Genomic DNA, 441,134 nt, shown 5'->3' with positions numbered 1-441,134 from the left:
CTGCCTTTCTTTATCTTGATATAGTCAAGACTTACAAGCCTCATATCTTTAAGATATGAGGCTTTTTTATGAAAAATTGTTAGATTTTATGTAATATATTGATGTATTTTCGTTATTGATTTATAGTTTTAATAATATTTAGAGAAGCATCTATACCTAAAAAACTATAAGTGATTTTCTTCTCGCTAAATTATAGAGCATTTTGATTTTATCCTATTTTTTGAAATACATGTAAATATTTATTCTCTTAATATTTTTTTATGATACTATAAATATTCGTCCAATATGCAAACAATTTTGTATTTATATTTTGGTTATAAACAAAACGTTAGTATCTTTTAAGCTTAAGACTTAAGAATTAAGTGAATGGGTATTAATCCTTTATTTATAATGATGTAAAACATTATCTTAAACAAAAAAAACTCATCAAAATGAAAATTGATGAGTTTCTGGGTTTTTTTAAGCTATTATATTGGGTTTTATTACATAGGAACTAAATCTCCTGATACGTCTTTAGAAGGTAGGTCTGATTTACCCATTAAATAGATATCTACTTGTCTTGCAGCTTCACGACCTTCTGAAATTGCCCAAACAATTAGAGATTGTCCTCTACGCATATCACCAGCTGTAAAAATATTTGGAATATTAGTTTGGTATTTACCGTATTCTGCTTTGTAGTTAGAACGGACATCTTTTAGGATACCTAATTTATCTGCTAAGGTACTTTCCGGACCTGTAAAACCTAAGGCTAATAAAGCTAAATCACACGGCCAGGTTTTTTCTGTTCCTGCAATTTCAATTAATTGAGGTCTTTGTCCAGGTACCATTTTCCATTCAACATTAACTGTTTTTAATGCTATAAGTTTATTGTTATCATCAGTAATAAATTCTTTAGTATTAATAAGCCAATTACGTTCTACACCTTCTTGATGAGAAGAAGATGTTTTTAATTGTAATGGCCAAAAAGGCCAAGGAGTAGTCGGAGATCTATGACCAGGAGGTTTAGGCATAATTTCAAAATTTACCACAGATTTTGCTCCGTGACGATTCGAAGTACCAATACAATCTGAACCTGTATCTCCACCACCAATTACAATTACATTTTTATCTGTAGCCATTACTTGGTCTTTTACTTCTTTACCAAATAATACTTTTGTTTGTTGAGTTAAGAAATCCATTGCTTGTACAACTCCGTTAGCATTAATACCAGGAGTAGGTAAGCTACGTCTTTCTGTAGCACCACCACATAAAACTACAGAATCGAAAGCTTTTAAATCTTCAACGTCATAATTTACACCAACATTTACATTGGTTTTAAAAGTAATACCTTCAGCCTCTAAAATGGCTACACGTCTGTCTATAATTCCTTTTTCCATTTTAAAATTAGGAATTCCGTAGCGTAATAATCCTCCTACTTCATCATCTCTTTCAAAAACAGTAACAGTATGACCTGCTCTGTTTAATTGTTGTGCAGCTGCTAAACCGGCGGGACCAGAACCTATTACAGCAACAGTTTTACCAGTTCTTGATTTTGGAGGTTGTGGTTTAATCCATCCTTCTTTAAAAGCACGTTCAACAATGTTTTTTTCTATATTTTCGATAGATACTGGGTCTTCGATAATACCCAATACACAAGATTTCTCACAAGGAGCAGGACATAAACGTCCTGTAAATTCAGGAAAATTATTGGTAGAATGTAAAATCCATGAGGCTTTTTTCCATTCTCCTTGATGTACCATGTGGTTGAAATCAGGAATTAGATTTCCTAATGGGCATCCACTATGACAAAAAGGGATACCACAGTCCATACAACGTGAACCTTGTTTTGTTATTTGTTCTTCAGAAAGAGGAACCGTAAATTCTTTATAATGTTTTACACGTTCTTTTACAGAAGTGTATTTCTCATCTTGTCTTTCAAATTCTTTAAATCCTGTTACTTTTCCCATGACACTATGCTATTGTTAATTCTTCTACCATTGGTTCTTCAGTTTCTAAACGTTTTAATGCACGTTTGTATTCAGTTGGCATTACTTTTACAAAATTATTTAAAGTAGTATTCCAATCTGCTAATAAAGCTGCACCTTTTTTACTATCAGTATATAAAACGTGTTTTTCTATAGTTGATTTTAAATCGGCAGCATCATCTCCTTCAACTGATTCAAACTCTATGGTTTCAGTATTACATAATCCATTTATAAATAGTTTTTCTGGATCGTAAACATAAGCAATACCTCCACTCATACCTGCAGCAAAGTTTCTACCTGTTTTACCTAACACAACTACTTTACCACCTGTCATGTATTCACAACAGTGATCCCCAACACCTTCTACAACCGCGGTTGCTCCAGAATTACGAACTGCAAAACGCTCTCCTGCAATTCCATTAATATAAGCTTGACCATTTACTGCACCAAATAAACATACATTACCTACTATAATATTTTCATCAGCAATAAAATCTGCTTCTTTAGGTTTTTTAATAATTAATTTGGCTCCAGATAAACCTTTACCTAAATAATCGTTTGTGTTTCCTTCAAGAGTAAATGTTAACCCAAATGCACCAAAAGCCCCAAAACTCTGACCAGCAGATCCTGTAAAGTTGATGTTTAATGTATCTTCAGGTAAACCTAAGTGCCCGTATATTTTAGAAATTTCATTACTTACAATAGCTCCAACAGTTCTGTCGGTGTTTTTAATAGGATAAACAAGATTCATCTTCTCTTTACGATATAAAGCTCTGTGAGAGTCTTTTAAAATTGTAAAATCTAAAACATTTTCAAGATTATGATCTTGTTGTTCAGTATTTCTAACAATACTTTCTCTGTAGGCAGATGGTCTATGTAAAATACTAGATAAATCTAAACCTTTTGCTTTGTAATGTTTGATAGCCTTGTTAGCGTTTATCTTATGCGTTTGACCAACCATATCAGCTAATGTTCTGAAACCAAGTTGTGCCATAATTTTTCTTAATTCTTCAGCTACGTAATAGAAGAAGTTAATTACGTGTTCTGGAGTTCCTTTAAAGTTTTTACGTAACTCTTTATCTTGAGTTGCAATACCTACAGGACAAGTGTTTAAGTGACATTTACGCATCATAATACAACCCGAAGCTACCAGAGGCGCGGTTGCAAAGCCAAATTCTTCTGCACCTAATAAAGCAGCGATTGCTACATCACGTCCTGTTTTTAACTGGCCATCACATTCTACTACAATTCTACTTCTTAAATCGTTAAGGACTAAAGTCTGTTGTGCTTCAGATAAACCAAGTTCCCAAGGTAAACCAGCATGTTTTAAAGAGGTTAAAGGAGAAGCTCCTGTACCACCATCATAACCAGAGATTAATACTACATCAGCTTTAGCTTTAGCAACACCAGCAGCAATGGTACCAACACCAACTTCTGATACTAATTTTACATTAATTCTTGCTTCGCGATTAGCATTTTTTAAATCGAAAATTAATTGTGCTAAATCTTCAATAGAATAAATATCATGATGTGGAGGAGGCGAAATTAACCCAACAAAAGGAGTTGAATTTCTTGCATCTGCTATCCAAGGCAAAACTTTGTGAGCTGGTAGCTGACCACCTTCACCAGGTTTAGCACCTTGTGCCATTTTTATTTGAATTTCTTTTGCGTTAGATAAATAGTGAGAAGTTACACCAAATCTACCAGAAGCAACTTGCTTAATAGCAGAATTTCTACTATCTCCGTTAATGTCTTTTTGGAAACGTCTTCTATCTTCACCACCTTCACCAGAATTTGATTTACCTCCAATTCTGTTCATAGCAATAGCTAAATTTTCATGGGCTTCTCTAGAGATAGACCCATAAGACATTGCACCTGTTTTAAAACGTTTTACAATTTCTGTCCAAGGTTCTACTTCTTCTAAAGGAATAGGGTCTAAGTTATCAAACTCAAACAAACCACGAATGGTCATTAAATTTTCAGATTGTTCGTTTATTGCTTGTGAATATACATCATAACTTTTTTGATCACTTAAACGTACAGCTTGTTGCAATTTGGCAACTGTTGTTGGGTTAAATAAGTGACGTTCTCCATTACGTCTCCATCTATAATCGCCACCAACATTTAATCCTAGTTTTTTATCTATTTGATTGTTAGGGTATGCTTGTTTGTATCTTCTGTCAATTTCTTTTTCAATTTCATACAAACCGATACCTTCAACTCTTGAAGCAGTATAAGGGAAGTACTTTTCAACAAAAGCTGAGTTGAAACCTACGATTTCAAAAATTTGAGAACCTCTATAAGAATGTAAAGTAGAGATTCCTATTTTATTCATAATTTTTAAAATACCTTTACCAATAGCATAGTTAAAGTTATCAACTGCTTGTTGCTCATCCATATCAGAAATAAAGCCTTCTTTTACTTGCATTCTGATGATTTCATTTACCATATATGGGTTGATAGCACTAGCGCCATAACCAAATAAAGTAGCAAAATGATGTGGTTCACGTGGTTCGGCAGATTCTATAATAATATCAAAATAAGAACGTTTGCGTAAACGGTTTAATTGATGATTAACATAAGAACAAGCTAACAAAGCAGGAATTGGAGCAAATTCTTGATTTACTCCTCTATCAGAAAGTATAATAATATTTGTCTTTCTTTCTAAGGCTTTTTCTACCTGTAACACAATATTGTCTAAAGCATCTTCTAGTCCGTTTAATCCTTGTACTTTAGGGTAAAGAATTTGGATAGTTTCTGACTTAAAACTTTCTATAGATATGCTTCTAATTTTTTCTAAATCGGCATTAGAAATTACAGGGTTTTGAATTCTTAGCTTTCTACATTGTCTCTCTGTGATGCTAAAAATATTTCTATCTTTTCCTAAATTTAAACTGATGTCTGTTACAATATTTTCACGAATTCCGTCTAAAGGTGGATTTGTAACTTGTGCAAATAATTGTTTAAAATAGTTAGATATTAATTGAGGTCTGTCTGATAAAACTGCTAAAGGAGTGTCAATTCCCATTGATCCTAAAGCTTCTTTACCAGCTTGAGCCATTGGAGTAATAACTTCTTGAATATCTTCAAAAGTATAATTAAATAAACGTTGACGTGTTTTAATATCTATAGTTTCAATTGGGCATGTTTCATTGGTATATGGAACATCTTTTAAATGTAAACGTGTTTCATTTAACCATTCTTGATATGGTCTTTCTGAAACAATTTTATTTTTGATTTCTGCATCATCAATAATCCTACCTTCGTTCATGTCAACTAAGAACATTCTACCGGGTTCTAAACGACCATGTTTTTCGATGTCAGAAGGGTCGATATCCACCACACCAACTTCAGAAGACATAATTAATTTACCACTTTTAGTTAAGGTATATCTTGAAGGTCTTAAACCATTTCTGTCTAGTAAGGCACCAATATAATCACCATCTGTAAAAGGTACTGAAGCGGGTCCATCCCAAGGTTCCATAATACAAGCATTATACTCATAAAATGCTTTTTTTTCTGAAGACATTGTTTTGTGTTTTTCCCAAGCTTCAGGAATCATCATCATCATAATTTCAGGTAGAGATCTATCTGTATGTGTTAATAATTCTACAACCATATCCATGGATGCAGAATCTGATTTTCCAGGTAAAATTATTGGGAAAAGTTTGTCTATTTGCGGTCCGAACACCTCACTTTTCATGATTTCTTCTCGTACACGCATTCTACTTACATTACCACGTAAAGTGTTTATTTCTCCGTTCTGACACATGTGTCTAAACGGTTGTGCTAACTCCCAAGTAGGCATTGTGTTGGTAGAAAAACGCTGATGCACTAACGCTAAACGCGTTACTAGATCTATTTCTTGTAAGTCTAAATAATAAGGCCCAATATCTTCTGGCATAATAATACCTTTGTAGATAATGGTTGTAATTGATAAACTAGGAACATAAAAATAATTGGCTTCAGAAATTTTAGATTCTCTAATTGTATGCTCTGTTATTTTACGAGCTGCATATAATTTAGCTTTAAAAGTTGCTTCATCAATAGCTTCAGTTTTACCAATAAAAAGTTGTTCTATGTTTGGTTCTGATGCTAGAGCTATTTCACCTAATTGAGTAGAATCTACAGGGACTTTTCTCCATCCTAAAACAGCAAGTCCTTGTGCTTTAATTTCGTTTTCAAAATTAGTTTTACAGAAATTGTATTGGTTTTCAACTTTAGGAAGAAATACCATTCCAACTGCATATTCTCTTTGCTCCGGTATAGAAAAACTACAAACACGTTTAAAATAATCGTGAGGAATATCTATTAATAAACCTGCACCATCACCAGTTTTTCCATCAGCACTGACACCGCCTCTATGCTCTAGTTTTACTAATATTTCTAATGCATCATGAATGATTTGATTTGTCTTTTCTCCCTTAAGATTACATATAAAACCAGCACCACAATTTTCATGTTCAAACTCTGGTAAATACAGTCCTTGTTTCTCCATATTATATTCAATTATGTTTACAAATCTATGTATTTTATTGAATATAAGTTAACGTTATGAGTTTTTTGATGGAATTTTTATGATGAAATTAAAAAAAAGATAAAAAAAGAATATTTATGACAATTATAGGCTTTTTTATTGTCATATTCATAAAATAAAAAGAAGCCTATAAATTTAAATTTATAGGCTTCTTTTTTAAGATAGTTAATAGTGTTTAATGTTCATTTAAACGGAAGTCTGGATAAGCATCCATACCATGTTCATGAGCGTCTAAACCTTCTAACTCTTCTCTTTCACTAACTCTAATTCCCACTGTTTTCTTTAATGTAAATATGATTAAGAAAGATGAAACTAAACAAAAAGCAGCATAGCAAGCTACTCCAGTTAATTGTATTAAGAAAGTGTGTTCAGGGTTCGTAGAGAAAATACCTACAGCTAATGTTCCCCAAATTCCACAAATTAAGTGAACAGCAATTGCACCAACAGGGTCATCTAGCTTAATAGCATCTACAAAACTAACAGCAAAAACAATTATAGCTCCAGCGATAGCTCCAATAATAATTGCACTTTCAGGAGTCATAACGTCGGCTCCAGCAGTAATACCAACTAAACCACCAAGAATACCATTTAAAAACATTGTTAAGTCTAAGTTTTTGTATTTGATGAATGATACTAACGCTGCAATAACACCACCAGCTGCAGCAGCTAAACAGGTTGTAACCAATGTTAAAGAAGTTAATTCTGGGTCTGCAGATAAAACTGAACCACCATTAAAACCAAACCATCCTAACCATAGTATTAATACACCAGCGGTAGCTAAAGGTATGCTGTGACCTGGGATTGCTTGTGGTTTTCCGTTTTTGAATTTTCCAATTCTAGAACCTAATAACCATACAGCAACTAAAGCTGCCCATCCTCCTACAGAGTGAACTAAAGTAGAACCTGCAAAGTCATAAAAGCCCATTTGATCTAAGAATCCACCACCCCATTTCCATGATCCAGCAATTGGGTAAATTAATCCAACATAGATTACTGTAAAAATCATAAATGGTCCAATTTTCATTCTTTCAGCTACTGCACCAGAAACAATTGTTGCAGCAGTTGCGGCAAACATTCCTTGGAATAAGAAATCTGTCCACCAAGTGTAACCACCATCAGCGTATTCAGGAGTCATTCCGTTTTCAGGAGCTGAGATACCAAATCCAGCAAAATCAATAATACCAGCAGATCCATCTGCAAAACCTGGGTACATTAAGTTAAATCCACCAATGTAATATAATAATAGACCAACTGTAATGATAAATATGTTCTTGAATAAAATGTTAATTGTATTCTTTTGTCTTGTTAAGCCAATTTCTAAAAATGCAAATCCTGTGTGCATAAAGAAAACTAAAGCTGTACAGATCATCATCCATACATTATTTGTAGTAAGTAATTCCATTTTTTATTATTTAGATATTTTTTTTAATGTATTTCCACCTTTTTCTCCTGTTCTTATTCTATATGCTTCATTAATGTCTGAAACAAATATTTTACCATCTCCTACTTCTCCAGTAGATGCAGATTTTATCAGAGCATCTATAGTTACTTGCTCAAAATCGTCATTTACTACGATAGATAAATGTCTTCTTTGAATATCACTTGTGCTATAGCTAACTCCTCTGTAGACATGTGCTTCTTTTTCGTTTCCTAGACCTGTAACATCCCAGTAAGAGAAGAAGTTTACGTCTACGTCATGCAAAGCTTCTTTTACAGCTCTGAATTTTGATTTTCGTATAATTGCTTCTATTTTTTTCATTTTGTATATAGTTTTAAAAGTTTTAAACCTACAAGTTTTTAGCTTGTAGGTTTTTTATGTTTTTTTTTAGAAAGAGTAAACTGCTGCTAAAGTAGCTCCAGTAACATTGTCTTTTCCGAAGAAAGTAACATCACTTGAAGTGTCATATCTTAATTCTGCGATTATATTTAAGCTAGAAGTTAAAGACTTATTAGCTGATAAAGTATAAGCAGACTGACTTGCATCTCCTGCTCCAGAAGTAGTTGTAAAAAATTCTGGTCTTAATCCTACAGAAAAAGTATCAGAAAAAGTGTTTTGTAAGTATAAAGCTACACCTTGGTAACCAGCATCTGCATCACTTGAATTTGCATAAGCAGCATTAATACCTAAGAAAAATGAATCAGATAAATCGAAACCACCTGTATAGTCTAAGTATAATACGTCGTTAAAGCCAAATCCATCTGCACCATAAGCTAAATTAAAGTATTGCCCTTTGTAACCAGTTTGAAAACCTAGTTGGTAGTTGCTTGATGGGTTAGCACCTGCAGTAATACCATGAGGGTTTGTTAATGCGAACATGAAAGATAAATCTTCTGATGCTGCATAATCAACTTTTAAACCTGTATGAGAAAAAGGTCCTGCGTTAAATAAATAAGATACAGAGTAGTTAAAGTTTCCAGTAGGAGAAATAACTTCGTATCCATACCAAGTGTTAAATTGACCTAAAGTAAAAGTAACACTTTCAGATGCTTTATAGTAAGCATATAATTGGTTGATTGCTCCTTCGTAAGCATTTGCAGCATTTGCTCTTGGCCCGTAAGCTAAGTCTGCTACAACTCCAGCTTTTCCTTTTTCGTAAGAAAAAATTGTATTTACCATACCTAAACCAAATCCATTTGCAGCTCCGCTACCTCCGTATAAGACTCCAATAGAACCAGGAGAATTAGATCTAAGGTTACTACTATGGTAAACGTCTACACTACCACTTAAAGTGAAAGTTCCTTTGTCTTCTTTTTCTTGTCCAGTTACTATTAAGCTACTTGCTAATAATAAAGTAAAAATTAATTTTTTCATAATTGTTGTTCTTTTAGTGTTAAATGATTTTTATTAATTGAACTGGGACAAAAGTATATATTTAATTTATACTGACAAGGGGTGTGTTTTTCGAAAACGTTGTAATTTTAATGTAACCCCTCAAAAAAATAGGGGTTATTTTGTGATAAACGTATTTTTAGTTTTTTTTAACATAAAAAATATAGGGTTCGTAAAAAACTAAATGATAATTTTGAGATATTCATAAAAATGCACTTTTTGTAAAAAAAAATGTAATTATTGTACATTTACATCCATGAAATACTCAGTTTCTTATATAGTAGGGTTACAGTTTCTTGGGTTTAGGTTTTCTGGATGGCAAAAACAAAAAAATGCTAAAACCTTACACGATATGGTAGATAAAACACTTTCTTTTGTGTTTTCAAATCGTGATTATAAAACCATAGGGATAGGAAGGACAGATGCTAAAGTTTCTGCAACTACTTACTATTTTCAATTGTTTGTTGATGAAGTTTTAGATAGAGGTAAGTTTTTGAATTCTTTAAATACTAACTTTTCTCCAGATTTAAGAGCAACTTCTATGCAACAAGTTGATGTTGGTTTTAATATTATTAACGTTGATAAGATTAAAGAATATCATTATTATTTTTCTTTTGGTGATAAGAATCACCCGTTTTCAGCTCCTTTTTTGGTGAATGTTGATGGTTTTCTTGATGTTGAATTAATGATGAAAGCTGCAAAACTCTTTGAAGGTGAACATTATTTTGATAAATATTGTACAAAACCATCTGCAAATACTATATTTAAGAGAATAATAGATTCTTGCGAAATTGTAGAAAATGATATTTTAACCGCAGATTTTTTTCCAGAACACTCCTATGTGTTAAAGGTAAAAGGGAAGGGTTTTTTACGTTATCAAATACGATTAATGATGGCAACTTTATTTGAAGTGGGTAAAGGAAATCTTGATTTGAGTTTTATTGAAACTTCTTTAAAGGTAGATAATGATAAAAAAAATATGAGAAATATTGCTCCAGCTTCTGGTTTACAATTGTATGATGTTCAATTTATAGATGTGTAAAGACCTGTCAAGTATATGAAACCTGTGAGGTTTGGGTGTCGTGAGCTCAAAAACTAAAAATAGTCATGTTACCATTGGGTTATTAACTAAGTTTATAGAAATGTGCGCAAAGAATTGAAACTTTGTTTGAACTCTTTTTGTTTTTTATTGGTAAAACAAAACTAAAAATCGAGAATTGAAAGCATTACCTGAAAGGTTGCAACCAAAAGAAAAATCCATCTTAAAAGATGGATTTTCTATACATTATATATTATGATTATATTTTATCCTTTAATAACTTCTCTAGAAATTACAATTTTCTGAATTTCTGAAGTTCCTTCGTATATCTGAGTAATTTTTGCATCGCGCATTAAACGTTCTACATGATATTCTTTAACAAAACCATTACCACCATGAATTTGAACAGCTTCAACTGTTTGTTCCATGGCAACTTTACTAGCGTATAATTTTGCCATTGCAGAAGACATGTCATAATTGTTCCCTTGGTCTTTATCCCAAGCAGCTTTCATAACCAACATTCTCGCAGCTTCAATTTCGGTGTACATATCTGCTAATTTGAACGCAATTGCTTGATGATTGCAAATTTCTGTTCCAAAAGCTTTACGTTCTTTACTGTATTTTAAAGCTAATTCATAAGCGCCAGAAGCAATACCTAAAGCTTGAGCAGCAATACCAATTCTACCGCCAGAAAGGGTTTTCATTGCGAACTTGAAGCCAAATCCATCTTCACCAATTCTATTTTCTTTAGGTACTTTCACATCATTAAATTGCAAAGTATGTGTGTCAGAGCCTCTAATTCCTAATTTGTCTTCTTTAGGTCCAATATGGAAGCCTTTCACGCCTTTTTCAATAATAAAAGCGTTAATTCCTCTGTGGCCTTTGTCTCTGTCGGTTTGTGCAATAACTAAATATACATCGGAACGCCCTCCATTTGTAATCCAGTTTTTTGTTCCATTTATTAAGTAATAATCTCCTTTGTCTATTGCTGTTGTTGCTTGTGAGGTGGCGTCTGAGCCTGCTTCTGGTTCACTTAAGCAAAAAGCCCCTAGGTATTCGCCAGTTGCTAATTTTGTCAAGTATTTTTGTTTTTGCTCTTCTGTTCCAAAAGCTTCTAAGCCATAGCATACCAAAGAGTTGTTTACAGAAACCATAACAGAAGCTGAGGCATCAATTTTTGATAATTCTTCCATAATTAGTACATATGAAATGGCGTCCATTCCGCTTCCTCCGTATTCTGGGTCAACCATAATTCCAAGAAAACCTAAATTCCCCATTTTTTTTACCAGTTCATTAGGAAATTCTTGTTTATTATCTCTTTCAATAACACCAGGAAGTAATTCTGTTTGGGCAAAATCTCTTGCCGCATCTCGAATCATTATGTGTTCTTCTGTTAAACTAAAATCCATTGCTATTTATTTTTATTAAATTCGTAATTTATAGCGTCAAAGATATCGATTTCGTAAGATATTATCAATAAAGTTTTCTTAATTTTACGGATATGAATAAAAAAGAAGTTTTTGCGATTGGGGTTATGTCTGGGACGTCTTTGGATGGAGTTGATTTGGTGTATGTGAAATTTGTTAAGAATAGCCCTGAGTATTTTAAAATTATTAATGCAGAGACAGTTTCATATACTGTTGAATGGAAGGAGAAATTACAGAAAGGAATTCATTTTTCTAAGGATGATTTAGATGAGTTAGATGTTAGTTATGGAATGATGTTAGGTGAAATTATTCTTGATTTTGTTGATAGGTTTCAGGTTAGTACTATAGATTTTATAGCTTCTCACGGACATACTATTTTACATCAACCAAAAAAAGGAATCACTTTACAAATTGGCGATGGACAAACTATAGCAAATAGCACTAAACAAAAAGTGATTTGTGATTTTAGAACACAAGATGTAAAATTAGGCGGGCAAGGAGCTCCGTTAGTTCCTATCGGAGATGAGTTGCTTTTTCACGAGTATAAATATTGTCTAAATCTTGGTGGGTTTTCGAATGTTTCTTACAGGGAAAATGGGAAAAGAATTGCTTTTGATATTTGCCCTGTTAATATCGTATTAAATCATTATGTTAACAAATTGGGTTTTGAATATGATAATAAAGGAGAAATAGCTTCAAAAGGAATGTTAAATCAAAATCTTCTAAATGAACTTAATAAAATGTCTTTTTACAGTTTAGAGCCTCCAAAATCTCTAGGTTTAGAGTGGGTGCAGAAAAATATTTTTCCTTTGATTGATGTTTTAGAAACTGATGTCTCATCAATATTAAGAACTTTTGTAGAACATATTGCAATTCAGATTTCTAAAGAGATTCATAATGATTCATTATTAATAACAGGAGGTGGAGCTTTCAATTCTTTTTTGATAAGTAGAATAGAAGCAATGTGTAAAGTTAAAATTTCATTGCCAGGAAAACAATTAATAGATTATAAAGAAGCTTTAATTTTTGCTTTTTTAGGTTTGTTAAAGTTTGATAATCAGGTAAATTGTTTGTGTTCTGTAACAGGGGCAGAAAAAGACCATTCATCTGGTGTTGTTTTTTACCCTTAATCTGTATAATAAAAATTTGAACCCTCACTTTTTTACTGTAAATTTGTGAAGTATCAAAATAATGATTTTTCAAAAAAAAATACAAATGAATCAATTGTAACTTTTCCCCTGAAGGGGATTTTATCTTAAGAATAAAATTGTTTAAAAAACAGAAAAGTTAATTGATTTAAAATTTTAGAATGAAAGATTTATTAAAAAAATACGAGAATAAACAACCTGAGATTGTTTTTAACTGGAAAGATTCAGAAACAGAAGCAGAAGGTTGGACGGTTATAAACTCTTTAAGAGGTGGTGCAGCTGGAGGAGGTACAAGAATGAGGAAGGGGTTGGATATGAATGAGGTGCTTTCTTTAGCAAAAACGATGGAAGTGAAGTTTACTGTATCTGGTCCTGCTATTGGGGGAGCTAAATCAGGAATTAATTTTGACCCGCACGACCCTCGAAAAAAAGGAGTTTTAGAGAGGTGGTTTAAAGCGGTATCTCCACTGTTAAAGAATTATTATGGTACTGGAGGTGATTTAAATGTTGATGAAATTCATGAAGTAATTCCGATTACAGAAGAAAGTGGGGTTTGGCATCCTCAAGAAGGGGTTTTTAATGGGCATTTTAAACCAACAGAAGCAGATAAAATTAATAGAATTGGACAATTAAGGCACGGTGTGATAAAAGTCATAGAAAGTGATTTTTATTCTCCTGATATTTCGAAAAAATATACTGTAGCAGATATGATTACAGGTTTTGGTGTTGCTGAGGCTGTTAAGCATTATTATGGTGTTTATGGAGGTGAGGTTGCTGGGAAAAAAGCAGTTGTTCAAGGTTTTGGAAATGTAGGTTCTGCGGCAGCTTTTTATTTAGCTCAAATGGGTGTTAAAGTTGTTGGGATTATTGATAGGGTTGGAGGAGTAATTAATGAGGATGGATTTTCTTTTCAAGAAATAAGAGAATTTTTCTTGAGAAAGCATAGAAATACTCTAATAGCAGAAAAAATGATACCTTTTCAGGAAATCAATAAAAAAATATGGAATTTAAAATGTGAAATATTCGCACCATGTGCAGCATCAAGGTTAGTGACACAAGAACAAATTAATCAGATGATAGACACTGGTTTAGAGGTAATAACTTGTGGTGCTAATGTTCCATTTGCTGACAAAGAAATTTTCTTTGGTTCAATAATGGAAGATACTGATAAAAAAGTAAGTTTAATACCAGATTTTATTTCTAATTGTGGAATGGCTAGAGTATTTGCTTATTTTATGGAAAGAAGAGTAGGAATGTCTGATAAAGCAATTTTCGAAGATACTTCTAGAGTAATAAAAAAAGCTTTAGAAAGAACCTTTGCAAAAAATGGATCTAAATACAATATTAGTGAAACAGCTTTTGCAATTGCTTTAAAAGAATTAATATAAATGTAAACAAAAACTAATTATATATGGAATCAGTGATTATTATTGTATTTGTAATGGGGTATTTAGCCATTACTCTAGAACATAATTTAAAATTAGACAAATTAATACCCGCCTTAATTATGATGGCGGTGTGTTGGGCTTTGGTAGCTTTGGGAATTGATAATTTCTCTAATTGGTTTGATTCCGCTAATCATGGTTTGGTTGATGGTTTTGCTTCCATGGTTCATGATGACAAGTTACATTTAGTAGAAGAAACCTTATTGCATCACTTAGGAAAAACAGCAGAAATTTTAGTTTTTCTTTTAGGCGCGATGACCATTGTAGAGATTATCGATTATTTTGATGGTTTCTCTACCATTAAAGGATATGTGAACTTTAAAAGTAAAAAGAAATTACTTTGGATGTTTTCAGTATTAGCATTTATTTTATCTGCCATTATCGATAATTTAACTGCAACAATTGTTTTAATTTCTATTTTACAAAAAATTGTAAAAACCAGAGATGATAGAATTTGGTTTGCAGGTTTAATTATTATTGCAGCCAATGCAGGTGGGGCCTTTTCGCCAATTGGAGATGTTACTACAACAATGCTTTGGATTGGAGATAAAGTAAGTACAGGTATGTTATTTATGTATTTATTTATTCCATCATTATTATGTATGGTTGTGCCAACTTTTATAGCAACATTTTTGCCAGCTTTTAAAGGTGAAATTGATTATGATGAAAATGAAGTTGAAAAACCAAAAAGTCAACATAGTGCAAGAATGTTGTATTTAGGCTTAGGTGCTATTCTATTTGTGCCAGTATTTAAGACAGTAACTCATTTGCCACCTTATGTGGGCATGATGTTGTCTTTAGGTATTGTGGCTACATTTGCAGAGATTTATAGTAATTCTAAATTTTCTATTTCGAGTGCTCAAGGCGAAGAGGCAGAAGAACATGCTTCTACCGCTCACCACAGCCCTGTACATCATTCTTTATCAAAAATAGAAATGCCAAGTATTTTATTCTTTTTGGGAATTTTAATGGCAGTAGCAGCTCTTGAATCTTTAGGGATTTTATTCAACTTTGCAGATAGTTTAAAAGAAGGTATTCCGCTAATGGGCTCTGAGTTAGCTGGTACTGGGGTTTCTGATTTAGTTGTAATTTTATTAGGTATAGGTTCTGCCGTTATCGATAATGTACCTTTAGTGGCCGCAAGTTTAGGGATGTTCTCTGAGTCTTTAGATAATCCTTTATGGCATTTTATAGCGTTTTCTGCAGGTACAGGTGGAAGTATGTTAATTATTGGTTCTGCTGCTGGTGTTGTTGCAATGGGGATGGAGAAAATTGATTTTTTCTGGTATTTAAAGAAAATATCTTGGTTGGCATTAATAGGATTTTTAGTAGGATCAGTATCTTTTGTTATTATAAGGATGTTTATTTAATTGATTATTTCAAAAATTTAAATGTCATTCTACAATAATATTTGTAGAGTGGCATTTTTTTTGATAAAAAATATTAAAAGCAATTTTTAAAAAAAATCCTCGTTAACAGTTTAGAACTTAAAAGAGAATTGAATGATATCATTTTTTCAAGAAAATAAAGAATTAATAGAAGAAACTGTTTCCGAAGAAAAAACTTTATCTATTTATAAATTAATTATGGATGGGGGGTTAGGTGGGCAAATTATTATTGCACTACTTTTTATTTTATTGGCAGTAGCGTTGTATATCTATTTCGAACGTTTTTTTGCCATAAAATCAGCATCAAAAGTTGATAAAAATTTCATGAACCAAATTAAGGATTATGTTTCTAATGGAAAATTGGAATCTGCTGATGCACTTTGTAAAAGCAAAAACTCGCCAACATCAAGACTAATTGGTAAAGGGATTTCAAGAATTGGAAAACCTTTAGAAGATATAAATACAGCTATAGAAACTGCTGGTAAATTAGAAATTTACCAATTAGAAAAAAATGTCAGTATTTTAGCAACAATAGCAGGAGCTGCTCCAATGATTGGGTTTTTAGGAACTGTAATTGGAATGATAGTAGCTATTCATGAAATTGCAAATGCCGGTGGACAAATAGATATAAAGATGCTTTCAGATGGATTGTATACAGCAATGACAACTACTGTAGCCGGATTGATTGTTGGTATTATTGCTTATATTACTTATAATCATTTAGTGGTAAGAACCAATAAAGTGGTATATCAAATGGAGGCAAAATCAGTTGAGTTTTTAGACTTATTAAACGAGCCTGTTTAACATGAATATTCGAGGAAGAAATAAAGTAGATCCATCTTTCAATATGTCATCAATGACAGATATTGTGTTTTTATTGTTGATATTTTTTATGTTAACATCTACATTGGTAACTGTTAGTGCTATTGATGTTTTGTTGCCTAAAGCAGGTGGGAAAACTGAAAATAACAAGTCAGTTGCGGTAACAATTACTAGTAAATCTCAATTTTATATTGATAAAACTTTAGTTGGTTCTTCAAAATTAGAAAGTGCTATTTTAAATAGCGTTGGAGTTGATAAAAAGAAAACAATTGTAATTCGCGGAGATCAAAATGTACCTTATAAAAATGTCATGAAAGTAATCGATATTGCAAATAAGAATAAATTAAAAATGATTTTAGCTGTAAAAGGCAAATAAAATGTCTGTATTAGATACTAAACATAAACGTAACTCAACAATAATCACTGTAATAATATTGATGCTGCTCCTCTACGGTATTTTAAATTATGGTTTACAGTATATAGATCCGCCAGAAGAGTATGGTTTGGCAATTAATTTTGGGAATTCTACTTTTGGTAGTGGAGAGTCTGTTGTAAAAACAAAAAAAGTATCAACCCAAAAGTCTATTGAAAAACAAGAGGTTGTTAAAGATGAGGTTAAAGAAGTTTCAAAAGAAATTATTAAAGAAGAGATCATTACTGATGATGTGTCAAAAGATGTTCCTGTTGTAGAAAAGAAAATAGAGTTAAAGAAACCAGTAGAAAAGGAAATTAAAAAAGAAATAACCAAAGAGAAGTCTAAACCAAAGCCATCTAAAGAAAATCAAGATGCATTGAATAGTTTGTTAAATGGAAATTCTTCAGATGGTAAACCAAAAGGTGAAGGTGATGATGAGAAATTAGGTTTAAAAGGGAAAGAAAAAGGTGATGTAAATGCAAACAAGTATTATGGGAATAATGGAAATGGTTCAGGAGGGAATTATAATCTAGCAGGAAGAAAAGCTTTGTCTAAACCTAAGGAACAACCAGATTGCCAAGAAGAAGGGGTGGTTGTTGTGCGAATTCAAGTAGATAAATCTGGTAAAGTAATTTATGCATTACCTGGTGTTAAAGGAACTACAAATTCGGCAGCTTGTTTGTTAAAGCCTGCGAAAGCTGCAGCTTTAAAAACGAGATGGAATATAGATGCAAAAGCACCGTCTAAGCAAACAGGAACTATCATTTATAAATTTTCTCTATCTAAATAATCACGTATTTTTGCTGGATGAATTATCAACAAACATTAGATTGGATGTTTGCGCAATTGCCAATGTATCAAAGACAAGGTAAGACTGCATTCAAAAAAGATTTGACTAATATAATTGCATTGTCAAAAGAATTGGGTAATCCTGAACAAAAGTTTAAATCCGTTCATGTTGGGGGTACTAATGGTAAAGGGTCAACAAGTCATATGTTGGCATCAATACTTCAAGAAGCTGGCTATAAAGTAGGCCTGTATACTTCTCCTCATTTAAAGAGTTTTACAGAAAGAATTCGAATTAATGGTGATGAAATTCCCAAAAGAAAAGTATCAGCATTTGTAAAAAAACATAAAAAATTTTTAGAAAGACAAAAACTCTCTTTTTTTGAAATGACTGTAGGAATGGCATTCGATTATTTTGCGAGAGAGAAAGTAGATGTTGCTGTGATTGAAGTTGGTTTGGGAGGTAGATTAGATTCTACAAATATTATAACACCTGAGCTTTCTATAATTACAAATATAGGGTTGGATCATACTGATATTTTAGGAGAAACTCTTCCGGAAATTGCATCAGAAAAGGCTGGAATTATTAAAAATAATACTTCAGTAGTTATCGGAGAAAGGCAGTCAGAGGTTTTGAAAGTTTTTTCTAGAAAAAGTCAGGAAACGTTTTCTGAATTATTTTATGCTTCTGATGAAGTTAGAGAATATAAAACAGATTTATTGGGCGATTATCAATTAAAGAATGCTAAAACTGCTGCTTTAGCAGCAAAAAAATTGCATCGATTTAAAATTTCAGAAAAACATATTCAACAAGGATTAAGAAATGTTGTTAAAAATACAAACTTGAAAGGAAGGTGGCAAATTTTACAAGAAAACCCTAAAGTAATTTGTGATACTGCACACAATAAAGAAGGTTTGAGTATTGTTCTTAATCAGCTTAAAGAAGAGTATTGTAATAAATTACACATTGTTTTTGGTGTGGTTTCTGATAAAAAGTTAGAAGATGTTTTGTCTTTGTTTCCTTTGGATGCTCAATATTATTTTTGTAAACCTAATATTCCAAGAGGACTTTCAGAAGATGATTTACATGAAAAAGCATCTTGTTTTAATTTGATAGGAAGAAAATATTCATCAGTGGATAAGGCGTATAAAAAAGCCTTAAATGATGCAAATCAAGAAGATATCATATATGTTGGAGGGAGTACATTTGTAGTTGCAGAAATAATTTAAAATAAAATCATTTTTTCTTTTGGTAAAATTAAAATGTATTATATATTTGCATCCGCAATCACGCAAGGGCGCGTAGCTCAGTTGGTTCAGAGCACTTGGTTTACACCCAAGGGGTCAGGGGTTCGAATCCCTTCGCGCCCACCAAAAAAAACCTTCACTTATTGTGAAGGTTTTTTTGTTTAAAAAAGCATAAAGTTTTTGTTTCATTTTGTAATTTTTTTTTTTGTACTTTCGCAACTTGAAAAAGAATATTTAGTTTCTATATAAATGGATATAAGTTTATCGGGAAAGAATGTATTAGTAACAGGAGGTGCAGGTTTTATTGGCTCTAATCTTTGTGAGGCCTTAATAGAATTAAAATGTAATGTAACTTGTTTGGATAATTTCTCTACTGGAAAAAGAGAAAATGTGTCATCTTTTTTGGATAAATCAAATTTTAAATTAATAGAAGGAGATATTAGAAGGATTGATGATTGTATGAAGGCAACTGAAGAAATGGATTTTGTTCTACATCAAGCTGCCTTGGGTTCTGTTCCTAGATCTATAAAAAAACCCAGAGTTACTAATGACGTTAATGCATCAGGGTTTGTTAATATGATGGTAGCTTCTAAAGAAAATAAAGTCAAAAGATTTGTTTACGCCACAAGTTCTTCAGTTTATGGAGATAGCAAAGTGCTACCAAAAAAAGAAGATTTGATCGGTAGGCCAATGTCTCCTTATGCGGTTACTAAACACGTTAATGAATTATATGCCAGTGTTTTTGCTCATAATTATGGTATCGAAACAATTGGGTTAAGGTATTTTAATGTATTTGGAAAAAGACAAGACCCTAAAGGAGAATATTCTGCTGTTATACCAAAGTTTATTGATAAATTATTGAAGGGTGAGTCTCCTATTATATATGGTGATGGAAAAACAACAAGGGATTTTACTTATATAGATAATGTTGTATATGCTAACTTACTGTGTATTACAACTTCAAATAAAGAAGCAATTGATGAGGTTTTCAATATAGCCGCTGGTGGTAGAAGTACCTTGTTAGATTTGGTAGAATATTTAAAAGAATTCCTCTCAGAATTTAATCAAAATATCAAAAATATTGAAATCAAACATCAAGAATTCAGGGTAGGAGATATTACACATTCCTATGCAGACATAAATAAAGCAAAAAAAATATTAAATTACACCCCCAAGTACACATTTCAAGAAGGCTTAAAAAAAGCTATAAAATGGTATAAGGAAAACTCTTAAAAAAAAAGAAAATGAATAAACCAAAAATAGCAATTTTAGGATTAGGTTATGTTGGATTACCTTTAGCAAGATTATTTGCAACAAAATATTCAGTTGTTGGATTTGATATAAATAAAGAAAGAGTCGCTGAATTGATGACAGGTGTAGATTCTACTTTAGAAGTGGAAAATGAAGTTTTAAAATCTGTTTTAAAAGATTCTCCATCTAATGAGAACGGATTGTTTTGTTCTACTTCTTTAGATGATATTAAAGATTGTAACTATTATGTAATTACAGTTCCTACCCCAGTTGATAAAAACAATAGACCTGTCTTAACTCCACTTGTTAAGGCAAGTGAAGCAGTTGGTAGTGTTTTAGGAACTGGTGATATAGTTATTTATGAATCTACAGTTTATCCTGGTGCTACAGAAGATGAATGTATACCAGTTTTAGAAAAATCATCTGGTTTAGTTTTCAATAAAGATTTTTATGCAGGTTATTCTCCAGAAAGAATAAACCCTGGAGACAAAGAGCATACAGTCGAGAAAATATTAAAAGTTACTTCTGGCTCTACACCAGAAATTGGAGAGAAAGTTAACGATTTATATAAGTCGGTTATTGTAGCTGGTACTCATTTAGCACCAACTATAAAAGTTGCTGAAGCAGCAAAAGTTATTGAGAATTCTCAAAGGGATATTAATATAGCTTTTGTTAACGAATTAGCCAAAATTTTTAGTCTAATGGATGTCAATACTCATGATGTTTTAGCTGCTGCAGGGACTAAATGGAATTTCTTGCCTTTTAAGCCAGGTTTAGTTGGTGGGCACTGTATTGGAGTAGATCCGTATTATTTAGCTCAAAAAGCACAAGAATTAGGCTATAATCCTGAAATTATTTTAGCTGGTAGAAGAGTAAATGATGGTATGGGCGCATATGTGGCATCTGAAGTTGTTAAGTTAATGATAAGTCATGATATTAGAATTAAGAATGCAGAATTATTGATTTTAGGTTTTACATTTAAAGAAAACTGTCCAGATGTAAGAAATACAAGGGTTATTGATGTTGTGAAAGCATTACAAGAGTTTAATATAAATGTTACAGTTCATGATCCATGGGCAAATGAAGAAGAAGTAATGCATGAATATGGAATTACTTCTAACAAGGAGCTACCATCAAATAAATTTGATGCAATAGTATTAACTGTAGCACACAATGAATTTAAAGATCTAGATTTAAACTCTTTGAAGAAAGATAATTCGGTAGTTTATGATGTTAAGAATAGTCTTCCTGAAAATCAAAGAGATAGAGGTTTATAATAATATTCTAATTTTTTTTAGGTGATAATTTCTGTAATAGGAACTGGTTATGTTGGGTTAGTGTCTGGTACTTGTTTTTCTGAAATGGGCAATTCAGTCACTTGTGTAGATAAAAATAAAGAAAAAATACGTCAATTAAATCAAGGAATTGTTCCTATATATGAACCTGGTTTAGAGGGTTTGATTCAAAGGAATCAGAAAAATAAAAATCTTTTTTTTTCAACATCAATTAAAGATTCTGTTAAACATTCAGATATAATTTTTATTGCAGTTGGTACACCTACACTTGATAATGGGGCGGCTGATTTAATTCAAGTAAGAGAAGTTGCAAAGGAAATAGGTAGAAGTATAACAAAGAAAACTCTCATAGTAAATAAGTCTACTGCACCAGTAGGAACTTGTAATCTTATCCAAGGAATAATTAGTAAAGAATTAATTCAAAGAAATTTATCATTAGCTTTCGAGGTTATTTCTAACCCTGAATTTTTAAAAGAGGGGGATGCTATCAGTGATTTTATGAAGCCCGATAGAATTGTTATTGGTGTAGATTCAGAAGACGCTTTTCAATTGATGAAAGAGTTATATAGTCCTTTTTTTAGAACTAGAGATCGATTTATAAGAATGGATGTCAAGTCAGCTGAAATGACTAAATATGCTGCTAATGCAATGTTGGCTACTAAAATTTCTTTTATAAATGAGATAGCAAATATATGTGAGTTGGTAGGTGCTGATGTTAATCAAGTTAGGGTTGGTGTTGGTTCTGATTCAAGAATAGGTTATAATTTTATTTATCCAGGAATTGGTTATGGAGGAACTTGTTTTCCAAAAGATATTTCGGCTCTTATAAAATTAAGCTTAAAGCATAATTATGAACCTAAATTGTTAGCTTCTGTTGATGAAGTTAATGAAGGACAAAAAAAACTTTTTTTGAAGAAATTGCTAAGTAGATTTGGTGAAGATTTGTCAAATTTTACTTTTGGGATATGGGGTTTGTCATTTAAGCCAGAAACTGATGACATGAGGAAATCTCCTTCCATTTTCATCGTTAATCAACTGTGTAAGCGAGGAGCTAAGGTTCGGGTTTATGATCCTAAATCAATGAAAAACGCTAAAGAAAAATATTTTAGTAAATTAGACCTTTTTTACGGAGAAAATAAATATCAAATAATAGAGAATATAGATGCTTTAATTCTTCTTACAGAATGGAAAGAGTTTAGGTCTCCAGATTTTTCTGAACTAAAGAGTAAGATGAGGTTGCCTATAATTTTTGATGGAAGAAATCAATACAATGCATTTGATTTAAATAAAAAGGATTTTGAATATTACCAAATAGGAAAAAATAAATATGGAAGATAATAATTATTTTGCTCATGAAACAGCAGTAATAGATGATAATTGTGAAATAGGAAATGGTACTAAAATATGGCATTTTTCACATATTATGTCTAATTGTACAATTGGAGAAAAATGCAATATAGGTCAAAATGTTGTTGTTTCCCCTCAAGTAGTTTTGGGGAATAATGTAAAAGTTCAAAACAACGTTTCTATATATACAGGAGTGATTTGTGAAGACGATGTTTTTCTTGGACCTTCAATGGTTTTTACGAATGTTATTAACCCTAGGAGCGCTGTTAATAGAAAGGAAGAATATATGAAGACTATTGTGAAAAAAGGAGCAAGTATTGGGGCAAATGCTACAATTGTTTGTGGTAACAATATTGGGAAATTTTCTTTTATAGGTGCGGGTTCAGTTGTAACTAAAGAAATACCTGATTATGCTTTGGTTGTAGGTAATCCATCAAAACAAATAGGTTGGGTTAGTGAATATGGACATAGATTAATTTTTAGTGAAGATAATTTAGCAACCTGTAAAGAAAGTGGTCAGAAGTATAGAGTTGAAAATGAAAAAGTACTTAGAGTCAAATAAATACCCTTACAAAATGTATGCTTTAATAATGAGTGGCCATATGGTTTTAATAAAAACAACTAAACATTAAAAAATATGAAAAAAGTAGCCTTAATTACAGGAGTAACTGGACAAGATGGAGCATATTTAAGTGAATTTTTATTAAAAAAAAAATACTCAGTACATGGTTTAAAAAGAAGGTCTTCATTATTTAATACAGATAGGATTGATCATCTATATCAAGATCCACATATTGAAGATAGAAACTTCTTTCTGCATTATGGTGACATGACAGATAGTACTAATCTTATTAGGTTGATACAAGAAATTCAGCCAGATGAAATCTACAATTTAGCAGCTATGAGTCATGTTCATGTATCTTTTGAAACCCCTGAGTATACAGGTAATGCTGATGGTTTGGGAACATTAAGAATTTTAGATGCTGTTAGGCTTTTAGGTTTAGAGAAGAAGACTAGAATATATCAAGCTTCAACATCAGAACTTTATGGAAAAGTCCAAGAAGTACCACAAACAGAAACTACACCTTTTTATCCTAGAAGTCCATATGCGGTTGCTAAAATGTATGCTTATTGGATAACAGTTAATTACAGAGAAGCCTACGGCATATATGCTTGTAATGGTATTTTATTTAACCATGAATCTCCTTTGAGAGGGGAAACATTTGTAACTAGAAAGATTACAAGAGCAACATCTAGAATAGCATTAGGCCTTCAAGATAAATTGTACTTAGGAAACCTTGACGCAAAGAGAGATTGGGGACACGCAAAAGATTATGTGCGTATGATGTGGATGATTTTACAAGCAGATCAAGCAGAAGATTGGGTTATAGCTACAGGAAAAACTACTACAGTTAGAGACTTTGTTAGAATGAGTTTTGAAAAAGTAGGAATTGTGCTTGAGTTTAAAGGAAAAGGAATTGATGAAAAAGCTTACGTGTTAAAATGTAATAATCCTGAATATCAAATTAAAATAGGAAAAGAAGTTTTAGCTGTAGATTCAAAATATTTTAGACCTACTGAAGTAGAACTTTTAATTGGAGATCCTTCAAAAGCTAAAAATAAATTGGGTTGGGTGCCTAAAATATCTCTTCCAGAATTAGTTGAAGATATGATGAGAAGTGATTTAAAATTAATGAAAAAAGATCAGTATTTAAAAGATGGAGGTTATCAAACTCTTAATTATTTTGAATAATATTCAGGTATAAAATGAATAAAGATTCTAAAATTTACATAGCAGGCCACAGAGGCTTAGTTGGAAGTGCCATTTTAAAAAACTTAAAATCTAAAGGTTATCATAATTTAGTTTTTAAAACACATGATGAATTAGATTTAACTGATACTTTACAAGTCGCGTCTTTTTTTAAAAAAGAAAAACCTGAGTATGTTTTTTTAGCAGCAGCTAAAGTAGGTGGAATAGTTGCTAATAATGTATATAGAGCCGATTTTATTTATGATAATTTAATGATTCAAAATAATGTAATTCATCAGAGTTATAAAAATGGAGTTAAAAAATTATTATTTTTAGGAAGTACTTGTATATATCCTAAGAATGCACCTCAACCAATGCTTGAAGATTATTTGTTAACTGACGTTTTAGAATATACAAATGAACCCTATGCTATAGCTAAAATAGCTGGGATTAAAATGTGTGAAAGTTACAATATTCAGTATGATTCGAATTTTATTTCAGTAATGCCAACTAATTTATATGGTCCAAATGATAATTTTGATTTAGAGAAATCTCATGTATTACCTGCTTTAGTTCGTAAAATTCATCTTGGTAAATCTTTAGAAAATGATAATTGGGATGCTATTAGAAAAGACTTATATCACTTACCAATTGAAAAAACCGATGGAAATGCTTCCAAAGAAAAGATTCTATTAGTTTTAAATAAACATGGAATAAAAAAAATAGATAATAAGATTTCTATTGAAATATGGGGTAGTGGTAAACCAATGAGAGAGTTTCTTTGGAGTGAAGATATGGCAGATGCAAGTGTTTTTATAATGGAAAACAGAGATTTTAAAGATTGTATTGAAGATATAAAAGAAATTAGAAATTCTCATATAAATATAGGTACAGGGGTCGATATATCAATTAAAGATTTAGCCTATTTAATTAAAAAAGAAATTGGTTTTAAAGGTGGTTTTTATTTTAATATAGAAAAACCAGACGGAACAATTAAGAAGCTAACTGATGTTTCTAAGTTGTCCTCTTTAGGATGGGTTTATCGAATGGGGATTAAAGAAGGCGTTAGTGCACTTTATAATTGGTATCTAAAAAAAAAATAGTTTGAGAAAAAAGAGTTATATGTTGGTAATTTTAAAGAATTAAAGTGTTTATAAGTTGTGGCTTTAGATTAAATTATGATTTATAATATTAGACTTTGTAATCAAAAAAAACTACATTTGCATGTATTTTATAAAATAATTTTAAATATATAAATAGTTATGAAAAACTTTGCGCTTGTTGGAGCTTCAGGATATATAGCACCAAGGCATTTAAAAGCAATTAAAGATACAAACAATAATTTATTAGCGGCTTTAGATACATTTGATAGTGTTGGAATTATGGATAGTTATTTTCCTGAAGCAGATTTTTTTGTGGAAACAGAACGTTTTGATAGGCACTTAGAGAAGTTAAAGTATGATAAAGGTGTTAATTTAGATTATGTTAGTATTTGTACTCCCAATTACTTACATGATTCACATATTAGAATGGCTTTAAGAAGAGGAGCTGACGCAATTTGTGAAAAACCTTTAGTATTAAATCCATGGAATTTGGATGCACTCCAAAGAATGGAAAAAGAATCTGGGCAAAGAGTATTCAATATATTGCAATTAAGGGTTCATCAGAGTATAATAGATTTAAAGAAGAAAATTGAAGCTGCTCCTAAGGATAAAATTTTTGATGTTGACTTAACATATTTAACTTCAAGAGGTAATTGGTATTATACTTCATGGAAAGGAGATCATAGTAAATCTGGAGGAATTGCGACTAATATAGGAGTACATTTTTATGACATGCTTTCTTGGATTTTTGGCAAAGTAAAAGAAAATGTAGTGCACGTTCAAACACATGATAGAGCTTCAGGTTATTTAGAGTTTGAAAGAGCTAGAGTTCGTTGGTTTTTGTCAATAAATTATGATGTATTACCTGATGAAATTAAAAATAAAGGGCAAAGAACATATAGATCAATTACGATTGAAGGTGAAGAGTTAGAGTTTAGTGGGGGATTTACTGATTTACATACTAGAGTTTATGAAGGCATTATTGAAGGTAGAGGTTATGGACTAGAAGATGCAAGACAGGCTATCGAAATTGTTCATCAAATTAGAAATTCTAAACCAATAGGTCTAATAGGAGAGTATCACCCTTTCGCTCAAAAAAAAATAGCTAAGCATCCATTCAAATAGGAAAATGAAGAGTTTTTTTTTTGAAAAATTAAAAGGCGAATATTTAAAAAATATTCTGACCATGATGAGTGGGGTTTTTTTATCCCAAATTATTATGGTAGTGGGGTCATTTTTTTTAACTAGGATATTTACGCCTGAAGATTTTGGATTGATAGCTTTGTTTATGTCTTTGACCAATATATTGTCAGTTGTTTCAACAGGTAGATATGAACATTCTATAATATTGCCAAAATTAAATATAGATGGATATAAGCTAATGTTTTACACATCTATAATTGTATTAATATTTTCTTTTTTTCTTTATTTTTTGATTTACCCCTATCAAAAAAACATAAGCTCTTACCTAAATAATTCAGATATCGAAAGTTGGTTAATATATTTGCCGATTATGGTGATTTTAAATAGTCTATTTTTTGTGTTTAGGGCTTGGTTGATTAGAAACAAAGAGTTTAAAAGAATAACTTATGGAAGTATTTTAAAATCTTTAGTACTAAATATTATATTGATAGCTGGTGGTATATTTTATGGTGACGTGATGGTGTTCTTGATAGCAAATATAGTAGCTCAATTATTTGAGACTGTATTTTTGTTTGTTAGACTTAGAAAAAGTCATATACCTTTTGTTTATAGAAAGAAAGAAGCTCTTGGATTATTAAAAGCTTATGATAAGTTTCCAAAATTCCTTTTACCAGGAGATTTGATAAATACCTACGCTAGCCAAAACCCTGTTATTTTACTTAATTTATTTTTTGGGAATGCAGTAGTCGGTTATTATTCTTTATCTCAGCGTGTTTTAGGTTTACCTATAAAATTAATTTCCAACACAACAAAAGAGGTTTATAAGCAAAAAGCAGCGGAAGAATATAACGAAAAGGGAAATTGTAAGGAGGTATTTATGAAAACATTTAAGATGTTATTTTTAACATCCTTAATACCTACTCTTGTTTTGTATTATACAGCTCCTTGGATTTTTTCATTTTTTTTTGGTAGTCAATGGGAAGTATCTGGTCAGTACTCACGATATTTACTTATTATGTTTTGCTTTCAGTTCTCTGTTAGCCCTCTTTCTTACACTCTTTTTATCAAAGGAAGACAGCAATATGATTTATATTGGCAAGTTTGTCTACTTATCTTTACATCTATTGGTTTATATTTAGGGTATTATTTGAACTCGGCTGATTATGCAATTCTTGGCTTTAGTATAGCTTATTCTTTAATGTATTTAGTATATCTGAAACTTATTTATGATGCTTCAAAATAGTATAAGATTAGCTAAAAAAAATAGTCAAGTAAATTATATAGTAATGTTGCTCTTAATATTTAAGAGCATTGAGGTGACATACTTAGCTTTAAGTCCTATTACTACTGTTGTTTTTTTACTGTACGTTTTTTTTCATTTTAATAATAGAAAATTAAAAATAGATTTATTTTTTTATCGATTTACACTTATTTATTTTTTTATTCTTTTTATCTATCTTGTTCAATTTGGATCTATAGACTTTTTTCTTTCATCATATATTTATATAAAATTTTTATACGCTTATTTAAGTGTAAAAGTAATTGGAGTTAAATTTTTTACTTACTTTGAAGATATAGTATATAAAGGAGCCTTAATTAGTATTCCCTTTTTTATTCTTCAAATACTTTTTTACGAACAAACACTTTATTTGGTTTCTTTTTTACAAAAAAATATTTCTTTTTTTGCTTATAATAATGATGACCATTACAGTATGTTTATTTTTTCTATTCAAACTAGGGGGGGGGAGCTAAGAAACTCGGGATTTGCTTGGGAACCTAAAGGTTTTGCTAATTTTCTAGCTTTAGCTATTTTGATTAATTTGGTTAGAAATGAATTTAAATTAATGAATAAGAAATTGTTGATTCTAACCATAGCTCTAATTACTACTTTTTCAACTACTGGTTATTTAATGGTTTTTATATGTTATTCTATATTTATATTTTCAAATACTAAATTTAGAGATAAGTTGATAATAATTCCGTTTATATTAGCTCTTTTTGCAATAGTTCTTCAGCAAGAGTTTATTACAGATAAAATTTTATATGAGTTTGAGACTAAAGGAGGTTATGAAGATGTGCTTTATACTGAAAGAGACGACAGGGAAGCTTTTTCTCTTGGAAGGGTAGGTTCTTTTATAGTGGATTTTGAAGATTTTAAAAAAAAACCCATTATAGGGTATGGTATGCAACGATCAGAAAGAACCCAACATCGATGGGTAAAACTAGTAAGAGTCAATGGGTTATCTGATATTTTTACTACTTTTGGAAGTATTGGCTTGATGTTTTTTTTATATACCTACTGGAGTTTTTATGATAAACTTCTTAAATCTAAAAAAATGAAAGGAAGATTTATTTTGATGTTATCAACTTTAATTTGTTTTTTTGCATCTAATTTAATATCGCACCCTTTTTGGATGTCTATGTATTTTGTTTTTTTAATTCCTTTTGAAAAAAATAATAAGTTATTATGAATTATGTAATTGTTTCTCCAATTAAAAATGAGGAGAAGTTTTTAAGACAAACCTTAGATTCTGTAATTTTACAAAGTGTTAAACCTAGTTTATGGGTTGTAGTTGATGATGGTTCTACTGATGGTACGTTAGATATACTTAGAGAATATTCACTTAAATATAATTGGATTAGTGTTGTTGAAAATAAAACACATTCAGAAGAAAGGGCTGGTGGCTCTAAAGTGGTAAGGGCTTTTTATAAAGGTTTTGAGTCCATTAAAAATCATAATTATGACTTTATTGTAAAATTAGATGGAGATTTAAAACTGCCAAATAATTATTTTGAAGCAATAATTGATGAATTTAAAAAAGATTCAAAAATAGGTCTTTGTGGTGGGCTCATTCTTAATAAAATTAATAATTCTTTTGTATTAGAATCACATAATAATTATCATGTTAGAGGTGCTTTTAAAGCTGTTAGAAAGAAATGTTTTAATGAAATAGGAGGTTTTTCAGAAGTTTGGAATTGGGATGGTTTAGATGAAATGGAAGCAATGAGATTAGGGTGGAAGACATCAGTTTTAGACTTAAAAGTAATTCATTTTAGACCAACTAGTGGGGCTTATAATTTTAAAATTCAGAATTTTAAACATGGCTACGAAGCTTATAAAACAAGAGATAACTTTTTACTTACTCTGATTAGGTTTGTAGCCAAAAGTATAAAATCACCTTATTTATCTGGTATTTATTTTTTGAAAGGATACTTTTCAAGTTTTTTTAGTAAAGAACCTAGAGTTATTAGTAAAGAACTATCTATCTTTACAAATAAGTTTCATTTAAATAGAATATTTAAAACAGTTTTTTCAAAATGATTACAATAGTAGATTATGGTTTAGGTAATTTGAGATCAGTTCAAAAATCTTTTGAAAGATCAAACATTAATGTCAGAATTTCAAGCGATCTTAAAGTTATTAAAAATTCCCAAAAATTAGTTTTACCTGGAGTAGGTCATTTTGGAAAAGGAATGAACAACTTAAAAACTACTGGTATTCTAGATGTTTTGAATGAAAAGGTTTTAGTTCAAAAAACGCCTATTTTAGGAATTTGCTTAGGAATGCAGCTAATGACAAAATTTAGTGAAGAATCTAACTCTGATGGAATTGGATGGATTGATGCCAAAACTATAAGGTTTGAGAAAGATGAAACAAAAAAATTCAAAGTACCACACATTGGTTGGAATAGTGTAAACATTATAAATAATAATAATTTATTAAATAAAATAGAAAATAATAGTCAATATTATTTTGTGCATACTTACTGTGTTTACTGCAATAACAATGATGATATTATGACAGAATCTGAATACGGTGTTAAATTTCATTCTTCTTTTAGAAGAGAAAATATTTTTGGAGTTCAATTTCATCCGGAGAAAAGTTTTTCAGTAGGTATTCAAATGTTTAAAAATTTTTCAAACCTTTAATTCTTATGTATAGACCAAGAGTAATTCCTGTATTATTATTAAAAAATAAAGGACTTGTTAAGACTGTTAAGTTTAACAAAAGCCGTTATATAGGAGATCCAATTAATGCGGTTAAAATCTTTAATGATTTAGAAGCAGATGAATTAGTTTTTTTAGATATTACTGCCTCAAAAGAAAAAAGAACTATCTCTCTTGATTTAGTAAAAGAGATAGGAGATGAGGCTTTTATGCCATTTGCAGTAGGTGGTGGAATTAAAACATTAAAAGATGTTGAAGAGATATTGAAAGCAGGAGCTGAAAAAGTTGTTCTTAATAGTGTTTTACACTCAAATATGAATATTATATCGGACGTTGCTTTAAAATTTGGTAGTCAAAGTGTAATAGCTTCTGTGGATGTTAAAAAGAATTTTTTTGGAAAATACGTTGTATACATCAAATCTGGTAAAAAAAAGATTAAAACGCAATTGATTGATTATGTTAAAATGATAGAAAGTAAAGGTGCAGGGGAAATTATTATAAATTCTATTGATAATGATGGTTTGATGCAAGGTTATGATTTAGAATTAATAAAAACTATTTCAGAAGTAGTTGATATTCCTGTAATTGCTTGTGGTGGTGCTGGAAACCTAGGGCATTTCAAAGAGGCAACACAAAAATCATTTGCTAGTGCTGTATCAGCTGGTAGTGTTTTTGTTTATCATGGACCAAGAAGAGGTATATTAATAAACTATCCAGAAAAAAACGAGTTAAATAAAGTTTTTGCTAATTAAATATGAAAAAGAATTACAAAATATGTTCAAAAGGAGTCTGGGATACTACAGTTCCTGGTGTTACTTTTGATAAAGATGGGGTTTCAAACTACTGTAGAATGTTTGAAAAATATAAGTATCAATATCCACGTGGAGAAAAGGGAAAACAAGATTGGTTAGAGTTTTTAAAAGAAATAAAGAAATCTAAAGGAAATAAAAAGTATGATTGTATAATTGGTGTTAGTGGTGGTACAGATAGTTCTTATTTATTACACTTAGCAAAAGAAAATGGATTAAATCCACTAGCTGTTAATTTAGATAATGGTTGGTCATCAGATATTGCAGTTAAGAACATTAAAAAAGTCACTTCAAAATTAGATATTGATTTAGAAACTTATGTAGTTGATTATGAGGAAATGAAGGATATTTTAAAATCTTATATAAAAGCTAGTTTGCCCTGGATAGATTTTCCTACAGATCACGCGATAAAATCTATATTATACAAAACGGCAAAAAGAGAAGGAATTAAGTATATTCTTATAGGTCAGGATTTTAGGTCAGAAGGGACTCAACCTAGAGAATGGACATATGGAGATTCAAAGCAAGTCAAATTTATACAAAAAAACTTTGGAGACAAAAAATTAAAAACATACCCTAATATTTCTTTTTTTAGTCATTTGTATCTTACTTATATAAGTAAAATAAAAATGATTTACCCTTTCTTTTTTATAGATTATAATAAAGAAGATGCAAAAAAAATGCTGATAGAAAAATATGATTGGGAGTATTATGGAGGACATCATTATGAAAATATATTTACAAAATTTGCAATCTCTTTTTGGTTGTATGAGAAGTTTAATATTGATAAAAGAATTATTACGTTATCTGCACAAGTCATGAGTAATATTATTAGCAGAGAAGATGCAATAAATCAATTAAAGAAAAAGCCTTATAATATTGGTGAAATTGACGATATGAAAAACTACCTAATAAAAAAATTAGGTTTTACAGAACAAGAATTTGAACTATGTATAAAAAAAGAAAATAAATCTTTTTTAGATTATCCTTCGAGCTATGGTTTGGTTTTAAGAATTGCAAAATTTGTAAAACCAATTTTAGTTAGAGTTATGCCTCAATTACCATCTTTTTTTATACAATTAGAAGAAAGGAAATAATCATGAAAATTATAATAGAAGTTGGTCATCCAGCAAATGTTCATTATTTTAAGCATTTTTATTGGGCTATGAAGTCAAAAGGAGCTCAAATAAAAATTATTGTAAGAGATATAGATGTAGCTATAGATTTATTGAATAGTTATGGTATTGATTATTATAATAGGGGAAGAGGATATAAAAGCTTTATTGGTAAAATATACTACTTGTTCCTAACAAATTTTAGAATTCTTTTTTTAAGCCTTAAATTTAAGCCTGACTTTTATATTTCAATGTCTTCACCATATCCTTTTTTGGCTTCTAAGTTTGTTAAAATGAAGTCGATAGTTTTTGATGACACAGAAGTAGGTAAATTTGAACAAATGATATATAAGAAGTATGCTGATGTAATTTTAACGCCTAAGTCTTTCTATAAAAATTTAGGGGTTAAACATCAAAAGTTTAATGCTTTTATGGAGTTATTTTATTTACATCCAAATTATTTTAAACCTGATGAAACTGTTTTATCCTACTTAAACCTTAAAATAGGAGAAAAATTCATTTTTATAAGAATGGTAGCTTGGGGTGCAACTCATGATTATAATCAATCTGGTATACCTGAAAAAAAATTAGATCAGTTAATAGATTCATGTGAAAAAAAAGGGTTAAAAATTATTCTATCTACTGAAGAAAAATTACCAACAAAATATGATAGTTACGCTGTTAGATTTCCACCAAATAAGATACATGATATTTTATATTATTCGCAATTATATATTGGAGAAGGAGCAACAACTGCATCTGAGTCAGTAATGTTAGGAACACCAGCTATTTATATAAACTCCATTAATGCAGGTACTCTAAAAGATCAGGAAAATTCAGGTTTACTATTTAGTTTTAGGAAATTTGAAAATGAGATATTTGATCTTATAGATAAGATTCTAGATGAAAATAGTAACATGTGGAGAGAAAAGAGAGATGAATTCATAGAGGATAAAGAAGATATGACTTCTTATCTCATTAATTTAATTGAAAAAAAATAAATTTAATATGAAAATATGTGCTAAATGTGTCTTAGATAATACCGTGCCAGAAATTATATATGACGAAAAAGGAGTTTGTAATTATTGTAAAATTCATCAAGAGTTAATCGATATATATCCATTAGGTAAAGAGGGGGAAGAAATTATGAACCAACTCTCTCAGAAGATAAAAATAAAATCAAGAAGTAATAAATATGACTGTATTGTTGGAGTAAGTGGAGGTACAGATAGTACTTATTTACTGTATTATGTTGTGAAAATTCTTAAGTTAAAACCTTTAGCAGTTCATTTTGACAATGGTTGGAATTCTGATATAGCTGTTAAAAACATTAAGAACGCGACAAATAAATTAGGGGTAGATTTATATACTCATGTTGCTAACTGGGAAGAGTTTAAAGATTTGCAAATTTCTTTTTTAAAAGCCTCTACACCAGATGCAGAAGTGCCTACAGATTTTGTAATATTTTCTGTTTTATATAATTTAGCAAAGAAAGAAAAAGTAAAATATATAATTGAAGGGCACTCTTTTAGAGCAGAAGGTACAACACCTATTGGATGGACTTATTTGGATGCAAGATATATTAAAAATGTTCAAAGAAAATTCGGAAGTAAAAGAATTAAAAGTTTTCCAATAATTTCTTTATTTAAACTTTTAAACTATACATTTATTAAGAAAATTAAAACTGTTAGACCACTTGAGTACTTGGATTATAGTAAACCTAAAGCTCAAGAACTGATAAAAAGAGAGTTAGGGTGGCAAGATCCTGGAGGACATCATCATGAATCTATTTATACTAAGTTCTTTCAATCTTATTATTTGCCAGAGAAGTTTAATATTGATAAGAGAAAAAGAGAGCTTTCTGCAAAAATAAGATCTGGAATTTTAACAAGACAAGAAGCCTTATCTGAGTTAAAAGTAAATTATCCGGTTGAGAAAGGGATTGTTGATTATGTGATAAAAAAACTGGGGATTTCTGAAGAAGAATTTAAGTTAATAATGAATTCTAAAGTAAAGTCATTTGTTGATTATAATACATATTTTTCTTTGATTCAATTTTTTAGATACCCTATTAAAATTGCATGCAAACTACATTTATTTCCACCTATAGTGTATTTGAAATATGGTATTAACCACACAAAAAAAATACAAGAATATTGGTCGGCTTATAATAAAAAGTAATCCCCTTTTTTAACTATTTAGAAAAAATATTTATATTTGTTTTATTAATTACCCCTAGTAATTAGTTTAATTAAAATTGTTATGGAAGAAACTAATACTATTGAAAAAGAAAAAAAAGAAAAAGATTTAAGTGAGTTGATTTTTTTGAACGCTTTAAAATCATGCTCAAATGAAAAAGCTGTAAAAGAACTAATTTTAAAAGAAGTAAGTAATAACATTTTAGTTATTAATTATATTGAAAAATACCTCAATATCTCTCAAGAAGAAACTTTTATAACAGCTACTTCTACACGTTTTAATATAGATAGTTTAAAAGAGAATAGCATCTCTGGAATTGTTAATTTAAAAAAAATAAACGATGTAAGATATGTTAATAAATTTTTTGAAGCAGTTAATAAAAAGTTGCCAAATTCTGGAGTTTTTTTCGGATGTGTAGAGACTTATCCAGATAGAAAACAAGCAATAATGGAAAAATTCCCTATAGTTATTAATTGGTTTGTTTACTTTTTTGACACCCTTTTTACACGAGTTTTTCCAAAACTTAAAATTACAAAGAAAATATATTTTTATCTAACAAAAGGTAAGGGTAGAGTTATTTCTAGGGCTGAAACTTACGGAAGGTTATATTCTTGCGGGTTTGAGATTTTAGATGAAAAAACTATTGATAATACTCTATACTTTGTAGCTAAAAAAGTTAAAGATCCTGTCTATGATACAGACCCGACTTATGGACCAATTATTAGGTTAAAGAGAGTTGGAAAAGGTAAGAAGAAATTTAATGTATATAAATTGAGAACCATGCATCCTTTTTCAGAATACCTTCAAGAATATGTCTATAATCAGAACAAATTACAAGAAGGCGGGAAAATTAAAGATGATTTTAGAATTTCTCCAGAAGGTAGGATTTTTAGAAAATTTTGGATTGATGAAATTCCTATGATTATAAATATTCTTAAAGGTGATATGAAATTAGTAGGAGTTAGACCTTTAAGTGCACACTTTTTTAGTCTTTATGATGAAAACTTACAAGATTTAAGAACCCAGTTTAAACCTGGATTTATTCCACCTTTTTATGCTGATCTTCCTAAAACTATGGAAGAAATAATGGCATCAGAGAAAAAATATTTAGAAGCTTATTCAAAGTCACCCTTAAAAACAGATTTAAGATACATATATATGTCGTTTAAAAATGTTCTTTTTAAAGGAGCGAGAAGCAATTAATTATTCTATGACAAAGTATCAAAAAGTTGTTAAAAGGTTTTTTGACTTCTTATTGTCACTGATTTTAATCCCAATCCTTTTATTTCCATTATTTGTTTTAATAACTATAGCTACTATAGACCTTAGGGTTTTTGGCTTATTCTGTCAAAAAAGAATAGGTAAATATGGTAAGGAGTTTACTATATTTAAAATCAAAACTTTAAAAAAGGATAAAAAGACTACTAAAATTTCAAAATTTTTTAGAAAGTCAAAGTTAGACGAATTGCCTCAAATTTTTAATGTTTTTTTAGGTAATATGAGTTTCGTTGGCCCAAGGCCAGATTTGAAAGAGGTGATTTTTCAGACTATAGAAATTGATGATATAATATTATCTATTAAGCCCGGTATAACAGGCCCTGCATCATTATTTTTTTTTAATGAAGAAGATATTTTAAGTGAAGTAGAGAATTCTATTGAATATAATTTAACAGTTATTCAACCAAAAAAGAATAAGATTAATAGAGATTATATTAATAATTACCATATTTTTAACGATATAAAAATTATTTTTAAAACTCTAAAAAATGTCATCTAAAATATGGCTTTCTAAACCGCATTTTAATACTACTAATTTAGATTTTTTAAAAGAAACATTTAATTCTAATTGGATTAGTACTACAGGTCCCAATATTGATGAGTTCGAAAAATCAATTGAAAATATTCTTGGGAATGATTTGAAAGTAGTTGCTTTAAATTCTGGTACTTCTGCTATACATCTTGCTTTAAAACTTTTAAATGTTGGTATAGGTGATGAAGTAATTTGTCAAACTTTCACTTTTTGTGCAACTGTAAATCCTATCTTATATTGTGGTGCTATTCCTATATTTATTGATAGTGAAAAGGATACGTGGAATATGTGTCCGGTATATTTAGAAAAAGCTATTCAAAATAGATTAAAAGTCAATAAAAAACCAAAAGCTATTATTGTTGTTGATTCATATGGTATGCCAGCAAAATGGGATGAATTATTAGAAATTTCTAAAAAATATAATATCCCTATTATTGAAGATTCAGCAGAAGCTTTAGGGGCCTTTTATAAAAATAAAATGTGCGGAACTTTTGGTAAATATTCAATTTTTTCATTTAACGGCAATAAAATTATCACAACTTCAGCTGGAGGAGTTTTAATTTGTAATAATACAAAAGATAAGGCAAAAGCAATACACTTAGCTACCCAAGCTAAAGGAATAGGGCATTTTCAGTATAATGAAATTGGATATAATTACAGAATGAGTAATGTTTTAGCAGCTTTAGGTTTAGAGCAGTTAAAATCTTTGAAAGAAAAAATAAAACAAAGAAGATTAAACCATATTAGATATAAATCGATTATGTCCAGTGTTGGTGGAGTGGCGTTAAAAGAAGAATTTGATGAAAAAATAGTTTCTAATTTTTGGCTTAATTGTATTGTTGTTAATAATTCAAAGTTTTCAAATATTGATTTTCTTAATGCTTTTACAGAGAATAATATTGATGTGAGAACTTTATGGTATCCATTACATATGCAGAGTTACCTTAAAAAGTATCTTTTTTTTGGGGATAGAGTAGCGGAAGTTTTGTTTAGAAAAGGATTATGTCTTCCATCTAGTTCTAGTCTAACAGAAAAAGATTTTTTAAGAATCGAAAAAGTTTTTAATTTATTTAAATAAAAATAATATTTCTTATTATGAAAATAGCAATAGCTAATTCTATTGTTTAATTAAAGAATTTTTATGTATTACAAATTATTAACATTTGAATAATATAATCTATCAAATAACCTGAATACCGGTTATTAATAATTATTTTTATTTGGTAATATATCTTCATGTTTTATCACTCTAAAATTCCTTACCTTAATGATAATCTAAAATATTTAACATACAAATATTACTAATAATTAAACTTAATATAGTATTTTCGCACAAAATTATAGAAAGTTATGATAAATAAAAAAATAGCCATTTTAACAATGCTTATAGCTATTTTTTCGTCTTGTATTTCACCTAAAAGAGTAATTTACTTCCAAAATGATGAAATAGACCAAAATTTAGTTAATAATGATTATAAAACAATTTTTAAGGCTGATGATTTGTTACAAATTATAGTAACTTCAAAAGATTTAGAATCGGCAATTCCTTTTAACCTTCCAGTTATAACAACTGAAAGTGTAACCAACTCTCCAGTCGGTCAACCAGTTTTTCAAACTTATTTAGTTGATAGTAATGGTGAAATTGATTTTCCTGTTTTAGGGAAAATTAAAGTAGCTAATTTGACAAGAGAGGAATTAATTTCTAATCTAAAAAATAAATTGTCACCTAATTACATAAAAAAACCGACAATAAACATAATGATAACTAATTTTAAAGTTACTGTTTTAGGGGATGTCAAAAGACCAGGAACTTATAATATAAAAAATGAAAGATTGACAATATTAGAGGCATTAGGATTAGCAGGAGATTTAGAGTTAACTGGAGATAGGAAAATACTAGTGACGAGAGAAGAAAACGGTGAGAAGAAAATATATGAGGTTGATTTATTATCAAAAAAAATTTACAATTCTCCAGTTTATTATCTTCAGCAAAATGATTTAATTTATGTTAAACCAAATTATGCAAAATCTCAATATGCTGTTTTTAACCCTAATACAGGACTTTTTGTATCAATAGCTTCAATATTTATTGCTTTAGTATCTATAATAGTTAAGTAAAATGGAAAAAGAAAATTTAAATAATCAATTTAAAGAAAATGATTCTTTTAATATTAAAGATGAAATCTTAAAATATCTAAGACATTGGAAATGGTTTGTTTTAAGTATTGTAATTGCTATAATTATAGGGTTGTTTTATATCAAACAATCAAATCTACTTTACAGTGCTTCTTCAACTATAATGATTAAGAATGATAGAAGAGGGGGGATGTCTGAAGAATTAGCTGCTTTCAAAGAGTTAAGTGTACTAGGAAGTAACAATAAAAATGTGGACAATGAGATTGAAGTTTTAAGGTCAAGAAGAATTATCTCAGAGGTTATAAAAAAATTAAATTTAAATGTGTTTTATATATCTATTGGTAGAATTAGAAATAATGAACTATATAAAAATACACCGATAGAATTGGTTTTTGAGGAAAAGGACAAATTGTTAAATTCAGTTAAGGATACCTCTTTTCAGGTAAATATTTTATCAGAAAAAAAATATGAACTTTTTAATGAAGATAATGCAAGTTTAGGAGTCCACGATTTTAATAGTAAAATTGAATCAAAAATAGGTGATTTTAAAATAATTAAAAAAAGTAATAATTTTAATTATACTAGAATTAATGTTGTATTAAAGACATTAGATAATACTGTAGATATATATAGAAAGAGAATAACTATAGCTCCTATTGCAAAAAACGCAAGTGTTTTAAATATAAATATTATAGATAGGGTTAAATTAAAAGCGGAAGATGTTCTAAATGAGTTGTCAATTCAATATAATAAAGACGCAATTGAAGATAAAAGTCAAGTGTCTGAAAAAACTTTAAAGTTTATTAATGAAAGATTAGTTGAAATTGGAAAAGAACTTTCAAATATACAAGATGAAGTTAAAGATTTTAAAGTTAATAAAAAGTTTACAGGTCTCAGTAAGGAAGCTGAATTAGTTTTTGAAACTTTAAATAAGAACAATAAACAAATTATACAAGCTAATACCCAGTTAAGAATTATTAAATCAGTATATAATCAAGTTAATAATTCCGAACTAAAAGATATTTTGCCATCTAATTTAGGATTAGAAAATCAGTCTGTTAATCAATTAATACTTACTTTTAACGAATCAATTCTTAGAAGAAAAAAACTCTTATCTTCAGCAGGAAAAAGTAATCCTTTAGTCACTGAATTAAGTTCGAACATATTAATTTTAAAATCTAATTTGAAAACCTCTTTAAAAAACTTTGAAAAATCCGTTAAATTACAAATAGAAGAGTTGAGAAAAGAAGAGGCAAAGATTAATTACAAAGTATCTTCTTTTCCTGTAAATGAGAGAGGCTATATTGATATTGCTAGACAACAAGAAATTATAGAGGGGCTTTATACATATTTACTAAAGAAAAAAGAAGAAACTGCAATTTCTATAGCTGTTACTGTACCAAACGCTAAAATTATTGATAGAGCTTATGGTAATAGTTTACCAGTTTCACCAAAAAAGAAAGTTATTTTACTTGGTGCTCTATTGTTGGGTATATTAACTCCTTTTGTTATTATCTATATAAAAAGCTTACTTGATACAAAAATTTACTCAAGAAAAGATATTGAAGATTTGACAACCCTTCCTTTTATGGGTGATGTCCCTCATTCGGAAACTAATGATAAAGTAATAATTGGTAAAGATGCTAGGTCAAGTACAGCTGAAGCTTTTAGGTTAATTAGAACTAATTTAGATTTTGTTTTAAATAACAATGTTGATAGTAAATCTAAGGGGAAAACGATTTTTGTAACTTCTACAACAAGTGGTGAAGGAAAGTCTTTTATTTCAATTAACTTATCAGCAGCATTATCTTTATCTGGTAAAAAAGTATTATTAATTGGTATGGATTTAAGAGCTCCTAAAGTTACAGAATATCTTGGTATTTCTGAAAGAAAAGGAATTACTAACTATATTACCGATAACAAATTGACTTTAGAAGATATAAAATTTTCAATATCAGAAATTAAAGGATTAGACATAATTGCTTCTGGAGTCATTCCTCCCAATCCTGCAGAATTATTGTTAACAAAAAAAATTGAGAATTTATTTGAAGAGGTTAGGGGAGATTATGATTACATAGTGGTAGACACAGCTCCTGTAAATTTAGTTACTGATACTCTTTTAGTAGCCAAATATGCTGATATGTTTATATATGTTGCAAGAGCTAATTATATAGATAAAAGAATGTTAGCGGTACCACAAATGCTATATAATGAAAAGAAATTACCAAATATGGCCGTTGTTTTAAATGATACAGACATTAAAAAAGGTTATGGTTATGGTTATGGTTATGGTTATGGTTATGGTTATGGTTATTTAAGTGAAGAAAAGAAGAAGCCCTGGTATAGAAGAGTATTCTAGAATATAATTATTATATTTTAAAAGTGCGAATAATTTTAATTTTTCGCACTTTTTTTATAGAATTTAGAGTTGTTTTCTAAGAGTAACTCAATTCTATGAAGTGTTTTTTTGTTGGATACATCTTTAAGTAATCGAATATGTTCTATATTGTGAACATCTGTACCAACATAATGATACATCTCTTCTTCTAAAAGTTTTAAACTAGTTTTTTGAACATTTTTTCCATATTTTTCTGTGAGCGATAAAAGATTTAATTGAAACAAACAACCGGCATTTTTTAGTTTTGTATATATTCTTTTATTATTATGATAGAAAATATACCTCTCTGGGTGGGCTAATATTGGTTTATAACCTTTTAGTCCTAGTTCGAATAATACTTCAAAAAGATTATTAGGGGCATTAAAATATGACATTTCTACTAAAACTAAATTATCCTTTAAAGTTAGAATATCATCTTTTTCTAAAAGAACAGAAAATTCTTCATCTAACATATACTCTGCTGCAGCACCTAAGGATACATCTGTAATTTTTCTTTTTTTTAATTCTTCCTGAACTTCTTTTAATTTCATTTTTATAGTTTCAGAAGAATTTGGATATACACTACCTAAAACATGAGGGGTAGTTATAAAATTTTTAATACCATAAGATCGCATTTTTAAAATTAACTCGATAGAATTATTTAAATCCTTAGCACCGTCATCAATACCAGGGAGTAAATGTGAATGAATATCGACAAAATTTTCAGGGAAAAATTCGTTTATAGGAATTTCTTTTTTCTTAAAAAAAAACATATTAATAATTTGTTACAAATTTACAATAAATATAGTTTAAATTTTAGGCGTAATTTATATTCATAATAAATTAATCTCTACGAAAACGATTGAAGATTTACCTAATGTTGTATATCATATTTACATGTGATATCTTTGAATCAAATACTTTAAATTATGATTTTAATTGCAGACGGAGGTTCAACAAAAGCAGATTGGATTGCTATTGACAAAACTAGTAAAGAAGAGGTTTTTAGAACAAGAACTTTAGGTTTAAATCCAGCTATTGTTCCTGTTGAAGAGCTTGAAAATAGGATTATAAACATGTTTCAACTTATTAATGTAAAAGATGATGTTGAAGAAATACATTTTTATGGTGCAGGATGTGGAACTCCAAAACCTATTCAGATACTTAAAAATGTATTAGAATCTATTTTTGTAAATGCTAAAATTTTTATTGCTGAAGATATGTTAGCTGCAGTTTATGCTGCTTCAGGTAAAGAACCAGCATTGGTTTGTATTTTAGGTACCGGATCAAATAGTTGCTATTTTAATGGTTCTGAGATGGAAATGTTGGTATCATCTTTAGGGTATATATTGATGGATGAAGCTAGTGGGAATTATTTTGGAAAAAAATTGATTATAGATTATTATTATCAAAAAATGCCAAGTAACATAGCTGAAAAGTTTAATGAAGAATTTAACTTGGATGCAGATTATATCAAGAAAAACTTATATAGAGAACCAAATCCTAATATGTATTTAGCTTCATTCGCAAAGTTTATGTTTGATTTTAAGGATGAAAAATATATCAAAAAAATTATAAAAAAAGGATTTCAGAAGTTTTTTAAATATAGAGTTTTACCTTATAATGCTTCTTCAGATACTCCAATTTACTTTATTGGCTCAATAGCACATTATTTTAGAGATATTTTAGAAAAAATAGCAAAGACCAATAATTTAAAAATTACGGATGTTATTCAAAGACCCATAGACAATTTATTAGAATATCATAAAAATAATATTAATTAATAATATCTAGAAGTCTTTCTAAACGCATTCCTCTTGAACCTTTAATCAGAATTGATTGATGTTTAAGAGGATTTTTTTTAAAATAACTATTTAAATCATCAAAAGTTCTAAAAAATCTATTTGACGTTTTTGCTTGATAGAAATTATCTCCTACAAAATAGTATTGATCAAAACCTTTTTGATCTATTAAATCTACAATTGCTTTGTGCTCATTTAAACTTTCTTTTCCCAATTCAAACATATCTCCTAAAATTAGAGTTTTATATTTTGCTTTTATAGAAAAGAAATTTTCTATTGCTACTTTCATACTACTAGGATTTGCATTGTACGCATCCAAAATAATATTATTAGAATTAGTCTTTATAATTTGAGATCTATTATTATCGGGATAATAAGATTCAATAGCAGATTTAATGTCATTTATAGAAACTTTAAAATAATCGCCAATCGTGCATGCAATAGCAATGTTATTATAATTATACTTACCAATTAAGTTACTTTGAATAGTTGAACTTTTAAAAGAAAACTTTACAAATGGATTTACTTCTAAAAACTGTAAACTACGATCAAACTTAATAGTTTTAATGTTTTTAGTTTTATTAATTTGGATTTTATCTTTTGGGTTTATGAATGCTGTTTTTTTATTTTTTTCTAAGAATTTGTATAATTCACTTTTTCCCTTAATCACTCCTTTTACACCCCCAAAACCTTCTAGATGTGCTTTTCCAAAATTAGTGATATAACCATAATCAGGCTCACAAATAGCTGATAATAGCTCAATTTCTTTTTGATGATTTGCTCCCATCTCTATAATGCCAATTTCAGTTTCTAGACTCATTGATAATAAAGTTAGTGGAACACCAATATGGTTATTTAAATTACCTTTAGTAGCTGTTGTTTTATATTTTTTTGATAATACAGTATTAATTAATTCTTTGGTAGTTGTTTTGCCATTACTGCCAGTTAAGCCAACTATTGGAAATTTAAATTGTTTTCTATGATGATTGGCTAATTTTTGGAGCGTAATCAAAACATTATCAACTAATATGATGTTGGAGTGTTGACAATATTCTTCTTCGTCAACAATTGCATAACTGGCTCCAAGAGAAATAGCCTTTTTGGCAAATTTATTTCCATTAAAATTTTCACCTTTTAAACAAAAAAAAATACTATTTTTTCTTATTTTTCTTGTGTCTGTATCGATTAAAAAGTTTTTAGAATATAGTTTGTAAATATCTTTTATTTCCATTTTTTAAATATAAAAAAACCTCACTGAATTTAAACAATGAGGTTCTAGTAATTTAATTTTTAATTTTATCTTCTAGTACTTCGAGCTGTACGTTTTTTATAAGTCATTGGTCCTAATTTGTCGCTAACACATCTAAAACCTATGTAATTTGTAGCCATGTATTCAGGTAAATATCTTCTTTGAGCTGGGTCTAACCAATATTCTCTATCTGACCACGATCCACCTTTATACACTCTTGTTTGGTCACTAATTAAAGTTGTTCTTTTCTTAGAATCATTTACAAAAATTTCTTTTCCTGTAATAGAATCATAAGTTTTTGTAGGCCTTTGTGGGGAATTGTACATACTAGCTCTAGAAGCAAATTCATCTTCATCATCTTCGTAATATCTTGTAGAGTTTAAATCTCCATCACCAATATTTCTATTGTCTGCTACAGAGAAATTTCTTCTTAAAGTAACATCATCTTTCGTTATCGGAATGTATTTAATAGAGCCTGGTAGTTGTTTCGGTATTATTTTTCCATTTGGTAAAGTGTCATACTCAACAGAGGCTCCATTAGAGACATCAGCAATTACAACTCGCCCGTTTTTATCAATCATTTTTTTTGTAAAAACATTACCTCTATAATAGTTAAAATCGTTAGCCTCGTTATCTATTATTGGTCTATATACATCAGCAACCCACTCAGCAACATTACCAGACATATCGTACAAACCAAATGCATTGGGAGGATAAGATCTAACTCTAATTGGTATATCAGAACCATCTGAACTCCAACCTGGTAATCCACTATATTGTCCTTTACCTTGTTTAAAGTTTGCTAATTGGTCCCCTCTAAATCTTTTGGTAGTTTCTCTAGTATATTTACCATTCCAAGCATATTTTTTTCTACCTCTAATATTATTGTATTCTCTGTTTTCAATATTAGCTTTTGCAGCAAATTCCCATTCAGCTTCAGTTGGTAATCTAAATTTTGGTGTTAAAATACCATCATTTCGAGTAATTTTTCTGCCTTGAAAAGAGTTTTTATCTCTTCTTACAGAACCTCTAGTTCTAACTCCTCTTTTATATATGGTAGTATCTCCATCAAAAAGTTTCGAATCATCAGCTAAAAAAACCTCAGTGTCAAAGAAATTACTAACAGTATCTCTTTCAAAAATATTCTCAATATATCCTTTTTCGATTAATTTTTTTAGGTTTACTGCATCTGTTCTCCATTTACAATATTGATTTGCTTGAATCCAGCTAACACCAACAACAGGATATTCAGCATAGGCAGGATGCCTTAAATAGCTTTCTGTTAAAATATCAGTATTACCTAAGCTTTTTCTCCAAACTAAAGTGTCTGGTAAAACAGAATTGTATATGTGTTTGTATTTTTCTTCTGAAGGAGGAAAAACATCTTTAATATATTGTATGTATAGGAAATACTCTGAGTTAGTAACTTCAGTTTCATCCATAAAGAATGAACGGACATGAATTTTTTTAGGAGTTGTATTCCAATCAAACATTACATCGTCTTGTACTTGCCCCATTGTAAATGAACCTCCTTCAATAGCGACCATCCCAATAGGTGGGTCTTGTCCTTCGAAAGAATTACCTCTTATATAGTTCCCGTACTTCGGGTTGTTAAATTCTAAACCAGTTAATTTAGATCTACTTGAAGAAGACCTACTACAACTCGCTAAAATAATTGTTGTTAATACAACTATAGAAATTTTTAAACTGTTATTCATTTTCTAAAAGAAAAATTATTAGGGTTTTAATTATAGCGATGCAATTTACAATAATTATACTTTCGAGCAAGTAAAATGTAAATTTTAACGCCTCATTTTTTCAATACATCTAATTTAACGAAATCTTTTTATATTTAGTATAATTTATATCTTTTTACATTAAAATATCTTGAAATAATTTGCGTTATTTGAATACGATTTATGAAAAGATATTTTTTAACATTACTCTTTGGTTTCTTTTGTCAGTTTTTTTCTGCTCAAACAATTAATTCTGTATTAGAAAAAGGAGATTGGTTTAAATTCTCTGTAGATACAACTGGTGTTTTTAAGATTGATAGATCTTTTTTACAACAATTAGGTATTTCAACAAACGGACTCAACCCCAAAAAAATTCATATTTATGGTAATGGAGGTCAGTTGTTACCAGTTTTAAATAGTGATTTTAGATACGATGATTTACAAGAAAATGCAATTTATATTGAAGGTGAAGATGATGGCGTTTTTAACAATAACGATTTTATTTTATTTTATGCAAAAGGGCCTCATGATTGGGAAATAGATGCTTCAAATAAATCTGCAAGACATAGACAAAATATCTATTCTGATAAAGGTTATTATTTTATTACTGTAAATAATACTGATGGTAAAAGAATTCAATCAGCTACAGAAGTTACCGCTAATTCACAAAGTATTATTACAACTTTTGATGATTTTACATTTATAGAAAAAGAGGAAAGAAATTTACAAGCTGCAGGCACGCAATGGTTTTACAATACAGATTTGAATGTAGAAAACACTCAAAATTTTAAAATTCCTTTTCCAAATGCAGTAAGTGGAGAAAATATTACTGTAAGATTAAGAGGTGTGTCCAATTCTGTAACATCTACAACTTTAGAGGTTAAAGTAAATGGGCAAGATCTTTACACGTTAAATTTCTTTGGAGTAAATCCAATTTCTTTAACAAAAGCATCTACAGCAGAAAGAACGGGTAAAATAACAAATTCCGCAAATGTAATCGATGTAACAATTTCTTATGATAACGCAGGAAACCCTTCTGCAAATGCTTTTTTAGATTTTATCGAAATTTTAGGAAAAAAGCAACTATTAGCAGACAGAAGTCAATTCTCTTTTAGAAGTTTTGAACAGTTTAATGCATCTGGTATCGTAGAGTATCAGATAGAAAATGCATCAAATGTAAATATGATTTGGGATGTTTCTGATTATATAAACCCTAAGAAAATAACTAACCAAAGTACTGGAACTACATTTAACTTTAAAGAAAAAGGAGGTATTTTAAAAGAGTATATTGTTATTGGCCCAAATGATTTTTATATCCCAGAAATCATTGAAAATGGTAAAATTCCAAATCAAAATCTTCACAGTATTAAAGATATCAATTACTTAGTTATTACCTCCTCAGAATTATCAACTCAAGCAAAAAGATTGGCAGACTATCATCAAACTAACTCTAATTTATCGACTAAAGTTGTATTTGTAGAAGATATTTATAACGAATTTTCTTCTGGTTCTAAGGACATAACAGGAATAAGAGATTTTATTAAGTATATATATGATACGAATTCATCAGCTGATAAAAAACTTAAATATGTTTGTTTTTTTGGCGACTCAACATTCGATTATAAAGATAGAATCCCAGGAAATAATAATATAGTACCTGTAAAATTAGCATTCAATAGTTTTAATCTTGCAGATTCGTATGTAACTGATGATTTTTTTGTGATGTTAGATGACAAAGAAGGTAATATGTTTAGTAACCATACTATAGATGTGGCTTCGAGTAGAATACCTGTGTCTACAAATTCACAAGCTAAAGATGTAGTAGATAAAATATTATCTTATTACAGTGCGAATTCGCTTGGAGATTGGAGGAATACAATTACAATGTTAGCTGATGATATTGATGTAACTGGAGAAGAGATATTACAACAAGGGGTTGAGACAATATCTGATGAGATTAGAGCTAAAGCACCAATTTTTAATGTAAATAAAATATACATTGATTCTTATGTGCAACAAAATGCATCTGGAGGAGAGCGTTATCCAGAAGTTAATAAAGCGATTACCAATGCTATCGAAAAAGGAACATTAATCTTTGATTATTTTGGACATGGAGGAGAAGATGGTTTTGCATCAGAAAGAATTTTGGAAAAACCTCAAATACAGTCTTTTAACAACTCAAATACATTACCTTTACTAATAACAGTTACATGCGATTTTTCTCGTTTCGATAACCCGAATAGAGTTACAGCAGGTGAATTAACACTTTGGAACAAACAAGGTGGAGCAGCAAGTATGATTACTACTACAAGAGAGGTTTATATTACAGTAGGTCAGCGTTTTAACCAAGAATTGGTTAGGATTTTACTCGAGTTTAATGGTGAGGATTTATCTATAGCAGAAGCTTTGGTAAAAACTAAAAATAATTCTTCAAGTGCACAGAAATTTTTTATTTATCATTTTGGAGATCCGGCCATGAAATTAGCAATACCAAAAGCTAATGTAAAGATTACCAAAATGAATGGTAAAGATTTTGTACCTAAAAAAGTCGATACTTTAAAAGCATTATCTAAAGTAAGTTTCGAAGGGGTTATAGTAGATGGTTCTGATACTATTTTAACTGATTTTAATGGTTCTTTATCAACAACTGTTTTTGATAAAACAATAGATAAAACAACTTTAGATAATGATGGTTTTGGTATAAAAATGATTTTTGATACTCAAGATAGCAAGTTGTTTCGAGGGAAATCTTCCATAGAAAATGGAACTTTTAAATTTGATTTTATAGTGCCAAAAGATATTAAAGTGGCTTTTGGAGAAGGTAAATTAAGTTTTTATGCAGAAAACGGAGTTACCGATAAAGCAGGATTCAATTTTGATATTGTAGTAGGTGGAATAAATAGAAATGCACCTGAAGATACTATTGGTCCAGAAATTCAGTTGTTTATGAATGATGAATCTTTTATAGATGGAGGCAATACCAACACATCTCCTAATTTAATAGCTGTTCTTAGTGATTCTAGTGGAATTAATACTTCTATAACAGCTGTAGATCATGATATTGTGGGTATTTTAGACGGAGATACAAGTAACCCAATTGTTTTAAATGATTTTTATCAAACCGAATTAAATGATTTTTCTAAAGGCAAAGTTACTTTCAAATTAAGAGATTTAGAGGTTGGCCCACATACATTAAAAATAAAAGCTTGGGATACTTACAATAATTCATCAGAGTCGACGTTAAATTTCGTGGTTGTAAGTGATGATATCTTAAATATAGAAAATGTATTAAATTATCCTAACCCATTTATAAATTACACTGAGTTTTGGTTTAATCATAATAAACCTAATGAGACTCTCGAGGTGCAGATACAAGTTTTTACAGTTTCAGGAAAATTGGTAAAAACTATCAATCAGAACGTGCAAACCACAGGTAATTTAGTCAGAAGTATTAACTGGAATGGTTTAGATGATTTTGGGAATAAAATTGGTAAAGGGGTTTATATATATAAATTAAGAGTAAAGTCAACAATTAGTAATTTAGTTTCAGAGAAGTACGAAAAATTAGTAATACTTCAATAAAAATTAGATATTTGTAAATAAATAAGAATAAAAAATCAGATGAATAAAATAGTACTATGTTTTTTAACATGTGTCTTTGCGTTAAGTAATGTAACTAAAGCACAAACCAGAGGAGGAATAACAACAGCTGCTCCATTTTTATTAATTGTTCCAGATGCTAGAGCAGGTGGTATGGGAGACATGGGAGTAGCCACTACGGCAGATGCATTTTCACTTTTTCATAACCCAGCTAAAATGACATTTAGTGATAGACAGATTAAAACAGGTATTACCTATTCACCATGGTTACGTAACTTAACGGATGATATTTTTATAGGAAGTGCCTCTTATATGAATAGATTTAGCGAAAATGCAGCTTGGGGAGCCGAATTTAGGTACTTTTCGTTAGGTCAAATAGATTTAACTGATAACTCTGGAAACCCTAATGGATCTATAAATCCAAATGAACTAGTTTTTACAGGTTCTTACGCTTTAAAATTAAGTGAAACTTTCTCAATGGGTGTAGGGTTAAAATATTTAAGATCTAATTTAGCATTTAATGGAACCTCAGGAAATACGCTACAACCAATTAATTCTTTTGCAGTTGATGTTTCTGGATACTACCAATCTTTTGAAGAAAATTACGGTAATTTTAATGGTAGATATAGATTAGGGTTTAGTATTACTAATTTAGGTCCAAAAGTATCTTATAATCCAGGTAATTCTGAAGACGATTTTATACCTACAAACTTAAAATTAGGAGGTGGTTTTGATTTTATATTAGATGATTATAACACAATTTCAACAACAATTGAATTTACAAAGTTGTTGGTACCAACTCCACCAATTAGAGACATTAATGATGCAGACGGAGATGGAGATACAGATGAAGTTTTAGAAGGTAAAGACGATAATGTAGGTTGGATAAGTGGTGTTTTTCAGTCGTTTGGAGATGCTCCAGGTGGATTTAGTGAAGAACTACAAGAATTTACATATGCATTAGGTGCTGAGTATATTTATAATAATGCATTTGCTTTAAGAGCAGGTTATTTTCATGAAAGCCAAAACAAAGGGAATAGACAATACTTTACTTTAGGTGGAGGTTTTAAAACAAATGCTCTTAATATAGATTTATCTTATTTAATAAACTCATCTGATGTAAACAATCCATTGGAAAATTCGTTGCGTTTTTCATTGTCATTTGATTTAGGTGAAGTTTTTGATGATTATTAGAGAAGTCATAATTTTTTAGTAAGTTTATAAAAATATAAAAGCAGTCTAACAAGGCTGCTTTTTTTGACCAACATATTTTATGAGAAAAATTGAAATTTCAAGTTCCGCAATTGTTTATAATGATATTTCAGAGCTAGACTCAGAAGATAAAAAGTTAATGAAAAACGCAAATCTAGCTAGAGAAAATGCATATGCGCCCTATTCTAAATTTAGTGTCGGTGCTGCTTTGTTATTAGAGAATGGAGAGGTTGTATTAGGGAGTAACCAAGAAAATGCTGCTTATCCTTCGGGAATGTGTGCAGAAAGAGTAGCTGTATGGAAAGCAAGTTCAACATTTCCTGGAGTAAAAATTAAAAAACTAGCAATTAGCGCAAGTTCAACTATTACTAAAGTTGATAAACCTGTTGGTCCTTGCGGTGCGTGCAGGCAAACTTTATCTGAGTTTGAAATCAATCAAAAAGAACCTTTTTCAGTCATTTTTATGGGAGAAACAGGAGAGGTTGTAAAAACCGAATCTTTACTTTCTTTGTTGCCTTTTTCATTTGATAGCAAATATTTATAGATGAAACCAGATATTTCTTCAAGACAAGATATTAAATATATTATCACTAGTTTTTACGATTTATTATTAGCAGATAAGAAAATGATTCCTTTTTTTGTAGATATTGTCACACAAAATCATTTGGAAGAACACATAGAAATTATCACAGATTTTTGGAATGATATTTTGTTTGATACGAATACTTATTCTAATAATGTTATGCAAAAGCACTTAGATAAAAATGTTTTTGTAAAATTTAAAAAAGAACATTTTTCCATTTGGGTGTCGTATTTATTTCAAACAATAGATTCTAATTTTTTCGGAGAAAAAGCACATAATATGAAGAATAGAGCAAGATCTATTGCAACTGTTATGGAATTAAAAATGGGACTTTATCGAAAATAAAGCTATTGAGTTTCATTGTTTTTCAATTTTAATAATAATAAAAAAAAATGTAACGAGTATTTTTAAGATGCATAAAAAGTAACTCGATGATTTCATCTAAAATAACAGGAACAGGAACTTTCATTCCATCAATTAAAAAAGAAAATAATGATTTTTTAAATAATGATTTTTTAAAAGAAGATGGATCTATTTTTTCATCAGATAATGATATTATCATTTCTAAGTTTAAGGATATCACAGGAATAGATGAAAGACGTTATGCAAAATCTGAATTTACCACTTCAGATTTGGCATTTTTTGCCGCTCAAAAAGCTATTGAAGATGCATGTGTTAATCCAGAAGAATTAGACTATATCATTTTAGCACATAATTTTGGAGATGTTAAAAAAGGAACAATCCAAGGTGATACATTACCAAGTTTAGCTACAAGAGTAAAATACAAATTAGGTATTCAAAACCCTAATTGTGTTGCTTATGATGTTTTATTTGGTTGTCCTGGTTGGGTAGAAGGAGTTATTCAAGCACAAGCTTTTATTAAAGCAGGAATGGCAAAAAAGTGTTTGGTTATTGGCGCAGAAACATTGTCTAGAGTTGTAGATAAATACGATAGAGATTCTATGATTTACAGTGACGGTGCAGGAGCATGTATTGTTGAAGAAACATTAGAAAGTGATTCAGGAATACTAAGTTATGCTTCACAAACTTGGGCAAAAGATGAGGCTTATTATTTATTTTTTGGACCATCTTATAAAGCATCAGAGCATATGGATACTCGTTATATAAAGATGTATGGAAGAAAAATTTATGAGTTTGCAATAACTAATGTTCCTAAAGCTATGAAATCTGCGTTAGATAAAAGTGGATTTTCTATCGATGTTGTAAAAAAAATATTCATCCATCAAGCCAATGAGAAAATGGATGAAGCCATCATTAAACGTTTTTATAGACTTTATAAAAAACCTATTCCCGAAGGCATTATGCCAATGAGTATTCATAAATTAGGAAATAGCTCTGTAGCTACAGTGCCAACTTTGTTAGATTTAGTTTTAAAAGGTAAAATAGAAAATCAAGAAGTAAATAATGGAGATGTTATTATCTTAGCATCTGTGGGAGCAGGAATGAACATTAATGCAATCGTGTATAAGTTTTAGTTTATACGAATTCTTCATTGTTTTTGACGAATACTAAATCATCAAAAAAATCTAACTTCTTCTATCGTAAATCTAATTCAAAATATTATTTTTGCGCATGCAACAACACAACGTACTTATTTTAGATTTCGGTTCGCAATACACTCAGTTAATTGCGAGAAGAGTAAGAGAATTAAACATTTATTGTGAAATTCATCCGTATAACCACCCTCCAAAAAATCAATCAGAATTTAAAGCAGTTATCTTATCAGGTAGTCCAAATTCGGTAAGAGGAGAAAATGTTTTACATCCTGATTTATCAGAAATTAGAGGAAAAAAACCGGTTTTGGCAGTTTGTTATGGAGCTCAGTATTTAGCTCATTTTTCTGGCGGACAAGTAGCGCCATCTAACACCAGAGAATATGGTAGAGCTAATTTATCATATATAAAAAGTGATGAAATTTTCTTTGAAAACATTTCTGAAGGAAGTCAGGTTTGGATGAGTCACTCTGATACTATAAAAGAATTACCAACCAACGCAAAATTATTAGCAAGTACAAAAGATGTTGAAAATGCAGCGTATAAAATTGAAGGAGAAGAGACTTTTGCCATACAATTTCATCCAGAAGTTTACCATTCTAAAGATGGAAAACAATTGTTAGAAAACTTTTTAGTTAAAATTGCTGGAATTGCACAAACTTGGACACCAGATTCATTTGTAGAAAGTACTGTGGCTTCGATTCGAGAAACTGTTGGAGGTGATAAAGTCGTTTTAGGTCTTTCAGGAGGAGTAGATTCATCCGTAGCGGCTGTTTTATTGCATAAAGCAATTGGAAAAAACCTATATTGTATTTTTGTAAATAATGGACTTTTACGTAAAAATGAGTTCGAAACTGTATTGGCTAGATACGAAGGAATGGGATTAAATGTTAAAGGTGTAGATGCCTCGGTACGTTTTTTGAAAGCATTAGAAGGAGTTACCGAACCTGAGAAAAAAAGAAAGGCAATTGGTAATGCTTTTATCGAAGTTTTTGATGATGAAGCACATAAAATTACTGATGTAACTTGGTTAGCTCAAGGAACAATTTATCCAGATGTAATTGAGTCAGTTTCTGTAAACGGCGGGCCATCAGCAACGATTAAAAGTCATCATAATGTAGGAGGTTTACCAGATTTTATGAAATTAAAAATTGTAGAACCTTTAAAAATGATTTTTAAAGATGAAGTAAGAAGAGTAGGAGCTTCTATGGGAATAGATCCTGAGTTGTTAGGTCGCCATCCTTTTCCTGGTCCAGGTTTAGGAATTCGTATATTAGGGGAAGTTACTGCTGAGAAAGTTCGTATTTTACAGGAAGTAGACGCAGTATTTATTAATGGGTTAAAAGAAGACGGATTGTATGATCGAGTTTGGCAAGCAGGTGCTATGTTACTACCCGTTGATTCGGTAGGAGTGATGGGAGATGAAAGAACTTATGAAAAAGTAGTTGCCCTAAGAGCGGTAGAAAGTACAGATGGAATGACTGCAGATTGGGTGAATTTACCTTACGAGTTTTTGCAAAAAACATCTAATAAAATAATAAACAATGTAAAAGGTGTAAATAGAGTTGTGTATGATATTAGCTCTAAACCACCTGCAACGATAGAATGGGAATAGAATATATGAAACATTTACAATTTTTTGTTTTTCTGTGTATTTTAACTTTTGCTGTTTCTTGTGGACAGCAAAAAAAATACATTCAATACAAGGTAAAAGAAGGAGAAACAATGCGAATTATAGCCAAGAAATTGGATATGAAGACCAAAGATTTACTCAGATTAAACCCAAATGTAAATAGAAGACCAGAGGCAAATACTATAATTGTAATACCTAATAAAAAAATTAAAAGTGATATAGATGTTAAAAAGGATGATACTATTAATGAAGTAAAAAAAGAGGGTTCTAAAAAGATTGATGAAATTAAAGAAGATAAAGATAAAGCCTTTAAAGAACTCAAAAAGAATTTTTTAGTTTATGAAGTAAAAAAAGGAGATACATTTTATAGTTTGACTCGCTTTTATAATGTTTCTCAAAATGATTTAATTTCTTTAAATCCTGAATTGTCTAATGGTTTAAAAACAGGTCAAATTATAAAAATAAAACCTATTGAAAAAGAAGGAGACATCGACTTAAATCTAAATATTTATGAAGATGTGATTCAAGAAAATATTACTTTAAAAGTAGCTTTATTATTACCATTTAAAACTAATGAAAACGATACTATTGAAGCATCTAAGCTTTTTACAAAAAGTAGATTGGCAAATATTGTAACAGATTTTTATTTAGGTGCTGAAGTGGCTATTGATTCATTAAGAAAACAAGGAGTTAAAATAGAATTAAACGTTTTTGATACTCAAAGAAATGGAACGAAAATAAAAACAATTTTAGAGGAAAATGATCTAAATAAAAATGATGTTATTATTGGTCCTTTGTATTCTGAAGAAATTGTTATGGTAACCAACAAAATTGATATTCCTGTTGTATTTCCAGTATATTCAAAAAATCAGTCCAAATTTTCATCATCAAAAATTGTTAAAACATCTCCAGAGAAAAATGTTTTTAAAGAAGAGTTAATTACTTTTATAAAGGATAGTATTACAAAACAAAATATTATCCTAGTAGGTGATGGAAAATCACCATCAAATAATGCAGTAAACACTATAAAAAAATCTTTAGAGAGTCATGATTCTATTACTAATGTTTATTTAGTAAAACCTAAAGAGGGTTATATACCAAGAAATAGGTTTACTGATGTTTTTAAACCAGATGTATCTAATTGGGTTGTACTGGCAACAGATAATAATGTAATTATTTCTGATGCAATAAATAGTGTAAATAGTTTATCGGATTCTCTAAGTATGCGAGTATTTTCTTATAACAAGAATAGAGCTTACGATAAAATTGATAACTTAAAATTAGCACGAATTAATTTTACATATGTTAGTGATGAATATGTTGATGAAGAGTCTCCAATTACAAAGGTATTTAACAAACAGTATCTAAATAAGAATATGGTATTACCTTCTGATTATGCTACAAAAGGATTTGATATTACGTATGATATATTAATAAGGTTGGCTTCTGGTAAAAAGTTAAAATCGACATTTAAAAGCGGAGCATCTTATAGAGTAGAAAGCAAGTTTGATTATCAAACCAAGCTTTTTGGAATAACAGAAAATAAAGGCTTGTTTATAGTGAAATATAATAAAGATTTGAGTTTAACAAGACTCAAGTAAACTTAATAGTATTCAATTAAAAAATCCGCTTTATTTAGCGGATTTTTTATTGAATTTAAAAACAAAACAAGAGATTATATTTTTTTCATCTGTTGTTTCATCATTTGCATTTGTTCTTTTAACATTCCGTGTTTGTCTAACTTTTTAGCTTCAGCCATTAAATTAGTAGCTTCACGTTTACGTCTTTTGGTCATAGCAATTCCTGCCAATTGTAATTTAGCCATTGCTAAATCGTGATCCATAGCTAAACCTAATTTTACAGCTTTACGTAAAAATTTTTCAGCTTGTGTAATATTTGTTTGACTCAACATTATACCGTGTAAGTAATTAAAATACCCTTGTTGTTTTATTGTTAAAGCTGCTTCAGGGTTTTTAATGTAACTCAACCATTTTTTAGTACCTTCAAAATTTTGCTTTCTTAATTGTAAAAAAGCCAATAAAATAAATTCATTTTTAAAATAAAATAACACAAAAATTCCTGCAAGTAATAAGATAGAAATTCCGTTCATAATATTTCCTTGGCTAAATTGATATACAGACCAAGCAGTAATTAAAACTGCGATTACTAATTTTATATTTTTATGAAACATAAAGTTGTTTTTCTTTTAAATTGAAGTGCAAAAATACATTTTATTGCTAAATTTTGCTGCCACTTCGGGTAAAATTTCTTGAATTAGATTTTTTTTAGAGAAATTACTTTTTATAAAATTTTCTATATTTTAAAAAAGCTAAAGTTCCTAAAATAACAACAAAACCTAATGAATAATAAACTGAACTTGGAGTAATTACTCTATCGCCACTTGCATAAGAATGCAATCCTGATAAGTAGAAATTGACACCGAAATATGTCATCATAATGGATGCATATGCGACTATAGACCATAGGTTAAAAGTAAACTTACCTCGAAAACCAGGAATTAAACGCATGTGTAATACAAAAGCATAGACCATAATTGACACTAGTGCCCAAGTTTCTTTAGGGTCCCAACCCCAATATCTACCCCAACTTTCATTAGCCCACATTCCACCCAAGAAATTTCCAATAGTTAACATTACCAAACCAACAGTTAAAGCCATTTCATTAATAATAGTAATTTCTTTAATATTAATATCCATTTTCTTTTTATTGTATTTATTCGTAAAAGCCATTAAAAATAAAGCAAAAACTCCTAGAATCATTCCTAAAGAAAAAGGGCCATAACTAGCTACTATAATAGATACGTGTACTAATAACCACCAAGAATTTAAAACGGGTTGTAAGTTAGCTATTTCTGGATCTAACCAATTTTGATGTGCAAAAGCTAAAATAATAGCTGTTAAAAAAGTAGTTGCTGTAATGGTGAGCGATGATTTTCTTCCGAAAAATAAACCAAATAGCATAGTTGCCCAAGCAACATATATAATAGATTCATAGGCATTACTCCATGGCGCGTTTCCACTAATATACCATCTAGCTCCTAAACTTAGTGTATGTAAAACAAATAAAGAAACTACCCCACCAATTAAAATTTTTACCAAAACATTTACCCATTTTTTAGTATTAAAAATTTGAATAAACACAAATATGATTAATAACATACTTAAGTAACCATAATATTTGGCTAACTTTTGGAAAGGTTGAATCTTATTATACGAAATTTCTAATTCGATTTGTTTTTCCATAGGATAAACATCTGCACCAAATTTCTTTTGAAATTTTTTAATTCCATCTAAAATCTGATTTGCTTTAGTGTAATCTCCTGTTTTTTTTGCTTCTTGCAAAAATTGAATATAAACAGGTAAGGATTGACGTACAAATACAGAATCTGTAGCTTTAAAACCAGCGGTATAAGTTTCAGGTTGAGAAACCCATTTGTTATTCTCATCATTTGGAATGGGGTAAATACGTAAAATTCCCCCTCCAATAGCACTGTATAATAATCCTACACGTCTATCAATTTTAATTAAATCTTTTTCAAATTTGTTTTGTACATTTTTTTTCTGAGCTTCAGCAACTTGTTCTTTAATTTTATAAGCACCTCTTGGGGTAATAAAATCTGACAAACGGGCATATTTTGCTGTATCTGCAATACCAATAGATTGCCTTATTTTGCTGTTTCCTTTTTCTAAATAAATAACTGGAATTTCAAACCAAAGTCTTGGGTTTTCTATTATCGATAACAAAACCTGACTTGGTTGCATTCCGTTAAAGGTTTCTGTCTGACTCACTTTTCTAACCAATTCAGAAGCAAAAGTATGTGCTGGTTTCATACGTCCACCTGCATCTTGAATTACTAATTTATTAAAACTTTCAGCATGATTAACATCTACTAAACTAGCTTGTAAAATAGAATCAATTTGTTGGTACGTTACTTGTTTGGGTTGATGGGTTTCATGTTGCCCAAAACTAAAAGTTGATAAGAATAGAGCTGAAACCATAGACATTGCAGCTTTTTTCTTTCTAATTTTTTTTAAACCATTTTTTAAATCATCAAAACGAGTGTTTTTAGCAAAAAGAATACAGATTAAACCTGTGTATAATAGAGAATAACCTAGATATGTTAAAAAGGTTCCCCAAAAATCATGATTTACTGATAAATGAGTTTCTTCTCTTTCTCCGGATAAATCATAACTCGATTGAAAGAATTTATAACCGTTATGATCTAGAATATGATTCATATAAATGCGATAATCAAAAGTTTCTTTTGGGTCTATTACAGTTACTTCACTGGCATAGGAAGCAGCACTTTCTGAACCAGGATATTTTTCTAGCTGAAAATCGTTTAACTTAACAGAAAATGGAGTTTCTAAAATCTTTGAACCATATAACATTCTAAAATTTAAACCAGCAACCGAAACTTCTTTAGAACCTTGAGAATTAAATTTACCGCCAGTTAATTCAACTCTTTTGGTTTCATTCTTACTATTTATATCTACGACTATGACATCTAGTTTATTATCATTTTTTGGACCACTAACGGTTTTCATAACGCCTTTTTCAGCTGGTCTTGGAATAACAAATTGTAATCCCGCAATATTGTGTAAGGTTAGGAACTGAAAATTTTGAATGGAATCTTTTGTGATTTTTCCTCTTTTTTGGTCAGCCATTCTTAACCAATCTCCACTTTCTTTAGCGATAATTTTTAGATTATCATCTTGTTTTATAAAATTGATTGATGCATTATTGTCTGTTGCTTCAAAACCTACTAAAACCCCATGAATGTTTTGAATAGTTCCTTTTTTTAGCCAATGTTCATGGCGAGAGCCCTCTGAGGATTCTACCAAAAATAAATGTTCAACTCCATTTTTATCAGCTACTAATTTCTTTTCTGCCCATGGAATATAATCTACCAATTTTAGAGAGAACTTCTGTCTTTTATCATCTGATATTTTAAAATTATCTGCATAAGACCATGAATTTTTTCCCCATGCAGATAGAAGTAAAGGTTCGTTGATTTCTGGTTTTTGCATTTTTCCATTGTCAACAATTACATTTAAATAAGTGGTTTCAGATAGGAATTTATTTGTAGTTTGTCCTTCTTCGATAAGCATAATCCCTTCGTACCCTAAATAGCGTGTAACGCCAGCACCAACAAGAATTAATAGAAAAGCAGCGTGAAACATTAATACAGCCCATTTTTCTTTTTTGTACAATCTGTATCTAAAAATGTTTCCAAAGAAATTTATAACAAAAAACACCATAATCAATTCAAACCACCATGCATTGTAAACTAAAGCCTTAGACGTTTGTGTGCCAAAATCGTTTTCTATAAATGTGGCTACACCCATTGCTGTTGCAAATAGAATAAATAGAATGGCCATTAAACGTGTAGAGTATAGGAGGTTAAGAATATTTTTCATCCGTTTGAAGTGCTTTTTAAAAGAGGTACAAATTTAAGGATAAAAGCATGAAGACTTATTAAACTGTAGTTGTTTTTTCTTGTTAAGAATTGTTAAAAATAAAGGAGTTTAATTGACTCTACTTTTTATTGTAATTTCTTTTTTCTTGTATGCAATATAAAAGTTGCATTTACACCGAAATGTAAATTGGGGTCTTTAAAATTAAAATTATTAGTAGTCTCAGAAATAAAAGTATCTTCTGCATAATTTCTAGCATTTGTAATATGAAACTGTAACATTAAGTCGCTTACTTCCCAATTTAATCCTACCATAAAAGTATTGTAAACATCAAAAGATTTAATTGGATTAGCTACATAGAAATATTCTGAAACAACACTTGAATGTTTTCCTATTTTATGTCTTCCTCCAAAAGCAATTGCAAACTGACTGTTAGGGTTATTATTTATAGAGTTTGCTCCTCTAATAATAAATGTTGGTGCTATTTGTACAGATAATTCTGAAGTCATTTTTCTAGCAACTAAGACTTGAGTTGTGTAAGCGAATTTATTTGAAGAACTTTGATTGCTGTATAAATTTGGATTAGCATTTTTAACTTTTCGATGAGATACACTTTGAAAAAAGGTAATGCTAACAGGCATTTTTTTAGAATTAATTTGCTGTTGATATAATCGAAATTTAAAGTAAGTATCTGTTATTTTATCAAAATTACTGTAACCTGCTCCAAAAGTAAATTTATCTGAAAAAGCGTATTCTAATCCATAACGCGTAGAAACTTTATCAGCTAAAAAACTTTGGCTAGTTGCATTTGGAGTGTCCCAATACCTATTAAATAAAGAAATTTGTAGCGCACCTTTTTTTCGAGTTTCTACAGATTGATTTAATCCAATTCTAGTAGTTTTAAAAGTGGCAATCTCATAAATAGGTTTATTTTTAAATTCTTTGTCTAATTTGTCTAACAAACTTTGCGCATGTGTGGATGATATTAGAAAAGTAAAAGCAATTGATAACAATTGAATGATTCTTTTAAGCTTCATAAGGCTGGTATTGAAATTTAAACTCTATAGAAATAGTTTTTGCAATATTACTCGATAAAATAGGTGGAATTTTAATATCAAAATCTTTGACCAAAACATCAATGTTTCCAGACAATATATAAGTGTTATTCTCTTTAATTATTGTTGTTTTAATACTAACTTCTTTAGAAATTCCATGAATGGTTAATGTACCCTTAATTATTTTAGTTTGATTTGTTGAAACTTCATCAAAATCTATAATTTTTCCTTCAAAGGTTGCTTTTGGGTAAATGTCAGATTCAATATAACTTTCATTAAAATGTTCATACATTAAATCTTTTTTAAATACAAAAGCACGCATTAACATGCTTACCGCAATTTCCTTTTTTTTAATATCTAAAATGCTTAAAACCTGATTGTTTTTGGCTTCGATATTTTCTACTGAAGTGTAAGAAAAGAACGTGATTTGTCCCTGACGTGCTATAAATTCATTTTCTTTTATCTTTGACCCCGTAATAAAGGTAATGAGTAAAAAAATGGTAAAAACTTTATTCATTTGCTTTAAAATCTAAATGACAATTTAATAAGATAACATCTTTTAAAAACCCTTTGCAGATTCCTTTAACTTTAACTTCTTGGTGTTCTTTAAGTTTTTTTACTTTTTTAATCTGACTAGGATGTATATCACAAATAACACCTGATGTTTTATTATTTGAATACAATAGTACTGTATTTCTATTGTTTAAAAAAGTAACTTTTTTTACAAACCCTGTAATTTCAATAATTTTTCCAGTGTATAGATTATTTGAATACTCAGGGTTAACTAAGAAAGAATTTACCAAATCATCAGCATTCAGAGTCATTTCAGAATTTGCAAATTCTAAGTTTTTCTCTTGTGGTGAAAAATAAGACATTACAAAACAATAGATAGTAATAAAAACTAATGTTATTATAAAGGTAATAAGAAGTTTGTTTTTTATTTTCATTCTTAAATCAAAGAAAGGTATTTTTAGTTTTATTAGTAGCATAAAATGAATTAAAAAGGAAAAAATGAATTTAAAGAGGAAAAATTTCACGTAAAAAGAAAAGAATATATAGTATATTTCAGTTTTTTAACCAACTTATGAAAAAAGACAAACTTTACTTTTTAACATTTCTTTCTATTGCCATAATCTTTTTATTTATTGCGGCAATAGCTTCACAATATTTTATTAAAGCCAGTGCAAATCAATTAATAGAGACTCAGGTAGAGTCTAGTAAAAGAGAAGCTAATGAAATTTCTAAGTTAATGGATTTTCAGTTTTCTAAAGGAGTTTCTAAAGAAGAAGTCATTGATAATATTCAAAAGGTTATTTCGAATTCTAATAGTGATACTTGGTTTTTGAGTGTTTTTGATTGGAGCGGGAAAGAAGTGAGTCATCCCGATAAAACGCTAGTTGGACAAAAAGTGAATTCAAATCCTACTTTATTAGCATCTTTAAAAGAAAAAAATAGTTCAGAAGATTTGTATGATGTATTAGTAAATAATAAGTCAGGTTCAGAGCAGAAATCATCAGAAGTTATCCATATTGCTCCTTTAAAAACTACCGATTTAATTGTTGCTGCGCATGTAAACATTAAAAGTATAGCTGCACAAATGAATACTCTGAAAACTAATTTTTATCTCATCTTTTTAATTATGGGGGTTTTAGTGATTGTATTGTCATTTTTTGCTGTTAGAGTTATTGGAAGTGCCTATGAGAAACAATTAGAATTAAAAAATTCTACATTGGCATCTGAGGTGATTAATTTGTCTAAATTAAATACTGATTTGGTTTCTTATAAAGAAAAAGTAGTTGAAGTAGCAGAAGAAAATCCGTCTGAAGAAGGAACTATAGAAAGAGAAAAGCAAAGAATTTTAACTTACGTAAGAAATGAGTTAGTACCTATTCCTATAAAAGATATCGCATATATATACACAGAAAATACAATTACTTATGTAGTTTGTTTTGATGGAAAAAGATCTACATCTAATGCAAGTTTAGATGATATGTATACCAATTTAAATCCTACATTATTTTTTAGAGCAAACAGACAATTTATTATAAGTATTACAGCTATTGATAAAATTATTAAGTATGGAAATAGTCAACTTAAAATATTATTACAATCAAAAACATCTGAAGAAATTATTATAAGTAAAAACAAAGCTGCTGAATTTAAACAATGGTTAAATATGTAATCATTTTTTTAAAATCATTAATTTATTTAAAAGCTTTTTTTCCCTTTTAACCAAATTTATTTCCCTCTCGTAAACCTTATTAGTGTGTAAAACTCTTGTTATCATTTACTTTACGGTATAATCGTAAAACCAACTCAAATGAAACAAAGTTTAAAATTCAGAAAAATACTTTTGTTATTATTTCTAAGCTTTTCGTTAACTTCTTGTTTAAGTAATGTAGAAGAAGAAACGATTGTAGAAGATAATAATGAAGAAAATTCAGACCCTTGTGCCACTATTACATTTTCAAATAGTGTAAAGTTAATTATTGATGCTAATTGTGTTCAATGTCATGGTAACGGAGGTAATTTTCCAAACCTAACCACTTTTAACGGAGTTAAAAATAGTGCAAACATTGTAAAAAGCGTTGTAGCAAGTAGAAGAATGCCTATTGGAAGTTCTTTAGCACAAGACGATATTGACGCAATAGTATGTTGGGTAAACAATGGAGCTTTAAATAATTAAAAGTCAGTATTATGAATAAAAAGAAAATCATTATTGCAATTCTTGTTATTGGAATAGTTGGAGCTCTTGTCGCTTATAAAATGTACAACAAACCTCATGTAAACGTTGCCAAAGTATCTTCAGATATTACACTAACTGCAAATGATATTATAAATGATTTTTCTTCGGATGAAAACAAAGCAAATACTAAGTATCTAGAGAAAATAATTGAAGTTACTGGAGTTGTGTCTGAAGTAAAAATAGAAAATGGAAAAGGGATAATAAGTCTTAAAACAAATCATGATTTTGGAAGTATACTTTGTCATTTATCAGATAAAGAAACTAAAAAAATAAATACTCTAAAAGAAGAACAAGTCATTAAAATAAAAGGAATTTGTACTGGTTATTTAATGGATGTTATTCTTGTAAAATGCGTAATAATTAACTAAAAACTAAAAAAATGAAAATTATATATACATTATTGTTTTGCCTATTATTTATAGGCATTACCAATGCTCAAGATAGATTTTTAACTAAAAATGGTAACATTATTTTTTTCTCTTCTGCTCCAATGGAAGATATTAAAGCAAAAAACAATCAAGTATTAAGTATTGTTGATGCAAGTAACGGAAAAATGGCCATTTCTATTTTAATGAAATCGTTTATGTTCGAAAAAGCCTTGATGCAAGAACATTTTAATGAGAACTATGTTGAGTCTGATAAGTTCCCAAAAGCAACTTTTAAGGGGCAAATTTTAAATTTTGATTCAATGAGTAACATCTCATCAGACGTAAATGTTAAAGGGAATATCAGTATTCATGGAAAAACAAAAGAAGTTACAATTCCTGCAACCATTACTAAGACTGAAAATGGAATAACAATGAAAGGAGAGTTTTTTTTAAAAGTAGCAGATTTTGACATTAAAATTCCTGCCGTAGTTGCCAAAAACATAGCTCAGAAAATTAAAGTTTCTTTTCAATTTAATCATAAACCGTATAAGAAAAAGTAAAAGATGAAAAAGATATTAATCACCATTTTTGTATTATTTTCTAGTATTCAAATATCGTCTCAAGATTTGTTAGATGTTTTAGATAACGAAACTCCAGAAACCGAAAACATTGTATCAGCAACATTTAAGGGAACGAGAATTATTAACGGGCACTCGATTGAAAATAGAAAAGATAAAGAATTAGAGTTTATTATTTCTCATAGATTTGGACGTATAAATTTAGGTTTTGATGAATTGTTTGGTTTAGATCAATCTAACATTCGTTTTGCTTTAGAATATGGATGGACAGACAACTTGACGATTGGTTTTGGTAGAAGTAGCTTTGATAAAACTTACGATAGCTTTTTAAAGTATAGTTTATTAAAACAAAAAATAGGTAAAAATTCTTTTCCTTTCGCAGTTTCTCTTTTTGGAAGTTTAGCACTTAAAACTTTAAAAGATTATCCGCCAACAGATAAAAGAACATTTGCAGAAAGTTTATCTTATGTAGGGCAGGTTTTAATTGCAAGAAAAGTAAGTCCGTCTTTTTCTTTTCAAATTACACCAACATACGTTCATAGAAACATTGTAAAAGTAAATGCAGACCCACATGATATTTTTGCATTAGGATTTGGAACCAGAATAAAATTAAGTAAAAGAGTTTCATTTAATAGCGAATATTACCACACTTTTAATGAGTTAACATCTATTAATGGAAGAAACTCAATGGCTTTTGGAGTGGATATAGAAACAGGGGGGCATGTATTTCAGCTTATTTTATCGAATGCTATCACTATGATAGAAAAAAGTTTTATTACCGAAACAACTGGTAATTTCTTTGGAGGAGATATCCATTTAGGATTTAACATTTCTAGAACTTTTTAGCAAATAATTAAAATGAAATACGAAAAGCAGTATTGTTGTGTTACACTCTCATTATCAAAAAAACACACAACAATCTGCTTTTAATTAATTAAAAAACTTAAAAATTATGTTTCAAAGAACTTATAAAGTAAAGGGTGAAGATGTAAATGATTTTATGGTGATGGAAAATGCAGCTTATTTAAAATACACCTCGAAATTGGTAGAAACTTTTTTATTTGTTAATCATTTTACAAAGCTAAAAATGAATTCGTTAAAAGTGGGTCTACAAAAGAAAAACGACCAAATTCAACAGTATAAATATTTAATGTTTACGCAACCTTTCTTAGTAGAATTAAATTGTAAAGAATTAGGTTTATGTGACCAAAAAATGAAGGTGGAAATCAGCTTTTACAATCAGCAAAAAGAATTGTGTGCACTTGTGACTAGAGAACTTTTTTGGTTCGATTATACAAAATGGGAAACTGTAATTGCACCAAAAACAATTCGTAGGCATTTTATAGAAGAGAAAACGTATAAGAGGGTTAGTTAAAACTTATTAAACTATTTAAAAAGTTTATAAACTGAAGAATCTGTTTTATTTCTACGTTTCATTTTTGTTATAAGAACTTCTATTAATTTATTTTTTAAAGGATGATTTTCTTCAAAACTATCTTTTTCTTTTGAATCAAAAACTATTAAACCCGCATAGTAAAGTTCTTTTGATTCATACCCAGTTGCAATTACGGTAAATAATTCATTATTATTATCTATTAATTTTATGTTGTGCCAAATAATTCTTCTTAACATATAATTTTCTACAGTAGAAATTTTTTTATTCCAAATACCATAATTTTCGTACATCATTTTCATACAATCCATTGCCGATTGAATTTTATAAAAGCGAAGTTGGTTTACAGACAAAGTATCTTTTTTATTAAAAATAGAGACTTCTGTAACAGAGGTGTGCTTTTTCTGATAACGATTTTTACTTGATTTACAAGAATAGTTTGCAAAAAAGAAAATGATAAAAATTAAAAGAAAAAACTTTTTGAAAAAGTAACAGATTTTAAGTTTGATCATTTATTTTTCCTTTAACTCAACCTTAGAATTACTTTGCTCAAGAAGGTGTAAGTATTCTTTAATTTCAAAGGCTTTACCACTAAAACGAGAAGTTCTGTTTCTACCTTCTTTTTGCCTTGTTATACTTCTTGCAAAACGTCTAATTTCGTTTTTATTGGTTAAGATAATTCCGGGAATAGGGGTGCTTTTTCCATTTTCATCTTTAGCAACCATTGTAAAATACGAAGAATTACAATGTTTTATTTCTCCAGTTCTTATGTTTTCAGATTCTACTCGCAAACCTACTACCATAGAAGTTCTTCCGGTATAGTTTATAGAAGCTTTCATTGTAACCAATTCTCCTACTTCAATCGGGTTTAAAAAGTCAACTTTATTTACAGAAGCAGTTACGCAATAATTTCCAGAATGTTTTGAGGCGCAAGCAAATGCAATTTGATCCATTAAATTTAAAATATGACCTCCGTGAATTTTACCACTAAAGTTCGAGTTCGATGGTAGCATTAATTCTGTAATAGTAAGTTGAGATTCTTTAATATGTTTAAATTGGGATTTCATTTTATTTTAATTTTTTAACTCAATATTTTCCTTTTTAAGGGGCATTTTTCCCTTTTAAGTAGATTGTTTTTAGAAACAGCGAATTTATGATTTTATTTACATCATATTAAAAAATATTAAAATTTAATTGTTAAACTTTTAACATAAAAGGCTGAACATTAATAATATTTTTGATGTAATTTTATGAATTAATTTACGACTAAACACTTTTATTCAACTATTTTAAATATCATTATTATGAAAAAAAACTACTTTTTTAAATTTATTTTATTATTAATTCCAGTCGTAGCATTAACTTTAATGTCAAATGCAGGAGGAAGACAAAATCAACTATCAGGCTCACCTGGAGATAATAATCAAACTTGTGCCCAGTGTCATTCTGGGGGTAATTTTGGTGTTTCACCAACCATACAAATTGATATTCCAGCTACAGGTTACGAACTAAACAAAGAGTATAATGTAACCGTTATGGGAGGAGCTGCTCCAAAACATGGTTTTCAAATTACTGCAGAAAGTACCAATAACAATGCTAAAGTAGGTACTTTTATTGCTGATGCAAATGCTAAAACAAAAGTTTTTAACAATAATAAATCTCTAACTCATACAATTGCGAGTACTTCCTTAAACGAAAGTTCTTGGACTTTTAAATGGAGATCGCCAGACACAAATGTTGGAGCAATTAAATTTTATACCGCTATGGTAGCTGCTAACGGAACTGGAAGTTCTGGTGGAGACCAAGTAGCAACTACTTCAACAGATTCATTTGCAAAATCTACATTAAGTATCTCAGCGGAAAAACGTTTAGATTTTGATATGTATCCAAATCCAGCATCAGATGACTTAAACATCCAATTGCCAAACATTTCGAGTAAAGCTACAGTTCAGTTTTATGATTATGTTGGTAGATTAGCATTATCTAAAACTATTTCTACTTCTAAAGAAAAAGTAAATGTTTCTACTTTAACCTCTGGAGTTTATATTGTAAAGGTAGTTTCTGATGATAAGATTGGTAGTCAAAAATTTATAAAAAAATGATAAACTATTTTAGTTTACACAAACCGAAGGTATTTATTGCTTTCGGTTTTTTTTATGCACTTTTTAAAGTAAATTTGCATTACTTCTAAAAAAGAAAAAATGAATTATATTCTATTTGATGGTGATGTTCGAAATGCATTGTTACCATTTACCTACACAAAACCCGTTGCAGATTTAAGAATTGGAATTTTAACCATTAGAGAAAAGTGGGAAAAACAACTTGGCTTAACAACAACTACCATAACAGAAGAGTATTTAGAAGAGAAGTTTCCAATGGTAGAAATGGATGAAAATGTATTAATTAATGCTTCATTTTGTCCAACAAAAACTTTAGTAGAAAAAGTAAAAAACCTTAAAGAAAATGAAGCTATTTTTAAAGGAGAAGATGTTATTGCTTTTTTTACAACAAATTCTCAAGAAGAAGTAAATTTTGGAGAGTATACTCAAATTGAGTTTGAAGAAGAGCTTATTCAAGTTAAAAATACTTGGGATATTTTCTCTTTAAATGATAAAGCTATTCAGCAAGATTTTGATGTTTTAACAGAAGGAAGAAAATCGCAACCAATTCCAAAAGGCATTCAGAGTGTTAATAAAGGAAATATTTTTATTGAAGAAGGAGCAAAATTAACCTTTGCAACTTTAAATGCTTCTAAAGGTCCAATTTATATAGGTAGAGATGCAGAAGTTATGGAGGGGTGTGTTGTTAGAGGTCCATTGGCAATGTGCGAGCATTCTGTATTAAAGTTGAGCGCAAAAATTTATGGAGCAACAACTTTAGGCCCTTATTGTAAAGTTGGTGGTGAAGTTAATAATGCTGTGTTAATGGGGTATTCTAATAAAGGGCATGATGGTTTTTTAGGGAATTCTGTGATTGGAGAATGGTGTAACTTAGGGGCAGATACCAATAACTCTAATTTAAAAAATAATTATGCAGAAGTAAAACTTTGGGATTATCAGTCTGGTCGCTTTGCAAAAACTGGTTTACAGTTTTGTGGTTTAATGATGGGTGATCACTCTAAATGTGGTATAAATACAATGTTTAATACTGGAACAGTAGTGGGCGTTTCGGCCAATATTTTTGGTAGTGGTTTTCCTAGAAACTTTGTACCCTCTTTTAGTTGGGGAGGTAGCTCTGGTTTTACAGAATACAAAACCAATAAAGTATTTGAAGTTGCAGATGTAGTTATGAAACGTAGAGGTTTAACTTTTGATGAACAAGAACAAAAAATTTTAGAACACGTTTTTGAAGAAACTGCGAAATACCGAAATTATTAATTTATTGAGAACTAGAAATACAAATAAAAAGCCACAAAATGAATTTCATTTTGTGGCTTTTTATTGAAGCTATATATCTAATAATTTAGTAATCCAATTTTTTTAATTTCTATCAATAATATCGCCAGAACCAACAGACTTGCTATCGATGTGAGTTGGGTTTCCTTTGTAGTAAACACTTCCAGAACCCACTAATTTTGCTTTAATTTTAGATTTTACTGTTGTTTTTACGCTACCAGAACCAGCTACTTTTACGTTAATTTCATCAGTTTTTAGTTCATAAGCTCTAATACTACCAGACCCAGCTATCGAACAAGTAAATTCATTGGAGCGCCCTTCTAAGTTAATATTTCCAGAACCACCAATAGAAGCTTTAACATTATCTGCATCAACTTTTAAGGTAATATCTCCTGATCCACCTAAATTAGTGCTAAACCTATCAGTTTTTATCAATGTATTACTGGTTATTTTTCCAGAACCACCAAGGCTAACCCCTTCAATATCTTTAAAAGGTACCGTTACGGTTAATCTTCTAGTAGTTCTAATGTTAGTGTTTTTTTTGTATTTAATTTTTAAAGTGCCGCCAGAAGAAACTTCAGTTTCTATATAAGGAATAATGTTTTCTTCTCCTTCAATTTTTAGTTTTCCTTCTTTTCCTTTTACTAAGATTACATCGAAAGAACCTCCAACAGAAATTTCATTGTAATCTGATGTTGATCTACTAACAGTAACTACATTTCCGTTACCTTTAATTTTTTTACTATTCCCCCACCAATCTTGAGCATTTACTGCAAATGTTAAGGATATAATTAAGCTTGTTAAAAGTATTTTTTTATTCATGATTTGTATTTTAGTTGATGAATTTTAGTTTTCTTTGATACTTACACCGCCATATTGCGATTTAATTCTAATTTTAGAATTGGTATTTCCTTTTCCATATTTTCCTTGGTAATATTTTTTAGTAGATTTAGAAATGCTTTTAAAAAATTCCATTTTATCATTGTTTCTGCTAAAACCAGCATATTGTAAGTCGATTTCAAAATTAAAAACTGCATTTGGATCTATCCCTATTCTTATACCGGCATATTGCCCATCAATATCAACACTTTGAAAACCTCTGGCTAAATTTTTAACGCTTAAAGAACCATAATCGGTATCTATATTTAGGTTTTTTTTGATAGTTCCAAAACGCATGGATGCATAATCAGAATTTCCTTGAACATTATCAGCAGCATCAATAGAAATAGAACCATAATCAGCATTAAAATCAACATTTTGAACTTCTCCTAGTTTTACACCAGAGTAATCAGCATTTACTTTTACACTTTCAGTTTTATCGATGGTAATTTTAGAATAATCAACATTTAAACTTCCACTTTTCATAAAGGCAATAGATGAAGTAGAACAGTAATCTAGGTTGATGTTATTATTAGAAGCCGTTAAATCTCCAACAGAAATTTTACCATAATCGCAATTAATATCTGCTTTCCCATCCAAATCACCTAAATAGATATTTCCGTAATCGTTGTCTAAATCTACAGCATTTGATTTTGGCATTTTTACAACGTAATTAATTTTGTAATTGATATTTCTGCTTTTTTTCCACCAAGACCAACTACTTTTATTCTTTTCGAAAATGGTTTCTGCTTCTACAAGCGATTTTGTAGCGTTAAACATTACATCTATGCTAGATAATCTATCTTCTACGGCATCCAAATCATTTCCTTTTACAGTAATAGTAACTTCAATTTCAACTTTATTTTTGTTCCAAGTAGTAATATTTAGATTTCCGTATCTATTATTTAATGCAACTTTTGCATCAGCATTTACAGAAAATTCTTTTTTAATTACTCTATTTTTTTCGTGCTTCTTTTTAATAGGATTTGCACTAGCTATTAAAGGTAGTAATAGCAATACCAATGTAATTTTATATATAGACTTCATTGTTTAAAAGGTTAGGGTTTTTTATTTGTTCAATTTGTTTTAAGGTGTTTTCTAAAATGTCTAAACGTTGCTGATAATTTTTAATCATCATGTTTATAATTTTTCTTTGCTTTCCGTTTTTAGTCAATTCTTTTACAAAATAAGTGTACTCATCTTCTAATTCTTCTAATTGGTCTAAAGCATTTTCGATGATAGTTTCGGTATCTAAATTTCTATTTTTCTCTAAGGTTTTTAATTCTTGATTAATCGTAGATACAAAGTAGGTTTGTACTTCTTGCATTTTTGGCGAAATGTCTGCTAATTGAATCTGTTTTTTCTGATGATTGCTGCCTAACCAAAATCCGAAGATTAAAACAATAGATGCCGCCACAGATAGCCATTTCCATGAAGTTTTTGCACTTTGTTTAGGTTGATTCAATTTGCGCTCAAATCGTTCTAAATGCCCAGAAAGTGGTTCTTGAAAATCGAATTCGTTTTCAGAAAAAAATTGATGTAATTTATCTTCCATATGCTTGTGTTTGTATATTTTTTGCAAGTAAAACTTGCTTTAATTTCTTTTTTGCTCTAGATACTGTGGTTCTTACATTTTCGTTAGTGTAATCTAAAATTTCTGCAATTTCCTCGTAATCATAACCTTCTATGAGATGTAGGTTTAAAACCATTCTATAATTGTCTTTTAAATTTTGCAAACATGCTAATACTCTATTAGCTTTTAAACCAGAATAATCTATCGTTTCTTCTATTATTTCTTCATTAGGAATCACTTCCATTTTAACTTCATTGTAACGGTTGTTTTTCTTTAATTGTGTTAAACTTTTATTGATAACTATTCTTTTTAACCAAGCTCCAAAAGTAACTTCTCCTTTATAGGTACTCATTTTTGTAAAAACCGTTAAGAACGCTTCTTGCATAATGTCTTCGGCTTCAAAACCATCTTTTAAAATACGGTAAGCAGTGTTATACATGGCTTTGTAATAAGCTTTGTATAGGTCTAACTGCGCATTTTTATCCGACTTTTTGCAGCGTTCTATAAGGTTGGTTATATGTGGTTGATTAGCTTCCAATAAAACGTTTCTATAGTATAGACAAATCTGTTTACAATTTGTGACAGTTTATAGAAATAAAAGTAACTTTTTTTATTGGGAGTTGAGAATTATGTAGTTTTTTATTGAATTCGCTAACTTTTTTATGTATGAAAAGTTACTTTTTAAAAGTACGGCTATTTTCCGAAGGAAAATAGAAGAACTTTAGAAAAGCATAAACTTTTGATTAACCTAAAAATAAGCAATTTTTTACACACGTCTTAAGTTTAGTATTTCGTTGTTTTTTAGTTCAAATTTGCAATTAAAATCCGATTTATCAATTCAGATTTTGAGTGAGTTAATTCAGGATTTTATTTCACTAATTTTTCAATTCCGACAGAAAGAGTAATTCCGTAACTTGCTAAATTCCAATAAACTTAATTACTTCGATATAGCATTAGATAAGTTGGGCCAGTAAAAAAACCAGTGAAGCAACTTTCACAAACAAAATTTTCCGATGATATTTGAATACCTAAATTTATTTTTTCCTCTGGTAAATCGCTGAAAATATTAGGAGATTTGATAGTGACAATTTCAGTACTATTTGTGGAAATTTTAGTATTATTAATAACTCGGTCATTGGTTAGGTCATACAATTCAACAGTAACTGCGTTATTCGATCTATCTGCTTTGAGTCTTGGTATAAATACTATGGAATCTACACCAATATAATTACGTTTATCAAAATCAATGAATTCTTTCCATATTATTGGAGGTCCTTTTGTAGCAAAACCACTATCGCCACTAAAAATTGAAAGCCGTATTTGTTCATCAAAACCACCATCTAAGCCATTACATATAAATCTTGTAACTGTTACTTCATCTTTATCAAGGGAACCATTTCCATTATTATCAATCCCCGATTCGATTTTGACACCCCCATTTTCACAATTTTCTCCAGCTATTTCATCTGTAACATTCACCAAACTAATATTACCATCAAGGCCATTACAAGCATAAGCAGTCGCTACTATTTCTGAATCTTCTAAAATTCCATTTCCATTTGTATCTACTCCAGAATCAATTTTTACACCTCCAGTTTCACAGTTGACTCCGGCTGCTTCGTTAGTAATTTTAGTAAGACTATTGATACCGTCTATACCATTGCATATATATGCAGTAGCAGTAATTTCGTTGTTATCAAGGACTCCGTTTTTGTTAGCATCTATTCCAGAATCAATTTTTACACCTCCATTATCACAATTATTACCTGCTGCTTCTGTTGTTACTGATGTGAGACTCGTATTGCCATCAACACCATTACATACATAACTTGTGTTCAGTATTTCATTACTATCTAATGTTCCATTTACATTATTATCAATACCAACATCAATCTTTATTCCGCCATTTTCACAGTTCTCATTTGGTAGTTGATTTGTAATATTCACTAGACTATTAAGACCAGTTGCTCCAGTTTCGCCAATTGCTCCAGGCTTTCCTTCACATCCCGCAAATAATATAATTGTTAATCCTAAAAGTATGTTTTTCATTTTTTTATTTTCAGTTTTAGTGCTTTCTACATTTTTACCAATGAATGCCAACTCGTTTCGGATATTCTGAGTTTTAATTCGTTATATCCAGAGTTAGCGAAGTTAGTTTTTTTGCATAAAAAAATCAACTGGTAAAAACACCTATTTCTCCTTTGGCACAACAATTGTCTTATTAGTGTATATAATTCAATTGATAAATGTAATTAATTGATTATCAGTAAAATAAAAAATCAACACTGAAATAGATTTTTTAAGATTCGAAAATCGATGTCAGTATGACAGATATACAATTCATGAGTAAACCAAAAGTAATGCATATAGACAATTTGTCGCTTCATAGTATGTTAAATGAAGATTCGGAGTTAATTCCGTTAATGACGCCAGAAGATGAAGAAATCATCAACAAAGAAAGCGTACCAGAAGTATTACCTATTTTACCGCTAAGAAACACGGTTTTGTTTCCTGGTGTGGTAATTCCCATAACTGCAGGGAGAGATAAATCTATCCAACTAATAAAAGATGCGAATAATGGTGATAAAATTTTAGGTGTTGTAGCGCAGAAAAACGAAGAAGTTGAAGAACCAGGTTTAAAAGATATTCATACAACAGGAGTTGTTGCACAAATTCTACGTGTTTTAAAAATGCCTGACGGTAATACAACTGTTATCATTCAAGGAAAAAAACGTTTTGAAATTGATAACATTATACAAGATAAACCATATTTAAAAGCTACTGTAAAAGAAGCGTTTGAAGATAAACATATAGATGATATTAAAGAGTTTGATGCTATTATTGATTCGATTAAAGAACAAGCGTTAGAGGTAATTAAAGAAAACCCTATGTTGCCTTCTGAAGCCTCTTTTGCGATTAAGAACATTCAGTCAAATTCTTTTTTGGTAAACTTTATTTCTTCTAACATGGATCTAAGTGTTACTCAAAAACAAGTTGTTTTAGAAAAAGACAATCTAAAAGAACGTGCTTTATTAACACTAAAAAACCTTAATAAAGAATTACAAAAATTAAAATTACGTAATGATATTCAGTCTAAAACACGAGAAGATTTAGATCAGCAGCAGCGTGAATACTATTTGCATCAACAATTAAAAACTATTCAAGAAGAATTGGGTGGCGCTTCTAACGACCAAGAGTTAGAGGAGATGCGTAAAAAAGCCAAAACCAAAAAGTGGACAAAGGAGGTTGCAGAAACATTTGAGAAAGAATTAGGACGTTTAAAACGTATGAATCCTCAAATGGCAGAATATGGTGTTCAAAGAAGCTATTTAGAACTGTTGTTAGAATTGCCTTGGGGGATTTATTCTGAAGATAAATTTGACCTAAAAAATGCGCAGAAAGTGTTGGATAGAGATCACTTTGGTTTAGAAAAAGTGAAAGAACGTATTATAGAACATTTGGCCGTTTTAAAGTTGAGAAACGATATGAAATCGCCAATTATCTGTTTATATGGTCCTCCTGGAGTTGGTAAAACTTCTTTAGGAAAATCTGTTGCAGAATCTTTAGGACGAAAATATGTAAGAATGTCTTTAGGTGGTTTAAGAGATGAAGCAGAAATAAGAGGACATAGAAAAACATATATTGGTGCAATGCCAGGGCGTTTAATTCAAAACTTAAAAAAAGCAGAAACTTCGAATCCTGTGTTTGTTTTGGATGAAATTGACAAACTAGGACAAAGTCATCAAGGTGATCCATCTTCTGCAATGTTAGAAGTATTAGATCCTGAGCAAAATACAGCGTTTTATGACAATTATTTAGAAGTTGGTTACGATTTATCAAAAGTACTTTTTATTGCTACAGCTAACAACCTAGGACAAATTCCTTGGGCTTTACGTGATAGAATGGAAATTATTAATGTAACGGGTTATACGATTGAAGAAAAAATAGAAATTGCCAAAAGACATTTGTTACCAAAACAATTAAAAGAACATGGTTTAACTACCAAAGATTTAAAGTTAGGTAAAAAACAAATAGAGCAAATTGTTGAAGGGTATACAAGAGAATCTGGAGTAAGAGGATTAGAAAAGCAAATTGCCAAAGTAGTGCGTTTTGCAGCAAAATCAATCGCTTTAGAAGAAGAATATGAAATCGCATTAACTTCAGAAAAAGTAGAAGAAATCCTAGGGACTCCAAGAAATAGAGATAAATATGAAAACAATGGAGTTGCTGGTGTAGTTACAGGTTTAGCATGGACTAGAGTTGGTGGCGATATTTTATTTATCGAATCTATTTTATCTAAAGGAAAAGGAAACCTATCTATTACAGGTAATTTAGGTAATGTAATGAAAGAATCTGCAGAGATTGCCATGAAATTCATCAAATCGAATGCTGAAGAATTTGGAATTAAACCTGAAATTTTAGAAAAATATGATGTGCACATTCATGTTCCAGAAGGAGCTACTCCCAAAGATGGACCAAGTGCAGGAATTACCATGTTAACTTCTTTAGTTTCTTCTTTTACACAACGTAAAGTGAAAAATAAAATAGCCATGACTGGTGAAATTACTTTAAGAGGAAAAGTATTACCTGTTGGAGGAATTAAAGAAAAGATTTTAGCGGCTAAAAGGGCGAATATTAAAGAAATTATGCTGTGTGAAGATAATAGAAAAGATATTCTAGATATTAAAGAAAGTTATCTAAAGGGTTTAAAGTTTCATTATGTAACGGATATGAAACAAGTAATTGATATTGCCCTTACAAAACAAAAAGTTAAGAATGCTAAGAAATTAGAAGCATAAAAAAAGTCTCCATTTTGGAGACTTTTTTTATGCTGTTTTTAAATTATTTAAAAATCTACACTAATTCCAAAATAAGGTCTTACTTGATTTCTTGCAAGGAAATTTCCGTTTTCATCTGCAGCAAAAGTCCATTGGTAATCTACACCAGCTTCCATAAATCTACCCATTTTATAAGTTACAATGATGTTTGCTAAAGATCTATTGTCTAGAGTAAAAGCATCACCCAAATCGTTTAACCCAGCTTTAACGTAGGTACCTCTAGCTTTAAACTTACCGATTTGTTTTGTTTCTAAATCCAATCCAACAATAGCTCCTCTACTGTTAGGGTCATTACTATCAATGTTGTCAGGTAATAATAGAGAACCTCCAATTTTTATAGTTTTTAATATTTCTGCACTTAATGTACCAAATATACCTTGTGATTTAGTTGCAGTCAATAATTCTCTTATTCTGGCATCTTTATTAATTTCGTAAGCAAAATTAAAAAATTGGGCAATGTAATTATCACCATACCATTGTCTTTCTATTCTAGCATTAAGAAGTACTGTATTTGCAATAAATCTAAAATCGGTTTCTAACCCAATTGCAAATCCGTTTCCTGCACCATAATTAGCTGTAGGATTATCAGCGGCTAATAAATTATTTTTAGATAATTTACTATACTGTGCATCTAGCCTTAAATTTAGTAAGTTTGTTCGCACCAAGCTTAAACCCAAATCAAAACTCATTGCTTTAACTCCGTCACTGCTATATTTTGTAGTTATTTGTTGTGCTCCTTCTTCTTGATAATCATCATTGTCAGACACAAAACTTGCACCAATTTCAATTGTTTTAATAATAGGAATTTCAGTTCTACCAAAAGGTTTTACAAATGGTCTTAAGCCTAACATTTTAGACGATCCATCAAAATTTAAATCACTATAGATTATTTCTAAACCAGCTATTTTTTTGATAAGTATCGAAGCACTTATACCAACTTTTCTACGCTCAAAAGAAGTTGCATTGGTATAATTACCAATTAAAGAACCAAAACCTAAACGTTCTCCAGATAAATCTCCAACTTTAACGTAGATTGGATCCGTATTTTTATCTCCATATCTAAAAAAACGAATCATTCTAAGTATCCCAGCACCATGATTAAATTCCTCTTTTCTAATCTGTCCATTTTCAATATCAAAAAGTAGTGGGATGTCAAGTCCAAGCCCAAATTTTCCAAAAGAGAACTCAGGTTGAATTCTCATTCCAAAATAATTCTGCCCATCAATATTAGTAAGCCCTATATTGGCATTAAAAACATTGTCTTCATCAAAAGCACTTTTAAAAGCACTTTCTACGTTATTGTTTTGAGCTTTTGTAAATTGAAATGCTGTTATTGTAATAAATAAGAATAATGTAATTTTTTTCATAGTGTTACTTGATAGTTTCTAACAAAGTTAAAAAATATATAATTGAAGTGTGTGTATTATCAGATTTTTAATAACCCTTAATAATATTCAGTGAATTTAAAAAAAATATTTATTTAAATTACTTGAAAAATTCTTTTGATTTTTCCCAGTAAACGTCCATTTCAATTAAAGACATTTCCGAAAGTTTTTTGTCTTCTTTTTTAGCAGCTTCTTCTAAAAATTGAAAACGACTAATAAATTTTTTATTGGTTTTTTCTAAAGCATTTTCGGGGTTTACACCAATAAAACGCGCGTAGTTAATCATAGAAAAAAGTACATCTCCAAATTCTTTTTCTATATTTTGTTGATTCCTTTTTTTAATTTCTTCATTGAGTTCATTGAGTTCTTCTTGTACTTTTTCCCAAACTTGTTCTGGTTTTTCCCAGTCAAAACCAACACCAGCTACTTTATCTTGAATTCTATTGGCTTTTATAACTGCGGGCAAACTTTTAGGAACACCTTCTAAAACAGATTTTTTTCCTTCTTTTAATTTTAGATATTCCCAGTTGCGTTTTACATCATTTTCATTATCAACATTAACGTCACCATAAATATGAGGATGTCTGTCAATTAGTTTGTCACAAATTGAATTGGCAACATCAGCAATGTCAAACGCATTTTTTTCACTACCAATTTTTGCATAAAAAACGATGTGTAGCAACACATCGCCTAATTCTTTTTTAATTTCTGGTAAGTCGTTGTCTAAAATAGCATCAGCAAGCTCGTAGGTTTCCTCGATGGTAAGATGACGTAAGCTTTCTAAAGTTTGCTTTTTATCCCAAGGGCATTTTTCCCTTAAGTCATCCATGATATTTAGTAATCTATTAAATGCAGCTAACTGGTCTTTTCTAGAGTTCATTAAGCTTTAGCTTCTGTTTTTTCTGAGGTATCTTCTTTTTTAGAAAAATCCAAACCAGATTTCACTAAAATATTGTACCACTGAATTACTTTTTTAATGTTAGAAGTGTATACTCTTTCGTCATCATAATTAGGTAATACTTCTAAAAAAAAGGCTTCTAACTTTTTGCCACTTTCTTTGTGAGAAAGTGCTTCTTTACCTTCCGTTTTTTCATAAATAGAAGTAAAAATATCTTGTAAAGGCACATCTTCTTCGTAAGTGTAAATCGCTATATTTTCTAATAGGCTTACATTTTGAGCTGCATTAATTGCTAAGCGTTTTTTATCTACTAAAGATTCTGCGATAATTGCATTTTTAGATTGAGAGATAACTTGAAATAATCCTGGTTTACCACTAACGGCAATAATTTTACTAAATTCCATATGTACTTTTATTTAGACCTTGCTAGTCGCAGTCTTATAATATTTTTATTTACCTTTTTTTGCATTTGGGAAACGCATTCTATAGTCTGCTCTAATTTTTCCCTTAGAAATATTTTCTAATTTTTTCTTGATTAATCTTTTTTTAAGCGTAGAGAGTTTATCTGTAAATAAAATACCTTCTATATGATCGTATTCGTGTTGAAAAACTCTTGCGGCTAAACCATCTAATACTTCTGTATGTGTGTTAAAATCTTCATCTTGATATTCTATAGTAATTTTAGGCTGACGAAAAACATCTTCTCGAACATCTGGAATACTTAAACACCCTTCATTAAAAACCCATTCTTCTCCTTCTTCTTCAAGAATTTGAGCATTTATAAATACCTTATTAAAGTCTTTTAATCTTGCTTTATCTTCATCTGTTAAATCTTCATCATCTGCAAAAGGAGAAGCATCAATAATAAACAAACGAATAGCTTTACCAATCTGAGGTGCAGCTAAACCAACACCAGACGCATTGTACATGGTCTCTTTCATATTGGAAATTAACTCTTTTAAGTTTGGGTAATCTCTGTCTATTTTTACGCCAACTTTTCTTAAAACAGGATCTCCGTAAGCTACAATTGGTAATATCATTATATTATATTTAACGCTGCAAAAGTACAATTTAGAATGACTAAATACGAATTTTAAATAATGAAATTTTTGAAGCTATGATTGATTATATAAATAAGATTGTAAGATTATAGTTGCACTAATTTCATCAATTAAACCTTTATTTCTTCTTTGCTTACGCTTTAAACCACTATCAATCATTGTTTGAAAAGCCATTTTAGAAGTAAATCGTTCATCTACTCTTTGAATAGGGATATTCGCAATTTCTTTTTGCAGTTTCTTTAAAAAAGCAACGATTAAAGCTTCACTTTCACTATCAGAGTTGTCCATTTGCTTGGGTTTGCCAATTAAAAAAAGTTCAACTTTTTCTTTAGAAATATATTCTTTTAAAAAAGGGATTAAAACTTCTGTACTAACCGTTGTTAGCCCAGATGCAATAATTTGAAGTTCATCTGTAACAGCAATTCCTGTTCTTTTTTTTCCAAAGTCTATGGCTAAAATTCTTCCCAAATTAGATGTTTTTACTGCAAAAGTAAAGGTTAAATTTTAATATTAAAACATTAACTTTAATATCGCATATCTGTTAGTTCGTATTTTGTTTAAAGAATACTAAAATGATGTGATTTTTGAATTTAAACAAGGATAGGTAATATGTTTAAAAAATGTATATTCGCTTTCAGTTTTATAGATAAATTTATATTTGCTGAAATTAAACTTTACAATGAAAGAAATTAGACAAATCATAGAGTCAGCTTGGGATAACCGTGAGTTGTTAACAGAAGAGAAAACAATTAATACTATTAGAAAAGTTGTTGATTTATTAGATAAAGGAGAACTTAGAGTTGCAGAACCTGTTGCAGATGGTTGGCAAGTTAATGAATGGGTTAAAAAAGCGGTGGTTTTATATTTCCCAATTCAAAAAATGGAAACTTTAGAAGCTGGTATTTTTGAATACCACGATAAAATACCTTTAAAAAAGAACTTTGCAGAAAGAGGAATTAGAGTTGTACCTAATGCAGTTGCAAGGCATGGAGCATATATTTCTCCGGGAACTATTTTAATGCCAAGTTATGTAAATATTGGAGCTCATGTTGATGAGGGAACTATGGTAGATACTTGGGCAACAGTAGGGTCTTGTGCTCAAATAGGAAAAAATGTACATCTTTCCGGTGGAGTTGGAATAGGTGGTGTATTAGAACCATTACAAGCTGCACCTGTAATTATTGAAGATGGAGCATTTATTGGTTCAAGATGTATCGTTGTAGAAGGTGTAAGAGTTGAAAAAGAAGCTGTTTTAGGAGCAAATGTAGTGTTAACGATGAGTACTAAAATTATTGATGTAACAGGTGATGAACCAGTTGAAACAAAAGGAGTTGTTCCTGCTAGATCTGTAGTTATTCCAGGAAGTTATACTAAGAAGTTTGCAGCAGGAGAGTATAATGTACCTTGTGCATTAATTATTGGAAAAAGAAAAGAGAGTACCAACAAAAAAACATCTTTAAACGACGCTTTACGTGAATATGATGTAGCCGTTTAAAATATTCTATGACTAAGATTACCGCAATAATACCAACTTTAAATGAAGAAATTCATATTGCTGATGCTATTGAATCAGTAAGTTTTGCGGATGAAATTATTGTTATAGATTCACATAGTACAGATAAAACTGTTTCAATTGCTGAAAAGTACCAAGTAAAAATCATCAAACGTGAGTTTGATGATTTTTCTTCTCAAAAAAACTATGCTATAGACCAAGCTAAATATGATTGGATCTACGTTTTGGATGCTGATGAAAGAGTTACATCAGAAGTAAAGAAAGAAATTTTAGAAGTCGTTAAAAATCCCAAAGATTTTGTTGGATTTTACGTGAGAAGAACATTTTATTTTTGTGGAAAGCGATTATATTATGGGGGTTGCCAAAGAGATAAAGTTGTTCGTTTATTTTTAAAAGAATTCTGTAAATACAACGGAAGCCCTGTTCATGAAACTATTGAAACAAAAGGAAAACTAGGGTTTTTTAAGCACAAAATAGAGCATTTTTCTTATAAAGACTATGATCATTACATGTCTAAAATGAATCATTATGGAACTTTAAGAGGTAAGCAATACCATGAAGTAGGGAAAAAAGTAAACTTATTTCATATATTGGTAAAACCACCAGCGAGGTTTTTTATTCATTATTTTATAAGGTTAGGTTTTTTAGATGGATTTCCAGGGTATATTTTTGCCAAAACACAAGCGTATGGAGTTTATGTAAGGTATATTAAGTTGTGGCTTTATAATAAAGGAATTAAAAACTGATTTATTTTTTATAAAACAAATAGTTTTTAACACATCTTTGAAGTTTATACGTAACAAGTGCTATTAATTGCCAAAAAGGACGAATAATTTCTCTAATTATTTTTTTCCAAACAATCATGTTATTTTGTTGGATGGTACTGCCTCCGATTTTTTTGTCAATACTGACAACATATGATTTATTAGTAGAATATAATGCAACTCTGTGCTTGTAAATATCTTGCTTCATTACATCAATTGGAGCATAATAATTGCTTAAGTTTTCGTAAAGTTTTTTTGCAGCATTTTTACCTATAATTTGACCAATCATTAATACAGGAGGTATTAAATATTTATTTATTAGTTCGTTTTTTTCTAAAGAGTAAAACCCTTTTTTTCCTGATATATCTACAAAAGTATCTATTGTTACTTTCTTTAGAATACGCTCTAAATCTTTGATTAAATTATTTTGAATCAAAGCATCATCTTCTAAAACAATAGAAAAATCTTCTGGTTGCTTAGATAAAAATTCCCACAACTTAAAATGAGTTAAACAGATTCCAATTTCACCATCATTAGGAAAAGGAAAGTGCGCTAAAATATTATGTTTTTTCTTTTCTTTTTTTATAAAAACCCTGTCTAAGTCTTTACCATAAACTGCAGAAATTCTTGTTATGGGAATGTTCAATTCATTGAATTGTTTTTCCATAAAATCTCTACGATCTTTACTTTTATCAAGGTTTATGTAGTAGAATTTATATGAAATCATAGTTTAATCCAGTTTTCACATGCAACCTCATTTTCTTTTTCTATAAACCAGTTTCTTGGTGCGATTACAATTTTATTTTTATTGGTATTTAACCATGCCCCCCACCAAGAAAAACTACTGTTTGCAGTAATGTTATGATTGCATAAACTCATCAAATACATATCTTCATGAGGAATAGATTTTACATCAACAAAAACAATTTTTTCTGTTTTTAAATTTTTCTTTGTCCAAGAAATATCATCAGAAAAAATATAAAAAGTAGTATTGGTATATTTTTTATTGATAATTTCAATCGCTTTATGATAGTAATCTAAATTACAGGTGCCATGAATTTTATTGGCTTTTTCATCAGATATATAATCCCCTCTTCTTATATGTAAGGAGCAGCTGTTTTTGGTAGATAAAATTTGCTGTTCCATTTTCTGTGTATTTATGGATAATTTCTGATTAATAACAAAATCATTTAAAAGTGTTTCTCTAATTTTGTTAAAATATTTTTCTGTTTGAAAATATCCTTTAACATATTCATTTCCTTTTAAAGATTTAAAATCTCCATTAAAAAGTAAACTTTTCTCTTTTATATTTGATTTTAATCCAATTTTACCATATAAAACAGCTAAAGGGTCAGCTTTTTTTAATTTAATATTAAATTTATTTAATTGATAACCACCATGTAATTTGTAGGTTTTAAATTTAGAAATATCCAATTTTACATCATACCCTTTTAAAGATAAAGAGCGTGCATAAGCATATTGAAACATCTGATTTCCAAGTCCACCAAGAATTCTAACAACAACCATGAAAATTACCTGCAGCGTTTTTGCTAAAAACAAAAGTACGAATGTTATCACAATTTTCTTTTATCAATTTGATGTTAAAAAGAATAGAAAACGATAAATTTGCGTCACTTTTAAAAATATGAAGTATACAGAAGCAATTTCGTCAGAAATATTTAGTGTAATATCTAGAGCATCAAAACAATTACAAATTGAGAGTTATGTAATTGGCGGGTTTGTGCGCGATTTTTTCTTAAAAAGAGGCAATGCTAAAGACATAGATGTTGTAGCTATTGGAAGCGGAATAGATTTAGCTCTAAAAGTATCTGAGTTGTTACCAACCAAACCTAAAGTGCAGGTGTTTAAAACTTATGGAACGGCTATGTTACGTTTTAAAGATGTCGAAATTGAGTTTGTTGGAGCAAGGAAAGAATCGTATTCTGAAGATAGTAGAAACCCAAATGTTTGTGAAGGCACTTTACAAGATGACCAAAACCGAAGAGATTTAACTATTAATGCCTTAGCCTTAAGTTTAAATGAAGCAAATTTTGGAGAATTATTAGACCCATTTAATGGAATTAAAGATTTGGAAAATAAAATCATTAGAACACCTTTAAATCCAGATATCACCTATTCTGATGATCCTTTAAGAATGATGCGTGCTATTCGTTTTGCGACGCAATTGAATTTTATAATTGAAAAAGAGTCTTTAGAGTCCATTATCAAAAATTCTCATAGATTAAAAATTATTACCCGTGAAAGAATTGTTGATGAGTTAAATAAAATTTTATCCTCTCCAAAACCTTCTATAGGTTTTTTATTGCTTGAAAAAACAAATCTTTTAAAACAAATATTGCCTGAATTAATAGCATTAAAAGGAGTAGAGGAGGTTGAAGGGCAGAAGCACAAAGATAATTTTTATCATACTTTAGAAGTAGTTGATAACATTTCTGAAAATACGAATGATGTATGGTTACGTTGGGCTGCTCTATTGCATGATATTGGAAAGGCTCCTACTAAAAAATTTAGTAAAAAAATAGGTTGGACATTTCACGCTCACGAATTTGTGGGTTCGAAAATGGTGTATAAATTATTTAAGAGGTTAAAAATGCCTTTAAATAACAAAATGAAGTTTGTTCAGAAAATGGTATTACTAAGTTCTAGACCAATTGTTTTGGCAAGTGAAGTTACAGATTCTGCTGTTAGACGTTTGGTTTTTGACGCAGGTAATGACATCAATTCTTTAATGACGCTTTGTGAAGCAGATATTACTACTAAAAACCAAAAGAAATTTAAACGTTATCATAAAAATTTTGAATTAGTTCGTTTAAAAATTAAGGAGGTAGAGGAACGAGATAGAGTTCGTAATTTTCAACCACCAGTTTCAGGTGAAGAAATTATGAAAGCTTTTAATTTAAAACCTTGTAGAGAAATTGGTCAAATTAAAGAAGCTATAAAGAATGCAATTTTAGATGGTGAGATTCCAAATGAAAAAGAAGCTTCGTATAACTTTATGATTAAAAAAGGACAGGAGTTAGGATTAAGTTTAGCCTAAACTCTGCATTGTTACCAATTTAAAGTATTCTTCTTTTTTGGCAAGTAGTTCTTCGTGTTTTCCTTGTTCTACAATTTTACCTTTTTTCATCACCACAATTTTGTCAGCTTTTTGAATGGTAGATAATCTATGTGCAATGACTAAAGAAGTTCTGTTTTGCATCATTTTTTCTAATGCAATTTGCACCAATTGTTCAGATTCTGTATCTAAAGCAGAAGTGGCTTCATCTAAAATCATTATTGGAGGATTCTTTAAAACGGCTCTAGCAATAGACAAACGTTGTTTTTGACCACCAGAAAGAGAGTTTCCACTATCTCCAATATTAGTGTTGAATTGTTCTGGTAAATCTTTTATAAACTCATAAGCATTTGCAATTTCTGCAGCTTCTAAAAGTGCAGTTTCTGAAGCCTTTGGAGTTCCTAATTTAATGTTGTTCGCAATAGTATCATTAAACAAAATAGAATCCTGAGTAACAATTCCCATTAAATCTCTTAATGATTTTTTTGTGATGTTTTTGATATTCTCTCCATCAATCAAAACTTCACCCTTATTTACATCATAAAAACGAGTAATTAGGTTTGCTAAAGTAGATTTTCCACTACCTGACTGCCCAACTAAAGCAACAGTTTCCCCTTTTTTAATGGTTAAAGAAAAGTCTTTTAAAACGTACTCTTTTTTGTATTTAAAAGAAATGTTTTTAAACTCGATTTCATTTTCAAAATTATGTTTAACAATTGCATCTCCTATGTCTTTAATACTGTTTTCAGTATTTAAAACTTGCATAATTCGTTCTGCAGAGGCTTCTCCTTTTTGGATATTATAGTAGGATGTTGTAATTAATTTTATCGGATTTAAAACGGTGTAAAACAATACAATATATCCCATAAATTCATCAGGTTGCAAAGAACTAGTGTTCGATAAAACTTCTGTTCCTCCATACCATAGTATAGCAATTATTGTTGCAGAGCCTAAAAACTCACTCATTGGAGAGGCTAAAGTTTGTCTGTGAAAAACGCTAGTCATTAAACGTCTAAAAATAGAAGTAGAATCATTGAATTTCTTTTCGATAATTCTTTCTGAATTAAACCCTTTTATTACTCTTAGACCTCCTAAAGTTTCTTCAATAAAAGACAAAAAAGTTCCCGTTTCTTTTTGTGCCTTTATAGAGTTTGCTTTTAGTTTTTTGCTAATGGATGAAATGATAAACCCAGAAACTGGTAATAAAATAAATACAAACAAAGTTAATTTTACACTCATAAAAAGCATAATTGCTATAGCAATAATAACGGTAAGTGGTTCTCTAACAATGGTTTCTATTGATGTTAATATAGAAATTTCAACTTCTTGAACATCAGAAGTCATTCTTGCAATAATATCTCCTTTTCTTTTTTCAGTGAAATAAGAAATTGGCAGTTCTACAATCTTATTGTAGAGTTTGTCACGTAAATCTTTTACAATTCCAGTTCGTAAAAAAGTAATGACATAAGAAGCTAAATATCTAAAAAAATTCTTAAAAAAAAATAAAGAAAGTGCTAACATGCAAATAAAGAATAAGGTATTTATTTGTCCGTCATTTTCTATTTTATTAGATATAAAATGATAGAAGCTTTCTTTAAGAAAGCTTCCTATTTGGGTTATACCATTATAAGTTGGTTTTACAGTAACTTGTTTATCAGTACCAAAAAGAATTCCTAAAACTGGTATAAAAGCTAAAACCGATAAAACATTAAAAATAGCATAGAAAATATTGAATAGAATGTTTAATAAGGTAAATTTTCTATACTTTTTCTCGTATTTTAAAATGTCTTTAAAGTGATTCATTAACTCAACTTCATCTCTTTGATAATTCTTTGAATTTTTGCATCCAATTCTGCTTCTACCTTTTCAGCATTTTCAGTTTTGTCTAAAGGAGTATTAACACTAAAATAAAATTTTATTTTTGGTTCCGTTCCACTTGGTCTTGCAGCAATTCTTGTTCCAGATGCTGTTTGATAAATTAAAACGTTAGATTTTGGCATGTCAATTTCTGAAACCTCACCTGTAATTAAATTCTTTCTAGTGGATGCATTATAATCAGAAAGAGTTTCTATCTTTTCTCCATCAATTTCTGTGATTGGGTTGTTACGCATATCACTCAACATTTGCTGAATTTCAGCAGCACCATCCATTCCTTTTTTAGTGATTGAAATTAAGTGTTCTTTATAGAATTTATTGTTTACATAAATTTTTAATAACTCTTCATAAAAAGAACTTCCGTTTTGTTTTGCGAAAGCCGCAACTTCACAGGCTAATAGAGTAGCAGTAACTGCATCTTTATCACGTACAAAATCACCAACCATATAACCAAAACTTTCTTCACCACCACCAATGAATTGAAGATCCGTAAAATCTCTTACCATTTTGGCAATCCATTTGAAACCAGTTAAACCAACTTTTGTAGCTACATTATAACTTGCAGCAACATCGTTAACTAATTCTGTAGAAACTATTGTAGTCCCAACAAACTGTTTACCATTTATTTTTCCTTCATTTTTCCATTTTTGAATGGCAAAATCAGTCATGACAACCATAGTTTGGTTACCATTCATTAATTTCATATTCCCATCAGTATCTCTAACTGCTACACCTAATCTATCACAATCTGGGTCAGTACCTATTACAATATCAGCTCCTATTTTATTAGCTAAATTAGTTGCCATTTCTAATGCTTCTGGTTCTTCAGGGTTTGGAGATTTTACAGTTGGAAAATCTCCATCAGGTTTTCTTTGTTCTTCAACTATATGAACATCATCATAACCTGCTTTTTTTAAGGCATCAGGAACAGAAACAATAGAGGTTCCGTGTAGAGAAGTAAAAACAATTTTTAAATTTTTACGGTCTATATCATCAGATAAAGAACCGTTTTTTACAGAAGCTTCAACAAAAGCATCATCAACTACAGCACCTATTGTTTCAATTAAATCTTCATTGGCGTCAAACTTAATTTCAGAAAAATCTAATTTATTTACATTTCCAATAATTCCGCTATCATGTGGAGGTACTATTTGTCCTCCATCTGCCCAGTATACTTTATAACCATTGTATTCTGGTGGGTTATGAGAGGCAGTTAAAACAATACCTGCATCACATCCTAAATGACGAACTGCAAAAGATAATTCTGGTGTTGGACGTAAATCTTCAAAAAGAAATACTTTTATATTGTTTGCAGATAAAACATCAGCAACTACTTTTGCAAATTTTTGACTGTTGTGTCTACAATCGTATGCAATAACAACTTTTAATTGTTCTTTTTTTACATTTTTAATCAAATAATTAGATAAACCTTGAGTTGCTCTTCCTAATGTGTATTTGTTAATTCTGTTAGTTCCTGCTCCCATAATTCCTCGCATTCCACCAGTACCAAATTCCATGTCTTTATAGAATCTGTCAGCTAAATCATCAGGATTATTATTAATAAGGTTTTGAATTTCAGTTTGGGTATCAGCATCAAAAGTAGCTGTTAACCATTGTTTTGCTTTGTCTAAGATATTAGTCATTTGGTTAAAATTGAAAAGGTTAAAACAGATTGCAAATATACAATTTAGAAATTGAGTTTTTCTTTAACGGTATAGTGTTTTTCGTTACTTTTTGTTTTTATTATGAGTTCTCCAATAAAACCTGCTAAAAATAACAAAGTTCCTAAAATCATGGAGGTTAAGGCTATGTAAAACCATGGATTGTCAGTAACTAAAATTGTTTTTATGCCATGGTAAACTTTATATAACTTAAATGCACCAATATAGAATGCAGATGTAGTACCAAAAATAAACATTAAAGTTCCCCACAGTCCAAAAAAGTGCATGGGTCTTTTACCAAATTTTGATAGAAATGAAATGGTAATTAAATCTAAAAAACCATTTACAAAACGGTCCATTCCAAACTTAGTTTCTCCGTATTTTCTGGCTTGATGTTTTACAACTTTTTCTCCAATTTTATTATAACCTTCATTTTTTGCTAAAACTGGAATATATCTGTGCATTTCACCACTAACTTTTACAGTTTTAATAACTTCGTTTTTATAGGCTTTTAAACCACAATTAAAATCATGTAATTTTAAACCAGAAGTTTTTCTAGCTGCGGCATTAAATAGTTTTGAAGGAATATTTTTGGTAATAACGTTGTCATAACGTTTCTTTTTCCAGCCAGAAATTAAATCAAAATTATCGTTAACAATAAGGTTGTATAATTCTGGTATTTCATCTGGATTATCTTGTAAATCTGCATCCATAGTAATCACAACAAGTCCTTTTGCCAATTCGAAACCAGCATCTAAAGCCTGTGATTTACCATAGTTTTTTTGAAAACGGATTCCTTTAACTTCGTTATGTTTTTTAGATAATTGCTCTATAACTTTCCATGAAGTATCTGTACTGCCATCATCAATAAAAATAATTTCATATAAATAGCGATTGGATTGCATAACTTTTGCAATCCAATCGTGTAATTCTTGTAAAGATTCTTCTTCATTAAGAAGTGGTATTACTACCGAAATATCCATATTCTTTGTTGTAAAGTTACGAGTTGTAAAGTTATAAAAGTATTGTAGAAAACTTTAAACTTTTTACTTTAAAAAATTTTAGATTTTTTTAGTAAGTTTCTTCTTCTGATTTTTTCATTATTGCTGCAACAATTGCAGAGATTATAAAACCAAAGAAAGCAGACATAGCCAGTATCATAGCTGATAAAATTCCTGGAGTTTGAAATTTCTGAGTCATTTCTACAGCTCCATCAATTTGTTCCTCTGTCATACCTGCATCTACCCAAGCTTGCTTTTGAACTTCCATTGCTTGTTCTTGAAAAGTAGGGTCTATTACATTCATAAATAATAAAGTATAAATAACTGCAATTACAGCGCTTATCATGGTAATACCCATTCCAATTTTTACACCCTGTCCCCAAGAAATAAAGCCTCCATTAGCTTCTCTAAACTTTTTTATACCAATAATAATAAGTGCTATCATTGCTGCGAAACTTACAACACTATTTATCCATTGATATTCTAATAAGCTTCCAGTTGCAAAAAGAATTAAGTGAATAACAACACCTATAAGTCCTAAGTACAGACCATAATTTAATATAATACTTTTACTATTCGCTTGATTTTCCATTTGTTTTAAAATTTTAGTTAGTTATACAAATATATTCATTTCATTTTTGATAGTCTATTATTCTAATAGTTTGATAACTACCAAGACAATACATTAGTATTTAGAATGTTGGATTTGTTACACAAAATTTCATCTTTTTTAATTGTTTAAATAAAAATAGATTGTAAATTTGCAGCGGCAAGTCCTACACAACTAGCTCCCTTTGAATCCTCCAGGGCGGGAACGCAGCAAAGGTATTAGGTTGTAGCAGTGTGATGTAGGTAGCTTGCCATTTTTTGTGCCTTCAATTTAAATTTTTAATCCTATCAAAAATTTCTACTCTTTTTCTTTTTTATTTTGTTTCTTCGTAATTCATAATTAATAATATGTCTAAAGTTGTTTTAATTACAGGAGCTTCATCTGGAATAGGAAAATCAATCGCTACGGTTTTGTCAGATAAAGGGTATAAAGTTTATGGAACTAGTAGAAACCCTAAGAATTTAGAAAAAATATCTTTTAAATTGATTGCTTTAGATGTTTTAAAAGTGGATACTATTCAGAGAGCAGTTGATTTGGTTATTCAAAAAGAAGGAAGGTTAGATGTCTTAGTAAACAATGCAGGAATGGGAATTACTGGCCCCTTAGAAGATACACCCACTGATGAAATGCGTGCAGTTTTTAATACCAATCTTTTTGGCGCTATTGATGTGATGAAAGCTGTTTTACCACAAATGCGAAGCCAACAATCAGGGTTAATTATTAACGTAACTTCTATTGCGGGTTATATGGGATTACCTTTTAGAGGATTATATTCTGCAACAAAAGGTGCTTTAGAAATTGTTTCTGAAGCTACAAGTATGGAAGTAAAGCAATTTGGTATTAACGTGGTTAACATTGCACCAGGCGATTTTGCTACCAATATTGCTGAAGGAAGGTATCATACACCTGTTTTTGAAAATTCAGCTTATAAAAAAACCTACCAATCCAATTTAGACTTGATGGATGCTCATGTAGATGAAGGGATGCATCCTAAAGAAATGGCAAAAGCAGTATTCAATATCATAAATACAAAAAAACCAAAAATTCATTATAAAGTTGGTAAATTTATGGAGAAGTTCTCTATTATTTTAAAACGAATCTTACCTGATAGAGTTTATGAAAAATTATTGATGAATCATTATAAACTGTAACTTTTATTTTTTGAATAAAACATCTAAAAAATGTGTTGTTTTATTCTTCTTATAATCAACTCTATAAAGTATATTTGCAAGATATTAATTACAACAAACAACTAAAACTAAAACTAAATGAAATTTTTTATAGACACAGCTAATTTAGAGCAAATTAAAGAAGCACAAGCCCTTGGGGTTTTAGATGGTGTAACTACAAATCCCTCTTTAATGGCTAAAGAAGGTATTACAGGGCAAGATAATATTATTAACCATTACAAAGCAATTTGCGAATTGGTAGATGGTGATGTTTCTGCAGAGGTAATCTCAACTGATTTTGATGGAATGGTAAAAGAAGGTGAGGCTTTGGCAGCATTAAACCCTCAGATTGTGGTAAAATTACCAATGATTAAAGATGGTGTAAAAGCTTGTAAATATTTTTCTTCAAAAGGAATTAAAACAAATGTTACATTAGTGTTTTCTGTTGGACAAGCATTGTTAGCAGCCAAAGCAGGAGCAACATATGTATCTCCATTTTTAGGGCGTTTAGATGATATTTCTACAGACGGATTAAACTTAATAGATGAGATTAGAACAGTGTATGATAACTTTAATTTTGAGACTCAAATTTTAGCAGCATCAGTGCGTAATACAATGCATGTTGTTAATTGTGCAAAATTAGGTTCAGATGTTATGACTGGGCCCTTAAGTGCTATTGAAGGTTTGTTAAAACACCCTTTAACAGATAGTGGTTTGGCAAAGTTTTTAGCAGATTACCAAAAAGGAAACTAATCAACTTAGTTGGTTTGAAAAAATAAAATCAGAAAGTAGAAAATAGTTTACTTTCTGATTTTTTTATGCTTTATAACTTTTTGACTTTGTAACTTTGCAACTTAGTAATACTAACAAATGTTTCCTAAAAAAGAACTTGCACAATTAGTTATTTCAGCTTGTCATCAATTTGATGTTGGTATCGTCGTGATTTCTCCGGGTTCAAGAAATGCACCTTTAACTATTGGCTTTTCTAATCATACAGAAATAGAAACATTGAGCGTGGTTGATGAGAGGTGTGCTGCTTTTTTTGCATTAGGGATAGCCCAACAAAAACAAAAGCCTGTAGCAGTTTTGTGTACATCAGGTTCTGCTTTGCTGAATTATTATCCTGCAATTGCAGAGGCTTATTATAGTAACATTCCTTTAGTGGTTATTTCTGCTGATAGACCCAAACATTTAATAGATATTGGTGATGGACAAACCATAAGACAAGAAAATGTATTCGAAAACCATATTTTATTTTCTGCAAATTTAATAGAGAATCCTAAGTTTATCTCTAGAAATTCTCAGCTTATTGGAGAGGCTTTACAAATAGCAACTTCACAAAAAGGTCCTGTTCATATTAATGTCCCTTTTGATGAACCTTTGTATGAGACTGTAGCGAGTTTAAAAGACTTCCATTTTCCAAAAATTTCTTCGAGCTTTTTAGATAACTCTAATATTGACTACGAAAATTTAGCTAAAATTTGGAACGCTTCACAAAAGAAGATGATTTTAGTAGGTGTAAATTATCCTGATGCTGAATTACATAGTTTAATAGATTTGTATGCAGATGATGATGATGTACTTATTTTTACAGAAACCACTTCTAATCTACATCATAATAAAGCAATCAATTCTATAGATCAGTTGATTTTTTCGTTAAATGATAGTGATTTTATTAGCTTGCAACCAGATGTTCTCATCACTTTTGGAGGAATGATTGTATCCAAACGAATTAAAAAGTTCTTAAGAGAGTATGCTCCAAAGCATCATTGGGATATAGATGAGCGAACAGCAACCAATACTTATTTCTGTTTGTCAGAGTTTATTCAAACAAATCCGATTGATTTTTTTAGAAATTTTAATACAAAAATTATAAAAATTAAAAGTAATTATCAATCAAAATGGTTGTCTGTTAGAGATGAAAGAAGACAAAAACATACTGAATATTTATCAAAAATACCGCATTCAGATTTTAAAGTTTTTGAACAGATTTTAGAATCAGTGCCCAACAATTCTCTATTACAAATTAGTAATAGTGCAATAATTAGATATGCACAATTATTTACAATTAATAAAACCTTAGATGTGTTTTGTAATAGAGGTACAAGCGGAATTGATGGTAGTACTTCAACTGCAATTGGAGCAGCTTTTGCAAATAAAAAACAAACTGTTTTAATTACTGGTGACCTTAGTTTTTTCTATGATTCTAACGCGTTATGGAACAAAAGTATTCCTACTAATTTTAGAATAATATTAATAAACAATTCAGGAGGTGGGATATTTAAAATTATTCCAGGACCATCAACTACAAGTGCAGCAAAATATTTTGAAACCCCACATTGCTTAACTGCAAAACATTTATGCTTAATGTTTGGTTTCAATTATCAAAAAGCTTTTTCTAGTGAAATGGTACAAAAAGAGTTAAAAGAATTTTTTAAAGAATCTGACAAACCAAAAATTTTAGAAATCTTTACACCAAGTGAAGATAATGACCAAATTTTAAAAGAATATTTTAAATATATACAATAATGAATTTACAAATAGGAGATAAAGTTGAATTGATAATAGAAACAGAAACAGCTTTAGGGTATGTAGTTTTAATTAATGAAGAATTTGAAGGTTTATTGTATAGAAATGAGGTTTTCGAAGATTTAGAAATTGATATGGAAGTAGATGGCTATATCAAAAATATCAGAGAAGATGGAAAGATTGATGTTTCTTTAAGACCACAAGGTTTTAAAAACGTTATTGATAAAGATGTTGAAAAAATATTAGATAAACTTAATAAGAGTAGAGAAGGATTTTTGTTATTGACTGATAAAAGTTCTCCAGAGTCTATTAAGTTTCATCTAAAGATGAGTAAAAAATCTTTTAAAAAAGCTGTTGGAAATCTTTACAAACAAAAACTGATTGTTATTAAAGAAGATAGAATTGAGTTGGTGAAATAGTTAGAAGTTTGAAGTAGGAAAGCTTTATACGGCTACTGAAAACTGAATAGGGTTAACTTTTTTTACATTCCACCTAATCGTAAAATATTTTCATAAAATTTATCAGAGTTTTGATCTGAAGGGTCCATCTTTCCATAGCCAATCTTGTAATGTTTAAGAGCTTTTTTATACATTTTTCCAGTTTCATAATAACGCCCAATATAATAATCACCTAATGGAGATGTTGGAAAAATTTTTAAAATCATTTTACCAAATTCTCTAAGATGATCTCCATTTTCTTTTTCAATTACTATTTTTTCAATTGCGTAAATATCACGTTCTCTAATCCCTAAATTACCACCAAAAAGAAATTCTATTTCAACATATTTGTTTTCTAGGTAAGCAATAGCATCTACAGGAGATAAATCTTTTACATTTTTTTCAAATTCTTCTTTAGATATAGCAGAATAGATTTGAAAAACTTTAGTTAATGCTCTTGGTATTGCTTCACTTATGGCAGAAATACTACTAGATGTAACAATCGTATCATTTACTACATTAAAATTTTTAATTTGTAGAGATCTTAAACCTTTTTGCAACTCTCCAATCTTGGTTTGTTTTTTTGCAGAAAATGATGTTGAATTATTAGTGTATAAATAGAATGTATTATCTTCTTTAGAAAATTTTTCTAAATTAAAAGATTGAAATTGTTGCCCTATAAAATCTGAAAAAGTAGGATTGATACAAATGTAGGAATTGATAAATGGTTGTGGTTCTTTAAGGTAATGAGTGATTAAATTTGCAGAAGTACCAGACCCAATTAGAGAAATAAAAGGTGATGTTCTGTAAGTACTTTCCATGTAAAAAATAACTTCATCCCTTACAAACTGATAAAAAGCGATGTTATCAGCAGTTAAACTTCCATTATTAATATTAAAGTAAGTATCTTTTTTTCTACTTTCTTTCATTGAAATCCCTACTACGATTTGTTTAGGTGCTTTGTCTTTTGCGGCAAACAAAACGGAATTACCTACGTAAGCATCAAATAAATATTCTGCATCAAAAACTATAGCTAATGGATAGTTTTCAGCGTCGTTTTTCTCATAGCCTTCAGGAATATAAATCTTTAAATTTCTAGTAGTTTCTAAAATATCTGATTCTAAATTTTTATTAATAATTTTTTGTGAAAATCCAGAAATGTAAAAAAGTAGAAATATTAGTACGAACGATTTCTTTATCATAAATTTGAATCTTTATTTTTGTCAACAATTATTTTGTTCTTCTAAAAGAACGTCCAAAATACAAAATTATGATACAACCTGAGTGGAAAACTGCCAAAGAATACGAAGATATTACCTATAAAAAATGCAATGGTGTGGCTAGAATTGCCTTTAATAGACCTAATGTAAGAAACGCTTTTAGACCTAAAACAACATCAGAATTGTATGATGCTTTTTATGATGCAGGTGAAGATGTAAACATTGGAGTTGTATTGCTTTCTGCAGAAGGACCAAGTACAAAAGACGGTGTATATTCTTTCTGTTCTGGAGGTGACCAAAAAGCGCGTGGTCATCAAGGTTATGTGGGAGATGATGGCTATCACAGGTTAAATATCTTAGAAGTGCAACGTTTAATTCGCTTTATGCCTAAAGCAGTTATTTGTGTAGTTCCTGGTTGGGCAGTAGGAGGTGGACATAGTTTGCACGTTGTTTGCGATTTAACTTTAGCTTCTAAAGAGCATGCTATTTTTAAACAAACAGATGCAGATGTTACTTCTTTTGATGGTGGTTATGGTTCTGCTTATTTGGCAAAAATGGTAGGGCAAAAAAAAGCACGTGAAATTTTCTTTTTAGGAAGAAATTATTCTGCACAAGAAGCTTATGAAATGGGAATGGTAAATGCTGTTATTCCTCACGATGAATTAGAAAGTACTGCTTATGAATGGGCGCAAGAAATATTAGCTAAATCTCCAACTTCGATTAAAATGCTAAAATTTGCAATGAATTTAACTGATGACGGAATGGTTGGTCAACAAGTATTTGCTGGAGAAGCAACACGTTTAGCTTACATGACAGATGAAGCCAAAGAAGGTAGAGATGCGTTTTTAGAAAAACGCAAACCGAATTTTCCTAAAAAATGGATACCATAGGTTTTAGTATGCAGTTGGCAGTCACAGTTTTCAGTAAGTAATATCAGTAGTCTGGTTGAGCGCAGTCGAAACGTACTTATAATTTTTAAATCATTCAATTTTTGAGTAAAAAATGAAATCACAAGTAGTCACTTTTTTAATAAAATGTCCAGATCAAAAAGGATTGGTGGCAAAAATCACCAGTTTTTTCTATGATAAAGGATTCAATATTTTAAGTTGTCAACAGTATGTAAATTCTATAGAAGACACCTATTTTATGCGTATACGTTTGAATGCAGATGGAACTGAAATTTCTAAAAAAGAATTAGAAAAATCTTTTTTAGAATTGGCAACGCCTTTAGAGTTTGATTGGTCTGTAAATTATGGTGATAAAAAGCAAAATGTAGCAATTATGGTCTCGCATACAAGTCATAATTTATATGATTTGTTAGAACGTTACAAAGAAGGGCGTTTAGATTGTAATGTGAAAATGATAATTAGCAATCACGATAAATTAAGACATATTGCAGATATGTTTGATGTTCCTTATCATTATTTACCAGTTAAAAAGGAAACCAAATTACAACAAGAAACTCAAGTTAGAAATTTATTAGATGCTAATGCTATAGATTTAGTTGTGATGGCAAGATATATGCAGATTTTATCATCTGATTTTATCAATTATTTTAAAGACAAAATCATTAATATACATCATTCATTTTTACCTGCTTTTCAAGGTGCAAATCCCTATAAAAGAGCATATGAAAGGGGGGTAAAGTTAATTGGAGCAACAGCACATTATGCAACGGAAGATTTAGATGAAGGTCCAATTATAGAGCAAGATGTAAAGCCAGTTACTCACGAAAGTACCCCAACAACCTTAAAAAGAATTGGAGCAGATATAGAAAAATTGGTTTTAGCACGAGCTGTAAAAAATCATTTGAATAACCAAATTATAGTTTCAGGAAATAGGGCAATAGTTTTTCCGGAAGCAGGAGAATAAACTAGTAAGCAATTTTTAGTAGGCAGTTTATAGTCGAGAATACATAAGAATATCAATTTTAATTTTTGAATCTTTTAATTTTCAATAAATAAAGATGAAAATAATCTGTATTGGGCGCAATTACGCAAAACACATCGAAGAATTAGCGAATGAAAGACCAGAACATCCTGTGGTTTTCCTAAAACCAGATTCAGCTATTTTACCAAGAAAGAACCCTTTTTTTATACCACCTTTTTCAGATGATGTGCATTATGAGGTTGAGGTTTTGGTAAAAATTAATAAAGTAGGAAAACATATTGATGCAAAATTTGCTCATAAATATTATGATGAGGTTGGTTTAGGAATCGATTTTACGGCAAGAGATGTTCAGGCAAACTGTAAAGAAAAAGGATTGCCCTGGGAAAAAGCCAAAGCATTTGATGGAAGTGCAATAGTGGGTGAGTTTTATCCAAAGGAACAATTCGATTTAGAGAATGTAAAATTCCAATTGTACAAAAATGACGAATTAGTACAAGATGGAAATACTAATGCAATGCTATGGAAAACAGATGAATTAATAGCTTATGTTTCTCAATATTTCACACTTAAAAAAGGCGATATCATTTTTACAGGAACTCCAGCAGGAGTAGGAAAAGTTGTTGAGAATGATGTTTTAAAAGGAGTGATTGAAGGAAAAGAAGCGTTTAGTATTCGTGTAAAATAAAAAAAGATACAAAGTTGCAAAGTAGCAAAGTCAAACTTTGTAATTTTTTAACTCTGTAACTTTGCAACTTTGTAAAAAATATGAAAGCAGAAATTATAACCATAGGAGATGAGATTTTAATCGGTCAAATTGTAGATACCAATTCTCAATTTATTGGTCAACAATTAAATAAAATCGGAGTTTCTGTTTATCAAATTACATCAATTCAAGATGATCAAAAGCATATTTTAAACGCGCTTAAAGAAGCACAAGAAAGAGTTGATATTGTAATTATTACTGGAGGTTTAGGGCCAACAAAAGATGACATCACTAAAAAAACAATAGCCCAATTTTTTAATGACGATAAATTAGTTGAATATCCTGAAGTGATAGCACACATCAAAGGATTGTTCAAAAAAATCAATCATCCTTTTAGAGAAATTCAACGTTATCAAGCACAATTACCATCCAAAGCAACCCTTTTAATGAATCATTTTGGTACAGCACCTGGAATGTGGTTTTACGAAAACGAAACTGTCTTTGTGTCACTTCCAGGAGTTCCTTATGAAATGAAAGGGTTAATTACGAATCAAGTTTTACCAAGAATTCAAAAACAATTCAAATTGCCATTCATCATTCATAAAACAATTATGACTTATGGACAAGGAGAAAGTACCATTGCAGAAAGAATTGAAGCATTTGAAGACAATTTACCATCATATATTAAATTAGCATATTTACCATCATTTGGTAAAGTACGTTTGCGCTTATCTGCCAGAGGCAACAACAAAGAAGTTCTTGAAAAAGAATTGAATGAAAAAGTAAAAGAGGTTTATCGATTAATTCCAGAAATCATTACAGGTTTAGATGATGATGCCTCATTAGAAAAAAGAGTAGGGGAATTGCTAAAGAAAAGCAATAAAACTATTTGTACTGCAGAAAGTTTAACAGGAGGTAAAATAGCAGCTACTTTAGTTTCTGTAGCAGGTTCATCTGCTTATTATAAAGGTAGTTTTGTAACCTATTCAGCAGAAACTAAAGTTAACTTATTAGGAGTTTCTCCAGAAATTATTGAAAAACATACCGTAGTTAGCAAACAAGTAGCCTTGGCAATGGCAAAGGGTGCTAAAGAAAAGCTAAATACTAATTATGCAATTGCGGTTACTGGAAATGCAGGCCCAACAACAGACCATAATGATAAAAGTGTAGGTCTAGTTTATATAGCTTTAGTTGCCGATGATAAAGAGTTTGTAGAAGAGTTTAATTTTGGGCAACCTAGAGAGAAAGTTATTAATAGAACCGTAAGCAAATCACTAGAAATTTTACAGAAAGAAATTCTTTAAAAATTTGTAAAATAGTTTTGTTCACAATTAGAATTATTTGTAGATTTGCACCTCGTTTAGAGATAACACTATAAATACTGTCAAGAAGATGTCTAGAGTTTGTGAATTAACAGGTAAAAAAGCAATGGTTGGGAACAACGTTTCTCACGCTTTAAATAGAACAAAGAGAAAGTTTGACGCTAATTTAATGACAAAGCGTTTTTACATTCCAGAAGAAGATAAATGGATTACTTTAAAAGTATCTGCATCTGCTTTAAAAAATATTAACAAGAAAGGAATTTCTGCAGTTATAAAAGAAGCAAGAGCTAACGGATTTTTAACTAAATAATAGCTTAAGCTTATAAAATTATACAGAGATGGCAAAAAAAGGAAATAGAGTTCAAGTAATTTTAGAGTGTACAGAGCACAAAGCTTCTGGTCAAGCAGGAACTTCTAGATATATTACTACTAAGAACAAGAAGAACACTCCAGATAGATTAGAGATTAAGAAATTTAATCCTATCTTAAAGAAAATGACTGTTCACAAAGAAATTAAATAATTAAACTATCTAGAACTCAGAACAGAGCACATAGATTAAAACATTTAGACAATGGCAAAGAAATCAGTAGCATCATTACAAACAGGATCAAAAAGATTAAGTAAAGCTATCAAAATGGTAAAATCACCAAAAACAGGAGCTTACATGTTTGTAGAATCAATTATGGATCCATCTAAAGTAAATGAATTTTTAGCAAAAAAATAATTACTTTATTTTACAATATATCAAAGCTACTTCCTTTTTAGAAAGTAGCTTTTTTTATGCCTTTTAATTCCGTATTTTTGGGCGTTCCCTTAAGGTCGCGCTTTACACTATATCTTTTTTTTTATTCTTCAAAAAAGGATGTCGTTTCAATCGCTAACGCAGGTAACTTTAATGACAATTTGACCAAACCTAACAATTGGCACGTTTTTTAACGTATTGATTATAGTATAAAAGATAAATATGAGTTTTTTTAAAAAAATATTTTCAAAAGAAAAAAAGGAAACTTTAGATAAAGGTTTAGAAAAAACAAAAGAAAGTTTTTTTGGTAAGCTAACCAAAGCAGTAGCAGGTAAATCTAAAGTAGATGATGATGTTTTAGATAATTTAGAAGAAGTTTTAGTAGCTTCTGATGTTGGTGTAGATACAACCTTAAAAGTTATAGATAGAATTGAAGCAAGAGTTGCTAAAGACAAATATGTAGGCACAGATGAATTAAACAGGATTCTTCGCGAAGAAATTGCAGGATTGTTATCAGAAACCAATCTTGGTAACGAAACTGAATTTACAATTCCTGAAATTCCAGAAGACAAAGATGGTAATAAAATGCCTTATGTTTTAATGGTTGTTGGTGTAAACGGAGTTGGTAAAACAACTACAATAGGTAAGTTAGCATCACAATTTAAAAAACAAGGCTTAAAAGTAGTTTTAGGAGCTGCCGATACCTTTAGAGCTGCTGCAATAGATCAATTACAAGTTTGGGCAGACAGAACAGATGTGCCAATTATACGTCAAGAAATGGGTTCAGATCCAGCTTCTGTAGCTTTTGATACCTTAAAATCTGCAGTAAATCAAGATGCAGATGTGGTGATTATAGATACAGCTGGTCGTTTACACAATAAAGTTAATTTAATGAATGAGTTAACCAAAATCAAACGAGTGATGCAGAAAGTAGTTGATGACGCACCCCATGATGTATTGTTGGTTTTAGATGGTTCTACAGGGCAAAATGCATTTGAACAAGCCAAACAATTTACCAAAGCTACAGAAGTAACTTCGTTAGCGGTCACCAAACTAGATGGTACGGCAAAGGGTGGAGTAGTGATAGGTATTTCTGATCAATTTCAAATTCCGGTAAAATATATTGGAGTAGGAGAAGGTGTTGATGACTTACAAGTATTTAATAAAGTGGAATTCGTAGATTCTTTTTTTAAATAGTAACTCATTATTCATAATAAAAAAAACTCCTTTTTAATTTTTGAAAGGAGTTTTTTTTATCTTTTTTTAAAATAATTATGATATGATTTTAATGACTTATGTAGTTATTATCTAAATTATAATTTAGTGAGTTTATAAAGAAACTAAATAGAAACAATAGCTGTTACTATCTTTTAAAGATAGAAACTAATACTATGTTTTTTTAAAAATTTAAAGCCTTATATTTGATAACCAAACTATTATAATGCTATCTAAACAACTTATAAACGTAACATCTGTTCTGCAAAAAGGTGCTTTGTTGTATATGTTTGCATTTAGTTTTCTAAATATATTGGCGCAAGAAGAACCCAATCAACTTAAAAAATATTCACATTCGCAATTTTTTGAATTATTAACATCAACTCAAGAAGATGCTGTTTTTTCTTTAAAAAATGCTTTTATTTATATTGATGAGGATCAAGATTCAGAATTTTATTACGAATTAAAAAACGGACTATTTAGTTTTTCTAATAAAGACACCATTACTATTAAGTCAAAAATTGAATTAGAAAATGTGCATTTTGAACATATTTTTGAAGATTATGGTTTTGCACTTCATCACCTTAAATTCGAAAAACCAGTTGTAATAGAAAATACAGCATCTATTGTATTTAGCAACTGTGTTTTTAAGCAAGGTGTCTATATAGATGTCAATAAACCTTTAGATCCATACATTACGTATTTTGAAAATACTTTTGAAAACTATGGAAATGATATAGCTATTAATGAATCTATCATTAAAAAAGAATTTATAATTGATGTAGGTACTATTGAGGTTTTTTCACCAATTTTCACCACAATTTCAAACTCAATTTTACACATCAATGCTAATGCTGAAAGTAATTTTTACATTAATAATATACGTGCTTTCGATTTTTTAAATAACACATGTAAAGGTGAGAGTTTTATAAATTTTTCTGTTGATGAGTCTTGGCGTTCTCAAATATTATTTAACGATTTTGGTGAAGTAAATGTAGTACTCTATCAAGCAGGAATATCATCATCTAGCGTAAACATGATTTCTGATAATATTTTTAGAAAAACGTTGGTTTTAGAAGTTGAAAATTTTAATAAAACAGATGTTTATAATTGGAAAGACTGGGAAGGTAAAATGATTTCTTATCAAGGATATGCTTCATATGTAACTCATTTACATAGAGATAAGGAGTTTCAATCTTTTTCAACGCAAGAGTTGTTTAATAATGATTCAATTATTCAAAAATATATTCATAATGGAGGCTATGAGTTGGAAAACGCATTTAAATATGAAAAGCGATTAACAGGATCTTTTTATGATTTTTACAAGTCACAATATGATACCGATTTTGCAAACAAAACGTATGTAAGATTAAAAGATTTAGAAACCAAAAGGTATGAATATTTGCATGAGCAAAATCCATCTTTTAAAACATTTTTTACTTGGAAAATAAATAATTTTTTGAAAGTTTTTTCAGCTTATGGTACAGATCCATCTAAATCTATAATTATCTCTATTTATGTGATTTTAGTTTTTGCATTTATCTATTTGTTTTTTCCTAATTCTTGGGATACAATTAATAAAAATAGATTGATGAAACGTATTCGTTTTTATACCCGCTATTTTAGAAATAATGAGGGTATGAAAGAAATTTATTCTGAAGAAAATAAAGAAGAATTGATGTCTTTTAGTGAATTTAAAGAATATATGAATCAAAGTAAAAAAGAAACACCGAGTTATTTTTTGTGGTTAGCAAAACCAATCTATTATTTTTCTGCTACAAATTATAAAATAATAAGCAAGGTGTTTGATAAAATTGATATTCTAAAGGGCAGATGGGTAGATTTGCCCCAAAAGAGAAAAATTATAGCAAGTATTTTAATGGGCTTTTGGATGTTTTTTATATTATTTATAGATTTAGTTATAAAGTTTTTAAATGCTTTAACGTTATCTATAAATACATTTACAACATTGGGTTTTGGTGAAATACCTACAAAAGGAATTCCAAGATATTTATGTGTAATTCAGGGTTTTATAGGGTGGTTTATGCTTAGTATTTTTAGTGTAGCGCTTATTTCACAACTGTTAAATTAATTTTATGAAATATAATTAAGTAGTTTTAATGTTGTTAATATTTATTAAGTGTTATTGATGAGAATATTTACATGTAAATACAAAGTAAACCATAATATTTATCATTATAAAAGAAGTATTTTTGCAAACCTTTTAATTTCTTGAGTTTAGAGTTAAAAAGCAAAAAAGATAATTTATGCGTACAAAATCCGTCAAAAAAAATAAAATTAATGTTGTTACTTTAGGTTGTTCAAAAAATATTTATGATTCTGAGGTGTTAATGGGCCAACTTAAGGCTAACGGAAAAGAAGTGGTTCATGAAGATGAAAATGACGATGGAAATATTGTGGTTATTAACACTTGTGGATTTATAGGTAAAGCCAAAGAAGAGTCTGTAGATACTATTTTACATTATGCACAAAAGAAGGAAGCAGGAGAAATTGACAAAGTTTTTGTTTCTGGATGCTTGAGCGAACGTTATAAACCAGATTTAGAAAAAGAAATCCCGAATGTAGATCAATATTTTGGTACACACGATTTACCAAATTTGTTAAAAGTATTAGAAGCTGACTATAAACATGAGTTAATTGGGGAACGCTTAACTACAACTCCAAAGCATTATGCCTATTTAAAAATAGCAGAAGGATGTGACAGACCTTGTTCTTTTTGTGCCATTCCTCTAATGCGAGGTAAACACAAGTCTACACCTATAGAAGATATTGTTACTGAAGCTACCAAATTAGCTGAAAAAGGAATTAAAGAAATCATGCTGATTGCGCAAGATTTAACCTATTACGGCCTAGATATTTATAAAAAAAGAGCTTTAGCTCAATTGTTAGAAGCTTTGGTTAAGGTTGATGGAATTGAATGGATTAGAATGCATTATGCTTTTCCTACTGGGTTTCCAATGGATGTTTTGGAAGTAATGAAACGCGAACCAAAAGTCTGTAATTATTTAGATATTCCTTTACAACACATTAATACAGAGCTCTTAAAATCAATGAAAAGAGGAACAACTCATGAAAAAACGACTGCATTAATTCATAAATTTAGAGAAGTTGTACCAGAAATGGCAATTAGAACTACGTTGATTGTTGGTTATCCTGGAGAAACAGAAGAAATGTTTCAAGAATTAAAAGATTGGGTAGAGGAGATGCGTTTTGAAAGATTAGGAGCTTTTGAATATTCTCACGAAGAAAATACTGGGGCTTATGTTTTAGAAGACGATGTTCCGCAAGAAGTAAAGTTTAAACGTGTCAATGAAATTATGGAAATTCAATCTCAAATTTCTTGGGAATTAAATCAACAAAAAATAGGGAAAACCTTCAAATGTTTATTTGATAGAAAAGATGGAGAGTATTTTTATGGACGTACCGAATTTGACTCACCAGATGTGGATAATGATGTTTTAGTAGATGCTAAGAAGCATTATATTAAAATTGGTGAATTTATAGATATTAAAATTCATGAAGCAGGTGATTATGATTTATATGGAACTCCAGTTTAATTTTTAAAATAAGATACTTATGTTAAAATACGGCAAATGCCGTATTTTTTTATGGTTTTTTTTGTGTAATATTGAAAAATAATAACTAAAAATTATCAAATTATGAATTTTAAAAAATTAGTATTAGCTGCGGCTTTAATGTTTTCAATGACATTTGTTGCTCAAGAAAAAGGTGATTTTAATGGGTTTGCGGGTTTATCATATCCTTTAACATCAGGCTCTGATTTAGGAGTAACAGCTGGAGTAGAGTATGTGTTTGCAGAAAAATTTTCAGCAGCTCCAAGTTTTACTTACTATACAACTAGTGGAGTTACAAATACTCAAATAGATGTTGATGCTCGATATTATTTAGGAGATGAGAGTTTTAATTGGTTTTTAACTGCTGGTTTTTCTAGTAATACCATCTCAAATTCTGGAGTTTCTGTTAGTAACAGTGGATTTTCTACTGGTGCAGGAGTCTTATTTTCATTAAGTGATTCCATAGAAATACTTACGGTAGTAAAATACAATTCTGTAGGTTCTGGATCAGTAGTTCCTTTTGTAGGAGTAAATTTTGGTTTCTAAATTAAAAAGAACTTTTTAAAATATAAAAACCACTCAATTGAGTGGTTTTTATATTTTAAAAGATTTTTTTGAAAACTATTTTAGTTTATCAGAATTCAAAAAGAAAACAGCATTAGCCATAAATAACTTTCCATTTTCCCAAAAAGAGCGAAATAATGGATTTTCTGTCATATAAATAATAGACCCTCTTCCCATTCTTTCTTCTCCAAAGAGTAAAGATTCAGGAATCATTTTAACTGCTTTACTTCCAGCATAACCAGAAACATTCTTTGCAGTTTTATCAAAATAAACAACGTTGTTCCCGTTTTGTAAATACTCGTAAGCAGTAGCCCCCAATTTTAATGAATAATATTCTTTTTTATAACCAAAAGCCAATGGGTGTGTAGTATCAACTTTGCTTTTAAAAATACTTCCAGTAATAAAATTTTGAACACTTTTACGCTCTCTATCTGCATAAGGAGTTAAATTAGGTTCTTTTTTTGATTCATCAAATTTTTTCTTTTTTAAAGCATATTCTTTTTTATCAGCAAAAGAAGATAATGCATTTCCAATAGCAATCAATGTTCCTCCAGAACGTGTCCATTTTTGCAATTTTTCTAAAGTAATTTTATTTAATACTTTACTGTAATATCCGTTTGGCAAAATAATGACATCAAATTGAGAAAAATCTACGCGACCAAAATAATCTGAATTAATATTGGTAATTGGATACTGTAATTGGGTTTCAAAGAAGTGCCAAATTTCTCCAAAGCTTAAAGAAGATGTTCCATTTCCAGATAAAACTGCAATTTTCTGGTTGTTTATTGGTTTTACAGAATATGAACCAAAATCGACTCCAGATTTAGAAAACCCACTTAAAATAGGAATAATATTTCTATTGTTTTTAATAGCTAATTGAATCAGTTCTTTATCAAAATTTGGATTTGATTTGTTGTCAGACCTTAGTATAATAAGAGAACCTCTATCAAATTTTCTCTCAGGTTTTCTAGAAACGAATTCTTTTTCAGTAAAACGAACTCTAATATTATTTTTTAACAAATCGGCTAAAAAAATGGCATCATCTAAACTACTCCATTTAGAAGCATATCCTACGGCATTTTTATTTACAGAGGGTAATAATTTATCGGTTAAGGTTATTTGTGAAGGGACTTTAGATTTTGAAGCAATTGCTTTAAAACCATGTGCATATGGCAAAGACCAAGCAGTAATATCATACGTTAAAGAATCTGCTAATTTAGCTTTAGGCTCAAATAAAACTTTTACCATTTTTCCTTTAGGTTGATTGGTGTGTATTACCAAATCTGAAGAGGAAACACTCATTTTTCCTTCCTTTTGGCTTAGGTAATTATAACCTTTTACAGTTCCTCCTTTTGGGTTTTGATATTTAATTTCATGTCTGTCTAATAATCTTTTTAAACGATTTGTTTTATCTTGATTATCATTTTTTAATACATAACTTTTGTATTTTAAGTTATCATTTTTAAAGAATTTTCTGAATTCAATATTAATTTTTGAAGCATTTTTAGAAGAGATTTCAACGGTAGACAATCCTGTTGTCATATGATGAATTGCTCGGTCTTTTAATGTTAAAATTTTACCATCATCAGTTTTAATACCTAATCCAGCTCTTCCGTGGCCCGCTTGTTCATACGTCATTCCAATTGCACCCATAAATGTTGGATACGTATCTCCGTAACTTGGGTATAATAAATCAAAACTTTCTTTGGTAAAGTACAACCAACCTGCTGGGTCGAAATATTTTGCGTGATTTTTTCCTATTTGTGTTTGAAAATCACGTTGCCAATCAGAAATAATTTCGTGAAATGGCTCTGCAGCTGGGGCAAAATAATAAGGGTTGTTAATACCTTGTTCGTGAAAATCTACGTGAATGTGGGGCATCCATTTGTTGTAGATTTTTATTCTTTGTTGAGATTCTATTTGAGTAGCCCAGGCCCAATCTCTATTCAAATCAAATAAATAATGATTTGGTCTTCCCCCAGGCCAAGGTTCTGAATGCTCTTTAGCAGTTTGATTAATGTTATAAGGAGTGCTTTTTACCTGATTGTACCAATTTACATATCTGTCTCTACCATCAGGATTGATACAAGGATCTATAATTACAACCGTATTTTCTAACCAATCCTTTTTCTTGGTAGCTAACTCGTAAATGGTTAACATAGCTGCTTCAGTACTCGAGGCTTCATTTCCGTGAACATTATAGCTCAACCAAACGATGGCGATTTTATTATCAGCTTTACCATTAATAATTCCAGTTTGAGATAAGTTGTTTTTTCTGATGTTTTCTAAGTTATTAATATTTTCTTGGGATGAAATATAACTCAAGTATAAAGGTCTGTGTTCATTAGTTTCTCCATACTTTTCTAATTTTACATTAGATAAAGTAGTACTAACATAGGTAAAATAGTCTACAACTTTGTGATGTCTTGTAAAACGAGAACCAATTTCGTAACCTAAAAATTCTGAAGGGGATTGTAAAGTTTGAGAGAAAGTGCTTCCAAAAATTAAGAAAGCAACTAGAAAAAGGGATTTAATTTTCATAAAATAAGTTTGAAAACCAAATGTAATAAATATATCTTTCTGTTTTTTAGGATTATATTTTTAAACTTGTTAAAACTTTGTTAGATTGATTTTAACTTTTCGACTGAGGATGAAAATAGTTGTATTTTTATCACAAATTAATCAAACTATATGAATTCTACTTTAGAATCTGATTGTTGCAAAAACGGTGTTATTCAATTTTAATTATGAAAGTAACACAAATACCTTTTCAAAAGACGGGTTTTTTCTCTAAAACTATGCTCGATTATTTAGAGCAAAAAGAAACCATTCAGCCGTTTTACAACAACTTTCCAAATATTTCAGGTTTTCAAAATCAAATAGAAGAGAAGAAAAATTCTTTTGATGTAGAGTCGAGATTCATTTTAGCAGATGCTTTAAAAAATCAATATAAAAACATTGAATTTTCTAATGAAACTTCAGAAAATATAGAAAGGTTAAAACTTAAAAATACATTTACAATTACTACTGGTCATCAATTAAATTTATTTACGGGACCTTTATATTTCTTATATAAAATTATTTCTGTTATTAATTTAAGTGAAGAATTGTCAGAGAAATTTCCTGAGCATAATTTTGTTCCTGTGTTTTGGATGGCAACAGAAGATCACGATTTTGATGAAATCAACTATTTTAATTTTGATGGCAAAAAAGTACTCTGGAACAGAGAAGATGGTGGAGCAGTTGGTCGATTTTCTACAAAAGGATTAGAAGATGTTTTTGAAGTTTTTTCGAATCATTTAGGAAACTCAAAAAAAGCACAATATTTAAAGCAATTATTTGCTGATGGATATTTAAAATATCAAAATTTGGCAGATGCAACTCGTTATATTGCTAATGAACTATTTAGTGAATTCGGTTTGGTTATTGTTGATGGTGATGACGAAAAACTCAAGGAGATGTTTATACCGTTTGTAAAAGACGAACTAGAGTATCAAACATCATTTAAACAAGTAACAAAAACAATTGAGAATTTAGAGAAATCGTATAAAATTCAAGTAAATCCAAGAGAAATTAACTTGTTTTATTTGGGTGATGATTTTAGAGAACGCATCATTTTTGAAGATGGAATTTACAAAGTTAATAATACTGAGATTACTTTTTCTAAGGATGAAATTTTAAAAGAGTTAAAAAATAATCCAAAAGCATTTTCACCAAACGTAATTATGCGACCTCTATATCAAGAGGTGATTCTACCAAATTTATGTTATGTTGGTGGAGGAGGTGAAATGGCGTATTGGTTAGAATTGAAAGAATATTTTGAAGAAGTAGAGGTTCCTTTTCCAATTTTATTATTGAGAAACTCGGTGCAAGTCATATCAGAAAAACATCAGCGTAAACTGGATAAATTAGATATTTCTTTAGAGGAAATGTTTCTAAATCAAACGGAATTATTATCAAAAAAAGTAGTAGAAAACTCCAATATTCAACTTGATTTTGATGAAAAAATTAAATATTTAGAAGCACAATTTTCTGATTTAAAAGAAATAGCAAAACAAACAGATGTTTCTTTTGTAGGAGCAGTGAAAGCCCAAGAAAGAAAACAAGTAAAAGGTTTAGAAAATTTACAAAAACGATTATTGAGAGCTGAAAAAAGACGTCAAAAAGATTTAGTAGCTAGAATCATTGAGTTACAAAATCAAATACTACCCAATCAGAGTTTAGAAGAACGTCAACGTAACTTTTCTGAATATTACTTGGAATATGGAGCTTCTTTTATTCAAAATTTAAAAGCTTCTTTACGACCTTTACAATTAGAATTTACAATTTTAGAATTGTAGGTTAATCAATTTAAAATGATGTCTCCTCGAGCGCAGTCGAGAGGTTATTATTAGTTCTCGACTGCGCTCGAACTGACACTTAGTTTATGAAAGACAAAAGTTTACACCCAAAAAACAAATTTAATTCAGGTTATAATTTTGATGAACTCATCAAAACAAACCCAATTTTAAAAGAATTTGTTTTCAAAAATAAATATGATAACTTAAGTATCGATTTTTCAGACCCTAAAGCGGTTAAAGAACTTAATAAAGCATTATTGTTTTCTTATGATAAAATATCGATTTGGGACTTTCCTGATGAAAATTTATGCCCGCCAATTCCTGGACGTTTAGATTATATTCTTCATTTAGCAGATTTGCTTTCATATGAAGATAATATCAAAATTTTAGATATTGGTACTGGTGCTACTTGTATATATCCTCTTCTGGGTGTTGCTGAATTTAATTGGCATTTTGTCGGAACAGATATTGATTTAGATTCTTTAGACAGCGCTCAAGACATTATTGATGATAATGATTTGGATGCGAATATTCAATTACGTCAACAATTTGATGAGCAACATATCTTAAAAGGAATTTTAGAAGATGAAGATTCATTTACTGCGATTATGTGTAATCCGCCTTTTTACAAATCTGCAGAAGAAGCACAAGGAGCAAACAAACGTAAGAATAGAAATTTAGGAAACAATGCAGTAAGAAACTTCTCTGGAAACAATAATGAATTATGGTATGTTGGAGGAGAAAAGGCTTTTTTGCATAATTATTTATATGAGAGTTCTTTGTTTAAAACTTCGAGTAAATGGTTTACAAGTTTGGTTTCTAAAAAGGAAAATGTAGAAAGCTTAGAAAAATCGTCTAAGAAATTGGGAGCATCAGAATTTAAAGTAATCCCTATGAGTCAGGGAAATAAAGTAACAAGAATTATTTGCTGGCGATTTTAATGAAAAACAACATCATTAATTCTATATTTCTTGCAAACATAATGTAAAATGGTATACACCAACATATGCACAAAAACTAAACACGCAAAAGCATATAAAGGAACTCCTAAAATTTGATATGGCCAATAATAGGTCCAAACACCTAAATAGATGGTAATCACTTCTCCAAACGCAGGTAGAATCAAGGCTAAAATTATTGCCAATACAATCTTGTTTTTTTGAGATTGATTGGTTAACAACGGAATTAAATTTCGTTCTAATTTATACAAATAATGAAAAGCAAGCATCCACGCAAAAGGCAGCCATAAAGGTAATTCTCTAGTAACTTCATGGTATTCCCAATAACCATTTGTAACTCCCCAAGTTTCGCCAACTATTCCACCAAAGCCAGTTAATAACATTCCAACCAAAAGCAACCAGTTTTTATTGGTTTTTGGTTTGATGATTTCTTTGTAAATATTATGGATAACTTTTAACAATAATAGAATGGCAATAATTAAATCGTATGATTTTAAGATTCCAATTAAAACACCAGCAACAATAAGTTTTGCTAAAGCTTTTAAAATTTCTTTTGAAAAGTGTTTTTTGTTAGTTATCATTTAAATTAATTCTTAAGCAAAAATAATATTTTTGCTTAAGAAGAAGTTACATTTAATTGTTTACTTTTTATCTGTAAAGGCTGCTTCTCCTTTTATCAACCAAGAAAAACCAAAAACCCATAGAGCAAAAGTTTCACACCAAAAAATAATATCTGTTTCTCTCCTTGCTTCTTCTGTCATAAAAACAAAGCTTAAACCAGCACCAACTACAAATAGGATAATTAAAATCCCACACCAAAAATAAAATCTATTTCTAACTCTTTTCATTTTTGTTTGATTATTAATGGCAACGCCTCTTCTAAAAATGACCAAACAAAAAATGGTGAAAATTGCAAATAATAAAACGGCAGATGTTAAATGAATTGCTCTAATAGCATCACACTCGCTTGTTGTTGGAAATAGAGCAACACATAAAGCAAATACACCGCCCAGGATAGCAAAAAACTGATCGTTATGCAATAAACCTTTTCCATTTGCTTTATACCCTTTATAGGAAAATAGGAAAAAACCAAGAGCGAATAGGAAACCTACAAAAACATCCCTTAATTCCGTACCGTAATAATCACTTATAGAATCTTGAATAAAATTATCTCTATCAAAATAAAACATTCCAGCTCCAAGAATTATTGGGAGAAATACACCAATAGTACCAATAAGTTTTCTTAGTAATTTATAGGATATTATTAAATCGTTATCTGATTGTCTCTTTGCTTCCATAGTAATAATTAGTTTAGTTGATAGTCGTTTTATTTTCTTTTAAATAATTAATTCTATATTTTAAAAATGGTTTTTCAATAAATCTAAAACTTAGGTATCCGATAGGAATCATAATTAAAAAACATAATAAAGAAAATATAAGGGTTATATAAATATTAGATAGTTCTATAATATTATTATTTACAAATTCTGACATTTTGAATACAAAGAAAAAATGTAGCAGGTAAATGGAATAAGAATATTTTCCAACGTTTGCAGTTATTCTATTAAACCAATTATTGGATGGCGTAATGGTGTTGTCATACCAAGCAATAATCAAAGAAAAAGAAAAACCCTCGATTGTTGGTATTATTATCCAAAGAGGAGAATTTGAAGGGTAGGAAGGATTAGAGAAAAAACCGCCCATATAATCGAAGTAATAGTAAAACAAAAGGAAAAAAACAAAGCAGGTTAATATAAATATATTTTTTCCTTTAATGACTTGGTGAAATTTAAAGGCAAGAATACCTAATATAAATTGATCGATACGACCTACCAATGTCCAATATGATAAAGATTGTATTTCCCCTAACTTTAGATACAATAATATCCTAATTACTATTGTTAACATTAGTAACCAAATAAGGCTGTTTCTACGTTTTAAGCTTAATAATAGTAAAAATGGAAGTATTAAATAAAAGTGAAATTCTACGGTTATAGACCAACCTCCATTTGGTAAAGATGGATATATTATTCCTTTTAGAATATACTTAACATAATCAATTAGCATTGTTAAATTATCTATACTTGTAATACCATTAATAATAATTATTAGAGTAAGTAACGGTAATAATCGAAGCAATCTATTAAATATAAATTTCTCATAATCAATTGTTTTGTTTTTTAATAATTTTGCAAACAAATAACCACTTAAGCACATAAATAATGCTACACCTGTATGTCCTTCTGTGAAAAGATTAAAAGGAGGAATAGTGGGACCCGTTTTAAATGCATTATTATGTACCTGAACAAAATGCCAAGTAAAAACAATTAGAGCAGCCACTCCTCTAATTTGATCTAAACCTAAATAATATTTTCCCGTTGAAGATTTCATAATTTTTATTACAACTAAACTATTACAATATGATTTGGATTAATGATTTAAATCGTAGATTGCTTTTAGAAAAAAAGAAAAATACAAAATTAAATTAAATAGTATTTTAATTTTTAATGAAACGCTATTCATAAATTGTTAGAAAAAAAAAACCGAAGCAATTTGCTTCGGTTGAATATTGTAAATTTTGGAGTCTTATAAATTAGGAATTACCAATTCTTGACCTGGATGAATTACATCTGGATTTTTTAAAATATTAGTATTTGCTTCAAAAATATCCTTGTACTTCATTACTTTACCATAGTATTGTTTTGCGATGCCACCTAAAGTTTCTCCTTTCGCAACAGTATGTCTTGCATAAACAGAATCGTCTTCTACTGCAATATCTGCCATAATATCTGTTGGGTTTTCTCCACCAACTTTTTTAATTTCATCCCAAATTAAATCTTTTTCATAAGGAGTTTTAGCAGTTCCCCAAACTTTTAATTGTCCGTTTTCTTCTTTTACATCACCATTTTGAATATTAAGTTTTTCACCTAAATCTAATACGCTTTGATATTTTGCTCTCATTTTTTATTTTTTTGATTGTATAATTTACTTGTCTAAAGGTACAAAAAAACCGAAACCATAAGCTTCGGTTTTTCGATTAATGTATTGTTTTTATAGTTGAGGTGTCTAAAATTCGACAAAACCATTTAAAAAATCTTCCATTCTTTTTTCATAATCTTTAAAAAGGTTTAGAGAGGTGTATGTAATTAATTGTACAACACCTAAATCACTTGAATAGTAGTAGCTGAAATATTTAAACTTAATTTGTTGAGTGGTTCCACTCATTTGAATCATCAATATTTTTTTACCATTAACATACCTATATTCTTCTTTATCAATTTGTATGTCTGGAGCTACTTCTTTAGCATTTTCAACTGCCAAATCTTTAAGACTTAATAAGGGTATTTGGGTTTTTTCGGTAATAATCATTCCATATAAATCCTCATTTTTCATTTGAAAAGAATATTCTGCTGCTTCTGTATCAGGATTTTTTTCAAAAGACCATTTTTTTGGATTGATGTAAACACCAACTTTTAAAGTTTTGCTTTTTACTAAGAAAGTAGATTTTTTGTTAGTTTCGAATTTATGATTATTGGTTATAATATTTTTATTATTGTTGATACTGTCATTTAAATATTTCCAAGTATTATCATGATATAGTACAACTTCATCTCCAGATTCAGTTACGGCTTTGATTTGTGAAAAACTTTGAAGTGAAAACGAACAAATAATTAAAAGTAAAAAATAAGATTTCATAGTTTTTTAAAGTTATAGAATCAAAAATAAAAAAACCGAAGCAATTTGCTTCGGTTTTTTTTATGAAATTCTAAAACGAATTCAGATAAAATTTATAGATGTATCACTTCATCATAAGCATCAGCAACAGCTTCCATTACCGCTTCACTCATAGTTGGGTGAGGGTGAATTGCTTTTAACACTTCGTGACCAGTAGTTTCTAATTTTCTTCCTAAAACAGCTTCTGCAATCATATCTGTTACTCCAGCACCAATCATATGGCAACCTAACCATTCTCCGTATTTTGCATCAAAAATTACTTTTACAAAACCATCAGGTGTACCAGCAGCTTTTGCTTTTCCAGATGCTGAAAAAGGAAATTTACCAACTTTTAATTCGTAACCTGCTTCTTTAGCTTTGGCTTCTGTCATTCCTACAGATGCAATTTCTGGAGTTGCATATGTACAACCAGGAACATTTCCGTAGTCAATTGCTTCTGTATGCAATCCTGCTAATTTCTCAACACAAGTAATTCCTTCTGCAGAAGCAACGTGTGCTAATGCTTGTCCAGGAACTACATCACCAATGGCATAATAACCAGGAATGTTAGTTTGGTAATAATCGTTCACTAAGATTTTATCTCTATCTACAATAATACCAACATCTTCTAAACCAATGTTTTCGATGTTCGATTTGATTCCAACAGCAGACAATAAAATATCAGCTTCTAAAGTTTGTTCTCCTTTTTTAGTTTTCACTGTGGCTACAACACCATCACCAGAAGTATCAACAGATTCTACAGAAGAATTTGTCATTACTTTAATACCTGCTTTTTTAATAGAACGCTCAAACTGTTTTGAAATATCAATATCTTCTACAGGAACAATATTTGGCATATATTCTACAATCGTAACTTCTGTTCCCATTGAGTTGTAAAAGTGTGCAAACTCAACACCAATAGCTCCAGAACCTACAACAATCATAGATTTAGGTTGTTTTGGTAAGCTCATTGCTTGTCTATAACCAATTACTTTTTTACCATCTTGTGGTAAGTTAGGCAATTCGCGAGAGCGAGCACCTGTAGCAATAATAATGTTATCAGCACTATATTCTGTTACAGTTCCATCAGCAGCGGTAACATCTACTTTTTTTCCTGTTTTTATTTTTCCAAAACCGTCAATAATATCGATTTTGTTTTTCTTCATTAAGAAAGCAACACCTTTGCTCATTCCTTCTGCAACACCACGACTTCTTTTAATTACGGCTTCAAAATCTTTATCAATTGCTTCTGCTTTTAAACCATATTCGTCTACATGTTTTAAATAATCGTAAACCTGTGCAGATTTTAATAATGCTTTTGTTGGAATACATCCCCAGTTTAAGCAAATTCCACCTAAATGTTCTTTCTCTACAATGGCAACTTTAAAACCTAATTGAGAAGCTCTAATTCCTGTAACATATCCTCCAGGACCACTTCCAATAATAATGATGTCGTATTTCATAATTGTGTTTGTTTTTGTACTTTTTATTTGGGCGTTTTAACGGGCTTTACGTTATATCTCTGAAACAAGTTCAGAGGATGCCACTTCAATCCCTAACGCGGGCAAATTTACTAACTTTTGTCCTTACAGCCAACTGTATACTGTAACTGTTCACATATTTCTACATTCTCTCAGGAACGTTTATTCCTAATAAAGAAAATGCTGACTTTATAGTATCTGCAACTTTCTTTGCCAATTGCACTCTAAATATTTTTTTATCTTGATTTTCTTCTCCTAAAATAGATACATTTTGATAAAAAGAATTGAACTCTTTTACCAAGTCATACGTATAATTTGCAATAATTGCTGGCGAATAATTGGCAGCTGCTTGTTGCACCGTTTCAGGATATAATTCTAATTGCTTTAATAATTCTTTTTCTTTTTCGTGTAAATCTATTGAAACTCCTTTTGAATAATCAAAATCGGCTTTTCTAATAATAGATTGAATTCTAGCATAAGTATACTGAATAAAAGGTCCAGTGTTTCCTTGAAAATCTACTGAAGATTTTGGATCGAACAAAATTCTTTTTTTAGGATCTACTTTTAAGATAAAATACTTTAAAGCACCTAAACCAATGGTTTTATATAGCTCATTTTTCTCTTCATCAGAATACCCATCTAATTTACCTAATTCTTCAGAAATGGCTTTTGCAGTATCAGACATTTCTACCATTAGGTCATCAGCATCAACAACAGTTCCTTCTCTCGATTTCATTTTTCCAGAAGGTAAATCTACCATTCCGTAACTTAAATGATATAAGTTTTTAGCCCAATCAAAGCCTAATTTTTTTAAGATTAAAAACAAAACTTGAAAGTGGTAATCTTGCTCATTTCCAACAGTATACACCATTCCTCCAACATCTGAGTAATCTTTTACACGTTGAATGGCTGTACCAATATCTTGTGTCATATACACTGCAGTTCCATCAGAACGCAATACGATTTTTTCATCTAAACCTTCATCTGTTAAATTACACCAAACAGAACCATCTTCTTTTTTATAAAAAACACCTTTTTCTAAACCTTGAGCAACAACATCTTTTCCTAATAAATAGGTGTTACTTTCATAATATAAATTATCAAAATCAACACCCATATTTTTATAAGTAATGTCAAAACCATCATATACCCATTGATTCATTTTCTCCCACAAGTCAACGACTTTTTCATTACCTGCTTCCCAGTCTCTCAACATTTGTTGTGCTTCAACAAATAAAGGTGCTTCTTTTTTAGCTTCTTCTTCAGTTTTACCTGTTGCAATTAATTCAGAAATTTCTTTTTTGTATTCTTGGTCGAACTTTACGTAGTAATTCCCAACCAATTTATCACCTTTTAATCCCGTTGATTCCGGAGTTTCTCCATTTCCGAATTTTTCCCAAGCCAACATCGATTTACAAATGTGTATTCCTCTATCGTTAATAATTTGAGTCTTATACACTTTTTTTCCAGAAGCTTTAATAATTTCAGCAACAGCATAACCCAATAAATTATTACGAACGTGACCTAAATGCAGAGGTTTGTTAGTGTTTGGTGATGAATATTCGACCATAACCGCTTTCTCATCCTCCTTTGGTGATACAAAACCATAATTTACATCAGCATAAATAGCATTGAAAAAATTGGTATAAAAAGCATCATCTATTACCAAATTTAAAAAACCTTTAACCACATTGTAATTAGTGATTTCAGCAACATTTTCTACCACATATTTACCAAGATCTTCTCCAATAACAGCAGGATTTCCTTTTTTATAGCGTAACATTGGAAAAACGACTACTGTAATATCTCCTTCAAATTCTTTTCTTGTTGCTTGAAATTCTACAGATGGAATTTCTGTTTGATATAATGCTAAAAAACCTTCTTTTACTTTGGTTTCTATGATGTTTTGAATGCTCATTTAGTCTCGAAAATTGAAATGCAAAATTACATATTTTTAGCGTATTTTTTAGTAGAAATAATTGTATTTTTCGGATATGGAAAAACGCTTGGAACAACTCCCAAAATTGGCTGAAGAAGCTAAAAAGGAAAACAAAAAATATTTTTCGAATTTAAAAAGAAAAACACCTAAAAACTTGGATGTTGTAATGAAAGAATTGCATGATAAAGAGTTTGAAAAAACAGACTGTTTAGATTGTGGAAATTGTTGCAAAACAACGAGTCCTATTTTTACAGATAAAGATATTGAGCGTATTTCTAAGCACTTAAAAATGAAAGTTGCAGACTTTATAAAAACGTATTTAGAAAGAGATTCAGATGATTTTATGGTGTTAAAAACGGCACCTTGTTCTTTTTTAGACGAGTCTGATAATACTTGCTTTATTTACGATGTTCGCCCAAAAGCTTGTGCAGAATATCCACATACCAATAGAAGAAAGTTTATTCAGATTGCAGATTTAACCATTACAAATACAGCTATTTGTCCTGCTACTTATAATATTGTGGAAGCTTTAAAAAAGCGCTTACCAATGGAATCGAATAAGAAAGTGAGAAGGAAATAGATTTTTAGTATTTTAGTAAAAAATAAAATCAATTTGGAAACTATTTATAATTATTTCGAGAATATCCCAAGAGAACACAGAAGTGCAATTATTGTTGGAGGTATTACTTTTTTTTGGATTTTAGAAGGATTTTTTCCATTATTTAAATTCAACTATAAAAAATGGAAACATGCTTTTCCTAACTTATTTTTTACCTTAACAACAGTTGTCATCAATTTAGGTTTGGCGTTTTTATTACTTAAAACTGCAGATTGGGTTAAAGTAAATGATTTCGGAATTATAAATTGGTTACCTGAAATGCCTTTGTGGTTATATATGATTTTAGGTGTTTTGTTTCTAGATTTTTTTGGAGCTTATTTAGCGCATTTTGTAGAGCACAAAGTAAAACCACTTTGGATGGTGCATTTGGTGCATCATTCTGATCATAAGGTAGATACAACTACCGCAAATAGACATCATCCTATAGAAAGTGTAATACGTTTTTCGTTTACTTTATTAGGCGTTTTTGTAGTGGGTACGCCCATTGCCATTGTAATGCTGTATCAATCTATGTCATTGATTTTTACTCAATTCACACATGCAAATTTAAAAATGTCACCCAAGGTGGATAAGTTTTTAAGTTACTTTATAGTGTCTCCAGATATGCATAAAGTACATCATCATAATATGTTGCCATTTACAGATTCTAACTATGGAAATATCTTTTCGATTTGGGATAGAATTTTTGGAACCTATATGGAACTTGACCGAGAAAAAATTGTCTATGGAGTGGATACTTTCCCTGATGAAGCCACCAATTCTTCTTTAAAAGAGTTGTTGAAACAACCATTTCAAGGTTATCGAAAGCCTACTGGTGTTGAGGATTTCAATTGACTTTATATGCATTATAAGATGTAAAAAAGTTTTTTCTCAATTTATTTATATATATTAGCTATAGGTACATTTATGGATTTAGAGCTTTTAATTTTACAATTTCAAAAAAAGGATGTCAAAGCCTATGAAAAACTTTACAACATGTATTGTAATAGTATTTCTGGTGTTGTCTACACTATTGTAAAAGATAACGATGTTGCACAAGAAATTACACAAGATGTTTTTATAAAAGCTTGGAATAATTCAGATTCTTACTCTTCAAAAAAAGGACGTTTTTTTACTTGGATACTTAATATTGCTAGAAATGCAGCGATTGATTATACTCGCTCTAAAAAATTTAAACAGTCTAAACAAAACCTGAACTCAGATTTTTTCGTAGATATATTAGAAACGCATCAGAGTTTAGATGCAACCACAAATACTATTGGTTTAAAGGAGTTCGTTACCAAGTTAGGTGATAAATGCAAATCAGTAATTGAGTTGTTGTATTTTAAAGGGTTTACTCAAAAAGAAGTGTCGGAAGAATTAGATATGCCAATTGGCACCATTAAAACAAGAAATAGAACTTGTATAGGCGAATTACGTATTATGCTTGGAGTATAAAATGAATGTAAAAGAATACATAGCATCTGGAATTTTAGAACTGTATATTGCAGGCTCGCTCTCTGAAAAAGAGAATGAAGAAGTGCATGCTGCAATTCAAAAATATCCTGAGTTATTAGAAGAAGTAGCCTCTATTGAAAAAGCAATAGTAATCTTATCTGCTGCCGCTAAAACCAATAACTCCTACTCATTTGCAGATATTCAACACCAACTTCAAGACAATACACCAAAAATAATTCCGATAACAAAATCTAAAACCAATTGGTCTCAACTTTCTGGTTGGGCAGCTGCGTTTATTTTTGGTAGTGTCTTAATCTACACTGTAATTCAGAATAACAAGTTAAAAACGCAAATTGCTACAGATAAACAACAATTAGAAGAACAAATAGACAAAGCCTCTAACAGTTTAGCAGAAGCAGAAAAACTAATTGAAGTCTTTAGAGATAAAGAAATTATTGCTGTACCATTGGCAGGACAAAAAGTTTCTCCAAACTCATATGCAAAAATATATTGGGATAAAAAGACAAATAGTATTTATTTAGATGCCAAAGGATTGCCAGAACCACCAAAAGGAAAAGTGTACCAAGTGTGGTCTTTAAAATTAAGCCCATTAACACCTACAAGTCTAGGTACTATAGATACCTTTACAGCAGATGTTAATAAAATATTCACTATAGATAATCCTAACGAATCTGAAGCTTTTGGTATTACTTTAGAGCCAGAAGGTGGTAGTGCATCTCCTACATTAGAACAACTTTATACTTTAGGAGCAGTTTCTCCTTAAATTATTTATAATAAGCCATTTTGTTATCAAAATTATAAATTACTTGCATAACTTTTTTTTAGTATTTGAATCCTACAAAAAATTAACTCAATACAAAGTTTATAATATTGATTCATTACTGATATTCAATAACTAATTGAACTGAAAAATTAATGACTAATACCAACTGTTAATTATAAATCTAGTTTAAATTATAAGGTTAGTTTTTGTCATTTTGTATCCGGTGACGCCAGATATTTAGTAGGTAATATTTAAGTACTGAAAATAAAACACCCACTACAATAAAGTAGCAGGTGTTCATCCAACTAAAAGCAACCAAACAATGGTTTCACTTATTTAATAATTTAAAAACGATAAGTTAAAGTAGCTTTGGCAAAAAATGGTGTTCCTGGGGTAAAGTGAATTTCCTCAACAGAATTTGTTTCGTTTTGTAACCTACTCTCCGTTGCAAATTGTGTTTCATTCCAAGCTACATCAAAAATATTTTCTATGGCTATTCCTAAAGTTACGTTATTGTTCATAGTATAATTTAAATTAAAATCGGTTACAAAATACCCTTCTGCAACTATAGAATTGTCTTCGTTAGCAGCTCTATCTGCCAAATATCTGTAGCGTAATCCGCCTGAAAACTTTCCTAAATCAGTTAATGATAATCCACCCTCAACTGTAGTTTCTGGAGCTAAAGGAATAAAATCTTCACCTGAAATATTTTCTAAACTTCTTGCGTTGGTAAAAGTGGCATCCGTATCTATCATTAACCAATCTAAGACTTGATAACGAATGCCAACATCCAACCCAAATCTTCTAGATTTTCCTGAAGGTTCAACAATTCCTGCATCACCAACGTAGACGAATTCTTCTTCTGATAATAAATACCAGAAAGCAGTATTTAAAACGATGTTTTTTGTGGGTTTCCAAATGTTTCCAAAATCCACTCCATAAGCTCTAGGTAAAACTTTATCTGCATTTTGTTGTAAAACAACTCTTGTATCGTTTGAGTGGAATCCAATTCCAGATTTTAAAAACCATTGTAAATTGTTATTCTGCGTGTACAAAAAGTTCAATTTAGGATTTAAAATTGCTTTGGTTTTAGATAAGGTTTGATATGTTGTATTTAAATCATCATTATATAAGAATTTAAAGTAATCTAATCTTAAAGAAGGAGAAATTTTAAATTTTCCGATTTCAAATTCTGAGTTGAAAAATGCATACAAATTAGTTTGCTTTACATCTCCTAACTGAATTTGTTCTAAGGTTTCTCTTCTATTCTTTGTGCGTGATAATTCAACATCATCTACCATATCATAACGCAATCCTGCTCCTTTTGTATATTTCACTTCTACGTTTCCAAATTTCTTTTCGGTAATAATTTGTGCATTTACACCAAAAATATCTCTAGTCTCAAACTGACGAATCTGGTCTCCATTTGCTGGATCTTCTAAGAAAAAAGTAAAGTTTGAAAACAATTCAAAATCATACTCTGAATAAAATACATTGGTCTTAAATCTTGAGTTTTCCGATAAATTTTTACTAAACTCAAGATTAAAATTGGTTCTAGAGGTAAAACCTCCTTCGGTGTCATCAATTGCACCAAATCTTGAGATTGTTCCGTTTTGAACTGCTCTTTCAGGAATTTGACCTGATGCATCCCATCGACTTGTGAAATGTGATGCTGTAAAAGTTAATCGATCTGTACCTTTTAAAAAGGTGCTATATTTTCCAAAAATATTTAATCTGTTAAAATTTTGAGGTGATTCAAAAGCTCCGTCCGTAGCAATGTATTCTAGAGCTACATAAGCGTTTTCATTCTTTTTATTTCCTAAAAGGTTAAACATTCCTAGAGTTCTAACTGTATTAAAATCTCCAAATCCTAAAGAAATTACATTACCCTGAATCGAATTTTTTGTTGAGAAATTAACATAACCTGCTGTATTAAAATCACCTTGATTTGCATAATAAGGTCCTTTTCCAAAATCTATTTTCTGAATGGTTTCTGGAATCATAAAATGCAAATCGCTATAACCTTGTCCATGAGCATGAGAAACCATATTGATAGGCATTCCGTCTACAGAAAGTGTAATATCTGTTCCGTGATCAATGTCAAATCCTCTTAAAAAGATTTGTTCTGCTTTTCCTCCTCCAGCATGCTGGCCAATAAATAACCCTGGAACTTTGCGTAAAATTTCTTGCGAATTATTTACTGGGTTTACTTTTAAATCTATCTTAGAAATGGTTTGCAGCGCATTAATTTCTTTGCGCAACACCATCTCCTCTAACTGAAATGTCTTTGTTGTTAAAACAATTGTAATTCTGTTTGTGAAATCTTTTTTTGCAATTATAATTTTTCTTTTTTGGTATCCAAGGATACTAATTAATAAGGTATCCTTAACACTTACATTTTCTAAAGTAAAATTTCCATTTTCATTTGTATGTGTATGATTATTATTGATATTATTTACAACATATGCATTTTCTATAGGCTCATTAAAAACATCTAAAATTCTTCCTTTTAATGTTTGTCCAGAAGAGTTTATAGTATAAATAAGAACGACTATAAGTAATATTAAGCGTTTCATATTCTTTGTTTTTGTGTTTAAATATTCTTGATTTCTGATTCTGAATTTGGCCCTAACTCATAAATTGCTCCTAACAATTCCTCTTTAAGTTCTATTGCTTTTTTTAATTTTCCGTTAGCTTTCAAGATATAAGCCGAATGCAATAAAGCTTCAGGTTCAAAAGTCTTATTTAATACATATTTCTCTGTTATTTCTAACGCTTTTTTATACTCAGTATTTTTATAATATGCCCAAGCTAACAAGTCATAAGATTGAGCTGTTGGTCTTTCTTTTACTTCTTGTTTTGCAATTTGCATTGCCTCTTTTGGTTTTTTATCAGAAAATAATAATACATTATACTTATGGTACATGACACCATAATCTTTGTTAGATACTTTTTGTAAATAAATATTTATCTGATTTTCTTTTTCTGCAACATTTCCCATAAAATCTGCGATTTCTGCTTTTAGCAAATGATAATCTGGTGATGCGTTTTCTTTAGTAACTGTATTTAAAATTCTCAAAGCCTCTTCTGGGTTTCTCTCGTAAGAAAAAACAATCCATGCAATCCCTTTTTTTGCATAACTATTGTTAGGATTTATTGTCAATGCCTTTAAATAGGAATGATACGAATCTTGAATTCTACCTGCATGACCATAGTAATCTGCTAAATTGGTATAATTCCACTGAATTAAATCTTGATTTTTAGATGCCTTAGCAATTTCTAAAGCATCTTCTAAATACTTAATTGCGTTGTCTAAATTCCCTAAATGATCGTTGTATTTCGATAATCGAATTAAATAATCAAAGTCTTTAAAATTTTTAGTTTTTGATAAGTATTTTTCTACTTTAGTATAATTTCCTAATTCTAAATGCACATCAATTAACATAAAATGAGTTCTTTTTAAGTGCTCTCCATTATACTCTGCTTTGGTTAATAAAGTTAGAGCTTCTTTAAAACGGTGTTGAGAAATATAATTTCTTGCTAAACTTCTTAGATAACCAGCATTATTATAATTGGTTTTTTTATTGGCTTCGATTAGGTTTTTTTCAGCATTTTTTAATTTTGAAATTGCACCAGTAAGTGTAAATATTTTGGAATTCGCAGCCGCCAATTTTGCATTGTATGGAAACTGATTTGGTGTTTCTATTAATTTATTTTCCCAAAAACTATAATCAGATTGAATTGCTTTTAATTTGTAATTGTCACTTAACTCTAAATATTGGTTGTATTCTTTTGAATTTGTAACCTGCTTGTTTGTATGCGTATTGCAACTAATTGCTATTGAAAAAGTTACAAATAATAAAATTAGTTGGATGTATTTCATAATTTGTATGTTTTTTAGTTAAAAAATTGGAGCTTCCTAATAAAGTTTACTCCACTATTCTTAGAGGTATTGGTTAAAATACTGGCGCACTATTCCCCCAAACGTACGCCAGATTTAATTTTCCTACCAAGGCGAAGCCAAGTAAGGAAATGAGTTTAAGAATGTTTTATCATTTGCATCAACATTATCGTTAGATAAAGATGGATTTTCAGAAAAATCTTCACCTCCAAAAATCAATAATAATTCTACAGTAATTACGTCATCGGCTAAAGCTCTACCTGTTAATACATTTGTGCCATCGTAAAAAGTAGTTTTACCGTCTAAAGAGACGTTTAGTACATCTGTTGCCAGCAATCCAGTAAAAGCTGCAGCATCTAGTCCTAATGCATTCTTATCTCCAGAATTTGCATAAGCAGGACTTAAACCTGTCAAATTCGTTTCGAACATAGATTGGAACTTGGCTCCTTGTTTAGAAGGAACGGTAACGTTAAACTCGTCTTTACTAGAAGCAGATACAAATACTGTATTTACGGCTGGTCTACCCATTTGATCTTTCTGTACAAAAGTTCCTGAAAAATCTGGTCCCATTGGTAAATCTTTGTCGTTATTTTTACTACATCCCACTAAGATTAATGATAATGTAAAAATGAATGCAATGTGTTTTATATATGTATATTTCATAATATTTTGTTTTTAAAATTGGTTAAATTATTGTTTAGATTTTGCTTCTACCCAAGTATTGATTGTCCCTGAAGTTCCAATCATAGATTTTGGTACTTCAACTACAATAGAAAGTACATTTGTACCTGCAAAAGTATCTGAACCTGGATTGTTAAATCCTGATGCATTCCCTCCTATAATCTCTCCATATCTAGCAAAATCCATAAAGAAAGGGTCATCTCTTGGACCTGCAAAGAATTTCATACCAGATGAGTTTGATCCTATAACTGCAGAAGCGTTATAAGATGTTATAGCAACTTCTCCCATTGTAGCGTTTTCATTTACAGTACTATTTAAGCCTGTAACAGATGGTGTAAAAGGACCAAAAAAGTACATTTTGCCATCTCTAGGTATAGCTTGAATTACAAAATCTTCTACATTGTCTTGATTGGTATCTATATTAAATTCTACCATAACATTTTCATCAAAAGATGCAGAAGCTGTTGCAGAAGGACTTAACAATCCTTGTACATTAGCCACAAATACTAAATTGCTGGTGTTTTCACCTTGAAACGCATAGAAATCGGTAATATCTGCTGATGTTCCACTAACAGCAGGAGCATCTATATGATCTGCCGCAATTGTAATTAAACCGATAATCGCTGCGAAAACGGTAACTAATAAAATTTTGTTTTTTTTCATTGTGTGATTTTTAAGTTAATATTTAATTGAATCTCAAAAACACTTACGAGAAAATGTGAAGTAGGGTTTTAAAAAAGATGTATTTTTTTTATTTTTATTTGTAAAGTATTGATTATCATTTGGTTGCTGTGTGTGGGAATTATCTATGGAGTAGGTGCTTTCCCAGATGAAGCCACCAATTCTTCTTTAAAAGAATTGGTGAAACAACTTTTTGAAGGGTATCGTAAGCTTATTGGGGTTGAGGATATTAACTAATCAATAACAAAAATAGCTTCTAAGTCTTTAATAAAATTTTTTAAACCTACTCCTGATAAATTGGTAAGAATAGAGATTACAACTTCTTTTTCAGGGTAGATTAGTAAATATGATGAAGCTCCAACACCACCTCCAGAATGACTGTATTTTAAAGTGTTATTAATTTTAGAAATAGCAATCCCAATTCCATAATTTGTACTCCTTTTAGATGATGTTATTTGAGGAGTAACTAATTCTTTTAAAGACGCTTTAGAGATTATTTTTTTATAAATAAATTCGTTTCCAAAAGAAACTAAATCTTCTGAGGTCGATAAAAACCCACCTCCAGCAGCTTTAAATTCGTTATTAACAGAAGGCCCTTCTTTAATTTTTCCATTTCTTTTAATATAAAATTTTGTTTTATTAGTAATCTTTTTATCAGAGAAGTCAACTGTGGTGTTTTTCATATTTAGAGGTTTAAAAATGTATTCTTGCATATATTTAAAATAATTTTGTTTAGCAGCATTTTGAATAACAACACTTAACAGATTCCAACCATATGTACTGTATATAAATTTTGTTTGCGGTTTTAAAAGTAAATCAGAATTTTTGAAAACATCCAAACCTTCAACAATTGACATTTTTTTATTGATTAAGAATTCTTTACCTCTGTAATGCCTTATTCCTGCTAAATGCCCTCCAAGTTGACGAATTGTAAAGTCATATTCTTTTTTAGGAAAATCAGGGACATACTGGTATAGACTTGAATCTAATTCAATTTTTTTAACGTCAACCAATTTAGCTAAAGCTAATGCAGTTAGAGTTTTGGAAATACTTGCTATTCTAAATTTTGTTTTACTTGGAACTACTTTTGTTCTGTTTTTTAAATTTGAATAACCAAATCCTTTAGACCAAATTAATTTTCCTTTTTTGGAAACAGAAATAGACATTCCAGGTATTTTATTTTGCAATAAATATTTTTTTGCAACAGTATTAGCTTTATGTACTTTATCTTTATCAACCTGACAATAAGATTTTTGAAAGCATACTATTAAGGCAAAAAAGAGGAGTACTTTTTTCATAGTTTTTTATAAATCAAATATTTTTCACGAACAATTTTAAACTTATTCAAACCTTTCTCCCAGGTTTTTCGAATTTCATTTTCAGACAAACCTTGTTCTAATTGTTGCTGTAGTTTTGTGTTTCCTGCGTGAATGGTAAAAGTAGCTCCAAAGAATTTTTCTGTTTTTGGAGTTTTTTGGTAAGCATCCATTAAAAAAGAAAGGTCAATTTTATCTAAATGTTTGGTTTTTCTTAAATCTACACCATAGCATAATTTGTTTTTATGCTTTGGATATTTAGCACCTTCATTGGCTTTTGGCATATAAGAAAAATCTGTTTTCTCAAAAAATGGAGCACCATATCTTTGAAACTGAAACTCAGTTCCACGACCTGCATTAATGGTTGTACCCTCAAAAAAACCTAAACTAGGATATAAGTTAATACTTTTATCATTTGGTAAATTTGGTGAGGGTTTAATGGGTAATGAATATCTAGAATTGTGCGTGTAATTTTTTAAAGGAATCACTTTTAAATCACACTCAATTCCATTTTTTAACCATTTTTCACCGTTAATCATTTGTCCGTATTCGCCAATGGTCATTCCATACACCACAGGCACAGGATGTTTACCAACAAAACTCGCGTGTTTTGGTTCTAAAACAGGTCCATCAATATAATGCCCATTTGGGTTGGGTCTATCTAAAACAATCAATGGAACACCATTTTCAGCACAAGCTTCCATAACAAAATGTAAGGTAGAAATGTAAGTGTAAAAACGAACGCCTACATCTTGAATATCAAAAATTACCAGATCAATATTCTCTAATTGTTTTGCTGATGGTTTTTTACTTTTTCCATGCAATGATAAAATAGGTAGTCCTGTTTTTATATCCACATCATCAGCTATATGAGCAGCAGCGTCTTCTTTTCCTCTAAAACCGTGTTCTGGTGAAAACACTTTTTTTACAGTTATTCCACTGTAATTGTGTAAATAATCTACTAGATGATGTGTCACCTTTTTAGATCTCATTACATTCGGAGCTACTTCAGCTCTTTGTAAAACCGATAAAACAGAGGTTTGATTTGCTACAATTGCTATATTTTTTCCTTTTAATAAGTTAAGGTATAGGTGTGTTTGTGCTGCGCCTGTTTTAATTACAGTGTCTTTTTCAACTTCAAGACTTGAAGTTTTAATTTTTGAATTTTGAACTTTCTTGGAGCAAGAAATCAGCTGAAAATTCATCAATAAAAACAAAAATAAATAGGTACTTTTACGAAGTTTAAAAAGAATCATCAAATTGAATTACGAGTTATTTATTGCTAAACGCATTATTGCCGGCAAAAAGTATAAAAATAGCATTTCATCACCAATAATAAAAATTGCAATTACAGCAATTGCTCTAGGTATTATTATTATGTTGATTGCTGTGGCTACTGGAGCCGGATTGCAATATAAAATTCGCGATAAAATGGCCGGTTTTAAAGGTCATGTTCAGATTATTAATTACGATAATAACAATTCAGACGTCTCCACAGTTCCGATTAAAAAAGATCAAGATTTTTATCCGAAATTTAAGAATATATCTGGCGTTAATAATATTCAGATTTTTGCTAATAAAGGCGGAATCTTAAGAACAGAAACAGATTTTGAAGGTATTATTTTTAAAGGAGTTTCTACAGATTACAATTGGACTTTTTTCAAAGAATATCTAGTGGGCGGGAGAGTGCCCGATTTTAGTCTAGAAAGAACAAAAGAAGTGTTGTTGTCGCAAACCATAATGAATCGTTTACAACTAAAATTAAATGATACAATTTTAGCTACCTTCTTTAAAACTTCCAAAAGTAAATTACTTTCTAACAGAAAATATACCATTGTTGGGGTTTACAACTCTGGTTTTGCAGAGTTTGATAAAACGATGATGATAGGCGATATTCGAGAAGTTCAAAAACTAAATAAATGGACAGAAAATGAAATTGGAGGTTTTGAAGTTATTTTGGAAAGTTTTGATGAAATTGAAGCCAAAGGAGAGGAAATTTATAGCAATATTGGAGCTACTCTAAATAGTAAAACCATTACTGAAACTTATGCAACTATTTTTGAATGGATTCAGTTATTTGATAATAATATATGGTTTATTATAGCTATTATGATTTTAGTTGCAGGGATTAATATGATCACAGCTTTACTCGTTTTAATTTTAGAAAGAGTTCAAATGATTGGTATTTTAAAGGCTTTGGGTAGCAACAATACAAGTATTCGAAAAGTCTTTTTGTACAATGCTGCTTATTTGATTTTAAAGGGATTGTTTTGGGGGAATATTATTGGTCTGTCTATTATTTTTATTCAAGATTATTTTAAGGTAATCACTTTAAATCCAGAAACTTATTATGTAAATACAATGCCTGTTCATATTTCTTTTAGTTACATTTTATTATTAAATATAGGTACGTTAATTATGTGTTTCTTAATGTTGATAATTCCTTCTTTTATCATTACTAAAATTCAACCTTCAAAATCAATTAAGTTTGCCTAATATTTGGTTGAATTATTATATTTCTTAAACTCATTTTCAATAATTTCATCCTTATTTTCAATAATATAATGTTGAAATGCTTGTGCTACATTTGTTAGTTTTTTTGTTTTCAACCAAATTAAATTCCAGTTGGTTTCTAGTGGTAAATCTTTAATTTTTATAATCTGTAAATCGCCATTTTTCAAAGCCTCATTCATACCAATAATAGGCATAATAGAAATTCCTAAACCAGCTATAACAGCTTGTTTTACAGCTTCGTTAGAAGTAAGTTCCATTTTTCTGACAATCTCTATTTTATGTTTAAATAAATAGCGTTCCATAGCTAATCTTGTTGCTGAACCTTTTTCTCTAAAAATAAAGAGCGATTTATTTAAATCTTTTAATGAAGCTTCTTTTTTGTGAGGATGATAGTCTCTACCAGCCACAAAAAACATTTTATTTTTCATTAACTCTATTCGTTCTATTTTCAGTTTTTTGGGTATAGTAGAAACCATGGCAAAGTCACATTCATTATTTTCTAATGCTCCAATAACTGACATTTTGTTGGTCACATCCATGGTAACATCAACCATACTATGCTTTTTTACAAATCCTGATAAAAAATAAGGCATTGCATATTTAGCAGTAGAAACAATAGCAATTTTTAATTTCCCTGCCAATTTGCCCTCAAATAATGAAGATTTGTAATTTATAGCTTCTACTTCTTCAAGAATTTTTGATGCAGCTTTAGCAATTTCACTACCAAATTCAGTGATGTATAATTTTCTTCCTACAACTTCAAAAAGTGGTAAATTAAATTGATCTTGAAAATTTTTTAACTGTATTGAAACAGCAGGTTGTGTTAAAAAAAGCTGCTCTGAAGCCTTAGTAACACTTTGTGTTTCAGCTATTTTTTTAAATATTACTAATTGATGTAAAGTGTAGTTCATAAAATATTTTTATGTATATCATTATAAATATAAATAAAAATATATGAAAAATAGACCGCACCTTTGTAAAAAATTAAAACAAATGGGTCAAGCAATTTTAAAATCAATTAAAAATCAAGAATCATCAAACAATGATGTTGTTATTCAAATAACAAGAAAACAATTAGTAACCTTTTGTCAAATTATGGTACTGGTAGCAATGGTTGTCTTAAATGTATTAGCAATAACTATTAATAGTCCTTTTTTAAAAGAACTGTTTATATCTCAAGCTATAATAATAACCATTTTTTTTATAAAAAACTCTAAAACTAATCAAATAATAAGATAATAAATAAGATATGAATAACTCAATAACAACTCAGACAGAATTAGAAAAAAGCACCAAAACTTTTAAATTAATTGAAGGTGATTTCACAAAAAGAGAAGCATTAAGTATTGTTGATAGTGTAATAAACGCAAAAATAAATTTTCATAAAGTACATAGATTATCGATACAAGAAGGTAATGAAAATGATAAATGTACTTATGATAATTCAAGAATAAATGAATTATTTGCTGATAAAAAAGAAACGAAAGAATTTTTAAGAAATTTAGAATCTAAAGGATGCAACATTAAAATTTCTAGTAACGTAACAATAACTATTCAAGAATAAATTAATTAATACCTTGTTTTTAGTAGGAAAACTGCTGTTTCATCAGCTTTCCTACTTTTTTTACGCCAAACTTTTACAAAATGGACTTACATTACCTAATAGATAACCTTACAAATCCAGCACTTTTATTTTTCTTTTTAGGCTTAATTGCTGTCAATTTAAAAAGTGATTTACGCATACCCGAGAACTCCTCTAAATTTATTTCTCTATACCTTTTATTAGCCATCGGATTTAAAGGAGGGCAAGAATTAGCACACAGTATAATTACATCAGAAATCATATGGTCTTTGCTTTTCGGAGTTCTTTTAGCGCTAATAGTACCAATTTATTGTTATTACATTTTAAGACTAAAATTAAGTGTAGAAAATTCTGGTGCTATTGCTTCTGCTTATGGTTCCGTAAGTGCAGTAACATTTGTAACTACAATTTCTTTTTTAGAAATGTCAAACATTTCTTTTGGAGGACATATGGTTGCAGTTATGGCGTTAATGGAAGCACCCTCGATTATCATTGGAGTTATATTAATAAACCTTAATAATAAGGATAAGAAGAAAAAGGCTTCGTTTAAACACATCATACATCATTCTTTAACCAACGGAAGTGTATTATTAATTATAGGTAGTTTGTTTGTTGGGTATTTTACAAATGATGCACAAGCTGAGGGTATTAAACCTTTTACCACCGATATTTTTAAAGGATTCTTAGCGGTGTTTTTATTAGATATGGGAATTACAAGTGGACAAAAATTAAAAGCATTGATTAAAAAAGGATGGTTTACACTTTCTTTTGCAATACTTATTCCGATAATAAATGGATGTTTGGTGGCTCTAATCAGTGGTTTGTTTATGGAAGAAGTTGGGAATAGATTATTAATGTCTATTCTAGCTGCAAGCGCTTCTTATATTGCAGTTCCAGCTGCAATGAAATTAGCTGCACCAAAAGCAAATCCAGGTTTGTACATTCCAATGGCATTAGCAATTACATTTCCTTTTAATATTACTATAGGTATGCCAATGTATCTCTGCATTATCGGAGTTTGTTAAGAAATGAATTTACAATATTTGCAATATTAATATTATTCGTAATTACCTTTTAAAGCATTTATAGTTAATCTTATCATAAGAGTAATAAATTCACAAAATTTTCATCTATTTTTGCCGAAGAATTTTTTGAAAATGAAATACGCAAAAAACATACTAGAAACCATAGGAAATACACCTTTGGTACAATTAAATTCAGTCACTAAAAAAGTTGATGCTTTGGTGTTGGCAAAAGTAGAAACATTTAATCCAGGGAACTCTGTAAAAGATAGAATGGCATTAAAAATGATTGAAGATGCTGAAGCAGATGGTCGTTTAAAACCAGGAGGAACAATTATAGAAGGAACTTCAGGAAACACAGGAATGGGTTTAGCATTAGCGGCAATTGTAAAAGGCTATAAATGTATTTTTGTAATTTCAGACAAACAGTCAAAAGAAAAAATGGACATTTTGCGTGCTGTTGGTGCAGAAGTTATTGTTTGTCCAACCAATGTAGAGCCAGATGATCCGCGTTCTTACTATTCAGTATCTAAACGTTTAGGTTCAGAAACTCCAAATTCTTGGTATGTAAATCAATATGATAATCCAAGTAATGCTATTGCGCATTATGAACAAACAGGTCCTGAAATTTGGGAACAAACTGATGGTAAAATCACTCATTTTGTAGTTGGAGTAGGAACAGGAGGAACTGTTTCTGGAACTGCAAAATTTTTAAAAGAGAAAAATCCTAATATTAAAATTTGGGGAGTAGATACTTATGGTTCAGTGTTTAAAAAATATCATGAAACAGGTATTTTTGATGAAAACGAAATCTATCCTTATATCACAGAAGGAATAGGAGAGGATATTTTACCAAAAAATGTAGATTTTTCTTTAATTGATGGATTTACCAAAGTAACAGATAAAGACGCAGCAGTTTATACCCGAAAGATTGCTAAAGAAGAAGGGATATTTGTTGGGAATTCTGCAGGTTCAGCTGTAAAAGGGTTGTTGCAATTAAAAGAGCACTTCATCAAAGATGATGTTGTTGTGGTTTTGTTTCACGATCACGGAAGTAGATATGTTGGTAAAATGTTTAATGATGACTGGATGAAAGAAAGGGGTTTTTTAGAAGATGATATTAAAACTGCTGCAGATTTAATTAAAAATCACGTCGAAAAACCATTAGTAACAGCTCAAACTGAAGAGTTAGTTTCGCACGCAATTGAACGTATGAAAGAATTCAAAATTTCTCAATTACCAGTTAAAGATGCTGAAGGCTTAGTCGGTTCTGTTGATGAAACTGATTTATTGAGAAGTTTTATAAGTGATAAAAAAATAGCAGATAAACCTATAAAAGATATTATGGGAAAACCATACCCTATTGTAAAGAAATCAGCAAAATTAGAAGTCATTTCTAAATTAATATCCAAAGAAAATGAAGCTGTTTTGGTAGATTTAGAAAATGGGAATCATCATATTATTACCAAGTACGATATAATTAGTGCTATTTAAAATTTGATATGTTTTTATCTGGGCCAAGTAGCTTTTTAGATTTTGTTTACATTTTTTTATTATTTATGTTACTTCCTTGTTTGTTCTTTGGAGGTATAATACATTCATTTTTTAAAGATTCTATTTTCTATAAAACAATAATAAAAATTAATTTATTAAGGAAAGTTTTGTACTATATTGTTTTAGTAATTAGTTCAGTATTAATTTGTATTCTTTCTTTTTATATTTTTGGAGAAATTTAAAAACAAAAAACCATCTCTAGCGAGATGGTTTTTTATAATCAACTAATTCAAATAATTTACACAATGAAAACAGTTTACTAAGTTGTCTTCAATTATTAATACGCAATTTGTATGCCAAAATTATTTTTTTTAAAAAAATTGAATATTAATTGGTTAGAATGAATTCTTTTTCAAGTTTAGCTAAAGAATTGCTACCAACAAAAACTTTAAATTTTCCTGTTTCTAAAACAAAATCTCCTTTTTCATTATAAAAACCTAAATGTTTTTTCGATAATTTAAATGTTATTGTTTTGGTTTCACCTTTTTTTAAGTGCACTAATTCAAAGCCTTTAAGTTCTTTTATTGGTCTTGTTGTACTTGCAAAGATATCTCTAAGGTATAACTGTACCACTTCTTTACCATCAAAGTTACCAGTATTAGATACTTCAATAGATACTTCTAATGTCTCTTTTTTGGTTATGTTTGTTGATGAAATTTTAAAATTATCATATTTAAAAGTAGTATAGCTTAACCCATATCCAAAAGGATATAAGGGTGTGTTTTTTGAATCTATATAATGAGACCAAAAAACATTATTACCAACATTTTTTGGTCTTCCAGTATTTTTATAGTTGTAGTAAATTGGTATTTGCCCAACATTTCTAGGAAAAGTCATTGGCAATTTTCCACTTGGGTTATAGTCACCATATAAAACTTGCGCAATAGCATTTCCAGTTTGACTTCCAAGTTGCCACCCCTCTATAATCGCAGGAATGTGTCTTGAAGCCCATTCAATTGTCAATGGTCTTCCATTTTGAAGTACTAATACAATATTTTTATTTACTTTATGTATCTCTTCTAAAAGCTCTTGTTGTAAACCAGGTAAATCTAATTTGGTTCTGCTTCTGCCTTCTCCACTTTGGTAACCATGTTCTCCAAGAACGATAACAACAACGTCAGACTTTTTAGCTATTGCAATAGCTTTTGCAAAACCAATTTTGTTAGATTTATTTATTTTTACTTCTTTAGTAAAACTAGTTTTGCCTACAATAAGGTCTACCCCTTTTTCATGTTTTATGAAATTTCCTGAATATTTTTGCAACCCTTCTAAAATAGATATTGCAGAATTATCATCCGCAGCAAGACGCCAACTTCCAAGTGGGCTATTTTTTTCTGATGCTAATGGTCCAATTAAAGCAATTTTTTGACCTGTTTTTTTTAAAGGGAGTATATTTTTTTCATTTTTTAGTAAAACAATTGATTTTTTAGCGATATCTAATGCTATTTGATGATGTTTTTTACTATTAATATTTCGTTTTTCATTTTCAGTATCACAGTATTTGTAAGGATTGTCAAATAAGCCTAATTCGAATTTTACCCTCAAAATTCTTTGAACAGCATCGTCAATTATACGCTCTTTAATAATTCCTTCAGTTACTAGTTTAGCTAATTCTTTAATGTAAACATGTCCTTCCATATCCATATCTGAACCAGCTGTAGCAGCAATTTTAGCAGCTTCATTTTTATCTCTTGCAATACCCCAACTTATAAGTTCTCTGATAGAAGCCCAATCCGAAACTACAAATCCATTAAATTTCCATTTTCCTTTTAATATACCTCTTTGTAAGTATTTGTTGCCAGTAACAGGTGTTCCATTAATTTCATTAAACGAATTCATAAAAGTTTTTACTCCTGCATCTAAAGATGCTTTAAATGGGGGTAGTATGATATTATGAAGTGTAGAGCTTCCAATATCTACTGAATTATATTCTTTTCCAGCACTTACAAATCCATAACCAGCAAAATGTTTAGCACAAGCAGCAATTGTATTTTTATCAGATAAATTTTTACCTTGAAATCCTTTAATTCTAGCTGTTGCTATTTTACTTCCTAAAAAAGGATCTTCTCCAGCTCCTTCCATAACTCTTCCCCAACGTGGATCTCTAGAAATATCAACCATTGGAGCAAATGTCCAGTTTATTCCTGCTGCAGATGCTTCTGTTGCAGCAACTCTTGCTGAATTTTCTATTGCTTTTAAGTCCCAACTTGCAGATTCTGCAATTGGAATAGGGGTAATAGTTTTATAACCATGAATAACATCGTATCCGAAAAGTAGAGGAATGCCTAAACGGGTCTCTTCTACAGCAATTTTTTGAAGTGCTTTTACATTTTTTACACTTCTTACATTTAGCATTGCCCCAACCCAACCATTTTTTAAATGTTGGTATTTATTTTTAGCATTTCCTTTTTTAGGGATAGGACCAGTTGCGTCCCAAAAACCACTATATTGATTCATTTGACCTATTTTTTCTTCTAAGGTCATTATTTTTAATAAAGAATCAATTTTCTTTTCAAAAGGATTATTTATTTGAGTATTTGTAGAAGTAGGTTCTTTTTTACATGAAATAGTTATTAATAACATTATTGCTGTAAAAAAGAGTTGTTTGGTTGTCTTCAATGTATTTTTATTAAAAATTATTGAACCAAAAATAAGTAAATAAAAAAATAGTTATTTAGCGTGTTTGTGTGCTTTATAAGAAGAACGCACTAAAGCACCGCTTTCTACATACATAAAGCCCATTTCTAAACCTAAAGTTTCATACTTTTTAAATTGATCTGGAGTAATAAATTCCTTTACTGGTAAATGTTTTTTTGTGGGTTGTAAATATTGTCCAATAGTAATAATGTCACAATTTACTTCTCGTAAATCTTTCATAGTTTGTATTATTTCTTCTTCAGTTTCTCCCAAACCTAACATTAAACCCGTTTTGGTTCGCATACCATTTTCTTTTAAGTATTTTAAAACTCCAAGACTTCTATCATATTTTGCTTGAATACGTACTTCGCGAGTTAACCTTCTTACAGTTTCCATGTTATGAGAAACTACTTCTGGATGTACTTCTATAATTCTGTCAATCTGTTTGGTGTTACCTTGAAAATCAGGGATTAAGGTTTCTAATGTAGTATTTGGAGTAGATCTACGAATTGCTTCTACTGTTTCTGCCCAGATAATAGAACCGCCATCTTTTAAATCATCTCTATCTACAGAAGTAATTACAGCGTGTTTAATGTTCATCAATTTAATAGAACGTGCAACTTTTTCAGGTTCATCCCATTCCACAGTTTCTGGTCTTCCGGTTTTTACACCACAAAAACCACAAGAACGTGTACATATATTCCCCAAAATCATAAAAGTAGCAGTTCCTTCTCCCCAACATTCTCCCATATTTGGACAGCTTCCACTCGTGCAAATGGTATTTAATTTGTACTTATCTACCAAACTTCTTAATTCAGTATATTTTTTACCTACAGGTAATTTTACACGAAGCCATTTTGGTTTTTGGGGTCTTTCAGGAAGGATAACAGAATCTATTGCCATTTTCTATCGAATTATGAAGTGCAAAGATACAAAGGAAAGTTTTAAATACTTGTTAAAAACTCTTTACTAACTTGTAGAATTAAGGTATGTGTTTTCTTTTGTATTTGAACCTTAAAATGTATGAGAATAAAAGAAGACCTAGCAAACCTAAAATTATTTTATTTCTATAGGACATTCTTTTAATTGGGTACTGAATCGGTTTATATTCATCATTAAAAACAATTGAGTTGAAAAATTTTTTTCTTTCAATTTCATTTAATCCATTTTCATTAAAATAAGAAAAAGAGTAAAGATTTTTATTGATGTAAAACATATTGGTTTCATGTAAACTCTTACCATCATTATTTTTATGCAAAAAACGATAGCCTTCTAGGTTATTTTTTTGAATAGATCCTCCGTAATCTAATTTATATGTATTGATTTCATTTAAAACATCTATTACATCTAAATAAAATGTTTTTAAACTTTTAGCATTAGTAGGTAAAACTGATTTACTTGAATTACTGTAATGTTCACTAAAAAATAATTTTTGAGCTATGAATTTAGAAGATTTATCTTCTGAATAAATTTCATAAACTCTATTATTATCTATAATAGTATCAAACTCATATACAGTAAATGGCATTTCTAAATATACAATAGAATCTAAATCATAGGTTCCCCAAACCTTATTTTGAGAAAATATTATTTGATAAGAAAAAAGAATTAAAATTGAAATAATTTTAATTTTCATAATAATTCTATCATTATAATTTATAAACTCAATAAAAACCAAATGCTAAAACCTATTAAAAATACAATTCCAACAATACTTAAAATTCGCAATAAAATATCTGGTCTATCTTTTTCAGGTGTATGTTTACCAGTGATGAGTTTATAATTTAAAATTGCATAGAAAGGAGCGGTTAAGAAAGATAGAATAGTTGCTATTTTAACTAATAAACCCATATTATCCATAAAGTATTTTAGGATTAAAAAAGTACCAACAAAAAGAAAAATAATCCAAAACCAATATCCAAATTTTAAATTTTTTCTCCAAAGTAGTTTTGTGGTTCTATTCATAACTCTAGGTGAAGCATCCATAGTAGTTATTGTTGTGCTAAACATTGTTGTAAATGCAGCTATAGCAATAAATATATGTGAGAATTCGCCTAAGTTTTTGGTATATAAATTGATAAGTTGTTGTGCAAAAACACCTCCTTTGTTAGAAAAAGTTTCGCCAGAGTTGTACATGACCAAAGCGCCTAAAAGTACAAAACAAATCCCTAAAAAGAGTGTGCCAATATAGCCTACATTAAAGTCGAAAACAGCATCTTTGGGGTTGGTCTTTACAATTGTAGTTTTATCTTTTTCAACAGACCAGATAGAGTGCCAAATAGAAACATCCATAGGTGCTGGCATCCATCCTAAAAAAGCAATTAAAAAAGTTAATTCTACTGCTCCTGAAGGAATTATTTGAGTAACATCAAATGCTTCTTTGGTACTAAATAAAGCCACAGAAACTGCAATAATTGTACTTATGGTTAGAATTAGAATGATGTATTTCATTAAATTATCTAGCAATTTGTATTTTCCAATAACCAAAAAGAGCAGGCTGATAAACATTAACATAGTAGACCATAAAACCAAATTATTAGTTATTCCAAATAGTTGAGAAGCTAAACCAGCAGTAACAATTGTAACAGCTGCCTGAATAGTAAACATGGTGGCAAAATTTAAGATGTAATAAGCTATTAATACTCCTTTGCCAAGTTTTCTATACCCATCTAATAAGGTCTCACCGGTTGCAGCAGCATATCGTGGCCCAAATTGAAAAAAAGGATATTTAAATAAATGCACCAATAATAAAGCCCATATTAGACCAAAACCAAATTCTGCACCAGCTCTTGTAGATTGTACCAAATGAGATACACCAATGGCAGCACCTGCAAATAATAAACCCGGACCTAAAGATTGCAAAAATGATTTTTTCATATTAAGAATCTTTAATAATTTCTGCCAACAACTTTTTAGCTCGTAACAACTTTACTTTTACGTTGTTCATAGATTCATTAATTTGTTCAGAAATTTCTTTATAACTTAATTCTTGAAAATAACGTAATTGAATAATTTCTTGATATTTAGGTTTTAGTTGTTTAATGTCTTTTAAAAGTTTGGCTAAATTTTGTTCGGTAATAATTTTATCTTCTGGAGTGGGGTTTTCATCAGCAACTAAATATGCACTTTTTTCCTGTTCTTTAGAAGTGTCTGTAGCTATTGAAATGTTTTTTTTACGTAATAAATCGATATGTAAATTTTTAGAAATGGTAATTAACCAAGTTTTAAAAACATATTTGTCATCATAAGTTTCTATTTTATCAAAAGCTTTAGAAAATGTTCTGATGGTTATGTCTTCTGCATCGTTTTCATTTTGTGTTTTTCTTAGTTGATAATTATACACATCATTCCAAAATGCATCTAATAAAAAACTAAAAGCAGATTGACTTCCATTTTTAGCTTTTAGAATTTGAATATTAAGTTTTTTTTTATCTATTTCCAATGATTTGGTTTTGACCACAAATTAGTGATAAAAATTGATAATTGAAAAAGCAGTAATCCAATTTCTAAAAAAGGTAAAAAATAAATGATTAGATCTTCTTTTAATTTTTTTGCTGAAAAAGCAACTACTAAAAATTGAATTACATAATAAGTTATCACTAATGGAAAGATAGTTTTCCATGAGTAGAAGAAAAATAGTGAAGTAGCTAAGACATAGAAAAACACTTTTGAAACAAAAAACAAACCTAAAAGAACTTTATGTTTAACTTTATAATGGTTTGCTGTAGAAATATGTCTTCTTTTTTGACGAAACCATTGCGTAAATGATTGTGGAGCTTCAGATACAGTAAAACTATCTGCTCTCGTGCAAATTGCAGTATTCTCTTTAATAGCAGCATCTTGTATAAATAAATCATCATCACCCGATTTTATATGCATGTGATTAATGAATCCTTTTACGTTAAAAAACTCGTTTTTGTGATAGGCTAAATTTCTTCCTACACCCATGTAAGGAGAACCTAACTTAGCATAACTAAAATACTGAACAGCGGTTAATAGTGTTTCAAAACGAACAAATAAATTGACTATTAATTTTTCCTTTTTGTATTTTCCGTATCCTAAAACTATGGTTTTTTCGTCAGAAAAGTTCTGACTCATTTCTGATATCCAATTTTTTGAAACGGGTTTACAATCTGCATCTGTGAATAATAAATGCTTGTTTTTTGCAGCTTTTATACCTAAAGTAAGAGCATATTTTTTGTTTCCCCAAAAAGCTTCAATATTTTTAACATCAATTACAGTAATATGATTGTGTTTTTTTTTGAAGGATTGCATTACTTCTGAGGTTGAATCTGAAGAAGCATCATTAATTAAAACAATTTCAAAATCTGGATATTTTTGATTGATAATTAAAGGTAGAAATTTTTGTAAATTACTGGCTTCATTTTTTGCGCAAATAACTACAGAAATAGGAATTTCCATTCTCTTTCTTTTCTTTTTTTGATTATCAAATAAGAAAGAAGAAAAAGCTAAATAATATAAAATTTGAATAACTGTAAATACTACAAAAGCGTAGAAAAGTACAGATAAAATCATTTAAAAGAAAGATTATTTATGTTGAGGTTCTGAACAAGAATCGAATTGATCAGGTGTTTTTCCACAAAAACCACAAGATTCTCCAGTTTCATTTAACATTGGATTTTGGCTTGCACAAGTACCTGCAAATTTACCATCTTTTTTTGCCCAAATTTTAATTGCAATTCCAGCAACGCCAAGAGCTAATAAACCTAAAGTTAAAAATAATAGTTTCATAAACGAAGATTGTATGACAAAGATACATATTCTTATTGTTAAGATAAAAAAATGAGTAAAATATTAACAATGTGACTTTTTAAAAAATTGAGTGTCTAAAAATTGTTATCAACTAAACATTTTACATTATGAAAAAATATTTTGCTGAATTATTCGGAACCTTCTGGTTAGTTTTTGGAGGATGTGGTAGTGCAATTTTTGCTGCTGGTTTTCCAGAATTAGGTATTGGTTTTGTTGGAGTTTCTCTAGCTTTTGGTTTAACCGTTTTAACAATGGCGTATGCTGTTGGACATATATCTGGTGGGCATTTTAACCCTGCAGTTTCTTTTGGCCTTTGGGCTGGAGGTAAATTTTCTGCCAAAGAATTAATTCCATATATTATTTCTCAATTAGTAGGTGCAATTTTAGCTGCTGCTGCTTTGTATTTAATTGTTTCAGGAAAATCAGGATTTGAATCTATTGGCGGTTTTGCTGCAAATGGATATGGAGAATTATCTCCAGATAAATATACTATGCAATCAGCATTTATAGCAGAATTTTTATTAACAATGTTCTTTTTACTAATCATTTTAGGTAGTACAAATGAAAGAGCACCTAAGGGTTTTGCACCAATTGCAATTGGTTTAGGTTTAACGTTAATTCACTTAATAAGTATTCCAATCACTAACACTTCTGTTAACCCAGCGCGTTCTATGAGTCAAGCAATTTTTGCAGGAGGCGAATATTTAACACAGTCTTGGTTGTTTTGGGTAGCCCCTATTGCAGGAGCAGTTGTGGCAGGAATAATACATAAAACTTTATTTGATAAAGAATAAAAAAATTAATCCCTAACTCTGTCCAAAACCAGAAGAATGAAATGTTCTTCTGGTTTTTTTGTATGTTTACTTTTTTGAAAACAACCAATTGAGAGAAGACAATTTTATTAAGCAATTACAGGCTGGAAAACAAGCTGCATTTAGTAAACTTTTAGATGATTATCAGCAGAAAGTTTTCGGTACTTGTATTTCCTTTATTCCAAATAAAGAAGATGCTGAAGATGTTGCGCAAGAAGTTTTTTTGGAAGTTTTTAAGTCTATTGCTAAATTTAAAGGAAACTCAAAATTATCAACTTGGATATATCGAATAGCTACTAATAAATGTTTAGAGTTTATTAGAAAGAAAAATACCAAAAAACGTTTTGCATTTATGCAAACTATTTTAGGAAATGAGATTCCAATTGATAAAACAAGTTATTTCACCGAATTCAATCACCCAGGTATTTTATTAGAAAATAATGAAAAATCAGAAATTATTTTTAAGGCAATTAATACTTTGCCAGAAAGTCAGAGAGTAATTTTTACTTTGGCTAAAATTGATGGCAAAAGTTACCAAGAAATTGTAGAAATTACTGGCAAAAGTTTATCCTCTGTAGAATCGGTAATGTTTAGGGCAAAGAAAAATTTACAAGAAAAATTAGAAAATTTTTATAAAAAAGATATTTTTTAAAGTAAGAAAATTAGTGAGATTGAAAAAAAAATATTTAACGCAAGTTTTTAAAAAATAAAGCATCTAAATAATTATAAAATTATTTTGTAATAAAATCAAAATGAATAATAAAGAACACATCAATAAAGAAATACAAGATACATTTAAAGTATTAGAAAACATAGAAAAGATAGAGGTAAATCATTTTTTTAAACATAAAGTTTTACAAAGAATGAATGCAGAAAAAGTAGAAAAACAAACTATTTTTTCTTGGTTTACACCTCAATTACAGTTAGTTACTTTAAGTATAATTTTATTAATAAATTGTGCTACTGTTTTTTATGTTTTTTCAGATACAGAAACAAGTTCAAGTTCAACTATAGAAGAATTTGCACAAGAATATTCTTTACAATCAAATAGTAATTCTTTTTTAAATTAGAAAATATGAAATCAAAATTACTTCCTATTTTATTAATAGCTTTAATCTTTTTAAACGGAGCTTTAATTTTTATGTTGATAAATAAGCCTCACGAGAAAAGAGATATACACCCTAAAAGGAATTTTCTGACTCAAGAATTAGGATTTTCTGAAAAACAAAAAAATCAATTTATAGAGTTCGATAAAATTCATAGGGAAAACATGATGGAAATCGATCAGGAATTAAGACAAAGAAAAGATATTTTATTTAGTTCTTTTCAAAAAACTAACTTTTCTGTAGATAGCTTAATAAATCAAATCGGGAATTTACAAGCTAAAAAAGAAGCTGAAGTATTTCGATTTTTTACTATAGTCAGAACTTTATGTAATAATGAACAATCAATTAAATTTGATAAAATTATAAAAAAAGCTATAGGAGGAGGTAAACCAGGACCTCCCAATGATAGAAGAATGCCTCCACATGAAGACGGTAGACATCGTCCACCAAGATAAAAATTACATAAAACAACAAGTTTTTTTTAAAAAAATCATCTAAATAAACATAGACTCAAACTATTAGTAATTTATGAGGTCAAAGAATAAATTAAACTCTATAAACACGATGAAAAATTCTCAATACCTTAAAACATCAGCTCTATTTTTTTTACTTGCTTTTATAATGAATTCTTGTAGTTCATCATCATCAATTACAGGAGAAGATGATGATGTGGTAGTCGATGATACTTTTAATCCTACAACAACTACGTACGATATAACCCCAATTTTAACTTATTTTGATAATGTAGATGGAGTTTCTTATTCTGTTACTGGAAATAATGTAACTTTCACTAGTAAAGGAACACCAAATCACACCAGTCCTTATTGGGATACCTCTAATCCATTATATGAAGCTTATAATGGTACAAATTCTAATTGGAGAAAAAACCCTAATTCTATAGGTGAGCAAAATTTGACTTTTACAATGACACTCAATCCTAAAGAAGCAACTAATAAAAGCGCTACTCCAATGGGACCAATTGGATTATCCAGAAATGGAGTAGTGTTTTTTAATCAATACGCAGCAGGTGGCGCAGATTTAACTAATGAAATAAATTCTTTTGATCAATGGTTAGGTCATCCAGCAGGAACATTGTATCACTACCATATAGAGCCAACATATTTAACAACACAGTTTAGTAAAAGTGGTTTTTTAGGTTTATTAGCAGATGGTTTTCCTGTATATGGACCAGAAGAAAATGGAAGCACACTTACGTCTTCAGATTTAGATGATTATCACGGACATACTTCTGCAACAGCAGATTTTCCAAAGGGAATTTACCATTATCATATTACAGCAGATGCGCCGTATTTAAATGGAAATGGTTTTTTTGGAACAGCAGGAACCATAACAAGATAGTCTTTTGAGATATTTAAAGGTTGGCATAATATTTTGTTTACTTTTTATCAATTGTAATCAAATAAAGGTAGATAAAACTTCTATTTTAATGGATGAAATTACAATCCCATCCATTGAAAAGAATATAAATAATGCTAGTTTTAAAATTAAAAATGGAATTCTATTTTTTGATAAAAAACAATATTCTGGAATAGTAAAAGAGTTTTATGATGATGGAGTTTTAAAAACAAAATCGGAGTATTATCAAGGAAAAAGACAAGGTGAATTCTTTGGTTGGTATGCAACAGGAAACAGGTGGTTCGAACGTTATTATAAAAAAGGAATTAAAGTAAAAAATCACAAAGGATGGTTTAATGACGGTCAGCAAATGTTTGAATACCAGTTCAATGCTAATGGTGTTTATAATGGCTACACTAAAGATTGGCATTATAACGGGCAATTGGCTAAACATTTTAATTTTATAGAAGGAAAAGAATCGGGGAGTCAAAAAATGTGGAAATTAGATGGAAAAATCCGTGCAAATTTTCACACTATTAATGGAGAAAGACACGGTTTAATTGGTTTGAAAAACTGTGTGAGTGTTTTGTCAGAAAATAAAGAATAAAAATGAAACTACAAACGATACTTTTATTAATCATTATCTGTAGCTCTTGTAAAAAAGTTGACGAGGTTAATAGATCAAAAACACTCCCTTTTTACAATTCAGAAGACTTTACACCAGAATGGATTGCTAAAACAGATAAAAAGTATAGCAAAATTCACACGATAGCTCCGTTTGAGTTTTTCAATCAAAATGGAAAAAAAATTACAAATAAAGATTTTGAAGGCAAAATATATATAGCTGATTTTTTCTTTACAACATGCCCAAGTATTTGTCCAGTTTTGGCAAAAAATATGAGTAAAATCCAAGAGATTTATAAAGATGATGATGATATTATGTTATTATCACATTCAGTTATGCCTTGGGTAGATACAGTTAGAAAAATTAAGGAATATGCAGCTGAAAAAAATGCGGTTGATAATAAATGGCATTTGGTTACTGGAGATAGAGATAAAATTTACAATATCGCAAGAACATCATATTTTGCTGATGAAGATTTTAAAAAGACAAAAGATGAAAGTGAATTTATTCACACAGAAAATTTTGTTTTAGTGGACAAAAAAGGAAGAATTAGAGGAGTATATAATGGGACTTTATCATTAGAAGTACAAAGGTTAAAACGTCATATAGAACTCTTGAAAAAAGAAAGTTAAAAGTTTAACTTAGGGGGAAGAAAGTCTCATCATTAATTTGGTGGGACTTTTTTGTTAAAGTAAAGTTAATGCACACAAGTTTTTAAAAACTGTGGCATCTAAACTATTATAAACTTAAAAATTAAATCAATTAAATAATTCGAATATGAAAAATTTTATAAGAATACTATTAGCCTCAGTTGTTATCTTTAACGTATTTTCTTGCTCTAAAGATGAAGTTTCAGAGGTGCTAGAAGAACAAGAAGAATTAGTAGATGATGTGGTTGTTAAAGATGATGATACAAGTTTTGAAGCAACAGACTGGACAACCACCTCACATAGTAAAGATGCTGATCCAAATTTTGAGGAAGTCTTTCAAGACAATACTGTAAAAAGATTAGATTTTGTGATTACAAAAGAAAGATGGCAGAGTATGTTAGATGATATGACGAACACTTATGGTGTCTTTGGAGCTAGTAGTGGAGGAGGACAAGGTGGTGGTTTAATAACTACTAATGAAGACCCAATTTTTGTTCCCGGAGAAGTATTTTATAATGGAAAACAATGGTATAGAGTTGGTTTACGATTTAAAGGAAATTCGAGTTTACAATCAAGTTGGAGAAATGGAATTCTAAAATTGTCATTTAAAATGGATTTTGATGAATTTGAAGATAATTATCCTCAAATTAAAAATCAACGTTTCTACGGATTTAAAAAATTTAGCCTAAAAAACAATTATGAAGATAAATCTTTTTTAAGAGAAAAAGTAGCGACAGATATATTTAGAAATTCAGGTTTAGCCGCTTCTCATGCAGCATTCTATACACTTTATATAGATTATGGTGATGGCCCAAAATATTTCGGATTATACACGCTTGTAGAAGAAGTAGACGGCAGTGTGTTAGATACTCAATTTTCTAGTGATAATGGTAATTTATATAAACCAGATGGTGATGCTGCATCTTTTGCATTAGGAACTTTTGACCAAGATGAGTATGAGAAAAAAACAAATGAAGATGAAGCAAATTTTACAGATGTTTCTAATTTGTTAAACATTATCCATGATTCTAAAAGGACTACAGATCCTGCTAGTTGGAGAGCAGATTTAGAAGCTGTTTTTGATACAGATGTATTTTTAAAATACTTGGCAGTAAATACTGTTATCCAAAACTGGGATACTTATGGAAGAATGACACATAATTATTATTTATACAATAATCCTGATAATGATAAATTAACATGGATTCCTTGGGATAATAATGAAGCTTTACAGACAGGTAAAAGAGGTGGTTCTTTACCATTAGATTTTTCAGGGTTAAATACTACAGAATGGCCTTTAATAGGTTATTTATATCAAGATGATATATATAAAGCCAAATACAATACTTATGTAGAAGAAGTAATTAATAATGCTTTTAAAGATAATACTATTCAAGATTTATATACGAATTATGCTTCTTTAATTGAGCAATACGCTACTTCCGAACTTTCAGGATATTCATTCTTAAATAATAGTTCTGATTTTCAATCTGCCGTAAGTCAGTTGAAAAATCATGTAACTTCTAGAAAAAATGCAGTTTTAGATTATTTAAAATAAGTTTATAAAATGAGAACTATTTACTATTATTTAATTGTTTTGTTTACGCTTTTATCAAGCTGTAAAAAGCATCAGCACAACCATGATGATAATTATTCGCATTCCCATGAGCATCTATCCGAGAATCATACGCATTCAAAATTAGTCAATAATTATTTTGGACCCTATCAGTTAATCAATAATGATTATGGAACAAAAACAATAGTCACTTTAGAAAATGGATATCGAAAAATGACTACAAATGCACTTCCAAATCACAAAACTGGTGAGTTTCCTAGAAAGGGAAATCCAAATAAAATTTCGGAACAAAATAAACAGTACATGTTTCCTTTAAATCCAAAATATAAAGGAGATCCAACTTGGGTTAGAGAGCCTGGTGTTGCGTTAAATGGTGTGAAATTTGAACCTGGAACTGCAGAAGTTGTAATTTGTCAAACAGGGGAAAATTATAGAGTCGAAGCTTTTCAAAATATAATTAACTTAGGGTTAGATTTTAATCATGCCCATGTACAACCCACAGGAGCATATCATTATCATGGTTCACCGACTTCGGTAATTGAAAATTTTGATAATGGAAAAGATTTGGTACATATTGGTTTTGCACACGATGGTTTCCCTATTTATTACTCAAAAAAAGGAGTGTATAAATCGAGTTATCAATTGTTAAACGGAACTAGAGATGGAGAAGATTGCACCTATTCAAATCCTAAAAGAACAATTGAAATTTCTGTTGAAGATAACCATGACGGAACGTATACATCAGATTATAAATTTGTTGAAGGTTTCGGAGACTTAGACGAATGCAATGGAACTACAATTGATGGAAAATATGTTTATCTAGTTACAGATGAGTTTCCTTATGTAAGTAGATGTTTAATGGGAGAGTATGAAGAACCAAAACGCGAAAGAAGGCGAGATAATAGAAATAGACCAAGAAGTTTTGAAGATTTATTGAAAAGAATGGATATTAATAAAGATGGAAAGCTATCAAAAGAAGAAGTTAGAGGTCCTTTAGAGAATCTATTTTCTAAAATTGATTTAAATAATGATGGTTATATAACCAAAGAAGAACTTAAAAAAGCTCCAAAACCAAATAGAAGATAAAAATTACAATTTATAAGAAATAACATCTAAAAAAATAGAAATAATAAAAACTCTGTAAAACAAGTAATTGTAGATATTACAAAAAGAGAAATAATGTTTGGGGAAGTGTTATTCTAAAAACCTTATCATTTTTTATGATAAGGTTTTTGTTTTTTTTAACACAAAAGGCACAAGTTTTAAGAACAATAATCATCTAAAAATAAGTAATCAACTAATAACGCTATAAATTTAGTATGAATAAAGTAAAAACAATATTAAATACATTTTCTCCTATTTCTTTAAAAGAAATGAACGGTGTTTCTTTGATGAAAAGAACGGATACAAAATTTGTAATTCATACTCATCAATTAATTTCAATTTTAGAAGACTTAAAAAAAGACTATAAAGTTTTAGAAATTAATAAAGATAGAATTATGAGTTATTCATCCTTGTATTTTGATACAGCAGAAAATAAGTTTTACAAAGATCATCATAATGGAAAAAATAACAGAATTAAAATTAGACAACGCAAGTATGTTGAATCTAACTTATGCTTTTTAGAAATAAAGCAGAAAAATGGAAAAGGAGAAACAAATAAATCTAGAATTCCTGTAACAGATTTTGAAACATCACTTAACGCAACTTCCAAAAAATTTATTTCATCCATTACAAACACAGAATATGATTTAATACCAAGTTTATGGAATCAATTCAATAGAGTTACGTTGGTGAATGTAAAAAATAAAGAACGTGTCACTTTAGATTTAAACTTAAATTATAAGATAAATGAAGTGGAAAAGAGATTTGAAAACTTAGTAGTTATCGAAGTAAAACAAGAACGTTTTAATAGAAAATCTAAAATAATAAAATCTTTAAAAGTAATAAGGCAAAATCCATATAGTATAAGCAAATACTGTATTGGTATGATTAGCCTTTACAATGATTTAAAGTATAATATTTTTAAAAAGAAATTAATAAGAATTAATAATATCATAGCATAATTATGGAGTTTTTAGAAATCCCAATTTTTGATGACGATTTTTTTAAAATGTCATTTCGTTTTATCATAAATCTAATTTTTTTAACCTTAATTATTAGGTGGTTGTATTACACATCTACCAAACGTAAAGACTATTTATTTACATTTTATATGATAAGTTTTATAGTGTTTTTCTTGTGTTTTACACTCAAAAAATTCGAGTTAGATATAGGTATGGCACTTGGACTTTTTGCCATTTTTGGCATCATTAGGTATAGAACTGATGCTATTAATATTAAAGAAATGACCTATTTGTTTGTAGTTATTGGCGTCTCTGTGATGAACTCTTTGGCCAACAAAAAAATGAGTTTTTCAGAAATTATTTTAGCAAATGTTATCATAGTTGCTGCAATTGCAATTATTGAAAAAGTATGGCATTTAAAACACGAGGTAACTAAGGTAGTAGTTTATGAAAATATTGATAATATAAAACCAGAGAACTACAACTTATTAAAAGCAGATTTAGAAAATAGAACAGGTTTATCTATTAATAATATTGCTATCGGTGATATAGATTTTTTAAAGGATACAGCAGATTTAACCATTTTTTATTACAACAGAAAATAAAGTCAAAATCATTTAAAATAGACTAAAAAATGAAAAAAAGAATACTGAAGAATATCATAATATTTAATTTACTGTTGGTATCAAATGTAAATTTTGCACAGACGAAAGGTGAAACAGATTTGACTTTATGGAACTCAATTACATTAGATTATGAGTTGAATAAAAAGTGGAATTTAGGTTTGGAAGGACAATTCCGATTTAAAGAAAATATATCTGTTATAGATGCTTATTTTACAGAATTTTCTGGAGAATACAAGCTGTCAAAAGGTTTTCGAATCGGTGCTGCTTTGCGATATATAAGAGAAAATGACAATAAAGGAAACATACAAGGCTATGAAAATCATTTTAGATTTCATCTTGAAGCAAAATACAAACACAAAATAAAAGATTTAAAAATTGGGTATAGATTACGTTATCAAAATAAAAATGAGTTGGGAGTTTCTTATGACGAAGGAGATTTTGTAAATCAAAACCTCAGGTTTAAGACTTCTTTAACATATAATTTCAAAAAATGGAGTTTAGACCCAAAGTTCGCTGCAGAAATCTTTCATAGATTTCAAGAAGGAAAAGACAATGGTTTTAATAAATATAGATTAACTTTTGGAACAGATTATAAAATTAAGAATTATGGTGAAATAGGAGTGTATTATAGGTTTGAAAAACAATTAAATGTTGATTTTCCTGATACAACTAACATCATTGGATTAAAATACACTTATAGTTTTAAATAGGTGTTTAAATTACATTAACTTCAATTTCTAGGGTGATACCAAATTTTTGTAAAATCGTTTCTTGGATTTTTTGTGCTAAATGGTGTATTTCTTTCCCAGAAGCATTTCCGTAATTCACCAAAACTAAAGCTTGTTTGGTATGTACACCATAATCTCCAAAACGTTTTCCTTTAAAACCAGCTTGTTCTATTAACCAACCTGCAGGAACTTTAACTTCAGTACCGGAAACTTTATAACTGGGAACAGTAGGATATTTTTCTTGAAGCTCTAAAAACTGCTGTTTAGAAATCACAGGATTCTTAAAAAAACTACCACTATTTCCAATTTCTTTTGGATCAGGAAGTTTTGATTTTCTGATAGCAATTACAGCATCAGAAATATCTTTTAGTGTTGGTTTACTAATTCCTTTAGAAGCTAATTCTGTTTCAATGGCACCATAAGAAGTATTTAAATTATGGTTGTTTTTAGTTAATTGAAAACTCACAGAAGTAATAATGTACTTACCTTTTACTTCATTTTTAAAAATGGAGTTTCGGTAACCAAAATTACATTCAGCGTTTGAAAACTGAACTAATTTTCCGGTTTTAATTTCTAAAGCCTCAACCTTGGTAATGGTATCTTTTACTTCAAAACCATAAGCACCAATATTCTGTATAGGACAAGTACCTACATTTCCTGGAATTAGAGATAAATTTTCAACACCACCATAATTATTATCCACACACCATAAGACAAATTCGTGCCAATTTTCACCAGCGTTAACTGTTAAATAGATATCATTATGATTTTCTCTATCAATAGAAATTCCTTTAATATCAATATGAACAACCAATTCTTCAATGTTTTTGGTTAGTAACATATTGCTTCCTCCAGAAATTAAAAAAATATTTTTTTCCTTTTTTAAAAGTTGTTGTAATTGATAAACAGAATCAACAGAAATAAAACGTTTTGCAATAACATCAATACCAAAAGTATTGTATTTTTTAAGTGATATATTTTGTTGAATATCCAATTAACTGTTGTATTGTTTTAACGCTTCTTTTAAGATTTCTACAGAACGAATTAAGTCTTTTTTATTCAAAACATAAGCCATTCTAATTTGATTTTTCCCTTCTCCTTCTGTTGAATAAAATCCACTTGCAGGAGCTACCATAACTGTTTCGTTATTGTCATTGAATTTTTCTAAAATCCACTGTGCAAAATCATCTGTATCCTTAACTGGCAATTCAGCAACACAGTAAAAAGCACCTTTTGGATTAGCTACTTTTACACCATCAATTTTTTGTAATTCTTTAATTAAAGTGTTTCTCCTTTCAACATATTCTGCTTTTACATCATCAAAATAACTTTGAGGTGTTTCTAATGCAGCTTCACTTGCAATTAATGCATACGTTGGTGGACTCAATCTTGCTTGGGCAAATTTAATAGCAGTTGCAATAAAATCATCATTCTTAGATACAATACAACCAATTCTTGCACCACACATACTATAACGTTTGGAAACCGAATCGATTACTATTGCATTTTGCTCTAAACCATCTAAAGACATTATTGAGGTGTGTTGTAACCCATCGTAAGTGAATTCACGATAAACTTCATCAGCAATTAAAAATAAATCGTGTTTTAAAACAATTTGTTTTAGTTTTTCAATTTCTTCTTTTGAGTATAAATATCCAGTGGGGTTTCCAGGGTTACAAATTAATATTGCTTTTGTTTTTTTGGTGATGAGTTTCTCAAAATCTTCAATCTTAGGAAGCGCAAAATTATCTTCAATTTTAGAAATTACGGGTACAACTTTTACACCAGAAGCAGTAGAAAATCCGTTGTAATTTGCATAAAAAGGCTCAGGAATTATAATTTCATCACCTGGATCAGTTATGCTTCCAATAGTAAATAAAAGAGCTTCAGAACCTCCTGTTGTTGCAATTATATTATTAGCAGAAACGTAAATGTTATTTTTCTTATAATAATTAGCTAACTTAATTCTGTATTCTTCAGAACCTTCAGAACGTGCATAAGATAAGGTTTTAATATTATTGTTTTTTACAGCATCTAAAGCAACTTGAGGGGTTTTAATGTCTGGTTGGCCAATGTTTAAATGAAAAACTTTGGTTCCTCTTTTTTTAGCATCTTCTGCATAAGGTACCAATTTACGAATAGGTGAAGATGGCATTTGAGTTCCTTTATTAGATATTGAAGGCATAATAAAATTTTAAGATTTTCTGTATGCAAATTTCCGAAATATATTTTATTTAATTCATTTTATTAAAGAAAGTTTAAAGGTTAAATATTTCCTAAAAAACAATAAATAAAATTTAAGATTTGTATCTTGAAGAAGTAATATGATACAGTTGGAAATTAGAAATAAATTATTTTTTATTGTTTTTTGTTTTTTTACTTGGATTTCAAATTCTCAGACAGGTTTTCAATTCAAAAATCCAGATAAGAATCATCAAGTAGTAAGTTTTAAAAAAATTAATAACTTGATTGTTATCCCATTAAAAATTAACGGAAAAAAACTTTCTTTTATATTAGATACAGGTGTTAATAAAACAATTCTCTTTAGTCTCTCTGCTAATGATAGTATTAGTTTGTTAAATACTAGAAAGATGAAACTAAAAGGTCTAGGAGGAGGCGATTCTGTAGACGCGTTAATCTCTCAAAAAAATACTGTTGAAATTAAGGGAATAAAAACTAAAAATGAAACCATATTTGTAGTGCTGAAAGATTTTTTTAATCTTTCAGGTAAAATGGGAACTACCATTCATGGTATAATTGGTTACAGTTTGTTTAAAAATTTCATCGTTAAAATAAATTATAAAACCAATAGATTGCATTTTTACAATCCAAAAACGTTTGACTATGAGAAGTGTAAAAAATGTTTTTCAACAGATTTGAGATTCTACAGAAAAAAACCCTACATAAATACAAAAGTAGTTTTAGATACAGTGTCTGGAAAAACAACTGATGTTAAAATGTTAATTGATACTGGCGGAAGTGATGCGATATGGTTGTTAGAAAAATCAAAAAAAAATATTGTTACACCCAATCGCTTTTTTAATGATATTTTAGGTGAAGGCCTAAGCGGAACGATTTATGGTAATAGAAGCAGAATTCCAACTTTAATTTTAGGCGATTATAGAATTAAAGAACCAACTTGTTCTTTCCTCGATTCTCTATCTACAGTTAATGCAAGAAAGTTTACAGAAAGGAATGGTAGTATCGGTGGTGGAATTCTAAGTCGTTTTAAAATTTGGATAGATTATAGAAATCATAAAATAGTTTTTAAAAAGAATGGCTCATTTAAAAAAGGATTTAATTATAATATGAGTGGTTTAGATGTGGTTTATAGTGGTAAAGAACTAGTTAGAGAGAGAGCTATTCAGAAATTTTATAATTCGTATGATGTTGAGGTAGATAAGAGGTCGTCTATTTCTTTGGTAACTAGGTATGAATACCGTTTTAAACCTTCTTATAAAATTAATAAAGTTGTTGTAAATTCTCCTGCAGACAAAGCAGGGTTAAAAAAAGACGATAAAATTATAAAAATAAATGGTAAACCTGCTCACGAATTAACCATGGCAGATATTCTTTATAAATTTCAAGAAAAACACGGTAGAAAAATAAAAATAACTATCGAAAGAAACGGAGAAAGAATGACTCTTCAGTTTCGTTTAGAGAAAAAAGTTTAACTATCAGATAAAATACTTTTTTTCTTTTGTAGAGAAACTCCCATTTCTACATAGCCCTTAATTTTAATTACTTTTCTTTTATTTTTAGCATTAGAGAAAATAGTAATTGCTTTAGAAAACCCGCCAACTCTTTTCGTGTCGTAAGAAACTTTTATTTCACCTTTTTCACCAGGCATTATAGGTTTTTTTGGCTTTTTAGGAACTGTACAACCACAAGAAGACTGTATGTTTTTTATAATTAAAGGTTGGTCACCAATGTTGGTGAACACAAAAGTACGTTCTCCATTATCTCCTTTGGCAATTTTACCATAGTCAATAATTTCTTTGTCAAATTTAAATTCTTGAGCACTTAGAGAAAGAGTTACAAATAAGAATACAAAAAGGGTAGTAAATACTTTCATAGTTTATTATTTATTGTGTAAAATTAAAACTAATATTTTGTTATAAAAAATCAATAGCTAATTTTCTCCTGAAATTAGATAATTGTATTTTTGCCAACTATATATCAAAAAGGATACCAAAGTATGACAATTCCATCTAAATATGATGCAAGCCAAGTAGAAGATAAATGGTACAATTACTGGATGAAAAACAACTATTTTTATTCAACGCCAGATGAAAGAGAGCCTTATACTATTGTAATTCCTCCTCCAAATGTTACAGGAGTTTTACATATGGGACATATGTTGAATAACACAATTCAAGACGTGTTAATTAGACGTGCACGCTTGTTAGGTAAAAATGCTTGTTGGGTTCCAGGTACAGACCACGCATCAATAGCTACTGAGGCAAAAGTTGTTGCCAAATTAAAAGAGCAGGGAATTCAAAAAAGCGATTTAACTCGTGAAGAGTTTTTGCAACACGCTTTTGATTGGAAAGATAAATATGGAGGTATTATTTTAGAACAATTAAAAAAGTTAGGAGCTTCATGTGATTGGGAAAGAACTGCATTTACAATGGATCCAGAAATGTCTGAATCTGTAATTAAAGTTTTTGTTGATTTGTACAACAAAGGTTTAATTTACAGAGGATACAGAATGGTAAATTGGGATCCTGAAGCAAAAACTACACTTTCTGATGAAGAGGTAATCCACGAAGAAAGACAAGGAAATTTGTATTATTTACAATACAAAATTGAAGGTTCTAATGATACATTAACCATTGCTACCACAAGACCAGAAACCATTTTTGGAGATACCGCAATTTGTATCAATCCTAAGGATGAACGCTTTACACATTTAAAAGGTAAAAAAGCAATTGTGCCTTTATGTAATAGAGTGATTCCTATTATTGAAGATGAGTATGTAGATGTAGAATTTGGAACAGGTTGCTTAAAAGTAACACCTGCACACGATGAAAATGATAAAGTTTTAGGAGACAAACATAACTTAGAAGTAATCGATATTTTTAATGAAGATGCGTCATTAAATTCTTTTGGATTGCATTATGAAGGGAAAGACAGATTTGTTGCTAGAAAAGCAGTTGCTAAAGAATTAGAAGAAAAAGGAATTTTGATTAAAACCGAAGTGCACACGAATAAAGTAGGTACTTCCGAAAGAACAAAGGCAGTTATAGAACCAAGGTTGTCAGATCAATGGTTTTTAAAAATGGCAGATTTAGCGAAACCTGCTATTGATGCTGTTTTAGGTGAAGACTCTGATATTAACTTGGTGCCAAAAAAATTCGAAAATACCTATCGTCATTGGATGGAAAATGTACGTGATTGGAATATTTCTCGTCAATTGTGGTGGGGACAACAAATTCCTGCATATTTCTATGGAGATGGAAAAGAAGATTTTGTGGTAGCAGAAAACATTGAAAAAGCTCTTGAGCTTGCGAAAGAGAAAACTTTAAACTTCAAACTTCAGACTTCTGACTTAACACAAGATGAAGACGCACTGGATACTTGGTTTTCTTCTTGGTTATGGCCAATGTCTGTTTTTGATGGAATTAGAAATCCTGAAAACGAAGAAATTAAATATTATTATCCTACTAACGATTTAGTTACTGGTCCAGATATTTTATTCTTTTGGGTAGCAAGAATGATTATTGCTGGATATGAATATAAAGATGCAAAACCTTTCGAAAACGTTTATCTAACAGGTTTAGTTAGAGACAAACAAAGACGAAAAATGTCTAAATCTTTAGGGAATTCTCCTGATGCTTTAAAATTGATAGAAAAATTTGGTGCAGATGGTGTAAGAGTTGGATTGTTATTAAGTGCTCCAGCAGGAAATGACATTTTATTTGATGAAGATTTATGTCAGCAAGGAAAAGGATTTGCTAATAAAATCTGGAATGCTTTTCGTTTGATAAAAGGTTGGGAAGTTGATGCAACTTTGCCACAACCAGAAACAGCAAAAATTGGTTTGGCTTGGTACGAAGCAAAATTTCAAAAAGCTTTAGCAGAAATTGAAGATCATTTTTCTAAATACCGATTATCAGACGCTTTAATGTCTATTTACAAGTTAATTATGGATGATTTTTCATCTTGGTTATTAGAAATTGTAAAGCCTGCATATCAGCAGCCTATAGATAAGATTACCTTTGACGCTATTATTAAAGTTTTAGAGAATAATTTAAAGGTATTACATCCATTTATGCCATTTTTAACGGAAGAAATTTGGCAATTTATAGCAGAAAGAACTCCAGATGAAGCTTTAATTATTGCTAAATACCCAGAACAAAAAACATTTGATGCACAAATTATTACTGACTTTGATTTTGTAACAGGAGTAGTATCAGGAATAAGAACGATCAGAAAAGAAAAGAACATTTCTTTTAAGGATGCTGTGGAATTATTTGTAGTTGATAATGAAAAGAATTCGAAAGAATTTGATGTTGTTATTCAAAAACTAACAAATGCTTCTGCAATTAATTATGTTTCAGATAAAGTAGATGGGGCATCCTTTAGAGTAAAATCAAATGAATATTTTGTTCCTGTTTCTGCGGCATATATTGATGTAGAAGCAGAGACAAAGAAATTAAATGCAGAGTTAAAAAGAGCAGAAGGTTTCTTATTTGGCATTCAAAAGAAATTATCTAATGAGCGTTTTGTATCAAATGCACCTGAAAAAGTGATTACATTAGAACGTAAAAAAGAAAGTGACACATTAGCTAAAATTGAAACGATAAAATCTAGTTTAGCATCATTAAAGTAAAAATATATTTGTTAAGTTTAATGTTATCAAAATATACTTATATTTATTGATGAAAGTAATCAACAAAAATTTTAAAATGAAGAAAAACTTAGTTTTACCATTCATTGTCTTAATGCTAATGTTTGTGTCTTGTGTATCCAAAAAAAAATACTCAGAACTTGAATCAGAATATAAAATCACAAAAAGTAACTTACAAACGTTAAAACTTAAATTTTCAAAAATTGAGAATAGAGTAAAATTGTATAACAATAAAATCAATTCTTTAAGGAGTGAAAACGTTACACTAGAGAAAGAAAATGCTATTGAGTTTAAAATGGTTGATGGTGTGCCTAAAGTTTCTAAGAAAGTGAGAAAGATGATGGATGAAACCATCAAAAAACTTAATCCAAAAAAATTAGCAAAAGCAAAGACATTTAAAGATACTTTAAATTTAGTTGTTTCTTACAATGTATTTAAAAAGACTTTGGTTTCTAGAGAACTGCAAAATTCTAGTGACATCAATATCGATATTGGACAAACTGTAGTAATGATTTCTGTGTCTGATAAATTGTTATTTAATAAAGGAAGTTATAAAGTTAGAAAAGAAGCCTTAAAATTAGTTACCAAATTAGCAGACATTATTCAATCTGAACCTAGTATGGATGTTATGATTGAGGGGCATACAGATTCTCAAACTATTAATAACAAAAGTGTACAAGATAACTGGGATTTAAGTGTAAAAAGAGCTACATCTATTGTTCGATTGTTACAAAATAAATTTGGTATTGAAGGTAACCGTTTAATTGCATCAGGAAGGGGAGATACAATGCCTTTATTTCCTAATACAAACCCTAAAAATAGAGCCAAAAATAGAAGAACAAGAATTTTAATACTACCCAATTTAGATAAATTTTTTGCATTACTTGCAGAAGAAGGTGTAATAGAAATTAAAGACTAATTTTTCAGAATTTTAAAAGTTTTAAAATATGTCTTTTTTCTAGACTAAAGCTTCTTTCAATATTGTAATTGGATGTTTGGCTAAACGTTTGGTACCATCAAATATTTGATGGCGACAACTAGTTCCTGCAGCAACAATTTCAGTGTCTTCGCTACAATTTCTTATTTTAGGGAATAAAGTATCTTCACCAACCTGCATGCTTATTTTGTAATGCTCTTTTTCGTATCCAAAAGAACCTGCCATTCCACAACAACCTGTATTCATTATGGTTACTTTGTAGTTCACAGGAATATTTAAAATTTGGAAACTCGCATTAGTTCCGGAAAGAGCTTTTTGATGACAGTGTCCGTGAATTTTTAGTGTCTTAGCTATTTTGGTAAATGAATCAGCATTTATGTGTCCTTTTTCAACTTCCTTGGCTAAAAATTCTTCGAAAGTAAACGTGTGTTTAGCTATTTTTTCTGCTGATTTTTTGTCATCTGATAACCTAATATATTCATCTCTAAACGTTAAAATTGCTGATGGTTCAATTCCAACTAAAGGGCTTTCTTTAGAAATAATATCTTTAAAAATAGCTATATTTTTATTACAAACCACTTTAGCTTCTTTTAAAAATCCTTTTGAAATATAACTTCTCGCACTTTCTTCGTGATTGATGATGTTTACTTTATAGCCTAATTTTTCTAATAGATAAACAGCATCTTTACCAATTTCAACATCATAAAAATTAGTAAATTCATCATTAAAAAGATAAATTTCTTTTTTAGTTTTCTCTTCGCTTGTAGAAATCGTAACATGTTTTTTATACCAGCTATTTAGTGTTTTTTTAGCTAATTTAGGAACACTTCTTTCTACAGCTACACCCATCGCTTTTTTTGCAAAAGGTGTATTTAAAATAGCGTTAGAAAGTGACGGAGTGAGGCTTCCTAATTTGTTTAACTTAGCATTGTTAGCAAATAATTTACTTCTAAAAGAATACCCATTTGTTTCTTGATACTGATATAGAAACTCTGCCTTCATTGTGGCAATATCTACATTACTTGGGCATTCAGAAGCACAAGCTTTACAGCTTAAACACAAATCTAAAACTTGTTTTAATTCTTTTGAATTGAATTTGTTTTTAGCTTTATTATTCGTAAGAACCTCTCTTAGAGTATTTGCTCTAGCTCTAGTGGTTTCTTTTTCGTTTTTTGTAGCTCTATAGCTTGGGCACATGGTACCTCCAGCTTCAACAGGTTTTCTACAATCTCCAGAACCATTACATTTTTCAGCTAATTTTAAGATTCCCTCATCACTAGAAAAATCTTGAATCGTTTCAATTTCTGGTTCGTTTCTATTAATTTCATAACGCAAACTTTCATCCATAGGAAAAGCATCCGTAATTTTTCCTTTATTAAAAACGTTGTTTGGGTCAAATGCTTTTTTAATGCGCCTTAACAATTGATAATTGTTCTCACCAATCATCATTGGTATAAACTCCGCACGTACAATTCCATCTCCGTGTTCACCAGAAAAAGAACCATGATATTTCTTTACTAACTGAGCAGTTTCCGTAGTTATTTTTCTAAATAAAACTACATCAGCTTTCTTTTTTAAGTTTAAAATAGGGCGTAAATGCAATTCTCCTGCTCCTGCATGCGCATAATAAATAGCATCTTGCTGATATTTATCCATAATTTGGGTAAACTCTTCAATATAATCTGGCAAATCTTCTAAAGCAACAGCTGTATCTTCAATACAGGCAACAGCTTTCATATCTCCCACCATATTTCCTAAAGCACCCAAACCAGCTTTTCTTAAATAATGAACCTTAGCAATATCTTTTCCATATACTTTTGGATGATGATAACCAAAGTTGTTTTTTTCTAAATCTGCAATTAATTTATCTGCTAAAACTTCCGCATCTTCAAGAGTATTTGCTGATACTTCTAACATTAAAACAGCCTCTGGATCACCTTGCAAAAAGAAACGATTTTTTGCCAATTCACGATTGTTTTTGGTACAGTCTAAAATGGCTTTGTCCATTAATTCGCAATTGTATAAATTGTGATTCATTGCCGTTAAAGTCGCCTTTAAACTCTCATTTATACTTGTGAAATGAGAACAAACCATAATGCTTTCAGTAGGAGGTAAGTCGTCTAATTGAATGGTAATCGCAGTTGAAAAAGCCAACGTCCCTTCACTTCCTGCTAATAATTTTGCAACATTAATGGTTGATGATTTACCGCCAAATAAATCTGATTTTAAGAACTCATCTACTGCATAACCTGTACATCTTCTATGAATCGACTCTTTTGGAAACTCAGATTTTATTTCTTTTTGGGTAGATTCTGACACAAGTTCAGAATAAATCGATTTGTATATTTTTCCTTCCAGGGAGTTTTCTTTAGTTTTTTTGATAAAATCATCGGAAGAAATTTCTTTAAAAACTGCTGAACTGCCATCACTTAAAATAGCATCAATTTGCAACACTTTATCACGTGTAACTCCATATTGAATTGAAGTACTTCCAGACGAATTGTTGCCCACCATTCCACCAATCATACATCTATTAGAAGTTGATGTATTTGGTCCAAAAAATAATCCAAAAGGTTTTAAATAAACGTTGAGAGAATCTCTAACAATTCCTGGTTGTAAAGTAATAGTTTTAGCTTTTTCATCTAAAGCAATAATGTTGATAAAGTGTTTAGAAACATCCACCACAATTCCATCACCCACACATTGTCCTGCTAAAGAGGTTCCTGCAGTTCTCGGGATTAAAGTGGTGTTGTTTTTGTTGGCAAACTCAATTAAAGTTTTAATATCTTTTTCATCCTTAGGAAAAGCAACAGCTAAAGGAATTTTACGATATACAGAAGCATCTGTAGCAAATAAAGTTTTGTGTAAGTTGTCAAATAAAACATCACCAGAAAGTGAGTTGTGTAATTTTTCTAAAACGGTATTATCAATCATCATTTACTATTGAAAAGTAAGTCTTTTGCAAATATCCGAAAACTATTATTCAAAATAATAAAATGATGATGATGATTGTAAATTTTTATTGAATTACTAGAAATTGAATAAAAATATTACTGATTTTAAAAATTAGTTTTTATATCGACACAATAGTGTTTATTTTTTAGTGTAAATCAATGGCTAACTAATTGAATGATATTTGTAGTAAAACAAAACTAATCAACAACACTATCTATTAAAATGGTTAACAAATCAATAGCTGCTTGCGCAATTTTGGTGCCTGGCCCAAAAACACCAACTGCACCAGCATCAAATAAAAATTGATAGTCTTGAGCAGGAATTACACCGCCTACAATGACCATGATATCTTCTCTTTCGTGTTTTTTAAGTTCAGAAATTACTTGGGGTACTAGTGTTTTGTGTCCAGCAGCTAAAGAGGAAATACCTAAAATATGCACATCATTTTCGACTGCTTGCTTGCTGGCTTCTTCAGGTGTTTGAAATAACGGACCAATATCTACATCAAAACCTAAATCTGCATAACCAGTAGCAACTACTTTAGCACCTCGGTCATGACCATCTTGACCTAATTTAGCTATCATAATACGAGGGCGTCTTCCTTCTAATGCTGCAAATTTATTAGCTAGTTTACTAGCTTTTTTAAATAGCTTGTCTTCCTTGATTTCTCTACTATACACACCAGAAATAGTTTTAGTTACCGCTTTATGTCTCCCAAATATTTCTTCTAGAGCATCAGAAATTTCACCTAAAGTTGCTCTATTTTTAGCTGCTTTTACAGCTAAATCTAATAAATTTCCTTCTCTGTTTTTAGCGGCATTTGTTAAGTTGATTAATGATTTTTTTACTTTTTCAGTTTTTCGATTAGCTTTTAGTTGATTTAACCTTTCAATTTGAGATTTTCTTACAGCTTCATTATCAACTTCCAAAATATGTAAAGGATCTTCTTGTTTTAATCGATATTGATTTACGCCAACAATTACATCCTGTCCACTATCAATTTTAGCTTGTTTTTTTGCTGCGGCTTCTTCAATTCGTAATTTTGGAATTCCTTTCTCTATGGCTTTAGTCATTCCACCTAATTCTTCAACTTCTTCAATTAACCCCCAGGCTTTACAAGCAATTTCTTCAGTTAATTTTTCTACAAGATAACTTCCAGCCCAAGGATCTACTGTTTTTGTAATATGTGTTTCTTGTTGTAAATAGATTTGTGTATTTCTTGCAATTCTTGCAGAAAAATCTGTAGGTAAAGCTATTGCTTCATCCAATGCATTTGTGTGAAGGCTTTGTGTTCCTCCAAAAACTGCGGCCATTGCTTCTATTGTAGTTCTGGCTACATTATTAAAAGGATCTTGTTCAGTTAAAGACCAACCACTAGTTTGACAATGTGTTCTTAAGGCTAAAGATTTAGGATTTTTAGGGTTAAATTGTTTTACAATTTTTGCCCATAACATTCTTGCTGCTCTTAATTTTGCAACCTCTGTAAAGTGATCCATTCCAATTGCCCAAAAGAAAGATAATCTAGGAGCAAAAGCATCAATATTCATCCCAGTTTCTAATCCTTTTTTGATGTATTCTAACCCATTTGCTAAAGTGTAGGCTAATTCAATTTCTGCTGTAGCTCCAGCTTCTTGCATGTGATATCCAGAAATAGAAATCGAATTAAATTTTGGCATATTTTTACTTGTGTATTCAAAAATATCAGCAATAATTTTCATTGATGGTGAAGGAGGGTAGATGTAGGTATTCCTTACCATAAACTCCTTTAAAATATCATTCTGAATAGTACCAGTTAAGAGCTCTGTAGGAACTCCTTGTTCTTCTGCAGCAACTATATAAAAAGCTAAAATGGGTAAAACTGCTCCATTCATTGTCATAGAAACAGACATTTTATCCAAAGGGATTTGATTGAACAAAACCTTCATGTCTTCTACAGAATCAATTGCTACACCAGCTTTACCAACGTCACCTTCTACGCGTTTATGATCGGAATCGTAACCTCTATGTGTAGCTAAGTCAAAAGCAACTGATAAACCTTTTTGACCTGCTTTTAAATTTCTCCTGTAAAATGCATTGCTTTCTTCTGCTGTAGAAAAACCAGCATATTGTCTTATGGTCCATGGTCTACTAACATACATTGTTGAGTAAGGTCCACGTAAATTTGGAGCAATTCCAGCTACAAACCCTTCATGCTCAAAGTGTTTTTTAGCTTTAGTTTTGTTTCTTACTTTTATATGTTGAACATTTTTTCTACCCATTTTTAGAGTCATCAGCCAATTTCATGATGTTGTAAACTTTTGTACCAATAGCTTTAGATTCTTTCTTCTTTTTATTTATTTTGAGATATGTAACATAAACCAATATAAGACAAATAGTTGCAGATAATATAACGCCATATAAAATAATATCAACTCCATTTCCAAAAAAATCGTAAAAATTATTTTCTAAAAAAAATAGACCAACAAATGTAAATAGAATTGCCCCTATGATATAGGTTGGTAGCTTTTTTTTAATCTCAATAATCTCTTTTTTAAGGGCTTTTTGATTTTTTTGCAATAGTGCTATTTCTTTGTTTTTTGTCATAGATGTTAATTGTTATACGTTTTCTGCTTTCAGTCTTTCTCTCTCAATAAATTCTGAAATACGATTACGCATTATTGGGGTGATTAACGTTTTTATATTTCTCTGTTTTAAAAAAGGGTACAACTCTAAATTTTGATGCATTTCATCATCTTTATTCAGATGAAAATTTGTTCCTAATAAAATCATTTCTTTATGAATTAAATCTTCTTTTTCTTTGGCATCATTTTCTTTAATTTTCTTTTGTATGATTCCTGATTTTAACTGTTTTAAAAAACCACCTCCTTTTTCAATCGATTTAAATATATCTAAAGATTTTTCTGTCAATTGTTGTGTTATAGATTCAATATAATATGAGCCTTCTGCATATTTTTGAGGATTATTAAAACCTGTTTCTTGTTGCAATATTAACAATTGATTTCTAGCAATTCGTTCTCCAAATTCATTTGATTTATGATAAATAGCATCATAAGAAACGTTAGAAATTGTATTTGAACTTCCTAAAATGGCACTCATACATTCTGTTGTTGTTCTGAGCATATTAACATTATAATCATATAATGTTTTGTTTCTTAAACTAGGTTTGGTAAAAATATGTGCTTGTTGATTTTTTATTTTATATTCTTCTAATAATGAAGACCATAAAGATCTAAATGCTCTAATTTTAGCAATTTCAAAGAAGTAATTGCCTGCAACAGAAAAGATGAAGTAGATTTTTTTAGACACATCACCTCCAAAATAATTTAAGTATTCGTTAGCATGTGCTAATGTATATGCTAATTGTTGTGTAATATTTGCTCCGGAATTTTGATATAAATCCAGAGAAACAGAAATACAATTATTAGTTTGTTTAACTATGTTTTCAAGTTTTTTATGATCGCTTTTTAAATTTTTAAACCAATTTCCAGTTTCAGCTAAATTACCTATGATATCAGTTTGAAAATAAATGTTTTCTGAATTAAAATATTTAGACACTTCAATTTGAAAATCATCATTTAAAAAAGAAAAATTAAAGTAAAGAATTGTAGATCTGCAATCGATGTTTTTTAGTAAAGTAACATAATTAAAAGTTTTGTTAGCATTAAAAAGAATTGAATTAGCTCCTTTATTAAGTGCATTTAAAGCTAATGAATTTGCAATTTTTTCATCATCTACAAATATGGATTGACAAATATTAAACCCTTTTTCAGAAGTTTTTATTTGATGATGAGTTCTGTCTTCTATCGTATAAAAAGGTTTTACAATAATACCTTCATTTGTTTTCCATAAAAGCGTGTCATTATAATCAGCACCTTTTAAATCTACTTGAATTTTCTGTTTCCAAGCAGCTGAAGAAGTTTTTGTAAATTCATCAAATAAAGACTTACTCATTGTTTTTTATAGTATCAAATTCAATAATATAAATATCTTCATTCTCTTTTTTCATTAGATATTTCTCTCTAGCAAATCGTTCTAGTTGTAAAGAATCTTTAAGCTTTTTTATAGTGGCTTTATCTTCGGCAATTTTATTTTCATAAAAAGAAATTGTGCTTTCTAAATCTTTAATTTCTTTATCAAATTTTCTATGAACTAAATAAGAGTTTTCATCAAAAAAAAACATCCAAATAATATAGGGAACTAAAATGATAATATAGATATTAGTTACAATTTTTAAAATTTTATTGTTTTTAAACTTGTTAAATGTCATTTATTTGTAATCGTTCGTTAATTACAGTTCTTACAATGTCAATCGCAACTGTGTTATATCTGTCATTTGGAATTATGATATCAGCAAAATTCTTAGTTGGCTCAATAAATTGTTGATGCATAGGTTTTAAGGTGTCTTGATATCGATTTAATACTTCATCAATATCTCTTCCTCTCTCAGAAATATCTCTTTTAACTCTTCTAATCAAACGTTCATCTGTATCTGCATGGACAAATATTTTTATATCAAATAGATTTCTTAATTCTTCACTGTTAAAAATTAAAATTCCTTCTACAATTACAACTTTTCTAGGGTGTGTTTTAACGATATCTTTAGTTCTGTTATGTGTTACAAAAGAATAAACAGGTTGTTCAATAGTTTTTCCAGATTTTAATTTTTTTAGATGCTTTACAATTAAATCAAAATCGATAGCTCTTGGATGATCAAAATTTATTTTTGTTCTTTCTTCATATGATAAATTATCTGTTGCTTTATAGTAAGAATCTTGTGATATAACACAAACTTCATCAGAAGGTAAGTGCTTAATAATTTGGTTTACTACGGTGGTTTTTCCACTTCCAGTCCCACCAGCTATTCCAATAATTAACATACAAAATAAAAATTTTACTATTCTAAACTTTAAGTGTAAATATATTATAATATCTGCAAAAATTACACATTAACCTGGTTCTTTTTCAGAGCCAACTTCGTGAGTTAATAAACCTCTAAATGCCTCAAAAACGGTATTATCTTCGTATAGCACTTTGTAAACTTCATTTGAAATGGGCATATCAACGTTATAATCTTTCGCAAGTTCCATAACTACTTTTGCTGTTTTTACACCTTCTGCAACTTCATTCATCTCATTAATAATTTGGTCTAACTTTTTTCCTCTCCCGAGTTCAAATCCTACATGATGGTTTCTACTTTTAGTACTTGAGCACGTAACAATTAAATCGCCCATTCCTGCTAGCCCTGCAAAAGTTCTTTGTTTTCCACCCATCGCAGTTCCTAATCTGGTAAGTTCAGATAAACCTCTTGTTATAAGTGCAGAACGCGTATTTTCGCCTGCGTTTGCGCCATCACTCATTCCAGATGCAATGGCCATTATGTTTTTTAAAGCACCCCCTAATTCACATCCAATAATATCTGAGTTTGTATATACTCTAAATAATCCTGAATTAAAAACAGTCTGTAGTTTCTTAGCTATAGACTTGTCAGCCATTGCTATAACTGCAGCTGCTGCTTTACCAAAATGAATTTCTTTAGCTAAATTAGGACCAGTAAGTACTCCAGCTGGATGACCTGGCATTACTTCTTCTACAATTTCAGACATTCGCATTTTTGTGCTTATTTCTAATCCTTTTGCTAAACTAATTATTGGAACCCAAGGTCTAATATGAGGCTTAGCTTCTTCTAAAACTTTTCTAAAACTTTGAGAGGGAATACCCATAACAATAACATCAGCATTTTTTACTGTATCTTTTATAGAATGTGATGCTTTTAATCCTTTGTGAAGTATTGCATTGGGTAAATATTTTTCATTGGTATTGTTTTGATTAATTTCTTTTACAGTATTTATGTCTCTTGCCCAAATTGTTGTGTCGCAATTTTTTGCCGTCAAACAAGCAACAGTAGTTCCCCAAGATCCTGCACCTAATAATCCTACTTTTAGTTTCATAAAGTGTTAGTTTTAGTAATGATTAAATATAATCAATAACCAATAGTGTTTTAAAGCAATATAATAATTTTAAATTACTTTTAAAAAATATAAATTTTGTAGGAAATAGTCGGGATGAGAGGATTCGAACCTCCGATCTCTGGTCCCCCAGACCAGCACTTTAACCGGACTAAGCTACATCCCGAATAAGAATTCTAAAATATAAAAAGGAAAGTTTCAAAAAAAATACTTTTGAAACTTTTTTAAAAATTTTTGAGCCGATGGAGGGACTCGAACCCACGACCTGCTGATTACAAATCAGCTGCTCTAGCCAGCTGAGCTACATCGGCTTTAATTAAGAGTTGGCAAATAAAATATAAAATCCAAAAATGACCAAAACAAATTTCACTTTTTTATAAAAAAAACTCCAACATAAGTTGAAGTTTTTATCAAGAATAATAAATAGTGTTAAATTGTATAGAAAAATCGCTCATTCGTAATTTTACCACCTTGTACTTTAAAAACGTAAACTTCTTCAATTTTGTTGCCTTCTTAATACTTTAGAAATGTGAGAATTTAAGATAAAGCTTCTTTATAAACTTGCAGGCAACGTTCTCTGGCAAATTTATGCTCTACAATTTTTTTTGGATAAGTAAGTTCTTGAAATTCTGGCACCCATTTTTTGATGTATTTTAGATCTTTATCAAATTTTTTGATTTGAGTTGTTGGATTAAAGATTCTGAAATATGGAGAAGCATCAACACCAGAACCGGCAACCCATTGCCAATTTCCAACATTGCTTGCCATTTCATAATCGTGTAATTTTTCTGCAAAATAAGCCTCTCCCCATCTCCAATCTATCAATAAATGTTTGCATAAAAAACTACCAACCAACATTCTAACTCTATTATGCATAAATCCAGTTTTGTTTAATTCACGCATACCCGCATCAACTAAAGGGTAACCAGTTTTTCCTTGGCACCAAGCTTTGAATTCTTCTTCGTTGTTTCTCCAAACAATTCTATCATATTTAGGTTTAAAACTATCTTTAGGAGTGTGCGGGAAATGCCATAAAATTTGCATAAAAAATTCTCTCCAAATTAATTCTTTTAAGAAAGTAATATTATTGCTTTTTGATGCTTTGTCAACTATTTTACGAATACTGACTGTACCAAAACGTAAGTGAGTTCCTAATTTTGAAGTAGCATCTTTTGCAGGAAAATTTCTGGTTTCTTCATAGATATCAATCAACTGTAGAGAAACTGTGTAAGATGATACTTTTATAGGAGATTTTATAAAACCAATATCTCTTAAAGATAAGAATTGATGATTTTTATTTTTGATAAAATTATCCAAATGATTTTCTGATGGATAAAATTGAATTCCTTTAAATTGAAAAGCTTCTAGCCATTTTTTTGAGTAGGGTGTGTATACTTTATAAGGTGTACCATCTTGTTTTACAATCTCGTTTCTTTCAAAAATAACTTGGTCCTTAAAAGTTTTAAAGTTGACGTTTTTTGATTTTAAAAATTCTTTAATCTCTAAATCTCTTTTGATGGCGTAAGGTTCGTAATCGTGATTCGTAAATACCGATTCAACAGAGAATTCTTGTGTTAGTTTTTTGTAAATATCAATTGGTTTTCCGTAAAAAACGGATAAACTACTCCCAACTTTTAATAACTGTTGATTAATATAGTTTAATTCTTGATGGATAAATGTAACTCTAGCATCATCTTTTGGTAGTTTATTTAAGATATCTTCATCTAAAATGAAAATAGGTAACACTTTATGTTCTGAATTTAATGCGTGAAATAGTCCGCAATTGTCTTCTAACCTTAAATCTCTTCGAAACCAAAAAATAGTAATCTTTTCTGACATTTTATTTATAATCTCCAAAAAGTTCAATCAATTTTTTTTGTCTGTAAGCAAAAATTTCTTCTAATTTTGGTTTCACTAAAATTGGATGTACCATTTGACCTAAAATACCCATAGGAACTTTATAATCTATAATGTCTTCCATTTCTACACCTCCATCTATTTTTTTGATAAAATGTTTATGATGCCATAATGCATAAGGTCCAAAACGTTGTTCATCAACAAAATATTCTTTGTCTTTAACATGCGTAATTTCTGTTACCCATTTTGTTTTTATTCCTAAAACGGGTGTAACAATGTACTGAATTATTTGTCCTGGGAACATTGGTTTTTCTGCTCCAGAAAGAATATCAAAACTCATATAGTCTGGTGTAATTGTTTTCAAGTTTTTTGGACTCGATAAAAACTCCCAAGCTTGTTCAACAGAAATTGGTAAGTTTTGTTTTTTTTGTAAAGTGTAAATTTTCATCTTAATTATGAACTAATATATAGAGATTTAAAGAAGTTGCAATGCACAACCAAATCATATAAGGCAATAATAAATATTTATAATTACCAACTTTTTTGCTCAAGTTAAAGAAATAATGAAATATGAGGGATGTTAGTAATACAATGGTTATCAATCCAATTAAAACTTGGTGTTGATTAAAGAAAATAAAGTTCCAACTTACATTGAAAATGAATTCTATAATAAAGATGAAACTTAGTTTTTTTATATGTGAACTATCTAAAAATTGTTTCCCTAAATAAATAGAAAAACAAATCATAATTGTTGTCCAAGCAACTCCAAATACCCAACCTGGAGGTGTCCAAGGAGCTTGGTTTAAATTTGTATACCAGTCAGATTGTGGGCCATTATTCATCAACCAACTTCCAATGGCTAATCCACCAAAATTAATGATTAGAAAAAGTATGGTAAATTTAAACTGCTTCATTTATGTTTTCATTTTTTAGAATGTCTATTTTTTTCAAAATAAGATCTGCCTCTAGGTATTTTTGATCACTTTCTTTTCTATTAATAGATTGTAATTTATAAGCTTCTTCCATCAATTTTTTATACAAATCTTGATGTTTTTCTAAATCTGATTTTTTCTTAAATAATCCAAACATAATTTTATAATTTTATGTGTTTTGTAATTTTTGAACTCAATGGTTTTGTAATTGAAAAATAATAATCAATTAGCTTTCCTTCTGGAGAAACTAAATATTTTTGAAAATTCCATTTTACGGAAGAACTCTTTTTATTATTCAGTTTTCTTTGTGTTAACCAAGCATATAATGGATGTTGATTTACGCCTTTTACATCAACCTTTTCTGTAATCAAAAAAGATACTCCATAATTAACTTGACAGAATTCTTCTATTTCTGATGAATTACCCGGTTCTTGTTTTCCAAATTGATTACAAGGAACTCCGATAACAACTAAATTGTTTTTATAAGTTTTATATAACTCTTCTAAATCTTTGTATTGAGGTGTAAATCCGCATTTGGAAGCCACATTTACAAAAAGTATATGTTTTCCTTTAAAATCAGATAATTGTATAGGAGTGTTTTGGAGACTATTTATCTCGATATCATAGATATTTGTCATAGAAATTATATTTTAAAACTTACAATTCCGCAGTCTAATTCAAAAATTTGACCTGAAATTGATGCTGCTTTATCAGAAATTAAAAAGGTAGCTAAATCAGCAACCTCATTAGGTTTTAGAAACTTTTTTAAAGGATGACGTTCTTTAATGCCTTCAATTAAACGCTCATTTCTTAATAATTTAGAAGCTAAGTCTGTGTCTGTAACCGTTGGCGCAATTGCATTGACCCTGATGGTTGGCGCTAATTCTGCTCCTAATGATTTTGTTAAACCCTCAACTGCAGATTTGGCAGCGGCTACACTTGCGTGAAATGGCATTCCTAACTTTGCAGCAACTGTACTAAATAATAAAATTGAAGAGTTATTACCTTTTTTTAAAGAAGGTAAGTAATGTTGAATTGCTTTTACAGCGCCAATGACATTAATTTCAAAGTCCTCTCTGAAATCTTCTAATTTTAGTCTTGAAATTGGTTTGAGATTGATGCTTCCTGGGCAATAGATTAAAGCGTCTATTACTTCTGTTTCAGGTAAATCATCAATAAGAATATCACACTGATGGTGCGTAAGATTAGTATTGGAAAGCAGAGGCGCAGTTCTGCTAATGTTTATTACTTTGTTGTTATTAACTAAAGAATTGATAATTGCATTTCCAATTCCTTTGCTTCCTCCAATTACTAATATTTTTTTCATAAGTGCTTTAAGGTCTTCCTTTCAAGCGCTTTTCAATTTTTTGTTTAACTGCTGTTAAGCGCTTCATTTGGTCCATTATTTCTGGATCTTTTTCTAATTTGTAAACTTCGTTAAGTTCCAATATTAAAGCTTTAACTTCTCTTGATGCTAAAATACGGTCACTTGTCGTTTTAAATGAGAACTTTCTGTTCTCAAACTCTACAGCTCTTTCTAATAAATTCATTCTATATAATCTCTCTTTTTTTCTAATTTGGCAATATAAATATAAAAGTTAGAAATGCAAGAGAAAACTGAATTTATTACGCTGCTGTTAATGGTTTTCCTTTTAAACGTTTTTCTATTCTTTGTTTAATAGCGGTTAAACGTTTCATAATATCCATTATCTTTTGATCTTTATTTTGTTTGTAAATTTCATTCAAACTTAAAATTAAAGACTTTGCTTCTCTAGACGCTAAAATGCGATCACTTGTAGTTGGAAACCTCATTTTTCTCGTTTCGAACTCTAATGCTTTATCAATTAAATCCATAATTTAATAATTTAAAGTGTTTTGTAATTCTGCTATTTTTTCTTGATTGTTGAATTTACCACCAAAGTAAGAGGTTACTGTGGATGAAGTATCATCTTTTATTCCTCTAGATGATACACATAGATGTTTTGCGTCTATAATAACAGCAACATCTTCCGTGTCTAAAATGGCTTTCAATTCCTCTGCAATTTGATTGGTTAATCTTTCTTGCACCTGAGGTCTTTTAGCATAATATTGTACAATTCTGTTTAATTTTGATAACCCAATTACTTTACCTGAAGAGATATATGCAACGTGTGCTTTACCAATTATAGGAACAAAATGATGTTCGCAATTTGAATAAAAAGTAATATTCTTTTCTACCAACATTTGATTGTATTGATATTTGTTATCAAACAATGCTACTTTTGGTTTGTTGGCAGGATTTAAGCCAGAAAATATTTCATCAATATACATTTTGGCAACTCTTTTTGGAGTTCCTTGCAAAGAATCATCAGTTAAATCTAAACCCATTACATCCATTATTTCTGAGAATAGACTTTCAATTTTATCTTTTTTTTCTTGATCTGAGAGTTTAAAAGCATCTTGTTTCATTGGAGTTTCCAACCCAGTAAATAAGTGGTCATCACCAACTTCTTGATAAGAAAAACCATTTAGTTTTTCAGATACTTCTTTTTCTTTTAATATTACTTCTGTAATCATCTTTTGTCTTTTTAATGTGCTGTCTTTAAGTACTCTAATCTTAAAAGCAAAGCACGGTTAGTTATCTTTTTGCAATAGAGTTATTAGATATTGTTTTTTGTCTTGAACATTTAAATCTTCCTTTCTCGAAAGTCCTTAATTTTTGATGTTTTGTTTTTCTTCCTTGAACACGTTTTCTCCACATTTTGAAACTCGAAGGTTTCATTTCTTTTCTCATCAAATTGATGACTTCTTGTTCTTTTAAACCAAATTGAAATTCAATAGCTTCAAATGTAGTTCTGTCTTCCCAAGCCATCTCTATAATTCTATCAATTCTTATTCCGTCTAAAGTCATTTTAAATAGAATTAATTGATAGTTGGATAGAAATCATAGTGCTTATCGTTTTCTATTTTTAAATTAATTATTTTGTCAATAAATTTTCTGTTTTCTTTTAATAATTTATTGTTTTTAAACCTTACAAAATTTCCATGAGCGTGAATACTGAAACCATTTGTCTTGTAGGTATGCAATTGATAAAACGGAATTGCCCAACTAAAGGTTTTTAACCCTTTGTTTAGATGAACTATAATGCCCTGTTTTCTTAGCTCAATATTTCCATAATTAATGTCAGATATTGTATTCATATATTTTTGGAAACCAACACTTACTTCTTCAATTATCATCCTTTTAGAGCCTGTACCACCTATTTTTACAGATTGAAAAAATGAATATCCTTTGCCTAATAAATCATTGAAAATAGATTCCGCTTCTTTGTTTTTATGTGTGGTATTATAAATCATTTCTTATTCAAAGATAATAATGTTTAATGAATTGTAAATATTGTTAAACAAAAATTAACATAATATTATAAATTATTAAAATGCAAAGAATTAGCCGTTCTTTAACATTCGTTTTCTGTCAGAAATAGTGTGTTTTTTTAGAATTCTATAGTTTTCTTTAACAACTTTGACGTTTTTTTTCATATTCCATAAAATATCGCTAGCTCTTTTTCTTGCAGATTTTATTTCTACGATAGGATATGGATAATCTTCACCAAGTTTAAAGTTATTAAATTGTTGATCAAGTGGAGTCAATAAATAAGGTTCATGAATAAAAGATAGAGGAAGATTTGCCAATTCTGGAACCCATTTTTTGATAAAGATAGCATCTGCATCGTGTTCTAAACTATTTTTAATAGGGTTATAAATTCTTAAATTGTTAATACCTGTTTCTCCTGCTTGCATTTGCAATTGTGGAAAGTGAATTCCAGGTTCAAAATCTAAGAATAGTTTTGATAGATGTTGAGAGCTTGCTTGCCAAGGTTGCCATAAAATATGTGTAAAAAAAGAAACTAAAAGAGAACGCATTCTAAAATTTAAATATCCTGTTTCTATTAAACATCTCATACTGGCATCTACTAAAGGGAAACCTGTTTTTCCTATTTTCCATGCTTTTTGATATTTCTCTGAAATATTTTTTTTGAGTTTATGATATCCTTTGTTAACACTTGAATTTTCCATAGTATGCTCCATTTCAAACTTTTGTATAAAGTGAGCTTGCCAACGTAAACGCGATATAAAAGCACCTAAATGTCTTTTATTACTATCGTTTTTGTAGGCTAATGCTTTTTGAAAAATCTGACGAATAGATACATTTCCCCAAGCAATATATGGTGATAATCGACTACTGCTTTCTCTCGCAAGAGCGGGTTTAGATATATGAAACATATATTCTTTATGTCTTTTTTCAAAAAATGAAAGTGCATATTTCCAAGCCATTTTCGTACCTCCTGGTTGAAATCTTTTTGACTCTTCAGTTTTTAAATCAGGAATGATAAAACTCTTTTCTAAATTTTTTATTTGATCTAAACTGATAAAATTGGCGCTTGAATAATTTACTTCAATTTGAGGGGAATACATATATTTATCCCATTTTTCAAACCAATCTTCTCTGTTTAACAATCCTCTTAAAACACCGTTGTTATTGTTTTCAATCCAATGAATATTATTGTTTCTACAGTATCTTGCAAATTCTTTATCTCTATTATAAGTAATCAATAAACCTGTTTCTTGGTGAGAAAAAACAGTATGGATTTTATAGTAATTTTGTAACTGATTAAAAGCAGTAATTACTTCTGTCTGCACACAAAGAACCTTGGTATTGTTTTGTACTAAATCATTGTGAATGTCTGTAATCGATTGTTTTATAAAATCCCAATGGCGTTTATCATAATGAGGGTCATCAATCAAAGAGTTTTCAAAAACATATAAAAAAAGTGTTTTCTTTTTAGATTTAAGAGCGTTAGCAATTGCTTCATTGTCTTGCAAACGAAGGTCCCTTTTAAACCAAACAACATTTATTTCTTCTCTGTCAGTCATTATCTAATTGGTTAAAAAATAGTTTTGCATTTTTAAAATGAATCTCTTTTTTATCTTGATTCATTTTATCAAAAGTTCTGATTAACATTCCTAATCTTGGGTTACTCAAAAAGAAATCACGATGTTTATCCATAAACGTCCAAAATAATCCATCCCAAGTTTTTTGCCAATCGCCTTTTTTGTAATTACTCATTTTCATAATGTAATTACTGCTGCTTATGTAAGGTTTTGTACTCATTAATCCGCCATCAGCGAACAAACTCATTCCGTAAACATTAGGCACCATTACCCAATCGTAAGCATCAATAAAGAGTTCCATAAACCATTGATATACTTCATTAGGATCAAATTCGCACAAAACCATAAAGTTCCCTAAAACCATCAAACGTTCTATATGATGTGCATAAGCGGTTTTGTTAACTTTTTTGATAACATCATCAATTGGTTGAATTCCAGTTGTGCCATCATAAAAGGATTTCGGAATTTTTCTTGAGAATTTCCAGAAATTTTTGGTGCGTTCTTCTGTTCCTTTTACTTCGTAAACACCTCTAATAAATTCGCGCCAACCTAAAATTTGACGTACAAACCCTTCTGTAGAATTGATAGGAACATCATTTTTATGAGCAAATTCAATAGCCTTTTCAATAATCTCTAAAGGATGTAATAAACCCACATTTATTAATGGTGATAATAAACTGTGATTTAAAAAGTGTTCTTCTTTAACAATAGCATCTTCATAAATACCAAATTCGTGAAAACGGATTTCAAAAAACTGATTCAACCAAATTTCTGCAGATTCAAAATTGATGGGATAAATGATAAAGTCATTTAAACTTCCATAATTGTTAGCAAAATGATGATTTACATAGGCTTCTGCTTCTTTATGATATGTAGTTTTCTCGGGAAAATGAAGTGGAGGAGGTGTTTTTCCTTTCGGATATTTTTTTCTGTTTTCATCATCAAATGTCCATTTGTCTCCAACAGGATTTTTCCCATCCATTAAAATATCTCTTTCTTTTCGTTCTTTTTTGTAAAAAGAGGTTTGAAAGAATTTCTTTTTTGAGGATTTAAAAAATGATGATAAATCTTTTTTTGTATTTATAAAAAGAGGATTTTCATACCAAACTATTTCAATGTCATTTTTATATTGATGGAGATGTTTCTCTAACCAATTGTCTGTTGGGTCTATGATATGTATTTTATAAATTTCATCTTTTGATAATTTAGGTAACAATTTTCTAATGTCACTAAATTCATTAGTTGAATTAATATAATTGACGTTTTTACCTTTTGTGATTAAAAACTCTTCATAAGCTTTCATTGTAGCTCTATGAAAAGCAATTTTTTGTTTGTGAAATTTATATTGATTAAAAAAGAGATATTCTTCAATCAAAATTATATGGTCAACCTTATCTAAAACCTCAGAAGTTTTAAAAAGTTGATGCGGAAAAATAATATGAATCTCTTTTTCTTTCATCTAAAAAAGTGTCTTTTCTAACCATAACTTTCTGAATTTATGATTGCTGTCATATCTTTCTGCTTGTAATTTTGTGTTGAATTTTCTATCTCTTGGATCATTACCAACACCAGCAACATACATCCAATTACCATAATTGCTATGAACATCATAATCAATTAATAAAGATTCAAAATAAGCAGCACCAATCCTCCAGTCTTGTAACAATTCTTTGGCAAAATAAGAAGCTACATTTTGCCTTCCTCTGTTGCTCATCCAACCTGTTTCTTTAAGCTCAATCATATTGGCGTTTACAAAAGTGTCTTTTGTTTCTCCATTTATCCACTTTTGTATTATTTCTAAATCTGAATTCCAATGATAATCTCTATCTAAAATGCCGCCAATTTTAAAAATTTTATCACTATACTTTAATGAGATAAATTTGAAATAATCTCTCCAGATTAATTCAAAAATTACCCAATACGTAGAATTATTTGAACCGTATTTTTCTTCAAATTCTTTAATTTTCCAGTAAATGGTTCTAGGTGATAAGCTTCCGTTTGCTAACCAAGGAGAAAATTTTGTACTGTAGTCAGTGCCTATTAATCCGTTTCTTGTTTTTTTATAAAAAGCTACTTTTTTAGATTCGAAAAAATAATAATCCAACCTTTCTAGAGCAGAATTTTCTCCACCAGCAAAAGTGAAAGCTGATGCTGAGTTTGAGTAGAAGGCATCAAAACCTAAATCTTTTAAAGTTGGAATTGTAGTTGAGTTTTCAATTAGATTTTGAGCAGTAGCATTAGGACTTATCAATTCTGGTAATACGCTAACCTGTTTTTCAATCTTTTTTCTAAATGTTGTAAATACATCAGGAATGTTATTAAAATTATTTGTTACTTGATTTGGGTGAAACAAAAACTGATCAAAATCTTCTATAAAATTGATACTCTTTGAGAGTTTGTTTTTGATGAGTTTATTGGTATCAACTTCTTCTTTTGTCCATTCTTTTTGAGTGTAAATTGATGCTACTTTATAGGTATTGCAAATTTCAATGATTTTATTTTCAGGAGCATCAAAATAGGTAAGAAGCGTTATGTTAATATCTGCTAAGTTTCGTTGTAATTCTTTAACAGTTTCTAATAAGAATTGAGCCCTAAATTTTTCAGTTTTTTTAAAGCCAAATGAGTCTTTTTCGAAAAGTTTAGGATCAAAGAAAAAGACAGCAATTATCTTTTTATGATTTTTAATTGCTTTAAAAAGAGATGTATTGTCATTAATTCTTAGATTATTTCTAAACCAGATTAAGCCAATTTTTTCTTGTTTCTTCTGCATTTTTCGCTACAATATTTAACGTGATCCCAGTTTTTCTCCCATTTTTTTCTCCAAGTATAAGGTTTGTTGCAAACCAAACATATTTTTTGTGGTAGGTGTGTCTTTTTCAATTTTTTGCTATTCTGCTAATCATTCCGTTAAAAACAAACCAATGAAAAGGTGTTACAGCATACCAATAGAGTCTGCCCGCAATTCCAACAGGTCTAAATGTTGCGGTTTGATAAAGCGTGTTTTGTTCAATTTTAAATTCTAACCAAGCTTCTCCAGGTAGAATCATTTCTGCATAGAGTAGTAGTTTTCCTTTTTCTTTATCAGCATAAATTACACGCCAAAAATCTAAAGCATCACCAGCGTTTAATTCTGTTGGATGTCTTCTTCCTCTTCGTAAACCTGCGCCTCCAAAAAATTGATCTAAAAACCCACGAATTTTCCAAAGAAATGTACCATAATACCAACCTGTTTCTCCGCCAATTGCCCAAATTTTGTCGAGTACTTTTTCTTCGTCTTTTATCGTTCTTTTCTTATAATCTTTAAAGCATCCGTATTCGGGAACATTAATGAATTTATGTATATAATTCTTTAATTTACCACTGCTTATGTAAGAATCTTTCCAACTAGAAATAATACTATTTTGCTCAATTTTTTTGAAAGCTAATTTTACAGCTTCTTTGTAAGTCATTGGTGTAACTCCCAAAATTGAATTGATGTTACTTTTATTTCCAATAACTTCTACACCCATAGAATTTACCAAAGAGCTTGCCAATTTATAAGATGTTGAGGTTACAAAATATAGCCAGTATGATGATAGTTTTGGTGTCATTACAGGTACAGTTAAAATCCATCTTTTTAGTTTTCTAACTTCTGCAAATTGTAATAACATTTGTTTGTAGGTTAATATTTCTGGCCCAAAAATATCGTGAGAGGTATTGTATAATTCTTTTTTGCCTAGAGATTTGTGTAAGAAAGATAAAACATCTCTAATAGCTAAAGGTTGTGTTTTTGTTTTTAGCCATTTTGGAGCAATCATTGCAGGTAATTTTTCTACTAAATCTCTAATAATTTCAAAAGATGAACTACCAGATCCCACAATAATTCCTGCCTTAAATGTTGTTAAGGCATATTTTTCTGATGCTAAGGTAATTTCGACATTTTTTCTTGACAATAAATGTTTTGAGAGCTTAGTGTCGTTGGTTATTCCGCTTAAATAAATTACTTGTTTAATATTCGTAGTTTCTGTAAATCGCTTAAAATTAAAAGCACACTTTTCTTCTAAAATGTGAAACTCTTTTGCAGAATTAGACATAGAATGAATCAAATAATAAGCAGCGTCTATTTTTGTTGGTAACAATTTTAAAGATTCTTTGTCTAAAAAATCTGCTTCAATTAAATGGATTTTTTTTTGATCTTTATAGTAGTTTTCAGCTCTTTTTTTATCTCTAACAGGGCAAATAATGGTATGTCCGTCATTTAGTAATAACGGAATTAGTCGTTTACCAATATAACCAGTTGCACCTGTTACAAGAATTTTCATACACTTATTTTGATTTTTTTTGGTCTTTGATAAGAAAGTTGCTTTTTGAATTTTGGAATGGCATAGGTATCCAAACCATTTATAGTAGCAATATTTCCTTTAGATAGATTTATCAATCCGTCTTTTTCAAGCAATTCATCTTTAATGTATAATTCTTGAATTTGGGCTACAATTAGCATTACATCATTAGAAGGCACATAGATTTCTTCAACAAATTTCATACTCATTTGAACAGGAGCATTTTTTACAAATGGTGCTTTAAAATTACCTTTATATTCTTCTTCTAAATTAGTTACATCAAATTCAGAAATAGCTTCAGCATATTTTGCTGAAGTATGATGCGCATCATCAATAATATCTTCATAAATATGGTTGATGGTAAAAACACCCGTGTCTTTTATGTTTTTATAAGTATTTCTAGGAACTGTTGTTGGTCTTAAAATAAATCCCAAAGTTGGTGGGTTAGAACCCAAATGTGTAACAGAACTAAACACAGCAACATTTGGAATTTCTTCTTTAGAAATTGAACCTAATAGATTTGCAGATTTAAAACCAGAACAACTGTTAATCAAGTTTATTTTATAAATTTTCTCTAAACTTTGTATGTCATTAAAGTTGAAAAAAGCCATTAGTAAGATTTAAAATTATTAATTTTTACATCTTTCGCTTTTAAGTCGTGCATTAAATTATACAAACCAAAAAATGTTCTATTGATATAAATAAAGTGTTTTGAACCTCGGTTTCCATTCATATTTTTCAATTCTGTACTTTTAGAATATTTAGCACCTAATTCAGAGAGTTTGCCAAAGAAAACTTCGTCAGAAAAATCAAAAGTTTCCTTGTGAAAAGGTTGTGTAAAAAGACTTAGCATTTCGTGAAACATTGCTCTAAAAAACACCAATTCTTCTTCAGAATCATCTTTTCTCAAAATTTCTAATTCGTATAGCTTTTCTTCAAAATAAGCTGGATTAGAAAGATTCTCTTTTTTAGCCAATTCAAAATAAGGTACATAAAAATCTTCTGGAATGGTTTTCATACAGCCAAAATCAATCACAATTAAATCGTTTTCTGGAGAAATTAAAAAATTTCCTGGATGTGGATCTGCGTGAACTTTTTTCAATTTATGGATTTGAAACATATAAAAATCCCATAGTGCTTGTCCTAATTGATTTGCAACTTCTTGATTGTCAAATTCAAATTCTGATAAATGCACGCCATTCATCCAATCCATCGTAATGATTCTATCTGAAGATAACTCTGGGTAATAATTTGGAAATTTTAAATTCGGAATATGGCTACAAGCTTCTACGATTGCCTGACTTTGTTCAACTTCTAAAACGTAATTGGTTTCTTCAACCAATTTATTTTCAACTTCTTTAAAATATTTATCAGAATCTTTTCCTCTAATATTAAACATTTTAATAGCAATAGGTTTTACCAAAGCTAAATCGGATGCAATACTTTGTGCAACACCAGGATATTGAATTTTAACTGCTAATTTTTTACCACCTTTTTCGGCTTTATGAACTTGTCCTATACTTGCCGCATTTACAGAAACTGAGTTGAATTTATCGTAAATCTCGTTCGCATTTTTACCGAAATAATTTTTAAAAGTTTTAGTTACCAAAGCTGGAGAAAGTGGTGGAACAGAAAATTGAGATAACGAAAATTTTTCCACGTAAGCTTGTGGTAAAATACTCTTTTCCATACTTAACATTTGTGCAACTTTTAATGCACTTCCTTTTAGTTTTTTTAATCCGTCATAGATATCTTCAGCATTATTTTCGTTTAAACGCGCTTTGGCTTCAATTTCTGTTTTAGTGATTTTATCACCATAATATTTTAAATAGTTTATACCAATTTTTGCACCAGTAGTTACTAGTTTAGAGGCACGTTGCATTTTGGAAGTAGGAATCGAATCTATCGTTTTCATATACAGTTTAGTTAAAATTAACTTTCTCTTTTAAAATAAATTTTCCAAAATCAATAATACTTTTTAGAGGTTTAATATCCATTAAATCAAAACGTGCATTAATTGATTTTTCAATAAAAATATCCGTTTTTTCAAAAGAAGGAGAAACATCATCTAACCAAAATTTCATTGTGATTAAAAGATGCATCCAAGAAGATTCTTTAATAGATGTGTTCTGTACTTTCTCTAATGTTTCTTGTTTTAATTCGATTCTTTCAATATTTAAATCCTCTACAAATTGAGTATAGTTTCTTCTTAAGGATTGTAAAGATTTTAATTTTTTAAGATCTTTTTTTACACTCTCTAAAGCATAGACTACATAACTTCTGTTTGCTGTTAAGATTTCAAAAAAAGTAAAATAAAAACTTAATAATTTATTTCTAGCATCATAGTTTTGGTAATCATCACTTTTTTGCAAAACTTGTATGGTATGATGAAAAAATTCAGAGAAAATAGCTTCTTCTAATACTTCAAAAGAACCATAGAATTGGTAAAAGCCAGATTCTTCAAAATTATTTTCTTTAGCAAAACTATATACTGATTTTGGTTGATGATTGTTATCTAAAACAAATTCCATATACCACGAAATTAAGTTGTCTTTGGTGATGTTTTTCTTGCGAGCCATTTGATTAAAAATTTTATGCAAAGATAATAATGTTTAATGTATATTAAATTTTGTTAAACAATAATGTTTTGTTAAAAATCAAGATGATTTTTAATGAAATAAATTTATAACTCAAAGAATAATTATATTTGCTCGAAACTTAAATTTTAAATATGAATCTTAGGATTATTAAGATAGTGTCAAGTGTTTTTTTATGTTTATCAGCATTGATAATGAGTTGTGATAATAAGAAAGTTGAAAATAAAAATATAGTAGAGAAAAAAGTTATTATTTCTAAAGAAATCGAAACTCCAAAAGGAATGATTTGGGTTGAAAAGAAAACTTTTTTGATGGGTGCAAAAGAGGGTGATAAATATGCAATGTCTAGAGAAAAACCAGCACATAAGGTTGAAGTTGATGGATTTTTTATAGATGCTCATGAAGTAACGAATAAACAATTTAGAGAATTTGTAAACGCTACAAAATACATTACCGTGGCAGAAAGACCCATAGATTGGGAAGTTATAAAAAAAGATTTACCAGCTGGAACACCAAAACCTGCAGATTCTATCTTACAACCTGGAAGTTTAATTTTTAATAAACATGCAAAAGGAGTTGTTTCTATGGCAAATTATGGACAATGGTGGAAATGGCAATTAGGTGCAAATTGGAAACAGCCTGAAGGTCCAGGAAGTTCAATTGAAGGTAAAGATAATTACCCTGTAGTTCACGTTGCTCAAGAAGATGCATTGGCATATTGTAAATGGGCAAATAGAAGACTGCCAACTGAGGCTGAATGGGAGTCTGCTGCTCAAGGTAAATTTGAAGATAATATTTATTCTTGGGGAAATAAATATGAAGATTTGAATGAGAATGCCAATACTTGGCAAGGAACTTTTCCAACAGATAATAGAACAGAAGACCGTTTTGAGTATCTCTCTCCGATAAAATCCTATCCACCAAATAATATTGGTTTGTATGATATGGCTGGAAATGTTTGGGAAATGACAACAGATTTTTTTAACGTAAATTATTACCAAACTTTAGACCCAACAGTTGTACAAGTAAATCCAAAAGGAGCAGATAAATCATATACACCAAGTAATCCATATCAGACAGAATATGTAATAAAAGGTGGTTCTTTCTTATGTCATGAATCGTATTGTGCTAGTTTTAGGATTTCTGCTAAAATGGGAATGGAGCCTAACTCAAGTTCAGATCATATAGGGTTTAGGACTGTAGCAACCAAAGAAATGCTTAAAAAATAAACTTTTAAAAAAATAAAAACCTTGATAAATTTTTATCAAGGTTTTTATTTTTGTCGGGGTGGCAGGATTCGAACCTGCGACCTCCTCGTCCCAAACGAGGCGCGATGACCGGGCTACGCTACACCCCGAAAGTGCAAAAATTGTAGTGTAGTTTATCTCGATCGAAGTCGAGAGGCTACACCCCGAATTTAGTCATCAAATTTAGGACTGCAAAGATAGAATAATATTTATATATTGTATTGCTTTTATTACAAAATTTAATGAAATGAATCAAAAAATCTATCTCTCAATTCTTGTTGTTTTTTTAACGCTTTTTTCATTTTCTCAAAGTAAAGAATATGAAGTAGTTGTGCCTGATTTAATCAATCCTTGGGGATTTACATTTTTGCCAGATAACTCAATATTAATTACCGAAAAAGAAGGAAAACTAATTCTTTTTAAGAATAGAAAAAAAACTGAAATAAAGGGTTTGCCGAAAATCTATGTACGTGGACAAGGTGGGTTTATGGATGTTGAATTACATCCAAATTACAAAGAAAATGGTTGGATTTATTTTACATACGCTTCTCAAGATGGAGGAGGAAAAGGAGGTAATACAACTTTGATGAGAGCTAAAATAGATGATAATGCATTAATAGATAAAGAGATTTTGTATAAAGCAAATCCGAATTCTAAAAAAGGACAGCATTTTGGGTCAAGAATAGCTTTTGATAAAGAGAATCACGTTTATTTTAGTATTGGAGATAGAGGAAATAGAGATCAAAATCCTCAAGATATCACCAGAGATTGTGGGAAGATTTATCGTTTAAATGATGATGGTTCTATCCCAAAAGACAATCCATTTATCAATAATAAAGGAGCAAAAAAAGCAATTTATAGTTATGGACACAGAAATCCACAAGGAATGGAAATCAATCCGTTTACCAATGAAATTTGGGCTCACGAACACGGTCCAAGAGGTGGAGATGAAATCAATATTATTCAAAAAGGGAAAAACTATGGATGGCCAAAAGCAAGTTATGGCATCAATTATAGTGGAACCAAATTTACTGATAAAACTTCGATACCAGGAATGGAAAACCCTATTCATTATTGGACTCCATCCATAGCGCCAAGTGGGATGGCTTTTATCAGTAGTGATAAATATGGTAAATGGAAAGGAAATTTGTTGGTAGGTTCTTTAAAATTTCAATACGTGAGTAGATGCATCTTAAAAGGAAACAAAGTTTTTAAGGAAGTAAAATTGCTAAAAGATATTGGTAGAGTGCGTTCTATTGAGCAAGGTATGGATGGTTATATCTATGTTGGTGTAGAAAATTTAGGAATAGTTCGTTTACTTCCAAAATAATTTCATCTTACTAAAAAGGTATTCTTTTCCTTTATTTTTTGATTGTTAAAACTTATAAACATTATCGTAAATAAGTGTCAAAAAATAATATTTTTGCTATTCAAAAAATTACAGAAACGTAAAATTATGTCAGATACTATAGAAAAAATAAAATGCTTAATTATTGGTTCTGGACCAGCTGGTTATACAGCAGCAATTTATGCAGCCAGAGCAGATATGAAACCAATTATGTATACTGGAATGCAAATGGGAGGTCAATTAACCACAACTACAGAAGTTGATAATTTCCCTGGATATAAAGATGGAACTGATGGAACTGCAATGATGGAAGATTTAAAACATCAAGCAGAACGTTTTGGAACTGATGTGCGTTTTGGTTTGGTAACTTCTGTAGATTTAAGTGAAGAAATTGGTGGTATTCATAAAGTGATTGTTGATGAGTCTAAACAAATAGAAGCAGAAACCATTATTATTTGTACAGGTGCTACTGCAAAATATTTAGGAATAGAAAGCGAACAACGTTTAATTGGTGGAGGAGTTTCTGCTTGTGCAACTTGTGATGGTTTTTTCTACAAAGGACAAGATGTAGTTGTAGTTGGAGCAGGAGACACTGCTGCAGAAGAAGCTACCTATTTAGCCAATATTTGTAGTAAAGTTACCATGTTGGTTCGTAAAGATTATATGAGAGCTTCTAAAGCAATGCAACACAGAGTAAACAGAACTGAAAATATAGAAGTGTTATACAACACAGAAATAGATGAAGTTTTAGGTGGAAATGTTGTTGAAGGAGTAAGAGCAATCAATAATCAAACTAAAGAAACAACAGAAATTCCAGTTACAGGAGTTTTTATTGCAATTGGGCACAAACCAAATTCAGATTTATTTAAAGGTGTTTTAGATATGGATGAAACAGGGTATTTAATTACCAAAGGAAAATCTACTAAAACAAATTTACCTGGAGTTTTTGCAGCTGGTGATATTCAAGATAAAGAATACAGACAAGCAGTTACAGCAGCAGGTACAGGATGTATGGCAGCTCTTGATGCTGAACGTTATTTAGGTGCATTAGAGTAGCAGCGTAGTTGCTTTTATCATAAATAAAAAGAGATTTCAGAAATGGAATCTCTTTTTTGTTTTAAAACTTTTTTAAAAATAAAATTAACTAATTTGTAACGTTTTAAAAATAGAGCAGTATATCTGTTCAGAAAACCAACCAAACCCATAAAAGTTGAATACATTATCAGATAATGCATTGATGCTAAAAGTAAAAAAAGGTCAAAATCATAATTTGGGCTTATTATACGAACGTTACAAAAAACGATTATTTGGCTTCTTTTATAAAATGAATAAAGATGCTGGATTAAGTGAAGATTTGGTACAAAATGTTTTTGTTAGAGTTTTAAAATACAAGCACACATTTTCTGAAGAAAGTAAATTCATTACTTGGATTTTTCAAATTGCTAGAAATGAAATGTATGATGAATTTAAAAAGCAAAAGAAAAATCTGCATCAAGATATAGATGAAGTGAGTTATGCAATAACTGGAAATGATACTATTGATGAAAAAATTGAAGTTTTAGAAAATTCATCAACCTTAAAAAGAGCTTTGAACATGCTTTCATCAGAAAAAAAAGAAGTATTGATTTTAAGTAAATTTAAAGAACTGAAATATAAAGAAGTTGGTGAAATTGTAGGATGCACAGAAGGAAATGCAAGAATAAAAGTACATAGAGCCATTAACGAATTGAAAAGTATTTTTCTAACCTTAGAGAAACGATAATATGAAGCAAGAAGAATTTAAAATAGCAATGATCGATTATCTATCAGGTAATTTATCTGAAGATAAACAACAAGGATTTGAGCAATTATTGAAAGAAAATTCAGATTTGAATAAAGAATTTGCAGCTACCAAAGCATTTTGGAATGTTAACGAAGAATTTCCAGAGCCATCAACCAATATGGATATGAATTTTTATGCAATGCTAAAAGCTGAAGAAGAAAAGAGTCATCAAATTTCATTTATAGAGAAATTACAAAACTTCTTTTCAGGAAGATTGGTAAAACAATTTGCCTATTCTTTTGCCATTTTAACAGTCGGATTTTTTATTGGAAATCAATTGAATTCTAACACAAATCAATCACATGAAACTTTAAAAGTTGCGAAAGCAGAAACTGAAAATGTGCGCTCTCAATTAGTTTTGACATTGTTAGATCAACCTTCAGCTAATAAAAGACTACAAGCTGTAAATGAAGTGAATAAATTAAACGATGTTACAGAAACCATATTAAAAGCGTTGTTTTCAACTTTAAATAATGATGAGAATGTAAATGTGCGTTTATCAGCAATTGAAGCTTTAAAAAAGTACACACATATTCCATTAGTAAGAGAAGGTTTGGTAAAGTCAATTACATATCAAACATCACCAATGGTACAAATGGAATTGGCAGATTTAATGGTGATTTTGCAAGAAAAGAAAGCAGTAAAACCATTTAAAAAGTTAATAAAAAAAGAGGATGTAAATACATCTGCTAAAGAGAAAATGGAAGAAAGTATAAAAAGTATTATTTAATTCCATCTAAACATAAATTTTGATGTAACTGGCAAATCCTAGGTCGCTTTTTACAGAGATAAACAATAGTCATTTAATCTGTCTTTTGGCAGGCATCAAAACCCAGAATTATGAAATTTTTAAAATCAATAGTAATTATTACCCTTGTTTGTGGTGTTACAAATGTATTCGCACAGAGACATCAGAAGGATAAAAAATTAAAAATCACAGAAACTATAACTAAAGAATATCAATTTAATAGAGCATCTTCAGACAATATTTTAGTAGTTGATAATGTCTACGGATCTATAGATGTTGAAGGTTATAATGGTAAAACTATTCAAGTTAAGGTCGTAAAAACCATTTCTGCAGATTCACAAAAAGATTTGCAAAAAGGGAAGCAAGAAATCGGAATTAAATCTGCCAAAAAAGAGGATGCAGTTTATGTGTATTTAGATTCTCCTTACTCAAATTTCAATCTTAAAACGGGTCAGTTTGACCATAGAGAGTTTAGTTTTAATTACCGAAATAATTACAAACACAGAAGTAAACGTATGTACAAATATAGATTGGATTTTAAAATTAAAGTACCAAAAAATGCAAGTATAGATGTAAAAGCGGTGAATAACGGAAATATTACTGTAGAAAATGTTCACGGAAAATTATTGATTGTTCGCAATATTAATGGAGCAATTGATATGAAAAATGTTTCTGGGAAAACAGATGTAAATGCTTTGAATAAAGACATTAACATCATATATGCAAAAAATCCGACAGAAGAGAGTTTTTACAATTCGCTAAATGGAGACATCAAAATTAAATTTCAAGAAGATTTAAACGCTAGCATTAGTTATAAAACAATGAATGGAGATTTTTACACCAATTTTGACGTAACTAAAACCACACCAGTTTTAAAAAGTACCAAAGAGTATAAAAACAAAAAGACCAAATATAAAGTGGATTCTAACAGACATTTTAAAATAGGAAATGGAGATGTTCATTTGCATTTTAATCAATTGAATGGGGATGCAATCGTTAAAAAATAATCAAACAAAATTTAAAAATCATAAAATGAATTTCAAGAATATAAAAATCGCATTAGCTAGCATATTGTTTTTAGCAACAATAAGTTTCACAGCTCAAGAAACTGTTACAGTTCCGTTAAGTAATCCTACTAAACCAGGTTTGTTAAAAATGGGAATCATTAACGGATCTATAAAAATAATTGGAACTTCTGGTAAAGAAGTAGTGATTAAAGGAACTAAAAGAAAGGAAAGCGAGAGTCGTTACAAACAACATAGAAAGAGTAAATCGAATACAGATGGATTAAAAAGAATTTCTAACAACTCTTTAGAATTTTCTGCTGAAGAATATGATAATACTGTAAGGGTTAGAGGTTCTGTTCACGGAACAACAGATTTTGAAATTCAGGTACCTAAAAACTTTTCTTTAAAAATATCAACCATAAATCGTGGAGAAATTTATGTAGAAAATGTAAACGGAACAATGGATGTAAGTAATACTAATGGAAAAATAACTTTAAAAGACATTAGCGGTTCTGTAAGTGCAGACGCTTTAAACCGAAATATTGTTGTCAATTTTATTAAAGTTACCCCTAATGTTGCGATGGCGTTTAGCAGTTTAAACGGAGATATTGATATTACGTTTCCAAAGAATTTAAAAGCGGATATTAAAGTAAAATCGGATAGAGGTGAAATTTTTACTGATTTTGATTTAAAAACAAAACCTTCTTCAGCAAAAATTACCAAAGGCGATAACAGAAAAGGAAATGCTTACAATGTAAAAGTTGAAAAATGGATTACAGGCTCTATTAATGGTGGAGGACCAGAAATACTCTTTAAAAATTTTAATGGCGATGTAATTATTAGAGCGAAATAGTTTTTTAGAACAGAGAAGAAAGAAAATAAAAAAGAGATTACAAAGTGTAATCTCTTTTTTAACTAATTGTTTTTACAAGCCTAATTCCTTACGTTCTTCAATATCCGCAACTCCATTTTTACTCCAATATGCAGATTTTATAGTTTTTATTTTGGTGGCAGTTGTTGTTAATTTTTTTCCTCGACTATGGGTGGTTTCTTCCCAACCTTCTATTGAATAAGGAAATTCTTTGGTGAGTTTTAGAGTAATTTTTCTTTTCAATTCAGGATAATAGACAGAAAAATATTGGAAACCGCCTTTTTCAATCAGATTTGTTTCAGCATCATAAGCTTTTATTTCTTTATGATGTAATGCTAAATACTCCATTGATGGAATAACTTTATAACGCCCTTTTGTAATACTTTTTGGGTTAATTCGAAGTTGATTCCAAAAGTCATTTTCCAAAGGATGTTTCTTAAGAGTAAGTTTTTTATCAGCATTACTTTCAAAATAAGAATGAAAATCGATTTGAAAATTATTTTTGTTGTTCAATTGTACAAAAGTATTCCCACACCATTCTTGTGATGAAAAAGAAATTTTAATTGCTTTTTGATTCACATCAATAGGAGAGAAGGTACTTGTCATTAATGAATAAGGGTAAATTCCAGTAGTGAATTTTTTTGTACTATTTAATTTTAAAATGGGTATGTTTTTATCGTTTTTATAATCAGCTTTGACTTGCTTTTTTGGTAAAAAATCTTCCGTAACAAAAATAGTAACTGCAGTTCCTGTATGAATTTCTCCATATCTAACTTGCGATAATGTATAGGAAGTTATTTCTGCTTTTCCAGCATACCAATATTCATTAAACTTTGGATGTTTTTCTACTGATTTTGCAATTGTTTTAGTTGTAGTATTTTCTTTTTTAGTTTCAGGATTTGCACAAAACAATAGCAAAAAACTAAAAATAAGTGGAGTATAAATGTTGAACATTCGTTTCATTTTAACGTTTTAGAAGGCTCTAATTTACGACAAAAAGAACTCAATGTAAAGTTATTTAAAGCTATTAACATCTATTTAATATTAAAAAAGACCATCAAAAATGATGGTCTTTTTAAACAAACAACTAACTATAACCTAAAACTTGAAAAGTCTCAAATTAAATTTTTATACTTTTTTGATTGTCAGTTGAGTCTGAAGAAATTGTTAGCTTTCAACAAACTCAATTTGACATCAAGAGATCTTTAGAAGCAGTATTTATTTTCTGCTTTTACTTTTTCTGCGATTTCGTTTCTTAAATCAACAATGTCTGGGTAATTTGTATATTTAGTAAAACGCTTTAAGCCCATTAACATCATACGTTGCTCATCACCTTCAGCAAAAGAAATGATACTTTCTTTACCTTTCTCTTCTATAATATCTACTGCGTGATATAAATACAATTTAGACATTGCTATTTGAACAGATTGAGAGTCTTCACCAAAACGTTTAGCGTTTTTCTCTGTTCTTAAAATTGCTGATTCTGCCATATAAATTTCAATTAAAATATCTGCAGCTGCAATTAATAATTGTTGATGTTCTTCTATCTCAGGGCCGTATTTTTGTAATGCTGCACCAGCAACCATTAAAAAGGTCTTTTTTAGTTTAGAAATCATTACTTTTTCTTCTGAAAATAATTCAGAAAAATCAGGAGTTTCAAAAGAAGGAATTCCCATTAAGCTATTGGCAACTTCTGTAGCAGGTCCTAATAAATCTACGTGACCTTTCATTGCTTTTTTAATTAACATACCCACAGAAAGCATTCTGTTAATTTCATTAGTTCCTTCGTAAATACGAGCAATTCTTGCATCTCTCCAAGCAGATTCCATAGGAGTTTCTTCAGAGAATCCCATTCCTCCAAAAATCTGAATTCCTTCATCAGCACAATTTTGTACATCTTCAGAAACCGCAACTTTTAAAATGGAACATTCTATTGCATACTCTTCAACACCTTTTAATTCTGCTTCTTGATGAGAGTTTCCTGCTTCTTGTCTTAATGCAATTCTATCTTCAATGTTTTTTGATGCTCTATACGTTGCAGATTCACCTACATAAGCACTTGTAGCCATTTCTGCTAACTTTACTTTAATGGCTCCAAAATCTGCAATAGGAGTTTTAAATTGTTTACGTTCAGTAGCATATTGAACAGCAGAATTTATGATTCTACGTTGCGAATCTAAACAAGCACCCGCTAACTTAATACGCCCAACATTTAAGGCATTCATTGCAATTTTAAAACCTTCTCCACGTCCTGCTAACATATTTTCTGCAGGAACAACAGTATCATTAAAAAATACTTGTCTTGTAGAGGAAGCTCTAATACCTAATTTGTGTTCTTCTTCTCCTAATGTAATTCCATTTGGATTTTCTTTATCGTATTCAACAATAAAACCAGTTATATTTTTATCATTTTCAATACGAGCAAAAACAATCATTAAACGACAAAAACCTGCGTTAGAAATCCACATTTTTTGACCGTTAATTTTATATGATTTTCCATCTTCAGAGATTTCAGCAGTAGTTTTACCAGAATTTGCATCAGATCCAGCACCTGGTTCAGTTAAACAATAAGCGCCAAACCATTCTCCAGTAGCTAATTTTGGCACGTATTTTTGTTTTTGTTCTTCTGTTCCGTATAAAGTAATTGGCATTGTTCCAATTCCTGTATGTGCACCAAAAGCTGTACTAAAAGAACCTGTTCCACTAGAAATGTAATCACAAGTTAAAAGTGTAGAAACAAATCCCATTCCTAATCCTCCATATTCTTCTGGTACAGCAACTCCTAAGAAACCTAATTCTCCAGCTTTACGCATTACTTCTTCTGTTAATGCATAATCTTTTGCTTCAAAACGAGCTTTATGAGGAATGATTTCTCTATCATTAAATTCCATCACAGCTTCTTTCATCATTTGTTGCTCCTCAGTAAAATCTTCAGGAGTAAAAACGTCTTCACAGTTTGTTTCTTTTACAAGAAATTGACCACCTCTTAATAATTCTGCCATTTTTTGTTTGTTTTAATTTTTTGTTATTAATTAAGGAATTCAAATATACCAGCAGCACCTTGTCCTGTTCCAACACACATTGTTACCATTCCGTATTTACCTTTCATTTCTCTTTTTCGCATTTCATCAAATAATTGCACAGATAATTTAGCTCCTGTACAACCTAAAGGATGACCTAATGCAATGGCTCCACCATTTACATTAACAATTTCTTGATTTAAGTCTAATTCACGCATTACTGCTAAAGACTGAGATGCAAAAGCTTCATTCAATTCAATTAATTCAATATCATTTTGTTGTAAACCTGCTTGTTTTAATGCTTTTGGTATTGCAGCTACAGGTCCAATTCCCATAATTCTAGGTTCTACTCCAGCTGCTGCATAATTTACAACTCTTGCTATAGGTTTTAGATTTAGTTCTTTCACCATTTCTTCGCTCATCACCATTACAAAAGCGGCACCATCACTCATTTGTGATGAATTACCAGCAGTAACACTTCCGCCAGCTGCAAAAACAGCTCTTAATTTATTTAAAACAGCAGTTGAAGTTCCAGCTCTAGGTCCTTCATCTTTTGTTACTGTATATTTTTTAGTTTGCTTTTTTCCGTTAGCATCTAAATAAGTTTGTTCAACTTCAATAGGAGCAATTTGGTCTTGAAAACGATTTTCTGCCTGTGCTCTTAGCGCTTTAACGTGAGAATTATAAGCAAATTCATCTTGATCTTCTCTAGAAATTTTAAATTGATTTGCAACAGCTTCTGCTGTATTTCCCATTCCCCAATAATAATCTGCGTGACCAGATTTTATGGTGTCGTAATTCAATTCTGGTTTAAAACCTGTCATTGGTACAGAACTCATACTTTCTGCACCTCCTGCAATAATACAATCTGCCATTCCTGATTGAATTTTAGCTGCTGCCATTGCAATAGTTTCTAATCCTGAAGAACAAAAACGATTAACAGTTACCCCAGGAACATCCACAGAATTTAATCCGATTAAAGAAATAAAACGTGCCATATTCAATCCTTGAGAACCTTCTGGCATTGCATTTCCTACAATTACATCATCTATACGTTTTACGTCTAAATTTGGTAATTCTTTCATCATATGTTGAATGGTTTCTGCACCCAACTCGTCTGCACGCTTAAAACGGAAAACACCTTTTGGAGCTTTACCTACTGCAGTTCTGTATGCTTTTACTATATATGCTGTTTTCATATTATTTAGTTTTTAGTGATTAGTTTTTAATTGTTAGTTAGCGTTACTAAACACTCATAACTAACAACTAATAACTCGCAATTTTTAATTGCGTAATGGTTTTCCAGTTTTTAACATATGTTGAATTCTCTCTAGCGTTTTACGCTCTGTACACAGTGATAAAAACGCTTCTCTTTCTATGTCTAATAAATACTGTTCTGATACCAAAGTAGGTTCAGATAAATCTCCACCTGCCATTACATAAGCTAACTTATTGGCTATTTTTTGATCGTGTTCTGATATGTATTTTGAGTGCTCCATAGAATCTGTTCCTACTAAGAACATTCCTAAAGCTTGTTTCCCTAATACCTTAACATCTTTTCGTTTAGGAGGCTGAGTATAACCGCTTTCTGCCATTAGTTTTGCATGTGCTTTTGCAGTGGCAATTTGTCTGTCTTTATTTACAACTACAACATCTTTACCTTTTTGCATTAAACCTAAATCGAATGCTTCATATGCAGAAGTAGATACTTTTGCCATACCAATAGTTAAGAAGTTTTCTTGTAAAATGTTCAGCTCAACATCACCTTTATTAAAAGAATCTGAAGCTCTTAAAGCCATTTCTTTAGAACCACCACCACCAGGAATTACACCAACTCCAAACTCAACTAATCCCATATAAGTTTCAGCTGCAGCAACTACTTTGTCTGCGTGTAAAGAAATTTCGCAACCACCACCTAAAGCCATTCCGTGAGGAGCAGAAATAGTTGGAATTGATGAATAACGCATACGCATCATTGTATCTTGGAAATATTTGATAGCATAATTCAATTCATCATATTCTTGCTCTACAGCCATCATAAAAATCATACCAATATTTGCTCCAACAGAGAAATTAGCAGCCTGATTACCAACGACAAGTCCTTGGTAATCTTTCTCAGCTAAATCTATAGCTTTATTAATGCCTGCTAACACATCGCCCCCGATTGTATTCATTTTAGATTGGAATTCTACATTTAAAATTCCATCTCCTATATCTTCGATTACAACACCAGAGTTTTTCCAAACTTCGTTTGATTTTCTAATATTGTCCAAGATGATAAATGCATCTTGACCCGGTTTTTTAGTTTGAGTTTTAGAAGGAATGTCATAAAAATAAGTAGCGCCTTCTTTTACTGAATAAAAAGTTTTAGAACCAGAAGCTAACATTTCTGTTACCCAAGTTGCAGGTTCATTACCTTCTGATTTCATTAACTCTATTCCTTTTTCTACACCTACTGCATCCCAAATTTCGAAAGGTCCATTTTCCCAACCGAAACCAGCTTTCATTGCATCATCAATCTTATACAATTCGTCAGAAATTTCGGGAATTCTATTTTGCACATAGGCAAACATTGCCACAAAGTTTTTTCTATAAAACTCTCCAGCTTTATCTTTTCCGCCAACTAAAACTTTAAATCTATCAATTGGTTTGTCAATGGTTTTTGTCAATTCTAAAGTGGCAAATTTTGCGCGTTTTTTAGAACGATATTCCATCGTGTCTAAATCTAATGTTAGAATTTCTTTCTTACCATCAATTACTGCTTTTTTGTAAAAACCTTGTCCTGTTTTACTCCCTAACCATTTGTTTTCCATCATAGTATTGATGAAATCCGGTAATTTGAATAATTCCTGCGCTTCATCATTAGGACAGTTTTCATAAATTCCGTTAGCAACGTGTACCAAGGTATCTAATCCCACTACATCCACAGTTCTAAAGGTAGCCGATTTTGGACGACCTATTACAGGTCCTGTTAATTTATCAACTTCTTCAACTGTTAATCCTAATTCTTTTACTTGATGAAATAAAGATTGAATTCCGAAAATTCCAATTCTATTTCCTATAAATGCTGGCGTATCTTTTGCTAAAACCGATGTTTTGCCTAAGAATTTTTCTCCATACATCATTAAGAAATCGGTAACTTCTTGTTTACAATTTGGTCCAGGAACTACTTCAAATAACTTTAAATATCTTGGCGGATTAAAAAAGTGCGTTACCGCAAAATGTTGTTGAAAATCTTCGCTTCTACCTTCATTCATAAATTTGATAGGAATTCCAGAAGTATTCGAAGAAATAATAGTACCAGGAGTTCTGTATTTCTCTAATTTTTCAAAAACGATTTTTTTGATATCCAATCTTTCAACTACAACCTCCATAATCCAATCTACATCAGCTACTTTTGCAATATCATCTTCTAAATTACCAGTGGTAATTCTGTTTGCAAATTTCTGATTATATATAGGAGAAGGTTTGGATTTTAGGGAAGTTGTTAGGGCATCATTTACCAAACGATTGCGCACAACTTTGTCTTCGAGCGTTAATCCTTTGGCTTTTTCTTTGTCGTTTAATTCTCTTGGAACAATGTCCAATAAAAGAACTTCAACACCAATATTTGCGAAATGACACGCAATACCACTTCCCATAATTCCAGAGCCAACTATTGCTACTTTTTTAATTCTTCTTGCCATTAGTTAAATTGTTTTATACTGCTTTATTACTGATTTCGTCATAGATTTCTCTATCAGCAATTAATTTGTTAATTGTATGGGTAACATTAAAAAAACCTATTAAGTCTTCTTTAGAAACCTGGTTTCTAACTGTTTCGTTAAACTGAATAACGTGTCCACGAGAAATTTTACGCATCTCTCTACCATAATCAGTTAGTTTTATGATCACACTTCTTCCATCTTCAGGATTTTTTTCTCTACAAATCGCGCCTTTTTCTTCCATAGTTTTTAAAATTCTAGAAAGACTTGTAGGTTCCATTCCCATTAAAGGCCCTAATGCTGTAGAAGGTGTTCCTTTAGTTTTATCAATATTTAATAAAACAAAAGCTGTTGCCATTGTGCTATTATGGTGTGCAGCCTGTTCATTATACATTTTTGCAACCGCTTGCCACGTTGCTCTTAATTGATGGTCTATTGATTCATTTTTTTCCATTGTGCCAAATATATATAAAATATATTATGCACGCATAGTAAATTGAAAAAAAGTTATGCATGCATAGTAAATTTTAACAAAAATTTTATTGTAACGTTTTAAAAGTTTGAGATACTAATACCTATAAAATATGTAAGTTTGTAACTACTGATAGCTTTCATAAAAAATCAACAACAATCAATGGAGAATTTATTAGAAATTAATAATGTTGTAAAAAAATACGGAGATTTTACAGCATTAAATGATGTTTCACTGCATATTCCTAAAGGAAGTGTTTTTGGATTGCTCGGTCCAAATGGAGCAGGGAAAACATCTTTAATTAGAATTATCAACCAAATTACAATGCCAGATTCGGGTTCTATTATTTTAGATGGTGAAGCTTTGGCGCCACATCATACTGCCGAAATTGGCTACTTGCCAGAAGAGAGAGGTCTTTATAAATCTATGAAAGTGGGTGAGCAGGCTTTGTATTTAGCACAACTAAAAGGATTGTCTAAATCTGAAGCAAAAAAACGACTAAAATATTGGTTCGAAAAATTTGATATTTCTGCTTGGTGGGGAAAGAAAATTGAAGAGCTTTCTAAAGGAATGGCGCAAAAAGTTCAGTTTATTGTTACGGTAATGCACAACCCTAAATTGTTAATTTTTGATGAACCTTTTTCTGGATTCGACCCCATAAACGCACAATTAATTGCCAAAGAAATATTACAATTAAGAGATGAAGGCGCAACTATTATTTTTTCAACTCATAGAATGGAGTCTGTAGAAGAAATGTGCGATGAAATTGCGCTGATTGATAAATCGAACAAAATTTTAGACGGAAAGTTAGATGATATCAAGCGTGAGTTTAGAACGCATACTTTTCAGGTAGGATTAAACACAAGCAATCCAAAAGAAGTAGAAAGTACTTTACAAAGTAACTTTGAAGTATTTCCTGCGGATTTTAAATTGTTAGGAAATGAGTTGACTTTAAATGTGAAGTTAAATAAAACAGATTCAGCTAACGATTTGTTATCCTTTTTAACGAGCAGAGGAGAAGTACAACATTTTGTAGAACTGATACCAAGTGCTAACGATATTTTTATTCAAGCTGTAAATAAAAACAATTAAGAAATGAGCAAGTTAAAACTAATTATACAGAGAGAGTTTATTGCAAAGGTTCGTAATAAATCGTTTATAGTGATGACTTTTTTAAGTCCGCTTATTATGGTAGGAATGGGTTTCTTAGTGTATTTTCTGATGCAGAAAAACGATGAGAAAGTCAAAAAGATAGTATATGTAGACAATTCTGGTTTGTTTTCTAAGGATGATTTTAAAGATACCAAAACTATTCATTATACAGATTACACGGCATTAGGAATAGAAGAAACCAAGAAAAAAGTAGAAGCAGGTAATTATTATGGTGCCTTAATTATTCCTAAAAAAGATAGTTTAGAAATTTTAGCAAAATCTATTGAGTTTTATTCCAAAGATTCTCCTGGAATGTCTGTGATGAATTCTATAGAGAACAAAATAGAACGTAAACTAAGAAATGAAAAATTAAACAATTTCGGAATTGATATTGATAAAATTAATGCATCAAGAATTCAGTCTGATATTAAGATGTATAATTTTTCTGGCGAAGAATCATCAAAATTAATCAACGGATTAAAAATCGGTGTTGGTGCCATTGCAGGTTACTTTTTAATGATGTTTGTAATGATTTACGGAACATCTGTAATGCGAAGTGTTATCGAAGAAAAAACAAGTAGAATTATAGAGGTAATTGTGTCCTCAGTAAAACCATTCCAACTTATGTTAGGTAAAATTATTGGGAATGCCTCTGCAGGTTTACTGCAATTTTTTATTTGGGGAGTTATTCTCTTTATTGTAATGACAGTTGCTTCGTCTGTTTTTGGGGTTGATGTTGTAGAAATGCAATCTTCTAGAGTTCCTGCCGAACAATTTGAAATGGCAAAACAAGCTACAGGTGGTAGTAAAGGTCAATTGATTCTACAAGAAATTTTACGATTACCCATCTTAAAAATGTTTGTCTTATTTATATTTTACTTTTTAGGAGGCTATATGTTGTATAGTTCTTTATTTGCTGCAGTTGGTGCTGCTGTAGATAATGAAACGGATACGCAACAGTTTATGTTGCCAATTATGTTACCTTTAATTTTGGGAGTTTATGTTGGTTTTGCTACGGTAATTAACGATCCTCACGGATCTATTGCAGTGTTGTTTTCTCATATTCCATTTACCAGTCCAATTGTAATGTTAATGCGAGTACCCTTTGGAGTTTCTTGGTATGAATTGGCCATTTCTATGGCATTATTATTAGTTACCTTTGTGTTTATGGTTTGGTTAGCAGCCAAAATTTATAGAGTAGGAATTTTAATGTATGGGAAAAAACCAACCTATAAAGATTTATACAAATGGCTAAAATATAAAGGCTAAAAGATGAATAAATTTAAAGAGTTTTTAAACTTTTCTTTCGAAATTACTGATAAAATTCACTTAGATGTAAAAACAGTAATCTTTATCATATTTGTAATTGTCATTACAAGTATGCTTTTAAAATTGATTCGAAAATTGGTCAATAGAAGGCTTGATGAAGATGATAAAGGCAAGTTCAAAGCTATTTTTACATTTCTTCAATATTTTGTGTATGTCATCGTTTTAATCATTGCTTTAGAATCATCAGGAATAGAAGTAGGCGTTTTATTAGCGGGTTCTGCTGCATTATTAGTTGGTATTGGTTTAGGATTGCAAACTTTATTTCAAGATATTATTTCCGGAATTTTTATTCTGTTGGATAAAACACTTACGGTAAATGATATTGTAGAGGTTGATGAAAAAGTTGGCAAGATTATTGAGATTAGATTAAGAACAACAAGGGCATTAACAATTGATGATAAAGTTTTAATCATTCCTAATCATAAATTTTTAACGCAAAGTTTATTCAATTGGACTCAAAATGGAGTGCAAACCACAGAAGGAGTTGAAGTTGGAGTAGCCTATGGTTCTGATGTAGAGTTGGTCAGAAAAATTTTGGTTGATGTCGCCAAAGCGCATCCAAAAATTTTAAAATCACCAGAACCGAAAGTTTTGTTTACCGATTTTGGTGATAGTGCGTTGCAGTTTAAGTTACTGTTTAACATCAATAACAGTTATACACACCTGCAAATAAAGAGTGATCTGCGTTTTGAAATTGATAAAAAATTTAGAGAAAATAATGTTACAATTCCATTTCCTCAGAGAGATGTTCACCTTATAAAATAAGAAAAAGAGTATGTCAAAAATATTAGTTATAGAAGATGAAGCTGCAATTAGAAGAGTCTTAACAAAAATTATTTCAGAAGAAAATGATGCCTACAAAGTTGAAGAAGCTGAAGATGGTTTGTTAGGCATAGAAATGATAAAGAAAAATGACTATGATTTGGTTTTGTGCGATATTAAAATGCCTAAAATGGATGGTGTCGAGGTTCTAGAAAAGGCAAAGAAAATAAAACCAGAAGTACCTATTGTAATGATTTCTGGTCACGGAGATTTAGATACAGCAGTAAATACAATGCGTTTAGGGGCTTTCGATTATATTTCTAAACCACCAGATTTAAATCGTCTATTAAATACGGTAAGAAATGCTTTAGAGAAAAAAGTATTGGTGGTAGAAAACAAACGATTAAAGAAAAAAGTTAGTAAAAGCTACCAAATGATTGGTGAGAGTGATGCCATTACTCACATTAAAGAAATCATAGAAAAAGTGGCAGCAACCGATGCCCGAGTTTTAATTACTGGACCAAATGGAACAGGAAAAGAATTAGTTGCCCATTGGTTACACGAAAAATCAGACAGAGTAAAAGCGCCAATGATTGAAGTGAATTGTGCTGCAATTCCATCAGAATTGATAGAAAGTGAATTATTTGGACACGTAAAAGGTTCTTTTACAGGCGCAAACAAAGACAGAGCAGGTAAATTTGAAGCGGCAAATGGAGGAACTATTTTCTTAGATGAAATTGGTGATATGAGTTTGTCTGCTCAAGCTAAAGTTTTACGTGCTTTACAAGAAAATAGAATTTCTAGAGTAGGTTCAGATAAGGATATAAAAGTAAATGTTAGAGTAGTAGCAGCAACCAATAAGAACTTAAAAGAAGAAATTGCTGAAGGACGTTTTAGAGAGGACTTGTATCATAGATTAGCAGTGATTTTAATTAAAGTTCCTGCTTTGAATGATAGGAGAGAAGACATTCCTTTATTAGTAGATTTCTTTGCGAATAAAATATCTGAAGAACAAGGAACACCTAAAAAAGAATTTTCATCAGAAGCCATAAAATTATTGCAGGAATATGATTGGACTGGGAATATCAGAGAGTTAAGAAATGTAGTAGAACGTTTAATTATCTTAGGAGAAAAAGAAGTTTCTGCTAATGATATTAAGCTTTTTGCAAGTAAATAAGATGAAGGATAATACAATTAATTACATTGAGTTTAAGTCACTAAATATAGAAGAAACAAAAGCATTTTATACGAAAGCTTTTTCTTGGAAGTTTACCGATTACGGACCCCATTATGTAGCTTTTTCTGAAAGTGGATTGGAAGGAGGTTTTGAGTATACCACAAAACCAATAATAAACGGAGCTTTAGTGGTTTTATATGCAAAAGATTTAAAGATTATTCAAGAAGTAATAATCTCTTTAGGAGGAAAAATTTCTAAAAAAGCATTTGAATTCCCAGGTGGAAAACGCTTTCACTTTTTAGATCCTTCAGGTAATGAATTAGCAATTTGGTCTGATAAATAAGAAATAACTATTCGTTTAGTATTTTACTATAAGAAAAGTTGATGCAAACATAAAAAGTTCGCATCAACTTTTTTATTTAAATTTCATATCATTTCTATCTTTGTAAAACAAAAAACAAATATTAATTACAAAAAAATAAAAAAATGGCAACAGCAGTTGGTAAAAAATTTCCAGATTTAAATGTAGACGCAATGAATGAAATGGGTGATACATTTAAAGTAAATGTACTAGAAGAAGCGGTTAATAATAAAAAGAAGGTTTTGTTATTTTGGTATCCAAAAGACTTTACATTTGTTTGTCCAACAGAATTACACGCTTTTCAAGCAGCTCTAGGAGAATTTGAAAAAAGAAACACAATTGTAATTGGTGCTTCTTGTGATACTCCTGAAGTACATTTTGCTTGGTTAAGCACTTCTAAAGATAATGGAGGAATTGAAGGCGTAACGTACCCTATTTTAGCAGATTCTAACAGAAATTTATCATCAATTTTAGGGATTTTAGACATCACTAATGAAACTTATGATGAAGCTACAGGAACAGTTCAAGTAGAAGGTGATAATGTAACTTATAGAGCTACTTATATCATAGATGAAGATGGTGTTGTGCAACATGAAAGTATAAATAACATGCCTTTAGGTAGAAATGTTGGCGAGTATTTACGTTTAGTAGACGCTTTAACGCACGTACAAGAAAAAGGTGAGGTTTGTCCAGCAAACTGGGAAGAAGGAAAAGACGCAATGTCTCCTAATGCGAAAGGAACTGCAGAATATTTAGCTTCTCACTAAGAATTAACTATAAATTCATAATTAATTATGGTACAAGAATTAAGTCAAGATAATTTGGCAAATATTGTTTCTGAAAATAAAAAAGTAGTGGTACAATATGCTGCAACTTGGTGTGGAAACTGTAGAATTATGAAGCCAAAATTCAAGAAATTATCAACTGAAAATGAAGATATGGTTTTTGTAATTGCGGATGCTGAAAAATTTCCTGAAAGTAGAAAGTTAGCAGATGTAAGTAATTTACCAACTTTTGCCACATTTGTGGACGGTAAATTTGTAAATCAAACACAAACCAACAAGTTTGATGTGTTAAAAGACTTGGTAAACGAAGTTATTTAATTATGAAATTACCAGTAATAAAACACTTAACTAATTTTATCGAAGAAAACGATCAAGATTATGTGTTAGAAACTATAGAAACTCTTGAGGCTTTAACAGAAGTTTCATCATTAAAGGATGAAGAATTAGATGTTATAGGAGAGTTAATTTCTAATCTATATGGTGCAGTTGAAGTAGATAAAATGATTAAAGAAGGCACACCCAAAAAAGAGGCATTAAATGCTTTTATGAAAAGAGTTTTAGGTTCTATTGATACCTAGAATATAAATTTGATTGATTTTATAATCCCGAGTTTAGACTTGGGATTTTTTTGTTTAATGATGTGTTAGTTGACCGATAATTTTTGAATGTTGTGGAAATTCATTTAATAACTCTTTACGAGAGGGTAGCACAAAATCTCTAAAATCGAATCCAGGAGAAACTGTACAACCAACAAAAGCATACGAGGTTGTTTTTATAACTTCTGCAGCAAAATAATAGTGGGCAGGAACAGTAAACTGGAAAACTTCACCCTTTTTAAAACCATCACCAATAATAACAAAAGTATATTCTCCTTCAGGAGAAAGTAAATGTATTTTTAGTGGGCTTCCTTTGTAAAAATGCCAAATTTCATCTTGATTGATTTTATGAAAAGCAGAAAATTTTTCTGAAGTCAATAAGAAATAAATACTTGTACAGTAATTTCTATTCCCTTCAAAGTATTCTGCTAAATTCTCTTCTAAAATAAATCCTTTGCTACGATAAACCTCTCTAAAATATCCACCTTCTGGGTGTTCTTGTAAATTAAAATGATTAATTATTTCTGTTGCATCCATTTTTATAACTTGTTGAATTTATAAATTTTCCTTTCTTTTCAGTTCATTAGCTTTTTTAATAATTGCTTTTAGATGTTCTTTATTGCGTTTTTTTTCTAACTTTACTTTGTTAATTTTTTGATTCATCAACTTAGTATGTTTAGCTTTATTAACTGTATTTTTTGCTTTTCCTTTTTTGGGCATAAATGTTTTATTTAAGCTTCCAACGAAGTTATCTTTTTTTGCATATTGAAACAAACTTTTTTTATCAGTGTTTATTTCTTTCTTATTGATTAGTTTTGTAATCTATTATGGAAGCACTTACTTTAACAACACCGGCACTTTTATTCTCTGCTATATCTTTAATAATGTTAGCTTATACCAATAGATTTTTGGCATATTCTTCAGTTATCAGAAATTTACATGATAAGTATTTAGAAAGAAAAGAAGATTCATTAATAAGGCAAATTAAGAATTTAAAGTTACGCTTAAACTTAACACGTTATATGCAAATACTTGGAATAACAAGTTTACTTTTTTGTGTGCTGACCATGTTTTTAATTTATATTCATCAACAAGCTCTTGCTATTTGGATTTTTGGTACTGCGTTAATTTTATTAATTCTTTCGTTAGGTTTATTAATTAGAGAAATACAAATATCATCTCAAGCTTTACAGCATCATATCGCAGATATTGAAGAACATTTAGAGAATAAGTAGCCTTTTTTTAGCGTTTTTTAGGTTTTCTAATACGTTTTTCTTTATTTTTTACAAAGATTAATTTGTGTCTACTTTTCGTGTTTTCTCTTTGTTCTAAATCAAAACTTCCTATAGATTTAATTAAAGGTGTTAATTTTTCAAATCCATAATTTCTTGAATCAAAATTTGGGCGTTTTTTTTGTAATAAGCTACCAACATCACCTAGAAAAGCCCATCCATCTTCATCAGAAAGATCAGAAATTGTGGTTGAAATTAAATGAATTTCTCTTTGGGTAATTTTATCAACGTTCGATTTATTAGATTCTTTGGTATCCTCATCATCATTATCGTCTTTCTTTTCTGTTTGTTTTTTCAATACTTCTATGTAAACAAATTTATCACAAGCAACTATAAAGGGGTTTGGTGTTTTCTTTTCGCCAATACCAATAACTTGCATTCCTGCTTCTCTTAACCTAGTTGCTAATCTTGTAAAGTCGCTGTCACTAGAAACCAAACAAAAACCGTTTACTTTTCCACTATAAAGAATATCCATAGCATCAATAATCATTGCAGAATCTGTGGCATTTTTGCCAGTAGTATATCCATATTGTTGAATAGGAGTAATGGCATTTTCTAATAATAGATTTTTCCATTTGGTAAGATTTGGTTTGGTCCAATCTCCATAGATTCGCTTAATAGTAGGGTTGCCATATTTTGCAATTTCCTCCATCATTTCTTTTACGTGTGCAGATGGTATATTGTCTCCGTCAATAAGAACGGCTAAATTTATATTTGTATTCATATTTTGAGCATTGTATAATGCATTTTTTAAATTTCTTACAAGTTAGTGTAAGTCATCTGTATTTCATATGAAGTTATCAGAAATATTTTAAGAAACAAGTTAAACTAAAAAGTAAGCGTCGTTTTTTGCAAAACGACGACTTACCAAGTAAACTAATAAAACCAAGTATTAGTAACTATTATTAGAGTTAGCTATTCTAATAAAATTTTTATTTAGAGTAAGGTTTATGATTGTAACTCAATACTCTTTTTAATTTCCAATTTTTATTTTCTAGAATCCAAAGATGCGTAAAATCTGCAATTCCTACAGTTTTAAAAATTCCATTTGTTTTTTGTAGAAAAGTATGCTTTCCTTTTTGGATGGCTCCATATATGGTTCCGTTATCTTTTAGTTGATGGACTTCTAGAGAATTACTTACCAAGTTTCTTTTATTAATTCCAGGTTTTGCACAAATGTTGTTTCTTATAGCTTTAAAAAACTCTTCTCTATTTTGTTTTCCTCCAACATCATGATAAAATTCAAAGTCTTTAGCTATTATAGAATCTAACTTTTCTAACTCACATAAATTAAAAGTTTTTTCAAAAATAATACTGTCTTTAATTTTTAATGTTTTGTATAAATCTGAGTTTTTATCAATTTGGGCATTCAAAACAAAATTGTAAAATAACATTGCTAAAAACAATAGTATTTTTAAAACAAAAGAGTTTTTAAAGGGTTCTAAAAAAGAATTCATAAATGGTATGTTAGTGCTTTGGGTTGATTGTTTTTTGAAATCTTGAGGTTGATAATACAACCTCAAGAATTCAGTTTTGGTTGATTGAAAAAAATTATTTTCTAGAAACGTCGCCTCCAGAAGATGATTTTTTATTTACATGTTTTGGGTTTCCTTTAAAATCGATATCACCTCCACTAGAAGCACTTGCATCTAATTTTTCAGAAGCATAGATGTTAATGTCTGCACCACTAGAAGCTTTTACCAATACATTTTTGCTCTGTAAATTATAAGCATAAATAGAGGCGCCACTTGTAGCGCTTGATGCATGATTTATAGATTTACCAGATATTTTAATATCAGAACCACTAGTAGATCTGGTTTCTACGCTTGTAGCATCAATAGAAATTCTAATATCTGCACCACTTGTGGCTGTAATCGATATCTCATCAGTTTTAATAGTGTCTTCTCCATAAACATCACTACCACTTGTAGCCTTTAAAGAGTTTAATTCTACAACAGTTACATAAACTTTTCTTGCTTTTGCTCTCCAAATACTTTTTTCTGAATACACTTTTAAAATACCATCTTCTACTTCTGTTATAATAATATCGTGTAAGTTTTCATCTGCTTCAACAGTAATTTTATTACTGTTTCCTTGACTTATATATAGATCGATACCTGTACTAACTTTAATTCCTTTAAAATTATCATTAGTTTTTCTTTGTTTCGTTACAACGTTTCTGTTTCCGTTTATTCGGTTAAACATATCTACTCCACAAGAAGTAAAAATAGTAGCAATAAATAAAATTGTAATTGTCTTTGTTATTGAATTTTTCATAAGTTTTGGTTTATTTAGATTGTAAATCTCTATGATAAGACGTTTATAATCAAAGTAAGGTTACTCAATTGTTGATTTTTATAACCGAATTGTTTTAAATGGTTTTATCTTCTAAAATTTTATTATCTTTTTCCTCTTCGCAATCCAAACATTTTAGACTATAAGATGTCATTATAAAATAATGGTTTGCCATGTCTTTATCATATATATCTCCTACATTATCAACATGGTATAAAAAGTTTTTTATAGAGTTGTCAAAATAGACAATAGCATTTTCTGGTAAATAAAAAATAATATGTATTTCTTCATCTTTCCAAAGATTTTTAAATTCTGAGATAAAGAAAGCGTCTATCGTTATAGTTTTGTTTTCAATGCTAATGTTGTGTTGAATTTTTTCAGCATTTTTTCTAGCTTTAAATTTACTTTTTCCACGAGATTCTTTTTGAATTACATAATAAGCTTCATTAGAATTACTTTTCTTTACATCTACTTTTACATTATTGGTATAAACCATTTTGATATTATTAATTTCTACTTCTTGTTTGCGGGTAGATCTTCTTAAATTATCTTGATAATAGATGTCATCATCGTTATACATCTTTAGTGTAAGTGTATCATTTGCAATAATGTTAAAAGATTTTTTGGTATTGGTTTCACCATAATTCGCATGAGATGTACCAAACTCTAAACCTGTAAAAATCATAGTTAATAAAGCAACTATCCAAATTCCTAATAGTGATAAAGAAGTAGGTTTACTTATCTGTTTTACACTACTAGATAAAATTCTTAACCCCAATACAAATAAGATTAGAAACGGAATTCCAACTAATAAAAATAATGCTAAAGTTAATACCCATTTTGGTAACATTGAATCATAGAAAAATGGTGGATATTGCAGCATTTCTCCGTCAAAATCTAAAAATTCTAAACTTCCTACAGAAAACCCTCCAATAATTAGAGATAAAATAACAGCAGCAGCAATAAATACTAAAATTGCCCCAATAAATTTACCAATTACTTTAAAGAATACTAAAATAATTTTCCCTATGGTATTGATAAAATCTTGTAAACCGTTATTTTTTTTTGTCTTTCCCGAAAAAGTTTTATTCATTTTTTCTGAAAATTCTTGAGCACCATCTTTTATTTTATCTGATGCTTGGTTAGCTAAATCTTTAACATTTTCTGAAACAGCAGTAAATTCTTTTCTAATTTTTTTTTCAATATTATCAATGTTTACAGGTTCTCCTTCCATTTGAAGTTTTTCTGCTGTTGTTTTAGCTTCTGGCAATAAAATCCAAAGAATTATGTAGAGTAAAATTCCGAAACCGGCTCCAAAGAATAAGGCCAATAACCCTAAACGAATCCAAATGGGATCTACATCAAAATAATGAGCAACACCTGATGCAACTCCTCCTAAAAACTTATCGTCAGGATCTCTAAATAACTTTTTTCCAGAAGTATTATTTCTTTGATATGAGTAGCTAGAATCGTTGTAAGACTCTTCTGCTTCTGCATAATCCTCTGGTTGCCCCATGATTTTAATAACATCATCAATATCTCCTTCATTAACAACTTGTCTTGCGTCAGTTATTTTTTCTGATAAAAGCTCGCTAATACGTGCTTCTATATCTGCGATGATTTCGTTTTTACCTTGCGGGTCATCACTTAATGATCTAGAAATCGATTCTAGATATCGTTTTAATTTCTGATAGGCAACTTCATCAATATGGAAGAAAAATCCGCCTAAATTTATGTTGATAGTCTTATTCATTTGTAGTAGATTTTTTGCTAATTACTTGGTTTACTGAATTGATTAAATTACTCCATGTTTTATCTAGTTCTTTTAAAAACATTCCACCGTTTTCTGTTAAAACGTAATACTTTCTTGGTGGTCCAGAGGTTGATTCTTCCCATCTATACGTTAATAAACCGGCGTTTTTAAGGCGAGTTAATAACGGGTATATGGTTCCTTCAACCACAATCATTTCTGCGCCTTTTAGAGTAGAAAGAATTTCAGAAGTATATGCATCACCTTTCTTTAAGATGGATAAAATGCAATACTCTAAAATACCTTTTCGCATTTGCGCTTTTGTATTTTCTATCTTCATTTATTGTGGTTTATAATTGTTATTTTACAAATTTTATTGTGAAAGGATATTTGTAATTTTCTCCTTCTCTTGCTTTTAATGAAGCAATAATTACTAAAGCTATTCCTATAAGATAAATCAGTCCAGTTATAGAACCTAAACCTATAAAACCAAAAATATTATTCATATTAAAATCAATATTTATGTGATGATTAAAATTGTCCCAGTTTCTAAAAAAAGACCCAAATGCAAATGGAATAAAAACTATGCTTATTAGAAATATATAAAGTGTATAACTTAGATTAAAGTTTACAGCTTCTTTACCTTGTTCATCTAAAAAAGTACTTCTATCTTTTAAAGTTTGCCACGCAATAAGAGGCGCAACTATATTTCCGAACGGAAATATAAAACCAGCAAATGCAGATATATGTAATAAAAAAGCGTTCGTGTTTTCGTTATTTTGTTTCATAATTATAAAATATATATAATACTTGCTTATGCAAATATATGTCTTAAAAAAGGTATTATGCAATACATAGTACTATAATTAACATTTTATTAACATTTTTAAGATTGTATTTTTTAGTTAAAAAAGTGGTAAATTGTGAGCAAATACAAGCTTTATGAAGATAACTCCAGCAAAAATAAATTCTTTTATGTTTTTTAAATTACCATTAGGTTGGTTGTCTGGTCTAAGAGTAAAATCGATTACAGAGTCGAATTCAATAGTAATAATTAGACATAGGTGGATAAATCAGAACCCGTTTAAAAGCATGTTTTGGGCTGCACAAGGTATGGCAGCAGAAATGACAACTGGTGTTTTGGTAATGAATGCTGTTGAGGCATCAAACAAAAAATTTTCGATGTTGGTTACAAAACAAGAAGGAGGTTTTTTTAAAAAAGCTACAGGTAAAATTACCTTTACTTGTAACGATGGATATTTAATAAGTTCAACTTTAAAAAAATCCATAGCAACAAAGGAAGGGCAACTAATCACATTATCATCAGAAGGTAAAAATGAAGATGGAGTAGTGGTTTCTAATTTTAAATTCGAATGGAGTATAAAAGTAAAATTATAAATTACCTTTTCTTCTGATATGGTTTAGGTCTTTGTTCAGTATAATCACAATCTTGAAAAATACCACAAGAATTACTAGTTCTGGCTAACGATTTTGTAATTTCATACTTTTTTGATAAAGCTTCTATTTCTGGAGTTAGATATTTCATAATCAATTTTTTTATTTTTTCTTCATTCCAAAAATAACAATTTTGGAAATTGCAAAAAGTTAAAAAAAATATAATTCATATCTTTAGTTGTAACATTTAATAGCTATTATAATCTAATTAATATCAAACAAAAAAAATTATGTATCAAGATAGAATTCCACAAAAATCATCAAATAGAACACCACAAAATGCACACGAAATAGATTATAAAATTTTTGGTGAAGAAATGCAATTTGTAGAAATAGAATTAGATCCTCAAGAAGGTGTTGTAGCAGAAGCAGGCACATTTATGATGATGGACAATCATATTAAAATGAATACTATTTTGGGAGATGGTTCTAATCAAGAAAAAGGAATACTAGGAAAGATTTTTTCTGCAGGAAAACGAATTTTAACTGGTGAAAGTCTATTTATGACCGTTTTTACTAATGATGGAATAGGAAAGAAACAAATTTCATTTGCATCTCCTTATCCTGGAAAAATTATACCTATTGATTTGTTAGAATTTGGAGGTAAATTTATTTGCCAAAAAGATGCTTTTTTATGTGCGGCAAAAGGAGTTTCTATAGGAATTGAGTTTTCAAAAAAATTGGGTAGAGGTTTGTTTGGTGGTGAGGGGTTTATTATGCAAAAAATGGAAGGTGATGGTTTGGGTTTTATACATGCTGGAGGAACCATGGCAAAAAAAGTTTTACAACCAGGAGAAGTTTTAAAAGTTGATACTGGCTGTATTGTTGGTTTTACTCAAGATGTAGATTATGACATTGAGTTCGTTGGCGGAATAAAAAATACATTTTTTGGAGGAGAAGGTTTATTTTTTGCTACTCTAACCGGTCCTGGAACAGTATATGTTCAATCTTTGCCATTTAGTAGATTAGCAGGAAGGGTACTTTCTATGGCTCCAAGAACTGGAGGTGGAAAAAGAGGAGAAGGTAGTGTTTTAGGAGGTATTGGAGATTTGTTGGATGGAGATAATCGATTTTAAATCGGTTTCTAACTCAAATAGAAGTGTTTATAGTATTAATAATCAAAAAAAAACCGAGCAATTGCTCGGTTTTAGTTTATAATTTAGAAAAATTATTATTTTTCATTTTTTTTAATTTTATCCAAATAGTCTTGAAAAAGTTTACCATAATCAGATTGTTTAACTTTGTCAGATAATGAGTTATTAACTGTATCAAGCATTTTTATACTTGCATCATACATTTCTGTTAAACCAAGATAAGGAGCAACCTCTGAGTCTGAATTTGAAAGTGCAAAATTAGTAGTAAAGAGCACTTTTCTTTTGGTAAGTTTTAAGATGTTTTTGTTTAATTGTTCTAATAGCACTTTATCGTTAGCCTTTTTTGCTTCAAATTCATCTTTAACAAAATCCAATCGTTTGTTTTGAAACTGTCTATTTACAACATTGTATTTGTCTAGTATTTCTTGATTTTTAGAACCTTTTATTTCAGGACTATACCCAAATTGTTCTAGTTTATCAGTAATAGTAATTATTCCTTTTTCACCGAAAAATAAAATTCTTTTATCAGTAGTATTTCCATCAAAAGTTAAGTAATATAATACAGGAGAATCTACATTATCACTTAAAGTAAAAGAATCACTTCCTTTTAAAGTAATAGAATCTACAGAGACCAACAAGGTGTCTTTCATTTTTTGAAGGTATAAAGTACCTTTTTTAAGGCCTTTAATCTGTCCAGTTACAACCATATTTCCTTCTTTTTTAGAAGAACAAGCTGTTATTAAAACAGATAGAAATAAAAGCGTGATAATTTTCTTCATCGAATCAAAAATTTAGTCTGCAAATATGCTGATTTTTTTTAAAGTGTAGCAGATAATTCCATTAAAATAGTACAAACAATAGCACCAACGGTTCCAATAGCATAACCAAAAACAGCCAATAAAACCCCAACAGTTGCTAAAGATGGATGAAAAGCTTGTGCAACAATAGGAGCAGAAGCAGCACCACCAACATTTGCTTGACTTCCTACTGCTAGAAAGAAATAAGGTGCTTTTATAATTTTAGCAACTATAATTAATAGTCCTGCATGAATTGCCATCCAAACAATACCAATTACAATTAAGCCTAAATTATCAAAGATTAAGGCTAAATCCATTTTCATACCAATAGTGGCTACTAAAATGTAAATAAAAATACTTCCTATTTTACTAGCACCAGCGCCTTCGTAGTTTTTAGCTTTAGTAAAAGAAAGTAATACTGCAATTATTGTAGAAATACTGATTAACCAAAAGAATCCAGAACCTAAAAAAGAAAATATGTTTCTCCATGTTTGCGACTCTATTGAGGCCACCAAATTACTAAAAAAAACACTTAAATATTTTGATGCAAAATGACCAAAACCAACTGTACCAAATGCTATAGCTAGCATAATCATAAAGTCTGTAAGCGTTGGATTTTTCTTTACTTTTTGAGTAAATTCTAACACTTTATTTTTTAACTCTTCGATAGCAGAATTGTCAGCTTTTAACCATTTATCAATTTTATCTTTTTTACCAATTCCAATTAATAAAATTGCCATCCAAATATTGGCTACTACAATATCAACAAAAACCATTCCCCCGTATTTTGCAGGATTATATTGATAAATTTCTAGCATTGCCGTTTGGTTGGCACCACCACCAATCCAACTTCCTGCTAATGTTGATAAGCCTCTCCAAACGGCATCAAAATCAGCCCCACCAACAGTTTCTGGGGAGAAAATAGAAATTAATAAAATGGCTATTGGTCCGCCAATTACAATACCTATAGTTCCTGTAAAAAACATAATTAAAGCTTTAGATCCTAAGTTAAATATTGCTTTTAAGTCAATGCTTAAGGTCATTAAAACTAATGCAGCTGGTAGTAGAAATCGACTAGAAACATAATACAATTGAGATTTGTTTTTTACGATTTCTCCAGCAGCATTTTCAATTTCCCATTCAGGAGAAATCACTCCAAATGTGGTAAATAATGCAGGTATAAAATAAGCCATAAATAAGCCTGGAACGATCTTGTAAAATTTATGCCAAAACCCAACAGTTTTGCTTTCAGTATAAAAAACAAAACCCAAAGAAATCATTAAAATACCAAAAACAATAGCATCATTTGTAAAAATTGGTTCAGACATAATTATATCGCTTTTTGTGTATGATTTGTATTTAAAATTAAACCAAGTAAAATTCTTTTTTGTATGCCGTTAGGTAGTTTTATTTGTTGGTATCCAACATTTATTTTTAAATTTTTATTGAATTTATGTAGGAACCCAAAACCAGTCCAATTTTGTACAAATCGTTTGCTTTGATCGATATTCAAAAAAATCTCATTATAACCGTAAACAGACCAATTATCGGCTATTGGATAATTTAAATTCAAATCGTATCGAAACCAATGACTAGCACTGTTTCCTGAATTTTCACTTATAAAACGATGCTCAAATCGAAAACGATGTCTTAACTTTAATTTGTTTAAAAAGTTTGTATAATTAATGTCTTCATACATTCTATTTTCTGTAACAAAAGAATTTTGTGAACCAAAAAAAACATCAGTATTTACATAACTATATCCGATAGTAACGTTTAATTTTTTTGTAAAAGAATAATTTGCTCCAAGTCTATAAATTTCTTGTTGAAAATTATTTGCCAATTCATAATATCTAAAATGAGCCATAGATTTCACAGCCCATTTTTCTGATATTTTATGAGAACCATTATACATAAACCAACTACCAAGTTCGCTATTTGCATTTTGTGAAAATAAAGTATTAAAATAGAAAAAACAGATGATAAGAAAGAGTAAACGCATTTTAGTGTTTTATATGATTTGTGTTTAATATTATTCCCAGTTGCAATCTATGAGATTTTGTTTTGCTAAATTTTGTAAACATATAGCCTATTTTTAATTTTAGTTGTTTGCTTATCTTTTGAAGAAACCCAAACCCTGTTCTATTTTGTCCAAAAGATTTAGTTGCGAATTTTAAAAAAATCTCATTAAAACCATAAGTTGTTAAAGTTTTAGTAATTGGAAGACTTAAAAATAGGCCATATCTAATTCTATGAGTAGTTTTATTCTCAAAATTCTGTCTTCTAAAACGTTGAGCTAATCGAACTCTATGGATTACAGAAAAGTTAGCCCATTTTTCTTTAATATTTAAATCTTGATAAAAACGATATTCGTACAAATCTGGTAAGTCTGCTTTATAAGATCCATCTGTTATTGAGTATACACTACCTAAAGTTAAATCTATGGTGTTATTAAATTTATAGTTTAATCCTAATCTGTAAATTTCTTGTTGATATTCTGTGATAAACTCAAAATATCTGACATGAAAACTTGTTTTTAAAGTGTATTTTTCTGATAATTTATGAGAACCATTGTACATATACCAAGTTCCTAATTTGTTTTCAGAAGAAGTCTGAGCTTGCAGTTGATAAAGACTCAATGTCAAGCACAGAAAAAAACTTATTTCTTTCATCCTTTATTTTTACTTAGCGAAAGTAAAATTTTCTAATTAATAATTTTTTTAATAATTATTTAAAGTTCATTTTGTTTAAATGGTTCTTCTTTTTTTAAGTATTTGTCCAAGAATTGTAAAATTCTACTATTAGATTCTATTTGATTTTCTTTTTTTACAAAGCCATGGCCTTCATCTTCAAATAGAACATATTCTACAGGAACTCCATTCTTTTTAACTCCTGCTACTATTTCATCAGATTCTACTTGTAAAACTCTTGGGTCTTTAGAACCTTGTAATACGATTAAAGGTTTGGTTACTTTATCTGTGTGAAATAAAGGTGAAATCTTTTTTAAACGAACAGAATCTGCCGAGAAAGGGTCACCCAATTCTTTGTACAAAGCTTCTCTAAAAGACTCCCAATAAGGAGGTATGCTTTTTAATGTTCTTATCCAATTGGTTACTCCAAATAGATTTACTCCAACAGTAAATTCTTCCGGTGTGTAGGTTAGTGCAGCCATGGTCATGTAGCCACCATAAGAACCGCCAATAATTCCTATTTTTTCTCCATCAATTACACTCTGTTTAGCTAGCCAATTTTTACCCTCAACACAGTCTCTTAAATCTTTATCACCATGGTTTAAATCATCCATTTTATAAAACGATTTTCCATATCCGCTACTTCCTCTATTATTTACTGCTAAAACAGCATAACCGTGATTAACCAAATACTGAATAGTAGATGAGAAAAATTGACGAGATTGCCCCCCAGGACCACCATGAACCCAAACTAAAGCAGGGACTTTGTTGTTTTCTGATGCCTGATGAGGAACATAATAAATAGCGGGAATGGTAACTCCATCAAAAGAAGGATAACGAATTACTTTAGCGCTTACCAAATGAGAACCATCAATTTCTTTGTTTAGTACATCAGTTAATTGAGTTTGTTTTTTCGATTCTAAATCGTAAACATATAAGTTTGACGGAGTGTGAGAACCACCTGCGTAGAATCGCATTGTAGTTTCATCTCTTGAAAAACCTACATTAGTGATGCTTTGTCCATCTACATTAGGTAATTCTATGTTTTTTTGTGCAGCAACATCATATACTTCAATTACATTTTTAGCATCTTCATTGATATAAGTTACGCGATATTTTCCATTATTTGTAAAATAACTTCCACTAATATCCCAGTTTTTTGCTAGCACTTTCTCAGTTGTTCCAGACGCAATTACATATTTCATGAGAGTTGCAAATTCACCATCTGCATCTGTGGTGTAATAGAATGCTTTGTCATCAAGAGAGAAATCTTCTGCAGAGTTTCCACTCATTGTTTTGTTAATTTTTATTGTTGTATTGGTTGTTCTATTAAACAAGAATAAATCGCTATCATTTGTATTGATGGTTTTACTCAATGCAAATAAATTTTTATCATTAGAAATCGCCGAAACATCATATCCTTTTTTATTTTCATAAATCATTTTTGCAGTGAAATCTTTAATTTCCATTTCATAGATATCCATAAAACGACGATCTCTTTTGTTTGAAGCATAAAAGAAACTTTTGTAATCTTTTGCCCAACCATAAAAACTAGCTCTAGCACCTTTGTCTGGTGTTAAATCTCTAGTAGAACCGTTTTTTTCTCTTAAGAAAATATGAAAGTTTTCATCTCCATTATTATCCATTCTAAATAACATTCTTTCATCATTCGGAAAGTATGACGTTCCGAAAACGGATGAACTGTCTGAAGCCGTTATTGGATAAAATGTACCGTCTTTTGTAGATACAGTATACATATTGTAAATTCCAGAACGATTGCTAGATACTAAAAGTTTAGATTTATCGGGAGAAAAACTTCCTCCAAAAATACTTTCATTATCCATGATTTGCTCAATGGAATATTGTTTGAGGTTTTTTACAACATCATTCTTTTTTTCTGATTTACACCCTATAATAAGGGTGATTGCCGATAATAGTAAGATTAATTTTTTCATAATATTTAGTTAGCAGAGTATATTTTAGTTTCTTTAAAAGGTGATATTTTAATGTTTTCTACAGACGATTTGTAGGTATTCCAATCGTTGTTGAAAAAAGTGTTTGTCATAGTAACAGCTGTGGTAAACTGCTCTTTAAATTGATTCATTAATACAGTTTCAGTTGAGGTTTGTTCTCCAAAACGAGAGCGAATATATCTGCTTGCTAAAAAGAAACGTTGATTTACGGTAATTTCTGGATTTCTAGTTATTCCTTGCCTCTTGTCAATTTTTCCTAAATATAATGCAATTAAGTCCTCTATTTTTTTTGATATTTCAGTAGATTTTTTAATCTGTTCCTTATATTTCTTTTTATCCTCTTTATTAAGTTTTAATTTAATGGTAGCTACAGTATTTTTACTTTCTACTAACTGTTTTACAATAGCTGCAATTTTTGCTTGATATTTTTCTAGCTCTTTACTTGCGTTGTATTTTTGGTTGATAGCTACATTTGAAATTTTAAGTCTAGGATCGAATACTACTTTAATGTTTTGTTCAGAAACAACATCTCCAAAAGTCATTTTAAGTTTATAAGTTCCAGGTTTTACAGAAACACCACTTGGTTCTCTTTTCGATTTTCTAATGGTTCTAGAAGCTCTTGCAACACCTTTTTCTCTTAAATACCAAGTAGTTTTATGGATTCCATTATCTTTTGGAGCTTTCATTTTTAAGGTTCTTATTTGACGAGTGCCATCAAAAATTTCTAGTTTAATAGAATCATATTTAACTTTATTAGTTTTCTTAACATCGTTTGAAATAACATTTTTGTCTTTCTTACTTCTTTTTTTAGTTTTTTTCTTTTTTGAAGCCTCTTCTTTCTTTTCTTTAGGTCTATTTATATAATAAGAAATAGTAGCACCACGTTTTCTGTTTTCTCCTTGATACATTGCATCTGCTCCAAATCGGCTTCCCGTAGGTTGTTGATATGCAGTTTGATAAGCAGTAGGAGGTGAGAATAATTCTAATTTTTTAGAAATTATATTTCCTTTAGCCAAAGCCCTTAAAGGTCTAATGTCATCTAAAACCCAAGCTGCACGTCCAAAAGTTCCAATAATTAAATCGTGTTCTCTTGGATGAATTACTAAATCTTTAACAGGAACAGTAGGAAAACCTTCTGTCCATTTTATCCATTTTTCCCCAGCATTTACAGAAACATACAAACCATCATCTGTACCCAAGAACAATAGGTTTGCATTTTTAGGATCTTCGATAATGCATAATGTATAACTTAGTACGTCATTTTCATTTACAATTCTTGTCCAAGTTTTTCCGTAATCTTTAGTTCTGTATGCATAGGGAGTATAGTTAAAACGTCTGTAATCATTTGCTACTAATAGAGCTTCACCTTTATTTTTGTTAGAAGCTTTAATTTGCGTTATCCAAGAATTTTTTGGTAAATCTTTAATGTTTTTAGCCACGTTTGTCCAAGAATCTCCACCATTTTTTGTAATGTGAACTTGCCCATCATCAGTAGCTGCCCACAATACATCTTTTTCTAATACAGTTGGTTCAATCACCAAAACGGTACAATGATTTTCTGCTCCTGTAGCATCCATAGTTAGACCACCGCTTTCAGATTGTTTTAATTTTTCTGGATTATTTGTTGATAAATCAGGAGAGATTACAGACCAAGTTAAACCTTTGTCAGTAGATTTATGTACAAACTGACTTCCGAAATATAGTGTAGAATTATCAAAAGGATCAATGTTTATAGCTGCATTCCAATTAAAACGTAATTTAACTTTTGGATCTTTGTGCGTTGGACGAACTCCATAGTTATTGCCTGTTAAATAATCGTATCTTGATACATAACCTTGTTGGCTCATAGACCACCCATATCTAGAGTTGTCTTTATCGGGTACAACATCAAAACCATCACCAAAACTAATTTCTTGCCAATACGAATTACGAATTCCTTGCGCTTTCCAAACATAAGCAGGACCTCTCCAAGAACCATTGTCTTGCATTCCGCCATAAACATTATATGGAAATTCGTTATCTACATTAATATGGTAAAATTGAGCTACAGGAATGTTACCTATAAATCGCCAAGATTTTCCACCATCTTTGGTGATATTTAATCCGCCATCATTACCATCAATCATAAATTTTCCATTCTTTGGATGAATCCACCAAGCGTGATGATCTGGATGCACACCATTGTCAACTCCATAAGCAGGCATCAATTGTTTAAAAGATTTTCCACCATCTTGAGAAACATTTACATAAGTAAAAACGGTATATAATCTGTTTTCATTTTGAGGATCTACATATATTTCTGAGTAGTAAAAAGGTCGATTTCCAATACCAGGCTTATCGTTTATTTTTTTCCATTTAAAACCACCATCTTCACTTTTGTATAAAGCATTTTTTTTAGCTTCTACCAAAGCATAAATAACATCAGGATTACTAGGCGCAATTGCCACCCCAATTCTTCCTAAATCCCCTTTTGGGAAACCTTCTTTTTCAGTAATTTTTTTCCAGTTTTCTCCACCATCATGAGTAATGTATAAACCAGAGCCTTCTCCACCAGACTTAAAAAACCAAGGGTCACGTTTGTGTTCCCACATTGCAGCGATTAATTTATTAGGATTTTTGGGGTCCATTATTAAATCTCCAGTTCCTGATTTTATATTGGTAAAGAGAATTTGTTTCCAAGTTTTACCTCCGTCTGTAGTTTTGTAAACACCACGCTCTTTGTGTTCTCCCCAAGGTGAGCCAATTGCACCAGCGTAAACTACTTCTGGATTCGTTGGGTCTATAATTATACGATGGATATGACGTGTTTTTTCTAAACCCATAGCTTTCCAGGTTTTTCCTGCGTCTAAAGATTTGTAAATTCCAAAACCGCCATTTAAACTATTTCTTGGGTTTCCTTCACCTGTTCCTGCCCAAATTACACTAGGGTTCGATTGCTGAATTGCAATTGCACCAATAGAAGCTGTTAATTCTTTTTCGAAAATTGGTTCCCATTTTATACCTCCAGAAGTAGATTTCCAAATTCCGCCAGAAGCTGTTCCAGCATAAATTATATCGGGATTAGATTCGACAACATCAATAGAAGTTACACGTCCAGACATTCCTCCAGGACCAATATTTCGTGGTTTCATGTTTTTTAGGATATCCATAGAAAACTCTTGTGAAAAGAGTAAACTAGTAGTGCATAAAAAAAGTAGTGTAAATAATTTTTTCATTTTGTATAGTTTGTTGATTTGAATTAGTGGGAACAAGATACAAAATAGAAAACGCTAAATAAAAGTAGAATACTTATTTAACAATTTCAAATTTAAAAAGGTTAAATACTTTTATTAAAAAAAATATAGTTTATCATATGCTTTATTTAATGATTGTGTTTTATTAAAATACCTATTTGTAGGTATTTTATAATGTTACTTTTCAGTATAGGTTTGTCTAATTAAATTTAAAATAAAACTTACTATGAAAAAAACTAGACTTTTTAAAAACCTAATTTTAACAGTTTTTGTAAGTTGTTCTTATTTATTGAATGCACAAATTTCTGTCGATAACAAAGAAGACACCAACCCAATGTTTAAAAATTTACAAACCGCAATAAATGCTGCAAATACAGGGGATACCATTTATGTACATTCTTCTACTATTAACTATGGAAATGTAGAAATTGATAAAAAAATTGTATTATTAGGGAGAACACCTAGAACAAACCCTGCAACAATTGGTACTATAGAAATTAAACTCTCTGGTTCTGGTACAATTATTAAAGGGTTGAGTATTAATAGAATTAGTACAACCTTTGCAACTAATTTATTAATAGAAAATAATTTAATAAATTCAATCAACTTTGGAAACCCAACAACCACCAATAGAATTGCTACCATTAGAGGTAATTATATTAGAAATATTAACAACCCACGAAAAACGCTCATTACTAACAACTTTATAACGGGTGGTATTGGTTCTGTTGTAGAGGTAAACTCAACAATTATTACAAATAATATTTTTATAAGCACTAGTTTTTTAACTAATGTAGATAAGGCTAATGGTAAAAAAGCCTTGGTGCAGAATTGTATATTTTTAGTAAGGTCTACAAATCTAATAAAGTTAAGATTAAATGATGTAAATTTAACAAATTGTTTATTGTTTAACTATGGTGGTGCTACTTTTGAGATTGATGAAGCAAACTCTGTCAATTATTCTATTTCAGATATTTTAGAAAATACCAACCCACAATTTACTAAATTTAATAGTGATAATTTTGAAGATATTACAAATGATTTTACATTAATGACAGGTTCTCCAGCCATTGGTGCAGGTTTAAACAATCAAGATATTGGTATTATGGGTAATGGGTATAATTATAGAACAACTTTGCATCCTTTTGGTATACCAACTATACAAATAGTTTCTTCTACTGGACAAGTACCAGAAAATGGCACCATAAAAGTTACATTTACTGGTAAATCTAACTAATTATGAGGTTTTTAAAATATAAAATACTCTTTGGGTTTGTGTTGCTGTCTACTCTTTTTTATGGACAACAAATAAAAACAGGCGAGTATTTTTTTAACAACGACCCAGGTTATGGAAATGGAACTAGTTTTACAGTTACAGAAACAAATGGCGAGTTTACTAAAACCATTGAAACTCCCGTTCAAAATTTACAATCTGGTTTTCATACCATTTATGTTCGAGTAAAACAGAATAATGTTTGGAGTACTTTTGATAGAAATTTATTTTATAAGATTGATTCAAATATTGCATTTACAGGTGATGTTTCTATAAAAAATATAAAATCTGCAGAGTATTTTATAGATGCTGATCCTGGTTATGGAAAAGGAGAAGCAATTGCTATAACCGAAACGAATGAACTAGAATCTACTTTTTCTGTAGATGTAAGTAGCTTAGCAAAAGGGATGCATATTATTTATGTAAGAGTAAAAAGTGTAAATAATCAATGGAGTAATTTTAGTAGAAGATTGTTTTATATTTCTACCAAACAAGAAATTACCTATTCAGAATCGTCAATTGTGAGAGCAGAATATTTTTTTGATACAGATCCTGGTTATGGAAAAGGAGAAAATATTCCTTTAGATGCCTCTGGTAAAGAAATTAGTCAAGCTTTTACAGTAGATGTAAGTAGTTTAGAAGAAGGTTTTCATATCATATATTTTAGAGCGCAAAATGGAAATAAAGAATGGAGTACGTTTGAGAGATCAATGTTTTATAAATCTGGAGCTGCTTTTATGCAACCAGAAGAATCTCCAATAATTGCTGCTGAATATTATTTTAATGAGTTTAAAGATTATGGTACAGGTACAGCAATTACGTTAGCAACGAATAGTGAGGGTAATTTTGAAACAGACATTAATACAGGAAACCTAACAGAAGGAGAACACCTATTATTTGTAAGAGCAAAAAACGAAGCTGGTATTTGGGGATTGCATGATGTAGTTGCATTTAAAATTGATAACGCTTTAGGAGTTAACCAAGCTTTGGTAAAAGACTTTGGGGTTTATCCAAATCCAGTTCAAGATGTTATTTCTGTGACCACTTCTCATCAATTAGAATCTTATAAATTGTTCAATTCAGTTGGAGTTGAAGTAAAAACAGGAAGTTTTAAAGAGAATAGTATTAAGGTTTCAAATTTATCAACAGGAGTCTATTTCTGTGTGATAAAATCGGATAAAGGAACTATTGTAAAAAGAATAGTGAAAAAGTAAAAGAAAAGTAAATTTGATTTTTTGAGTCTCGTTATTATTTAATGATAACGAGATTCTTTTTAAAGAAAACTGTAACTGCCAACTAATTTATTCTTCCTTTTTTTTAGGTTCTCTTTTGGCATCTTTTAAACTTTGCATTAGCATCCATTCGATTTGTCCGTTTGTAGAGCGGAATTCGTCCGAAGCCCATTTTTCAATAGCTTTCATCATATCTTCATTCATGCGCAATGCAAATGCCTTTTTCTTTGCCATGTACTATTTTTTAATAAATTTTACTATTGTTTTAATTAATTCTGATGATAACGGATAATCTGGTTTTAAATATGAAGTTTGGTTTTCAATGTTAGAATTTACTTCCTTTAAAACATGATTCATGTTTTTAATAATCTTAATTTCTGCATTCGGATTTGCCTTGTGTAAATCTCTTGCATCTGTTTCTTTTACTTGCAAGTCTCTATCACCATTTACAATTAAAATAGGAACTTTTACTTTTTGAATTTCTTTTTCTGGACTGTATTCTATCCAAGAACTTAAAAAAGATTGATTTTCTTTTCTAAAGATAGAAATAAGCATTGGGTTTACGTTTTCAATTTTTCCAGTAGTAGCCAATTCTTTAAAATGAGCTATGGTAATAGAATCTAAAAAAGGTGCTTTTTCTTGAATTTGTTTGATAATTGTTTTGTCTGCACTCATTCCAGGACCAGCAATAGAAATTAATTTATCAACTTTCTCTGATGCCAACATTGCAACTAAAGAACCTTGACTATGGCCAACAAGAATAATTTTACTAAAACGCTTATCATTTTTAAAGTGATATATTGCTTTTTTTACATCAGTTACATAATCGTTAATATGAACCCCATTTTTAAGAATAGGAATATTTTTTTTGGTTGCTGTTCTTTTATCATAACTGTAAAAAGCAATATTGTGTTTGTTAATACTGTCTCTAAATTGTTTAATATAGTTGGCTTTAATCATTGGGGTTTGATTCCCATTGCGGTCTATGTTTCCAGAACCGTGAACCCAAATAATTAGTGGTAAATTGGTTTGAGTATAAGTGAGGGTTCCAGGAAGTTCTACGTCATTATTATTTAACAGAATACCTTCAGATTTTACCTGAGCAATGGTAACAGATATTCCTATGACATATAAAACCAAGTATAAAATCACTCTAATCATAGTGAATTAATTTAAATACGTTTTTAAAACTTGTTTAGCTTCTATTTCTTTTTGAGTACCAATTAAAATTTTTTTATTGTTCTGCAATTCTAATTGAATTCCAATGTCTCCTTTTACATTAATAGCTTTTCCTTTTTTTTTATTGAATGGAAAGCCACCTTTTAATCCCCAACCACCATATTCACCGATAGGGTCATAATTTCTAACATGAGCATTTTTAATTTCTTTCCAAGAAATAGTCTTAAAAGAAAAGTGAAAAGGAAAAAACTGATAATGGATGCCATTTTCATCAATTCTTGTTTTTAGTTTGAAAAAGAAAATAGGAATAGTACATATGAGAATTAACATTATTATAAAGATTACTTCATTTAGAGAAACATTAGAGTTTTCTTTATAAAATTCCTTAAGAATAATTCCGATAGGTACCATAATACTAATCCCTAAAATTAAGAACAACCAGGGTTGTGTAAAGCGTTGTTCTTCTTTTAAAACTTTCATTTTATCTGTTTTTATCTCTTTCTAAAACAACTGCCATCCAACCTTGAGGCAAATCTAAAACCTGCCAACCTTCTCTTGCATGCTGATTTAGGATATCTTCAAGATTTTGTAATCTATTTCTAAAACCTAATTTTAACTTTATAACTTTATATTCTTTCATCTTATAAATATTTTATTTCTATTCTTGAATTTCTTTTTTTAATATCTTTTAAAAAGTATTCTATTTGATTTTTCTCTTTCTGTAATTCGATTACTTTCTTTCTACCATTATTTTTGAATAGTGTAATTTCTATCTTACTGTCTTCATCAATATTTTCATCTTCTTCATTTTCATCATAAACTTCAATTTTAATTAAATCGTTTACGTCTATTTTATTTACCCAAACTTTTTTAAAAAGTGAACGAAAAAAATCATAAATTATAAGAACAGCTACTATTCCAAAAAACCACAACTTTATATTTTCATAAACTCCAATAATATTCTCATAGTTTTCTACTTTTTTTATAAAAGTAGAAATAAACAGAAGACTCATAAAAAATTTAAATAAAATGATAACATATTTCCATTTTCTATAATTAATTTTAATTTCAGAATTGTTAATTTCTAAATTACCATCTATAACTTGATATGTTTGACTTGCTAGTGACATTAAATGTTTTTAACTATTATCCTAGAGTTTCTTTTTTTTAAATCATCCAAAAATGGTTCTATTTGATTTTCTAAATTTCTAAAACTCAAATCTTGCTCTCTTTTGTCAGAGAAAACTAGAGTTAATTCTGTTTCAAATTCTTCTTTATCTAAATTAATTTTAATTATTTCATTTATAATTAAATTCTTTTTCGATTTTTTTAAGAAAAACAAATTGTAAATTATAAGCACAATTGCTATCATTCCAATAATTCGAAAACCAAAATCTAAATAGTGAAATATTGTTTCAAAATATTTTTCTCTTTTTAGATTTCCAAATGCACTAATTCCAATAAGAACTAAAAAAACACCTAAATAACCACCCCTTCTTTTTAGGTCTGACTTATAGCTTTTTAGATCTAGGAAGAGTTTATTATTATCCATAGAAACATAGCCATCAACCAAAACAAATTTCTTCATTTTTTATTTTTTTTATAAGAGACAAAACTAATTAGGATACCTATAACAGTTCCAATTGAAGCTCCGTATACAACACCTATAGTAATATTATTAAACATTGTGCCGAATGCCGTTCCAAAAGAAGTCCCTAAAGAAATACTTAATACAAATGTGTTGATTGTTTATTATCATACATTTTAATGACTTAAAGTACCTGTATTAACAACTGGAGACGCTTCTTTATCACCACATAATATAACTAATAAATTGCTAACCATTGCTGCTTTACGTTCTTCATCTAGTTCCACAATTTCCTTTTTACTCAGTTCTTCTAAAGCCATTTCTACCATTTCTACAGCACCTTGCACAATTTTATGTCTTGCCGCAACAATTGCAGTTGCTTGTTGTCTTTTTAACATGGCAGAAGCAATTTCTTGAGCATATGCTAAATATCCAATTCTGGCTTCTAAAACTTCTATTCCGGCAATAGATAAACGTTCTTCAAGTTCTTTTTCTAAAGCTTCAGAAACTTCATTTACACTAGATCTTAAGGTAATATCTTCATCATGACCTTCGTCTGCAAAATTATCATAAGGATACATACTTGCCAATTTACGAACGGCAGCATCAGTTTGAACTCTTACAAAGTTTTCGTAATTGTCCACATCAAAAGCAGCTTTATAGGTATTGGTTACTCTCCAAACCAAAATAGTAGAAATCATAACAGGATTTCCTAGTTTATCATTCACTTTTAAACGTTCACTATCAAAATTACTGGCTCTTAAAGAAATTGTTTTCTTTCTGTATAAGGGATTTGCCCAATACAAACCATTTTCTTTAATGGTTCCTACATACTTACCGAAAAGTAGAATTACTTTAGAAGTATTTGGATTTACTAGTATGAAGCCAAAAAAACCAATAAAACCGATAATTATTAATGGAATATATAGTGGTGTTTCATGAATTATTGACATGATTATTCCTCCAAAGAAGAAGATTAGTACAATTGCTAACATTAAATAACCGTTAGCTGGTTTTATTATTTTTTCTGATTTCATTATATAAAAATTAAAGTGATATTAAAATGATATTACAAAGATATGATTATTTTTTGTTGATTTCCAAATTAATAGAGATTTATTTTATATTTTAGCTATCAATTCAAATCTTAATTACTGATGAAAATTAAATTCATATTTTTAATATCTTTTTTGTTTTTTTCGAATATAACATTAGAAAAACCAATGTTTTGGGGAAAAAATGGACATAGAGCCACAGGTGAAATTGCTGAAAAACATCTTACAAAAAAGACAAGAAAATGTATTGATAAAATCTTAAAAGGGCAAAGTTTAGCTTTCGTATCTACTTTTGCTGACGAAATAAAATCGGATAAAAAGTTTAACAAGTATTATTCTTGGCATTATATTAATATGGATTTTGATAAAACTTATGCAACATCCAAGAAAAATCCTCAAGGAGATTTAGTTACTGGAATAAAAAAATGTATTTCAGTTTTAAAGGATAAAAAGAGTTCTGAAGAAGATAAAGAATTTTTCCTAAAAATGTTGGTTCATTTTATTGGTGATTTACATCAGCCAATGCATATTGGTAGAAGAGAAGATAAGGGAGGGAATACAATACAAGTGCAATGGTTTGGTAAAGGCACAAATTTGCATAGAGTTTGGGATGAAAATATGATAGAGGAATGGGATATGAGTTATATAGAATTGGCAGATAATGCTAAAGATTTGTCTAAAAAACAGATTCAAGCCATTCAAAAAGGTACAATTGTAGAATGGGTAGATGAAGTGCATGAACTGACAAAAAAAGTATATAAATCTGTAAAAGTAGGAGAGAATTTACGTTACAGATACTCTTATAAATACTTTGGTACTGTTAGAACACAATTACAAAAAGGTGGAATTCGATTGGCAAAAGTTTTAAATGATATCTTTGACTAAAAAGATAGTTAACAAATACCAAAACCCTCATGATTATAAGATTATGAGGATATTTTGTTAAGGATTAGTTAATTGTTTTTTTGAGAAATAACTTCTTTGTAAATTTAAGAAATGAAGCAAAAGCTAATTTTCTCTTGTTTAATATTTTTATTTTTACTCTCTTGTAAAGAAGATTTTAAAAAAATAACTTCAGTAAAGTCATACGATTTTAATGAATTAAAACCATTATTAACAAAAAACGATGATAAAATTTATGTCGTTAATTTTTGGGCAACTTGGTGCGGACCATGTGTAAAAGAATTACCTTATTTTGAGAGGATTAATCAAGAATATGCAGGCAAAAAAGTAGAAGTTTTGTTGGTAAGTTTAGATTTTCCGAAACAAGTAGAAAAACGACTAATTCCATTTATTAATAAAAAGAAATTACAATCTAAAGTTATTTTGCTAGATGATGTTGATGAAGATTTCTGGATCAAAGCAATAGACTCAAACTGGTCTGGAGCACTACCAGCTACCATTATTTATAATAAAAGTAAAAGAAAGTTTTACGAGCAATCTTTTAGTTATGAAACTTTAGAAAAAGAATTAATAACCTTTTTAAATCCTTAACAATATGAAAGTTTTTAAATCACTTTTACTACTATTTGTCTTATCTATGTCTGTTGCATTTTCTATAAAACCAAGAGATGGTTACAAAGTAGGTGATGTTATAGAAGATTTTAAATTAAAGAATATTGATGATAAAATGGTTTCTTTGTCAGATTATACTGATGCGAAAGGATTTATCATCATTTTTACCTGCAATATGTGTCCGTATTCAGTGGCCAACGAAGATAGAATTATCGCATTAGATAAAAAATATAAAACATTAGGATATCCAGTTATAGCTATTAATCCAAATGATCCAAAAGCAATGCCAGGAGATGGTTTTCCACAAATGAAAGTAAGAGCTGCTGAAAAAGGATTCACTTTTCCTTATTTATTTGATGAAGGACAAAAAGTGTATCCAAAATTTGGAGCATCAAGAACTCCCCATGTATATATTGTAAGTAAATCAAAAATGACATTAGAATATATTGGAGCAATAGATAATAGCTCTAGAAACCCAAATAAAGTAACAGAAAAATATGTGGAAGATGCAGTTGATGCATTATTAATGGGTAAAAAACCTATGAAAACAGAAACTAGAGCTATTGGTTGCTCTATAAAAACACTCTAAGAAAAATGATTTAGAAGATTAATTGAACCTTTTCTCTAATAACTAAAAACCTCAAGCTAAAACTTGAGGTTTTTTGATTTATATAAATGTAACTGAATTATTTTTTTTTAATGCTATCTTTTATTTTACCAATAACTGACGAAAGGTTAGATTTAAAAACAACTTTTTTTGATACTGAATTTAAATGTGATTTAGTTTTATGAGATAATTTATCAAAATAATCTTGTCTTACCCAAAATTGATCTCCTGCTATATGATTTACTTTACTTAAAATAAGCTTGAAATTATTATTAATTAAAAATTCTTCAATGTCACTTTTTAAAGCTTGTCCTTCATAAAGTGGAACTTTTTCTACTTCTAACCAGATAGATTTTACATTTTTAAGCATCGAATTGGCTCCTTGTAAAACCATTAATTCTGCTCCCTGAACATCCATATGAATAAAATCTATGGTTTTTACTTTTTTTTCTGAGCAGAAGTTTTCTAATGTATTAGTTTTTATTGTTATTGATTCCTTGAACTCCAACCAAGGATGAACTTCTTTAGTTTTTCCAGGTTTAAATAATGATGAACTTTTATTTCCAAAATCTGTAGAGTTGTCGTCTGGAGTATCTCTATTTGGAGGTTTTCCTGAAGAAACATAGAAAGTTGCTGTTCCTTTTCTTGAAGATAAACCAATCTCATGTGGATGTAAATTGTCTAAATTATATTTGTTTTTATTTTTTAAAACTTTAGAAAAATTATTAGGAATAGGTTCAAAAGCATAAATGTTACTTTTTTTGAAAATGTTTAAATATCTAACACTGCTCAGTCCCTCACAAGCACCAATATCAAAAAAAGTAAGGTTGTTGTTTATGTTAAATAAGTTGGTTAGTACTTTTTCATGCAATTCTAATTTCATGGCTACGATTTTATATAACTAAAGTAATTATTAATTTTAAAGTTACCTTATTTTCTTTCTAAAAAATCTTGATAAGATATTTGAGTAATTGCTTTACCCAAAGAGTCTAATTTACTAGAATCTTTAGAATTCAGAATCGGCTTTTTACCAATATAATCATACACATAAAGGTCATCTTTCGTAAGTGTTCCATATCCTTTGTTAAAAACATAATGTGCATATTGTCTGTCTGATGTATTGAATATATTTTTGCCAAATATAAATTTATCTTTGTTTCCATCTAATAAATCTAAAAGTGTATATGCAAAATCAACTTGACTGCTAACAGTGTTTATTTCTATTCCTGATTTATGTATAGCTCCTCCCAACCAGAGCATTGGAATTTGAAATTTTTTAGGAGAAAAATAAGGTCCTTCATGTTTTGGAGAACTATGTCCATGATCAGCCATAATTACAATTAATGAATTCTTGTACCAATCTTGTGTTTTTGCAAATGCAATAAAATCTCCAATAACTTTATCTGTATAGACATGTGCACTTCTGTACTTATTATCTTCTCCTTTTTTACCAAATTTATATTCACCCTTTATTTCATAAGGTTCATGACTAGATAGGGTTAAGGCAATTTTAAAAAAGGGTTCAGGTTGTTTTTTAGAAATGTCTTTTGCAAAACGCTTCATAAAAACATCATCATAAGCACCCCATTTAGAATTCCAATCTTTTTCATCAAATTCACTGCCATCTACAATTTCTTGAATCTCAGCACTTCTTAAATAGGTATTCATATTGCCAAAATTTAAATCTCCCCCGTAATAAAATGCTGTTTTATATCCTAAAGTATTCATTTCTTTAGGCAGCATTGGTAAACTTCTAGTTTTATTGGGCATCCTCATAATCCTTTTAATAGGTTGTGGGTAATATCCACTTAAAATAGCAGGAATTCCTTTATCAGTTCTGTCCCCATTACTATAAAAATTGGTAAATAAAATACCTTCTTTTGATAGCTTATTTAAATTAGGTGTAACACCAGATTCACCACCTAAAGAACCTACTACTTTAGCTGATAAACTCTCCCAAAGAATTAGAATTACATTGGGTTTATTTGTGTTTAAAATGCTGTCGGTATTTGATTCTAAAAGTGAATTTCTTCTTTTATTTATAATATTTTTAGCAGTTTCATCATCAAAATATTTGTACGGATTTGTCCCATCTGTCTTATGAGTTATTGTATTAAAGAAATTCCATATAAAATTTAATGCTGCATGATTGGCAAACATTTTATTAGAAAAATACACATTACTTTGATTTATTGGAATGGTTTGCAGACCACCTCTACCAATTAGTATTAAAAGAGCCAGCGCTGGTAGAAGTGCAAATGTTTGTAACCATAATCCTTTTTTAATTTGTTTTTTGAAATTTATAAAGAATTTTAAAAATAGTTTTATTACTGTAAACGATATAATGAACCAAGCAATAATTCCCAAAATTAGCTGAGAGCTAGAAGCCGAAGCAATCATTACTTCGGGGGTGTTCAAATAATTAAAAAGAGTAGTGTCTAATCGGGTTCCCCAAGCTTGATATAAATTTAAATCTAAAACAAGCAATAAGCTTATAATAATTATAATAATTATGGAATACCACTTAAGAAAAACCTCTATTATTTTCCAATTTGTAAAAACTCTAAAAATGATTAATAGAAATGGAAAAAGACAAAGATAAGCTGCAAAAGAAGCATCTAATCTTAAGCCATATAAGAAGGTTTTTAAAATGGTTAGAAACTCTAAATCTGTAGTTTTATTAAAATAAAATATAAGAAATAGTAATCTAGCCAAAATAAAATAACAAACCCAAAAAAGGAAATAATAAAAATTGAAAAGGATTTTATTTTTTAAAGAAAGCATTTTATTCAGTTACTTTTAATCTTGCTTTGGCAGTAACTGAAACATCAGAATAATTACCGTCTAAGTATTTTAAATAGCCAGTAATTGCAATCATTGCAGCATTGTCGGTTGTATATTCAAATTTAGGAATATAAGTAGTCCAATTAAAATGTTTTTCTGCCAATTGTAAGCGATTTCTAATTTCTGAATTTGCAGAAACACCACCAGCAATTGCAATGTGTTTTATTCCCGTTTTTTTAACTGCATTTTTTAGTTTATCCATTAAAATTTCTACGATAGTAAACTGAATTGAGGCACAAATATCATTCAATTTTTCCTTTATAAAATTAGGGTTTATTCTTTGTTGTTTTTGTACAAAATATAAAATTGCAGTTTTTAAACCACTAAAGCTAAAATCTAAATCCCCAACTTTAGGTTTGGTAAAAGTAAAAGCTTTTGGGTTTCCTAATTTTGCGTATTTATCTATTAAAGGACCTCCAGGATAAGGTAAACCTAATATTTTTGCAGATTTATCAAATGCTTCTCCTACTGCGTCATCAATAGTTTCTCCTAAAATTTCCATTTCAAAATAATTTGCAACCTTCACAATTTGTGTATGGCCACCACTTATAGTTAAACATAAAAAAGGAAAAGGAGGAATCTTGTTATCTTCTTCTTGAATAAAATGTGCTAAAATATGCGCTTGCATATGATTTACAGCAATCAGTGGAATTTGTAAACCTAAAGCTAAAGATTTTGCAAATGAGGTACCAACAAGAAGAGACCCCATTAAACCAGGACCTTTTGTAAAAGCAATAGCCGATAATTCTTCTTTAGTGATATTTGCTTGTGCTATTGCCTGTTGTACAACAGGTACAATGTTTTGTTGATGTGCTCTTGAAGCTAACTCTGGAACAACGCCTCCATATTTAGAGTGAATTTCTTGGTTAGCAATAACATTACTTAATATTTTTGAGTTGCATGTCACAGAAGCACTTGTGTCATCACAAGAAGATTCTATTCCAAGGATATACATTGGTTTTTGCATGAAAAAAATCAATTTGCGGCAAAATTAACGATTATTTTATCTAGAAAACTTTTTTTAAGTATAGAAATTTAATTCTTTGTTAAATTTGAACGTTCTTTGTAATAAATGGCAGTATTTTTGATTAATATTACCAATAAAATATTAGAAATAAAAGCGAGTTAGTTATCAAAAGAATTGGGAAAAAAATATTAAAATGGTTAGGGTATATTTTACTCTTTTTATTGTTGATAAGTATTCTGCTTTCAATTCCTGCTATTCAAACTAAACTAGGTAGTTATGCTACTAATAAGCTAAATCAAGACTTTAATACCAATATTTTTATTGATAAAATCGACTTATCCTTTTTGGGAAATGTACGATTAAAAGGCGTAGAAATCAGAGATCATCATTCTGATACATTAATATTTGTAAAAAAATTGAGCACTTCGGTTTTAAGTGTAAAGAAGGTTTTTAACAATCAAATGGATTTAGGAAGTATCTCTTTAGACGGAGCTCATTTTTATATGAAAACCTACAAAGGAGAAACGGAAGATAATATGGCAATATTTATCGATAGTTTTGATGATGGAACCAAAAAAGATTCTTTAGCTGCACCCTTTGTTTTAAAATCATCAGATGTATATCTTAATAATTTAAATTTTAAGTTGATAGATCTAAATAAGGAAGATGCTCTTTTGTTTTCTACAGAAAAAACTGGCGGTAGTTTGCAAGATATGTTAATTCACGGGCCAGATTTTGCTACAAAAATTAGAGGGTTGTATTTTGTAGATAATAGAGGTTTAGAAGTAACAAACTTAACTACAAATTTTTCTTACTCTAAAACGGCAATGCATTTTAAAAAAATAAGTTTGCAAACTAGAAATACTGATATAAAAGCTGATATTGATTTTACATACAGCAGAAAAGATTTAGCAGATTTTAATAATAAAGTAAAAATTACTGGAGATTTTCATAGAAGTAAGCTTGCTATAGAAGACTTAAAAAAGTATTACAATGAATTAAATGGAAATGACAAGATAAATTTCTCAGGAAAGCTGAATGGTAAACTGAATAACTTTTCTTTAAGTAATCTAAAACTTAGAACGAACCACGGAATAAGAATTGATGGAGATTTAGCATTTGTGAATGCAGTAAATAATGAAAACGGTTTTGTCTTTGAAGGAGATCTAAAAAACTTAACAGCAACTTATGGTAAGTTTAAAAATATTTTACCAAACGTTTTGGGTAAAAATTTGCCTTCAGAATTTAGTAAGTTTGGTCAGTTTACTATTAAAGGTAAAATTAATGTTACTCCGGATCAAATGAATGCAACTGTTAATTTAAAATCAGAAATAGGTAGTATTATCTCTGATTTGCATATTTCTGATATCGATAATATTGATTACGCATCATATAGTGGAGATCTAGAGTTTAGAAAATTTAATATTGGTATTTTATTTAATGATCCTTTATTTGGCACATTATCTTTAAAAGGAGATGTTAATGGAAGTGGATTTAAATTAGAAACAATAAATACTTCCTTTATTGGTAAGGTGTCAGAATTTACTTTTAAAGATTACGTGTATAAAAATATTGAAGCTAATGGACAATATCAAAACAATAAATTTGATGGTTTTTTAACAATAGAAGACGAGAATTTTAAAATGAAATTTAATGGGTTAGCAGATTTATCATCTAAAATCCACAAATTTGATTTTAAATCTGATATTGAACACCTAAATCTTAAAGAAACAAACCTTTTTAATAGAGACAGTATTGCTGTTTTAAAAGGGAATATTCAGTTAGATATTGAAGGAAATACTCTAGATAACATTACAGGAAAAGCAATTTTTAAAAATATTGTTTATAAAAATCAAACTAAAGAATATATATTTAAAGAATTTAATGTTACTTCCTCACTAAAAGATAGTATAAAGACTATTGATGTTGAGTCTCAAGATATTGCTAAAGGTTATATTTCTGGTAAGTTTTCTTTTTCAGAATTACTACCTGTTTCTCAAAATGCATTGGGTAGCATTTATGCAAATTATTCTCCTTACCAAGTTACACCAAATCAATACGTAGATTTTAACTTTACAATATATAACCAAATTGTAAGTGTGTTTTACCCTAAAATATCTATTGATAATAATACTAAAATAAAAGGTAGAATTAACTCAAATAAAAGTCTTTTAAGAGTAGATTTTGCATCACCAAAGTTAAATATTTATGGCAACGAAATTAAAAAAATTAGGCTTATCACCAATAATCAAAACCCATTATATAACACGAGTTTAACAGCAGAAGAGATTAATACCGATTATTATAAAATAGCAAAATTAAACTTGCTTAACAGAACTCAAAATGACACACTTTTTTTTAAATCGGTATTTAAAGGAGGTTTAAAAAAGAATAAAGATTTTAATTTAGATTTTTTCTATACATTTAATCAAGAAGGAAAATCTGTTTTAGGTTTCGAAGATTCTTCGTTTAAATTTAAAGATAATATATGGAGTATAAATCCAGATAAATTAAACACAGATAGAATTACTTTTGATTTAAAAACAAATGAGTTTAGTTTCAGTCAATTTAAATTAGTTTCAGGAGAACAAAAGATAGAGTTTACTGGAAGTTTAAAAGGAGATGAAGAAAAAGTTTTTTTGGCAGACTTTACAAAAGTTCAATTAGAAAGTTTTTTGCCAGAGATAGATAGTTTAGCATTAAAAGGACAGTTATCTGGAAATTTAGATTTTATTCAAAAAGAAGGTAACTATAGTCCTGAAGCTACTTTATCAATAAAAGATTTTGAAGTAAATAAATTTAGGCAAGGAGATTTATTATTAAATGTTGTTGGTGACAACTCTTATGAAAAATACAATGTAAATCTATCATTAGAAAATAAAAAAGTAAAAAGTATTGCTGCTTTAGGAAGTCTAGATTTTTCTAATAAAAGACCAATTATAGATTTAGAAGTTTTTCTTGAAGAGTTTGGTTTAGATGCTTTTAGTCCGCTAGGTCAAGATGTTTTGTCTTCTATAAGAGGTAGTGCTAGTGGTAATTTTAATTTAAGAGGTTTTCTAAGAAATCCTGATATGGATGGAACATTAACACTTAAAAATGCTGGACTTAAGTTTCCTTACTTAAATGTGGATTATGATTTTGAAGGTGAGTCTATAATTACATTGCAAGAACAATATTTTATTTTCGAAGATTTTTCGTTGTTAGATACAAAACACAAAACTAACGGAAAACTTAAAGGAAATATTGCTCATTTAAACTTTGAAAAATGGGTTTTAAATTTTGAAATAGAAAGTGATAATCTACTTGTTTTAGATACAGAAAATACAGAAGAAGCATTATACTACGGATCAGCATTTATAGATGGTACAGCATCTATTACGGGATTAACAGATCAATTAACAATAGAAATAAATGCAAAGACCAATTCAGGAACTTTGTTTGTAGTTCCCTTAAAAGATGTTGAAACAGTAGATAGTTATCGCTTAATTCATTTTAAAACTGAAGAAAAAGAAGTTGTAGAGCGCCAAAATGAAATAGCTCTGGAAGCACTTAAAGGATTGTCGTTAAACATTAATTTAGAAGTTACAAAAGATGCTACAGCTCAAGTGGTAATTGATGAAGTCTTCGGAAGTCAACTTACAGGTAATGGAAACGGAAACCTTAGAATAGAAATTGATACTCGAGGTAAATTTAACATGTTTGGAGATTATTCGATAGAAAAAGGGGTTTATGATTTTAAATATGGAGGAATTGTAAATAAACCTTTTGTGATTCAAAAAGGCGGAACTGTATCATGGAATGGAAATCCATATGAAGCAAATTTAGATGTTACTGCAATTTACAAAGCTAAAGCAAATCCAGGGGTATTATTACAGAATTTTAATTCTAATAGAAAGATTGAGGTAGATTTGGTTACAAGGATAACTGGAGGTTTGTTTAGCTCTAAACAAGATTTAGACATTCAATTAACAAATGTAGATCCAACAATAGCAGGCGAATTAGAGTTTATTTTAAATGATAATAATGTCAATGAGAAAACAACTCAATTTATTTCATTACTAGCCTTTGGAAATTTTGCAAATCCAGATAAAGTAGATTTTAATGCTGGTGAAACGATTTCTAATACTGCTTCAAGTGCTGTAGCTGCCGCTTTTAATAGCTTGTTAAATAACCCCGATAGCAAGTTTCAATTGGGTGTAGATTACCAACAAGGTAATAGAAATAATGCAGATCGTTTAAATATTATTGATAATCAAGTAGATGTTTCAGTAAGTACTCAAGTTAGTGATAGAGTAATTATTAATGGTAAAGTTGGAGTGCCAGTTGGGGCTCAAACTCAATCTAGTGTTGTTGGAGAAGTAAAAGTAGAAGTACTACTAAATAAAGAAGGAAATTTTAGAGGAGTTATTTTTAATCGTCAAAACGAAATTCAATATTCTCAACAAGAAGAAGGTTACACTCAAGGAATTGGACTGTCTTATCAAGTAAATTTTAATACACTTTCAGATTTGCTTAAAAAAATTGGAATTAAAAAAAGAAAACCTAAGCCAATTATTCAAAAAGATACTTTAAAAAAAGTCAAGAATGAGTTAATTAATTTTGAAGGAAATTAGTTTTTTTTACAACTTTAAAGAATAGTTTTCATCATATAATTCTTACCATTGTGTTATTTGTTTTGTATTACTAAAAAGTTTAACAAAACGATAATAATAATTATCCTTATCTTAAAAATAAAGTGTTACTTTTCGCCTTAAAATAGGGCGAAACAGCCTAAAACGATTTCGTAGTTTTATTATTTTAAATGGTTATAAAGCAGTAATTTTACATCAACAAATTATGAAGAATATAAAAAAAATAGCAGTCATGACTTCTGGAGGAGATGCTCCAGGAATGAATGCAGCAATTAGAGCTGTAGTAAGATCTTGTGCTTATTATAGTTTAAGTTGTGTAGGTATATATAGAGGTTATGAAGGTCTTATTGAAGACGATCTTATTGAGTTAACAGCCAGAAGTGTTCATAATATTGTAAACAAAGGAGGTACAATATTAAAGTCTGCAAGATCTACCGAATTTAGAACCAAAGAAGGAAGAGCAAAAGCTTTCGAAAACTTAAAAGAACGTGAGGTAGATGCAATGGTTGTTATTGGTGGAGATGGTTCTTTTACAGGAGCGGTAATTTTTAATGAAGAATTTGATTTCCCTGTGATAGGAATTCCAGGTACAATTGATAATGATATTTTTGGAACATCACATACACTAGGTTATGATACAGCGTTAAATACTGCCGTAGAAGCGATAGATAAAATTAGAGATACAGCCTCTTCTCATAATAGATTATTTTTTGTTGAAGTAATGGGGCGTGATGCTGGTTTTATAGCGTTAAACGCGGGAGTAGGAGCAGGTGCTGAAGAAATTTTAATACCTGAAGAAGATTTAGGTTTAGATAGAATGTTAGAGTCTCTTGAAAGAAGTAGAAGAGCTGGTAAATCTTCTAGTATAGTGGTTGTTGCTGAGGGCGATAAATCTGGGAAAAATGTATATGAATTAGCAGCTTATGTAGAAGAAAACTTACCGCAATATGATGTAAGAGTTAGTATATTAGGTCATATGCAAAGAGGTGGTTCTCCATCTTGTTTTGATAGAGTTTTGGCAAGTAGGTTAGGTGTAAAAGCTGTAGAGCTATTATTGGATGGTAAAACAAATTTAATGGTAGGCTTAAAAGATAATAAAGTAATAAGCACAGATATTAAAGAAGCAGTTTCTGGAGGTCACTCCATAAATTACGAATTGCTAAGAATATCAGATATAATAACAACATAGAATTAATAATTTAAAGATTAGTAAAATGATAAAAGTAGGAATTAACGGATTTGGAAGAATTGGAAGATTAGCTTTCAGACAAACGGTTTTAAGAGATAATGTACAGGTAGTAGCAATTAACGATTTGTTAGATGTAGATTATTTAGCATATATGTTAAAATACGATTCAGTTCACGGAAAATTTAATGGAACTGTTGATGTAAAAGATGGTAAATTAGTTGTAAACGGAAACGAAATTAGAATTACTGCAGAAAGAAATCCAGCTGATTTAAAATGGGATGAAGTAGGTGTTGATTATGTAATTGAATCTACAGGTTTTTTCTTAACTGAAGAAACTGCTGGAAAGCACTTAGAAGCTGGAGCTAAAAAAGTAGTATTATCTGCGCCTTCAAAAGATCACACACCAATGTTTGTAATGGGTGTAAATAATACAGAATTGAAAGCAGACCAGAAGATTTTTTCTAATGCATCTTGTACAACAAACTGTTTAGCACCTATAACTAAAGTTTTAAATGACAACTTTGGTATTGTAGAAGGTTTAATGACAACTGTACACGCAACAACTGCAACTCAAAAAACTGTTGATGGTCCTTCTATGAAAGACTGGAGAGGTGGACGTTCTGCATTAGGTAATGTAATTCCTTCTTCTACAGGAGCTGCAAAAGCAGTAGGAAAAGTAATTCCTGCAATGAATGGTAAATTAACAGGTATGGCTTTTAGAGTTCCAACAATGGATGTTTCTGTTGTAGATTTAACTGTAAAGTTAGAAAAATCGGCTTCTTATGATGAAATTTGTGCGGCTATGAAAGCTGCATCTGAAAGTGGAGCTATGAAAGGTATTTTAGGATATACTGAAGAATTAGTTGTTTCTCAAGATTTTGTTGGAGATACAAGAACTTCAATTTTTGATGCAAAAGCAGGTATCGCTTTAAATGATAACTTTGTAAAAGTTGTTTCTTGGTATGATAACGAAATGGGTTATTCTACTAAAATAGTTGACTTAATTGAATACGCTGCTACTTTATAGTAATAGTAATTCAACTAAAAATATAAAACCTGATAACTTTTAAGTTATCAGGTTTTTTTAGTTTTGAATACTGAATACTGAATACTGAATACTGAATACTGAATACTGAATACTGAATACTGAATACTGAATACTGAATACTGAATACTGAATACTGAATACTGAATACTGAATACTATTTCACAGCAATAGCACTAATTTCTACATTTACAAATTTAGGCAAGTTAGCAACTTCTACAGTTTCTCTTGCAGGTGCAGTTTCTTCATTAAAATAGCTTCCGTAGACAGCGTTGATTTCTCCAAAATTATTCATGTCAGAAATAAAAATGGAGGTTTTAATTACGTTTTCAAAAGTCATATCTGCAGCTGCTAAAACTTCTTTTAAGTTTTCCATTACTTGTTTAGTTTCATTTTTTATAGAATCTAAAACAAGTTCTTCAGTTTCTGGAGTAATTGCAATTTGCCCTGAAGTATAAAGAGTATTCCCACTTAAAACAGCTTGATTATATGGTCCAATAGGTGCTGGAGCTTTTTTTGTTGTTATTATTTTTTTCATTTTAATATGTTTTTTATAAAATCTAAGATGATATTAATTTGGCCATTGTAATTATATAAAACAATACCCAGAAATAAAAGTCCAATAAATAGTAAAAGAAAACCATCTAAAATGATTCTTCTACTATTTTCAAAAGTAATATCTATATCTTTATTTTTATTAATATTATATAGAATACTAATTGAAAATGGCGGATTTCTTTTGGGCTTTTTATTTAATCCAAATTCAATTTCTTTTTCAATTTCACGACCATTTTTATTCTTAAAATTTACGGTGTAATAATAAGTTCTTGAACTCCCATAATTGTCATCTATTTGTGAGCCTATTTCTTCTCTTATTTTTATAACTCTAGCTTGTTTTCTTATCCCATTCTTTTTTAATCTGTCAATTTTGTCAAGAACTTTAATAGATTTATAAATCATATAAAAACCAAAAAAAATAGGTAAAATAAATTGTAGGATAATCATACTAAAAAAGTCTTCTATCAGGCGGTTTATTTTTATCCCATTTTAAGTCTGCTAAAACCGAAGATTTTACACCAATAAAAAAGGTATATGAAGAGTTTGTTCCAAAAGGAACCCAATTAAAGTTAAATTGCCAACTATCTAAATCTCTACTAAAATTAAACCTCGAGAAAGTAAATGCACCTTCTTTTATGTCATATCCAGAAGAATAACCAACACTCCATTTAGGAGAAAGTTCTAAATTTCCACTAAACATTAAACTGTGCACACCAATTTCTCCACCAGAAATACCATTGTTTCTATAATTAGTAGAATAAGCTAGGTTTACAGACCAAGGTATGTCAGCTCTATATAAGTTTGCGCTTTTGTTTTTATCTTCTTTACTAGAATTAACAGCATTTCGTTGCCCTATATTATCAGTTGGGTTAATATCAGCACCTATAACGTCTTGAGAATTGTTTGGGTCTCTATTTTTGTTCTTATCTTCTTTTTTATCCTTTGAAAAATCAGCACTCGAAATAGAGTAGTTGGCTGTTAAGCTTGCATTTGTTAATCTGAAAATATTAGAATTAAATTTATTAATTCTTGAGCCATTTTCGTCAACCTGATAAACATCCATCGAGCCATTTATATTCAAAGCTAGTTTGTCTTTAAATAATCGAGTTCCAGCAGAAAAACTTATGGGAGACCATCGTAAACTATCTGCAGCTATATTATAGGAGCTTGAAAAATTAAGATTGTTTAAAATGGTGATTTTTTCATCTTCTTCATCACTATCTGGGTCTTTTGGGGCCATTTTTGCCTCAATAACATTATTTAAAGTTATACCAATTGAATTACTTAAACCTCCAGAGGGGCCTCCAAAAATTCCTTGATCAAAAACAGTATATTCTTCTAAATCTAATGGGTCTACACTCCTTTGTACAGATTTAATATATTTATCTTTAAAATCTGGCCTATAAGAGTAAGAAATAGATGGTCTAAAAGTGTGTCTTATTGCTTTAAGTCTACCTTTTTTAAAATTAAAAGTACCATAAATATTTGTAGATAAACTAACCCCCGCATTATACTCTCTGTAACTCTTAAAACCTCTTAAAGTGTCTGTAACTACAACATTTTGTGTTGCATCGTAATTTTTCTGAATATAATCAAAATGCCATACTTCTTCATAATTTGCACTTGGAGATAAAGTAAAATATTTGAAAGCTTTAATGTTGGTATTGGTACTCGTTTTATGAGTCATTCCAGATCTGGCAGTTTCAAACATTTTACTCGTAAAGAAATCATTTTCTGTAGTTTTTATTAAGTATTGACCTTGCATTGCATAGTTGAAACCTAATTTTTGTATTGGCGTCTTTTTTACTCCTCCTTTACCAACAAATGGATAAATCCTATTCATGTTTAACGTAAGAGAGGGAAGGGTCATTGTAATTTCTTGAGTATTTGTATTTTGTTGATGTGTCGCAGTTAAGTTCATGTTAAAAGGAGTACCTACAAAAGTTTTACTGTAATTTATAGAAGAATTAAATGTGTTAGTTTGGGTTTGAGAAACATTAAACTGATTTTGAGATTCTCTAAAAAAACGACTACTTCCTAAATTAACTGAAGCTGAAAATCTTGAGTTGGGACTGGCTTTAGAATCTTGGCTGTGCGACCACCTAATGTTAAAGTTATTCGATTTACTAAAAGAATCGAAACCTCTAATTCCGCTAATGTTATTTTCAAAGCTTAAATTAAAAGAACCACTAAAGCGATACCTTTTTTTATAATTAGAACTCATTCTTAGCCCCCAACTTCCATTAGAATATAAATCTCCACGAACTGACAAATCAAAATAATCACTTATTGCAAAATAATAACCTCCGTTTTGAAATCCAATACCTCTCTGACTACTACCAGTGTCGAAAGCCGGGATCAAAAATCCAGAAACACTGGTTTCACTTAGAGGGAAGTAGGCAAAAGGTAAAAATAATGGCGTAGGTATATCAGCTAAAACCAAATTACTTGTACCAACAATTATTTTTTTTCCAGGAACTAGTTTTGCTTTATCCGTAGCAATATAATAATCTGGAATTTTCTTTTCTGATGTAGTAAACCTTATTTTTCTTACAAAAATTGTGGAGTCATTTACTCTTTTCGTTTTTTCTCCATAAGTAAACATTTCTCCTTGTTTAGTTTTTAAACCATAGATTAAAGCACGTTTACTTTTAAAATTATAAATTATTGAATCTTGTTCAGATTCTTGACCTCCTTGAGTAAAAATTGGTCTTTGTATATAACCTGTACTATCAATAATTCCTTTAGCAAAAAGCGTGTTTTTTTTATAATCAACAATAATAATTCCTGCTTTTAAATCAATGTCAGTATAGGTTATGTTAGCTTCGTTATATAAAGTAACTGTTTTGTCTTTAGCATTTTGTATGGTATAATCACTTGCAACATGGACAATAATATCCTCTACTTTTTCTTTTGGTTTAATAGAGTCTTTTGCAATAGTGTCTCTTTTTTTAATTAATAAGGAATCTTTTTTTATATCAATAATAGAGTCTTTTTTTTGAGTTGTGATTATTTTTTTCTCTGTAGATTTTTTATCTTGAGAGAACCCTATCTGAAAAAATAAGAGGCTACACAATAAAAGTAAGTATGATAGGTTTGATTGCAATGCTATAAATAGTATTTTTGTGTAAAAGTAAAAATATGGCTCAATATTTGAAGCACCAAATTTACGATGCCAAAATTAGTTAAATTTTATTGATGCAATTCCAACAAAACCACAAAATTAATACCAAAAGAAGATTTATTTTTCTTTTATTGATTTCTTTTATTCTTTTTTCAAATTCATTAACAATTTTAGGTCAAAAAAAGTATGTTGTAGTTTTAGATGCTGGTCATGGAGGTAAAGATCCTGGAAATTTAGGAAACGGTTATAAAGAAAAACATATTGCTTTAAAAGTAGCTTTATTGGTTGGTAAAAAATTATCTAAAAGCAATGATATAAAAGTTATTTATACAAGAAAGAGCGATGTTAAAATAGAACTTTGGAAAAGAGGAGAAATCGCAAATCATGCAAAAGCAAATTTGTTTGTTTCCATACACTGTGATTCTCACACATCAAATGCATATGGAGCTGGAACTTTTGTATTAGGTCTCAGGGGGAATAAAAAAAACTTAGAAATTGCTAAAAGAGAAAATGCGGTAATTTTACAAGAAGACAACTATAAAGATAAATATAAAGGTTTTGACCCAAACTCAGCAGAATCTGTAATAGGTTTATCGCTCCTTCAAGAAGAAAATTTAGATAAAAGTTTAGCAATAGCAAGTTTTATTCAAAATAATTTTGCTTTTAAATTAAAAAGAAACGATCGAAAAGTTAAACAAGATAATTTTCAAGTTTTAAGAGAAACTATAATGCCAAGTGTTTTAGTAGAACTTGGTTTTTTAACAAACAAAAAAGAAGGGAGGTATCTTAATTCTAAGAAAGGGCAAACTTTAATGGCAGGTGCAATAGCAGATGCAATAATTAAGTACTTTAAGAACTTAAAAATTAATACCATTACAGATACTAATAAAATTATAAAAACAGATAAAGTAGTTTTTAAAGTACAAATAGCATCAGGTAAGAATAAAATAACAACTAAACCCTATAATTTTAAAGGTTTAAAAGATATTGAAAGAGTTAAAGTTGGTAATTTTTATAAATATTATTACGGAAATTCTTCGATGTTTTCTGAAGTAGTAAACGCTTTAAAGAAAGCAAAGCTTAAAGGGTATTCTTCTGCATTTATTGTCGCTTTTAAAGGACAAAAAAAGATAACAGTTAAAGAGGCTATTAAAATGAAATAATTTGGTAGAAACTACCAAAAATTATTAGTAATATTGTTACTAAATTTCTTCTTATGTCAAAAGAGTTAAAAACAGGAATTGTAGCTGTTGTGATTATTGCATTTTTTGTGTGGGGTTACAACTTTTTAAAAGGTCAAAATTTATTTGATGGAAATACTCGTTATTTTAAAGTAGAATACAATCAAATAGGAGGGTTAACAAAATCTAGTTTTGTAACGATAAATGGATTAAAAGTTGGTAAAGTTGAAAATATTAAGTTTAATCAAACACCTGAAAAAAGGGGGCATTTAATTGTTGAGTTTTCTGTGGAAGATGAATTTGAATTCTCAAAAAACAGTATCGTTAAAATTTACTCTCCAAGTCCTTTAAGCCCCTCAAACCTTGCAATAATTCCAAGTTATCAAGGAGAAAATGCAATAACAGGGGATGTTTTAATAGGAGAAATTGAATCAAGTTTATTTACTTCTATTGGAGAGCGTTTAGATCCATTACAATCAAAACTAGAACATGTAATTGTAAGTGCTGACTCATTATTTAAGAATATAAACAATGTTTTAGATTTAAAAACACAAACTGCTTTAAAAGAATCGGTTCAAGATTTGTCTTACACAATTAAAGAGATTAAAGGTATGATGCTATCTGTAAATTCTGTGATAGATTCTACATCAGCTAAATTAAAAATAACCATTTCAAATACTAAGAAAATTACAGACAATTTAACTAGGGTTTCTGATACATTAGCAAATGCTAACATAGGAGGAATCATAAGAAAAGCAGAAGCAACTTTAACTTCGTCTAATAAATTACTTAACGGAATTAATCAAGGTAAGGGTACTTTAGGTAAACTTGTGGTAGATGATAAGTTATATCATAATTTAACCACAATGTCTAAAGAATTAGAAAATCTTTTAAGAGAAATGAAAGAAAACCCTAAACGATTTGTTCACTTTTCCTTGTTTGGTAAAAGAGCAAAACCTTACACGCCCAACAAAGACAAAGAGGCTAATAAATAATTTTACATAAATTAAAGTACTATGCAATATTTACCAAACATATTTTTTGCCCTAGCTCTTGCAGTTGGTATTGGTTTTTTTGTGATGAATGTTCGCAAATTAATAAGAAACATCAAGCTTGGTAAGGATGTAAATAGAAAGGATAGAAAACCAGAAAGATTAAAAAACATGATAATGATTGCTTTAGGACAATCAAAAATGGTAAAAAGACCTTTTTCTGGATTTTTACATATTGTTGTTTATGTTGGGTTTATCATCATAAATATAGAAGTATTAGAAATTATTATTGACGGTTTATTTGGAACTCATAGAATATTTCAAGGTGTTTTAGGTGATGGTATTTATGGTTTTTTAATTGGAACTTTCGAAATATTAGCAGCATTAGTCTTTATCTCAGTTATTATTTTCTGGCTAAGGAGAAATCTATCTAATATTAAGAGGTTTTTAAGTAAAGAAATGAAGGGTTGGCCAAAGAATGACGGAAATAATATTCTTTATTTCGAAATGGTTTTAATGACATTGTTCCTCGTTATGAATGCAACAGATATACCATTTCAACAACTAGAAGTTGGAAATCCAATAAGTCAATTTTTGGCACCGATTTTTGATAATTACTCCCCAGAATCATTATATATTATTGAGAGAGTTACTTGGTGGGTTCATATTTTAGGTATTTTAATTTTCTTAAATTACCTATATTATTCTAAACATTTACATATTTTATTAGCTTTTCCAAACACTTATTTTGCGAATTTAAACCCTAAAGGACAATTCAATAATTTAGAATCAGTTACAAATGAAGTAAAGTTAATGATGGATCCAAGTGCAGATCCTTATGCAACAGCAGATACTGGTGTAGAAGATGAAGTCCCTGAAAAATTTGGAGCATCAGATGTAACAGATTTAAATTGGGTACAGTTATTAAATGCTTATACATGTACTGAATGCGGAAGATGTACTTCATCTTGTCCAGCAAATTTAACAGGTAAAGAACTGTCTCCTCGTAAAATTATGATGGATACTCGTGATCGTCTAGAGGAAGTTGGTAGAAATATTGATACTAACAAAGGAACTTTTGTTGATGATGGTAAACAACTATTAAACGATTATATAAAACCAGAAGAACTATGGGCATGCACAAGTTGTAATGCCTGTGTGGAAGAATGTCCTGTTAATATAGATCCATTATCCATAATTATGGATATGAGAAGATATTTAGTGATGGAGCAAAGTGCTGCACCACAAGAATTAAATATGATGATGACAAACATCGAAAACAATGGGGCACCATGGCAATATAATCAACAAGATAGATTAAACTGGGCTAAAGAAGATTAATAGATAATGAGTAGAAGTTTAAAAAGTAAAATTTTAAGTTTATTGTCAGTGTTTTTTTTACTGATTTCGATAAAAGTTTATTCTCAAAACAAAGAATTAGATGTTGTAGCAAAACAAATGTTTATTGATATGAACAATAGAGATTTTGACGCTATTGTTAACATGACTTATCCAAAAGTATTTGATTTTGCTTCAAAAGAACAGATGAAAAATCTAATCAAAACTGTTTTTGAAGGAAATAAAGAAATGTCAATTAATATCCCTAAAATTATCCCTGTTTATAAATTGTCAAAAATATTTAAGAAGGAAAAAAACAATTTAGAATATGCTTTTGTTTCTTACGATTTAAAAATGAAAATGACTTTTCATAACATTGAGTTTGATGATGAAAAGAAAAAAATGATGATTCCAATGATGAAAGCTAAAGGAATGTTTGTGAAGTTTATTTCTAATAATTCTATGGATGTTCTAATGAAAGATAGAATTACAATTATTTTAAGAGATGATTCTACAAAAAATAAGTGGACAATGATGAATTATGATCCAGATTCTCCATTATTTTATCAAATGACACCAACTCCTTTAATTGAAGCAGCTAAAAAATATAAACAAGATCTACTTTTAGTAAGTAAAAAGAATAGCGAAAAATAAATCTCAAAATTATGAATGTACCTACAATGGCAGATATGATGGCTCAAAGTAAACAACCAGAAGTTTTGTTTTGGGTTGGAGCAGCAGGAAGTTATGATGATAGAGCAAAAAAAATATCAAGAGCATTTGTAAAAATATTGCATCAAGCAAAGGTAGATTTTGCGGTTTTAGGTACAGAAGAATCATCAACAGGTGATGCTGCAAAAAGAGCCGGGAATGAGTTTCTGTTTCAAATGCAAGCTATGATGAATATCGAAGTTTTGAACAGTTATGAAATAAAAAAAATTGTGACATGCGATCCACATTCATTTAATACTTTAAAAAATGAATATCCCTCTTTAGGAGGAAAGTATGAAGTTTTTCATCACACACAATTTATACAAAATTTAATTTCAGAAGGACGATTAAAAATTGATAATACTACTTTAAAAGGAAAAAAAGTTACATTTCATGACCCATGTTATTTAGGAAGGGCTAATAAAGTTTATGAATCTCCTAGAGACTTAATTAGAAGATTAGGTGTAGATTTAACAGAGATGAAACGCAGTAAATCTAATGCATTATGTTGTGGAGCAGGTGGAGCACAAATGTTTAAAGAGCCAGAAAAAGGAGATAAAGACATTAATATTTTGAGAACAGAAGACGCTTTAGAAACTAAGCCCAATATAATTGCTACTGGTTGTCCGTATTGCAATACAATGATGACCGATGGAATAAAATTTAAAGAAAAGGAAGAAGAAGTAGAAGTGAAAGATATTGCTGAGTTAATTGCAGAAGCTAATAATTTATAAGATGAAAACTTTATCACTGTTTTTATTTATATTATTCCATATTGTTCAGTTTTCTGCACAAGAAAGAACTGACTATTTAAAATATATGGCAAAAAGTTTACCAGATACTTATGCTAAATCTAATGCTAATTTGTTCTTTACTGTTCAGATTTCAGCTTTAAGTAAGAAAAATCGATCTTTAGATAGTTTAAAAAATATCAATATTTATAAAGAAAAAGATAACCTTATAAAATACAGATTAGGTGAATTTACAACTTATAAAAATGCTGTAGAATTTAAAAAAATGTTAAGAAGTGTTTGTAGAGATGCTTTTATTGTTCCAATAAAAAACGGAAAACGCATTCATATAAAACAAGCATTAAAAGAAGTTTCAGATATTCTTTAAATGATAAAAAATTACATTAAAGCAGCTCGTTTAAGAACATTACCACTATCGGTTTCTGGAATCATTGTTGGATCTATATTAGGCAATCAACACTTTTTTCAGAATTCTTTTTTAAGTCATAAACCTTCTGTAATATTTTCAAGTGTTTTCTGGTTAGCTATTTTAACCACAATCGGATTTCAGGTTTTATCAAATTTTGCAAATGATTATGGAGATGGAATAAAGGGCTCAGATAAAAATAGAGAAGGAGAGGAAAGAATGGTTGCTTCAGGCGCTATTACACCAAAACAAATGAAATTGGCAATGATTATTACAACTATTATTACTCTAATTATTGCTTTATTACTAATTTATGAGGCCTTTGGAAAAGAAAATTTTGGGTATTCTATTTTATTTTTTTTATTTGGAATAGCTTCAATTGCATCTGCAATAAAATATACAGTTGGTAATTCAGCTTATGGTTATAGTGGTTTTGGAGATGTTTTTGTGTTTTTATTTTTTGGATTGTTAAGTGTGGTAGGAAGCTATTTTTTATTTACAAAATTAATACAGTTTAAAATTTTCTTACCCGCAATTTCTATTGGATTACTGAGTACATCAGTATTAAATTTAAACAATTTAAGAGATAGAAAAGAAGATGAAAAAAATAATAAGAATACTTTAGTGGTAAAGTTAGGTGTTAAAAATGCAAAGAAATATCATTACTTATTGATTATTGGAGCTTTATTTTCAGCATTATTTTATGTATTTTTAACCTACAAAACGCCTTTTCAGTTATTGTTTTTGGTTGCTTTTATTCCATTAGTTAAAAACTTGATTACTGTTGCTAAGAATAAAGTACCTTCTTCATTAGATAAAGAGTTAAAAAGAGTGGCACTTAGCACCTTTTTATTTGCAATTTTGTTTGGAATAACGCAATTATAACATTTAATTATGGATATTACTTTTTTTGGTCATGCATGTTTTGGAATAGAAATTGGCGATAAAAATATTTTAATAGACCCTTTCATTTCTGGAAACCCTTTGGCTTCAAATATCGATATTGATACAATAAAAGCAGATTATATTTTGCTTACGCATGCACACCAAGATCATGTTTTAGATGTTGAGGTAATCGCAGAAAGAACTGGGGCTATTGTTGTTTCTAATTTCGAAATTGCAATGTATTATAATGCTAAAGGATTTAAAATTCATCCACTAAATCATGGAGGAACCTTTAAAAAAGCGTCATTTTCTGCCAAATTCGTGAATGCTATTCATACTTCTTCTTTTGCAGACGGTACTTATGGTGGACAACCTGGAGGTTTTGTCATTTCATCAAAAGACAAAACTATTTATGTGGCAGGAGATACTGCATTAACAATGGATATGAAATTGATTCCATTAACTCATACTATTAATTGTGCTATTTTGCCAATTGGAGATAATTTTACAATGGGTGTAGAAGATGCTATAATTGCCAGCGATTTTGTTAAATGTAATACTGTAATAGGATGTCACTTTAATACCTTTCCCCCTATAGAAATTGATAAGGAAGAGGCAAAATCTATGTTTTTATTAAAAGGAAAAGAATTAAAAATATTAGAAATAGGAAATACAATATCTATATAATCTATGAAAGCAATAAAAGTTATTTTAGGAATTATTTCGTTTTTAGTATTAATTTTTTTTCTAACCGGTCTTATTGTAAAAGAAACTAATTATTCGGCTCAAATTTCTATAAATAAACCGATTGGGGAAGTTTTTAAATCTTTTAATCAACCTGGAAATGTCCAAAAATGGATTCCAGAAATAAAATCGATTGATACTTTAAATTTAAACCCAGGTTTTACAGGTAGTGAATTTAGAATGGTTGTGAATAATCAAGGGCAAGAAATTACAATGACTGAAAAAGTATTGGCATATGTTGCTAATGAGAAAGTAACTTTGTTTTTTGATGCCGAAAATATGTTAAAGACGGACGATTATATTTTTTCAGAAAAAAATGGAATAACTACTGTAACTCTTAATTCCAGTTGTGAAAGTGATTCTTACATTATGGCATGTTTGTATCCATATTTCGAAGGAGTTTTTCAAAGTCAAGATCAAACTTATTTGAATAGCTTTAAAGCTTATTTAGAAAAAAAATAATCTCTTTTGATTAAAGCAGAATACAAAAAATATATCCTCAATTTTAAAAAACCAAGTGGAACTTCCCGTGGAATTTTAATAACTAAAGAAACTTGGTTTATCATTTTAAAAAAAGATAATAAAATTGGAATTGGAGAAACTGGCTTGTTTAAAGGTTTGAGTATTGATGATGTTTTTGATTATGAAGAAAAACTAAATTGGGTGTTATTAAACCTAAGTAAAGGAAAAGATTGGTTACTCAAAGAACTTTCAGAGTTTCCTTCAATACAATTTGGTTTAGAACAGGCTTTTTTGTCGCTAAAAAGAAATACTCCTTATGATTTATTTCCATCAGATTTTACACAAGGAAAAAAAGCAATACCAATAAATGGATTGGTTTGGATGGGCGATAAAAATTTTATGAAGCAACAGATAAAAGACAAGCTTAAACATGGTTATTCTTGTATTAAAATGAAAATTGGTGCTATAGATTTTGAATCAGAAATTAATTTGTTAAAATCTATTAGAAAAGAATTTTCATCAAAAGAAATAGAATTAAGAGTTGATGCAAATGGTGCTTTTAAAGCTAATAAAGCATTAGAAAAATTAAAAATGTTGTCAGAATTAGACATTCATTCTATAGAGCAACCTATTCAGTCGGGGCAAATAGATGAAATGGCAAGATTATGTGAAAAATCTCCTTTACCAATTGCTTTAGATGAAGAATTAATAGGAGTATTTACATACCAAAAAAAAAAGAAAGTTATTACAACAATAAACCCTCATTATATTATTTTAAAACCAAGTTTAATTGGTGGTTTTGCTGGAAGCAAAGAATGGATTAAATTAGCGGAAGAAAATAATTCTGGATGGTGGGTTACATCAGCTTTAGAGAGTAACATTGGGTTAAATGCAATAGCTCAATTTACATATACATTGCAAAGTAAATTACCTCAAGGTTTAGGCACAGGAAGCTTATTTACAAATAACTTCGAAAGTCCATTAGAAGTTAAAAACGGAACATTACATTATAACCCAGCTAAAAACTGGAACTTTAATTTGTAAAATGAATTATATACAACAAGTTTATAAAGGTAAAAATGAATGGTATCATTGGGTAATAACAATTTTATTAGTTCTTTTTGGGTGGCAGGTAATAGGTGTTGTCCCTTTAACCTTAGCCGCTTATAAAAATTCAGATGGTTTTGATGATTTTGTGAAAGCTGCAGAAAATAGCTTTATGTCTACGGGAATGAATAGTAATTTACTTCTGTTTTTGATGATATTAATGTTCTTTGTGGGCTTAATTTTTCTATTTATTGGAGTGAAATATATTCATAAAAGAACAGTAACCTCTTTAATTACAAGTAGAGAACAAATAGATTGGAAACGTTTTAGATTTGGTTTTCTTTCTTGGGGATTTATTGCAGTTTTAAGCATTATAATAGGAATATTATTAGCTCCAGAAAACTATACATGGAACTTTGATACTGTTCCTTTTTTTATATTAGTAGCAATTTCTTTTTTATTTTTACCCTTTCAAACAAGTTTTGAAGAACTATTGTTTAGGGGGTATTTTATGCAAGGTTTAGGTGTTCTTACCAAAAACAGATGGTTTCCGTTGATTTTTACATCAGTTGTTTTTGGGCTTTTGCATGGTGCAAATCCAGAAGTAGAAAAGTTAGGTTATATTGCTATGGTTTTTTATATAGGTACTGGTTTTTTCTATGGAATAACAACCTTAATGGATGAGGGTACGGAGTTAGCTTTAGGTTTGCATGCTGCAAATAATATTGTTGCTGCATTTTTTGTAACTACAGATTGGACAGTTTTTCAAACAGATGCTTTGTATATAGATACTTCAGAACCTTCTGTTGGATGGGAAATGTTTTTTCCTGTTTTGGTATTATATCCATTGATGTTGCTTCTTTTTTCAAAAAAATACCATTGGGACAATTGGTTAGTGAAACTAACAGGAAATATTAATAAACCTAGCTCACTTAATGAAAATTACAATATTTTAGAAGATATTGGTACAAAATAAATTTCATAAAAGCTTCCGATTAAATAATCAATCTTTTAGCTCGATTGATGAAATAGTGGCATTCACAAAATCCTTTTCGCAGGATATTTATCATTTTCTTGAAAGTTGGTTTTCTACTTCAGATTTTATTACAGTTCAAACTTCTGGTTCTACGGGAATTCCAAAATCGATATCATTAAAAAAAGATCAAATGGTAAATTCTGCCTTGGCAACAGGTGTTTTTTTTAATGTAAAAGCAGGCACTAAAGCATTACTTTGTTTACCTGTAAATTATATAGCTGGAAAAATGATGTTGATTAGAGCTTTAACTTTAGGATGGCATCTTGATATTATTGAACCAAATTCGACTCCTCTAAAAAGGCTTTCTAAAACATATGATTTTACAGCAATGGTATCTATACAGGTAGAAAATTCTATTGATAAATTGAATCAAATTAAAAAAATAATTATAGGTGGAGGAGCAGTTTCTAACCTGTTACAAGAACGATTACAATGTTTAAATACAGAAGTTTTTGCTACTTATGGGATGACTGAAACTATTACACATATTGCAGTTAAAAAGTTGAATAATTTGAAACAAAATCCAAATTTTTATGAGATTTTACCTAACATAAATATTTATAAAGATTATAGAAATTGTTTAGTTGTTCAAGCATCAAAAGTATCTGAAGATATTATCTTTACAAATGATGTTATTAAATTAATTTCTGATACAGAATTTGAATGGTTAGGTAGATTTGATAATGTAATAAATTCTGGAGGAATAAAACTTTATCCTGAAAAAATTGAAGAAAAACTCTCTAAAATTATCAAACAACGTTTCTTTGTTGCTAGTATTCCTGATAATGTTTTAGGGCAAAAATTAGTTTTGATTCTTGAAGGAGAGTTTAGAAATTATAATTTAAATGATATAAAACTCACCAAATATGAAATTCCTAAACAACTTTTTTTTATAGAAAAGTTTGTAGAAACAAAGACAAAAAAAATCCAACGAAAACAAACATTGGATTTAATCAATTTTTAAGATAATTTTAAAAGATAATCTCTTAGATCTTCATTTTCTTTTAAATTCATTTTTTTCTTTATTCTATATCTAGCTGTTTGCACTGATCTTGGGTCAATTAATAAAATTTTTGCAATCTCTTTTGTTTGTAAATGAAGCTTTATAAACATGCAATGTCTTAATTCAGTTTCGGAAATTGTTGGATGAAGCGCTATTATTTTATCATAAAAACCTTCATAAACTGTGTTGAAATGTTTTTTTAGAATATTCCAATCTTCATCTCTTTCTAGAACATAATTTATTTGGTTGATAATGGCTTTTACATTTCCTTTATCTGGAGTTGTAATTCCTTTAATATCTGCTTTAATTTCTTTATAGTATTGTTTGTTGTGAAGTAAATTAGTGGTTAAAGTAATTATTTCTTTATCTTTTTCTAAAGATTTTTTAGTTATTGAATCAATATTTTTTGAAAGCTCTTTTTCTTTTTTTCTAGCATTTATAATTAAAAAGAAACCAATAATTGTAGATAGAGTGAATAAGGAACCAATTAAAAAAAGTGAAACTTTTAAATTATAGTTAGTACTGGTTAAGTTCTCGTTATGAAGCTTAATTTTTTCAATTTCGAATTTTTTGTTAAGATTTTTAATTTTCTCTTCCAGTTCTAAATTTGTTTTATTCTTATTTTCCAATACAAATGACAATACTTCAGGATTTGTATGCCCAATTAGTTCCAAACTGAAAATACAATCACTAGAATATTCATAAGCTTGATGAATTGATACGCTGATAATATTTTCACCTTCTTTAAAAATAGATTTATCGAAAAAAAACTGCTTAAACAAATGCTCCTCTTTGTCTTTGACAGTACTTATAGCTAGCGTGGTGTTTGATATACTAGAATTTGGCATATTGTCTTTAAACAATTCTTTTCCGTTAACATATACAACTGCTCCATCATCTCTTTGAATTTTAAATTCATAAGCCAAAAACTTGTTTTTTAATATTATTTTCTTTTTAAAGTATTTTGTAATGTGTTTTTTCTTCTGATTATTACCATAACTTATATTGGTAATATTTTTTTTGTCTCCGTAACCAATGGGAGATTTACCAGTTTTCCATTTAGAAAATTCAGTAGTTTTATACCAATCATCTTCTAAATAGCCTTTATCATAATAGTACCAGATATCTTTATTTTTGATGATTTTGGTCTGAGAATTGATTGTGTTTTGGAAAACAAAGCAAATGGTGAGGAATATGATTAATTTAATTTTCACAGTGTTTTTTAATGATAATTTATTTTGATGTGTAAATATAGTAGAAAATATATTATATTTTATAGCTTGTAGTAGATTAGTTTAAGATTTTATTTGATTTAATATATCAATTAAAGGTAATTTAGTATAATAATTTTAATATAATATGTAATATAAGGTTGGGGGATTTTTATTATTACATAAATCAAAAAAAGTCGTGATACTATCACGACTTTTTTATGAAATAAAATAAACTAACTTTTTAATAAAGGGATTTGTATTTAAGAGGATTTGATTCGGAAATAATTTCATAAATTTTCTCAAAAATATCTTCAGCAGAAGGTTTAGAGAAATAATCTCCGTCTGTACCATAAGCAGGTCTATGTTCTTTAGAAGTTAATGTTGCGGGTTTACTATCTAAATAAATATATCCATTTTGTTTTTCTAATATTTCTTGTAAAATATATGCTGATGCACCTCCTGGAACATCTTCATCTATAACAAGTAATTTGTTTGTTTTTGACAAACTTTTTACACAATCATGGTTTAAATCAAAAGGAAGTAAGCTTTGAGCATCTATAATTTCTATATCTATATCTACTTGAATTAACTCTTTAGCAACTTCTTGAACTATTTTTAAAGTAGATCCATATGATACCACAGTAATATCTTTACCTTCTTTTACTGTTTCTACCACACCAATAGGAGTTTTGAATTCTCCTAGATTTATAGGGAGCTCTTCTTTTAATCGATATCCATTTAAGCACTCTATTACTAGGGCTGGATCATCACCTTCTAATAGTGTATTATAAAACCCAGCAGCTTTTGTCATATTTCTAGGAACAAGAACGTGTATTCCTCTTATATTATTTATAATTCCTCCCATCGGAGACCCAGCATGCCAAATTCCTTCTAATCTATGACCTCTAGTTCTAATAATTAATGGAGCTTTCTGTTTACCATATGTTCTGTATCTGAGTGTTGCTAAATCATCACTCATAATTTGAAGAGCATATAACAAATAATCTAGATATTGAATTTCAGCAATAGGTCTTAAACCTCTCATGGCTAATCCTATTCCTTGACCAATAATAGTTGCTTCTCTAATTCCTGTGTCAGAAACTCGAATATCACCATACTTTTCTTGGAGTCCTTCCAGTCCTTGATTAACATCACCTATAAAACCAGCGTCTTCACCAAAAATAATAACCTCTGGATATTTAGAAAGTATCGCGTCAAAATTATTTTTCATTATAATTCTTGCGTCAACTAGATTTTTAGTGTCGGAGTAGGTAGGTGATTTTTCATTAACAGCTAAAGGACTTAAATTGTTTTCACTAATTAAGGTAGAAGAATATTTTTCTTTTGCTTCGTTTAGTGATTTTTTTATAAAGTTTTGCAAAAGAATTTTCTCAGCAAAACTTTCATCTTTAAGATACCTAAGAGATTTTCTTGCAGCGGTTAAAACATCTTTTCTATTAGGCTCTATAATTGCTAATAAATCTTTTTGAATTTTTTTAATAAAAGTACCATTATTACTTTTATTAGAGGCTTTTTCTAGAATTTGTGCACATTGAGATAATTCAGATTTTATTTCGCCCAAATATTTGTTCCAAGCATTTCTTTTAGCACTTCTAACTTCTCTTTTAGCATCTTTTTCTAGTAATAAGATTTCTTCTTCTGATTCTACAAAACGAAGTTTTTCTCCTGATTCTGTCTCCAATTCAAAATCTAAAATCCATTGACGCATTTTATCAATGCAGTCATATTCTTTTTCCCAATTTAATCTTGTTTTAGATTTGTATCTCTCATGAGAACCAGAAGTAGAATGGCCCTGAGGTTGAGTCAATTCTTTAACATGAATTAATACTGGTACATGTTGTTCTCTAGCTATTTTACTAGCTTTATTGTAAACGTCTACTAATTGAACATAATCCCATCCATTAACAACAATAATTTCATAACCTTCTTTTTTATGTTCTCTCTGGAATCCTTTTAAAATTTCAGAAATACTTTCTTTTGTGGTTTGGTGCTTTGCATGTACCGAAATTCCATATTCATCATCCCATACACTCATTACCATTGGAACTTGTAACACTCCTGCAGCATTGATGGTTTCAAAGAATAAACCTTCACTAGTGCTTGCATTTCCAATTGTACCCCAAGCTACTTCATTTCCATTATTAGAGAAATGAGTTTTATGTTGAACGCTTTTTTCATTTCTATATATTTTAGATGCTTGAGCCAAACCTAGTAAACGAGGCATTTGTCCTGCTGTAGGAGAAATGTCTGAGCTAGAATTATATTGTTTGGTTAAATCTTTCCAACTTCCGTCTTCATTTAAACTATGAGTAGCAAAATGCCCTCCCATTTGTCTACCTGCAGACATTGGGTCAGCTTCGATATTAGTATGTGCATATAGACCAGCGAAAAATTGTTGAGCGGTAAGCTCACCAATAGCCATCATAAAAGTTTGATCTCTGTAATAACCACTTCTAAAATCTCCAATTTTAAAGGCTTTAGCCATTGCTAATTGTGGAACTTCTTTTCCATCTCCAAAAATCCCAAACTTAGCTTTACCAGTTAAAACTTCTCTTCTTCCGAGTAAACTACATTCTCTACTTATTTTCGCTATTTTATAGTCGTTAAGAACTTCTGTTCTAAAATCTTCAAAAGAGAGTTTTTGTTTTTTTTTAGATAAAGTTTTTTCTAACATTTAAGAGAATATTAAGGTGATGCAAAGATAATGATATTAATTGAAATTTAAAAATTAAGAAAAATATTGTGAATTTGATAAAAAACACACAAATTAACATTTAAAAAATGAATAAAATATAAAAAAAGCAAGCACAGACATTCTGTGCTTGCTATAAAGAAAACTTTATATTCTTTTAAAAGAATTTATCACAAAGTGATTGAGGAACTTGATAATTATGGTTAATATATTCTGTCTTATCAAATGTCATTGTTTGTGTGTAGTACTTTCCTCTGTAATAAGTTCTAAATTCATAAGGTTTATTAAGTTCTATTTGTCTAATAGTTACTCTTCCTCTATAAACGTAGCCGATGTATCTCCAGTATCCATTAGTTTTCATATATAAAGGAATGGTAGGAGCTATTAAAGTACCATTACAAACTCCTTTATAGCTTACTGTTACATTTACTAAGTTTGGTAATTGAGAAACGATAGGACTCATATTCACATTTACTGTTCCAGAACAACCATCAAAAGCCTGAGATTTAAATAATACACTACCTTTTCTATATCTACTTCTTCCACTATAAACAACCATTTGCAATTGTCTACCAGAGGGAGCATTTCTTAAATCAAATGTTTGACCGTCATAGAATGTTTTCGTTTTTCCAGAAAAATTTGAAACGGATTGATTTGTACCTGCAAAAACAAAATCAGTAAATAAACGTTTGGAATTACTTCTAGATACTCCATTCATAGTTAAACTTATTTTAGCTAAAGGAGTTCTAGTCCATCTTCCGTTAGTTCTGGTCCAGCTTCTACATCTTCTTCCTTTAAAATCTAAATTATACCATGATAAGTGAGTAGTAGTATATTTTACTTCTAGACCACCGTTACCATCATCCGATACTTTTCCTTTGAAATGGTAATCCCATTTTCCATCATCTTTACTGTAAGACCAAATAGGTACTTCGTCTCCAGCCTTTACTGGTGCTCCAGTATCTGGATTCACAAAATCAGGAGCCACTTTCATGGTAATAGTTATAGGTTTAGAGAATTGTTTTACCTCTTTGTTTCCTATTTTCATGTCTATAGATACAAAACCAGCAGTTTGAAAATAAGCTTCAGTATCAACATTTCCATTTTCATCAGTAATTGCTTCAGGAGTAAAACCTCCAGGGAAAGATGATAAAGCCTCGTCATCAGTATTACTAAAGTGTACAACTTCACTTTCTATTTTTGAACCAGATATATTATTCCCATTTTCATCCATAAACATAGTACCAGAGTCAACTTTCACAACTGATTTTGTTTTTGCTTTAACGGCAGTAGTTTCTATTGTAAAATCAGAATCTAACATATTGTTTGATAGATTTTTTGATGATGAAGTATAGTCTATACCTTTAGGAGTACTGAATTTATTTACAACATTTGCACTAAAGGTCGCAATAGAATCAGATTCAGTTAAAATTACAGGAATTGTTGTTGTTAAGTAATTGTCTCCTGATATTTTTAACATAAATTGTACAGGATCTTTGCTAGTGTTTTTGTTTGGATTAACGGCCAAAGCAATAGCCCCATCAACAACCTTAAGGTTTGATATATCCTCTCCCGCATCGGTAACAAGCTTATTGGCATCTGCACCCATTACTTCAACTTTTAATACGTTCTCTCCTTGAAGATTGTTTTGGTCTGAAGGGTCAAATATTTCAACTAATACTTGTTGTGCAAAAATATCAGTGTTGATTTCTAATTGAAAATCATCAAGTTTATCAAAACTTTTACAAGATGTTATGATAATTGCTGTAAATGCAAAAACAGCTAAAGATAGTTTAATAATTTTATTCGTTTTCATATTGTGTTTTTTAAAATTTGTAAGATAATCTAAATAGTATTCTAGGGATAAATTTTAAATCTGAAAGAGCCTCACGAAGAGTATCTTCTTGATTTGCTGTTGGTGCTAATAACTTAGAGGCTTGTAGGTTAACATCCGGAGAATTAGAGATGTAAGTTCCTAACTCTATACCGAAACCTAGACGCCTTTTAGGGACGGCTCTACCAAATCCTAAACCAACATATGGTGCAGCACCGGACCAAGTTGTTTCGGCTGTAATTTCTCCTACATCTTGTTTGGTGACAGTTACATTTCCAACAGTAATGTCTTCGGTATAAGTAGCAACTCCGTTTAATGAAAAATCAGAAAAAATACCTAAACCAGCAATAAATTTAAATGAAGAATTAAGAGAGGGTGTCCATTCAAAACCAATGTCATATACAGATGATTTAAAATTAATTAAAGCATTTATGGTTTCTCCATCTAATTCAATATCGTTTTGTTCATAATCTTTAAGTGTATAAGAATGCCAAACAACTTTTGCGCTAATTTTTGGACTAATTTTTCTAGCATATTCAATACCAAAACCAGGTACACCGAAAGAAACAGCAATTGCGTTTTTCTTTTCTTTTTTAATGTTATCTCCAGAATCTTCTTGAGAAAAAGTTGGAGAAATAAATAAGCAGGAGCTTAGTAAAAAAATGTAAATTTTTCTTTTCATTTTGTTTTTTTTTGATTAATAATGTAACAAAATTAAGTAAAAAAATAGGAATAAAATAAAATTTTAAGAAATAAAGTGTTTTTTCTTTATAAGAAACCTCTTCTAAAAAAATTAAAAATTGAACCAAAATCTCCGCTTAGTGTAAATCTAATTTTTTCTGGGTAAGATGCTTGAGAGATTTCCCAACCATTATTTGAGTAGAACGGAAAGTAAATTTCAAAAATTCTGTCAATGAAATTTAATCGTATTCCGTTTTCATAAGCAAAATAAACTGGAGTTTCTTTGTTTTTTAAAAACGCAACATCATTGTAAAACTCTACCCATCTCCATAAACCAACACTAGAGTTAAATGCCAACATAGATTGATTTGCGAATCTTGTTGGTAAAACAGATTTAAAACCACCCTCTGCAATGATAAATTGTTTGCTAAAAATTCCAGAATCTTCAGACCTTCCAAAATAATTCAATTCAAACAAATAATCATTAGCTCTATCTAATCCAAAACTAAAATAATCACTAGTTGTATGGTTACTTAAAAATGTACCAGCAAAAATTCGAAAATCCAGCTGAGTGTTTGAAGTTGTTAATGATCTATATCTAATGTCTAAAGATGCCTTAGAAAACTCTTTAGAAAATTCAGTATTAAAACTATACCTAGATTCTTTTATAATATCAGATTTGTTAAAGTTATAGCTTAAACTAAAGACACTGTAATTATCTTGAGAGGTTTTAGTCAAATTTGGTGCAATTTCTTTATCGATATGAAGTAATTTAGCTCGTAAAGATTTAAAGCTAGCATCTCTAAGTGTTGGTCTTTTAAAAATTACATCTATATAAGGAATAAATGATTTATAAGAAAGGTTTGGAGCATAATCAAGTGTACTACCAACCATACCAACAGCTATTTTGTAAATTTTAGTTTTTTCGAAATACTGATTAAATATAAGATTGAAACTACCAGTTAACGTTTTGCTTTTTGTAGCATATGCCGGATAAATTTTAAATTCAAAGTTTCTTTTTATCAAAGGCTTGTTATGAAGTTTCATTCCTAAAATTAGCCCATTGTAAAAATTATAGCTAAATTCAGGTTGGTAAAAAAACTGATTATAATAAGGGTCGTTAATATCCTTGAAAAAAGAAAATTTTAAAGGTTTGTTAAAAATTTTACGATCTAGTTTTTCCCAATTGTCAAAGGTATTATGTTCAGGATATAAATTTTCATAATTTAAAACTAACTGATCGTAATTCTTGTTCTGAATAGAAATTGTCTCAGAAGTTTTAATGCCTTTAAACCATTTTTTAAAAATAATAGAATCTTTTTTTAAACCATAGAGAGCAAAGGGGGTGGTAATATTTCTTTTGTTTTTTATTGTTATGTTAAGACTATCTTGTTTAGTAGATATTTTTTTTATGGTGTAATCAATTTTCTTACTCGTATTAATGTAATCACCAAAAAACCAATCTATATCTTTATTTGTTTTACGAGAAAGTATATTATAAAACTGTTGACTAGAAATTATTTCTAACCTATTCTTTAAATAAAGTTCTTTTATGGTTTTTTTTAAAACATCATCTTCTAGATATTCGTTAAGGTATTTAAAACCAAGTCCAGCTTTATATTTATTGACAATTTTTCTATTGAAATTAGATAAAGAATCAGCAGGTGTGGTTAGTGCTTGATCTAAAAATTTTCTGGCGGTAAATTGATAAACAAACTGGTATTTATCATTAAAATTGAGTTTAGAAATGTTAAAGCTTTTTACTGGCCAAAAATCTGAAAATTTTCCAAGTAGCTTAATTTCTGGATAAAACTTAGCAACATATTCAATCATTAAATAGTTCTGCAATCCATCGATAAACCAGTGATCTTTTCTTTTGTTTATTAAAATAGTGTTTTCAAGATACTTTTTTGTAAGCGCTTTAAACATGGTTACATCCCATTTAAAAACATCAGAAAAAGGTCTTAAAAAATTGGGCAATTGGTTTAAACCGTAAATAGGATTTTTTCTCTGAGTTACTTTGTCGATATAAATTTCTTGATGAGGATATTTGCCAAGGTATTCTTCTAAAAATAATAATTCTCTATTTAAAATATTTGTGGTGAGTTTATAATCGATTTCTTTATTGATAACATCTGTATGAACATCTGCAAGATTGGTTTTAAAAGTTTTGAACTTATTTTTTTTGTAAATACCTAATATGATATCAGTCTTGTTTTTTCCAATTAAAAAATAATTGTTAAAACTGTCTTTTTTTGTTTCGTATTGATATAAATTACTTTCTACTACAAACTCTTTAGGTGTATTTAAGTCAATTTTAAAATCTGTAGGATGTTCGTATAAATCATCTAAATTTAGATTACTCATTAATTGCCAACCATTATCATAAACCACTGGAGTTAAATACCAATATCTTAGATGAAAACCGTTTTTATTTGCACCATACCCCGTAAATTTTGAATTTGGTATTTTTACAATGTAAGTAGCATAAATTTCTAAGCTATCGTTTGGTATAAGAGGCTTTTTAAGAGGAATCTCTACAATATCTGAATGGTTTTTCAACTCATTGTATTCGCTATTTTCAAAGTTTACAGTAATGTTTTTAATGTCAGAAAAACCTAAATATTTTTTTTTAGAAAAATATAAATCTTTCCTAAAGTCTTCGATAAATCTTTTAGAAAGTGGGGTTTTTCTATCTCTGTAACTATTGGGCCAATTATGTAAATATATTCTACTGAGAATAGAATCACTTTTATTGTGAATTGTAATTTTTTGCTGAATATTTAATTTATTTTCTTTTGCATCTAAAGTTGCTTTTATTTTGATGCGATTTTGCTGAGAAAAACCCTGCAAAGACAATAAAAGAAAGATTATTAATATATTACTGATCGCTTTCAACTATTTTTTTCTATAATTTATTTTTTAACGGATGTATTTTAAATAAAATTTATGTTCTTGATTTAATAAAAAGCATAAAATTCTAAAAATTAGGTTTTAATTGATATTTTGAATAGAATTTATTTAAATGCGCTATCGCTTCATCAGCACTATCTACCAATCTAAATAGGTTTAAATCTTTTTCACTAATATTTCCTTCTTCCAAGAGAGTGTTTTTTATCCAATCTAATAAACCTCCCCAGAATTTTTTACCAACTAAAACTATTGGGAAACGACCAATTTTATGGGTTTGAATTAAAGTGATTGCTTCAAAAAGCTCATCCATAGTTCCAAACCCACCAGGCATAACAATAAAACCTTGAGAGTATTTAACAAACATTACTTTACGAACAAAAAAGTAATCAAAATCTAAGCTTTTACCTGGGTTAATCCATGGGTTATCATGTTGTTCGAATGGTAGTTCGATGTTTAATCCAACAGAAATACCTTTACCTCTATGAGCACCTTTATTACCAGCTTCCATTATTCCTGGTCCGCCACCAGTAATTACACCATAACCATTTTGAGTCAATTTAAAAGCAACTTCTTCAGCTAACTTATAATAAGGATGATCTGGCTTCGTTCTTGCTGAACCAAAAATTGATACACAAGGTCCGATTTTGCTTAAACGTTCATAACCTTCTACAAATTCAGCCATTATTTTAAAAATAGCCCAAGAGTCATTTGTTTTTATTTCGTTCCATGTTTTTTGTTGTAGTTTTTCTCTAATTTTTCTTTCGTCATTAGTCATAATCTAAATTTTTTAAAATTATTATTTTGAAAAAATAAATGCTTGCTAAATTAGTTCTTTTTTCAAAAACTTTGCGGTGTAACTTGTTTTATGTTTAGCAACTTGTTCCGGTGTTCCTGTGCATAAAATATTTCCGCCTTTTTTTCCACCTTCCATTCCAACATCAATAATGTAATCTGCTAATTTTACCACATCTAAATTGTGCTCAATAATTAACACAGTATTTCCTTTATCGGCTAATTTATTTAAAACCTCCATTAAGACTCTAATATCTTCAAAATGAAGTCCTGTAGTTGGTTCGTCTAAAATATAAAAAGTATTTCCAGTATCTCTTTTGGATAATTCTGATGCTAACTTAATACGTTGAGCCTCACCACCAGAAAGTGTTGTAGATTGTTGTCCTAAAGTAATATAGCCTAGACCAACATCTTTAATGGTTTTTAGTTTTCTGTAGATTTTAGGAATGTTTTCAAAGAAATTCGTAGCATCTTCAATAGTCATATTTAAAACATCAGAAATTGATTTTCCCTTGTAGCGAATTTCTAGAGTTTCTCTGTTAAAACGTTTTCCTTGACAAGTTTCACATTCTACATGAACATCTGGTAAAAAGTTCATTTCTATGACACGAACACCACCACCTTGGCAAGTTTCACAACGTCCTCCCTTTACATTAAAAGAAAATCGACCAGGTTTGTAACCGCGAATAGCAGCTTCGGGTGTTTTTGCAAATAAACTTCTAATTTCATCAAAAGTTTTGGTGTATGTTGCAGGATTAGAGCGTGGAGTTCTACCAATTGGAGATTGATCAATATCAATAACTTTATCAATATTTTCAAGACCTTCAATTTTCTTGTAAGGCATTGGTTTCTTAACACCTCTGTAGATATGAGCATTTAAAATAGGGTATAAAGTTTCATTGATTAAAGTAGATTTTCCACTACCAGAAACACCAGTTACACAAATCATTTTTCCTAAAGGAAAATCAACAGAAACATTTTTTAAATTGTTGCCAGAGGCTCCTTTTAACTTTATGTTTTTGCCATTTCCTTCTCTTCGTTTTTTAGGAACTGCAATTTCTTTTTTGCCTGTTAAGTAATCTGATGTTAATGTAGATTGTTTTGTTAATTGTGTAAAAGTTCCTGAAGAAACAATTTCACCTCCGTGTCTACCAGCACCTGGACCAATATCAAAGACAAAATCAGCATGTTCCATCATATCTTTGTCGTGTTCAACCACTAAAACAGAATTACCAACATCACGTAATTTAATTAAAGAGTCTATTAATTTTTGATTATCTCTCTGATGTAAACCAATACTTGGTTCATCTAAAATATAGAGAACTCCAACCAATTGCGATCCAATTTGAGTAGCTAGTCTAATGCGTTGGGCTTCGCCTCCAGAGAGTGATTTCGAGGTTCTGTCTAAAGTTAAATAATCTAAACCTACATCTAATAAAAATTGGATGCGGGTTCTAATCTCTTTTAATATTTCTGATGCTATTGTAAGTTGTTTCTCTGATAAATTGTTTTCAATATCTTTAAACCATAGAGCTAATTCAGTAACATCCATTTGGGCTAAATCACTGATGTTTTTATTTGTAATTTTAAAATGAAGTGCTTCTTTTTTTAATCTTTTACCTTTACAAGTAGAGCAAGAAACTTCATCCATAAATCCTTTTGCCCAGCGTTTTATAGAGGTGCTTTCTGCACTTTTGTATTGATTACCAATAAATGCTACAATGCCTTCGAAATCTATTTTGTAATTTCGGGTAATACCAACTGTTTTAGATTCGATCTCAAAAGATTCATTACCACCATTTAATATAACTTCTAAGGCTGCTTCTGGAATATCTTTTATAGCATCAGTTAATTTAAATTGATACCTTTCTGCTATATTTTGAAGTTGTTTAAAGATCCAACTATTTTTTTGTTCACCTAAAGGGATAATTCCACCATTTTTTATAGAAACAGAGTGGTCGGGTATAACTTTTTTAAGATTGATTTCTTGGGTAATACCTAGCCCATTACATTGGTTACAGGCACCTTTTGGTGAATTAAAAGAAAAGGTGTTTGGTTCTGGGTTTGGATATGCAATTCCTGTTGTAGGGCACATTAATTCACGACTAAAATAACGAGGATTATTGTCATTAATATCGATAACCATCATAATGTTGTTACCTGAGTACAAAGCGGTCTTAATCGTTTCTTCTAAACGTTTTTCAGCGGATTTATTAATAAGTAATCTGTCAATAACAACTTCAATATCATGCGTTTTGTATCTATCTAAACGCATTCCTTTTTCAATTTCTCTTATTTCTCCGTCTACTCGAACACGAACAAAACCTTGTTTAGAGATTTGCTCAAACAATTCACGATAATGTCCTTTTCTAGATTTGATTAAAGGTGCTAAAATCGCTACTTTTTTATCGTTAAAATCTTTTAAAATGAGTTTTCTAATTTGTTCATCAGAATAACTAACCATTTTTTCTCCAGAATTATAAGAATACGCTTCAGCTGCCCTTGCAAACAATAATCTTAAAAAATCGTATATTTCTGTAATTGTACCTACAGTTGAGCGTGGACTTTTATTAGTGGTTTTTTGCTCTATAGAAATTACTGGAGAAAGACCATCAATTTTATCAACATCTGGTCTTTCTAATCCACCTAAAAATTGTCTGGCATATGCTGAAAATGTTTCTATGTAACGTCTTTGACCTTCAGCATAAATAGTATCAAAAGCCAAAGAAGATTTCCCACTACCACTCAAACCTGTAATAACCACAAGTTTTTCTCGAGGGATTTTTACATCAATATTTTTTAAATTATGGGCTCTAGCTCCATAGACTTCTATGTATTCTTGGTTTTTCAAATGAGGTGATTTTTTTTGCAAAAACGCAAAGTTAATCAATATGAATTAAAAAAATGGAGAATATTAGATCTCATAAATGTTAAGATTTTCTTGCAAATAATAAACTAAATTTGAAAACATTAGTATTGAAATCAAATCATAAAATAGTATCTTGCAACTAAATATTATAATGTAAAATGATAGATAATATTCGCCATTTTTTTGAAAGAAACGGATTTCATGTTTCATCAAGATTAGCAGACAGAATAGGGATGAGAGCCTTGAATGTGCGATTATTTTTTATTTATGTGACATTTTTTACTGTAGGTTTATCATTTGGATTTTACTTAACATTAGCATTTTTATTAAAGCTAAAAGACATGTTGTATACCAAAAGAAGTTCGGTTTTTGATTTATAATTAATGAAAGTATTAGAATCTAAAATAAATAAAACATTGTTCTTGGTAATTTCAATAATTGCCATTGGAACCTTAGGCTATATACTTTTGTCTGGGTATTCGTTTGTAGATGCATTGTATATGACAGTAATTACCATAACTACAGTAGGTTTTGGTGAAGTTCAGCCATTTACATCAGAAGAGAAAATTTTTACAATTTTTTTAATTTTAACTAGTATATCCGTTTTTGGTTATGCTGTATCATCATTTTCAGAATATTTAGTTAGCGGTAGATTATTTGAACATTTTAAACATAGAAAAGTGGAAAAACAAATATCACATTTAAAAGGGCATACCATAGTTTGTGGGTATGGTAGAAATGGAAAACAAGCTATTTTAAAATTAAAAAACTATAATAAAAGATTTGTAGTTGTCGAGAAAGATAAAGAAAGATCAGAGCTATTAGATGCTGAAGAGCTTTTAAATATTAATGGCGATGCAACATTAGATGAAACTTTAATAAGAGCAGGTATAGAAAAAGCTGCTTATTTAATTACTGCTTTACCTTCTGATGCAAATAATTTATTTGTAGTATTAACTGCAAGTCAGTTAAATAAAAATTGCAAGGTAATTAGTAGGGCATCCAATGAGTCTTCATATAGTAAATTAAAGATTGCTGGTGCAGATAACGTAATTATGCCCGATAAATTAGGTGGTGATCATATGGCGTCTTTAGTGACTACTCCAGATGTTATTGAGTTTGTAGACAGGTTAACTATTGAAGGTGAGACAACTGCAAATTTAGAAGAAATTTATGTAGATGATTTACCTAAAAAGTTTTGGGGTAAAACCATTTTAGATTTAGATTTAAGAAATCAAACAGGTTGTACAGTTATTGGTTTTAGAAACCCTGATAAAGATTATGTTATAAACCCTGAAGCCTCAACAAAATTGGTTCAGAAAGCGCATTTGATTGTTTTAGGTAGGCCAGAACAAATATCAAAATTGAGAGAATTATTCTAATGAATAAAGTTGTCATAACCGGAAGTAATGGGTTGTTGGGACAATCTCTATTAAAACTATTACTTCAAGTAAAAGAAAAATATCAAGTTTTTGGTTTTTCAAAAGGGAAGAATAGAAGTGGTAGAAATGACTTCGAATATGTTTCTATAGATATTACTAAAAAAGAAAAACTTAAAGAATTACTTTTAGAAATTCAACCAAATTTTATTATCAATACAGCTGCTATGACTCAGGTTGATGATTGTGAAATCAATAAATCAGCTTGTGATGTCTTAAATATTGATGTTGTAAAATTCTTAGCATTAATTTCTGATAAAATTAATGCACATTTAATCCATATTTCAACAGATTTTATTTTTGATGGTAAAAAAGGCAACTATAAAGAAGATGATGAGCCAAATCCATTAAGTTATTATGGATTATCAAAGTTGAAGTCTGAAGAAGTATTGATTAATTCTAAAATCAATTATACCATTCTTAGGACTATTTTAGTTTTTGGTAAAGTGTATGATATGAGTAGAAGTAATATTGTTCTTTGGGTAAAATCAATGTTAGAACAAAATAAAAAAATTACTATAGTTGATGATCAATATAGAGCGCCAACTTATGTAGAAGATTTGGCTATGGCTTGTAAAATTTCTATGGATATTAGAGCTACTGGAATTTATAATATTTCATCTAATAAATTGTTGAGTGTTTATGAAATTGCTCAACAAATAGCAGAAGTTTTTCAATTAGATAAAGGTTTAATTAAACCAATCTCTACATCCACACTAAATCAAACAGCACCAAGACCAGCTAAAACTGGATTTGATTTATCAAAAACTAATAGAATACTTAAGCTTTATCCAAAATCATTCAAAGAAGATTTACAAAGATTTAAAGAAACCTTGATGTAAAAATCACTTTTAACGCTTAAAAGTTGTCAAAAGTGCAATTTTTTATGATATTGCGGACTGCTAATTATAAAATAACTAATTATATTATGAAGAAAAAACTTCTATCATTGTTGCTTTTTGCGACACCAATTTTAACTTTTGCACAAGAAAAAGGTTTAGATCAACAGATTGATGAAGCATTTGGAGATGCAACAGGGTGGTTTGTAGATATAGTTTTTTACCAAATTCCTTTTACAGATACTATAAGTATTTATTGGGTTTTGTTTCCGTTGATTTTAGGAGCATTATATTTTACATTTTATTTCAATTTTATAAATTTTAAAGGTTTTTTTACTTCAATAAATATTGTTAGAGGTAAATATGATGATTTAGAGGGAAGGAAAGATCATAAAGTAGAAATTCAAAAGTCAGAATTTACTGATGAAGAAGATAACCCAGATACTATAAGAGTGGAGGGGCACGAAGGTGAGGTTTCACACTTTCAAGCATTAACAGCGGCATTATCCGCAACAGTTGGATTAGGTAATATAGCAGGAGTTGCAATTGCAGTTTCTATTGGAGGAGCTGGAGCTACGTTTTGGATGATCGTAGCAGGTTTCTTAGGAATGGCATCAAAATTTGTAGAATGTACATTAGGTGTAAAATATAGAGACATAGAAGCAGATGGAACCGTGTATGGTGGCCCAATGTATTATTTAACAAAAGGATTAAAAAATAAAACTTTAGGAAAAATATTAGCGGCTTTATTTGCGATTTTTGTAATTGGAGGTTCTTTTGGAGGTGGTAATATGTTTCAAGTAAACCAAGCTTTTCAATTAGTTGAAAATATTACTGGAGGAGAGCAATCTTTCTTAAACGGTTATGGTTGGGCATTTGGTCTAGTTATGGCGGTTTTAGTTGGTATTGTTATAATTGGTGGAATCAAAAAAATAGCAAAAGTAACAGATAAAATTGTACCTTTTATGGTGGCGATTTATGTGGCAGCTTCTTTGTATGTGATTTTTTACAATTACGATATGATTGGTGATGCTTTTGGTCAAATTTTTAGTGGTGCATTTAGCCCTGAAGGAATTGCAGGTGGTGCAGTAGGAGTTTTAGTACAAGGGTTTAGAAGAGCAGCTTTTTCAAATGAGGCTGGTATCGGTTCTGCATCAATAGCACATTCAGCTGTAAAAACCAAATACGCAGCAAGTGAAGGTATGGTGGCATTATTAGAACCATTTATTGATACAGTTGTGGTTTGTACAATGACTGCTTTAGTTTTAATTATTACTGGAAATGTAGCAGCAGAAAACGCTTCGTTAAATGATGCACAAGCAATTTTATTAACTTCTGGAGCATTTGAATCAGCAATTTCTTGGTTTCCTTATGTATTAACAGTTGCAGTTGTTTTATTTGCTTTTAGCTCAATGATTTCTTGGTCATATTATGGTTTTCAAGGTTGGGTATATTTATTCGGAAGATCTAAAAAAATGGAATATACTTATAAAGTAATTTTCTGTATCTTCGTAGTAATTGGTGCTGCAGCAAGTCTTGGTTCTGTAATTGGCTTCTCAGATGCTATGGTATTTGCTATGATGGTTCCAAATATGATTGGTTTAGTTATTCTTGCACCAAAGGTGAAAGGAGAGTTAGCAAAGTACATGAATGCTATAAAGAGTAGAGAAGCGTAAATAATTTTTTATGAAAATATTCAAATCCCATTTCTGGTATAACAAAAACCAACGAAATGGGATTTTTTTATTGGTAATACTCATTATAGTATTACAATCGTTTATTTTTTTTGGTAATTTTTTTTCGGATAAACAAATAGAGTTAAACTCTCCAGAAGTTTTAGCCTTTCATAAAGAAATAGATAGATTAAAAGCGATTGAAATTGAAAATAGAAAGCCAAAAATCTATCCTTTTAATCCAAACTATATAACTGATTTCAAAGGTGAACAATTAGGTATGTCTTTAATAGAAATTGATAGGTTGTTGGCTTTCAGAAAAGACAATAAGTTTGTTAATTCTATAAAAGACTTTCAAAAGGTAACTCAAGTTTCAGATAGTTTGCTTAATAGAATTGCGCCTTATTTTAAATTTCCAGATTGGGCTGTTAAACAAAATAAAAATGTAAGTTACAATAGAAATGTCAATTCGAACACAATCGAGAAATATCGAAAACCAAAACATAAGCTATCAACAACAGATATTAATAAAGCAACCCAAGAAGATTTCAAAACAATTTACGGAATTGGTGATAAATTATCTGAGCGTATTATTAAGTATCGTTCTAAATTACAAGGATTTTATTTTGAAAAACAGATTTATGAAGTTTGGGGATTAGAAAAAACGGTTGCTAAAAATATTATCAAAACCTTTAAAATTATAAATAAACCAATTATCAAGAAAGTAAATGTAAATACTGTTACTTTCAAGCAATTACTTAAAAATCCTTATATAGATTTTAATCTTTGTAAAAAGATTTTTGAGTACAGAGAAGAAGTTGCTGAAATTCAAAATTTAACAGAATTACAACACATCAAAGATTTTCCTTTAGAGTTGTATGATAGAATAGTCTTATATTTGTTGGCTGAATAATAAAAAAAATTTCGAGCCTAATGAGCAGTATGTATTTTACTGAAGAACACGAAGCTTTTCGTGCAAGTTTCAAAGAATTTTTACAGAAAGAAGTGGTTCCTCATATTGATAAATGGGAAAAAAACGGAGAGATTGAGCGTTTTATCTGGAGGAAGTTTGGAGAAATGGGGTATTTTGGATTGTCAACACCAGAAGAATATGGAGGCTTAGATTTAGACCTTTTTTACACGGTTGTCTTCCTAGAAGAATTGCAAAAAATTAACTCAGGCGGATTTGCGGCGGCAATGTGGGCTCATGAGTATTTAGCAATGACACATTTGAATAAAGAAGGTAATGATTTTCAGAAAAAAAAATATTTAACACCTAGCGCAGAAGGAGACATGATTGGCTGTTTGTGTATTACAGAGCCTTTCGGAGGAAGTGATGTTGCGGGGATGCGTTCTACAGCGATTAAACAAGGTGACAAGTATATCTTAAATGGTTCAAAAACGTTTATTACAAATGGTGTTTATTCAGATTATTTGGTTGTAGCTGCAAAAACAGATCCTACAGATAAATACAAAGGGATTAGTATTTTTGTAGTAGATAGAGATTCAAAAGGAGTTTCTGCAACCAAATTAGACAAATTAGGTTGGAAAGCATCAGATACCGGAGAAATTGCTTTTGATAATGTAGAAGTTCCGGAAGAGAATCTTTTAGGTGAAGAAGGGAAAGGCTTCCCTTATATTATGCAGCATTTTGCTTTAGAAAGATTATTAATGGGTGTAAATGCTCACGCTAGAGCTGATTTCGCTGTTGATTATGCTTTAGAATATATGAAAGAAAGAGTGGCTTTTGGAAAATCTTTAGAAAGATTTCAAGTATTAAGGCATAAGATTGCAGAAATGGCAAGTAGGGTAGATATGTGTAGAGAGTACAATTATTCTATTGCTAAAAGACTTAATGACGGTCAGTACGTGGTAAAAGAAGCTAGCATGTCTAAATTATTGTCAACAAAAATGGCAGATGAGGTTATTTATGATGCATTACAACTTTTAGGAGGTTATGGTTATATGGAAGAATACCCAATGGCAAGATTGTTAAGAGATAGTAGATTAGGACCCATTGGCGGAGGAACTTCTGAAATTTTAAAAGAAATTATCGCAAAAATGGTAATTGATGGCAAAGAATATAAACCTGCTACTTAAAATATTAAAGATTTCTTTTTGTTTGAATTTTTGCGAAAATTACCTTCATTGTCGCAAAAATGGTAATTGATTGTAAAGAACATTAACTAAAAAAGTAACAATACTTTTTTAATAATTATTAGCAAATTTGTGTATTATCTTAAGGTCGTACTTTACATTGTGTCTTTTTTATCATGCTTCAAAAAAAGGTTATTATTTCAATCCCATACGTAAAAAAGCTTCTTTATAAAAGAAAATGAAAAATAAAACTGTAATTCATAATTAATAATTATCTTTGCAGTCCAAAAATTATAAATCAACAGTTTATACTGTTATAAAATACTAAAGATACGTATGAAGGGAGGTGCCAACTTATGTTAATTATACCAGTTAAAGAAGGAGAGAATATAGATAGAGCTTTAAAACGTTACAAACGAAAGTTTGACAGAACTAAGACTATGAAAAACTTACGTAACAGAAAAAACTTTACAAAGCCATCTGTTGCAAAAAGAGCTCAAAGAATTAAAGCTTCTTACGTTCAACGCTTAAGAACACAAGAAGAAGTAGGTTAGAAATATCTACTAAATAATATAAATCTCGCACTAAGTTTAGTGCGAGATTTTTTTTTGCGCAAAATTTTGTAGCTTTACTATTCTCTTAATAATTATGGCTTGATAAATTCATTTTTAGAATACTTATCCTTTGAAAAAAAATATTCTGTGCATACTGTAACAGCATATAAAAATGATTTAATTTCATTTAAAGATTTTTTGATTATTAAATATGATCAAGAGAATGTATTGGAAGTTAATTACAGTCAAATAAGAAGTTGGATAATTGCTTTGGTCGATTTAAAAATGTCTCATAGAACCATAAATAGAAAAGTAAGTTCATTAAAATCATTCTATAAATTTTTACAAAAAACACAACTAATAGAAATAAATCCTTTAGCAAAACATAAAGCATTAAAAGTACCAAAAAAAGTTCAAATACCATTTACAGCAAAAGAGATTAATCAAGTAATAGAAATGTCAAGTGGTAAGAATGATTTTACATCAGTTAGAAATAAACTTATAGTAGAACTGTTTTATTCAACAGGGATTAGAAGAGCAGAATTAATTAATCTTAAGGAAAATGATATTAATTTTTTAGATAAAACGATTAAAGTTCTCGGTAAAAGAAATAAAGAGCGTTTTGTTCCATTGTTGAATTCAGTGAGTCAAACATTGAATAAATATATAAATTTAAAAAAACAATTTTCGATTGGATTAGAAGAACTTTTTATAACAGAAAAAGGAAATAAAATATATGAAACTCTTGTTTACAGAATTATAAATTCTTACTTTAGTACGGTGTCTTCAAAAGTAAAAAAAAGCCCTCATATATTAAGGCATTCTTTTGCTACACATTTGTTGAATGAAGGAGCAGATTTGAATTCTGTTAAAGAATTATTAGGGCATTCTTCTTTAGCTTCAACACAAGTCTATACTCATAGTAGTCTTGATGCTATAAAAAAAGTATATAACCAAGCTCACCCTAGGGGCAATAAAAATGAATGAAGTATGAAAGTATTTACACAGTCAGTTAACTTTAACGCAGACAAAGAATTAATTAAGTATGTAGAAGATAAAGTATCTTCTCTAACCAAGTTTCATGATAAAATAGTAGATGCTGAAGTGTTTTTAAAAGTTCAAAACACTAGTGATAAAGAAAATAAAATAACAGAAGTTAAAATTAATATCCCAGGAAGTGAATTAATTGTAAAAAGAGAAACAAAAACATTTGAGGAAGGTGTAAATACCGCAGTAGATAACTTGAAAAGGCAATTAAAAAGATCAAAAGAAAAACACAGAGATTCTTTGATTTCATAAAAAGAGAAAAAAAAGAAAAAAATAATTACAAAAAGTTTTAGAAATAAAAAAAACTTTATACATTTGCAATCCGTTAGAAATAGCGGGTTGTTTTTTTGCAATAAAAAGCCGATGTAGCTCAGCTGGCTAGAGCAGCTGATTTGTAATCAGCAGGTCGTGGGTTCGAGTCCCTCCATCGGCTCAAAAACGTAAAAGTTCATTAATATAGTAAATTAGAGGGGAGATACTCAAGCGGTCAACGAGGACGGACTGTAACTCCGTTGGTTTCACCTTCGCAGGTTCGAATCCTGCTCTCCCCACAATTTACATTATGCGAAAGTAGCTCAGTTGGTAGAGCGTCAGCCTTCCAAGCTGAATGTCGCCGGTTCGAACCCGGTCTTTCGCTCAAAAATCCAACAAAGCCGGTGTAGCTCAGTTGGTAGAGCGCATCCTTGGTAGGGATGAGGTCACGGGTTCAAATCCCGTCATTGGCTCATTTAAGTTAGAGTATTAGACACTAAATATATTTAAACTAAGAATTAAAATTAATAATCATGGCAAAAGGAACTTTTGACCGTTCGAAACCACACTTAAATATTGGTACTATCGGACACGTAGATCACGGTAAAACAACTTTAACTGCTGCTATTACAAAAGTACTAGCTGATGCAGGATTATCAGAAGCGAAAGATTTTGATCAAATCGATAACGCTCCCGAAGAAAAAGAAAGAGGTATCACAATTAATACTTCTCACGTAGAATATCAAACAGCTAATCGTCACTATGCTCACGTTGATTGTCCAGGTCACGCGGATTATGTAAAGAACATGGTAACTGGTGCTGCTCAAATGGATGGAGCTATCTTGGTAGTAGCTGCTACTGATGGTCCAATGCCACAAACAAGAGAGCATATCTTATTAGGTCGTCAGGTAGGTATTCCACGTATCGTTGTTTTCTTGAACAAAGTTGATATGGTTGATGATGAGGAGCTTTTAGAATTAGTAGATATGGAAGTTAGAGAATTATTATCTTTCTATGATTATGATGGTGATAATGGTCCTGTTGTTTCTGGTTCAGCTTTAGGAGCTTTAAATGGTGAGCAAAAATGGGTTGACACTGTAATGGAGTTAATGGAAGCTTGTGATTCTTGGATTGAAGAGCCATTAAGAGAGGTTGATAAAGATTTCTTAATGCCGATTGAGGATGTATTTTCTATTACTGGTCGTGGTACAGTTGCTACAGGTCGTATCGAAACAGGTATTGCTAATACAGGTGATGCTGTAGATATTATTGGTATGGGTGCTGAGAAATTATCTTCCACAATTACTGGTATTGAAATGTTTCGTCAAATCTTAGATAGAGGTGAGGCAGGAGATAATGCAGGTATCTTGTTGAGAGGTATTGCAAAAGAAGATATTAAAAGAGGTATGGTAATCTGTAAGCCAGGTTCTGTAACTCCACATGCGAAATTCAAAGCTGAGGTTTACGTTCTTAAGAAAGAAGAAGGTGGTCGTCACACACCATTCCACAACAACTATCGTCCTCAGTTCTATGTAAGAACAACAGATGTAACGGGTACTATTAATTTACCTTCAGGAGTTGAAATGGTAATGCCAGGAGATAACTTAACTATTACAGTTGACTTGATTCAGCCAATTGCATTAAATGTTGGTTTGCGTTTTGCAATCCGTGAGGGTGGTAGAACAGTAGGAGCAGGACAAGTAACTGAATTATTAGACTAATAATAATATTTAATTAGTTTTTTAATTAATAAACATAAGGGTGTCACGTTATTTGCGTGACGCCTTTATCAATGAATAAGAAACGGGTTTAGCTCAGTTGGTAGAGCACTGGTCTCCAAAACCAGTTGTCGGGAGTTCGAGCCTCTCAACCCGTGCAAAATAAAAGTAAGATGAACTTTATACAATATATCAAAGATTCTTTTGATGAACTAAGTAATCACATGACTTGGGTTTCTAAAGAAGATGCTCAAAAAACTACTGTAACTGTAGCGGTTTTTACAATAATTTTTGCATTAGCGGTTGCTGGTATAGATTATGTTTTTCAAACTGGATTAGATAACTTTTTCAAATTATTTTAAGAAATAAATTATGGCTGATTCAGTAATGAAATGGTATGTTGTAAGAGCTATTGGTGGGCAAGAGAATAAAGTTAAATCTTACATAGAAACAGAAATTTCTAGAGTAGGGTTATCTGACTATGTTAGTCAGGTAATTGTACCAACTGAAAAGGTTGTTCAAATTAGAAACGGAAAAAAAGTTAACAGAGAAAGAGTTTATTTTCCTGGATATATTATGGTTGAGGCTAACCTTTCAGGTGAAGTGCCTCACGTAATAAAGTCAATTACAGGTGTTATTGGATTTTTAGGTGAGACAAAAGGAGGCGAACCTGTACCTATGCGAAAATCTGAAGTAAATAGGATGTTAGGTAAAGTTGATGAACTTTCTGTACAAGATGAAAATATTGCTATTCCTTATAGTGTAGGAGAAACAGTAAAAGTTGTAGATGGTCCTTTTAATGGTTTTGACGGAACTATTGAAAAAGTAAATGAAGAGAAGCGTAAGCTTGAAGTAATGGTTAAAATCTTCGGAAGAAAAACACCATTAGAATTAAGTTATATGCAAGTAGAAAAGATATAATTGTTACACAAATATATACCGATTTGTTTTTGAGCTTCCAACTATAAAACAAATCATTAAACATTTTAAAAATGGCAAAAGAAGTTAGTAAAGTAGTTAAATTACAAGTAAGGGGAGGCGCAGCGAATCCATCGCCGCCGGTTGGACCCGCTTTAGGTGCTGCTGGTGTTAACATTATGGAGTTCTGTAAACAGTTCAACGCAAGAACGCAAGATAAACAAGGTAAAGTTTTACCTGTTGTTATTACTGTTTACAAAGACAAATCATTTGATTTTGTTGTAAAAACTCCTCCTGCAGCAGTACAGTTACTAGAAGCGGCCAAAATCAAAAAAGGTTCAGGTGAACCAAACAGAAAGAAAGTAGCATCAGTTACTTGGGATCAAATTAAAGTTATTGCAGAAGACAAAATGGTAGATTTAAATGCTTTTGAAGTTTCTTCAGCAATGCGTATGATAGCAGGTACAGCTCGTTCTATGGGATTAACAGTAAAAGGTGATGCACCGGCATAAACTTTATAAAAAGTAGTAAAATGGCAAAATTAACAAAAAAGCAAAAAGAAGCTTACGCTAAGATTGATAAAACGCAATCTTATGATTTAGCAGCTGCTTCAGCGCTAGTCAAAGACATTACTAATGTAAAGTTTGATGCATCAGTAGATTTAGCAATTCGTTTAGGTGTAGATCCACGTAAAGCAAATCAAATGGTTAGAGGTGTAGTAACATTACCTCACGGAACTGGTAAAGATGTGAAAGTTTTAGCATTAGTAACTCCAGATAAAGAAGCAGATGCTAAGGCTGCAGGTGCTGATTATGTTGGATTAGATGAGTATCTCCAAAAAATTAAAGGGGGATGGACAGATGTAGACGTAATTATTACTATGCCTAGTGTAATGGGTAAATTAGGTCCTTTAGGAAGGATTTTAGGTCCTAGAGGTTTAATGCCTAACCCTAAAACAGGTACAGTAACAATGGATGTTGCAAAAGCTGTTCAAGATGTAAAAGCTGGTAAAATCGATTTTAAAGTTGATAAAACTGGTATCGTACATGCAGCAATTGGAAAAGTATCTTTTGATGCTAAGAAAATTGAAGAAAACGCAAACGAATTATTACAAACTATTATTAAATTGAAACCAACAACAGCAAAAGGTACTTATGTAAAGAGTGTATACATGTCTAGTACAATGAGTCCTTCTATTGAGGTTGATGTAAAGGCTGTTTAATACGTTAAAACTTATAATTATGACTAGAGAAGAGAAATCACAAGTAATACAAGATTTAACAGCAGTATTAGCAGATACTAACACAGTATATTTAGCAGATATTTCTGGACTAGATGCACAAACTACTTCTAATTTAAGAAGAGCTTGTTTCAAAGCAGGAGTTCAGTTATCCGTTGTAAAAAATACATTACTTGCAAAAGCAATGGAAGCTTCAGATAAAGAATTTGGAGACTTACCATCAGTATTAAAAGGTAATACATCAATGATGATTTCTGAAGCAGCAAATGCTCCAGCAAAATTAATCAAAGAATTCAGAAAGAAAACTAAAGATAGACCTTTATTAAAAGGTGCATTTGCAGAAGAATCTGTTTACATTGGTGATGATCAATTAGATGCTCTTGTAGATATTAAGTCTAGAGAAGAGTTAATTGGAGAAATCATTGGATTATTACAATCGCCAGCTAAGAATGTTGTTTCAGCATTACAATCTGGTGGTCAGACACTTTCAGGTATTATTAAGACATTATCTGAAAAATAATAAGCGCACAAATAAACTAAAATAAACAAAATTTTAAAAACAATTAAAATGGCAGAATTAAAAGATTTCGCAGAACAATTAGTTAACTTAACAGTAAAAGAAGTTAATGAATTAGCTACTATTTTAAAAGAAGAATATGGTATTGAGCCAGCAGCAGCAGCTGTTGCAGTTGCAGGTCCAGCAGCAGGTGGTGGAGATGATGCAGCTGATGAGCAAACTGAATTCGACGTAATCTTAAAAGCAGCAGGTGGTTCTAAGTTAGCAGTTGTGAAATTAGTTAAAGAATTAACTGGTTTAGGATTAAAAGAAGCTAAAGGTATCGTAGATAGCGCACCTGCAGCAGTAAAAGAAGGTGTATCTAAAGATGAGGCAGAAGGTCTTAAAAAATCTTTAGAAGAAGCTGGAGCTGAAGTAGAGCTTAAGTAAGCTATTCCTTCTCGATTTTCGGACAAGGATACCGAAATCGAGAAAACAAATTTAGGTTTAGGTACTAAGAACAAGTGTTTTTAGGCCTAAACCATTTTGTGTATATATTCGTTCTTTATTTTAATTCAGATTTTAATCAAAAAAATATTCTCTTTTGGCAACGAAAAACACTACTGAAAGAATCAACTTCGCAACTTCTCAAATGATTAAAGAATATCCAGATTTCTTGGATATTCAGGTAAAATCTTTTCAAGATTTTTTCCAACTTCAAACTAAAGCAGAAGAAAGAGGTGAAGAAGGTTTATACAAAACCTTTATGGATAACTTTCCAATCACTGATACAAGAAATCAATTTGTATTAGAATTTTTAGACTACTTTGTAGACCCTCCAAGATACTCAATACAAGAATGTATTGAAAGAGGTCTTACACACAGTGTGCCTTTAAAAGCACGTTTAAAATTATATTGTACAGATCCAGAACACGAAGATTTCGAAACTATTGTTCAAGATGTTTACCTAGGTACAATTCCTTATATGACAAACTCAGGTACCTTTGTTATCAATGGTGCAGAGCGCGTGGTAGTTTCTCAATTACATAGATCACCAGGTGTGTTCTTTGGGCAATCTTTCCACGCAAATGGTACAAAACTATATTCAGCAAGAGTAATTCCATTTAAAGGGTCTTGGATTGAGTTTGCTACCGATATCAATCAAGTAATGTATGCTTATATTGATAGAAAGAAAAAATTACCAGTAACAACATTATTCAGAGCCATTGGTTTTGAAAGAGATAAAGATATTTTAGAAATTTTTGATTTAGCAGAAGAAATAAAAGTTTCTAAAGCTGGATTAAAAAAAGTATTAGGTCGCAAATTAGCAGCAAGAGTTTTAAAAACTTGGCATGAAGATTTTGTGGACGAAGATACTGGAGAAGTTGTATCTATCGAAAGAAATGAAATCATCTTTGATCGTGATACAATTTTAGAGAAAGAACATATTGATGAAATAATTGAAGCTGGTGCTAAAACGATTTTACTTCATAAAGAAGATAATCAGATGGCAGATTATGCAATTATTCATAACACTTTACAAAAAGATCCTACAAACTCAGAGAAAGAAGCTGTAGAACATATTTATAGACAACTACGTAATGCAGAACCGCCAGATGAGGAGACTGCAAGAGGTATTATAGATAAGTTATTCTTCTCAGAACAACGTTATAATTTAGGTGAGGTTGGTCGTTTTAGAATGAACACAAAACTGCAGTTAGATGTTGATATGGATCAAAAAGTATTAACTAAATTAGATATCATTACTATCATTAAATATCTAATTGAGTTAATCAATTCAAAAGCAGAGGTTGATGATATTGATCACTTATCAAACAGACGTGTAAGAACCGTAGGAGAACAACTAGCAGGTCAATTTGGTGTTGGTTTAGCTCGTATGGCAAGAACAATTCGTGAGAGAATGAATGTTCGTGACAACGAGGTGTTTACTCCAATCGATTTGATTAATGCAAAAACATTATCTTCTGTTATTAATTCATTTTTTGGGACAAATCAGTTATCTCAGTTTATGGATCAAACCAATCCATTAGCAGAGATTACTCACAAACGAAGATTATCTGCATTAGGACCAGGAGGTTTATCAAGAGAAAGAGCAGGTTTTGAGGTACGTGATGTTCACTATACACATTATGGTCGTTTATGTCCGATTGAAACTCCAGAAGGACCAAACATTGGTTTAATTTCTTCGCTTTCTGTTTTTGCGAAAGTGAACAATTTAGGGTTTATTGAAACTCCATATAGAAAAGTAGATAGTGGAATTGTTGCAAAAGAAGAACCAATTTATTTAAGTGCTGAAGAGGAGGAAGGAATGAAAATTGCCCAATCTAATTTAGAATTAAACGATGATGGAAGTTTCGTTGCCGATAGAGTAATTGCTCGTGAAGAAGGAGATTTTCCTGTAGTAACTCCACAGGACATTCACTATATGGATGTTGCTCCAAATCAAATTGCATCAATTTCTGCATCTTTAATTCCATTTTTAGAGCATGATGATGCTAACCGCGCATTGATGGGGTCTAATATGATGCGTCAAGCGGTTCCTTTATTACGTCCAGAATCTCCAATAGTTGGAACAGGTTTAGAGCGAAGAGTTGCAAAAGATTCAAGAATATTAATCAATGCAGAAGGAGAAGGTGTTGTAACTTATGTAGACGCTAATAAAATAACGATTAAGTACGATAGATCTGAAGAAGAAAAATTAGTAAGTTTTGATTCTGATGAAGTTTCTTATGACTTAATTAAGTTTAGAAAAACGAATCAAGGTACATCTATTAATCTAAAACCTATTGTAGAAAAAGGAGATAGAGTTTCTGAAGGTCAAGTACTTTGTGAAGGATATGCAACACAAAAAGGAGAATTAGCTTTAGGTAGAAATATGAAAGTAGCCTTTATGCCTTGGAAAGGGTATAACTTTGAGGATGCAATTGTAATTTCAGAAAAAGTAGTTCGCGAAGATATATTTACATCCATTCATATTGATGAGTATTCTTTAGACGTAAGAGATACAAAATTGGGAACTGAAGAGTTAACTAATGATATTCCTAATGTTTCTGAAGAAGCTACTAAAGACCTAGATGAAAATGGAATGATTAGAATTGGAGCAGAGGTAAATCCTGGCGATATCTTAATTGGTAAGATTACACCAAAAGGAGAATCTGATCCAACTCCAGAAGAAAAATTATTACGTGCCATTTTTGGTGATAAAGCGGGTGATGTAAAAGATGCATCATTGAAAGCTTCACCTTCATTGAGAGGTGTAGTAATTGATAAAAAATTATTCAGAAGAGCTGTTAAAGATAAAAATAAGAGATTAAGAGATAAAGAAGCTGTAGCTGCTTTAGAACAATCCTTTGTTTCAAAATTTGAAGGATTAAAAGATCAATTAATTGAAAAATTATTTACTTTAATTAGTGGTAAAACATCTCAAGGAGTATTTAATGATTTAGGTGAAGAAGTGTTGCCAAAGGGTAAGAAATATACACTTAAAATGTTAAATTCTGTAGATGATTATGTACATTTAACTGGTACTTGGACTACTGACAATGACCTTAATAAATTAGTTGTTGAGTTAGTACATAATTATAAGATTAAAGTAAACGACTTACAAGGATCTTTACGTCGTCAGAAATTTACTATTTCTGTAGGTGATGAATTACCAGCAGGAATTTTAAAATTAGCTAAAATATACATTGCTAAAAAACGTAAGTTAAAAGTTGGTGATAAAATGGCGGGTCGTCATGGTAACAAAGGTATTGTCGCTCGTATTGTAAGAGCAGAAGATATGCCTTTCTTAGAAGATGGAACTCCAGTAGATATTGTATTAAATCCATTAGGGGTACCATCTCGTATGAATATTGGTCAGATTTATGAAACCGTTCTTGGTTGGGCAGGTCAAAAATTAGACAAAAAATATGCAACACCAATTTTTGATGGAGCATCTTTAGATGAGATCAATAAATATACAGATGAAGCTGATGTACCTAGATTTGGTCATACCTATTTATATGATGGAGGAACAGGAAAACGTTTTGATCAACCTGCAACAGTAGGTGTAATCTATATGATTAAACTGGGTCACATGATTGAAGACAAAATGCATGCACGTTCTATTGGACCATACTCATTAATTACACAACAACCATTAGGAGGTAAAGCACAATTTGGAGGTCAACGTTTTGGTGAGATGGAAGTTTGGGCACTCGAGGCATATGGTGCTTCAAGTATCTTAAGAGAAATCTTAACAGTTAAATCTGATGATGTGATGGGTAGAGCCAAAACATACGAAAGTATTGTTAAAGGTGAGTCTATGCCTGAACCAGGTTTACCAGAATCTTTCAACGTATTAATGCACGAATTGAAAGGTCTAGGATTAGACGTAAGATTAGAAGAATAAATTTTTTCAGTAACCAGTTTTTAGCAACTTTTTGTTGCTGAATACTGAATACTGCCAACTGAATACTTATTAAAAGACATGGCAAGAAAACAAGAGAAGTACACTGTAAAAAAGTTTAACAAAATCTCAATTGGTTTATCATCACCAGAGGCTATTTTAGAAGTTTCTAAAGGTGAAGTTTTAAAACCAGAAACTATAAATTATCGTACTCATAAGCCTGAACGTGATGGTTTATTCTGTGAGCGTATTTTTGGTCCAGTAAAGGATTATGAATGTGCTTGTGGTAAGTACAAAAGAATTCGCTACAAAGGTATTGTTTGTGATAGATGTGGTGTAGAAGTAACAGAAAAGAAAGTACGTAGAGATAGAGTAGGGCACATCAATTTGGTGGTTCCTGTAGCTCATATTTGGTACTTTAGATCATTACCTAACAAGATGGGATATTTATTAGGATTGCCATCTAAAAAGTTAGACATGATTATTTACTACGAACGTTATGTAGTAATTCAACCAGGTATAGCAAAAAATGCTGAAGGAGAACCATTACAAAAAATGGATTTCTTAACAGAAGAAGAATACTTAGATATTGTTGATGAGTTACCTCAAGACAATCAATATTTAGAAGATACAGACCCAAACAAGTTTATTGCTAAAATGGGAGCTGAGTGTTTAATAGATTTATTGGGTCGTATAGATTTAGATCAATTATCTTTCGATTTAAGACACAAAGCAAATACAGAAACTTCTAAGCAACGTAAAACAGAAGCATTAAAGCGTTTAAATGTTGTTGAAGCATTTAGAGATTCTCAAAAAAATAGAGAGAATAATCCTGAGTGGATGATTATGAAAGCGATTCCTGTAATTCCACCAGAATTACGTCCATTAGTTCCTTTAGACGGAGGTCGTTTTGCAACATCTGATTTAAATGATTTATATAGAAGAGTTATAATCAGAAACAATCGTTTAAAAAGATTGGTAGAGATAAAAGCTCCTGAAGTAATTTTGCGTAATGAGAAACGTATGTTACAAGAATCTGTAGATTCATTATTTGATAACACACGTAAATCATCAGCAGTAAAAACAGAATCTAACAGACCTTTAAAATCTTTATCAGATTCATTAAAAGGTAAGCAAGGTCGTTTCCGTCAAAACTTATTAGGGAAACGTGTTGATTATTCTGCACGTTCTGTAATTGTTGTTGGACCAGAAATGAAATTGTCTGAATGTGGATTGCCAAAAGATATGGCAGCTGAATTATACAAACCTTTTGTAATCCGTAAGTTGATTGAAAGAGGAATTGTAAAAACAGTTAAATCTGCAAAGAAAATAATAGACAGAAAAGAGCCAGTTGTTTGGGATATTTTAGAAAATGTAATTAAAGGCCACCCAGTTTTATTAAACAGGGCTCCTACTTTACACAGATTAGGTATTCAAGCTTTCCAACCAAAATTGATTGAGGGTAAAGCTATACAATTACACCCATTATCTTGTTCTGCATTTAATGCGGATTTTGATGGGGATCAAATGGCGGTTCACTTACCATTAGGACCAGAAGCTATTTTAGAAGCACAATTATTAATGTTGGCTTCTCATAATATCTTAAATCCTGCAAATGGTGCTCCAGTAACTGTACCTTCTCAAGATATGGTACTTGGATTATATTATATGACAAAAGAAAGAAAGTCTACTCCAGAAGTCCCTATTAAAGGTGAAGGATTAACTTTTTATTCTCCAGAAGAAGTAACCATTGCGTTTAACGAAGAAAAAGTAGATCTAAATGCATCTATTAAAGTAAGAACACAAGATATTGAAAATGGTGAACAGGTAACTAAAATTATAGAAACTACGGTAGGTAGAGTTTTATTTAATGAAAAAGTTCCTGCTGCTGCTGGTTATATTAATGAAGTACTTACTAAGAAAAACTTACGTGGAATTATTGGTGGAATTTTAAAAGCTACAGATATTCCTACTACTGGTGAATTCTTAGATGAGATAAAAAATATGGGATATAAATACGCTTTTGAAGGTGGTTTATCATTCTCATTAGGAGATATCATTATTCCTGCTGAAAAACAATCTATGATTGATGAGGCAAACAAAGAGGTTGATGGTATTGTAATGAATTATAATATGGGTATGTTAACGCAAAAAGAGCGTTACAATCAGGTAATTGATATTTGGGGTAGAACCAATAACCAATTGACTGAATTATCTATGAAACGTTTACGTGAGGATCAACAAGGATTTAACTCTGTATATATGATGTTAGATTCTGGAGCAAGGGGTTCTAAAGAGCAGATACGTCAGTTAACAGGTATGCGTGGATTAATGGCAAAGCCTAAAAAATCTACAGCTGGTGGTGGAGAAATTATCGAAAACCCAATTCTTTCTAACTTTAAAGAAGGATTATCAATTTTAGAATACTTTATTTCTACTCACGGTGCGCGTAAAGGATTAGCAGATACCGCTTTAAAAACGGCTGATGCAGGTTATTTAACTCGTAGATTGGTAGACGTTTCTCAAGATGTTATTATTAACGAAGAAGATTGTGGTACATTAAGAGGATTAGAAGTTACTCCTTTAAAGAAAAATGATGAGATTGTAGAATCTTTATCAGATAGAATTGAAGGTAGAATTTCTCTACAAGATGTATATCACCCTGTAACTGAAGAGTTAATTTTAGAAGCAAATCAACCGATTACCTCTCAATTAGCTTTAGAAGTCGAAAAATCTGGAATAGATGGTTTAGAAGTAAGGTCAGCATTAACTTGTGAATCTTCTAGAGGTATTTGTGCAAAATGTTATGGTCAGAGTTTATCTACTCGTAACAAAGTACAAATTGGTGAAGCAGTTGGTGTAATTGCTGCACAATCTATTGGAGAACCTGGAACACAGTTAACATTACGTACATTCCACGTTGGTGGGGTTGCAGGTAATATTTCTGAAGACAACAAGTTAATCGCTAAGTTTGATGGTAATGTTGTTATTGAAGACTTACGTACTGTAAAGGGAAAAGATAACGATGGAAATGATGTTGATATTGTAATTTCTAGAACTGCAGAAATCAAAATAATTGATAAAAAAACAGGAATTACTCAGAGTACAAATATTATACCTTATGGTTCTATTATCTTTGATAAAGAAAGAAAATCAATCAAAAAAGGAGATGTAATTGTACAGTGGGATCCATTTAACGGTGTAATAGTTTCTGAATTTGCTGGAAAAGTAAAGTTTGACAATTTAGAGCAAGGTATGAACTACTCTGTAGAAATTGATGAGCAAACTGGTTTCCAAGAAAAAGTAATTACAGATTCTAAGAACAAGAAAATCATTGCCTCTCTAATTATCGAAGATGAAGATGGTAATGCCTTACGTTCTTACAGTTTACCAGTAGGAGCTCACTTAATGGTTGATGATGGAGATACTGTTGAAAGTGGAAAAACTTTAGTTAAAATTCCAAGAAAATCGGGTAAAGCAGGTGATATTACAGGAGGTTTACCACGTGTAACAGAGTTATTTGAAGCACGTAACCCTTCTAATCCATCTGTTGTTTCTGAAATTGATGGTGTAGTTTCTTTTGGTAAGATTAAGCGTGGTAATAGAGAGATTATTGTTGAATCTAAAACTGGAGATATTAAAAAGTATTTAGTAAAACTTTCTAATCAGATTTTAGTGCAAGAAAATGACTTTATTAAAGCAGGTATGCCATTATCAGATGGTGCTACAACACCTTCTGATATTTTAAGAATTAAAGGACCATCTGCTGTTCAAGAATACTTAGTAAATGAAATTCAAGAAGTATACCGTTTACAAGGTGTAAAAATTAATGATAAGCATTTCGAAGTTGTTGTTCGTCAAATGATGCGTAAAGTTAAGATTATAGATTCTGGAGATACATTATTCTTAGAGAATCAATTAATCCACAAAAATGACTTTATCGCAGAAAATGATGCTATTTATGGAATGAAAGTAGTTGAAAATGCTGGAGATTCAGAAAACTTAAAAGCCGGTCAAATTATTTCTGCACGTCAACTAAGAGATGAGAATTCTTTATTAAGAAGAAATGATCAAAACTTAGTAGAAGCTAGAGATGCAAGACCAGCAACAGCTGAACAAGTACTACAAGGTATTACAAGAGCTTCATTACAAACAAAATCGTTCATCTCTGCAGCTTCTTTCCAAGAAACTACAAAAGTTTTAAATGAGGCAGCTGTTAGTGGTAAAGTGGATACTTTAGAAGGATTGAAAGAAAATGTAATTGTTGGTAAGAAAATACCAGCTGGTACAGGTATGAGAACTTACGATAATGTTATTGTAGGACCAAAAGATGAAATAGAACAAAGTTTCTAAATAAATTTTTAAAAAAGCCTCTAAATTTTTAGAGGCTTTTTTTATGTCTCCTCGAGCGCAGTCGAGAGGTTTTTAATTTAGGTCTCGACTGCGCTCGACCTGACAAATTTTTTTTATTATGGAAGAAAATCAAAATCAAGACGGACAAATAAATATAGAATTAGATCAAGAAATTGCTGAAGGAACCTATTCTAATTTAGCTATAATAAATCATTCAATATCAGAGTTTATTGTTGATTTTATTAATATAATGCCAGGTGTACCAAAAGCAAAAGTAAAATCTAGAATTATTTTAACCCCACAGCATGCTAAGAGATTAACCAAAGCTTTAGCAGATAATGTTCGTAAATTCGAACAACAGAATGGAGAAATTAAAGATTATGAGCAACCACCAATTCCTATGAATTTTGGACCTACAGGTAAGGCTTAAAATAATGAAAAAGTGAAACGAAAGTTTCACTTTTTTAGTTAAACAACCCCAATTGATTCGTTTCATTTTTGTCAAATAAGCTATAATTTAATGATGGAAGTTTAGCATCATTCATATAGATTTTTCTTGCTAGTTTGAATTGAGTTGCTATTTGTTCTGCAATTTTACCTTCTCCTCTAGTTCTAGTTCCAAATCTGCTATCATTTAAGGTACCATTATGACAATCTTTAATCTGATTTAAAATCTTTGATGCTCTATCTGGATACGTTTTTTCTACCCAGTTTGTAAAAATTTTACCAATAGCTCCATTCAACCTTACTACAGTAAACCCAATTGATTTAGCTCCCAATTCACTCACTTTTTTGACCAATCTAAAAATTTCATGATTGTTAATTGCTGGAATAATTGGTGCCATCATCACATTTACAGGAATTCCGTTTTCAGATAAAACCTTCACGGTTTCTAGACGTTTTTTGATAGTTGTAGTTCTAGGTTCTAAAATTCTTCTTGTTTCTTCGGATAAAGAAGTTATGGAAATACTTACATTTACCAATCGTAAATTTGCCATCTTTTTAAGTAGATCCAAATCACGAAGGATTAAAGCGTTTTTGGTAATCATACTCACAGGATGTTTTAGTTTTAGTAAAACTTCTAGCATTTTTCTTGTGATTTCTAATTTCTTCTCTATAGGTTGATAGCAATCTGTGTTTCCAGAAAACATAATGTTTTGAGGATTCCAATTTCTACTTTTTAGTTTTTTTTCCAATAGTTCGGCAGCATTTGCTTTGTATAAAATCTTACGTTCAAAATCTAATCCAGCAGAATATCCCCAGTATTCGTGAGTATTTCTGGCATAACAATAAATACAACCATGCTCACAACCTTGATAAGGATTCATAGAATAACCAAAACCTATATCTGGACTAGTAACTTTATTTAAAATCGTTTTTGGAAAGATTTCTAAATACGATGTTTTATTACTATCAGCACTTTCTTGTTCTGCCTCACAATAATTTAGAAAATCATTTCTTATGATATGTTGTTCTTTAAAAAATCGATTATGGGTGTTCAGTTGTGCGCCTCTTCCTTTGATGTAACTCATAGCAATAGTTGTTTAAATTAAATAAAAATGACTTTTGAATGATAGAATCGAACGCAGAGATTTAGAAAATTGTTCAATAATTATTTTGATTGAATATCAAAATCACTCTCAGTAACTCTATAAAATTACATCAGAAAAAAAGAAAATTTGTTAAATGTTGATAAGTTTCAAATTAATTTTATCAACAACAAAAAAACAATATTAAACCTGTCTTGTTCTGTTTAATAGATAGAAATCAGCCAAAACCAATGCTGTCATAGCTTCTACAATAGGTACAGCTCTTGGCACAACACAAGGATCATGACGTCCTTTTCCTGTGATTTCTGTAAGTTCACCTTCAGAATTTATAGTCTGTTGGTTGGTCATAATAGTAGCTACAGGTTTAAAAGCTACTCTAAAGTAAATGTCCATTCCATTGCTAATTCCACCTTGAATTCCTCCAGATAAATTAGTATTGGTAGAGCCATCTGCGTTAAAAACATCATTATGCTCAGAACCTTTCATTTTTGAACCACAAAACCCGCTACCAAACTCAAAACCTTTTACAGCATTAATAGATAACATTGCTTTCCCTAATTCTGCATGTAGTTTATTAAAAATTGGTTCACCTAAACCTACAGGAACATTTTGAGCAACACAGGTAATTGTACCTCCAATAGTATCACCTGCTTTACGAATTTCTTTGATTTTATCAATCATTTTTTCTGCGGATGCTTCATCAGGACAACGTACAATATTGCTTTCGGTTTTAGAAAAATCTACATCTTGGTAAGGTTTTTCCATAAAAATATCACCTACCGAAGAGGTAAAAGCATTGATGTTTATTTGAGAAATAAATTGTTTTGCTAAAGCACCAGCAACAACCCAGTTTGCCGTTTCACGAGCAGAACTACGTCCACCACCTCTATGATCTCTTAAGCCGTATTTTTTATCATAGGTGTAATCTGCGTGAGAAGGCCTATATACATTAGTATTGTGATTATAATCTTTACTCTTCTGATTTGTATTTCTAATAATAAAACCAATAGAAGTTCCAGTGGTTTTTCCTTCAAAAATACCTGATAAAAACTCAACCGTATCTGGTTCTTTACGTTGCGTAACAATTTTAGATTGTCCAGGTTTACGTCTATTTAATTCTTCTTGTACAGCTTCAAAATCAATTTCAACTCCAGCAGGAAAACCATCAATAACACCACCAATAGCGGCTCCGTGAGATTCTCCAAAAGTTGTAACTCTCAATAAATTTCCAAAAGAATTGAATGACATAAGTAAAAATTAAAAATTTGCTGACAAAGATAATTAAACAGCTTAAAAAAAAGGTTATAATTATTGAAGTTAATGATTTCTAATAAATTTAAAACTATTTTAAAGCTTGATTTTTAGAAAGATAGTTGCGTAATTAAAGGATATTCAAAAAAGATTTAAATTATTGTCTTTTTTGTTTCAGAAAATAAAAAAGCTTTCTATATTTGCATCCGCATTCAGCAAATAGCTGATGAGACACTTGGAGAAATGGCAGAGTGGTCGAATGCGGCAGTCTTGAAAACTGTTGACTGTAACAGGTCCGGGGGTTCGAATCCCTCTTTCTCCGCAAAAAGCCTTATAATCTTTTGATTGTAAGGCTTTTGTGTTTATGGGTGTCAGTATAGGTGTCAGAAGTAATTTATTTAATTCTTGTTTTTAAGTTAAAAATAGCTGAGGTATAATATTTTCTTTTTTGAAGTTAACAATCTTTTGTCTCATTAAATTATTATCCTTAAAATGCCTTGAAATTTCCATTGTTTTATTAACATAGTCTCTTTCATCTTTGTAGTAATAGATTTTTATAGACTTACAATTATCATTTTCAAATATTTCATTTAACATAACTCGGTCTGACAAACCGCAAGAATGCCCATAAATACAAACTTGGTATTCGTTAGAATTTACAAACCTCAACAAGTTTCTATAATTTTGACTTTGAAAGTATTGAAAAGATTTTATATTTTTTAAATACTCGTTATCGTTAAGGTCTTGAATTTGAGTGTAAAAATTATCCATTTCATCTCCATAACCAAAAATAATTCTTTCTTCTTTAGAATTTAATTTACCGTGAATATGGTTAATTTGATAGCTTGGATTAAATGACTTATTTGTATTATAGATAGAGAATGAATCTAATATACTTCTAAGGGAGTCTGTATAATTGAAATTTAAGAAATAATAATTTTTTGTACCTAATGAAAGATGTTGTTTATTTATGTCTATAATCTCATCTTTGCTTATTCCATCAAAAAATTGTTCTATAAACTGTGTAATACTTGCTCTTTTAAGTTCTGGCAACTTTAAGGTTGTTAAATAAATCTCTAATTGATTTTTAATAAATTCAAAATCTTCATTTATTTTTAATATTACTTCTTTTCTTGTGAAGTGCTTTTTTAGTAAAACATAATAACTTTGTTCTACGTCAATCCAAGAATTTATAGAAGTATCATATATAGTTCTAAATAATACTGATGTACTTGTATTAATAACAAAGTTTTGTTTTTGTTTTATGGCTACTTGTATATCTTTTAATGTTTTATATCTTTCAATAAAATCTAATTTATCATTTTCAGAGTAATTCCTTTTCCAAAAGACTTTAGATATTTTATCCTCATAATAATTGTACTTAGTACCATGTTCAGGGTTGGCAATTATATCTTCAGATTTCACACTCAATAAAAGCCTACTTTTTAAATACCAAAACAAAAAATCGTTATAGGAAGTTTTTATGCCTAAAGCTAAATCAAAGCCATTGCCAACTAAAATTAAGCGATTATAAATTTTTTCTTTTCTTTTCATTTTTTTATTTAAATATTTTTTACAAAATAGTAGTTTTAATCTTCTTCCAAATTTTTATTAATAAAAACCCAGAAATTAAAGTTGATGCTGAAAGTAAAAGAGCATTTATTATCTCTCCATAAATCCAGAATCCAGTAGCAAATAAACAACTGTAAATTAAAACACAGCCTAATAACATTGCTAAAATACCAGAAGGGACACTCCAGCTACTTTTTGTGTTTTGTAAATTGATGTTCTCTGAATTAGCATCGTTAATTACTTTGCTCCAACCTGGTCCACCAGGTTGAATTTTCTGATAAAAAGAGTATAAAACTTCTTTACTATCTGGTTGCGTTATGTAGGTAACTATCAGCCAAATAATTGAGGTAATTAAAACCACAAAAGGAAATTTAAACCAACTAGGAAAAAATCCAGTTTCGCTAGCAAATAAAATAGACCCCAAAGATGTGAAATTTAATAAAATTGAAATCACGCCAGATGAGAACATCGCAGCAATTTCACTCCAAGCATTTATGCGCCACCAAAACCATCTTAAAATAAAAAGCAAACCAGTTCCTGCTCCAAACATTATTATAATGTCAAAGACTTGTTTTACATTGGTTAAACTTAAAGCTAAAATTCCGCTTACAATCATCATTAAAATTGTAGTAATTCTACCAACGTTTACCAATTCTTTTTCTGATGCTTTTTCTTTTACAAATCGTTTGTAGAAATCATTTACAACGTAAGAAGCTCCCCAGTTTAAATGTGTAGAGATTGTACTCATATAAGCAGCAATAAGTGATGCTAAAACAATACCTAAAATTCCACTTGGTAAAAAGTTAAGCATTGCAGGATATGCTAAATCATGCCCTAATTTATCAGCAGGAATATTTGGGAAGGCACTTTGCAAACTTGCCATGTCTGGAAAAATTACTAATGAAGCCAATGCCACTAAAATCCAAGGCCAAGGACGTAAAGCATAATGCACAAAATTAAAAAAGAAAGTAGCTCCAATGGCGTGATTTTCATCTTTTGCAGCCAACATTCTTTGTGCAATATACCCACCACCTCCAGGTTCTGCTCCTGGATACCAAGAACTCCACCATTGTAAGGCAATAGGAATAATTAATAATGTAATTAATGTTTCTGTATTTTTAAAATCGGGTAACATATCCATTTTAGAAATAACCAAATCGTTTTTTAGTAAATTATCCAAACCACCAACTTGAGGAAGATTTACTGCATAATAGGCAGCAGCAAAAGCACCAAACATAGCGATGATAAATAATAAAAAATCGGTATAAACCACACCTCTAAATCCACCAAAAGCACTAAAGACAACTGTTATTGTACCTGCATAAACTACGACTTCCCAAGGTTGAATGCCTAACATAATTCCGCCAATTTTTATAGCCGCTAAAGTGACTACAGACATTACCAAAACATTAAAAATGATGCCTAAATAAATGGCTCTAAAACCTCTTAAAAATTGTGCAGCTTTTCCACTGTAACGTAATTCGTAAAATTCTAAATCGGTATTCACTGCAGATTTTCGCCATAATTTGGCATAGACAAAAACGGTTAACAAACCCGTAATTAAAAACGACCACCAAACCCAGTTTCCAGAAACACCATCAGCTCTAACTATATCTGTTACTAAAAGCGGAGTATCTGCTGCAAAAGTAGTAGCTACCATAGAAAAACCTAATAACCACCATGGCATACTACGCCCTGAAAGAAAAAATTCTGAGCTACTTTTACCTGATTTTTTTGAGACATAAATTCCAATAAAAAGAACAATAGCAAAAAAAGAAATAATTAGAATGTAATCTAATGAGCTTAAATTAATCATAGATTGATGTAGTTATTTTATGAGAACCTAAAAGTAACTATTTCAAGTTTAATTTGTATTTTTATTTAATGGATTTATTTTCTGCAGAAAAAATTATCAATATTCTTCCTTTTGGCGGAATTACGAATTATCACGGAATTATTTTAAACAAAACTCAATGTGATTTTTATTATAATACTTTGATGCAAAACATAAAATGGGAAAATGACAGAGCCATTATTTTTGGAAAAACAATAATAACTAAAAGAAAAGTAGCTTGGTACGCAGAATCTCCGTTTTCGTATACCTATTCTAAAGTGACTAAAACAGCAAATATTTTTAACAAAGAGCTACTTGAATTAAAGAGTATTGTTGAAAAAGAAAGTGGAGAAATATATAATTCATGCCTGTTGAATTTATATCATTCAGGTGATGAAGGAATGGCATATCATTCTGATGGAGAAAAAATGTTGAAGAAAAACGGAGCAATTGCTTCATTATCTTTAGGAGCAGAACGCAAATTCTCTTTTAAGCACAAAGAAAACAAACAGAGAGTAGATATTCTGTTAGAGAGAGGAAGCTTACTGGTGATGAAAGATAAAACTCAGACCAATTGGTTGCACAGATTGCCCCCCACAAAAAAGGTGAATTCACCAAGAATTAATTTAACTTTTCGAACAATAGAATTGTAATCTTATACTTACTTTTGCCTCAAAATGATGCTCTTTGGATAAAAACAACCAACAATCAGTCAACTTAAATAAATTCATCAGTTCTACTGGGATTTGCTCTCGTAGAGAAGCAGAAAAACTGATAACTGAAGGACGCGTAACCATCAATGGAAAACCAACTCAATTGGGAAATAGAGTATTTCAAAACGATGTTGTAAAAGTTGATGGAAGACCTTTAAAACATAAACCAAGAACTCTTTATATAGCCTTAAATAAACCTGTAGGAATTGTCTCTACTACAGATTCTAGAGAGCGTGATAATATTGTAAAAGAGGTAAATCATCCACAACGATTGTTTCCTATTGGACGTTTAGATAAACCTTCAGAAGGATTGATTTTTCTAACAAATGATGGAGATATTGTCAACAAAATTTTAAGAGCTGGAAACAATCACGAGAAAGAATATATAGTTTCTGTTAATAAAACTATTGATGAAAATTTCATTAATAAAATGAGTAATGGAATTCCTATTTTAGGAACTGTTACAAAAAAGTGTAAAGTAGAAAAAGTATCCGAAAAAGTCTTTAAAATTATTTTAGTTCAGGGATTAAATAGACAAATTCGTAGAATGTGCGAGTATTTAAATTACGAAGTTACAAAGCTAAAACGTACCCGAATTATGAATGTGAAATTGGGAAATTTAAAAGCTGGAGACTGGAGGGAATTAACCACAGAAGAACTTAAAGAAATTAATAAAATGATTGCTACTTCTTCTAAAACTGAAGAAGCATCAATTGTAAAAGAAAAACCAAAAACATTAAAAACTAAAAAGAAGTTTTCTCCCACTAAAAATGATTTCAACAAAAAAAGTGCATCTTTCCGAAAATCATCACCAAAAAATAAAAAAAGAAATAGTAGTTTTTCTTCAAAAAAGAAAAGAAAATTTTAGTTTAAATCTTTAAGAATCTTTTAATTTTTCACTTCTTAAATAGTATTATCTTTGCCAGCAATGAATTTCGATTTAAAAAAAACTGACTCAAAAAGTCAAGCAAGAGCAGGAACAATTACAACTGATCATGGAGTTATTGAAACTCCTATTTTTATGCCAGTTGGAACCCTTGGAACCGTAAAAGGAGTGCATCAGACTGAGCTCAAAAATGAAATAAACCCTGATATTATTTTAGGAAATACTTATCATTTGTATTTAAGACCCAAATTAGAAGTTTTAGAACAAGCTGGAGGATTGCATAAATTTATGAATTGGGATCGTAATATTTTAACGGATTCTGGTGGTTATCAAGTATATTCTTTATCAGGTAGAAGAAAAATTAACGAAGAAGGTGTAAAGTTTAAAAGTCATATTGATGGTTCAATGCACTTTTTTACTCCAGAAAATGTAATGGAAATTCAGCGCACAATTGGTGCAGATATTATTATGGCTTTTGATGAATGTACGCCTTATCCATGTGATTATAATTACGCAAAACGTTCTATGCATATGACACATAGATGGTTAGATAGATGTATAAATCATCTTGAAAAATTACCATTTAAATATGGGTATGAGCAAACGTTTTTTCCAATAGTTCAAGGAAGTACATATAAAGATTTGCGAAAACAATCTGCAGAATATATTTCAAATGCTGGTGCAGAAGCCAATGCTATTGGAGGGCTTTCAGTAGGAGAGCCTGCAGAAGAAATGTACGCTATGACAGAAGTGGTTACCGAAATTCTACCAAAAGACAAACCTAGATATTTAATGGGGGTAGGTACTCCAATAAATATTCTTGAAAATATTGCCTTAGGTATAGATATGTTTGATTGTGTAATGCCAACAAGAAATGCTAGAAATGGAATGTTGTTTACCGCTCATGGAACTATCAATATTAAAAATAAAAAGTGGGAAAAAGATTTTTCGCCAATAGATGAAATGGGAATTACAAATGTAGATACTTATTATTCTAAAGCGTATTTACGTCATTTATTTGTAGCTAAAGAAATGTTAGGAAAACAAATTGCTTCTATTCATAATTTAGGATTTTATGTTTGGTTAACTCGTGAGGCAAGAAAACATATTATAGCTGGAGATTTTAGAGAATGGAAAGATAAAATGGTAAAACAAATGGACAATCGTTTGTAGTTTGAAAATTATAGACAAATACATACTAAAACGTTATTTGGTAACTTTTATGTTTACCTTATTAATCTTGATTCCTATTGCAATTGCCATAGATATATCAGAAAAGATTGATAATTTTTTAGAACATCCAAATTTAGGTTTTTCACAAATAGTTGAAGAATATTATGTAAACTTTATAATATATTATACCAATACATTTATGCCTTTAGCATTATTTATTGCTGTAATTTTGTTTACTTCTAAGCTCTCAAATAACACAGAAATTATTGCAATTACAAATGCAAAAGTATCTTTTACTCGTTTTTTGTTTCCTTATTTTGTTGGAGCAACTTTAGTGACTTTAATATCGCTAGGGATGAACCATTTTGTTGTGCCAAATAGTAGTAAAATAAGAAAGAAGTTTGAGAAGAAATACATAAAAAATAAGCGTCAACAAAACGCGTTAAAATATGTTAGCGATTTTAGTTTACAGTTAACAGATAGTACTTATATTTATATAAGAAGTTATAATACTGAAACAAATTCTGGCTATGATTTTACATCAGAAATTTATGATGGAATTAGGTTAAAATCAAAATTATCTTCAGATAATATTAGGTATAATATTATTGATTCTACTTTTACGTTATTAAATTGGAGGAAAAGAATTTTAATAGACAAAAAAGATGAAATTTTTTCTGGAAATAAAATTGACACTGTTTTTAATTTTACGCCTAGAGATTTAGATTATAAGTCTGCTTTGTCGCAAGAAATGGCCTCCAATGAGTTGCTTAAGTTTATTAGAGTGTCTCAGAAAAGAGGAGTTAAGAATTTAAATGCTTATTGGGTAGAATTACATAAACGAACAAGTTTACCATTTGCATCTTATATTTTAACAATTATTGCAGTTGCTCTTGCTTTTAGAAAAAAAAGAGGAGGAACAGGGGTTAATTTAGCCATTGGTGTTGGAGTGATGTTTATATATGTTTTTCTAATGAAAATTTCTGAAGTTCTAGGAGCTGTAGCAGGGGTTAATTCTTTTTTATATGTGTGGACACCAAATGTTATTTTTGGTTGTTTGGCCATTTATCTTTATTTAAATGCTAGAAAATAGGATAAAGAACTACCTATTACTTCATCTCATTGTTTTTATTTGGGGGTTTACTGCTATTTTAGGAGCTTTAATTTCTATTAGTGCTATATCTTTAGTATGGTATAGAATGTCTTTAGCTACAGTTTTTATATTGATTTATTTTCTTTTTAAAAAGAAATCACTCAAAGTTGATAAAAAAGGTGTATTCAAATTTATTTTTACAGGTACAATTATAGCATTGCATTGGATTTTCTTTTTTAAAGCGATTAAAGTTTCTAACGTTTCTGTTGCTTTGGTTACGATGAGTACTGGAGCTTTTTTTGTGTCAATAATAGAACCTATTTTTTTTAAAAGAAGAATAAGACCTTTAGAAATGGTACTTGGATTGATTGTTATTCTTGGTCTTTATATTATTTTTAGTTTTGAAAATCAATATAAAATGGGGATTATTTATGCAATAATATCATCTTCATTAAGTGCTTTATTTTCTGTTTTAAACGGATTATTTATCAAGAAGTATCAAGCAAATACTATTTCGCTATATCAACTGTTTTTTGGGGCAGTTTTTGTAACCGTTTATTTATTTTTTACAAACGGATTTTCATCTTCATTGTTTATATTACCTAACATAGAATGGTTCTATTTATTAGTTTTAAGTAGTATATGTACAGCTTATGCTTTTATTATTTCTGTAAAAGTGATGAAATACCTTTCTCCATATACAGTAATGTTAACCGTTAACTTAGAACCTATTTATGCAATTGTTTTGGCATTATTTATTTTTGGTGATAAAGAAAAAATGAATCCAGAGTTTTATTTGGGTGCTTTCATTGTTTTATTTGTAGTTTTATTAAATGGAATTATAAAAAACAGAGTAGCTATAAAGAACAAAATAATCAATAAGAACGTTAGAAAAAAGTAATCAATTTTTGTGAAACCATTCATTTTTATAGTATGTTTGTCTTTACAAACAAGTAAAATCAAATAACTAGATTATGGAATATTTAGATTTTGAAATGCCTATCAAAGAACTTCTTGATCAATTAGATAAATGTCAAATTATTGGGCAAGAAAGTGATGTAGACGTAAGTGCTACTTGCAAAAAGATTGAAAAAAAATTAGACAAGGCAAGAAAAGATATTTATAAAAATTTAACACCTTGGCAAAGAGTTCAATTATCTAGACATCCCAATAGACCTTATACTTTAGATTATATTAAAGCGATATGTGGAGACACTTTTATGGAACTCCACGGAGATAGAAGTGTAAGAGATGATAAAGCGATGATTGGCGGTTTAGGTAAAATTGGAGACCAATCTTTTATGTTTATTGGTCAACAAAAAGGATACAATACTAAAACACGTCAGTTAAGAAACTTTGGGATGGCAAATCCAGAAGGATATAGAAAAGCACTTCGTTTAATGAAAATGGCTGAAAAATTTAGAATTCCTGTAGTTACCTTATTAGATACTCCAGGTGCTTATCCTGGTTTAGAGGCGGAAGAACGTGGACAAGGAGAAGCTATTGCTAGAAATATTTTCGAAATGACTCGTCTTAAAACACCAATTATAACTATTGTTATAGGTGAAGGAGCTTCTGGAGGAGCATTAGGAATTGGAGTTGGAGATAAAGTATATATGATGGAAAATACCTGGTATACAGTTATTTCTCCAGAATCTTGTTCTTCAATTTTATGGAGAAGTTGGGAGTTTAAAGAGCAAGCAGCAGAAGCTTTAAAATTAACAGGAAACGACATGAAGAAGTTAAAATTAATTGATGGTATTATTCAAGAACCAATTGGAGGAGCACATTCTGATAGAGAAGGGGCATTTAAAGCAGTTCAAGAACAAATTATTGTTGCTTTTGATGAATTAAAAGATTTAAATGATATAGATTTAGTTTCTAAACGAATGGCTAAGTATGCTGAAATGGGAGTTTATAAAGAATAAACTATAATCTTACTAAAATATAAAAGGGAAATCTAAATATTAGATTTCCCTTTTTTTATGGATGCTTTCTCTTATTTATATTTTTAAGGAATTTAATAATGTTTTTAACCTTGGGTCTGAAGGTCTAGGTGCATTGGCATCGATAATATTTCCTTGTGGGTCAATTAAGATAAATCTTGGAATTCCAGAGATTTGATATTCTTTCTGGAAACTAATATCTTTTCCAGACCATAATTGAACTCCATTTAAGCTTTTCTTCTTTACAAAATCTCTCCATTTTTTTTCAGCAGCTTCCCATGAACCACCACTTCTTCGAGATTCGTCTGTAGAAATACTTACAAACTCGATATTCTTTTTATGATATTCTTTTTCCAATTCTTTTAAATAAGGTATTTGCTGTATGCAAGGTCCACACCAAGTTGCCCAAATATCAATATAAACATATCTTCCTTTAAAAGAATCTAAAGATTTTTTACCTCCTTTATAATCGATATAGTCATAAAATTTAGGAGAAGGTTTTCCTCTTCCCATTTTTTGATTTCTAGCATAGTTTTGTTTAAAATAATTAAACATTTGACTATTTTGATTTTTAGCCAAAACAATTAAAGAACTGTCTAAATCATTATAAGAATTTAAAATACTATCAAACTTTTTTTTAATTGAAGCTATTTTTTTATTAAAATTAGTTTCGTCTAAGTTAAAAATTTCAGCAGGATTTCCTAAGGCTATATTTTCATTGATTTGAGCAATGATAAACTTACTATTTGAAGCACCAATACCAGAATATTCAAAACTTTTCATAAACTCATCAGCATTCCCTGTAATAGTAATATCGAATCCGTTTTTTAAATATAAAGGCGCTCTTTTTGAGTTGCTCGTTTGAAAAGTGTAAATATCTGCTTTATCAATTTTTAAAGTGTCTTTAAAAGAACCATCTTTTTGAATTTCAATAGTTTTCAAAATGCCCATTCTACTTATAATATGAATGATAGAATCTTTGTTGTTTTCTAATTTCCCAGTAAGTTTTACGTAATCTTTAGGTGTATTTATACAAGAAGCTATAATTAATAAAGTTATAATAGCGAATACTAATTTTTTCATTTGTTGTTTTCTATTTTTCTGCAAATATAGTTGATATAGAATATAAAATTTGTTAAAAAAAAATGATTATGAGAGTGTAATATTTATATTTAAGAAATTGTTTTTAAGTAAAAAGGTTATAGTCAATTTTTATATTTATAAAATCAAAAATCCCAAACTTTCGTTCGGGATTTTTTTTTAGTCATTAGTCTCGGTTTCTGTTCGAGTTTCTTCTTTCCTTTCTCCTTTTTTAATTTTAATAGTGAGTTTATTTTCTTTCTCATCTAAATCCATCTTAATAGTATCTCCTTCAGAGAGTTTTGAATTTACAATTTCTTCTGCTAAAGCATCTTCGATGTATTTTTGTATCGCTCTTTTAAGAGGTCTTGCGCCATATTTTTTATCAAAGCCTTTATCTGCTATATAATCTTTAGCTTTCTCACTTAAATTTAACGTATAGCCTAAATCTGATATTCTATTTAGTAATTTGTCTAATTCGATATCTATGATAGAATGAATATCTTCTCTTTCTAGTGCGTTAAATACAATAACATCATCAATTCTATTTAAAAATTCTGGTGCAAAAGATTTCTTTAAAGCGCCCTCAATTACAGATTTTGCATGTGCATCTGCTTGCTCTTTTTTAGATGAAGTACCAAAGCCAACACCACCACCAAAGTCTTTCAATTGACGTGCTCCTATGTTAGAAGTCATAATAATAATTGTATTTCTAAAATCGATTTTACGACCTAAACTATCTGTAATATGACCATCATCTAAAATCTGTAATAACATATTAAACACATCTGGATGCGCTTTTTCAATCTCATCTAATAAGATTACAGAATACGGTTTTCTACGAACTTTTTCTGTCAATTGTCCACCTTCTTCATAACCAACATAACCAGGAGGGGCTCCAATTAAACGAGAAATGGCAAATTTTTCCATGTATTCGCTCATATCAATTCTAATTAAGGAATCTTCAGAGTCAAATAATTCACGAGCTAAAACTTTAGCCAATTGCGTTTTACCCACACCAGTTTGTCCTAAGAAAATAAATGAACCAATAGGTTTGTTAGGGTCTTTTAAACCTACTCTATTTCTTTGAATCGCTTTTACCACTTTAGTGACTGCTTCGTCTTGTCCGATTACTTTACCTTTAATCATACTTGGCAATTCTTGTAATCTATGACTTTCTGCTTCGGCAACTCTATTTACAGGAATTCCTGTCATCATAGAAACTACTTCTGCAACATTATCCTCAGTAACAATTTCTCTATTTAGTTTAGAATCTTCTTCCCATTGATTTTGAGCAGAATTTAAAGCGGCTTCCATATTTTTTTCGTCATCACGCAGTTTGGCAGCTTCTTCATACTTTTGTCCGTTAACTGCTTTTGTTTTGCGATCTCTGATGATTTCTAATTGCGATTCTAATTCTAAAACTTGTTTAGGAACAACAATATTTGTGATGTGAATTCGAGAACCAGCTTCATCTAAAGCATCAATCGCTTTGTCTGGTAAATATCTGTCTGTCATATATCTGTTGGTTAATTTTACGCAAGCTTCTATAGCATCATCTGTAAAATCAACATTATGATGTTCTTCGTATTTAGGTTTAATGTTGTGTAATATCTGAATGGTTTCTTCAACAGTTGTTGGATCTACAATTACCTTCTGAAAACGACGCTCTAAAGCACCATCTTTTTCGATATTTGTTCTAAATTCATCTAAAGTAGTTGCACCAATACATTGTATTTCACCTCTAGCTAAAGCGGGTTTTAACATGTTAGATGCGTCTAAAGAACCTGTAGCTCCACCAGCTCCAACAATAGTGTGAATTTCATCAATAAAAAGAATAATATCATCGTTCTTTTCTAATTCATTCATAAGAGCTTTCATGCGTTCTTCAAATTGTCCACGGTATTTTGTACCAGCAACCAAACTGGCTAAATCTAAAGAAACAATACGTTTGTCAAATAAAATTCTAGATACTTTTCTATCAACAATACGTAAAGCTAAACCTTCTGCAATTGCAGATTTACCAACACCAGGTTCACCAATTAACATTGGATTATTCTTTTTTCTACGGCTCAAAATTTGAGAAACACGTTCAATTTCTTTTTGACGACCTACCACGGGGTCTAAGCGCCCTTTTTCTGCTAAATCTGTTAAATCTCTTCCAAAGTTATCTAAAACGGGAGTTTTCGATTTTTTAGACGTTTTCCCTTTTTGAGGTTGGTCAAAAGGATTTGTTTTTTCTGATGCAAACTCATCATCAGAAGGAGTTTCTGCAATAGGATTAATAGGCAATTCAGTATCTGTATCTACGTGTAATTGTTTGTACAAAGCTTTTGCCTCATCATAGTTTACATGATACTTGTGAATCAACTTTGTAGTTGGGTCATTTTCATTACGTAAAACACACAGTAATAAATGTGCAGTATCAATAGCATCACTTTGATACAACTTTGCTTCTAGAAAAGTTGTTTTTAATGCTTTTTCAGCTTGTCTTGTTAATCGCAAACTTGGTTTATCTGTACTTACCGTAAACGTTGGATTCGCAGGATTTAATTGCTCTAATTTTTTGCGTAATAAAGTTAAGTCAACATCAAATGCTGTTAATATCTCTATTGCTTTTCCTTCCCCTTTTCTTATTAAACCTAGTAAAAGATGTTCTGTTCCAATAAATTCGTGCCCTAAACGTAGCGCTTCTTCTTTACTGAAGGTAATAACATCTCTTACTTTTGGTGAAAAATTATCGTCCATATTTCTTACTATCTATATTGATGTGATGTAAATTTAGTCCTTTTTTTTTTGTAGATAATTACAAAAAAGATGCCAATAGAAAAATACTGACAGTTTGACTACTTTACTAAGATATAAAATTGTTGAAAATCAACCATATAAAAAGCTGTTAAAAATTATTAAAAAATGTTGATAACTCTAACAAATTCGAGAGTCGAAAACCTTTGTAAAAACGAGCAGAAATAGTATCTTGCCTTGTTTTAAAAAAATGACTAAATTTTAACTAAGTAATATATGGCAGACGGAGAAAAGTTAATTCCGATTAACATTGAAGAGCAGATGAAATCTGCATACATCGATTACTCGATGTCAGTGATAGTTTCGAGAGCATTACCAGATGTAAGAGATGGTTTAAAACCAGTACATAGAAGAGTATTGTTTGGAATGCATGAATTAGGAATTAAAGCCACTGGAGCTTATAAAAAATCAGCAAGAATTGTTGGTGAAGTTTTAGGTAAGTATCATCCTCATGGAGATACTTCTGTTTATGATTCTATGGTACGTATGGCTCAAGATTGGAGTGTACGTTACATGATGGTAGATGGGCAAGGAAATTTTGGTTCTGTAGATGGAGATTCTCCAGCAGCAATGCGTTATACAGAGGTGAGAATGCAAAAAATATCAGAAGAGATGTTATCTGATATTGAAAAAGATACTGTAGACCATACTTTAAATTTTGATGACACATTACAAGAACCTTCTGTTTTACCGACTCGTATCCCTAATTTATTAGTTAATGGAGCTTCTGGAATCGCAGTTGGAATGGCAACTAATATGGCTCCTCATAACTTAACAGAAGTGATTAACGGTACTGTTGCTTATATTGATAATAGAGACATCGAAATTGATGAGTTGATGCAGCATGTTAAAGCACCTGATTTTCCTACAGGAGGAATAATTTATGGTTATGATGGTGTAAGAGATGCTTTTCATACGGGGCGTGGACGCATTGTAATGCGTGCTAAAGCCAATATCGAAGAGGTAAAGGGAAGAGAATGTATTATTGTCACAGAAATCCCTTATCAAGTCAATAAAGCAGATATGATTAAAAAAACTGCTGATTTGGTAAACGAAAAAAAGTTAGAAGGAATTGCAAATATTCGAGACGAATCTGATAGAAATGGAATGCGTATCGTTTATGTTTTAAAACGTGATGCTATTCCAAATATTGTTTTAAATAAATTGTTCAAATACACACAATTACAAACTTCTTTTAGTGTAAATAATATCGCTTTAGTTAAAGGAAGACCAGAGCAATTAAATTTAAAACAGTTAATTCATCACTTTGTAGACCATAGACACGAGGTTGTTGTTCGAAGAACAGAATTTGAATTAAAGAAAGCAGAAGCTAGAGCACACATATTAGAAGGATTAATAATTGCTTCAGACAATATAGATGAAGTTATTGCTTTAATTCGTTCCTCTAAAAATGCTGATGAAGCGCGTGAAAAATTAATAGAACGTTTTGAATTGACTGAAATTCAAGCAAAAGCGATAGTAGAAATGCGTTTGCGTCAGTTAACTGGTTTAGAGCAAGACAAATTGCGCGCTGAATATGAGGAAATTATGTTAACGATTGCTGATTTAAAAGATATTTTGGCTAACGAACCAAGACGTTATCAAATTATCAAAGATGAGTTGTTGCATATCAAAGAAAAGTACGGAGATGAAAGAAGATCTACCATAGAATATGCTGGAGGAGATATGCGTATCGAAGACATGATACCTAACTCGAAAGTTGTTGTTACGATTTCTAATGCTGGATATTTAAAGCGTACAAACCTTGATGAATATAAAGTTCAAAATAGAGGAGGTAGAGGTCAAAAAGGAGCAACTACTAGAAACGAAGATTTCTTAGAGCATTTATTTGTAGGTACTAATCATCAATATATGTTGTTCTTTACACAAAAAGGAAAAGTATTTTGGATGCGTGTATATGAAATTCCTGAAGGAGGTAAAAACACAAAGGGTAGAGCTATGCAAAACTTAATCAATATCGAACAAGATGATAAAGTAAAAGCATTTTTAGTTACCCAAGATTTAAAAGATGAAGCTTATATTAATAGTCATTATGTAATTATGGCTACTAAAAAAGGCCAAGTTAAAAAGACTTCTTTAGAGCAATACTCTCGTCCAAGAACAAATGGTATAAACGCTATCACAATTAAAGAAGGTGATGAATTATTAGAAGCAAAACTTACAACTGGAGATAGCCAAGTAATGTTGGCATTAGCATCAGGTAAATCTATTCGATTCGAAGAAGCAAAAACTCGTCCAATGGGTAGAACAGCTTCTGGAGTTAGAGGAATTACTTTACAGCACGAAAATGATGAAGTTGTAGGTATGGTTGCTGTAAATGACATGGAAAGTAATATTTTAGTAGTTTCTGAAAAAGGATATGGTAAACGCTCGAGTTTAGAAGATTATAGAATTACCAATAGAGGAGGTAAAGGTGTAAAAACTTTAAATATTTCTGAAAAAACAGGTAATTTGGTAGCTATTAAAAATGTTGATGATTCTAACGATTTAATGATTATCAATAAATCTGGAATTGTAATAAGAATGGCTGTAGAAGACTTACGAGTTATGGGGCGTGCAACACAAGGTGTTCGATTAATAAACATTAAAGAAGATGATAGTATTGCAGCAGTTGCTAAAGTAGTTCACGAAGAAGAGTCTGATGATGATTCAGAAAATGGCACGGAAATTGAAAATAGTTCAAACGAAAATCAAGAATAACAATAAATTATTAATAACAAATAAAATGAGAAAACAGATATTAGCGCTAACATTAGGGTTGCTATCAATTGCAACTTTTGCGCAGAAGAATGAATTAAAAGCTGCTGAAAAGGCTATAAAAAAGGGCCAATTAAAAGAAGCTAAGGCTATTATTGGGACTTTAGAAAAAAATGAAGAAGCAATAGAAGATAAGTATAAAACGAAATATTATTTTTTAAAGGGATCTTCTTATGGTAAATCGAATGTAAATAAAGCTTCAACTGCTTATAAGAAACTATTTGAATTAGAAAAAGCTTCTGGAAAATCTAAGTATACTAAATTAGCAAAACCTAAACTTGAAAAATTAATTCAGTTTGTATCTTCAGAGGCTGTGAAACAATACAATGCAAAAGATTATAAAAAAGCAAAAAAGAATTTTTATCTAACTTATAAGTTAAGCCCTAAAGATACTACTCAGTTATTTAATGCTGCTCTTAGTGCATCATTAGATAAAGATTATGATACATCTTTAAAACATTTTAAGAAGTTAAGAGAAATAAATTATAAAGGTATTGTTACTAAATATTTTGCTGTAAATAAAATTTCAGGAAAAGTTGAAGAGTTTCCGAATAAGAACTTAAGAGATGTTGCTATCAAAACAACAACTCATAAAACTCCTACTCAAAAATCTTCTGAATCTAAGCAAGCTTCTATCATAAAAAATATTGGTTATGTTTATGTTAATCAAGGTAAACCAGAATTAGCTGTTAAAGCTTTACAAGAGGCAAGAAAATCAAACCCTAAAGATATTAACTTGATTTTAAATGAAGCACAAATGTATATTAAATTGGAAAGAATGGATAAGTTTGGAGAACTTATGGAAGAAGCCATTAAGTTAGACCCTACTAACCCTTCATTATTTTTTAATTTAGGTGTAATTAATCAAAATCAAGATAGAATAGAAAAAGCTAAAGAATACTATAAAAAAGCCATTGAGTTAAAACCTGATTATAAAGATGCCCTTTTAAATTTGGCGGTAGCAATTTTATCTAAAGAACAAGCAATTGTAGATGAAATGAATAAGAATTTATCTAACGCTAAGAAATACAATGAATTACAAGAGAAACAAAAAGAATTATTTAAAGAAGCTCTTCCATATATTGAAAAAGCAGATGGTTTATCTAGAAGTATAGAAACAGTGAGAACTTTATTAAACATCTATGATACCTTAGAAATGACTGATAAGGCAGATAAATTAAGACCGGTTTATAAAGAAATGAGAAGCAAGCAATAATAAACTTCTTTAAAAGATTATAAAAAAACCAAGATTTAAAAATCTTGGTTTTTTTATATGACTTTTCTAATAACTCTTAGTTTATGTGTGTGTTTTTGTAAGTCGGTATTAAAAATACCACTATGATCTAAAGTATCTATTCTTACTTTTTCATATACATGTATTATGTGATAGTTGTCAAGAATAATTCCTACATGTATAATTTCTCCTTCATCATTATCAAAAAAAGCCAAATCACCTGGTTCACTCTCTTCAATAAAACTTAAAACTTCACCTTGGGTCGCTTGCTCTTTAGCATTTCTTAACAATTTATATCCACAGAGCTTATAGACCATTTGAGTAAATCCAGAGCAATCGATTCCAAAAGGAGATTTTCCTCCCCATAAAAAGGGTGAGTTTAGATAAATAAAAGCTACTTTTAAGATGTCGTTTTTTTGTTTTTTCTCTGATAAAACAGCTCCTTCATAGAAGTAAAACTGATTTTCTATTTCTAACTTTTTATTATTAAACCTAGGTAAAGTACAGCCTAAAGGGATTGTAGTTAACTCATTACTCTTGTTGGTTATAAAATCAACAATTTCAGCAGTATAAGATTGTTTTTCTGTAATTAATTTTGAAAAGAATTCTTTTGTGATTTTAAGATATTGTTTGTTATCAATGTAACCTTCATAACTATCAAAAGTCAATCGAATTTTACTCCATTGGTTATCTTCATCAATAATCTCAAAAGTTTCTCCAAACAAAACCTGATTCACCATTTCTGATGTTTCATCTGGTTCAACTCTCATTGAAACAATACTTAAATTACAAATTCCGTAGTGCATTTATTATCAATAATTTTCAAGAAGAAAGGTTAATTATAGTTTTTCGATAACTATAGCACTTGCTCCACCACCACCATTACAAATTGCTGCAGCACCAATTTTGGCGTTTCTCTGTTTTAAAATAGATGTTAATGCAATAACAATTCTAGCTCCCGAAACACCTAAAGGATGTCCTAATGAAACCGCTCCACCATTAACATTCACCCTATCATTTGAAATATTTAAAATTTTCATATTTGCTAAACCAACAATAGAAAAAGCTTCATTTAGCTCAAAATAATCAACTTTGTCAATAGAAATATTAGCTTTTTCTAGAGCTTTAGGTAACGCTTTTGCAGGAGCTGTTGTAAACCATTTTGGTTCGTGAGCAGCATCTGCATAACTTTTTATTTTTGCTAAAGGAGATAAATTTAATTGTTTTGCTTTGTCAGAAGACATTAAAACTAATGCTGCACCACCATCATTTATTGTAGATGCATTGGCAGCTGTAACTGTTCCGTCTTTCGTAAATGCCGCACGTAATGCAGAAATTTTTTCCATTTTTACATTCTTATACTCTTCATCTTCAGAAAAGATTATTGGTTCTCCACGTCTTTGAGGAATTGAAACAGGTATAATTTCATCATCAAATTTACCTTCACTCCAAGCTTTTGCAGAACGATTATAAGATTGGATAGCAAATTGATCTTGTTCTTCTCTTGAAAAATTATATTCTTTAGCACAAGCATCAGCACAAACTCCCATAGCAACGTTATCATAAGCGTCAACTAAACCATCTTTTTGCATGCCATCTTCCATTATTATTGGTCCAAATTTTGATCCTTTTCTTGAATGCTGATAATGAGGTATAGCACTCATATTTTCCATCCCCCCAGCTACAACTATATCAGCATCACCTGAAGAAATGGTTTGTGCTGCTAACATAATAGATTTCATTCCAGAGGCACAAACTTTATTTATGGTAGTGCATGGAACAGTATCAGGAATTCCTGCATGAATAGCAGCTTGTCTTGCCGGTGCTTGTCCCAAACCAGCAGAAACCACATTTCCCATAAATACTTCTTGAACCAGTTCTGGAGATAAATTTATTTTATCTAAAGCTCCTTTTATTGCAAATGCACCTAATTTGGGCGCGGGTATAGAAGATAAACTACCTAAAAAACTACCAATTGGAGTCCTAGCAACGGATACAATAACTACGTCTTTCATAAATATAAGGTGTGTTTTTTACATTATTCTTAATGCTAAATTAACCAATTTTAATCAATTGGTAATTTATTATTGATAATGAATTTTTGACCTTAATTTTTTTATGGTAAGTTTGTAAAACAATAAACTACTATGGGCAATTTTGTAAATAAATTATATCAAAATAATACAATAATCTATAAGGTAATCTTATTTTTAATTACTACAGTTGCAATTGTTTATTTATTTCCAAAAGGAGGTCAGTTCAAATACGATTTTAGCAATGGACAACTTTGGAAGTATGATAATTTAAGAGCACCTTTTGATTTTGCAATTCAAAAATCTGAGGAAGAAATTATTGTAGAAAAAAAGAAAATTGAAGTAAATGCTAAGCAATACTTTATTTATGACACTAAAGTAGTTTCTGATGTTAAAGCAGATTTTATTAGGCGAATATCATCATTATCAATTTCTGACTCTTTATCTATTGATAAAATTCATTCATTAAAAAATATTGGAAATAAAGTAATATCTAGTGTATATGAAGTAGGGTTTTTAGAAGTTGTTAGTCAGGATAGAGTACTTAATAAAGATGAAATTGTAGCGGTAAAAAAAGGAAATGAAGTAGAAGATGTGCCTTTTAAAAAACTTTTGTATTCGAGAGAAGTTTTAAATTTAATTAAGAACAATTTGGGAAATGATCCATATTCTTATGATAAAAAAATATTATTAAATATACTCTCTGAAATTATAAAACCTAATATTTCATATGATGAAAAATTTACTGAAAAGGTAATAGAAAACGAAATAAAAAATATTTCTTATACAAAAGGAAAAGTTTCTAAAGACGAGTTAATTATTCTAAAGGGAGAGATTGTAGAAGGGAAAAAACTAGCTATTTTAAGCTCTTTAAAAAGCGAATCTGAGTCTAAAGTTTGGACAGAGTCTAATTATAATTGGATTATTTTCGGGTATACAATTTTAGTATCCCTAGCCTTACTTATGTTACTTTTATTTCTCAGAAAATATAGAGTTGAAATTTTTGACAATAATAATAAAGTTACTTTTATTTTTTTCAATGTTTTTTCAATGATATTAATACAAACTTTGGTTATAAAGTACAATTCAGAATATCTATATATTGTTCCATTAAGTATATTACCAATTGTTTTAAAGGCTTTTTTTGATGCAAGATTAGGGTTATTTACTCATGTATTAACCGTTTTACTTTTAGGTTATATTGTACCTGATAGTTTTGAATTTATTTATTTGCATATTATCGCGGGTATTGTAACAATTCTTACCGTTTCTGAATTATATAAAAGAGCAAATTTATTCATTTCGGTTGCACAGATTACATTAATATATATGTTAACTTATTTTGCATTTTCAATTATAAAAGAAGGGAATGCATCTCAGATAAACTGGACGTATTTTATGTTGTTTGCAGCTAATGGTTTATTGTCTTTTCTGTCATTGATTATAATTTACATGTACGAAAAAATATTTGGATTAGTATCTGATGTTACTTTATTAGAATTATCTAATACAAATACTAAATTATTAAGAGAATTAAACGAAAAGGCACCAGGTACTTTCCAACACTCTATGCAAGTGGCAAATTTAGCTGAAGCAGCTGCTAATGAAATTGGAGCAAATTCAATGTTAGTTAGAACAGGTGCATTATATCACGATATAGGAAAAATGATAAACCCTCAATACTTTGTTGAAAATCAATCTACAGGTGTAAACCCTCATAACGATTTATCTCCTAGAGATAGTTCTAAGATTATAATTGATCATGTGATTAAAGGAGTAGAGTTAGCTAAGAAAAATAAATTGCCAGATAGAATTATAGACTTTATCAGAACACATCATGGAACAAGTTCTACTTATTATTTTTATAGAAAAGAACAAGAATTAAATCCAGATGCAGAAGTAGATATTAAAAAGTTTACTTATCATGGGCCGATACCATTTTCAAAAGAAACAGCTATTTTAATGATGTGTGATACTGCAGAAGCAGCTTCAAAAAGTTTAAAAAAACCAACTGCACAATCTATAAGTGATTTAATTGATAAGATAATAGATAAACAAATGATTGATAATCAGTTTTTAAATTCTGACATAACTTTTAGAGAAATTGAAGTTATTAAGAAAGTAATCAAGAAAAAATTGATGAACATTTATCATTTGAGAGTAGAATATCCTGAGTAAAAAAAATATGTGTAAAAAAGTTGAAAAACATCTTGCTAAATTGTTTTTCTAACCTTACATTTGCACTCGCAATTTTTGTTTCAAACTTAAGTTTTGAAATCGAAATAGGAGAGGTGGCAGAGTGGTAATGCAGCAGATTGCTAATCTGTCGACCTTTTTGGTCGCCAGGGTTCGAGTCCCTGTCTCTCCGCTAAGAAAATTGCACTCGGGGTGTAGCGTAGCCCGGTCATCGCGCCTCGTTTGGGACGAGGAGGTCGCAGGTTCGAATCCTGCCACCCCGACAAAGTTGGTCGTAACAACTTAAAAATTACGGGCTCTTAGCTCAGCTGGATAGAGCACCTCCCTTCTAAGGAGGCGGTCGAAGGTTCGAATCCTTCAGGGCTCACAGAAAGCTTCACAGAAATGTGAGGCTTTTTTGTTTTCTATAGGTTTTATAGGGGTTTACAGCTTCTTTTTATTCTTTTCTAAACTATTATATTAATCAAATTATTAATCAATGTATGCCTTTTAAGGTATACTTCTGGGTACACCATTTTTACTTCGGGTACACCATAATTTAAAAACTAAAAAATACTATGAATGACTATAAATTATCAATTTTATTTTTGTTACAAAGAAACAGAATTAATAAGAAAGGAAAATGCCCAATAAGGTGTAGAATTACTTATTTTAAAACAAGGAAAATATTCTCCACTGGTATATTTATCAATCCAGACAATTGGAATAGCAGTACACAAAAAGCTATCCCACCAAACTCTGAAAACACCATTTTAAACAATAAACTAAGCCTTATTCATCAACAGATAGATAAGGCTTTTTTAATGCTCCAAATCTTACCAAATGATTTTGATGTAGATGATATTTATAGGAAATATAAAGGAGAAGATTCTAAAGAAGAAATCACCATTCTAGGTGCCTATGATTTACACAACCAAAAGACGAAAAAATTGATTGGTATTGACATCAATAAACTCTCTTGGAGCAGGTATGTGGAGAGCAGGAGGAAAGTGGCGCTTTTTATTGCAAAGTTCTATAATAGAAAGGATGTAAAGCTAAAGGATTTGGATTTAAAGTTTATTCAAGATTTGGAGTATTTCTTTAAAACAGAATTAAATTTAAGGCAAGCTACTGTATATAGAAGTATTCAAAGGGTAAAAAAGATTATTCAATTTGCTATTTCTGAGAATTACTTAAAAACTGATCCTTTCCATCTTTTTAAGAACAAAAAATATAAATCTGAGATTGTATATTTAACTCAGCAAGAACTGTTGGGTATAGAAGAAAAAGAGTTTTATCATAAAAGGTTAGAGAAAATTAGAGATATGTTTGTATTCTGCTGCTATACAGGTCTAGCCTATAATGAAATGTCAACTTTGACAACTAATAATATAGAAATAGGATTTGATGGTAAAGAATGGATTCAGATGATAAGAAAGAAAACAGGAAGAAAAATATCTGTTCCTTTGCTCCCAAAAGCAAAAGCAATTTTAGTCAAGTATAATGGTGAATTACCAGTTATTAGTAATCAAAAATTTAATTCATATTTAAGAGAAATAATTAATGTAGTTGGAATTGATAAAAAGATTACTCATCATACAGCAAGAAAAACATTTGCCACTACAGTTTTATTAAGTAATGGTATTTCGATGGAAGTAGTCTCGGAGATTTTGGGGCATTCTAATATAACAGTTACTCAAGCACATTATGGGGCTATCGTAAAAAAGAAAATCAGTGATGAGTTGAAAGATTTTTTTTAATTTTTTTTAATTTTTTTTTTCAAAGTCAAGTGCAATATAATAGGAATAAGTACCCCCACCTCTAAATTTATTGGGGTGACTGGGGTAGCTCAATTATAGTTGGGTAAAGAATCAGGAAAATAAGTCTGGTTAATATTGTATCAATTGTCTATTAGGGTTGTAAGTTCTCGCTTCGCTCGAAGAATTTAACTTTAATCACCTTCTTTAAATTTTGGAAGACTGGAAAAACCAATCTCTATAATTTAAACATCTTATTATGACACATTACAAGCAAATAATTAACAAGCAAAATGGAGAAACAGAATTTATTTTTAATGCAACTCTAAAGAAAATTGGTGAAAAAGTTCTTACTAACTCCAATGAAAAAGAGTATATAATTGTGACAATAGGTTTTGAATTACCTAATGGAGAATCAGTTGAAAGAACAGCTACTTGCTATAAAAACAATTATGAATATGGAATTGAAGAAGGTCTAGTTTACCTATGTAACTTAAGATTTGATGAGTTAGAGAATCCTCATATTACTATGTCTCATTTAGTAAACGGAACTAGAGCATCTAAAGAAGATTTTACAGGTATTTTTAACCTAAAACATCATTTAATCAAAGATGAATTGGTGGAGTAGTTAGGCAGTATTAACAAAACAATAAAGCTCATAAATAATATTATGAGCTTTTTTTATGTCACAAATTAAACAATATTAAAATGGAAATAAGAAAATCAAATAGAAAAAAAACAAAGATTAAACTTGCAATACAAGGCAGTGCAGGTTCAGGGAAAACATATTCAAGTTTATTACTAGCTAAAGGATTAGTTAATGGGCAGTTTTCTAAGGTAGCAGTTATTGATACAGAGAATAACTCTGCAGATTTATATGCACATTTAGGAGATTATAATGTTGTGCCATTAGAAGCTCCTTATTCTCCAGAGAAATATATAAAAGCTATTGAATTATGTGAAAAGTCTGGAATGGAAGTAATTATTATTGATAGTACTTCTCATTGTTGGGACTATTTATTGGATGTACATAGTAATATGCCAGGCAATTCATTTGCTAATTGGGCAAAAATTACTCCAAGACAAAATGCTTTTATCAATAAGATACTAAGTTCAGGTGCTAATATTATTTCTACAATGAGAGTAAAACAAGACTATGTAATCAGTCAAAAAAATGGAAAGATGATTCCTGAAAAAGTTGGATTAAAAGCAATCCAGAGAAATGATGTCGATTACGAATATACTATAGTATTTGATATTGATATAGCACACAATTGTAGAGCAAGCAAAGATAGAACTGGAGTATTTGTTTGTAAGCCAGAATTCAAAATAAATGAAGAAACTGGTACAATGATAAAAGAGTGGTGCAGTCAAGAATCGGGGAATAGAATGGAAGAAAATATAGAAGTTGAAATAGAAGAATGTACAAGCCTTGAAGCTTTGAGACATGTCTATTCCAAGTATCCAGAATTACAAAACAAGATTTTACCTTCTATAATGCTAAAGAAAAGTGAATTAGAGAATCTAGGTCAATCAATTAATAATACTTAAAAATAAACAAATGGAATTAATAGCATTAAATAATAATCAATTTATATCAGAAGATGAAATAGTAAATAATAACAGCAATTTCATTGAAGCTAACACAAAGTGTGTTACACTGAATCATATAAAAAAAGAGTGCATAGTACCAGTCTATAGTGATAATAGTCTATCTATATCACATGCTAACTTTATAGAAGCAACAAAGGATGTAGTGAATTCAGTATTTAGTAATGAACAAATTTCAGCACCTAATATTAGAGTTTCACATATAATAAAAGGAAGGGTTCCATCCGCAATAACTAAAACAGTTAAAGAACTTTTACCGCACGAAAAGACTATTTATTATCAAAGATGTGCATTTATCATTGAAATTCCTTCATTACGAGAGAATGTAAATAATAACCACCTATCACTGACAATAGGAGGAGTTAGGGCACTGAATCAAGAGAACTTATATAGTAAAAGAACTTTAGAAAAGTTTAAAGTATTTATTGGGTATAAAAATAAAGTTTGTACTAACCTATGTATCTCTACTGATGGGCTATTGATAGATTTTAGAGTTGGAAGTATTCAAGAATTAAAGCAGAAGATTTATGAACTTATAAAGTCATTTAATAAAGACAAGTTCTTAGGAGAAATGGAACGAATTAGTAAGTTTCAATTAGAGGAAAATCAGTTTAGTCATCTTATAGGAAAAATGAAGATGTATCAATTTTTAAATAAGGAAGAAAAAGTTGACAAGTTGACTTTATTGATGAATGACAATCAGATTTCAACTACAGTTAAGAATTATTACAACGATCCAAATTTTAGAAGAGATTCAAATGGAAAAATTAATTTGTATCAACTGTATAATTTATTTACTGAAGCAAATAAAAGTTCTTACATAGACTCTAATTTAGAGAGAAATGTTAACGCATTTGAGTTTGTAACAGGATTAGCTAATTCTCTTCAAAACAATACTTACAATTGGTTTCTCACACAGAAATAAATGGTTAGATGGAAATAAACAATATTCTAGAAGAGTTAAAGTATTTCTCAACACATTCCATATATATTGTTAGAGGTCGAAATGAAATAGTTAAGATTTTTATTCCTTTTAGAATTAAAGTAATAAGAGATATTGGAGTTTTAAAGAAAAATGAGGTTGTTTGGGTTCAAGAAATTAAAGTCACAGCCAACTTAGAGACCGTATTTATTGTAGGTGAATCTGCTTATTATCATTATCATTTTGGTCAACTAATTGAGTGAAATAAAGGAGTCTATGTTGTATTTTATAGTGTTATGTATTTAACTAACTTTTGAGACTTTTCCTCCTTGTAAATATAAAAGAAATACTGAAAAAGTGAAGCTAGCTGGGTAAAGAAGCAGGGAAATTAGTTTTTCCTCTTCTAAGCCCAAACTACAATTTTTGTATACTTTTTTGCCAAGTATATAGATTAGGTATTATTATTAATAGCTAAAACAATGTTATTGACATTTTCTAATAACTAATAACTAATAACTAATACCTGCACTACCTGCATTATATGCACTTACTTTTTTATATTTGAGAATTACGGCAAATTAACTTTTTTAAGAATGAGTGAACTATATTATGAACCATATTATAAACCATTGATAAATGATGAATTGTGGGTTGATATGATTTTAAAAATATTTGATAATAAGATTGATTTATCAAAGCCAAAATATTTTTTCAAACATCAATTTAATGTTCGTAAATCTGAATATTCTGAAGATTATTTTTATGAAAAATGTCTTGACTATCTAAATCTAATAAAGCAAGCGTATACAGAAATATCCAACAATAAATATCAACTTTCTGAAAATCCTTCAGATATAGAAAAGCAAGTTTTTAATTGCGATTTTATTTTTCGTTACAATCATTATGATGAAATAGCTATTTTTCGTGAAAATAAAGTTCCAATATTTCACTTAAGAAGTTTTGATAAAGTAATTTGTGGTTTAAAAGGATTAATTACAAATAAAAAGACTAAAAGTAATACCCTTAAAAAACGAACTAAAAAATCTTCTTTCAGGTATAAAAACATAGTAAAAGATCCTATCAAAGTTAAGTTATTTTATAAGGAGTTAAAAAGAATGGGATTTATTCATTCAAATACTCAATTAAAAGATTTTGTAAAAGTATTTAGTGGTGAAGAAATAGTTGAGCCAATAATTTGGAATGGTAATAAATCTGAATTGTATTACCTTATTAAAGCTCTTCATGATAAATTTTGTTTAGTTGACGATTTGAAACATAATAAATGGAAAGTTACCGTAGATTGTTTTTTAGGAAATAATGGTGTAAAATTCGATAGAACCAATTTAAGGTCTCAAAAAGTTCCTGAAACATCTGGGAAAATCGATTTAGCCTTAAAAGTGCTTATTTAGAACTCTACGTTTTTCTATTTTTTTATATTATTTTTTTTCATATTGTAAAGACTATTTAAGAGTGCACTATTAGATTAGTAGTAACTCTACACTCTACACTTTACTCTACGTGATGTATTTAAGTTACTGATAATCAATGCTTATTTGGATATTTGTCACTAATTAAATAAACAAATCATGAGTAACAAAAAAGAAAAAGGATTTTTATCCTTAGGTGAAATGTTAAAAGAGAAAGAGACTAGACCTCCAACAAAGTTCCTCTTTAGTGGAATAAAGCAGAACTCTATGGGGCTAATATTCGGTCCAAGTAAAAGCGGTAAAACTATCTTCTGTGAAAATTTAGCTATGTGTATAGCTATGGGCGCCAGCGAATACTTTGGCTATCAGTTAGATGGGGTTCCTAAAAGGGTTTTGTTTGTTGGTTTAGAAGAATTTTGGGAGAATAGAGCAGATCGCAATGGACTTCAATTAAAAGATTTAGATGATAATCAAAAGCAATTAGTATCAGATAACCTTTTGATACAGCCAATTGATTTTATTACCAAAATCAATGACGAAAAAGATTGGGAGAAACTTGAGAAAATGATTAAGGATTCTAAGGCAGAGGTTGTTTTTATTGATAGTATAACAAGAATGAATTCTGGTAAATTAGAAAATAGTGCAGATTCAGAGAAACTCATGCAACGGTTAAGAGATATATGTCACAGGACTAAAGTCACTTTAATATGTGTGCATCACACTCCTAAAATGGGGGATAAAATAATCGATATTGATTGTATAAAAGGAAGCTCGACATTTGCTCAAGAATCTGACTTTGCCATTGCAGTTACTAAATCATTTTCTGGTAAAAGGTATGTTAAAGAAATATTCTTTAGGTATGCTCCAGTAAATAATGAATTTGTTAAAGAATTTGAAATTACTGATTCAGTCTGGTTAGAATATGTTGGTGATATTAGTGAGTCTGGCAATTCAATTAAACCCGATAGAAGGATAAAAAGCGAATCAAGGAAGGCAATTGTTCAATACTTAGATGAAAATTGTTGTCAAACTTATAAAACAAGCGACTTGGTTAATCATTTTAAGCAAACACTTTCAATACAAGATAGGCAAGTACAAACTTACTTAAGTGAATTGGTCTTAAATAACAAAATAAAGAATGAAAAGAAAGGGTATTATTCTTCTGTAAATTGTGAAGATAATGGAAAATAAAGGAGTTGTATACAAAGTTACTCATACAGAAAGTGGTAAATCTTATATTGGAATCACCACAAAAAGTATAGGTGCCAGGAAAAAAGACCATTTAAAAAAGTCAGCAAAAGGAAAAAGTTATGAATTTCATAAAGCTATAGCTACTTATGGTTCAGAAGCTTTCAGATGGGAGCAAGTCGACACTGCAAAGTCAGTAGATGAATTAGCGAGTAAAGAAAAAGAATATATTCTTAAATATGATTGTCTAGAGAACGGATATAATTTAGATGTAGGAGGAGGAATTCAAAAGACAATCTACCAATATGATTTTAAAGGAACTTTAATAAATACTTTTTCCTCGTTGCAAAGTGCAGGTAATGCAGTAAATGCAGTTAAATCAGCTATTGGGAAAGCCTGTGATGGTAATAGTAAAAGTTGTAAAGGGTATGTTTGGTCTTACTCATCTTCTTTTCCAGCTTATTTGAAAGATAATAGAAAGAAAAAAGTTTTACAGATATCATTTAAAGGTAGGGTAATAAATAGATTTAATTCTGTTTCAGAAGCTGCAAAGCAAACTGGTTTTAATAAAACAAGTATTGCTAAAGTTTGTAGAGGAGAACGTAGAACTTGTGGAGATTTTTATTGGCGGTATCTATAAATAGATAATAATTAAGGAGACTTCAAGTCTCCTTATTTTTTATACATAACCTTATTTCTATTTTAAGTTCAGAAGGGTTTTTAATAAGTTGGTGAATGATTTTTTCATTCATAAAATTTTCTTTGTTATTTTTAATTGGAGTTTTTGTTTATTCAATGAAAAACAAATAACTTTATGGTTGATGAAAATTGAATTAAGAGGAGGTCTAGAACGACTTTCCAATAACCCCGTTATCTATCATGAGTAAATTAAATGTAATTGATTTTTTTTGTGGAGCTGGAGGCTTTTCTGAAGGATTTAATCAGATGGGCTTTGAAATCCATAGAGGTTATGATAACTGGCAACCAGCAATTAATACATATAATCATAATTTTGGAACTGATTCTGAAGTTACAGATATATTAAAATTTAAAAATTCTATAAAAGAAATAAATAATTTACCTAATACAGAGATCATAATTGGCTCACCTCCATGTGTTTCATTTTCAAGTTCAAATAAGTCCGGTAAAGCAGATAAGTCTTTAGGTTTAGATTTAACAAAATGCTTTTTAAGAATAGTAGCTGTTAAAAAACATAAAAAAGATTCCGTATTAAAAGCTTGGTTTATGGAAAATGTGGTTAATTCAAAAAAATACATAAGTAATATTTATTCTTTTAAAGATTTAGATTTAACAGATTGGGCATTAGAAAACTGTATAGATCCAAAATCTGAGGCTTTAAATTTAAGGGACAATACTATAATAATGAATTCCGCAGATTATGGGTCTTATCAGGCTCGAAGAAGGGCTATTTCAGGTGAAATTATTTCTTGTAATAAATTAATTATTCCGGGGCAAACGCATTCGAATAAGGTAGAAGATAATTTACCAAATTGGAATACTTTAGGTAAATTAATAAAAAATATGCCTTCTCCAATATCTAAAGAGTCAGATTTAGAAATAAAAGACCCTGTTTATAAGGGGATAACACTAAATCAATGCGATGTTACTGATCATTTCTATGATAGTGGTTTATACAAAAGTGAATGGAGTCAATCTAAGGAGCATAAAATTAATCACTATTGTATGGGGAAAATGTCATTCCCTGAAAATTTAAATAAACCAAGTAGAACAATTACTGCAACAAAAAGTGGTACATCTCGTGAAGCATTAATTTATAAATCAGAATATAATAGAAAGGGCAATGGTGAATATAGAACACCTACAATAAGAGAAGCTGCTAGTTTAATGGGGTTCCCATTTACATATCAATTTCTCGGGTCTATAAATTCTAAATGGCGTTTAGTTGGTAATGCTGTTTGTCCTTCTGTTAGTAGGGCATTAGCTAATCGAGTATTATTAAGTTTAAATAAAAAAACACCTAGAACTCTAAAACTTAAAAAAGAGGTAATCCATTCTGAGAGCGGAAATCTGAATGATTTTAAAGAAAAATCATTTGATAAGCAACCTAAAAGGACAAAAAATTCTCGATTTAGAAGACACCCAATTAAAGTGGGGAATATAACAGTTACTCTATCGAATTATGAAATTGATAAGAAATCAAAAGCAAAGAATAAATGGTTTACTTCAATACAATATGGAACAGGTATAAATTTTAAGAATCAAATAGTTCAAGATAATTATTATAAAGATTTTGAACCTTTGTTGATTAAAAATAAATCAGGAAAACAATTTGTAAGAATAATCAATAATGGTTTCTCAGAGAAGATTGCAGACAGTCTTACTTTACAAAAAATGTATGAATTACAAGAATCTAAAGGTAATTATAAAGAACCTACTGAATTAGTAAATGAAGTAAACATAATTATTAGAAACTTAGAGATAAGAAATAACACGATTAAACAAAAAGAAAGAGAAATATTTGTATATAAAGATGAAATTCCAATGGAGCAATTATTTGCTTTATATGCTATAAATAAAATTGCTTCTGTAGCTAACGAAAAAGGAAAAAAGAATGCCAGTAACCTTATTAAACAATTACCCGGAAAATAATTTAGAAAAAAGTATAACTAAAAAAGATAATTCTCCGCTTTATGGAGAAATTTGGCTATATAATCAATTTCTAAAATTTAATGAATACAAACTTTTAGAAAATGAATCATGGTTTTTAAAACATGACTATAATTTATCAACACATCCAGCAAGTAAAGGAAAAGTTGAAGGTCAGATAGATTTTGTTCTGTTATCTAAGTATGGAATATTAATTTTTGAAGTTAAAGGGGGAGGTTTAAAGGTAGATAATAGCGATCAATATTTTTCTTTTAATAAAGCAAATCCCGGAGGTTACAAAACTCAAAACCCTTTTAATCAGGCAAAAGAATATACACATACACTTAAAGAATTAATTGATGAGGGAGTTTTTATATATAGAGCTATTGTATTGCCTCATGAAGCAGGATTTCATTTAAGAGGGCCGCAATTAGAAGGCTATAGAAATTTACTTTTTTCAAAAAAAGATTTTGAAAACTTAAAAGAAGGTGAAGATGATAAAGCAATAAATAAACTTTTTTATGATTTCATATTAAAATTAGCTAAAACTTCACGAAGCAAAATATTAAGAGAACTTAACCCAAGTTGGTCTAATGAAAAAATAAATAAAAAAATATTTGAAAAATATCCTGTACTGTCCTCAAAAAAAATTAAATCGCTAAAATCTCAATTATTTCCAACTCAATCTTCGTATGGGTATAATCCTGAAAGAATTAATTCTGAAATTATTTTAAAAGAAAACTATGAAACTTTAAAAGGTTTAAAGAGAAATAGGAAAGTAATAATACAAGGTGCGCCTGGAACAGGAAAAACTGTTTTAGCAAAAAAGTTTTTAGCGGAAAATATTTTAATGCAACAAAAAGGCATATACTATTGTGCTAATAAATTAATAAAATCAAAAATTGAACATGCCATAATTAGAGATTATGGGATAGATAATAGTTTAATAAAGTTTAAAGTTTATTATGAAAATGCTATAAATGAAAATGTATCAGATGAAATAGATTTTATCATTTTTGATGAAGCTCAAGAATATTTTAATGAGGGATTATTTGAGCTCATAGAAAAGTTTGAGGAAAAAATGGAACATCCTAAATTGTTAGTCCTTTATGATCCTAAACAAACCATCATTTACAATTATAGTGATATCTCATTTTATACTGACTTTTATATAGAGAATGGTTTTACACACTATTTATTTGATGAAACGTATAGATGCGGACAGAATAAAAACATAATAACTATATCAAAGAATATACTTTATAGTAAAAAAACTAAAGAAGACAAGATTGTTGTCACTCTTGAGAATAAGTTAAAAATAATTAAAGAAATCATTAATGAGCGTATATTCTTAAATTCAGAAAAAATAATTTTAATTCATAGTGAATTAATTGTTTCTTTTAAAGAAATCGCAGAAGATTATTATAAAGATAAGTTAGAGGAACTCGAAGATGGTAACATTAACCTTCCATCTAATAAAATAAGGTTTACAACACCAATTAAATATAGGGGCTTAGAAAACAAATCTGTATACTTAATTACAAATGAATTAAATGAAAAATCTAAAGTACAAAACTATGTTGCTGTTACAAGAGCAATGGAAGCAGTTAAAATTATCTTATGGAGAAAGTAGAGTTTGTAAAAATCCATAATACTACTTTAGATTTTCTTAACGAGAAAGATAATGGTAAATTAAGAACTATTGGTTTCTGGTATTTCAATTTTTTGAAATCCAACAGTGATAAACTCAGATTACATTTACCATATTATTCCAAAGAATTTAAAATAACTGCTTTTAATTACGTAAGAGCATTCACAATTATTTTTAATCTTGTAAAAAATCAAAAGTTATCTGATTTTGAAGGCACATGCCTTTTTGATATATTCAATTATTCCAAAGATAAGAGAGCTGAAGAATTAACACTTGAGTTTCAAAATCAAAAGGACGATCTAGTCCTTTGGCAAAAAGATACACTTACAAAATTAGACACTTTTTTACCTATTTTTAAAAAAGAAGAAATTATTGACTACAACAAAGCAAGTGTAATTAAAAATACATTTAAATTGTTTAAAAGTATTCGTAAATCAAGCATTATTGATTTTCCAATATACATTGAACTTAAGGAAAAAACCTTAAGCTTTAATAATGTTGGCGCACAAGATGAGAGCCTAATATCAGAAAATTTATTTCCTTTAAATCAGAAATTATCTAGAAAAGAGGCTATTGAAGTTAAAAAGGAACTACCTAGAGATTATGAAAATTCTATTTCTATAAAATATCCTTATTCGTTAAAACCAATATTTCCTCTTACAGAATTGGGTAGTAAAAAATTTAATTTAATTTTTAATAATCGATTTGCGTATAATAATGAAGTTTTAGAAAATGATCTAATTTTATTAAAAGACGAAAGTAGTCTTAAAACAAATTTAAATTATGAGATTGTCACCACAAATCATACTAAAAAATTGCATGATTTGTTTAAGTCTTTTAAAGAGCAATGGGTTCGACTAGAATTAAATAAGTTCATCACACCTTTTCCTAAATATTGGTTACTTTTCTTAAATCCTTCATTAACCAAAGAACAGTGGTTGATTCAATTTAAAAAAGATTTTCCTGCGGTTGCTGAAAAGCCAATAATTAGAATTATTGAACAAATAATTGAAGAGGTAATTCATTTAAATTGGATTCATGATATTATGTCAGATTCAACAAAAATCTTATTCCCCGAATTAAAAAGTAATAGAAAAAAAAGATTAGAGTTTGTATTCAATAATTTCAAAAATCATGTGCAATCTCTTAATTCTAATGTTGAATTTATTGAATCCCTGGATTTTGGAAATTTTGAACACGTAATAGTCCTTGACTCATTTAATATTATTGAATTAGTAAATAAAAGTCAAAGTATTGCAAACAAACAAATTAATGTTATTGTACCAGATTTCCTATATTTTGGTTATCAACCTTGGATAAAATTTCATTTATTTAATTATCAATACAGGCCATTGCTAAATGATGTGAGACAAAAATTAGATCATAATTATGATACAAATAAGGATGAATTAGAAAAAATAAAAACAGAACTAATCTCTAAAATTAGGTCAGATTTAAAAAATTACAGAAAGAAATATATAGAAGATGAAAATATAGAAGATGAAAATATAAACGAAGAAGATTTAGAACAAACAAACGAAGAAGATTTAGAACAAACAAACGAAGAAGAAATCGAGACGTTTAATAATGACATTGATGATGATGATGATGATGATGATGAGTTAGTTATTATAAATGACAACTTAGCTATACCTTCAAATGAGGAAGTTCTATTGCGGAGAGATTCATTATTATATGTAAAAGCAAGAGCTTTAAAAATAGGAGATCGAATAATAAGAGATTCAGATATTTCTGGTTTATTTCAATCAAATGACTTTTATGATAAGTTGGTAGACATACCTCATGATGTTTTCGGATACCAAAAGCAGTTATTTGCAAAAAAGAACATCTATAAAGTTCTAAAAAATAAAGGGATTTCCTACCAGCACCAAAACTACTTTGATAGAACATATGCTTTAGAGTTCATTGACGAGCAAAAATTTAGAATACCCAGGAGAAAAAAAGATTGGGCAATAATTTGTGAGTTCTTAAATATTAATGACTCTGACAAACAACTATCCTTTATTGCATATTATGGAAGAAGTAAACAGAACGAACTAAAACAGATGTATAAAACAATTATACAGCTATTAACAGAAAATAATTGGTTAGGCACAATTGAAAATCCATTAATTCTGGAATCAGTTTCTGAAATAGTGAAACAACATAATACCATTTTTAAAATATCCGATTCAAGTGAAATTACTGAAGTTGAAGTTTCTGAATCTATAATATCAACAATATTTAGCCAACTTGAATTTACTGAAATAAAAACTATAAGAAATGAATAAATTTATAGATAAGAGAGAGAGTTTAGAAAACTATGTTAAGCAACAAGTGATTGGTCCTGGTGCATATAATAAAAAGTATTTTTTTCTTAAGGATTGGGATAAATCAGTATACGCTGACAAAGACCTTTCTCAGGTTCCTGCCTTGGATAATTTTGATGAAATTATACCTGAAGTTCCTGCTTATCAATATAGTTCTGCTATTTTATTTCCAAGAACTATTCAATCTAGTAAGAATCAAGAGGGAAATGAAATTCAAGGAGAAACCGATGAAACCGATGAAACTGATGAAGTAGCTGTAAACACTTCTGCAGATGATGAAAATATATCCGAAGACACATCAACTAACGTTGTATTAACTCAACAAAACTATCCAAACACATTTGGGGTGTCATTTGTTTTTGATATGACCAAAAACATCCAAGATGATTTAAAAATCTCACTTTCTTACAGAAAATATAAACATATTAGAAAAAAGGCTTTAGTAGAGAACAACATTGCTATAAACGTTAAAGAGTATAAAGAAGAAATAGAACATATCACTTCAAAATATTTGAATTCAGCTTTTCGTATAGTTAAAAAAAGCAATAATTTATTTATTCATACAAATAGAGACTTTAATCAAGATGATATTTACGCTATTGATTACAAATTATTAAATGACTATGTAAAAGAAGAATTTCACACAGCCTTAAACAAAGCATTCAACAATGAGATTGTTGAATTAAAATCAGATAATGGCATAAAATATTTTGGTTTAGCAAATCCTAATAAGCAGTTTTATTCTATTTCAGAATCCAAACATCACCATACAAATGTTTACACAATTTTTACCGATTCAATAACTGATTTTATTCAAAAAGAATTACAAAACGGAATATCTAATTATATTCAATATAAGGCCTTAATAAAAGAACTCGAGATTTATAATCAGTTAGTGCAAATAACAAAAGACTTAAAAACAATACTAAAAGAACATAATCCTTCCCCAGTATGGCAATCTGAAAAATTTACAAAAGAAATCCATTTACCAAAACTGAATGGAAATGCGATACAAAGGGAGCCCTCTAATGCAATTGACGAAAAAGATAAAGAAAGCTTAAAATATCACGTTCAATACTATATTCCTAATAATGATGACGATAAAGTTTATGTGAAATTAATAATTGAAAACGTTAATGAGTATAAGTTAAAAGAAAATGAGCCACCTCAATTAAATAAAAAAGATAAAGCTAATAAATTATCATTTTTTGGTATTGAATTAAAAATTCTGGAAAAAGAACAATCTTGTCTTTTACAATACAATCCACCTCAATTATTAGATTTTGATGAAGAAGACAGCTTTAACAAGTTAATTTACAGAAAATATATTGATTTTGGTGAAGGCTATAATACATCTGTAAATTGGGGTACTACCAATGATGATGGGCTGAAGTTTATATCTTCAGATTTTCTACCCACTCAAGAAACACCTACAGTTGACTTTAAGCCCAGTAAAATCATTAAAAGTCAAAATAATATTAAATCTAGAATTGAAGATGATAGCATATTGTCTATGCGATATTTATCTACTCTAAGTAATGTTAACAACGAGCAAATTATTCAAGGATTAAACTTATTTATTGATGCTTATGGAGATGAAACACGAGATAGTTGGATAAATGATAAACAATCTGACTTAAATGATGAGAAAGACCTTCCAGAAGCATCTAAGGAATTATTAAATAAGCAGTTAAAGGCCTGTAGAAATGATTACAATCGCTTAAAAAGAAATATTACTTTATTAGCAAATAACTCAGAGGCATTTGCTGCATTTAGAACTATGAATACAGCAATGTTTATGCAGTTGCATCATAGTATTGAGTCAAAAAAGAATAAACCTTTTGTTCCAAATCAAGAAAATAGTGAAGAATATTATTCTAATGAGAAGATTTATGATAAGGATGGTAAAGAATCAGAGTATAAATGGCGTTCTTTTCAGTTGGCATTTATTTTACTAAATGTAGATGCTTTTGTAAAACCAGACGAGAATGATAATACTGTAAAAGATGTATTTGGTACAGGATGGCCCGAAAGAAATGAAATTGCAGATTTAGTTTGGTTCCCAACTGGTGGTGGTAAAACAGAGGCATATCTTGGTATTATAGCTTTTGCAATAGCTTTAAGAAGATTTACAAAAGGAAAACGTGGTTATGGTACAACGGTTCTAATGCGTTATACATTAAGGATGTTAACCTTACAGCAATTTCAAAGAGCGACGATATTAATTTGTGCTTTAGATGTAATTAGAAAAGATGAATTTTCACTACCTAACAATCTTTCATTAGGTGACGAGCGCATTACAATTGGTTTATTTGTAGGTGGTGATTCCTTACCAAATGATTGGAAAAGAGATCAAGGTGGTACAAACGGTACAGGTATGTACGACGAATTAAAAAAGATTTCTGAATTTATTACAAATAGTCAACCTATTTCTACCAATTTACCATTCACAGACTGTCCTTGGTGTGGTGGTGAGTTATTTGTTGATGAAAACCTAAATAACATAAGTCCAAATCATACACCAGAGAATAATTCTTATGGAATCGACAATCAATTAAATATCTCTTGTAATACAGAAAGTTGTACTTTTTATGCAGAATACGCTTCTTCAGAAGCGGATGATGATAACTGCATCCCTTTTAGGTTATTTGATGAAGATATTTATAAATATCCGCCAACACTATTATTTGGTACAGTAGATAAATTTGCCGCACTTGCAAATAATGTTTCAACGGTTCCAGGTGCAAGAAAAAAAGATTCACGAAGATTAATAGGAAAAGGTTACCAAAGACATGTTTTACCACCTGAATTAATAATTCAAGATGAATTGCACCTTTTATTAGGTCCATTAGGATCTTCCGTTGGTTTATTTGAAAAAAGTATTGATTATTTATGTACTTATACAGATGACAATGGAAACAAAATAAAACCTAAAATAGTTACATCTACTGCTACTACAAGAAATACGGATAAACAAATATTTGCATTATTCAATAGAAGGTCTGAAATTTTCCCAAAACAAGGTATTACTTGTGATGATTCATTTTTTGCTTTTTACAAAAGAAAAGAAAGTGATATTATAAAATATGAATCTAAAAGAAAATATATGGGAGTCTTACCAATTGGTAAAACTCAAGTATGGATGCAATTGCGCATTATATCAATAAGTTTAAGTCATAGACTAAAATATTTTAAAGAAAAATATAGAATTGATGAAGTTTTTGAAAAACCAGAAACTTTGAACGAACTTAAAAAAGTGTTTGATTATTATCACTCTATATTGGCATATTATAATAGTTTAAAGGATGTGGGTAAGGCACAATCCCAGCTAGATCATTATTTACCAGGGGACATTAATTATGTCATTAAAAACACAATTCCTTGGAGTTTCTTTGACAGATTAATAAGAAAGGAAAATGAAATCAAGTATTCTGAACTTACAGGTAGATTATCTGGAGAAGAGGTTAAAACAAATTTAGCAGATATTGAGAAAAAGTGGACGCTTTTTGAATTGCAAGAAGATTCAAACGACATAGCGCTGAAAAAAAATAACCCACCAGAATTTATTATTTCTACTAATATGATATCGGTAGGTATTGATGTTTCTCGATTCAATACCATTGTGATTAATTCTATGCCTAGAAACATTGCAGAGTACATACAAGCATCTAGTAGGGTAGCCAGAGATGAAGACGGTATTGTTTTTACAGTGCATCACCCTTTCAGGTCAAGAGATATTTCACACTATCAAAAATTCAAGGAATTTCATGAGAAATTTTACAGTTATGTAGAACCCATATCTGTTACACCTTTTGCAAGTAAAGCACTCGATCGTTATTTAGCCATGTATGCTATCGTTATCATTCGCCATAACAAAGAACTGGAGTTGATGAATAATGAATCTGCAAGAAATATTAACAATGATAAGATTGAAATTATAAAGAATATAATAAAATCTGAAATTCAAGAAGTATATCATAATGCTGAAGAACTAGATAAGCATCTGAAAGATAGAAAAGCTGGTGTAAAATCAACTATTGATGGAATAATCTCTATAGATGAACTTGATGATATTGATTTTAAATTAAATGAATTACTGGATAATTGGATGAAAAGATTGGGTGGTATTGACTCCAAACATGAAATTGTATACCGTATTGGACCAAACCAGTCTATGAACGATGCCCTTTTTGTAAATGCAATTGATGAAAATTATCCAAACCATTGGAAAGTTTCGTATTCGTTACGAGAAATAGGAGCTTCTGCTGTCATAAAAACCGTTCAACAATAAATAATATGTCTAAAAAAGTTTATAATAAAAATAACCAAGCAAATGAATCTGTAAGCAAGTATAAACTGCTATCTGCTTATGGTGGTCCGGGGTCTATTGTACATACCCAATATGGAAGTGTTATTATTTCTTGTATTGAAGAATGGGGGTTTCTAAAGAAAATTATAGAAATACATAAGGAGTTTACTGATAAGCAAACAGCTGAAAAAGAAATGCATGAAAAGGTTTCTAAAGATGCAAGATTGGAAAGAAATGGTAACATAGGTATTTCAAATGACCATAGATTGTTAGAATCCTTACAAGTTAGGAAGGAATTAACAAACTTAATGTACTTGGTATTAGTGCCAGATATTGAAGTGGTTTCTCACAGCAATAAAATTAAAGATAATGGTGAAGTAATAGCTATCCCTAGCACCTATATGCCTAAAGTTTTTGCTGATAATTCAAATAACTACAAACCTTATAGCAACTGGTATAAGGATTGGGTTAATAGAGCTGAAAATAATGATAAATATGGTGAAAAATTTCATCCCCCAAAACATATTTTTAATGAAGAAAAGGGCTGGACAAGTAATTTAAAACAAGACAATATAATTTTACTTTGTGAACATGGACACATTAGTGATTTTCCTTGGTCTAAATTTTTAAGATGGCGCAAGGAGGAACCACTAGCCATTTTTGAAGATGCACCTGTTAATTTATTTGAAAAACAAGATTGTTGCAATAAACCTAATATTAAGATAACATCAAATACAGGAAATGCTTCAGGGTTTGATGGAAAGTGGCTAAAATGTTCAAATTGCAATCGAGGTATTTCACTAAAAGGTTTAATGAGTGTTAAAATCTTATGCCCTGGTCATTTGCCTTGGGAAGTTAATACAGGAGATGTTCAATACCATTCAGGTAATCGTCACAATAGAAACCAAGACCCACCTAATGAAAACTGTAACTGTAAAGATGGCAAAGGAAAGCCAAAACCTCTGAAAGTGGCATTAACCACAGGTAATAACATCTATTATTCAAGAATTATATCTAGTATATATTTACATAGTGAGTTGTTTGAGAGTGAGGATTCCTTGGAAATCATCAGGTTACAAGAAAAGAAAAAACAAGCAGTTAAAAATGAAGAATACGGTTTAGCTGAAAAGCTAAATAATAAAATTAAAGAGTTAGAATTAAATCAAGTGGGAGTTGAGGAAGAAATTCCAGATTCGATGAAAGAGATGATTTTTAGATATAATGAATTTAAAGCATTTCACAAAAATGAAGAGTTATTAAGAAAATACCCTAAAAACTTAAAAGTAAAAGATGTCACTGAAAATTTAAACAGAGATGTTAATAATAATGTTGATGGCAAATTAGCAAAGTATTTTAAACGTATTTTACGGGTAGATAATATGAAAATCACCTCTGCTCAACTCGATTTTTCAAGAGTAGTGCCAATAGATGCAGATGCTGAAAATGCACATCCAAAAAATATTTTTAGAAGTAAAAATGAAAACGTTGTGGTGTATCCTGTAGTTGAGAATTTTGGAGAAGGAATTTTCTTTTCTTTTAATGATGAATTGATAGAAGATTTCTCTATTAACAGTGATGTCATAGAAAATATGAAATCACAATTATCACAATTACAAAAGGAATCAAACAATTTTAATAAAGGTGCAATTGATTTTGCCAATGTTATGAATTGGCAATTATATTTAGTGCATACGTTTTCTCATTTAATCATGCGAGAATTAGAATTTAGATGTGGGTATCCCACAGCATCTCTGTCTGAAAGGATTTATGTGTCAAATGAAAATGATTATAAAATGTATGGGTGTTTAATTTATACAGCTGAGGGTGCAGAAGGCAGTATGGGTGGTCTAATAGCTCAAACAAGACCTCAAAACCTTAATAACTTAATTAAAAGTGCTATTAAAAGAGCAACAATTTGTAACAGTGATCCACTGTGTTGGGAATCTGAAGGACAAGGTTTATTTGACTTGAATTTTGCATCTTGCTTCTCTTGTAGTTTGGTTAGCGAAACATCTTGTGAACATAGAAATTTATATTTGGATCGTAAAATATTAGTAGATTCAGAGAATGGTTTTTTTAAAGAAATTATTAATTAAATTTATTATTAATGAGCTTTTATTCAGCTAATAAAAATTTTATTCATATTAAACTTCATTCAGAGATGAAGGGGATTTCTGATAAAGAAAAGTTGGGTAAATATGAAAATATAAAAGTTGAAACGAGAAAAAGATTAAAAGAAGCTTACGTAGTATCTAACAATTTATTTGAATTTTATGAGGAGACTTTTGAACACCTCCTTTATTTTGAACAGGAATTCTTAATAATAAACTTATTTTTTGAACAGAATTGCAATAGAATTTTTAACTATATAAAATTTGGAAAATTATCTGAATTAAAATTGAATAAAAAGTTTTTATTTTCTTACAAATTTATTAATTACATGAATAATTGTTCTTCAGAAGATGAAGTCACTGATTTTTTAAAAGTTGAATTAACAGAATTACTTTCATTAAAACCAGGAGATTGGGATTCTTTAACAATGCATCGAAATTCAATAGTGAAGAAATACGCAATATGGCTGATAACTTCTAATAAAACAAAGGTTAATATAAAATTAAATAATTATAGTTATTTGTTATTGTGTAAAATCTGGAATCATTTTGAAAATTATACTGAACACTTTGATGAGAAGTCAATTGTTTTTTATAATACAATAAATGAAAAGTTTAATAAATTAATAAACAAAGGAGTTTATGTAAACTTAAATCAAATAGTATTTGAAATAAAAACTTTTATGAAAGGTTCACTTTTTAAAGATTTAAATTACTATCCAATTATAGATAATAAGACAAAATCTAATAGTGGTTATAATATACAGCGAAATAGGTTAAATGAAAATATAAAGCTATCAAACTTTCTTTGCAAGTCATACAAAAAAGAATCATATGGCAATATTTTTAAAATGATGATTGGTAAAGACGATGTTTATTGCGATATGTTTAAAAAAGAGGTTAATGATAAATTAGATCAATTAATACTCCCAAATAAACAAGATTTAGACGCTATTATTAAATCAAATTTTGAGGGCAAACAAGAGCAAATAAAAAAGGAATTCTTAAGAAGGTTATATATATATTAAAAATTAAAAGCATGAATGAAGAAGAATATTTAGAAAAGTTAGTTGAAGATTTTGGTGAAATAAATGGTTATTCAAGTAAAGAGAAAAATGAATTCTCTACTGTACTCAAAAAATTGATGGCTTTAAAAGACAAAGAAGGTTCTTTTGAAGAAATCATAGAAATTATAATTAAGGAATAATGATAAAATTCATAGATTATAAATTAACGAAACAGCCAGACACAATATCTGAACAAACTTTTATTCCAAATAATAACCTTAACGAGTTTATTAATAGCGGAGAAGGTGGGAATTCACGAATATTAGTCATAAAAGCATCAAATAGTTCTGGTAAAAGTTTTCTTTTAAACAGTATTGCTTATGCATTCAGAGCGCTAGAATTGCCCGATGATGAACTTTCTCCGACCTTAAGAAGGTCGTTGAATTATTTAATAGATAAAGAACATCAAAAAATTAATTTCGAAATTGATATAGATGATCCTGATGGTTTTAAAATCAACAGCAAGTTCAATTATTTAGATGAAAATGAAATAAGAATAACAGATAAAGAAGGGAGTTCTTTGAAAATAGATTCTAATGAGTTTTCAAATAGATATAAATTATTATATGATATACCAGAAAATCCTTTGGATAGAATATATAAATTACTAAATTCTATTAAAGATTTTAATGGAGATATTTTAGAGAATCTTAACCCTTTAGATATAAGAATTAGAGATATACTAAAATCAATTAAAGATGAAAGAGATGAAGTAGTCATAAAAAAAATACAAGATAGAATTAATAGCAATCTTGAATTAAAAAAAAATCATGAGGATAAATTTAATAAGTTAAAAGAGAAGCTTAAAGACATAGAAAATTATAATAATTTAATTAGACTAAAAAAAAGTATAGAATCTAAATCTCGTAAAGAAATTGAATTTTCAAATATCGAAAAAGAGTTAAGATTATTAAAACCAAGTTCTAGATTAAAACCAAATACGGATAATAAAAAAAAGATTTCAGCTCTTAAAAAAGAAATAAGAAATCTTAATATTTCAGGTCTATTAAACTATTGTAAAGATGAAATAGTTGAGAATAAATATTATGAGAAGTTTACTTTTTGTTTCTCAAAAACAGACATCAATTTGTTTAATTATTTATTTGATAATTCAGAGTCGATAGTAAATGATTTATTAGTTTATGATATTGAAAAAATATACAAATTTTTAAAAGGTATAGAAAGTTTTAAGAACATATCGTTAGATAAAGTATTCAAAGATCTTAAATCTGAATATAATGAAGTTGATTACAGGTTTATAAAAGATTTAAAAAATGCATTTTTTAAATACCAAGAAAACAGTTCAGGAGATGAAATAATTGTCGAATTATTTGATAAGAATCCAGGTTTAATTATTGAACAATTAGATGTTTATGAAAATAAATTGAGTATTGTTGATGATTTAAATAAGTTACAGAAAGATTTAAATAATACTTTAAGTAGACTTGAAGGAAAAATAAAGAATGGTCTTGCTTTTTCAAAAAAATTGTCAAAAGAAATTACTAAAAATAAGAATGCTAATAATAATTATGATAAGAAATTAGAAAGAGCTAACAACATTAAAGAATCTATTAATCGAGATTATTTAGAAATTGATAAATTACGAAATACTCTTGAAAAGAATGGTGTTAAATTATCTACTCTAAATGATGTAAATAGTAGAGAGAACTTGCGTGAAAATTTATATTTTAAAAATAGTTATTGTAAGGGGGCAGAAAAAGAGCAAATAGAAGAATATAAGAAAGAAATAAAAAAAAGTGAGTTGTTCTTAGTTACTTTAGATAAAGCTTTGTTAGATGATAACGTAAAGTTTAAAGTAGAGGACTCTAAGAAATCATCTAAGTATGCTTTAAACCATGGAGAAATTCAAATGTTCAGTAATAAGTTAAGTTTTTTTACAAGATATATGGTTCAAAGAAATAATCTCATTAGTGATAAAGGTGAACTAAATTCTGATGATTCATTAGAATATAAATCGTACATGAAAATTATTGGAGAATATGTAGCATCACTTATGGGTAATAAAATTATTTATCAGGATAGCAATGTTGAGATAGCCTATATAGATTATTCAAGTAAGACTCCATATTTTGTGACTCCAGAAGATAAAAAAATAGCTTTTTCAGATTTTAGTGGAGGTCAAGGTTCTAGCAATTATTTAAAAGCAAAACTAAATATTAATGAAGAAAGAAAATTTATCGTATTAATTGATGAAATTGCTAACATGGATAATAAATCACTTGATATGGTGATAGAAAGATTGAAGGAGTTAGACGAAAACAATAAATTACTTTTAGCGATATTAGTAGAACCCGCAAAAGAACCTAAAACATTTAACATTAGAGCATATTAAAAAATGGATAAAGAATTAAATAATTTTAAAAGAATACTACAATCAAACTTTATAGAAATTGGAGATAAAGACAGTGTGAATGTGTTAAAAAATAATGATGAATCTCTTTTTTTATCAATTACAGAATGTGGTTTAAAGTGGCAAAAAAAGAAAATTGAAAGTTTATTCGAAGTAAGTTCTATATATAAAGATGAAATTAATAGTGAAACTTTTAAAAAATATATTGAATTCGAATTTATTTCTGAATGTCTGAAGCCTTCTAAAAAAAACTTTTACTTTATTAACTTAAATGGTCTTTATTATTTAGAATCAAAAAAAAATAAAAACCTTAAAAGTTTTTTAGTTAAGAAGTTACAAGATAGCTTTTACAAAGAAATTAAATGGGTTTTAAAAGATGAAGAAAAGTTAATTGTTAGTTTATTAATTATTTTTAATGCATTTAGTGAAAATGAGGCTTTTGTATTCACAAATAATAATGAAATTAAAATATGGGAATTTATGAAGGAAGACTTAAGTAAGGGTTTAGTTGAAGTTGGAATTTGTCAATCTTTTCAAGAAAAAATAGATGCTAAAAGCACAAAATATGCTTCAGGTAAAAACTTCCTTTCTGGTCAGCCAAGTATATTATCCCGAACAGGTTTATTTATTCCAAATAATGGAAATTATCATTTAGAATTGAAGACTGATGCAGATTATGATTTTTTGGTTTCTCTTTTATTTGATGGCTATGGTTACAGTGAGAAATTGGCTTACGTGGAGTTAATAGAAAAGCTAGGTAGGGGTCTTTTTATGAATTCTGTAATAGAAGATATTTTTGATTTTAATGATAAATTAAGGGGGGTAATTTTGCATTAGAATTCGTAAGATGTTAGAATTATAATTTTATAATATGGGAACACTTTTAGGTACACTAATAAGAATATAAAAGAGGTAAGCACTATAAATACTAACAAAACTAAAGAAGGTTCGAATCCTTCAGGGCTCACATAAAGCTTCACAGAAATGTGAGGCTTTTTTGTTTTTTTATTTACAAAAAGAGCAACTCAAAAGAGTTACTCTTAATATATAACACTATAGATGGGGTGTTATATCATTATAAACATACTTGTGGGAGTAGTTATGTCTAATTATTTTTTTACAACAGAAGTAAAAACCTTTAAAGTATCTCTCTTTATGATTGACGCTTTATTGTCTAGAGTTACTTTAATTACATGTTCAGGGTTAGAAACCTGAAACACATAACTATACTGTCTAAAAGAAGTAATATGATAATTTGGATATTCTTTTTCGACTGTAGATTTGTTTGACTCGTAGTGTTCAAGTTCTGTTTTTATAGGCTGGCAACTCGTCAATACCCCTACAAATGTTAAAGCAAATAACACTTTTTTCATAATAAAAATTTTACAATTAATAAAACAACTATTATAAAATAGACAGACAGGTACTAACTTTGTAGAGGGCTTTAAATTTTAGTTATCCTGATGCTATAAAATATAATAGCAACTAAATAATACTTATAAAGTCAGGGAGCTTTAATAAATGATATAACATGTTAGAAAAACTAACAGGTTATGAATTTTATTATAAATTTAAAAAGAGGGTACATCAATAAGGGGATATTGATGTTGCAAATGTATAAAATTATTTTAGTTTTAAAAAAGAAATATTATATTTTATTCCTAAGTTGACAAAGGGACTGCTTAAATCACCTCCTTTAGCCATAATATAACCACCTGCACCTCTAAGACTTAATGTACTAGATAGCCTGTAATCTATACCTATACTAGGTTTTATGATTAAACCTTCTCCAGTTGAAATAAACCCTCCTCCAGCTGCACCAGCTAAAAATTGTGTGAAAAAAGTAGTAGAATCATTAAAAGGAAGCTTTATTCCTACACCTACAATACCTTCTGCATAAGCTCCTGCATTTCCAAAATTTGCAAAAGAGGTTTGACCAGATAAATAAAGATTTTTATTGAGATCTAAGTTAACTTGTAAAGATATTTGATGTAAATTTTCTGTAGGTTCAGTTGTTCTTTGTGCATTATAATAAAGATCTTGTTTTAAAATAATTTCCAAACCTTTAAATTTTCCTTTTTTATAATTCTTATTTTTAGTTACAATTCCGTCTTTTTCTATGTAATATTTTAATCCTAATCCAAAAGAAGAAGAGGTAAAGTGGCTATCAGGAGATACTACAAATCCTTTATTTACAGATAAATAGATGTCGTTAAATACTTTATGTTCTAAAGATAAATCAGGATACAGTAAAACACCACCTCTAGTATCTACACCACCACCACCACCAGCACCAATACCAAATTTAGCTAATATGTTAGTTTTATTTCTGTTTAAAGAAAAGAAATAACCTGCACCTAAAAATACGTCCATATAACCAGCATCAATGCCGTCAAAAGCACCATCAACTTTTAAGAAACCAAACCAATTTTTATTCATATAAGATGCAATTTCAAATCCAGCTAACCTAATAACCTCACCATTATATTTTATACCATTAATATTTTGAGAATCTCCTTTTATAGAAAGGTTGTTGATATGAAGCATCATTGAAAATCTATTGGTTTTGTTTTTCCAATCTGATTTTTTTGATTTATGAAGTGGAAATTCACTTTCATTGTATGAATAATCTGCATAATTAAAATTTAAAGGAATTTCAAGACCAAAATTTAATTGGTGTCCCTTAATAGCTCCTTTATCAAAAAAGTTAACATAGCTCCAACCAGTATTCACTGAGAAATTTTTAAAATTATATCCTAAATTTACATGTGGTAAAATAAATGCACCACCTCCGTCTGGTGCTCCTGCGCCACCACCACCACCGAAATGAAAACCAGAATCTATATAAAAATCATCAGACAAATACTTTTTTAATCCTGCATTAACACCCAATGTAAAGAAACCGCCTCTAGCTCCGGCAATAGAACCATAAAGACCAATACCCGTATAGAAATTGTTTTTTAAAATAAGGTTATAATGAATCCCAGAAAAACCCATGTTAGGTTCGTTTGGAATAGTAGTAATTGGCATTTCGATAGATAAGAAATCAATTTTTGCAAACCCTTTTTGAGTGTTTTTTTTAGGGAAATTCTCAGACTGAGAGAATAAAAACTGACTAGAAATTAAAAGAGTAAATAAGAATTTGAACTTTTTCATTGTTTAAAATTATCTTTTAGAAATAGTAATAATTACTGTTTTTGAAGCAGGTGTATTGCTAATATCTGCTGTACTTTTAAGAGGAACTAATACATTTGCTTCAGGAAAATAAGTAGCTGTACATCTTTCAGGTATATCATAGGGAATTACTAAAAAGCCTTTTGCTTTTCTTTTTTCTTGATTGAAATGACTAATCAAATCAACTAAATCGAATTTTTTTAAATTTAAAGACTTGATATCATTTTTATTCATTAAAATAACTCTTCTTTCATTTAAAATCCCTCTATATCTATCATCCAATCCGTAAATTGTGGTATTGTATTGGTCGTGAGTTCTAATGGTCATCATTAAAAACTGATTATTTTGTAATTCAATTTCTGATGGTTTATTCAGGCTAAAATTTGCTTTACCAGTTTTGGTGGGTTCAAAATTATTTTCTCTTGCATTGTTGGGTAAGTAGAACCCTCCTTTGTTTCTAATGCGTTTGTTATAATCATTAAAACCAGTTATTGTCACTTCAATTTTATCACGAATAAAATCATAATTAGAAATAAGTTGAGACCAATTTGTGCTTGTGCTTTTTAAAGTTGCATTGGCAATACCAGCAACAATAGCAGGTTCACTTAATAAACTTTCAGAACAAGGATTCAAAGTTCCTTTAGATTGATGTACAACTCCCATTGAATTTTCAACAGAAACAAACTGCTCACCTGAACTTTGAAAATCTTTTTCAGTTCTTCCTAAACAAGGTAAAATCAAAGCTTTTTTACCAGTAATTAAATGACTCTTATTTAATTTTGTTGATACTTGAACTGTTAAGTTGCACTTGCGTAAAGCCTCAGCTGTAAAAGTAGTGTCAGGAGTTGCAGAAATAAAATTACCACCCAATCCAAAAAATACTTTTGCTTTTTTTTTGTGCATTGCTTCAATAGCATCTACTACATCTAAACCGTGCTTTCTTGGTGCTTTAAAATTGAATTCTTTTTCTAAACTATCTAAAAAATTATCTTTTGGCCTCTCCCAAATCCCCATTGTTCTGTCTCCTTGAACATTAGAATGACCACGCACAGGACAAGTTCCAGCTCCTTTTTTTCCAATGCTTCCTTTTAATAGCAAAATATTTACAATTTCTCGAATATTATCAACTGCATTTTTATGTTGAGTTAATCCCATTGCCCAACAAATAATAATATTTTTGTTATTAATGATGAGTTCAGCTGCTTCTTTTATTTTCACTAAAGATAAACCTGTTTGTGGTAGTAATTTATCGATAGAATACTTGTCCAGATCTTTTAATAAATCATCAATTCCGGCTGTTTTTTCTTTGATAAATTGATGATTAAATACTGAATTTGGTTCAGTATTTTCTTTCTCTTTCATCAATTTTAAGATTATTTTTAGCAAAGCTACATCACCATTAATTTTTACTTGCAAGAATAAATCTGTTAAATCTTGGCCAGAACCAATCCATTTTAAAGGGTTCTGCGGGTCTTTAAAATTCATTAACCCAACTTCAGGAAGTGGATTTATGGTCATTATTTTTCCACCTCTTTTTTTAGTTTCACCCAAAGCAGTTAACATTCTTGGGTGATTTGTTCCAGGGTTTTGCCCAATAACAATCACTAAATCTGCGTGATTAAAATCATCTAAAGTTACAGAGCCTTTTCCAATTCCTAAAGTTTCTGAAAGTGCAACGCCACTAGATTCGTGGCACATATTAGAACAATCTGGTAAATTATTTGTACCGAATTGACGGACGAATAATTGATATAAAAAAGCAGCTTCATTACTAGTTCTTCCAGATGTATAAAAAATTGCTTCATCTGGAGAATCTAAAGAGTTTAACTGTTCAGCAATTATTTTAAATGCATCTTTCCAAGAGATTTCTTCGTAGTTGTCTTTTCCTTCAGGTAAATACATTGGATGTGTTATTCGTCCACTTTTACCAATTTCATAATCAGATAATTCAGATAATTCTTGTAGAGAGTGTGTTGCAAAAAATAATGGAGAAACTTTGTTTTTTGTAGCCTCTTCTGCAACTGCTTTTGCACCATTTTCACAATATTCAGCTAAAAAAGCTCTTTTATCATCTGGATCTGGCCAAGCACAACCTGGGCAGTCAAAACCTTTGGTTTGATTCAATTTAGATAATAACTGAATTCCTTTTTTTATACCAACTTCATTTTTAATATGTGTAAGCGCAGTAGTAATAGCTTTAACACCAACAGAAGTTTTTGGAATTTCTGTTAACCGAATACCTGTTAATTTTTCTGGTGGCTGTTCTTTTGGGTTTTTAGACATAACTCACGTTAGTTTTAACAAATGATGGATTTGAATAAATGGTCATTTTATCACCTCTGGTAAAGCCTATCAAACAGATTCCAAATTCTTTAGCAAAATCTACAGCTAATGAAGAACAAGCAGAAACAGCAACAATAATGGGGATTTTTGCCAAAAAAGCTTTTGATACAATTTCATAAGATACGCGTCCACTTACTAATAAATATTTAGCTTCATCTAATTTATTACGAATCAATAAATCACCTATAGTTTTATCAACAGCATTGTGCCTTCCAATATCTTCTCTTATAGTTAAAAGTTCTTGTTGTTTATTAAAAATCCCAGCAGCGTGACTACCTCCAGAAGTATTAAACGTATTTTGAAAGACTATCATTTTAAGATACATTTTATGTAACTCATCACTTGAAAAATGATAAGTTTTGCTAAACTTATTTCCATCAACCTTAATATCTTTTAATTCTTTTTTTCCACAAATTCCGCAAGAAGAAACGGACAATAAACTTCTTTTATTTAAATATCCTCTCCCTAAATCATTTTTAGGAATTGTTATATTTACAATAGAAGGAATCTCATTTTCTTGTTTTTTAACTTCAAAAGAGAAAGATTTTTGTTTTTTATAAATATCTTCTGCAAACAATAAACCTCTAACTAATTCTATATCATCGCCTGGTGTTCGCATTACAACTGTATAAGCTTCTCTATTGATGTTTATTTGTAAAGGTGCTTCAACCACCAAAATATCTTCGATAGAAGTTTTTGTGTTTTGATGAATTTTTAAGCCTTGATATTTTAGCGTTTGCATGAGTGGAAAGTTTAACTTTCTATACAAACTTAATGAAAAAGTAGTTGATATAAAATAAAAGTCTCGAAAGTGAATTCGAGACTTAACATTAAGTGGTTTATACCCCTAATAATAAAACACTTAAATGTGTTACGAAGTTAAAGAATTAATCTAAAAATATTTAACAAAGGCGGTTTTATTTATTAACAAGTTCTTAAAGTTGTTGATAGGCTTAATTACAATTTATAACAAATCAATACAACTAACTCGTTGTTTGTTAGTGTTGTAAAAAATAAAAAAGTAGAACCACCGTCTTTAATTTTTGTCTCTTTTCTGATTTGGGCAACAGATTTCGGAAAATTTCGAATCGTAATATTGGCTTTGTTTTCAGCTAAATAATTTTTAATTTTCTTTTTATGATAAGGAATTACTTTTTCAATTTTAAAAACTCTTCCAGGAAAATTTATCAGTTCTTTTGATGTATATAAATGGGAATGTTGATGTAATTTAGAGACGTTTAATTGATGAGAAATTTGATGAAATCCCCCAGATTTTAAGATTACTGCATTAGGTTCATACAAATAAGAAAGCGGTTTAGAATATTCTGAAGAAACATTTTCTTGATAAATAAATTCAAAAGATTGAAAATCTTTTTTACCAATATTTATAGTCTTAATTTGGATCGATTCTTCAAAATCTTTTTCAAGCAGAAATAACAATTCTTTTACTTCATTATTCACTGCAATTATGTGAATTTCTTTCACAAATTTTAATTCATTAATTGCACTAGTAATGTCAAGAATTGGTGAGTTTTTAATGAGAATTTGATTTGATTTAGAAAACATAAAATCTAAGTTTTCTGGAACATTTGGCAAACAATCTTTTAATAAAAAAACTTTCCCTTTTTGATCATTTCTTCTTGAAGGATCAATATAAATGCAATCGAACTTATCTTTTGTTTTTTTCAGTAACTCAATTCCATCACCTGAAAAAGTAGTTATATTTTTTACTTTTAATTGTTGATAATTGTGTTTTACAATTGTTGATAAAGCTTCATTTATTTCGCAATGTGTTATCTCTTTAAAATGCTTTGAAAAATAGAAACAGTCTACACCAAAACCTCCTGTAATATCAATAATTGAATGACCAGAAAGGATTTCTGATTTGTATTTGGCTGTAATTTCTGAAGAAGTTTGTTCAATGCTAATCTTTGCAGGATAATAAATATTTTCTTCTTGAAACCAAGTTGGTAATTTATGCTCAGATTTTTGTTTGGCAATAATTTGATTAGCTAATTCTTGAGCTAATACACCCTCAAAAGGACTTCCTTTTAAAATCAGTTTTGTGATGTCTGTTTTTAAATAATCAGTAATATATTGCTGAACTTCTGGTTGTAGAATTGCAAGATTCAAAACGTCTTTAAATGTCTTTTGTGATGGATTTTACAATCTTATTGTCTGACAAAAACTCTTTTAAAATAACTTTTAAAGCAGTGTATAAAGGCACAGCTGTAATCATACCAACTACTCCAAAAAGTAAACCTCCAATAATAATAATTAAGAAAATTTCTAAAGGATGAGATTTTGTGGTTTTTGAAAAAATTATTGGCTGACTCGCAAAATTATCTACTAATTGTGCAATAAAATATCCAATCATTACATAAATGGTAGTTGGTAAAATCTCATTCTGAAAATCTTGCCCAATGTTACTTGTCATTGATAAAATAAACATAATTACTGCCCCAATCATAGGCCCAACATATGGAATTAAGTTGAGCAACGCACATAAAAAAGCTATGACTACGGCGTTATTTATTCCAAAAATTAATAAAATAATCGTGTATAAAACAAATAAAATGGTGATTTGAAATATCAATCCAATAAAATATCTTGATAATAAATCGTTAATGGTTTCTAATGATTTTGAAAATCTTCCTTCTTTACCATTAGGGATAATGGTCATTACTCCTTTTTTTAATAGTTGACTATCTTTCATAAAAAAGAAAGAGATAAATAATACTGAGAATAAACCGACACTTAAAGAGCCTAAAGTTCCTAAAATTGAATTTAAAAAATTTGGAATTTCTTGAAACTGAGATAAAAAATCTACGTTTTTTAATTCTCCCAAAACATCAATTCCCTTTGATGAAAAATAAGCTGTTATTTGATTAAAAACCTGTTGAACATTAGCTTGTAATTTATCTACTTCTAATAAAGATAAACTCTTGCCTTGTTCTGCTACTAAAGGGATAAACATTAAAATTAAACCCGTTAAAAAACCTAACATCACAATCATTGTAAAAATAACTGCTAAGGTGTTTGGAAATTTTAATTTCCTTCTTAAAAACAGGATAATAGGTCTTGCAATTAAGGATAAAATTGCAGCAATAATAATGTAAACAATTACAGATTGAATTTTATATAGAAAATATCCTAAAAGGAAAATTCCGAAGAGAATCCCTAAGGCTCTTAATATTCCGTTTGCTATTGTTTTCGATGTCATTAGTTATATCCTTTTACAGTTCCCATACTTAATTTTCTACCTTTACCAAAGGTATGATTTGTTGGTAATAAAGTGCCGCTTTCTGTGGTAATCCAATCTTCCCAAGTAGCTGGAGTTCCATTCATTCTTCCATTTTTTAAATACATTTTGTAGCTTTTAGGAACAAAAGTTGAATCTAAAATCCAAACATAAGAATCTCCAGGAGTTGTGCCACCACTTGTATATGTTACTCGTAAAGCATCTTTATCATTAACTTTTTCAATGTTTCTTACAACACCATCATCAAATAATTTATGAGGTGCAACTAACCAAAATGAATCGTTATTAAAAATATTCCAAGCTCTTTTTACAATTTTTTCATCTTGAATTTCTTGCTTTTCATCTTTAAAATAAACAGTGCTTTTTTCGATATCAGCTGGAAATAAATTTACACGAAAATCATCCCAAGAAACATCTACAATATGTTTTTCTTTATCCCATTTAAAATGTCTTTTTCCTGCAAAACTCCATTCTAAATAATATGTTTTTTTGTAATTTTTGTGTTTAATAGCTTTTAAAATTTTATAAGAAAGTTCGTTCGCTCTTTCGTTATACGCTTTTACTTCTCCCATATTTAACTCCATCCCAAATAAAGAAAGCTTGTGTTTTGTAGGTAATTTTATACCTGCTTCTGTATTTTTCCAATCTGACCAAGTTGCAGAAACGCCACCTATGGGAATGATTGTAGTCCACATTTTATAGGAAATAGGAAAGTAGTTTTCGTCTAAAATCCATAAATAAGAATCTCCAGGAGTTGAGCCTCCAGATTTATAAGTAATTAATAAAGCATCTTTGTTATTGTGTTTTACAATACTTCTTTCTGTGCCTTTATCAAAAATTTTGAAAGGAGCAATTAACCAAAAAGAATCATTATTAAAATAATTTTGAGCCTGTTTTATAAGTTCATTATTCTTTGAGAGTTTTCCATCAATGTATAATTCAGATTTTTCAAAATCTTTGGTATTTAGCGTCACTTTGTAATTTGCCCAAGAAATATGTACTATATTTTCTTGTTTATGCCAAGTATAAAAGTGTTTGTTTCTAAAACTCCATTTTAAGATTTCAGTTTTTTCAAAAGCTTGATGATTAATTGCATTAAACATTTTAATAGCTAAAGCATCTGCTTCTTTGCCTTTTTTTCCTTCTGGTAAAGGCTCATTATTTGCGAAATAATAAATTCCTCCAGCAACTATTAAAAGCAATAAAATAATTCCAATAAATTTAAAAAGCTTCTTCATTTTTTTTTAGAGTTAAAAAAATCAGAAGCTAAAATATCAATTTTTAAAAGAAGAAACTATTTGTTTGCCTCATAATAATCTAAAACGTGTTTTGGAATTTCCATTTGTCGTGGTTTTCCTTCATCAGGAATTGGATATTCAGCGACTTGTTTTATAGGTACCAAACCTGCCCAAACATCTAAATTATAATCTTCTGGCTCATCACCAACACCGACATCTCTAATTTTTGCAGAAGCTGTTTCAATCGTCATTTCTAAGGTTAAAGTTCTATCAAATTCTTGTTGATTCATTTCTCTAATTCCATCCCATCTGCCTTTCATCATATGTTCCATAAAACAAAAAAGTGCAGCGTTTTTAGCCTCTTTTTCCTCAATTTTTTTAACAGAACCAAACAGTGTTGCAGATCTGTAATTTACAGAGTGGTGAAAACCTGAACGCGCTAAAACTAACGCATCTAAATGCATTACAGTCATACTCATTGTGCCTTCTTTTAAAAGTGTGGTTAACATTCTATTAGCATTAGAACCGTGCAAAATAATTTTGTTATTCATTCTTCCGTAAGCCATAGGAATTGTAATTGCTTTTCCGTCGAAAACATAACCAACATAGCCTATAAAACCAGCATCTAAAATGGTATTTATTTTTTCTACATTGTAAGTTGCTCTGTTTGCACCTCTTTTAATTCTATTGATTTTTGATTGTTCGTATGTTTTCATTATTTCAATTTTTTAACTAAAACGTGATTTTTATATCCTTTGTTTTCGACAACAAAATCGATAAAACCTGCTTTTTTATAATTATTCAATTCGTAAAATTGAATTGCTTTGTAATTAAGAATGTAGGTAACCAACCAAATAACATCGAATTTTAATTCGGTTACTTTTTCAATAACCTTATGATGCAATTGGCTTCCTAATTTCTTTCCTAAAAAATCATTGAGAATATAAATTTTATCTAACTGACAAACCCTCTTTTCTATGACGAAATCCAAAGTTTTATGGAGTATCACTTTAGCAAAACCTACAGGAAGTTCATCATCATAAATAAGCCAAAAAATGTTGTTTTTATCTTCAAGGTCTTTAGTGATTTTTGAGACATTAAAAGAGGCATCACAAAAAGATAATACTTCATTTTTGTTTTCTATATATTGACTATGAGATTCGTTAAAGGTAATTCTACCTAACAATGCTATAATTTGTGTATCAGAGATATTGGCTTCTTTTATAGTAATCATTTTTATCTTTTTGAGGGTTGGGTTTCTTTATAGTAATCTGAGTTTAATTTTGCCTTTTCTAGATTTTTAGGTTTAAAAACTCTTTTTGTTGATGCAGGATATTTTTCAATCAATTTTAAAGGACGAATTGGACGCTCTACAAAATTTCCAGAACAACTTGGACAAACGTTTTCAAAAATTTCTACTGCACAGGTTTTACAATACGTACATTCAAAAGAACATATCATAGCTTCTGATGATGTGTTGGGTAAATCTTTGTTACAATGTTCGCAATTGGGTCTTATTTCTAACATAAACTAATTTTTAAATACGATAAGCTCTCTTAGCACTTTTAATTTGTTCTTCTTCTGTGGTATTAGGAAAAAGAATATATTTTGGAGCTATAATTGGTTTTACTTGCATTACAGTTATAACTGTTATGCTAGCAAAAGGAAAATTACCTTCAGTCATTTTAGTGAGTATTTTTTCCATCTCAAAAAAATTAGTGTGAGATTTCGTTATGATTTCGGCTGTACCTTTTAATTGATATCCTTTTTGAACTAAAATATCGATAAAGCTGATACAAACATTATTATTTTGATTGATATTTTTTACAGTTTGCGGAGAAGCAATATTGGCAACAATTATTTTATCATCTTTATAAAAACGAAATATTTCTTTAGGAGAAACATTTGGTATATTTTCATTTGATGAAGTTGCCAACCAACAAAGCACACTTTTATCAATAGATTTTTGAATTTCCTTAGTTATTTTCATCTTCAATTATTTTTTCTGTTTTTATAAATATTTCTCTTTAATAACTTCTATATGCCAAATATCGTGACCAATTATGATAAAAGCAGCAGCTCTTGCAGACATTTTTCCGTCATTTGCGTTTCCTATAAAACACAAATCATCAGTGGTTAAGCTTTGTAATAAAGCTATGGAATTATTCCTGTTGATAATAAATTCATTCAATAAATCATCTAAAGATTTTTTATCAGCATTAGAAGGTTTTATATAGACATCTTGATCATAACCCGCTAAAGCTGTTGTGTCTTTTCTTGCAATTCGAAAACATCTATAAATAAATATTCTTTCTGTATCTATTAAATGTTGTAAAATTTCTTTTATTGACCATTTTTCAGGTTGATAACTGAAATTCAATTTAATTTCAGGAATCGATTTCAAAAATGAAATCATTTGTGTTTTTCCATCAATAAAACCTTGAATCAATTCAGTTTTATCATGCAACTTATCAATATATCTTTGATAGTAGCTATCAAATTCATTCGCATTTAACACTTGTTTTTTCATTTTCTATCATTTAATGATATCAAAATTAGTATTTTTATGGACTATTTAAATCGTCCAGAATAAAAATAAATAATAGTCCAGTTTATGTTTCCATATAAAACTAGTTTTCAAATTGATAGAAAAACCAACCAAGCTTTGTATTTACAATTGTCAAATCAATTTATTCAATTAATAAAAGAAAGAAAACTAGTACCTGAAACTAAATTACCAGGAAGTAGAGTTTTATCTGAATTATTAGGAGTTCATAGAAAAACAATTGTGGCTTGTTATGAAGAATTATTATTGCAAGGTTGGGTAGAAAGTGTTCCTAAAAAAGGAACATTTGTAAATTCTAAATTGCCAAAATTAAATCAACAAAGTTTTAATGCAGATAAAGAAATTTTACTAAAAGAATCAGTAGGTTTTCAGTTTTATAAAAATTATGATTTAGAAAGAAAATATTTTAAACATCAAGACGGATTTATGTACTTAAATGATGGAGTTTCTGATGCTAGATTAACACCAACGGAAGATTTAGCAAGAACGTATAGACGTATTTGTAGTAGAAAAAATATTTATGAAGAAATGTCTTATGGCTCTCTTTTTGGTAACGAAAAACTGAGAAATACTCTTGCCAATTATCTAAATAAAACACGTGGTTTAAATATTAATAAAGACAACATATTGATTACGAGAGGAAGTCAAATGGGTATATTTTTAAGTGCAAAATTATTGTTGCAAAAAGAGGACACTATTATTGTTGGTAAAACAAATTACACTTCTGCAGATGCAACTTTTTTACAGACAAAAGCAAATTTGTTACGAGTTACTGTAGATGAAAATGGTTTGGTTAGTGATGAAATTGAGCAAATTTGTCAACAACAAAGCATAAAAGGTGTTTATGTAACTTCTCATCATCATCATCCCACAACAGTTACTTTGTCAGCAGAAAGAAGGATTCATTTACTAAACCTTTCAAAAAAATACAATTTTGCAATAATTGAAGACGACTATGATTACGATTTTAACTACAATCATTCACCTATTTTACCATTAGCAAGTCATGATACCAATGGAAATGTAATTTATATTGGTTCAGTTTGTAAAACTGTGGCTCCAGTGTATAGAATCGGTTATTTAATTGCTGCTAAAGAATTTGTAAATGAAGCCGCAAAACATCGTAGATTTATTGATAGACAAGGAGATGCTTTACTAGAATTGGCTTTTGAAGATTTTATAAAATCAGGAGATTTAGATAGACATATAAATAAAGTGATGAAGGTTTATAAAGCGAGAAGAGATTTATTTTGCCAATTATTAAAAGAAAAATTTTCTGATGTTTTTTCGTTCGAAATTCCAAAAGGAGGAATGGCTGTTTGGTTAAAACTGAATGATAACTATTCATGGGAAACTATTGCAGAAATTGCAAGAAAATACAAGTTAGAAATAGGGGAGTGGCAACGTTATGACAATGCAGACTTAGGTCATAATTCAATTAGAATTGGTTTTGCAACTTATAATGAAGAAGAAATTTATGAGTTGATAAGTAGACTTTCTAGAACAATAGAGGAAATTAAAAACTGATGTTTTCTATTGGAACTGTCATTTCGAAATGAGCTTTTTGAAGCGATTGAGAAATCTCAATAATTTATTTTATTAAGATTCCTCTTCATTCTTCATTCGGAATGACAGAGGAGAATATCTTCTTAAATTTTTTAGACAATTCCTTAGTATTAAAAATTTTTTTCTTTGAAAATGGATGCACAAACTCCAAGGTTGAAGCGTGTAAATACAAGCCTTTTCCTTTTAATTTTAATAATTCATTTCCATAATTTTTATCTCCTAATATTTGATGACCAATACAGGATAAATGTTTTCTTATTTGATGTTTTCTGCCTGTCTTAGGTTTGAGTTCTACTAAATTTAAAAACTCAAAACGTTTTGAAATAACCGATTTTAAAACGTTAAATTGAGTAGATGAATTTTTGTTGTCAACTTTTAAATTAATAGTGCCACCTAAACACATTTTGCCAATTGCAATAGCATGATATGTTTTGGTAATTTCTTTATTTTGGAATAATTCACTTAGTTTAATAATTGCTGAACTTGTTTTTCCAACGAGTAAAAGTCCGCTAGTTTGATAATCTAATCGATGAATTGGCTGAGGTTTTACAGCATCTGGTTGATTGCTTTTTTGCAAGTTTTGTGAAAGTGCATTTGCTATGGTTACAAATTTATTTCCACTGACTAAAATTCCTGCGGGTTTGTATATAATTGCTAAATAATCATCTTCAAATAAAACTTCTAAATCTAATTTTAATCTTTTAAAAGTTGATGATTTTTCTGATTCAAAAAGCTCAATTTTCTCCCCACCAGAAATATATTTTGAAGTTGTAGCTAAAGTTCCATCAATAAAAACAAGTCCTTTTTTGATGGCTTTTTTGATGCCAGATTTAGTAGGAATGGTTTTAAAAACACCCACAGCATATTCTTGAAAACGAATAGGTGTTTCTATTTTTTTTGCAATAAAAGTTTCTACAAGTTGCATTATTTCGCAAACAATTGTCCAATATCTTTAAAGGCTTTAAACTCTAGGGCGTTGTTTTCTGGGTCCATAAAAAACATAGTTGCTTGTTCACCCACTTTTCCTTTAAAGCGAATACAAGGTTCAATTTCAAATTTTGTGTTGACTGCTTTTAATCTTTCTGCCAAAGCATTCCAATCTTCCCAAGTTAACACAACTCCAAAATGCGGAACAGGAACATTATGTCCATCTACATCATTAGAAATTCTTACAGGTGTAAAACCATCTTTAACGTGAATTACTAATTGATGTCCGAAGAAATTAAAATCTACCCAATCTTGTGTTGAGCGTCCTTCTTCACAGTTTAAAACATCTCTATAAAAGGTTCTGCATTTTTCTAAATCTTGCACTGGAATTGCTAAGTGAAATGGTTGTATCATAATTTTAAGTTTCTAAGTTGAGATTTCTCCTATTGTCGAAATGACATACGTTAAATTATTTTAGTTTTGCTAACTGCTAACTGCTAACTGCTAACTGCTAACTGCTAACTGCTAACTGCTAACTGCTAACTGCTAATTGTGAATTAAAACCCAACAGCTGTATCATCTCCTCTAGGATCAGCACCACCTTCTAATGTTCCATTGGGTAATACTAATATAGCATCAACGCGACCTATAATCAAAGAATTTCTTTCTAAAATTTGATAGCCTAGAGATTCTAATTTCTGTTTTGTTTCCTTGTCAAATCCATTAGGTTCCATTCTAATGATATCTGGTAACCATTGATGATGAAAACGCGGTTGATTTACAGATTCTTGCATGCCCATTTTATAATCAACAACATTAATGATGTTTTGTAAAACGGATGTGATGATAGTAGAGCCACCAGGAGTTCCCACAACCATTTTTAATTTTCCATCTTTTTCTACAATTGTTGGGGTCATTGAACTTAACATTCTTTTTTCTGAAGCAATAGCATTGGCTTTAGAACCTACCAAACCGTAAACATTTGGTACTCCAGGTTTGCTAGAAAAATCATCCATTTCATTGTTTAAGAAAAAACCAGCTCCCTTTACCAAAACTTTAGAGCCATAACCCGTGTTTAAAGTAGTAGTTACAGAAACTGCATTTCCAAATTGGTCAACTATAGAATAATGCGTGGTCTCATCACTTTCATAACCTAAAATTTTTCCTTGAGAAACTTCTGATGATGGTGATGCTTTATCCCAAGAAAAAGATGCCATTCTTTTGTTAATGTAATTTGTATTTGTTAGACTATCAATGGGTACGTTTACAAAATCAATATCACCTAAATAATGAGCTCTATCTGCATAAGATCTTCTTTCAGCTTCCGTTAATAATTGAATGTATTTTGTTGAATTGTGTTTTATTTTTGATAAATCATAAGGCTCAATCGATTTTAAAATTTGAGCTAAACAAATTCCACCACTTGCCGGTAAAGTCATCGATGTAATATTGTAATCTCTATATGAAAACTCAATAGGATTTCGCCATATGGCTTTGTATTTTTCTAAATCTTTATGGGTAATAATTCCTCCTAATTCAGAAACATAATTTACTAACAAATCTGCCGTTTTTCCTTTGTAAAAACCGTCTTTACCAAAATCGCGAATGCGTTCTAAAGTTTGTGCTAATTCCTCTTGTTTTAAGGTATCACCTTTTTTCCATAACCTTTCAAAAAGTGTAGCGTAATTATTAGCTTTTTTAAAGTAAAATGAAGCTTTATTTAAAGAATTGGCTTGTTTTTCAGTTACGGTAAAACCATTTCTAGCTAAATCGATGGACGGTTGTATTAAATCTTTAAAAGGTAAACTTCCCATTTTTTGATGCACTTCAAAAACACCAGCTACGGAACCAGGAATTCCAACTGCATGAGCCCCCAAAACACTCTTGTTTTTTATTACGTTTCCAAGCGAATCCAAATACATATCTTTATGTGCAGTTATTGGCGCTTTTTCTCTAAAATCTAAAGCGCCTTTAGTGCCATCATTATTTCTGTAGACTAGAAACCCACCTCCACCAATATTTCCTGCAACTGGATAAACTACTGCCAAAGCAAAATGGGTAGCTATCATTGCATCATAAGCGTTTCCACCTTTTTCTAAAATGTCTGAACCAATTTTTGAAGCTTCTTCTCTTGCAGAAACTACCATTGCTTTTTGTGCAATTACACCTGTAATTTTTTCTTTTTTACAAGAGATGAAAAGAGATAAAAATGAGAGTAGGAAAAGTAGGTTTCGTTTTTTCATTCTTTGTTGTTTAATTTTTCTTTTCCATTGATGAAAAGAAACAAAAATCTAGACTGATTTTAATTTTTTTAAATTCTACTCTTTATTGCATTTTCGCATCCAGACCACTTCGTTCTTTGGATGCTTACCATTTCATACAGTTTGAATTTTCACAAAAATTAAAAGTAGGTCATTATTATTAGCTGATTAATTCACTTAATTTATTACTAGAAAACGCTATTAAATCTTTAAAAAAGAATGTAAAATCATTTTCTAATTCTGGAGTTAATTCTTTTAAATCCTCAATAGCTAAATGCATTTGCGATTTGCCTTTGGTTCTGTTGTTCATTCCGTTTAAAACACGTGCAATACCATCCTCAAATTGATAATTATACAATATATCATACTCAATCATATACTTAATAAATTGCTGCGATTTTACAGGTAATTCATCTGATTTTTCTCTAAACAAATTGTAAATGGAATGCGTATAAATGTCTAATGGAATAGCAGAATACGTTGACCAGTTTTTTGCTAAAAAATAGTCGTAAAAAATATCGATAATTACGCCATCATAATGTCGGTAACGTTCATGTAATCTGCGTTTACTCTTTCTAACAATTTCGTGAGCATCTGTATAGGTATCTATTTCTCTGTGTAAGAAAATACCTTGCTGAATCTCTGCATTAAAATGCTCAAATTGATTACCTCTAACATGATCTGCAATAAAATTGCCAATCATGATGTTGGCGTTGTTTTGAGATAAATAGAGATGGGCTAGGAAATTCATTCGATAAAAGTAAACAAAAAACCATAACTTTTAAGTTATGGTTTTTAAACATTATAAATTACTTTTTAAGAAATTAAAATTTTAATTATTCTATAATAATTTTATTAGTTACAGTTCCTTTATTAGTAATTATTTTTAACAAATATATCCCCTTAGGTAGGGTGAATATATTAATAGTTACTTCATTTTTATTTTCAATGAATTTGTCTTCTTTAATCATTTTGCCTAAATAACTATAAAACACTATGTTTTTTATGTAATTATTTGATTTTAAAGTTATTAAATCTTTAGTGGGATTTTGTGATAGTGTTACTGTTACCTTGTTATAATTTTTTAGACTTACAGTATTATTACAATTACTATCTACAATAGTAGTTAAACCCTGTGAATCTATTTGAGTTTGGATATCTGCTATTTGTGAATTATCTGCACATATATAGGTCAAACTCGGATTTCCATAAAATTCAAGATAGGATTCTATTGAATTGTTTTTAACGTAAAGTGTTTCTAAGTTATTATTTACAACTCTTAAAGATTTTAATTTGGTTAAATGATTTAAATCTAGTGAAGTTAGTTTATTGTTTTCTAAGTGTAATTGTTCAATATTATTTGCTCCTGAAAGGTCTATAGTTTCAAGATTGCTCGAGCCAATAGTAAGTTTTTTTATTTTATCAAATCCAGAAAAATCAATAGTAGATAAATTTATACCCCAAACTTCAAATACCTCTAAGTTTTTTGAACTTGTAAGATTTATTGACGAAATGTTTCCACCCATACTGCAGTAAAATCTTTTTAAATTTGGCAAATTACTAAAATCAACATTTGTCAATTTATGAGGGGTTGCATCAAACCTGAAATCTATAGTCTCTATGTTTCTGCTTCCAGTTAAATTCAAAGAAGAAAGATTGTAACACCCTCCTAGAGAAAATGTTTTTAATGATGGTAAGTTGCTCAAATCTAAGGAGGTAATTGTAGGATTGCCAATTCCCGAAATAAATAATTCATATAAATTATTCATACCTCCAAGGTTAACACTATTAAGTTTATTAGATCCAATCGATAATTTTTCCATTGCTAAACAATTCAATAAACTAACATCCTTTAAGTTTGAGTTATAAGAAGGCAGTTTTAAACTAATTAATTTGTCACAGTTTATTAAATTTAAAGATTCCAATGTGCTTGTGTTGGTTAAGCCAAAAAAATTAAGATTAAGACTTGTAATCGGATTTTCAGATAAATTTAAGGTTTTTAAAAATTTAATGCTGGATAAATCAATACTGGAAAGATTGTTGGGGCCTTTTAAATCAATATGCTGCAAACTAAACATTCCACTTACTACCAATGAAGATAGTTCTTTAGAATGGCAATCAAGCTCGTTTAACGAAGTTACGTTCTCTAAATTTAATGTTTTTATAGAATTAGAATTATTCGTATTTAAACTTGTTAATTTACTGCAATTTGAGAGATTTACTTCTTCTAGTTTTTGCAAGTTGCTGATATCTAGATTGGTAATTGGGTTTTTTGATAAATACAATGACTTTAAATTTGTTAATCCAGATAAATCAATACTGTTTAATTGATTAGAAGCACTAAGATTAATATTTTCTAAAGAATATGCACCACTTAAAATAATTGAAGATAAGGCTGGTGAATTACAAACGAATTTATTTAAAGAACTTACATTGTTTAAGTTTAAAGTTTTTAAAGAAGTGGTATTGTAAGTATTTAAGCTTGTTAATTGGTTACAATTAGAGAGATTTAATGTTTCTAAATTTGTTAAATTACTGATATCTAGATTAGTAATTGGGTTTGATGATAGGTCTAAATTTTTTAGTTTAAATAAATTTGATAAATCGATATTAGTAATTTTGTTTACAGCGCTAAGATTTATTGTTTCTAGACCAAAAGCTCCTGTTAAATTTACTGATGACAATACTGTAGAACTACAAACAAGATTAGTTATTGTATGTGAATACCTTAAGTCAATAGTCTTTATAGAGTTAGAATTATTTGTATTCAAACTTATTAATTTGTTACAATATAAGAGGTTTACTTCTTCTAGTTTTTGTAAGTTGCTGATATCTAAAGAGGTTATTGGATTATATGATAAATTTAAAAATTTTAAATCAACAAATTCAGATAAGTCAATGTTTGTAATTTTATTGGTAGCAGCAATATTTAAATCTTGTAAAGAAGAAACTCCATTTAAAATTAAAGAATTCAATTCTTCAGAATCACATGACAATTCTAATAAAGAACTTGAATTTGATAAGTTAATATTTTTTAGTTTATTGGATTTAGTAGCGTTTAATTTTTTTAATGAAGTACAATTCTGAATATTTAAAACCTCTAAATTAGATGGGTTTCCACCAATTCCTGTTAAATTACTAACATCTAAATTAGTAATTGGGTTTGATGATAGGTCTAAATTTTTTAAATTATATAAATTTGATAAATCGATATTAGTAATTTTGTTTACAGCGCTAAGATTTATTGTTTCTAGACCAAAAGCTCCTGTTAAATTTACTGATGACAATACTGTAGAACTACAAACAAGATTAGTTATTGTATGTGAATACCTTAAGTCAATAGTCTTTATAGAGTTAGAATTATTTGTATTCAAACTTATTAATTTGTTACAATATAAGAGGTTTACTTCTTCTAGTTTTTGTAAGTTGCTGATATCTAAAGAGGTTATTGGATTATATGATAAATTTAAAAATTTTAAATCAACAAATTCAGATAAGTCAATGTTTGTAATTTTATTGGTAGCAGCAATATTTAAATCTTGTAAAGAAGAAACTCCATTTAAAATTAAAGAATTCAATTCTTCAGAATCACATGACAATTCTAATAAAGAACTTGAATTTGATAAGTTAATATTTTTTAGTTTATTGGATTTAGTAGCGTTTAATTTTTTTAATGAAGTACAATTCTGAATATTTAAAACCTCTAAATTAGATGGGTTTCCACCAATTCCTGTTAAATTACTGATATCTAGATTAGTAATTGGGTTTGATGATAGGTCTAAATTTTTTAAATTATATAAATTTGATAAATTAACATTAGTAATTTGATTGCCTTCTGCAATAAGTTTTACAAGGTTTGTGAAAAATTGAATACCTTCTAAATTAGAAATATTTTTATTAGATAAATCTAATTCAGTAATAGTTATAGCTTCACTTTCTTGAATTTCATTATCATTATTAGTATCTAAACCAGAGGCTATTAAAGCATTTTTTAAATTGACATCAGGAAAATTAATTTGAGCTTTTAGACTAAAAAAAAAGCTAAATAAAAATAGAGAAAAGAGAATTTTTTTCATGTTTGCAGATTTTTTTTGTAAAATTAAAAATTTTATTAAAAAACCACAACGAATGAGTTGTGGTTTTTTTAATATTTATACTCTTTGTCATTTCGAGCTTGTCGAGAAATCTATTTAAAGAAATTCTTCCAGTGCAGTCGGAATGGTATTCGCTAGTTATTCAACATCACTGGCATTACCAACATGGTCACTTGTTCTCCTTCATCTGTACCGTCAATAGGAGTTAAAATTCCTGCTCTATTTGGTAAACTCATTTCAATTAAAACTTCGCTAGAACTTAAATTGTTTAGCATTTCGCTTAAAAAACGAGAGTTGAAACCAATTTGCATATCATCACCTTGGTAATCGCAACTTAAACGTTCATCAGCTTTGTTAGCAAAATCTAAATCTTCCGCAGAAATATTTAATTCTGTTCCCGCCATTTTTAAACGAATCTGATGTGTTGTTTTGCTAGAGAAAATAGACACACGTCTTACAGAGTTTAAGAAAGAAGCTCTATCAACCGTTAATTTATTCGGATTTTCTTTCGGAATAACCGCTTCATAATTCGGATATTTTCCATCAATTAAACGACACACTAAAACTACATTGTCAAACGTAAATTTTGCATTGGCATCGTTATATTCAATAGTTACTTCGCTCTCAGAACCTCCTAAAATTCCTTTCAATAAGTTTAAAGGTTTTTTTGGCATAATGAATTCCGCAGTTTGATCTGCAGTAACATCTGTTCTAGAATATTTTACCAATTTATGAGCATCAGTAGCAACAAATGTTAAACTTTGCGAACTGAATTGAAAAAACACTCCACTCATTACAGGGCGTAAATCATCATTACCAGCCGCAAAAATAGTTTTAGAAATCGCAGTTCCTAAAATATGTGCAGGAACTACTGTAGTGCTTGGAGAAGCTAAAGTAACTGCTTTTGGGAACTCATCACCACCAAAATACGCCATATCGTATTTCCCTTGATCAGAACTGATTTCAATGGTATTATCACCTTCTGTTTTAAACGTTAAAGGCTGATTGGGAAATGTTTTTAATGTATCTAATAATAATCGGGCAGAAACAGCAATTGAGCCAGAGCTTTCGCTTTCTACTTCTACCACAGAACTCATGGTTGTTTCTAAATCTGATGCAGAAACTTTAAGCTCATTTTCAGATAATTCGAATAAAAAATTATCTAAAATGGGTAAGGTATTATTACTATTTATAACGCCGCCTAAAACTTGTAATTGTTTTAACAATTGCGAACTCGATACAATAAATTTCATTGATTTTCTTTTCTTAATTAGTATAAAACCAGGTCTTAATTAAAATGACTATCATAAAACGCCTTTTTTCCTTTCTACTTCAAAATAAAAAGAAACCTTAACTATGGCTATGCTTTAATTTTCTTTTTTGTACAAAGAAAAAAATCATCATTTTATTTGATAGAAATTTTTATCAAGAAATGGTTTACAAATATAACTTTAATAAGTGATTTTAAAAATTAATTTATTAACAGGTTATGAGCATTTTGTTGATGAATTTGAAAACGTTATAATTATGTTAACAAGCAATGTTTTTGATGGATAAAAAACTACATTTGTTTGTTATCAACTATAAAAAATGAAGAAACTTTTATTTTCAATTTCAGTGTTTTTACTGATTTCAATAGCGGCTTTTGCACAAAAACCTCAAAAATTAACTTCAAATCAGATTTACGAGAAAATTCAAAAACTCAATTTTTTAGGAACTGCTTTGTACATTGCTGCGCATCCTGATGATGAAAATACGAGATTAATCGCCTATTTAGCAAATCAAGTAAAAGCGAGAACCGGATATTTGTCTTTAACAAGAGGAGATGGAGGTCAGAATTTAATCGGACCAGAAATTCGTGAATTATTAGGGGTTATTAGAACCCAAGAATTATTAGCTGCAAGAAACGTTGATGGAGGAGAACAGTTTTTTACAAGAGCCAACGATTTTGGATATTCTAAACATCCAGATGAAACCTTAAAAATTTGGGACAAAGACAAAGTGTTGAGTGATGTAGTTTGGGCAATCAGAACGTTTAAACCGGATGTAATCATAAACAGATTTAATCATAGAACTCCTGGTACAACTCACGGACATCATACAAGTTCTGCAATGTTAAGTGTTGAAGCATTTGATTTGGCTGGAGATCCTACCAAATATAAAAATCAATTAAAGTATACCAGTTCTTGGCAACCCAAACGTTTATTTCATAATACTTCTTCTTGGTTTTACCGAGATAAAAAGAAGTTTGAAGAGATAGCTAAAGACTTTACAAAGTTTGATATTGGTGTATATTATCCGTTAAAAGGAGTTTCGAACAACGAATTGGCATCCATAGCAAGCAGTCAGCATTTGTGTCAAGGTTTTGGAAGATTAACCACAAGAGGAGCGCAAACAGAATATGCTGAATTTTTAAAAGGAACTCCTTTAAAAGATAAAAATGATATTTTTTCAGGCATCAATACCACTTGGAATCGTGTTGAAAATGGAGGAGAAATAGGTGATATTTTATATGAAATTGAACAAAATTTCGATTTTGTAAATCCGTCTAAACACTTGCCAAAGTTGATGGAAGCCTACAAAAAAATACAACGATTAAAAGATAGTCATTGGCGAGTAATTAAAGAAAAGCAAATCAAAGAAATTGTAGAAGCCTGTGCAGGTTTGTATCTAGAAGCTTCTGCTGTGAGTTCTTCTGGAACTCCGAATTCTAAAATAGACGTAAATTTTGAAGTCTTAAATAGAAGTGATGTAAATATAGAATTGACCTCTATAACGTCTTCAATTGATAAAAAAACCATTGTAAAAGAGTTGGATTTATCACAAAACAAACGTATCAATTTTAAAGAAACCATTAATTTAAATACCAAAAGCTATTCAGACCCTTATTGGTTAAGAGAAGAGGCTTCTTTGGGAATGTATAAGGTGGGTAACAGGCAATTAATAGGGAAACCAGAAACACCAAGACCTGCTAAAATTTCTTTCAATTTAATTATTGATGAAACGCCAATTTCAATTACTAAAAATGTAGTTAGAAGATATGCTGAACGCGATAAAGGTGAGATTTATGAACCTTTTGAAATCTTACCTAAAGTAACCACAAAACTGAAAAATAAAGTGCTCATTTTTTCTGATGATACACCTCAAAAAATTCAAGTTGAGGTAAGAGCAGGAACTCAAAATGTAAGTGGAAAAGTTTTTTTAAATGTTCCAATAAGTTGGGATGTTTCGCCAGCAGCAATAAATTTTTCAATCGAACAGAAAAATGATAAACAAACTTTTGAGTTTATAGTTACTCCATCTAAAAATCAATCAGAAGGGAAATTAAAAGTGGTTGCAACTTCAAACGGAAAAAACTACACTAAAGAGTTGGTAGAAATCAATTACAATCACATTCCAAAGCAATCGGTTTTGTTAAATTCTGAGGCAAAAGTGGTTCGTTTAAACATTAAAAAAGTTGGGAATTATATTGGATATATTAAAGGAGCAGGAGATGCAGTTCCTGAAAATTTACGCCAGATAGGATATACAGTTGTTGAGATGAACCCATCAGAAATTAATGAAGAAAATTTACAAAAATATGATGCTATTGTTTTAGGAATTAGAGCTTATAATGTAGTGAAAGAATTAAAATTTAAACAAAGATTCTTACTCAATTATGTTGAAAAAGGCGGAAATTTAATAGTGCAATACAACACGAGTAGAAGAGTAGATGTTGGGGCTCCTTATGACTTAAGATTGTCTAGAGATAGAGTTACAGATGAATTTGCTGAGGTGAGAATTTTGGAGAAAAATCATGCTGTACTGAATTTTCCAAATAAAATCACTCAAGATGATTTTAACGGTTGGGTACAAGAAAGAGGATTGTATTTTCCGGACAAATGGAGCTCAGAATATACTCCAATATTGTCTATGAATGATAAAGGAGAAAAGCCTAAAAATGGAAGTTTACTCATTGCAAAATATGGTAAAGGAAATTACATCTATACAGGTTTAAGTTTCTTTAGAGAATTACCTGCAGGTGTTTCTGGAGCCTATAAATTGTTTGCAAATATACTTTCTGTTGGTAAAGAGAAAATTGAAGTAAAACAAAAAATCAAGAAATAATGAATGAGCAAAAATATCCTTGGAAAAAAGAGTACACATTGGTTTTGGTTGCGAATGCCATTTACTTGATTGCGTTTTATTTTATTACCAACTTTTTTACAGTTTAATTTATGGAAATAGAAAGTAAATTACACCTTGTAGATTGGATAATTTTATCGGTTACCCTTATTTTTATAGTGGCTTATGGAACATATGTAACGCGTAAAAACACCAATGTTACAGACTATATAAAAGGAGGAAATGACACCAAATGGTGGACAATAGGATTGTCTGTAATGGCAACACAGGCAAGTGCTATCACGTTTTTATCAACTCCAGGGCAAGCGTTTCATAGCGGAATGGGTTTTGTGCAATTTTACTTTGGATTACCGATTGCAATGGTGATTATTTGTGTGGTTTTTATTCCCATTTATCACAAGCTAAAAGTATATACAGCTTATGAATTTTTAGAAGGAAGATTCGACTTAAAAACCAGAAGTTTAGCGGCAATTTTGTTTTTAATTCAACGTGGTTTAGCCTCAGGAATTACCATTTTTGCTCCGGCAATTATTTTGTCTGCGGTCTTAGGATGGGATTTGTTAACCTTGAATATTATCATCGGATTTTTAGTGATTATCTACACCGTTTCTGGAGGAACAAAAGCCGTAAATGTTACGCAAAAACAACAAATGATAATCATTTTCATTGGAATGTTGATTGCATTTTATATGATTATGAGTCAACTTCCCGCAGATATCACTTTTCGAAAAGCGCTAGATATTGCTGGTGCAAGTGGAAAAATGGAAGTCTTAGATTTTTCTTTTGATTTGAATAATAGATATACCGTTTGGACAGGTTTTATTGGAGGAACATTTTTGATGTTGTCTTATTTTGGGACAGATCAAAGTCAGGTGCAACGTTATTTATCTGGTAAATCTGTTAGAGAAAGTCAGTTAGGTATGATTTTTAACGGATTGTTAAAAGTGCCAATGCAATTTTTTATTTTGTTGGTAGGTGTGATGGTTTTTGTGTTTTATCAATTTAATGCATCCCCTTTAAACTTTAACCCAAAGGTTGATGATGCAGTTAAGAATTCAAAATATGCAGCAGATTATCAATCTTTTGAAAAAGAGCACATAGCTATTGAAAATAAAAAGAAAGCATTATTGATTGATGGTTTTCAGATTGAGGAAAAAGAAGAGATCCAATCTTTAAACAAAAGGGATTTAGAGATTAAAGCCTCTGCAAAAAAAATCATTGATAAAATTGATGAAACTTCTATCGAAAAAATTGAATCTAATGATAAAGATTATGTCTTTATTCATTTTATATTAAACAATCTACCAAGAGGTTTAATTGGCTTATTGTTAGCAGTAATTCTATCTGCAGCAATGTCATCCACAGCTTCAGAATTAAATGCGTTGGCAAGTACCACAGCGATTGATTTATATAAAAGAAACGTGAAAGAAGAGAAAAGCGAAGGTCATTATGTAAAAGCCTCTAAGTGGTTTACTTTGGCTTGGGGAATTCTCGCTATTTTGGTAGCCTGTGTTGCCAATTTATTTGATAATTTAATTCAGTTAGTTAACATAATTGGATCTATATTTTATGGCAACGTTTTAGGAATTTTCTTATTGGCATTTTTTATAAAGTTTGTAAAAGGGAATGCTGTTTTTGTGGCGGCAATTATTACCCAAACAATTATAATTGGAGTCTTTTTTCTTGATTGGTTGCCTTATTTATGGCTTAATTTATTAGGATGTGTTTTAGTGATGGGAATTGCCATTTTATTGCAATCTCTTATGCCTAAAAAAGAAAACTTTAACGATTTAGAAACTATCCAAACCAACTAATCTTTTACATGGGGACATATTCGTATTCTAAAGGATTTAAAATAGGAATAACTGTTTTTTTAATTCTCTTAATTGGTGTTTTTATTGCGTTAATTTTTATGCCTTTTTATGATGAAAAAACAAGTGTAAATTCAATCTATATTATTACGCCTATTTCAATTTTTTTAATATTGCTCTGTTTTTTAGGTATTAGAGATCTTTATGTGTCTAAAGTAATTATTACCAAATCTTTTATTTCTGCAAAAAATGTATTGTTTAATAGGAAGCTAAGAATTGAAGAAATTAGTGGATACAAAAAAGTAGAATATTATATCCTTATTTATCCTAAAAGTAGATTTAAAAAAAGAATTAAAATTTCAGATTATATTTCTGATGGCGGAGAAATATTATTTTGGTTACAAGATAATTTTGTTGATTTAACTCTAAAAGTAGAACAAAAAGAAGAAAAAGAATTTTATAGAAATTCGGAATTCGGAATCTCTGTTCATGAAAAAGAAGGGGTGCTTAACAAAGCCACTAAAACAGCAAAATGGATTAAGATAGTGAGTATTTCTATGACTCTTTTAATGTTGTTTTTAACAAAATATTTTAAAAACGAATACTTTGTTTATGTATTAGTTTTTATACCTCTACTAATTATTTTTATAGTTATCTCTTTTAAAGGTATTATTAAATATGAAGAAAAAAAAGAAGATGAAAAAACCATATATCCAAGTGTTTTGTGGGGTTTTTTAGCTCCAATATTTGGACTTCTTTTATATGTGATGTTTGCTATTAATGTTTTAAAATACAATGCAGTTTGGGAAGTATTAGCATACTCAACTATACTCGTTTTCTTTTTATGTGTCTATGGCTCTAAAGAATATAAATTAGAAAATGCCAAAACTATTGGTACTTTCATAAGTTTATTTGTGTTTTCAACCATGTACAGCTTTAGTGTCATCATTATTTTTAATGTGTTTTTTGATACTTCTGAAACCAGTTTACATCAAGCTCCTATTTTAGAAAAAAGAATTAGTAAAGGAAAAACAACAAACTATTACTTTAAGTTGAATCATAGTAATATATCTGATGAAGCACGTGAATTTGATGTTTCTAAATTCATCTATAATTCTAAAAATATTGGAGATTCAGTTCATATCTTTGTCAATCAAGGAAAACTAAATATTCCATATTATAAAATTGAATAAAATGCCAAAGACGATCAAATGGGGAATCATTGGTTTAGGAAAAATAGCCAATAAGTTCGCCACAGATTTAGCAACTATAGCAAATGCAGAATTGTATGCTGTTGCATCTAGAAGTCAAAAAAATGCTGAAGATTTTGCAAAAAAATATTCAGCAACTAAAGCATACAATTCTTACCAATCCTTAGCACAAGATTTGGAAGTAGATGCTGTGTATATTGCCACTCCGCATAGTTTTCATAAAACACATACTATTCTTTGTTTGCAAAACAAGAAAGCAGTTTTATGTGAGAAACCATTTGCTATGAATTTGCAAGAGGTTGAAGAGATGATTGCCATAGCAAAAGAAAATAATGTCTTGTTAATGGAGGCTTTGTGGACCTATTTTTTACCTCATTATCAATATGTTTTAGATATTTTCAAAAGTAAAAAGTTTGGTAATTTAAAACATTTGGAAGCAGATTTTGGTTTTAAACCGGAATATGATTTAGAAAGTAGATTGATAAAAAAAGAAGTAGGAGGTGGTTCTCTTTTGGATATCGGTATTTACCCCATTTTTGTTGCGCTTTCTACTCTAGGAATTCCAAAATCTATTGATGCAAAAGCAACTTTTTTTGAAACTGGCGCAGACTCTGAATGTAATATGGTTTTTAAATATGATAATGCAAACGCTATTTTAAAAAGTACTTTAAAAGAAGATACAAAAACAGAAGCCATTTTTACTTTTGAAGATGCAGTTGTAAGGATAAATACAATGTTCCATCAGCCATCTACAGTTACTGTTTTTATGAATGGTAAGGAAGAAATTATTGATTTTGATTACAAAACTATTGGTTATAATTTCGAAACTGAACATTTTAATCAGTTACTAAGAGCAAATAAAAAAGAAAGCAATGTTATGACTTTCGATTTTTCTAAAAAATTAATACAACTTTTAGATGAAGTTAGGGTAAAAATAGGATTGGTTTACTAAAACTTTTTTGCTTTTTTTATCAATTTATAGGCCCAATCGTAATGACTTGATGTAGCAGAAATTAAATAAGAAGCTAAAGAAGTTGTTCCAGTCCATTTGTATCTTTTCTTTTCAAATAGTTCTTCTTCAGTGTGTTTACTTATTAATTCTTGTACTCTTAAAAAAGAATTTTGAAGATTGTTTTTAATTTTTAACAAATCAGCGTCTGAATATTTTTTCCAAATTTCCAAATTCAATTCAGGAGTAGTTTTCCAGGTATATCCTTTTGCAGGCATTTCTGGTTTTATTCCTGTCATTCCAACTTTATACCAATCTAACATCATTAAGTGCCAATGATGTAAATGAGCTAAAACATCTGTAATATTTCTATTCATTGTTCCTTTTGGAAACTCTTTTAGTTGTTCTTTTTCTTCAAAAGAATTTATAAAAGTAAAGAGTTTATCAAAATTAAAATTACTTAGATGTATAAGTGCTGATTTTGTTTTTGGTCTTGGCATTTTATTTTTCTTTTTTCAAATTTAGAAATTGAATAACTATGATAAAATGATATTCATCACAAAAAAAATCTCAAGCTTTCACTTGAGATTTTAATATTTTTATAAAGTAAAACAAATTACAGTGCTCCCCATTCTTTTAAAGAAGCTTTATTCATTTTTACGAATCCAATATTTCCTGCTTTTTCAGCTAATGCTAGAGATTGTTTCGCAGCAGTTATAGCACTCTTTTTGTTTCCTGCTTTTGCATGGATTAAAGATTGTTGACGTAAGTACCAAAAACGTGGCTTACCTGAAGTCATTGCTACAGCTTTGTCAATCCATTCTTTTGCTTTTTTAATATCTTTTCCTGTTGCATAATAATAAGAAGCTGCACCATACATGTCATTTGCAGATGGTCCAGACATTATTTTCTTGATACTTTCTGAAACCATTGTATCTGTTGGAGTTTCAAATTTTAGTCCCACATAAGTATTTTCCCAAAGTATACCTAGAATAGCAGAATTATTTGTAACATCATCAAAAGTCATAGTGAAAGTTTCAATTTTCATAGGCATTGATTCAACAGTTACTTTTATCTGAGCAGCAACTTTTGTTTCATCCCATTTTTGAGGAGCTCCACCACCTTTATAATCTGTATAAAAATATACGTCCCAACTCTTTTTTGCTGGCTTAGTAAATATTGCATAAGTTCCTTTTTTCAATTTATGTCCATCAATTGAAACATCACTAGAAAATGTAATCTTTGTTCTTGCATTAGCACCAGTTCTCCAAATTTTATCAAAAGGAACAAGATCACCAAAAATAGTTCTGCCTTTAACTCCTGGTCTTGAATACTCTAAAGTTACATCAGTCAATCCTACTTTTTGCTCAATTTTTTGAAACGGACTTGGTGCTGGTGTTTTAATTTGTGCATTTGTTGAAAAAGAAACAGCAGCAACAAATAATGATAATATAATTTTTTTCATAATTATTGATTATTTAGTTATTTAAATCACTCAAAATTACGATTTCAAAAAACGGCAAACGTTAACAAAAACTTAAAATAAGGAGACGTATCTTTGCGCTTATTTACAGAAATGATGAAGAAATACATATCAGAATTTATTGGAACATTTTCAATGATTTTTTGCGGAACAGGAGCAATGACTGTAAACGAAGTTACAGGCGGAAGTGTAACTCATGTTGGTATTGCAATAACTTGGGGATTGATAGTAATGGCAATGATTTATGCTTTTGGTGAAACTTCTGGAGCGCATTTTAATCCAGCTGTAACCATTGCTTTTGCCTATGCAAAAAAGTTTGCTTGGAAAGAAGTTCCTAAATATATCATTGCTCAAATTTTAGGTGCATTTGCGGCCAGTTTAATTTTGTGGTTTTTGTTTCCTGCAAGTGAGTTTCTTGGGTCAACAATTCCCACAGTTGATGTTTGGCGAGCATTTGTTTTGGAACTATTACTTACATTTTTCTTAATGGTAGTTATCATAAATGTTTCTACAGGAAGTAAAGAAATTGGTGTAGTAGCAGGAATTGCAATTGGTGCAGTAGTTTTATTAGAAGCAATGTTTGCGGGCCCAATTACAAATGCATCAATGAATCCTGCGCGTTCTTTAGCTCCTAATATCGTTTCTGGAAATATTCAAGGATTGTGGTTGTATCTAATTGCTCCAATTTTAGGGGCTTTATTGGCGGTAGTGTCTTGTAAATTGGTTAAAGACGAAAATTGTTGCGATGAAGGATGTTAGTATTTTAGGTTGTGGTTGGTTGGGAAAACCCTTAGCGATTTCTTTTTTAGAGGAAGGTTATAGTGTAAAAGGCTCTTCAACTTCTGAAAATAAAATTGATAGTCTAGAAAACTTAGGAATAGAAGCTCATTTGGTAAATATTTCTGAATTTGAAGAATATGACTCTTTTTTACAATCCGATATTTTAATAATTGCCATTACCTCTAAAGATATTGATAGTTTTGAAAATTTAATTGCTCAAATTCAAGAATCATCCATTCAAAAGGTGATTTTTATTAGTTCTACTTCTGTGTATCCAAGAATTAATAAAATTATGACAGAAGAAGATGAGCTTGTTGAAAATCATCCTCTTGTTGAAATTGAAAATTTATTTAGAGAGAATACTTTTTTCGAAACTACAATTATTCGCTTTGCGGGTTTATTTGGAGGAGAAAGACATCCTGCCAATTGGTTTAAAAACGGAAGAAAAATCCCTCAACCAGAAGGATTTGTAAATATGATTCATCAAGAAGATTGTATTGAGATTATTCACGAAATCATCAATCAAAATTGTTGGAATGAAACCTTTAATGCTTGTGCGAATCACCACCCAACAAGAGAGCAATTTTATATCAAAGCGAGAGAAAGTAAAGGTTTTGAACTACCAATATTTAAAAAAGAGGCTGTTTTTCAGTGGAAAATTATTTCTTCAGAGAAAGTGCAGCGTATTTTAAATTACTCTTTTATTCACAATGATTTGTTGCGTATCTAGTTTGAAGTTTAAAGATTGAAGAATGAAGTTTGTCAGTTCGAGTGATTTTCGATTTTAAGAGAAAATTGTATCGAGAACTTAAAATCTTTAAAAACTAACTATATTTTCTCTTCCTCAGGTAACTAAAGCCAAAACCAAAACCAAATAAAATTAGAAGCGGTAAAACCACATTTAAAAATTGCCAAAAAGTACGTTCTTGAAACGCCTTTTGTTTGTCTAGCATTCGTATTTGTAATGTTTTGTTTCTTAGTTTAATCAAGCCAGAATCATCCAATAAATAATCTACAGTATTTAATAAAAAGTCTTTATTTCCAAAAGATTGATTGGTCCATTTATCTCGAGATAAATCAGTAGGTTTTCCTTTTAAAATTTGATTTTTACCAACATCACCATCAGCAATTACAACCATTTTATTGTTTGTTGCATTTTCTTTAAAAAGTGAAGTTTCAAAAGGTTTTACACGATTTTTATAAGCCGAATTAAAATCACCTTCTAATAAAACTGCAAATAATTGATTTCCGCTTTTATAATCAGTTTCTATCACTTCATCTGCAATAGATTGTAACTCAATAAAATTAGGAGTTCCTACTTTTTGAGTCAATAAAGAACTGACTAATAATGGTGTTTTTTTGATGTTGTTTTTTAAAGTGTCTATTTGATTTGCAAATTGTAAACGAACAGGAGAAACGTTTTTTGTAATTGGATGATTAGGGTTTCCGCCAACCAAAGGATGATAAAACCAATCTAAATTTTGAAACTGTGTTTGATTGCCTACTTTTCCTGTAGCTAAAGGAATTTGAGCCGAATATAAATCTTTAACTAAAGTAGTATTAATGCGCACTCCATAAGTAAAAAGTAAGTCAGTAAGATTCAAATCTCTTGGATATGCTAGCATTTTTCCACTGGTAAATAGACTGTCTTGGTCAGCTTGCACATTGTCTATCATCCACAAAGTTTTACCTCCGTTGGCAATAAATTGATCTAACGTAAATTTTTCTGCTTCTGTAAATTTTTGTGTTGGTTTTGCAATAATTGCCAAATCTAAACCGGTTAAATCTTGTAAAGTTTGCTGAGGATTCGTAGCAACAGAATCTAAAGTAAATTTTGCTAACCTGTACTTTTTAGCTACTTCACTTAAAAAACTATATTGATAAATGTCTTGTAATTCGCCATTACCAGTAATAATAGCAACTTTTTTCTGTTTGTTTTGTGTGATGGAATTAATCGCATTCGAAAAACTATATTCTAAGTTCTCAATGGCTTTTTGTAATTGTTCGTCTTGCGATGCTACAATTGCATTGGGTAATAAAGAAACAGTGGTAGATTTCTTTCCGTAAGTAACTTCAGCCCAAGGAAAAATAATAGCTTCAGAAAGTTTACCATCTTCTTCTACAGTCAATTGACTTGGCAGCATTCCGCGTTTAATCAAATCCTCTCGTTGATTATCTGGATTTTCAAAATTAATTTTTATGTTTGAATTTTCAGCAGCTAATTCTTCTAAATATTGACGTGTTTCTGCTTGCAATCGTTTAAATTCTGATGGAAAATCTCCCTCTAAATACACAGAGATATATAGTGTATTATCTACTTTAGAAATGATGCTTTTTGTGGTTTCAGAAAGCGTATAGCGTTTGTCTGAAGTTAAATCAAAACGTTGATAAAAAGATTGACTGATATTGTTTAAAACAATTAAATACAGGATTAATAAACTTATATTTCCAATTTTTTTATTCATTGTCTAAACGTATTTTAGTAATGAATAAAAAGAAAAAAGTAACACTCAAAAAATAGATGATATCTCTAGTATCTAAAACACCTCTTGAAATGCTTTTAAAATGTTCGTTAATTCCAAGTTTCTTTATGGTTAAATCATTTCCTAAAGAGTTAGAAATGGCGTCAAATCCATAGTATAAAAAGAATGTGATAAAAACTCCTAAAATAAATGCAACAATTTGATTTTTAGATAATGTTGATGTAAACAAGCCTACAGCAGTATAAGCGGATGCTAAAAAAAACAGTCCAAGATAAGAACCCATTGTACTACCAAAATCGATATTGCCAACAGGATTTCCTAAACTGTAAACAGTGTAGACATAAGTCAACGTAGGAGTTAAAGCCACAACAACCAATAAAAGTGAAGCCCAGAATTTACCCATAACAATTTGCCAATCAGAAATAGGTTTTGTCTTTAAGAGTTCTATGGTTCCATTACTGAATTCATCAGCAAAACTTTTCATAGTGATAGCAGGAATCAAAAATAAAAACACCCAAGGCGCTAAAAAGAAAAACGGATTCAAATCTGAAAAACCTGCATTTAAAATGTTAAAATCGTCTTTAAAAACCCATAGAAACAAACCGTTAATCAACAAGAAAACACCAATCACCAAATAGGCAATAGGACTTGCAAAAAATGAGTTGAATTCTTTTTTTAGGATTGGAAACATTTTATTTTTCTTCTAACTTCTAACTTCTAACTTCTAACTTCTAACTTCTAACTTCTAACTTCTAACTTCTAACTTCTAACTTTATTGTAAACTCACTCTTTTATCAACGCTCCAAGCTAAAGGTTTGTCATTAAAATACGTTTTGGTTTGTTTCCAAGTAGTTTTAAATAAGTCAGAATTTCTATAATTTTCTAAATCTTCTTCTGCATTCCAATACGAATATGTAAAAAAGATTTCAGGGTTGTTTTTATCTTGATATAATTCTAACAATTCACATCCTTTAGAAGCTCTTATCAAAGATTTTTTTTCTTCAAACATTGCTAAAAATTCTGCAATGTGTTTTTGATGAAAACTCATTTTAACAATTCGTACAAACATAGTTTTTAACTTAAAGGTGTAAAATCTGGTTTAGAATCGTTATAAAATTCAATAGTAATAGGATCTCTATAATTTAATCCTAACAATGTAGATGCACCACCAACAGTAGCTAAATTACTTCTATAAATGGCAATTTCTAAAAAACCTGCAGAGTTAAAAATAGCCAATTTACTACCATCATATTGTATGCTGTCGTGAGCACTATCACCTGCAACTTCATTGTATTTAGTAAATATTTTAGAAAAAGAATAACGTCTTGCAGACGCTTTAAAACGTCTTCCTTTTCCAATATCTTGAAACATTTTTAGGCTAATATTTGTAATCACATTTCCATAGTTATCAATATATAAAACCCCTCCAATAATCTGATTTTGAGCCTGATTTACCTTTGGTTGAATTTCTACTAACTTTTTGAATTCTTGAATTTCTTTACCTATAACAGTTAAATTTCCACCTCTTGCTATAAAACAAGCTACTTGTACAAAAACATCTAAAACAGGGAAACTACTTTCTATTCTATCATGTATATTAATTTCTACAATTTTGGTAGGTTTAATTTCTGAAGCAATCATAGAAATTAATCCGTTGTCTGGACAAACAAAAAAATGATTGTCTAACTCTAAGGCAATATGTTTATTATCCCTACTCAATTCAGAATCTACACCAATAATATGTATTGTTCCCTCTGGAAAACTTTTGTACGAGTTTTTTAAAATATATGCAGTTTCTGTGATGTTAAATGGCGATATTTCGTGCGTAATATCAACAATTTTAGCATCAGAAAGTTCTGAATAGATTGCTCCTTTAACAGCACCAACAAAGTGGTCTTTTGTTCCAAAATCTGTAGTTAATGTAATTAGAGACATTAATTTTTTGCTGTTAATTGAATTGTGTAAAAGTTGTTAATTAGTTTACGCAAATCTAATCATTTTAGTATTTTAAATTACTATTTTTAGTTGAATAAATAACGTTAATCACAAACAAAATATTATCATTTGAACGAACGCATCATAGAGCTTACAGAAATCAGTCCAAAAGATTTCTTTGGAGCACACAACAGTACTATTGAGCAATTAAAGAGATATTTTCCAAAAATTAAAATTGTTGCTCGCGGATCTAAGCTTAAAATTTACGGAGAGCCAGATATCTTAGACGAATTTGAAACACGATTGGATAGATTAATCAAATACTTTAATCGTTACAACAAGCTGGATGAAAATAGTATTGAACGCATTTTAACATCAAATGGGAATGAAGAAAAAACTGTTGCAGCAAGAAATGCAAAAGATGTTTTAGTACATGGTGTTAGTGGAAAATTGATTAAAGCGCAGACCGAAAATCAACGTAAAATGGTTTCTCTAATGCAGAAAAATGATATGCTATTTGCAGTTGGTCCAGCAGGAACAGGAAAAACCTATACAGCGGTTGCTCTAGCTGTAAAGGCTTTGAAAGAAAAAGAAGTGAGAAGAATCATTTTAACAAGGCCAGCTGTAGAATCTGGAGAAAACTTAGGATTTCTTCCAGGAGATTTAAAAGAAAAATTAGATCCATATATGCAACCTTTATATGATGCATTGCGTGATATGATTCCGCATGAAAAATTAGAATCTCACATAGAAAAAGGAGTCATTCAAATTGCACCTTTGGCTTTTATGCGCGGGAGAACCCTAGATAATGCTTTTGTAATTTTAGATGAAGCACAAAACACAACGCACAATCAAATGAAAATGTTTTTAACCAGAATGGGTAAGAACGCAAAGTTTATCATTACAGGTGATCCAGGTCAGATTGATTTGCCTCGAAAACAAGTTTCTGGATTAAAAGAATCTTTGTTAGCTTTAAAAAATATAGAAGGAATTGAGCAGGTATATTTAGACGATAAAGATGTAGTAAGACATAGATTGGTAAAGAAAATAATAACAGCATATAAAAGTATAGAGACAGAATGATAAAGATAGAAGAGGATAAATTAGGTTTACAAGATTATTTTTACATTGGATATTTATACCTGATTATTTTAGGTATAGTTAGCGATGCTATTTTTTATGGAATCTTTGGAGTTTCTTATTTAAACTATACAACTATTTTAGATGCCTTAATTTCTCCTATCAGTCTATTAACCAACAATTGGAAAATATCAATTTTTTTAGCCTTAATGTTTTGGTTGATGTATTTGTATTTTACCAAATGGATGTTCAAGTTTTATGCTTATTTAAGAGAAAAAAAATGGTATCAAAAAATATACAATATTGAAAAATGGGATAAGAAGTATGAAGAACTTGGAAAGAAGAAAAATATTTTACCAGGTATGATGTTTATTTTTTTTCTATTATTTGTATCTATGAGAACGGGTATGGGAATAGGTATGAAACAAAAATATAATAGTAAAGAAATTATACCTAATTACACTTTAGTTTTTAAAGATAATTCTAAACTAGACGTTCGGAAAATAGGACAAAATTCTGCTTATTTCTTTTATTTCATACCAGGCGAAAAAGTAATTACAGCCACACCAATAGCAGATAATTTAAAGCAAATAAAAGTGCTGAAAAAGGAAAAGAAATAAATTTGGAAAGTTTATTTTTGCACCCGCAACAACAACTATAATAATGAATACAATTAACGAAACAAATTTCCAGTTTCCAAAGCAAAAATCTGTTTACAAAGGTAAAGTTAGAGAAGTTTACAATATAAATGATGAACTTTTGGTAATGATTGCCACTGACAGATTATCTGCATTCGATGTGATTTTGCCTCGTCAAATCCCGTTTAAAGGTCAAATTTTGAATCAAATTGCAACCAAAATGATGAATGATACTGTAGATATTGTTCCGAATTGGTTAATTGCAAATCCTGATGAAAATGTAGCCATTGGTCATTTATGCGAACCTTTTAAAGTAGAAATGGTAATTCGTGGATATTTATCTGGTCATGCTGCTCGTGAATACAAATTAGGAAAAAGAACAATTTGTGGTGTTGAAATGGCAGAAGGATTAAAAGAAAATGATAAATTTCCAGAACCGTTAATTACGCCATCTACCAAAGCAGATAATGGTGAACACGATGAAGATATTTCTAGAGAAGACATTTTAGCAAAAGGAATTGTTTCTGAAGAAGATTATATCGTTTTAGAAAATTATACAAGAGCTTTATTTCAAAGAGGAACAGAAATCGCTGCAAAAAGAGGTTTGATTTTAGTAGATACCAAATACGAATTTGGAAAAACAAAAGACGGAAAAATTGTTTTGATTGATGAAATTCACACACCAGATTCTTCTCGTTATTTTTATGCAGATGGATATCAAGAAAGACAAGATAAAGAAGAAGCGCAAAAACAATTATCTAAAGAATTTGTAAGACAGTGGTTAATTGAAAACGGTTTTCAAGGAAAAGAAAGACAGCAAATACCAGAAATGTCAGATGAAAAAATCATTGAAATTTCGAATAGATACATAGAATTATACGAACAAATTACTGGAGAAACTTTTGTGAAAGCAGCTACAGATAATGTTTTAAATAGAATTGAAAAGAATGTAAATTCTTTTTTAGCAAAATAAACTAACTATTATGATTATAGAACCAAGAACAAGAGGATTTATTTGTTTGACATCACATCCTACAGGTTGTGAGCAAAACGTAATCAATCAAATAGAATATGTAAAATCGAAAGGGAAAATTGATGGACCAAAAAAAGTATTGGTTTTAGGATCATCAACAGGGTTTGGTTTAGCATCTAGAATATCAAGTGCCTTTGGTTCAGATGCAGCTACTATAGGTGTTTTCTTTGATAAACCAGCAAGCCCAGGTAGACCTGCATCACCAGGTTATTACAACACAGCGGCTTTTGAAAAGCAAGCGCACGCTGCTGGTTTGTATGCAAAAAGTATTAATGGAGATGCATTTTCTAACGAAGTTAAACAACAAGTTGTCAATTTAATCAAAGAAGATTTAGGTCAGATTGATTTGGTAATTTACAGTTTAGCATCACCAGTAAGAACACATCCTGAAACAGGAAAACGCTACAAATCGGTTTTAAAACCAATTGGGCAAGTTTTTTCTGATAAAACTGTTGATTTTCATACAGGTAATGTATCAGAAATTTCAATCAATCCTGCAGAAGGAGAAGATGTTGAAAATACTGTAACTGTTATGGGTGGTGAAGATTGGAAAATGTGGATTGATGCTTTACAGGCTGAAAATTTATTATCTGAAGGAGCTACAACAGTTGCGTATTCTTATATTGGTCCAGAAGTTACAAAACCTGTTTATAGAAATGGAACCATTGGTGCTGCAAAAGATCATTTAGAAGCAACTGCTTTTACCATTGCAAATGATTTAAAATCAATTGGAGGTAAAGCATATGTTTCTGTGAATAAAGCGTTAGTTACACAAGCAAGTTCAGCAATTCCTGTAATACCTTTATACATTTCATTATTGTACAAAACAATGAAAGAAAAAGGAATTCACGAAGGTTGTATAGAGCAAATTCAACGTTTGTATAGTGAGCGTTTATTTGGAGGTGATTTAGCTTTGGATGAAAAAGGTAGAATTAGAATTGACGATTGGGAAATGAGAGAAGATGTGCAAGCTGAGGTTGTAAAACTTTGGGAAACAGCAACTACACAAAATTTATCAGAAATTGGAGATTTAGAAGGGTATAGTAACGATTTTTATAATCTTTTTGGATTTAAAGTAGAAGGTGTAGATTACGAAGCAGATGTTAATGAAGTGGTAAAAGTACCAAGTATAGATTAAATTTGCTGCTAGCATATAGGAAATAAACATAAACCTCACAGAAGATATTTTGTGAGGTTTTCTTTTTTATCTTGTAAAAAAATAAAATAGATGAAAGCTGTTACGGTAAAACAATTAAAAGACGAACTTTCTTATAAATCTGCAAATGAGTTAAAAGAATTGTGTTTGCATTTGTCTAAATTTAAAAAAGAAAATAAAGAGTTGCTTACTTATTTATTATTCGAATCTCATAATGAAGAAGGTTATATTCAGTCTATTAAAGATCAAATGGATGAACAGTTTGAAACTATAAATACCAATAGTTTTTATTACATCAGAAAAAGTGTGAGAAAGATTTTGTCACTCATAAAAAAATATATTAGATATTCTAAAAAGAAAGAGACAGAAACAGAATTACTTTTATATTTCTGCCAGAAATTAAAAGCTTTTAGACCCTCAATAAAAAGAAGTACAAGACTGCAAAATGTTTTTGATACTCAGGTTAGAATGATAAAAAAAGCAATAGAAAAATTGCACGAAGATTTACAATACGATTATCAATTAGAACTTAACGACTTACTTGATGAATAAAAAAGAACGACCAATTTTGTCTAACTTAGTTAATACTGGTACTTCTGATAATGAAAAATTTCAAAATGAAGTTATTCGTCCCATTATAAAAATGCAACACGATATATTAGTTGAGCTTTTTCATAATTATTTGGTTAATAAAAAGATTAATTTAAAAAACTACTCTAAAGAGAAGCAAAAAGAGACAATAAATGCTATTCTTACAAAAGATAACCATTTTAAAAATGTACTCTTAGGAAGTGTAATTGGTCACTTTTCTTTGGATGAATTGTCTTTTTATCATCAAAACCCTGTTGAATTTAAAAGAAGAATTAATCAAATCATTAATCTAAGAATACAAGATTATATTTCTTAAATATAAAAAACCGCTGTTATGAACAGCGGTTTTAACAATCAACCAAAAACTTCTTTTATGATTCGAAAATTAATTCGTTTTGTTAGAAGTGTACTTATAGTACTTGGCAAAGATAATTAATTATTGTTTAATTAAATGTTAAAATTATTAAACAAATTATTATTTTTGAATAGAAGATTTTAAGGCTATTCTTTAAGGAGTAATTTCTTTTGATATTTTCCTTGTACAATATCAATAATCACTAAAATAGCAATCACAAAATAAAATGTTGTTTTACTCATGGGTACAATTTCTTCTCCAAAAAGTTTTATGTGTGCTAAATGACCACCTTCAGTAATTAACATTATACCTACTATAAAAAGGATGAATAAACCTAATACTTCATACATTCTGTTTTTGGCTAGGAAAGTAGATATCCTATCTGCTAAAAACAACATTAACAAACCGCTAATAATTATTGCAATAGCCATTACAATAAAGGCAGTTGTAGCATTTTCGATTTCACTAGTTAAACCTATTGCAGCTAAAATTGAATCAAAAGAGAATACTAAATTCATTAGTACAATACTTACAATAACAGCATTAGAAGACTTTGATCGTTTAGAATTTCCTTCAATGTCATATTCTAAGTCTTTAGTTCCAATCATATGCCAAATTTCTTTAATGGCTGTGTAAATGATAAAACCGCCACCTAATAAAACGATAATACTGTGACCATTAAAAGCAAATTTTACAACATCATCTATTCCGCCAGTTAAAAATGAAAAAGGATCTTGAAAGTAATCAATAATTGAAACTAAAAGAAATAGTAAAACAATTCTTAAAACAATAGCAATTAAAATTCCCATTTTTCGAACCCTCTTTTGATCCTTTAGAGGTGCTTTTTTTGATTCTAATGAAATGTAAAGTAAGTTGTCAAAACCTAAAACGGCTTGTAAAAGGATTAACATTATTAAAGTAAAAATTACTTCTAACATAGATTTTTTTATTTAAAAATTATTGATTAAAGAAAGTTCAAATATATTAAAGTAATTGTTTTTATTTAGAACAAATATTTGAACAAAATACGAATACTTACAAAAGCAATTAAAACAGCTGTTGCTTTTTTCAGCTGAATTGGAGTAAATGATTTATTGCTCAACCTACTACCAATTTGCCCACCAATAAAAACAGTAAATAATAATATTGAAGTTAAATTCCAGTCGATTTTAAAATCTGGGTTAGAATATTGTCCCATTAGTCCGGCAAAAGAATTCACTAAAATAAAAAAACTAGCAGTTGCTGCTATTTTTTTAGGCGAACCCCAATTAGTTAAATGCAAAAGAGGTGCTAAAAAAATACCTCCTCCAATTCCAACCATTCCAGAAATAAAACCAATTATGCCTCCAAAACTTGCATTTTTAATAGGTTTTGATTTGTTGATTTTTTCATTTGAAACAATTATTTTTTTTGATAACCACATGGTAATTGCAGCAAATAAAAGCGTAACTCCTAATAAAATAAAGAAAAAATGTTGACTAATTTTTAAGTACCCACCTACATAAGCGAACGGGATACTGAAAGCAACCAAGGGGATTATTTTTTTCCAATCCAAATTCTTTTGATGGTAGAATAGTAGTACATTCCCAGAAACCACAACAATATTACAAAGTAAAGCAGTAGCTCTAATTTGTGTAAAAACAATACCTGTTAAAGCTAAAATTGCCAAATAACTAGAACCTCCACCAAAACCTACAGAAGAATATAATATTGCTACGGTAAAGAATAATAGTATAATATGCCAATGATAAATTATTGCATCAAAAACAATTTGAAAATTCATAAAGCAAATATAATTTTCTATTTTTAGAAACTCTAATAAAACAACGAAACTAAATAATGAGTAACTACCACATAAAACACTTAGAAGAATACTACCAAGTTTATAGAAAATCAATACGTGAACCCGAAAATTTTTGGGAAGAAGTTGCGGAGGAGCATTTTTTATGGCGCAAAAAATGGGATACAGTTTTAGAATGGGATTTTACTAAACCCGAAATCAAATGGTTTCAAGGAGCTCAATTAAACATTACCGAAAACTGTATTGATAGACATTTAGCAACTAGAGCTAATAAAACAGCCATTCTCTTTGAACCAAATAATCCAAATGAAGCAGCAGAACATATAACTTATCAGCAATTATCAGAAAGGGTAAACCAGTTTGCAAACGTATTGAAAGCCAACAATGTTGGCAAAGGAGACAGAGTTTGTATTTATGTACCGATGATTCCTGAATTGGCAATTGCAACCTTAGCTTGTGCAAGAATTGGCGCAATTCATTCTGTAGTTTTTGCAGGATTTTCATCTACAGCATTAGCTACAAGAATAAATGATTCAGATTGTAAAATGGTCATTACTTCTGATGGTTCTTATAGAGGAGCAAAAACAATCGATTTAAAAGGAATTGTAGATGATGCTTTGGAAAGTTGTGAATGTGTGGAAACTGTTTTGGTTGCTAAAAGAATCAATTCAGACATCAATATGAAAGAAGGTCGTGATAAATGGTTACAACCTTTGTTAGATAAAGCATCAAAAGTTTGTGAAGCAGAAACAATGGATGCTGAAGACCAGCTATTCATTTTATACACTTCTGGTTCTACAGGAATGCCAAAAGGAATGGTGCATACCACAGCTGGTTATATGGTATATACAGCCTATACGTTTAAAAACGCGTTTCAATATAGAGAAAACGATGTGTATTGGTGTACAGCAGATATTGGTTGGATTACAGGGCATTCTTACATTGTGTATGGTCCGTTAGCAAATGGAGCAACAACAGTTATGTTCGAAGGCGTACCCAGTTATCCAGATTTTGGACGTTTTTGGGAAATTGTAGAGAAGCATAAAATCAATCAATTTTACACAGCGCCAACAGCAATTAGAGCTTTGGCAAAACACGGAACAGAATTAGTAGATAAATACGATTTATCTTCTTTAAAAGTTTTAGGTTCTGTTGGAGAACCTATCAATGAAGAAGCATGGCATTGGTATAATGACAATGTTGGGAAAAAGAAAAGTCCCATTATAGATACGTGGTGGCAAACAGAAACAGGAGGAATGATGATTACACCAATTCCTTATGTAACACCAACAAAACCAACTTATGCAACACTACCTTTTATTGGAATTCAACCTTGTTTGATGGATGAAAATGGACAAGAATTGAAAGGAAATCAAGTAGAAGGTAGGTTGTGTGTTAAGTATCCTTGGCCAAGTATTGCTAGAACCATTTGGGGAAATCATCAGCGTTATAAAGAAACCTATTTTTCTGCATTCGAAAATAAATATTTTACAGGTGATGGAGCGCTCAGAGATGAGGTTGGTTATTACAGAATTACAGGTAGAGTAGATGATGTGATTATTGTTTCTGGCCACAATTTAGGAACAGCACCAATAGAAGATGCTATTAATGAGCATCCAGCTGTAGCAGAATCTGCAATTGTAGGTTTTCCTCACGATATTAAAGGAAGTGCATTGTATGGTTATGTAATTTTAAAAGATACAGGAGAAAGTAGAAATCACGATAATTTACGAAAAGAAATCAATCAAATTATTACAGAACATATTGGCCCGATTGCAAAATTGGATAAAATTCAGTTTTCTGAAGGATTACCAAAAACGCGTTCAGGAAAAATTATGCGACGTATTTTGCGTAAAATTGCATCCAATGAAATGGACAATTTAGGTGATGTTTCTACGTTGTTAAATCCAGAAGTAGTACAAAGTATTATTGATAATCGATTGTAAGAAAACCATTATAATTCGACTTTAATAGAAACCCAAATCAAATGAAAAAAATAATCGTTTTAGTATTAGTCTTACTAGCAGTTTCGTGTAAAAAAGAAACTAAAAATCAAGTCAATGAAGTAAAGGTTGGAACTGCTAAAAATGAAAATTTCCCAGAAGAATTAGGTAAAGTTTTTACAAAGCATGGAGGAATTGATAATTGGAGAAAAATGAAAATTCTTTCTTTTAATAAAGGAGAAGAAGTACATACTGTAGATTTGCATTCAAGAAAAACTGTTATTAATCACCCAGAGTATTCTCTAGGGTTTGATGGAACAGAAGTTTGGTTAGATGAAGAAAAAGAGGGGAACTATAAAGGAAATTCAATGTTTTATTACAATTTGTATTTCTACTTTTATGCAATGCCTTTTGTTTTAGCAGATGAAGGAATTATCTATGAAAAAGTGGACGATTTAACTTTTGAAGGAGTAAATTATCCAGGTTATAAAATATCTTATAAGGCTAATGTAGGGACTTCTCCAGACGATAATTATGTTGTCTATTACAATCCCAAAACATATCAAATGGAATGGTTAGCGTATACAGTTACTTTTAAATCTAAAAAGCCTTCAGATAACTTAAGATGGATAAAATATCACGAATGGGAAAATGTAAATGGATTGGTTTTGCCAAAGAAAATTACTTGGTATAACAAAAACGATAATGGATTAACATCAAGTCCAAAAGGAAAGGCTTTAGAATTTACGCTGCCACTATTGAGTCAAGGAAAATTAGCAGATTCTTTTTTTGCGAAACCAGCTAAATAATTTTACGAATAAAATTAGTTTAAGTATGATATAATCTTATCACAAACCATACAATAATATTCATGAAACCTTGGAAGCAAAACGTTTTCGAGGTTTTTTGTTGATTTTAAAACGGATAAATCAAAGAGTTTGATATCATCAACTTCTTCTTTTTGAATAGTTAATGTTGAAATCGGAACTTTTAATTCAGCTATAAAAACGTGATGAAATTCATTATCTTGAATTCCGTTTTCGTGTTTTACTTGATGAATTCTGGTGCCTATTTTAATCAAATTTTTTTCATCAAGTTTTAAACCAATTTCTTCAAAAACTTCTCTTTTTGCAGATGTTAAAATTTCTTCTCCAGCACCAATATGACCTGCCACAGAAATGTCCCATAAACCAGGAAATACTTTTTTTGTTAATGCTCTTTTTTGAAGTAGTATTTTTTTATCAGCAGTAAACAACCAAATATGTACAGTTGCATGAAACCAACCGTTCTTATGTGCTTCAGATTTTAGTGCAGTTTTGCCTGTTGGTTTTCCATCAGGAGTTAAAATGTCGATGAGTTCATCCATAAAATTAAAGAAAAACCCCGCATAAAGCGGGATTAAGTTTTTTTATTCAAAGTATGAAAAAGTTTCTCCGTCTTTAATGTTTAATAAGGTTTCGTATATCATTTTAATGACATTTTCTACATCTTCTCTGTGCACCATTTCTACGGTTGTATGCATATATCTTAAAGGTAAAGAAATTAATGCAGAAGCCACACCACCATTACTATATGCAAAAGCATCTGTATCTGTTCCTGTTGCTCTAGATAATGCTGAACGTTGAAAAGGAATCTTTTTCGCTTCTGCAGTTTCTGTAATTAAATCTCGTAATTTTTGTTGTACAGCAGGCGCATAAGCCACAACTGGACCTTTTCCAATTTCTAAGTGACCTTCTTTTTTCTTGTCAATCATTGGAGTAGTAGTGTCGTGTGTTACATCCGTAACAATAGCTACATTTGGTTTGATAGTTTGTGTAATCATTTCTGCTCCACGCAAACCAATTTCTTCTTGAACAGCGTTGGTAATGTATAAACCAAAAGGCAATTCTTTTTTGTTTTCTTTTAATAAACGAGCAACTTCAGCAATCATAAAACCACCCATTCTGTTGTCTAAGGCTCTACAAACAAATTTGTCTTCGTTTAAAATGTGAAATTCATCAGGATATGTAATGACACAGCCTACATGCACACCCAATTTTTCAACTTCTTCTTTGGTAGAGCATCCACAATCAATAAAAATATTTTCTGGTTTTGGAGCTTCTTCTTTTGCTCTATTTCTTGTATGAATTGCGGGCCATCCAAAAACACCTTTTACTATTCCATTTTTGGTGTGAATGTTAACCACCTTACTTGGTGCAATTTGATGGTCTGAACCTCCGTTTCTAATCACGTAGATTAATCCATTATCAGAAATATAATTTACATACCAAGAAATTTCATCTGCATGCCCCTCAATAACAACTTTATATTTTGCGTCAGGATTAATAACCCCAACAGCAGTTCCATACGTGTCTGTGATAAAGGTGTCTACATAAGGTTTTAAGTAGTCCATCCAAATTTTTTGCCCTTCCCATTCGTAACCTGTTGGTGCAGCATTGTTTAAATATTTTTCTAAAAAAGTAAGTGAATTTTTGTTTAAAATTGATTTTTCTGCCATAATATCATTTCAGTTTTGTGTAAAAATAAAACGTTTTTTTAGCATTTCAATTAAAATAATCACAAAAATGTGTAACAAAAGTTCTTACTTTTACACTTATCACAAAAGTTAAATATTTTAAAACCAAGAATATGAAGTTAGTAATTGAAAACTTGACAAAGACTTATAAAAATGGAGTAAAAGCAATTGACAATTTAAGTATTGAAATTGGTACCGGAATGTTTGGTTTGTTAGGTCCTAATGGAGCTGGAAAATCATCGTTAATGAGAACAATCGCAACTTTACAAAGTCCTGATTCAGGTTTAATTACTTTTGGTGATATTAATGTTTTAGAGGATAAAATGTCGTTAAGAAAAGTATTAGGTTATTTACCTCAATCTTTTGGTGTGTATCCTAAAATGTCAGCAGAAGATTTGTTAGATTATTTTGCAACTTTAAAAGGAATATCAAATAAATCAGAAAGAAATGCCATTGTAAAAGAGGTTTTAGAAATTACAAATTTATATGATGTAAGACGTAAATATGTTGCGGGTTATTCTGGAGGAATGAAACAACGTTTTGGAATTGCACAGTTACTTTTAAATAATCCTAAATTAATTATTGTTGATGAACCAACAGCGGGTTTAGACCCTGCAGAAAGGCATCGTTTTTTAAATGTTTTACGTGAAGTTGGTACCAATTGTACCGTGATTTTTTCTACACATATTGTAGAGGACGTAAAGGAATTGTGTAATGAAATGGCAATTTTAAATGGAGGAAGAATTTTAAAACACATTACACCCCAAGAAGCTACAAAAGAAATTGAAGGTACTATTTGGACAAAAGTAATTTCTAGAGATGAGTTAGAAGTACAAGAGAAAATGTATACTATTTTGTCTTCCAACTACAATCAAGACAATACGTTGAACATTAGAGTTCATTCAGAAGAAAAACCATCCAAAGAATTTGTACAAGCAACACCTCAGTTAGATGATGTATACTTTATTGCTTTAAAACAAGATGAACCGGCTTTAGTATAAAAGTTAAAAGTTTACTTGTTAAAAAGCTTTACAAACTAAATATCAAAAATTTAATCATCTAACAATATTAAAATATGTTTTCAACGATTTTCAAACAAGAATTAAAATATTGGTTTAATAAACCTGCTTTTTATATTTACCTTTCTATATTTTTACTATTATCATTTGGAATTTCTTCAGCTTCTGCTGGTATTTGGGATAATAGTACTGGTACAGTAGGTTCATCAAGAATTGTTAATTCTCCTTTGGGAGTTTATGGTTTAATGAATCTTTTAACTGTTTTTATTTTCTTTTTATTTCCATCTATTGTAGGTGTATCAATTTACAGAGATTTTAAGAGTGAAATGCATACCATTTTGTATTCTTACCCGTTTACAAAAACCAATTATTTATTTGCTAAGTTTTTTAGTGCGATAGTAGTGGTTTCTCTTATTGTTTTATCAATAGCTTTAGGAATGATAGTAGGTTTTCGTTTTCCTGGTACGAATCCAGATATTGTGGGTTCATTCAACATTATTACTTATTTACAAACTTATTTACTCTTTATTTTACCTAATGTTTTACTGTTTGGAGCTATCGTTTTTGCTGTAGTGACTTTCACTAGAAATATTGCAGCTGGTTTTATTGCCGTGATTATTTTAATGTTTGTTCAAGGTGTTATAGAAAGTGTTTTGTCTAAACCAGAACAGGCGGGTTTATTAGCAGTTTTAGACCCTTTTGGTGCTGCTGCATCCAATTATTATACAAAATATTGGACAATGTCTGAGCAGAACGAATTACAAATTCCGATTAAAGAAATGATTTTCTATAATCGATTACTTTGGTTAACAATTAGTTCTATTATTTTTGGATTAGTTTACAAATTTTTTGCATTTAGCCAGAATGCAATTTCAATTTCTTTTAGAAAGAATAAAGCAGAAAGAGTTACGAAATCTAATTTTAGCGGAATTACAAGAATATCATTACCAAAAGTTTCTTATAATTTTTCTTTATTTCAAAACTTAAAAACCACTTGGAAATTATCCAATATCGATTTTAAATATATTTTTAAAAGCTGGCCATTTATTTCTATAGTTTTAGTGGGGCTACTTTTATTATTAGTTGCTTTATTTAATAGAGGTGAACTCTTTGGAACAAAAACACTACCAGTAACTTGGCAAATGTTAGGAGGTGGTAGAGTTTTTGGAAGACTAGCGATTAATGTTTGTACCTTCTTATATGCGGGTATGTTGGTGCATAGAGCAGGAATTTCTAGAATAAATCATTTGGTAGATTCAACTCCAATTCCAAACTGGACACTATTATTATCCAAAGTAATTGCTTTGGTAAAAATGCAATTGGTGTTATTAAGTGTAATTATGGTGTCTGGAATACTTTTTCAAGTTTATAAAGGATATTATAATTTTGAAATTGGACATTATATCACTGAATTGTTCTTTCTTGATTTGCTAAATTTATTTGTATGGGCTTTACTTTCTATTTTTTTACAGACGCTATTAAGAAATCCATATTTAGGTTTATTCATTTTGTTAGTTATTGCAATTGGAACTCCATTCTTAACTTTAGCCGGAATAGAACAAGATATATTAAAATTTAATGAAGGTCCAAGATATAGTTATTCTGATATGAATGGTTACGGAGTTCTGTTACCATATTTATCTTATAAAATGTATTGGATATTATGCGGTTTGGCATTATTAGTAGTGTCATTTTTGTTTTGGGTAAGAGGAATACCAAATTCATTTGCAGAAAGAATTGCTATTGCCAAATCAAGATTTAAAGGATTTGCAGCAGTAAGTTTTGTTGTTTTTTCTCTTGCTTTTTTAGGATTAGGATTTTCAATTTACCAAGAAACTGGAACAAAAAATAAGAGAACTTCCTCTAAAGAACAAGAGTTACAAAGGGTAAAATGGGAAAAAACTTATAAAAAGTACGAAAGCTATGCACAACCAAGAATTATTGCGGTTAAAACCGATGTAAATATTTTTCCAAAAGAAAGAATGTATGATGCTACTGCTAAATATACAATGGTAAATAAAACAAATAAAGTTATTGATAGTATCTTTTTAAATCATAATTCATTAAAAAGTACTTTTGAGTTTAATAAACCGAATACTTTAGTTTTACAAGACACTATTCAGCATTTTGATATTTATCATTTTGAAAAACCAATTTTACCCGGAGATACTTTAGAATTGGCTATTTCTGTAAAGAGTAAGAAAAATTCAAGCTATAGAAGACGTTCTCCTATTAGAGAAAACGGAACATTTATCAATAATTTTCAAATGTTTCCGTCTTTAGGATATTCTTCGCAAGGAGAATTAACCGACAACAAAACACGTAAAAAATACGATTTACCCCCAAATGATTTGCGTCCTCATCCATCAGATTCTACAGCTTTAGGAGATACTTATATTTCAAAAGATGCTGATTGGATTGATTTTGAAGCAACTGTATCAACATCAAAAGATCAAATAGCAATAGCTCCAGGGTATTTACAAAAAGAATGGTCAGAGAATAATAGAAAGTATTTCCATTATAAAATGGATAGTAAAATTTTAAATTTTTACGCTTTTAATTCAGCAAGATACGAGGTTAAAAAAGAAATGTGGAATGGCATAAGTTTAGAAATTTATTATCATAAAGGTCACCAATACAATTTGGATAGAATGATGAAGGGAATGAAAGCTTCTCTAGATTATAATGCAAAGAACTTTAGTCCTTACCAACACAAACAAGCAAGAATAATAGAGTTTCCAAGAACAGCAGGCAGTTTTGCGCAATCATTTCCAAACACAATCCCTTTTTCGGAAGGCGTTGGTTTTATTGCAGACGTAGATGAAAGTAATAATGATGGAGTAGATTATCCTTTTGCAATAACAGTTCACGAAGTTGCACATCAATGGTGGGCGCATCAAGTAATTGGGGCAGATGTTTTAGGTGCTACAATGTTGTCTGAAAGCTTATCTGAATATGTAGCATTAAAAGTTTTGGAGCATCAACACGGAAAAGAAAAAATGAGGAAATTTTTAAAAGATGCTTTAGATGGTTATTTACTACAAAGAACTCTAGAAACGAAAAGGGAAAAACCACTGATGTATAATGATGGTCAAGGTTATATTCGTTATCAAAAAGGCTCATTGGTTTTTTATGCATTGAGTGATTATATAGGTGAAGAAAAACTAAATGGCGCGCTAAAACGATATGTTGATAAAGTGAAGTTTCAAGAACCACCCTACACAACTTCTTTAGAAATGGTAGATTACATTAGAGAAGTAACTCCAGATTCTTTAAATTATGTAATTAAAGATATGTTTGAGACGATTACTTTATATAAAAATAGAGTTTTGGACACAGAAATTACGGAATTAGATAATGGTAGGTTTCAAGTAGATATTGAGTTTGAAGTAGTAAAATATAGAAATGATGAAAAAGGAAAACGTTTTTATGGCGATCAAGTCGGAGATACACTAACTTATAAAACTGATAAGATGAAGAAACCCATTTTATCAGTCTCATTAGCAGATTATATAGATATTGGTATCTTTACTCAAGAAGAGGTTAATGGAGAAAAGAAAGAAAAAGAATTATATTTAAAAAAGCATAAAATTACTCAGATCAATAATAAAATAACGATTATCGTTGATGAAAAACCAACGGAAGTAGGAGTAGACCCATACAATAAGTTAATAGATACTAAATCTGATGATAATAGAAGAAAACTATAATTTATGATTAAGAAAACAAAGATATTATCAGCGTCAATATTATTTTTGCTAATAATAGTTTTACATATAACAGGGCTTTTGGTTGATAACACTTTGGCATTTTTTACCAAACCTTTTATTACAATTTCGTTGGTTGTATTGTATTTAATATCAGTAAAAAAAGCAAATTTCTGGTATGTTTCTGCGTTGTTTTTCTCTTTTTGGGGTGATACTTTTTTACTTTTTAAACAAGATTTTTTTCTGTTTGGTCTGGTTTCTTTTTTAATGGCTCATATTTTATACATCAAAATTTCTGCTAATTATTTAAAAATGATATCACCAAGTAAAATTTTGGGTGCATCTATTCCGTTTATTATAGCTTTTGGGAGTATCATTTATTTAATAAAAGATGGTTTAACAGAAATGCTAATTCCAGTGATTATCTACGGAATCATTATTTCTACTTTTGGGACAATTGCTTTGATAAACTATTCTCAAGAAAAATCTACTGAGAATTTATGGCTACTTTTAGGAGCAATAATTTTTATTATTTCCGATAGTTTACTGGCTATTAATATGTTTTATGAAGCCAAATCTATATATGGAGTTAGTATTATGATAACGTATATAGTTGCACAATATCTTATTTGTAAAGTTATGATTGTAAAAGACTCTAATTAAGAATTTACAATTTTTGTAAATTTATGTTTGCCTAAATTAGCCAAAATTGAAGCTGAAATAATACCCATTAAATCTGCAATTAAATCAACAAAATCAAATGTACGAGTAGAAAGGTACTTTTGACTAAATTCTTCTAGTATCACAAAAACAATTACAAAAAATGCTCCATAATAAACCTGAAGTTTTCCAAATTTAAAATAACGAAATTTTAAGACAATAATACTTAGAAAAGTTAAAGTTCCAAATAATACAAAGTGTCCTAATTTATCACCAAGAGGGAAAGATTTCACAAAATCAAAAAATATACTTCTCATTCCTGAATTAGCTAAATAGATAATCCAAAGAATAAAAAAGAAAAAAAATATACCCAATACGGAAAATAATCTTTGCATAATAACTTAACTGAAAAGAAAAAGCAGTTACAAAATGTAACTGCTTTTTCTTTGTTCTAAATAAATAGATATTACTTTTTTATTTTTAATCAATTATCAGTTAGTTTAGGGGACTCCAATAATTAGGGGGATGATTCAAAAATAAATTTATTTCATATTTTATTATTTAGGGGATATAAATATGTAATTATTTGTTTAATTACTTGGCTAAAGTAATAAAAAAGATTTTAATAATTAATATTTTTTTTAAGAAAAAAATATTTTTTTTTCAGCATTGAAATATATTTATAAATACATAGAATTTGTTGGGAAAAATCTAATTTAGGATTGTTAAACCTAATGTTTAGTAGAAAATATTTAATGTTAAAAAATCTATTCTTTATTATAAAGTGGTAGGCTTTTTCTTTGGTAAAGTAATATAATTAACCCGCATATAAACGTAAAAATTGCAGCAAAAAAAAGTAAACCACCGTCATTATTATGCTGAATTCCAATTTTAGTGATATGAACTAATATTGCTCCACCCATTAACACAAGTGTAAATAAAGCACCTATCCATACTTTTTTGGGAATAAATAATAAAATTGAAGCAATAAGTTCTAAAATTCCTGTTGCAATTCTTAATATTTTCTCATTATCTCCAGCTAGTTTTGTAAAAAGATCAACACTTTCTTGAGCTCCTGTAAATTTATAAAATAAGGTTTGCAACATTATAATAGCTGCTAATAATTTTAGTACAAAAATAATTTTAGTATTCATTTTTAGTTGATTTTAAAATTTAGACGCTTAATACATTATCTACTTACAAAATCATATTTTTGTTTAAAATCATTTTTAATGAAAAAAAAAATATTGGTAGTCTTTTTGGTATTTATCTTCTTTAGTTGTTCAAATTCAAAGAAAATTAGACTTACTTTTTTAGATGAGTATACGATTAAAGATTCTATTCAATTTCAGAGCTCAATACTTGGAGGTTTTTCGGGTATTGATTTTTCTAAGGATAATTATTATTTAATTATAGATGATGTTAATAAACCTCGGTTGGTAACTTCGAAAATTACGATTAAAAGTGATACAATCTCATCAATAATCTTTCAAAACGTTATTTTTTTAAATGATTCGATAACTCCCTTTTATGAGAAAAAGCATCTCGATTTGGAATCTATTTTTATTGATGTTGATAAAAATGAAATTAATTTTGTGAGTGAAGGTTCTATTTATAAGCGTAAAAAACCTTTAGTATTTGTTACAGATTTTAGTGGCCATTTTAAATATGAGTATAGTTTACCCCGATCTCATAAAAATTTAAATAATATTAAACATAATGCAGTTTTTGAAGCCTCATCAAAAAGTGTCCAGAAAAATGGATTTTGGGTAGCAATGGAAGGGGTTTTAAAATCGGATGGAGAAGAGCCATCTTTTCATAAAACAACATCACCCATAAGAATTACTTTTTTTGATAAGCAGAGCAAAAAAGCAACCCACCAATTTGCATACCACTTAGAACCTATAAGTAAACCTGCAAAAGGAAATATTAATTTAAACGGAGTGACTGCGATTCTAGAACATAAAGAAAATCATTTTTTTATTATAGAAAGAACTTACCAAAGTGGTTATGGTGCTTATGGAAATATAGTAAGAATTTTTGAAGCCAATATAAATGAAGAAACTACCAATGTTTTAGAAATAGATTCTTTGAGAAACTTCGAATATAAACCGTTAAAAAAGAGGTTGTTATTTGATTTTAAAAATGTTAAAAATCGCCTTAAAGATGGAATAATCGATAACATCGAAGGCATTACTTTTGGGCCAAAACTATCAAATGGAAAATCATCTTTAATTTTGGTGTCTGACGATAATTTTCAGATTTATGGAAAACAATTAAATCAATTTATCTTATTAGAAATTGATGAGAATTAATTGCTATTTTTACAACATTAAGAAAAGATATTAATGAATTTCTCTAAATTAAAAGAATCTACTTTAAGGAAAAAAACCAACAAACTTACTTTGCGTTTAGACGAGAGTAGAATGATTTCTCAAAAAGAAATTCAATCTGTAGGCATTGTAACTTTGGATCAAATTTCATCAAAAATTGATATTCAATCTCAAGTTGAATCTGTTTTAGGACTTAGAAACACAAAAATGTATAGTTTTAAAAAGTTTAATAAATTAGATCAAGCTTCTTATAAGCATTTTACAGAAAAAGATGTCAACTGGAAAGGGCATTTTACACAACAAAATTTTGTGAGTTTTTTAGAGCAACCATTTGATTTACTCATAGGCTATTTTAATGAGAAAAATTTGTATTTAGAATTAGCTGTTTTTCATTCTAAAGCAACTTTTAAAGTGGGTTTTTCTAATGTTAATTCAAATTTATATGACATTGAATTTGTAGAGCAAATAGAACATATTGAAGCTTACATTTTAGAGCTTAAAAAGTATCTTCAAATCTTAAAAAAGCTAAAAAATTAAACTTTAAGTATAAAGTTGTTTATTCTTGGTAAGAATTTATCATTTCTAAACAAAATCCATCTTAAAATTGTAATTTTACACCCTTAAAACATATTAATAATGCAAAAATTTATTGGAACTGGAGTTGCGTTAGTTACACCTTTTAAAGAAGACTTAAGTGTAGATTTTGATGCTCTTGCTAAATTGGTGAATTATAACATCGAAAACGGAACAGATTATTTAGTTATTAATGGTACTACTGGTGAGAGTGCAACGATTACTAAAGAAGAAAAGCAAGAAATAATAGATGTTATTATTAAAACAAATAACAAACGTTTGCCCTTGGTTTTAGGTGTAGGAGGTAACAATACAGCATTAGTTGTCGATGAGTTAAAGTCTAGAGATTTTTCTGGAATTGATGGTATTTTATCTGTAGCGCCTTATTACAGTAAGCCAACTCAAGAAGGATTTTATCAGCATTATAAAGCAATTGCAGAAGCTACAGATTTGTCAATTATTCTGTATAATGTACCTGGAAGAACGGCAAAAAATATGGAGCCATCAACGGTTTTACGTTTGGCAAATGATTTTGCAAACATAGTTGGTGTAAAAGAAGCAGGTAACAATCAGCAACAGTATCATACGTTAATTAAAGATAAACCTTCAGATTTTTTGATTATTTCAGGAGATGATGATTTAGCATTAGGCGTTACACTAGCAGGTGGGGCTGGGGTAATTTCGGTTATAGGGCAAGCATTTCCTAAGCAATTTTCGACAATGATTCATCATGGCTTACAAGGAAATAATAAAGAAGGATATGCAATTCATTATAAAATGATGGATGTTATCGATTATATTTTTGAAGAAAATAATCCTGCAGGAATAAAAACAGTTTTACAAGAATTAGAAATTTGTAGTAACGAAGTGCGTTTGCCATTAGTAAAAGCAAGTACAGATCTTAGCTTAAAAATAGAAAAATTTGTAACAGAATTTCAATAGATTTTTTTTAAAGTTTCTTTTTTTAAGATATAACATTAACAAATTTTTAGTATCATCTTATCTATTTTATTGTGTTTTTTATAGATTATTGCACAATACAATTTACTGTGTAAAAAAACGTTTTATTAATCCACAATTAATCACTAATTTTGCCCGATGCAAAAAATTAAAAATTTAGCGTATTTATTTCTGTTTGTATTGTTGCTTTCCTCATGTGGAGAGTACCATAAAGTGCTAAATAAAGGTACCACAGAAGAGCAATATAAAATGGCTGTAAAAATGTACGAAACAAAGAAGTTTGCAAAAGCTCTGCGTTTGTTCGAAAAAATTACACCTGCTTACAGAGGTAAACCTCAAATGGAACGAATTTCTTTTATGATAGCGCAATCTAATTTTAATGAAAAAAGTTATAGTCTTTCTGGCTACTATTTTGATCGTTTTTCTAAAAGTTATCCTAAAAGTTCTAAAAAAGAAGAAGCAGCATTTCTTTCTGCATACAGTTATAAATTAGCTGCTCCAGTTTTTAGTAAAGATCCTACAGATACAAATAAAGCCCTAGAAGCTTTTCAAACGTTTATAAATACGTATCCTAATTCAGATAAAATAGAAGAAGCTAATAAGCATTATCAAGAATTAAGATATAAATTACAGAAAAAATATTTCGAAATAGCCAAAACATATTATAGAACTGCTGATTATGATTTAAGGAATTATAAAGCTGCTATTCAGGCTTTTGATAATTTGTTATCAGATTATTTAGGTTCTGAATTTAAGGAAGAAGCATTATTTTACAGGTTAAAAGCTGCTCACGATTTTGTTATAAAAAGTACTACAAGAAGAAAACCAGAACGTGCAGATGACGCTGTAGAGGCTTATGATAAATTAAAAAGAAATTTTCCCGATTCAAAATACATGGAAGAAGCTAATAAAATGTTAGCTACAATGAAGGCTCAAAAAAAGGAAGCTGAAGATATTATTGCAAAGCAAATTGAATACCAAAACTCATTAAAGAAATAATTATTTATTATGGATTATAAAGATACAAATGCTGCATTAAGTACTGTTACTTATGATAAAAACCAAATAGAAGCGCCAACAGAAAATATTTACGAGGCTATTTCTATTATTGCTAAAAGAGCAGAACAAATTAATGGTGATTTAAAGAAAGAACTAGTTGATAAATTAGATGAGTTTGCAACTTATAACGATAGTTTAGAAGAAGTATTTGAAAATAAAGAACAAATAGAAGTTTCTAAATTTTACGAAAGATTGCCAAAACCAACAGCTATTGCAGTTGAAGAATGGCTAAATGATAAAGTATATTATAGAACTCCAGAAACAGAATAATGTCTGTTTTAAGCGGTAAAAAAATCCTTTTAGGTATTACTGCAGGAATTGCTGCATACAAAACGGCTTCTTTAGTCCGTTTGTTTATAAAATTAGGCGCAGAAGTCAAGGTTGTTATGACTCCTGCGTCAAAAGATTTTATAACACCACTTACACTTTCTACACTTTCTAAAAACCCTGTACATTCTACTTTTTATGACAAAGAAGAGGAAGAAAATGAATTGTGGAATAATCATGTTGATTTAGGTCTTTGGGCAGATTATATGCTTATTGCACCAGCAACCGCAAATACATTATCTAAAATGGCAAATGGGACTTGCAATAACTTATTATTAGCCACCTATTTATCTGCAAAATGTCCTGTGTATTTTGCTCCTGCAATGGATTTAGATATGTATATTCATCCATCAACAAAACAAAGTTTAGATAAATTACAATCTTTTGGCAATATTATGATTCCTGCTACTTCTGGTGAGCTTGCAAGTGGTTTAGTAGGTGAAGGTAGAATGGCTGAACCTCAAGACATTGTCTTATTCATAGAAAATGATATCTTATCTAAATTACCTTTAAAAGGTAAAAAAGTACTATTAACTGCGGGACCAACTTACGAAGCTATTGATCCTGTAAGGTTTGTAGGTAATCACTCTTCGGGTAAAATGGGATTTGCAATTGCAAAAGCTGCTGCAAATTTAGGCGCCGAAGTACTTTTAATTTCTGGTCCAAGTCATCAACAAATACAACATTCTTTAGTAAAAAGGATAGATGTAATTTCTGCAGAAGAAATGTATGAAGTTGCACATCAACATTATAATCAAGTTGATATTGCAATTCTTTCTGCTGCTGTCGCAGACTATAAACCAAAAAATGTTGCAACTCAGAAAATAAAAAAGAAAGATACAGCGTTAGAGATTGAGTTATCACCAACAAAAGATATTTTAGCATCTTTAGGTAAAATTAAAAAGAATCAGTTTTTAATGGGTTTTGCATTAGAAACCAATAATGAGATAGTAAATGCTAAAAGTAAGTTAGAAAGAAAGAATTTAGATGCTATCGTTTTAAATTCTTTGCAAGATAAAGGTGCTGGTTTTGCAACAGACACAAATAAAATTACTATTATTGATAAAGATTTAAATGAAAAATCGTTTGAATTAAAATCTAAGGTAGAAGTTGCTAAAGATATTATGAATGAAATTGTAAACATGATAAATGCGTAAACTTATTTTTTTATTCGTTTTTGTACTTTCTTTTGTCAATGTAAAAGGACAAGAGTTAAATTGCTTGGTAAATGTAAATTTTAATCAAGTTCAGGGTTCTAATACTCAGGTTTTTAAAACCTTACAGACTTCTTTAACGGAGTTTATTAATCAAACTAAATGGACAAATAGAGAGGTAAAACCAGAAGAGCGTATCAATTGTGCAATGAATATTATAGTTACTTCTAGAAATGACAATACTTTTGAAGCTACTTTGCAAATACAATCTACAAGACCTGTTTTTGGAACTACTTATGAGACACCTGTTTTAAATTTAAAAGACAACGATTTTAATTTTAAATACAATGAGTTTGATCCATTGTTTTACAACAAAAACTCTTTCGATAGCAATTTAATTTCTACAATCGTTTTTTATGCTTATGTTATTTTAGGTGTTGATGCAGACACTTTTAAATTAAAAGGAGGTGAGTCTTATTTAAAAGAAGCACAAAATGTGATGTTACAGGCACAACAAAGCGGCCTTTCTTCTTGGCAAAATGTAGTTGGAAAACAAAATCGTTTTTTATTGATAGATAATTTGTTATCATCAAAATTAGCAGCTTACAGAACAGCAATGTACAATTACCATAGAAAAGGACTGGATGAGTTTTCTACTAACAAAAACAGAGCAAAACAAGCTGTTGAAGATGCTGTAATTTCTATGGAAAGTTTATATAATAAAACGGTAAGTAATTACCTAATCCGTTTGTTTTTTGATGCAAAAGCGGACGAAATTGTAAACACTTACTCAGATGGTCCTACTACTAGAAATAAAAATAAGCTAGTACAAACTGTTCGTAAAATATCTCCCGTTAACAATTCTAAGTGGAAAGAGATTAAATAGTTTTAACCTCAAAACTTTTTTATTCTTTATTATAAATTCACTAATTTTATTCCTTAAAAATTAGTCAATTTGCTAAAACAACTCTCTATAAATAACTACGCTTTAATCAATGAGTTAACTATTGATTTTTCGGATGGTTTATCAATAATTACTGGAGAAACGGGTGCAGGGAAATCCATATTGTTAGGTGCTTTAGGCTTGGTTTTAGGTAATAGAGCAGATTTATCATCACTAAAAGACACATCTAAAAAGTGTATTGTTGAAGCAAAAGTTGCGATTGCTAACTACAATTTAGAACCTTTTTTTGAAGAAGTAGATTTAGATTATGAAACAGAAACTATTATCAGAAGAGAAATTCTACCTTCAGGAAAATCGAGAGCTTTTGTAAACGATACTCCGGTTACTTTATCTGTTTTAAATGAGTTAAGATTAAAATTAATAGATGTGCACTCGCAACATCAAACCATGCAATTGTCTGATGCTAATTTTCAGTTTTCAATTTTAGATGCTTTAGCAAAGAATACAGTAAGAATAGATTCTTATAAAAGAGGTTATAATCAACTTAATACATTAAAAAAAGAATTAACAGTTTTAGAAACGCAACAGCGAGAAGCAAACCAACAATACGATTATAATTTACACTTGTTTAAAGAATTAGAAGAAGCAAAAATTCAAGTTGATGAACAAGCTGAATTAGAATTAACATTAGAAAAACTGAATAATATTGAAGATATTAAACTCAATTTATCAGAAGCCTTAGAAGTCTCAATCAATGAAGAAATCGGAATTCAGAATTTAATATATACCCTAGAAAATAGATTGTCTAAAATTGCTCCATTTTCTAAAGAGTATCAAGAAATTTCAGAAAGAATTACATCTGTAAAAATTGAAGTTGATGATATTATTGCTGAATTAGAAAATGCTAATGAGAATGTCGATTTCAATCCGAATGAAGCAGAAGAAATTAATGATAGATTACAATTACTATATAACCTTCAGAAAAAACATTATGTAAGTTCTAATCAAGAATTATTGAGTGTTTTTAATGATTTATCAGACAAAGTAACTCAAGTAGAATCTGCAGATGAAGTTATTCAGCAAAAGCAAGAAGAAATTCGTCAAGTTTCTGAAAAGTTAGATAAAGTGGCGAGTTTAATTTCTAAAGCAAGAATAAATTCAATTCCAAAATTAACTAAAGAATTGCAAATGCTGTTAGCAGATTTAGGAATGGAAAATGCCCGTTTTTCCATCGAAATAAAACCCTCAAAATCTTATTTTTTAAACGGAAAAGACGAATTAGAATTTTTGTTTTCAGCAAATAAAGGAGGAAGTTTTGGGGAACTAAAAAAAGTAGCTTCTGGAGGTGAATTATCAAGAATAATGCTTTCAGTAAAAAAAGTATTATCTGCAAATACTCAATTGCCAACCATTATTTTCGATGAGATAGACACTGGAGTTTCTGGTGAAGTTTCCAATAAAATAGCAGCTATTATGCAACAAATGAGCGCAAATATGCAAGTCATTGCAATTACACATTTACCGCAAATTGCGGCAAAAGGTAACAGCCATTACAAAGTGTTTAAAGAAGAAGTTAGCGGTATAACCACCACCAATTTAAAACAACTTTCTACTGATGAGAGAATTGTAGAAATAGCTGAGATGCTAAGCGGTAAAAATATTTCTGATTCAGCAATAACTCATGCAAAAGAATTATTAAATTAGTAAAAATGACAGACGAAAGCAAAGCGGAAGATTTATTTTTTGAAGCAGATAACCTAATAGATGATAACAAAATTAAAGAAGCAAAAGAAGTACTATTAGATTTATTAAATGAATACCCAGATTATGGTAGAGCTCACAATCATTTAGGGTGGTTGTATTCAGTTAAATTTAACAACCATACTAAAGCAAAAGAGCATCTGGAATTAGCTTTAAAGTTTTCTCCAGATTATCAAGGTGTGTATGCAAATTATGCCTATTTATTATTAGAAATGAATAAATATGATGAATTGATAAATTTTGGGAAAAAATATGCTGATAAAGGAGTTGCTGATGCTGGAACTATTTATAATAAAATGGCACAAGCTTTTGAATTGAAAGGTGAGTATTTAGAAGCGCATAAGTATTATAAACTAGCAGTTAAGGGAGCAATTAATAATCAGTTTATGGAAGAGCTATATGCATCCATAAATCGCTTAAAAAGCAAAATGAACATATTTCAAAAACTCTCATTAATCAACAAAATTTAATCGAGTACTTAATATCTAACAGCTAAAAAACAATAACAATATTATGTATAACTTACTAAAAGGAAAAAAAGGAATTATTTTTGGAGCGTTAAACGAACACTCAATTGCTTGGAAAGTAGCGGAAAAAGCACACGAACAAGGAGCAGAATTTGTCTTAACAAATGCACCAATAGCCATGAGAATGGGAGAGTTAGATGCTTTAGCTGCAAAAACAGGCTCACAAATTATCCCTGCAGATGCAACTTCTGTAGAAGATTTAGAAAACTTGGTAGAAAAATCGATGGAGATTTTAGGTGGTAAAATCGATTTTGTTCTACATTCAATTGGTATGTCTGTTAATGTAAGAAAGGGAAAACATTATACAGATCCAAAGTACGATTTCACCACAAAAGGTTGGGATGTTTCTGCGGTTTCTTTCCACAAAACCATGAATGTTTTGTACAACAAAAAAGCCATGAACGAGTGGGGAAGTATTGTTGCCTTAACCTATATGGCTGCGCAAAGAGTATTTCCAGATTATAACGATATGGCAGATAATAAAGCTTATCTAGAGTCAATTGCACGTAGTTTCGGGTACTTTTTCGGTCGCGATCACAAAGTACGTGTCAACACCATTTCACAATCGCCAACACCAACAACTGCTGGTAGTGGTGTAAAAGGTTTTGATGGTTTTATTGCCTATGCAGAAAAAATGAGTCCGCTTGGAAACGCAACTGCAGCAGATTGTGCAGATTACACCATTTCGCTGTTTTCAGATTTGACCAAAAAAGTAACCTTGCAAAACTTATTCCATGATGGAGGTTTCTCTAATATGGGGGTTAGTGATGCTGTAATGGAAAAATTTGAGTAGAAAATGTCATTTTAAGAGTATTCGAAAGGTTTGAAGCTATTTCGCGCTTTCGCTACTCGCTTTTTTGTTAACACAAAAAGAGCTCAAACATACCGCTCAATCACGGCTAAACCTGTTTGTTAACTTTTAGAAATATACAATGCAAATCTCTATTGGTTTGCATTTTTTTTGATTCCTTTTTGTAAATTGCTCTGTAATTAAAAATAATGAATAATTCAGAAATTAAAATCAATAAAGCTATTGATGATTTATCAACAAAATTGAAAGATTTAGATTTAGAAAATCTATCAATTTCTGATTACAACAAAAGATATCTAAAAGATTATATAGATAAGCTCTCTTTTTTTATGCCTTTGTATAAAACACTTTTAGAAAAAGTGATACGTAATTTACAGAAACCTGTTTCAGAAAGTTGTTTTGTAGATTATGGAGGAGGTTGTGGAGTTCTCACTTATTTAGCCGTAGAATTGGGTTTTAAAAAAGTTATTTATAACGATATTTACGAAGTTTCTACAAAAGATGTAAAAGTAATTTCTTCAGCTATCAACTTAAAAGTAGATTATTTTATAACAGGAGATATTTCTGACTTTATAAGTTATATTACTAAAAATAATATCAAAGTAGATCATATGTGTTCTTTTGATGTTTTAGAACATATTTACGATTTAGAGGGGTGGTTCTTAGAGATTAAAAAATTACCAAAACCTTTTTCACTTTGTTTTATGACGAGTGCAAATTCTAGTAATCCTAATATTAATAGAAAACTTAAAAAAATACATTATAAAGCAGAATATGTAGGTTCAAAAAAGAAAAAAGGTTGGAAAGAAAGGGATTCTAACTTGCCTTTTTTAGAAATTAGAAAAAGGCTATTGGCCAAAGAGTTTTCTAATTTAGACGAGAAAAAAATAACAATTTTAGCAAAAACAACTAGAGGTTTGTATGGTAAAGATATTATCAATTATGCTAAAAAGCAGTTGGAAGAAAACCATTTTAAAGAATATACAAAGCACCCAACAAATACTTGCGATCCGTTAACAGGTAATTGGGCAGAACATATTATAGATATCAAAAACTTAAAAAATAGAATCGAAAATAAACAAACCACTGTAAGATTTACCAATAATTTTTATAGTGAATCCAGTAATAAAATTTTAAATTTCCCTAAAAAAGTCATTAACTTTTTAATGAAAATTTTAGGAGAACAAAATTTGTTTTTATCTCCATCTTATACTTTAGAAATTCAATATAAAGAAAGCTAATTTGAAACTTAATTTCTCAATCATAATACCCGTTTATAATCGATCTCAAGAAATTGACGAGTTGTTAGAAAGTCTTACAAAACAAGATTTTACTGAAGGTTTTGAAGTTTTAGTAATTGAAGATGGTTCAACCGAAAAAAGTGATAGGGTTGTTGAAAAATACAAACCGAAACTCAATTTGAAATACTTTTTTAAAGAAAATAGTGGAGCAGGAGCAAGCCGTAATTTCGGAATGAAAAAAGCAAATGGAAATTATTTTATCATTTTAGATTCTGATGTTATTGTTCCGTCTCAATATGTGTCAGAAGTAAAAAAAGCTTTAGAAACTAATTATACAGATGCTTTTGGTGGGCCAGATGCAGCTCATAAAAGTTTTACATCTTTGCAAAAAGCCATTAATTATTCTATGACATCCGTTTTAACAACAGGTGGAATTCGAGGTAAAAAACAAGCGGTTGGTAAATTTCAACCTAGAAGTTTTAATTTAGGTTTGTCGCATAAAGCTTTTAGCGTTACAAAAGGTTTCTCTAAAATGAAAAACGGAGAAGATATCGATTTGACGTTTCGTTTATGGGAAAATGGTTTTGAAACTCAGTTAATAGAAAAGGCTTTTGTGTATCATAAAAGAAGAAGTACAATTCAGCAATTCTTTAAGCAAACTTTTGGTTTTGGAACCGCAAGACCAATTTTAAATAAAAAGTATCCAAAAACAGCTAAACCTACATATTGGTTTCCGAGTTTGTTTATTATTGGATTAGATCTCAGTATCATTTTAGCTATTTTTAGTTTTAATCATTTCTTATGCTTCTATGGTCTCTATTTCTTATTAATTTTCTTTGATTCGTTGTTACAAAATAAAAACTTTTACGTTGCTTTTTTAAGTATCATTACTTCTTTAACACAGTTTTTAGGGTATGGTTTGGGTTTCTTAGAAAGTCGGTTTTTTATTAGAAAATAAAAGCTCCCAATTTCTTGAGAGCTTTTACATATAAATAATTTATTTTATTTTTCAGGATTTAAAATTCCTAAAATGTATCCTTTTGTTAAGTATTTTTTAGCTACTTTTTGAATATCATCTTTTGTAAGTGCATTTACCCTATTTTCAAAATTAGTTGCGTCTTCAATATCATTTTTCATATAATCTACGTTCTTAATTAGGTTCAACCAATATCTATTTCTTTTTGTACTTTCCTTATGGTTTAAAATTCTAGCCTTTTTAGTTTTACTCAAATCTTCATCAGTAGGTCCATCTTTAACAATTTTAGAAATTTCTTGAAGTACTATATTTTTAAGTTTTTCAACATTTTCTGGTGCACAAGGAAATGATACAGAAAAACTATAACGACCGTAAGGCATTTTAGAAATATTACCATTTGTTCTAGAAGAATAGACGCCACCTTCTTCTTCTCTTAATTTTTGAGTTAGTTTTATACCCAGAATTTCACCTAAACTTTTAAAAGCTAAAGCTTCTTTTTTGTTGTATTCAGTTTCTCCTTGATAAAGAATTTGAACGCTACTTTTAGGGTCTTTCCCTTTGTTAACAATTTTTGTGTGGTTTCCTTTGATAGGTCTAAAATCACTTACTTTATAACTTTCTTTAGTGTTTTTTCCAGGTAAGCATGCAATATATTTCATAGAAAACTCTGCTAATTTTCTTTCGTCAATATTACCAACAAAGTAAAAATTAAAGTCACCAGCATCCGCAAAACGCTCTTTGTATTTTGCATAAGCTAAATTGTAATCAGCAGCATCATATTTTTCAGGAGAAGGAAACCCAATATAACGTGGATTTTTAGCATTCATAAAATCGGACATTTCCTTTTGGAAGAAGAAATTAGGACTAGCTAACAAATTACCTAAAAAGCTTTTGCTTTTATTTATCGAAGATTTAAAAGCTTTGTCATCTTTATTTAATGCCGTAAAATACAAATGGACTAACTGAAAAAGTTCTTCTAGATTTTTAGGTGATGCAGAACCATTAAAGCCTTCGCTTAAGCCACCTATAAAAGGTCTTACTCTTGCTATTTTTCCTGACATCATTTTAGTCATGTCAGAAATAGAATACCCATTAACTCCAGCATCTGTTAATGCACCATTTGCAAAACTGGTTGCTTTTAATTCATCAATAGAATATAAAGAAGTTCCTCCATAACTAAAGGCTGTGAATAAAACCTCATCATTTTTAAAATCTGTTTTTTTGTAAGTTACTTTTGCGCCATTACCTAAAATAAAAGTTTTGGTGCCTAAAGTATCATTTTTAGTTAAGCCAACTATTTTACCCATAGTTGGTTCGTTAGTAATTAAAGAAGCTGCTACTTCTTTATCTTCATAAGCTTTTAATTCTTTAGTTTTAACTGTTTTTAGAGCATCTAAAACTTGCTGTTCAGTAACTACTTTTTTAGGACCAGTAATAATAATTACACGATTATCGTCATGTAAAAAATTACCAATAACACTATTAACCTCTTCTAAAGTTATTGTAGGAAGTATTTTTTTATTGATGTCGAATGTCCAGGCAATTCCTGGAATTGGAGTTTCTTTTAAAAAGTGATTGATATAAGCGCCAACAACTCTTCTTGATTCATTTTTGTCTTTGTTTTTAAAAGATTTTTCTAAACGAGCCAATACATTTTTTTTAGCTCTAGCTAGTTCTCCTTTTTTGAAACCATATCGTTTTGCTCTTTCACTTTCCTCTAACAATGCATTTAAGGCATTTAATTGCCCGTCTGCACTTGTACCTGCAACAGATTGGTATGCACTTCTATTTCTTGCGTAAGTTCCTCCATGATAACTAAAGCCATAAACAAAAGGAGGTTTTTCTCCGTTTCTTAATTCATCTAAACGATTATTTATCATTTGAGCAAATAAAGATTTTACAATAGATTTTCTATATTCTGCAACAGATTTCGCAGGTTTACTGTCTTTGTAATCTTTGTACATGAGCTGTACTTGAGAGAAAGGTGCTTCCTTATCAGATTCTATAGCAATAAAAGTTTCTTTATGATTTTCTAAAGAAAAAGCCTCTCTTTTTCTTGGGTTTTTAACTGCAGGAATTTTACTAAAGTGCGCTTTTATTTTAGCTTCTAGTTTATCAACATCAACATCACCAACTGCAATTACAGCCATTAAATCTGGTCTGTACCAGTCTTTAAAAAAGCGACGTAAACTTTCGTGTTTAAAAGTTTTTAAATTTTCTTCAGTACCAATAGGTAGTCTTTTAGCGTATTTAGACCCATACATCATTTTAGGTAAGTAGTTTTCTAGCATTCTGCTATCAGCTCCTCTTCGAGATCTATACTCTTCTAATACAACTCCACGTTCTTCATCTATATCTTTTCCATCTAATAAAGCACCACCAGCCCAATCTTCTATAATTTGAAAACCTTTTTCTAGTTTTTCTTCATCATCACTCGGAATTGGTAAAATATAAACAGTTTCATCAAAACCAGTATAAGCATTTAAATCGGCTCCGAATTTTACACCGATAGATTGTAAGTAGTTTATTAACTCGTTCTTTTTAAAGTTTTTAGTTCCGTTAAAATTCATATGTTCCATAAAATGAGCTAAACCAAGTTGGTCTTCATCTTCTAATATAGAACCTGCATTAATAGCTAAACGCAACTCTACTTTGTTAGCAGGTTTACCATTGTTTTTAATGTAATAGGTAATTCCGTTTGGTAGCTTTCCAATTCTGACGCTTGGGTCAATAGGTATTGCTACTGATTTATTGTTTTTAACAACTTTTTCAACATTTTTATTATTTTCAATAACTTTCTTGTTAGAATCACAAGCAGTTAATAAGAATGAAAACATTAAAAGAAATAAGATTTTTTTCATAGTATTATAAAGGGTTTTAAAAATTTTAAGCTAAGATATTCTTTTGTAAAGTAAGAAGCTAAGTATTTAATTTAAAATTTTAATAATATTTTGCAAAAATGTATATGTTTCTTAAAAAGATAAAATTATGTTTTTTAAAAAAAATAAATAAATATTACTCGTTTCAATAGTAGGTCTTTTATCTATAAAATTTAAAAAAACTTAAATAAAAAAAGAGAAGATTACAACCATGAAATTTCATTTTCTGTTATATTTGAGATGAATCTAATAATCTATTTTGATGAAACTTCATTTTTTTTCTTTTTTCATTGTGTTTTTCGTAATTGTTTCTTGCAAAACTGATTTAGAAATTTCCTCAGCCCAAAAAGACAAAAACTTAATTTCGTATGTAAATCCGTTTATTGGTACAGGTGGTCACGGACATACGTATCCAGGAGCAACAATGCCATTTGGAATGATGCAATTGAGTCCAGATACACGTTTGGATGGTTGGGACGGTTGTTCTGGATATCATTATTCAGATGATGAAATCTACGGGTTTTCTCATACACATTTAAGCGGAACAGGAGTTTCTGATTATGGAGATATTTTATTGATGCCAACGAATAAGCAGATTTTTAATAATGGTGCTGATGGAAAAGAAGGGTATAAATCGAAATTTTCTCACGAAAAAGAAGTAGCAGAACCTGGTTTTTATAAAGTACATTTAGATGATACTAATATTAATGTAGAATTGACAGTTTCTAAGAGAAGTGGAATTCATAAATACAATTATCCTTCTCCAAAAAACCAGTTTGTGATTTTAGATTTATTACACAGAGATAAAGTGTTAGATGCAAAAATTAATAGAATTTCTGATACAGAATTAACTGGATATCGTTTTTCTGAAGCGTGGGCAACAGATCAACGTTTGTTTTTCAGTATTAAAACATCGCATAAATTTACAGATGTTTTGCAATCGCCACCAAAAACAGGTGAGATAGGAGGGCAAAAAATAGCACTGAATTTTATCAACCCAAATAACGAACCTGTTATTATTAAAATAGGAATTTCTGCAGTTGATATTGAAGGTGCAAAGAAAAATTTAAAAGGAGAAATAGGAAATCAAACTTTTGAACAAGTTAAAAAAACAGCACAAGATTTTTGGGAAAAGCAATTAGAAAAAATAGTTGTTGAAGATTCAAATATTGATCATAAAACAAATTTTTATTCATCTATGTATCACGTTTCGATAGCACCAAATTTATATCAAGATGTAGATGGAAGGTATAGAGGAATGGATATGGAAATTCACAAATCTGTGGGTTTTGATTATTATACTGTGTTTTCACTTTGGGATACGTATAGAGCAGCACATCCATTATATACCATTATCGAACAAGAGAAAACGAACGATTTTATCAATACTTTTTTAGCAAAATATGATGAAGGTGGTATAATGCCCATATGGGATTTATCTGCAAATTATACCGGCTGTATGATTGGTTATCACGCAGTTCCAGTAATTGCTGATGCCTATTTAAAAGGAATCAAAAATTATGATATTGAAAAAGCTTTTAAAGCCATGAAGCATTCAGCAACTCGAGATAAATTAGGGTTAGATTCGTATAAAATCTTCGGATTTATTCCTGTAGAAAAAGAAAGTGAATCGGTTTCTAAAACTTTAGAATATGCTTATGATGACTGGACAATTGCACAAATGGCAAAGTCTTTAGGGAAAAAAGAAGACTACAAAACGTATTTAGAACGAGCACAATATTATAAGAATGTTTTTGACCCCGAAAGTCAGTTTATGAGAGGTCGTTTTAGAAATACGTGGTTTGCACCTTTCGATCCTTATGAAGTGAATTTTAATTATACAGAAGCCAATGCTTGGCAATACAGTTTTTATGTGCCTCAAGATATTACGGGTTTTACAAATTTGCTTGGTGGAAAACAGCAATTAGAAAATCAATTGGATAAATTATTTTCCGCTAAAGCAAATACTTCTGGTCGCCATCAAGCAGATATTACTGGTTTAATTGGGCAATATGCTCACGGAAATGAACCCAGTCATCATATGGCATATTTGTATAATTTTGTGAATAAACCCTATAAAACCCAAGAAAAAACTCGCCAGATTTTAACAAAATTATACACCAATACTCCAGACGGAATTTCAGGTAACGAAGATTGTGGACAAATGAGTGCTTGGTATATTTTTAGCTCTTTAGGTTTTTATCCTGTTACGCCAGGTGCTAATCAATATATTATTGGAAGTCCGTTATTTGAAAAAGCGACTTTCAATTTAGAAAATGGAAAATCGTTTACTATAGAAGCTAAAAATCAATCTAAAGAAAATAAATACATCAAATCTGTAAAATTAAACGGAAAGGATTACGAGTATTCATACATCCATCATCAAGATATTATCAATGGAGGAAACTTGGTTTTTGAAATGACAAACCGACCCACAAAATGGGGAACAAAAGACGAATTTATACCATCTACTGAAATTAAAGAACATACTATTGTAGCTGCTCCGTTTATAGCAAAAGGAAAAACAGCCTTCAAAGGAAGTACAACAGTTGAGTTAAAGTCTGTTGATGAAACTGCAGATATTTTTTACAGAGTTGGTTACAAAGGAGGATATAAAAAATATGACAAACCATTTGTTATCGATAAATTCATCAACCTTTCGGTGTATGCCGAAAAGAAAGGTGTAAAAAGCGCAACCATTACTACAGATTTTTACAAAATTGACCCGAATATTAAAATTGATTTAAAAACAAAATATGCCAATCAATACAATGCTGGTGGAGATAATGCTTTAATTGATGGAATAGTTGGAACAGAAGATTTTAGAACAGGAACTTGGCAAGGGTATTTTGATACAGATTTAATTGCGATTGTTGATTTGGGGAAAATTAATAAGAAAGAAGGAAGAATAGAAGTGAACTTTTTAGAAGACCAACGTTCTTGGATTTTTCTTCCCTCTGAAGTTGAATGCTTAGTTTCTTTTGATGGTAGAAGCTATGAGTCTTTAGGAAGCTTTACTGTACAAAATACAATTGAAAGAGAAAATGTTAAAATTCAAGAATTTATTTTTAAGCATCCTCCTAGAATAAATGTAAAATACATAAAAATTATCGCAAAAAAACTCGGAAAACTTCCCAAATGGCATTTAGGCTACAAACACGATGGTAGAAGTTGGTTGTTTGTAGACGAAATTCAAATAAAATAAGAATAATGAAAAGACGAAATTTTATCAAAAAAGCCTCTGCCACAGGCTTAGGTTTGGTTGCAGTTTCATCAACAATAATTAGTTGTGATGAAACAAAATCATCTGAGAAAAAAGCTTTTGTTTCAACATCAAAAACAAAAACAATAAAACCATTAGTTATCGCTACTTGGAAAACTGATTTAGCAGTAGAAACTGCTGCTAAATATTTAGAACAAGGAAGTTCTGCTTTAGAAGCTGTAGAGCAAGGTTGTAGAATTGAAGAGGCCAATGAAAAAGGACAATCTGTCGGAAAAGGTGGTTTACCAGATAGAGATGGAAACGTGACTTTAGATGCTTGTATAATGGATGAAAAAGGAAATTACGGAGCAGTTTTAGGTGTAAAAAACATAAAACATGTTATTTCTGTGGCTCGAAAAGTAATGGAAGACACTCCTCACGTAATGTTAGTAGGTGAAGGTGCAGAAAAATTTGCCCTAGAAAAAGGTTTTAAAAAAGAAAATTTACTTACAGAGGCTTCTAAAAAAGCTTGGGAAAAATGGAAAGAAAAATCTGAATATAAACCCATTATCAATATCGAAAATCACGATACCATTGGAATGTTAGCCATTGATAAAAAAGGAAATATTTCTGGTGCTTGTACCACAAGCGGATTGGCTTATAAAATGGCTGGTAGAGTAGGAGATTCGCCCATAATTGGTGGTGGTTTGTTTGTAGATAATGAAGTAGGTGGAGCTTCTGCAACAGGTTTAGGTGAAGAGGTTTTAAAAACTGTGGGAAGTTTTTTAATTGTAGAATTAATGCGTCAAGGAAAAAGCCCACAAGAAGCCTGTGAAGAAGCTATTGGAAGAATTGTGAACAAACCTGGTAAAAACTTTAAAGATTTTCAAGTCGGTTATATTGCTGTGAATAAACAAGGTGAAACAGGTGCATATTCCATTCACGAATGGTTTAGCTATAATCTATATAAAAACAAAGAAAATAAGAATATCAAATCCGATTTTTTTAACAAAGCCTAATTATGTCAACACCAACCCAAAAATCATACAAAAGTGCTTTTATATTTTTAACTACTTTATTTTTTTTATGGGGTTTTATAACTGTTCTTGTAGATAGTTTAGTACCAAGATTAAAAGATGTTTTCGAAATGTCTTATGCCAAAACAGTTTTGGTGCAATTTGCATTTTTTACCGCTTTTTTTGTGTTCTCTTTACCTGCTGGGTTTATCTTATCAAAAATTGGATACAAAAAAGGAATCGTCTTGGGTTTGTTAACTATGGCAACAGGTTGTTTGTTATTTTATCCGGCTGCAGCATATAGAAGTTTCTCTATTTTTTTAATTGGATATTTTACGTTAGCTGGCGGAATTACAGTTTTGCAAGTAGCCGCAAACCCTTATGTGGCTTTGTTAGGTAATGAAGATGGAGCAAGTAGTCGTTTAAATTTATCTCAAGCCTTTAACTCTTTAGGAACCACAATTGCGCCTGTAGTTGGAGCACTTTTTTTATTAAGCGATTCTGTAAAAACATCTGCAGAAATTAATGTTTTAAGCGATTTAGAAAAGCAAAATTATTTTATTGCAGAAGCAGCAACTGTACAAACACCTTTTTTATTAATTGCAATAACCATTATTGTATTAGCATTCATTTTTGCTTTTATCAACTTACCAAAAGTGATGCAAGAAAGTCCAAAAGGCGGTTATTTGTCGCTTTTAAAGAGTAAAGTAATGTTAATGGGCGCATTAGGTATTTTCTTGTACGTGGGTGCAGAAGTTGCCATTGGTAGCTTTTTAGTCAATTATTTTCATAGTGCTCAATTAGCAGCTGTAGTTTCAGAAAGTAATGTAATGATGAATATTGCCAACACTATTGCAAGTACTTTTAACAAAACATTTTCTAATGCAGACCCAAAATCTTTATTAGGTATTTTTGTAATTTTCTATTGGGGAGGCGCAATGATAGGACGTTTTATTGGTGCGTATTTAACCAAAATAATTTCTCCAGGAAAAGTCTTAAACCTCTTTGCAACTTTAGCAATTATAATGATTGTTATTTCAATAAATACAGCTGGTTTGCTATCAATGTGGTCTATTTTAGCAGTAGGTTTGTTTAACTCTATTATGTTTCCTACTATTTTTACCTTGAGTTTAGAAGGTTTAGGCGATTTAAAAGCACAAGCCTCTGGTTTGTTGTGTATGGCTATTGTGGGTGGTGCAGTAATTCCGTTTCTTTTTGGAAGTTTAATAGATAACTTTGGGTTTAAAACGGCCTTTTTACTAGCAATTCTCTGTTATGGATACATCTTGTTTTATGGAAGATTTAAAGCGAGTAAGGCGTAAATAAATTATTGTTTTTATTAGAAGCTATTTCCTGCTTTACGCACTCGTTTTTTTTCATTCTTCGCAAAAGAACTCAAACAATTGCTGGAATCAGGGCTAAACTTTTTTGCTAACTTTTATAAAGACTAGAAATTTTTTAAAAATTCGCTAACGGTGAGTATAAGAAACGTAGGGCAAGTGATAAGCGACACGTTTCGGTTTGGTACTAAGCCAAATATAAATATTTTGCTTTTATCTTTTTTGTTGAAAATGCCAAATTTTTATATTTGGCGACTTTATAAAAAAGTACAGACCTTTGGGCAAGCCTAAACTGCCCTATGTTTTTTATACATTGTTGGCAATAGTATTTTTTACGTAATGCCTTATTGTTTCAAAGTATTAAATAAATTCTGAACGATTTAATTCCATAAATTCTTTTGCCGTTATAGGCTTTTTTCCTGTTACTAACTCGTAATCGTTTGTAGTGTTTGTGAAGTTTCCTGCTTCAATAGCTGAATACAAATATCCCATAAAATTTACTAACTCTTGGGGTAAATTATAACTAAGTAATGTGTCTTTGTATTCATCATTACTTGGCGCAATATTTATCACTTCTTTACCTAAAATATTACTGAAAATTTCGGCAAACTGTTCGTGACTCAAAGATTCACTTCCTGTAAGCGTATATTCTTTACTTAAATGATTTTCAGGATTTTCTAAAATTGTACAGCTTGCAATTGCTACATCATTAACATCTATATAAGCAGTCTTGCTGTTTTTGGTCGGTAAATATATTTTTCCGTTTTTAATAGCTTCTATATCATAAGTAATAAAGTTTTGGAATATAAAATTGGGTCTTACTATTGTATAATTAATACCACATTCTGAAACTATTCTCTCAGTTTTACCAAAAGAATTCTCTTGGGTTTTATCTGCACCATATAATGACGAAAATAAAATAAATTTCACATTTGATTTTTTTGCCTCATTAATGAAAACTTCAACTTTTTTATCAAAATCGATAAAATTTGGAGGAGCAATTAAAAATACTTTTTCAATTCCTTTTAGAATACTTTCAAATGTTTCTGGTTTATTCCAATCAAATATATCTCTTGAAACTTCTCTATTTTCAATTTTTCTTTCTTGAAGTTTATTTAAAACGGCACTTCCAAACGTTCCTGTTGAACCTGTTACTAAAATCATTTTCTTTTTTTTTAATTAATAATTACCTTTGTTACACAAAGAAACTAATAATAGTATTGATTTGTAACTGTTACCATTTGGTAACAATGTAAATAGTGGTAACCTTTAAGTAACTAATAAATGACAGACTTTAAAGAAATAAGTGATTGTCCAATAACAACAACCCTAAGTTTTATAGGAGGAAGGTGGAAAACCATAATTCTTTATATAATAGCTGATAGAACTTTTCGATTTGGTGAAATTTCGGCTCGTATTCCTGCAATTTCAAGAAAAGTACTTACGGAACAATTAAAAGAACTCGTAAAAGATGGTATTTTAAATAGACAAAAGTTTAATGAAACTCCTCCAAGGGTTGAATACTCAGTAACAGAATTTGGAAAAAGCCTTAAAGATGTATTATCGGAAATGGAAAAATGGGGTTTTGAACTTGAAAAACATACTTTGAAATAAAAATAGATTGTTTGTGTATTTTTTTTATGGTTGCCAATGTTAACACGAATATGCAAGGTTTAAACGTTTTATATTCGTAGTTAGTGAAGTTAGTTTTTTTGAATCAAAAAATCAATAAGGAAAAACACCTAATTGCAAACACAAAAAACCCAAAACAAATTCAGTTTTGGGTTTTTATAATTCTATGAAAGCATTGCTTTCCTATTTTTTCTTTTGTTGTTTTGCTTGTTGTTCTTGCGCTTGTTTCATAGCAGCGTCTATACGTTGTCTAAACTTGCTTGTTTTTTTAGGTTTCTTTTTGTTTTCCTCTATTTGCGCGTGAATTTTATCTTCATCAATTACGTAGTTTTTAATCACTAACATAATGGCAATGGTTAACAAGTTAGAAATAAAGTAATACAAACTTAAAGAACTCGCATAATTGTTAAAGAAGAACAACATCATAATAGGAGAGAAGTAAATCATATACTTCATCATTTTGCTCATATCTGGCATTCCTTCTTGTGGTGGTGCTTGCATGTTGGCTTGCTGACTCTGGTTCATCTTCATATAAAAGAAAATGGCTATCGAGGCTAATATTGGAAATAAACTTACGTGGTCTCCATAAAAAGGAATTTTAAAAGGTAATGTAAAGATAGTATCGTAAGAAGATAAATCATTTGCCCATAAAAAACTTTCTTGACGTAAATCTAAATTAGTTGGAAAAAACTTAAACAATGCAAAGAATATTGGCATTTGTAATATTGCAGGAATACAACCAGACATCATACTAACTCCAGCTTTTCGCTGAATGGCCATGGTTTCTTGCTGACGTTTCATTGCGTTTTCTTTACCTGGGTATTTTTCATTTAATGCTGTTAATTCAGGACGAATAACCTTCATTTTTGCACTAGAAACATACGATTTATATACTAAAGGAGACATTAAAATACGAACTACAATAGTCATCAAAATAATGATTAATCCATAGTTCGATAATAATCCTTTTAACATATTAAATACAGGATAAAATATGGTGCGGTTTAAGAATCCGAAAATTCCCCAACCTAAATCTGCACTTTCTCCTAAGTCTGTTCCTTCGTAAGTTTTTAGTAAGTTATAATCGCTTGGTCCATAAAACCATTTCATATTATAATTCAACTCACCATTAGTAAGTGCTAATGGGGTTTTTAACTCAAAGCGTTTGGTGAAAACGGTGTCAATGTCTTCATTTTTTACCAAATCTGTAGAAGTAATTGTTGCATTTGTAAATGGTGTATCAGATAATAAATTAGACGTAAAAAAGTGTTGTTTATAAGCCACCCAATCTAGGTCGTTTAATACCTCAGAATTACCCGCATTTATATAATCTACTTCTTCTTCTGCTTTGTAATAATAGTAAGTGTACATTGTATTTTCTGTACGCATACTTTTTTCGTGTCTGTACCCATCTAAAGACCAATCTAAATTGATAGGATTTGAAGAATTAATTACATTAGACAAACCTTGAGAACGCACAGCGAAATCCACCATATACTCATTAGGTTTCATTTCGTATCTGTATTCTAAAAACTGAGTATCAGAAACTTTTAGTTTCATAGAAACCACTTGGTTTTCTCCATTTTTAGTTACAGAAGGTTCAAAAAATAAATCTTTTGTGTTTAGAATTCTGTTATCAGTTGTTCCAAAATTTATATTAAAAGAAGCATTTTTATCTTTTATTAAATACAATGGTAAAGAATCATATGTTTTATAATTCTTAACTTGAGCTTCAATAATTTGTCCTCCTTTATTATTTATTACCAAACGTACTACTTCATTTTCTAAAACTAAAGTTCCTTCAGCACCATTAATTGCACTCTTTGCAAAAGCTCCTAATTGGTTAGTAATGGCAACTTGTTTTAATGAGTCGTTTTCAAAAACAGGCTTGTTTTCGGTAACAGTATTGTTTGTGTTTTTAGTTGAATCTACAACTTGTTCAGTTTTGTTAGAAGTATCTTTTGTTTCTTCTGGTTTACTTGTATTCATCCACCAAAGCAAGATACCTCCCAATAAAATCATTCCTATAAAGGAGTTTAGATCAAATTTTTTTTGTTCCATTTTTTTATGTTGTCAATTTGTCATTAAATCAGAATATCTACTGATAAAAACGCGACAAATGTAGTGAAAAACCCTTTTTAAATATGATTTTCAGGTTTTATATTTTATGAACTTATATTGTTCAAATAGTGTTCCGTTTTAAATTTTGTTTTTGTTAAAATATCTTCTCGATTGCAGTAAAAAGGTTTATTGTTCTCGACAGCGCTCGAACAAACAAAAAATTTTATTGTTTAGAATACTTTAAAGCAGCTTTAATAAAATCTACAAAAAGAGGATGAGGGTTTAACACCGTACTTTTATATTCTGGATGATATTGAACACCAACAAACCAAGTATGAGAAGGAATTTCTACAACTTCTACTAATCCTGTTTTTGGGTTGATACCTGTTGCTATCATTCCTTTTTCCTCAATTTGAGCTTTATATTCGTTATTAAATTCATAACGATGTCTGTGACGCTCACTAATTAATTCTTTTTGATAAGCATTGTAAATTTTAGAATCTTTAGCTAATTTACAGTTCCAAGCACCTAAACGCATTGTTCCTCCTTTATCGGTAACATTTTTTTGACTTTCCATTAAATTAATAACAGGATTAGCTGCATCTTTTTTCATTTCTGTAGAAAATGCATCTTTTAAACCTAAAACATTTTTAGAAAACTCAATAACTGCCATTTGCATTCCTAAACAAATTCCGAAGAAAGGAATGTTGTTTTCTCTTGCAAATTGAACCGCTTTTATTTTTCCATCAATTCCTCTATCACCGAAACCTGGCGCAACTAAAATACCATCTATACCTTTTAATTTTTTCTCGTAATTCTTTGGTGTTAAACTTTCTGAATGTACCCAACGTACATTTACTTTAGTTTCATTTGATGAACCTGCATGAATAAAAGCTTCTGTAATGGATTTGTAAGAATCTTTTAATTCAACATACTTACCAATTAAAGCAATTTCTACTTCTGATGTTGGATTTTTATGTTTTCTTAAAAAGTTATTCCATTCTTCTAATGCTGGTTTAATAGGTGAAGAAAGGTGTAGTTTTTTTAATACTACTTCATCTAAACCTTCTTCTAACATTAAATTTGGTACATCATAAATGGTTTCTGCATCAATAGATTGAATAACATCTTCTTTTTTAACATTACAGAATAATGCTAATTTACGTTTGATGTCATCAGAAATTTCGTGTTCAGTTCTACATACTAAAATATCTGGGCTCACACCACTTTGCATTAACATTTTTACAGAGTGTTGTGTAGGTTTTGTTTTTAACTCACCAGCAGCAGCCAAATACGGAACCAATGTTAAATGAATAACAATTGCATTTTCTTCACCTTTTTCCCAAAGCATTTGTCTTACAGACTCTACATAAGGCAAAGATTCTATATCACCAACGGTTCCACCAATTTCTGTGATAACGATATCATAATCTCCAGTTTCTCCTAAAAGTTGAATTCTTCTTTTAATTTCATCAGTAATATGTGGAATTACTTGAACGGTTTTTCCTAAAAACTCTCCTTTTCTTTCCTTATTAATTACAGATTGATAAATTCTACCTGTAGTAACATTGTTAGCTTGTGAAGTAGGAATATTTAAATAACGCTCATAATGACCTAAATCTAAGTCGGTTTCTGCACCATCATCAGTTACATAACATTCTCCGTGTTCATACGGATTTAATGTTCCTGGGTCTATATTAATGTATGGATCTAATTTTTGGATGGTTACAGAAAATCCTCTTTGTTGTAGTAGTTTCGCTAAAGAAGCTGCAATAATTCCTTTTCCAAGTGATGATGTTACGCCTCCGGTTACAAAAACGTATTTAGTGTTACTCATGGTTCTTTTAGGTTTGCGCAAAAGTACTAACTCTAAAATTTATCACAAATAAAAAAGAGAAAAAACATTCTTTTTAATGGTATTTTTAATCTTGTAAAAATATTTTTATTTTTTTTAAAATAGTATTTGCCATAAATAAAAACAGTTGTATATTTGCCCACGCTTTTGAGAAGTAAAAATCCAAAGCAAACAAAATTTAATAAAGAAGACTTTTAAAAATACATAATAATGCCGAAAAGAACGTATCAACCATCAAAGAGAAAGAGAAGAAACAAACACGGTTTCAGAGAGAGAATGGCTTCTGCTAATGGTAGAAAAGTATTAGCTCGTAGAAGAGCAAAAGGTAGAAAGAAAATTTCTGTTTCTTCTGAATCAAGACATAAAAGATAAAAATGATTAACAATTGTTAATATATAAGGTGTTACTTTTTTAAGTAACACCTTTTTTTATATCTAAGCACTAACTATTTTTGTAACACTAAACAACACAACAACTTACAATGCCAAAAAGAAAAGACCTCAATTCAATTTTAATTATCGGATCTGGACCAATCGTTATCGGTCAAGCTTGTGAATTTGACTATTCTGGATCTCAGTCTTTACGTTCTTTAAGAGAAGATGGAATCGAAACTATTTTAATTAATTCGAATCCAGCAACTATCATGACAGATCCTTCAATGGCAGATCACGTCTATTTGTTGCCTCTAACTACAAAGTCTATCATTCAAATTTTAAAAGAACATCCACAAATTGATGCTGTTTTACCAACAATGGGAGGACAGACCGCTTTAAACTTATGTATTGAGGCAGATGACAAAGGAATTTGGAAAGATTTTGATGTAAAAATGATTGGTGTAGATATCAATGCCATAAATGTTACAGAAGATAGAGAACAATTTAGAGAGTTGATGGGTAAAATTGGCGTACCAATGGCGCCTCAAGCAACAGCTACATCATTTTTAAAAGGAAAAGAAATTGCACAAGAATTTGGTTTTCCTTTGGTAATTCGTTCTTCATATACTTTGGGTGGTGCAGGAGCTTCTATAGTTTACAAAGCAGAAGATTTTGATGAGTTATTAAGTAGAGGTTTAGAAGCATCACCTATTCATGAGGTGATGATTGATAAAGCGATGATGGGCTGGAAAGAATACGAATTGGAATTGTTGAGAGATAAGAATGATAATGTAGTGATTATCTGTTCTATCGAAAATATGGATCCTATGGGGATACATACAGGAGATTCTATTACAGTTGCACCAGCAATGACCTTATCAGATAAAACTTATCAAAAAATGCGTGATATGGCGATTCATATGATGCGTTCTATTGGTGATTTTGAAGGAGGATGTAATGTGCAATTCGCTGTTTCTCCAGATGAAAAAGAAGAGATTATTGCGATTGAAATTAATCCACGTGTATCGCGTTCATCTGCATTAGCAAGTAAAGCTACTGGTTACCCAATTGCAAAAGTGGCTACAAAATTAGCTATTGGTTATTCATTAGATGAGTTAGAAAATCAAATTACAAAATCTACATCAGCTTTATTTGAGCCTACACTAGATTATGTAATTGTAAAAATACCACGTTGGAATTTCGATAAATTTGAAGGTTCAGACAGAACTTTAGGTTTACAAATGAAAGCCGTTGGAGAGGTAATGGGAATTGGACGTTCTTTCCAAGAAGCATTACATAAAGCAACGCAATCTTTAGAAATTAAACGTAATGGTTTAGGTGCTGATGGAAAAGGATATACTGATTACAATCAAATCATAGAGAAATTAACCAACGCAAGTTGGGATCGTGTTTTTGCAATTTACGATGCCATTGCCATGGGAATTCCTTTAAGCAAGATTTATGATATCACAAAAATTGACATGTGGTATTTAAAACAATATGAAGAATTGTTCCAATTAGAAAAAGAGATTTCTACTTATACAATTGATAATATTGATAGAGATTTATTATTAGAAGCGAAACAAAAAGGATATGGTGATAGACAAATCGCTCATATGTTAGAATGTTTAGAAAGTCAAGTGTATACTAAAAGAGAAGAACTTAAAATTCAAAGAGTTTACAAGTTGGTAGATACTTGTGCTGCAGAATTTAAAGCAAAAACTCCTTATTATTATTCAACTTTCGAGAGTGAAATTGAAACTGCAGATGGAGAAAGAGTTGTTGCTAACGAAAGCGTAGTTACTGATAAAAAGAAAATCGTTGTTTTAGGCTCTGGACCAAACAGAATTGGTCAAGGAATTGAGTTTGATTACTGTTGTGTACATGGAGTTTTAGCAGCGGCTGAATGTGGTTACGAAACGATTATGATTAACTGTAATCCTGAAACGGTTTCTACCGATTTTGATACTGCAGATAAATTATACTTCGAACCAGTTTTTTGGGAGCATATTTACGATATTATTCGTCACGAAAAACCAGAAGGAGTTATTGTTCAATTAGGCGGACAAACTGCATTAAAATTGGCAGAGAAATTAACTAAGTATGGAATTAAAATTATCGGAACTTCTTTTGAAGCTCTTGATATTGCTGAAGATAGAGGTAGATTCTCAACTTTATTAAAAGATAATAATATTCCTTATCCAGAATTTGGAGTCGCTGAAACTGCAGACGAAGCTTTAGCATTGGCAGATGAGTTAGATTTCCCAATTTTGGTAAGACCTTCTTACGTTTTAGGTGGACAAGGAATGAAAATTGTCATCAACAAAGAAGAGTTAGTTGAGCATGTAGTAGATTTATTACATAAAATACCGAATAACAAATTGTTATTAGATCATTATTTAGATGGAGCCATAGAAGCAGAGGCAGACGCGATTTGTGATGCCGATGGAAATGTTTATATCATCGGAATTATGGAGCATATAGAACCTTGTGGAATTCACTCTGGAGATTCTAATGCAACTTTACCAGCTTTTAATTTAGGTGATTTGGTGATGCAACAAATTATAGACCATACGCATGTAATTGCAACTGAGTTAAAAACGGTAGGTTTAATCAATATTCAATTTGCGATTAAAGATGACACCGTTTATATTATTGAAGCAAATCCAAGAGCATCAAGAACAGTTCCTTTTATAGCAAAAGCATACAAAGAGCCGTATGTAAATTATGCTACAAAAGTAATGTTAGGAGAGAAGAAAGTAACAGACTTTAATTTTAACCCACAATTAGATGGTTATGCAATTAAGCAACCTGTATTCTCTTTTAACAAGTTTCCGAATGTAGATAAGAAATTAGGACCAGAGATGAAATCTACTGGTGAAAGTATCTTGTTTATTGATAGTTTAAAAGACGATGATTTTTACGATTTATATTCTCGAAGAAAGATGTATTTGAGTAAATAAAATAACATGATATTAAATATAAAAAGCATCCATTTTGGATGCTTTTTGTTTTTAGATGTTTTTTTACTTATTTCTTAAATCAATGTTAAAGAAATAAAAGTCGTTTTTTGAATCCTTATATTTGTTAGGTAACCAAATTTTAATTCAATGAAAAAAGTATTACTATTATTCATTTTAGTATCAATAGCTACCTCTGCTCAAAAAGTAGATTTATCCTATTATTTGCCTAAAGGAAATTACAATTCTGCAATTCCAACTCCAAAATCAGTTATTGGTCACGAAGTAGGTGAGTGGCATATTACCCATGACAAGCTAGTAGAATATATGAAAGCTTTAGCGGCTTCTTCAGATAGAATATCTATAGAAAACAGGGGAACAACTTTTGAAGGAAGACCATTGTTGTTACTAACAATTACTTCTCCCAAAAATCATCAAAATATAGAGAATATTAGAAACCAACACATTGCTGGGACTAATAATAGTTCTGTTGATGTTTTTAATAATCCAATTGTGGTATATCAAGGGTTTTCTATTCATGGTAATGAACCTAGTGGTTCTAATGCAGCTTTAGCTGTGGCCTATTATTTGGCAGCTTCAAAATCTGCAGAAGTAAAAGATTTGTTAGACAATACGGTTATTCTTTTTGACCCGTCGTTTAACCCTGATGGATTGCAACGTTTTGCATATTGGGCTAATACTAATAAGAGTAAAAATATTAACCCAGACCCCAATGATAGGGAATATACAGAGATTTGGCCAAGGGGAAGAACCAATCATTATCAGTTTGATATGAATCGTGATTGGTTGCCTGTGCAATTGCCAGAAAGTAGGGCAAGAATAGCAAGTTTTCATAAGTGGTTACCTAATATTTTAACGGATCATCACGAAATGGGAAGCAATTCAAGTTTCTTTTTTCAACCGGGTATTCCGAGTAGAACAAATCCGTTAACTCCACAAATGAATCAGGATTTGACTAAAGAGATCGCGACATATCATGCAAAAGCATTTGATAAAATAGGTTCTTTATATTATTCTGAAGAAAGTTTTGATGATTTTTATTACGGAAAAGGTTCTACGTTTCCAGATATTAATGGAAGTATCGGGATTTTATTTGAACAAGGAAGTTCTCGCGGTCATGCACAAGAAACCGTAAATGGAATATTAACCTTTCCGTTTACCATCAGAAATCAATTTACTGCGGCTTTATCTACTTTAGAAGCTGCTAGAAAAATGAGAACTAAACTTTTAAAATATCAGCAAGATTTTTATAAAGAAAGTAGAAATACAGGAAGCAAAAAAGCAATTGTTTTTGGTGATGAAAAAGATGCCGCAAAAACCTATCATTTGGCAGAGGTATTAAAGCGTCATCAAGTTAAAATTCATGAAGTAAAATCAGATTTCACTCAAAATGGAAAAACCTTTAAAAAAGGGTACAGTTATATAGTACCTATGAATCAGAAAAATCAACGTTTGGTAAAAGCAATGTTTGATGTTAGAACTACTTTTAAAGACAGCTTGTTTTATGATGTTTCTGCATGGACATTTAACCTTGCCTTTGGAGTTGATTATGCTGATAATGTATCGCTTTCTAAAGCTGGAGGTGAAATCACAGATTTAAAAATGAAAACAGGTAGCGTTTCATTTAGAAGTGATTACGGATACTTAATGCCTTGGAATGAATATTATACTCCTAAAGTTTTAAATGCAGTTTTGCAAAAAGGAATTCGCGCAAAAGTATCCATGAAAAACTTTAAAAATGGAGGGAATTCTTATGAATACGGAACTATTTTTATTCCAGTTCAACATCAAAAATTAAATGCTGGTGATTTGTATCAATTTTTAGAAAAATTAGCCAAAGAAAGTCACGTTTCTATTACTGGAGTTTCTACTGGTTTAAATGACGGAATTGATTTAGGTTCTAACAATTTTAGAGCCTTAACCAAACCAAAAGTAGCGATGTTGGTTGGAGATGGAATTGCAGGAAACGATTCTGGTGAAATTTGGCATTTGTTTGACCAACGTTTTGATATGCATATTACAAGAATAGATACTCGTTATTTTAGCAGAGTAGATATAAGTAAATATACACACATCATTATTCCAAGTAGTAGCTTAGAAAAAAGTGCAGTCGAAAAAATTAAAACTTGGGTAAGAAATGGAGGAGTTTTAGTGGGATACAAAAATACTGCAAGATGGTTGTCAAGTAATAAAATGATTAGTTTGCAATTTGACAAAACAAAAATTGATACCATAAAAGGTGTTTCTTTTGAAAACCGTTCTTTACAATCTGGAGCCCAATATATTGGAGGCGCTATTTTTGAGGCAAAAATTGATCGTTCTCATCCTATAAATTTTGGGTATAAAAATGACAAAATTGCATTGTTCAGAAACTCAACATTATTTATCAAAGCAGATAAACGCAGTTATAACAATCCTATTCAGTACACTTCTAGTCCGTTGTTAAGTGGTTATATTTCTAAAGAAAATGCGAAAGTAATTAAGAACACAGTGCCTTTTAAAGTACAAAGAATGGGTAGAGGTAGAGTAGTGGTTTTTACTGATAACACCAACTTTAGAGCTTTTTGGTACGGAACTAATAAGTTGTTAATGAATGCTATTTTCTTTGGTGATAAGATGTAGGTTTGTAAGTATTGTCACCTTGAACGTAGTTGAAAGGTCTCGCATTTAAAATAATAAAAGTTGCGAAGTCTAAGAGTTTCTGCTCTGATACTTTGCAGCTTTCTTGCTTTATAACAAAATAAAAGCTGTAACAAAACCTATCATAACTCGTCATATTTATGCAACCAACTAAATTGTATAAATGAGTTTTTTTAGAGTTTTATTTGCCATTATATTTCCCCCATTATCAGTAATTGATAAAGGTTGTGGCTCTTTCTTTATTATTTTTTTATTAACGCTTTGTGGATGGATTCCTGGAGTAATTGGTGCTTTGGTGATTTTGAATAATCCTAAGAATTAAGAAACTTGTTCTCCATTTTTAATTGCTTTAGAAGCTTGGAGTAAAACCACTTTTCCATCAGTATTATAAACACCTAAAACCAAAACTTCACTTAAAAAATTAGCGATTTGTCTTGGTTTAAAGTTGATGATTGCTGAAACTTGTTTATTGAGCAACTCTTCTTTTGTGTATAAATCTGTAATTTGAGCACTCGATTTTTTAATGCCTAAATTACCAAAATCAATTTTTAGTTGATAAGCAGGTTTTCTAGCTTTTGGAAAATCATTGATTTCTATAATTGTTCCTATTCTAATATCAACTTTTAAAAAGTCTTCAAAAGAGATTTCTTCTTTCATTTTATTTCCATCCTTTACGAATCATCAACTGTTCAATATGTGCATAATGATGCTGACAATGCCATGCATAAATGCCAATATTTTCTTTTAAAGTTACAGTTTCATTTCCATCAGGGTGAATAAATGTGGTTTGTAACTCTTTATCTGATAGTCCCTTTAAAAAGTAAACCCATTTTGCATGAAGCGCTTTCAAGGCGTCTATAGTTAACAGAATTGGACCAGATTTAGAATCGCTTAGTTCTGCCCATCGTTCTTCATAATATGCTTTAATGATAGGTTTATCCTCGGTTAATGCCCACTTGAAACGTGTATAAGAATTGTGATGACTGTCATAAGAATGATGAATTACTTGTCTAATTGTCCAGCCACCTTCTCTGTATGCTGTGTCTAGTTGATTTTGAGACAATTCTCTCACTAAGAATTCCAGTTCGTGAGGAAAACGTTCGATATCAGAAATCCAAGTTTCTAAATCTTTCTTGCTGATGTTTTCGGGAATATTTGCTTTTCCGATCGGATATTTTAGTTTTTCTAAGTCCATTATTTTTTTGTAAGTTTTTTTAGAAAACGTTTCGAGTTTCTATTCTCTGGGTTAATGGCTAACGATTTTTTAAAATTTTCGATAGCAGTAGCAGTATCTTTCTTTAAAAAATAAGCTTCCCCTAAACTATTAAAAACATTTGAACTTTTTGGGTATAAAATTGTATTTATTTTAAAAATTTCTAGAGCAGAATCATAATCTTTGTTTCGAATATATCGATAACCAATTCTATTTAAAGTCCATTGTCTTATTACAGAACTCGAAGAATCTTTTTTCTGAATAGCTCTAAAAGCAATTAAAGCCTTGTCAAATTCTTTGGCTTTAAAATATTCGTTTGGAGTTTTTTCACCTTTCGCCAATTTTTTAAAATGATATTTTACATTTTTATGTTCTCTTTTTGGAGCCAGTTGAATATGCATTTCTGGTTGACTTACAAAAAGCATTTTTTCGTTCAATTCTTTCATATAAAAAGAACTATCGTTTACTTTTAGTAGTTCTATATCTTCGTTTCCTCGCCATTTTGCATGTAAAACGGCATCTTTAAAATAAATTTCAATGACTTCATTTGCATTAAATAAATATCTACCTTCTGTATTTTTAATAAAATCTTCCGAATTTTTTTGTGAAGTACAACTTATTAATACAGTTAGTAGTAATAAAAGATACAGTAATTTTTTCATGATGGGTTGGATAAAATTGATTCTCTATTTTAGACGACTAAATTAATGGTTTTGTTACAATTTATTTTTAGATTTTAAAACTATTGCTAATTCTAAAGGTCAAAGTAGAAACTATTATTTATGAAATTATCAGGATTCCTTACTTGTTTTATTTGTGTTTTATTATTGAGTTGTAATTCTTCTTTATCTATAAATGAAGAAGAAATGGATGTTATTGATTCACCAATAGTAACCACAAATCCAAATATTATATTAATTATTGCAGATGATGTAAGTAAAGATGCAATGCCTAACTATACAGAAGGAAGTGTGAAAGCAAATATGCCAAATTTACAAGCCTTAATGAGTTCTGGAATTACTTTTGATAATGCTTGGGCGTATTCAGTTTGTTCTCCAACAAGAGCATCAATTATTACAGGAAAATACGGATTTAAAAATGGCGTAGTTCAGGTGAATGATCAAATGCCAACTTCACAAACTTCATTACAGAAATACATTTCTGATAATACCAATGATGGATATGCAAGTGCAATTTTCGGAAAATGGCATTTAACGAATGACATCAATGATGCTTTAACCATGGGAGTTGACCATTTTGCAGGAATTAAAAGCGGAGGTGTACAAGATTATTACGATTGGGAATTAATCACCAATGGAACAACTACCAATTCTACAGAATATATTACTACAAAACTAACTAATGACGCTATAAGTTGGGTAGATGCACAGACAAAACCTTTTTTCTTATGGATGGCATATACTGCACCTCATACACCATTTCATTTAGCGCCTACCAATTTACATTCTCAAGGAAATTTAGCAACTGATGCTACTACGATAGACGGAAATCCATTGCCTTATTATATCTCTGCTTTAGAGGCTTTAGATACAGAAATGGGAAGATTGTTAAACAGTTTACCAACAGAAGTAAGAGCTAACACCATTATTATTTTTATTGGTGATAATGGTACACCCAATAGAGTAGCGCAAAGTCCGTTTACACGACAAACCGTAAAAGGTAGCTTAAATCAAGGAGGAATTAATGTGCCTATGGTCGTTTCTGGAATAGGAGTAAACAGAATGGGTGTTAGAGAAACAGCATTGATTAATTCTACAGATTTATACAGTACTATTGGGAATATAGTGGGAATTTCTGCCACAGAAATTCATAACAGTAAGAGTTTTTATAGTTTGCTAACGGATGCAAATGCGACAAAGAGAGAGTATGTTTATTCAGAAAAACAAGATGCATATACCATTAGAAATGCAACTTACAAATACATAAAGCATGATGATGGCACAGAAGAGTTGTACAACTTATCTTCAGACGCTTATGAAAATTCAAATTTAATAGGCACTACTTTATCTGCTGAAGCTACTGCTAATAAAGCAGCTTTAATTGCAGAAGCAAATAGTATTCGTAATTAATTAAATTTAATTAACTGTCATTGCGAAGAAGAATGACGTGGCAATTTATTTTTTGAAGCTATTTCCTGCTTTCCATTATATCTTTTTTATTTTGTTCTCGATACAAATTTGTTCATTCTTCACAAATTCACTCGAACTGACAATTAAAAAGGATGCCATTTCAATCAGGGCTAAACTTGTTTGCCAATTTTCAGAATTTAAAAAGAAACATGGTCATTCCGAAATGAGAGAAGAATGAACGATTGAGGAATCTCTAAAACTAAAACTTTATTTCTATGTCATTTCAACCTTTTGGAAAAAATCAAAAAGAATAACACTTAAAGATTTCTCGACTTCATTTCATTCTGCTCGAAATGACAGAGATTAAATACTTTTTACAAAGTCTAAAAACACTTTTTTATGCAATGCTAAATCTAAATTTGGCGATAAGGATGTGCGTACAATATAATCTTTATCACCTTCTTTGGTGGTTCCTTGGGTTGAAGTTGCAGGAATTGTCCAATAACATCCTTTTAATTGTCCATAACTGACACAAAATTTGCTTTCATCAGGAATTTCTGAAATCATTAAATTGATGAGTTTCAAATTCAACTCACGTTTGTAGGCTTCTTTTTCTGCGGCTGTGTCTCCTTTTGTTGGCAAATCCAAAGAAAAAACGGAAGGTGTAAAACCTTGTGCCGCCAATTCCTCAGAAACAAAATTTATTTTCGCCTCAGGTAAATTGGCTTGAATAAAATTCACAAACGCTAAGGTGTTTTTATAAGCGTCTTCAATTCTTTGATTCATAGAAGGCAATTGTGCTGCTAAAATTTCATATTGCAGCGGAGTCGCTTCATTATCGCAAAGCATTAAATGGCTTTCTATTTTCTCTAATAAGGCTTCAGCTTTTTTATTGACCACACAATACCCAGCAGTACATTTTCCTCCACTAGGGAATTTAGATCCACTTGCATAAGAAATTGCCCTAACTGAAGATAAAATGGCATTTTCTCCTAAAAAGTGAACATTCGGACAAAATGTTTGGTCTAAAATAAATACTGAATCAATGGCAGCTGTACCATTTGCAGTGACACGTTTTTTACTTAAAACCGCTTTTAAATCTTGTAAATTCGGCACTTCAACTCTTGGGTTTGTTGGTATTTCTGCAATGATATAAGGTACACCGTCTTGTTCAGCAACTTTGGTTAAAACGGTTTCTAAACTTTGTACCATGTCATGATCACCATCAACAGGTAAATCTACCACTTCCACATTTTTAATGGCTGCAGCAACACGTCTTGCTTGGTCATTGGTACCTCCATAACAATTTGGCGGAACAATAAATTTAATGTCTTTTCCTCTGTAATTTTCGTTTGCTGCATCTACCAATCCCATCATAATTGCATATTGCATAGACAATCCGCTTGAAGCTACCAACGGTTTTGCAGTGGTATCAGTAATTTCTTTTATCGATTCTAAAACGCTGTTTTTGTTTTCACTCGTATTGTATTTTGCAGCAACAAAATCAGTATTTTTCGCATACATTTGTAAGGCAGTCAAACAATTTTCTGGAGTCATGGCTACTGTTTCTCTTCTTCTTACATGCTGAATTTCGGAAATATAAGCATCATTTTGTTTGCCATTTACTAAAACAATACTGCCTAAATTTGGGTGAATATTTACAAAAAAGTCAACATTTGCAACGATGTTAAAACTCGTAATGCTTTCTTTTTCTTGAATGAAAATAGTGCCTCCATCAAATGATGAAACTTTTGCACCTTGAGCTACTTTTTGCAATTCGAATTGATAACCATACACTTCTTTTAAGATAGCGGCATCAAAAGAAGTTGGTAGTTGATCTGTATATAAAATTCGTGTTTTTTTATTATCTAAACCATTTTTTCTTAAAACAGCTAAAACCGGCATAGTCTCTGAATCAAAACTAATGATATTTTCAGGGTGTAATTGATCCGTATTGGCAACAACCCATTCTAAAACACAAGACAAAGGATGTCCTAGACGAATATAATCGTATGCAGTAGGTAAGTTTTGTAAAGCAGTTGCTTTAGTATTATTGTTGTTATATAATTGGGTAAACTCCTCTAAAAACTGACTTTTAGCCAATTTTTCTTCATAAATATCAAGTCTGTGTGTGGTTAATTGTAACCAATCTTTTGGCATATTTGCCAATACTTTTGTGATAAAATGCTGCATGTATGTACCTCTTTTAGTAGGTTATAAAGATACATTAATTCATTTTTTTACAGATATACAAATGTATGAATTTAATGGGAATTAATTAAAAAAAAAATACAGGTTAAGAACAATCTTAACCTGTATTTGATAATGAATTACTTAATAATTAATTACTTTTTTCAATTATTAATTTCTTAGTAATAGTTTCATTTTTATTGATAACTCTTAAAAGATAAATACCCGAAGCTAAATTGTTATTACCAACAGTAATAATATTTTCTGAACTATTTTCTTTTGAAATTGATTTACTTTCAATTAATTTTCCAACTGAATCAAAAAGCAAAATATTTGTTTGTAAATTTATTACTGTTAATTTAATATCAAATATACCATTTGAAGGGTTAGGATAAATTCTTAGATTATCCTCTATAGAAGCAAAGTTAAAATTACTTTGTTTAGATTTACTTTTCTGCCCAATAGTAGTAATACAAGTTGCACTACAACCACCTAAGGAATCTGCATGCCCAGTGCCTAAGCCATGTTTTAGATGCGATGCCACTGCACTTTGGCTTATATTTATAGTAACATGTTTTGTTCCTTTTTTACCACTTGTGTGGTGACAAACTACAACTTTACCTTTATATCTACCCTTTTTATCATAAGCTCTAGCATCAATAACACAAACATAAATTGATGTTGAAGCTATACAACCATTAGAATTAGTAACTGTTACATTGTAGGTAGTACTTGTTATAGGACTAATATTAGGATTAGCTACATTAGAAACTGACTCACCTGTAGAAGATGTCCACTCGTAAGTAAAACCACTTCCGCCAGAAGTTACAGTTGATAAATTTAAATTTTGCGGTCCATATCCTAAGAAAATGGTATTTACTTTTTGATTATTAACTGTATAAAAATCGTCTATACTTATGGTTGGTATGTCTCCAACAACAGTAACAGTTGCAGAACTTGATGCCGTGTTTCCTGAAGCATCTGTCGCAGTTAATGTAACTAAATGATCACCAATATCATCACAAGTAAAATTATCTTTATCTATAGAAAGTGTAAAATCACAATTATCAAAAGTACCACCATCAATATCATTTGGAGTAATATTTGCAACTCCATTTGCTAAGTCAATTGAATAACTTTGAGTAATTGCTGTTGGAGGAGTAATATCACTTACCGTTACTATTGCATTTGAAGATGCAGAGTTTCCGTTATTGTCAGTAACTGTTAAAATTACCTCATTTGGCCCTACATTTGAACAACTAAATGTATCTAAATTCAATGAATAAGAAGCAATACCACAAGCATCAGTTGAGTTGTTATCAATCATTTCTGGGGTAATTATTGCATTACCGTTAGTATCTAATTCAACTGGAATGTTTTGTGTAACAACATTAGGGGGTTGATTATCTGTAACAACTATATCAAAACTTTGAGTTACATTACCGCAAGGGTTTTCTACATTTAAAGTAACAGTTGTTGTTCCAACATTAAAAAGAGTTCCAGATCCAGAACCTTGTCCTGTACCTGAAGTTGCACCACTTAAAGAGTATGTTAAGATGGATGTTGGATTACCAACAGTTTCAATATTATAATTTACTAGCGTTCCACATACATCCAAATCTGTATTTACATTCATTGTTGTTGGGAAGTTTGTAAAATCTGCTGCTACACAAGTTATTTCAGCTGTTAATGGCAATGATATAAAATCTTCATCACAATCATTTGAGTTAAAACTTAAAAAAGCAGAATAAGTTGTAATATCTGGTGCATTAAAAATTACATCTACAGTAGTTGTTCCTCCTACCGGAATTACACCTGGAGAAGAAAAACCGGCTAATGTAAATGAATTTGAATCTGGACCACTTACAGCTAGGTTTGTTATGTCTAAATCTCCAGAACCAGAATTACTAATAGTTATAGTCTGTGTGTAATCTTGATTTGGAAATACATTGCCGAAATCACCATTACCATTAACATCAATTTCTGCAGGGTTAGCAGTAATTATAGTTGGTTCAGAAACTGCAGAACAACCAAATAAATCGATAACTCTTACACTATAACTTCCAACAGTACTTGCTATATAAGATTGTTGAGTTGCATTTGGAATATCAACACCATCTTTCATCCATTGATAAATAGAAGATTGAGATGCTGTTAATGTTGTTGTTCCGTTTGGTGGACATAAAAATGCATTTCCTTTAGGAGAAATATCTACAGTAGGATTATCATTTACAACAACAGGAGTTACTAAAGACTCCCCAGAACATCCTCCAGCATTTGTTACCTCAACAGTATAACCACCTGAAGTATTAGCAACATAGGTTTGTAAAGTAGCACCAACAATGTTTACTCCATCTTTTTTCCATTGATAACTATCTCCATCATTTGCGTTCATTGTTACAGTTTCACCTTGACAAACAGTACTTTGACCAGCTACAATAATTGCAGCAGGTTGTACATTTACTGTTGCAGTACAAGATGCACTATTTCCGGCACCATCGTAGGCTGTTAATGTAACTTGATTTGACCCAATATCTGCACAAGTAAAGTTTGATTGAGACAACTCGAATCTATCAATTCCACAAGCATCCCCAGAACCATTATCTATCATATCTGAGGTAATACTTACTGTACCATTAGGACTTAATGCGACAGTTATATTTTTACATGAAACAGTTGGTGGTGTAACATCATTTTGAGCCCCAGTATTTCTATGGAATCTAATCGTGTTACTGCTAATACCTGAAGTTGCTATATCTGGAACAAAGTCTCCATCTAAATCTCCAATAACAATACCAGAAACTTCAGCTCTACTTGAAGAAGTGTAATCAAACCTAGGAGCAAAACTAACATTTCCAGCTCCTGAAGACGTATTTCTATATACAGAGAAGACATTAACCCCTAAAGATTTTGTAACAATATCAGGATATCCATCTCCATCAACATCACCAACACCTATTCTATAGTTGTTTCTTGGAGAAGTAATGTTTACACTTGTTGCGAAAGAAATATTTCCAACAGTAGAAGTATTTCTCCAAATTGCAGTATTTGTTGCTCCATTATAATTACATGACGTGAAATCAATTTTACCATCTTTATCAAAATCAGCAATCATAGCTCTGTAAGGAAATAGGCCTCTAGAGCTCCAATATTCAGGGCTTTCAAAACTTGCAGTAAAACTTCCATCTACTGTAGTGTTTCTAATAGACACAGCTCTATTACCTCCTCCCTGAGAAGCTAAGAAATCTGTTTTGCCATCACCATCTACATCTGCAACCTGAATACCAGTACATCTTGTTCCAACATATTGAACTTGCTGTCTAGTTGTAAAATTAAAATTTCCAGGTCCTGTACTGATGTTAAAAGCTACCCAAATCCAGTTACCATATTCACCAATAATATCTATTTTTCCATCATTATTAAAATCTCCTGCACCTACTTGATAATTAGATACGCTTCTTGAATTAGTTACATATTGAAGTCCAAAATTTCCAACACCAGTGCTGGTATTTCTCATAATAGCTCTATTAGTAACAATATCTTTTAAGCCATCACCATCAAAATCTGCAGCCGCTATAGATTGTGCTGCACCACCTGTTGACCCATTATTATATCTTGAAAAATTAATGTTACCAGGTGTGCTATTGTTAATAGCTATTGTAATCCCACCACCATTTCTAGCTGAAATAACTTCAGGTTTACCGTCATTATCCATATCTTGAGAAAGCATATTATAAGCACCATAAATACCTGTTAATTCTTGTGAAACATTTTGATAAGATGTATTTGTTAAGGGTGTAGGGCAAAAAATACCATTAAAATGTGTTTTAGAATATGCTGTTAAGTTACAGTGATTCTTAACACTAATTAATGAAGTTGTACTTCCTTCAGGTACTCTAACTTCTAAAGTACCAAAAGAAGAAGAAACAACGGTAGCTTGAGTTGCTCCAAAGAAAACCTGATTATTTCCAGGTGTAGCATTAAAATTGGCTCCTGTTATAGTTACTGTACTTCCAATAAAACCTGTTTTAGGTGAAAAATCATTAATTATTGGTCTGTCATTACATTGTGCATAAGATTTACTACTTACTCCCAAGCAGAAAACTATTATTAGTATTGATATAATTTTTTTCATATTCCTGTTTGATAAGTAATGTTAATTTTCATTGTCGATAGATCTATATTATTAGGGAATTCAAATTTTAAATTTTTATATAGATCAGAATCACAACTTGCAATCATCATATCTCCAAGTTTTGTAGCAAAAGGAGCTACAATAACTTGAGCTTTATTTCCTTTATTATCAGAAAAATTCAAAGTAAAACCTACTTTCGGGTGAGTTCCGTCTTCATTAAATGCATTTATTAAAATAATAGCATTAGAATTTGGATTACATTTTACTATACTATAAGAAACATCGAAATGAAAATCAGCTTCTTCTAAAGCAGACCAATCTTTTAAAATTTCTGGTCCTGTTTGAGCAGAAATTGAAATTGAAAAAAACAATGCTAGCATAAAAAAAGCATTTTTTAAAAAATATTTTTTGTTCATAATAATTTGGGTTTAGTTGTTAAAAGTTTAGGTAAATACCAATATTCTTTTTAAAATTTATTTTAAAAAGTTAGTAATTAATTTAGTGATCAATAAAATTTTTGAAGTTAAAATTAGAGGGGTCAGTAGAAGTGTATATTCATAATTTGGAGGATTAATAAGAATATAGGGATTTCTTAAGTTAGAAATAAATAATTTGTCTTATTACAAATATAGTTATTTTTTTGTTAAAAATTTATAAATAAATTAAAAACAGGTATTTATACTTGTTTTTTTGTTAAAATATTTAATAATATTTTGTAATTTTTTAAACATATCTAATTTAGAAAAAAGATATAATTTTCACTACCTAAAACTTTTAAAGTTATGTTTTACAGTGCTTTATGTTTTTTATATGTGTTTATTTAACTTATTGCTTTTTTAATAGTATGATATTAATGGAAGAAGAAGAGAGATTTTAAATTTCGATTCTTTAACAAGCTCAGAATGACATTCTAATTAAATTATTTGATAAATCGTTTTATTCTTTTCACCAGATTTTACAAATAAAAAATCCATTTTACACAATGCAATGGTTAATTTATTAATTAAAAAGTTTACAAACCAATACTTTAAGTTTAAACCCAATTGCTGTAAAAGGTGTATTCAAATAAAAAGGAAGTGTTATGCTATAAAATTTATAAAAGTTCCATAACCCAATGCGTTAATAATTGATAAATTTGCAATGCATAAAAATAAAAGAATGTTTAAAGGAGTAATTTTTGATTTGGATGGTACACTTGTAAATTCTTTAGAAGATATTACCAATGCAATGAATGCGGTGTTACAAAAACACAACTTTCCTACACATAGTGTTGCGGTTTGCCAAAGTTTTATAGGGCATGGTGTTAGAGATTTGGTGGTGAAAGCATTGCCTAAAGCGGTTCAAAATGAAGAATGGATAAACCGTTGTTTTACAGAAATGTTGGCAGTCTATCGCGAAAATTGTACAATTAAAACAAAAATGTATGCCGGTATTGGCGATTTGTTAGATGAGTTAACTGCGCGTAATATAAAACTAGCGGTGTTTTCTAACAAGGCAGATAAACTGACAAAGAAAGTGGTAAAAGCGGTTTTGCCTAATTGGAATTTCGAAGTAGTGGAAGGTTTAAAAGTAGAGGCTTTAAAAAAACCAAATCCTTTTGTTGCGCTAGAAATCAGTAAAAAATTAGACCTACCTGTAGCGCAATTCATTTTTGTAGGAGATACAGATGTAGATATTTTAACCGCTACAAGCGCAGGTATGCATCCTGTTGGTGTTGTTTGGGGCTATAGAACTAAAGAAGAGTTAATAGCAAGTGGCGCTAAGTATATTTTAGAACATCCGTTAGATTTACTAAAGATTGTATAAATAAACACTTGTGATTTTTAAATCAGTTGAATTCTTATCATAAAAGTCATATTTAGTTATTGTAAACTTAGTCAAAACACCAAAAGGAGTTTACAAAAAATAGTATCCTACAAAATAAATAGACATCGTATTTTCAAATGATTTAAAATGTTGTTTTTCAGCTAAATAACTAATATTTTAACAGTTAGAAATCAATAAGTAAAACGTTTAAATTCTGCTAAAAACTCAAATAAAGGTTACTTTTGGTAGCTGATACCTAATCATATCAATAAATAACAAGAAAAATGGCAAAAACATTATTTGACAAAGTATGGGATTCGCACGTGGTACGTTCTGTAAAAGACGGACCAGATGTGTTTTTTATAGACCGTCATTTTATCCACGAAGTTACAAGTCCTGTAGCCTTTTTAGGATTAGAAAGTAGAGGAAACAGTGTGGTTTATCCAGAGCGTACATTCGCAACTGCAGATCATAACACACCAACTATAAATCAACATTTACCAGTGGCAGACCCATTGTCTGCAAACCAGTTAGATGCATTAGAAAACAATGCTGCTAAATATGGTATTTCTCACTGGGGTTTAGGTGATGAAAACAACGGAATTGTACACGTAGTAGGTCCAGAAAACGGAATTACCTTACCAGGTGCAACCATTGTTTGTGGAGATTCACATACATCAACGCATGGAGCTTTTGGTGCGATTGCCTTTGGTATTGGTACATCAGAAGTAGAAATGGTATTGTCTACACAGTGTATTATGCAGCCAAAACCAAAATCGATGCGTATTAACGTAAATGGTAAATTAGGTTTAGGAGTTACACCAAAAGATGTGGCTTTATACATTATTTCTCAGCAAACCACTTCTGGAGCAACTGGATATTTTGTAGAATATGCAGGTGATGTTTTTGAAGATATGACTATGGAAGGACGAATGACCGTTTGTAATTTGTCTATAGAAATGGGAGCAAGAGGTGGTATGATTGCACCAGATGCAAAAACGTTCGAATATTTAAAAGGTCGTTCTCAAACTCCTAAAGGAGCTGATTGGGATAAGGCAATGAACTATTGGGAAACTTTATATACTGATGAAGGTGCAAGCTTTGATGCAGAATTTAATTATGATGCAGCAGATATTGAGCCAATGATTACTTATGGTACAAATCCAGGAATGGGAATTGGAGTTACCAAATCGATTCCGAATGCAGAAGCTGTAGAAGGTGGAGTAGAGACGTACAAAAAATCATTAGGTTATATGTCTTTTAGCGAAGGTGATGCTATGATTGGTAAAGAAATTGACTTTGTTTTCTTAGGTTCTTGTACAAATGGACGTATTGAAGATTTTAGAGCTTTTTGTTCTATTGTTAAAGGACGTAAAAAAGCAGACAATGTTACGGCTTGGTTAGTACCAGGTTCGCACAAAGTGGTAGATCAAATTAAAGCTGAAGGTTTAGATAAGATTATAGACGATGCAGGTTTTGTATTAAGAGAACCAGGTTGTTCAGCTTGTTTGGCTATGAATGATGATAAAATTCCAGCAGGAAAATTATCAGTTTCTACATCAAACAGAAACTTTGAAGGACGTCAAGGACCAGGTTCTAGAACCTTATTAGCAAGTCCTTTAGTGGCAGCAGCATCTGCAGTAGAAGGGAAAGTAACAGATCCGAGAACATTATTAGTCTAGCAGTTAACAGTAGGCAGTTTTCAGTCAAAAACTGATTTTTTGCTAACGAAATAATATTTGAATAACATAATGACTGCCAACTGAATACTGGCAGACTGAATACCTTAAAACAATGGCTTACGATAAATTTAATGTATTAACAAGTACAGCATATCCTTTACCTACAGAGAATGTAGATACAGATCAAATCATTCCTGCTCGTTTCTTAAAAGCGACAGAGCGTAAAGATTTTGATATTAATTTTTTCCGTGATTGGAGATTTAATCAAGATGGAACACCAAAACCAGATTTTCCGTTAAACAAAGAAATTTATGCAGGTTCTAAAATCTTAGTAGGAGGTAGAAACTTTGGTTCTGGTTCTTCTAGAGAGCACGCAGCTTGGTCTGTGTACGATTTTGGTTTACGTTGTGTAATTTCATCAGCATTTGCAGATATCTTTAAGAATAACTGTTTAAATGTTGGAGTTTTGCCTGTGCAAGTTTCTCCAGAATTTGCAGATACGTTATTTGCGGCAATTATGGATGATCCAAAAACTGAGATAAAAGTTGATTTACCAAATCAAACAGTAACTTTAGTAGCAACAGGAGAATCTGAATCTTTTGTAATTAATAGTTACAAAAAAGAAAATATGTTAAACGGTTTTGATGATATCGATTATTTAAAAAACATCGAAAACGAAATTGCTGCTTTTGCTGAAACAAGACCATTTTAAAACACAATTTTAAGGTTGATTTATGGCTGGTAGAAAAATTGAAATAATGGATACGACACTACGTGATGGAGAACAAACATCAGGAGTGTCGTTTTCAGTTTCTGAAAAATTAACAATTGCTAAATTATTACTAGAAGAATTAAAAGTAGATCGTTTAGAAATTGCATCTGCAAGAGTTTCTGAAGGTGAATTACAAGCAGTTCAAAAAATTACTTCTTGGGCTTTAGAAAACAATTTTTTAGATAAAATTGAAGTGTTAACTTTTGTTGATGGTGGAAAATCTATTGATTGGATGCTAGAAGCAGGCGCAAAAGTGCAGAATTTATTAACCAAAGGTTCTTTAAATCACTTAACACATCAACTTAAAAAAACACCAGCACAACATTTTGCTGATATCAAAGCCAATATTGAGTTAGCTGCAAAAAACAACATTAAAACCAATGTATATTTAGAAGATTGGTCTAATGGAATGCGCAACTCTAAAGACTATGTTTTTGAATATTTAGACTTTTTAACAGATCAAAAAGTAGAACGTATTTTATTGCCAGATACTTTGGGTGTTTTGACACATACAGAAACTGCTAGTTTTATTACAGAAGTTAGAGAAAGGTATCCGAATTCACACATCGATTTTCACGGACATAATGATTACGATTTAGGTGTAGCCAATGTTATGGAAGCTGTAAAAGCGGGTGTAAATGGTTTGCATTTAACCATAAATGGAATGGGAGAACGTGCAGGAAATGCACCAATGGCAAGTGTTATTGCAGTCATCAATGATTTTTTAACGGAAGTAAAAGTTGATGTTAACGAAACAGCTTTAAACAAAGTTAGTAAGTTAGTAGAAACGTTTTCAGGATTTAGAATTCCTGTAAATAAACCTGTAGTTGGAGCAAATGTTTTTACTCAGACAGCTGGAATTCACGCTGATGGAGACAATAAAAACAATCTCTATTTTAACGATTTAATGCCAGAACGTTTTGGTAGAAAACGTAAATATGCTTTAGGAAAAACATCAGGAAAAGCAAATATCCAAAAGAATTTACAAGATTTAGGATTAAGCTTAAATAATGAAGAACTGAAAAAAGTTACCCAACGAATTATTGAATTGGGAGACAAAAAAGAAGTCGTTTCTCAAGAAGATTTACCATATATCATTTCTGATGTTTTAGATAGTGACACCATAGAAAAACGCGTAGTTGTAGAAAACTATGTATTAGGTCATGCAAAAGGAATGAAACCATCAACTACTTTACAATTAAAAGTAGAAGGTGTACAATATGAAGCTCATGCACAAGGAGATGGACAATTTGATGCGTTTATGAATGCATTGCGTAAATTGTACAAAACACACAGTAAAAAAGATTTACCAGATTTAATTGATTATGGAGTTCGTATTCCTCCTGGGAGTCATTCTGATGCATTGTGTGAAACCATCATCACTTGGAAAAGAGAAGAAAAAGAATTTATTACACGTGGTTTAGATTCAGATCAAACAGTATCTGCAATTAAAGCCACAGAGAAAATGTTAAATATAATATAGAACGCTATTTGCTTTTAGCTTTTTGCTATTAGCTTAAAAATAAAAACAATTAAATTATTAGCTGGTTATTGAGCGAATTGCCAATAGCAAACAGCCAAAAGCTTAAAAATATGAAATTAAACATAGCCTTATTAGCAGGAGATGGAATTGGTCCTGAAGTAATAGACCAAGCAGTAAAAGTATCTGATGCAATTGCAAAAAAGTTCAATCACGAAATTAACTGGAAACCAGCATTAACTGGTGCTGCTGCTATTGATGCAGTTGGAGAACCTTATCCTGATGAAACACACGAAATTTGTGCTTCTTCAGATGCTGTTTTGTTTGGTGCAATTGGACATCCACGTTTTGATAATGATCCTTCTGCAAAAGTGCGTCCAGAACAAGGATTATTAAAAATGCGTAAGAAATTAGGATTGTTTGCTAATGTAAGACCAACATTTACATTTCCTTCTTTGTTAGATAAATCTCCTTTAAAAAGAGAAAGAATAGAGGGAACTGATTTGGTTTTTTTACGTGAATTGACTGGAGGAATTTACTTTGGTGAAAAGGGTAGAAGAGAAGAAGGAGAAACTGCTTTTGACAATTGTGTTTATACTAGAGCAGAAGTTCAACGTTTAGCAAAAAAAGGTTTTGAATTGGCAATGACACGTGGTAAGAAATTATGTTGTGTAGATAAAGCCAATGTTTTAGAAACTTCTAGACTTTGGAGAGAAACTGTACAAGCAATGGAAAAAGATTATCCAGAAGTGGAGGTTTCGTATGAGTTTGTAGACGCAGTTGCAATGCGATTGGTTCAGTGGCCAAATAGCTATGATGTTTTAATTACTGAAAATTTATTTGGAGACATTTTAACAGATGAAGCTTCTGTAATTTCTGGTTCTATGGGATTAATGCCAAGTGCTTCTTTGGGAGCTGAAATTGGTTTATTTGAGCCAATTCACGGTTCTTATCCGCAAGCAACAGGATTAAATATTGCAAACCCTATGGCTACAGTATTGTCTGCAGCAATGATGTTTGAAAACTTTGGTTTACAAGCAGAAGGAAAAGCAATTAGAGATGCTGTAAATGAAGCGTTAAACAAAGGGATTGTTACTGAAGATTTAGCTGATGGAGGAAAAGCTTACGGAACTTCTGAAGTAGGGGATTGGTTAGCAGAAAATATTTAGAAATTCTTAGCATTGAATATATAAAAAAAGGTCTAAATTATTTTAGACCTTTTTTTATTTTATTTATCACTACATAGCTTCGGCATAAATTTCCATGGTTTCCTCTAGATTTACCTCTCTAGGATTACCACCAGTACAAACATCAGCGAGTGCATTTTCTGACATTTCTTTAAAATCTTCTTCTTTAACTCCTAATTCTCTTAAACCAGAAGGTATTCCCACGGCTTTTGATAAAGCTTTAATAGCTTTGATAGCAGCATTCGCTCCTTCTTCATCATTCATATTAGAAATATCTACTCCCATAGCTTTTGCCACATTTTTTAATTTATGGGCACAAGCCGGAATGTTAAATTTTTCTACATGAGGTAATAATATTGCATTGGCAACTCCGTGTGGTAAATCGTACATTCCCCCTAATTGATGTGCCATTGAGTGTACAAAACCTAAACCAGCATTAGAAAATGCCTGACCTGCAATAAACTGACCCCAAGCCATTTTACTTCTTGCTTCAAGGTTGTTTCCGTTTTTCACGGCATCTTCTAAGCTTTCAGAGATTAATTTAATAGCTTCTAGTGCTAAAACATCAGACCATTCAAAAGCACCTTTGGTAATATAAGTTTCTATTGCATGGGTTAAAGCATCCATACCCGTTGCCGCAGTTAATGCTGCTGGTTTATTGAGCATAAGTTTAGGATCGTTTACCGCAATATCAACCAAACAATTCTTATCGACCATCACCATTTTTATATGTCTTTTCTCATCAGTAATTACATAGTTGATAGTAACCTCACTTGCTGTTCCTGCAGTTGTATTAATTGCAATTATAGGAAGCGACTTATTTTTACTCATATGAATTCCTTCATAATTTTCAATATTGCCTCCATTAGTGGCTAAAATACCAATAGCTTTACCACAATCTTGAGGAGATCCACCACCAAGAGTTAAAATAAAGTCGCAATTATTTTCTTTTAATAGTGCCAAACCATCATTTACATTTTTTACAGTAGGATTTGGTTGGACATCTTTATAAAGTACAATTTCTATATTTGATGCTTGTAGTACTTCTGCAACTTGTTTTGCAACTCCAATTTTAACCAAAACACTATCAGTAACAAAAAGAGCTTTTTTATAAGGTAAACTTTTTAATTCGTCTCCAAGGTCGTTTAAAGCTCCTGGTCCAATAAGACTTAATGGGGGTAAATAAATTCTTCTATTTTGTAACATTTTATTATAGTTTTTTATGTTTGTTTTTATGCTATAAAAGTATGATTAGATTGAATTACAATAAATGACTATTGTCATAATAGAAAAATAAATTAGATAAAAAAGGGGGTAGCAATTAAAAATTGCTACCCCCTTTAATTTTTTATGTATTTGGATTGTTATTTCACATCCATTAATTCTACATCAAAGATAAGTGTTGCATTTGGTGGAATTACACCTCCCGCGCCAGCAGAACCATAAGCTAAGTTAGAAGGAATTACAAAACGAGCTTTATCACCCACTTGTAATAATTGAATGCCTTCATCCCAACCAGAAATTACTTGACCAACACCAACATTAAAATCTATAGGCTGCTTTCTTTTGTAAGAAGAATCGAAAACTGTGCCGTCTAATAATTGCCCTTTATAGTGAACAGAAACTCCAGCTCCTTTAGTAGCTTGTTTTCCATTACCTTTTTGTAAAATTTGATAACGTAAACCGCTTGCAGTTTCATCATATCCTGCAGCAACTTTATCTAGTAATTCTTTTTGTTTCCTTTTTTCTTCCGCTTCACGCTCTTCTCTAGCACCTTCAAACTTTCTAAAAGCTTCAACAGCGTTAAAGTTTTCTGCATCAGCACCAACTCTTACAATTTCTACTTTCATATCATCACCTTGAGCAACAGCATCAACAACATCTTGTCCTTCAATAACAGAACCAAAAACGGTATGTTTGTTATCTAACCAAGGAGTTGGAACGTGAGTAATGTAAAACTGGCTTCCATTTGTAGCAGGTCCAGAGTTTGCCATAGCTAATTTACCTGGAGCATCGTGTTTTAAATCTGGGTGAAATTCATCATCAAATTTATAACCTGGATTTCCAGTTCCAGTTCCTAATGGGCATCCTCCCTGAATCATAAAATCAGGAATTACTCTATGGAATTTTAATCCATCATAATAAGGAGTTCCTTGAGATTTTGCTGAATTTTCTAAATTTCCTTCAGATAAAGCTACAAAATTACCAACAGTTCCTGGAGTTTTCTCGTATTCTAATTGTACTAAAATATCACCTTTTGAAGTAGTGAATTTGGCATATATTCCGTTATTCATTATTATATAATTTAATCGTTTTTTATTTTTTCGCTTTTAAAATTGATAATCCATAATTCAATCCAATATTTATATTAGATGAATTTACATTGCCAAAAGGAGACCACATTTGACCGCCTGATACATGTAAAGAGAGTTCATCATTTAAATGATAATTAATACCAGCTGTAGGTCTAATTAGTATACCTTCACCAGAATCAACTTTTCCTCCTCCTGCAACTCCAGCACTTAATTCCAGAAAAGTAGAAAATTTTTGGTTCATAAATTTATTACTTCTAATTCCTAAGCCTAATATTCCATGAGCATACCCTCCTGATTTACCTAAATAAGCAAAAGAGGTCTCACCAGAGAGGTAAAATCTTTGGTTTAAATCATAATTAATTTTAAGAGCTATTAATTGTAAATCACTAGATGGGTTATTATTAGATTTAGCTACATTAAAATAGGTTTGATTCTGAAAACCTATTTGTAAGCCTTGTGTTTTTATAACTTTAGCTTTTTCTTGAGTAAAAGGATCTTTTATCCCACCACTTAAACCATAGTATTTTAAACTGATTCCAGTTGTATAAGCTTCAAAAGTACCACCAACTGCTCTATGATAACCTCCATGAGCACTTAAACCCATTTGTTCAGATAATTTTAAATCAAAACCCGCACTTGGGTAAATTGTTAAGCCATTTTCAGGAAAAATTCTACCTCCGGCAGCTCCGATTCCAAACTTACCGTAAAAATTAATGTATTTGGTTTCAATAAAGTTTTTACCAGCTCCTATAAATACATCCATAAAACCAGCAACTAAGCCTTTATACATAGCATCAACATGTGCATATATAAAAGTATTATCTGTTATGTATTTTTGATATTCAAAACCAAGAAGACTTAAAGTTTGCGTAATTGGTGTAGTATTAGTAAAATCTCCATTACCGTCATTTCTTGTTGATCCCCTGGGAAATAGGAAATCAAAAGTTACCATCTGAACACTTTTTACAGCTGGTTTTATCCAGAACTTATCACTCACTTTATCATTAACTGTAAATTCTTTCAATGAATTCTTATAAGAAGTTTTTCTGAGAGTCGTAGGGATTTCAACAAAAAAAGAAAAATTATCGCCTCTTTGAATTTTAGTAAAGAAATTTACATATCCATATTGAACTCCAAAAGAATAACCATTTGTTTTGTATTGTAATCCTGCACTTGGGTAAATGATACCTCCGCCACCAACTAAACTTCTAAAGCCACCACCGCCGCCAAAATGAACATTAGCGTCAAAATGTATATTCTTATATATCTTAGTATTGACTCCTAAATTGATACCTAAAGTAAATAAGCCACCTTGGTCTCCATAAACTGCTCCATGAAACCCCCCACCTGTATACAACCAATCTGTTAATGGAATATTATAATTTATCCCCATTAAACCCATTTTGGGCTTAATGGTATATCCGTTTGAATAGGTTTTGTTGGGTTGATTAATAAGGATATAGTTTAATCGGATACTGTTATTTAATTCATTACCTTTTAGATTAGATAAATTATAATCTTGAGAAACAGCAAGAAAGCTTAAAAAAGTAAATATTATTACTAAGAAAATTTTGATCATAAACTTAATTTTTAAATTCACTTGTAAAATGTAATTTTACGGAAGGATATTTACTTTGAGTCATTTGAATAGTAAAAGCTGAATCTGCTAAAAATACCAATTGACCTTGTTTGTCTTTTGCTAAATAACGTTGCTTTACTCTTTTAAATTCTTTGAATTCTTCATTTTTAATATCTTCTGGTTCTACCCAACAAGCTTTGTGAACATTCAAGTTTTCATAGTTGCATTTTGCCCCATATTCGTGTTCTAATCGATATTGAATTACCTCATATTGTAATGCACCAACTGTTCCAATAACTCTTCTACCATTCATATCTAAGGTGAACAACTGAGCTACACCTTCATCCATTAATTGATCTAAACCTTTATATAATTGTTTAGATTTCATTGGATCAGCATTATTTACATATCTAAAGTGTTCAGGTGAAAAACTTGGAATACCTTTGAAGTTCAGTTTTTCGCCTTCTGTTAAAGTATCACCAATTTTAAAATTTCCTG

Annotated in this window: 391 protein-coding genes, 13 tRNA genes, 1 other RNA gene and 1 pseudogene (1 of these 406 cut by a window edge); 228 read left to right on the top strand and 178 right to left on the bottom strand. The window is 29.9% G+C overall.

What is annotated here, in order from left to right; all coding sequences use genetic code 11:
- Positions 1 to 482: 482 nt before the first annotated feature.
- From DIS07_RS09750 to DIS07_RS09730, 5 genes are all read right to left on the bottom strand, one after another.
- Entirely contained in the window at positions 483 to 1,946 is a 1,464-nt protein-coding gene (locus tag DIS07_RS09750) for a glutamate synthase subunit beta (RefSeq protein WP_109405043.1), read from the bottom strand.
- Positions 1,947 to 1,950: 4 nt separating this feature from the next.
- A complete protein-coding gene (gene gltB, locus DIS07_RS09745; RefSeq protein WP_109405042.1) occupies positions 1,951 to 6,462 on the bottom strand; it encodes a glutamate synthase large subunit in 4,512 nt (1,503 codons plus the stop codon).
- A 214-nt stretch (positions 6,463 to 6,676) separates the two neighbouring features.
- The gene (locus DIS07_RS09740) at positions 6,677 to 7,903 is read right to left on the bottom strand and encodes an ammonium transporter (protein WP_109405041.1); all 1,227 of its coding nucleotides are present in this window, start codon (positions 7,901 to 7,903) and stop codon (positions 6,677 to 6,679) included.
- 6 nt (positions 7,904 to 7,909) lie between these two features.
- Positions 7,910 to 8,260 (bottom strand): P-II family nitrogen regulator, encoded by a 351-nt coding sequence (locus tag DIS07_RS09735; RefSeq protein ID WP_109405040.1) that lies wholly within the window; start codon positions 8,258 to 8,260, stop codon positions 7,910 to 7,912.
- 66 nt (positions 8,261 to 8,326) lie between these two features.
- Positions 8,327 to 9,313: an outer membrane beta-barrel protein gene (locus tag DIS07_RS09730; protein ID WP_109405039.1), complete on the bottom strand. Its 987-nt coding sequence runs from the start codon at positions 9,311 to 9,313 to the stop codon at positions 8,327 to 8,329.
- Between the two features lie 274 nt (positions 9,314 to 9,587).
- On the opposite strand from DIS07_RS09730, the gene DIS07_RS09725 reads away from it, so the two are divergent.
- Positions 9,588 to 10,373: a tRNA pseudouridine synthase A gene (locus DIS07_RS09725; protein ID WP_109405038.1), complete on the top strand. Its 786-nt coding sequence runs from the start codon at positions 9,588 to 9,590 to the stop codon at positions 10,371 to 10,373.
- A 263-nt stretch (positions 10,374 to 10,636) separates the two neighbouring features.
- Here DIS07_RS09725 and DIS07_RS09720 read toward each other — a convergent pair whose 3' ends face one another.
- On the bottom strand, positions 10,637 to 11,779 hold the full coding sequence (locus tag DIS07_RS09720; protein WP_109405037.1) for an acyl-CoA dehydrogenase: 1,143 nt from the start codon (positions 11,777 to 11,779) through the stop codon (positions 10,637 to 10,639).
- 92 nt (positions 11,780 to 11,871) lie between these two features.
- Between DIS07_RS09720 and DIS07_RS09715 the strand changes: the two genes are divergently transcribed.
- From DIS07_RS09715 to DIS07_RS09580, 28 genes are all read left to right on the top strand, one after another.
- Positions 11,872 to 12,927, top strand: a complete 1,056-nt coding sequence (locus DIS07_RS09715) for an anhydro-N-acetylmuramic acid kinase (protein WP_109405036.1) — start codon at positions 11,872 to 11,874, stop codon at positions 12,925 to 12,927.
- Between the two features lie 179 nt (positions 12,928 to 13,106).
- A complete protein-coding gene (locus DIS07_RS09710; protein WP_109405035.1) occupies positions 13,107 to 14,333 on the top strand; it encodes a Glu/Leu/Phe/Val dehydrogenase dimerization domain-containing protein in 1,227 nt (408 codons plus the stop codon).
- A 23-nt stretch (positions 14,334 to 14,356) separates the two neighbouring features.
- Positions 14,357 to 15,760, top strand: coding sequence for a sodium:proton antiporter NhaD (gene nhaD / locus DIS07_RS09705; protein ID WP_109405034.1), 1,404 nt, complete (start codon positions 14,357 to 14,359; stop codon positions 15,758 to 15,760).
- A gap of 132 nt (positions 15,761 to 15,892) precedes the next feature.
- The gene (locus DIS07_RS09700) at positions 15,893 to 16,582 is read left to right on the top strand and encodes a MotA/TolQ/ExbB proton channel family protein (protein WP_109405033.1); all 690 of its coding nucleotides are present in this window, start codon (positions 15,893 to 15,895) and stop codon (positions 16,580 to 16,582) included.
- A gap of 1 nt (position 16,583) precedes the next feature.
- The gene (locus DIS07_RS09695; RefSeq protein ID WP_109405032.1) at positions 16,584 to 16,976 is read left to right on the top strand and encodes an ExbD/TolR family protein; all 393 of its coding nucleotides are present in this window, start codon (positions 16,584 to 16,586) and stop codon (positions 16,974 to 16,976) included.
- 1 nt (position 16,977) lies between these two features.
- Positions 16,978 to 17,805, top strand: a complete 828-nt coding sequence (locus tag DIS07_RS09690) for an energy transducer TonB (RefSeq protein ID WP_109405031.1) — start codon at positions 16,978 to 16,980, stop codon at positions 17,803 to 17,805.
- 17 nt (positions 17,806 to 17,822) lie between these two features.
- On the top strand, positions 17,823 to 19,031 hold the full coding sequence (locus DIS07_RS09685; protein WP_109405030.1) for a bifunctional folylpolyglutamate synthase/dihydrofolate synthase: 1,209 nt from the start codon (positions 17,823 to 17,825) through the stop codon (positions 19,029 to 19,031).
- Positions 19,032 to 19,097: 66 nt separating this feature from the next.
- Positions 19,098 to 19,175: transfer RNA gene (locus DIS07_RS09680), tRNA-Val, on the top strand.
- Positions 19,176 to 19,298: 123 nt separating this feature from the next.
- Complete coding sequence (locus DIS07_RS09675; RefSeq protein WP_109405029.1) at positions 19,299 to 20,282, top strand: SDR family oxidoreductase; 984 nt, start codon at positions 19,299 to 19,301, stop codon at positions 20,280 to 20,282.
- A gap of 11 nt (positions 20,283 to 20,293) precedes the next feature.
- Positions 20,294 to 21,577, top strand: a complete 1,284-nt coding sequence (locus DIS07_RS09670; protein WP_109405028.1) for a nucleotide sugar dehydrogenase — start codon at positions 20,294 to 20,296, stop codon at positions 21,575 to 21,577.
- Positions 21,578 to 21,598: 21 nt separating this feature from the next.
- Positions 21,599 to 22,933, top strand: a complete 1,335-nt coding sequence (locus tag DIS07_RS09665; protein ID WP_109405027.1) for a UDP-glucose dehydrogenase family protein — start codon at positions 21,599 to 21,601, stop codon at positions 22,931 to 22,933.
- The gene (locus DIS07_RS09660) at positions 22,923 to 23,504 is read left to right on the top strand and encodes an acyltransferase (protein ID WP_109405026.1); all 582 of its coding nucleotides are present in this window, start codon (positions 22,923 to 22,925) and stop codon (positions 23,502 to 23,504) included. The genes DIS07_RS09665 and DIS07_RS09660 overlap by 11 nt, the downstream gene beginning before the upstream one ends.
- 75 nt (positions 23,505 to 23,579) lie before the next feature.
- Complete coding sequence (gene gmd, locus DIS07_RS09655; protein ID WP_109405025.1) at positions 23,580 to 24,695, top strand: GDP-mannose 4,6-dehydratase; 1,116 nt, start codon at positions 23,580 to 23,582, stop codon at positions 24,693 to 24,695.
- 14 nt (positions 24,696 to 24,709) lie between these two features.
- Positions 24,710 to 25,795 carry a GDP-L-fucose synthase family protein gene (locus DIS07_RS09650; protein WP_109405024.1) on the top strand — a complete coding sequence of 362 codons (1,086 nt, stop codon included), beginning with the start codon at positions 24,710 to 24,712 and terminating at the stop codon, positions 25,793 to 25,795.
- 159 nt (positions 25,796 to 25,954) lie between these two features.
- Positions 25,955 to 26,920: a Gfo/Idh/MocA family protein gene (locus DIS07_RS09645; RefSeq protein WP_109405023.1), complete on the top strand. Its 966-nt coding sequence runs from the start codon at positions 25,955 to 25,957 to the stop codon at positions 26,918 to 26,920.
- A gap of 4 nt (positions 26,921 to 26,924) precedes the next feature.
- On the top strand, positions 26,925 to 28,181 hold the full coding sequence (locus DIS07_RS09640; protein ID WP_109405022.1) for an oligosaccharide flippase family protein: 1,257 nt from the start codon (positions 26,925 to 26,927) through the stop codon (positions 28,179 to 28,181).
- Between the two features lie 601 nt (positions 28,182 to 28,782).
- A complete protein-coding gene (locus DIS07_RS14990; RefSeq protein WP_146190723.1) occupies positions 28,783 to 29,409 on the top strand; it encodes an O-antigen ligase family protein in 627 nt (208 codons plus the stop codon).
- Positions 29,406 to 30,260, top strand: coding sequence for a glycosyltransferase (locus DIS07_RS09630; RefSeq protein WP_109405020.1), 855 nt, complete (start codon positions 29,406 to 29,408; stop codon positions 30,258 to 30,260). The genes DIS07_RS14990 and DIS07_RS09630 overlap by 4 nt, the downstream gene beginning before the upstream one ends.
- Positions 30,257 to 30,868: an imidazole glycerol phosphate synthase subunit HisH gene (gene hisH, locus DIS07_RS09625; RefSeq protein ID WP_109405019.1), complete on the top strand. Its 612-nt coding sequence runs from the start codon at positions 30,257 to 30,259 to the stop codon at positions 30,866 to 30,868. Before DIS07_RS09630 ends, hisH begins: the two co-directional genes overlap by 4 nt.
- 5 nt (positions 30,869 to 30,873) lie before the next feature.
- A complete protein-coding gene (locus DIS07_RS09620; RefSeq protein WP_109405018.1) occupies positions 30,874 to 31,638 on the top strand; it encodes an AglZ/HisF2 family acetamidino modification protein in 765 nt (254 codons plus the stop codon).
- A 2-nt stretch (positions 31,639 to 31,640) separates the two neighbouring features.
- Positions 31,641 to 32,792, top strand: a complete 1,152-nt coding sequence (locus DIS07_RS09615) for an N-acetyl sugar amidotransferase (protein ID WP_109405017.1) — start codon at positions 31,641 to 31,643, stop codon at positions 32,790 to 32,792.
- A gap of 2 nt (positions 32,793 to 32,794) precedes the next feature.
- Positions 32,795 to 33,811: a DUF354 domain-containing protein gene (locus tag DIS07_RS09610; protein WP_109405016.1), complete on the top strand. Its 1,017-nt coding sequence runs from the start codon at positions 32,795 to 32,797 to the stop codon at positions 33,809 to 33,811.
- 7 nt (positions 33,812 to 33,818) lie between these two features.
- Entirely contained in the window at positions 33,819 to 34,991 is a 1,173-nt protein-coding gene (locus DIS07_RS09605; protein ID WP_109405068.1) for an N-acetyl sugar amidotransferase, read from the top strand.
- 81 nt (positions 34,992 to 35,072) lie between these two features.
- A complete protein-coding gene (locus DIS07_RS09600; RefSeq protein ID WP_109405015.1) occupies positions 35,073 to 36,212 on the top strand; it encodes a sugar transferase in 1,140 nt (379 codons plus the stop codon).
- A gap of 7 nt (positions 36,213 to 36,219) precedes the next feature.
- Entirely contained in the window at positions 36,220 to 36,786 is a 567-nt protein-coding gene (locus DIS07_RS09595; protein WP_109405014.1) for a sugar transferase, read from the top strand.
- A complete protein-coding gene (locus tag DIS07_RS09590; RefSeq protein WP_109405013.1) occupies positions 36,776 to 37,897 on the top strand; it encodes a DegT/DnrJ/EryC1/StrS family aminotransferase in 1,122 nt (373 codons plus the stop codon). The genes DIS07_RS09595 and DIS07_RS09590 overlap by 11 nt, the downstream gene beginning before the upstream one ends.
- A gap of 272 nt (positions 37,898 to 38,169) precedes the next feature.
- Complete coding sequence (locus DIS07_RS09585) at positions 38,170 to 38,937, top strand: polysaccharide biosynthesis/export family protein (RefSeq protein WP_109405012.1); 768 nt, start codon at positions 38,170 to 38,172, stop codon at positions 38,935 to 38,937.
- 1 nt (position 38,938) lies between these two features.
- Positions 38,939 to 41,314, top strand: a complete 2,376-nt coding sequence (locus tag DIS07_RS09580; RefSeq protein WP_109405011.1) for a GumC family protein — start codon at positions 38,939 to 38,941, stop codon at positions 41,312 to 41,314.
- 35 nt (positions 41,315 to 41,349) lie between these two features.
- Here DIS07_RS09580 and DIS07_RS09575 read toward each other — a convergent pair whose 3' ends face one another.
- Positions 41,350 to 42,105, bottom strand: a complete 756-nt coding sequence (locus tag DIS07_RS09575) for a tyrosine-protein phosphatase (RefSeq protein ID WP_109405010.1) — start codon at positions 42,103 to 42,105, stop codon at positions 41,350 to 41,352.
- 156 nt (positions 42,106 to 42,261) lie between these two features.
- On the opposite strand from DIS07_RS09575, the gene DIS07_RS09570 reads away from it, so the two are divergent.
- Positions 42,262 to 43,116 carry an N-acetylglucosamine kinase gene (locus DIS07_RS09570; protein WP_109405009.1) on the top strand — a complete coding sequence of 285 codons (855 nt, stop codon included), beginning with the start codon at positions 42,262 to 42,264 and terminating at the stop codon, positions 43,114 to 43,116.
- Here the strand turns inward: DIS07_RS09570 and DIS07_RS09565 are convergent.
- Together DIS07_RS09565 and gldJ are read right to left on the bottom strand one after the other, a co-directional pair.
- The gene (locus tag DIS07_RS09565; protein WP_109405008.1) at positions 43,109 to 44,365 is read right to left on the bottom strand and encodes a UDP-N-acetylmuramoyl-tripeptide--D-alanyl-D-alanine ligase; all 1,257 of its coding nucleotides are present in this window, start codon (positions 44,363 to 44,365) and stop codon (positions 43,109 to 43,111) included. The genes DIS07_RS09570 and DIS07_RS09565 overlap by 8 nt on opposite strands.
- Before the next feature lie 65 nt (positions 44,366 to 44,430).
- On the bottom strand, positions 44,431 to 46,101 hold the full coding sequence (gldJ, locus tag DIS07_RS09560; protein WP_109405007.1) for a gliding motility lipoprotein GldJ: 1,671 nt from the start codon (positions 46,099 to 46,101) through the stop codon (positions 44,431 to 44,433).
- 201 nt (positions 46,102 to 46,302) lie between these two features.
- On the opposite strand from gldJ, the gene porU reads away from it, so the two are divergent.
- From porU to DIS07_RS09525, 7 genes are all read left to right on the top strand, one after another.
- Entirely contained in the window at positions 46,303 to 49,701 is a 3,399-nt protein-coding gene (porU, locus tag DIS07_RS09555) for a type IX secretion system sortase PorU (RefSeq protein WP_109405006.1), read from the top strand.
- A gap of 39 nt (positions 49,702 to 49,740) precedes the next feature.
- The gene (gene porV / locus DIS07_RS09550; protein ID WP_109405005.1) at positions 49,741 to 50,913 is read left to right on the top strand and encodes a type IX secretion system outer membrane channel protein PorV; all 1,173 of its coding nucleotides are present in this window, start codon (positions 49,741 to 49,743) and stop codon (positions 50,911 to 50,913) included.
- A gap of 79 nt (positions 50,914 to 50,992) precedes the next feature.
- Entirely contained in the window at positions 50,993 to 51,475 is a 483-nt protein-coding gene (cdd, locus tag DIS07_RS09545) for a cytidine deaminase (RefSeq protein ID WP_109405004.1), read from the top strand.
- Entirely contained in the window at positions 51,476 to 51,859 is a 384-nt protein-coding gene (locus tag DIS07_RS09540) for a group III truncated hemoglobin (RefSeq protein WP_109405003.1), read from the top strand.
- Positions 51,860 to 51,945: 86 nt separating this feature from the next.
- On the top strand, positions 51,946 to 53,010 hold the full coding sequence (locus DIS07_RS09535; protein ID WP_109405002.1) for a 3-oxoacyl-ACP synthase III family protein: 1,065 nt from the start codon (positions 51,946 to 51,948) through the stop codon (positions 53,008 to 53,010).
- Positions 53,011 to 53,107: 97 nt separating this feature from the next.
- Positions 53,108 to 54,643 (top strand): glutamine-hydrolyzing GMP synthase, encoded by a 1,536-nt coding sequence (gene guaA / locus DIS07_RS09530; protein WP_109405001.1) that lies wholly within the window; start codon positions 53,108 to 53,110, stop codon positions 54,641 to 54,643.
- Entirely contained in the window at positions 54,634 to 56,262 is a 1,629-nt protein-coding gene (locus tag DIS07_RS09525; RefSeq protein ID WP_109405000.1) for a LysM peptidoglycan-binding domain-containing protein, read from the top strand. The genes guaA and DIS07_RS09525 overlap by 10 nt, the downstream gene beginning before the upstream one ends.
- Positions 56,263 to 56,336: 74 nt before the next feature.
- Here the strand turns inward: DIS07_RS09525 and DIS07_RS09520 are convergent, their stop codons facing one another.
- The 5 genes from DIS07_RS09520 to DIS07_RS09500 form a co-directional block, all read right to left on the bottom strand.
- Entirely contained in the window at positions 56,337 to 56,852 is a 516-nt protein-coding gene (locus DIS07_RS09520; RefSeq protein ID WP_109404999.1) for a hypothetical protein, read from the bottom strand.
- A gap of 103 nt (positions 56,853 to 56,955) precedes the next feature.
- Positions 56,956 to 60,102 carry a cytochrome c biogenesis protein CcsA gene (gene ccsA, locus DIS07_RS09515; protein ID WP_109404998.1) on the bottom strand — a complete coding sequence of 1,049 codons (3,147 nt, stop codon included), beginning with the start codon at positions 60,100 to 60,102 and terminating at the stop codon, positions 56,956 to 56,958.
- A 125-nt stretch (positions 60,103 to 60,227) separates the two neighbouring features.
- Positions 60,228 to 61,136, bottom strand: coding sequence for a DUF5777 family beta-barrel protein (locus DIS07_RS09510; protein ID WP_109404997.1), 909 nt, complete (start codon positions 61,134 to 61,136; stop codon positions 60,228 to 60,230).
- On the bottom strand, positions 61,126 to 61,671 hold the full coding sequence (locus tag DIS07_RS09505) for a YceI family protein (RefSeq protein ID WP_109404996.1): 546 nt from the start codon (positions 61,669 to 61,671) through the stop codon (positions 61,126 to 61,128). The genes DIS07_RS09510 and DIS07_RS09505 overlap by 11 nt, the downstream gene beginning before the upstream one ends.
- On the bottom strand, positions 61,664 to 62,101 hold the full coding sequence (locus DIS07_RS09500) for an OB-fold protein (protein WP_353938889.1): 438 nt from the start codon (positions 62,099 to 62,101) through the stop codon (positions 61,664 to 61,666). The genes DIS07_RS09505 and DIS07_RS09500 overlap by 8 nt, the downstream gene beginning before the upstream one ends.
- Before the next feature lie 137 nt (positions 62,102 to 62,238).
- Here DIS07_RS09500 and DIS07_RS09495 point away from each other — a divergent pair, with 137 nt between their 5' ends.
- The 6 genes from DIS07_RS09495 (at position 62,239) to DIS07_RS09470 (ending at position 66,221) form a co-directional block, all read left to right on the top strand.
- Positions 62,239 to 63,336 carry a LytR/AlgR family response regulator transcription factor gene (locus DIS07_RS09495; protein ID WP_109404994.1) on the top strand — a complete coding sequence of 366 codons (1,098 nt, stop codon included), beginning with the start codon at positions 62,239 to 62,241 and terminating at the stop codon, positions 63,334 to 63,336.
- A gap of 138 nt (positions 63,337 to 63,474) precedes the next feature.
- Positions 63,475 to 63,840 carry a c-type cytochrome gene (locus DIS07_RS09490; RefSeq protein ID WP_109404993.1) on the top strand — a complete coding sequence of 122 codons (366 nt, stop codon included), beginning with the start codon at positions 63,475 to 63,477 and terminating at the stop codon, positions 63,838 to 63,840.
- An 11-nt stretch (positions 63,841 to 63,851) separates the two neighbouring features.
- Positions 63,852 to 64,268, top strand: coding sequence for an OB-fold protein (locus DIS07_RS09485; RefSeq protein ID WP_109404992.1), 417 nt, complete (start codon positions 63,852 to 63,854; stop codon positions 64,266 to 64,268).
- 11 nt (positions 64,269 to 64,279) lie between these two features.
- The gene (locus DIS07_RS09480) at positions 64,280 to 64,828 is read left to right on the top strand and encodes a YceI family protein (RefSeq protein WP_109404991.1); all 549 of its coding nucleotides are present in this window, start codon (positions 64,280 to 64,282) and stop codon (positions 64,826 to 64,828) included.
- A gap of 3 nt (positions 64,829 to 64,831) precedes the next feature.
- A complete protein-coding gene (locus tag DIS07_RS09475; RefSeq protein ID WP_109404990.1) occupies positions 64,832 to 65,692 on the top strand; it encodes a DUF5777 family beta-barrel protein in 861 nt (286 codons plus the stop codon).
- A 106-nt stretch (positions 65,693 to 65,798) separates the two neighbouring features.
- Positions 65,799 to 66,221: a thioesterase family protein gene (locus tag DIS07_RS09470; RefSeq protein ID WP_109404989.1), complete on the top strand. Its 423-nt coding sequence runs from the start codon at positions 65,799 to 65,801 to the stop codon at positions 66,219 to 66,221.
- Between the two features lie 11 nt (positions 66,222 to 66,232).
- Here DIS07_RS09470 and DIS07_RS09465 read toward each other — a convergent pair whose 3' ends face one another.
- On the bottom strand, positions 66,233 to 66,751 hold the full coding sequence (locus DIS07_RS09465) for a hypothetical protein (RefSeq protein WP_109404988.1): 519 nt from the start codon (positions 66,749 to 66,751) through the stop codon (positions 66,233 to 66,235).
- On the bottom strand, positions 66,752 to 67,306 hold the full coding sequence (locus DIS07_RS09460; protein WP_109404987.1) for an acyl-CoA thioesterase: 555 nt from the start codon (positions 67,304 to 67,306) through the stop codon (positions 66,752 to 66,754).
- 237 nt (positions 67,307 to 67,543) lie between these two features.
- Here DIS07_RS09460 and DIS07_RS09455 point away from each other — a divergent pair, with 237 nt between their 5' ends.
- Both DIS07_RS09455 and DIS07_RS09450 read left to right on the top strand, forming a co-directional pair.
- The gene (locus DIS07_RS09455) at positions 67,544 to 68,341 is read left to right on the top strand and encodes a choice-of-anchor V domain-containing protein (protein ID WP_109404986.1); all 798 of its coding nucleotides are present in this window, start codon (positions 67,544 to 67,546) and stop codon (positions 68,339 to 68,341) included.
- Between the two features lie 99 nt (positions 68,342 to 68,440).
- Positions 68,441 to 69,616 (top strand): GlmU family protein, encoded by a 1,176-nt coding sequence (locus tag DIS07_RS09450; protein WP_109404985.1) that lies wholly within the window; start codon positions 68,441 to 68,443, stop codon positions 69,614 to 69,616.
- 102 nt (positions 69,617 to 69,718) lie between these two features.
- Here the strand turns inward: DIS07_RS09450 and DIS07_RS09445 are convergent, their stop codons facing one another.
- From DIS07_RS09445 to DIS07_RS09425, 5 genes are all read right to left on the bottom strand, one after another.
- Positions 69,719 to 70,456 carry a head GIN domain-containing protein gene (locus tag DIS07_RS09445; protein WP_109404984.1) on the bottom strand — a complete coding sequence of 246 codons (738 nt, stop codon included), beginning with the start codon at positions 70,454 to 70,456 and terminating at the stop codon, positions 69,719 to 69,721.
- Positions 70,457 to 70,480: 24 nt separating this feature from the next.
- A complete protein-coding gene (locus tag DIS07_RS09440) occupies positions 70,481 to 71,560 on the bottom strand; it encodes a hypothetical protein (protein ID WP_109404983.1) in 1,080 nt (359 codons plus the stop codon).
- Positions 71,544 to 72,068, bottom strand: a complete 525-nt coding sequence (locus tag DIS07_RS09435) for a hypothetical protein (protein ID WP_109404982.1) — start codon at positions 72,066 to 72,068, stop codon at positions 71,544 to 71,546. The genes DIS07_RS09440 and DIS07_RS09435 overlap by 17 nt, the downstream gene beginning before the upstream one ends.
- Positions 72,058 to 72,624 carry an RNA polymerase sigma factor gene (locus DIS07_RS09430; RefSeq protein WP_181374577.1) on the bottom strand — a complete coding sequence of 189 codons (567 nt, stop codon included), beginning with the start codon at positions 72,622 to 72,624 and terminating at the stop codon, positions 72,058 to 72,060. The genes DIS07_RS09435 and DIS07_RS09430 overlap by 11 nt, the downstream gene beginning before the upstream one ends.
- 395 nt (positions 72,625 to 73,019) lie before the next feature.
- Positions 73,020 to 74,135, bottom strand: a complete 1,116-nt coding sequence (locus DIS07_RS09425) for a DUF7151 family protein (protein ID WP_146190722.1) — start codon at positions 74,133 to 74,135, stop codon at positions 73,020 to 73,022.
- 275 nt (positions 74,136 to 74,410) lie between these two features.
- Here DIS07_RS09425 and lon point away from each other — a divergent pair, with 275 nt between their 5' ends.
- Positions 74,411 to 76,885: an endopeptidase La gene (lon, locus tag DIS07_RS09420; protein ID WP_109404980.1), complete on the top strand. Its 2,475-nt coding sequence runs from the start codon at positions 74,411 to 74,413 to the stop codon at positions 76,883 to 76,885.
- 47 nt (positions 76,886 to 76,932) lie between these two features.
- On the opposite strand, the gene DIS07_RS09415 is transcribed toward lon, so the two are convergent.
- The 5 genes from DIS07_RS09415 to ruvX form a co-directional block, all read right to left on the bottom strand.
- Complete coding sequence (locus DIS07_RS09415; protein ID WP_109404979.1) at positions 76,933 to 78,291, bottom strand: hypothetical protein; 1,359 nt, start codon at positions 78,289 to 78,291, stop codon at positions 76,933 to 76,935.
- Positions 78,292 to 78,409: 118 nt separating this feature from the next.
- Positions 78,410 to 79,189 carry a nucleoside triphosphate pyrophosphohydrolase gene (gene mazG / locus DIS07_RS09410; RefSeq protein WP_109404978.1) on the bottom strand — a complete coding sequence of 260 codons (780 nt, stop codon included), beginning with the start codon at positions 79,187 to 79,189 and terminating at the stop codon, positions 78,410 to 78,412.
- Positions 79,189 to 79,611 carry a DUF5606 family protein gene (locus DIS07_RS09405; protein ID WP_109404977.1) on the bottom strand — a complete coding sequence of 141 codons (423 nt, stop codon included), beginning with the start codon at positions 79,609 to 79,611 and terminating at the stop codon, positions 79,189 to 79,191. The genes mazG and DIS07_RS09405 overlap by 1 nt, the downstream gene beginning before the upstream one ends.
- A gap of 45 nt (positions 79,612 to 79,656) precedes the next feature.
- On the bottom strand, positions 79,657 to 80,247 hold the full coding sequence (gene def / locus DIS07_RS09400) for a peptide deformylase (RefSeq protein WP_109404976.1): 591 nt from the start codon (positions 80,245 to 80,247) through the stop codon (positions 79,657 to 79,659).
- 75 nt (positions 80,248 to 80,322) lie between these two features.
- Positions 80,323 to 80,736 (bottom strand): Holliday junction resolvase RuvX, encoded by a 414-nt coding sequence (ruvX, locus tag DIS07_RS09395; RefSeq protein ID WP_109404975.1) that lies wholly within the window; start codon positions 80,734 to 80,736, stop codon positions 80,323 to 80,325.
- Positions 80,737 to 80,947: 211 nt separating this feature from the next.
- On the opposite strand from ruvX, the gene DIS07_RS09390 reads away from it, so the two are divergent.
- Both DIS07_RS09390 and DIS07_RS09385 read left to right on the top strand, forming a co-directional pair.
- On the top strand, positions 80,948 to 81,763 hold the full coding sequence (locus DIS07_RS09390) for a 2,3,4,5-tetrahydropyridine-2,6-dicarboxylate N-succinyltransferase (RefSeq protein WP_109404974.1): 816 nt from the start codon (positions 80,948 to 80,950) through the stop codon (positions 81,761 to 81,763).
- A gap of 8 nt (positions 81,764 to 81,771) precedes the next feature.
- The gene (locus DIS07_RS09385; RefSeq protein WP_109404973.1) at positions 81,772 to 82,527 is read left to right on the top strand and encodes a glycosyltransferase family 2 protein; all 756 of its coding nucleotides are present in this window, start codon (positions 81,772 to 81,774) and stop codon (positions 82,525 to 82,527) included.
- 1 nt (position 82,528) lies between these two features.
- Here the strand turns inward: DIS07_RS09385 and DIS07_RS09380 are convergent, their stop codons facing one another.
- Together DIS07_RS09380 and DIS07_RS09375 are read right to left on the bottom strand one after the other, a co-directional pair.
- On the bottom strand, positions 82,529 to 83,272 hold the full coding sequence (locus tag DIS07_RS09380) for a glycosyltransferase family 25 protein (protein WP_109404972.1): 744 nt from the start codon (positions 83,270 to 83,272) through the stop codon (positions 82,529 to 82,531).
- On the bottom strand, positions 83,269 to 84,123 hold the full coding sequence (locus DIS07_RS09375; RefSeq protein ID WP_235869117.1) for an alpha-1,2-fucosyltransferase: 855 nt from the start codon (positions 84,121 to 84,123) through the stop codon (positions 83,269 to 83,271). The genes DIS07_RS09380 and DIS07_RS09375 overlap by 4 nt, the downstream gene beginning before the upstream one ends.
- Positions 84,124 to 84,190: 67 nt before the next feature.
- On the opposite strand from DIS07_RS09375, the gene DIS07_RS09370 reads away from it, so the two are divergent.
- Complete coding sequence (locus DIS07_RS09370; RefSeq protein ID WP_109404970.1) at positions 84,191 to 85,603, top strand: CCA tRNA nucleotidyltransferase; 1,413 nt, start codon at positions 84,191 to 84,193, stop codon at positions 85,601 to 85,603.
- On the opposite strand, the gene DIS07_RS09365 is transcribed toward DIS07_RS09370, so the two are convergent.
- From DIS07_RS09365 to DIS07_RS09350, 4 genes are all read right to left on the bottom strand, one after another.
- Complete coding sequence (locus DIS07_RS09365) at positions 85,595 to 87,424, bottom strand: ABC transporter ATP-binding protein (protein WP_109404969.1); 1,830 nt, start codon at positions 87,422 to 87,424, stop codon at positions 85,595 to 85,597. The genes DIS07_RS09370 and DIS07_RS09365 overlap by 9 nt on opposite strands.
- Complete coding sequence (locus tag DIS07_RS09360) at positions 87,424 to 89,139, bottom strand: phospho-sugar mutase (protein ID WP_109404968.1); 1,716 nt, start codon at positions 89,137 to 89,139, stop codon at positions 87,424 to 87,426. The genes DIS07_RS09365 and DIS07_RS09360 overlap by 1 nt, the downstream gene beginning before the upstream one ends.
- A 44-nt stretch (positions 89,140 to 89,183) precedes the next feature.
- Positions 89,184 to 90,140, bottom strand: coding sequence for a glycosyltransferase family 2 protein (locus DIS07_RS09355; protein WP_109404967.1), 957 nt, complete (start codon positions 90,138 to 90,140; stop codon positions 89,184 to 89,186).
- Between the two features lie 88 nt (positions 90,141 to 90,228).
- Complete coding sequence (locus DIS07_RS09350) at positions 90,229 to 90,750, bottom strand: DUF4199 domain-containing protein (RefSeq protein WP_109404966.1); 522 nt, start codon at positions 90,748 to 90,750, stop codon at positions 90,229 to 90,231.
- Between the two features lie 175 nt (positions 90,751 to 90,925).
- On the opposite strand from DIS07_RS09350, the gene ffs reads away from it, so the two are divergent.
- The 5 genes from ffs to DIS07_RS09325 all read left to right on the top strand — a co-directional run bounded on the left by ffs (position 90,926) and on the right by DIS07_RS09325 (position 94,885).
- An RNA gene (ffs, locus tag DIS07_RS09345) (signal recognition particle sRNA small type) lies at positions 90,926 to 91,024 on the top strand.
- A 91-nt stretch (positions 91,025 to 91,115) separates the two neighbouring features.
- Complete coding sequence (locus DIS07_RS09340; protein ID WP_109404965.1) at positions 91,116 to 91,919, top strand: SDR family oxidoreductase; 804 nt, start codon at positions 91,116 to 91,118, stop codon at positions 91,917 to 91,919.
- 117 nt (positions 91,920 to 92,036) lie between these two features.
- Entirely contained in the window at positions 92,037 to 92,690 is a 654-nt protein-coding gene (fsa, locus tag DIS07_RS09335) for a fructose-6-phosphate aldolase (protein WP_109404964.1), read from the top strand.
- Between the two features lie 117 nt (positions 92,691 to 92,807).
- Positions 92,808 to 94,466, top strand: a complete 1,659-nt coding sequence (menD, locus tag DIS07_RS09330; protein ID WP_109404963.1) for a 2-succinyl-5-enolpyruvyl-6-hydroxy-3-cyclohexene-1-carboxylic-acid synthase — start codon at positions 92,808 to 92,810, stop codon at positions 94,464 to 94,466.
- Positions 94,466 to 94,885: a S1 RNA-binding domain-containing protein gene (locus DIS07_RS09325; RefSeq protein ID WP_109404962.1), complete on the top strand. Its 420-nt coding sequence runs from the start codon at positions 94,466 to 94,468 to the stop codon at positions 94,883 to 94,885. The genes menD and DIS07_RS09325 overlap by 1 nt, the downstream gene beginning before the upstream one ends.
- 62 nt (positions 94,886 to 94,947) lie before the next feature.
- On the opposite strand, the gene DIS07_RS09320 is transcribed toward DIS07_RS09325, so the two are convergent.
- The gene (locus tag DIS07_RS09320) at positions 94,948 to 96,105 is read right to left on the bottom strand and encodes an alpha/beta hydrolase-fold protein (protein ID WP_109404961.1); all 1,158 of its coding nucleotides are present in this window, start codon (positions 96,103 to 96,105) and stop codon (positions 94,948 to 94,950) included.
- A 68-nt stretch (positions 96,106 to 96,173) separates the two neighbouring features.
- Here DIS07_RS09320 and DIS07_RS09315 point away from each other — a divergent pair, with 68 nt between their 5' ends.
- From DIS07_RS09315 to DIS07_RS09265, 11 genes are all read left to right on the top strand, one after another.
- A complete protein-coding gene (locus DIS07_RS09315; protein ID WP_109404960.1) occupies positions 96,174 to 97,013 on the top strand; it encodes a 1,4-dihydroxy-2-naphthoyl-CoA synthase in 840 nt (279 codons plus the stop codon).
- Between the two features lie 112 nt (positions 97,014 to 97,125).
- Positions 97,126 to 97,995 (top strand): formyltetrahydrofolate deformylase, encoded by an 870-nt coding sequence (purU, locus tag DIS07_RS09310; protein WP_109404959.1) that lies wholly within the window; start codon positions 97,126 to 97,128, stop codon positions 97,993 to 97,995.
- A 94-nt stretch (positions 97,996 to 98,089) separates the two neighbouring features.
- On the top strand, positions 98,090 to 98,698 hold the full coding sequence (locus DIS07_RS09305) for a fumarylacetoacetate hydrolase family protein (RefSeq protein ID WP_109404958.1): 609 nt from the start codon (positions 98,090 to 98,092) through the stop codon (positions 98,696 to 98,698).
- Positions 98,699 to 98,778: 80 nt separating this feature from the next.
- Positions 98,779 to 100,020, top strand: a complete 1,242-nt coding sequence (locus tag DIS07_RS09300; protein WP_109404957.1) for a competence/damage-inducible protein A — start codon at positions 98,779 to 98,781, stop codon at positions 100,018 to 100,020.
- 88 nt (positions 100,021 to 100,108) lie between these two features.
- Positions 100,109 to 100,348, top strand: a complete 240-nt coding sequence (rpmB, locus tag DIS07_RS09295; protein WP_077809621.1) for a 50S ribosomal protein L28 — start codon at positions 100,109 to 100,111, stop codon at positions 100,346 to 100,348.
- A 28-nt stretch (positions 100,349 to 100,376) separates the two neighbouring features.
- On the top strand, positions 100,377 to 100,559 hold the full coding sequence (rpmG, locus tag DIS07_RS09290; protein ID WP_015480565.1) for a 50S ribosomal protein L33: 183 nt from the start codon (positions 100,377 to 100,379) through the stop codon (positions 100,557 to 100,559).
- 51 nt (positions 100,560 to 100,610) lie between these two features.
- Positions 100,611 to 100,763 (top strand): DUF4295 domain-containing protein, encoded by a 153-nt coding sequence (locus tag DIS07_RS09285; protein ID WP_109404956.1) that lies wholly within the window; start codon positions 100,611 to 100,613, stop codon positions 100,761 to 100,763.
- A gap of 240 nt (positions 100,764 to 101,003) precedes the next feature.
- The gene (ftsY, locus tag DIS07_RS09280; RefSeq protein ID WP_109404955.1) at positions 101,004 to 101,978 is read left to right on the top strand and encodes a signal recognition particle-docking protein FtsY; all 975 of its coding nucleotides are present in this window, start codon (positions 101,004 to 101,006) and stop codon (positions 101,976 to 101,978) included.
- A gap of 244 nt (positions 101,979 to 102,222) precedes the next feature.
- Entirely contained in the window at positions 102,223 to 104,088 is a 1,866-nt protein-coding gene (locus tag DIS07_RS09275; protein WP_109404954.1) for a potassium channel family protein, read from the top strand.
- A 175-nt stretch (positions 104,089 to 104,263) separates the two neighbouring features.
- Positions 104,264 to 105,574: a 30S ribosomal protein S12 methylthiotransferase RimO gene (gene rimO / locus DIS07_RS09270; protein ID WP_109404953.1), complete on the top strand. Its 1,311-nt coding sequence runs from the start codon at positions 104,264 to 104,266 to the stop codon at positions 105,572 to 105,574.
- Between the two features lie 102 nt (positions 105,575 to 105,676).
- On the top strand, positions 105,677 to 106,138 hold the full coding sequence (locus DIS07_RS09265) for an outer membrane beta-barrel protein (RefSeq protein ID WP_109404952.1): 462 nt from the start codon (positions 105,677 to 105,679) through the stop codon (positions 106,136 to 106,138).
- Between the two features lie 75 nt (positions 106,139 to 106,213).
- Here DIS07_RS09265 and DIS07_RS09260 read toward each other — a convergent pair whose 3' ends face one another.
- Positions 106,214 to 108,697 carry a M14 family metallopeptidase gene (locus tag DIS07_RS09260; RefSeq protein ID WP_109404951.1) on the bottom strand — a complete coding sequence of 828 codons (2,484 nt, stop codon included), beginning with the start codon at positions 108,695 to 108,697 and terminating at the stop codon, positions 106,214 to 106,216.
- 206 nt (positions 108,698 to 108,903) lie between these two features.
- Between DIS07_RS09260 and bshC the strand changes: the two genes are divergently transcribed.
- Both bshC and rlmF read left to right on the top strand, forming a co-directional pair.
- Positions 108,904 to 110,496, top strand: a complete 1,593-nt coding sequence (bshC, locus tag DIS07_RS09255) for a bacillithiol biosynthesis cysteine-adding enzyme BshC (RefSeq protein WP_109404950.1) — start codon at positions 108,904 to 108,906, stop codon at positions 110,494 to 110,496.
- Positions 110,497 to 110,582: 86 nt separating this feature from the next.
- Positions 110,583 to 111,437, top strand: a complete 855-nt coding sequence (rlmF, locus tag DIS07_RS09250) for a 23S rRNA (adenine(1618)-N(6))-methyltransferase RlmF (protein WP_109404949.1) — start codon at positions 110,583 to 110,585, stop codon at positions 111,435 to 111,437.
- Here the strand turns inward: rlmF and DIS07_RS09245 are convergent.
- From DIS07_RS09245 to argS, 7 genes are all read right to left on the bottom strand, one after another.
- Positions 111,434 to 112,036 (bottom strand): hypothetical protein, encoded by a 603-nt coding sequence (locus DIS07_RS09245; protein ID WP_109404948.1) that lies wholly within the window; start codon positions 112,034 to 112,036, stop codon positions 111,434 to 111,436. The genes rlmF and DIS07_RS09245 overlap by 4 nt on opposite strands.
- A gap of 60 nt (positions 112,037 to 112,096) precedes the next feature.
- Positions 112,097 to 112,753 carry a DUF998 domain-containing protein gene (locus DIS07_RS09240; RefSeq protein ID WP_109404947.1) on the bottom strand — a complete coding sequence of 219 codons (657 nt, stop codon included), beginning with the start codon at positions 112,751 to 112,753 and terminating at the stop codon, positions 112,097 to 112,099.
- Positions 112,754 to 112,766: 13 nt separating this feature from the next.
- Positions 112,767 to 113,846, bottom strand: coding sequence for an acyltransferase family protein (locus tag DIS07_RS09235; RefSeq protein WP_109404946.1), 1,080 nt, complete (start codon positions 113,844 to 113,846; stop codon positions 112,767 to 112,769).
- A gap of 195 nt (positions 113,847 to 114,041) precedes the next feature.
- Positions 114,042 to 114,416: a LysM peptidoglycan-binding domain-containing protein gene (locus tag DIS07_RS09230; RefSeq protein ID WP_109404945.1), complete on the bottom strand. Its 375-nt coding sequence runs from the start codon at positions 114,414 to 114,416 to the stop codon at positions 114,042 to 114,044.
- Between the two features lie 105 nt (positions 114,417 to 114,521).
- Positions 114,522 to 115,151, bottom strand: coding sequence for a hypothetical protein (locus DIS07_RS09225; protein ID WP_109404944.1), 630 nt, complete (start codon positions 115,149 to 115,151; stop codon positions 114,522 to 114,524).
- A 92-nt stretch (positions 115,152 to 115,243) separates the two neighbouring features.
- On the bottom strand, positions 115,244 to 116,632 hold the full coding sequence (lpdA, locus tag DIS07_RS09220) for a dihydrolipoyl dehydrogenase (protein ID WP_109404943.1): 1,389 nt from the start codon (positions 116,630 to 116,632) through the stop codon (positions 115,244 to 115,246).
- 160 nt (positions 116,633 to 116,792) lie between these two features.
- Positions 116,793 to 118,568 (bottom strand): arginine--tRNA ligase, encoded by a 1,776-nt coding sequence (gene argS, locus DIS07_RS09215; protein ID WP_109404942.1) that lies wholly within the window; start codon positions 118,566 to 118,568, stop codon positions 116,793 to 116,795.
- A 76-nt stretch (positions 118,569 to 118,644) separates the two neighbouring features.
- On the opposite strand from argS, the gene DIS07_RS09210 reads away from it, so the two are divergent.
- The 4 genes from DIS07_RS09210 (at position 118,645) to DIS07_RS09195 (ending at position 121,429) form a co-directional block, all read left to right on the top strand.
- Entirely contained in the window at positions 118,645 to 119,169 is a 525-nt protein-coding gene (locus DIS07_RS09210; protein WP_109404941.1) for a YkgJ family cysteine cluster protein, read from the top strand.
- A 33-nt stretch (positions 119,170 to 119,202) separates the two neighbouring features.
- Entirely contained in the window at positions 119,203 to 120,042 is an 840-nt protein-coding gene (locus DIS07_RS09205; protein WP_109404940.1) for a sterol desaturase family protein, read from the top strand.
- Between the two features lie 72 nt (positions 120,043 to 120,114).
- Entirely contained in the window at positions 120,115 to 120,645 is a 531-nt protein-coding gene (locus DIS07_RS09200; protein ID WP_109404939.1) for an RNA polymerase sigma factor, read from the top strand.
- 1 nt (position 120,646) lies between these two features.
- Positions 120,647 to 121,429 (top strand): anti-sigma factor, encoded by a 783-nt coding sequence (locus DIS07_RS09195; protein WP_109404938.1) that lies wholly within the window; start codon positions 120,647 to 120,649, stop codon positions 121,427 to 121,429.
- A 344-nt stretch (positions 121,430 to 121,773) separates the two neighbouring features.
- Here the strand turns inward: DIS07_RS09195 and DIS07_RS09190 are convergent, their stop codons facing one another.
- From DIS07_RS09190 to DIS07_RS15185, 3 genes and pseudogenes are all read right to left on the bottom strand, one after another.
- Positions 121,774 to 124,005 carry a TonB-dependent receptor gene (locus DIS07_RS09190; protein ID WP_109404937.1) on the bottom strand — a complete coding sequence of 744 codons (2,232 nt, stop codon included), beginning with the start codon at positions 124,003 to 124,005 and terminating at the stop codon, positions 121,774 to 121,776.
- Positions 124,006 to 124,022: 17 nt separating this feature from the next.
- The gene (locus DIS07_RS09185) at positions 124,023 to 125,312 is read right to left on the bottom strand and encodes a tetratricopeptide repeat protein (RefSeq protein ID WP_109404936.1); all 1,290 of its coding nucleotides are present in this window, start codon (positions 125,310 to 125,312) and stop codon (positions 124,023 to 124,025) included.
- A gap of 123 nt (positions 125,313 to 125,435) precedes the next feature.
- A pseudogene (locus DIS07_RS15185) lies at positions 125,436 to 126,674 on the bottom strand (DUF4331 family protein).
- A 108-nt stretch (positions 126,675 to 126,782) separates the two neighbouring features.
- Between DIS07_RS15185 and DIS07_RS09170 the strand changes: the two are divergent.
- On the top strand, positions 126,783 to 126,929 hold the full coding sequence (locus DIS07_RS09170; RefSeq protein ID WP_181374575.1) for a hypothetical protein: 147 nt from the start codon (positions 126,783 to 126,785) through the stop codon (positions 126,927 to 126,929).
- Here DIS07_RS09170 and DIS07_RS09165 read toward each other — a convergent pair.
- Together DIS07_RS09165 and DIS07_RS09160 are read right to left on the bottom strand one after the other, a co-directional pair.
- Positions 126,926 to 127,990, bottom strand: a complete 1,065-nt coding sequence (locus DIS07_RS09165) for a serine hydrolase domain-containing protein (RefSeq protein ID WP_109404934.1) — start codon at positions 127,988 to 127,990, stop codon at positions 126,926 to 126,928. The genes DIS07_RS09170 and DIS07_RS09165 overlap by 4 nt on opposite strands.
- Positions 127,987 to 129,264: an exo-beta-N-acetylmuramidase NamZ family protein gene (locus DIS07_RS09160; protein ID WP_109404933.1), complete on the bottom strand. Its 1,278-nt coding sequence runs from the start codon at positions 129,262 to 129,264 to the stop codon at positions 127,987 to 127,989. Before DIS07_RS09160 ends, DIS07_RS09165 begins: the two co-directional genes overlap by 4 nt.
- Before the next feature lie 4 nt (positions 129,265 to 129,268).
- Here DIS07_RS09160 and DIS07_RS09155 point away from each other — a divergent pair, with 4 nt between their 5' ends.
- Positions 129,269 to 130,504 carry an ABC transporter permease gene (locus DIS07_RS09155; RefSeq protein WP_109404932.1) on the top strand — a complete coding sequence of 412 codons (1,236 nt, stop codon included), beginning with the start codon at positions 129,269 to 129,271 and terminating at the stop codon, positions 130,502 to 130,504.
- On the opposite strand, the gene DIS07_RS09150 is transcribed toward DIS07_RS09155, so the two are convergent.
- Positions 130,501 to 131,433: a LysR family transcriptional regulator gene (locus DIS07_RS09150; RefSeq protein WP_109404931.1), complete on the bottom strand. Its 933-nt coding sequence runs from the start codon at positions 131,431 to 131,433 to the stop codon at positions 130,501 to 130,503. The genes DIS07_RS09155 and DIS07_RS09150 overlap by 4 nt on opposite strands.
- 82 nt (positions 131,434 to 131,515) lie before the next feature.
- On the opposite strand from DIS07_RS09150, the gene DIS07_RS09145 reads away from it, so the two are divergent.
- The 4 genes from DIS07_RS09145 to DIS07_RS09130 all read left to right on the top strand — a co-directional run bounded on the left by DIS07_RS09145 (position 131,516) and on the right by DIS07_RS09130 (position 134,620).
- Complete coding sequence (locus tag DIS07_RS09145; protein WP_109404930.1) at positions 131,516 to 131,761, top strand: hypothetical protein; 246 nt, start codon at positions 131,516 to 131,518, stop codon at positions 131,759 to 131,761.
- Positions 131,762 to 131,771: 10 nt separating this feature from the next.
- Positions 131,772 to 132,086, top strand: coding sequence for a hypothetical protein (locus DIS07_RS09140; protein WP_109404929.1), 315 nt, complete (start codon positions 131,772 to 131,774; stop codon positions 132,084 to 132,086).
- 80 nt (positions 132,087 to 132,166) lie between these two features.
- Positions 132,167 to 133,129, top strand: coding sequence for a sodium-dependent bicarbonate transport family permease (locus DIS07_RS09135; RefSeq protein WP_109404928.1), 963 nt, complete (start codon positions 132,167 to 132,169; stop codon positions 133,127 to 133,129).
- Positions 133,130 to 133,261: 132 nt separating this feature from the next.
- On the top strand, positions 133,262 to 134,620 hold the full coding sequence (locus tag DIS07_RS09130) for a pyridoxal-phosphate dependent enzyme (RefSeq protein WP_109404927.1): 1,359 nt from the start codon (positions 133,262 to 133,264) through the stop codon (positions 134,618 to 134,620).
- A 387-nt stretch (positions 134,621 to 135,007) separates the two neighbouring features.
- Here DIS07_RS09130 and bglX read toward each other — a convergent pair whose 3' ends face one another.
- The 7 genes from bglX to DIS07_RS09090 form a co-directional block, all read right to left on the bottom strand.
- Positions 135,008 to 137,263, bottom strand: a complete 2,256-nt coding sequence (gene bglX / locus DIS07_RS09120; RefSeq protein WP_109404925.1) for a beta-glucosidase BglX — start codon at positions 137,261 to 137,263, stop codon at positions 135,008 to 135,010.
- Positions 137,264 to 137,350: 87 nt separating this feature from the next.
- Positions 137,351 to 138,220, bottom strand: a complete 870-nt coding sequence (gene lipA / locus DIS07_RS09115) for a lipoyl synthase (RefSeq protein WP_109404924.1) — start codon at positions 138,218 to 138,220, stop codon at positions 137,351 to 137,353.
- Positions 138,221 to 138,299: 79 nt separating this feature from the next.
- A complete protein-coding gene (locus tag DIS07_RS09110) occupies positions 138,300 to 138,953 on the bottom strand; it encodes a hypothetical protein (protein ID WP_146190721.1) in 654 nt (217 codons plus the stop codon).
- Positions 138,954 to 138,973: 20 nt separating this feature from the next.
- Positions 138,974 to 140,194 carry an NRAMP family divalent metal transporter gene (locus DIS07_RS09105; RefSeq protein WP_109404922.1) on the bottom strand — a complete coding sequence of 407 codons (1,221 nt, stop codon included), beginning with the start codon at positions 140,192 to 140,194 and terminating at the stop codon, positions 138,974 to 138,976.
- 1 nt (position 140,195) lies between these two features.
- Positions 140,196 to 140,759 carry an RNA polymerase sigma factor gene (locus tag DIS07_RS09100; RefSeq protein WP_109404921.1) on the bottom strand — a complete coding sequence of 188 codons (564 nt, stop codon included), beginning with the start codon at positions 140,757 to 140,759 and terminating at the stop codon, positions 140,196 to 140,198.
- Positions 140,750 to 141,853, bottom strand: coding sequence for a glycosyltransferase (locus DIS07_RS09095; RefSeq protein WP_181374574.1), 1,104 nt, complete (start codon positions 141,851 to 141,853; stop codon positions 140,750 to 140,752). The genes DIS07_RS09100 and DIS07_RS09095 overlap by 10 nt, the downstream gene beginning before the upstream one ends.
- A gap of 12 nt (positions 141,854 to 141,865) precedes the next feature.
- Positions 141,866 to 142,069 carry a membrane or secreted protein gene (locus tag DIS07_RS09090; RefSeq protein ID WP_109404920.1) on the bottom strand — a complete coding sequence of 68 codons (204 nt, stop codon included), beginning with the start codon at positions 142,067 to 142,069 and terminating at the stop codon, positions 141,866 to 141,868.
- A 128-nt stretch (positions 142,070 to 142,197) separates the two neighbouring features.
- Here DIS07_RS09090 and aqpZ point away from each other — a divergent pair, with 128 nt between their 5' ends.
- The 12 genes from aqpZ to DIS07_RS09030 all read left to right on the top strand — a co-directional run bounded on the left by aqpZ (position 142,198) and on the right by DIS07_RS09030 (position 151,617).
- On the top strand, positions 142,198 to 142,884 hold the full coding sequence (gene aqpZ / locus DIS07_RS09085) for an aquaporin Z (RefSeq protein WP_109404919.1): 687 nt from the start codon (positions 142,198 to 142,200) through the stop codon (positions 142,882 to 142,884).
- An 88-nt stretch (positions 142,885 to 142,972) separates the two neighbouring features.
- A complete protein-coding gene (locus DIS07_RS09080; protein ID WP_109404918.1) occupies positions 142,973 to 143,554 on the top strand; it encodes an RNA polymerase sigma factor in 582 nt (193 codons plus the stop codon).
- Positions 143,555 to 143,654: 100 nt separating this feature from the next.
- Entirely contained in the window at positions 143,655 to 143,972 is a 318-nt protein-coding gene (locus DIS07_RS09075) for a hypothetical protein (RefSeq protein WP_109404917.1), read from the top strand.
- Positions 143,973 to 143,977: 5 nt separating this feature from the next.
- Entirely contained in the window at positions 143,978 to 144,463 is a 486-nt protein-coding gene (locus DIS07_RS09070) for a hypothetical protein (RefSeq protein ID WP_109404916.1), read from the top strand.
- A 109-nt stretch (positions 144,464 to 144,572) separates the two neighbouring features.
- On the top strand, positions 144,573 to 145,367 hold the full coding sequence (locus DIS07_RS09065) for a YHYH protein (RefSeq protein ID WP_109404915.1): 795 nt from the start codon (positions 144,573 to 144,575) through the stop codon (positions 145,365 to 145,367).
- An 88-nt stretch (positions 145,368 to 145,455) separates the two neighbouring features.
- Positions 145,456 to 145,971 (top strand): toxin-antitoxin system YwqK family antitoxin, encoded by a 516-nt coding sequence (locus DIS07_RS09060; protein ID WP_109404914.1) that lies wholly within the window; start codon positions 145,456 to 145,458, stop codon positions 145,969 to 145,971.
- Between the two features lie 2 nt (positions 145,972 to 145,973).
- On the top strand, positions 145,974 to 146,621 hold the full coding sequence (locus DIS07_RS09055) for an SCO family protein (protein ID WP_109404913.1): 648 nt from the start codon (positions 145,974 to 145,976) through the stop codon (positions 146,619 to 146,621).
- Between the two features lie 145 nt (positions 146,622 to 146,766).
- Positions 146,767 to 148,197, top strand: a complete 1,431-nt coding sequence (locus DIS07_RS09050) for a CotH kinase family protein (protein ID WP_109404912.1) — start codon at positions 146,767 to 146,769, stop codon at positions 148,195 to 148,197.
- 9 nt (positions 148,198 to 148,206) lie between these two features.
- Positions 148,207 to 149,301, top strand: a complete 1,095-nt coding sequence (locus tag DIS07_RS09045; RefSeq protein ID WP_109404911.1) for a YHYH protein — start codon at positions 148,207 to 148,209, stop codon at positions 149,299 to 149,301.
- A gap of 233 nt (positions 149,302 to 149,534) precedes the next feature.
- The gene (locus tag DIS07_RS09040) at positions 149,535 to 150,281 is read left to right on the top strand and encodes a polyphosphate polymerase domain-containing protein (protein ID WP_109404910.1); all 747 of its coding nucleotides are present in this window, start codon (positions 149,535 to 149,537) and stop codon (positions 150,279 to 150,281) included.
- 2 nt (positions 150,282 to 150,283) lie between these two features.
- A complete protein-coding gene (locus tag DIS07_RS09035) occupies positions 150,284 to 150,886 on the top strand; it encodes a DUF4956 domain-containing protein (protein WP_109404909.1) in 603 nt (200 codons plus the stop codon).
- A 29-nt stretch (positions 150,887 to 150,915) separates the two neighbouring features.
- Complete coding sequence (locus tag DIS07_RS09030; protein ID WP_109404908.1) at positions 150,916 to 151,617, top strand: DUF2490 domain-containing protein; 702 nt, start codon at positions 150,916 to 150,918, stop codon at positions 151,615 to 151,617.
- 4 nt (positions 151,618 to 151,621) lie between these two features.
- Here DIS07_RS09030 and murB read toward each other — a convergent pair whose 3' ends face one another.
- Both murB and DIS07_RS09020 read right to left on the bottom strand, forming a co-directional pair.
- Positions 151,622 to 152,629: a UDP-N-acetylmuramate dehydrogenase gene (murB, locus tag DIS07_RS09025; protein ID WP_109404907.1), complete on the bottom strand. Its 1,008-nt coding sequence runs from the start codon at positions 152,627 to 152,629 to the stop codon at positions 151,622 to 151,624.
- Positions 152,630 to 153,820 (bottom strand): pyridoxal phosphate-dependent aminotransferase, encoded by a 1,191-nt coding sequence (locus DIS07_RS09020; RefSeq protein WP_109404906.1) that lies wholly within the window; start codon positions 153,818 to 153,820, stop codon positions 152,630 to 152,632.
- Between the two features lie 139 nt (positions 153,821 to 153,959).
- Here DIS07_RS09020 and DIS07_RS09015 point away from each other — a divergent pair, with 139 nt between their 5' ends.
- Positions 153,960 to 155,309: an aspartyl protease family protein gene (locus DIS07_RS09015; RefSeq protein ID WP_109404905.1), complete on the top strand. Its 1,350-nt coding sequence runs from the start codon at positions 153,960 to 153,962 to the stop codon at positions 155,307 to 155,309.
- On the opposite strand, the gene DIS07_RS09010 is transcribed toward DIS07_RS09015, so the two are convergent.
- Entirely contained in the window at positions 155,306 to 155,710 is a 405-nt protein-coding gene (locus DIS07_RS09010; RefSeq protein WP_109404904.1) for a DUF1573 domain-containing protein, read from the bottom strand. The two genes, DIS07_RS09015 and DIS07_RS09010, sit on opposite strands and share 4 nt — an antisense overlap.
- A 123-nt stretch (positions 155,711 to 155,833) precedes the next feature.
- Here DIS07_RS09010 and DIS07_RS09005 point away from each other — a divergent pair, with 123 nt between their 5' ends.
- Positions 155,834 to 158,470 carry a valine--tRNA ligase gene (locus DIS07_RS09005; RefSeq protein ID WP_109404903.1) on the top strand — a complete coding sequence of 879 codons (2,637 nt, stop codon included), beginning with the start codon at positions 155,834 to 155,836 and terminating at the stop codon, positions 158,468 to 158,470.
- A gap of 76 nt (positions 158,471 to 158,546) precedes the next feature.
- On the top strand, positions 158,547 to 159,407 hold the full coding sequence (locus tag DIS07_RS09000) for an OmpA/MotB family protein (RefSeq protein ID WP_109405064.1): 861 nt from the start codon (positions 158,547 to 158,549) through the stop codon (positions 159,405 to 159,407).
- Between the two features lie 39 nt (positions 159,408 to 159,446).
- On the opposite strand, the gene DIS07_RS08995 is transcribed toward DIS07_RS09000, so the two are convergent.
- The 28 genes from DIS07_RS08995 to DIS07_RS08860 form a co-directional block, all read right to left on the bottom strand.
- Positions 159,447 to 162,359: an FAD-binding and (Fe-S)-binding domain-containing protein gene (locus tag DIS07_RS08995; protein ID WP_109404902.1), complete on the bottom strand. Its 2,913-nt coding sequence runs from the start codon at positions 162,357 to 162,359 to the stop codon at positions 159,447 to 159,449.
- Between the two features lie 218 nt (positions 162,360 to 162,577).
- A complete protein-coding gene (scpA, locus tag DIS07_RS08990; RefSeq protein WP_109405063.1) occupies positions 162,578 to 164,638 on the bottom strand; it encodes a methylmalonyl-CoA mutase in 2,061 nt (686 codons plus the stop codon).
- Entirely contained in the window at positions 164,631 to 164,963 is a 333-nt protein-coding gene (locus tag DIS07_RS08985; protein WP_109404901.1) for a hypothetical protein, read from the bottom strand. Before DIS07_RS08985 ends, scpA begins: the two co-directional genes overlap by 8 nt.
- 12 nt (positions 164,964 to 164,975) lie before the next feature.
- Positions 164,976 to 166,331 (bottom strand): methylmalonyl-CoA mutase subunit beta, encoded by a 1,356-nt coding sequence (locus tag DIS07_RS08980; RefSeq protein ID WP_109404900.1) that lies wholly within the window; start codon positions 166,329 to 166,331, stop codon positions 164,976 to 164,978.
- Positions 166,324 to 166,647 carry an FtsB family cell division protein gene (locus DIS07_RS08975; RefSeq protein ID WP_109404899.1) on the bottom strand — a complete coding sequence of 108 codons (324 nt, stop codon included), beginning with the start codon at positions 166,645 to 166,647 and terminating at the stop codon, positions 166,324 to 166,326. The genes DIS07_RS08980 and DIS07_RS08975 overlap by 8 nt, the downstream gene beginning before the upstream one ends.
- Positions 166,637 to 167,257, bottom strand: a complete 621-nt coding sequence (gene udk, locus DIS07_RS08970; protein ID WP_109404898.1) for a uridine kinase — start codon at positions 167,255 to 167,257, stop codon at positions 166,637 to 166,639. Before udk ends, DIS07_RS08975 begins: the two co-directional genes overlap by 11 nt.
- 69 nt (positions 167,258 to 167,326) lie before the next feature.
- Entirely contained in the window at positions 167,327 to 168,328 is a 1,002-nt protein-coding gene (locus DIS07_RS08965; protein ID WP_109404897.1) for an NAD(P)H-dependent glycerol-3-phosphate dehydrogenase, read from the bottom strand.
- Positions 168,329 to 168,437: 109 nt separating this feature from the next.
- Positions 168,438 to 168,512, bottom strand: a tRNA-Pro gene (locus DIS07_RS08960).
- Between the two features lie 71 nt (positions 168,513 to 168,583).
- Positions 168,584 to 168,657: transfer RNA gene (locus DIS07_RS08955), tRNA-Thr, on the bottom strand.
- A gap of 226 nt (positions 168,658 to 168,883) precedes the next feature.
- Positions 168,884 to 170,185, bottom strand: coding sequence for a cryptochrome/photolyase family protein (locus DIS07_RS08950; protein WP_109405062.1), 1,302 nt, complete (start codon positions 170,183 to 170,185; stop codon positions 168,884 to 168,886).
- A gap of 1 nt (position 170,186) precedes the next feature.
- On the bottom strand, positions 170,187 to 170,651 hold the full coding sequence (locus tag DIS07_RS08945) for an SRPBCC family protein (protein WP_109404896.1): 465 nt from the start codon (positions 170,649 to 170,651) through the stop codon (positions 170,187 to 170,189).
- A gap of 1 nt (position 170,652) precedes the next feature.
- Positions 170,653 to 171,117, bottom strand: a complete 465-nt coding sequence (locus tag DIS07_RS08940; protein ID WP_109404895.1) for a TspO/MBR family protein — start codon at positions 171,115 to 171,117, stop codon at positions 170,653 to 170,655.
- Positions 171,104 to 171,292, bottom strand: coding sequence for a Lacal_2735 family protein (locus DIS07_RS08935; protein WP_109404894.1), 189 nt, complete (start codon positions 171,290 to 171,292; stop codon positions 171,104 to 171,106). The genes DIS07_RS08940 and DIS07_RS08935 overlap by 14 nt, the downstream gene beginning before the upstream one ends.
- A gap of 4 nt (positions 171,293 to 171,296) precedes the next feature.
- Positions 171,297 to 171,773, bottom strand: a complete 477-nt coding sequence (locus tag DIS07_RS08930) for a glutathione peroxidase (protein ID WP_109404893.1) — start codon at positions 171,771 to 171,773, stop codon at positions 171,297 to 171,299.
- Positions 171,774 to 171,778: 5 nt separating this feature from the next.
- Positions 171,779 to 172,462, bottom strand: a complete 684-nt coding sequence (locus DIS07_RS08925; protein ID WP_109404892.1) for an SDR family NAD(P)-dependent oxidoreductase — start codon at positions 172,460 to 172,462, stop codon at positions 171,779 to 171,781.
- A 7-nt stretch (positions 172,463 to 172,469) separates the two neighbouring features.
- Positions 172,470 to 172,685, bottom strand: a complete 216-nt coding sequence (locus DIS07_RS08920) for a hypothetical protein (RefSeq protein WP_109404891.1) — start codon at positions 172,683 to 172,685, stop codon at positions 172,470 to 172,472.
- A 76-nt stretch (positions 172,686 to 172,761) separates the two neighbouring features.
- Positions 172,762 to 172,989 (bottom strand): hypothetical protein, encoded by a 228-nt coding sequence (locus tag DIS07_RS08915; RefSeq protein ID WP_109404890.1) that lies wholly within the window; start codon positions 172,987 to 172,989, stop codon positions 172,762 to 172,764.
- Between the two features lie 3 nt (positions 172,990 to 172,992).
- Positions 172,993 to 173,691, bottom strand: coding sequence for a GTP cyclohydrolase I FolE (gene folE, locus DIS07_RS08910; RefSeq protein WP_109404889.1), 699 nt, complete (start codon positions 173,689 to 173,691; stop codon positions 172,993 to 172,995).
- Between the two features lie 61 nt (positions 173,692 to 173,752).
- Entirely contained in the window at positions 173,753 to 174,025 is a 273-nt protein-coding gene (locus DIS07_RS08905) for a TIGR03643 family protein (protein ID WP_109404888.1), read from the bottom strand.
- 11 nt (positions 174,026 to 174,036) lie between these two features.
- Positions 174,037 to 174,471 carry a hypothetical protein gene (locus DIS07_RS08900; protein WP_109404887.1) on the bottom strand — a complete coding sequence of 145 codons (435 nt, stop codon included), beginning with the start codon at positions 174,469 to 174,471 and terminating at the stop codon, positions 174,037 to 174,039.
- Positions 174,472 to 174,561: 90 nt separating this feature from the next.
- Positions 174,562 to 176,049, bottom strand: coding sequence for a cryptochrome/deoxyribodipyrimidine photo-lyase family protein (locus DIS07_RS08895; protein WP_181374573.1), 1,488 nt, complete (start codon positions 176,047 to 176,049; stop codon positions 174,562 to 174,564).
- Positions 176,042 to 177,526 (bottom strand): cryptochrome/photolyase family protein, encoded by a 1,485-nt coding sequence (locus DIS07_RS08890; protein ID WP_109404885.1) that lies wholly within the window; start codon positions 177,524 to 177,526, stop codon positions 176,042 to 176,044. Before DIS07_RS08890 ends, DIS07_RS08895 begins: the two co-directional genes overlap by 8 nt.
- Positions 177,527 to 178,837 (bottom strand): DASH family cryptochrome, encoded by a 1,311-nt coding sequence (locus DIS07_RS08885; protein ID WP_109404884.1) that lies wholly within the window; start codon positions 178,835 to 178,837, stop codon positions 177,527 to 177,529. It lies immediately after the preceding gene.
- The gene (locus DIS07_RS08880; RefSeq protein ID WP_109404883.1) at positions 178,807 to 178,947 is read right to left on the bottom strand and encodes a DUF2256 domain-containing protein; all 141 of its coding nucleotides are present in this window, start codon (positions 178,945 to 178,947) and stop codon (positions 178,807 to 178,809) included. The genes DIS07_RS08885 and DIS07_RS08880 overlap by 31 nt, the downstream gene beginning before the upstream one ends.
- Positions 178,944 to 180,368, bottom strand: coding sequence for an SDR family oxidoreductase (locus DIS07_RS08875; protein ID WP_109404882.1), 1,425 nt, complete (start codon positions 180,366 to 180,368; stop codon positions 178,944 to 178,946). Before DIS07_RS08875 ends, DIS07_RS08880 begins: the two co-directional genes overlap by 4 nt.
- The gene (locus tag DIS07_RS08870) at positions 180,365 to 180,997 is read right to left on the bottom strand and encodes a flavin reductase family protein (protein ID WP_109404881.1); all 633 of its coding nucleotides are present in this window, start codon (positions 180,995 to 180,997) and stop codon (positions 180,365 to 180,367) included. The genes DIS07_RS08875 and DIS07_RS08870 overlap by 4 nt, the downstream gene beginning before the upstream one ends.
- Positions 180,997 to 182,301, bottom strand: a complete 1,305-nt coding sequence (locus tag DIS07_RS08865; protein WP_109404880.1) for an ABC1 kinase family protein — start codon at positions 182,299 to 182,301, stop codon at positions 180,997 to 180,999. The genes DIS07_RS08870 and DIS07_RS08865 overlap by 1 nt, the downstream gene beginning before the upstream one ends.
- 7 nt (positions 182,302 to 182,308) lie before the next feature.
- The gene (locus DIS07_RS08860) at positions 182,309 to 182,965 is read right to left on the bottom strand and encodes a TetR family transcriptional regulator C-terminal domain-containing protein (protein ID WP_109404879.1); all 657 of its coding nucleotides are present in this window, start codon (positions 182,963 to 182,965) and stop codon (positions 182,309 to 182,311) included.
- A 152-nt stretch (positions 182,966 to 183,117) separates the two neighbouring features.
- Here DIS07_RS08860 and DIS07_RS08855 point away from each other — a divergent pair, with 152 nt between their 5' ends.
- A complete protein-coding gene (locus DIS07_RS08855) occupies positions 183,118 to 184,212 on the top strand; it encodes a formylglycine-generating enzyme family protein (protein ID WP_109404878.1) in 1,095 nt (364 codons plus the stop codon).
- 53 nt (positions 184,213 to 184,265) lie between these two features.
- Here DIS07_RS08855 and DIS07_RS08850 read toward each other — a convergent pair.
- A tRNA-Pro gene (locus tag DIS07_RS08850) sits at positions 184,266 to 184,340 on the bottom strand.
- A gap of 137 nt (positions 184,341 to 184,477) precedes the next feature.
- On the opposite strand from DIS07_RS08850, the gene DIS07_RS08845 reads away from it, so the two are divergent.
- The 6 genes from DIS07_RS08845 to DIS07_RS08820 all read left to right on the top strand — a co-directional run bounded on the left by DIS07_RS08845 (position 184,478) and on the right by DIS07_RS08820 (position 190,008).
- A complete protein-coding gene (locus tag DIS07_RS08845; RefSeq protein WP_109404877.1) occupies positions 184,478 to 185,560 on the top strand; it encodes a PQQ-dependent sugar dehydrogenase in 1,083 nt (360 codons plus the stop codon).
- A 126-nt stretch (positions 185,561 to 185,686) separates the two neighbouring features.
- Positions 185,687 to 186,634, top strand: coding sequence for a thioredoxin-disulfide reductase (gene trxB, locus DIS07_RS08840; protein WP_109404876.1), 948 nt, complete (start codon positions 185,687 to 185,689; stop codon positions 186,632 to 186,634).
- Between the two features lie 154 nt (positions 186,635 to 186,788).
- Positions 186,789 to 187,340: an RNA polymerase sigma factor gene (locus DIS07_RS08835; RefSeq protein ID WP_109404875.1), complete on the top strand. Its 552-nt coding sequence runs from the start codon at positions 186,789 to 186,791 to the stop codon at positions 187,338 to 187,340.
- Position 187,341: 1 nt separating this feature from the next.
- Positions 187,342 to 188,130 carry a HEAT repeat domain-containing protein gene (locus DIS07_RS08830; RefSeq protein WP_109404874.1) on the top strand — a complete coding sequence of 263 codons (789 nt, stop codon included), beginning with the start codon at positions 187,342 to 187,344 and terminating at the stop codon, positions 188,128 to 188,130.
- A 110-nt stretch (positions 188,131 to 188,240) separates the two neighbouring features.
- Positions 188,241 to 189,155, top strand: a complete 915-nt coding sequence (locus tag DIS07_RS08825) for a DUF4097 family beta strand repeat-containing protein (protein WP_109404873.1) — start codon at positions 188,241 to 188,243, stop codon at positions 189,153 to 189,155.
- Between the two features lie 25 nt (positions 189,156 to 189,180).
- Positions 189,181 to 190,008, top strand: a complete 828-nt coding sequence (locus tag DIS07_RS08820) for a DUF4097 family beta strand repeat-containing protein (RefSeq protein WP_181374572.1) — start codon at positions 189,181 to 189,183, stop codon at positions 190,006 to 190,008.
- 72 nt (positions 190,009 to 190,080) lie between these two features.
- Here DIS07_RS08820 and DIS07_RS08815 read toward each other — a convergent pair whose 3' ends face one another.
- The 5 genes from DIS07_RS08815 to DIS07_RS08795 all read right to left on the bottom strand — a co-directional run bounded on the left by DIS07_RS08815 (position 190,081) and on the right by DIS07_RS08795 (position 197,204).
- Positions 190,081 to 190,980 carry a septum formation inhibitor Maf gene (locus DIS07_RS08815; protein WP_317045908.1) on the bottom strand — a complete coding sequence of 300 codons (900 nt, stop codon included), beginning with the start codon at positions 190,978 to 190,980 and terminating at the stop codon, positions 190,081 to 190,083.
- 251 nt (positions 190,981 to 191,231) lie between these two features.
- Positions 191,232 to 193,028 (bottom strand): acyl-CoA dehydrogenase family protein, encoded by a 1,797-nt coding sequence (locus DIS07_RS08810; RefSeq protein ID WP_109404870.1) that lies wholly within the window; start codon positions 193,026 to 193,028, stop codon positions 191,232 to 191,234.
- 26 nt (positions 193,029 to 193,054) lie between these two features.
- Complete coding sequence (locus DIS07_RS08805) at positions 193,055 to 194,245, bottom strand: acetyl-CoA C-acyltransferase (RefSeq protein WP_109404869.1); 1,191 nt, start codon at positions 194,243 to 194,245, stop codon at positions 193,055 to 193,057.
- 84 nt (positions 194,246 to 194,329) lie between these two features.
- Entirely contained in the window at positions 194,330 to 196,732 is a 2,403-nt protein-coding gene (locus DIS07_RS08800) for a 3-hydroxyacyl-CoA dehydrogenase/enoyl-CoA hydratase family protein (protein WP_109404868.1), read from the bottom strand.
- A gap of 13 nt (positions 196,733 to 196,745) precedes the next feature.
- Positions 196,746 to 197,204 carry a MarR family winged helix-turn-helix transcriptional regulator gene (locus DIS07_RS08795; RefSeq protein WP_109404867.1) on the bottom strand — a complete coding sequence of 153 codons (459 nt, stop codon included), beginning with the start codon at positions 197,202 to 197,204 and terminating at the stop codon, positions 196,746 to 196,748.
- A 180-nt stretch (positions 197,205 to 197,384) separates the two neighbouring features.
- Between DIS07_RS08795 and DIS07_RS08790 the strand changes: the two genes are divergently transcribed.
- The 8 genes from DIS07_RS08790 to DIS07_RS08755 all read left to right on the top strand — a co-directional run bounded on the left by DIS07_RS08790 (position 197,385) and on the right by DIS07_RS08755 (position 203,366).
- Positions 197,385 to 198,314 carry an ABC transporter ATP-binding protein gene (locus DIS07_RS08790; RefSeq protein WP_109404866.1) on the top strand — a complete coding sequence of 310 codons (930 nt, stop codon included), beginning with the start codon at positions 197,385 to 197,387 and terminating at the stop codon, positions 198,312 to 198,314.
- Between the two features lie 3 nt (positions 198,315 to 198,317).
- Positions 198,318 to 199,643, top strand: a complete 1,326-nt coding sequence (locus DIS07_RS08785; protein ID WP_109404865.1) for an ABC transporter permease — start codon at positions 198,318 to 198,320, stop codon at positions 199,641 to 199,643.
- A 3-nt stretch (positions 199,644 to 199,646) separates the two neighbouring features.
- Positions 199,647 to 200,468 carry a mechanosensitive ion channel family protein gene (locus DIS07_RS08780; RefSeq protein ID WP_109404864.1) on the top strand — a complete coding sequence of 274 codons (822 nt, stop codon included), beginning with the start codon at positions 199,647 to 199,649 and terminating at the stop codon, positions 200,466 to 200,468.
- Positions 200,469 to 200,478: 10 nt separating this feature from the next.
- The gene (locus DIS07_RS08775; RefSeq protein ID WP_109404863.1) at positions 200,479 to 201,642 is read left to right on the top strand and encodes a sigma-54-dependent transcriptional regulator; all 1,164 of its coding nucleotides are present in this window, start codon (positions 200,479 to 200,481) and stop codon (positions 201,640 to 201,642) included.
- Position 201,643: 1 nt separating this feature from the next.
- Positions 201,644 to 201,985, top strand: coding sequence for a VOC family protein (locus tag DIS07_RS08770; protein ID WP_109404862.1), 342 nt, complete (start codon positions 201,644 to 201,646; stop codon positions 201,983 to 201,985).
- 143 nt (positions 201,986 to 202,128) lie between these two features.
- Positions 202,129 to 202,770: a peroxiredoxin gene (locus tag DIS07_RS08765; protein WP_109404861.1), complete on the top strand. Its 642-nt coding sequence runs from the start codon at positions 202,129 to 202,131 to the stop codon at positions 202,768 to 202,770.
- Between the two features lie 27 nt (positions 202,771 to 202,797).
- A complete protein-coding gene (locus DIS07_RS08760) occupies positions 202,798 to 203,106 on the top strand; it encodes a thioredoxin family protein (protein WP_109404860.1) in 309 nt (102 codons plus the stop codon).
- A gap of 2 nt (positions 203,107 to 203,108) precedes the next feature.
- On the top strand, positions 203,109 to 203,366 hold the full coding sequence (locus tag DIS07_RS08755) for a DUF6952 family protein (RefSeq protein WP_109404859.1): 258 nt from the start codon (positions 203,109 to 203,111) through the stop codon (positions 203,364 to 203,366).
- 54 nt (positions 203,367 to 203,420) lie between these two features.
- On the opposite strand, the gene DIS07_RS08750 is transcribed toward DIS07_RS08755, so the two are convergent.
- Together DIS07_RS08750 and DIS07_RS15095 are read right to left on the bottom strand one after the other, a co-directional pair.
- The gene (locus DIS07_RS08750) at positions 203,421 to 203,921 is read right to left on the bottom strand and encodes a cupin domain-containing protein (RefSeq protein WP_109404858.1); all 501 of its coding nucleotides are present in this window, start codon (positions 203,919 to 203,921) and stop codon (positions 203,421 to 203,423) included.
- Between the two features lie 18 nt (positions 203,922 to 203,939).
- Positions 203,940 to 204,104: a hypothetical protein gene (locus tag DIS07_RS15095; protein WP_181374571.1), complete on the bottom strand. Its 165-nt coding sequence runs from the start codon at positions 204,102 to 204,104 to the stop codon at positions 203,940 to 203,942.
- Positions 204,105 to 204,211: 107 nt separating this feature from the next.
- Here DIS07_RS15095 and DIS07_RS08745 point away from each other — a divergent pair, with 107 nt between their 5' ends.
- On the top strand, positions 204,212 to 204,619 hold the full coding sequence (locus DIS07_RS08745; RefSeq protein WP_109404857.1) for a DUF2721 domain-containing protein: 408 nt from the start codon (positions 204,212 to 204,214) through the stop codon (positions 204,617 to 204,619).
- Between the two features lie 7 nt (positions 204,620 to 204,626).
- Here DIS07_RS08745 and DIS07_RS08740 read toward each other — a convergent pair whose 3' ends face one another.
- The 6 genes from DIS07_RS08740 to DIS07_RS08715 all read right to left on the bottom strand — a co-directional run bounded on the left by DIS07_RS08740 (position 204,627) and on the right by DIS07_RS08715 (position 209,509).
- Positions 204,627 to 205,400: an NYN domain-containing protein gene (locus DIS07_RS08740; RefSeq protein ID WP_109404856.1), complete on the bottom strand. Its 774-nt coding sequence runs from the start codon at positions 205,398 to 205,400 to the stop codon at positions 204,627 to 204,629.
- Between the two features lie 208 nt (positions 205,401 to 205,608).
- Positions 205,609 to 206,133, bottom strand: a complete 525-nt coding sequence (locus DIS07_RS08735) for a nuclear transport factor 2 family protein (protein ID WP_146190720.1) — start codon at positions 206,131 to 206,133, stop codon at positions 205,609 to 205,611.
- Positions 206,134 to 206,227: 94 nt separating this feature from the next.
- Positions 206,228 to 206,953, bottom strand: a complete 726-nt coding sequence (locus DIS07_RS08730) for a head GIN domain-containing protein (protein ID WP_109404854.1) — start codon at positions 206,951 to 206,953, stop codon at positions 206,228 to 206,230.
- A gap of 94 nt (positions 206,954 to 207,047) precedes the next feature.
- Positions 207,048 to 208,724, bottom strand: a complete 1,677-nt coding sequence (locus DIS07_RS08725; protein ID WP_109404853.1) for a PspC domain-containing protein — start codon at positions 208,722 to 208,724, stop codon at positions 207,048 to 207,050.
- Entirely contained in the window at positions 208,717 to 209,061 is a 345-nt protein-coding gene (locus DIS07_RS08720; protein WP_109404852.1) for a PadR family transcriptional regulator, read from the bottom strand. The genes DIS07_RS08725 and DIS07_RS08720 overlap by 8 nt, the downstream gene beginning before the upstream one ends.
- 19 nt (positions 209,062 to 209,080) lie before the next feature.
- Positions 209,081 to 209,509, bottom strand: a complete 429-nt coding sequence (locus DIS07_RS08715) for a DUF4870 domain-containing protein (RefSeq protein ID WP_109404851.1) — start codon at positions 209,507 to 209,509, stop codon at positions 209,081 to 209,083.
- 154 nt (positions 209,510 to 209,663) lie between these two features.
- On the opposite strand from DIS07_RS08715, the gene DIS07_RS08710 reads away from it, so the two are divergent.
- On the top strand, positions 209,664 to 210,119 hold the full coding sequence (locus DIS07_RS08710) for a DUF4442 domain-containing protein (RefSeq protein ID WP_109404850.1): 456 nt from the start codon (positions 209,664 to 209,666) through the stop codon (positions 210,117 to 210,119).
- 1 nt (position 210,120) lies between these two features.
- Here DIS07_RS08710 and DIS07_RS15090 read toward each other — a convergent pair whose 3' ends face one another.
- Positions 210,121 to 210,267, bottom strand: a complete 147-nt coding sequence (locus tag DIS07_RS15090) for a hypothetical protein (RefSeq protein ID WP_181374570.1) — start codon at positions 210,265 to 210,267, stop codon at positions 210,121 to 210,123.
- A gap of 139 nt (positions 210,268 to 210,406) precedes the next feature.
- Here DIS07_RS15090 and DIS07_RS08705 point away from each other — a divergent pair, with 139 nt between their 5' ends.
- Complete coding sequence (locus tag DIS07_RS08705) at positions 210,407 to 211,252, top strand: TIGR00266 family protein (RefSeq protein ID WP_109404849.1); 846 nt, start codon at positions 210,407 to 210,409, stop codon at positions 211,250 to 211,252.
- A gap of 95 nt (positions 211,253 to 211,347) precedes the next feature.
- On the opposite strand, the gene DIS07_RS08700 is transcribed toward DIS07_RS08705, so the two are convergent.
- The 6 genes from DIS07_RS08700 to DIS07_RS08675 are packed head-to-tail and all read right to left on the bottom strand — an operon-like array spanning position 211,348 to position 219,945.
- Positions 211,348 to 212,049: a DUF4369 domain-containing protein gene (locus DIS07_RS08700; RefSeq protein WP_109404848.1), complete on the bottom strand. Its 702-nt coding sequence runs from the start codon at positions 212,047 to 212,049 to the stop codon at positions 211,348 to 211,350.
- A gap of 38 nt (positions 212,050 to 212,087) precedes the next feature.
- Positions 212,088 to 213,395 carry a DUF819 family protein gene (locus tag DIS07_RS08695; protein ID WP_109404847.1) on the bottom strand — a complete coding sequence of 436 codons (1,308 nt, stop codon included), beginning with the start codon at positions 213,393 to 213,395 and terminating at the stop codon, positions 212,088 to 212,090.
- Positions 213,396 to 213,397: 2 nt separating this feature from the next.
- Positions 213,398 to 214,069, bottom strand: coding sequence for a DUF2490 domain-containing protein (locus tag DIS07_RS08690; protein ID WP_109404846.1), 672 nt, complete (start codon positions 214,067 to 214,069; stop codon positions 213,398 to 213,400).
- A 1-nt stretch (position 214,070) separates the two neighbouring features.
- The gene (locus DIS07_RS08685) at positions 214,071 to 214,739 is read right to left on the bottom strand and encodes a DUF2490 domain-containing protein (protein ID WP_109404845.1); all 669 of its coding nucleotides are present in this window, start codon (positions 214,737 to 214,739) and stop codon (positions 214,071 to 214,073) included.
- 59 nt (positions 214,740 to 214,798) lie between these two features.
- On the bottom strand, positions 214,799 to 216,712 hold the full coding sequence (locus DIS07_RS08680; protein WP_109404844.1) for a S9 family peptidase: 1,914 nt from the start codon (positions 216,710 to 216,712) through the stop codon (positions 214,799 to 214,801).
- A gap of 5 nt (positions 216,713 to 216,717) precedes the next feature.
- Positions 216,718 to 219,945, bottom strand: a complete 3,228-nt coding sequence (locus tag DIS07_RS08675) for a WD40/YVTN/BNR-like repeat-containing protein (protein WP_109405061.1) — start codon at positions 219,943 to 219,945, stop codon at positions 216,718 to 216,720.
- Between the two features lie 244 nt (positions 219,946 to 220,189).
- Here DIS07_RS08675 and DIS07_RS08670 point away from each other — a divergent pair, with 244 nt between their 5' ends.
- Both DIS07_RS08670 and DIS07_RS08665 read left to right on the top strand, forming a co-directional pair.
- Positions 220,190 to 221,200 (top strand): right-handed parallel beta-helix repeat-containing protein, encoded by a 1,011-nt coding sequence (locus tag DIS07_RS08670; protein ID WP_109404843.1) that lies wholly within the window; start codon positions 220,190 to 220,192, stop codon positions 221,198 to 221,200.
- Between the two features lie 2 nt (positions 221,201 to 221,202).
- Positions 221,203 to 222,450, top strand: a complete 1,248-nt coding sequence (locus DIS07_RS08665; RefSeq protein ID WP_109404842.1) for a T9SS type A sorting domain-containing protein — start codon at positions 221,203 to 221,205, stop codon at positions 222,448 to 222,450.
- 87 nt (positions 222,451 to 222,537) lie between these two features.
- Here DIS07_RS08665 and DIS07_RS08660 read toward each other — a convergent pair whose 3' ends face one another.
- From DIS07_RS08660 to DIS07_RS08630, 7 genes are all read right to left on the bottom strand, one after another.
- Positions 222,538 to 222,702: an Arc family DNA-binding protein gene (locus DIS07_RS08660; protein ID WP_109404841.1), complete on the bottom strand. Its 165-nt coding sequence runs from the start codon at positions 222,700 to 222,702 to the stop codon at positions 222,538 to 222,540.
- A gap of 3 nt (positions 222,703 to 222,705) precedes the next feature.
- Positions 222,706 to 223,629: an alpha/beta hydrolase gene (locus DIS07_RS08655; protein WP_109404840.1), complete on the bottom strand. Its 924-nt coding sequence runs from the start codon at positions 223,627 to 223,629 to the stop codon at positions 222,706 to 222,708.
- A 6-nt stretch (positions 223,630 to 223,635) separates the two neighbouring features.
- On the bottom strand, positions 223,636 to 224,127 hold the full coding sequence (locus DIS07_RS15085) for a hypothetical protein (RefSeq protein ID WP_181374569.1): 492 nt from the start codon (positions 224,125 to 224,127) through the stop codon (positions 223,636 to 223,638).
- Position 224,128: 1 nt separating this feature from the next.
- The gene (locus DIS07_RS08645) at positions 224,129 to 224,287 is read right to left on the bottom strand and encodes a DUF4177 domain-containing protein (protein ID WP_109404839.1); all 159 of its coding nucleotides are present in this window, start codon (positions 224,285 to 224,287) and stop codon (positions 224,129 to 224,131) included.
- Position 224,288: 1 nt separating this feature from the next.
- Positions 224,289 to 224,777 carry a hypothetical protein gene (locus tag DIS07_RS08640; RefSeq protein WP_109404838.1) on the bottom strand — a complete coding sequence of 163 codons (489 nt, stop codon included), beginning with the start codon at positions 224,775 to 224,777 and terminating at the stop codon, positions 224,289 to 224,291.
- Positions 224,777 to 225,235, bottom strand: coding sequence for a hypothetical protein (locus tag DIS07_RS08635; RefSeq protein ID WP_109404837.1), 459 nt, complete (start codon positions 225,233 to 225,235; stop codon positions 224,777 to 224,779). The genes DIS07_RS08640 and DIS07_RS08635 overlap by 1 nt, the downstream gene beginning before the upstream one ends.
- A gap of 176 nt (positions 225,236 to 225,411) precedes the next feature.
- A complete protein-coding gene (locus DIS07_RS08630) occupies positions 225,412 to 226,272 on the bottom strand; it encodes an SPFH domain-containing protein (protein WP_109404836.1) in 861 nt (286 codons plus the stop codon).
- A gap of 120 nt (positions 226,273 to 226,392) precedes the next feature.
- On the opposite strand from DIS07_RS08630, the gene DIS07_RS08625 reads away from it, so the two are divergent.
- The 3 genes from DIS07_RS08625 to DIS07_RS08615 all read left to right on the top strand — a co-directional run bounded on the left by DIS07_RS08625 (position 226,393) and on the right by DIS07_RS08615 (position 228,394).
- Positions 226,393 to 227,175: a S1/P1 nuclease gene (locus tag DIS07_RS08625; RefSeq protein WP_109404835.1), complete on the top strand. Its 783-nt coding sequence runs from the start codon at positions 226,393 to 226,395 to the stop codon at positions 227,173 to 227,175.
- A gap of 111 nt (positions 227,176 to 227,286) precedes the next feature.
- Complete coding sequence (locus DIS07_RS08620) at positions 227,287 to 227,784, top strand: TlpA family protein disulfide reductase (protein ID WP_109404834.1); 498 nt, start codon at positions 227,287 to 227,289, stop codon at positions 227,782 to 227,784.
- A gap of 4 nt (positions 227,785 to 227,788) precedes the next feature.
- A complete protein-coding gene (locus DIS07_RS08615; RefSeq protein ID WP_109404833.1) occupies positions 227,789 to 228,394 on the top strand; it encodes a thioredoxin family protein in 606 nt (201 codons plus the stop codon).
- A 97-nt stretch (positions 228,395 to 228,491) separates the two neighbouring features.
- Here DIS07_RS08615 and DIS07_RS08610 read toward each other — a convergent pair whose 3' ends face one another.
- The 3 genes from DIS07_RS08610 to tsaD all read right to left on the bottom strand — a co-directional run bounded on the left by DIS07_RS08610 (position 228,492) and on the right by tsaD (position 232,223).
- Positions 228,492 to 229,295, bottom strand: coding sequence for an FkbM family methyltransferase (locus tag DIS07_RS08610; protein ID WP_109404832.1), 804 nt, complete (start codon positions 229,293 to 229,295; stop codon positions 228,492 to 228,494).
- A gap of 47 nt (positions 229,296 to 229,342) precedes the next feature.
- Positions 229,343 to 231,127 carry an LTA synthase family protein gene (locus DIS07_RS08605; RefSeq protein ID WP_235869115.1) on the bottom strand — a complete coding sequence of 595 codons (1,785 nt, stop codon included), beginning with the start codon at positions 231,125 to 231,127 and terminating at the stop codon, positions 229,343 to 229,345.
- A gap of 70 nt (positions 231,128 to 231,197) precedes the next feature.
- Complete coding sequence (gene tsaD, locus DIS07_RS08600) at positions 231,198 to 232,223, bottom strand: tRNA (adenosine(37)-N6)-threonylcarbamoyltransferase complex transferase subunit TsaD (RefSeq protein ID WP_109404830.1); 1,026 nt, start codon at positions 232,221 to 232,223, stop codon at positions 231,198 to 231,200.
- 224 nt (positions 232,224 to 232,447) lie between these two features.
- Here tsaD and DIS07_RS08595 point away from each other — a divergent pair, with 224 nt between their 5' ends.
- From DIS07_RS08595 to gap, 3 genes are all read left to right on the top strand, one after another.
- Positions 232,448 to 236,836: a translocation/assembly module TamB domain-containing protein gene (locus tag DIS07_RS08595; RefSeq protein ID WP_109404829.1), complete on the top strand. Its 4,389-nt coding sequence runs from the start codon at positions 232,448 to 232,450 to the stop codon at positions 236,834 to 236,836.
- A gap of 220 nt (positions 236,837 to 237,056) precedes the next feature.
- Complete coding sequence (pfkA, locus tag DIS07_RS08590) at positions 237,057 to 238,043, top strand: 6-phosphofructokinase (RefSeq protein ID WP_181374581.1); 987 nt, start codon at positions 237,057 to 237,059, stop codon at positions 238,041 to 238,043.
- 25 nt (positions 238,044 to 238,068) lie between these two features.
- Positions 238,069 to 239,070, top strand: a complete 1,002-nt coding sequence (gap, locus tag DIS07_RS08585) for a type I glyceraldehyde-3-phosphate dehydrogenase (RefSeq protein ID WP_109404827.1) — start codon at positions 238,069 to 238,071, stop codon at positions 239,068 to 239,070.
- A gap of 175 nt (positions 239,071 to 239,245) precedes the next feature.
- Here the strand turns inward: gap and DIS07_RS08580 are convergent, their stop codons facing one another.
- The 3 genes from DIS07_RS08580 to DIS07_RS08570 are packed head-to-tail and all read right to left on the bottom strand — an operon-like array spanning position 239,246 to position 242,722.
- Positions 239,246 to 239,626, bottom strand: coding sequence for a RidA family protein (locus DIS07_RS08580; protein ID WP_109404826.1), 381 nt, complete (start codon positions 239,624 to 239,626; stop codon positions 239,246 to 239,248).
- A complete protein-coding gene (locus DIS07_RS08575) occupies positions 239,623 to 240,093 on the bottom strand; it encodes a hypothetical protein (protein ID WP_109404825.1) in 471 nt (156 codons plus the stop codon). Before DIS07_RS08575 ends, DIS07_RS08580 begins: the two co-directional genes overlap by 4 nt.
- Before the next feature lies 1 nt (position 240,094).
- A complete protein-coding gene (locus DIS07_RS08570; RefSeq protein ID WP_235869114.1) occupies positions 240,095 to 242,722 on the bottom strand; it encodes a putative LPS assembly protein LptD in 2,628 nt (875 codons plus the stop codon).
- 122 nt (positions 242,723 to 242,844) lie between these two features.
- Between DIS07_RS08570 and DIS07_RS08565 the strand changes: the two genes are divergently transcribed.
- From DIS07_RS08565 to DIS07_RS08510, 12 genes are read left to right on the top strand one after another with little or no spacing between them, the layout of a single operon-like run.
- Positions 242,845 to 243,933, top strand: a complete 1,089-nt coding sequence (locus tag DIS07_RS08565; protein WP_109404824.1) for an N-acetylmuramoyl-L-alanine amidase family protein — start codon at positions 242,845 to 242,847, stop codon at positions 243,931 to 243,933.
- Between the two features lie 53 nt (positions 243,934 to 243,986).
- Positions 243,987 to 244,946 carry an MlaD family protein gene (locus DIS07_RS08560; RefSeq protein WP_109404823.1) on the top strand — a complete coding sequence of 320 codons (960 nt, stop codon included), beginning with the start codon at positions 243,987 to 243,989 and terminating at the stop codon, positions 244,944 to 244,946.
- A gap of 21 nt (positions 244,947 to 244,967) precedes the next feature.
- Complete coding sequence (locus DIS07_RS08555) at positions 244,968 to 246,284, top strand: (Fe-S)-binding protein (protein WP_109404822.1); 1,317 nt, start codon at positions 244,968 to 244,970, stop codon at positions 246,282 to 246,284.
- Positions 246,285 to 246,290: 6 nt separating this feature from the next.
- Positions 246,291 to 246,935, top strand: coding sequence for a hypothetical protein (locus DIS07_RS08550; RefSeq protein WP_109404821.1), 645 nt, complete (start codon positions 246,291 to 246,293; stop codon positions 246,933 to 246,935).
- A gap of 11 nt (positions 246,936 to 246,946) precedes the next feature.
- Positions 246,947 to 247,726 (top strand): (Fe-S)-binding protein, encoded by a 780-nt coding sequence (locus DIS07_RS08545; RefSeq protein WP_109404820.1) that lies wholly within the window; start codon positions 246,947 to 246,949, stop codon positions 247,724 to 247,726.
- 1 nt (position 247,727) lies between these two features.
- The gene (locus tag DIS07_RS08540; protein WP_109404819.1) at positions 247,728 to 248,111 is read left to right on the top strand and encodes a hypothetical protein; all 384 of its coding nucleotides are present in this window, start codon (positions 247,728 to 247,730) and stop codon (positions 248,109 to 248,111) included.
- The gene (gene menA, locus DIS07_RS08535) at positions 248,112 to 249,035 is read left to right on the top strand and encodes a 1,4-dihydroxy-2-naphthoate octaprenyltransferase (RefSeq protein WP_109404818.1); all 924 of its coding nucleotides are present in this window, start codon (positions 248,112 to 248,114) and stop codon (positions 249,033 to 249,035) included.
- Positions 249,036 to 249,044: 9 nt separating this feature from the next.
- Positions 249,045 to 249,722 (top strand): metal-dependent hydrolase, encoded by a 678-nt coding sequence (locus tag DIS07_RS08530; RefSeq protein WP_109404817.1) that lies wholly within the window; start codon positions 249,045 to 249,047, stop codon positions 249,720 to 249,722.
- A gap of 3 nt (positions 249,723 to 249,725) precedes the next feature.
- Complete coding sequence (locus DIS07_RS08525; protein WP_109404816.1) at positions 249,726 to 250,241, top strand: SRPBCC family protein; 516 nt, start codon at positions 249,726 to 249,728, stop codon at positions 250,239 to 250,241.
- A gap of 6 nt (positions 250,242 to 250,247) precedes the next feature.
- The gene (locus DIS07_RS08520; protein ID WP_109404815.1) at positions 250,248 to 251,285 is read left to right on the top strand and encodes an o-succinylbenzoate synthase; all 1,038 of its coding nucleotides are present in this window, start codon (positions 250,248 to 250,250) and stop codon (positions 251,283 to 251,285) included.
- 1 nt (position 251,286) lies between these two features.
- Positions 251,287 to 252,264 (top strand): CPBP family intramembrane glutamic endopeptidase, encoded by a 978-nt coding sequence (locus DIS07_RS08515; protein WP_109404814.1) that lies wholly within the window; start codon positions 251,287 to 251,289, stop codon positions 252,262 to 252,264.
- A complete protein-coding gene (locus DIS07_RS08510) occupies positions 252,251 to 253,288 on the top strand; it encodes an AMP-binding protein (RefSeq protein ID WP_109404813.1) in 1,038 nt (345 codons plus the stop codon). The genes DIS07_RS08515 and DIS07_RS08510 overlap by 14 nt, the downstream gene beginning before the upstream one ends.
- On the opposite strand, the gene DIS07_RS08505 is transcribed toward DIS07_RS08510, so the two are convergent.
- The 7 genes from DIS07_RS08505 to uvrA all read right to left on the bottom strand — a co-directional run bounded on the left by DIS07_RS08505 (position 253,285) and on the right by uvrA (position 266,325).
- Complete coding sequence (locus DIS07_RS08505; protein WP_109404812.1) at positions 253,285 to 254,541, bottom strand: hypothetical protein; 1,257 nt, start codon at positions 254,539 to 254,541, stop codon at positions 253,285 to 253,287. The two genes, DIS07_RS08510 and DIS07_RS08505, sit on opposite strands and share 4 nt — an antisense overlap.
- A gap of 241 nt (positions 254,542 to 254,782) precedes the next feature.
- The gene (locus tag DIS07_RS08500) at positions 254,783 to 257,236 is read right to left on the bottom strand and encodes an alpha-ketoacid dehydrogenase subunit alpha/beta (RefSeq protein ID WP_109404811.1); all 2,454 of its coding nucleotides are present in this window, start codon (positions 257,234 to 257,236) and stop codon (positions 254,783 to 254,785) included.
- 175 nt (positions 257,237 to 257,411) lie between these two features.
- Positions 257,412 to 259,070: a hypothetical protein gene (locus DIS07_RS08495; protein WP_109404810.1), complete on the bottom strand. Its 1,659-nt coding sequence runs from the start codon at positions 259,068 to 259,070 to the stop codon at positions 257,412 to 257,414.
- A gap of 10 nt (positions 259,071 to 259,080) precedes the next feature.
- Positions 259,081 to 259,770: a hypothetical protein gene (locus DIS07_RS08490; protein ID WP_109404809.1), complete on the bottom strand. Its 690-nt coding sequence runs from the start codon at positions 259,768 to 259,770 to the stop codon at positions 259,081 to 259,083.
- 86 nt (positions 259,771 to 259,856) lie between these two features.
- Positions 259,857 to 262,667 (bottom strand): gluzincin family metallopeptidase, encoded by a 2,811-nt coding sequence (locus tag DIS07_RS08485; protein ID WP_109404808.1) that lies wholly within the window; start codon positions 262,665 to 262,667, stop codon positions 259,857 to 259,859.
- A gap of 82 nt (positions 262,668 to 262,749) precedes the next feature.
- Complete coding sequence (locus DIS07_RS08480) at positions 262,750 to 263,457, bottom strand: LOG family protein (protein ID WP_109404807.1); 708 nt, start codon at positions 263,455 to 263,457, stop codon at positions 262,750 to 262,752.
- A gap of 45 nt (positions 263,458 to 263,502) precedes the next feature.
- Positions 263,503 to 266,325 carry an excinuclease ABC subunit UvrA gene (uvrA, locus tag DIS07_RS08475; RefSeq protein WP_109405058.1) on the bottom strand — a complete coding sequence of 941 codons (2,823 nt, stop codon included), beginning with the start codon at positions 266,323 to 266,325 and terminating at the stop codon, positions 263,503 to 263,505.
- A 176-nt stretch (positions 266,326 to 266,501) separates the two neighbouring features.
- Here uvrA and DIS07_RS08470 point away from each other — a divergent pair, with 176 nt between their 5' ends.
- From DIS07_RS08470 to DIS07_RS08355, 24 genes are all read left to right on the top strand, one after another.
- On the top strand, positions 266,502 to 266,723 hold the full coding sequence (locus DIS07_RS08470) for a PspC family transcriptional regulator (RefSeq protein WP_109404806.1): 222 nt from the start codon (positions 266,502 to 266,504) through the stop codon (positions 266,721 to 266,723).
- A 3-nt stretch (positions 266,724 to 266,726) separates the two neighbouring features.
- On the top strand, positions 266,727 to 267,725 hold the full coding sequence (locus tag DIS07_RS08465; protein WP_109404805.1) for a potassium channel family protein: 999 nt from the start codon (positions 266,727 to 266,729) through the stop codon (positions 267,723 to 267,725).
- The gene (locus tag DIS07_RS08460; protein WP_109404804.1) at positions 267,725 to 268,624 is read left to right on the top strand and encodes an SDR family oxidoreductase; all 900 of its coding nucleotides are present in this window, start codon (positions 267,725 to 267,727) and stop codon (positions 268,622 to 268,624) included. The genes DIS07_RS08465 and DIS07_RS08460 overlap by 1 nt, the downstream gene beginning before the upstream one ends.
- An 86-nt stretch (positions 268,625 to 268,710) precedes the next feature.
- A complete protein-coding gene (locus DIS07_RS08455; protein WP_109404803.1) occupies positions 268,711 to 270,297 on the top strand; it encodes an alanine/glycine:cation symporter family protein in 1,587 nt (528 codons plus the stop codon).
- A 10-nt stretch (positions 270,298 to 270,307) separates the two neighbouring features.
- Complete coding sequence (locus DIS07_RS08450) at positions 270,308 to 271,207, top strand: helix-hairpin-helix domain-containing protein (RefSeq protein WP_109404802.1); 900 nt, start codon at positions 270,308 to 270,310, stop codon at positions 271,205 to 271,207.
- Positions 271,208 to 271,227: 20 nt separating this feature from the next.
- Positions 271,228 to 272,394, top strand: a complete 1,167-nt coding sequence (locus tag DIS07_RS08445) for an acyl-CoA dehydrogenase family protein (protein ID WP_109404801.1) — start codon at positions 271,228 to 271,230, stop codon at positions 272,392 to 272,394.
- 353 nt (positions 272,395 to 272,747) lie between these two features.
- The gene (rpsU, locus tag DIS07_RS08440) at positions 272,748 to 272,945 is read left to right on the top strand and encodes a 30S ribosomal protein S21 (RefSeq protein WP_015480739.1); all 198 of its coding nucleotides are present in this window, start codon (positions 272,748 to 272,750) and stop codon (positions 272,943 to 272,945) included.
- Positions 272,946 to 273,044: 99 nt separating this feature from the next.
- Positions 273,045 to 273,932, top strand: coding sequence for a tyrosine-type recombinase/integrase (locus DIS07_RS08435; RefSeq protein WP_109404800.1), 888 nt, complete (start codon positions 273,045 to 273,047; stop codon positions 273,930 to 273,932).
- Positions 273,933 to 273,935: 3 nt separating this feature from the next.
- Positions 273,936 to 274,244, top strand: coding sequence for a ribosome hibernation-promoting factor, HPF/YfiA family (gene hpf / locus DIS07_RS08430; protein ID WP_109404799.1), 309 nt, complete (start codon positions 273,936 to 273,938; stop codon positions 274,242 to 274,244).
- Positions 274,245 to 274,351: 107 nt separating this feature from the next.
- Positions 274,352 to 274,425, top strand: a tRNA-Thr gene (locus DIS07_RS08425).
- 36 nt (positions 274,426 to 274,461) lie between these two features.
- A tRNA-Tyr gene (locus DIS07_RS08420) sits at positions 274,462 to 274,543 on the top strand.
- 13 nt (positions 274,544 to 274,556) lie between these two features.
- Positions 274,557 to 274,629, top strand: a tRNA-Gly gene (locus tag DIS07_RS08415).
- A 15-nt stretch (positions 274,630 to 274,644) separates the two neighbouring features.
- A tRNA-Thr gene (locus DIS07_RS08410) sits at positions 274,645 to 274,717 on the top strand.
- 60 nt (positions 274,718 to 274,777) lie between these two features.
- Positions 274,778 to 275,965 (top strand): elongation factor Tu, encoded by a 1,188-nt coding sequence (tuf, locus tag DIS07_RS08405; RefSeq protein WP_109404798.1) that lies wholly within the window; start codon positions 274,778 to 274,780, stop codon positions 275,963 to 275,965.
- An 82-nt stretch (positions 275,966 to 276,047) separates the two neighbouring features.
- Positions 276,048 to 276,120, top strand: a tRNA-Trp gene (locus tag DIS07_RS08400).
- Between the two features lie 15 nt (positions 276,121 to 276,135).
- The gene (secE, locus tag DIS07_RS08395) at positions 276,136 to 276,324 is read left to right on the top strand and encodes a preprotein translocase subunit SecE (RefSeq protein WP_109404797.1); all 189 of its coding nucleotides are present in this window, start codon (positions 276,136 to 276,138) and stop codon (positions 276,322 to 276,324) included.
- A 10-nt stretch (positions 276,325 to 276,334) separates the two neighbouring features.
- Positions 276,335 to 276,883: a transcription termination/antitermination protein NusG gene (gene nusG, locus DIS07_RS08390; protein WP_109404796.1), complete on the top strand. Its 549-nt coding sequence runs from the start codon at positions 276,335 to 276,337 to the stop codon at positions 276,881 to 276,883.
- Positions 276,884 to 276,954: 71 nt separating this feature from the next.
- Positions 276,955 to 277,392: a 50S ribosomal protein L11 gene (rplK, locus tag DIS07_RS08385; protein WP_109404795.1), complete on the top strand. Its 438-nt coding sequence runs from the start codon at positions 276,955 to 276,957 to the stop codon at positions 277,390 to 277,392.
- 20 nt (positions 277,393 to 277,412) lie between these two features.
- Positions 277,413 to 278,102, top strand: a complete 690-nt coding sequence (gene rplA / locus DIS07_RS08380; RefSeq protein WP_109404794.1) for a 50S ribosomal protein L1 — start codon at positions 277,413 to 277,415, stop codon at positions 278,100 to 278,102.
- A 19-nt stretch (positions 278,103 to 278,121) separates the two neighbouring features.
- A complete protein-coding gene (gene rplJ / locus DIS07_RS08375) occupies positions 278,122 to 278,640 on the top strand; it encodes a 50S ribosomal protein L10 (protein ID WP_109404793.1) in 519 nt (172 codons plus the stop codon).
- Positions 278,641 to 278,688: 48 nt separating this feature from the next.
- Positions 278,689 to 279,066: a 50S ribosomal protein L7/L12 gene (gene rplL / locus DIS07_RS08370; RefSeq protein WP_109404792.1), complete on the top strand. Its 378-nt coding sequence runs from the start codon at positions 278,689 to 278,691 to the stop codon at positions 279,064 to 279,066.
- A 154-nt stretch (positions 279,067 to 279,220) separates the two neighbouring features.
- On the top strand, positions 279,221 to 283,030 hold the full coding sequence (gene rpoB / locus DIS07_RS08365; protein ID WP_109404791.1) for a DNA-directed RNA polymerase subunit beta: 3,810 nt from the start codon (positions 279,221 to 279,223) through the stop codon (positions 283,028 to 283,030).
- 78 nt (positions 283,031 to 283,108) lie between these two features.
- Positions 283,109 to 287,380 carry a DNA-directed RNA polymerase subunit beta' gene (gene rpoC, locus DIS07_RS08360; protein ID WP_109404790.1) on the top strand — a complete coding sequence of 1,424 codons (4,272 nt, stop codon included), beginning with the start codon at positions 283,109 to 283,111 and terminating at the stop codon, positions 287,378 to 287,380.
- A 118-nt stretch (positions 287,381 to 287,498) separates the two neighbouring features.
- The gene (locus DIS07_RS08355; protein WP_109404789.1) at positions 287,499 to 287,810 is read left to right on the top strand and encodes a DUF3467 domain-containing protein; all 312 of its coding nucleotides are present in this window, start codon (positions 287,499 to 287,501) and stop codon (positions 287,808 to 287,810) included.
- Between the two features lie 34 nt (positions 287,811 to 287,844).
- Here DIS07_RS08355 and DIS07_RS08350 read toward each other — a convergent pair whose 3' ends face one another.
- Positions 287,845 to 288,912 carry a PA0069 family radical SAM protein gene (locus DIS07_RS08350; protein WP_109404788.1) on the bottom strand — a complete coding sequence of 356 codons (1,068 nt, stop codon included), beginning with the start codon at positions 288,910 to 288,912 and terminating at the stop codon, positions 287,845 to 287,847.
- 201 nt (positions 288,913 to 289,113) lie between these two features.
- A complete protein-coding gene (aroC, locus tag DIS07_RS08345) occupies positions 289,114 to 290,178 on the bottom strand; it encodes a chorismate synthase (RefSeq protein WP_109404787.1) in 1,065 nt (354 codons plus the stop codon).
- Positions 290,179 to 290,418: 240 nt separating this feature from the next.
- Between aroC and DIS07_RS08340 the strand changes: the two genes are divergently transcribed.
- Positions 290,419 to 290,503: transfer RNA gene (locus DIS07_RS08340), tRNA-Ser, on the top strand.
- 89 nt (positions 290,504 to 290,592) lie between these two features.
- Here DIS07_RS08340 and DIS07_RS08335 read toward each other — a convergent pair.
- Positions 290,593 to 291,735: an AbiH family protein gene (locus DIS07_RS08335; protein ID WP_109404786.1), complete on the bottom strand. Its 1,143-nt coding sequence runs from the start codon at positions 291,733 to 291,735 to the stop codon at positions 290,593 to 290,595.
- 19 nt (positions 291,736 to 291,754) lie between these two features.
- Positions 291,755 to 293,569 carry a sodium:solute symporter family protein gene (locus DIS07_RS08330; protein WP_109404785.1) on the bottom strand — a complete coding sequence of 605 codons (1,815 nt, stop codon included), beginning with the start codon at positions 293,567 to 293,569 and terminating at the stop codon, positions 291,755 to 291,757.
- 68 nt (positions 293,570 to 293,637) lie between these two features.
- Here DIS07_RS08330 and DIS07_RS08325 point away from each other — a divergent pair, with 68 nt between their 5' ends.
- The 6 genes from DIS07_RS08325 to DIS07_RS08300 all read left to right on the top strand — a co-directional run bounded on the left by DIS07_RS08325 (position 293,638) and on the right by DIS07_RS08300 (position 299,380).
- Positions 293,638 to 294,240 (top strand): alpha-ketoglutarate-dependent dioxygenase AlkB family protein, encoded by a 603-nt coding sequence (locus DIS07_RS08325; protein WP_109404784.1) that lies wholly within the window; start codon positions 293,638 to 293,640, stop codon positions 294,238 to 294,240.
- 34 nt (positions 294,241 to 294,274) lie between these two features.
- Positions 294,275 to 295,168: a 23S rRNA pseudouridine(2604) synthase RluF gene (gene rluF / locus DIS07_RS08320; RefSeq protein WP_109404783.1), complete on the top strand. Its 894-nt coding sequence runs from the start codon at positions 294,275 to 294,277 to the stop codon at positions 295,166 to 295,168.
- 60 nt (positions 295,169 to 295,228) lie between these two features.
- Complete coding sequence (gene tgt, locus DIS07_RS08315) at positions 295,229 to 296,359, top strand: tRNA guanosine(34) transglycosylase Tgt (RefSeq protein ID WP_109404782.1); 1,131 nt, start codon at positions 295,229 to 295,231, stop codon at positions 296,357 to 296,359.
- Between the two features lies 1 nt (position 296,360).
- Positions 296,361 to 297,452: an LptF/LptG family permease gene (locus tag DIS07_RS08310; RefSeq protein ID WP_109404781.1), complete on the top strand. Its 1,092-nt coding sequence runs from the start codon at positions 296,361 to 296,363 to the stop codon at positions 297,450 to 297,452.
- A complete protein-coding gene (locus tag DIS07_RS08305) occupies positions 297,439 to 298,353 on the top strand; it encodes a DMT family transporter (protein WP_109404780.1) in 915 nt (304 codons plus the stop codon). The genes DIS07_RS08310 and DIS07_RS08305 overlap by 14 nt, the downstream gene beginning before the upstream one ends.
- Before the next feature lie 73 nt (positions 298,354 to 298,426).
- A complete protein-coding gene (locus DIS07_RS08300; RefSeq protein ID WP_109404779.1) occupies positions 298,427 to 299,380 on the top strand; it encodes an acetyl-CoA carboxylase carboxyltransferase subunit alpha in 954 nt (317 codons plus the stop codon).
- Between the two features lie 75 nt (positions 299,381 to 299,455).
- Here DIS07_RS08300 and DIS07_RS08295 read toward each other — a convergent pair whose 3' ends face one another.
- Both DIS07_RS08295 and DIS07_RS08290 read right to left on the bottom strand, forming a co-directional pair.
- On the bottom strand, positions 299,456 to 300,481 hold the full coding sequence (locus DIS07_RS08295; protein ID WP_109404778.1) for a TlpA family protein disulfide reductase: 1,026 nt from the start codon (positions 300,479 to 300,481) through the stop codon (positions 299,456 to 299,458).
- Positions 300,482 to 300,658: 177 nt separating this feature from the next.
- On the bottom strand, positions 300,659 to 303,226 hold the full coding sequence (locus tag DIS07_RS08290; protein WP_109404777.1) for an ATP-dependent Clp protease ATP-binding subunit: 2,568 nt from the start codon (positions 303,224 to 303,226) through the stop codon (positions 300,659 to 300,661).
- 273 nt (positions 303,227 to 303,499) lie between these two features.
- Between DIS07_RS08290 and gyrA the strand changes: the two genes are divergently transcribed.
- Both gyrA and DIS07_RS08280 read left to right on the top strand, forming a co-directional pair.
- Entirely contained in the window at positions 303,500 to 306,004 is a 2,505-nt protein-coding gene (gene gyrA / locus DIS07_RS08285; protein WP_109404776.1) for a DNA gyrase subunit A, read from the top strand.
- 25 nt (positions 306,005 to 306,029) lie between these two features.
- Complete coding sequence (locus DIS07_RS08280) at positions 306,030 to 307,277, top strand: tetratricopeptide repeat protein (RefSeq protein WP_109405057.1); 1,248 nt, start codon at positions 306,030 to 306,032, stop codon at positions 307,275 to 307,277.
- A 53-nt stretch (positions 307,278 to 307,330) separates the two neighbouring features.
- On the opposite strand, the gene DIS07_RS08275 is transcribed toward DIS07_RS08280, so the two are convergent.
- Complete coding sequence (locus tag DIS07_RS08275; protein ID WP_109404775.1) at positions 307,331 to 308,101, bottom strand: C40 family peptidase; 771 nt, start codon at positions 308,099 to 308,101, stop codon at positions 307,331 to 307,333.
- A 33-nt stretch (positions 308,102 to 308,134) separates the two neighbouring features.
- Positions 308,135 to 309,310 carry an acetyl-CoA C-acyltransferase gene (locus DIS07_RS08270; protein WP_109404774.1) on the bottom strand — a complete coding sequence of 392 codons (1,176 nt, stop codon included), beginning with the start codon at positions 309,308 to 309,310 and terminating at the stop codon, positions 308,135 to 308,137.
- A gap of 132 nt (positions 309,311 to 309,442) precedes the next feature.
- Between DIS07_RS08270 and DIS07_RS08265 the strand changes: the two genes are divergently transcribed.
- The 21 genes from DIS07_RS08265 (at position 309,443) to DIS07_RS08170 (ending at position 335,712) form a co-directional block, all read left to right on the top strand.
- Positions 309,443 to 311,506 carry an HD family phosphohydrolase gene (locus tag DIS07_RS08265; protein WP_109404773.1) on the top strand — a complete coding sequence of 688 codons (2,064 nt, stop codon included), beginning with the start codon at positions 309,443 to 309,445 and terminating at the stop codon, positions 311,504 to 311,506.
- A gap of 107 nt (positions 311,507 to 311,613) precedes the next feature.
- A tRNA-Ser gene (locus DIS07_RS08260) sits at positions 311,614 to 311,696 on the top strand.
- Positions 311,697 to 311,712: 16 nt separating this feature from the next.
- Positions 311,713 to 311,787: transfer RNA gene (locus tag DIS07_RS08255), tRNA-Pro, on the top strand.
- Between the two features lie 30 nt (positions 311,788 to 311,817).
- A tRNA-Arg gene (locus tag DIS07_RS08250) sits at positions 311,818 to 311,891 on the top strand.
- A 190-nt stretch (positions 311,892 to 312,081) separates the two neighbouring features.
- Complete coding sequence (locus DIS07_RS08245) at positions 312,082 to 313,263, top strand: site-specific integrase (protein WP_109404772.1); 1,182 nt, start codon at positions 312,082 to 312,084, stop codon at positions 313,261 to 313,263.
- 256 nt (positions 313,264 to 313,519) lie between these two features.
- Positions 313,520 to 313,888 (top strand): hypothetical protein, encoded by a 369-nt coding sequence (locus DIS07_RS08240; protein WP_109404771.1) that lies wholly within the window; start codon positions 313,520 to 313,522, stop codon positions 313,886 to 313,888.
- 80 nt (positions 313,889 to 313,968) lie between these two features.
- Entirely contained in the window at positions 313,969 to 314,811 is an 843-nt protein-coding gene (locus tag DIS07_RS08235) for an AAA family ATPase (RefSeq protein ID WP_109404770.1), read from the top strand.
- Between the two features lie 10 nt (positions 314,812 to 314,821).
- Positions 314,822 to 315,796, top strand: coding sequence for a DUF3871 family protein (locus tag DIS07_RS08230; protein ID WP_109404769.1), 975 nt, complete (start codon positions 314,822 to 314,824; stop codon positions 315,794 to 315,796).
- 8 nt (positions 315,797 to 315,804) lie between these two features.
- Positions 315,805 to 316,056 carry a hypothetical protein gene (locus DIS07_RS08225; RefSeq protein ID WP_109404768.1) on the top strand — a complete coding sequence of 84 codons (252 nt, stop codon included), beginning with the start codon at positions 315,805 to 315,807 and terminating at the stop codon, positions 316,054 to 316,056.
- Between the two features lie 330 nt (positions 316,057 to 316,386).
- Positions 316,387 to 317,202 carry a hypothetical protein gene (locus DIS07_RS08220; protein ID WP_109404767.1) on the top strand — a complete coding sequence of 272 codons (816 nt, stop codon included), beginning with the start codon at positions 316,387 to 316,389 and terminating at the stop codon, positions 317,200 to 317,202.
- Positions 317,203 to 317,379: 177 nt separating this feature from the next.
- Positions 317,380 to 318,411, top strand: coding sequence for an AAA family ATPase (locus DIS07_RS08215; RefSeq protein WP_109404766.1), 1,032 nt, complete (start codon positions 317,380 to 317,382; stop codon positions 318,409 to 318,411).
- Complete coding sequence (locus DIS07_RS08210; RefSeq protein ID WP_109404765.1) at positions 318,401 to 319,048, top strand: NUMOD1 domain-containing DNA-binding protein; 648 nt, start codon at positions 318,401 to 318,403, stop codon at positions 319,046 to 319,048. Before DIS07_RS08215 ends, DIS07_RS08210 begins: the two co-directional genes overlap by 11 nt.
- A gap of 239 nt (positions 319,049 to 319,287) precedes the next feature.
- The gene (locus DIS07_RS08205) at positions 319,288 to 321,039 is read left to right on the top strand and encodes a DNA cytosine methyltransferase (protein WP_109404764.1); all 1,752 of its coding nucleotides are present in this window, start codon (positions 319,288 to 319,290) and stop codon (positions 321,037 to 321,039) included.
- Entirely contained in the window at positions 321,002 to 322,669 is a 1,668-nt protein-coding gene (locus DIS07_RS08200; RefSeq protein WP_109404763.1) for a DNA/RNA helicase domain-containing protein, read from the top strand. Before DIS07_RS08205 ends, DIS07_RS08200 begins: the two co-directional genes overlap by 38 nt.
- Positions 322,657 to 324,978: a hypothetical protein gene (locus DIS07_RS08195; protein ID WP_109404762.1), complete on the top strand. Its 2,322-nt coding sequence runs from the start codon at positions 322,657 to 322,659 to the stop codon at positions 324,976 to 324,978. The genes DIS07_RS08200 and DIS07_RS08195 overlap by 13 nt, the downstream gene beginning before the upstream one ends.
- A complete protein-coding gene (locus DIS07_RS08190; protein WP_109404761.1) occupies positions 324,971 to 329,308 on the top strand; it encodes a helicase-related protein in 4,338 nt (1,445 codons plus the stop codon). The genes DIS07_RS08195 and DIS07_RS08190 overlap by 8 nt, the downstream gene beginning before the upstream one ends.
- Before the next feature lie 5 nt (positions 329,309 to 329,313).
- Complete coding sequence (drmB, locus tag DIS07_RS08185; protein ID WP_109404760.1) at positions 329,314 to 331,422, top strand: DrmB family protein; 2,109 nt, start codon at positions 329,314 to 329,316, stop codon at positions 331,420 to 331,422.
- Between the two features lie 11 nt (positions 331,423 to 331,433).
- Positions 331,434 to 332,465, top strand: a complete 1,032-nt coding sequence (locus DIS07_RS08180) for a hypothetical protein (RefSeq protein WP_109404759.1) — start codon at positions 331,434 to 331,436, stop codon at positions 332,463 to 332,465.
- An 11-nt stretch (positions 332,466 to 332,476) separates the two neighbouring features.
- On the top strand, positions 332,477 to 332,644 hold the full coding sequence (locus DIS07_RS15080) for a hypothetical protein (protein WP_181374567.1): 168 nt from the start codon (positions 332,477 to 332,479) through the stop codon (positions 332,642 to 332,644).
- Positions 332,644 to 334,857 carry a hypothetical protein gene (locus tag DIS07_RS08175; protein ID WP_109404758.1) on the top strand — a complete coding sequence of 738 codons (2,214 nt, stop codon included), beginning with the start codon at positions 332,644 to 332,646 and terminating at the stop codon, positions 334,855 to 334,857. The genes DIS07_RS15080 and DIS07_RS08175 overlap by 1 nt, the downstream gene beginning before the upstream one ends.
- A gap of 3 nt (positions 334,858 to 334,860) precedes the next feature.
- A complete protein-coding gene (locus DIS07_RS08170; RefSeq protein ID WP_109404757.1) occupies positions 334,861 to 335,712 on the top strand; it encodes a hypothetical protein in 852 nt (283 codons plus the stop codon).
- Between the two features lie 272 nt (positions 335,713 to 335,984).
- On the opposite strand, the gene DIS07_RS08165 is transcribed toward DIS07_RS08170, so the two are convergent.
- From DIS07_RS08165 to DIS07_RS08110, 12 genes are all read right to left on the bottom strand, one after another.
- Positions 335,985 to 336,248 (bottom strand): membrane lipoprotein lipid attachment site-containing protein, encoded by a 264-nt coding sequence (locus tag DIS07_RS08165; RefSeq protein WP_109404756.1) that lies wholly within the window; start codon positions 336,246 to 336,248, stop codon positions 335,985 to 335,987.
- A 250-nt stretch (positions 336,249 to 336,498) separates the two neighbouring features.
- A complete protein-coding gene (locus tag DIS07_RS08160; protein WP_109404755.1) occupies positions 336,499 to 338,031 on the bottom strand; it encodes a hypothetical protein in 1,533 nt (510 codons plus the stop codon).
- 9 nt (positions 338,032 to 338,040) lie between these two features.
- Positions 338,041 to 340,332, bottom strand: a complete 2,292-nt coding sequence (locus DIS07_RS08155) for an FdhF/YdeP family oxidoreductase (protein ID WP_109404754.1) — start codon at positions 340,330 to 340,332, stop codon at positions 338,041 to 338,043.
- The gene (gene fdhD, locus DIS07_RS08150; RefSeq protein ID WP_109404753.1) at positions 340,325 to 341,134 is read right to left on the bottom strand and encodes a formate dehydrogenase accessory sulfurtransferase FdhD; all 810 of its coding nucleotides are present in this window, start codon (positions 341,132 to 341,134) and stop codon (positions 340,325 to 340,327) included. Before fdhD ends, DIS07_RS08155 begins: the two co-directional genes overlap by 8 nt.
- Before the next feature lie 215 nt (positions 341,135 to 341,349).
- Entirely contained in the window at positions 341,350 to 342,525 is a 1,176-nt protein-coding gene (locus DIS07_RS08145) for a class I SAM-dependent methyltransferase (protein ID WP_109404752.1), read from the bottom strand.
- A gap of 7 nt (positions 342,526 to 342,532) precedes the next feature.
- Entirely contained in the window at positions 342,533 to 343,615 is a 1,083-nt protein-coding gene (locus DIS07_RS08140; RefSeq protein ID WP_109404751.1) for an AI-2E family transporter, read from the bottom strand.
- A complete protein-coding gene (locus DIS07_RS08135) occupies positions 343,615 to 344,892 on the bottom strand; it encodes a hypothetical protein (protein WP_109404750.1) in 1,278 nt (425 codons plus the stop codon). The genes DIS07_RS08140 and DIS07_RS08135 overlap by 1 nt, the downstream gene beginning before the upstream one ends.
- A gap of 56 nt (positions 344,893 to 344,948) precedes the next feature.
- Complete coding sequence (locus DIS07_RS08130; RefSeq protein ID WP_109404749.1) at positions 344,949 to 345,608, bottom strand: pyridoxamine 5'-phosphate oxidase family protein; 660 nt, start codon at positions 345,606 to 345,608, stop codon at positions 344,949 to 344,951.
- Entirely contained in the window at positions 345,608 to 346,126 is a 519-nt protein-coding gene (locus tag DIS07_RS08125; RefSeq protein ID WP_109404748.1) for a GNAT family N-acetyltransferase, read from the bottom strand. The genes DIS07_RS08130 and DIS07_RS08125 overlap by 1 nt, the downstream gene beginning before the upstream one ends.
- 2 nt (positions 346,127 to 346,128) lie before the next feature.
- Positions 346,129 to 346,419: a DUF1272 domain-containing protein gene (locus tag DIS07_RS08120; RefSeq protein WP_109404747.1), complete on the bottom strand. Its 291-nt coding sequence runs from the start codon at positions 346,417 to 346,419 to the stop codon at positions 346,129 to 346,131.
- A 10-nt stretch (positions 346,420 to 346,429) separates the two neighbouring features.
- Positions 346,430 to 346,882, bottom strand: a complete 453-nt coding sequence (locus tag DIS07_RS08115; RefSeq protein WP_109404746.1) for a pyridoxamine 5'-phosphate oxidase family protein — start codon at positions 346,880 to 346,882, stop codon at positions 346,430 to 346,432.
- 21 nt (positions 346,883 to 346,903) lie between these two features.
- A complete protein-coding gene (locus DIS07_RS08110) occupies positions 346,904 to 347,422 on the bottom strand; it encodes a DinB family protein (RefSeq protein WP_109404745.1) in 519 nt (172 codons plus the stop codon).
- Between the two features lie 84 nt (positions 347,423 to 347,506).
- Here DIS07_RS08110 and pdxR point away from each other — a divergent pair, with 84 nt between their 5' ends.
- Positions 347,507 to 348,985, top strand: a complete 1,479-nt coding sequence (gene pdxR, locus DIS07_RS08105; protein ID WP_109404744.1) for a MocR-like pyridoxine biosynthesis transcription factor PdxR — start codon at positions 347,507 to 347,509, stop codon at positions 348,983 to 348,985.
- A gap of 85 nt (positions 348,986 to 349,070) precedes the next feature.
- On the opposite strand, the gene DIS07_RS08100 is transcribed toward pdxR, so the two are convergent.
- The 6 genes from DIS07_RS08100 to dnaN form a co-directional block, all read right to left on the bottom strand.
- Positions 349,071 to 349,949, bottom strand: coding sequence for an RluA family pseudouridine synthase (locus DIS07_RS08100; protein ID WP_109404743.1), 879 nt, complete (start codon positions 349,947 to 349,949; stop codon positions 349,071 to 349,073).
- Positions 349,949 to 350,365: a VOC family protein gene (locus tag DIS07_RS08095; protein WP_109404742.1), complete on the bottom strand. Its 417-nt coding sequence runs from the start codon at positions 350,363 to 350,365 to the stop codon at positions 349,949 to 349,951. Before DIS07_RS08095 ends, DIS07_RS08100 begins: the two co-directional genes overlap by 1 nt.
- A gap of 143 nt (positions 350,366 to 350,508) precedes the next feature.
- Positions 350,509 to 352,194 (bottom strand): gamma-glutamyltransferase, encoded by a 1,686-nt coding sequence (gene ggt / locus DIS07_RS08090; RefSeq protein ID WP_109404741.1) that lies wholly within the window; start codon positions 352,192 to 352,194, stop codon positions 350,509 to 350,511.
- 178 nt (positions 352,195 to 352,372) lie between these two features.
- Positions 352,373 to 352,963 (bottom strand): acyl carrier protein phosphodiesterase, encoded by a 591-nt coding sequence (locus DIS07_RS08085; protein WP_235869113.1) that lies wholly within the window; start codon positions 352,961 to 352,963, stop codon positions 352,373 to 352,375.
- Between the two features lie 85 nt (positions 352,964 to 353,048).
- Positions 353,049 to 356,288: a leucine-rich repeat domain-containing protein gene (locus DIS07_RS08080; protein ID WP_109404739.1), complete on the bottom strand. Its 3,240-nt coding sequence runs from the start codon at positions 356,286 to 356,288 to the stop codon at positions 353,049 to 353,051.
- A gap of 152 nt (positions 356,289 to 356,440) precedes the next feature.
- The gene (gene dnaN, locus DIS07_RS08075) at positions 356,441 to 357,559 is read right to left on the bottom strand and encodes a DNA polymerase III subunit beta (protein ID WP_109404738.1); all 1,119 of its coding nucleotides are present in this window, start codon (positions 357,557 to 357,559) and stop codon (positions 356,441 to 356,443) included.
- A gap of 337 nt (positions 357,560 to 357,896) precedes the next feature.
- Here dnaN and DIS07_RS08070 point away from each other — a divergent pair, with 337 nt between their 5' ends.
- From DIS07_RS08070 to DIS07_RS08055, 4 genes are all read left to right on the top strand, one after another.
- Positions 357,897 to 360,413: a PIG-L family deacetylase gene (locus tag DIS07_RS08070; protein WP_109404737.1), complete on the top strand. Its 2,517-nt coding sequence runs from the start codon at positions 357,897 to 357,899 to the stop codon at positions 360,411 to 360,413.
- A gap of 110 nt (positions 360,414 to 360,523) precedes the next feature.
- A complete protein-coding gene (locus tag DIS07_RS08065) occupies positions 360,524 to 362,245 on the top strand; it encodes a sodium:solute symporter (protein WP_109404736.1) in 1,722 nt (573 codons plus the stop codon).
- 8 nt (positions 362,246 to 362,253) lie between these two features.
- Positions 362,254 to 363,435: a hypothetical protein gene (locus DIS07_RS08060; protein WP_109404735.1), complete on the top strand. Its 1,182-nt coding sequence runs from the start codon at positions 362,254 to 362,256 to the stop codon at positions 363,433 to 363,435.
- 1 nt (position 363,436) lies between these two features.
- Positions 363,437 to 364,405, top strand: a complete 969-nt coding sequence (locus DIS07_RS08055) for a Gfo/Idh/MocA family protein (protein WP_109405056.1) — start codon at positions 363,437 to 363,439, stop codon at positions 364,403 to 364,405.
- Here the strand turns inward: DIS07_RS08055 and DIS07_RS08050 are convergent.
- The gene (locus tag DIS07_RS08050; RefSeq protein ID WP_109404734.1) at positions 364,402 to 364,902 is read right to left on the bottom strand and encodes a ClbS/DfsB family four-helix bundle protein; all 501 of its coding nucleotides are present in this window, start codon (positions 364,900 to 364,902) and stop codon (positions 364,402 to 364,404) included. The two genes, DIS07_RS08055 and DIS07_RS08050, sit on opposite strands and share 4 nt — an antisense overlap.
- A 116-nt stretch (positions 364,903 to 365,018) precedes the next feature.
- On the bottom strand, positions 365,019 to 365,867 hold the full coding sequence (locus DIS07_RS08045; protein ID WP_109404733.1) for a DUF2911 domain-containing protein: 849 nt from the start codon (positions 365,865 to 365,867) through the stop codon (positions 365,019 to 365,021).
- Positions 365,868 to 365,981: 114 nt separating this feature from the next.
- Here DIS07_RS08045 and DIS07_RS08040 point away from each other — a divergent pair, with 114 nt between their 5' ends.
- Together DIS07_RS08040 and DIS07_RS08035 are read left to right on the top strand one after the other, a co-directional pair.
- Positions 365,982 to 366,644: an MIP/aquaporin family protein gene (locus DIS07_RS08040; RefSeq protein ID WP_109404732.1), complete on the top strand. Its 663-nt coding sequence runs from the start codon at positions 365,982 to 365,984 to the stop codon at positions 366,642 to 366,644.
- Positions 366,631 to 367,395, top strand: a complete 765-nt coding sequence (locus DIS07_RS08035) for an NAD(P)-binding domain-containing protein (RefSeq protein ID WP_109404731.1) — start codon at positions 366,631 to 366,633, stop codon at positions 367,393 to 367,395. The genes DIS07_RS08040 and DIS07_RS08035 overlap by 14 nt, the downstream gene beginning before the upstream one ends.
- 94 nt (positions 367,396 to 367,489) lie before the next feature.
- Here the strand turns inward: DIS07_RS08035 and gldG are convergent, their stop codons facing one another.
- The 4 genes from gldG to DIS07_RS08015 form a co-directional block, all read right to left on the bottom strand.
- A complete protein-coding gene (gldG, locus tag DIS07_RS08030; protein ID WP_109404730.1) occupies positions 367,490 to 369,130 on the bottom strand; it encodes a gliding motility-associated ABC transporter substrate-binding protein GldG in 1,641 nt (546 codons plus the stop codon).
- On the bottom strand, positions 369,123 to 369,839 hold the full coding sequence (gldF, locus tag DIS07_RS08025; RefSeq protein ID WP_109404729.1) for a gliding motility-associated ABC transporter permease subunit GldF: 717 nt from the start codon (positions 369,837 to 369,839) through the stop codon (positions 369,123 to 369,125). Before gldF ends, gldG begins: the two co-directional genes overlap by 8 nt.
- Positions 369,840 to 369,920: 81 nt before the next feature.
- Complete coding sequence (locus tag DIS07_RS08020) at positions 369,921 to 370,217, bottom strand: putative quinol monooxygenase (RefSeq protein WP_109404728.1); 297 nt, start codon at positions 370,215 to 370,217, stop codon at positions 369,921 to 369,923.
- 5 nt (positions 370,218 to 370,222) lie between these two features.
- Positions 370,223 to 371,083 (bottom strand): SAM hydrolase/SAM-dependent halogenase family protein, encoded by an 861-nt coding sequence (locus tag DIS07_RS08015; RefSeq protein ID WP_109404727.1) that lies wholly within the window; start codon positions 371,081 to 371,083, stop codon positions 370,223 to 370,225.
- Positions 371,084 to 371,212: 129 nt separating this feature from the next.
- Here DIS07_RS08015 and DIS07_RS08010 point away from each other — a divergent pair, with 129 nt between their 5' ends.
- From DIS07_RS08010 to DIS07_RS07985, 6 genes are all read left to right on the top strand, one after another.
- Complete coding sequence (locus tag DIS07_RS08010) at positions 371,213 to 372,166, top strand: PhoH family protein (RefSeq protein ID WP_109404726.1); 954 nt, start codon at positions 371,213 to 371,215, stop codon at positions 372,164 to 372,166.
- Positions 372,163 to 372,783 (top strand): hypothetical protein, encoded by a 621-nt coding sequence (locus tag DIS07_RS08005; RefSeq protein WP_109404725.1) that lies wholly within the window; start codon positions 372,163 to 372,165, stop codon positions 372,781 to 372,783. The genes DIS07_RS08010 and DIS07_RS08005 overlap by 4 nt, the downstream gene beginning before the upstream one ends.
- A gap of 43 nt (positions 372,784 to 372,826) precedes the next feature.
- Complete coding sequence (locus DIS07_RS08000; RefSeq protein WP_109404724.1) at positions 372,827 to 373,774, top strand: phosphoribosylaminoimidazolesuccinocarboxamide synthase; 948 nt, start codon at positions 372,827 to 372,829, stop codon at positions 373,772 to 373,774.
- 10 nt (positions 373,775 to 373,784) lie between these two features.
- The gene (gene fabV, locus DIS07_RS07995) at positions 373,785 to 374,972 is read left to right on the top strand and encodes an enoyl-ACP reductase FabV (protein WP_109404723.1); all 1,188 of its coding nucleotides are present in this window, start codon (positions 373,785 to 373,787) and stop codon (positions 374,970 to 374,972) included.
- Positions 374,973 to 375,062: 90 nt separating this feature from the next.
- Entirely contained in the window at positions 375,063 to 375,542 is a 480-nt protein-coding gene (locus tag DIS07_RS07990; protein WP_109404722.1) for a hypothetical protein, read from the top strand.
- Entirely contained in the window at positions 375,535 to 375,897 is a 363-nt protein-coding gene (locus DIS07_RS07985; protein WP_109404721.1) for a glyoxalase, read from the top strand. Before DIS07_RS07990 ends, DIS07_RS07985 begins: the two co-directional genes overlap by 8 nt.
- A 185-nt stretch (positions 375,898 to 376,082) precedes the next feature.
- Here the strand turns inward: DIS07_RS07985 and DIS07_RS07980 are convergent, their stop codons facing one another.
- Both DIS07_RS07980 and DIS07_RS07975 read right to left on the bottom strand, forming a co-directional pair.
- Entirely contained in the window at positions 376,083 to 376,874 is a 792-nt protein-coding gene (locus tag DIS07_RS07980) for a TerC family protein (protein WP_109404720.1), read from the bottom strand.
- A 65-nt stretch (positions 376,875 to 376,939) separates the two neighbouring features.
- Entirely contained in the window at positions 376,940 to 377,719 is a 780-nt protein-coding gene (locus tag DIS07_RS07975; RefSeq protein WP_109404719.1) for a sulfite exporter TauE/SafE family protein, read from the bottom strand.
- A gap of 56 nt (positions 377,720 to 377,775) precedes the next feature.
- Between DIS07_RS07975 and acs the strand changes: the two genes are divergently transcribed.
- Both acs and DIS07_RS07965 read left to right on the top strand, forming a co-directional pair.
- Complete coding sequence (gene acs / locus DIS07_RS07970) at positions 377,776 to 379,683, top strand: acetate--CoA ligase (protein WP_109404718.1); 1,908 nt, start codon at positions 377,776 to 377,778, stop codon at positions 379,681 to 379,683.
- Between the two features lie 41 nt (positions 379,684 to 379,724).
- Positions 379,725 to 380,489 carry a DUF6503 family protein gene (locus DIS07_RS07965; RefSeq protein ID WP_109404717.1) on the top strand — a complete coding sequence of 255 codons (765 nt, stop codon included), beginning with the start codon at positions 379,725 to 379,727 and terminating at the stop codon, positions 380,487 to 380,489.
- 14 nt (positions 380,490 to 380,503) lie between these two features.
- Here the strand turns inward: DIS07_RS07965 and DIS07_RS07960 are convergent, their stop codons facing one another.
- Positions 380,504 to 381,046, bottom strand: a complete 543-nt coding sequence (locus tag DIS07_RS07960; protein ID WP_109404716.1) for an NUDIX hydrolase — start codon at positions 381,044 to 381,046, stop codon at positions 380,504 to 380,506.
- A gap of 42 nt (positions 381,047 to 381,088) precedes the next feature.
- Positions 381,089 to 382,177: a M42 family metallopeptidase gene (locus DIS07_RS07955; RefSeq protein WP_109404715.1), complete on the bottom strand. Its 1,089-nt coding sequence runs from the start codon at positions 382,175 to 382,177 to the stop codon at positions 381,089 to 381,091.
- Positions 382,178 to 382,308: 131 nt separating this feature from the next.
- On the opposite strand from DIS07_RS07955, the gene DIS07_RS07950 reads away from it, so the two are divergent.
- The 3 genes from DIS07_RS07950 to DIS07_RS07940 all read left to right on the top strand — a co-directional run bounded on the left by DIS07_RS07950 (position 382,309) and on the right by DIS07_RS07940 (position 387,584).
- A complete protein-coding gene (locus tag DIS07_RS07950; RefSeq protein ID WP_109404714.1) occupies positions 382,309 to 383,196 on the top strand; it encodes an ABC transporter ATP-binding protein in 888 nt (295 codons plus the stop codon).
- Between the two features lie 74 nt (positions 383,197 to 383,270).
- Complete coding sequence (locus DIS07_RS07945; protein WP_109404713.1) at positions 383,271 to 386,924, top strand: ABC transporter permease/M1 family aminopeptidase; 3,654 nt, start codon at positions 383,271 to 383,273, stop codon at positions 386,922 to 386,924.
- A 3-nt stretch (positions 386,925 to 386,927) separates the two neighbouring features.
- Positions 386,928 to 387,584, top strand: coding sequence for a lysoplasmalogenase (locus DIS07_RS07940; protein WP_109404712.1), 657 nt, complete (start codon positions 386,928 to 386,930; stop codon positions 387,582 to 387,584).
- Here the strand turns inward: DIS07_RS07940 and DIS07_RS07935 are convergent.
- Together DIS07_RS07935 and DIS07_RS07930 are read right to left on the bottom strand one after the other, a co-directional pair.
- Positions 387,581 to 387,898, bottom strand: coding sequence for a VanZ family protein (locus DIS07_RS07935; protein ID WP_219930525.1), 318 nt, complete (start codon positions 387,896 to 387,898; stop codon positions 387,581 to 387,583). The two genes, DIS07_RS07940 and DIS07_RS07935, sit on opposite strands and share 4 nt — an antisense overlap.
- A gap of 450 nt (positions 387,899 to 388,348) precedes the next feature.
- Complete coding sequence (locus DIS07_RS07930) at positions 388,349 to 388,735, bottom strand: DoxX family membrane protein (protein WP_109404710.1); 387 nt, start codon at positions 388,733 to 388,735, stop codon at positions 388,349 to 388,351.
- Between the two features lie 78 nt (positions 388,736 to 388,813).
- On the opposite strand from DIS07_RS07930, the gene DIS07_RS07925 reads away from it, so the two are divergent.
- The 12 genes from DIS07_RS07925 (at position 388,814) to DIS07_RS07870 (ending at position 400,189) form a co-directional block, all read left to right on the top strand.
- Entirely contained in the window at positions 388,814 to 389,896 is a 1,083-nt protein-coding gene (locus tag DIS07_RS07925) for an esterase-like activity of phytase family protein (RefSeq protein ID WP_109404709.1), read from the top strand.
- 33 nt (positions 389,897 to 389,929) lie between these two features.
- Positions 389,930 to 390,451, top strand: a complete 522-nt coding sequence (locus DIS07_RS07920; RefSeq protein ID WP_109404708.1) for a DUF6913 domain-containing protein — start codon at positions 389,930 to 389,932, stop codon at positions 390,449 to 390,451.
- A gap of 99 nt (positions 390,452 to 390,550) precedes the next feature.
- Entirely contained in the window at positions 390,551 to 391,429 is an 879-nt protein-coding gene (gene dapA / locus DIS07_RS07915; RefSeq protein ID WP_109404707.1) for a 4-hydroxy-tetrahydrodipicolinate synthase, read from the top strand.
- Between the two features lie 156 nt (positions 391,430 to 391,585).
- Complete coding sequence (locus DIS07_RS07910; RefSeq protein ID WP_109404706.1) at positions 391,586 to 392,446, top strand: outer membrane protein assembly factor BamD; 861 nt, start codon at positions 391,586 to 391,588, stop codon at positions 392,444 to 392,446.
- Between the two features lie 9 nt (positions 392,447 to 392,455).
- Positions 392,456 to 392,776 carry a DNA-directed RNA polymerase subunit omega gene (locus DIS07_RS07905; RefSeq protein WP_109404705.1) on the top strand — a complete coding sequence of 107 codons (321 nt, stop codon included), beginning with the start codon at positions 392,456 to 392,458 and terminating at the stop codon, positions 392,774 to 392,776.
- A complete protein-coding gene (coaBC, locus tag DIS07_RS07900) occupies positions 392,776 to 393,990 on the top strand; it encodes a bifunctional phosphopantothenoylcysteine decarboxylase/phosphopantothenate--cysteine ligase CoaBC (RefSeq protein ID WP_109404704.1) in 1,215 nt (404 codons plus the stop codon). Before DIS07_RS07905 ends, coaBC begins: the two co-directional genes overlap by 1 nt.
- On the top strand, positions 393,983 to 394,873 hold the full coding sequence (gene porD, locus DIS07_RS07895) for a type IX secretion system protein PorD (protein ID WP_109404703.1): 891 nt from the start codon (positions 393,983 to 393,985) through the stop codon (positions 394,871 to 394,873). The genes coaBC and porD overlap by 8 nt, the downstream gene beginning before the upstream one ends.
- Positions 394,874 to 394,942: 69 nt before the next feature.
- Positions 394,943 to 396,595: a DNA repair protein RecN gene (gene recN / locus DIS07_RS07890; RefSeq protein WP_109404702.1), complete on the top strand. Its 1,653-nt coding sequence runs from the start codon at positions 394,943 to 394,945 to the stop codon at positions 396,593 to 396,595.
- 5 nt (positions 396,596 to 396,600) lie between these two features.
- On the top strand, positions 396,601 to 397,122 hold the full coding sequence (locus tag DIS07_RS07885) for a hypothetical protein (protein ID WP_109404701.1): 522 nt from the start codon (positions 396,601 to 396,603) through the stop codon (positions 397,120 to 397,122).
- Positions 397,123 to 397,165: 43 nt separating this feature from the next.
- Entirely contained in the window at positions 397,166 to 397,972 is an 807-nt protein-coding gene (locus DIS07_RS07880) for an enoyl-ACP reductase FabI (protein WP_109404700.1), read from the top strand.
- Between the two features lie 206 nt (positions 397,973 to 398,178).
- Positions 398,179 to 399,231, top strand: coding sequence for a methyltransferase domain-containing protein (locus DIS07_RS07875; RefSeq protein ID WP_109404699.1), 1,053 nt, complete (start codon positions 398,179 to 398,181; stop codon positions 399,229 to 399,231).
- A 1-nt stretch (position 399,232) separates the two neighbouring features.
- Complete coding sequence (locus DIS07_RS07870; RefSeq protein ID WP_109404698.1) at positions 399,233 to 400,189, top strand: glycosyltransferase; 957 nt, start codon at positions 399,233 to 399,235, stop codon at positions 400,187 to 400,189.
- A gap of 44 nt (positions 400,190 to 400,233) precedes the next feature.
- Here the strand turns inward: DIS07_RS07870 and DIS07_RS07865 are convergent, their stop codons facing one another.
- Positions 400,234 to 403,068 (bottom strand): M16 family metallopeptidase, encoded by a 2,835-nt coding sequence (locus DIS07_RS07865; RefSeq protein ID WP_109404697.1) that lies wholly within the window; start codon positions 403,066 to 403,068, stop codon positions 400,234 to 400,236.
- A 280-nt stretch (positions 403,069 to 403,348) separates the two neighbouring features.
- Between DIS07_RS07865 and DIS07_RS07860 the strand changes: the two genes are divergently transcribed.
- Genes DIS07_RS07860 through DIS07_RS07850 form a run of 3 tightly spaced genes read left to right on the top strand, consistent with a single transcriptional unit; the run spans position 403,349 to position 408,626 of the window.
- The gene (locus tag DIS07_RS07860) at positions 403,349 to 406,291 is read left to right on the top strand and encodes a GH92 family glycosyl hydrolase (protein ID WP_109404696.1); all 2,943 of its coding nucleotides are present in this window, start codon (positions 403,349 to 403,351) and stop codon (positions 406,289 to 406,291) included.
- 5 nt (positions 406,292 to 406,296) lie between these two features.
- Positions 406,297 to 407,307 (top strand): isoaspartyl peptidase/L-asparaginase family protein, encoded by a 1,011-nt coding sequence (locus tag DIS07_RS07855; protein ID WP_109404695.1) that lies wholly within the window; start codon positions 406,297 to 406,299, stop codon positions 407,305 to 407,307.
- Positions 407,308 to 407,309: 2 nt separating this feature from the next.
- Positions 407,310 to 408,626: a sugar MFS transporter gene (locus tag DIS07_RS07850; protein ID WP_109404694.1), complete on the top strand. Its 1,317-nt coding sequence runs from the start codon at positions 407,310 to 407,312 to the stop codon at positions 408,624 to 408,626.
- A gap of 378 nt (positions 408,627 to 409,004) precedes the next feature.
- Here DIS07_RS07850 and DIS07_RS07845 read toward each other — a convergent pair whose 3' ends face one another.
- Positions 409,005 to 409,808, bottom strand: coding sequence for an SDR family oxidoreductase (locus DIS07_RS07845; RefSeq protein WP_109404693.1), 804 nt, complete (start codon positions 409,806 to 409,808; stop codon positions 409,005 to 409,007).
- Between the two features lie 120 nt (positions 409,809 to 409,928).
- Here DIS07_RS07845 and DIS07_RS07840 point away from each other — a divergent pair, with 120 nt between their 5' ends.
- Positions 409,929 to 410,258 carry a winged helix-turn-helix transcriptional regulator gene (locus tag DIS07_RS07840; protein WP_109404692.1) on the top strand — a complete coding sequence of 110 codons (330 nt, stop codon included), beginning with the start codon at positions 409,929 to 409,931 and terminating at the stop codon, positions 410,256 to 410,258.
- Between the two features lie 201 nt (positions 410,259 to 410,459).
- Here the strand turns inward: DIS07_RS07840 and yidC are convergent, their stop codons facing one another.
- Positions 410,460 to 412,337 (bottom strand): membrane protein insertase YidC, encoded by a 1,878-nt coding sequence (yidC, locus tag DIS07_RS07835; protein WP_109404691.1) that lies wholly within the window; start codon positions 412,335 to 412,337, stop codon positions 410,460 to 410,462.
- A 223-nt stretch (positions 412,338 to 412,560) separates the two neighbouring features.
- The gene (locus DIS07_RS07830; protein ID WP_109404690.1) at positions 412,561 to 414,174 is read right to left on the bottom strand and encodes a CTP synthase; all 1,614 of its coding nucleotides are present in this window, start codon (positions 414,172 to 414,174) and stop codon (positions 412,561 to 412,563) included.
- Between the two features lie 228 nt (positions 414,175 to 414,402).
- Here DIS07_RS07830 and rpmH point away from each other — a divergent pair, with 228 nt between their 5' ends.
- The 4 genes from rpmH (at position 414,403) to DIS07_RS07810 (ending at position 420,509) form a co-directional block, all read left to right on the top strand.
- Entirely contained in the window at positions 414,403 to 414,564 is a 162-nt protein-coding gene (gene rpmH / locus DIS07_RS07825; RefSeq protein ID WP_088324822.1) for a 50S ribosomal protein L34, read from the top strand.
- A gap of 109 nt (positions 414,565 to 414,673) precedes the next feature.
- A complete protein-coding gene (gene carB, locus DIS07_RS07820; protein ID WP_109404689.1) occupies positions 414,674 to 417,529 on the top strand; it encodes a carbamoyl-phosphate synthase large subunit in 2,856 nt (951 codons plus the stop codon).
- Between the two features lie 147 nt (positions 417,530 to 417,676).
- A complete protein-coding gene (locus DIS07_RS07815) occupies positions 417,677 to 420,169 on the top strand; it encodes a M14 family zinc carboxypeptidase (protein ID WP_109404688.1) in 2,493 nt (830 codons plus the stop codon).
- Positions 420,170 to 420,350: 181 nt separating this feature from the next.
- Positions 420,351 to 420,509 carry a YqaE/Pmp3 family membrane protein gene (locus tag DIS07_RS07810; protein ID WP_076686390.1) on the top strand — a complete coding sequence of 53 codons (159 nt, stop codon included), beginning with the start codon at positions 420,351 to 420,353 and terminating at the stop codon, positions 420,507 to 420,509.
- Here the strand turns inward: DIS07_RS07810 and DIS07_RS07805 are convergent.
- From DIS07_RS07805 to DIS07_RS07795, 3 genes are read right to left on the bottom strand one after another with little or no spacing between them, the layout of a single operon-like run.
- The gene (locus DIS07_RS07805) at positions 420,506 to 420,844 is read right to left on the bottom strand and encodes a tRNA-binding protein (RefSeq protein ID WP_109404687.1); all 339 of its coding nucleotides are present in this window, start codon (positions 420,842 to 420,844) and stop codon (positions 420,506 to 420,508) included. The genes DIS07_RS07810 and DIS07_RS07805 overlap by 4 nt on opposite strands.
- Before the next feature lies 1 nt (position 420,845).
- Positions 420,846 to 421,382: a YfiT family bacillithiol transferase gene (locus DIS07_RS07800; RefSeq protein ID WP_109404686.1), complete on the bottom strand. Its 537-nt coding sequence runs from the start codon at positions 421,380 to 421,382 to the stop codon at positions 420,846 to 420,848.
- The gene (locus DIS07_RS07795; protein ID WP_109404685.1) at positions 421,382 to 422,062 is read right to left on the bottom strand and encodes a tetratricopeptide repeat protein; all 681 of its coding nucleotides are present in this window, start codon (positions 422,060 to 422,062) and stop codon (positions 421,382 to 421,384) included. The genes DIS07_RS07800 and DIS07_RS07795 overlap by 1 nt, the downstream gene beginning before the upstream one ends.
- A 120-nt stretch (positions 422,063 to 422,182) precedes the next feature.
- Between DIS07_RS07795 and DIS07_RS07790 the strand changes: the two genes are divergently transcribed.
- Positions 422,183 to 423,490, top strand: coding sequence for a sulfatase-like hydrolase/transferase (locus DIS07_RS07790; protein ID WP_109404684.1), 1,308 nt, complete (start codon positions 422,183 to 422,185; stop codon positions 423,488 to 423,490).
- A 363-nt stretch (positions 423,491 to 423,853) separates the two neighbouring features.
- Here DIS07_RS07790 and DIS07_RS07785 read toward each other — a convergent pair whose 3' ends face one another.
- The 3 genes from DIS07_RS07785 to DIS07_RS07775 all read right to left on the bottom strand — a co-directional run bounded on the left by DIS07_RS07785 (position 423,854) and on the right by DIS07_RS07775 (position 430,231).
- Positions 423,854 to 425,683: a PLP-dependent aminotransferase family protein gene (locus DIS07_RS07785; RefSeq protein WP_109404683.1), complete on the bottom strand. Its 1,830-nt coding sequence runs from the start codon at positions 425,681 to 425,683 to the stop codon at positions 423,854 to 423,856.
- Between the two features lie 148 nt (positions 425,684 to 425,831).
- Positions 425,832 to 429,815 (bottom strand): FG-GAP-like repeat-containing protein, encoded by a 3,984-nt coding sequence (locus tag DIS07_RS07780; protein WP_109404682.1) that lies wholly within the window; start codon positions 429,813 to 429,815, stop codon positions 425,832 to 425,834.
- Complete coding sequence (locus tag DIS07_RS07775) at positions 429,812 to 430,231, bottom strand: hypothetical protein (RefSeq protein ID WP_109404681.1); 420 nt, start codon at positions 430,229 to 430,231, stop codon at positions 429,812 to 429,814. Before DIS07_RS07775 ends, DIS07_RS07780 begins: the two co-directional genes overlap by 4 nt.
- A gap of 742 nt (positions 430,232 to 430,973) precedes the next feature.
- On the opposite strand from DIS07_RS07775, the gene DIS07_RS07770 reads away from it, so the two are divergent.
- From DIS07_RS07770 to leuB, 5 genes are all read left to right on the top strand, one after another.
- A complete protein-coding gene (locus DIS07_RS07770; RefSeq protein ID WP_109405055.1) occupies positions 430,974 to 431,621 on the top strand; it encodes an HAD family hydrolase in 648 nt (215 codons plus the stop codon).
- Between the two features lie 284 nt (positions 431,622 to 431,905).
- Positions 431,906 to 433,303, top strand: a complete 1,398-nt coding sequence (leuC, locus tag DIS07_RS07765; protein ID WP_109404680.1) for a 3-isopropylmalate dehydratase large subunit — start codon at positions 431,906 to 431,908, stop codon at positions 433,301 to 433,303.
- Positions 433,304 to 433,415: 112 nt separating this feature from the next.
- Complete coding sequence (leuD, locus tag DIS07_RS07760) at positions 433,416 to 434,015, top strand: 3-isopropylmalate dehydratase small subunit (protein ID WP_109404679.1); 600 nt, start codon at positions 433,416 to 433,418, stop codon at positions 434,013 to 434,015.
- Between the two features lie 22 nt (positions 434,016 to 434,037).
- Positions 434,038 to 435,558, top strand: a complete 1,521-nt coding sequence (locus tag DIS07_RS07755; protein ID WP_109404678.1) for an alpha-isopropylmalate synthase regulatory domain-containing protein — start codon at positions 434,038 to 434,040, stop codon at positions 435,556 to 435,558.
- Positions 435,559 to 435,668: 110 nt separating this feature from the next.
- Positions 435,669 to 436,724 (top strand): 3-isopropylmalate dehydrogenase, encoded by a 1,056-nt coding sequence (leuB, locus tag DIS07_RS07750; RefSeq protein ID WP_109404677.1) that lies wholly within the window; start codon positions 435,669 to 435,671, stop codon positions 436,722 to 436,724.
- Between the two features lie 69 nt (positions 436,725 to 436,793).
- On the opposite strand, the gene DIS07_RS07745 is transcribed toward leuB, so the two are convergent.
- The 4 genes from DIS07_RS07745 to DIS07_RS07730 form a co-directional block, all read right to left on the bottom strand.
- Complete coding sequence (locus DIS07_RS07745) at positions 436,794 to 437,948, bottom strand: iron-containing alcohol dehydrogenase (RefSeq protein WP_109404676.1); 1,155 nt, start codon at positions 437,946 to 437,948, stop codon at positions 436,794 to 436,796.
- A gap of 158 nt (positions 437,949 to 438,106) precedes the next feature.
- Positions 438,107 to 439,036: a peptidylprolyl isomerase gene (locus tag DIS07_RS07740; protein WP_109404675.1), complete on the bottom strand. Its 930-nt coding sequence runs from the start codon at positions 439,034 to 439,036 to the stop codon at positions 438,107 to 438,109.
- A 22-nt stretch (positions 439,037 to 439,058) separates the two neighbouring features.
- Positions 439,059 to 440,636 carry a hypothetical protein gene (locus DIS07_RS07735; protein ID WP_235869112.1) on the bottom strand — a complete coding sequence of 526 codons (1,578 nt, stop codon included), beginning with the start codon at positions 440,634 to 440,636 and terminating at the stop codon, positions 439,059 to 439,061.
- 4 nt (positions 440,637 to 440,640) lie between these two features.
- Positions 440,641 to 441,134, bottom strand: the end of a protein-coding gene (locus DIS07_RS07730) for a peptide chain release factor 3 (protein ID WP_109404674.1). The gene runs 1,099 nt beyond the window's last position; the window shows 494 of its 1,593 coding nt (coding positions 1,100-1,593); its start codon lies beyond the right edge, outside the window — the gene reads right to left on this strand; it ends in the stop codon at positions 440,641 to 440,643.

The sequence above is a fragment of the Polaribacter aquimarinus genome (genome assembly GCF_003129485.1).
In the GTDB taxonomy this organism is placed as follows: domain Bacteria; phylum Bacteroidota; class Bacteroidia; order Flavobacteriales; family Flavobacteriaceae; genus Polaribacter; species Polaribacter aquimarinus.
Note: the sequence above shows the minus strand (reverse complement) of the source record. Positions and strands in the feature narration are given on the sequence as shown.

Excerpts from the sequence above, each read along its gene's own strand:
- DIS07_RS08165 (WP_109404756.1), bottom strand. The coding sequence starts at position 336,248 with ATGAAAAAAGTGTTATTTGCTTTAACATTTGTAGGGGTATTGACGAGT.
- hisH (WP_109405019.1), top strand. The coding sequence starts at position 30,257 with ATGATTACAATAGTAGATTATGGTTTAGGTAATTTGAGATCAGTTCAA.
- DIS07_RS09315 (WP_109404960.1), top strand. The coding sequence starts at position 96,174 with ATGATACAACCTGAGTGGAAAACTGCCAAAGAATACGAAGATATTACC.
- rpmB (WP_077809621.1), top strand. The coding sequence starts at position 100,109 with ATGTCTAGAGTTTGTGAATTAACAGGTAAAAAAGCAATGGTTGGGAAC.
- fdhD (WP_109404753.1), bottom strand. The coding sequence starts at position 341,134 with ATGCAAACGCTAAAATATCAAGGCTTAAAAATTCATCAAAACACAAAA.
- nhaD (WP_109405034.1), top strand. The coding sequence starts at position 14,357 with ATGGAATCAGTGATTATTATTGTATTTGTAATGGGGTATTTAGCCATT.
- trxB (WP_109404876.1), top strand. The coding sequence starts at position 185,687 with ATGTCAGATACTATAGAAAAAATAAAATGCTTAATTATTGGTTCTGGA.
- DIS07_RS08855 (WP_109404878.1), top strand. The coding sequence starts at position 183,118 with ATGAATCTTAGGATTATTAAGATAGTGTCAAGTGTTTTTTTATGTTTA.
- DIS07_RS08290 (WP_109404777.1), bottom strand. The coding sequence starts at position 303,226 with ATGGACGATAATTTTTCACCAAAAGTAAGAGATGTTATTACCTTCAGT.
- DIS07_RS08795 (WP_109404867.1), bottom strand. The coding sequence starts at position 197,204 with ATGGAAAAAAATGAATCAATAGACCATCAATTAAGAGCAACGTGGCAA.
- DIS07_RS07780 (WP_109404682.1), bottom strand. The coding sequence starts at position 429,815 with ATGAAAAAAATTATATCAATACTAATAATAGTTTTCTGCTTGGGAGTA.
- DIS07_RS09285 (WP_109404956.1), top strand. The coding sequence starts at position 100,611 with ATGGCAAAGAAATCAGTAGCATCATTACAAACAGGATCAAAAAGATTA.
- DIS07_RS09105 (WP_109404922.1), bottom strand. The coding sequence starts at position 140,194 with ATGAAAAAATCATTTTTGCAATCTTTAGGTCCGGGTTTATTATTTGCA.
- DIS07_RS08100 (WP_109404743.1), bottom strand. The coding sequence starts at position 349,949 with ATGCAACTTGTAGAAACTTTTATTGCAAAAAAAATAGAAACACCTATT.
- guaA (WP_109405001.1), top strand. The coding sequence starts at position 53,108 with ATGCAACAACACAACGTACTTATTTTAGATTTCGGTTCGCAATACACT.
- DIS07_RS07955 (WP_109404715.1), bottom strand. The coding sequence starts at position 382,177 with ATGGCAGAAAAATCAATTTTAAACAAAAATTCACTTACTTTTTTAGAA.
- DIS07_RS08615 (WP_109404833.1), top strand. The coding sequence starts at position 227,789 with ATGAAAGTTTTTAAATCACTTTTACTACTATTTGTCTTATCTATGTCT.
- tsaD (WP_109404830.1), bottom strand. The coding sequence starts at position 232,223 with ATGCAAAAACCAATGTATATCCTTGGAATAGAATCTTCTTGTGATGAC.
- rplA (WP_109404794.1), top strand. The coding sequence starts at position 277,413 with ATGGCAAAATTAACAAAAAAGCAAAAAGAAGCTTACGCTAAGATTGAT.
- DIS07_RS09630 (WP_109405020.1), top strand. The coding sequence starts at position 29,406 with ATGAATTATGTAATTGTTTCTCCAATTAAAAATGAGGAGAAGTTTTTA.
- DIS07_RS08755 (WP_109404859.1), top strand. The coding sequence starts at position 203,109 with ATGAAATTACCAGTAATAAAACACTTAACTAATTTTATCGAAGAAAAC.
- DIS07_RS08490 (WP_109404809.1), bottom strand. The coding sequence starts at position 259,770 with ATGAAAAGAAAAATTTACATTTTTTTACTAAGCTCCTGCTTATTTATT.
- DIS07_RS08270 (WP_109404774.1), bottom strand. The coding sequence starts at position 309,310 with ATGAAAGACGTAGTTATTGTATCCGTTGCTAGGACTCCAATTGGTAGT.
- leuC (WP_109404680.1), top strand. The coding sequence starts at position 431,906 with ATGGCAAAAACATTATTTGACAAAGTATGGGATTCGCACGTGGTACGT.
- DIS07_RS08765 (WP_109404861.1), top strand. The coding sequence starts at position 202,129 with ATGGCAACAGCAGTTGGTAAAAAATTTCCAGATTTAAATGTAGACGCA.
- dapA (WP_109404707.1), top strand. The coding sequence starts at position 390,551 with ATGCAAAAATTTATTGGAACTGGAGTTGCGTTAGTTACACCTTTTAAA.
- DIS07_RS08240 (WP_109404771.1), top strand. The coding sequence starts at position 313,520 with ATGACACATTACAAGCAAATAATTAACAAGCAAAATGGAGAAACAGAA.
- DIS07_RS08730 (WP_109404854.1), bottom strand. The coding sequence starts at position 206,953 with ATGAAAAATTCAATAACAAAGACAATTACAATTTTATTTATTGCTACT.
- DIS07_RS08210 (WP_109404765.1), top strand. The coding sequence starts at position 318,401 with ATGGAAAATAAAGGAGTTGTATACAAAGTTACTCATACAGAAAGTGGT.
- DIS07_RS09235 (WP_109404946.1), bottom strand. The coding sequence starts at position 113,846 with ATGAAATCTTCAACGGGAAAATATTATTTAGGTTTAGATCAAATTAGA.
- DIS07_RS09495 (WP_109404994.1), top strand. The coding sequence starts at position 62,239 with ATGAAAAAAGACAAACTTTACTTTTTAACATTTCTTTCTATTGCCATA.
- DIS07_RS08625 (WP_109404835.1), top strand. The coding sequence starts at position 226,393 with ATGAAAATTAAATTCATATTTTTAATATCTTTTTTGTTTTTTTCGAAT.
- DIS07_RS09150 (WP_109404931.1), bottom strand. The coding sequence starts at position 131,433 with ATGAACTACACTTTACATCAATTAGTAATATTTAAAAAAATAGCTGAA.
- DIS07_RS08830 (WP_109404874.1), top strand. The coding sequence starts at position 187,342 with ATGAAGCAAGAAGAATTTAAAATAGCAATGATCGATTATCTATCAGGT.
- DIS07_RS08750 (WP_109404858.1), bottom strand. The coding sequence starts at position 203,921 with ATGGATGCAACAGAAATAATTAATCATTTTAATTTACAAGAACACCCA.
- DIS07_RS08540 (WP_109404819.1), top strand. The coding sequence starts at position 247,728 with ATGAAAACTTTATCACTGTTTTTATTTATATTATTCCATATTGTTCAG.
- DIS07_RS08225 (WP_109404768.1), top strand. The coding sequence starts at position 315,805 with ATGGAAATAAACAATATTCTAGAAGAGTTAAAGTATTTCTCAACACAT.
- DIS07_RS08610 (WP_109404832.1), bottom strand. The coding sequence starts at position 229,295 with ATGAAATTAGAATTGCATGAAAAAGTACTAACCAACTTATTTAACATA.
- DIS07_RS07865 (WP_109404697.1), bottom strand. The coding sequence starts at position 403,068 with ATGAAAAAAATCTTATTTCTTTTAATGTTTTCATTCTTATTAACTGCT.
- gldF (WP_109404729.1), bottom strand. The coding sequence starts at position 369,839 with ATGTTTCCAATCCTAAAAAAAGAATTCAACTCATTTTTTGCAAGTCCT.
- DIS07_RS07930 (WP_109404710.1), bottom strand. The coding sequence starts at position 388,735 with ATGAATACTAAAATTATTTTTGTACTAAAATTATTAGCAGCTATTATA.
- DIS07_RS08675 (WP_109405061.1), bottom strand. The coding sequence starts at position 219,945 with ATGAAAAAATTATTTACACTACTTTTTTTATGCACTACTAGTTTACTC.
- DIS07_RS08935 (WP_109404894.1), bottom strand. The coding sequence starts at position 171,292 with ATGTTTGGATTATTTAAGAAAAAATCAGATTTAGAAAAACATCAAGAT.
- DIS07_RS09735 (WP_109405040.1), bottom strand. The coding sequence starts at position 8,260 with ATGAAAAAAATAGAAGCAATTATACGAAAATCAAAATTCAGAGCTGTA.
- DIS07_RS08155 (WP_109404754.1), bottom strand. The coding sequence starts at position 340,332 with ATGTCTAAAAACCCAAAAGAACAGCCACCAGAAAAATTAACAGGTATT.
- DIS07_RS08700 (WP_109404848.1), bottom strand. The coding sequence starts at position 212,049 with ATGAAGAAAATTATCACGCTTTTATTTCTATCTGTTTTAATAACAGCT.
- DIS07_RS09350 (WP_109404966.1), bottom strand. The coding sequence starts at position 90,750 with ATGGAAAATCAAGCGAATAGTAAAAGTATTATATTAAATTATGGTCTG.
- DIS07_RS08465 (WP_109404805.1), top strand. The coding sequence starts at position 266,727 with ATGAAAGTATTAGAATCTAAAATAAATAAAACATTGTTCTTGGTAATT.
- menA (WP_109404818.1), top strand. The coding sequence starts at position 248,112 with ATGATAAAAAATTACATTAAAGCAGCTCGTTTAAGAACATTACCACTA.
- DIS07_RS07960 (WP_109404716.1), bottom strand. The coding sequence starts at position 381,046 with ATGGATGAACTCATCGACATTTTAACTCCTGATGGAAAACCAACAGGC.
- DIS07_RS08055 (WP_109405056.1), top strand. The coding sequence starts at position 363,437 with ATGCCAAAGACGATCAAATGGGGAATCATTGGTTTAGGAAAAATAGCC.
- DIS07_RS15090 (WP_181374570.1), bottom strand. The coding sequence starts at position 210,267 with ATGAAATATCTAACTCCAGAAATAGAAGCTTTATCAAAAAAGTATGAA.
- DIS07_RS08560 (WP_109404823.1), top strand. The coding sequence starts at position 243,987 with ATGTCAAAAGAGTTAAAAACAGGAATTGTAGCTGTTGTGATTATTGCA.
- DIS07_RS08180 (WP_109404759.1), top strand. The coding sequence starts at position 331,434 with ATGAGCTTTTATTCAGCTAATAAAAATTTTATTCATATTAAACTTCAT.
- DIS07_RS09355 (WP_109404967.1), bottom strand. The coding sequence starts at position 90,140 with ATGGATATTTCGGTAGTAATACCACTTCTTAATGAAGAAGAATCTTTA.
- DIS07_RS09525 (WP_109405000.1), top strand. The coding sequence starts at position 54,634 with ATGGGAATAGAATATATGAAACATTTACAATTTTTTGTTTTTCTGTGT.
- DIS07_RS09260 (WP_109404951.1), bottom strand. The coding sequence starts at position 108,697 with ATGAAAATTAAATCCCTTTTTCTAGTTGCTTTCTTAATTTTTGGAAGC.
- DIS07_RS09485 (WP_109404992.1), top strand. The coding sequence starts at position 63,852 with ATGAATAAAAAGAAAATCATTATTGCAATTCTTGTTATTGGAATAGTT.
- DIS07_RS08530 (WP_109404817.1), top strand. The coding sequence starts at position 249,045 with ATGGATATTACTTTTTTTGGTCATGCATGTTTTGGAATAGAAATTGGC.
- DIS07_RS08620 (WP_109404834.1), top strand. The coding sequence starts at position 227,287 with ATGAAGCAAAAGCTAATTTTCTCTTGTTTAATATTTTTATTTTTACTC.
- fabV (WP_109404723.1), top strand. The coding sequence starts at position 373,785 with ATGATTATAGAACCAAGAACAAGAGGATTTATTTGTTTGACATCACAT.
- DIS07_RS08940 (WP_109404895.1), bottom strand. The coding sequence starts at position 171,117 with ATGAAGCAGTTTAAATTTACCATACTTTTTCTAATCATTAATTTTGGT.
- DIS07_RS08555 (WP_109404822.1), top strand. The coding sequence starts at position 244,968 with ATGCAATATTTACCAAACATATTTTTTGCCCTAGCTCTTGCAGTTGGT.
- DIS07_RS08170 (WP_109404757.1), top strand. The coding sequence starts at position 334,861 with ATGGATAAAGAATTAAATAATTTTAAAAGAATACTACAATCAAACTTT.
- DIS07_RS08190 (WP_109404761.1), top strand. The coding sequence starts at position 324,971 with ATGAATAAATTTATAGATAAGAGAGAGAGTTTAGAAAACTATGTTAAG.
- DIS07_RS07905 (WP_109404705.1), top strand. The coding sequence starts at position 392,456 with ATGGATTATAAAGATACAAATGCTGCATTAAGTACTGTTACTTATGAT.
- DIS07_RS08985 (WP_109404901.1), bottom strand. The coding sequence starts at position 164,963 with ATGACAAAAAACAAAGAAATAGCACTATTGCAAAAAAATCAAAAAGCC.
- lpdA (WP_109404943.1), bottom strand. The coding sequence starts at position 116,632 with ATGAAATACGACATCATTATTATTGGAAGTGGTCCTGGAGGATATGTT.
- DIS07_RS08860 (WP_109404879.1), bottom strand. The coding sequence starts at position 182,965 with ATGGCTCGCAAGAAAAACATCACCAAAGACAACTTAATTTCGTGGTAT.
- DIS07_RS09365 (WP_109404969.1), bottom strand. The coding sequence starts at position 87,424 with ATGAATCACTTTAAAGACATTTTAAAATACGAGAAAAAGTATAGAAAA.
- DIS07_RS07925 (WP_109404709.1), top strand. The coding sequence starts at position 388,814 with ATGAAAAAAAAAATATTGGTAGTCTTTTTGGTATTTATCTTCTTTAGT.
- DIS07_RS08135 (WP_109404750.1), bottom strand. The coding sequence starts at position 344,892 with ATGAAGAAGCTTTTTAAATTTATTGGAATTATTTTATTGCTTTTAATA.
- DIS07_RS09075 (WP_109404917.1), top strand. The coding sequence starts at position 143,655 with ATGAATAATAAAGAACACATCAATAAAGAAATACAAGATACATTTAAA.
- DIS07_RS09440 (WP_109404983.1), bottom strand. The coding sequence starts at position 71,560 with ATGAAGTCTATATATAAAATTACATTGGTATTGCTATTACTACCTTTA.
- DIS07_RS09450 (WP_109404985.1), top strand. The coding sequence starts at position 68,441 with ATGAATTATATTCTATTTGATGGTGATGTTCGAAATGCATTGTTACCA.
- DIS07_RS07805 (WP_109404687.1), bottom strand. The coding sequence starts at position 420,844 with ATGAAAGAAGAAATCTCTTTTGAAGACTTTTTAAAAGTTGATATTAGA.
- DIS07_RS15080 (WP_181374567.1), top strand. The coding sequence starts at position 332,477 with ATGAATGAAGAAGAATATTTAGAAAAGTTAGTTGAAGATTTTGGTGAA.
- DIS07_RS09715 (WP_109405036.1), top strand. The coding sequence starts at position 11,872 with ATGAATAAAAAAGAAGTTTTTGCGATTGGGGTTATGTCTGGGACGTCT.
- argS (WP_109404942.1), bottom strand. The coding sequence starts at position 118,568 with ATGAGCATTCAAAACATCATAGAAACCAAAGTAAAAGAAGGTTTTTTA.
- DIS07_RS09540 (WP_109405003.1), top strand. The coding sequence starts at position 51,476 with ATGAAACCAGATATTTCTTCAAGACAAGATATTAAATATATTATCACT.
- DIS07_RS08455 (WP_109404803.1), top strand. The coding sequence starts at position 268,711 with ATGAAGAAAAAACTTCTATCATTGTTGCTTTTTGCGACACCAATTTTA.
- DIS07_RS07850 (WP_109404694.1), top strand. The coding sequence starts at position 407,310 with ATGTCAACACCAACCCAAAAATCATACAAAAGTGCTTTTATATTTTTA.
- tgt (WP_109404782.1), top strand. The coding sequence starts at position 295,229 with ATGAATTTCGATTTAAAAAAAACTGACTCAAAAAGTCAAGCAAGAGCA.
- gap (WP_109404827.1), top strand. The coding sequence starts at position 238,069 with ATGATAAAAGTAGGAATTAACGGATTTGGAAGAATTGGAAGATTAGCT.
- DIS07_RS09130 (WP_109404927.1), top strand. The coding sequence starts at position 133,262 with ATGAAATACGCAAAAAACATACTAGAAACCATAGGAAATACACCTTTG.
- gltB (WP_109405042.1), bottom strand. The coding sequence starts at position 6,462 with ATGGAGAAACAAGGACTGTATTTACCAGAGTTTGAACATGAAAATTGT.
- DIS07_RS08445 (WP_109404801.1), top strand. The coding sequence starts at position 271,228 with ATGAGCAGTATGTATTTTACTGAAGAACACGAAGCTTTTCGTGCAAGT.
- DIS07_RS07940 (WP_109404712.1), top strand. The coding sequence starts at position 386,928 with ATGATTAAGAAAACAAAGATATTATCAGCGTCAATATTATTTTTGCTA.
- DIS07_RS09010 (WP_109404904.1), bottom strand. The coding sequence starts at position 155,710 with ATGAAAGTATTTACTACCCTTTTTGTATTCTTATTTGTAACTCTTTCT.
- pdxR (WP_109404744.1), top strand. The coding sequence starts at position 347,507 with ATGTTTCCATATAAAACTAGTTTTCAAATTGATAGAAAAACCAACCAA.
- DIS07_RS07735 (WP_235869112.1), bottom strand. The coding sequence starts at position 440,636 with ATGATCAAAATTTTCTTAGTAATAATATTTACTTTTTTAAGCTTTCTT.
- DIS07_RS08330 (WP_109404785.1), bottom strand. The coding sequence starts at position 293,569 with ATGATTAATTTAAGCTCATTAGATTACATTCTAATTATTTCTTTTTTT.
- DIS07_RS09305 (WP_109404958.1), top strand. The coding sequence starts at position 98,090 with ATGAAAATAATCTGTATTGGGCGCAATTACGCAAAACACATCGAAGAA.
- DIS07_RS08895 (WP_181374573.1), bottom strand. The coding sequence starts at position 176,049 with ATGACTGACAGAGAAGAAATAAATGTTGTTTGGTTTAAAAGGGACCTT.
- rimO (WP_109404953.1), top strand. The coding sequence starts at position 104,264 with ATGCGTACAAAATCCGTCAAAAAAAATAAAATTAATGTTGTTACTTTA.
- DIS07_RS08305 (WP_109404780.1), top strand. The coding sequence starts at position 297,439 with ATGCTAGAAAATAGGATAAAGAACTACCTATTACTTCATCTCATTGTT.
- DIS07_RS08720 (WP_109404852.1), bottom strand. The coding sequence starts at position 209,061 with ATGAAGATAGAAAATACAAAAGCGCAAATGCGAAAAGGTATTTTAGAG.
- DIS07_RS09750 (WP_109405043.1), bottom strand. The coding sequence starts at position 1,946 with ATGGGAAAAGTAACAGGATTTAAAGAATTTGAAAGACAAGATGAGAAA.
- DIS07_RS08280 (WP_109405057.1), top strand. The coding sequence starts at position 306,030 with ATGAGAAAACAGATATTAGCGCTAACATTAGGGTTGCTATCAATTGCA.
- tuf (WP_109404798.1), top strand. The coding sequence starts at position 274,778 with ATGGCAAAAGGAACTTTTGACCGTTCGAAACCACACTTAAATATTGGT.
- DIS07_RS08825 (WP_109404873.1), top strand. The coding sequence starts at position 188,241 with ATGAAATTTTTAAAATCAATAGTAATTATTACCCTTGTTTGTGGTGTT.
- DIS07_RS09645 (WP_109405023.1), top strand. The coding sequence starts at position 25,955 with ATGAAAAACTTTGCGCTTGTTGGAGCTTCAGGATATATAGCACCAAGG.
- DIS07_RS09225 (WP_109404944.1), bottom strand. The coding sequence starts at position 115,151 with ATGAAATCTTATTTTTTACTTTTAATTATTTGTTCGTTTTCACTTCAA.
- DIS07_RS08640 (WP_109404838.1), bottom strand. The coding sequence starts at position 224,777 with ATGTCACTAGCAAGTCAAACATATCAAGTTATAGATGGTAATTTAGAA.
- DIS07_RS09360 (WP_109404968.1), bottom strand. The coding sequence starts at position 89,139 with ATGACTAATATCTTAGACAAAGCAAAACAATGGTTAACAGCTACTTTT.
- drmB (WP_109404760.1), top strand. The coding sequence starts at position 329,314 with ATGTCTAAAAAAGTTTATAATAAAAATAACCAAGCAAATGAATCTGTA.
- DIS07_RS09650 (WP_109405024.1), top strand. The coding sequence starts at position 24,710 with ATGAATAAAGATTCTAAAATTTACATAGCAGGCCACAGAGGCTTAGTT.
- DIS07_RS09710 (WP_109405035.1), top strand. The coding sequence starts at position 13,107 with ATGAAAGATTTATTAAAAAAATACGAGAATAAACAACCTGAGATTGTT.
- DIS07_RS09050 (WP_109404912.1), top strand. The coding sequence starts at position 146,767 with ATGAAAAATTTTATAAGAATACTATTAGCCTCAGTTGTTATCTTTAAC.
- DIS07_RS08085 (WP_235869113.1), bottom strand. The coding sequence starts at position 352,963 with ATGAATTTCCTAGCCCATCTCTATTTATCTCAAAACAACGCCAACATC.
- DIS07_RS09185 (WP_109404936.1), bottom strand. The coding sequence starts at position 125,312 with ATGAAATACATCCAACTAATTTTATTATTTGTAACTTTTTCAATAGCA.
- DIS07_RS08875 (WP_109404882.1), bottom strand. The coding sequence starts at position 180,368 with ATGAAAATTCTTGTAACAGGTGCAACTGGTTATATTGGTAAACGACTA.
- DIS07_RS09670 (WP_109405028.1), top strand. The coding sequence starts at position 20,294 with ATGAATAAACCAAAAATAGCAATTTTAGGATTAGGTTATGTTGGATTA.
- DIS07_RS09730 (WP_109405039.1), bottom strand. The coding sequence starts at position 9,313 with ATGAAAAAATTAATTTTTACTTTATTATTAGCAAGTAGCTTAATAGTA.
- DIS07_RS08020 (WP_109404728.1), bottom strand. The coding sequence starts at position 370,217 with ATGTTTGTACGAATTGTTAAAATGAGTTTTCATCAAAAACACATTGCA.
- gmd (WP_109405025.1), top strand. The coding sequence starts at position 23,580 with ATGAAAAAAGTAGCCTTAATTACAGGAGTAACTGGACAAGATGGAGCA.
- DIS07_RS07775 (WP_109404681.1), bottom strand. The coding sequence starts at position 430,231 with ATGAACAAAAAATATTTTTTAAAAAATGCTTTTTTTATGCTAGCATTG.
- DIS07_RS08140 (WP_109404751.1), bottom strand. The coding sequence starts at position 343,615 with ATGACATCGAAAACAATAGCAAACGGAATATTAAGAGCCTTAGGGATT.
- DIS07_RS08125 (WP_109404748.1), bottom strand. The coding sequence starts at position 346,126 with ATGATTACTATAAAAGAAGCCAATATCTCTGATACACAAATTATAGCA.
- DIS07_RS08710 (WP_109404850.1), top strand. The coding sequence starts at position 209,664 with ATGAAGATAACTCCAGCAAAAATAAATTCTTTTATGTTTTTTAAATTA.
- ggt (WP_109404741.1), bottom strand. The coding sequence starts at position 352,194 with ATGAAAAAACGAAACCTACTTTTCCTACTCTCATTTTTATCTCTTTTC.
- DIS07_RS08630 (WP_109404836.1), bottom strand. The coding sequence starts at position 226,272 with ATGAAATCAGAAAAAATAATAAAACCAGCTAACGGTTATTTAATGTTA.
- DIS07_RS08870 (WP_109404881.1), bottom strand. The coding sequence starts at position 180,997 with ATGGCTTTTTTCAACTTTAATGACATACAAAGTTTAGAGAAAATTTAT.
- fsa (WP_109404964.1), top strand. The coding sequence starts at position 92,037 with ATGAAATTTTTTATAGACACAGCTAATTTAGAGCAAATTAAAGAAGCA.
- DIS07_RS08095 (WP_109404742.1), bottom strand. The coding sequence starts at position 350,365 with ATGATACAACCATTTCACTTAGCAATTCCAGTGCAAGATTTAGAAAAA.
- DIS07_RS09110 (WP_146190721.1), bottom strand. The coding sequence starts at position 138,953 with ATGAAAATTAAAATTATTTCAATTTTAATTCTTTTTTCTTATCAAATA.
- DIS07_RS08690 (WP_109404846.1), bottom strand. The coding sequence starts at position 214,069 with ATGCGTTTACTCTTTCTTATCATCTGTTTTTTCTATTTTAATACTTTA.
- DIS07_RS08655 (WP_109404840.1), bottom strand. The coding sequence starts at position 223,629 with ATGATTAGAGTGATTTTATACTTGGTTTTATATGTCATAGGAATATCT.
- DIS07_RS09300 (WP_109404957.1), top strand. The coding sequence starts at position 98,779 with ATGAAAGCAGAAATTATAACCATAGGAGATGAGATTTTAATCGGTCAA.
- DIS07_RS08770 (WP_109404862.1), top strand. The coding sequence starts at position 201,644 with ATGAAGGATAATACAATTAATTACATTGAGTTTAAGTCACTAAATATA.
- DIS07_RS08480 (WP_109404807.1), bottom strand. The coding sequence starts at position 263,457 with ATGACTAATGACGAAAGAAAAATTAGAGAAAAACTACAACAAAAAACA.
- DIS07_RS07845 (WP_109404693.1), bottom strand. The coding sequence starts at position 409,808 with ATGATTTTAGTAACAGGTTCAACAGGAACGTTTGGAAGTGCCGTTTTA.
- menD (WP_109404963.1), top strand. The coding sequence starts at position 92,808 with ATGTTTCCTAAAAAAGAACTTGCACAATTAGTTATTTCAGCTTGTCAT.
- DIS07_RS08680 (WP_109404844.1), bottom strand. The coding sequence starts at position 216,712 with ATGAAAAAATTAATCTTACTATTATCGGCAATCACCCTTATTATAGGG.
- DIS07_RS09435 (WP_109404982.1), bottom strand. The coding sequence starts at position 72,068 with ATGGAAGATAAATTACATCAATTTTTTTCTGAAAACGAATTCGATTTT.
- DIS07_RS09640 (WP_109405022.1), top strand. The coding sequence starts at position 26,925 with ATGAAGAGTTTTTTTTTTGAAAAATTAAAAGGCGAATATTTAAAAAAT.
- aroC (WP_109404787.1), bottom strand. The coding sequence starts at position 290,178 with ATGTCATTCAATTCTTTTGGAAATTTATTGAGAGTTACAACTTTTGGA.
- DIS07_RS07950 (WP_109404714.1), top strand. The coding sequence starts at position 382,309 with ATGAAGTTAGTAATTGAAAACTTGACAAAGACTTATAAAAATGGAGTA.
- DIS07_RS08230 (WP_109404769.1), top strand. The coding sequence starts at position 314,822 with ATGGAATTAATAGCATTAAATAATAATCAATTTATATCAGAAGATGAA.
- DIS07_RS08275 (WP_109404775.1), bottom strand. The coding sequence starts at position 308,101 with ATGCACTACGGAATTTGTAATTTAAGTATTGTTTCAATGAGAGTTGAA.
- DIS07_RS09595 (WP_109405014.1), top strand. The coding sequence starts at position 36,220 with ATGACAAAGTATCAAAAAGTTGTTAAAAGGTTTTTTGACTTCTTATTG.
- DIS07_RS08110 (WP_109404745.1), bottom strand. The coding sequence starts at position 347,422 with ATGAAAAAACAAGTGTTAAATGCGAATGAATTTGATAGCTACTATCAA.
- DIS07_RS07770 (WP_109405055.1), top strand. The coding sequence starts at position 430,974 with ATGTTTAAAGGAGTAATTTTTGATTTGGATGGTACACTTGTAAATTCT.
- DIS07_RS09275 (WP_109404954.1), top strand. The coding sequence starts at position 102,223 with ATGCTATCTAAACAACTTATAAACGTAACATCTGTTCTGCAAAAAGGT.
- DIS07_RS08635 (WP_109404837.1), bottom strand. The coding sequence starts at position 225,235 with ATGAAGAAATTTGTTTTGGTTGATGGCTATGTTTCTATGGATAATAAT.
- DIS07_RS09720 (WP_109405037.1), bottom strand. The coding sequence starts at position 11,779 with ATGGATTTTAGTTTAACAGAAGAACACATAATGATTCGAGATGCGGCA.
- DIS07_RS08705 (WP_109404849.1), top strand. The coding sequence starts at position 210,407 with ATGTATCAAGATAGAATTCCACAAAAATCATCAAATAGAACACCACAA.
- DIS07_RS08785 (WP_109404865.1), top strand. The coding sequence starts at position 198,318 with ATGAGCAAGTTAAAACTAATTATACAGAGAGAGTTTATTGCAAAGGTT.
- DIS07_RS09265 (WP_109404952.1), top strand. The coding sequence starts at position 105,677 with ATGAATTTTAAAAAATTAGTATTAGCTGCGGCTTTAATGTTTTCAATG.
- DIS07_RS07860 (WP_109404696.1), top strand. The coding sequence starts at position 403,349 with ATGAAACTTCATTTTTTTTCTTTTTTCATTGTGTTTTTCGTAATTGTT.
- DIS07_RS08925 (WP_109404892.1), bottom strand. The coding sequence starts at position 172,462 with ATGAAAAAAATATTAGTAATTGGAGGAAGCAAAGGAATTGGAAATGCA.
- DIS07_RS08070 (WP_109404737.1), top strand. The coding sequence starts at position 357,897 with ATGAAGAAACTTTTATTTTCAATTTCAGTGTTTTTACTGATTTCAATA.
- DIS07_RS09240 (WP_109404947.1), bottom strand. The coding sequence starts at position 112,753 with ATGGAAGCAAAGAGACAATCAGATAACGATTTAATAATATCCTATAAA.
- DIS07_RS09590 (WP_109405013.1), top strand. The coding sequence starts at position 36,776 with ATGTCATCTAAAATATGGCTTTCTAAACCGCATTTTAATACTACTAAT.
- DIS07_RS09035 (WP_109404909.1), top strand. The coding sequence starts at position 150,284 with ATGGAGTTTTTAGAAATCCCAATTTTTGATGACGATTTTTTTAAAATG.
- DIS07_RS08350 (WP_109404788.1), bottom strand. The coding sequence starts at position 288,912 with ATGAGTTACATCAAAGGAAGAGGCGCACAACTGAACACCCATAATCGA.
- rpmG (WP_015480565.1), top strand. The coding sequence starts at position 100,377 with ATGGCAAAAAAAGGAAATAGAGTTCAAGTAATTTTAGAGTGTACAGAG.
- DIS07_RS08845 (WP_109404877.1), top strand. The coding sequence starts at position 184,478 with ATGAATCAAAAAATCTATCTCTCAATTCTTGTTGTTTTTTTAACGCTT.
- lon (WP_109404980.1), top strand. The coding sequence starts at position 74,411 with ATGACAGATATACAATTCATGAGTAAACCAAAAGTAATGCATATAGAC.
- DIS07_RS08660 (WP_109404841.1), bottom strand. The coding sequence starts at position 222,702 with ATGGCAAAGAAAAAGGCATTTGCATTGCGCATGAATGAAGATATGATG.
- DIS07_RS08525 (WP_109404816.1), top strand. The coding sequence starts at position 249,726 with ATGAAAGCAATAAAAGTTATTTTAGGAATTATTTCGTTTTTAGTATTA.
- DIS07_RS08945 (WP_109404896.1), bottom strand. The coding sequence starts at position 170,651 with ATGAAAATTTACACTTTACAAAAAAAACAAAACTTACCAATTTCTGTT.
- DIS07_RS08715 (WP_109404851.1), bottom strand. The coding sequence starts at position 209,509 with ATGAAACAAAATAACGAAAACACGAACGCTTTTTTATTACATATATCT.
- ccsA (WP_109404998.1), bottom strand. The coding sequence starts at position 60,102 with ATGAAAAATATTCTTAACCTCCTATACTCTACACGTTTAATGGCCATT.
- DIS07_RS08035 (WP_109404731.1), top strand. The coding sequence starts at position 366,631 with ATGAAGGATGTTAGTATTTTAGGTTGTGGTTGGTTGGGAAAACCCTTA.
- DIS07_RS08915 (WP_109404890.1), bottom strand. The coding sequence starts at position 172,989 with ATGGATTTAATTGATAAAGCATTAGAGTTCGAAACGAGAAAAATGAGG.
- DIS07_RS07965 (WP_109404717.1), top strand. The coding sequence starts at position 379,725 with ATGAAAAAAATAATCGTTTTAGTATTAGTCTTACTAGCAGTTTCGTGT.
- DIS07_RS07840 (WP_109404692.1), top strand. The coding sequence starts at position 409,929 with ATGACAGACTTTAAAGAAATAAGTGATTGTCCAATAACAACAACCCTA.
- DIS07_RS08160 (WP_109404755.1), bottom strand. The coding sequence starts at position 338,031 with ATGAAAAAGTTCAAATTCTTATTTACTCTTTTAATTTCTAGTCAGTTT.
- DIS07_RS09370 (WP_109404970.1), top strand. The coding sequence starts at position 84,191 with ATGAAGTATACAGAAGCAATTTCGTCAGAAATATTTAGTGTAATATCT.
- DIS07_RS09585 (WP_109405012.1), top strand. The coding sequence starts at position 38,170 with ATGATAAATAAAAAAATAGCCATTTTAACAATGCTTATAGCTATTTTT.
- DIS07_RS09005 (WP_109404903.1), top strand. The coding sequence starts at position 155,834 with ATGACAATTCCATCTAAATATGATGCAAGCCAAGTAGAAGATAAATGG.
- DIS07_RS08000 (WP_109404724.1), top strand. The coding sequence starts at position 372,827 with ATGAATACAATTAACGAAACAAATTTCCAGTTTCCAAAGCAAAAATCT.
- DIS07_RS08335 (WP_109404786.1), bottom strand. The coding sequence starts at position 291,735 with ATGAAAAGAAAAGAAAAAATTTATAATCGCTTAATTTTAGTTGGCAAT.
- DIS07_RS08805 (WP_109404869.1), bottom strand. The coding sequence starts at position 194,245 with ATGAAAACAGCATATATAGTAAAAGCATACAGAACTGCAGTAGGTAAA.
- DIS07_RS07920 (WP_109404708.1), top strand. The coding sequence starts at position 389,930 with ATGAATTTCTCTAAATTAAAAGAATCTACTTTAAGGAAAAAAACCAAC.
- DIS07_RS07910 (WP_109404706.1), top strand. The coding sequence starts at position 391,586 with ATGCAAAAAATTAAAAATTTAGCGTATTTATTTCTGTTTGTATTGTTG.
- DIS07_RS08645 (WP_109404839.1), bottom strand. The coding sequence starts at position 224,287 with ATGAAAGAATATAAAGTTATAAAGTTAAAATTAGGTTTTAGAAATAGA.
- DIS07_RS07755 (WP_109404678.1), top strand. The coding sequence starts at position 434,038 with ATGGCTGGTAGAAAAATTGAAATAATGGATACGACACTACGTGATGGA.
- DIS07_RS08740 (WP_109404856.1), bottom strand. The coding sequence starts at position 205,400 with ATGAATACAAATATAAATTTAGCCGTTCTTATTGACGGAGACAATATA.
- coaBC (WP_109404704.1), top strand. The coding sequence starts at position 392,776 with ATGTCTGTTTTAAGCGGTAAAAAAATCCTTTTAGGTATTACTGCAGGA.
- DIS07_RS08065 (WP_109404736.1), top strand. The coding sequence starts at position 360,524 with ATGGAAATAGAAAGTAAATTACACCTTGTAGATTGGATAATTTTATCG.
- DIS07_RS09190 (WP_109404937.1), bottom strand. The coding sequence starts at position 124,005 with ATGAAACGCTTAATATTACTTATAGTCGTTCTTATTTATACTATAAAC.
- DIS07_RS09660 (WP_109405026.1), top strand. The coding sequence starts at position 22,923 with ATGGAAGATAATAATTATTTTGCTCATGAAACAGCAGTAATAGATGAT.
- DIS07_RS08580 (WP_109404826.1), bottom strand. The coding sequence starts at position 239,626 with ATGAAAAAAATAATAACAACAAAAAAAGCTCCAGCACCTATTGGACCA.
- DIS07_RS09200 (WP_109404939.1), top strand. The coding sequence starts at position 120,115 with ATGGATTTAGAGCTTTTAATTTTACAATTTCAAAAAAAGGATGTCAAA.
- DIS07_RS08245 (WP_109404772.1), top strand. The coding sequence starts at position 312,082 with ATGAATGACTATAAATTATCAATTTTATTTTTGTTACAAAGAAACAGA.
- DIS07_RS09145 (WP_109404930.1), top strand. The coding sequence starts at position 131,516 with ATGGGTCAAGCAATTTTAAAATCAATTAAAAATCAAGAATCATCAAAC.
- secE (WP_109404797.1), top strand. The coding sequence starts at position 276,136 with ATGAACTTTATACAATATATCAAAGATTCTTTTGATGAACTAAGTAAT.
- bglX (WP_109404925.1), bottom strand. The coding sequence starts at position 137,263 with ATGTTATTAATAACTATTTCATGTAAAAAAGAACCTACTTCTACAAAT.
- DIS07_RS08470 (WP_109404806.1), top strand. The coding sequence starts at position 266,502 with ATGATAGATAATATTCGCCATTTTTTTGAAAGAAACGGATTTCATGTT.
- DIS07_RS09340 (WP_109404965.1), top strand. The coding sequence starts at position 91,116 with ATGTCTAAAGTTGTTTTAATTACAGGAGCTTCATCTGGAATAGGAAAA.
- DIS07_RS09165 (WP_109404934.1), bottom strand. The coding sequence starts at position 127,990 with ATGAAAAAAGTACTCCTCTTTTTTGCCTTAATAGTATGCTTTCAAAAA.
- DIS07_RS09160 (WP_109404933.1), bottom strand. The coding sequence starts at position 129,264 with ATGATTCTTTTTAAACTTCGTAAAAGTACCTATTTATTTTTGTTTTTA.
- rlmF (WP_109404949.1), top strand. The coding sequence starts at position 110,583 with ATGAAAGACAAAAGTTTACACCCAAAAAACAAATTTAATTCAGGTTAT.
- DIS07_RS09070 (WP_109404916.1), top strand. The coding sequence starts at position 143,978 with ATGAAATCAAAATTACTTCCTATTTTATTAATAGCTTTAATCTTTTTA.
- purU (WP_109404959.1), top strand. The coding sequence starts at position 97,126 with ATGAAATCACAAGTAGTCACTTTTTTAATAAAATGTCCAGATCAAAAA.
- DIS07_RS09565 (WP_109405008.1), bottom strand. The coding sequence starts at position 44,365 with ATGGAAATAAAAGATATTTACAAACTATATTCTAAAAACTTTTTAATC.
- DIS07_RS09490 (WP_109404993.1), top strand. The coding sequence starts at position 63,475 with ATGAAACAAAGTTTAAAATTCAGAAAAATACTTTTGTTATTATTTCTA.
- DIS07_RS15095 (WP_181374571.1), bottom strand. The coding sequence starts at position 204,104 with ATGCCCAAAAAAGGAAAAGCAAAAAATACAGTTAATAAAGCTAAACAT.
- DIS07_RS08450 (WP_109404802.1), top strand. The coding sequence starts at position 270,308 with ATGAAAATATTCAAATCCCATTTCTGGTATAACAAAAACCAACGAAAT.
- DIS07_RS08815 (WP_317045908.1), bottom strand. The coding sequence starts at position 190,980 with ATGTTCAACATTTATACTCCACTTATTTTTAGTTTTTTGCTATTGTTT.
- DIS07_RS08215 (WP_109404766.1), top strand. The coding sequence starts at position 317,380 with ATGAGTAACAAAAAAGAAAAAGGATTTTTATCCTTAGGTGAAATGTTA.
- DIS07_RS09210 (WP_109404941.1), top strand. The coding sequence starts at position 118,645 with ATGGAAAAACGCTTGGAACAACTCCCAAAATTGGCTGAAGAAGCTAAA.
- DIS07_RS08735 (WP_146190720.1), bottom strand. The coding sequence starts at position 206,133 with ATGAATTCTTTTTTAGAACCCTTTAAAAACTCTTTTGTTTTAAAAATA.
- DIS07_RS08300 (WP_109404779.1), top strand. The coding sequence starts at position 298,427 with ATGGAATATTTAGATTTTGAAATGCCTATCAAAGAACTTCTTGATCAA.
- DIS07_RS09135 (WP_109404928.1), top strand. The coding sequence starts at position 132,167 with ATGGACTTACATTACCTAATAGATAACCTTACAAATCCAGCACTTTTA.
- DIS07_RS08775 (WP_109404863.1), top strand. The coding sequence starts at position 200,479 with ATGTCAAAAATATTAGTTATAGAAGATGAAGCTGCAATTAGAAGAGTC.
- scpA (WP_109405063.1), bottom strand. The coding sequence starts at position 164,638 with ATGGGTAGAAAAAATGTTCAACATATAAAAGTAAGAAACAAAACTAAA.
- DIS07_RS07810 (WP_076686390.1), top strand. The coding sequence starts at position 420,351 with ATGAGTTTTTTTAGAGTTTTATTTGCCATTATATTTCCCCCATTATCA.
- DIS07_RS09700 (WP_109405033.1), top strand. The coding sequence starts at position 15,893 with ATGATATCATTTTTTCAAGAAAATAAAGAATTAATAGAAGAAACTGTT.
- DIS07_RS07935 (WP_219930525.1), bottom strand. The coding sequence starts at position 387,898 with ATGAGAAGTATATTTTTTGATTTTGTGAAATCTTTCCCTCTTGGTGAT.
- DIS07_RS08205 (WP_109404764.1), top strand. The coding sequence starts at position 319,288 with ATGAGTAAATTAAATGTAATTGATTTTTTTTGTGGAGCTGGAGGCTTT.
- DIS07_RS09385 (WP_109404973.1), top strand. The coding sequence starts at position 81,772 with ATGACTAAGATTACCGCAATAATACCAACTTTAAATGAAGAAATTCAT.
- DIS07_RS09095 (WP_181374574.1), bottom strand. The coding sequence starts at position 141,853 with ATGATTTTATCTGTACTTTTCTACGCTTTTGTAGTATTTACAGTTATT.
- DIS07_RS09015 (WP_109404905.1), top strand. The coding sequence starts at position 153,960 with ATGATACAGTTGGAAATTAGAAATAAATTATTTTTTATTGTTTTTTGT.
- DIS07_RS08200 (WP_109404763.1), top strand. The coding sequence starts at position 321,002 with ATGCCAGTAACCTTATTAAACAATTACCCGGAAAATAATTTAGAAAAA.
- acs (WP_109404718.1), top strand. The coding sequence starts at position 377,776 with ATGAGTAACTACCACATAAAACACTTAGAAGAATACTACCAAGTTTAT.
- DIS07_RS09500 (WP_353938889.1), bottom strand. The coding sequence starts at position 62,101 with ATGAAAATAAAAAACAAACTTCTTATTACCTTTATAATAACATTAGTT.
- DIS07_RS09325 (WP_109404962.1), top strand. The coding sequence starts at position 94,466 with ATGAATTTACAAATAGGAGATAAAGTTGAATTGATAATAGAAACAGAA.
- DIS07_RS08265 (WP_109404773.1), top strand. The coding sequence starts at position 309,443 with ATGGGCAATTTTGTAAATAAATTATATCAAAATAATACAATAATCTAT.
- DIS07_RS08235 (WP_109404770.1), top strand. The coding sequence starts at position 313,969 with ATGGAAATAAGAAAATCAAATAGAAAAAAAACAAAGATTAAACTTGCA.
- DIS07_RS09090 (WP_109404920.1), bottom strand. The coding sequence starts at position 142,069 with ATGAAACTATTATTTTTAACTTTAGGTTTATTAGCTCTTGGCGTTGCT.
- DIS07_RS09725 (WP_109405038.1), top strand. The coding sequence starts at position 9,588 with ATGAAATACTCAGTTTCTTATATAGTAGGGTTACAGTTTCTTGGGTTT.
- DIS07_RS08045 (WP_109404733.1), bottom strand. The coding sequence starts at position 365,867 with ATGAAAAAAATTATATTATCATTATTTGTTGCTGCTGTTTCTTTTTCA.
- gyrA (WP_109404776.1), top strand. The coding sequence starts at position 303,500 with ATGGCAGACGGAGAAAAGTTAATTCCGATTAACATTGAAGAGCAGATG.
- DIS07_RS08900 (WP_109404887.1), bottom strand. The coding sequence starts at position 174,471 with ATGATTTATAATACCACACATAAAAACAAAGAAGCGGAATCTATTTTC.
- DIS07_RS07830 (WP_109404690.1), bottom strand. The coding sequence starts at position 414,174 with ATGAGTAACACTAAATACGTTTTTGTAACCGGAGGCGTAACATCATCA.
- DIS07_RS08220 (WP_109404767.1), top strand. The coding sequence starts at position 316,387 with ATGAGTGAACTATATTATGAACCATATTATAAACCATTGATAAATGAT.
- DIS07_RS07855 (WP_109404695.1), top strand. The coding sequence starts at position 406,297 with ATGAAAAGACGAAATTTTATCAAAAAAGCCTCTGCCACAGGCTTAGGT.
- DIS07_RS09455 (WP_109404986.1), top strand. The coding sequence starts at position 67,544 with ATGAAAAAAAACTACTTTTTTAAATTTATTTTATTATTAATTCCAGTC.
- DIS07_RS08865 (WP_109404880.1), bottom strand. The coding sequence starts at position 182,301 with ATGAAAACGATAGATTCGATTCCTACTTCCAAAATGCAACGTGCCTCT.
- DIS07_RS07815 (WP_109404688.1), top strand. The coding sequence starts at position 417,677 with ATGAAAAAAGTATTACTATTATTCATTTTAGTATCAATAGCTACCTCT.
- DIS07_RS07990 (WP_109404722.1), top strand. The coding sequence starts at position 375,063 with ATGAAAGCTGTTACGGTAAAACAATTAAAAGACGAACTTTCTTATAAA.
- dnaN (WP_109404738.1), bottom strand. The coding sequence starts at position 357,559 with ATGAAATTTATTGTATCGAGTTCGCAATTGTTAAAACAATTACAAGTT.
- DIS07_RS09535 (WP_109405002.1), top strand. The coding sequence starts at position 51,946 with ATGATTTCATCTAAAATAACAGGAACAGGAACTTTCATTCCATCAATT.
- DIS07_RS08130 (WP_109404749.1), bottom strand. The coding sequence starts at position 345,608 with ATGAAAACATACGAACAATCAAAAATCAATAGAATTAAAAGAGGTGCA.
- DIS07_RS07975 (WP_109404719.1), bottom strand. The coding sequence starts at position 377,719 with ATGAATTTTCAAATTGTTTTTGATGCAATAATTTATCATTGGCATATT.
- DIS07_RS09415 (WP_109404979.1), bottom strand. The coding sequence starts at position 78,291 with ATGAAAAAAATTACATTATTCTTATTTATTACAATAACAGCATTTCAA.
- DIS07_RS09605 (WP_109405068.1), top strand. The coding sequence starts at position 33,819 with ATGAAAATATGTGCTAAATGTGTCTTAGATAATACCGTGCCAGAAATT.
- DIS07_RS09620 (WP_109405018.1), top strand. The coding sequence starts at position 30,874 with ATGTATAGACCAAGAGTAATTCCTGTATTATTATTAAAAAATAAAGGA.
- DIS07_RS07945 (WP_109404713.1), top strand. The coding sequence starts at position 383,271 with ATGTTTTCAACGATTTTCAAACAAGAATTAAAATATTGGTTTAATAAA.
- DIS07_RS14990 (WP_146190723.1), top strand. The coding sequence starts at position 28,783 with ATGAATAAGAAATTGTTGATTCTAACCATAGCTCTAATTACTACTTTT.
- mazG (WP_109404978.1), bottom strand. The coding sequence starts at position 79,189 with ATGAACTCTAGAAAAGACCAGTTAGCTGCATTTAATAGATTACTAAAT.
- DIS07_RS08820 (WP_181374572.1), top strand. The coding sequence starts at position 189,181 with ATGAATTTCAAGAATATAAAAATCGCATTAGCTAGCATATTGTTTTTA.
- DIS07_RS08745 (WP_109404857.1), top strand. The coding sequence starts at position 204,212 with ATGGAAGCACTTACTTTAACAACACCGGCACTTTTATTCTCTGCTATA.
- DIS07_RS07800 (WP_109404686.1), bottom strand. The coding sequence starts at position 421,382 with ATGGACTTAGAAAAACTAAAATATCCGATCGGAAAAGCAAATATTCCC.
- DIS07_RS09695 (WP_109405032.1), top strand. The coding sequence starts at position 16,584 with ATGAATATTCGAGGAAGAAATAAAGTAGATCCATCTTTCAATATGTCA.
- DIS07_RS09380 (WP_109404972.1), bottom strand. The coding sequence starts at position 83,272 with ATGATTTCATATAAATTCTACTACATAAACCTTGATAAAAGTAAAGAT.
- folE (WP_109404889.1), bottom strand. The coding sequence starts at position 173,691 with ATGATTACAGAAGTAATATTAAAAGAAAAAGAAGTATCTGAAAAACTA.
- DIS07_RS08495 (WP_109404810.1), bottom strand. The coding sequence starts at position 259,070 with ATGAAAACGAATAAAATTATTAAACTATCTTTAGCTGTTTTTGCATTT.
- DIS07_RS09320 (WP_109404961.1), bottom strand. The coding sequence starts at position 96,105 with ATGATAAAGAAATCGTTCGTACTAATATTTCTACTTTTTTACATTTCT.
- DIS07_RS09390 (WP_109404974.1), top strand. The coding sequence starts at position 80,948 with ATGAAAGAAATTAGACAAATCATAGAGTCAGCTTGGGATAACCGTGAG.
- DIS07_RS09505 (WP_109404996.1), bottom strand. The coding sequence starts at position 61,671 with ATGAATAAAGTTTTTACCATTTTTTTACTCATTACCTTTATTACGGGG.
- cdd (WP_109405004.1), top strand. The coding sequence starts at position 50,993 with ATGAGAAAAATTGAAATTTCAAGTTCCGCAATTGTTTATAATGATATT.
- DIS07_RS08120 (WP_109404747.1), bottom strand. The coding sequence starts at position 346,419 with ATGTTAGAAATAAGACCCAATTGCGAACATTGTAACAAAGATTTACCC.
- DIS07_RS09675 (WP_109405029.1), top strand. The coding sequence starts at position 19,299 with ATGGATATAAGTTTATCGGGAAAGAATGTATTAGTAACAGGAGGTGCA.
- DIS07_RS08670 (WP_109404843.1), top strand. The coding sequence starts at position 220,190 with ATGAAAAAAACTAGACTTTTTAAAAACCTAATTTTAACAGTTTTTGTA.
- porU (WP_109405006.1), top strand. The coding sequence starts at position 46,303 with ATGAAAAGATATTTTTTAACATTACTCTTTGGTTTCTTTTGTCAGTTT.
- DIS07_RS08040 (WP_109404732.1), top strand. The coding sequence starts at position 365,982 with ATGAAGAAATACATATCAGAATTTATTGGAACATTTTCAATGATTTTT.
- DIS07_RS09615 (WP_109405017.1), top strand. The coding sequence starts at position 31,641 with ATGAAAAAGAATTACAAAATATGTTCAAAAGGAGTCTGGGATACTACA.
- rplL (WP_109404792.1), top strand. The coding sequence starts at position 278,689 with ATGGCAGAATTAAAAGATTTCGCAGAACAATTAGTTAACTTAACAGTA.
- DIS07_RS07795 (WP_109404685.1), bottom strand. The coding sequence starts at position 422,062 with ATGAAAAAATTACTGTATCTTTTATTACTACTAACTGTATTAATAAGT.
- porV (WP_109405005.1), top strand. The coding sequence starts at position 49,741 with ATGAATAAAATAGTACTATGTTTTTTAACATGTGTCTTTGCGTTAAGT.
- yidC (WP_109404691.1), bottom strand. The coding sequence starts at position 412,337 with ATGGAACAAAAAAAATTTGATCTAAACTCCTTTATAGGAATGATTTTA.
- DIS07_RS08515 (WP_109404814.1), top strand. The coding sequence starts at position 251,287 with ATGAATTATATACAACAAGTTTATAAAGGTAAAAATGAATGGTATCAT.
- DIS07_RS09405 (WP_109404977.1), bottom strand. The coding sequence starts at position 79,611 with ATGGAATTTAGTAAAATTATTGCCGTTAGTGGTAAACCAGGATTATTT.
- DIS07_RS09520 (WP_109404999.1), bottom strand. The coding sequence starts at position 56,852 with ATGTTTCATAAAAATATAAAATTAGTAATCGCAGTTTTAATTACTGCT.
- DIS07_RS08460 (WP_109404804.1), top strand. The coding sequence starts at position 267,725 with ATGAATAAAGTTGTCATAACCGGAAGTAATGGGTTGTTGGGACAATCT.
- DIS07_RS08500 (WP_109404811.1), bottom strand. The coding sequence starts at position 257,236 with ATGTTAGAAAAAACTTTATCTAAAAAAAAACAAAAACTCTCTTTTGAA.
- DIS07_RS09610 (WP_109405016.1), top strand. The coding sequence starts at position 32,795 with ATGAAAATTATAATAGAAGTTGGTCATCCAGCAAATGTTCATTATTTT.
- DIS07_RS09470 (WP_109404989.1), top strand. The coding sequence starts at position 65,799 with ATGTTTCAAAGAACTTATAAAGTAAAGGGTGAAGATGTAAATGATTTT.
- DIS07_RS15085 (WP_181374569.1), bottom strand. The coding sequence starts at position 224,127 with ATGAAAGTTTTAAAAGAAGAACAACGCTTTACACAACCCTGGTTGTTC.
- DIS07_RS07785 (WP_109404683.1), bottom strand. The coding sequence starts at position 425,683 with ATGCAGCATTTTATCACAAAAGTATTGGCAAATATGCCAAAAGATTGG.
- udk (WP_109404898.1), bottom strand. The coding sequence starts at position 167,257 with ATGTTAATTATTGGAATAGCTGGTGGGACTGGAAGTGGAAAAACCACC.
- DIS07_RS08295 (WP_109404778.1), bottom strand. The coding sequence starts at position 300,481 with ATGAAAAAATTAGTATTCGCTATTATAACTTTATTAATTATAGCTTCT.
- DIS07_RS08760 (WP_109404860.1), top strand. The coding sequence starts at position 202,798 with ATGGTACAAGAATTAAGTCAAGATAATTTGGCAAATATTGTTTCTGAA.
- DIS07_RS07745 (WP_109404676.1), bottom strand. The coding sequence starts at position 437,948 with ATGTTACAAAATAGAAGAATTTATTTACCCCCATTAAGTCTTATTGGA.
- DIS07_RS08015 (WP_109404727.1), bottom strand. The coding sequence starts at position 371,083 with ATGTCTCTAATTACATTAACTACAGATTTTGGAACAAAAGACCACTTT.
- DIS07_RS09230 (WP_109404945.1), bottom strand. The coding sequence starts at position 114,416 with ATGAGAGCAAAATATCAAAGCGTATTAGATTTAGGTGAAAAACTTAAT.
- DIS07_RS09045 (WP_109404911.1), top strand. The coding sequence starts at position 148,207 with ATGAGAACTATTTACTATTATTTAATTGTTTTGTTTACGCTTTTATCA.
- DIS07_RS08080 (WP_109404739.1), bottom strand. The coding sequence starts at position 356,288 with ATGAAAAAAATTCTCTTTTCTCTATTTTTATTTAGCTTTTTTTTTAGT.
- DIS07_RS08665 (WP_109404842.1), top strand. The coding sequence starts at position 221,203 with ATGAGGTTTTTAAAATATAAAATACTCTTTGGGTTTGTGTTGCTGTCT.
- DIS07_RS08115 (WP_109404746.1), bottom strand. The coding sequence starts at position 346,882 with ATGAAAATAACTAAGGAAATTCAAAAATCTATTGATAAAAGTGTGCTT.
- DIS07_RS07875 (WP_109404699.1), top strand. The coding sequence starts at position 398,179 with ATGAATAATTCAGAAATTAAAATCAATAAAGCTATTGATGATTTATCA.
- DIS07_RS07790 (WP_109404684.1), top strand. The coding sequence starts at position 422,183 with ATGAAATTATCAGGATTCCTTACTTGTTTTATTTGTGTTTTATTATTG.
- def (WP_109404976.1), bottom strand. The coding sequence starts at position 80,247 with ATGATATTACCAATTGTAGCTTACGGAGATCCTGTTTTAAGAAAAGTT.
- DIS07_RS08965 (WP_109404897.1), bottom strand. The coding sequence starts at position 168,328 with ATGAAACTAAAAGTAGGATTATTAGGTGCAGGATCTTGGGGAACTACT.
- DIS07_RS09580 (WP_109405011.1), top strand. The coding sequence starts at position 38,939 with ATGGAAAAAGAAAATTTAAATAATCAATTTAAAGAAAATGATTCTTTT.
- DIS07_RS09475 (WP_109404990.1), top strand. The coding sequence starts at position 64,832 with ATGAAAAAGATATTAATCACCATTTTTGTATTATTTTCTAGTATTCAA.
- DIS07_RS08565 (WP_109404824.1), top strand. The coding sequence starts at position 242,845 with ATGCAATTCCAACAAAACCACAAAATTAATACCAAAAGAAGATTTATT.
- DIS07_RS09055 (WP_109404913.1), top strand. The coding sequence starts at position 145,974 with ATGAAACTACAAACGATACTTTTATTAATCATTATCTGTAGCTCTTGT.
- DIS07_RS09020 (WP_109404906.1), bottom strand. The coding sequence starts at position 153,820 with ATGCCTTCAATATCTAATAAAGGAACTCAAATGCCATCTTCACCTATT.
- DIS07_RS08975 (WP_109404899.1), bottom strand. The coding sequence starts at position 166,647 with ATGACATTTAACAAGTTTAAAAACAATAAAATTTTAAAAATTGTAACT.
- rpsU (WP_015480739.1), top strand. The coding sequence starts at position 272,748 with ATGTTAATTATACCAGTTAAAGAAGGAGAGAATATAGATAGAGCTTTA.
- DIS07_RS08980 (WP_109404900.1), bottom strand. The coding sequence starts at position 166,331 with ATGAGTAAGTCTTTATTTGATGAATTTACAAAAACTTCTTCAGCTGCT.
- DIS07_RS08800 (WP_109404868.1), bottom strand. The coding sequence starts at position 196,732 with ATGGCAAGAAGAATTAAAAAAGTAGCAATAGTTGGCTCTGGAATTATG.
- DIS07_RS08995 (WP_109404902.1), bottom strand. The coding sequence starts at position 162,359 with ATGATTGATAATACCGTTTTAGAAAAATTACACAACTCACTTTCTGGT.
- DIS07_RS07740 (WP_109404675.1), bottom strand. The coding sequence starts at position 439,036 with ATGAATAACGGAATATATGCCAAATTCACTACTTCAAAAGGTGATATT.
- DIS07_RS08780 (WP_109404864.1), top strand. The coding sequence starts at position 199,647 with ATGAATAAATTTAAAGAGTTTTTAAACTTTTCTTTCGAAATTACTGAT.
- DIS07_RS09690 (WP_109405031.1), top strand. The coding sequence starts at position 16,978 with ATGTCTGTATTAGATACTAAACATAAACGTAACTCAACAATAATCACT.
- DIS07_RS08725 (WP_109404853.1), bottom strand. The coding sequence starts at position 208,724 with ATGAATAAGACTATCAACATAAATTTAGGCGGATTTTTCTTCCATATT.
- DIS07_RS09195 (WP_109404938.1), top strand. The coding sequence starts at position 120,647 with ATGAATGTAAAAGAATACATAGCATCTGGAATTTTAGAACTGTATATT.
- DIS07_RS08195 (WP_109404762.1), top strand. The coding sequence starts at position 322,657 with ATGGAGAAAGTAGAGTTTGTAAAAATCCATAATACTACTTTAGATTTT.
- DIS07_RS08810 (WP_109404870.1), bottom strand. The coding sequence starts at position 193,028 with ATGGCAGAATTATTAAGAGGTGGTCAATTTCTTGTAAAAGAAACAAAC.
- bshC (WP_109404950.1), top strand. The coding sequence starts at position 108,904 with ATGAAAGTAACACAAATACCTTTTCAAAAGACGGGTTTTTTCTCTAAA.
- DIS07_RS08175 (WP_109404758.1), top strand. The coding sequence starts at position 332,644 with ATGATAAAATTCATAGATTATAAATTAACGAAACAGCCAGACACAATA.
- DIS07_RS09510 (WP_109404997.1), bottom strand. The coding sequence starts at position 61,136 with ATGAAGCTTAAAAGAATCATTCAATTGTTATCAATTGCTTTTACTTTT.
- DIS07_RS08920 (WP_109404891.1), bottom strand. The coding sequence starts at position 172,685 with ATGAATTTATTAGAAAGAGCTGTAGAGTTTGAGAACAGAAAGTTCTCA.
- DIS07_RS09030 (WP_109404908.1), top strand. The coding sequence starts at position 150,916 with ATGAAAAAAAGAATACTGAAGAATATCATAATATTTAATTTACTGTTG.
- DIS07_RS08545 (WP_109404820.1), top strand. The coding sequence starts at position 246,947 with ATGAATGTACCTACAATGGCAGATATGATGGCTCAAAGTAAACAACCA.
- ftsY (WP_109404955.1), top strand. The coding sequence starts at position 101,004 with ATGAGTTTTTTTAAAAAAATATTTTCAAAAGAAAAAAAGGAAACTTTA.
- DIS07_RS08005 (WP_109404725.1), top strand. The coding sequence starts at position 372,163 with ATGATAAAGATAGAAGAGGATAAATTAGGTTTACAAGATTATTTTTAC.
- DIS07_RS09685 (WP_109405030.1), top strand. The coding sequence starts at position 17,823 with ATGAATTATCAACAAACATTAGATTGGATGTTTGCGCAATTGCCAATG.
- DIS07_RS09040 (WP_109404910.1), top strand. The coding sequence starts at position 149,535 with ATGAATAAAGTAAAAACAATATTAAATACATTTTCTCCTATTTCTTTA.
- rpoC (WP_109404790.1), top strand. The coding sequence starts at position 283,109 with ATGGCAAGAAAACAAGAGAAGTACACTGTAAAAAAGTTTAACAAAATC.
- DIS07_RS09570 (WP_109405009.1), top strand. The coding sequence starts at position 42,262 with ATGATTTTAATTGCAGACGGAGGTTCAACAAAAGCAGATTGGATTGCT.
- DIS07_RS09140 (WP_109404929.1), top strand. The coding sequence starts at position 131,772 with ATGAATAACTCAATAACAACTCAGACAGAATTAGAAAAAAGCACCAAA.
- DIS07_RS08050 (WP_109404734.1), bottom strand. The coding sequence starts at position 364,902 with ATGCCAAGACCAAAAACAAAATCAGCACTTATACATCTAAGTAATTTT.
- DIS07_RS08060 (WP_109404735.1), top strand. The coding sequence starts at position 362,254 with ATGGGGACATATTCGTATTCTAAAGGATTTAAAATAGGAATAACTGTT.
- DIS07_RS08550 (WP_109404821.1), top strand. The coding sequence starts at position 246,291 with ATGAGTAGAAGTTTAAAAAGTAAAATTTTAAGTTTATTGTCAGTGTTT.
- DIS07_RS08905 (WP_109404888.1), bottom strand. The coding sequence starts at position 174,025 with ATGACTTTAGACGGAATAAGAATTGATAGAATTATAGAGATGGCTTGG.
- DIS07_RS08790 (WP_109404866.1), top strand. The coding sequence starts at position 197,385 with ATGGAGAATTTATTAGAAATTAATAATGTTGTAAAAAAATACGGAGAT.
- gldJ (WP_109405007.1), bottom strand. The coding sequence starts at position 46,101 with ATGAATAACAGTTTAAAAATTTCTATAGTTGTATTAACAACAATTATT.
- aqpZ (WP_109404919.1), top strand. The coding sequence starts at position 142,198 with ATGAAAAAATATTTTGCTGAATTATTCGGAACCTTCTGGTTAGTTTTT.
- DIS07_RS09425 (WP_146190722.1), bottom strand. The coding sequence starts at position 74,135 with ATGAAAAACATACTTTTAGGATTAACAATTATATTATTTGCGGGATGT.
- DIS07_RS09575 (WP_109405010.1), bottom strand. The coding sequence starts at position 42,105 with ATGTTTTTTTTTAAGAAAAAAGAAATTCCTATAAACGAATTTTTCCCT.
- DIS07_RS09000 (WP_109405064.1), top strand. The coding sequence starts at position 158,547 with ATGAAGAAAAACTTAGTTTTACCATTCATTGTCTTAATGCTAATGTTT.
- DIS07_RS08355 (WP_109404789.1), top strand. The coding sequence starts at position 287,499 with ATGGAAGAAAATCAAAATCAAGACGGACAAATAAATATAGAATTAGAT.
- gldG (WP_109404730.1), bottom strand. The coding sequence starts at position 369,130 with ATGAATAAAAAAATTGGAAATATAAGTTTATTAATCCTGTATTTAATT.
- rplJ (WP_109404793.1), top strand. The coding sequence starts at position 278,122 with ATGACTAGAGAAGAGAAATCACAAGTAATACAAGATTTAACAGCAGTA.
- rpmH (WP_088324822.1), top strand. The coding sequence starts at position 414,403 with ATGCCGAAAAGAACGTATCAACCATCAAAGAGAAAGAGAAGAAACAAA.
- rplK (WP_109404795.1), top strand. The coding sequence starts at position 276,955 with ATGGCAAAAGAAGTTAGTAAAGTAGTTAAATTACAAGTAAGGGGAGGC.
- DIS07_RS09460 (WP_109404987.1), bottom strand. The coding sequence starts at position 67,306 with ATGAAATCCCAATTTAAACATATTAAAGAATCTCAACTTACTATTACA.
- DIS07_RS07880 (WP_109404700.1), top strand. The coding sequence starts at position 397,166 with ATGTATAACTTACTAAAAGGAAAAAAAGGAATTATTTTTGGAGCGTTA.
- DIS07_RS08575 (WP_109404825.1), bottom strand. The coding sequence starts at position 240,093 with ATGATTATCCTACAATTTATTTTACCTATTTTTTTTGGTTTTTATATG.
- DIS07_RS07885 (WP_109404701.1), top strand. The coding sequence starts at position 396,601 with ATGACAGACGAAAGCAAAGCGGAAGATTTATTTTTTGAAGCAGATAAC.
- DIS07_RS08685 (WP_109404845.1), bottom strand. The coding sequence starts at position 214,739 with ATGAAAGAAATAAGTTTTTTTCTGTGCTTGACATTGAGTCTTTATCAA.
- DIS07_RS08890 (WP_109404885.1), bottom strand. The coding sequence starts at position 177,526 with ATGAAAGAAAAAGAGATTCATATTATTTTTCCGCATCAACTTTTTAAA.
- lipA (WP_109404924.1), bottom strand. The coding sequence starts at position 138,220 with ATGGCAATAGATTCTGTTATCCTTCCTGAAAGACCCCAAAAACCAAAA.
- DIS07_RS09600 (WP_109405015.1), top strand. The coding sequence starts at position 35,073 with ATGGAAGAAACTAATACTATTGAAAAAGAAAAAAAAGAAAAAGATTTA.
- DIS07_RS08325 (WP_109404784.1), top strand. The coding sequence starts at position 293,638 with ATGGATTTATTTTCTGCAGAAAAAATTATCAATATTCTTCCTTTTGGC.
- DIS07_RS07985 (WP_109404721.1), top strand. The coding sequence starts at position 375,535 with ATGAATAAAAAAGAACGACCAATTTTGTCTAACTTAGTTAATACTGGT.
- DIS07_RS09445 (WP_109404984.1), bottom strand. The coding sequence starts at position 70,456 with ATGAATAAAAAAATACTTTTAACAAGCTTAATTATATCCTTAACATTT.
- DIS07_RS08695 (WP_109404847.1), bottom strand. The coding sequence starts at position 213,395 with ATGTCTGAACCAATTTTTACAAATGATGCTATTGTTTTTGGTATTTTA.
- DIS07_RS09465 (WP_109404988.1), bottom strand. The coding sequence starts at position 66,751 with ATGATCAAACTTAAAATCTGTTACTTTTTCAAAAAGTTTTTTCTTTTA.
- leuD (WP_109404679.1), top strand. The coding sequence starts at position 433,416 with ATGGCTTACGATAAATTTAATGTATTAACAAGTACAGCATATCCTTTA.
- porD (WP_109404703.1), top strand. The coding sequence starts at position 393,983 with ATGCGTAAACTTATTTTTTTATTCGTTTTTGTACTTTCTTTTGTCAAT.
- hpf (WP_109404799.1), top strand. The coding sequence starts at position 273,936 with ATGAAAGTATTTACACAGTCAGTTAACTTTAACGCAGACAAAGAATTA.
- DIS07_RS08930 (WP_109404893.1), bottom strand. The coding sequence starts at position 171,773 with ATGACAAATATCTATGATATCGAGATAAATAGTCTCCAAAACACTCCT.
- DIS07_RS09245 (WP_109404948.1), bottom strand. The coding sequence starts at position 112,036 with ATGATAACTAACAAAAAACACTTTTCAAAAGAAATTTTAAAAGCTTTA.
- DIS07_RS08885 (WP_109404884.1), bottom strand. The coding sequence starts at position 178,837 with ATGCAGAAGAAACAAGAAAAAATTGGCTTAATCTGGTTTAGAAATAAT.
- DIS07_RS09060 (WP_109404914.1), top strand. The coding sequence starts at position 145,456 with ATGGATGAAATTACAATCCCATCCATTGAAAAGAATATAAATAATGCT.
- nusG (WP_109404796.1), top strand. The coding sequence starts at position 276,335 with ATGGCTGATTCAGTAATGAAATGGTATGTTGTAAGAGCTATTGGTGGG.
- leuB (WP_109404677.1), top strand. The coding sequence starts at position 435,669 with ATGAAATTAAACATAGCCTTATTAGCAGGAGATGGAATTGGTCCTGAA.
- carB (WP_109404689.1), top strand. The coding sequence starts at position 414,674 with ATGCCAAAAAGAAAAGACCTCAATTCAATTTTAATTATCGGATCTGGA.
- DIS07_RS09480 (WP_109404991.1), top strand. The coding sequence starts at position 64,280 with ATGAAAATTATATATACATTATTGTTTTGCCTATTATTTATAGGCATT.
- DIS07_RS08950 (WP_109405062.1), bottom strand. The coding sequence starts at position 170,185 with ATGTCAGAAAAGATTACTATTTTTTGGTTTCGAAGAGATTTAAGGTTA.
- DIS07_RS09065 (WP_109404915.1), top strand. The coding sequence starts at position 144,573 with ATGAAAAATTCTCAATACCTTAAAACATCAGCTCTATTTTTTTTACTT.
- DIS07_RS09740 (WP_109405041.1), bottom strand. The coding sequence starts at position 7,903 with ATGGAATTACTTACTACAAATAATGTATGGATGATGATCTGTACAGCT.
- DIS07_RS07980 (WP_109404720.1), bottom strand. The coding sequence starts at position 376,874 with ATGTTAGAAGTAATTTTTACTTTAATAATGTTAATCCTTTTACAAGCC.